This is a genomic window from Colwellia maritima, from assembly GCF_022669015.1.
Classification (GTDB): Bacteria; Pseudomonadota; Gammaproteobacteria; order Enterobacterales; family Alteromonadaceae; genus Colwellia; species Colwellia maritima.
In genome coordinates this window covers 1-421,132 of record NZ_JAKKSL010000005.1, presented here as the reverse complement: position 1 = coordinate 421,132, position 421,132 = coordinate 1, and the positions used below count along the sequence as shown (strand labels likewise).

General features: G+C 37.4%; 346 protein-coding genes, 2 tRNA genes, 4 rRNA genes, 68 pseudogenes and 2 riboswitches. Of the genes and pseudogenes, 163 read left to right on the top strand and 257 right to left on the bottom strand.

Annotated features, from left to right (window positions below; all coding sequences use genetic code 11):
- Positions 1 to 270: 270 nt before the first annotated feature.
- From cysZ to L3081_RS22590, 3 genes are all read left to right on the top strand, one after another.
- Positions 271 to 1,050, top strand: a complete 780-nt coding sequence (gene cysZ / locus L3081_RS22600; RefSeq protein ID WP_242288528.1) for a sulfate transporter CysZ — start codon at positions 271 to 273, stop codon at positions 1,048 to 1,050.
- Positions 1,051 to 1,127: 77 nt separating this feature from the next.
- Entirely contained in the window at positions 1,128 to 1,394 is a 267-nt protein-coding gene (locus tag L3081_RS22595; RefSeq protein ID WP_242288527.1) for a hypothetical protein, read from the top strand.
- Between the two features lie 278 nt (positions 1,395 to 1,672).
- Positions 1,673 to 1,882: a DUF1289 domain-containing protein gene (locus L3081_RS22590; RefSeq protein ID WP_242288526.1), complete on the top strand. Its 210-nt coding sequence runs from the start codon at positions 1,673 to 1,675 to the stop codon at positions 1,880 to 1,882.
- A gap of 224 nt (positions 1,883 to 2,106) precedes the next feature.
- Here the strand turns inward: L3081_RS22590 and L3081_RS22585 are convergent, their stop codons facing one another.
- Positions 2,107 to 2,670: a hypothetical protein gene (locus L3081_RS22585; protein WP_242288525.1), complete on the bottom strand. Its 564-nt coding sequence runs from the start codon at positions 2,668 to 2,670 to the stop codon at positions 2,107 to 2,109.
- A gap of 172 nt (positions 2,671 to 2,842) precedes the next feature.
- Between L3081_RS22585 and L3081_RS22580 the strand changes: the two genes are divergently transcribed.
- Positions 2,843 to 3,139: a DUF6172 family protein gene (locus L3081_RS22580; protein WP_242288524.1), complete on the top strand. Its 297-nt coding sequence runs from the start codon at positions 2,843 to 2,845 to the stop codon at positions 3,137 to 3,139.
- A gap of 29 nt (positions 3,140 to 3,168) precedes the next feature.
- On the opposite strand, the gene L3081_RS22575 is transcribed toward L3081_RS22580, so the two are convergent.
- From L3081_RS22575 to L3081_RS22510, 13 genes and pseudogenes are all read right to left on the bottom strand, one after another.
- A complete protein-coding gene (locus L3081_RS22575) occupies positions 3,169 to 3,333 on the bottom strand; it encodes a hypothetical protein (protein ID WP_242288523.1) in 165 nt (54 codons plus the stop codon).
- Between the two features lie 373 nt (positions 3,334 to 3,706).
- Positions 3,707 to 5,654, bottom strand: a pseudogene (gene acs / locus L3081_RS22570) (acetate--CoA ligase).
- A 369-nt stretch (positions 5,655 to 6,023) separates the two neighbouring features.
- Entirely contained in the window at positions 6,024 to 7,379 is a 1,356-nt protein-coding gene (locus L3081_RS22565) for a tetratricopeptide repeat protein (protein WP_242288522.1), read from the bottom strand.
- A gap of 37 nt (positions 7,380 to 7,416) precedes the next feature.
- A pseudogene (locus tag L3081_RS22560) lies at positions 7,417 to 7,984 on the bottom strand (energy transducer TonB).
- Between the two features lie 83 nt (positions 7,985 to 8,067).
- Positions 8,068 to 8,478 carry an ExbD/TolR family protein gene (locus L3081_RS22555; RefSeq protein ID WP_242288521.1) on the bottom strand — a complete coding sequence of 137 codons (411 nt, stop codon included), beginning with the start codon at positions 8,476 to 8,478 and terminating at the stop codon, positions 8,068 to 8,070.
- 99 nt (positions 8,479 to 8,577) lie between these two features.
- Positions 8,578 to 9,105, bottom strand: coding sequence for a MotA/TolQ/ExbB proton channel family protein (locus tag L3081_RS22550; protein ID WP_242288520.1), 528 nt, complete (start codon positions 9,103 to 9,105; stop codon positions 8,578 to 8,580).
- A 3-nt stretch (positions 9,106 to 9,108) separates the two neighbouring features.
- Positions 9,109 to 10,528, bottom strand: a pseudogene (locus L3081_RS22545) (MotA/TolQ/ExbB proton channel family protein).
- Between the two features lie 13 nt (positions 10,529 to 10,541).
- Entirely contained in the window at positions 10,542 to 11,324 is a 783-nt protein-coding gene (locus tag L3081_RS22540) for a DUF3450 domain-containing protein (protein WP_242288519.1), read from the bottom strand.
- Positions 11,325 to 11,658: 334 nt separating this feature from the next.
- Positions 11,659 to 12,618, bottom strand: coding sequence for a M14 family metallopeptidase (locus L3081_RS22535; RefSeq protein ID WP_242288518.1), 960 nt, complete (start codon positions 12,616 to 12,618; stop codon positions 11,659 to 11,661).
- Positions 12,619 to 12,870: 252 nt separating this feature from the next.
- Positions 12,871 to 13,447, bottom strand: a pseudogene (efpL, locus tag L3081_RS22530) (elongation factor P-like protein EfpL).
- 259 nt (positions 13,448 to 13,706) lie between these two features.
- Positions 13,707 to 13,844, bottom strand: coding sequence for a hypothetical protein (locus tag L3081_RS22525; RefSeq protein ID WP_242288517.1), 138 nt, complete (start codon positions 13,842 to 13,844; stop codon positions 13,707 to 13,709).
- Positions 13,845 to 14,044: 200 nt separating this feature from the next.
- Positions 14,045 to 14,626 (bottom strand): DUF2058 domain-containing protein, encoded by a 582-nt coding sequence (locus L3081_RS22520; RefSeq protein ID WP_476728559.1) that lies wholly within the window; start codon positions 14,624 to 14,626, stop codon positions 14,045 to 14,047.
- 258 nt (positions 14,627 to 14,884) lie between these two features.
- Entirely contained in the window at positions 14,885 to 15,280 is a 396-nt protein-coding gene (locus L3081_RS22510) for a hypothetical protein (protein WP_242288516.1), read from the bottom strand.
- 240 nt (positions 15,281 to 15,520) lie between these two features.
- Here L3081_RS22510 and L3081_RS27470 point away from each other — a divergent pair.
- The 4 genes and pseudogenes from L3081_RS27470 to pheA all read left to right on the top strand — a co-directional run.
- A pseudogene (locus L3081_RS27470) lies at positions 15,521 to 17,067 on the top strand (penicillin acylase family protein).
- Positions 17,057 to 17,983, top strand: a complete 927-nt coding sequence (locus tag L3081_RS27465; RefSeq protein ID WP_274620707.1) for a penicillin acylase family protein — start codon at positions 17,057 to 17,059, stop codon at positions 17,981 to 17,983. Before L3081_RS27470 ends, L3081_RS27465 begins: the two are co-directional and overlap by 11 nt.
- A gap of 49 nt (positions 17,984 to 18,032) precedes the next feature.
- Positions 18,033 to 18,419: an MAPEG family protein gene (locus tag L3081_RS22495; RefSeq protein WP_242288514.1), complete on the top strand. Its 387-nt coding sequence runs from the start codon at positions 18,033 to 18,035 to the stop codon at positions 18,417 to 18,419.
- 170 nt (positions 18,420 to 18,589) lie between these two features.
- Positions 18,590 to 19,762, top strand: a pseudogene (pheA, locus tag L3081_RS22490) (prephenate dehydratase); the annotation flags it as partial.
- A 112-nt stretch (positions 19,763 to 19,874) separates the two neighbouring features.
- On the opposite strand, the pseudogene L3081_RS22485 reads toward pheA, so the two are convergent.
- Positions 19,875 to 22,978, bottom strand: a pseudogene (locus tag L3081_RS22485) (efflux RND transporter permease subunit).
- Complete coding sequence (locus L3081_RS22480) at positions 22,975 to 24,117, bottom strand: efflux RND transporter periplasmic adaptor subunit (RefSeq protein ID WP_242288513.1); 1,143 nt, start codon at positions 24,115 to 24,117, stop codon at positions 22,975 to 22,977. The pseudogene L3081_RS22485 and the gene L3081_RS22480 overlap by 4 nt, the downstream one beginning before the upstream one ends.
- On the opposite strand from L3081_RS22480, the gene L3081_RS22475 reads away from it, so the two are divergent.
- A complete protein-coding gene (locus L3081_RS22475) occupies positions 24,109 to 24,951 on the top strand; it encodes a hypothetical protein (RefSeq protein WP_242288512.1) in 843 nt (280 codons plus the stop codon). The two genes, L3081_RS22480 and L3081_RS22475, sit on opposite strands and share 9 nt — an antisense overlap.
- 115 nt (positions 24,952 to 25,066) lie before the next feature.
- On the opposite strand, the pseudogene aldA reads toward L3081_RS22475, so the two are convergent.
- The 5 genes and pseudogenes from aldA to L3081_RS22450 form a co-directional block, all read right to left on the bottom strand.
- Positions 25,067 to 26,531: pseudogene (aldA, locus tag L3081_RS22470) on the bottom strand (aldehyde dehydrogenase).
- 4 nt (positions 26,532 to 26,535) lie between these two features.
- Positions 26,536 to 27,299 (bottom strand): annotated as a pseudogene (locus L3081_RS22465) (2,5-didehydro-3-deoxy-L-galactonate 5-reductase).
- 46 nt (positions 27,300 to 27,345) lie between these two features.
- Positions 27,346 to 28,365, bottom strand: coding sequence for a zinc-dependent alcohol dehydrogenase (locus tag L3081_RS22460; protein WP_242288511.1), 1,020 nt, complete (start codon positions 28,363 to 28,365; stop codon positions 27,346 to 27,348).
- 11 nt (positions 28,366 to 28,376) lie between these two features.
- Positions 28,377 to 29,489, bottom strand: coding sequence for a mandelate racemase/muconate lactonizing enzyme family protein (locus tag L3081_RS22455; RefSeq protein ID WP_242288510.1), 1,113 nt, complete (start codon positions 29,487 to 29,489; stop codon positions 28,377 to 28,379).
- 244 nt (positions 29,490 to 29,733) lie between these two features.
- Positions 29,734 to 30,000: an aldehyde dehydrogenase family protein gene (locus L3081_RS22450; protein WP_242288509.1), complete on the bottom strand. Its 267-nt coding sequence runs from the start codon at positions 29,998 to 30,000 to the stop codon at positions 29,734 to 29,736.
- A gap of 423 nt (positions 30,001 to 30,423) precedes the next feature.
- On the opposite strand from L3081_RS22450, the gene L3081_RS22445 reads away from it, so the two are divergent.
- The 10 genes from L3081_RS22445 (at position 30,424) to L3081_RS22400 (ending at position 39,983) form a co-directional block, all read left to right on the top strand.
- The gene (locus L3081_RS22445; RefSeq protein WP_242288508.1) at positions 30,424 to 31,578 is read left to right on the top strand and encodes a mandelate racemase/muconate lactonizing enzyme family protein; all 1,155 of its coding nucleotides are present in this window, start codon (positions 30,424 to 30,426) and stop codon (positions 31,576 to 31,578) included.
- A 50-nt stretch (positions 31,579 to 31,628) separates the two neighbouring features.
- Positions 31,629 to 32,369 (top strand): MFS transporter, encoded by a 741-nt coding sequence (locus L3081_RS22440; RefSeq protein ID WP_242288507.1) that lies wholly within the window; start codon positions 31,629 to 31,631, stop codon positions 32,367 to 32,369.
- 26 nt (positions 32,370 to 32,395) lie between these two features.
- Positions 32,396 to 32,974 (top strand): MFS transporter, encoded by a 579-nt coding sequence (locus L3081_RS22435; protein WP_420839778.1) that lies wholly within the window; start codon positions 32,396 to 32,398, stop codon positions 32,972 to 32,974.
- A gap of 17 nt (positions 32,975 to 32,991) precedes the next feature.
- Positions 32,992 to 33,660 carry a bifunctional 4-hydroxy-2-oxoglutarate aldolase/2-dehydro-3-deoxy-phosphogluconate aldolase gene (locus L3081_RS22430; protein WP_242288506.1) on the top strand — a complete coding sequence of 223 codons (669 nt, stop codon included), beginning with the start codon at positions 32,992 to 32,994 and terminating at the stop codon, positions 33,658 to 33,660.
- Positions 33,653 to 34,684, top strand: a complete 1,032-nt coding sequence (locus L3081_RS22425; protein WP_242288505.1) for an SMP-30/gluconolactonase/LRE family protein — start codon at positions 33,653 to 33,655, stop codon at positions 34,682 to 34,684. The genes L3081_RS22430 and L3081_RS22425 overlap by 8 nt, the downstream gene beginning before the upstream one ends.
- 420 nt (positions 34,685 to 35,104) lie before the next feature.
- Positions 35,105 to 35,875, top strand: coding sequence for an IclR family transcriptional regulator (locus L3081_RS22420; protein WP_242288504.1), 771 nt, complete (start codon positions 35,105 to 35,107; stop codon positions 35,873 to 35,875).
- Positions 35,876 to 36,944: 1,069 nt separating this feature from the next.
- Complete coding sequence (locus L3081_RS22415) at positions 36,945 to 37,322, top strand: DUF2237 family protein (protein WP_242288503.1); 378 nt, start codon at positions 36,945 to 36,947, stop codon at positions 37,320 to 37,322.
- A gap of 311 nt (positions 37,323 to 37,633) precedes the next feature.
- A complete protein-coding gene (locus L3081_RS22410; RefSeq protein ID WP_242288502.1) occupies positions 37,634 to 38,005 on the top strand; it encodes a hypothetical protein in 372 nt (123 codons plus the stop codon).
- A gap of 4 nt (positions 38,006 to 38,009) precedes the next feature.
- Entirely contained in the window at positions 38,010 to 39,062 is a 1,053-nt protein-coding gene (locus L3081_RS22405) for a hypothetical protein (protein ID WP_242288501.1), read from the top strand.
- A 93-nt stretch (positions 39,063 to 39,155) separates the two neighbouring features.
- Entirely contained in the window at positions 39,156 to 39,983 is an 828-nt protein-coding gene (locus L3081_RS22400; RefSeq protein WP_242288500.1) for a hypothetical protein, read from the top strand.
- A 123-nt stretch (positions 39,984 to 40,106) separates the two neighbouring features.
- Here L3081_RS22400 and L3081_RS22395 read toward each other — a convergent pair.
- Together L3081_RS22395 and L3081_RS22390 are read right to left on the bottom strand one after the other, a co-directional pair.
- Positions 40,107 to 40,358 (bottom strand): annotated as a pseudogene (locus L3081_RS22395) (hypothetical protein); the annotation flags it as partial.
- Positions 40,359 to 40,464: 106 nt separating this feature from the next.
- Positions 40,465 to 41,631: pseudogene (locus tag L3081_RS22390) on the bottom strand (IS3 family transposase).
- A 607-nt stretch (positions 41,632 to 42,238) separates the two neighbouring features.
- Here L3081_RS22390 and L3081_RS22385 point away from each other — a divergent pair.
- The gene (locus L3081_RS22385; RefSeq protein ID WP_242288499.1) at positions 42,239 to 42,745 is read left to right on the top strand and encodes a Gfo/Idh/MocA family protein; all 507 of its coding nucleotides are present in this window, start codon (positions 42,239 to 42,241) and stop codon (positions 42,743 to 42,745) included.
- Entirely contained in the window at positions 42,708 to 43,235 is a 528-nt protein-coding gene (locus tag L3081_RS22380) for a Gfo/Idh/MocA family oxidoreductase (protein ID WP_242288498.1), read from the top strand. Before L3081_RS22385 ends, L3081_RS22380 begins: the two co-directional genes overlap by 38 nt.
- Before the next feature lie 167 nt (positions 43,236 to 43,402).
- Here L3081_RS22380 and L3081_RS22375 read toward each other — a convergent pair whose 3' ends face one another.
- Positions 43,403 to 43,972, bottom strand: coding sequence for a TetR family transcriptional regulator (locus L3081_RS22375; protein WP_242288497.1), 570 nt, complete (start codon positions 43,970 to 43,972; stop codon positions 43,403 to 43,405).
- Between the two features lie 166 nt (positions 43,973 to 44,138).
- Here L3081_RS22375 and L3081_RS22370 point away from each other — a divergent pair, with 166 nt between their 5' ends.
- Positions 44,139 to 44,789 carry a glutathione S-transferase family protein gene (locus tag L3081_RS22370; RefSeq protein WP_242288496.1) on the top strand — a complete coding sequence of 217 codons (651 nt, stop codon included), beginning with the start codon at positions 44,139 to 44,141 and terminating at the stop codon, positions 44,787 to 44,789.
- 163 nt (positions 44,790 to 44,952) lie between these two features.
- Here the strand turns inward: L3081_RS22370 and L3081_RS28715 are convergent, their stop codons facing one another.
- From L3081_RS28715 to L3081_RS22355, 6 genes and pseudogenes are all read right to left on the bottom strand, one after another.
- A complete protein-coding gene (locus L3081_RS28715; RefSeq protein WP_338027463.1) occupies positions 44,953 to 45,186 on the bottom strand; it encodes a hypothetical protein in 234 nt (77 codons plus the stop codon).
- Positions 45,187 to 45,194: 8 nt separating this feature from the next.
- Positions 45,195 to 45,443, bottom strand: a complete 249-nt coding sequence (locus tag L3081_RS28710) for a hypothetical protein (protein ID WP_338027462.1) — start codon at positions 45,441 to 45,443, stop codon at positions 45,195 to 45,197.
- Positions 45,444 to 45,445: 2 nt separating this feature from the next.
- Positions 45,446 to 46,303: pseudogene (locus L3081_RS28705) on the bottom strand (TonB-dependent receptor domain-containing protein); the annotation flags it as partial.
- Positions 46,300 to 47,466, bottom strand: a complete 1,167-nt coding sequence (locus tag L3081_RS28700) for a TonB-dependent receptor plug domain-containing protein (protein WP_338027468.1) — start codon at positions 47,464 to 47,466, stop codon at positions 46,300 to 46,302. The pseudogene L3081_RS28705 and the gene L3081_RS28700, both read right to left, overlap by 4 nt.
- A 283-nt stretch (positions 47,467 to 47,749) precedes the next feature.
- A complete protein-coding gene (locus tag L3081_RS22360; RefSeq protein ID WP_242288495.1) occupies positions 47,750 to 50,581 on the bottom strand; it encodes a hypothetical protein in 2,832 nt (943 codons plus the stop codon).
- A 328-nt stretch (positions 50,582 to 50,909) separates the two neighbouring features.
- The gene (locus L3081_RS22355) at positions 50,910 to 51,812 is read right to left on the bottom strand and encodes a LysR family transcriptional regulator (RefSeq protein ID WP_242288494.1); all 903 of its coding nucleotides are present in this window, start codon (positions 51,810 to 51,812) and stop codon (positions 50,910 to 50,912) included.
- A gap of 159 nt (positions 51,813 to 51,971) precedes the next feature.
- Between L3081_RS22355 and L3081_RS22350 the strand changes: the two are divergent.
- Together L3081_RS22350 and L3081_RS22345 are read left to right on the top strand one after the other, a co-directional pair.
- Positions 51,972 to 52,661, top strand: a pseudogene (locus tag L3081_RS22350) (type 1 glutamine amidotransferase domain-containing protein).
- A gap of 48 nt (positions 52,662 to 52,709) precedes the next feature.
- The gene (locus tag L3081_RS22345; RefSeq protein ID WP_242288493.1) at positions 52,710 to 53,876 is read left to right on the top strand and encodes an iron-containing alcohol dehydrogenase; all 1,167 of its coding nucleotides are present in this window, start codon (positions 52,710 to 52,712) and stop codon (positions 53,874 to 53,876) included.
- Positions 53,877 to 54,010: 134 nt separating this feature from the next.
- Here L3081_RS22345 and L3081_RS22340 read toward each other — a convergent pair.
- Positions 54,011 to 55,313, bottom strand: a pseudogene (locus L3081_RS22340) (ammonium transporter).
- 458 nt (positions 55,314 to 55,771) lie between these two features.
- Here L3081_RS22340 and nhaB point away from each other — a divergent pair.
- The 3 genes and pseudogenes from nhaB to dsbB all read left to right on the top strand — a co-directional run bounded on the left by nhaB (position 55,772) and on the right by dsbB (position 59,669).
- Positions 55,772 to 57,362, top strand: a pseudogene (gene nhaB / locus L3081_RS22335) (sodium/proton antiporter NhaB).
- Positions 57,363 to 57,627: 265 nt separating this feature from the next.
- Positions 57,628 to 59,016 carry a sodium:proton antiporter NhaD gene (gene nhaD / locus L3081_RS22330; protein ID WP_242288492.1) on the top strand — a complete coding sequence of 463 codons (1,389 nt, stop codon included), beginning with the start codon at positions 57,628 to 57,630 and terminating at the stop codon, positions 59,014 to 59,016.
- A gap of 134 nt (positions 59,017 to 59,150) precedes the next feature.
- A complete protein-coding gene (gene dsbB / locus L3081_RS22325; RefSeq protein ID WP_242288491.1) occupies positions 59,151 to 59,669 on the top strand; it encodes a disulfide bond formation protein DsbB in 519 nt (172 codons plus the stop codon).
- Between the two features lies 1 nt (position 59,670).
- Here the strand turns inward: dsbB and L3081_RS22320 are convergent, their stop codons facing one another.
- Positions 59,671 to 60,318 carry a TetR/AcrR family transcriptional regulator gene (locus L3081_RS22320; protein WP_242288490.1) on the bottom strand — a complete coding sequence of 216 codons (648 nt, stop codon included), beginning with the start codon at positions 60,316 to 60,318 and terminating at the stop codon, positions 59,671 to 59,673.
- A gap of 560 nt (positions 60,319 to 60,878) precedes the next feature.
- Here L3081_RS22320 and L3081_RS22315 point away from each other — a divergent pair.
- Positions 60,879 to 62,735 carry a M2 family metallopeptidase gene (locus tag L3081_RS22315; RefSeq protein WP_242288489.1) on the top strand — a complete coding sequence of 619 codons (1,857 nt, stop codon included), beginning with the start codon at positions 60,879 to 60,881 and terminating at the stop codon, positions 62,733 to 62,735.
- A 97-nt stretch (positions 62,736 to 62,832) separates the two neighbouring features.
- On the opposite strand, the gene L3081_RS22310 is transcribed toward L3081_RS22315, so the two are convergent.
- The 5 genes from L3081_RS22310 to L3081_RS22295 all read right to left on the bottom strand — a co-directional run bounded on the left by L3081_RS22310 (position 62,833) and on the right by L3081_RS22295 (position 67,592).
- On the bottom strand, positions 62,833 to 62,994 hold the full coding sequence (locus L3081_RS22310; protein WP_242288538.1) for a YceK/YidQ family lipoprotein: 162 nt from the start codon (positions 62,992 to 62,994) through the stop codon (positions 62,833 to 62,835).
- Positions 62,964 to 63,185 (bottom strand): hypothetical protein, encoded by a 222-nt coding sequence (locus tag L3081_RS22305; RefSeq protein WP_242288488.1) that lies wholly within the window; start codon positions 63,183 to 63,185, stop codon positions 62,964 to 62,966. The genes L3081_RS22310 and L3081_RS22305 overlap by 31 nt, the downstream gene beginning before the upstream one ends.
- 305 nt (positions 63,186 to 63,490) lie before the next feature.
- Positions 63,491 to 63,928 (bottom strand): methyl-accepting chemotaxis protein, encoded by a 438-nt coding sequence (locus L3081_RS22300; RefSeq protein WP_274620705.1) that lies wholly within the window; start codon positions 63,926 to 63,928, stop codon positions 63,491 to 63,493.
- The gene (locus L3081_RS27460; protein WP_274620704.1) at positions 63,864 to 65,462 is read right to left on the bottom strand and encodes a methyl-accepting chemotaxis protein; all 1,599 of its coding nucleotides are present in this window, start codon (positions 65,460 to 65,462) and stop codon (positions 63,864 to 63,866) included. Before L3081_RS27460 ends, L3081_RS22300 begins: the two co-directional genes overlap by 65 nt.
- A gap of 558 nt (positions 65,463 to 66,020) precedes the next feature.
- On the bottom strand, positions 66,021 to 67,592 hold the full coding sequence (locus L3081_RS22295; protein WP_242288487.1) for a sigma 54-interacting transcriptional regulator: 1,572 nt from the start codon (positions 67,590 to 67,592) through the stop codon (positions 66,021 to 66,023).
- Between the two features lie 293 nt (positions 67,593 to 67,885).
- On the opposite strand from L3081_RS22295, the pseudogene megL reads away from it, so the two are divergent.
- Positions 67,886 to 69,092, top strand: a pseudogene (megL, locus tag L3081_RS22290) (methionine gamma-lyase).
- Between the two features lie 65 nt (positions 69,093 to 69,157).
- Here the strand turns inward: megL and L3081_RS22285 are convergent.
- The 4 genes from L3081_RS22285 to L3081_RS22275 all read right to left on the bottom strand — a co-directional run bounded on the left by L3081_RS22285 (position 69,158) and on the right by L3081_RS22275 (position 72,188).
- Positions 69,158 to 69,898 carry a ThuA domain-containing protein gene (locus L3081_RS22285; protein WP_242288486.1) on the bottom strand — a complete coding sequence of 247 codons (741 nt, stop codon included), beginning with the start codon at positions 69,896 to 69,898 and terminating at the stop codon, positions 69,158 to 69,160.
- A 52-nt stretch (positions 69,899 to 69,950) separates the two neighbouring features.
- Entirely contained in the window at positions 69,951 to 71,099 is a 1,149-nt protein-coding gene (locus L3081_RS22280) for a GMC oxidoreductase (protein WP_338027461.1), read from the bottom strand.
- A 203-nt stretch (positions 71,100 to 71,302) separates the two neighbouring features.
- Positions 71,303 to 71,644, bottom strand: coding sequence for a hypothetical protein (locus tag L3081_RS28695; RefSeq protein ID WP_338027460.1), 342 nt, complete (start codon positions 71,642 to 71,644; stop codon positions 71,303 to 71,305).
- A gap of 10 nt (positions 71,645 to 71,654) precedes the next feature.
- Positions 71,655 to 72,188 (bottom strand): gluconate 2-dehydrogenase subunit 3 family protein, encoded by a 534-nt coding sequence (locus L3081_RS22275; RefSeq protein ID WP_242288485.1) that lies wholly within the window; start codon positions 72,186 to 72,188, stop codon positions 71,655 to 71,657.
- A gap of 498 nt (positions 72,189 to 72,686) precedes the next feature.
- Between L3081_RS22275 and L3081_RS28690 the strand changes: the two genes are divergently transcribed.
- The 6 genes from L3081_RS28690 to L3081_RS22245 all read left to right on the top strand — a co-directional run bounded on the left by L3081_RS28690 (position 72,687) and on the right by L3081_RS22245 (position 76,658).
- A complete protein-coding gene (locus tag L3081_RS28690) occupies positions 72,687 to 72,860 on the top strand; it encodes a carboxymuconolactone decarboxylase family protein (protein WP_338027459.1) in 174 nt (57 codons plus the stop codon).
- 182 nt (positions 72,861 to 73,042) lie between these two features.
- On the top strand, positions 73,043 to 74,056 hold the full coding sequence (locus L3081_RS22265; protein ID WP_242288484.1) for a phospholipase A: 1,014 nt from the start codon (positions 73,043 to 73,045) through the stop codon (positions 74,054 to 74,056).
- 111 nt (positions 74,057 to 74,167) lie between these two features.
- Positions 74,168 to 74,428, top strand: coding sequence for a DnaJ domain-containing protein (locus L3081_RS22260; protein WP_420839777.1), 261 nt, complete (start codon positions 74,168 to 74,170; stop codon positions 74,426 to 74,428).
- 92 nt (positions 74,429 to 74,520) lie between these two features.
- Positions 74,521 to 74,997: a hypothetical protein gene (locus tag L3081_RS22255; RefSeq protein WP_242288483.1), complete on the top strand. Its 477-nt coding sequence runs from the start codon at positions 74,521 to 74,523 to the stop codon at positions 74,995 to 74,997.
- Between the two features lie 75 nt (positions 74,998 to 75,072).
- Entirely contained in the window at positions 75,073 to 75,720 is a 648-nt protein-coding gene (locus tag L3081_RS22250) for a hypothetical protein (RefSeq protein WP_242288482.1), read from the top strand.
- A gap of 17 nt (positions 75,721 to 75,737) precedes the next feature.
- Positions 75,738 to 76,658, top strand: a complete 921-nt coding sequence (locus tag L3081_RS22245; protein ID WP_242288481.1) for a DUF6178 family protein — start codon at positions 75,738 to 75,740, stop codon at positions 76,656 to 76,658.
- Positions 76,659 to 76,811: 153 nt separating this feature from the next.
- Here L3081_RS22245 and L3081_RS22240 read toward each other — a convergent pair whose 3' ends face one another.
- Positions 76,812 to 78,167, bottom strand: coding sequence for an MBL fold metallo-hydrolase RNA specificity domain-containing protein (locus tag L3081_RS22240; protein ID WP_242288480.1), 1,356 nt, complete (start codon positions 78,165 to 78,167; stop codon positions 76,812 to 76,814).
- An 828-nt stretch (positions 78,168 to 78,995) separates the two neighbouring features.
- Here L3081_RS22240 and L3081_RS22235 point away from each other — a divergent pair.
- A complete protein-coding gene (locus L3081_RS22235; protein WP_242288479.1) occupies positions 78,996 to 79,496 on the top strand; it encodes a hypothetical protein in 501 nt (166 codons plus the stop codon).
- 104 nt (positions 79,497 to 79,600) lie between these two features.
- Here the strand turns inward: L3081_RS22235 and L3081_RS22230 are convergent, their stop codons facing one another.
- The 20 genes and pseudogenes from L3081_RS22230 to L3081_RS22140 all read right to left on the bottom strand — a co-directional run bounded on the left by L3081_RS22230 (position 79,601) and on the right by L3081_RS22140 (position 99,535).
- On the bottom strand, positions 79,601 to 80,125 hold the full coding sequence (locus tag L3081_RS22230; protein WP_242288478.1) for a YgjP-like metallopeptidase domain-containing protein: 525 nt from the start codon (positions 80,123 to 80,125) through the stop codon (positions 79,601 to 79,603).
- A gap of 1,091 nt (positions 80,126 to 81,216) precedes the next feature.
- Positions 81,217 to 82,230, bottom strand: a complete 1,014-nt coding sequence (locus L3081_RS22225; RefSeq protein ID WP_242288477.1) for an AraC family transcriptional regulator — start codon at positions 82,228 to 82,230, stop codon at positions 81,217 to 81,219.
- Positions 82,231 to 82,834: 604 nt separating this feature from the next.
- Positions 82,835 to 83,230: an amidohydrolase family protein gene (locus L3081_RS22220; protein ID WP_242288476.1), complete on the bottom strand. Its 396-nt coding sequence runs from the start codon at positions 83,228 to 83,230 to the stop codon at positions 82,835 to 82,837.
- A gap of 17 nt (positions 83,231 to 83,247) precedes the next feature.
- Positions 83,248 to 83,532: an amidohydrolase family protein gene (locus L3081_RS22215; protein WP_242288475.1), complete on the bottom strand. Its 285-nt coding sequence runs from the start codon at positions 83,530 to 83,532 to the stop codon at positions 83,248 to 83,250.
- Positions 83,533 to 83,655 carry a hypothetical protein gene (locus tag L3081_RS27455; protein ID WP_274620703.1) on the bottom strand — a complete coding sequence of 41 codons (123 nt, stop codon included), beginning with the start codon at positions 83,653 to 83,655 and terminating at the stop codon, positions 83,533 to 83,535.
- A 152-nt stretch (positions 83,656 to 83,807) separates the two neighbouring features.
- A complete protein-coding gene (locus L3081_RS22210) occupies positions 83,808 to 84,146 on the bottom strand; it encodes a hypothetical protein (RefSeq protein WP_242288474.1) in 339 nt (112 codons plus the stop codon).
- 10 nt (positions 84,147 to 84,156) lie between these two features.
- Positions 84,157 to 84,864, bottom strand: coding sequence for a hypothetical protein (locus L3081_RS22205; protein WP_242288473.1), 708 nt, complete (start codon positions 84,862 to 84,864; stop codon positions 84,157 to 84,159).
- Between the two features lie 386 nt (positions 84,865 to 85,250).
- Positions 85,251 to 85,820: a TonB-dependent receptor domain-containing protein gene (locus tag L3081_RS22200; protein WP_242288472.1), complete on the bottom strand. Its 570-nt coding sequence runs from the start codon at positions 85,818 to 85,820 to the stop codon at positions 85,251 to 85,253.
- Complete coding sequence (locus L3081_RS22195) at positions 85,753 to 86,553, bottom strand: TonB-dependent receptor domain-containing protein (RefSeq protein WP_242288471.1); 801 nt, start codon at positions 86,551 to 86,553, stop codon at positions 85,753 to 85,755. The genes L3081_RS22200 and L3081_RS22195 overlap by 68 nt, the downstream gene beginning before the upstream one ends.
- Entirely contained in the window at positions 86,528 to 87,649 is a 1,122-nt protein-coding gene (locus L3081_RS22190; protein ID WP_242288470.1) for a TonB-dependent receptor plug domain-containing protein, read from the bottom strand. The genes L3081_RS22195 and L3081_RS22190 overlap by 26 nt, the downstream gene beginning before the upstream one ends.
- Positions 87,650 to 87,967: 318 nt before the next feature.
- Entirely contained in the window at positions 87,968 to 89,032 is a 1,065-nt protein-coding gene (locus tag L3081_RS28685) for a molybdopterin dinucleotide binding domain-containing protein (protein WP_338027457.1), read from the bottom strand.
- 106 nt (positions 89,033 to 89,138) lie between these two features.
- Positions 89,139 to 89,780, bottom strand: a complete 642-nt coding sequence (locus L3081_RS27445; protein ID WP_274620702.1) for a molybdopterin-dependent oxidoreductase — start codon at positions 89,778 to 89,780, stop codon at positions 89,139 to 89,141.
- A 32-nt stretch (positions 89,781 to 89,812) separates the two neighbouring features.
- Entirely contained in the window at positions 89,813 to 90,295 is a 483-nt protein-coding gene (locus L3081_RS22175; protein WP_242288469.1) for a molybdopterin-dependent oxidoreductase, read from the bottom strand.
- A 44-nt stretch (positions 90,296 to 90,339) separates the two neighbouring features.
- A complete protein-coding gene (locus L3081_RS22170; RefSeq protein ID WP_242288468.1) occupies positions 90,340 to 91,326 on the bottom strand; it encodes an isopenicillin N synthase family dioxygenase in 987 nt (328 codons plus the stop codon).
- Positions 91,327 to 91,362: 36 nt separating this feature from the next.
- Complete coding sequence (locus L3081_RS22165) at positions 91,363 to 92,790, bottom strand: aldehyde dehydrogenase family protein (protein ID WP_242288467.1); 1,428 nt, start codon at positions 92,788 to 92,790, stop codon at positions 91,363 to 91,365.
- A 48-nt stretch (positions 92,791 to 92,838) separates the two neighbouring features.
- Positions 92,839 to 94,452: a long-chain fatty acid--CoA ligase gene (locus L3081_RS22160; protein WP_242288466.1), complete on the bottom strand. Its 1,614-nt coding sequence runs from the start codon at positions 94,450 to 94,452 to the stop codon at positions 92,839 to 92,841.
- Positions 94,453 to 94,924: 472 nt separating this feature from the next.
- Positions 94,925 to 95,787: pseudogene (locus tag L3081_RS22155) on the bottom strand (SDR family NAD(P)-dependent oxidoreductase).
- A gap of 132 nt (positions 95,788 to 95,919) precedes the next feature.
- The gene (locus tag L3081_RS22150) at positions 95,920 to 96,747 is read right to left on the bottom strand and encodes an SDR family NAD(P)-dependent oxidoreductase (protein ID WP_242288465.1); all 828 of its coding nucleotides are present in this window, start codon (positions 96,745 to 96,747) and stop codon (positions 95,920 to 95,922) included.
- Between the two features lie 269 nt (positions 96,748 to 97,016).
- A pseudogene (metC, locus tag L3081_RS22145) lies at positions 97,017 to 98,191 on the bottom strand (cystathionine beta-lyase).
- Between the two features lie 78 nt (positions 98,192 to 98,269).
- Positions 98,270 to 99,535, bottom strand: coding sequence for an acyl-CoA dehydrogenase family protein (locus L3081_RS22140; RefSeq protein WP_242288464.1), 1,266 nt, complete (start codon positions 99,533 to 99,535; stop codon positions 98,270 to 98,272).
- A 970-nt stretch (positions 99,536 to 100,505) separates the two neighbouring features.
- Between L3081_RS22140 and L3081_RS22135 the strand changes: the two are divergent.
- Positions 100,506 to 100,616, top strand: a pseudogene (locus tag L3081_RS22135) (metal-dependent hydrolase); the annotation flags it as partial.
- An 81-nt stretch (positions 100,617 to 100,697) separates the two neighbouring features.
- Here the strand turns inward: L3081_RS22135 and L3081_RS22130 are convergent.
- The 16 genes and pseudogenes from L3081_RS22130 to L3081_RS22055 all read right to left on the bottom strand — a co-directional run bounded on the left by L3081_RS22130 (position 100,698) and on the right by L3081_RS22055 (position 117,098).
- On the bottom strand, positions 100,698 to 101,963 hold the full coding sequence (locus L3081_RS22130; RefSeq protein WP_242288463.1) for a putative bifunctional diguanylate cyclase/phosphodiesterase: 1,266 nt from the start codon (positions 101,961 to 101,963) through the stop codon (positions 100,698 to 100,700).
- The gene (locus L3081_RS22125; protein WP_242288462.1) at positions 101,944 to 102,534 is read right to left on the bottom strand and encodes a GGDEF domain-containing protein; all 591 of its coding nucleotides are present in this window, start codon (positions 102,532 to 102,534) and stop codon (positions 101,944 to 101,946) included. Before L3081_RS22125 ends, L3081_RS22130 begins: the two co-directional genes overlap by 20 nt.
- Positions 102,535 to 102,629: 95 nt before the next feature.
- The gene (locus tag L3081_RS22120) at positions 102,630 to 103,157 is read right to left on the bottom strand and encodes an FIST C-terminal domain-containing protein (RefSeq protein ID WP_242288461.1); all 528 of its coding nucleotides are present in this window, start codon (positions 103,155 to 103,157) and stop codon (positions 102,630 to 102,632) included.
- Between the two features lie 59 nt (positions 103,158 to 103,216).
- The gene (locus L3081_RS22115) at positions 103,217 to 103,696 is read right to left on the bottom strand and encodes an FIST N-terminal domain-containing protein (RefSeq protein WP_242288460.1); all 480 of its coding nucleotides are present in this window, start codon (positions 103,694 to 103,696) and stop codon (positions 103,217 to 103,219) included.
- Between the two features lie 413 nt (positions 103,697 to 104,109).
- Positions 104,110 to 104,194, bottom strand: a tRNA-Tyr gene (locus L3081_RS22110).
- A 35-nt stretch (positions 104,195 to 104,229) separates the two neighbouring features.
- Positions 104,230 to 104,344 (bottom strand): 5S ribosomal RNA (gene rrf, locus L3081_RS22105).
- A gap of 197 nt (positions 104,345 to 104,541) precedes the next feature.
- A 5S ribosomal RNA gene (rrf, locus tag L3081_RS22100) occupies positions 104,542 to 104,656 on the bottom strand.
- Between the two features lie 179 nt (positions 104,657 to 104,835).
- Positions 104,836 to 107,728 (bottom strand): 23S ribosomal RNA (locus tag L3081_RS22095).
- 679 nt (positions 107,729 to 108,407) lie between these two features.
- Positions 108,408 to 108,484: transfer RNA gene (locus L3081_RS22090), tRNA-Ile, on the bottom strand.
- Positions 108,485 to 108,711: 227 nt separating this feature from the next.
- Positions 108,712 to 110,252: ribosomal RNA gene (locus tag L3081_RS22085) — 16S ribosomal RNA — on the bottom strand.
- The 16S, 23S and 5S rRNA genes sit together here with 2 tRNA genes alongside, the layout of an rRNA operon.
- 689 nt (positions 110,253 to 110,941) lie before the next feature.
- Positions 110,942 to 111,703, bottom strand: a complete 762-nt coding sequence (locus L3081_RS22080) for an SDR family oxidoreductase (RefSeq protein ID WP_242288459.1) — start codon at positions 111,701 to 111,703, stop codon at positions 110,942 to 110,944.
- Between the two features lie 40 nt (positions 111,704 to 111,743).
- Positions 111,744 to 112,633 (bottom strand): annotated as a pseudogene (gene mmsB, locus L3081_RS22075) (3-hydroxyisobutyrate dehydrogenase).
- Between the two features lie 20 nt (positions 112,634 to 112,653).
- On the bottom strand, positions 112,654 to 113,853 hold the full coding sequence (locus L3081_RS22070; protein ID WP_242288458.1) for an enoyl-CoA hydratase/isomerase family protein: 1,200 nt from the start codon (positions 113,851 to 113,853) through the stop codon (positions 112,654 to 112,656).
- Between the two features lie 53 nt (positions 113,854 to 113,906).
- Positions 113,907 to 114,696 (bottom strand): annotated as a pseudogene (locus tag L3081_RS22065) (enoyl-CoA hydratase).
- A gap of 46 nt (positions 114,697 to 114,742) precedes the next feature.
- On the bottom strand, positions 114,743 to 115,900 hold the full coding sequence (locus L3081_RS22060; protein WP_242288457.1) for an acyl-CoA dehydrogenase family protein: 1,158 nt from the start codon (positions 115,898 to 115,900) through the stop codon (positions 114,743 to 114,745).
- A 16-nt stretch (positions 115,901 to 115,916) separates the two neighbouring features.
- Positions 115,917 to 117,098: pseudogene (locus L3081_RS22055) on the bottom strand (acetyl-CoA C-acyltransferase).
- A 270-nt stretch (positions 117,099 to 117,368) separates the two neighbouring features.
- Between L3081_RS22055 and L3081_RS22050 the strand changes: the two are divergent.
- The 9 genes and pseudogenes from L3081_RS22050 (at position 117,369) to L3081_RS22010 (ending at position 126,906) form a co-directional block, all read left to right on the top strand.
- Positions 117,369 to 117,773 (top strand): MerR family transcriptional regulator, encoded by a 405-nt coding sequence (locus tag L3081_RS22050; RefSeq protein WP_242288456.1) that lies wholly within the window; start codon positions 117,369 to 117,371, stop codon positions 117,771 to 117,773.
- Between the two features lie 77 nt (positions 117,774 to 117,850).
- The gene (locus tag L3081_RS22045; RefSeq protein WP_242288455.1) at positions 117,851 to 119,020 is read left to right on the top strand and encodes an isovaleryl-CoA dehydrogenase; all 1,170 of its coding nucleotides are present in this window, start codon (positions 117,851 to 117,853) and stop codon (positions 119,018 to 119,020) included.
- A gap of 166 nt (positions 119,021 to 119,186) precedes the next feature.
- The gene (locus tag L3081_RS22040; RefSeq protein ID WP_242288454.1) at positions 119,187 to 120,794 is read left to right on the top strand and encodes a carboxyl transferase domain-containing protein; all 1,608 of its coding nucleotides are present in this window, start codon (positions 119,187 to 119,189) and stop codon (positions 120,792 to 120,794) included.
- A 31-nt stretch (positions 120,795 to 120,825) separates the two neighbouring features.
- A complete protein-coding gene (locus L3081_RS22035) occupies positions 120,826 to 121,641 on the top strand; it encodes an enoyl-CoA hydratase-related protein (RefSeq protein ID WP_242288453.1) in 816 nt (271 codons plus the stop codon).
- Between the two features lie 19 nt (positions 121,642 to 121,660).
- Entirely contained in the window at positions 121,661 to 123,685 is a 2,025-nt protein-coding gene (locus L3081_RS22030; RefSeq protein WP_242288452.1) for an acetyl/propionyl/methylcrotonyl-CoA carboxylase subunit alpha, read from the top strand.
- Between the two features lie 12 nt (positions 123,686 to 123,697).
- On the top strand, positions 123,698 to 124,621 hold the full coding sequence (locus L3081_RS22025) for a hydroxymethylglutaryl-CoA lyase (RefSeq protein ID WP_420839776.1): 924 nt from the start codon (positions 123,698 to 123,700) through the stop codon (positions 124,619 to 124,621).
- A 45-nt stretch (positions 124,622 to 124,666) separates the two neighbouring features.
- Positions 124,667 to 125,397: pseudogene (locus L3081_RS22020) on the top strand (CoA transferase subunit A).
- Positions 125,397 to 126,054 (top strand): annotated as a pseudogene (locus tag L3081_RS22015) (3-oxoacid CoA-transferase subunit B). Before L3081_RS22020 ends, L3081_RS22015 begins: the two co-directional pseudogenes overlap by 1 nt.
- A 335-nt stretch (positions 126,055 to 126,389) precedes the next feature.
- A riboswitch (cyclic di-GMP riboswitch) is annotated at positions 126,390 to 126,485 on the top strand.
- A 61-nt stretch (positions 126,486 to 126,546) separates the two neighbouring features.
- Entirely contained in the window at positions 126,547 to 126,906 is a 360-nt protein-coding gene (locus L3081_RS22010; protein WP_242288450.1) for a DUF3718 domain-containing protein, read from the top strand.
- Between the two features lie 159 nt (positions 126,907 to 127,065).
- On the opposite strand, the gene L3081_RS22005 is transcribed toward L3081_RS22010, so the two are convergent.
- Positions 127,066 to 127,239, bottom strand: coding sequence for a CopG family transcriptional regulator (locus L3081_RS22005; protein ID WP_242288449.1), 174 nt, complete (start codon positions 127,237 to 127,239; stop codon positions 127,066 to 127,068).
- 142 nt (positions 127,240 to 127,381) lie between these two features.
- Between L3081_RS22005 and dauA the strand changes: the two are divergent.
- Positions 127,382 to 129,119 (top strand): annotated as a pseudogene (gene dauA, locus L3081_RS22000) (C4-dicarboxylic acid transporter DauA).
- A 23-nt stretch (positions 129,120 to 129,142) separates the two neighbouring features.
- On the opposite strand, the gene L3081_RS28680 reads toward dauA, so the two are convergent.
- On the bottom strand, positions 129,143 to 129,283 hold the full coding sequence (locus L3081_RS28680; RefSeq protein ID WP_242288542.1) for a hypothetical protein: 141 nt from the start codon (positions 129,281 to 129,283) through the stop codon (positions 129,143 to 129,145).
- On the opposite strand from L3081_RS28680, the pseudogene nhaD (L3081_RS21990) reads away from it, so the two are divergent.
- The 6 genes and pseudogenes from nhaD (L3081_RS21990) (at position 129,240) to L3081_RS21965 (ending at position 135,822) form a co-directional block, all read left to right on the top strand.
- Positions 129,240 to 130,582 (top strand): annotated as a pseudogene (nhaD, locus tag L3081_RS21990) (sodium:proton antiporter NhaD). The gene L3081_RS28680 and the pseudogene nhaD (L3081_RS21990) sit on opposite strands and share 44 nt — an antisense overlap.
- 125 nt (positions 130,583 to 130,707) lie before the next feature.
- On the top strand, positions 130,708 to 131,394 hold the full coding sequence (locus L3081_RS21985; RefSeq protein ID WP_242288448.1) for a MaoC family dehydratase: 687 nt from the start codon (positions 130,708 to 130,710) through the stop codon (positions 131,392 to 131,394).
- A gap of 160 nt (positions 131,395 to 131,554) precedes the next feature.
- On the top strand, positions 131,555 to 131,845 hold the full coding sequence (locus L3081_RS21980; protein ID WP_242288447.1) for a hypothetical protein: 291 nt from the start codon (positions 131,555 to 131,557) through the stop codon (positions 131,843 to 131,845).
- Positions 131,846 to 132,143: 298 nt separating this feature from the next.
- Positions 132,144 to 132,758, top strand: a complete 615-nt coding sequence (locus L3081_RS21975) for a CBS domain-containing protein (protein WP_242288446.1) — start codon at positions 132,144 to 132,146, stop codon at positions 132,756 to 132,758.
- 173 nt (positions 132,759 to 132,931) lie between these two features.
- Positions 132,932 to 134,099: pseudogene (locus tag L3081_RS21970) on the top strand (patatin-like phospholipase family protein).
- Between the two features lie 79 nt (positions 134,100 to 134,178).
- Positions 134,179 to 135,822, top strand: a complete 1,644-nt coding sequence (locus tag L3081_RS21965) for an amidohydrolase (RefSeq protein WP_242288445.1) — start codon at positions 134,179 to 134,181, stop codon at positions 135,820 to 135,822.
- A gap of 20 nt (positions 135,823 to 135,842) precedes the next feature.
- Here the strand turns inward: L3081_RS21965 and L3081_RS28675 are convergent, their stop codons facing one another.
- Together L3081_RS28675 and L3081_RS28670 are read right to left on the bottom strand one after the other, a co-directional pair.
- Positions 135,843 to 136,715: an NAD-binding protein gene (locus L3081_RS28675; RefSeq protein ID WP_338027454.1), complete on the bottom strand. Its 873-nt coding sequence runs from the start codon at positions 136,713 to 136,715 to the stop codon at positions 135,843 to 135,845.
- Positions 136,706 to 137,809 (bottom strand): monovalent cation:proton antiporter-2 (CPA2) family protein, encoded by a 1,104-nt coding sequence (locus L3081_RS28670; protein WP_338027453.1) that lies wholly within the window; start codon positions 137,807 to 137,809, stop codon positions 136,706 to 136,708. The genes L3081_RS28675 and L3081_RS28670 overlap by 10 nt, the downstream gene beginning before the upstream one ends.
- 445 nt (positions 137,810 to 138,254) lie before the next feature.
- Between L3081_RS28670 and L3081_RS21955 the strand changes: the two genes are divergently transcribed.
- Positions 138,255 to 138,956, top strand: a complete 702-nt coding sequence (locus tag L3081_RS21955; RefSeq protein ID WP_242288444.1) for a GGDEF domain-containing protein — start codon at positions 138,255 to 138,257, stop codon at positions 138,954 to 138,956.
- Positions 138,957 to 139,013: 57 nt separating this feature from the next.
- Here L3081_RS21955 and L3081_RS21950 read toward each other — a convergent pair.
- Both L3081_RS21950 and L3081_RS21945 read right to left on the bottom strand, forming a co-directional pair.
- Positions 139,014 to 140,320, bottom strand: a pseudogene (locus L3081_RS21950) (DEAD/DEAH box helicase).
- A 189-nt stretch (positions 140,321 to 140,509) separates the two neighbouring features.
- Positions 140,510 to 142,742, bottom strand: a pseudogene (locus L3081_RS21945) (NADP-dependent isocitrate dehydrogenase).
- Positions 142,743 to 142,901: 159 nt separating this feature from the next.
- Between L3081_RS21945 and L3081_RS21940 the strand changes: the two are divergent.
- The 4 genes from L3081_RS21940 (at position 142,902) to purB (ending at position 146,920) form a co-directional block, all read left to right on the top strand.
- Complete coding sequence (locus L3081_RS21940) at positions 142,902 to 143,522, top strand: pseudouridine synthase (protein WP_242288443.1); 621 nt, start codon at positions 142,902 to 142,904, stop codon at positions 143,520 to 143,522.
- A gap of 145 nt (positions 143,523 to 143,667) precedes the next feature.
- A complete protein-coding gene (gene mnmA / locus L3081_RS21935; RefSeq protein ID WP_242288442.1) occupies positions 143,668 to 144,822 on the top strand; it encodes a tRNA 2-thiouridine(34) synthase MnmA in 1,155 nt (384 codons plus the stop codon).
- Between the two features lie 47 nt (positions 144,823 to 144,869).
- Entirely contained in the window at positions 144,870 to 145,499 is a 630-nt protein-coding gene (hflD, locus tag L3081_RS21930) for a high frequency lysogenization protein HflD (RefSeq protein WP_242288441.1), read from the top strand.
- Positions 145,500 to 145,549: 50 nt separating this feature from the next.
- Positions 145,550 to 146,920, top strand: coding sequence for an adenylosuccinate lyase (purB, locus tag L3081_RS21925; RefSeq protein WP_242288440.1), 1,371 nt, complete (start codon positions 145,550 to 145,552; stop codon positions 146,918 to 146,920).
- Positions 146,921 to 147,045: 125 nt separating this feature from the next.
- Here the strand turns inward: purB and L3081_RS21920 are convergent, their stop codons facing one another.
- The gene (locus L3081_RS21920) at positions 147,046 to 148,251 is read right to left on the bottom strand and encodes an FAD-dependent oxidoreductase (RefSeq protein WP_242288439.1); all 1,206 of its coding nucleotides are present in this window, start codon (positions 148,249 to 148,251) and stop codon (positions 147,046 to 147,048) included.
- Positions 148,252 to 148,498: 247 nt separating this feature from the next.
- Here L3081_RS21920 and miaB point away from each other — a divergent pair, with 247 nt between their 5' ends.
- The 5 genes from miaB to lnt all read left to right on the top strand — a co-directional run bounded on the left by miaB (position 148,499) and on the right by lnt (position 154,059).
- A complete protein-coding gene (gene miaB, locus L3081_RS21915) occupies positions 148,499 to 149,950 on the top strand; it encodes a tRNA (N6-isopentenyl adenosine(37)-C2)-methylthiotransferase MiaB (RefSeq protein WP_242288438.1) in 1,452 nt (483 codons plus the stop codon).
- Between the two features lie 164 nt (positions 149,951 to 150,114).
- Positions 150,115 to 151,128: a PhoH family protein gene (locus L3081_RS21910; RefSeq protein WP_242288536.1), complete on the top strand. Its 1,014-nt coding sequence runs from the start codon at positions 150,115 to 150,117 to the stop codon at positions 151,126 to 151,128.
- A complete protein-coding gene (gene ybeY, locus L3081_RS21905; RefSeq protein WP_242288437.1) occupies positions 151,128 to 151,583 on the top strand; it encodes an rRNA maturation RNase YbeY in 456 nt (151 codons plus the stop codon). Before L3081_RS21910 ends, ybeY begins: the two co-directional genes overlap by 1 nt.
- Before the next feature lie 26 nt (positions 151,584 to 151,609).
- On the top strand, positions 151,610 to 152,503 hold the full coding sequence (locus L3081_RS21900) for an HlyC/CorC family transporter (RefSeq protein ID WP_242288436.1): 894 nt from the start codon (positions 151,610 to 151,612) through the stop codon (positions 152,501 to 152,503).
- Positions 152,504 to 152,697: 194 nt separating this feature from the next.
- A complete protein-coding gene (lnt, locus tag L3081_RS21895; protein ID WP_242288435.1) occupies positions 152,698 to 154,059 on the top strand; it encodes an apolipoprotein N-acyltransferase in 1,362 nt (453 codons plus the stop codon).
- Between the two features lie 98 nt (positions 154,060 to 154,157).
- Here lnt and L3081_RS21890 read toward each other — a convergent pair whose 3' ends face one another.
- Both L3081_RS21890 and L3081_RS21885 read right to left on the bottom strand, forming a co-directional pair.
- Positions 154,158 to 155,120, bottom strand: coding sequence for a GGDEF domain-containing protein (locus L3081_RS21890; protein WP_242288434.1), 963 nt, complete (start codon positions 155,118 to 155,120; stop codon positions 154,158 to 154,160).
- A gap of 48 nt (positions 155,121 to 155,168) precedes the next feature.
- A pseudogene (locus tag L3081_RS21885) lies at positions 155,169 to 156,276 on the bottom strand (response regulator).
- Between the two features lie 196 nt (positions 156,277 to 156,472).
- Here L3081_RS21885 and tpx point away from each other — a divergent pair.
- The gene (gene tpx / locus L3081_RS21880; RefSeq protein WP_242288535.1) at positions 156,473 to 157,126 is read left to right on the top strand and encodes a thiol peroxidase; all 654 of its coding nucleotides are present in this window, start codon (positions 156,473 to 156,475) and stop codon (positions 157,124 to 157,126) included.
- 322 nt (positions 157,127 to 157,448) lie between these two features.
- Positions 157,449 to 157,926 (top strand): annotated as a pseudogene (locus L3081_RS21875) (Hsp20 family protein).
- Positions 157,927 to 157,981: 55 nt separating this feature from the next.
- On the opposite strand, the gene L3081_RS21870 reads toward L3081_RS21875, so the two are convergent.
- The 3 genes and pseudogenes from L3081_RS21870 to prmB all read right to left on the bottom strand — a co-directional run bounded on the left by L3081_RS21870 (position 157,982) and on the right by prmB (position 161,313).
- The gene (locus tag L3081_RS21870) at positions 157,982 to 159,178 is read right to left on the bottom strand and encodes an MFS transporter (RefSeq protein WP_242288433.1); all 1,197 of its coding nucleotides are present in this window, start codon (positions 159,176 to 159,178) and stop codon (positions 157,982 to 157,984) included.
- Between the two features lie 35 nt (positions 159,179 to 159,213).
- A pseudogene (aroC, locus tag L3081_RS21865) lies at positions 159,214 to 160,337 on the bottom strand (chorismate synthase).
- A 37-nt stretch (positions 160,338 to 160,374) separates the two neighbouring features.
- The gene (gene prmB / locus L3081_RS21860) at positions 160,375 to 161,313 is read right to left on the bottom strand and encodes a 50S ribosomal protein L3 N(5)-glutamine methyltransferase (protein ID WP_242288432.1); all 939 of its coding nucleotides are present in this window, start codon (positions 161,311 to 161,313) and stop codon (positions 160,375 to 160,377) included.
- 150 nt (positions 161,314 to 161,463) lie between these two features.
- On the opposite strand from prmB, the gene smrB reads away from it, so the two are divergent.
- Entirely contained in the window at positions 161,464 to 162,057 is a 594-nt protein-coding gene (smrB, locus tag L3081_RS21855) for an endonuclease SmrB (protein WP_242288431.1), read from the top strand.
- A gap of 10 nt (positions 162,058 to 162,067) precedes the next feature.
- Here smrB and sixA read toward each other — a convergent pair whose 3' ends face one another.
- Positions 162,068 to 162,595: a phosphohistidine phosphatase SixA gene (sixA, locus tag L3081_RS21850; RefSeq protein ID WP_242288430.1), complete on the bottom strand. Its 528-nt coding sequence runs from the start codon at positions 162,593 to 162,595 to the stop codon at positions 162,068 to 162,070.
- A 155-nt stretch (positions 162,596 to 162,750) separates the two neighbouring features.
- Here sixA and L3081_RS21845 point away from each other — a divergent pair, with 155 nt between their 5' ends.
- The 3 genes from L3081_RS21845 to L3081_RS21835 all read left to right on the top strand — a co-directional run bounded on the left by L3081_RS21845 (position 162,751) and on the right by L3081_RS21835 (position 170,957).
- Positions 162,751 to 165,561 carry an insulinase family protein gene (locus L3081_RS21845; RefSeq protein ID WP_242288429.1) on the top strand — a complete coding sequence of 937 codons (2,811 nt, stop codon included), beginning with the start codon at positions 162,751 to 162,753 and terminating at the stop codon, positions 165,559 to 165,561.
- A gap of 179 nt (positions 165,562 to 165,740) precedes the next feature.
- Positions 165,741 to 170,381 (top strand): EAL domain-containing protein, encoded by a 4,641-nt coding sequence (locus L3081_RS21840; protein ID WP_242288428.1) that lies wholly within the window; start codon positions 165,741 to 165,743, stop codon positions 170,379 to 170,381.
- A gap of 216 nt (positions 170,382 to 170,597) precedes the next feature.
- A complete protein-coding gene (locus tag L3081_RS21835) occupies positions 170,598 to 170,957 on the top strand; it encodes a hypothetical protein (protein WP_242288427.1) in 360 nt (119 codons plus the stop codon).
- Between the two features lie 358 nt (positions 170,958 to 171,315).
- On the opposite strand, the gene L3081_RS21830 is transcribed toward L3081_RS21835, so the two are convergent.
- The 3 genes and pseudogenes from L3081_RS21830 to fadI form a co-directional block, all read right to left on the bottom strand.
- Positions 171,316 to 171,525, bottom strand: coding sequence for a hypothetical protein (locus tag L3081_RS21830; RefSeq protein ID WP_242288426.1), 210 nt, complete (start codon positions 171,523 to 171,525; stop codon positions 171,316 to 171,318).
- 400 nt (positions 171,526 to 171,925) lie between these two features.
- Positions 171,926 to 174,064 (bottom strand): annotated as a pseudogene (fadJ, locus tag L3081_RS21825) (fatty acid oxidation complex subunit alpha FadJ).
- 104 nt (positions 174,065 to 174,168) lie between these two features.
- Positions 174,169 to 175,472 (bottom strand): annotated as a pseudogene (fadI, locus tag L3081_RS21820) (acetyl-CoA C-acyltransferase FadI).
- A 357-nt stretch (positions 175,473 to 175,829) separates the two neighbouring features.
- Between fadI and L3081_RS21815 the strand changes: the two are divergent.
- The 9 genes and pseudogenes from L3081_RS21815 (at position 175,830) to L3081_RS21775 (ending at position 184,571) form a co-directional block, all read left to right on the top strand.
- A pseudogene (locus L3081_RS21815) lies at positions 175,830 to 176,794 on the top strand (AAA family ATPase).
- A gap of 52 nt (positions 176,795 to 176,846) precedes the next feature.
- Positions 176,847 to 177,920 (top strand): DUF58 domain-containing protein, encoded by a 1,074-nt coding sequence (locus tag L3081_RS21810; RefSeq protein WP_242288425.1) that lies wholly within the window; start codon positions 176,847 to 176,849, stop codon positions 177,918 to 177,920.
- Positions 177,908 to 178,456: a DUF4381 domain-containing protein gene (locus L3081_RS21805; RefSeq protein ID WP_242288424.1), complete on the top strand. Its 549-nt coding sequence runs from the start codon at positions 177,908 to 177,910 to the stop codon at positions 178,454 to 178,456. The genes L3081_RS21810 and L3081_RS21805 overlap by 13 nt, the downstream gene beginning before the upstream one ends.
- Positions 178,453 to 179,442, top strand: coding sequence for a vWA domain-containing protein (locus L3081_RS21800; protein ID WP_242288423.1), 990 nt, complete (start codon positions 178,453 to 178,455; stop codon positions 179,440 to 179,442). The genes L3081_RS21805 and L3081_RS21800 overlap by 4 nt, the downstream gene beginning before the upstream one ends.
- Positions 179,443 to 179,462: 20 nt before the next feature.
- Positions 179,463 to 181,508 carry a vWA domain-containing protein gene (locus L3081_RS21795; protein ID WP_242288422.1) on the top strand — a complete coding sequence of 682 codons (2,046 nt, stop codon included), beginning with the start codon at positions 179,463 to 179,465 and terminating at the stop codon, positions 181,506 to 181,508.
- Entirely contained in the window at positions 181,502 to 182,764 is a 1,263-nt protein-coding gene (locus L3081_RS21790; RefSeq protein ID WP_242288421.1) for a BatD family protein, read from the top strand. The genes L3081_RS21795 and L3081_RS21790 overlap by 7 nt, the downstream gene beginning before the upstream one ends.
- 53 nt (positions 182,765 to 182,817) lie before the next feature.
- Positions 182,818 to 183,231, top strand: coding sequence for a BatD family protein (locus tag L3081_RS21785; protein WP_242288420.1), 414 nt, complete (start codon positions 182,818 to 182,820; stop codon positions 183,229 to 183,231).
- Between the two features lie 13 nt (positions 183,232 to 183,244).
- A complete protein-coding gene (locus L3081_RS21780) occupies positions 183,245 to 183,817 on the top strand; it encodes a sigma-70 family RNA polymerase sigma factor (RefSeq protein WP_242288419.1) in 573 nt (190 codons plus the stop codon).
- A complete protein-coding gene (locus L3081_RS21775; protein WP_242288418.1) occupies positions 183,807 to 184,571 on the top strand; it encodes a DUF3379 family protein in 765 nt (254 codons plus the stop codon). The genes L3081_RS21780 and L3081_RS21775 overlap by 11 nt, the downstream gene beginning before the upstream one ends.
- 487 nt (positions 184,572 to 185,058) lie before the next feature.
- Here the strand turns inward: L3081_RS21775 and L3081_RS29255 are convergent, their stop codons facing one another.
- From L3081_RS29255 to putP, 5 genes and pseudogenes are all read right to left on the bottom strand, one after another.
- Positions 185,059 to 185,238 carry a diguanylate cyclase domain-containing protein gene (locus L3081_RS29255; RefSeq protein ID WP_420839775.1) on the bottom strand — a complete coding sequence of 60 codons (180 nt, stop codon included), beginning with the start codon at positions 185,236 to 185,238 and terminating at the stop codon, positions 185,059 to 185,061.
- The gene (locus L3081_RS21770; protein ID WP_242288417.1) at positions 185,211 to 185,948 is read right to left on the bottom strand and encodes a sensor domain-containing diguanylate cyclase; all 738 of its coding nucleotides are present in this window, start codon (positions 185,946 to 185,948) and stop codon (positions 185,211 to 185,213) included. Before L3081_RS21770 ends, L3081_RS29255 begins: the two co-directional genes overlap by 28 nt.
- A 205-nt stretch (positions 185,949 to 186,153) precedes the next feature.
- Positions 186,154 to 186,531, bottom strand: a complete 378-nt coding sequence (locus L3081_RS21765) for a heavy metal-responsive transcriptional regulator (protein WP_242288416.1) — start codon at positions 186,529 to 186,531, stop codon at positions 186,154 to 186,156.
- Positions 186,532 to 186,789: 258 nt separating this feature from the next.
- The gene (locus tag L3081_RS21760) at positions 186,790 to 188,355 is read right to left on the bottom strand and encodes a protein adenylyltransferase SelO (RefSeq protein WP_338027451.1); all 1,566 of its coding nucleotides are present in this window, start codon (positions 188,353 to 188,355) and stop codon (positions 186,790 to 186,792) included.
- A 231-nt stretch (positions 188,356 to 188,586) separates the two neighbouring features.
- Positions 188,587 to 190,075 (bottom strand): annotated as a pseudogene (putP, locus tag L3081_RS21755) (sodium/proline symporter PutP).
- 236 nt (positions 190,076 to 190,311) lie between these two features.
- Here putP and L3081_RS21750 point away from each other — a divergent pair.
- Both L3081_RS21750 and L3081_RS21745 read left to right on the top strand, forming a co-directional pair.
- Positions 190,312 to 191,532 carry an EAL and HDOD domain-containing protein gene (locus tag L3081_RS21750; protein ID WP_242288414.1) on the top strand — a complete coding sequence of 407 codons (1,221 nt, stop codon included), beginning with the start codon at positions 190,312 to 190,314 and terminating at the stop codon, positions 191,530 to 191,532.
- 204 nt (positions 191,533 to 191,736) lie between these two features.
- Positions 191,737 to 192,315, top strand: coding sequence for a Tll0287-like domain-containing protein (locus L3081_RS21745; RefSeq protein ID WP_242288413.1), 579 nt, complete (start codon positions 191,737 to 191,739; stop codon positions 192,313 to 192,315).
- An 86-nt stretch (positions 192,316 to 192,401) separates the two neighbouring features.
- On the opposite strand, the pseudogene galE reads toward L3081_RS21745, so the two are convergent.
- The 7 genes and pseudogenes from galE to L3081_RS21710 form a co-directional block, all read right to left on the bottom strand.
- Positions 192,402 to 193,422, bottom strand: a pseudogene (gene galE, locus L3081_RS21740) (UDP-glucose 4-epimerase GalE).
- 90 nt (positions 193,423 to 193,512) lie between these two features.
- On the bottom strand, positions 193,513 to 194,436 hold the full coding sequence (locus tag L3081_RS21735) for a DHH family phosphoesterase (RefSeq protein ID WP_338027450.1): 924 nt from the start codon (positions 194,434 to 194,436) through the stop codon (positions 193,513 to 193,515).
- Between the two features lie 9 nt (positions 194,437 to 194,445).
- Positions 194,446 to 195,082: pseudogene (gene cysC / locus L3081_RS21730) on the bottom strand (adenylyl-sulfate kinase).
- Between the two features lie 24 nt (positions 195,083 to 195,106).
- Positions 195,107 to 196,834, bottom strand: a complete 1,728-nt coding sequence (locus tag L3081_RS21725; RefSeq protein ID WP_242288412.1) for an SLC13 family permease — start codon at positions 196,832 to 196,834, stop codon at positions 195,107 to 195,109.
- A 29-nt stretch (positions 196,835 to 196,863) separates the two neighbouring features.
- A complete protein-coding gene (gene cysN, locus L3081_RS21720; protein ID WP_242288411.1) occupies positions 196,864 to 198,267 on the bottom strand; it encodes a sulfate adenylyltransferase subunit CysN in 1,404 nt (467 codons plus the stop codon).
- Between the two features lie 86 nt (positions 198,268 to 198,353).
- Complete coding sequence (cysD, locus tag L3081_RS21715; RefSeq protein WP_242288410.1) at positions 198,354 to 199,253, bottom strand: sulfate adenylyltransferase subunit CysD; 900 nt, start codon at positions 199,251 to 199,253, stop codon at positions 198,354 to 198,356.
- Between the two features lie 179 nt (positions 199,254 to 199,432).
- On the bottom strand, positions 199,433 to 199,741 hold the full coding sequence (locus tag L3081_RS21710) for a ComEA family DNA-binding protein (RefSeq protein WP_242288409.1): 309 nt from the start codon (positions 199,739 to 199,741) through the stop codon (positions 199,433 to 199,435).
- 169 nt (positions 199,742 to 199,910) lie between these two features.
- On the opposite strand from L3081_RS21710, the pseudogene mfd reads away from it, so the two are divergent.
- From mfd to L3081_RS21675, 7 genes and pseudogenes are all read left to right on the top strand, one after another.
- A pseudogene (gene mfd, locus L3081_RS21705) lies at positions 199,911 to 203,478 on the top strand (transcription-repair coupling factor).
- A gap of 279 nt (positions 203,479 to 203,757) precedes the next feature.
- Positions 203,758 to 204,417, top strand: coding sequence for a hypothetical protein (locus tag L3081_RS21700; protein ID WP_242288408.1), 660 nt, complete (start codon positions 203,758 to 203,760; stop codon positions 204,415 to 204,417).
- Positions 204,303 to 205,019, top strand: a complete 717-nt coding sequence (locus L3081_RS21695) for a CsiV family protein (protein ID WP_242288534.1) — start codon at positions 204,303 to 204,305, stop codon at positions 205,017 to 205,019. The genes L3081_RS21700 and L3081_RS21695 overlap by 115 nt, the downstream gene beginning before the upstream one ends.
- Before the next feature lie 18 nt (positions 205,020 to 205,037).
- Positions 205,038 to 205,334 (top strand): DUF1244 domain-containing protein, encoded by a 297-nt coding sequence (locus L3081_RS21690; protein WP_242288407.1) that lies wholly within the window; start codon positions 205,038 to 205,040, stop codon positions 205,332 to 205,334.
- 181 nt (positions 205,335 to 205,515) lie between these two features.
- Complete coding sequence (locus L3081_RS21685) at positions 205,516 to 206,568, top strand: hypothetical protein (protein WP_242288406.1); 1,053 nt, start codon at positions 205,516 to 205,518, stop codon at positions 206,566 to 206,568.
- Complete coding sequence (locus L3081_RS21680; protein ID WP_242288405.1) at positions 206,511 to 207,764, top strand: hypothetical protein; 1,254 nt, start codon at positions 206,511 to 206,513, stop codon at positions 207,762 to 207,764. Before L3081_RS21685 ends, L3081_RS21680 begins: the two co-directional genes overlap by 58 nt.
- A complete protein-coding gene (locus tag L3081_RS21675; RefSeq protein WP_242288404.1) occupies positions 207,715 to 208,848 on the top strand; it encodes an alkaline phosphatase family protein in 1,134 nt (377 codons plus the stop codon). Before L3081_RS21680 ends, L3081_RS21675 begins: the two co-directional genes overlap by 50 nt.
- Positions 208,849 to 209,157: 309 nt before the next feature.
- Here L3081_RS21675 and L3081_RS21670 read toward each other — a convergent pair whose 3' ends face one another.
- The 12 genes from L3081_RS21670 to ubiU form a co-directional block, all read right to left on the bottom strand.
- Positions 209,158 to 211,797, bottom strand: a complete 2,640-nt coding sequence (locus tag L3081_RS21670) for a sensor domain-containing diguanylate cyclase (RefSeq protein ID WP_242288403.1) — start codon at positions 211,795 to 211,797, stop codon at positions 209,158 to 209,160.
- On the bottom strand, positions 211,758 to 212,657 hold the full coding sequence (locus tag L3081_RS21665) for an ATP-binding protein (RefSeq protein WP_242288402.1): 900 nt from the start codon (positions 212,655 to 212,657) through the stop codon (positions 211,758 to 211,760). The genes L3081_RS21670 and L3081_RS21665 overlap by 40 nt, the downstream gene beginning before the upstream one ends.
- Positions 212,650 to 212,994, bottom strand: coding sequence for an AAA family ATPase (locus L3081_RS27440; RefSeq protein ID WP_338027467.1), 345 nt, complete (start codon positions 212,992 to 212,994; stop codon positions 212,650 to 212,652). Before L3081_RS27440 ends, L3081_RS21665 begins: the two co-directional genes overlap by 8 nt.
- A gap of 2 nt (positions 212,995 to 212,996) precedes the next feature.
- The gene (locus tag L3081_RS21660) at positions 212,997 to 213,824 is read right to left on the bottom strand and encodes an AAA family ATPase (RefSeq protein WP_274620701.1); all 828 of its coding nucleotides are present in this window, start codon (positions 213,822 to 213,824) and stop codon (positions 212,997 to 212,999) included.
- Positions 213,784 to 214,263, bottom strand: a complete 480-nt coding sequence (locus L3081_RS21655) for a protein kinase family protein (protein WP_242288401.1) — start codon at positions 214,261 to 214,263, stop codon at positions 213,784 to 213,786. Before L3081_RS21655 ends, L3081_RS21660 begins: the two co-directional genes overlap by 41 nt.
- A 36-nt stretch (positions 214,264 to 214,299) precedes the next feature.
- Positions 214,300 to 215,028 (bottom strand): hypothetical protein, encoded by a 729-nt coding sequence (locus L3081_RS21650; RefSeq protein ID WP_242288400.1) that lies wholly within the window; start codon positions 215,026 to 215,028, stop codon positions 214,300 to 214,302.
- Positions 215,029 to 215,038: 10 nt separating this feature from the next.
- Positions 215,039 to 215,839, bottom strand: a complete 801-nt coding sequence (locus L3081_RS21645) for a gamma-glutamylcyclotransferase family protein (protein ID WP_242288399.1) — start codon at positions 215,837 to 215,839, stop codon at positions 215,039 to 215,041.
- 138 nt (positions 215,840 to 215,977) lie between these two features.
- The gene (locus L3081_RS21640) at positions 215,978 to 216,451 is read right to left on the bottom strand and encodes a peroxiredoxin (RefSeq protein WP_242288398.1); all 474 of its coding nucleotides are present in this window, start codon (positions 216,449 to 216,451) and stop codon (positions 215,978 to 215,980) included.
- Positions 216,452 to 216,660: 209 nt separating this feature from the next.
- Positions 216,661 to 217,398, bottom strand: coding sequence for a pseudouridine synthase (locus tag L3081_RS21635; protein WP_242288397.1), 738 nt, complete (start codon positions 217,396 to 217,398; stop codon positions 216,661 to 216,663).
- Between the two features lie 36 nt (positions 217,399 to 217,434).
- A complete protein-coding gene (locus tag L3081_RS21630) occupies positions 217,435 to 218,445 on the bottom strand; it encodes a ribosomal protein uL16 3-hydroxylase (RefSeq protein WP_338027449.1) in 1,011 nt (336 codons plus the stop codon).
- A gap of 165 nt (positions 218,446 to 218,610) precedes the next feature.
- On the bottom strand, positions 218,611 to 219,492 hold the full coding sequence (locus L3081_RS21625) for a U32 family peptidase (protein WP_242288396.1): 882 nt from the start codon (positions 219,490 to 219,492) through the stop codon (positions 218,611 to 218,613).
- A 60-nt stretch (positions 219,493 to 219,552) separates the two neighbouring features.
- Positions 219,553 to 220,545 (bottom strand): ubiquinone anaerobic biosynthesis protein UbiU, encoded by a 993-nt coding sequence (gene ubiU, locus L3081_RS21620; protein ID WP_242288395.1) that lies wholly within the window; start codon positions 220,543 to 220,545, stop codon positions 219,553 to 219,555.
- Between the two features lie 203 nt (positions 220,546 to 220,748).
- Here ubiU and L3081_RS21615 point away from each other — a divergent pair, with 203 nt between their 5' ends.
- Together L3081_RS21615 and ubiT are read left to right on the top strand one after the other, a co-directional pair.
- Positions 220,749 to 220,928 carry a hypothetical protein gene (locus L3081_RS21615; RefSeq protein WP_242288394.1) on the top strand — a complete coding sequence of 60 codons (180 nt, stop codon included), beginning with the start codon at positions 220,749 to 220,751 and terminating at the stop codon, positions 220,926 to 220,928.
- A gap of 40 nt (positions 220,929 to 220,968) precedes the next feature.
- Positions 220,969 to 221,251, top strand: a pseudogene (ubiT, locus tag L3081_RS21610) (ubiquinone anaerobic biosynthesis accessory factor UbiT); the annotation flags it as partial.
- Positions 221,252 to 221,703: 452 nt separating this feature from the next.
- Here ubiT and rnk read toward each other — a convergent pair.
- From rnk to L3081_RS21575, 7 genes and pseudogenes are all read right to left on the bottom strand, one after another.
- Positions 221,704 to 222,115: pseudogene (gene rnk, locus L3081_RS21605) on the bottom strand (nucleoside diphosphate kinase regulator).
- Positions 222,116 to 222,281: 166 nt separating this feature from the next.
- A pseudogene (kdsB, locus tag L3081_RS21600) lies at positions 222,282 to 223,113 on the bottom strand (3-deoxy-manno-octulosonate cytidylyltransferase).
- A gap of 3 nt (positions 223,114 to 223,116) precedes the next feature.
- Positions 223,117 to 223,332 carry a Trm112 family protein gene (locus L3081_RS21595; protein ID WP_242288393.1) on the bottom strand — a complete coding sequence of 72 codons (216 nt, stop codon included), beginning with the start codon at positions 223,330 to 223,332 and terminating at the stop codon, positions 223,117 to 223,119.
- Between the two features lie 121 nt (positions 223,333 to 223,453).
- Positions 223,454 to 224,491, bottom strand: a complete 1,038-nt coding sequence (gene lpxK / locus L3081_RS21590) for a tetraacyldisaccharide 4'-kinase (RefSeq protein WP_242288392.1) — start codon at positions 224,489 to 224,491, stop codon at positions 223,454 to 223,456.
- A 39-nt stretch (positions 224,492 to 224,530) separates the two neighbouring features.
- Positions 224,531 to 226,311: pseudogene (msbA, locus tag L3081_RS21585) on the bottom strand (lipid A export permease/ATP-binding protein MsbA).
- Between the two features lie 235 nt (positions 226,312 to 226,546).
- On the bottom strand, positions 226,547 to 227,230 hold the full coding sequence (locus L3081_RS21580; protein ID WP_242288391.1) for a DNA internalization-related competence protein ComEC/Rec2: 684 nt from the start codon (positions 227,228 to 227,230) through the stop codon (positions 226,547 to 226,549).
- Between the two features lie 28 nt (positions 227,231 to 227,258).
- Positions 227,259 to 228,841: pseudogene (locus tag L3081_RS21575) on the bottom strand (ComEC/Rec2 family competence protein).
- A gap of 171 nt (positions 228,842 to 229,012) precedes the next feature.
- Between L3081_RS21575 and L3081_RS21570 the strand changes: the two are divergent.
- Positions 229,013 to 229,522 carry a DUF2062 domain-containing protein gene (locus L3081_RS21570; protein ID WP_242288390.1) on the top strand — a complete coding sequence of 170 codons (510 nt, stop codon included), beginning with the start codon at positions 229,013 to 229,015 and terminating at the stop codon, positions 229,520 to 229,522.
- A gap of 74 nt (positions 229,523 to 229,596) precedes the next feature.
- On the opposite strand, the pseudogene ruvB reads toward L3081_RS21570, so the two are convergent.
- The 11 genes and pseudogenes from ruvB to L3081_RS21515 all read right to left on the bottom strand — a co-directional run bounded on the left by ruvB (position 229,597) and on the right by L3081_RS21515 (position 243,134).
- Positions 229,597 to 230,612, bottom strand: a pseudogene (ruvB, locus tag L3081_RS21565) (Holliday junction branch migration DNA helicase RuvB).
- A gap of 15 nt (positions 230,613 to 230,627) precedes the next feature.
- Positions 230,628 to 231,261, bottom strand: a pseudogene (gene ruvA, locus L3081_RS21560) (Holliday junction branch migration protein RuvA).
- 91 nt (positions 231,262 to 231,352) lie between these two features.
- Positions 231,353 to 231,879 (bottom strand): annotated as a pseudogene (ruvC, locus tag L3081_RS21555) (crossover junction endodeoxyribonuclease RuvC).
- An 81-nt stretch (positions 231,880 to 231,960) separates the two neighbouring features.
- Positions 231,961 to 233,739, bottom strand: a complete 1,779-nt coding sequence (gene aspS / locus L3081_RS21550; RefSeq protein WP_242288389.1) for an aspartate--tRNA ligase — start codon at positions 233,737 to 233,739, stop codon at positions 231,961 to 231,963.
- A gap of 259 nt (positions 233,740 to 233,998) precedes the next feature.
- The gene (locus L3081_RS21545; RefSeq protein WP_242288388.1) at positions 233,999 to 235,087 is read right to left on the bottom strand and encodes an MFS transporter; all 1,089 of its coding nucleotides are present in this window, start codon (positions 235,085 to 235,087) and stop codon (positions 233,999 to 234,001) included.
- A gap of 372 nt (positions 235,088 to 235,459) precedes the next feature.
- Complete coding sequence (locus L3081_RS21540; protein ID WP_242288387.1) at positions 235,460 to 236,818, bottom strand: sigma-54-dependent transcriptional regulator; 1,359 nt, start codon at positions 236,816 to 236,818, stop codon at positions 235,460 to 235,462.
- Positions 236,819 to 236,841: 23 nt separating this feature from the next.
- Positions 236,842 to 238,719: a sensor histidine kinase gene (locus tag L3081_RS21535; RefSeq protein ID WP_242288386.1), complete on the bottom strand. Its 1,878-nt coding sequence runs from the start codon at positions 238,717 to 238,719 to the stop codon at positions 236,842 to 236,844.
- A gap of 165 nt (positions 238,720 to 238,884) precedes the next feature.
- A pseudogene (locus tag L3081_RS21530) lies at positions 238,885 to 240,276 on the bottom strand (TRAP transporter large permease).
- Positions 240,273 to 240,914 (bottom strand): TRAP transporter small permease, encoded by a 642-nt coding sequence (locus L3081_RS21525; RefSeq protein ID WP_242288385.1) that lies wholly within the window; start codon positions 240,912 to 240,914, stop codon positions 240,273 to 240,275. The pseudogene L3081_RS21530 and the gene L3081_RS21525 overlap by 4 nt, the downstream one beginning before the upstream one ends.
- Positions 240,915 to 241,023: 109 nt before the next feature.
- The gene (locus tag L3081_RS21520; RefSeq protein ID WP_420839774.1) at positions 241,024 to 242,025 is read right to left on the bottom strand and encodes a TRAP transporter substrate-binding protein; all 1,002 of its coding nucleotides are present in this window, start codon (positions 242,023 to 242,025) and stop codon (positions 241,024 to 241,026) included.
- Between the two features lie 65 nt (positions 242,026 to 242,090).
- Positions 242,091 to 243,134 carry a porin gene (locus L3081_RS21515; RefSeq protein ID WP_242288384.1) on the bottom strand — a complete coding sequence of 348 codons (1,044 nt, stop codon included), beginning with the start codon at positions 243,132 to 243,134 and terminating at the stop codon, positions 242,091 to 242,093.
- Positions 243,135 to 243,620: 486 nt separating this feature from the next.
- Between L3081_RS21515 and cmoA the strand changes: the two genes are divergently transcribed.
- Positions 243,621 to 244,370, top strand: coding sequence for a carboxy-S-adenosyl-L-methionine synthase CmoA (gene cmoA / locus L3081_RS21510; protein ID WP_242288383.1), 750 nt, complete (start codon positions 243,621 to 243,623; stop codon positions 244,368 to 244,370).
- Between the two features lie 98 nt (positions 244,371 to 244,468).
- Positions 244,469 to 245,434: a tRNA 5-methoxyuridine(34)/uridine 5-oxyacetic acid(34) synthase CmoB gene (gene cmoB / locus L3081_RS21505; protein ID WP_242288382.1), complete on the top strand. Its 966-nt coding sequence runs from the start codon at positions 244,469 to 244,471 to the stop codon at positions 245,432 to 245,434.
- Here cmoB and L3081_RS21500 read toward each other — a convergent pair.
- Positions 245,431 to 246,150 carry a substrate-binding periplasmic protein gene (locus L3081_RS21500; RefSeq protein WP_242288381.1) on the bottom strand — a complete coding sequence of 240 codons (720 nt, stop codon included), beginning with the start codon at positions 246,148 to 246,150 and terminating at the stop codon, positions 245,431 to 245,433. The two genes, cmoB and L3081_RS21500, sit on opposite strands and share 4 nt — an antisense overlap.
- Positions 246,151 to 246,359: 209 nt before the next feature.
- Here L3081_RS21500 and L3081_RS21495 point away from each other — a divergent pair, with 209 nt between their 5' ends.
- The 7 genes from L3081_RS21495 (at position 246,360) to L3081_RS21465 (ending at position 254,271) form a co-directional block, all read left to right on the top strand.
- Positions 246,360 to 247,727, top strand: coding sequence for an anti-phage deoxyguanosine triphosphatase (locus L3081_RS21495; RefSeq protein WP_242288380.1), 1,368 nt, complete (start codon positions 246,360 to 246,362; stop codon positions 247,725 to 247,727).
- Between the two features lie 1,472 nt (positions 247,728 to 249,199).
- A complete protein-coding gene (locus tag L3081_RS21490; RefSeq protein WP_242288379.1) occupies positions 249,200 to 250,261 on the top strand; it encodes a patatin-like phospholipase family protein in 1,062 nt (353 codons plus the stop codon).
- Positions 250,262 to 250,430: 169 nt separating this feature from the next.
- A complete protein-coding gene (locus L3081_RS21485; RefSeq protein ID WP_242288378.1) occupies positions 250,431 to 250,703 on the top strand; it encodes a hypothetical protein in 273 nt (90 codons plus the stop codon).
- Between the two features lie 81 nt (positions 250,704 to 250,784).
- Positions 250,785 to 250,976, top strand: coding sequence for a TonB-dependent receptor plug domain-containing protein (locus L3081_RS21480; RefSeq protein ID WP_242288377.1), 192 nt, complete (start codon positions 250,785 to 250,787; stop codon positions 250,974 to 250,976).
- Positions 250,969 to 251,679, top strand: coding sequence for a hypothetical protein (locus L3081_RS21475; RefSeq protein WP_242288376.1), 711 nt, complete (start codon positions 250,969 to 250,971; stop codon positions 251,677 to 251,679). Before L3081_RS21480 ends, L3081_RS21475 begins: the two co-directional genes overlap by 8 nt.
- On the top strand, positions 251,657 to 252,892 hold the full coding sequence (locus L3081_RS21470) for a TonB-dependent receptor domain-containing protein (protein ID WP_242288375.1): 1,236 nt from the start codon (positions 251,657 to 251,659) through the stop codon (positions 252,890 to 252,892). Before L3081_RS21475 ends, L3081_RS21470 begins: the two co-directional genes overlap by 23 nt.
- Positions 252,893 to 253,030: 138 nt before the next feature.
- Positions 253,031 to 254,271, top strand: a protein-coding gene (locus tag L3081_RS21465; RefSeq protein ID WP_420839773.1) for an IS3 family transposase whose coding sequence is annotated in 2 segments (ribosomal slippage) — positions 253,031 to 253,400 and positions 253,400 to 254,271 — 1,242 coding nt in all. Because the reading frame shifts where the segments join, the coding sequence is not laid out codon by codon here.
- Between the two features lie 15 nt (positions 254,272 to 254,286).
- Here the strand turns inward: L3081_RS21465 and L3081_RS21460 are convergent.
- The 3 genes and pseudogenes from L3081_RS21460 to L3081_RS21450 form a co-directional block, all read right to left on the bottom strand.
- Positions 254,287 to 256,165: pseudogene (locus L3081_RS21460) on the bottom strand (serine/threonine protein kinase).
- 70 nt (positions 256,166 to 256,235) lie between these two features.
- Complete coding sequence (locus L3081_RS21455) at positions 256,236 to 256,427, bottom strand: hypothetical protein (protein WP_242288373.1); 192 nt, start codon at positions 256,425 to 256,427, stop codon at positions 256,236 to 256,238.
- Positions 256,428 to 256,486: 59 nt separating this feature from the next.
- Complete coding sequence (locus tag L3081_RS21450; RefSeq protein ID WP_242288372.1) at positions 256,487 to 257,125, bottom strand: alpha/beta hydrolase family protein; 639 nt, start codon at positions 257,123 to 257,125, stop codon at positions 256,487 to 256,489.
- Positions 257,126 to 257,303: 178 nt separating this feature from the next.
- Here L3081_RS21450 and L3081_RS21445 point away from each other — a divergent pair, with 178 nt between their 5' ends.
- A complete protein-coding gene (locus L3081_RS21445) occupies positions 257,304 to 257,843 on the top strand; it encodes an SRPBCC family protein (protein WP_242288371.1) in 540 nt (179 codons plus the stop codon).
- Between the two features lie 104 nt (positions 257,844 to 257,947).
- Here L3081_RS21445 and L3081_RS21440 read toward each other — a convergent pair.
- From L3081_RS21440 to L3081_RS21430, 3 genes and pseudogenes are all read right to left on the bottom strand, one after another.
- Positions 257,948 to 259,671, bottom strand: a pseudogene (locus L3081_RS21440) (dihydrolipoyllysine-residue acetyltransferase).
- A gap of 66 nt (positions 259,672 to 259,737) precedes the next feature.
- A pseudogene (locus L3081_RS21435) lies at positions 259,738 to 260,716 on the bottom strand (alpha-ketoacid dehydrogenase subunit beta).
- 2 nt (positions 260,717 to 260,718) lie between these two features.
- Positions 260,719 to 261,900 (bottom strand): thiamine pyrophosphate-dependent dehydrogenase E1 component subunit alpha, encoded by a 1,182-nt coding sequence (locus L3081_RS21430; protein WP_242288370.1) that lies wholly within the window; start codon positions 261,898 to 261,900, stop codon positions 260,719 to 260,721.
- A 523-nt stretch (positions 261,901 to 262,423) separates the two neighbouring features.
- Here L3081_RS21430 and L3081_RS21425 point away from each other — a divergent pair.
- The 3 genes from L3081_RS21425 (at position 262,424) to L3081_RS21420 (ending at position 263,934) form a co-directional block, all read left to right on the top strand.
- The gene (locus tag L3081_RS21425; protein ID WP_242288369.1) at positions 262,424 to 263,287 is read left to right on the top strand and encodes an AEC family transporter; all 864 of its coding nucleotides are present in this window, start codon (positions 262,424 to 262,426) and stop codon (positions 263,285 to 263,287) included.
- Complete coding sequence (locus L3081_RS29250; RefSeq protein WP_420839772.1) at positions 263,214 to 263,393, top strand: hypothetical protein; 180 nt, start codon at positions 263,214 to 263,216, stop codon at positions 263,391 to 263,393. Before L3081_RS21425 ends, L3081_RS29250 begins: the two co-directional genes overlap by 74 nt.
- A gap of 82 nt (positions 263,394 to 263,475) precedes the next feature.
- Positions 263,476 to 263,934 carry a methylglyoxal synthase gene (locus tag L3081_RS21420; RefSeq protein ID WP_242288368.1) on the top strand — a complete coding sequence of 153 codons (459 nt, stop codon included), beginning with the start codon at positions 263,476 to 263,478 and terminating at the stop codon, positions 263,932 to 263,934.
- A 380-nt stretch (positions 263,935 to 264,314) separates the two neighbouring features.
- Here the strand turns inward: L3081_RS21420 and L3081_RS21415 are convergent, their stop codons facing one another.
- Both L3081_RS21415 and L3081_RS21410 read right to left on the bottom strand, forming a co-directional pair.
- Positions 264,315 to 264,737 carry a nucleotidyl transferase AbiEii/AbiGii toxin family protein gene (locus L3081_RS21415; protein ID WP_242288367.1) on the bottom strand — a complete coding sequence of 141 codons (423 nt, stop codon included), beginning with the start codon at positions 264,735 to 264,737 and terminating at the stop codon, positions 264,315 to 264,317.
- Positions 264,738 to 264,778: 41 nt separating this feature from the next.
- The gene (locus tag L3081_RS21410) at positions 264,779 to 265,126 is read right to left on the bottom strand and encodes a DUF6088 family protein (protein WP_242288366.1); all 348 of its coding nucleotides are present in this window, start codon (positions 265,124 to 265,126) and stop codon (positions 264,779 to 264,781) included.
- A gap of 613 nt (positions 265,127 to 265,739) precedes the next feature.
- Here L3081_RS21410 and L3081_RS21405 point away from each other — a divergent pair.
- From L3081_RS21405 to L3081_RS21380, 7 genes are all read left to right on the top strand, one after another.
- Positions 265,740 to 266,039: a type II toxin-antitoxin system RelE/ParE family toxin gene (locus L3081_RS21405; protein WP_242288365.1), complete on the top strand. Its 300-nt coding sequence runs from the start codon at positions 265,740 to 265,742 to the stop codon at positions 266,037 to 266,039.
- Positions 266,040 to 266,041: 2 nt separating this feature from the next.
- Entirely contained in the window at positions 266,042 to 266,320 is a 279-nt protein-coding gene (locus tag L3081_RS21400; RefSeq protein WP_242288364.1) for an addiction module antidote protein, read from the top strand.
- 479 nt (positions 266,321 to 266,799) lie between these two features.
- Positions 266,800 to 267,546 carry a type IV toxin-antitoxin system AbiEi family antitoxin gene (gene abiEi, locus L3081_RS28665; RefSeq protein ID WP_338027448.1) on the top strand — a complete coding sequence of 249 codons (747 nt, stop codon included), beginning with the start codon at positions 266,800 to 266,802 and terminating at the stop codon, positions 267,544 to 267,546.
- A gap of 31 nt (positions 267,547 to 267,577) precedes the next feature.
- Complete coding sequence (locus L3081_RS21395) at positions 267,578 to 268,225, top strand: nucleotidyl transferase AbiEii/AbiGii toxin family protein (protein WP_338027464.1); 648 nt, start codon at positions 267,578 to 267,580, stop codon at positions 268,223 to 268,225.
- An 889-nt stretch (positions 268,226 to 269,114) separates the two neighbouring features.
- Entirely contained in the window at positions 269,115 to 269,879 is a 765-nt protein-coding gene (locus L3081_RS21390; RefSeq protein ID WP_242288363.1) for a tetratricopeptide repeat protein, read from the top strand.
- Positions 269,869 to 272,376 carry an O-antigen ligase family protein gene (locus tag L3081_RS21385; protein WP_242288362.1) on the top strand — a complete coding sequence of 836 codons (2,508 nt, stop codon included), beginning with the start codon at positions 269,869 to 269,871 and terminating at the stop codon, positions 272,374 to 272,376. The genes L3081_RS21390 and L3081_RS21385 overlap by 11 nt, the downstream gene beginning before the upstream one ends.
- Positions 272,336 to 272,923 (top strand): hypothetical protein, encoded by a 588-nt coding sequence (locus L3081_RS21380; protein ID WP_242288361.1) that lies wholly within the window; start codon positions 272,336 to 272,338, stop codon positions 272,921 to 272,923. The genes L3081_RS21385 and L3081_RS21380 overlap by 41 nt, the downstream gene beginning before the upstream one ends.
- 69 nt (positions 272,924 to 272,992) lie before the next feature.
- Here the strand turns inward: L3081_RS21380 and L3081_RS21375 are convergent, their stop codons facing one another.
- The 21 genes and pseudogenes from L3081_RS21375 to L3081_RS21275 form a co-directional block, all read right to left on the bottom strand.
- A complete protein-coding gene (locus L3081_RS21375) occupies positions 272,993 to 273,892 on the bottom strand; it encodes a hypothetical protein (RefSeq protein WP_242288360.1) in 900 nt (299 codons plus the stop codon).
- A 145-nt stretch (positions 273,893 to 274,037) separates the two neighbouring features.
- Positions 274,038 to 274,952, bottom strand: coding sequence for a glycosyltransferase family 2 protein (locus tag L3081_RS21370; RefSeq protein WP_242288359.1), 915 nt, complete (start codon positions 274,950 to 274,952; stop codon positions 274,038 to 274,040).
- Positions 274,953 to 274,971: 19 nt separating this feature from the next.
- The gene (locus tag L3081_RS21365) at positions 274,972 to 275,538 is read right to left on the bottom strand and encodes an O-antigen ligase family protein (protein WP_242288358.1); all 567 of its coding nucleotides are present in this window, start codon (positions 275,536 to 275,538) and stop codon (positions 274,972 to 274,974) included.
- A complete protein-coding gene (locus L3081_RS21360) occupies positions 275,435 to 276,220 on the bottom strand; it encodes a hypothetical protein (RefSeq protein ID WP_242288541.1) in 786 nt (261 codons plus the stop codon). Before L3081_RS21360 ends, L3081_RS21365 begins: the two co-directional genes overlap by 104 nt.
- 271 nt (positions 276,221 to 276,491) lie before the next feature.
- Positions 276,492 to 277,412: a glycosyltransferase family 2 protein gene (locus L3081_RS21355; RefSeq protein ID WP_242288357.1), complete on the bottom strand. Its 921-nt coding sequence runs from the start codon at positions 277,410 to 277,412 to the stop codon at positions 276,492 to 276,494.
- Positions 277,405 to 278,145 (bottom strand): polysaccharide biosynthesis protein, encoded by a 741-nt coding sequence (locus tag L3081_RS21350; RefSeq protein WP_242288356.1) that lies wholly within the window; start codon positions 278,143 to 278,145, stop codon positions 277,405 to 277,407. Before L3081_RS21350 ends, L3081_RS21355 begins: the two co-directional genes overlap by 8 nt.
- A 236-nt stretch (positions 278,146 to 278,381) precedes the next feature.
- On the bottom strand, positions 278,382 to 278,621 hold the full coding sequence (locus L3081_RS21345; protein WP_242288355.1) for a hypothetical protein: 240 nt from the start codon (positions 278,619 to 278,621) through the stop codon (positions 278,382 to 278,384).
- Between the two features lie 31 nt (positions 278,622 to 278,652).
- Positions 278,653 to 279,408 (bottom strand): WecB/TagA/CpsF family glycosyltransferase, encoded by a 756-nt coding sequence (locus L3081_RS21340; protein ID WP_242288354.1) that lies wholly within the window; start codon positions 279,406 to 279,408, stop codon positions 278,653 to 278,655.
- A complete protein-coding gene (locus L3081_RS21335; protein ID WP_242288353.1) occupies positions 279,408 to 280,403 on the bottom strand; it encodes an NAD-dependent epimerase in 996 nt (331 codons plus the stop codon). Before L3081_RS21335 ends, L3081_RS21340 begins: the two co-directional genes overlap by 1 nt.
- Positions 280,403 to 281,782 carry a UDP-glucose dehydrogenase family protein gene (locus tag L3081_RS21330; RefSeq protein WP_242288352.1) on the bottom strand — a complete coding sequence of 460 codons (1,380 nt, stop codon included), beginning with the start codon at positions 281,780 to 281,782 and terminating at the stop codon, positions 280,403 to 280,405. The genes L3081_RS21335 and L3081_RS21330 overlap by 1 nt, the downstream gene beginning before the upstream one ends.
- 23 nt (positions 281,783 to 281,805) lie before the next feature.
- The gene (locus L3081_RS21325; protein WP_242288351.1) at positions 281,806 to 282,054 is read right to left on the bottom strand and encodes a hypothetical protein; all 249 of its coding nucleotides are present in this window, start codon (positions 282,052 to 282,054) and stop codon (positions 281,806 to 281,808) included.
- Positions 282,055 to 282,061: 7 nt separating this feature from the next.
- Positions 282,062 to 282,277, bottom strand: a complete 216-nt coding sequence (locus L3081_RS21320; protein WP_242288350.1) for a hypothetical protein — start codon at positions 282,275 to 282,277, stop codon at positions 282,062 to 282,064.
- Positions 282,278 to 282,283: 6 nt separating this feature from the next.
- Positions 282,284 to 282,769 (bottom strand): UDP-N-acetylglucosamine transferase subunit ALG14, encoded by a 486-nt coding sequence (locus L3081_RS21315; protein ID WP_242288349.1) that lies wholly within the window; start codon positions 282,767 to 282,769, stop codon positions 282,284 to 282,286.
- Positions 282,770 to 282,801: 32 nt separating this feature from the next.
- Positions 282,802 to 284,082, bottom strand: a complete 1,281-nt coding sequence (gene tviB / locus L3081_RS21310) for a Vi polysaccharide biosynthesis UDP-N-acetylglucosamine C-6 dehydrogenase TviB (protein WP_242288348.1) — start codon at positions 284,080 to 284,082, stop codon at positions 282,802 to 282,804.
- 77 nt (positions 284,083 to 284,159) lie between these two features.
- On the bottom strand, positions 284,160 to 285,278 hold the full coding sequence (locus tag L3081_RS21305; protein WP_242288347.1) for a nucleotidyltransferase family protein: 1,119 nt from the start codon (positions 285,276 to 285,278) through the stop codon (positions 284,160 to 284,162).
- A 135-nt stretch (positions 285,279 to 285,413) separates the two neighbouring features.
- Positions 285,414 to 286,672, bottom strand: a pseudogene (locus L3081_RS21300) (undecaprenyl-phosphate glucose phosphotransferase).
- A gap of 217 nt (positions 286,673 to 286,889) precedes the next feature.
- Complete coding sequence (locus L3081_RS21295; protein ID WP_242288346.1) at positions 286,890 to 287,846, bottom strand: nucleotidyl transferase AbiEii/AbiGii toxin family protein; 957 nt, start codon at positions 287,844 to 287,846, stop codon at positions 286,890 to 286,892.
- Entirely contained in the window at positions 287,843 to 288,427 is a 585-nt protein-coding gene (gene abiEi / locus L3081_RS21290) for a type IV toxin-antitoxin system AbiEi family antitoxin (RefSeq protein WP_242288345.1), read from the bottom strand. The genes L3081_RS21295 and abiEi (L3081_RS21290) overlap by 4 nt, the downstream gene beginning before the upstream one ends.
- A gap of 107 nt (positions 288,428 to 288,534) precedes the next feature.
- Entirely contained in the window at positions 288,535 to 289,554 is a 1,020-nt protein-coding gene (locus L3081_RS21285; protein WP_242288344.1) for a phosphoenolpyruvate carboxykinase (ATP), read from the bottom strand.
- A gap of 82 nt (positions 289,555 to 289,636) precedes the next feature.
- Positions 289,637 to 289,804, bottom strand: a complete 168-nt coding sequence (locus L3081_RS21280) for a lasso RiPP family leader peptide-containing protein (protein ID WP_242288343.1) — start codon at positions 289,802 to 289,804, stop codon at positions 289,637 to 289,639.
- A 5-nt stretch (positions 289,805 to 289,809) separates the two neighbouring features.
- Entirely contained in the window at positions 289,810 to 290,478 is a 669-nt protein-coding gene (locus L3081_RS21275) for a PEP-CTERM sorting domain-containing protein (RefSeq protein ID WP_242288342.1), read from the bottom strand.
- Positions 290,479 to 290,906: 428 nt separating this feature from the next.
- On the opposite strand from L3081_RS21275, the gene L3081_RS21270 reads away from it, so the two are divergent.
- Positions 290,907 to 292,811 carry an asparagine synthase-related protein gene (locus tag L3081_RS21270; protein WP_242288341.1) on the top strand — a complete coding sequence of 635 codons (1,905 nt, stop codon included), beginning with the start codon at positions 290,907 to 290,909 and terminating at the stop codon, positions 292,809 to 292,811.
- A gap of 41 nt (positions 292,812 to 292,852) precedes the next feature.
- Here L3081_RS21270 and L3081_RS21265 read toward each other — a convergent pair whose 3' ends face one another.
- From L3081_RS21265 to L3081_RS21140, 26 genes are all read right to left on the bottom strand, one after another.
- Positions 292,853 to 293,452, bottom strand: coding sequence for a Fic/DOC family protein (locus tag L3081_RS21265; RefSeq protein ID WP_242288340.1), 600 nt, complete (start codon positions 293,450 to 293,452; stop codon positions 292,853 to 292,855).
- Positions 293,442 to 293,600: a hypothetical protein gene (locus L3081_RS21260; protein ID WP_242288339.1), complete on the bottom strand. Its 159-nt coding sequence runs from the start codon at positions 293,598 to 293,600 to the stop codon at positions 293,442 to 293,444. Before L3081_RS21260 ends, L3081_RS21265 begins: the two co-directional genes overlap by 11 nt.
- Positions 293,601 to 293,804: 204 nt before the next feature.
- The gene (locus L3081_RS21255) at positions 293,805 to 294,062 is read right to left on the bottom strand and encodes a helix-turn-helix transcriptional regulator (RefSeq protein WP_242288338.1); all 258 of its coding nucleotides are present in this window, start codon (positions 294,060 to 294,062) and stop codon (positions 293,805 to 293,807) included.
- A gap of 12 nt (positions 294,063 to 294,074) precedes the next feature.
- Positions 294,075 to 294,326: a hypothetical protein gene (locus L3081_RS21250; protein WP_242288337.1), complete on the bottom strand. Its 252-nt coding sequence runs from the start codon at positions 294,324 to 294,326 to the stop codon at positions 294,075 to 294,077.
- Between the two features lie 38 nt (positions 294,327 to 294,364).
- The gene (locus L3081_RS21245; RefSeq protein WP_242288336.1) at positions 294,365 to 294,814 is read right to left on the bottom strand and encodes a lipase family protein; all 450 of its coding nucleotides are present in this window, start codon (positions 294,812 to 294,814) and stop codon (positions 294,365 to 294,367) included.
- Positions 294,815 to 294,845: 31 nt separating this feature from the next.
- Positions 294,846 to 295,223: a hypothetical protein gene (locus tag L3081_RS21240; RefSeq protein ID WP_242288335.1), complete on the bottom strand. Its 378-nt coding sequence runs from the start codon at positions 295,221 to 295,223 to the stop codon at positions 294,846 to 294,848.
- The gene (locus L3081_RS21235; RefSeq protein WP_242288334.1) at positions 295,220 to 295,873 is read right to left on the bottom strand and encodes a DUF6795 domain-containing protein; all 654 of its coding nucleotides are present in this window, start codon (positions 295,871 to 295,873) and stop codon (positions 295,220 to 295,222) included. Before L3081_RS21235 ends, L3081_RS21240 begins: the two co-directional genes overlap by 4 nt.
- A gap of 216 nt (positions 295,874 to 296,089) precedes the next feature.
- On the bottom strand, positions 296,090 to 296,407 hold the full coding sequence (locus L3081_RS21230; RefSeq protein WP_242288326.1) for a hypothetical protein: 318 nt from the start codon (positions 296,405 to 296,407) through the stop codon (positions 296,090 to 296,092).
- Positions 296,404 to 297,054 carry a DUF4198 domain-containing protein gene (locus tag L3081_RS21225; protein ID WP_242288333.1) on the bottom strand — a complete coding sequence of 217 codons (651 nt, stop codon included), beginning with the start codon at positions 297,052 to 297,054 and terminating at the stop codon, positions 296,404 to 296,406. The genes L3081_RS21230 and L3081_RS21225 overlap by 4 nt, the downstream gene beginning before the upstream one ends.
- 398 nt (positions 297,055 to 297,452) lie before the next feature.
- A complete protein-coding gene (locus L3081_RS21220) occupies positions 297,453 to 297,749 on the bottom strand; it encodes a HigA family addiction module antitoxin (protein WP_242288332.1) in 297 nt (98 codons plus the stop codon).
- Positions 297,750 to 297,770: 21 nt separating this feature from the next.
- Positions 297,771 to 298,076 (bottom strand): type II toxin-antitoxin system RelE/ParE family toxin, encoded by a 306-nt coding sequence (locus L3081_RS21215; RefSeq protein WP_242288331.1) that lies wholly within the window; start codon positions 298,074 to 298,076, stop codon positions 297,771 to 297,773.
- A gap of 523 nt (positions 298,077 to 298,599) precedes the next feature.
- A complete protein-coding gene (locus L3081_RS21210; protein WP_242288330.1) occupies positions 298,600 to 298,863 on the bottom strand; it encodes a helix-turn-helix transcriptional regulator in 264 nt (87 codons plus the stop codon).
- A 12-nt stretch (positions 298,864 to 298,875) separates the two neighbouring features.
- Positions 298,876 to 299,100, bottom strand: a complete 225-nt coding sequence (locus L3081_RS21205) for a hypothetical protein (RefSeq protein ID WP_242288329.1) — start codon at positions 299,098 to 299,100, stop codon at positions 298,876 to 298,878.
- On the bottom strand, positions 299,079 to 299,639 hold the full coding sequence (locus L3081_RS21200; protein ID WP_242288531.1) for a lipase family protein: 561 nt from the start codon (positions 299,637 to 299,639) through the stop codon (positions 299,079 to 299,081). Before L3081_RS21200 ends, L3081_RS21205 begins: the two co-directional genes overlap by 22 nt.
- Positions 299,636 to 299,860 carry a hypothetical protein gene (locus tag L3081_RS21195; RefSeq protein ID WP_242288328.1) on the bottom strand — a complete coding sequence of 75 codons (225 nt, stop codon included), beginning with the start codon at positions 299,858 to 299,860 and terminating at the stop codon, positions 299,636 to 299,638. The genes L3081_RS21200 and L3081_RS21195 overlap by 4 nt, the downstream gene beginning before the upstream one ends.
- A 160-nt stretch (positions 299,861 to 300,020) precedes the next feature.
- Positions 300,021 to 300,671, bottom strand: coding sequence for a DUF4198 domain-containing protein (locus L3081_RS21190; RefSeq protein WP_242288327.1), 651 nt, complete (start codon positions 300,669 to 300,671; stop codon positions 300,021 to 300,023).
- Between the two features lie 216 nt (positions 300,672 to 300,887).
- Complete coding sequence (locus L3081_RS21185; RefSeq protein ID WP_242288326.1) at positions 300,888 to 301,205, bottom strand: hypothetical protein; 318 nt, start codon at positions 301,203 to 301,205, stop codon at positions 300,888 to 300,890.
- Entirely contained in the window at positions 301,202 to 301,852 is a 651-nt protein-coding gene (locus L3081_RS21180; RefSeq protein WP_242288325.1) for a DUF4198 domain-containing protein, read from the bottom strand. The genes L3081_RS21185 and L3081_RS21180 overlap by 4 nt, the downstream gene beginning before the upstream one ends.
- A 457-nt stretch (positions 301,853 to 302,309) precedes the next feature.
- Complete coding sequence (locus L3081_RS21175) at positions 302,310 to 302,813, bottom strand: lasso peptide biosynthesis B2 protein (protein ID WP_242288324.1); 504 nt, start codon at positions 302,811 to 302,813, stop codon at positions 302,310 to 302,312.
- A 189-nt stretch (positions 302,814 to 303,002) separates the two neighbouring features.
- Positions 303,003 to 303,284, bottom strand: coding sequence for a PqqD family protein (locus tag L3081_RS21170; protein ID WP_242288323.1), 282 nt, complete (start codon positions 303,282 to 303,284; stop codon positions 303,003 to 303,005).
- Positions 303,285 to 303,326: 42 nt separating this feature from the next.
- Positions 303,327 to 305,006: an ABC transporter ATP-binding protein gene (locus tag L3081_RS21165; protein ID WP_242288322.1), complete on the bottom strand. Its 1,680-nt coding sequence runs from the start codon at positions 305,004 to 305,006 to the stop codon at positions 303,327 to 303,329.
- A 45-nt stretch (positions 305,007 to 305,051) separates the two neighbouring features.
- Complete coding sequence (locus tag L3081_RS21160; protein ID WP_242288321.1) at positions 305,052 to 305,999, bottom strand: CvpA family protein; 948 nt, start codon at positions 305,997 to 305,999, stop codon at positions 305,052 to 305,054.
- Between the two features lie 270 nt (positions 306,000 to 306,269).
- Positions 306,270 to 307,790: a hypothetical protein gene (locus tag L3081_RS21155; RefSeq protein ID WP_242288320.1), complete on the bottom strand. Its 1,521-nt coding sequence runs from the start codon at positions 307,788 to 307,790 to the stop codon at positions 306,270 to 306,272.
- A gap of 49 nt (positions 307,791 to 307,839) precedes the next feature.
- Positions 307,840 to 310,326: a hypothetical protein gene (locus L3081_RS21150; RefSeq protein WP_242288319.1), complete on the bottom strand. Its 2,487-nt coding sequence runs from the start codon at positions 310,324 to 310,326 to the stop codon at positions 307,840 to 307,842.
- Positions 310,327 to 310,335: 9 nt separating this feature from the next.
- Positions 310,336 to 311,490, bottom strand: a complete 1,155-nt coding sequence (locus L3081_RS21145; protein ID WP_242288318.1) for a hypothetical protein — start codon at positions 311,488 to 311,490, stop codon at positions 310,336 to 310,338.
- 18 nt (positions 311,491 to 311,508) lie between these two features.
- Complete coding sequence (locus L3081_RS21140; RefSeq protein ID WP_242288317.1) at positions 311,509 to 311,886, bottom strand: hypothetical protein; 378 nt, start codon at positions 311,884 to 311,886, stop codon at positions 311,509 to 311,511.
- Positions 311,887 to 312,121: 235 nt separating this feature from the next.
- Here L3081_RS21140 and L3081_RS21135 point away from each other — a divergent pair, with 235 nt between their 5' ends.
- Positions 312,122 to 312,799 (top strand): DUF2982 domain-containing protein, encoded by a 678-nt coding sequence (locus L3081_RS21135; protein WP_242288316.1) that lies wholly within the window; start codon positions 312,122 to 312,124, stop codon positions 312,797 to 312,799.
- 173 nt (positions 312,800 to 312,972) lie between these two features.
- Here the strand turns inward: L3081_RS21135 and L3081_RS21130 are convergent, their stop codons facing one another.
- From L3081_RS21130 to L3081_RS21120, 3 genes are read right to left on the bottom strand one after another with little or no spacing between them, the layout of a single operon-like run.
- Positions 312,973 to 313,188 (bottom strand): cupin domain-containing protein, encoded by a 216-nt coding sequence (locus tag L3081_RS21130; RefSeq protein WP_242288315.1) that lies wholly within the window; start codon positions 313,186 to 313,188, stop codon positions 312,973 to 312,975.
- A gap of 53 nt (positions 313,189 to 313,241) precedes the next feature.
- The gene (locus L3081_RS21125) at positions 313,242 to 314,102 is read right to left on the bottom strand and encodes a cupin domain-containing protein (RefSeq protein WP_242288314.1); all 861 of its coding nucleotides are present in this window, start codon (positions 314,100 to 314,102) and stop codon (positions 313,242 to 313,244) included.
- Positions 314,080 to 314,823, bottom strand: coding sequence for an SDR family NAD(P)-dependent oxidoreductase (locus L3081_RS21120; RefSeq protein ID WP_242288313.1), 744 nt, complete (start codon positions 314,821 to 314,823; stop codon positions 314,080 to 314,082). The genes L3081_RS21125 and L3081_RS21120 overlap by 23 nt, the downstream gene beginning before the upstream one ends.
- Positions 314,824 to 314,940: 117 nt before the next feature.
- Here L3081_RS21120 and L3081_RS29440 point away from each other — a divergent pair, with 117 nt between their 5' ends.
- From L3081_RS29440 to L3081_RS21090, 6 genes are all read left to right on the top strand, one after another.
- Positions 314,941 to 315,378 carry a histidinol dehydrogenase gene (locus L3081_RS29440; protein WP_242288312.1) on the top strand — a complete coding sequence of 146 codons (438 nt, stop codon included), beginning with the start codon at positions 314,941 to 314,943 and terminating at the stop codon, positions 315,376 to 315,378.
- A complete protein-coding gene (gene hisD / locus L3081_RS21110) occupies positions 315,365 to 316,201 on the top strand; it encodes a histidinol dehydrogenase (protein WP_242288311.1) in 837 nt (278 codons plus the stop codon). Before L3081_RS29440 ends, hisD begins: the two co-directional genes overlap by 14 nt.
- Before the next feature lie 20 nt (positions 316,202 to 316,221).
- Complete coding sequence (locus L3081_RS21105) at positions 316,222 to 317,229, top strand: LacI family DNA-binding transcriptional regulator (protein WP_242288310.1); 1,008 nt, start codon at positions 316,222 to 316,224, stop codon at positions 317,227 to 317,229.
- A 69-nt stretch (positions 317,230 to 317,298) separates the two neighbouring features.
- Positions 317,299 to 318,006 carry an alpha/beta fold hydrolase gene (locus L3081_RS21100; RefSeq protein ID WP_242288309.1) on the top strand — a complete coding sequence of 236 codons (708 nt, stop codon included), beginning with the start codon at positions 317,299 to 317,301 and terminating at the stop codon, positions 318,004 to 318,006.
- A gap of 188 nt (positions 318,007 to 318,194) precedes the next feature.
- Positions 318,195 to 318,491, top strand: coding sequence for an aldolase/citrate lyase family protein (locus L3081_RS21095; protein WP_242288308.1), 297 nt, complete (start codon positions 318,195 to 318,197; stop codon positions 318,489 to 318,491).
- Positions 318,454 to 318,882, top strand: a complete 429-nt coding sequence (locus L3081_RS21090; protein ID WP_242288307.1) for an aldolase/citrate lyase family protein — start codon at positions 318,454 to 318,456, stop codon at positions 318,880 to 318,882. Before L3081_RS21095 ends, L3081_RS21090 begins: the two co-directional genes overlap by 38 nt.
- A 102-nt stretch (positions 318,883 to 318,984) precedes the next feature.
- Here L3081_RS21090 and L3081_RS21085 read toward each other — a convergent pair whose 3' ends face one another.
- The gene (locus tag L3081_RS21085; RefSeq protein ID WP_242288306.1) at positions 318,985 to 319,431 is read right to left on the bottom strand and encodes an ester cyclase; all 447 of its coding nucleotides are present in this window, start codon (positions 319,429 to 319,431) and stop codon (positions 318,985 to 318,987) included.
- The gene (locus L3081_RS21080) at positions 319,412 to 319,996 is read right to left on the bottom strand and encodes an ester cyclase (protein ID WP_242288305.1); all 585 of its coding nucleotides are present in this window, start codon (positions 319,994 to 319,996) and stop codon (positions 319,412 to 319,414) included. Before L3081_RS21080 ends, L3081_RS21085 begins: the two co-directional genes overlap by 20 nt.
- Positions 319,997 to 320,183: 187 nt before the next feature.
- On the opposite strand from L3081_RS21080, the gene L3081_RS21075 reads away from it, so the two are divergent.
- Together L3081_RS21075 and L3081_RS21070 are read left to right on the top strand one after the other, a co-directional pair.
- Positions 320,184 to 320,831, top strand: coding sequence for an ester cyclase (locus L3081_RS21075; protein WP_242288304.1), 648 nt, complete (start codon positions 320,184 to 320,186; stop codon positions 320,829 to 320,831).
- The gene (locus L3081_RS21070; protein WP_242288303.1) at positions 320,794 to 321,153 is read left to right on the top strand and encodes an ester cyclase; all 360 of its coding nucleotides are present in this window, start codon (positions 320,794 to 320,796) and stop codon (positions 321,151 to 321,153) included. Before L3081_RS21075 ends, L3081_RS21070 begins: the two co-directional genes overlap by 38 nt.
- Positions 321,154 to 321,295: 142 nt before the next feature.
- On the opposite strand, the pseudogene L3081_RS21060 reads toward L3081_RS21070, so the two are convergent.
- Positions 321,296 to 322,305 (bottom strand): annotated as a pseudogene (locus L3081_RS21060) (nuclear transport factor 2 family protein).
- A gap of 272 nt (positions 322,306 to 322,577) precedes the next feature.
- Here L3081_RS21060 and L3081_RS21055 point away from each other — a divergent pair.
- From L3081_RS21055 to L3081_RS21035, 5 genes are all read left to right on the top strand, one after another.
- The gene (locus L3081_RS21055) at positions 322,578 to 324,188 is read left to right on the top strand and encodes a sodium:solute symporter family protein (RefSeq protein WP_242288300.1); all 1,611 of its coding nucleotides are present in this window, start codon (positions 322,578 to 322,580) and stop codon (positions 324,186 to 324,188) included.
- Between the two features lie 17 nt (positions 324,189 to 324,205).
- A complete protein-coding gene (locus L3081_RS21050) occupies positions 324,206 to 324,352 on the top strand; it encodes a hypothetical protein (protein WP_242288299.1) in 147 nt (48 codons plus the stop codon).
- A 104-nt stretch (positions 324,353 to 324,456) separates the two neighbouring features.
- Positions 324,457 to 325,317, top strand: coding sequence for an ester cyclase (locus L3081_RS21045; protein WP_242288298.1), 861 nt, complete (start codon positions 324,457 to 324,459; stop codon positions 325,315 to 325,317).
- Positions 325,317 to 326,189, top strand: a complete 873-nt coding sequence (locus L3081_RS21040; protein ID WP_242288297.1) for a nuclear transport factor 2 family protein — start codon at positions 325,317 to 325,319, stop codon at positions 326,187 to 326,189. Before L3081_RS21045 ends, L3081_RS21040 begins: the two co-directional genes overlap by 1 nt.
- A gap of 253 nt (positions 326,190 to 326,442) precedes the next feature.
- Positions 326,443 to 326,646 (top strand): DUF6435 family protein, encoded by a 204-nt coding sequence (locus L3081_RS21035; RefSeq protein ID WP_242288296.1) that lies wholly within the window; start codon positions 326,443 to 326,445, stop codon positions 326,644 to 326,646.
- Positions 326,647 to 326,821: 175 nt separating this feature from the next.
- On the opposite strand, the pseudogene L3081_RS21030 reads toward L3081_RS21035, so the two are convergent.
- From L3081_RS21030 to L3081_RS21025, 4 genes and pseudogenes are all read right to left on the bottom strand, one after another.
- Positions 326,822 to 327,118, bottom strand: a pseudogene (locus tag L3081_RS21030) (nuclear transport factor 2 family protein); the annotation flags it as partial.
- Positions 327,115 to 327,237 (bottom strand): hypothetical protein, encoded by a 123-nt coding sequence (locus tag L3081_RS27430; RefSeq protein ID WP_274620699.1) that lies wholly within the window; start codon positions 327,235 to 327,237, stop codon positions 327,115 to 327,117. The gene L3081_RS27430 and the pseudogene L3081_RS21030, both read right to left, overlap by 4 nt.
- 120 nt (positions 327,238 to 327,357) lie before the next feature.
- The gene (locus L3081_RS27425; protein ID WP_274620698.1) at positions 327,358 to 327,708 is read right to left on the bottom strand and encodes a TonB-dependent receptor; all 351 of its coding nucleotides are present in this window, start codon (positions 327,706 to 327,708) and stop codon (positions 327,358 to 327,360) included.
- Positions 327,687 to 329,744 (bottom strand): TonB-dependent receptor, encoded by a 2,058-nt coding sequence (locus tag L3081_RS21025; protein ID WP_274620697.1) that lies wholly within the window; start codon positions 329,742 to 329,744, stop codon positions 327,687 to 327,689. The genes L3081_RS27425 and L3081_RS21025 overlap by 22 nt, the downstream gene beginning before the upstream one ends.
- A 508-nt stretch (positions 329,745 to 330,252) precedes the next feature.
- On the opposite strand from L3081_RS21025, the gene L3081_RS21020 reads away from it, so the two are divergent.
- The 4 genes from L3081_RS21020 to L3081_RS27415 are packed head-to-tail and all read left to right on the top strand — an operon-like array spanning position 330,253 to position 332,221.
- Positions 330,253 to 331,191 carry an MFS transporter gene (locus tag L3081_RS21020; RefSeq protein WP_242288295.1) on the top strand — a complete coding sequence of 313 codons (939 nt, stop codon included), beginning with the start codon at positions 330,253 to 330,255 and terminating at the stop codon, positions 331,189 to 331,191.
- The gene (locus L3081_RS21015; RefSeq protein WP_242288294.1) at positions 331,157 to 331,402 is read left to right on the top strand and encodes a hypothetical protein; all 246 of its coding nucleotides are present in this window, start codon (positions 331,157 to 331,159) and stop codon (positions 331,400 to 331,402) included. The genes L3081_RS21020 and L3081_RS21015 overlap by 35 nt, the downstream gene beginning before the upstream one ends.
- Positions 331,403 to 331,421: 19 nt before the next feature.
- Positions 331,422 to 331,865, top strand: coding sequence for a fumarylacetoacetate hydrolase family protein (locus L3081_RS27420; RefSeq protein ID WP_274620696.1), 444 nt, complete (start codon positions 331,422 to 331,424; stop codon positions 331,863 to 331,865).
- Positions 331,841 to 332,221, top strand: coding sequence for a fumarylacetoacetate hydrolase family protein (locus tag L3081_RS27415; RefSeq protein ID WP_338027447.1), 381 nt, complete (start codon positions 331,841 to 331,843; stop codon positions 332,219 to 332,221). The genes L3081_RS27420 and L3081_RS27415 overlap by 25 nt, the downstream gene beginning before the upstream one ends.
- A gap of 226 nt (positions 332,222 to 332,447) precedes the next feature.
- Here the strand turns inward: L3081_RS27415 and L3081_RS21005 are convergent.
- Positions 332,448 to 334,024: pseudogene (locus L3081_RS21005) on the bottom strand (sodium/sugar symporter).
- A gap of 751 nt (positions 334,025 to 334,775) precedes the next feature.
- Here L3081_RS21005 and L3081_RS21000 point away from each other — a divergent pair.
- The 6 genes and pseudogenes from L3081_RS21000 to L3081_RS20975 form a co-directional block, all read left to right on the top strand.
- Entirely contained in the window at positions 334,776 to 337,676 is a 2,901-nt protein-coding gene (locus L3081_RS21000; protein WP_242288293.1) for a TonB-dependent receptor, read from the top strand.
- A 384-nt stretch (positions 337,677 to 338,060) separates the two neighbouring features.
- On the top strand, positions 338,061 to 338,420 hold the full coding sequence (locus tag L3081_RS20995) for a hypothetical protein (protein ID WP_242288292.1): 360 nt from the start codon (positions 338,061 to 338,063) through the stop codon (positions 338,418 to 338,420).
- Between the two features lie 110 nt (positions 338,421 to 338,530).
- Positions 338,531 to 339,874: a DUF4955 domain-containing protein gene (locus L3081_RS20990; protein ID WP_242288291.1), complete on the top strand. Its 1,344-nt coding sequence runs from the start codon at positions 338,531 to 338,533 to the stop codon at positions 339,872 to 339,874.
- 326 nt (positions 339,875 to 340,200) lie between these two features.
- A complete protein-coding gene (locus tag L3081_RS20985; protein ID WP_242288290.1) occupies positions 340,201 to 340,434 on the top strand; it encodes an Ig-like domain-containing protein in 234 nt (77 codons plus the stop codon).
- 121 nt (positions 340,435 to 340,555) lie between these two features.
- A complete protein-coding gene (locus L3081_RS20980; RefSeq protein ID WP_242288289.1) occupies positions 340,556 to 340,972 on the top strand; it encodes a hypothetical protein in 417 nt (138 codons plus the stop codon).
- Positions 340,973 to 340,986: 14 nt separating this feature from the next.
- Positions 340,987 to 341,307, top strand: a pseudogene (locus L3081_RS20975) (hypothetical protein); the annotation flags it as partial.
- A 969-nt stretch (positions 341,308 to 342,276) separates the two neighbouring features.
- Here L3081_RS20975 and L3081_RS20970 read toward each other — a convergent pair.
- From L3081_RS20970 to L3081_RS20950, 6 genes are all read right to left on the bottom strand, one after another.
- Complete coding sequence (locus tag L3081_RS20970) at positions 342,277 to 342,696, bottom strand: hypothetical protein (RefSeq protein WP_242288287.1); 420 nt, start codon at positions 342,694 to 342,696, stop codon at positions 342,277 to 342,279.
- Positions 342,653 to 342,970 carry a hypothetical protein gene (locus L3081_RS20965; RefSeq protein WP_242288286.1) on the bottom strand — a complete coding sequence of 106 codons (318 nt, stop codon included), beginning with the start codon at positions 342,968 to 342,970 and terminating at the stop codon, positions 342,653 to 342,655. Before L3081_RS20965 ends, L3081_RS20970 begins: the two co-directional genes overlap by 44 nt.
- A gap of 335 nt (positions 342,971 to 343,305) precedes the next feature.
- Positions 343,306 to 343,776: a sulfatase-like hydrolase/transferase gene (locus L3081_RS27410; RefSeq protein WP_274620695.1), complete on the bottom strand. Its 471-nt coding sequence runs from the start codon at positions 343,774 to 343,776 to the stop codon at positions 343,306 to 343,308.
- Positions 343,757 to 344,467 carry a sulfatase-like hydrolase/transferase gene (locus L3081_RS27405; protein WP_274620694.1) on the bottom strand — a complete coding sequence of 237 codons (711 nt, stop codon included), beginning with the start codon at positions 344,465 to 344,467 and terminating at the stop codon, positions 343,757 to 343,759. The genes L3081_RS27410 and L3081_RS27405 overlap by 20 nt, the downstream gene beginning before the upstream one ends.
- Positions 344,468 to 344,554: 87 nt before the next feature.
- On the bottom strand, positions 344,555 to 345,619 hold the full coding sequence (locus tag L3081_RS28660; RefSeq protein ID WP_242288285.1) for a DUF4955 domain-containing protein: 1,065 nt from the start codon (positions 345,617 to 345,619) through the stop codon (positions 344,555 to 344,557).
- Between the two features lie 62 nt (positions 345,620 to 345,681).
- Positions 345,682 to 346,239, bottom strand: a complete 558-nt coding sequence (locus L3081_RS20950) for a glycoside hydrolase family 55 protein (protein ID WP_242288284.1) — start codon at positions 346,237 to 346,239, stop codon at positions 345,682 to 345,684.
- 403 nt (positions 346,240 to 346,642) lie between these two features.
- Here L3081_RS20950 and L3081_RS20945 point away from each other — a divergent pair, with 403 nt between their 5' ends.
- From L3081_RS20945 to L3081_RS20935, 3 genes are all read left to right on the top strand, one after another.
- Entirely contained in the window at positions 346,643 to 347,644 is a 1,002-nt protein-coding gene (locus tag L3081_RS20945) for a sialate O-acetylesterase (protein WP_242288283.1), read from the top strand.
- Positions 347,589 to 348,041: a sialate O-acetylesterase gene (locus L3081_RS20940; protein WP_242288282.1), complete on the top strand. Its 453-nt coding sequence runs from the start codon at positions 347,589 to 347,591 to the stop codon at positions 348,039 to 348,041. Before L3081_RS20945 ends, L3081_RS20940 begins: the two co-directional genes overlap by 56 nt.
- 95 nt (positions 348,042 to 348,136) lie before the next feature.
- Positions 348,137 to 348,619, top strand: coding sequence for a hypothetical protein (locus tag L3081_RS20935; RefSeq protein WP_242288281.1), 483 nt, complete (start codon positions 348,137 to 348,139; stop codon positions 348,617 to 348,619).
- 86 nt (positions 348,620 to 348,705) lie between these two features.
- Here L3081_RS20935 and L3081_RS29245 read toward each other — a convergent pair.
- Positions 348,706 to 350,209: pseudogene (locus L3081_RS29245) on the bottom strand (sulfatase family protein).
- A 279-nt stretch (positions 350,210 to 350,488) separates the two neighbouring features.
- Here L3081_RS29245 and L3081_RS20915 point away from each other — a divergent pair.
- The 3 genes from L3081_RS20915 (at position 350,489) to L3081_RS20905 (ending at position 352,148) form a co-directional block, all read left to right on the top strand.
- Positions 350,489 to 351,223 carry a FadR/GntR family transcriptional regulator gene (locus L3081_RS20915; protein WP_242288279.1) on the top strand — a complete coding sequence of 245 codons (735 nt, stop codon included), beginning with the start codon at positions 350,489 to 350,491 and terminating at the stop codon, positions 351,221 to 351,223.
- A 188-nt stretch (positions 351,224 to 351,411) separates the two neighbouring features.
- A complete protein-coding gene (locus L3081_RS20910; RefSeq protein WP_242288278.1) occupies positions 351,412 to 351,684 on the top strand; it encodes a winged helix-turn-helix domain-containing protein in 273 nt (90 codons plus the stop codon).
- 11 nt (positions 351,685 to 351,695) lie between these two features.
- Entirely contained in the window at positions 351,696 to 352,148 is a 453-nt protein-coding gene (locus L3081_RS20905; RefSeq protein ID WP_242288277.1) for a FadR/GntR family transcriptional regulator, read from the top strand.
- Positions 352,149 to 352,354: 206 nt separating this feature from the next.
- Here the strand turns inward: L3081_RS20905 and L3081_RS20900 are convergent, their stop codons facing one another.
- The 7 genes and pseudogenes from L3081_RS20900 to L3081_RS20870 all read right to left on the bottom strand — a co-directional run bounded on the left by L3081_RS20900 (position 352,355) and on the right by L3081_RS20870 (position 358,934).
- Positions 352,355 to 353,248: a sugar kinase gene (locus L3081_RS20900; RefSeq protein ID WP_242288276.1), complete on the bottom strand. Its 894-nt coding sequence runs from the start codon at positions 353,246 to 353,248 to the stop codon at positions 352,355 to 352,357.
- A 166-nt stretch (positions 353,249 to 353,414) separates the two neighbouring features.
- A complete protein-coding gene (locus L3081_RS20895) occupies positions 353,415 to 354,359 on the bottom strand; it encodes a DUF4861 family protein (protein ID WP_242288275.1) in 945 nt (314 codons plus the stop codon).
- A 20-nt stretch (positions 354,360 to 354,379) separates the two neighbouring features.
- The gene (locus tag L3081_RS20890; protein ID WP_242288274.1) at positions 354,380 to 355,678 is read right to left on the bottom strand and encodes a TRAP transporter large permease; all 1,299 of its coding nucleotides are present in this window, start codon (positions 355,676 to 355,678) and stop codon (positions 354,380 to 354,382) included.
- Positions 355,679 to 355,681: 3 nt separating this feature from the next.
- Complete coding sequence (locus tag L3081_RS20885) at positions 355,682 to 356,182, bottom strand: TRAP transporter small permease (RefSeq protein ID WP_242288273.1); 501 nt, start codon at positions 356,180 to 356,182, stop codon at positions 355,682 to 355,684.
- A pseudogene (locus L3081_RS20880) lies at positions 356,179 to 357,014 on the bottom strand (TRAP transporter substrate-binding protein). The gene L3081_RS20885 and the pseudogene L3081_RS20880 overlap by 4 nt, the downstream one beginning before the upstream one ends.
- A gap of 293 nt (positions 357,015 to 357,307) precedes the next feature.
- Positions 357,308 to 358,151: pseudogene (gene kduI, locus L3081_RS20875) on the bottom strand (5-dehydro-4-deoxy-D-glucuronate isomerase).
- 17 nt (positions 358,152 to 358,168) lie between these two features.
- Positions 358,169 to 358,934: pseudogene (locus L3081_RS20870) on the bottom strand (SDR family oxidoreductase).
- 293 nt (positions 358,935 to 359,227) lie between these two features.
- Here L3081_RS20870 and L3081_RS20865 point away from each other — a divergent pair.
- Positions 359,228 to 360,481, top strand: coding sequence for a glycoside hydrolase family 88/105 protein (locus L3081_RS20865; protein ID WP_242288272.1), 1,254 nt, complete (start codon positions 359,228 to 359,230; stop codon positions 360,479 to 360,481).
- A gap of 56 nt (positions 360,482 to 360,537) precedes the next feature.
- Here the strand turns inward: L3081_RS20865 and L3081_RS20860 are convergent, their stop codons facing one another.
- Together L3081_RS20860 and L3081_RS20855 are read right to left on the bottom strand one after the other, a co-directional pair.
- The gene (locus L3081_RS20860) at positions 360,538 to 361,278 is read right to left on the bottom strand and encodes a hypothetical protein (RefSeq protein WP_242288271.1); all 741 of its coding nucleotides are present in this window, start codon (positions 361,276 to 361,278) and stop codon (positions 360,538 to 360,540) included.
- An 11-nt stretch (positions 361,279 to 361,289) separates the two neighbouring features.
- Positions 361,290 to 361,763 carry a hypothetical protein gene (locus L3081_RS20855; RefSeq protein ID WP_242288270.1) on the bottom strand — a complete coding sequence of 158 codons (474 nt, stop codon included), beginning with the start codon at positions 361,761 to 361,763 and terminating at the stop codon, positions 361,290 to 361,292.
- Between the two features lie 381 nt (positions 361,764 to 362,144).
- Between L3081_RS20855 and L3081_RS20850 the strand changes: the two genes are divergently transcribed.
- Together L3081_RS20850 and L3081_RS20845 are read left to right on the top strand one after the other, a co-directional pair.
- Entirely contained in the window at positions 362,145 to 362,576 is a 432-nt protein-coding gene (locus tag L3081_RS20850; protein ID WP_242288269.1) for a hypothetical protein, read from the top strand.
- 39 nt (positions 362,577 to 362,615) lie between these two features.
- The gene (locus L3081_RS20845) at positions 362,616 to 364,271 is read left to right on the top strand and encodes a sulfatase family protein (protein ID WP_242288268.1); all 1,656 of its coding nucleotides are present in this window, start codon (positions 362,616 to 362,618) and stop codon (positions 364,269 to 364,271) included.
- A 145-nt stretch (positions 364,272 to 364,416) separates the two neighbouring features.
- Here the strand turns inward: L3081_RS20845 and L3081_RS20840 are convergent, their stop codons facing one another.
- Positions 364,417 to 365,328 (bottom strand): LysR family transcriptional regulator, encoded by a 912-nt coding sequence (locus tag L3081_RS20840; protein WP_242288267.1) that lies wholly within the window; start codon positions 365,326 to 365,328, stop codon positions 364,417 to 364,419.
- 207 nt (positions 365,329 to 365,535) lie between these two features.
- Here L3081_RS20840 and L3081_RS20835 point away from each other — a divergent pair, with 207 nt between their 5' ends.
- Both L3081_RS20835 and L3081_RS20830 read left to right on the top strand, forming a co-directional pair.
- Positions 365,536 to 366,222 (top strand): glutathione S-transferase family protein, encoded by a 687-nt coding sequence (locus L3081_RS20835; RefSeq protein WP_242288266.1) that lies wholly within the window; start codon positions 365,536 to 365,538, stop codon positions 366,220 to 366,222.
- 182 nt (positions 366,223 to 366,404) lie between these two features.
- A pseudogene (locus tag L3081_RS20830) lies at positions 366,405 to 367,531 on the top strand (zinc-binding dehydrogenase).
- 133 nt (positions 367,532 to 367,664) lie between these two features.
- Here the strand turns inward: L3081_RS20830 and L3081_RS20825 are convergent.
- From L3081_RS20825 to L3081_RS20760, 16 genes are all read right to left on the bottom strand, one after another.
- Entirely contained in the window at positions 367,665 to 368,885 is a 1,221-nt protein-coding gene (locus L3081_RS20825) for a right-handed parallel beta-helix repeat-containing protein (protein ID WP_242288265.1), read from the bottom strand.
- A gap of 95 nt (positions 368,886 to 368,980) precedes the next feature.
- Positions 368,981 to 372,253 (bottom strand): chondroitinase family polysaccharide lyase, encoded by a 3,273-nt coding sequence (locus L3081_RS20820; protein ID WP_242288264.1) that lies wholly within the window; start codon positions 372,251 to 372,253, stop codon positions 368,981 to 368,983.
- 124 nt (positions 372,254 to 372,377) lie between these two features.
- The gene (locus L3081_RS20815; protein WP_242288263.1) at positions 372,378 to 373,313 is read right to left on the bottom strand and encodes a dihydrodipicolinate synthase family protein; all 936 of its coding nucleotides are present in this window, start codon (positions 373,311 to 373,313) and stop codon (positions 372,378 to 372,380) included.
- Positions 373,313 to 373,774 (bottom strand): dihydroxy-acid dehydratase domain-containing protein, encoded by a 462-nt coding sequence (locus L3081_RS20810; protein ID WP_242288262.1) that lies wholly within the window; start codon positions 373,772 to 373,774, stop codon positions 373,313 to 373,315. Before L3081_RS20810 ends, L3081_RS20815 begins: the two co-directional genes overlap by 1 nt.
- Entirely contained in the window at positions 373,752 to 374,036 is a 285-nt protein-coding gene (locus L3081_RS29435) for an IlvD/Edd family dehydratase (protein ID WP_242288261.1), read from the bottom strand. The genes L3081_RS20810 and L3081_RS29435 overlap by 23 nt, the downstream gene beginning before the upstream one ends.
- On the bottom strand, positions 374,033 to 374,551 hold the full coding sequence (locus L3081_RS29430) for a dihydroxy-acid dehydratase domain-containing protein (RefSeq protein ID WP_242288260.1): 519 nt from the start codon (positions 374,549 to 374,551) through the stop codon (positions 374,033 to 374,035). The genes L3081_RS29435 and L3081_RS29430 overlap by 4 nt, the downstream gene beginning before the upstream one ends.
- A complete protein-coding gene (locus L3081_RS20795) occupies positions 374,548 to 375,012 on the bottom strand; it encodes a dihydroxy-acid dehydratase domain-containing protein (RefSeq protein ID WP_242288259.1) in 465 nt (154 codons plus the stop codon). The genes L3081_RS29430 and L3081_RS20795 overlap by 4 nt, the downstream gene beginning before the upstream one ends.
- Positions 375,013 to 375,022: 10 nt before the next feature.
- A complete protein-coding gene (locus L3081_RS20790; RefSeq protein WP_242288258.1) occupies positions 375,023 to 375,949 on the bottom strand; it encodes an SMP-30/gluconolactonase/LRE family protein in 927 nt (308 codons plus the stop codon).
- Positions 375,942 to 376,703, bottom strand: coding sequence for an SDR family NAD(P)-dependent oxidoreductase (locus L3081_RS20785; RefSeq protein ID WP_242288257.1), 762 nt, complete (start codon positions 376,701 to 376,703; stop codon positions 375,942 to 375,944). Before L3081_RS20785 ends, L3081_RS20790 begins: the two co-directional genes overlap by 8 nt.
- A gap of 62 nt (positions 376,704 to 376,765) precedes the next feature.
- Positions 376,766 to 377,980, bottom strand: a complete 1,215-nt coding sequence (locus L3081_RS20780; RefSeq protein ID WP_338027444.1) for a sodium:solute symporter family transporter — start codon at positions 377,978 to 377,980, stop codon at positions 376,766 to 376,768.
- A 35-nt stretch (positions 377,981 to 378,015) separates the two neighbouring features.
- The gene (locus tag L3081_RS28640) at positions 378,016 to 378,171 is read right to left on the bottom strand and encodes a hypothetical protein (RefSeq protein ID WP_338027443.1); all 156 of its coding nucleotides are present in this window, start codon (positions 378,169 to 378,171) and stop codon (positions 378,016 to 378,018) included.
- 56 nt (positions 378,172 to 378,227) lie between these two features.
- On the bottom strand, positions 378,228 to 378,536 hold the full coding sequence (locus L3081_RS20775; protein WP_242288256.1) for a beta/alpha barrel domain-containing protein: 309 nt from the start codon (positions 378,534 to 378,536) through the stop codon (positions 378,228 to 378,230).
- Positions 378,523 to 378,897 (bottom strand): beta/alpha barrel domain-containing protein, encoded by a 375-nt coding sequence (locus tag L3081_RS20770; RefSeq protein ID WP_242288255.1) that lies wholly within the window; start codon positions 378,895 to 378,897, stop codon positions 378,523 to 378,525. The genes L3081_RS20775 and L3081_RS20770 overlap by 14 nt, the downstream gene beginning before the upstream one ends.
- Complete coding sequence (locus L3081_RS27385) at positions 378,894 to 379,154, bottom strand: 2-dehydro-3-deoxygalactonokinase (protein ID WP_274620693.1); 261 nt, start codon at positions 379,152 to 379,154, stop codon at positions 378,894 to 378,896. The genes L3081_RS20770 and L3081_RS27385 overlap by 4 nt, the downstream gene beginning before the upstream one ends.
- Entirely contained in the window at positions 379,129 to 379,800 is a 672-nt protein-coding gene (locus L3081_RS20765; RefSeq protein ID WP_274620692.1) for a 2-dehydro-3-deoxygalactonokinase, read from the bottom strand. The genes L3081_RS27385 and L3081_RS20765 overlap by 26 nt, the downstream gene beginning before the upstream one ends.
- A 298-nt stretch (positions 379,801 to 380,098) precedes the next feature.
- The gene (locus L3081_RS20760) at positions 380,099 to 380,821 is read right to left on the bottom strand and encodes a FadR/GntR family transcriptional regulator (protein ID WP_242288254.1); all 723 of its coding nucleotides are present in this window, start codon (positions 380,819 to 380,821) and stop codon (positions 380,099 to 380,101) included.
- Positions 380,822 to 381,341: 520 nt separating this feature from the next.
- Here L3081_RS20760 and sbcB point away from each other — a divergent pair.
- Both sbcB and L3081_RS20750 read left to right on the top strand, forming a co-directional pair.
- Positions 381,342 to 382,787, top strand: a complete 1,446-nt coding sequence (gene sbcB, locus L3081_RS20755; RefSeq protein ID WP_242288253.1) for an exodeoxyribonuclease I — start codon at positions 381,342 to 381,344, stop codon at positions 382,785 to 382,787.
- Positions 382,788 to 382,992: 205 nt separating this feature from the next.
- A pseudogene (locus L3081_RS20750) lies at positions 382,993 to 384,456 on the top strand (SLC13 family permease).
- A gap of 792 nt (positions 384,457 to 385,248) precedes the next feature.
- Here the strand turns inward: L3081_RS20750 and L3081_RS20745 are convergent.
- The 3 genes from L3081_RS20745 to L3081_RS20735 form a co-directional block, all read right to left on the bottom strand.
- Positions 385,249 to 386,112: an NAD(P)-dependent oxidoreductase gene (locus tag L3081_RS20745; protein ID WP_242288252.1), complete on the bottom strand. Its 864-nt coding sequence runs from the start codon at positions 386,110 to 386,112 to the stop codon at positions 385,249 to 385,251.
- 69 nt (positions 386,113 to 386,181) lie between these two features.
- Positions 386,182 to 386,547 (bottom strand): HopJ type III effector protein, encoded by a 366-nt coding sequence (locus L3081_RS20740; RefSeq protein WP_242288251.1) that lies wholly within the window; start codon positions 386,545 to 386,547, stop codon positions 386,182 to 386,184.
- 6 nt (positions 386,548 to 386,553) lie between these two features.
- Positions 386,554 to 386,811: a DUF2999 family protein gene (locus L3081_RS20735; protein ID WP_242288250.1), complete on the bottom strand. Its 258-nt coding sequence runs from the start codon at positions 386,809 to 386,811 to the stop codon at positions 386,554 to 386,556.
- Positions 386,812 to 387,040: 229 nt separating this feature from the next.
- Between L3081_RS20735 and L3081_RS20730 the strand changes: the two genes are divergently transcribed.
- Positions 387,041 to 387,523: a glutathione peroxidase gene (locus L3081_RS20730; protein WP_242288249.1), complete on the top strand. Its 483-nt coding sequence runs from the start codon at positions 387,041 to 387,043 to the stop codon at positions 387,521 to 387,523.
- 177 nt (positions 387,524 to 387,700) lie between these two features.
- Positions 387,701 to 388,159, top strand: a complete 459-nt coding sequence (locus L3081_RS20725) for a MarR family winged helix-turn-helix transcriptional regulator (protein WP_242288248.1) — start codon at positions 387,701 to 387,703, stop codon at positions 388,157 to 388,159.
- Between the two features lie 411 nt (positions 388,160 to 388,570).
- On the opposite strand, the gene lysC is transcribed toward L3081_RS20725, so the two are convergent.
- On the bottom strand, positions 388,571 to 389,950 hold the full coding sequence (gene lysC, locus L3081_RS20720) for a lysine-sensitive aspartokinase 3 (protein WP_242288247.1): 1,380 nt from the start codon (positions 389,948 to 389,950) through the stop codon (positions 388,571 to 388,573).
- A 157-nt stretch (positions 389,951 to 390,107) separates the two neighbouring features.
- Positions 390,108 to 390,312: riboswitch (Lysine riboswitch) on the bottom strand.
- A gap of 381 nt (positions 390,313 to 390,693) precedes the next feature.
- On the opposite strand from lysC, the gene L3081_RS20715 reads away from it, so the two are divergent.
- Positions 390,694 to 391,302: an ElyC/SanA/YdcF family protein gene (locus L3081_RS20715; protein WP_242288246.1), complete on the top strand. Its 609-nt coding sequence runs from the start codon at positions 390,694 to 390,696 to the stop codon at positions 391,300 to 391,302.
- Between the two features lie 75 nt (positions 391,303 to 391,377).
- On the opposite strand, the gene icd is transcribed toward L3081_RS20715, so the two are convergent.
- The 7 genes and pseudogenes from icd to L3081_RS20680 form a co-directional block, all read right to left on the bottom strand.
- The gene (gene icd / locus L3081_RS20710; RefSeq protein WP_242288245.1) at positions 391,378 to 392,628 is read right to left on the bottom strand and encodes an NADP-dependent isocitrate dehydrogenase; all 1,251 of its coding nucleotides are present in this window, start codon (positions 392,626 to 392,628) and stop codon (positions 391,378 to 391,380) included.
- Between the two features lie 1,028 nt (positions 392,629 to 393,656).
- Positions 393,657 to 395,066 carry a Re/Si-specific NAD(P)(+) transhydrogenase subunit beta gene (gene pntB, locus L3081_RS20705; protein ID WP_242288244.1) on the bottom strand — a complete coding sequence of 470 codons (1,410 nt, stop codon included), beginning with the start codon at positions 395,064 to 395,066 and terminating at the stop codon, positions 393,657 to 393,659.
- A gap of 8 nt (positions 395,067 to 395,074) precedes the next feature.
- Positions 395,075 to 396,601: pseudogene (locus L3081_RS20700) on the bottom strand (Re/Si-specific NAD(P)(+) transhydrogenase subunit alpha).
- Positions 396,602 to 396,697: 96 nt separating this feature from the next.
- The gene (locus tag L3081_RS20695; RefSeq protein ID WP_242288243.1) at positions 396,698 to 397,570 is read right to left on the bottom strand and encodes a DMT family transporter; all 873 of its coding nucleotides are present in this window, start codon (positions 397,568 to 397,570) and stop codon (positions 396,698 to 396,700) included.
- A gap of 125 nt (positions 397,571 to 397,695) precedes the next feature.
- Positions 397,696 to 398,214, bottom strand: coding sequence for a YcgN family cysteine cluster protein (locus L3081_RS20690; RefSeq protein ID WP_242288242.1), 519 nt, complete (start codon positions 398,212 to 398,214; stop codon positions 397,696 to 397,698).
- A 22-nt stretch (positions 398,215 to 398,236) separates the two neighbouring features.
- Positions 398,237 to 399,260 (bottom strand): annotated as a pseudogene (locus L3081_RS20685) (lytic murein transglycosylase).
- Positions 399,261 to 399,278: 18 nt separating this feature from the next.
- Positions 399,279 to 399,572, bottom strand: a complete 294-nt coding sequence (locus L3081_RS20680; RefSeq protein ID WP_242288241.1) for a YcgL domain-containing protein — start codon at positions 399,570 to 399,572, stop codon at positions 399,279 to 399,281.
- Positions 399,573 to 399,701: 129 nt separating this feature from the next.
- Here L3081_RS20680 and L3081_RS20675 point away from each other — a divergent pair, with 129 nt between their 5' ends.
- A complete protein-coding gene (locus L3081_RS20675) occupies positions 399,702 to 400,112 on the top strand; it encodes a hypothetical protein (protein WP_242288240.1) in 411 nt (136 codons plus the stop codon).
- A 204-nt stretch (positions 400,113 to 400,316) separates the two neighbouring features.
- On the opposite strand, the gene rnd is transcribed toward L3081_RS20675, so the two are convergent.
- From rnd to L3081_RS20655, 5 genes are all read right to left on the bottom strand, one after another.
- Entirely contained in the window at positions 400,317 to 401,297 is a 981-nt protein-coding gene (gene rnd, locus L3081_RS20670; RefSeq protein ID WP_242288239.1) for a ribonuclease D, read from the bottom strand.
- Between the two features lie 109 nt (positions 401,298 to 401,406).
- Complete coding sequence (gene rluB / locus L3081_RS20665) at positions 401,407 to 402,480, bottom strand: 23S rRNA pseudouridine(2605) synthase RluB (RefSeq protein ID WP_274620691.1); 1,074 nt, start codon at positions 402,478 to 402,480, stop codon at positions 401,407 to 401,409.
- An 89-nt stretch (positions 402,481 to 402,569) separates the two neighbouring features.
- Positions 402,570 to 403,190 (bottom strand): L-threonylcarbamoyladenylate synthase, encoded by a 621-nt coding sequence (locus L3081_RS20660; RefSeq protein ID WP_242288238.1) that lies wholly within the window; start codon positions 403,188 to 403,190, stop codon positions 402,570 to 402,572.
- Positions 403,191 to 403,275: 85 nt separating this feature from the next.
- Positions 403,276 to 403,437 carry a hypothetical protein gene (locus tag L3081_RS28635; RefSeq protein WP_338027442.1) on the bottom strand — a complete coding sequence of 54 codons (162 nt, stop codon included), beginning with the start codon at positions 403,435 to 403,437 and terminating at the stop codon, positions 403,276 to 403,278.
- A 17-nt stretch (positions 403,438 to 403,454) separates the two neighbouring features.
- Positions 403,455 to 404,174, bottom strand: a complete 720-nt coding sequence (locus L3081_RS20655) for a PHP domain-containing protein (RefSeq protein WP_338027441.1) — start codon at positions 404,172 to 404,174, stop codon at positions 403,455 to 403,457.
- A gap of 502 nt (positions 404,175 to 404,676) precedes the next feature.
- Between L3081_RS20655 and L3081_RS20650 the strand changes: the two are divergent.
- The 6 genes and pseudogenes from L3081_RS20650 to trpA all read left to right on the top strand — a co-directional run bounded on the left by L3081_RS20650 (position 404,677) and on the right by trpA (position 411,587).
- Positions 404,677 to 406,360: pseudogene (locus L3081_RS20650) on the top strand (anthranilate synthase component 1).
- Positions 406,360 to 407,025, top strand: a complete 666-nt coding sequence (locus L3081_RS20645; RefSeq protein ID WP_242288237.1) for an aminodeoxychorismate/anthranilate synthase component II — start codon at positions 406,360 to 406,362, stop codon at positions 407,023 to 407,025. Before L3081_RS20650 ends, L3081_RS20645 begins: the two are co-directional and overlap by 1 nt.
- 1 nt (position 407,026) lies before the next feature.
- Positions 407,027 to 408,043 (top strand): anthranilate phosphoribosyltransferase, encoded by a 1,017-nt coding sequence (gene trpD / locus L3081_RS20640; protein WP_242288236.1) that lies wholly within the window; start codon positions 407,027 to 407,029, stop codon positions 408,041 to 408,043.
- A gap of 2 nt (positions 408,044 to 408,045) precedes the next feature.
- Positions 408,046 to 409,461: a bifunctional indole-3-glycerol-phosphate synthase TrpC/phosphoribosylanthranilate isomerase TrpF gene (gene trpCF / locus L3081_RS20635; protein ID WP_242288235.1), complete on the top strand. Its 1,416-nt coding sequence runs from the start codon at positions 408,046 to 408,048 to the stop codon at positions 409,459 to 409,461.
- Positions 409,462 to 409,464: 3 nt separating this feature from the next.
- The gene (gene trpB / locus L3081_RS20630) at positions 409,465 to 410,727 is read left to right on the top strand and encodes a tryptophan synthase subunit beta (RefSeq protein WP_242288234.1); all 1,263 of its coding nucleotides are present in this window, start codon (positions 409,465 to 409,467) and stop codon (positions 410,725 to 410,727) included.
- A complete protein-coding gene (gene trpA / locus L3081_RS20625; RefSeq protein ID WP_242288233.1) occupies positions 410,727 to 411,587 on the top strand; it encodes a tryptophan synthase subunit alpha in 861 nt (286 codons plus the stop codon). Before trpB ends, trpA begins: the two co-directional genes overlap by 1 nt.
- Positions 411,588 to 411,686: 99 nt before the next feature.
- On the opposite strand, the gene L3081_RS20620 is transcribed toward trpA, so the two are convergent.
- Complete coding sequence (locus tag L3081_RS20620) at positions 411,687 to 412,847, bottom strand: GGDEF domain-containing protein (RefSeq protein WP_242288232.1); 1,161 nt, start codon at positions 412,845 to 412,847, stop codon at positions 411,687 to 411,689.
- A 188-nt stretch (positions 412,848 to 413,035) separates the two neighbouring features.
- Here L3081_RS20620 and L3081_RS20615 point away from each other — a divergent pair, with 188 nt between their 5' ends.
- Complete coding sequence (locus tag L3081_RS20615; RefSeq protein ID WP_242288231.1) at positions 413,036 to 413,626, top strand: zf-TFIIB domain-containing protein; 591 nt, start codon at positions 413,036 to 413,038, stop codon at positions 413,624 to 413,626.
- 192 nt (positions 413,627 to 413,818) lie between these two features.
- Here L3081_RS20615 and L3081_RS20610 read toward each other — a convergent pair whose 3' ends face one another.
- Positions 413,819 to 414,286, bottom strand: coding sequence for a hypothetical protein (locus L3081_RS20610; protein ID WP_242288230.1), 468 nt, complete (start codon positions 414,284 to 414,286; stop codon positions 413,819 to 413,821).
- A 47-nt stretch (positions 414,287 to 414,333) separates the two neighbouring features.
- Positions 414,334 to 415,281, bottom strand: coding sequence for a DUF3592 domain-containing protein (locus tag L3081_RS20605; RefSeq protein WP_242288229.1), 948 nt, complete (start codon positions 415,279 to 415,281; stop codon positions 414,334 to 414,336).
- A gap of 431 nt (positions 415,282 to 415,712) precedes the next feature.
- Here L3081_RS20605 and L3081_RS20600 point away from each other — a divergent pair.
- The 3 genes and pseudogenes from L3081_RS20600 to L3081_RS20590 all read left to right on the top strand — a co-directional run bounded on the left by L3081_RS20600 (position 415,713) and on the right by L3081_RS20590 (position 418,424).
- Positions 415,713 to 416,644, top strand: a pseudogene (locus L3081_RS20600) (exopolyphosphatase).
- A gap of 136 nt (positions 416,645 to 416,780) precedes the next feature.
- Positions 416,781 to 417,691, top strand: a pseudogene (locus L3081_RS20595) (dienelactone hydrolase family protein).
- A gap of 265 nt (positions 417,692 to 417,956) precedes the next feature.
- On the top strand, positions 417,957 to 418,424 hold the full coding sequence (locus L3081_RS20590; protein WP_242288228.1) for a DUF4124 domain-containing protein: 468 nt from the start codon (positions 417,957 to 417,959) through the stop codon (positions 418,422 to 418,424).
- Between the two features lie 160 nt (positions 418,425 to 418,584).
- On the opposite strand, the gene L3081_RS20585 is transcribed toward L3081_RS20590, so the two are convergent.
- Positions 418,585 to 419,214 carry an EF-hand domain-containing protein gene (locus L3081_RS20585; RefSeq protein ID WP_242288227.1) on the bottom strand — a complete coding sequence of 210 codons (630 nt, stop codon included), beginning with the start codon at positions 419,212 to 419,214 and terminating at the stop codon, positions 418,585 to 418,587.
- Positions 419,215 to 419,990: 776 nt separating this feature from the next.
- On the opposite strand from L3081_RS20585, the gene L3081_RS20580 reads away from it, so the two are divergent.
- Positions 419,991 to 420,821 carry a DUF2971 domain-containing protein gene (locus L3081_RS20580; protein ID WP_242288226.1) on the top strand — a complete coding sequence of 277 codons (831 nt, stop codon included), beginning with the start codon at positions 419,991 to 419,993 and terminating at the stop codon, positions 420,819 to 420,821.
- Positions 420,822 to 420,866: 45 nt separating this feature from the next.
- On the opposite strand, the pseudogene L3081_RS20575 reads toward L3081_RS20580, so the two are convergent.
- Positions 420,867 to 421,132: pseudogene (locus tag L3081_RS20575) on the bottom strand (succinate--CoA ligase subunit alpha); the annotation flags it as partial.

Here is a 421,132-nt window from a genome sequence, read left to right as displayed (position 1 = left end):
TTTATAAGGGTTTTTTTGTTTTCTAATGGTCCACAAACCATGAATAAAAATAGCAGCAATAATAACGCCGCTAAGAATAATTAATGCGTTTCTGAAATTATCTTCCATTGTTATGCCTGTCTTTAAAATGCTTTAAGGGAAAGTCGGGATTTTTATTATATAGAGTAAACTCTAACAGAAACAGTGCCATTTTGTAACATGTTAGTATTGTAATTACGTTTCAACAACCTCTATAATCAATCCATTAATATCAATGCGTTACTTTTATACATGTCTAACTCTGTAAAAAATAATTTTCGTTCCTCGCATACACCTTTCGCTGAAAGTGGTGCGGGGTATTTATTTAAAGGTTTTGAGCTTATTAAATTAAAAGGGATCCGTCGATTTGTATTTATTCCTTTATTAATAAATTTACTATTATTCAGCTTTGCATTCTATTTTTTATTTAAGGAACTCGAACATTACATGACCGTGATAATGGCGTGGCTACCTAGTTGGTTAGATTGGCTTAATGCTATTTTATGGCCAATTGCCGTTATTACAATCCTGATTGTTTTCTCATTTTTGTTCAGTACGGCTGCAAACTGGTTAGCGGCACCATTTAATGGTTTGTTATCTGAGAAAATAGAAAACTTATTAGTGGGTGAACTTTCACCTAACGGCAGCATGTTAGAAATTGTAAAGGATATTCCGAGAACCTTAGCCAGAGAATGGACGAAACTCGCTTATTATATTCCACGTGCTATCGGTTTTTTTATTTTACTGTGGATATTGCCTGTTGTGGGACAAATTATTTGGTTCTTATTTGTTGCTTGGATGATGGCTGTACAATATAAGGATTACCCTTTTGACAATCATAAAGTACCATTTACTGAGATGAAACGAGCACTAAAACAGCAACAAGGCTTGAGCTATAGCTTTGGCATTACTGTTGCCGTATTTTCAATGATTCCCATTGTTAATCTAATTATCATGCCGGTCGCTATTTGTGGTGCTACAGCCCTTTGGGTTGATCATTACCGTGATGAGTTTCATTGTAGTAATTTATAATCAATCACTATCTCGCACTATGTATAAAAATAATATATATTTAGCTAAGTGACTTTAAACCAACAGGAATTGATTAAATGAAAAGAACACGAATAAATAAATACGGCATAGTAGCCTGTGCTATTTTATTAAGTTTAAGCAAGGTAACGCTTGCGGTTGATAATGTTACCCCTATTTCAATTCCTATGGTTGCTAATGCACAGGTTTTCGCAGATTTTACTGATGACATACCTGCGGTTTTAAATTATTTCACCTCTTCTACTAAAGATGAAATTATAGATTTTTATAATCAAAGTTTCGGTGAGTCAATTTTTCAAGAAAAAAACGAGAGCGCCTTACGTTAACCTATAAAAATGAAAATAAAACTATTCGAGTTGTCATTTCTCAGCAAAATAGTAAACGCCAAGTTGATATTCTTGTGGATAAAACACCAGAATAATTTAATAAATAGTTTATATTTTCATTAAACCAAACATGAACATCTATATATTTAGTTAGAGTATTTAATTAAAGATTACTATGTTGCCTAATCTGTTTCTTCTATACTCTAGTTTATCCGTTAATTGCTTATATGTAATCCGTTGTGAGATAAATTGTTATGTGTTTAGTTCATGGTTAAAGTATGACAACTCGTCCAAAAAAAGAAAATAAAAAAGAACTCAGCCCTTGTGTAAGGAATTGTTGTTTGGATCAAAATGACATTTGTGTAGGTTGCTACCGTCACCTCTCTGAAATTATCGGTTGGCGAGATAAGTCAGAAACTCAAAAGAAAGAAATATTAGCTTGCTGTAACCAAAGAAAATGTAAATCCATTACTAACTCCTCAGCTTAACAAGTCTTTCTTTCTATAGCGGCTATTTATACTAACTTCCTCGTTAAACCAATTCTATTATATTTATTACCACCACGGAGCTACATTAGCGACCTTATACCAATCTCACTAACTCTGTGAGCATTTCTATTTGCTAAAATCACCAACTATAACGATATTTATTTAATAATTAGAACAAACAACAGCAGTTGCAATATAGCCTCTCTCTAGTTTAACGAATAACATTACTGTTCGCCTAATACAGACATAACCCATTCCACATTTTCTGCAAAAAACTGTTTATCCGCAGCAGTTGCACTTTGCATTGCTTCTTTCATTTTTTGCATGTTTTTTTCCATATCCATTAGTTGCTTTTCCAATTCAACAACCATTCCATTGGGGGCATTACTTGCTTTCATTTGCGCGATATTTTGTTTGAGCATTTGAGCCATAGATTCGATGTCAACGCCCTGCGGCATACTTTTCATTTGATGGTTCATCAAACCGCCCATAACACGCATAGCTACATCATAATATTCTTCAATATTTGAAAAACCATATTGGGCTAACAATGATTGAATTTGAGGATATGCTTTTGAGTTTTTAAGTTGAGCGATTATTTTATCAGGCTGATTTAAGTCGCTATCTTCAAGTGATGATAATTCAGGAAAATTAACTTCTAAAGCCTCCCATTGTTCTGAAATTTTTTGAAACGATGTAATTAATTCTCTAGTTAATACTTTCTCTGCTTGGCTAACCGCGGAAAAAGTCATTAACACTAACACCATAAATATACTTATTTTGTTCATATTAATTTCCTTTTACATTGCATATTTGTAAAAATTCAAACATATTTTACTTCCATAGCAAGATAAAGTAAAAAGCAACTTAGCGCTATGGTAAACTAACTAACAATATTCGATTTCGTGAACGTATTCACTTAATCATTAGAAACATATAAGTACTTATTCAAGGCACACCATGAAAAAAACATTTTTATTAACACATAAAAAAATTAAAACCCCAAGACTGATTGATTCAATTAAACACGAAGTAAAAAAATACCTGAAAAGAGAAAGAAATAAGCCATTGCCTGAAGGTGCTGATTTTTGGGATTTTGATTGTAAATACGGTCACAATGAAGAAACAGCAGCGGTTGTTCACGTATCAGCACTCAATAAAAGTATTGATGATGCGGTTCAGCATGAATTGGAAAGCTTTTATTTGGAAATATTAGCTAAACCGGCTAATAGAACCGTTAAGCCTTTAGAAGAATAATCTTATTTCGCTGTAAACTGGTATTATTACTAAGTTGATTGCGTTTTATTTCTTAAGTTTTTTGTTGCTTTTTTAGGAATATAAAACTCACAAGCTCCTCGGGTAGCTATAGTGGGCTGATCCCAAGCCCCACAAATGTCTTTTTGATTTTCAGGAGTTCTGGTGAATTGTTGGCATTTTCCACATCGGTTCATGAGTCACTCCATTAAGATAAGTAAATTAAAATAGATAAATTAACACTGAAGGCACAACAGAGTAAGTGTAGTGAATTATTTCTGATGTTATTTTGATCATCGTCAATAATAGTTAATTTTATACCCGTTTCATTAATTAAGTGATCTATTTTATACGTATAAAAATTTGCCAAATACAATGCATTTATTTCAATAACGAGTTGTTCTAATGATTAAATAAATAACGAAGTAGTTGGTGATTTTGGCAAGTAGAAATGATCACTTAGTTAGTGAGATTGCTATTACACACGCTAAAAAAGAAAAAAGCGCTAAACAAGCGCTTTTTTTATTTTAAAATTATCCGATACGACAATAACTAATACGTTATATATAACTAGCTTCCATGAATTATACGTTTTGCAATCAAGTCTTCAACAACGCTAGGGTCAGCAAGCGTTGATGTATCACCTAAACTATCTACGTCATTCTCAGCAATTTTACGTAAAATACGACGCATAATTTTGCCTGAACGTGTTTTAGGTAATCCTGGAGCCCATTGTAAATAATCAGGTTTAGCAAAACGACCTAATTCCTTGGCAACAAACTCTTTTAACTCTTTGTTTAGTTCATCAGATTCTTCCGCATTCGCCATTAAGGTAACATAGCAATATACGCCCTGACCTTTAATTTCATGCGGATAACCAACTACAGCAGCTTCAGCTACCGCAGGATGAAGCACTAGTGCACTTTCAATTTCAGCTGTTCCTAAACGGTGTCCTGATACGTTTAATACATCATCAACACGACCTGTAATCCAGTAGAAACCATCTGCGTCACGTTTCGCGCCATCACCTGTAAAGTAATTACCTGGATATTGACCTAAATAGGTTTGATAGAAACGATTATGATCGCCATATACTGTACGTAATTGACCTGGCCAACTAGCTGTCATGACTAATAACCCTTGGTTTTCACCTTCAAGAGTATTACCGTCTTTATCAAATAATGCCGGTTGTACACCAAAGAAAGGTTTACCTGCACAGCCTGGTTTCATATCGACAGCCCCAGGCAATGACGTAATTAAAATACCACCCGTTTCTGTTTGCCACCATGTGTCAACAATTGGACAGTTGCTCTTTCCAACAACTTCGTAATACCAATGCCATGCTTCAGGGTTAATCGGCTCACCTACTGAACCCAATAAGCGTAATGACGACAGGTCAGATTTTTCAACCAGTTCATTTCCCACACTCATTAATGCACGAATAGCTGTAGGCGCGGTATAGAAAATATTAACTTTATGCTTTTCACATACTTGCCAAAAACGCCCTGCATCCGGATACGTAGGTACACCTTCAAATACTAATGTTGTAGCACCATTAGCTAATGGGCCGTAAAAAATATAAGAATGACCCGTGATCCAACCAAAGATCTGCTGTACACCAATAAACTTCGCCTTCTCTGTAATCAAATACATATTTATGGGTCATGGCTGCATATAAAATATAGCCACCACAAGTATGTACAACACCTTTAGGTGTACCTGTAGAGCCAGACGTATATAAAATAAATAAGGGATCTTCCGCATCCATTACTTCAGGCTCACAAACGGTAGGTAAATTTGCTACTGCATCGGCGTAGTTAATATCTACTTTATCGTTCCAAGGAACATCGCCACCCGTACGAGTAACAACAATCACTGAGTGCACATCAGGGCAATCAGCTACAGCAGCATCAACGTTCAATTTAAGTGGAATATGTTTTCCACCACGTACTGATTCATCAGCAGTGATGATTACTTTACATTCAGCATCAAGTACACGGGCTTTTATTGATTCAGTTGAAAAACCACCAAAGACAACAGAATGAATTGCGCCAATACGGGCACAGGCTAACATGGCATAACCAACCTCAGGTATCATCGGCATGTAAATACAAACACGATCACCTTTTTGAACGCCACGTTCTTTAAGTAGGTTAGCAAAACGACAAACATGATCATGTAGTTCTTGATAGGTTACTTTTAAATCATCGCTTGGATCATCACCTTCAAAGATAATAGCCGTATCATTAGCTTTAGTCGCTAAATGACGATCGATACAGTTATAGCTAACATTAAGTTTTGCGCCTGAAAACCAGTTTATTTCTGAGTTTTTTAAATCGACCTTACTAACACTATCCCAAGGTTGATACCAATCAATAAATTCTTTAGCTTGCTCCCCCCAAAAAACATCAGGCTGCTCGATAGACTGCTTATACATTGCATCATAAGTTGCACTATTAATATAAGTATGCGCTTTAGCTTTTTCTGAAACAGGATAACAAGTTTTTAATTCGTTCATGGATTATTCCTTCTGGGGTTAACCACCCAATATGATAATTATATTTTTTACTTTATTTAAATAAGTAAGATTGAGTTAATGCTAATTTTTTTACGTGAGTTTTTATATACGCCTTTAGTCTTAAAGTAAAATAGCAGCCCACTACTTTAGTACTATTTTAGTAGTATAATACACTGTAAACCTGAGACAAAAATTATATGTACTTATACGCTATAACGGCTTTGTATCATAGAAAGTACTAGCATTGCTAGCTAGATTAGGTGGGGAGATTTTAAAATGAGTTATTACGTTAATAAATATTAATTATATTGAATATTAACATTAAAAAAGCGCCCGAAGGCGCTAATAAATTATATTTCGACACTCAAACTAGTTAAGCATAGCTAAACGAAGTTGTTGTTGCCTTTCAAAAACATCTTGTTCTCGCTCAACATATTTAACCCATTGTTGAGCTGTTTTCTTAATTTTAGGTAAATTTTCAGCAATAATAAAGGCGTCTATCGACTTAGAGAAATCTTTTAAATTAAAGTTTGCCATGCCTTTAGCTAAATACATATTACCTAAGTATTCTGGTTTAGTTTCGCCTTTACTTTTCATAATTGCTTTATCCGCAGAGGCGATAGCTGACTTCCATTGCTCAGTATTTAAATAGGTTTGTGCTAATAAGGCATCATATTTTCCACTATCTGAGATGGCCGATAACTGCTTTAGAACATTAATCGCCTTATTTGACTCTTTAGCGTTAAGGTAAGCACGAGATAATAAAGCTAAGCTATCCTCTTTCGCAACAACAGTGCCCTGTTCAATGGCTTCATTCAATAAACTAGCCGCTTTAAAGGGAGCACCATGGAATTGATATAATTGAGCAAGTGTCATGATATCATTTGATTTAGTGATATAACCCGCTTGATAAGCCGCTTCCATTACTGCTACTTGCTTTTCTTCATCACCTATTTCGCCGTACATGCCCGCAAGTTGTATCCAATATTGTGGTTTACTGTATAAACGTACTAATTGTTCCATCACTTTGGTTACTTGCTTGGGCTGATTCAATTCATAATGGGTTGCACGTTGTAAAACAAGCCAGTTTTCTTTAGGTTGTTTATTGTCTGCTTTGGCAACATTTATTGCACTTTCTATATGCATCAAGCAATCGACATACTGCTTATCTTGATAATATATTTGTGCAAACAGCATTTCTTGATTAGCTGTTAGTGATTTTGTGTTCACTTTTTGCCATGCTTGCAAATGCAATAATGCATTTGCATAGTCTTGCTTCTGCATTGACAATTGCGCAAGTGAATAGCGTGTTGATATAAGTAAACTATCTGGAATAGCGCTTTCATTCGCGATTACTTTTGTGAAACTTGCAATCGCATTATCAATATCTTCATTAGCATAATACATAAAACCATAAAAATTATAGAGCATGGCTTGTTCGTAACCATTCAAATTATCCAGTTGCGACTCCACCTCATTTAATACGGCGAAGCCTTCCTCTTTATTTCCGTCATCGCCAAGCTTTTGTGCTCTAGCAAGTTGAGTGTATACACGATTTCTCATCGCAGGTACTTTTTTGCTAGTTCGGTAATTTTTATGTTCTTGTTGTGTATTCGCTTGTTCTGTATCAACTTGATTATTACTTTTTGCCATCACATTGTTTGATGAAAATAGGACAAGCAAACTCAATGTTGACGTCAATAATAGGGTGTTTGTAATCTTCATATTTCCTCCCATTCACTATTTATTTGTTAAAGTTAGACTATCCGTCTATTTCAAAACTAATTTTATTTTGTACTCCGGAACAGCCATTGCTACACCATCAACAACTCTAGGTTTGTATTTAAACTTAAGCACAGCATCAAGGGCAGCACGATCAAATACACCTTCTGGCTCTGCATGTACAACCATAGGATTTGTTACAGCTCCTGTTTTAGTCACAGTAAATTCAACAACGACAAAACCTTCAATTCCTCTGGCTTGTGCTCTTCGTGGATAAACGGCTGCCACTTTAACAATAGGTAAATAGTCACCATCACTGCTATCTAAATTCAAACCACCAAATAATCCAGAATCTGCTTGAATATCCGCAACAAAACTACTTTTGGCTGCATTCGCGTTTGGATTACTTTGCTGCATAGGTGGCGTTGTCATCTGTGGAGGGGGTTCTTTCGGTTTAGCCGGCTTTTGTACTTTGCGTTCTTTTTTTACAACAGTTTCATCTTTTTTCAAGCGAATAAAATCAAGAACATTACCTTTAATAGGTTCCTTCATGACATCATTACCGCCGGAATAAGCTTCTGCATACCCCAAAGTAATATAAAAGTCATGCTCAGCGCCAAGGCACCAAGAATAACATAACGCACACCACTACGCACTATAATTGTAGACACGTAAACTCCTCCTATTTTCGCTATGCATCTTGCGCAGCAATAGACACATCAAACACACCGGCAGCGCGCGCTGAATCCATGACCTTGATTAGAGTATCTGTAGTCGATTTTTTATCCGCTTGAATAACAACGGTTCCTTGTGGATTTTCAGCCTTTAATCGTTCAATATTTGCTTGTACGCTTCTAATATCAACTTTACGTTTGTTGATCCAAATATCACCTTTATCACTGATAGCTACTAGGATATTAGCACGCTCTTTTTTCACTGCTGTTGCCGCTTCCGGTCGATTAACATCTATTCCGCCTTCTTTTACAAAAGAAGCTGTAACAATGAAAAAAATGAGCAAGATAAAAACCACATCTAACATGGGAGTCATATCAATTTCTTCTTTTTCTTCTTGCGCTTGTAGCATTTTATTTAAATGACGCATTTTTTATTCCTACTTTGTTTAATCCACATCCCTAATCAATAAATGATTAGGGATATTTACCTTTTAACCATCGTTTGGTTACAAGGTTTAATACATGGTTTAATGCTTAACAATTAAGCTATCTGCTAATAACTCTGTTTCTTTTTTTGCATTTCGTTTGATCCAAGCTACGGTAAATACACCAGACAATGACCCGACCATACCGGCCATTGTCGGAATAGTAGCCCGTGATACACCTGAAGCCATTGAACGGGCATTGCCACTACCTGAAATAGCCATAACATCAAAAACTTCAATCATGCCCGTTACGGTTCCTAATAAACCAAGTAATGGACAAAGCACCACAAGCGATTGAATCAGTACTATATTGCGATTAAGTTTAGTGGCACCGCGCGAAATTAACGCAGTGCGTATTTGCTCACTGTTCCACGAAGTATGCTCTGCTCTGTTTTCCCATGTTTTAATCAAATGTTGTTTAACAGTTTTATAGCTCAATGATATAAAAACAAAGCGTTCAAAAATCATTAACCACATGATGAAAATAACAAAACCGATCACAGTCAACACTTGGCCGCCAGTATCCATAAACTCAATTATTGCATCGTACATTTCGGCTAAGGCAATCACGTTTTATGCTCCTTGACCTGCTAATGCCGCGTTTTCAGAACGCTGAGCAATTATGCCTGTGCTCTCTTGTTGTAAAATATTTATAATATTTTTACTGCGACTATTTAAATAAGCGAATAGAAATACCATTGGAATCGCAACGACTAAGCCCAAAACTGTTGTAACTAATGCTTGGGAAATACCACCTGCCATTAATTTGGGGTCACCTGTTCCGAACAAAGTAATGGCTTGGAAAGTATTAATCATGCCCGTAACTGTTCCCAACAAACCAATAAGCGGTGCAACAACTGAAATGATTTTAATTAGGGTTAGCATACTTGAAAGCTTGGGTAACTCTCGTAAAATTGATTCTGAAAGCTTTAGTTCTAAGGTATCAATATCTATACCTGGGTTGTTGTCTTTTACTTGCATCACTCGACCTAAAGGATTGTCATCCGAGGCTTTATCAGATTTAAGTTGGCGATTAACTTTGGCGCCCACCGACACTAAACTAATGAAGCGTACCAAGGCAATAAGTAAACCAACCGCGCCAATACCTAAAATGATATAACCAACAACGCCCCCTTGGTCTACCCGCTCACGCGTGTCTGGCGCTTGTACGAGTAGGCTTAATATTGAACCGCCCGTTGGATCTAATGCAAAAGCCGTTGTTTCTTTACTTGAGATCAAGGCATCCACAGTAGATAAATAACGGTTAGTGGGGTTGTCGAATTAATTCTGCTACCGTGCCTGTTTCATCTATGTATTCTAAATATTTTCCATTTGCTATTAAGTTAAATCCACCGACACGAGTAACATCAGTGTTTTGGCGTTCACCATTCGCTAGCACTATTTCACGCTTGAATGTATGAATTTTTCCGCTTTGAGTCATTTCTCGTTGCAATTCAAACCATAAACGTTCTATTTCCTCGATAGAGGCTAATTTGCTGCTTGACCCCATACTTTGAGCAAACTCATTTAAAAATTCACCGCGATTAGGTATTTGTGCTGATATTACCGAAGTTTGAAATTTACTTTGCGTGTCGCCCGACACTTGTTGTAACACACCAAACAACTCTTTTAATTCACCTAAACGATTATCTAGCGCATCGGTTTTATTTGCTAACTTAATTTCATTCTCAGCAAATGATTGTTCTAGAGTAGCACTCAGTTTAATCGCTGAATCTCTTTGACTTTTTATATCGTTGAGTAAGGATTGTTGTTCGCTAACCTTGGCTTTAAATTCAGCTTCGCGTGATATGTTTTGTTTAGATTGTGCAATTTTTCCTTGCTCAAGCTGACTTAATAAATCATCTAAATTGGTCGCTTGTTGCGCCATGCTTACGCTACTTACTACCGTAAGCGAGAATGTTAGCGCTGTAAGTGTTTGTTTGCAGCGTTGATTAAACGTTATTAACGATTTAACCTTATTTAAAATAATCATGATTATTACTCTTCTATAACTTGGCTTGGATGTTGGTCAGTGGCACCATGATCAAATCAGGTGCTAATTGTTTTCGCGCAATACGAAGGGCTTTATTGACACCTAAACGGTAGTCTTGTGACAGCGTTTGCCATTGATTCGTTGATTCACTCCATTGACCCAATTGGCTGCCATCACGTGTTTGATAAATTAAACTAACCCGACCCACACGTAAAAAATCTACATCCATCTCTTGCCCCTCTAGGGTTAAAAGACCGCTATAAGCTTCTATCGTACGTCCGTAATCGACTTCTACTTGATAAGCTTCTAATACGCGACGGAACTTTTCTGCAACAGAAATATCTGCACGTACCATCATAGTATTTAAATCATTTAATCGTTTACTACGCTCTTGAGGTAAGAATGGCACATCAAGTTTGACAAAATTCTCTAATGTGGAAATCATACGTGCCATTAAAGGAGAAACTTGACGTTCAATAACACTCACTTCTTCCATAGACTTTGCCAGTTGAGCAAGCTCGGTAATTTGGTTATCAAGTTGTGCTTGCATTTCTTGGTTATATACATTCAAACCATCAAGTTCTTTAGTGACAGTATTAAACTGCTGTAATTTAGTTTGTACTTGTTCAGTAAGACTATTAACTTTTAACTGTGATTTTGCCGCTGATTGATTAATTTTTTGTCCTGCAGCAACCACTTCTTCAAGTTGTGTATCTTGGTTAGCACTTGCATTTAGCACAGTAATAGCGCTAAGGCTAAGCATTAAGCTTGCTTTGGCAAGGTGTGATAATTTCATCGATTTACCTATCTCTTGTCATAAAATAATTGAGGTAAGTTTAACGAGTAAATGTGACACTTAAGTTATGAAAATATGACGCTTACATTTCAGTATTGTTTCACTTTTATGAAATATTGCTTAATGGAATTTATTTGAACTTTCTAAAATCAACCAGATCAACGCTGTTATAGTGTAATTTTTGGCGTAAGTTATGCGACATAACGAATTCCCAATTTAAAATATTGATTAGCTCAAATTTTAATGGCTGCGTCAGGCTTATAGAGAGTAGCAAGGGATTCAAGCTAAGAGATTCTAGCCATGCACATACATGGCTACATATATAATAGAAATATTATTGAGCAATGTGATTAGCATTGCTAATGATGAAATCGAGTGCCCCTTTTATTGCTGCAACTTGTGCAAGTATACAGTTTTCAGCATCAGACTTAGGGCTATCAGGATAAACTTCGGTAGTTGTCACAAACTTAGCATCCGTTAGTCCTGAACAAAGCCCTAGCGCTTTAGCGGCATAATTAATGACACCAAACTGTGCTAATGGCACCCCGATAAGTTTGCCACTTTCATCTGCCGGGGCAATATGAGTAACCTTTTCCACTGCTTTAATGATTGCTCTTTGAAAATGCTCTTGAGGATTAAGTGTATCACCAACTAAATAAAACCCGTCTGGAATATTCCAATTTTTTTGCTCAATCGCATCACGTGCTGAAAGTGCAGGCCTAAATACTGTGTTGTCCGTATCTGTGGTTTCATGCAGATCAATATGGACAATAATTTCGGTATTAATAGAAGATATAAAGGTCATTAAATTGGCCGACTCTTCTGCCGAACTATTAGCATAAAATGAACGATTTGGATCTATCGCTTTAGGATTCCATCGATTAATCGTTTCATAGCCCCATGGACTAACACAAGGGACAACAATGAGGTTAAATAATTCACCGTAGGTAGGGTTATGATTATTAGCCTTAGTTAGTGCTTCATTTTCTAAAAAACGCAGCGCACCTTGTACCCCACTTGTTTCATAACCATGTACACCTCCGGTCACAAGTACTGTTTTTTTATCACTTCGCCAATGCTTACTTTTTAATGCAAATAAAGGATACCGTTTTTCATCAACAGGTAAAGCCCCATATTCAACGATATCAAAATTGGCAGATAACTGGATAATTTTACTTATAACCTCGTTTTGGTATGAGCGTTTTATGGTTTGCTGCTCAAACCATTTTAGCTTTTCAGCTTGGTTCCATTTTTTTCCGAAAGTACCAATTGAATTTTCAAGGTTATTAGTCATATTTTACCTGTTTACTTTGTGGTGTCTTTTGCTTATACCGATCTCACTAACTATGTGATCATTTCTACTGGCCAAAATCACCAACCACTTCGTTATTTATTTAATAATTAGAACAACTAGTTATTGAAATAAACACCTTGTATTTGGCAATTTTTTCTACGTATAAAATAGATCACTTAATTAATGAAACTGGTATTAGTTATGGTTATCGGCCAAACAAGGTTAACTTGCTTAGCATATTTACTTTAGAGGTTACTTAGAATCTGCACGACCCATAAATTTATGCTCACTGGTATTTACTTTGATTTTATCGCCTTGGGAAATGTGCTCAGGTACTTGTACAACTAAACCTGTTGATAATGTTCTTGGTTTTGTACGTGCACTTGCCGATGCGCCTTTAATAGACGGGTCTGTTTCCGTAATAACTAAATCAACACTCGCAGGTAGATCAATACCCACAGGGACATCATCAATAATAATCACTGATAACCCTTGAGTTTCTTCGTTGATGAACAACACTTCGTCAATGATACTGTCTTTGTTTAAGTTATAAGGCGTGTAATCTTCATTATCCATGAAAATATACTCTTCACCGTCGATATATGAAAACATTGTTTGGGCGACGGCTTAAATCGGCTAAATTCAACATATCTTCAGCTTTGAATGTTTCATCAACCTTGCCGCCAGTAACAACATCGTATAAACGCATACGATATAAACTTCCACCGGCTCTACCTTGCGGTACTGAGCGTGTTATATCTCGAACAATTAAAACTTTACCATTGTGCTCTATCGCAGCATTTTTTTTAATCTCACTCGCCTTTGGCATGAGAAGCTCCTTTAATTATACCTAATTGAAACATTGAAAAATAAACGACGAAAATACCACGAATTAACACTAATGCAAGCAATGGATCGTTTAATTAAGTTAATTTATGTCGCAACAAATGTAACCATCCAAAATGAATTTCACAATTTACATGTGCGTAAATAACAAAATAGGATATCAAATTGTAAATAATAAAAAAGGCTAGTATAAATAAATATACTAGCCTTTTTCAAAAAACAAGTGTTCTTAAGTTAATTTCTTACTCATAAGAACGTTCTAACCATGCAATCTGTAGCTTCAATTCAGCAATTTCATTGTTCGCATCAGCTAACTGTTGTTGTGTGTTTTTTTGTTCATTAATGCCATTATCAGCATTCAACTCAGTATCTTTTGACATATTACTTCTATCCTCGTGGGCCATATAACCCCCTCAATATTGGTTGCTAGGGTTGTATTATTACATACCGAGTTACAAAAGTAATAGTATTCGTCAATTATTATTAATATTCACCTAATTGATATTGATATAAGCCCCTTTATTAATGTCAATTAATGCTGTGCAATTATTTATCATCTCAATAATATCTACTACACCATCTACCACATTAGATCATCTGGAATTTGGTAATCAGCATAAGGATCATCTTCATCAATAAAATCATCTGCCGTCATATCGTTTTGAACTAACACAACATTTTTATCTAATTCTGCTAACTGGTCCGCTGTTTCTCGCGTTACAAGGTAGGTAACATCGTCGAGACCACATAAAGACAAACGACCATTAACTAATGCTTTATGTGTTGCAAGATCTAACGATAATTTTTTGATTTTACTACCAAAGGTATAATTATAGTCATTATCTCCCCCAACATTTTTTATTTGATGATGTGTTAAAATTTGTTTAATACGTAACACTTGCTCTTTGTCAGCTAATTGCTGTTTTTTCAACGCATTTAACGCGTTATCTTTTTCTTGTTTTTCAATTTTAGCTTTTGCCAGGTCTTGTTTAACTTGCTCTTGTAATGTCGCATCATGCCGGACGCCACTACGTTTTTGCTTATTTTTTTTCGTTGATCTGAGTTTGCTTGACGTGCCTTTTGTTTGGTTGTTAAACCGGCCTTTAGTAATTGTTCTTGAAGTGATGCCATGATAATTTTTTAACCATATTTGTTGATACACAGCGGTTACAACACTGCTGTTTATGACTATTACTGAGGCGTTATTCTATCAACAAACACTAAAGAGACAAACACTAAATAACAATGAATAAGCTACTGACAATAGTTAGTGTGATTGGTTTAAGGGTATATTGGTTAAAGAGAGATAGTAAATGAAGTGAAATTATTGTAATAATCCCTTAACTCAAACGGTTAATCTATGATTAAACAATAAAAATAAAGCTAACACTTTATAAATTTTTTCTATATTAAAAAAGTGTTATTTAACTAACTGAATATGTGGTTCATTTTTGATAGCATTCGTATTCGTGTTTGTATTTGTGTTTGTATTTGTGTTTGTATTTGTATTTTCAGGCGGTGTAATCAGTACATCTTTAGTTCTCGATTCACCATTTTGATATCGATGATAAGAGCATTGTTTAAGACCCATATTATAACAAAAATCATTAAAAATCTTAAAGTCGTTACGCGTAAAATTTTGACCTTCTTGAGTTAATAAGCCATCAATATACATGCCATCGCCGTTAATATTGCAATTAGCAATAGCTGAATATGGCTGACCATACTCGGCAACTTTTAACGCCCTCACCATTTTAACTTCAAAAATCCAATCCCCAATTTGTACATGTTTTGACATTGATTCTGGTTCTGTCACTTAAAACTCCGAAAACGAAACACACTAATAACTGATCCAGAATTATAACATTCGAATAACCTTAAAATCTAAATAAAAATAAACTTTTTTATTCATGATAATTATGATTAAAAAACATACACTTACATACACAACAGATTCAGTTTCCAATAAAAACAACAAAAGCTTCGCTAGTATGAAGTAATAAGTTATTCTTTATTTCACTTATTACCATTATTTTTCAACATTTTTTACTATGTTATGCTAAACAAAAAACTTATAAAAAAAATCATTATCTCTATATTACTGGTTAGTTCTCTTGTAATTGCTTCTGTCGCCACATGGATTTATAGCCAAGTAGAAGGCGCCTTACCTATTTTAGAAGGTAAAAAAACAGTCTTCGGCTTAAGTAAAAGTGCGACTATTGAGCGAGATGAGCAAGGTATTGTTACAATTAAAGCCAGTAACCGCTTGGATGTTGCTGTTGCTACTGGCTTTGTTCATGCGCAAGAGCGTTTTTTTCAAATGGATTTATTAAGGCGCAATTCCGTGGCGAATTATCAAGTTTATTTGGTAATGCCGCTCTTAATTACGACAAGTCAATTCGCGTTCATCGGTTCCGAGAAAGAGCGATAGAAATTGTTAAAAATTTACCTGAAGATCAAAGAGCCTTATTAAAATCTTACACAAGAGGTGTGAATCAAGGGTTAAAATATATAAGTTCTCATCCTTTTGAATATCTATTATTGCAACAAGAACCGACACTGTGGAGTGAAGAAGACTCGATTTTAACGGTTTTTAGCATGTACATTGATTTACAAAACAAAGACGGGGTACGTGAACGTACATTAGGATTAATGAAGGCTATTTTATCAGCTGATGTTTATGCATTCTTAAATCCTAAAGGCAGTATTTGGGACGCGGCAATTGATAACAGTCATTATAAACCCTCCCCCATGCCAAAAAATGCTTGGCCGTCAGCATCTAGTGCCAAACAGTCACAATCACCACTTATAAATGCTATTGCCTCACATGGTATTGATCATATTAGTATTGATCAAAATGATATACTACAACAATATCAAGTCGGAGATTTTCCAGGATCGAATAATTGGGGAATATCAGGCAAACTTACCAGTACAGGCAGTGCCATGATTGCTAATGATATGCACTTAGGGCTACGAGTTCCAAATACTTGGTTTAGAGCACGTTTTGAATACCCTACAGCTAATCAAAAAATCAAAGTGGGCGGTGCCACGTTGCCTGGTGTGCCTAGTATGATTGTTGGAAGTAATGGTCATATTGCTTGGGGATTCACTAATAGCTACGGTGATTATAATGATGTGATCAAACTTAAAAGCATTAATAATGATCAACAATACATGACCCCAAATGGTGTTGAAAATTTCAATTTTCATAAACAACTTATTGCCATTAAAAACGAAAAACCAGTTGAAGTGATTATAAAAGAAACTATTTGGGGACCGGTTATTGGTAAAAACCATCAAGGCGAACTCCTCGTTTTTCGATGGGTTGCTCACGACAAACATGCCGTGAACTTTACCTCAACAGAATTAGAACGTGCTACACAAGTTTCGCAAGCATTCAATATCGCCGCGAGGAGTGGTATGCCTGCACAAAACATGCTTGTCGGAGATAAAACGGGTAATGTCGAGTGGACGATTATGGGGCCTTTACTTAGAAAATTCGGTGACGTTGGTGAAACTCCAACCTATTGGCATACCAAGAGTAATGGTTGGGTCACGTTACTTATCTCCATCGGAGTACCCCCAGATAATGAATCCTGATAATAATCGCTTGTGGACAGCAAACGCTCGTGTTGTGGGTGGAGAAATGCTAGATAAAATTGGCAATGGAGGTTATGCCTTAGGCGCACGGGCAAGTCAAATTCGTGATGATTTGTTAACCCTTAACACATTTGATGAAAAATCTTTGTTATCAATAGGTTTAGATGACCGAGCTGTATTTTTAAAGCCTTGGCAAAACTTTTTACTTACCAAAGTACTTAATGAGCAAGCATTAGCTGAACATGCTGAATTCAATGACGTAAAAAACGTATTATCAAATGATAAAACACTCAGTGCGAGTATCGACTCAGTAAGCTATCGTATCGTCAGAAACTTTCGTATTAATGTGCGGGATTTGATTTTTAGTGAACTCAATACAACATTAAACAATCTAAACACTGCTTTTAGTTTCAGAAGTATTCAAAATCAAATAGAAGTACCTTTGTGGCAATTAGTTAATCAGCAACCAGAAAATTTTCTCATGCGACCATTAAACAGCCGGCAGGCTGTTTTTAATCAAGCATTGCAAAAAACGATTAATGATATGACAACCTTAGCGTCTGGTGAAAAACAACAACTGGCTAACGCAACATGGGGGCAGCAAAATACGACAGAAATCAAACATCCGTTAAGTAATGCCATACCTTTTATTGGAAGGTGGTTAGATATGCCGGCAAAGGCTCTATCTGGTGATAGTTTAATGCCGAAAGTACAAGGGAAACGTTTTGGTGCATCACAACGTATGGTAATCTCTCCTGGACACGAAGAAACAGGAATTTTTCATATGCCTACTAGCCAATCAGGGCATCCATGGAGCCCATTTTACGGTAAAGGACATGCTGATTGGGAGCAAGGAAAACCTTCTGCTTTTTTACCAGGAGAAACCAAATACACATTAACATTACTTAGCTATTGATGCTCAGTTAACCGTAAATAATACAACTAAAATATTATAAGGAAAAAACATGACGATTTTAATTTGGTGTTTATTTATCGCCGCTTTATTACCCTTTTTGGCCAAAGTCCCTGTTGCGATCGCAATGAACAAATTAGGCGGATACAATAACAATCATCCCAGAGAACAACAAGGTAAGTTAACTGGTTTTGGGGCTAGAGCATTAGCCGCTCATCAAAATGCGTTTGAATCCCTCATTATTTTTGCCCCTGCTGTTTTATTAGCCATGGCAACACATAATACGGGAGATAATATTGCACTGCTTGCTGTTGTTCATGTGTGTGCTCGTGTGGTGTACAACATTTTTTATCTGATGAATATTGATAAGCTTCGTAGCTTAGTATGGTTTGTAGCAACTATCTGTAGTTTTACTATCATTTTTCATTGTATCCCTTAAAATTGTATCTCTTAAAATGGTATTGAATAAAAAAACGGTCTAAAGAAACTATTGACATAAATAAGCCAAGCTCGATAGAGTAAGCGCTCTAGCCAATTATTTAATTAAAACCTTCATTTATAGGGTTTTTCTTTAGCATAATAGTAAAAACAGCAAAATAGGAACTAAACGTGGGCGAAAAATTAGATTTAAACGAAATACGAAAACAAATAACAAGCTTAGACAAAGAGTTATTAACTTTATTTGCTAAACGTCGTGCGCTCACATTAAATGTTGCTAAAAGTAAAGTACAGCAAGTTAGACCAATTCGTGATCAACAACGCGAACAAGAGTTATTAATTCGTTTAATAAAACAAGGTAAAGAACTAGGTTTAGACGCACATTATGTGACCAGTATTTTTCAAAGTATCATTGAAGACTCAGTGTTAAACCAACAAGCGTACTTACAAAGCTTAGCTAACCCTGATATTCAAACGCCTACTGTTAGCGTTGCTTTTTTAGGTGACAAAGGCTCTTACAGTTATCTAGCAAGCCATCGATACTTTTCTAGACGCGCAGAAAAAATCATAGAATCTGGTTGCCAAAGTTTTAGTGAAATTTTACAACAAGTCGAGTCAGGCCAAGTTGATTACGGCATGTTACCTATTGAAAACACAAGTTCTGGAAGCATTAATCAGGTTTATGATGTATTGCAACACACTAATTTGTCAATTGTTGGGGAAATTACCCGACCCATTGAACATTGCTTACTTACGGCAGTAAATACGAGTTTAGAAAACATAAAAACCATTTACGCCCACGGGCAACCTTTTGCTCAATGTAGTAATTTTTTAGATAAGCAATCCGGTATTCGTATTGAATATTGTGATAGCACGGCCGATGCCATGCTTAAAGTGTCTGAGTTAAAAGATAAAACTATAGCTGTCATTGGTAGTGAAGAAGGTGGCCATCTATATCAATTACAAGCATTAGAGAAATCAATCGCCAATCAAAATGAAAACCACTCTCGCTTTATTCTTGTGGCAAGAAAAGCCGTTGATGTTGCCGAACAAATTCCGGCGAAAACAACTATTATCTTAGCCACAGGCCAAAAAGCAGGTGCTTTAGTTGAGTGTTTATTAGTACTTAAAGAAAAAGGGATTAACATGTGCAAACTGGAATCTCGTCCCATTCAAGGCCGACCATGGGAAGAAATGTTTTATATTGATGTTGAAGCCAATTTAAAAAACTTTGCCTTACAAGAAGCAATCAGTGAAATTACCGAACATACCAATTTCATCAAAGTATTAGGTTGTTATCCGATAGAACATATCAACCCAACAAGTGTACCAAGTAACGCAATTTAAATCGTTGAATTTATCTCCGTATTATTTACCGCCTACGTAATTTAAAATACATAGGCGGTTTGCTAACTATCTTGTTAAATTCCCCCTCTTTGCTGAACATCATCTTTCCTTAATCTGCCTTTGTTCTTAACGCTAAAGCTTTTTGTTCTTTCGCTATTTCATTAGCAATAGCTTGTGGAGATCCCGTGTTCTGACAAAGCCAATAATAAGCCCCTGGCACAATAAACAAAGTAAAAAGACTTGCCAATGATACACCCGCAAATATAACCACACCGATAACCATTCTACTCTCAGCCCCAGGGCCTGAAGCTAACACCAAGGGCACGGCACTAATTACCGTGGTAAATGTCGTCATCACAATGGGCCTTAGTCGCTGTTGTGCTGCATTAATTAGTGCTTGTTCAAACATCACACCTTTATCACGTAATTGATTAGCAAATTCAACAATTAAGATACCATTCTTTGCCGCTAAGCCAATCAGCATTACAATACCTATTTGACTGTAAATATTTAAACTCATCCCCATCAACTCAAGGCCGGCAAAGCTCCCACTAGCGCTAATGGCACGGTTAACAAAATAACAAATGGATGAATAAAGCTTTCAAACTGTGCTGCAAGCACTAAAAAAGTAATCAATAATGCTAAAACAAACACCAATAAAATAGAACTGCCAGATTCTTTTAGTAACAATGACTGACCTTTGTAATCTATTTGTGCCTCTTCGGGTAGTTGTTGATCCGCTATATTTTTTAGAAAATCTAAAGCATCACCTAGTGCATATCCATCGGCTAAATTGGCGGTAATTGTGACGCTACGCAAACGGTTATAGCGGTTTAATCGTGATGAGGTTGCTTCTTCAGTTATATTAATTAAATTAGATAAAGGAATCAGCTCATTTGATGTTGGTGAACGCACGTAAATATTGTCAATATCAGCAGGACTACGATATTGTTCTTCATCACCTTCAATAATTACATCGTATTCTTCTCCCCGTTCAACAAACGTGGTAACTCGGCGTTGCCCTAACATTGTTTCCAATGTTTCTGCAATATCACCAACAGGAACACCTAAATCATAGGCTCTATCACGATCTATTTTCACCATTAATTGTGGATAGGTTTCTTTATAGTCGCTATTAATAGAAGTAAGGTTTGGATTTTTTTGTGCTGCTTCAATCACAATATCGCGCCATTTTGCTAGTTCACTATAGGTATTTCCTTGCAACACGAAAGCAACAGGCGAATCACCTCCACCACCGCCAATACCACGACGCATCATAGCAAAAGCTCTAACATCGGTAATACTGTCTAATTCTTTATTTATTTTGCCAATAAATTCAAACGTGTCAAAACTACGTTCTCCCCAATCAGGCATTCCTACAATGGCAACGCCGCCAGTACCACCAAAGCCAGGCACTCTAACAATCACACGGTCAAGCTCGTCTCGCTTTTTATATGCCAGTAGTTTGTCTTCGATAGTTTGCATATTTTTAACGTTATTTTCATAACTTGCCCCTTCTGCACTTTGCATAACAATAAAAAGATTACCTCGATCTTCCTTAGGGGTATATTCTGACGGCAATTGCATAAACAATAAATAAACAGCAACAAGCGACAAGGCGATAATACTGATAATAAGAATAGGTTGATGGATACTTTTTGATAACGCCTGAGCATACGAAGCTTCAATTTTAGAAAATTTCCTATCTAAAAACTGACCAAATGAAGAACTACGTTCTTTATGTTTCAACATTTTAGAACACAACATCGGGGTTAACGTTAAAGCTGTAAGGCTTGAAAAAACGACCGCAGCAGCAATAGCAATCGCAAACTCTGTAAATAAACGTCCAACATTTCCCGATAAAAACACGAGCGGAACAAATACGGCAACTAAGACTAAGGTTGTTGCAATAACTGCAAAAGCCACTTCTCTACCACCTTCGTAAGCGGCAATTAATGGCGGTTGACCGTTTTCTATTCGACGGTAAATGTTTTCTAGCACAACAATCGCATCATCAACCACTAAACCAATAGCTAAAACAAGTGCTAATAAGGTCAATAAATTAATCGAAAATCCAAACCAAGATAATGTCATCATTGAACCAATTAAGGCTACAGGTACAGTAAGCGGAATAATAGTGGCCCTAATATTTCCTAAAAATAAGAAAATAACGCAAACAACCATTATCATGGCAATAACCAAAGTATTGTAAACCTCTTCTATAGAGCCTTGTATAAAAACAGAAGAGTCGTAACTATTGGTTATGGTTGTTCCCATCGGTAATGAATTTTGTACTGATAACATTTCTTTACGTGCTGACTTAACAACTTCTAAGGTATTGGCTTTCGACTGTTTAATAATACCTAGCCCAACCATATTCTTACCATTACCTCGAAACATGTTTTCATCATCTAAGGCATCAATACTCACTTTGGCTATATCTCCTAACCGCACAAGAGAATTGTCATTAGCTCGAGTTACAACCATGTTTGAAAAGTCTTGAGGTGTTAAATAACTTCGTTGAACACGAATAGAAAAGTCTCTATCAATTGATTCAACTCGCCCTGCCGGTAACTCAACATTTTCACTGCGAAGCGTTGATTCAATATCTTGAACGGTAACATTGCGCGCAGCCATCGCAGTTCGGTTTAACAATATTTTCATGGCGTAAGTACGACCACCACCAAGACGGACACGTGCAACGCCATCAACTACAGCAAAACGATCAACAATATACCGATTTGCATAGTCAGTTAACTCCAACGTGGTCATTGACTCACTTTGTAAAACAAACCAAACAATAACGTTTTCATCATCGTTGGCTTTAAATACTTCAGGTGGATCAGCTTGTTCGGGGATATTATTTAACGCGCGAGAAATACGATCACGAACATCATTCGTGGCCGCATCAATGTCACGATCTAAATGAAATTCAATGGTAATATTGGAACGCCCTACTCTCGAATTAGACGTAATGGATTTAACGCCTTCTACACCACTAATTCTATCTTCAAGCACTTGCGTGATTTTTGTTTCAACAATCGCAGCAGAAGCACCTGGATAGTTTGTATTAATACTAACGATTGGTGGGTCAATATCTGGATACTCTCTCAGTGGTAACATTAAAAAAGCAACGATACCAAAGGTAATAATGAGTAAGTTTATAACAGTGGCAAAAACAGGTCTTTTAACAGAAATATCAGATAAAATCACTTGGCTTTATCCTCTAGGCTTGGTGTTTCCTGTGAATTAATTATGGTTACTGATGTACCATCACTTAATTTAAGTGCCCCTTCAATAACCACAAGATCATTTTGATTCACCCCTTCAAGTATTTCAACAAAGCCAGGAAGTCGCCTTCCTAAACGTATACTTTTGCGCAAAACACTTTGTTCTTCATTACCTTGTTGAATAATAAAAACAAAATGTTGGTCTTCAATTGGAATTATGGCACTTTCTGGTAATTGCAGTAAGGTTTCAACTTGTCTTACAACTTCAATATTAAGCAACATGCCAGGTCGTAAAGCTAAATCATCATTGACTATTTCAGCGCGTACTTTTAACGATCGCGTTACAGGATTAATACGTGTATCAATAGAGGTGATTTTACCTTTAAACTGTTGGTTTTTATAAGCCGAGCTAATGGCAATAACTGATTGTCCATGCTTAATCGTCGTTAAATAACGCTCTGGAAGGTTAAAGTCAACTTTGACCAAAGATAAATCATCCAGGCTTGTAATAACACTTCCCGCGTCTATATAAGCACCAAGACTTATTTCTCTAAACCCTAAAATGCCATCAAACGGCGCTTTAATTGACAAGTCATTTAATTTAGTGCGCGCACTTTGTAATTGTGCTGCAATTGCTTTGGTTTTAGCTTCTTGTTGGTCCACTAATGACTTAGACGTTGCTTTTGAAGAAAGTAAATCTTCAAAACGTTTTAACTGTGCCGTTGATTCAGACAAATTCGCTTCTAATTCACTTACTTTAGCCAATTCTTCTTGGCTATTTAAATGAACTAGTACATCACCCTTTTTTACTAGTTGGCCATCTTCAAATAAAATCTGATCAACTAAATCTGAGTATTTACTACTAATTAGTACTTGCTCATTAGCCCTGGCTGTACCTATTGCTTCAATACCATTATTAAATTCAGTCCACTGAGGTGTTGTTACTTTAACTGAGACAACACGTTTGTATTCTTTTGACACTTGCTCGCCTTTTGGCCATTGAATATAAATTATCAACGCAACAAGTAAAAATAAAATAAGAAATAACGGTAATCGGTTTGCAATAAAGTTGTCTTTAGGCATAAATGAAAATCTCGACTTGGTATAGTAAGGATGCATCATGATTATAACGTAAAGAATCGACTATGGCATTTACCCTACCGTCAATTTACCTTAAAATATCAACTATTAATCGCAAATAGAGAACAAGTCTTGAATAAACTCGCCGTTATTGCTTTCACCTTATTGTTATTTTTTAGCACCATGCTTTGGTATTTAGCCAATAGTTCTCTCAATGAATATTTAGCTAGCCAAATCACATTGCAGGGAAATTATTACACTGGACAAGAAACGACTATTACCCAGGCTGATTTTGCAGCCGATTCTGGTATCGCAACATTTAAAGGCATTAGCTTAGTAAATATTGGCCACTATCAAGCTAAAAATGCCCTCACTATTGATGAAGTGTCTGTTGAATTGTCACCAACACAAAAACAAACAATGTTAACAGCGGTGCATAAAGTTACCGTGAATAAGCTTACCTTAAATATAGAAAAAAATAGTAAAGGAACGAATATAGAGCAAATTATTAATAGCATTACCACAAAACTCGCGAATGATTACCCTCAGCAATACCCACAAGTAAGCGCTAAATTGTATGCTGAAAGTCATCCTAATCTTAATGCCGTTGAATATAAAAATGAACACCCACAAGCAGGCCCTATTATTGAACACACTAAAGATAAAAAAACACGAGGTAAACCTCAGCAAAAAATTAAAATATCGACAATTTTGATCAAAAACTTAGTGATCAATTCAATCGAGTCTGGCGTCAGTAAAACAACAAATATAAATAATGTAAATTTAGCTGCCATAGGTGAACAAGAAGGCTTAAGTTTAAACCAAATAGGCGGCGAAATATTACTTCGCTTACTTCGCGCTAACCATGCGCGCTAAAAGCTCAAAAAATGCCTGATAAAAAAAAGCCGATAATAAGTTCATTATTATCGGCAGAATACTCAATAAAAAAGAGCATCGTAAGGGAGAGTTTTACAGCACGACTATCACGTCATTACTTTTCCATCATATAGACTGTTTTCTTTTCTAGGTATTGCTCAAGACCAAATTTACCGTCTTCGCCACCAAAACCACTTTGTTTCCAACCATTGTGGAAGCCTTGATGTTGTTCACCCATTCCGCGATTAACATATACTTCACCAACGTCTAATTCGTTGATTGCTTTGTTAATGTCGAAAAAGTTTTTTGTATAAATATAAGCGCTTAAGCCGTAAATACTGTCGTTACAGAATTTGATAGCTTGGTCCATATCTTTAACTTTAATAATAGGTAAAACAGGACCAAAGGTTTCTTCGTGTACAGCTATGTTGTCTTGTGCAACGTCAACTAGTAACGTAGGTTCATACCAACAACCGCCATCAAAACCAGTAACAGTAGCAGTTTTACCACCCGTCGCTACAGTTGCGCCCTGCTTAATGCTTTCTTGTACGATGTGATCAATGTTTTCAATTTCACGTTGATTACACTTAGGACCCATTTGTGTATCAGGGTTCATAGGGTCGCCAACTCGAAGCGCTTTAACTGCCGGTAAGAATTTGTCCATGAATTTTTCATAAACACTTTCTTGAACATATAAACGTTCAACACAAGTACAAACCTGACCACAGTTAGCAAAACGCCCCCAAAGAGCGCCTTCAACGGCTGCGTCTAAGTCAGCATCTTCCATTACAACCATAGGTGCTTTACCACCTAGCTCTAACATTACCGGAGTCATGTATTCAGCAGACGTTTTGTAAATTTGCTTACCTGCGGCTGTAGAGCCTGTCATGGTGATCATTTTAGTAATTGGGTTTTCGCATAATGCTTGACCAACAACTGAACCAGAACCATTAATCACGTTAAGCACACCGGCAGGAATACCCGCTTCGTTAGCGATACGACCTAATTCGGTTGTTGCTAAAGGCGTTTCTTGTGTTGGCTTTAATACAATAGTATTTCCAGTGATTAATCTTTGGACCAATTTTACGACCGGCAAGTGCCAACGGAAAGTTCCAAGCAGTAATCCCCACTACAACACCACGTGGTACCTTGTGGATGTAAATTTTTTCGTCTTCGTTATCTGAAGGAAGAATATCACCTTCAATGGTTAACGCATGATCACAAGCGTAATCAATAAAAGTAGCGGTAACGTCTACTTCCATTTGTGCAACAGATAACAATTTACCTTGTTCAGCCACTAGCATAGGTGCAAGAATATCTTTGTTTTCACGAATTTTATTGGCAAAGTTACGAAGAATACTTTGGCGTGTGCGTGCTGTTAATTTAGCCCATTGTTTTTGAGCGGCATCAGCAACTTCTAGTGCATGTTGTGCATCATCGCTACATCCTTTTGGAATAGCGCCAATCACTTCACCTGTAGACGGACTTAAAATATCAATTTTACCGTCTACTTTTGATGAAATATATTCACCATTAATAAAGTTTACATCGTTATGAAATTTGTACGTTGGAATAGTCATGGAATTATCTCCCCATCCGGCCGCCATCTACCAATAAGATAGCGCCGTTAACATAACTAGCAGCTTCAGAAGCTAAAAATACTTTTGGTCCTTTAAAGTCTTCAGGATTACCCCAACGACCTTGTGGAATACGACCTAATATAGCCGCATTACGCTCTGCATCTGCACGAAGTGCTTCCGTGTTATCTGTATCTATATAACCCGGTGCAATGGCATTAACGTTTACGCCTTTACCGGCCCATTCGTTAGACAGTGCCATAACCAACTGGCCAATAGCACCTTTACTTGCTGCATAACCAGGAACCGTAATGCCACCTTGGAATGTTAATAAAGAAGCCGTAAAGATGATTTTACCTGCGCCACGATTAACCATTTCTTTACCAATTTCGCGGCTAAGAATAAATTGTGAGTTCAAGTTAACATCAATTACCTTATCCCAAATATCATCACCGTGCTCAACCGGTGCGCGCGCAAAATAGTTCCGGCATTGTTCACTAAAATATCAATTTTAGGGAAATCCGCTTTTACTGCTTTGATGAAAGTATATAAAGCATCGCGGTCACCAAAATCACATTGGTAACCTTTGAAGTTTTTACCTAGGGCTTTTACTTCTTTTTCAACGTCAGAGCCTTCAAGTTCTAACGATGCTGAAACACCAATAATGTCAGCACCCGCTTCTGCTAGCCCTAATGCGATACCTTTACCAATACCACGTTTACAACCGGTAACTAAGGCTACTTTGCCTTCCAAACTAAACTTTTCGAACATCTTATTCATTTTTAAAACCTTGTTTCTAATATCAAACTATTATGCGTTACTCTGCGTTACATTCAACAAGTGCTTTCATTCCTTCAGGATTACCATCCATGCTAGCGAATGCAGATCCAATGTCAGTCAATGGACTTACTGAACTAATAAATGGTTTAAGATCAATCTTACCTGAAGCTATTAATTCAATCGCCCAATCAAAGTCTTCTGCTTCGTATACACGAGCACCAAGTAACTCAAGTTCTTTCCAGAAAAATTGGAATAGATCAATTTCAGGTTTAGTGCTATGAATCGCCACCATAACAATACGTCCGCGACGTCCTGCTATTTGAGTCATCGCATCGATTGGCGGCTTGACGCCCGAAACTTCAAATACTACATCAGCACCTTTAGTTTCCGTCCATTCATCAACGTAAGCTGCTAGGTCTTGTTCGATAGGGTTAACTGATTTGACACCTAATTCGTCAGCAAATGCGCGGCGAGATTCGTTTGGTTCAGACACTAATACTTCTGCACCAACACTTTTCGCAACAGCCGCAACTAATTGACCAATGGGACCACCACCTAAAACAACAACTTTTTCGCCTGCAACTAAACGTGAACGACGTACATCATGACAAGCTACTGATAAAGGTTCAACCAACGCACCTTGTTTTAAATCAACACCGGCAGGTAATTTATGTAAGGTACGCGCTTTAACTGTCGAGCTTGACTGGAAAGCACCGGGAGTATCAATACCCATAAATTTAAGATTTTGACAAATATGCGTGTGTCCTGCATTACACGTAGGACAATCACCACACCAATCAAGAGGACGAACAACAACTTTTTCACCCACTGTAAAACCAGTAACATCCGCACCAATTTCTGCCACAACACCTGAAATTTCGTGACCTATCGTTTGTGGAATAGAAACACGTTGATCCATTACACCGTGATAAATATGCATATCTGTACCACAGATACCTACATATCCTACGTTTAAACGTACTTCACCGACTTGAGGCGCCAGTTCTTCGCCGACTAAATCAAAACCTTTATTACCTATATAACGAGCAGCGACCATTTTTTTTACCCTTAAGAATGTTTAATTAAATATTGATCAAGTAGCGCATCATCGAAAACTACGCCTGTTCCTGCCACATCTGGCGCAATAGCTCTGCCATTTTCATCTAATTGAAGAGGATGTTTTGTGTATTGATCGATTGGAAATGAATGTACTTCTAAATAACCTGCATGTGCTTGAGAGGCCAATAAAGACACATGTAATTCATGCATACCATGACTACAAAGCGGTAAGTTATTTTCCTCTGCCATTTTTGCAACTCTCAAAAAGCCAGTAATACCGCCAATATTTGACGCATCAGGTTGCAAGAAGCCTAATTTTGCTTGTGCTACTGCATAGCCAAATTCATGTAATGTATGTAAGTTTTCGCCCATAGCGAGTGGAATATTAATATTGTCTGCAATTTTGGCGAAGCCTAAATAATCGTCAGGTATTGTGGGCTCTTCAAACCACGTAATATTGTATTGTTCAATTGCTTTACCAAAAACAATGGCTTGCTCTACCGATAACGAATAGTTTGCATCCACCATAAAAACAACATCTGAGCCAATAAGCTCTCTAACTGCAGCAACCCGTTCAACATCTTCACGGTGATTTTCTTTACCTACTTTAATCTTCACTGCCTTATAGCCGTTATCAAGATAACCTTGAATATTGTTTAATAACTTTTCTTGCGAAAAATTTAAATCAATACCGCCGGCATAACATGCCGTTGTATTATTTGCACCACCTGCTACTTGCCAAAGCGGTTTATTTAAACGTTTACAACGCACATCCCATAAGGCAATATCGACTGCAGACATCGCAAAACTGACTAAACCACCACGACCGACATAATGTAAATGCCACTCCATTTCGTCCCAAATATTTTCAATTTGAGAAGCGTCTTGATTCAACAGCAAAGGTTTAAACTCATCATTTAAAAGAGAATAAATAGCCCGACCGCCTTTTCCGCCCGTGTAGGTATAACCAACACCTTCAGTGCCATCTTCACAGCCGATTTTACAAAGAATTAGTTCAAAGTGAGTATGATCGCCATGCTTAGCATCCGATAATACTTCCTCTAATGGTACTTGATAGTACGCTATTTCTATTGTTATTATTTTATTGGGTGTTGAATTCATTAATATATCCATCAAATAAGACAATGTTAAACAGTTTATTGTTAACAATTTACACTAGAGACTAGTATTTGTAAAGTGGTGTATTAATATTATGTGCAATTAAACAGAAATATAATTTAAAAACTTTAGCTAACTAAATTTTGGAATTATTTAAACAGGTTAATCTAATCAAAGCTAACCTATATATATTGAATTATATTGATAGGTTAGCTTTACCAAGACTTTATTTTAGGCAATTGATAAATTAATTATAGTTTAAATAAACTGTTCTTTTTTGTAAGTAGTTTTCAATACCATAAACACCATCTTCACCGCCAGTACCACTTTGTTTATGACCTGAGTGATACCCTTGTATGTAACCAATAATTTGTTTGTTTACAAAAATAGTACCTACTTGCATATTGGCAATGGAGTGCATGATTTTACTGATATCTTGAGTATAAAGATAAGATGACAAGCCATCTTCTCGGCTATTCGTTATGGCTGATTGTCTTACATCGCCACTATTCATATATAAACCTTACATACAAATATAAATATAGATAAATAAGTGTCAAGTAATGATTTAGTACTCTATTTAAAATTAATAGTATTTTGTTAATAATTATTTATTAAATTTAATCGATTATCTATTAAGTAAAAAAAGAAATCTTTAAAATCGAAATACAAAAAATAAAAAATAAAAACTCTTTAATAACATAAAGATAAAGTTCACCTCTAACATTCACTTAGAAAACCACCGCTTTCACTTTTATAAACATAACGTCTATAAAACATAAACAATAAGACTAAAGCACACTAATTATATAAAAATAAATCATTAAACACTACCAAATTATGTGCAATCTGATGTATATTGAGCACACAAGTTATATTTTACATTATATAGATACTTAGATAATCACACGAAAAATCTAAGTTTCAGAGGATTTACATGAGAATTACAAATATAAAAGCATATGGTTTTTGGGCCGGTTTTAGAAACGTGTGTTTAGTAAAAGTTGAAACCGATGAAGGTTTTTATGGTTGGGGAGAGTCTGGGTTATCAGGTCGTGAAAAAGCCGTTATGGGAGCCGTGGAACATTTTAGAGAATTTTTGATAGGTAAAAACCCAACAAACATTAATGCGCTTTGGCAGGAGATATATCGCAGCCAATATTTTGAAGGCGGACGCGTATTAGCTGCCGCTATTGCAGCCGTTGACATTGCCTTACATGACTTAGTGGCGAAGAGTTTAAACATTCCGGTATATCAATTGCTCGGAGGAAAACAACGAGACAGAATCCCTTTATTTGCTACAACAGTAGCCCCAATGGGTCCCGAATTAGTTGATGACGTATTACGACTAAAAAATGAAGGTTGGCAAGTTATAAGAACAACAACAGGACAATTAGGGGATGCTGAAAAGCCTGAACTCTTTGATCCAAGAAAATCAATTAATCAAGCAGCAACCTGGTTAACTAAAGCAAGAGCAGCACTTGGCCCTGAAATAACATTAGGGATTGATTACCACCATAGATTGTCGGTTCCTGAAACGGTATCGTTCATACAGCGAATGCCTGTTGGCACAATTGACTTTATTGAAGAACCAATTAGAAATGAATCGCCTACGGCTTACCAAGCACTTCGCAAAATGTGTGATATTCCTTTGGCGATAGGTGAAGAACTAACCGACAAATGGGACTTTGCTCCTTATACCGAGACCGGGTTAACTAATTTTGGTCGTGTTGATATATGCAATGCAGGAGGCTTTACCGAATCAATGAAAATCGCTGCGCTATGTGAGTTACATTACATAGATATGATGCCTCATAACCCATTAAGCCCAATATGTGCTGCCGCTTCAATTCATTACTGCGCTGCAATTCCAAACATGGCATGGCTTGAACTACCACCTTACGATGGTGATTTAACTGACTACGATCGTTACTTTGTTAATCGTCCTGAAGTAATAAACAACGCTTTTAATGTTTCAAACCTTCCTGGTTTAGGTATAGATGTTAATGAAGACGAAATTAAAGATTTAACTTTTAAATACTGGGAAGCTCCGCGCTTATTCAAAAGTGATGGTTCGTACACTAATTGGTAATTCGCTATAAAAATAGATATAAATGTCAATATATAAATAATGGAAAAAATATGGAAAACACCAAATTTATTGCTAAAGAGAAACCAACCAAAAAACGGTTTCACATGTTAACACTTATTTTTTTGAGTGTTGTTATTAACTACATGGACAGAACCAATATTTCTGTCGCTGCCGCGGCATTAACTGAAGAGCTCAGCCTTACGTCTGTTCAAATGGGGTTAATATTTTCAGCCTTTGGTTGGACCTATTCAATACTGCAAATACCGGGAGGGATAACCGTTGACTTAGTAAAAACGCGCATTTTATATCCTTTCATATTAATCATGTGGTCATTAGCTACCTTAGTGCAAGGCATGGTAAGTTCATTTGCAGCGTTAATTGGTTGCAGAATGGCTATTGGCGCTTTTGAAGCCCCCTCTTACCCCTGTAATAACAAAATTATAACCACTTGGTTTCCAGAAAATGAACGTGCATCTGCTATTGCCGTATATACCTCAGGGCAATTTATTGGCTTAGCATTTTTAATGCCCTTTTTAGCTATTATACAAAATAACTTTGGTCGGCGTGGACTATTCATTATTTCAGGCATCATTGGTATTTTTTGGGCCATTATTTGGTATATTTTTTATCGAGATCCTCAAGAACATCCGAGCATTAATGAACAAGAGTTATCACTACTTGCTGACACTACTCCGGACAAGACAAAGAAAATAAACCAGAGAAAAGTAATTTTACTCGTGCAGACTTTATTTCCGTATTTTCAAGTAAAAAACTCTGGGGTATTTATATAGGTCAATTTTGTTTAGGCGGAACATTAATGTTCTTCCTTACCTGGTTTCCTACTTATTTGGTTGAGTATAGAGGTTTAGATTTTATTCAATCGGGATTTTTAGCCTCAGTCCCCTTTTTAGCAGCCTTTTTTGGCGTATTAATTTCTGGATTCAGTTCAGACTATTTAGTTAGAAAAGGTGTTTCAAAAGAGTTTGCTCGTAAAGCGCCCATTATTATCGGGTTACTATTAACAACCTGTATTGTAGGTGCAAATTATACTGACGATACATTTTGGGTTATCACATTTCTATCTATTGCATTTTTTGGTAATGGTTTGTCATCAATCGCCTGGGTATTTGTTTCACTCCTTGCACCAAAACATTTGGTGGGTTTAGTCGGCGGCTGCTTTAATTCGGTTGGCGGTCTTTCTGCCGTTGTTGTACCTATTATTATTGGTTTCCTAGTTGAAGATGGTGACTTTAAACCTGCCCTGATATTTATTGCGAGTTTGGCTGCTATTGGTTGCTTATCCTACTTATTTCTTGTTGGAAAAATACAACGGATTGATGAACCATTACCCGAAAAAAAACCAACTCAAGCATATAACAAATCAAAACTAACATGACAATTTAGGTAAAAAAAATGGACAAAACTTTAGATAAACAACGCACTAACACGCTTAGCAAAATCATTGAAAGTCAATTAGTTGCTATAATACGACTTGCATCACAATCAGAAATACAGCCCGTAATAAAATGTTTGGTTGAAGGAGGAGTTACCACCTTAGAAATTACAGCAAACACCCCTGGCTATTGTGAAGAAATTAGCAAAACTCGTGCTAATTATCCCAACATACTCGTGGGAGCAGGCACCGTAATCAATACTGAAAGAGCGAACAAGGCTATTGAAGCGGGCGCACAATTTTTAGTTACCCCCAATACTGATGAAAGCGTTGTGCAACTAGCGCATTCTAAGGGTATTCCAGTACTAATGGGCGCACTAACACCAACCGATATAGCACAAGCTATAAGCTATAACGCTGACTTAATTAAAGTATTTCCGGCAGGCTCATTAGGATTAGACTATTTTAATAGCCTTAAGGGGCCTTTTTCAGACACACCTTTAATGCCTGTTGGTGGGGTAAATTTGGATAATATTCAAGACTGGTTTTCAGCAGGAGCAATAGGCGTTGGCGTTGGCAACGACTTAACTAGCGCAGTAACAACGCCGGCACAACAAAATGATTTAATCACGTTAGTACGAGCTTACCTTGCAAAACTACCAAAAAACAAAGGTATTAAACATGTATAAATTAACATTTGCATTATTGACCCTCGCGCTAACGTCATGCGCCATGTCAAATTCAGCCAACAGTAATGACGCTCATTCAACAGTAAGCACAGTTGAACCTTCAATTGAAATAATGTCACATGAAGCCAATGCGATTATAGATAAATCATCAGTTATTAAAACGTTAGCAGCTAACTTTGCTTGGACTGAAGGACCATTATGGCTAGCAAAAGAAGGTTATTTAATTTTTTCAGATATTCCTAATGACAAGATCATGAAATATCACCCTATTGAAGGCGTTAGTGTTTATTTAGAAAATGCCGGTGCAACAGGGTTACACCAAGGAGACTACACTCAAGGTTCAAATGGGTTATTACTTGATTCACAAGGTAATTTAATCATTTTACAACAAGGTGATAGGCGAATAGCAATAATGAATGCGCCTACCTCATCACCACGTGACAATTATAAAACCTTGGCGGGTTACTTTAATGGTAAACGCCTCAATAGCCCTAATGATGCAGCATTTCATTCTGACGGTAGCTTGTTTTTTACCGATCCGACCTATGGTTTAAAAGACATAATGGATGACAAACGAAAAGAACTGGATTTTCAAGGGGTATACCGTTTAACACAAGATGGTGACTTACAATTGCTTGACGACAAAGTTAGCTACCCTAATGGCATAGCCATATCAACAGATGAAAAAACCTTATATGTCGCCGTATCAGATCAATCGTTTCCTCATTGGCTAGCTTATGATCTATCGCCTAACGGCAAAGTAAGTAACAAACGAGTATTGATAGACGCTAGCGAATATATAGGCGTAGCAGGAGAGCAAGGCATGCCTGATGGTATGGCTGTTCATTCAAGCGGACTTATTTTTGCAACCGGTCCCGGTGGTGTGTGGTTAATTACGCCTAAAGGGAAAGTATTAGCCAAAATTAAAACAGGTAAACTGACTGCTAATTGCGCTTTATCTGCCGATGAAAAGACACTGTATTTAACAGCGCATGACACCTTAATGAGTATAGCCCTCAAATAATCCCTCAGGGCTAAATAAAAAGGCATAATTTTTATAAAAATAAAAATTATGCCGTTAAATAAAAAAACAAAATACTTAAAAAAAACACTAAAGTACAAAATTACTGTCTAATTTTTTTCAAAAAAGTACGATTCGTCATTAACCTTGATAAGTACTGGCCTGTTTGTTGTTGAACCTGATTAAAGTGTGACACTGCACTTGTTTCTTGAGCAATAGAAGGACTGTTATTAAGTTGACTTTTAAACCCCATGCCGCATAAAACATATTACAGATTTATAAGCGCTTTCGCTTGTTTTATTCTCATATGAATTTTAAGATACAAATATAAATAAATTTATCATTCTCATAATCTATCATTTCAACATGCGTACGTTATTTTTGTACTTTTTTGATAATGAATAATCAATCTGTAGGGACAACATGAGCGAAGAAAAAAGTAATAAATATGCCGTACCGGCACTCGATAAAGGACTTGATATTCTAGAATATCTCGCCTCAAAAGCCGTCCCCTTATCTCAAACCGAAATAGCCCAAGGGATTGAGCGTTCAGCGAATGAAATCTATCGCGTATTAGTAGGTTTAGAGAGTAGAGGCTATTTAATACGTGACGACATTTCAGGAAAATATAGTGTTTCACTAAAACTCTATAGCCTTTCACGTAAAATTTCGCCAATTGACCAACTTCGCCAATCAGCGATACCGATAATGGAAGATTTTTCAGCACAATCAGGCTATGCCGCACATTTGAGCATTCTTTATCAAAGTAAAGTGTTAGTTATTGTTCATGCAAGAAGTCATGCCCCTGTTTCGCTTTCTATTGCCGAAGGTACTTTGTTCCCAACCGTTAATACCACATCTGGCCGAGTGTTATTGGCAAATAGTAATGAAGCAGTGAAGCAATTAATTTATGAACGCGATGAAGGCTATCTTAAAATGAGCATAAAAGATAAAGCGGCGCTTGAGCAACAACTACAAGACATTTTAACAAATGGCCATTGCTTTAGAAAAAGCCAACTAACTGATGGTGTAACAGATTGTGCTGTAATTATCGGAAAGCCCGAAGGTTCAGTTATCGCAGCACTAGCCGTATCTTCCCTTACCTCCATTTTAGGTGACGACGAAACTAAAAACCGATTAATACAATCATTAAAAGAAACCGCTGCAAAAATATGTGAACAAGTAGGATGTTGATTTACTAACACCTCAGTACGTTTGCTCCAAATTAGTTAATGTTAAACGAGATAGTGCTGAATCATTTATCGATATCAACTGGCAAATTCCGAGCGATGCCGTAGGCTCATTTGAAGTTGCCGTCGTAATTAAAGACAATAATAACAAAGTACTTGCTAATAACCACTATACCTTGCTGATTGCTGATCAAACAAAAGTAAAAGAGCAAAGTTTACGCTATTTGGCAAAAGCTCAAACTCGCCTAGACAAATACGGGCATAGTATTTATCGATATTGGCCAGAAATTTGGGAGGAACAAGATTAATAGACTTATGCCAACCCTACTAACTATGTGATCATTTCTACTTGACAAGATCACCAACTACATCGTTATTTATTTAATAATTAGACCAACTCGTTATTGAAATAAAGGCCTTGTATTTGGCAATTTTTTCTACGTATAAAATAGATCACTTAATTAATGAAATTGGTATTAATTAAAAGCGTAAACCATTAACTAAAACTGAAAATAGAGTAAAGCCTTAACCTACTTCCCTGAATAAGGTGTTTAGACTTTACTTAACATCAACCCAACTTAAGAAACACTTAACCAATTGAAAATTAATATTTAAATTATATATCAACTATCTTTTGATAGACGAATTACCTGAAGGCTAGGATGGCCAATCATTTGTATTTGGTAATGTATTTATGTTCATTTTTACTATACAAACCAATACAACTAGCCCTGCAAGCAATCCTAGCCAAGTTGGCCAAACTTTCAACATGCATCTCTGCCTAAACAGGGACCAGAACTCACCTGCCACCTTACGAACCTATAGAATAAATCATTTTTCATTACTTTTTGTTAACAGCAAAATCAATATCTGACTTCTTATTGTGATTCAAATAAATCCTTTATTTTTATAAAAAATTATTTTTTAAGAGCAAAATAACAAGACTAAAAGTGTGATAATTATTACGAACAGAGCCGTTACTAAAAATTCAGTTGTATTAAGACTTGTTAAACTAGCATCTCCCATTGGTTTGGGTATAGTATTGCTATTTAGTTATAGTTTTAGGAATAAAGATGGAAATGGAAAAGTCAGTAAATGTTTTTGGTGAACCGTTAAAGATTTGTGGTGGAAATCCAGTCACAGGCTTTTATCGCGATGGCAAGTGCAATACTTGTGAGCAAGATGTCGGCTCACATACTGTGTGCATTGAAGCTTCTAGCCAATTTTTAGAATATTCTCGCTTTGCAGGTAACGATTTATCGACCCCCGTACCAGAAGTTGGCTTTAAAGGAATAAAAGCAGGTGATTCTTGGTGTTTATGTGCCGCAAGATGGATGGAAGCATTAGCAAACGATAGAGCCCCACGAGTCTATTTACAAAGAACGCATATTAAAGCATTAGAAATAATACCGATGGAATTACTCAAACCCTATGCTCTTGATTTAAGTTAGTGGTTTTGTAGGTTGTGGTGGCTCGACTGACAAGGCTAAAGAAAACCCACCTTAAATCATGACATAATCAAATACTATCCTGCCAACTAATACTTAACCAAACAGTTATCACGGCTACTAACTATAGTGGCGGTTAACAAGGGTGAATTCTACACACAGAAAGTTTATCAATTGCATTTTGGTGTTTGACAATTGGTGTTTGACAATTATTAAAGCACTATCTAATATGGTTAATATTTAACCTATTCGTATGCTTATCACAGCAACATAAGCAAGTTTGATACGATAAAAACTAACGTATTAATACACTTATGCTAACAATTAGTTCTAGACAGGAAAAACAGCTTAATAAAGAAGCTTATATTAGCTTTCAACATAGGATGATTAATCACATTAGTGAATTTTTCCCTGAACATTATAATGAATTGGGAGAGGAAAAACTTTACCCTTTGATTGAGCATTGCGTAGAAAACTGCGAACAATATCAGATTGTATCGGAACGTGATGTCTGTTTATACATAGACATGTCATTAGCACTAGGTTTAGATTTTGAAAAATCAGAGGAACATGCTTGGGCGACAGATTTACTAACCGACGCAGACACCCCCAACGCTACTGAGCGTATTAACTCAACCTACGATAAAGCAATACAAATTTTGACTCTAAAAGAACAGGAAGGATGAACATATGCTCATTTCTCTTATAATTTTAGCGGTTGCTGCGGTGGCTGTTGCTACAGTTAAAATTGTACAATCGCTAAAATCATCTCGTGAAGACGCAAATAAAAAATTTAGCGATAAACCGGTTAAGTCGTCAACCACACCTTGTCCACTAGCTAAGGCCATTTCAGGACAGTTTAAAGAAACTGAACTTAAATGTGGTATAGAAGGAAATGTTCAAGCCGATGGCGTAAACATTAAGGAAGGCGCAGACACAACATTTAGTATTTATAGAGTACGCGATGACAAAGCACTTGTGTCAGTTAACAAACCAATGAGTAGCCAAAAAGTCAGGGATCTTTCATGGTTACCTTTACGTCCAAAAGATAATGAAAATACTGATATTTTTGTTTTTAAAGTCAACGCAGACAGCAAATCAGCTATAAGTACCAATCATTTTAAATTTATTGAATATCCTAATTACATATCAGAAACAAAGACAATAAATTGTCGTAGCGGTAGATTCGGTTGGACCGGGAAATTTGATATTAAATACGAAAACAATGAATTAATTGTTACCACAAAAATAAAGCTACTCAATCGACTTGGCGCAAAAGGAGACACGCCAATGCCGGCTGTTGGTAGCGCCGTTTCTGATGAAGATAAGGCAGCAATGAAAACGGATATCGAAGGAAAGTTATCAGAAAAGGTCAAATTCCATCGTGATTTGTGCGAGGATAAAGGTTGTGGATGTCCGAAAATCGTTCATATAAAAATTGACTTTGTGGAGAGCGGAGAGCATCACGAGGTTAATTTATTTGAAGGACCAGGTCGCGCTAATGCATCAAATTGGACACGAGTAAAAACCCGCGCAAATAGTTGGGCGCATGAAACCGGTCATTTGCTCGGTTGGTTTGATGAATATGCATCTGGCGCGGTTGGTACTTCACCACGTTGGGTAGAAGCCGCACCAACCCATGTAATGGGTTCTGGATTAATTGTCCCCCCTGAATATAGTTGGGATTTTCGTGATTGGTTTATAGAAAAAACCAGTGAACAATGGACTGCAAAAGCACCTTAAATGTTTAAACTCCACTTACTTTGTACCATTTATTTGCTCTTTTGGACCCACTTTGCGGCAGGTCAACACGCTCAGAATACAAAGGAAAACCCTATGCTTGATAAAATTATTTACACGACAAATATTGCCGATGACCTATTTGAGACAGAATTAACTTTAAATACTGCAGATCAAGGGGTATTGAGAATTGGCAGTAACAAAGGAACCCCTAATCTACCTGTAGGTATTTTTAGAGGCCAAGTTTCCCATGACTTAATCAAAGCTTTGGATGAGAGTATTAGCACAAATGCATATTTGAACAGTGAAAGTCAGGAGTTATTAGTTCCAGATGAAATTTTTCGGGAAATTAAAGTATTCACCCAAGGTAATATAGACCACACCAAACTCGTTGGTGAACAGCTTGTCATGCCAGGTCCATTTGCAAAAGCGGAAAAAATTATTAAGAAGATCAATAATCTCCTTCTCGATGATCCAGAGGTCGCGGTTAAATTCTGTCATATGACCTTACCCTCTCAAGTCTCTACTAATCAAGAGCCTTTAGTCCTTGAAGTTGAGTTGCAAAATATTGGTTCTACGACTATCAGAATTGAACATCCAAGTAAGTTGGGGGCGGGTCGTAATAAAATAGAATTAGTAGCTACCCGAGCTGATATACCCCTGATAGATATGGGCATCCAAGATCAGATCTTTTTAACTCTATCAGCCAGTTCGTTAGTGCTTAGTGAAGATGACAAAACGGATGAAGATTTGCTGCTTACAACAAACCAAAGTTTTAGTTTAACATTTTCAGTGTTGCCTGAATGGCCTTTGGGTGAGTATGAAATATCTATTGATATGATTTTAGCGTTACTGAGCGAAGACGGAAAAAAACAAGTGACTGTAGGAATAGTAAGCCCAAAATACAAGTTGGTAGTTGAATAATACAATAGTAACAAAAGGTGACGTCTAAACAAGTTAGCCATTTAATCTATCGTGAATTGAGTTAACAATGTAGATTGGGTGTCCATGTTGATTGCCACCTTGTATGACCTCGGTTGCTAACCACTTTTTCGCTTTTTCTTCACCGATATACAGTACAAGGTTCTTATGGTTACTCATTACGGCATAAGCGCAGATATCGGTAAATAATTTGCTTAATGAAATCAGTTTATCTTCTACCCATTGCCTTCTGTGATCAAAGCTTTTTCCTAATAACTTGTCTTCACCACATAAATAGGCTCGTCTAACACACTATGAAATACTATGGTAATACGGAGTATCAACAAAACTGATTAAGTTTTTTCTGGCGATCGTCATTGCAATAATCCTTTATTGATGTTGAAAAGTATAACTTAGAAAAGATCGCGTTTTATTCAATTTATAATGGGGGTCTGACGTGGTCAACCAAATTCAGTCACCCTAGTTAAGCAACCATTTCTAATTCTCTACCCACTGATTCAAAAACGTTAGGACTTTGATAATCCAGATACGAATGAAGTCGGCGGCTGTTGTACCACATGGTAATGTAATTCAGTACATCTTGCTGTGCTGCATAACGTGTTTCATAATTACGCCAATGAACTCGCTCTTGTTTCAAGCTCCCGAAGAAGCTTTCGGCAACGGCATTATCCCAAACACCCTTTTTTACTCATACTACCAACAAACCCATTTGATTTGAGTAATCGACGATATTGATGGGCGGCATATTGAACGCCCTGATCTGAATGAACTATCAGTCCTGCTTTGGGTTGTCGTTGCCAAATAGCCATTGTTAACGCATCACAAACAAGCTGCGCTTTCATTCTTGACCCCATGCTCCAACCCACGACTTTTCGTGAATATAAGTCAATCACGACACATAAATATAGCCAACCTTCTGATGTCCAAACGTAGGTGATATCACCTACCCACGCTTTATCTGGCGCCTCAACAGCAAAGTTTTGCTTTAGCTCATTTTGATAAATGGGTTTGTTATGGTCGCTGTTCGTTGTTGCCTTGTATTTCTTTTTATAACGAACCCAAACATTTGCTTCTTTCATTAGTTGAGCCGTTTTACGTCGGCTAACCGGAAAGCTTAATGTATTGAGTACTTTTTTAATCCGTCTAGCGCCATAAGTATTATCGCTGAATTTAGCAATATCTTTGATCAACGCAATCATTTCTTGATGTGTTGGATCATCAGCGGTACTTACTTTACGCTTTTGAAAGCTATAGAAATTATTACTTTTAACACCCAGTACGTGACACATTACTACCACAGGCCAGATCTTCTTATGTTGGGCAATGAACGAATATTTTACTTCGTTTCTTTGGCAAAGAAGACCGTCGCTTTTTTTAGGATCTCACGCTCCATTTCTAAACGCTTTACTTGAGCTTTTAGGTTACGGATTTCTTCCTGTTCTGGTGTTAATTTCCCGTTACCACGAAAAGCGTGACCATCTTCATTGTCAGCTTCTTTGATCCAACGACCTAGCATATTAGGATTAACACCTAAGTTTCTTGAGGCTTCCGCCTGGCTATAGTTTTGATCAACCACTAAAGCGATAGCATCAAGTTTGAATTCTTTAGAATATTTTTTACGTTTTGTCATTTTCGATCTCCAATTAAGATTATTATCTCTTAACTAGGTAGTCGAATCCATTAGACCACGTCAGTCTGTTTTATTTGTGTGTACGGTAAAAACAACAAGTTTTTCTTAATAAAAGTCAATATGAATTAAAGTAATATCAATTATTTGCTATTTTGAACTTGTTAATAACATCTTCTTGCTCAGTTTTCATTATTTCATCATTAATAATACATTCGATACAAATATGTTGGTATATATAAGTTACTAAATATAAAAACATTGGCCGAAAGTGATCGAGTTTTAAGGTAACCCAAAGTTTTATCGCAAACGATAAAGCTAGCAAATATTGAAAAGTAAAATTTGGATCATATCAAATTCTATTGATTGAATTTTATATGTAATGTATTAACTAACCTCAGCTCGGCTTAATAAATCTTTCTATAATGGCTATTTTTACTAACTTCTTCGTTAAATTCACTTGCAATAGACCGGCTATTGACGCGTAAATTTGCCTTGAATTAAGCAAAACTATCTCATTATAGTGATAAGAGGAAAATTAAATACTAATTTTCAATGAGTTAAAAACTTCTTAATCCGAGTTGAGGTTAACTAATAATGGATAGTATAAATGAAAAAAATAAAAACAGGTGTCTTAGGTTATGGATTTTCAGCTAAGGTATTTCATATTCCATTCATCAAAAGCCATGATGAATTTACGCTAACAGCAATTACCCAAAGAACTGGAGATGAGGCTCAGTTAGAACATCCTCAAGCAACAATTTATAGAGACTATGAGTCTATGCTTGACGATGATGAAATTAACTTAATTATAATTACTACACCAAGTCATATGCATTATGAACATGCTAAAATGGCCCTTAATAAAGGAAAGCATGTACTTGTTGAAAAGCCTTACACTGCAACCTATAAAGAAGCTTTAGCGTTAAATGCTTTAGCCATAGAAAAAGGCAAAGTGATAACCGTTTACCAAAATAGACGTTATGACGGTGATTTTTTAACGCTTAAGGATATAGTTAATCGTTCTGATGAAAACACCTATGAGTTTGATGGGACTTGGGACCGGTTTGAAGATATCAATGACGATACTTGGAGAGCTGTTTGGCCTACCGAGTAACCAATTATATGATCTTGGTACTCATCTACTTGACCAAATGTTATGTTTATTTGGTCAACCGGTTAACCTTAACGGTCAAGTAAGAAAGTTAAGACAGGGCACTAAAATTGTTGATTATTTCTTTTTAAATCTTAATTATAAAGACAAGGTAGTAAGACTTAAATCAACAATGACGGCTATTAAAGCGGATGAACGGTATAAAATGCATACAAGTAAAGGGACTTACTATTTTCATGAAATGGGCGAACAAGAGCATCAACTTATTGGTGGTATGACACCTAAAAGTCCAGAATATGGTGACAATGCTACTTATGATTTTTATGATATTGATGGTAATAAGGAAAGTATTCAAGTCATTAAAGGTAATTACCTTGACTACTATTCCAAACTTGCAGATGCCATAAATAATGACGGCGAATTACCTGTATCACACGAAGATGCGGCCTTGTTGATAAAATACCTTGAAGATGTCATGAAAACTGAGATGTAGACTAAAGAAATCAAAGGGGCAGAGTCTGATCCCTTTGATTCTATATCACCCCGTTAAGATAATAAAAATTATTAGTTAAAATAACCGACGATAGTGAGTAAGCTATTATTTATTTTTTTAAATTACTTGTATCAAAAAACGTCTAATTAAGTGACCAAATTAACAGTTCAACCTAGTAACTTACTTTGACATGCCGTTAATAATCGGTCGGCTAGTTCATCATCATTAATAGCTCTAGAAATTGCAATTCCACCAATCAGCAGTGCTGCTTTTTGTAAAGCTTGAGTCATCTCTTGCTCTGATTTAATATCAGGTTCACCTTGATTATGCTGTTTTGTATCAAGCTCAGTTAAACGGTTAACAAATCCTTTAAATACTTTTGTGTAAGCATCGCGAACTTGTGAATCTCGTTGCGTAATATCTGTAACCATAAAGGCTAAAGGACAACGTACAAACTCGCCTTCTCTATGCATTGTACTTAAATACGTTTTTACAAAGGTCTCCGCTGAAGTATTTAAAAATGTTGTTCCAATTTTACTTGCTGAATTTAAAACGGCTTCTGCATACAACTCAGATTTTGACTTAAAGTGGCTATAAAAAGCACCTCGTGTTAACCCTGCCTCAGCCATCACGCTATTAATCCCAACTTGTTCATAACCATTTAAGGCAAATAATTTAGCTGCGCTTGATAATATACGCTGTCTTGTTGTATTTTTATGCCCTGCATGCCACGCCACGTTATTTACTCCTATATAAATTAAGTTCGCTGCCGGTGAGTTTTTCAATGCTATTTATCATAATTCACTTTATCACAATTTAGTTTTACAAAAATTAAAATATGTTGTTGAACATATTTTAAATAATAATATGATGCAATAAATCCCACTATAAAGAGAAAGTAAAATGTCTAATCATATACATATATTTGGTCTACAATTTAGTACCTTTTGCCGTAGTATTATGCTTTGCTGCGAAGAGAAGAATATTCAATATACCATTGATTTATCAGTAGGAGATAAAGCCATTGAACTTAAAAGCGAAGCTCATTTCGATCTTCACCCTTTTGGTAAATTTCCAGTACTTATTGACGGTGAAAATAAGTTATTTGAAACGGCGACTATCTGCCGTTATTTAGATGAAAAGTATTCAGGTACCCCGCTGCAATCAACTGATATAGATACTAAAGCAAAAATTGATCAATGGAGTGCCGCTATATCTACTTATATTGATAAAGCATTAGTGAGAGATTATCTTTTAGAATTTGCTTTCCCAAAAGGAAAAGATGGCACAATAAGAATGGAAGTACTTGCAGAAGCTGAGCCTCAGGTAATTAACACACTAGAAAAATTAGAATTATTATTATCTGACAACGAATTCATTTGTGGCAAGCAATACAGCATTGCTGATGCATTATTGACCCCTATTTTAGATTACCTTTTCTTTTTACCCGTTAAAGATCGTTTATTTCAAAAAATGCCAAAACTTAATCATTATATTCAACGTATGCAACAAAGACCTTCTGGGGTAAAAGTATTAACGCATAAAGCTAAATAACCTTAGGGGTGATCTCCTGTATCAATTATTGTCTTTGAGTTAGGAATAAAATGTTAGGATAGCAGCAATCTCGTAAAAAAAGGCTTGTGATTGCTCACAAGCCTTTTTGTTTCCTAATACTCTGTTATAAAACAGTTAACAGTGCTTAGTTATAAGTCCTGAATTAAAAGTCCCATTTTAAAGCCACTTCAAATCGTGTGCCTTTGGTTTCACTTTGTATTAGCGTATCTTCAAACTCTATCGACTTATCTTCACCTAACAAGTTTTGTACTTTAAACGTTACGGTTGAAGAGAACGTAGGATAATAGGTATACACTACATCTAACGAATGAAATGGTTGCTCGTAAGCATCATCCTTACCTTCAATGCCAGGTATAATAATACGCTCGCCAAACACATTATATGCTAGCGTTGCACTGTGGTTTCCATTTGGTGCATCCCACCTAAATTGAAGTTAAGCACATATTCTGAGTGACCTGTCATTCTACGCGTTGGGTTGGTAACACTGGTAGATACACCCGTTTGTTCAACAACATTTTGGGTATCAATGTTAATTTCAGAATCACTTAACGTTACATTACCCGACAAGTAAAAATCAGCTCCGTTAATCGCTCCTAAATCTCCCAAGAAGGTGAAGTCTTTTAAAAACTCCATTTCTACACCGTAAACGTAGCCGTCTTCGGCATTCGCAATACGAATAAGTGATGGGCCATCTTGTGCGGGTGATTGCACTGATTCAATCGGCATATCCATATCTTTATAGAATAAACCAACCGACAAGCTTTCACCTGTTTCCATATACCATTCCCGCGTAGGTCATAGTTAATGATGTCGGTACTTTCTACCCCTGGCGTTCCACCAATAGGAAAACCTGTTAGGGGGTCAATAAATGTGGCCGGTGCTACTTCACGTAAATCAGGACGTATTGTTGATTGCCCTACTGATGCACGAAGTTGCATTTCACTATCTAAAATATAGGTTAGTGCTAAAGAGCCAAAAAGCTTATCTTCTTGGAAAGCCAAATCGGCTAAATCTTCTTCTGTTGGTTCTGATGGTAAATCAAACTTGCCTGTCGCGGGGTCTAACGGTGCAACCACTTGTCTGAAGTCTTCGTAACGTACTCCACCTACCACGCGCCAGTTTTCATTAAAGAAAAAATCAGCTTCAAGGTAATAAGCATCAATCATTTGTGCTGAATAATAATCGTCGCCGGCAACGGATGTATCACGAATGATATTGTCATTACCACTTAGCGCCTGATTTAACATAACATCGTTAGTAAGAATGTTATTTAGCTGACTACCTGTGAAGTCCAGACCACTGAAAGCTAAAGTGTTAATATCTATTCGTCTGGCAAACGCTTCTCTTGATTTTTCAACAAAATTGCCGCCAAACTTTAGCTCTATTTCTGTACCTGATAGATTAAACGGTAATGATAAGTTATAACCGTAGTTTTCTACTTCATCATTTAGGTCTTGAAAACTATAACGCGTTGACGTACTTGCTCTTCTTAATGAGCTTTCATTAACGTAGTCAAATACACCGTCTGCTTTGGCCGGCCATTGTAACCATCTTGAATAATATAACGTGTTTCAATATTCCCTGGCGCGTAACGATTAGAGCGTGCGTTTGAATAAAACCAATCAACACCTAAGCCCCACCAATCATTTAAGTTGTGAGTGCCACGTAATTGATTTGAAATCATTTCACGTTCTTCGTATATAATTTCGCTATCACGTATTCTTAAGCCATCACTGAGTAATACGTTGTTGGTATTACCTCTTTTGTCGCTTACTTGATCACGGGTGTCATGTAAAATCAGTGAGGTAAAATCAAGTCTATGATCACGCATGTATTCTAAGCCTAAACTTAGCATGCCAGAAAAACGTACAGAATGTTCGGTAGTATCAACTTCATCGAAACCACGAACTAAAGACCATTTTCCATCGGTTCCTTTTGTATAATCTTGCCCTTCATAACCTTCTGACACTTCCCATTTGTTGTCATAAGAAATAGCCGAAAGGAAGCCTAAGCGAAAATCGTCAAAATCAATTTTATTACCCAGTGTTATGTCTAACCCCGTATTCGGATCAATACTTTCACTGATTGGATCATAATCGCGATTAAGTTGCGCTGCTATTTGACGGTTGTCTTCTTGGCTTAAATCATTAATAGAGGAAAAATCATTCCACAACTGTGTTAAGTCATTGGGTGCGGCTCGCGTACCATCATCCTTACCATACCAATCATCACTGCCACCATTGTACGTTAAACCATCATCAAAGTTATTGGTGTTACCCCCAAGCTTGCCTTTCATATTAAAAACAAAGTCAGTCGGTATAGTTTTTAAACGTACATCAACATTACCGCCGGCAAAATGAGCGGGCATACTTGCAGAATAAGATTTTTGAACCGATAGTGATTCAATAATACTTGATGGAAACAAATCTAACGGAATTACGGTTCTTGTTGGATCGGGGCTAGGAACAGCGGCACCATTTAACTGCGTGCTAGAATATCGCTCACCTAAACCACGAACATAAATAAATTTACCATCAACTAAGGTAATACCTGTAACACGACGAAGCGCGGCGGCAGCGTCTGAGTCACCTGTACGTGAAATTTGTTCGCTTCCTAAAATATCAGCAACAAATGCTTGGTTTTTACGTTCTTGCATTACAGCAGTTGCTGTACCTTTTAAGCGACTAGCCTTAACCACAACTTCTTCCATGGCTTGGCTGTCATCTTCTTCTGCTACTACTTGCCCTGTTGTTGCCATTACAGCAAGTGCCAGAGAAGACAAAGCAAAAGATTTAAACTTATTATTCATTGTAAACCTCATGAAATAGGTAATTGAACATGAATACCAATAGCCTTAATTTTAAGTGTTTTAATTAATTAAATTGGTATGAAACGCTGCGGTACAAAGGTGTACCACAGCATTTTGGTTAGCTAGTCTGTTATTCTAAGCCTACAGTCCGACCGGCAGTCCAGTTGTTTCCTTGAGATACCGCGCCAATGTGATTAGCGTTGTCGAAGAAAGCATTACCTGTAAAGTCTTTCGGGGTCGTTGTATCAATAGTAAAGATACCGTTTAATACGGCACTCATACCGGCAGCCGTTGAGTTGTTTGTATTCAAGGTTGGGTTTTGATTAAGTACCCAGTCTTGTGTATCGAGCAAAACAGTGCCATCAGTAGCTTTAGCATTTTTAAAGTTTTCATCACAAGCAAATACTGAGTTAGAAATAACCGTATCACCGTTGGTTGCTTGTTCCGCTGTGACTGATGATGTACTACCACCTTCAATTTCAAAACATTCACCCATGCCTGAAGTACCCGTTACCACAAAGTTATGTAATTGTGCTTTGGTTCCTTCACGCAAGTAAACACCTTCTGAAGATTTGTCTGGTGTATCAAATCCATTACCGATAATGGTCATATTAGCAATAGTTGGGTTAGATTGAGGCTCTTTGTTAGGCGTTGAACCATCATTATCAGCTTCAATCGCTCGGTTTGCTTCGCCGTTGTTATCTGCGTGTTTTACTAAAACATATTGTAAGTTACCGCGGTAACCGTTATCCCAATCCACACTGTCATCTTTGTTACCTGTAAGTACTAAATATTTAGCATTTACTGTACCGCCAAAGAACTCAACACCATCATCAGCATTTTCATGCACTTGAATATATTCAACTTTAGTTCCTGAACCTACACCGCCAAACGTAATACCATTTAATTCATTGTCTGGGGCAATTTCATAACCTGCATGTTTAACAACAACATAACGTAATGTACCTGAGCTATCAGTATCATCAGTACCACCAAAAACAGCGCCTTCTTCTACACCTTCAACTTGTAAAGCACAATCACTTCCGTCTGTGGGACATTTGTTAGACTTAGCATTACCTAAAATAACAATACCGCCCCATTGACCTGAGCCAGTAACACCATCAGTAATATCTTCGCTAGAAGTAAAAGTAATAGGATTAGCTGCTGTACCATTGGCTTCAATAGCTGAATCACGGCTAATCACCAAGTAATCACCACCTGAACGACCATAGACCGTTGTACCTGCTTCAATGGTTAGTGTTGCACTATTAGTTTTATCTTCACCCACAAATACTGGGCCATTTAACGCATATAAGTTATTAGCCGTAAGGGTCAAATCACTGGTGATTGCACCTGTTAATTGACACGTAGTAGTTGTACCATCGGCAGGTGTTATAGATGTAGTGCCCGTTGGACAACCTTCAGCTTCAGATTCTGCCGTAGCGGTTACTTCACCGCCACCAAAACCAAATGCCCAACCTTGACGCCAGTCAGTAGTGCCATTTAATGCACCAATATAGTTAACTGAATCAAAAAATGCGTTTTGTGTATTTGCCACATCTTGACCTGCATTAGCGGCAATAAGTGGTGAATTGCTATCAGGTATGCCTGATTCGCCAATTAAAATTGACGAGCTTATGCTATTTGAAGATTCTGCGCTAAACCAAGATTCTAAATCGAATGAGGTTGCGTCTTTAAAGTTTTCACCTTCACATGCCATCATAACATTTTGCATAACGATTTTGCCGCTATTGGCGTTATCTACCGTTACACCGCTTTCAAACTCTAAACATTCACCCATTTCACTTGGGCCAGTAATCACAGTATTGTAAATTTGCGCGGCTGTACCTTCACGTAAATAAATACCTTCAGAATCTTTGTCTGCTGTATCGAAGTTATTACCAATAATGGTCATATTCGAAATAATAGGATTAGACTGCGGCTCTTTACTTGGGTTGCTACCGTCATTATCGGCTTCAATAGCGCGGTTAGCTTCGCCTGAGTTATTAGCATGTTCAATATAAACATGTTGTAACATACCTTTAAAACCATTGTCCCAGTCAACACTGTCATCTTTGTTGCCCGTTAACACTAAATGTTTCGCGTTAACTGCGCCACCAAAAAATTCAACACCGTCATCAGCATTGCTGTGTACTTGAACATAATCAACTGAAGTACCAGAGCCTACACCACCAAAGGTAATGCCGTTTAATTCATTATCAGGAGCAATTTCATAACCTGCATATTTAACAACAACGTATTTTAAAACACCTGAGTTATCTTCCCAATCAGTACCGCCAAATACAGCACCTTCACCAACGCCTTCAACTTGAAGCGCACAATCACTGCCGTCAGTAGGACATTTATTTGATGGTGCGTTACCTAAAATAACCACCCCACCCCATTGGCCTGCGTCTGTTGCTTCACCTTGTACATCTTGTAAAGATGTCATAATGATTGGGCTATTTTTTGTACCTTCAGCCATGATTTTCGCGTCGCGGTGAATAACTAAATAATCATTACCTGATTGACCAAAAACTACAGTGCCTGGCTCTATTGTTAGAACTACATCATTTACACCACGTGCTTGCTTGGCTGAAGCATTACCACCAACTTCTAAGCCACCGCTAATAGCATACATAACAGACTTGCCAGTGCTATCTGTAGCAACCAAGGTTGTATTTTCAGTAATTTTACCATCAAGCACTTGTACTTGAACGTCAAAGCCCATGGCGGCAGATACTTGGATACTCAAGGCTGAATTTGCCTTACCGGCTAACACGGTTGAATCTGGTGTTGATGGCGTTGTTGTATCTGAGTTATTGATCACAGTATCACCGACTGAATTATCAACCTTAGACTCAAGGTTAATGTCGCCACCACAAGCAGCAAGACCAAAAGATAAAGCAGTAACAATTGCTACATTAATAGTGCTGTGCTTAAAGATTTTATTCAATTTCATGTTTCTCTCCGAAGAGTTGGTTGTTTTAATTGAGGACTAATTAATTTTGCCAACATGCTACAAGAGAAAAATGACAGAAATGTTTTAGAAATATGACCCTTTCTTTACAGTGATATTTCAATTAAATGACAAACACGAGAAAATCACCACTTGGCGCCTTTGTTTACACGATAATTTAATGATCTTGTAATTAATTGGGGGAACTATACATTTGCCAATTAAATTGTAAATGTAACTTACTTGTTCCCTAACCACGTCAGTAACAAGCATGAAAACACAATAAGTTAATAATTTTGCAACATTAAAGACTGGATAAGTACAATCTTATTTAGATGATCAGACTTGGTTTTACAAAATAAGCTTTTAAGTAGTCTATTAACAAACGTAGCTTTTTAGAATCAGCACCACCAGGTGGAAATACGCCATAGACATTAATGTCTTTCAAGGTGTAGTCATTAAGTACAGAAATCAGCGTCCCCTGCTGAATTTTGGGCATAGCATCGTAAACTGGAATTCGTGCTAAACCATGACCACCTTCCACAAAAGCAGTTCGCGCAGCGGCGTTATTCGTTGTAATAGTACCCTTCATTTCAATGCTGAAAGAGCGAGTGCCTTTTGTTAATTCGAGAGTACCAGAGGTAAGTTTGTAAACTACCCATTGATGTTTATTTAAATCGGTTGGGTGTTTAGGAAAACCAAATTTTTCAAAATACGATGGTGAAGCACAAAGGCAAGTATGTAACGTTGACAATTTTATGGCTTGTAATCCAGAATCGGCTAATGGCGCGCCACGTATTGCTAAATCAATACCTTCTTTCATTATGTTGACTACTTCGTCGGTTAGCATAATGTCTAGTTCAATCTTTGGATAGAGCGTTCTAAATTCATTAAGCGGCACAATGGTTTGTAGGCCAACATTCACTGGGCAGGTAATTTTCAGCAACCCCACAGGCTCGTTTTTAAGATTTTCAATTTGTTGATTTGCTGCGGACGCTTGCTCTGCAATAACACGACAATGTTGATAATAATCACTACCGGCTTCGGTAAGTGAAATTGTTCGAGTAGATCGGTTCAGTAATTTTATTTCTAAGTGTGCTTCAAGTTTTTTAATGTGATAACTCACTACAGCGCGCGACAATCCAAGACGCTTAGCCGCTCCACTTAATGTACCTTGTTCAATGACTTGCGCAAATACCACCATACTTTTTAGTTGTTCAAACGAAACATCCATTAATTACTCTGCTCACTTATCATAATTGACTCGCCGCTATTGTATCATTTATTAATACAATGATATCAATTTTGTCTGCATTGTTAGCTAAATAAAACAGGAGTAAACTTATCTCAATTAGTTAACTCATGTAAAAAATTGAAATTATCGAGGTATAAAATGAATACAAAGAAAATACTCATGGTATTAACATCACATGCTGATTTAGGCGATACAGGCGAAAAAACAGGCTTTTGGGTAGAGGAATTCGCTTCACCGTTTTACACCTTCCAAAATGCAGGAATTGAAGTAACATTAGCTTCACCACTTGGCGGACAACCACCTATTGATCCTAAAAGTGAATTAGACGATTTTCAAACGCCGGCCACCAAGAAGTATTACGCTGATTCAGAAACACAAAACGCTATTGCTAATACACGTGTTTTAGCTGAATTAAATGCTGACGATTACGATGCAGTTTTCTACCCTGGTGGACATGGTCCATTATGGGACTTAACTGAAAATACTGATTCTATTGAATTAATAGAGCGTTTTCTAGCTACAAATAAACCTATTGCAGCAGTATGTCATGCAACAGCAGCTTTCTTGAATGTTAAAGACAGCTCAGGTGAATATGCAATTAAAGGGAAAGCAATTGCTTGATTTACCAATACAGAAGAAGCCGCTGTTGAACTAACGAATGTTGTACCATTTCTACTTGAAGACGAACTAATCAAACGTGGCGGCGACTACCAAAAAGTTGATGATTGGCATGCCTTTGCAGTACAAGATTCACTGATTATTTCAGGGCAAAACCCTGCAAGTTCAACGCTAGTAGCCGAAAAGTTACTGAGCCATTTAAACGCTTAATTTTTCTTTGCTATTATTTTCTTAATTATCATATTACGAGGTATTCCTTTGTTAAATTTCACATTTCATAGCCCAACAAAAATTCACTTCGGTGAAGACCAAATTCGCGTTATCGCTGACGAAATTCCTGCAGACGCAAAAGTATTATTAGTTTATGGTGGTGGGTCAATTAAACACAATGGTGTTTACGAGCAAGTGGTAGGCGCATTAGCTGACCATACTTGGTTTGAGTTTTCAGGCATAGAGCCAAACCCAACATACGATACCTTGATAAAAGCCCAAGACATTATCAAACAACATGGTATTAATTACTTACTTGCTGTTGGTGGTGGTTCGGTTGTTGATGGCGCAAAATTTATTGCTGCAGCCGCGTTGTTTGAAGGTGATGACCCGTGGGATATTCTCATCAAGCGGGCACCAATAAAACAAGCATTGCCGCTAGGAGCTGTTTTAACCTTACCGGCAACAGGCTCAGAAAGTAACGGTAACTCTGTTGTTACGCGTGATGGTAATAAATTACCCTTTGCTAGTACTTTATTACGACCACAGTTTGCGGTGTTAGACCCAAAAGTGACCTTGTCGTTATCTGACCGTCAAATAAGTAATGGTGTTGTTGATGCTTTCATTCATGTTATTGAGCAATACTTAACTTACAATGTTAATGGTAAAGTTCAAGACCGCTTTGCTGAAGGCTTATTGCAAACATTAATTGAAGAAGGTCCAAAAGCGTTAAATGCTGAAACTAAGAATGATTTAGCAATACGTGGCAATATTATGTGGTCGGCAACCATGGCATTAAACGGACTTATTGGTCTTGGTGTTCCGCAAGATTGGTCTACACATATGATTGGCCATGAATTAACTGGCGCTTTTGGTATTGATCATGCTCGAACTTTATCTATTATTTTACCTGCGGTAATGAAAGTAAAACGTGCTGAAAAACATGAAAAACATGAAAAACTAGTGCAGTTTGCCGAACGTGTTTGGCATTTAACTGATAGCGATGAAACGATTAAAATTGATAAAGCCATTGCGTTAACTGAAGATTTTTTCAAGCGTATGCAGGTACCAACCCGATTGTCTGAAGTAGAACTGACAAAGGATAATATTGAAGGTATCTTGGAAAGATTACAACAACACGGTATGACAGCACTTGGCGAGCATAGCAATATAACCATAGACGTAAGCCGTAAAATACTAACGCTAGCGCTTTAAAAACACATCATCAATATGGTAGATAAAAAAGGTTATTCAGCCAATATGACTGAATAACCTTTCCTTTAATTAATCTATGTTGTTACGCGTATTAACGCTTATTGCAGAAAAATCACTTAATGACATAGTATTATTTATAGATTATAACCTGACTCTTCATGGTCAACCTGATCAAGACCACTCGCTTCATGCTCTTCACCCACACGTAATCCATTCGTCATCATGCCAACTACTTTTAACAAAATATAAGTCACTACACCTGTATATACAAAAGTTGAAACAATACCAATTAGCTGCACACTTACTTGTTCAGCCATAGTCGTTATACCTTCAGCAAAACCAAAACCACTAAAGACTCCTAACGTGGTGGCAGAAAAAATACCCGCGAATAAAGTCCCTAAAATACCACCAACACCATGTACTGGAAACACATCTAAAGAATCATCAATCTTTAATTTTTGTTTGATATAAATGGTTGCGTAAAAACAGACAAAACCTGCACTTACACCAATAATTAAAGCACCTCCAGGGCCAACAAAACCTGAAGCCGGAGTGATAGTTCCTAAACCTGCAACCATACCAGTTACGGCGCCTAACACACTCGCTTTACCAAATTTTTTCCACTCAATAGCAGCCCAAGTTAATGTACCTGCGGCTGCAGATATATGGGTAACCAACATTGCCATTGAAGCGTCACCATTGGCAGCTAATGCGCTACCACCGTTGAATCCGAACCAACCTACCCATAACATACCGGCACCCGTAACAGACATAGTTAAATTATGCGGTAACATAGGTGTTTTAGGAAAACCACGTCGTGGCCCTACCACTAAGGCAGCAACCAGTGCTGCTGTACCTGCCGTAATATGCACCACAATACCACCAAAGAAAATCATACACCCCCATTTGCGCTAACCAACCGCCACCCCATACCCAATGAGTCACAGGTGCATAAACCGCTAACAACCATAAGCCACTAAATAACAACACCGAAGAAAATTTCATCCGCTCCGCGAATCCACCAATGATCAATGCGGGTGTAATAACGGCAAAGGTCATTTGAAATAGCATAAATAAACTTTCAGGAATATCACCCGATAAAACATCTTTGCCGATGCCGTGCATCATCACTTTTGAAAAGTCGCCAATAAAACCATTTCCTTCACCAAAGGCAATACTATAACCAACAATCAACCATAAAATTGAAGAAATAGCGCCAATTGCAAAACACTGCATTAAAATGGAAAGAACATTTTTTTTACGAACTAAACCGCCATAAAAAAGTGCTAAACCAGGTAACGTCATTAACAAAACCAATGCCGTTGATGTTAAAATCCAAGCAGTATTAGCGCCACTGAGCGATCCGTCGTTAGCAACAGCAAAAACAGGTAATAATGAAAGTATAATAAATAGGGTAAATGAAAGTAGTCTCGACATCTTTAGTTCCAACATTGTTTTATTGTTCATTTGATAGGTGGCTTATTATGCGTTTAATAAGCACTTTAGTGCTTATTTGATAACATTTAGTGCAGCTACTTTCTCAAATTTCGTTATATTTTTTATTTTGCACTTTAATGCACAAAGCACGCCATCAATTAATTTACTTATTTAACAGTTAGATACTTTAAACAAGCCCAAAAAAAGTGCTTTTAATGCACAGCCGTAGTGAAAAGAAACTTAAATCGCACAAAATCAGTGCAATCGTTTAATTTATTTGTAACTAAAGAAGTGATCACATTCCCTGTTATGTACGAGTCAAACTAGCTTTTAATTCATACGTAAGTTTTTAATCTTAAATACTGTTATTTACAAAACATATAATAGTGCATAAACTCTTTTCAATAATGAATATTTTCATCTGACTATATTTAACGACTGACAAAAAAAGGTAGAGTATGCAACAATCATTTATGAGTGCATTTTATAAAAATTTTTTGGGAAAATCGCCCGAATGGTACAAACTAGCTATCATTGCTTTTCTAGTAATAAATCCTATTTTATTCTTTGTTATAAGCCCCTATATTGCAGGTCAAGCATTAGTTGTTGAATTTATATTTACACTCGCAATGGCATTAAAATGTTACCCATTACAACCGGGTGGATTATTAGCAATTGAAGCGGTATTTATTGGAATGACATCACCTGATCAAGTGATGCATGAAATGGTAATCAATATTGAAGTAATACTGCTATTAATATTTATGGTTGCGGGCATTTACTTTATGAAAAGTTTATTACTCTTTTTGTTTACTAAAATAGTCACTAATGTTCGTTCAAAAACCCTAGTTTCATTATTGTTTTGTTTTTCAGGCGCCTTTTTATCTGCCTTTTTAGATGCACTAACCGTTATTGCCGTAATTATCAGTGTCGCGGTTGGTTTTTATTCTGTTTATCACAAAGTCGCGTCAGGTAAAGAACCCGAGCATGACCATGACCATAGCCATGATAACCAGATGCCTGACTATAATCGTAATGATTTAAGAGAATTTCGTGGGTATTTGCGTAACCTTCTTATGCATGCCGCTGTTGGTACCGCACTGGGCGGTGTTTGTACTATTGTGGGCGAACCACAAAACTTGATAATTGGACAACAAGTCAAGTTGGGAATTCATTGAATTTGCAATTCGCATGTCGCCTGTAACAGTACCGGTATTTTTATCAGGCATGATAACGTGCGTATTGTTAGAAAAGCTGAAATGGTTTGGCTATGGAGTAAAACTTCCAGTTAATGTGCTTAAAGTACTCAGTGAGTTTGATGAAGAAGAAAGCAGAAAACGTACCAAACGCGATACAGTAAAACTTATTATGCAAGGGTTTATCGCTGTATGGTTAATTACCGGCTTGGCATTACACTTAGCTCCCGTTGGTTTAATTGGTTTAACGGTTATTGTTTTTGCTACCTCATTTACCGGTATTACCGAAGAACATCAAATTGGCCATGCGTTTGAGGAAGCACTTCCTTTTACTTCACTACTCGCCGTATTTTTTGCTGTTGTTGCTGTAATTATTGATCAACAACTTTTTACCCCAGTAATCGCTTGGGTATTAACTTATGAAGGCAATATGCAACTTGTTATGTTTTATTTAGCTAACGGTCTATTGTCTATGGTTAGTGATAATGTTTTTGTCGGTACTGTGTATATTACAGAAGTTCAAAATGCATTAGCGGCAGGTCAAATAACACGCGATCAATTTGATTTACTCGCGGTAGCCATTAATACTGGTACGAATTTACCAAGTGTTGCTACACCAAATGGTCAAGCTGCCTTTTTATTCTTGTTAACTTCAGCAATTGCACCACTAGTGCGTTTATCATATGGACGAATGATGATTATGGCTTTACCTTATACTCTGGTATTAACCTTAGTTGGTTTAGGCGCAATTGCTTCGGGTCATCTAAGTAATTCTACTGAAAACTTTTATGAATCTGGCCTTATTGAACATCACAAAGCCGGCTCGTCTCACTCGGCCCCGCCCAAACATTGATCGTCTTTAGATACTGAAAAATATACAAAAAGCGCCTTTTGGCGCTTTTTTTATTTGTGTCATTTTAGATCGATAATACGTGAGCTATGTTAATCTAAATAAAATAGCATGGATTCTAAAAAGTATTGAATACATCAACATATCTACTTAAAAAAGAGTTGTTTCATATCAAATCATCGACGTTAATCTAATTGCTGCGCATCCTTGCGTTTGCTAGAATCTGGCAAAATAAAAACATAATAACTTAACTTTACTGAGATCACACATGAAACAGCTTATATTCATTTTACTGGTTATGCTGATGCCAAGTATTGTCTTTGCATCAGATAGTACTCATCAAACAATAGATTTAACTTCTCATTGGATTGGCTACACAGCCATTGCTATTTTTGTTTTGGCTTACACCTTAGTTATTCTTGAGGAACAACTACATTTAAGAAAATCCAAACCTGTTTTATTAGCCGGGATAATTTGGATTCTTATTGCCTATTATTATAGTACTCATGGTATGCCGCATTCAGCAGAAGTTGCTATTCGTCACAACTTTTTAGAGTATGCTGAACTCTTCTTTTTCTTACTTGTTGCCATGACCTATATCAACGCCATGTTAGAACGTGATGTTTTTGATGCACTTCGTGACTGGTTAGTTGCCAAAGGTTTTAGTTATAAAACATTATTCTGGCTAACAGGTATTCTTGCATTCTTTATATCGCCTATTGCTGATAACTTAACAACAGCCTTAATTATGTGTGCAGTTGTTCTTGCCGTTGGTAAAAATGAGCCAAAATTTATTGCATTAAGTTGTATTAATATAGTAGTTGGCGCCAATGCAGGTGGTGCATTTAGCCCATTTGGTGACATAACCACGTTAATGGTTTGGCAAAAAGGCATGGTGCAATTTAATGAATTTTTCCACCTATTCATTCCTTCTGTTGTTAACTTTGTTGTACCTGCGTTTATAATGCAATTTGCGATACCAAGAGGGAATCCAACTTCTCAATCAACTGAAATGACAAAAATAAAAAATGGCGGATTGGTGATTGTTGCTTTATTTATTTTAACCATTATTACCGCGGTTTCTTTCCATAACTTTTTACACCTACCACCAGTTTTTGGAATGATGCTAGGTTTAGCTTATTTGAAATTCTTTGGGTACTATATTCGTAAATCAGGCCAAGGTGAAATTGATAAGTCAGATATGCCTACGGGTCACCAAATTGAAGATGATTTTGATATTTTTGATAAAATCGCCAAAGCAGAATGGGATACCTTATTTTTCTTTTATGGTGTTATTTTAGCCGTGGGTGGTTTAGGTTTTATCGGTTATTTAGGCATGACCTCAGAATTTATGTATGGTCAATTAGGGGCAACAACTGCTAATATTTTGGTTGGTATTCTCTCTGCTATTGTTGATAACATCCCCGTTATGTTTGCCGTATTAACGATGAACCCAGAGATGTCACACACTCAATGGTTACTAGTCACATTAACCGCAGGTGTGGGTGGTAGTTTGTTATCAATAGGCTCAGCTGCAGGTGTTGCTCTAATGGGGCAAGCTCGCGGATATTATACTTTTTTTAGTCACCTTAAATGGACGCCGGTAGTTGCATTAGGTTATGGCGCTAGCATTTATGTTCACTTATTGATTAACTAATACCCAATAAAAAACTTGTAACAATTTCAATAATGTTATTAAACGTTTATTTGTTATAATTAAAAGCTTCTAATTGATTTTAGGAGCTTTTTTATTTTCAATTCAATAATACTCATAGAATTTTTAGGAAAAACATGAACGTTTTAAGTGATTTAACAACCCATTCAAAGCCCTGGTTATTATTAGCCTTGTCTGCTTTAGCACTAGAGCTATGCGCATTATTTTTTCAATACGTACTAGACTTGGCACCTTGTATTATGTGTGTATACCGGCGCGTTGCTGTCTGCGCAATTATGTTAGCCGGCGTCATTGGTTTTATCGGATCGAATTATTTACTCCCCCGCATTATTGCTTATATTTTATGGGCTACAGGGGCTATTTGGGGACTACTCGTCGCGTTAGAGCATGTGGAAATCCAAGCAAGTTCAGGTTCTTTATTTTTTAGTTGTGAGTTTATTCCTAACTTCCCATCGTGGGCGCCTTTACACGAGTGGATCCCATTTTTATTTGAAGCAACAGGTGATTGTGGGGAAATAAGTTGGCAATTTTTAGGGTACAGCATGCCACAATGGATGATTGTTGTTTACGGTGTATATACCTTAGCTTTTACCGTGGTTTTACTTAACCGATTAATACAGGCAAAAAAATTATAATTTACACCTCATGACAAGCGCTTATCTGATGATAGGCGCTGCTACACCAAAGAGCAACATACGGAATAACCTGCCTAATAACCCCTGCTATATCAACCTGCCGCTCAAAGTCATTCAATGCAATATCAATTAACGCGTCACTTGACGACATAGTAAAAACAATTGTACCCATAGTGAAATGTAATCGCCAAAACATTTCTTCTGCTGTTAACTCTGGATAAGCTTTGTGAACCGCATTAGTGAAGTTGGTAAAAACACCTGGATATTGTGTGGTTAAAAACCACCTTAAAAAGCCTTGGCTATCGGTATAACCTCTGCCGAGTAATTGTAAGAATATACTCGTACCATTGTCTTTAAATGTATTTAAGTAAAGCAACGGATCTATAAAAGCAGAAAAAACATCATTTAAGGTAGGAGATGCTTCATCTGTACATAATGCACCTAAAGCAGACTCTAAACGGGGACTGAGTTCATTCATGTACCGAGACATAACCGCTTTAATCAACTCTTTTTTTGAGCCAAAATGATAATTTACTGCAGCTAAATTTACCTCGGCTTGGCTTGTGATCTCTCTTAGTGATGTTCCATTAAATCCTTTATCTGAAAAAAGAACTTCCGCCGCATCTAAAATTTTATTTTTTGTACTCATATTTCTTTTTACCAATAATGAAGGCAACATTATTATTTATTAAAATTCAAACAAGCGTTTAAAATAGCTTATTTATCACGTTCAGGTCAAGTGCCATTAACATACAATGGTCAATTATAATATTTCATGCAGAAATATTGAACTAATCATGATTACACGCTTCTAATTTAGTGAACAATACATGTTTATTCACTGACTCAGTGGCCTGATCTGTCAATCTGCTCTGAGTCTTTTTTTTGTTCTAATTCTCACAGTCAACAAGTTAACATTTTATTTACTTAAATTTAGTTAAATAATTACAAACTGTTAAACATTCTATACAGTAGAAAATAGTACGACGACATACATTTGCCTTCACAAAAAACAGATAAATACATTAAATACAAACTCTTACATTAAATTCATTGGTTTTTTATTAACTTTTCGGTGAATTGCTTAAGCCCCCTTTTGTTCAAACTTCACTTTATTCTTATGTTGCTCCTCTTCTTGCACCTTTGCTTTAGTACCATCTTTGAATATACTAAATTTACCAAATAATTAATAAAGCTCCCTTATTTAGAATGAAAAACATAACAAACACATTTAAATTTACAGCTATTGCATTAGTTGTTGTAACGTCATTAAGTGCCTGCAACCAAAATGAAGCTGCTTCAAACGACACAACAAAAAAAGAACAGATTTCAACTAAAAAATTAACAAGTAAAGATGCACAAGTATTTTTAGATAATGTAGCCAAAGAAATGGTGGCCTTAGGTGTATCAGGTGCTCGCGCAGAATGGATCTATGCTAATTTTATTACGGAAGATACGTCGTCTCTAGCCGCTGAAGCAAGCCAAAAGTCAACTGAAGCGGGCGTGCGCTTTGCAATGCAAGCAGCTAAATTTGACAACGTGGAAGTAAATCCAACACAACGTCGTCAATTAAATTTTCTTAAGCAATCATTAGTATTACCTGCCCCTCAAGATTCAGCTAAATCCGCCGAACTTGCGAAAATTGGTGCAGAACTTGGTAGTATTTATGGTAAAGGAACATACACAACAAAGGCAGGTAAAAAAATGAGCCTGGGTGATATGACATCAACCATGGCAACATCTAGAGATTACGATGAATTATTAGAAATGTGGCAAGGATGGCGAGAAATCAGCCCCAAAATGAAGCCGTTATATACTCGCCAAGCCGAATTAGCGAATGAAGGTGCCAAAGGCTTGGGCTATAAAGACTTGGGTGCAATGTGGCGCTCAAACTATGATATGCCTGCAGACGATTTTGCTAAAGAATTAGATCGTCTATGGGGACAAGTTAAGCCTTTATATGACGATTTACATTGTTATGTTCGTAGTGAGCTAGGTAAAGAGTATGGTGAAGATAAAGTACCACAAGACAAGCCAATTCCTGCCCATTTACTTGGTAATATGTGGGCACAGTCTTGGGGAAACATCTATGATGTCGTAGCACCTGAAGATGCAGATCCTGGTTATGATGTCACGAAACAATTAGCGGAACATAATTATGATGAGATAAAAATGGTTAAAGGTGCGGAGAAATTTTTCACCTCGCTTGGTTTTGATGCCTTACCAGACACTTTTTGGACACGCTCTTTATTTACCAAACCCGCAGATAGGGACGTGATATGTCATGCCTCGGCGTGGGATTTAGATTCAAAAGACGATTTACGCATAAAAATGTGTATTCAAAAAACAGGTGAAGAATTCTCGGTAATACATCATGAGTTAGGGCATAATTTCTATCAGCGTGCCTATAAAGACCAACCAGTGTATTTCCAAAATAGTGCAAACGACGGCTTCCATGAAGCTATTGGCGATACCATTGCCCTTTCAGTAACACCCAAGTATTTGAAAGAAATTGGCTTAATTGACACTATTCCTGATGAGTCTAAAGATATCGGCTTATTAATGAAAAAAGCGTTAGATAAAGTGGCTTTTATTCCGTTTGGTTTAATGGTCGATCAATGGCGTTGGAAAGTATACTCTGGCGAAATAACACCTAAAAACTACAACACTGCGTGGTGGGAATTACGTGAAAAATATCAAGGTGTAGCCGCACCAATAGCACGTGATGCTGATGCATTTGATCCGGGTGCAAAATACCATGTTCCAGGTGGCGTTCCTTATAGCCGATATTTCCTAGCGCACATCCAGCAGTTTGAATTTCATCGTGCTTTATGTGAAATTTCTGGTAATACCGACCCCATTCACCGTTGTTCAATTTACAACAACAAAGAAGCAGGTAAAGCCCTTAATACCATGTTAGAAATGGGCTCAAGTCAACCTTGGCAACAAGCGTACAAAGTACTTACCGGTAATGAACAAATGGATGCTACGGCTATTTTAGACTACTTTGCTCCATTGCAAACTTGGTTAAAAGATAAAAACCAAGGAAAAGAGTGCGGTTTTTAATTCGTTAGCGTTATTTTAGGTTAAATTGAAAAGCCCTTATATTACAAATCTATGGGCTTTTTTTACAATCAATCTAATAAGTTAAAAAATAAAAAAATTAATTTACTTTAATTGAACCTTTATTAGCCTGCATGACTAGGGTGTACGGTAAAACAATAGTGTCTGAAACAGCTGAAAAAGCGGAATCAATAACAACAAATGGAATGCTATTAAACGAACTACCTATATTTACTTTTTTACTGGGCTCACCATAAAGCAGACATAAATTATATGAAATGCCACTGTAAACTCTAGGGATACTTTCACAATAGCTTTTTTCCCATAATGAGAAATATTGATATGATTTTTGGGTGGGTCAATGGTTTTAACCGTTGCACATGAGGATGCAGATAACACTAACACCGCGCAAATAACTCGTTTTTTTAAAACGCTTTTCTGTTCAACTTTCATTAAAATTCCTTTAGCCACTTACTTGTAGGCAATTTACTATTACACCAATTAACAGGTGTAGTTTACCTAAATTAGTAACTAAAAGAATATGCTTTTATTTATGAAAAAGACTTTTAATACCAATCTCGCTAACTATGTGATCATTTCTACTTGATAAAATCGCCCACTACATTGTTATTTTTTTAATAATTAGAACAACGTAATTGAAATAAATGCCTTGTATTTGGCAATTTTTTCTACGTACAAAATAGATCACCTAATGAATGAAACTGGTATAACGTAAACTAGCGAGACAATAAGCAAACTTAACGCTGATTGCTCACATTAAACACCCCGACTAATTGCTGTAATTTGTTCGCTGTCGTATCAACCATATTTGAACTAATCGCCAACTCAGCAATAGAGTTCGCCATTTGTTGTGTTACTTCAGTGACGGTGCGCGCGGTCTCACCATTACGGGCACTGTTTTGCTCGATAATATTAATAGTTTCAAACATGTTTTCGACAATAGCGTGTAATTCTTGGTTCTCACCTGAAGCAGCTTCAGTAAGTTTTAGACTTTGATCCACATCTTTAACGCCAGACTCCATAAAGCTTACTGCGGTTTGAGTTTCTTCTTGTAAACCATGAACCATCGTTTTGATGTCTTGTGCTGCAGCAGCTGTTCTCGCAGCTAAATTACGTACTTCCCCCGCAACAACAGAAAATCCACGCCCATGTTCCCCAAAGACGAGCAGCTTCAATAGCCGCATTAAGTGCTAGTAAATTTGTTTGATTGGTTATTTCTGTAATAACATTAGTAATATTGCCTATTTCGCTCATTCGCGCGTCAATTGATTGTACTGATTTGGCCGTACTGTCAACAATTTCACGAATAGCATAAGTACCCTCTCGGGCATCTTCATAGTCCTTTTTAGCGGTTTCAACCACCTCTGCCATGGTTAATTTCATGTCTTCTGCCGTATTTGACGCGTGTAGAATAACGTCACGTTGGGTTTCAATCATACCTTGCATTTGCACCATAGATTCATGTACTTGATGCGAACTATGATGTGCTTCCTCATTTCGTTGCAACATCAATTCGTTTGTCTTTTTGACGTTACCTGACGCGTGAATAACTTGACCAACAATACCGTCTAAATTGTCGATAAAACTATTGATCCATCGACTCATATCACCCGTTTCATCATGTTTAATATATCTAGGGTCTAGACGCTGTGTTAAGTTGCCTTCACCTTCTGCAATGGTTCTTAACACGCGAGTCATACCGTTCAAACGTTTTGAAACTTTATTTGTACCAAGCATTGAGAATATATAGGTGCTGAGTAACACACAAACGCCTGTGATGCTGTTGACCGTCATTGACGAAAAATCTGTATACTCAGAGATACTACTATGAATAACGACAATGCTAGTAACCATAACTAAATACAACTTCATTAAGGCTATATTGATTGAACGTCGACGATAAACTTCTTCTAAATCCCCTTCACACATCATACCCCAAGTATCAGGAGACCCAGGCAGTTGAAAAGTTACACCTTTTCCTATAACCGGAATATGCCGATAATCAGAATAGCCAGGATAAGTAACAAATAAATTTTGGCCATTATTAATAGTCTCTCTCACCCCAGGGTGAAGCTCACCCGTGGCGGGATCCGTAAAACGAATTTCTAATTCAGTGTGGCGTTTAATTTTAACGGTGCCAAAACCAGTATTTATACCCGTTTTTAGATTTTCACCATGACTAAACGTATTGTCTTCAAACCTTGAACGGGATAACGCTGTGCCTTGTTTTATATTGCGATCAAACACAGAATTAACCATAAATAAATAATTGTCTCCTGATTCTGGATAAATATGACCGGCTTCGCGTTGAATTAAATCCCCTAAAACATCATTGGGAACACGACCACCGATAATTGCAATTACCTCACCTTGTTCTATTATTGGAAAATAAAACATCAAGGTAACTTCATCATGAAACTTGGATGTTGAAGCACCAATTTTTAGTGTGATAGGGTCTACATAGGGGCCGTGTAAAAATGGCTTATTTTGTACTGCGGCAAGTGCTGTTCGTTGATCGTGAATATCTCCAACTCTGTTTGCATACGTACTCGCAACTATTTGATGATTAGCATCTAAAATGAATATTTCTGAAAAGTCTGGTGCCACTTGCCTTTTCTGTAATAATGCAGCTTGATTAGCATCAAGTTGTTGCAAGTTAAGTAAACTTACAAGTGAACTTAAATGATCCCAATGATTTTCTGTCCACAATTTTAGTAACTTAACTCTGGTTGCAGCTACCCCTTCGAAGGTTTGTTCAATGGTGGATACGTGCTTTTATTAGCAAAGCAAGACCATCCTAATGAAATTTTTCCATTTGATCCAAACCAGGGTAACCAATGGCGTTCTTTATTGGTTAATCGCATTAATTGACTTTTCAGTTGCATACTACTTCTCTTTATATGGGAAATGCAGAAATGTAAATGCAACCGTATTCGATCGTACTTACATTTCAATACAAGCAATATTAATGCCTAAAACAAAGCACCGTCGAATAAAAAATTGAGATTGTTACCATAATGGTGCGCATATATAATAAAAAACAATTAAGTTATTGCTTTTTATAACCTTTAATATTGAAGCTATATTAACTAAATGGCGTTAAGAACAAACATAACTAACTTTTAACCTTATGCAAAAAACAGTCTTATGCACCATATTGTAACTTTGAAGTATTCCCGCACTTTTATGGTGCTTTAGTTAAAGGATACTAGTGTTATACCAAGTCTATTAATATAGACTATAGTGAGAAAAATTTAAAAATATGCGCTATAAATGGATTCCGTATTTACGTAGTTTCATTGCTATTTTATTATGAGACACCTTTAAACGCTCAGCCGACTTTCGTGTTGTGGGAAATAAAGGGTAAAACTGAGCGAGTAGACTTTTCTCGAAATCATCTTGGGCACTTGCCCAGTCGATAACCGTGAAAGGCGGCTCAATTGTATTTTGCACTTGTAAGTGATCTGTTTCTTGAAAATACTTTGCTAATACCTGCTCAATCGCTTGTACCTCAATAACCGACGTAGTATTTAATGCAACCACAGAGAAAAGTACATTCTGCAATTGTCTTATATTCCCTGGCCATTGATATGTTTGTAATAATAACAAGGCTTGTTCGCTTAACTTAGGTACTATCGATGTGGTTTGCTCAACTTGTTTAGCTGCATTTTCAATAAAATGGTTTGCTAATAAAATAATATCTTCTCTTCTATCTCTAAGGGCAGGTAAAGCTAAACTAAGCACATTAAGGCGATAATACAGATCCTCTCTAAAGGATTTATTAATTATTAATTTTGATAAATTTTGATGACTGGCACTGATAATTCTCACGTTTGCATGTAATTCTTTTGTGCCCCCAACTCGACGATAAGAAAAGTCTTGTAGAAAACGTAACAGTTTTGCCTGTAAGTAAGTCGACATTTCCGCAATTTCATCAAGAAATATACTGCCTCCTTCAGCTAACTCAATCAAACCAGGCTTACCTGATTTTTTAGCGCCTGTAAAAGCGCCCGCACTGTAACCAAAAAGTTCGCTTTCTAATAAATGTTCAGGTAAAGCAGCGCAATTAATGGCTAAAAAAGGCGCCTTTGCTCTGTTACTACTCTGGTGTAATGCACGGGCAATCAATTCTTTACCGGTACCTGTTTCGCCACTAATCAATACAGGAAGATCTAACGTTGCAAAGCGCTCACCTTGCGCTTTAACAAGCAATATATTGGCTGATTTACCAATAATATTATCAAAACTGTGTTCATGGGGGGTTTGCATAAACGCCGGCTGTCTTCCCACTGCCGTCATTGAGCGTAAAGTGATCATTGCCCCTGTAATTTGACCTTGTCCAATTATTACGGGAGCAACCACTGGTGTTATATCTGTCAAATACGTTTTACCATTAAACACTAAAGACAAAGTGTTCGCTTTATCATTCAATAAACTAACGTATTTTTGATCAATAAAATTTTCAATGGATAATCCAATGATCGATTTTGGGTTATCATTTTTATCAGTCAATTTACGAGTAGCTGAATTTACGGCTAGGATTGTTCCTTTATGATCAATATCGATAATAGGATCAGGAATTCTATCTAATAAGGTCTGTAAGTGATTTTCACGCTGCTCACTAGGTAATAAAGTAACTTCTTTTATACTAATAATTCCCTCAACACTCTTGATGCATTGATTAATCTCTTTCATAGATAATGTTAAATGTTCTATATGCACAAAAGTAAATTTTGTACTAACTTCAACAGCTTTTAAATTCCAGGCTTGTTTAGCGAAAATTGACAATATTTCTTGGCTAATACCAATTCTGTCTGTCGATTGAATTTTTATGCGCACTTTAGTATCCCCAAATACAATTGTAATAAAATTAATACACGTAATTAAATTATTACAATACCACTAAAAACGCCTATAACACCGACAAACAAGTTAACTCATAAGCTATTGTTATATTAATAGATAACAAAACAAAACAAATTGTCATAAAAATATTACAAAATTAGAAGTAAAAACATCGTAAAAATCGTAACAAATTGAAATATATAGAAAAAACAATAATGGCAGTTAAATTGCTATAGAGATGCTATATAACTCACGATATAAACCACTACATAATAAAAGAGCGTAAAATGACCAAAAATAAGAACAAACATCTCGATAGCCAATCAATAGAAACTCAAGCCATTCATGCAGGTCGTATTAATGATGAACAATTTGGCTCATTAGCAACTCCGCTTTATCAAACCTCAACCTTTATATTCGATAACGCCCAACAAGGCGCAGACCGTTTTGCAGGAGAAAGTGACGGATATATATATACACGATTGGGCAATCCAACTATACGTCAATTAGAAATGCGTGTTGCCGCGATGGAAGGTATGGAAGATGCAGCCGCAACTGCTACCGGTATGGCAGCAGTTTCTGCTGCATTACTGACTAATTTACAAGTGGTGATCATATGATTTCATCTAAAGCTGTTTATGGATGCTCATTCGCCTTAATGAACCACATGTTGAAAAAATTTGGTATTGAAGTAAGTTTTGTCGATATGACAGTACCTGAGAATATAAATCGTGCGATCAAAGAAAATACCAAACTCATTTTTTTGGAAACCCCCATCAACCCAAATTTAGTGGTTCTTGATCTAGAAAAAATATGCGCTATAGCGAAAAATAATCAATTACTCTCTGTGGTCGATAACACCTTTTTGACTCCCATTTTACAGCAACCTGCCAAATTTGGCGCCGATATTGTAATTCACAGCGCGACAAAATATTTAAACGGTCATGGTGATGTCGTCGGCGGCATTGTCTGTGGTAACAATGAAATGATTACTGATATAAAATTAACCACCTTAAAAGATATAGGCGCGACTATGAGCCCACACGATGCTTGGTTAATTATGCGCGGTATTAAAACCTTGCCTATTAGAATGGAACGACATTGTAAGAATGCACAAATCGTTGCTGAGTTTTTAGAGCAACACAAAGCTGTTGCTCACGTTTATTATCCTGGCTTAAAATCTCATCCCGGTCATCAGTTTATTGGTAAACAAATGAAAGGCGCAGGCGGAGTGATTGCTTTTGAACTAAATACTGATTTAGGCGGAGGTGCTGACTTTATTAATAATATGCGATTATTTTCTATTGCCGTCAGTTTGGGTGATGCAGAATCATTAATTCAACATCCGGCCTCAATGACACACTCACCTTACACGGCAGAAGAACGTGCTGAAGCGGCATTACCGATGCTTTAATTAGAATTTCAGTTGGGTTAGAAAATGTTGATGATATTATTGCCGATTTACAGCAGGCTCTTATTAAAGTAAATACATAGGAGGTAAAAAGACTGTAATAGTAGCTAGCTATTTACCTAGCTACTATTACAGTTATTATCGTTTGTTATAGTCCCTTTCCTGTTGCAGCCCAATAAATGCCGCCATAAAGGTGTGCTAAAAACATAGGTTGTTGATATGCTGCCCCCAAATGTCCAAGACCAGTATAAAAAGAACGACCACCGTCATAATACTGATACCAAGCAAGGGGATGAAATTTTCCCATCCCTTGGACACTTAAATCGCCCCACGTTACTGCCGGCGCATAGGATGTTTCATCTACAGATAAAATGTATTGCAGCTGTTCTGTATGCGCTTCGCCATAATGATAATATTCATCGGTCCATAAAAAACGTTTAGGCAGCTGCGCAGCCCCAGGGAAAATATGGCTAACCACATCGATATTTGCTGTTTGGATAGTAGGATGAATGACAAAAGTTCTCCCCACTAATGCCTTAAACCAAGGCCAATCATGTTCGGTGTCTGCTGCAGAATGAACACCTACAAAACCTTTGCCTTGCGCTATAAAAGCTTCAAATGCTTTTTGTTGTGGTTCATTTAACACATCACCAGAGGTTAGCAAAAATATCACCACATCATAACTTGCCAATTTATCGTTGCTGAAATAGTTCGGGTCTTCCTGCCAATCAACCGTAAAATCATGAGTTTTGGCTAGGGTCCTTATCGCTGAAACCCCTTCTAATATACTTTGGTGATGCCAACCTGCCGTTTTTGTAAATAATAAGGCACTAAATTGTTTTGCTTGTACCGTTCCGCTACTTACACCGATGTCTAGCAATAATAACATGAAAAATAACAGACTTTTAACGTTTAGGTAATATTTCAAAAGTAACCCCCAATTAAATAGCATTAGCTGAAAGCTGTTTATCAGCATAATCTACAGCTCTTGCCGTAAACGCCATAAAGGTAATTGATGGGTTAACACAAGAAATAGATGGAAATGCGGAGCCGTCAGTGACAAATAAGTTGGCAACCTCATGACACTGATTCCATTTATTTAGATAGGAAGTTTTTACATCTCTTCCCATGCAAGCGCCACCCATTTCATGAATAGCTCCTCCTGGTGGTGCTTCACCTTCAAAGCCTTTAATATCTTTCAAACCTGCAGCTTCTAACATTTCTATAGCTGACTCAGTCATATCCTTAATCATGGCTTTTTCGTTCTCTTTAATAGCCACATCCATTACTAGCAGTGGCATTCCCCATTTATCTTTTTTACTTGCATGTAAATACACCCTATTTTCATAATCAGGTAAAGATTCACCAAACCCCCATAGCGTAAAGTACCAATGGCCGGGTTGTTTTATTTTTTCTTTAAATGATTTACCAATACCTTTACCATTTTTAGCCCATTGCCAACCTGCGCGGGACGCACCACATTGAAAGCCATATCCCCTTTTAAACGCTTCATTTTTATCATTATTAAGATTTCTAAAACGCGGAATATAAACACCACCGGGACGTCGACCTTTGTAATAATCGTCAAGATAACCAGGCACCATGCCTGAAGCACCTCCGCCCCCACAATGATCCATAACATATCGGCCCAACACATCATAACGGTTACCAATACCATAGGGAAAAGTTTCGGAAGTTGAGTTTAATAAAATCTGCACTGACGCTAAAGTAGAAGCACACATAAAGATAACTTTAGCTGAGACTTCTATGATACTCCCTGTCACCATATCAATATAACGAACCCCACTTGCTTTGCCTGTCTCTTCATCATAAAGCACTGACTGCACTTGGGCATTAGCTGTTAACGTTAGATTTCCAGTACGTTCTGCTGCGGGAAGTGCCGCTGAATTTGACGAATAGTATCCTCCGAAAGAGCAACCTCTAGGGCATTCACTGCGCGCCTGACATTGTCCTCTTCCAAGTGCCAAATGCTCTTCACTTGGCTCAGTAAGATGAGCGACACGGGCAGGAATAAAGTGACGATCAGGAAAAGTTTGCTCTATCTTTTTCTTCATGTCACGTTCAACCACATTTAACGGTAATGCGGGTAAAAATTTACCATCTGGTAATTCAGTTAAACTTTCATAACTCCCTGAAATACCGACAAAAGGCTCAATTTTATCGTACCAAGGTGAAATATCCCCATAACGTACAGGCCAATCAATACCATTACCGTCAAGCTTATTTGACTCAAAATCGAGTGCAGACCATCGGTAACTCTGTCGTCCCCATATTAGGGATTTCCCCCAACCATTGAGCTACGGTACCAAATAAAGGGTTTTTCTTGAATGTAAGGGTGATCTTTATCATTGATTAAATGGTGACGAGTGAAATCATTATAAATATAAACATCTTTTTGAATATGCTGATCAGCTCTAAATTCTTCAGGTACTTCTCCGCGAAAAGGCATTTCCCAAGGCGCTTTACCTTCGGTTTTATAAGCTCTGTGCTTCACCATTTCACCGCGATCTAACACGAGAGTTTTATAGCCTTTCTCACAGAATTCTTTTGCAGCATATCCACCTGACATACCCGATCCGACCACAATGACATCAAATACTGTTTTACTATTCATTCCACTTCCTCTAAAACCAAACGCCGCCGACTTCTTTAAGCTTCATCTCTTTATATGGCCCAGGTATAGGATCATATTTTAACGCTTGAGTTGCTCCTATTTCCGACGTGTAATACCCGATCACAATGAGCTGTTTTAGTGATTTGTAGTTTGCATTTTCTTGTGGGGTATTTAAGTTATCATCAAGGTTTTGTATTACCGCGACTTTATCTGAGTTAATTAACGATAAAAATGATGATATTGATAAGTGTAAGCTTGCTAATCCTTGTAGAAACTCAGTCCGTTTGGTTTGATCTAAAAATTCATGTAGATAAAAATCAATATACTGGGTTACACCGGCTTCGCTTGCTGAGGGTGTATCAGATTTAGGAATGATGATATCGGCAATGATAGAAATCATTATAGATTGCTGTTTTGTTAATCGTTGATTAACGTTGACAGTATCAGCAAAAGCAAGAGCACTATTAATAGCCATTACATCTAACGAACTAATACTACAACCAAGCATCACAGATAAACTAGTAAGGAACTTTCTTCTATTCATAATAAAATGTCTTTTAAAAATTAAACACAATGAACACAAGTTCATAAAACCTAAGAATGCATCCTTAGAAAAATTATATTCTAGATTATACGAAAAAAGTAAACTGCCAATATTGATTACAATTAATTGTTTACAAAAATAACGTATATTGGCTAGTTTAAGGTGAAAACTAAATGTCAATAAATAGCGGTGACTGTTTAATATTTCAAGAAAAAATATTGCTTTATATTTTAAGATTGGTCGAATGTAGTAATATTAGCAATTAATATTAACGTTATATTTAAACCAAGAAATAACAATTAAGTGGAGAATTATAAATGATTGGTGATGGTGAAAAAGTAAGACGACAAGTTATGGGCGATAGTTTTGTTGATAAGGCATTAGCCAATGTTGATGAATTTTCTGAGCCAATGCAAAAATTTATTAATGAGCATTGCTTGATCTACTTGGCAACGTCCAGGGTTAGATTTAAAAACTCGAAGTCTAGTTACTATCGCCATGCTAGCTACCTTAAGGGCGCCACAAGAATTAAAAGGACATATTAGAGGTGCATTAAATAATGGTGCAACTACAGATGAAATACGCGAAGTATTGTTACATAGTGGCGTATATTGCGGCGCGCCTGCACTACAAGAAGCATTCAGAGCAGCCAAAGAAGTACTTGATTTATAACCTTGATATTTTGTATTAGCCGCAAGTATTGGCATTACAGCGTATCCAAGTATTGGCATTACAGCGTATCAATGCTTTAAAAATTAATTTTCACCTTTATAAATAAACATAGTTATGACATTTTGGTTAGACAAAGCTATACTGACAGGCTAATTAAATATTGAATATAACTTCACCTAACTATGTTAAAACTACCGTTTTTATGTTTTATATCGCTTTCTTTTTCAACTACATTGTTTGCATACGAACAAACATTCGAAGACGTTTTTCAAGCTTGCCTATTCGAAACAATTAAAACAACAGATAAAAACCAAACACTACAACAAATTGAGAATCAATGTGAAAAAGCAATTCTAAAAAGCCAGTTAGGCAATCAAGAGCTTGGTGCTTTATCAACGCGTATGATAAAAGAAAGGCAGGAAGCTTTTAATCCCTATGTTATCACACCACATAAAATGAATTATATTCTTCCTGTATCCATTTCTGATGGAATAAATACCGAAGTTTATAATGAATATTCAAACTGGGCTGAGGAAATTAAGGACGTTGAAGCAAAATTTCAACTAAGTATTAAAGTACCATTAACCTCAGGAAGTATATTGAATATAGGCGATCAGCTATATTTTGGTTTTACGTTAGAATCATGGTGGCAACTTTATACAGGTAAACTTTCTCGCCCTTTTAGAGAAACAAATTATCAACCAGAGTTTTTCTATTTCACTCCCACTAATTGGCACCCTTTCAGTACAAACACAGCCCTTGTATTTGGCTTTGAACATCAATCAAACGGACGTTCAGAATTACTTTCTCGCAGCCGGAATAGAGTATATGTTACGTTTCTTTTTGAAAAAAACAATTTCGCTTTCTCCTTACGTTCATGGTATAGAATACCCGAAGGAAATAAGGTTACAACCCAAGATACAATTGGCGATGACAACCCTGATATAGATAAATACATGGGACATTTTGAACTTGGATTGGCATATGATTGGCGTAAAAACTATGAAGTATCATTAAAATTCAGAGAAAATTTTGCCGCACATCACGGCGCGATAGAATTAGGCTTCACTTTTCCGTTATGGGGGAAATTAAGAGGCTATGCTCAATACTTCAATGGTTATGGTGAAAGCTTGATTGACTATAACTATAAACAACAAAGCTTTGGTATTGGCTTTGCGTTAACAGATCTGTTGTAAACAACAAATAAGCAAACATAATGATATAAATAATATTGTTTCAAAGGTAGAATTGCACCAATCATATTCGCTATCATATTAAACATTGTGTAAAAGGTAACTAATCAGTTTATGGATCATTTTGAACAATTAGGTGTTAGTCGTGCCGCTACGACTATCGAAATTAAAAAAGCCTATAAAAAGCTCGCTAACAAATATCACCCTGATAGAAATGATAGCAGTGAAGCTAAAGAAAAATTTCAATTAATTCAACAAGCCTATGATGTCATTTCAGATCCCAAAAAACGATCTTTATACTTAAAAAGCAACTATACTGTAATTACAGATCCCCGAGAAATATCGGATTCGTTTTGGCAAAGCGCTTTGCGCTAACTTTTGACTAACTTATGAACTTGTTTATTAATGTAACATTTTTAAAACTCTTTCTTTGTTATTTAATTAGACTCTCTATCAGGAAAAAATAGATGCAAACCGAACAAAGCTTACCTGATTATTTAACCGACGACTTTTCTCTGTATTTAGAGAACATGACTTCTTTAGCTGATCCTGAAAATCCAGATTTATTAGCAAATTATTTAGCAAATTTATTTGAACAATTGAAAACTATGCCTTTACTATTTAATGGCATGGTAGACCAGTTAGCCATGGCAATATCAACCAAAATTAAAGTTGATAGCAAACAATTAGCAAAAATGAATCTCACAAAAGAACCTGCATGGTCAGAAGTTAAACCTTTTGTTGGTGTGCATGCTGATGCTAGACCTTGTATCACCGAAATTATGACTCACGCAGAACAAGAGTTAAAAATAGCGGTGTTACTTATCCATTTTTATAATAATTATGATACTACACCGATAAAGTCTCAAGATGATGAAGATGAACAACTAAATGATTATGAAACTAATGACTACGAAGTTACTGACTTTGATGAAAATTATTAAGATAATCTTTTAAGGTACTTCAATAAAACCCGTTAATTTACTAATTTAATAACCGTACAAGTTTAAGGAATCACTTTGACAAAAAATGCATTAATTCTTGCTAGCGATATTATTGAACAAGCACAAAATAGTGGTAGGCGCGCAGGAACTTCATTAGAAAAAATAGCCTCAGAACAAGGCGATGAGACAATGCTTGCTGTCTTAACAGAAATGGATATATTAACCGTCGCTAAAATTGTTAGAGAGCACGACGCAACCATTCCTTCTATTGCTACTTGGTTAATGGATGCGGAATCAATTAAACAATTGCTAAACGTTGAGCCTTCTTATTGGCAAAATATGGCTGAAGATCAAGTGTTTTGTGCTCAAACTGAAGCACACAGTTTATTAACACAAATTTTCCTTTCACATGATGATGAAGAAAAACAATTAGAAGTATTAAATACCATAGTCGAAGATGACTTTGGTCTTTTGTATTTATCATTACCTTTTGTTGGTCATGATTTTTCAGAATTAGAAGAAGATGAAGAACAAACCTCGGGCAGCATTGAAGAATTATTAATGAAAATCAAAACATTAAGCGAAGAAGCCTATCGAGAAATAATGACAGTCAGCACTAACGGTACTTTAGAAAATATTGAAAATTCATTAAAACAAAACGCTAATAAACAAAGAGTGACTGCCGTTGAAATGGATACTGACGATATGTTTGCGCCACTTTAATTGATTAGGATTTATCAATGAACATTGCAGAGTTAAGAAATCACCCTTTCCTACTTTTAATATTAAAAGATGGTGAAAATGAGGGGTGTTTTTCACCCGAGTTTATGCATAAAACTCAGCAACAATTATCTGATATGTCTTTGAGGATAGCCTCTGATAACTTATCAATAATTTATGCAGATCAAATAAAAAAAGCGTGTGAAATTGTGTTGGGGTTAAGCAATTTAGGTTTATTAGAACTTTGTGATAATGATACGGAAAAAGCTAAAGAGATTATTAAAGATCAAGGTATTGTTTATTGCTTTAGAGCGGGTTGGGCTAAGTATACTCAGCTTAAAAAAATATCCCCTTCATACTTTGAAGAAATATCACTGACGCGTTATGCATTAGGTACTAACGATACAAGTGATATTAGACAAATGCACGCCTCTTTAGAAAGTGAGGGCTATAAGAGTGCCATGCTTTTACGTGTCTACAAAAATATAGGGGCAAATTATTCTGCTAATACATTACTTATTGATAATGATGAAGAAGTGTTGTTATTTGAATTGCAAAAATTTCTTAATACTGCCGTTGCATTACTGCTTATAAAAAGTGACAAAAAAGTATTTACCAATACCTTATATCAGCAACTAATTACGTATTTAACCACAACAGAGCAGGAATCGCTTCTCGCTAATGTGGAAAACTGTATAAAAAGCATTTCTGAACAGTTACCGTCGGTAACCACAGAATATCTGCAAGGAATAGGTTTACTAGATTTTAATGAATTGAAGGGTTTGATGAAGCAACAAGCGACCCTACCTATTTATATTCAAGAAATATTAGAATTACCGTTAACCGTTACCAATGAGTTAAATGATGATTTTGAAGGGGGATATGATTTTCATGCTGATGATGAAGATGATCTCGCTTATTTAATGCCAGATGGTCAATAGGTAGGTGTTTAAAACACCAAAAATTCATAGTTTTCCATAAACAACGTTAGAATTACAAACATCCTCTATTCAATGGCTTATTTCATGAAAAAGAGGATGTTTTTTAGTTAAAAACTTCTTAAGTCGAGTTGAGGTTAAATAGATAATTTAGCATTAAACCCTTAAAATTTTATGGTAACTCGCTACCTCTACATCAAACTTAGTTGTTTGTCTTAAATGATCCCGCATTGCTTCACTTGCTTCAGGTTCGCCATGAACTAATTGGATCTTTGTATTCTTTTTAAGGTTTGAAGATAATAACCACTGAGTTAGATCTGCGTAATCACCATGACCAGATAAACCATCCAATGCTTCTACCCTTGCTTTAATGGGTAACCACTGCCCATGTATTTTAACTGTGTCATTACCTGCCATCATTTTTGCACCTCTCGTTCCGCCTGAAGAGTAGCCTGTGAACAATACGGTAGTACGATAATCACCAATAAGACGTTTCATGTGATGTAGAATACGTCCCCCCGTTGCCATGCCACTTCCGGCAATAATAATATGAGGCATCACTAAATCAGCTAAGGCTTTAGATTCATCAACCTTTCGAGTAAATGAAACAATATCACACATTTCCTGGCATTCTTGCTTAGTTAAACGGTTTAACTCAAAATGTTTACAATAAATATCAAAGACACTTATTGCCATAGGACTATCAAGATAAATAGGTAGTCGAGGAATACGTTCTTCTTTTATTAATGTCGCAAGCATATGTTGTATTGATTCAGTGCGTCCCACAGCAAAACTTGGGATTAGCAACACTCCACCTTTTTTAGCCGTTGAGTTAACAATCTCTGCAAGTTGTTCGTATGGATCACTTTTATCGTGTAAACGATTACCGTAAGTTGACTCAAGTAATAATAAATCAAGTTCAGGCAACGGTTTAGGTGGATACATAATATCATCGTTCGGTCGACCAACATCACCAGAAAAGCCGACACGCTTTCCTTCAGCTTTTAAAATAATACTTGCTGCGCCCAATATGTGACCGGCACTCTGTAACGTAATATTGATATCACCTATCGAAAATTCTTGATCAAAATTGACTGATTTAAATAACGAAAGAGAAGCTTCCGCCGTAGCTTTATCGTATAAAGGTTCGGGTTTTTTGTGTTTACTGAGCTTATGTTTACCATAAAATTTAGCATCTTCTTCCTGAATATGACCACTATCGGGAAGTAATATAGAGCATAAACTTGTTGTTGCACCATGAGTAAAAACAGGGCCTCTATATCCTTGCTTGTATAAAACAGGAATAAAGCCAGAATGGTCCAAATGTGCGTGTGTTAGTACAATAGCATCAAGGTCATTAATATCTAACGGTAAGGGTTCTCTATTGCGCTCACGTAGCCATTTATAGCCTTGATACAGGCCACAATCGACTAAAATTTTGGTATTTTCGGTTTCAACGAAATATTTTGAGCCGGTTACCGTTTCCGTACCACCAAGAAATGTTATTCTCATTTTTAATCTCCTATGCCAGTAAATACACTTACTTTCATATTGATTTGATAAAAGAAGTTATTTATATAAAAAGGTATTACTTGATAGCAATACAGATACCTATGCTTCAGTTCATTATAGGTTAAGACTGCATATAAAATAAATTATTGCTGTATTTTATATGATCATAATTCCTTCACGGTTCCACATAACATCAAATGGTTTATTTACTGGCTTATTACCATTATTAATAATGCTATATCACCTTATTAATAATACAAAAAAACAGTAAAATAATACTGATATAGATCATACTTAGTGTTTTACTGTGTTAGTTTTCATTAGCCCGTATGTTTTATCGAAATAGAACGCCATAAATAAAACAATACAGGTAAAGCAAGTAGAATTAGCATTACCGCACTGAACATGCCGCCAACCATTGATGCAGCGATGCAATGAATGACTTTTTAAGCAGTTCCTGTACCATTCTAGGCGATAAGCTAAAAACAAATGCCTCTGTGCTCAGCATTACAGGCCTTGCACGTAAGTACTTAGAACATAATAACTTTTGTTTTTAATGTGTTAAAAAATGAAATCACGAACGACCAACAAAAATTATACTTACTATCAAATGATGTCATAAATGCTGTTTTATTCAATTTACTAGTGTCGATAAAATCCAAAATAACAGTGCATTTGAACTAGTTTATCATTACAATTATTGGCTAAGTTAATGTTACGAATGGTGCAAAATACAAAATTGTCTAAATTAAAATACCTTGCTTCTTATTCTCCCAAAGATATGAACCTACCCATCTAATTCAACAATTTAGACATGCAAAAACTAAATTGATTATTTCTGTAGGAATGATCAGCGAAGGAACAAATATCTCTCGATTGCAGGTTTGTTGCCACCTAACTAACATCAAAACAGAAATGCACTTTAGGCTGATTTTAGGTCGAATACTAAGAATGACTAATTCAACAAACCAAGAAGCAATTATGTATATGCTTGCTGAGCCTAAGCTGTTGGAATATGCTTATCGAGTTAAGCAAGATGTGCCATTTGAAGCTGATGTAGTTAAGTTTGAAAAGATGAAAGCTGTTGTTGACGATGATTCTGAAAAAGATGAAAAAAGCAATATCACCTTCGATAAAACAAGAAACTTCGACTCAAGGGTTGGCATTGAGCTTGGTGGCTTTGAAAATATTGTTACCTCTGACGTGTTTGAGGAAGTCAGAGAGATAGCAGATGAACATTATTTGACTACTTCTTATGACAAAGTAGTCAATATATTTGGGCAGTTTAAACAAAAAGCTATAGCGCTTGGGTTGAGTGAATTGAGGTAATTATTAGCCTGTTGAAAAATAAAAAACAACTTTGTAACATCCAAAGCTTTGAATAAGTTAAGAATATTAATTTACGGGGCTAAATACCCAACATGGTGTCTTGGTTAGTATATATCACCTTTTAGTTCTAGTTGGGTTAGATATACACGCATTTCAAATTCTAATTGGTGGTAATCAGGTAACATATATTGGCACAATTGATAAAATGCCTTATCGTGGGGTTTTATCCGGATGTGAGCTAATTCATGAACAACTATCATCTCAAGAAACGCTTCAGGACCAGTTTTGAATATCTCACTAATCCGTATTTCATTTTTACTTTTTAATTTATTCCCTTGAACTCTCGATACAAAGGTATGCAGCCCTAACGCATTATTTACAACATGAATTTTTTTATCATAAATAACTTTACTCAAGGGAGAAGACTTTCGTAAATGTGTGTTTTTTAAATCCATAACATATTCACGAAGCATTTTATCATTGCTAATATTGTGAGATTTAGGATGTTTGTTAAGTAGAAAATTTCCTAACGTATCCTGCTCAACCATGGTTCTGATTTTATTTTGTAACTCTAGTGGGTATGAAGATAAATACTTCAGTTGATTTTGGTTTGTTTTTGAATATGTCATCTGTTCAAGTTAAGGCGTTTTTCAAAGCAGTTATCGCCCAAATTGTACATTACTTATTTACATTTCAACAGTTAGATGGTCTTCAATATATAAAATTAACCTGTGTCACGGGACGATTACATCACTTATACCTCCTAATTTCATCAAACTGCCAGTCATTACAATCTAACACTGCCACACAGTCGCTGCAGCTAAGGGCTGCTTCAGCTCAAAGCTGCCGTTCTAATAAACTCTTCCCAATAATTTAAGACACTAGATATAGTCTTAGTTAGATATTAATAGTTACTATTTATGTGTGTGAAAAAATCATAGAAGCTATAGCGTACATAGAAATTACAGCAATTATAATATCTCTTACTTTCTCTATTTCATCTTTACTTTCAGTATTTAAATCATCAATTTGACCAATTGAAATATCAAGTTTTTTTGAAGTACTCTCCTTAGCATAGACATTAGTAATATTTTCAGTTTTATCTTTATATAAATTTAATTTTAGCTTAATGTTGTTTGTTAGGTGATTGATGAATTTAATTTTCGTATGTAAAGATCTAAAGACAAGTATCAAAGCAAGAAGACTACTAAAAATTAGTGCTAAGCTGATGCTTTTTTATGCCCCTCTTAAAGCTGAGGCTAGAATAACTGTACCTGGTACAGCTAATGCCTGAATATAAAAGCTTTGTACTTGATCTTCTACTTTATTTACAAATTCGCTTACGTCATCTTCTAAATCTTTAATAAAATCTTCAAAAGAAAAACTTTTTAGATAAATTTTGTAATTTAAATGAAAAAGATTTAAAAGTTCAATACTTGAACATTATAGAAATAATTTTGGTTCAGGATTTTTCTTAAAATACTTAATTATAACCACAATAGATGTTTTACAGGTGTTTCGGCAATGTTACATAAGGACATAAATTGTTTATACCGGCCGGATGCATTATGTAAGAATTAAAACACATATAATTATGTACAATTAGGCCAATTTAGGTTATTAGCTACATTTGCATTCAAAATACTTGAACTAAAAGGTGATTGGTTAAATATTTGTTGATGAACTGCGATAGATTTTTTTTACATGTTAACTGTTGTCTTTACTCAGATCTTTCATTTTGATTCTTATAATCACTTGGTGAAATACCGAACCAACGCTTGAATGAACGCGAAAAATTACTACTATCGGTGTAACCTAACCTAAATGCTATTTCGAGGGTGTTCACACCAGATTTTAGATACTGTTCAGCGAGCTCTTGACGAGTTTCATCGAGCAAACTTTGATAACTCAAGCCAAGTTTATGTAGTTTTCTATGTAAAACACGAGGACTAATGAAAAGCATTTCAGCAGCTTTTTCTTTACGACAATAACCTGTTGGCAATAACTCAATCATCAAAGCTTTAAGTTTACTACTAAAATCTCCTTCATTTAATTTTGCTATCATTTTTAATGCAACAAGATCATTTTGTGAAGCAACTTCTGAATTGGCATTATACAGAGGCTTGCTACAATCACTATGATTTATATATAAGACTGTTTCATCACATTCAAATATTACAGGGCAACCAAAATAATCTTCGTAATATTGACGATATTCAGGTTTTGGAGATGTGGCTAAAGTAACTTGTTCAAAAGAGTAATTAGAATGATAAATCATTCTAATTACTCTTAATACAGCAATACAAAAAAACTCATGATGCCAATCATGAGTTTCTGATGAAAAATCTATTAATGGTTTAAATATCAGTCTATTAATATTAAGCTCTGTTTTATACGCCACCTCATTTAAAGAGCCAATTATCAAATGATATTTTTCGAACCGTGAAAAAAAATCACTCAAATTTTCACTACACATTGAAGAAAAACCTAAGACACTATAACTCGCCGGGTTTATCTCTTTAGCAGCTTTAAAAACTAATAAAGGGTCGTTTGCTGCAGTAATAAGGATTGAATAAGATTTTTCCGCAATATGCCCAGGCACACGATGCATATCATTTTTATAATCAGTTAAATTAATATTATGTTCTGCTAACAACTCCTCCCCATTTATTCCTAAAACGGCTAAAGCCTTCAAGACATCTTTTATATTATTTACTGATGTAGAATGCGCCATATTACATCTAATTTCCTTTGATTATCTGACCGTTACAACAAAAATATAATTCGTGAATAAATTATGATTGCCTGTGCATAAAAAACTAATATTTATAATATAGAGTCTATGTTTAACAAATGACAGAAAAAAATCTACTATTTAGATACCCGATTTAATTTTAGTGTTTAAAAATTTACCTTTCTTGTTCATTGTTACTTCTGAACAGGGCTAGTTCACCCCCTTCTACTCTACACTTAACTCATTGGGTGACACCTGACTCGTGTTAAATAAACTCGCCTTGATATTAATTTTAGACACGTAAGGAGCGATATCATGCTTATTATCAGTGTCGTTAAATCCAGAGTTGGAGGCTGAGTAAAATTACTGATGCGGATGAAATGCTCAATAAACTAAATATCTCCCCTCAATTACCTATGCCCCACTGCAATATCAACATAAAATCCGGGTTCTAGTTCACTATCGCAGAGCAAATATTGTCGCCTACCTGTATTTTAACCACCTAACTATAAGGTGTTTTTATATACTTTTCCGCCTTTCATCACGAAGTTAACATTTTCTTTATTACCTAAGATGCTGACATCTTTTAATGGATTACCTTTAACTAAATAAGATCTGCATAAGCGCCATTTTTAATAACCCCTAAAGCAGCATCAGGGTAAGGATTTAATAGCCCTGTCAGTCCAAGAAATTTAGCATTAATAGACGTTGCTTGTTTTAATATTTCAAAATCTGAAAAATATAGTTTACGAGCTGCAAACTCTTGCCCAATCATTGGCATTGATGCAAAAAAATCAGTGCCAAAAGCAATGTTAATTTCGTGTTTTTTAGCATAACGGAGGCTTTTTGCTAAACCATCTTTTACTGTTTTCCACTTGCGATAAGTTGATTGACCTACTTTTTCAATATCTTCAGGGGTCACTTCTCGGACTAAAAACCTCACTTGAGGTGAAAGCCACACATCATTTTCTTTCATAAGTTTTGCCGTTTTTTCTGTCATTAATTGGCCATGTTCAATTACTTTGACTCCGCTTCAATTGAGCGACGAATTGATTTATCAGTATAGGCATGAACCATGACATAAGTTCCCCAGTCACTGGCTGCAGATACTGCCGCTTTGAGCTCCTTAAGTGTGTATTGAGTAGTGTGAATAGGATCATATCGTGATGAAATTCCCCCTCCGGCCATCACTTTAATTACTGTAGCTCCCTTTTTCAGTTCCTCTCTCGTTGCTCTAAGTACTTCCGCTTCGCCATCAGCAATATGGCTGACCATTCTATTGACTAATGGTAACTCTGCCACCTAGTTAGGATGTAAATCCCCTTCTCGTCTAAAATCACCATGCCCACTAGTTTGTGAAATAAACATACTGGCAGGATAGATACGTGGTCCATCGATTAGCCCTTCGTCAATTGCTTGAGCCAAGCCATAGGTAAACCCTCCAACGTCTCTGACTGTTGTCCGACCATGTTCAAGGTAAAGTTTCGCTTGGGTACCCGATTTAAGTGCAAGATACTGCCAATTTATTTACCTGCGAATGAATCAAAATGTTAAGCATTTGCTCTTATTGTCTGTATTTAAAGTTTTTGTATTGTCGATTTGTTTTTTAGAAATATCTTACGACTACCAATAATTAACAATGGCAATAAATAAATAAGAAAATATGCCCATGCGAATAAGACATAGCCTTTTAAAATCAGATCAACTAACCCAATTTCGGCTAAAAACAAACTTGCTAAAACAGCCGTTCCTGCAGTTGCGGCTTGTCCTACGAATGGTAAACTGGTGCCTTTTTTAGCATTATACCAACTATCAATTCGCTCGATAAACCCACGCAACATTCCAACACCAGTTTGACATACCATTAAAAATATAATAACAACATAAATATCTAAAAACCAAGCAGATGCCATCATCTCTGTGACTTTATATCTTTGGTAAGGTTTCTTCTAATATACCAGGGTATAAGGTCATAAAAGCTAAATGTAAGATAGTTGCAGGTATTAATAAGGCCGCCATTGAAGAAATAGCCGCAAGTCCTGACTCTTTTCGTGAGCGTAACTCTGAAGCACAGTATAAAACAAAAGGAATAATACCTAAGTTAGCTATACTTTGTGTTAAACCACCTTTAACTGCAGCTAATATATTTATATTTTCTTGTTGTATAAAGACTTTTTGTAACACGTCACTATAATTAAATACCAACATAAAACAGAAATAACCGATTATAAGCATCATTGCTACTACACATATCACCATCGACTTTTCAACAACCTCACGACCATAGTAATTAAGAGTAACAACCATAACTAATAAAATTCCAATGCCAATTTGATGATGTAAATTGAAATGTGTATTTAAGATTGAACCTGCTGCCGAAGCGCAGAGCGCAAGCATTGCGATAAGCACAAAAATGGCGAGAATATCCCATAACACACAAAATGGCCCAAGTAACTCTTTAAAAAAACTCCGATAATCAAAACACTTGAATATTCGAGAAAATTCAAATGTAAGATAGATAAATATACTAAGAACAACCATCAATGTTGCTATTGAAATTAAACCACCTACGGGGCCGTTGTGGCTTATAAATTCTACTATTTCTCGACCTGAACCGTATGCTCCACCAAACAAAACAGAAAGAATAACACTAGGCCGGTATTAATACTGCGCGCGATAATGTTTTTATACCCATAAATCTCTCTCATTAAATATATCATTCTGCTTAGGTCTATTTGCATCTACAAAACATAAGCGACTAGTACACAAAAATTCTTTATTTATTATAATCACAGTTCTAGGATTAATTTTCCTGTCAATAGAGGACTATTTAACTATCATTAAATGCAGGCTTTACACTTGTATACGAGATAACTATTTTAAACCCCAACAAATATTATCAATTCTTATTTACAATAAGTAGGGAACTTAAATAGCACTCAGCTGTAAAAAAACAGCAAATCATAATATTGAAAACATTGGATAAAGCCATACTATACAATCAATTAAAATAAAAAACTTTAGAACGTATAATTACCTTGTAGTGTAATTGTACGTGGGGCTTGCACGTAACCAATTACGCCAATAAATGGTATTGAGCCACCGATAGTTGCTTCGTCAGTTAAGTTTTTACCTACTAAAAAAATTGACCAATTATCGTCATTAGTTAAACCAATACGCGCATCAATCTTATGATAGCTATCTTGTTCACCACCTGGATTTAAGGCACCATCAGTTAAGTATGAATCGCTAAAAGTTACAGTAATACCACCGGTAAGATATAAGTTTTCTCCAACGTCAGTAAAAACATCAGCATAAGCTGAGCCAGAATACTCTGGTGCCATTGGTGTTGTTTTCCCCGATAAATCACATGTACTTGTTGTCGCTTGCAATGGACACGGACCTTCAACAAATTCATCATACTCTGAGTTTAATGTAGCAACTGACACCCCAGTAGTTAACCAGTCGGTAAGTGCTATATTAAATTCTACTTCAATACCTTCAGATACAGATGTTCCTGCGTTACCAATAACACCAACTGGCGCTTGACCTTCTTTTGTTACCCAAACTTTGGAGCTGTAAATCGTCAAACTCTGTACGGAAAATTGTTACATTCAGCTCAGCATTACCATCAAGTAACATGCTTTTATAGCCTATTTCATATCCTAAGGCTGTTTCATCGTCGTATTCCATTTTTGAGGAATCGGTAACAGTATTAGAAAAATTAAAACCACCCGATTTAACACTTTCACCTACTTTAGCGTAAACAACGGTATCACTATTTAAATCCCATTGTGCAACAACTTCACCCATAAAGTTATCAGAGGTTCTATCATCGTTGTAACCATTAAAGGTACCACAATTGGTAATTTCACCAACAGAGCCATCTGTCGCATTTGGTGGAAGAGTTCCTTGTTTGGTATAACCATCTGTCTCGTCACCTAAAAACAGGTTATATAAATAATCAATACATGCACCATTTCTACGCTTATATTCCTTTTCTTGACTGGTATAGCGACCGCCAAAAATCAAACGAAAATCATCTGATACATTATAAGTTGTACTTAAAAATGCAGACATGGTTGAGCTGTCTTGGAGTTGACTTGGAATGCCATGATACACATGTCCAAATTGAGCGCCAACTAATCCATTAACAGCAACACTCTGTATATTAGAAAGGTTAGAATCATCAACATACACACCAACAATATAGGATAAAGTATCAGTAACAGGTGAAGCTAACCGCACTTCTATAGCTGTTTGCTCATATTCTTCATCCGCTTCCGTAGCCATACCGTCAGCTAAATATGAATGTAAAGTCAAGTGAAATATCTGGGTTCCCCAAGAAGTACCCCATGGCAGGTGTATCAGTAAAAGCGAGGCCACCAACACTATTAGCATTGATAGAATCACTTCGGCTAAATGAAGCCGTTGACGTTAATAAATAATCACCCATACTGTAATCTGCTGTCATTGACACAGAAAATAACTCAGTCTCATACCCTTCTGCAATTTCTGAATGTAAGTCTAAAAGCGAATTATCATCATAAATTGTCCAATCATATTCATAATCAGGGAACAAACCTAAGAATTCTGGTTGGGTTAATCCCGCAGCAAATTCATCCTCAGGATAAACTTGTTGACCATGCGGGCCTTCATAGGTTGCTTCTGCATAATTAATTTTGGCAGTTATCTGTAAATCACTTGATGCATCCCAAACAAGAGTGCCACGTACTACGGTATCTTCTGTACTACCATATTCTTGGCCAGTATATAAGTTTTCGTAAATTCCGTCTCCGGTATCACTAGTACGAACAGCTAAACGATATCCAAGATCATCTGTACTACCACCCATAATAATTTCCGCACGATAGCCCGCATACTCAGATTCATATGCCCCTCCAATTTTAACAAAGTTATCATCTCCTGGTCGACTACTAGCACTATGAACTGCAACAGAACCCGCTGTAGCATTCAACCCAAATATTACCGATTGGGGACCACGTAACACCTCAACACGTTCCATATCAAAAAATGCGGCACGATATGAACGAGAGCGAGGCATGTAAACATTATCAACGAACATCGCTACGGACTGTTCAAATGAACGGTCCGCACCTGACCCCATACCACGGATATTAACACTAGTAGTTTGCTGTCCTTCAGCAATAAGGACATTTGGCATACTGCTTGACATCTCTTCTAAATTAATAATATTTTTAGATGCTAAGTCATCGCCTGAAATAGCCTCAATAGCCATTGGAGTGTCTTGTTTGGTAGTTATCCGCTTGGTTGCAGTTACCTCTATAACTTCTATACCTCTGTTAACGGCTTTATCTTCCTCAGCTAATACAACTTGTTGTGAACTAATTGCAAGCAATGAACCTGCTATTGCCAGACTTAACTTACTAAGTTTCATAATTCTTCGACCTCTATCATGTTAGAATAAGTTTCTTTTGCTTTTCTTATATTTTTGTTTTCTCATCAACATAATGGCAAATCTCAATGAATGAATCCTATCAAAAGAGGACTAACTGATGGTCATAAATGGACTAATTAGCTAGCTTATGACAAATATAAATACTATTCATCAACGTTAATATTCAAAAAACTCATTTTACTTTTTTCAAGGTATGATTAATTAAATTCATATAAAGTCAGCCTCTTAAAAGCATAAACATGATTGGAGGTTTATATGATTAAATCAATCTGCTCCATATTATTTCTTAACGCTAAATTAACTGTAACTTTGAGTATTAGGTTTAGTAAAAACATTAATATTTGGCAGCTCATCTTCAAATAATTTTATATCAACTAAACAGCTATGGGCTGCGCAGCCTTGTGCTAGCTTTGAAGTACCTACATCGGCAGTTAAGGTGTTAGGGTTTCCGTGAACATCTAATGAAATCCCATTTTTATTATAGATAGGATCGAACCATGATCCTGTTGGCAATTCAACCACATCTACTCGAATACCCTCACTAATATCTGCTGCCGCAAGACAACGACCTCGATCATTAAAAACCAAGACAATATCATCTTGTTTAATGTTTCTTTTTACCGCAAGCTGAGGATTGATTTTTATCTTCTCTCGACCTTTTACTTTCGAATTTTTACTTGTTACGCCGTGATCAAGTTGGCTATGCAATTTGTTTTTTGGCTGATTTGAAATCAAATGCAGTGGGAATGTTTTAGCTAGTTCAGTACCTAAACATTCAGTTTTATCAAACCACATAGGGTGGCCTTGACAGTCATCGTAACCAAAATCTGCAATTGTTTGACAATATATTTCTAACTTTCCGCTTGTAGAGGTAGGCATTGGGGATGCTTTAGGGTCACGAATAAATTTCTCAATATGGTATTCAACTTTCGGTAATTGGTCAGCAATAGAGAAAGGTTCAGATTGCCAAAAAACATCCCAAGGAGGAAGCGAGACACCTTTTGCTTTGGCATTATCTACAGTTTGATTATACAAGCCTTCAACCCATTGCTGCGCTGTTAAACCTTCAGTAAATTCTTCTTCAAAGCCTAACTTACTCGCTAAGGCGGCATATATATCGTAATCATTTTTTGATTGGCCGAAGGGTTTAACTACCCTATGGTTAGGCGTAAACCAAGAATCTATTGATGAGGCTGAAAAATCATTACGCTCTACTGGTGATGTTGCAGGGAAAACAATATCAGCATGCCTAGCGGTACTCGTCCAATATATTTCATTAACAATTATAACATCCGGTTTAGCCCATGCTTTAACCAAGTTATTTAAATCTTGATGATGATGAAAAGGATTTCCTCCACCCACACTATTGCTTTGATATTTGGGTAGGTGATCTTTTCTCCGTTATAGTCAATTGTTTTACCCGGCTCTAATAGCATATCAACCACGCGAGCAACTGGTATATAGGTTGCTACAGGATTTTTTCCTGAGGTAAGCTGCCAATACTAAAGTTAATGGGTTGTCGGCCATCAAAACCGGCATTATGTACACAACCCATACCATAGTTGATACCGCCCCCCACTTTACCAATATCACCTAACATGGTGGCTAATACCATGGCCATCCACCAAGGTTGCTCGCCATGTTCAGCGCGCTGTAGTGACCATGATATGGTAATTAGCGTTCTGCTACTAGCCATTTTACGGGCTAATGCTTTGATCTCATTTTCAGTAATACCACAAATATGCGCAGCCCATTTAGCATCTTTAACAATATCGTCATCTAGGCCTAATAGGTGACACTCAAACACGTCGTAACCTAACGTGTATTTATTAATAAACGCCTTGTCGACTAAACTTTCATCCACTAAGGTATGCGCTAACGCCATCATCAATGCCGTATCAGTACTCGGACGAATAGCAAGCCAGTTGGCGTTTAGCTCAGGTGCCATATCTTCTTTAATGGGGCTAACATTGACACAATGAATAGCCGAATTTGCTAACTGCTTTATTTGCCCTGGTGCGGTATGATTACCAAGACCGCCGGTGTTCACTTGAGTGTTTTTTAACGCCATGCCACCAAATGACACCAATAGTTCTGTATTGCCAATCATTTCATCAACTTGAATCGCTTCACTGATTGCTGTTATCGTATCAACACCGAATACATAAGGTAAAATGCGATGTCCAAGACACCTAATGAATAGGTATCTCGAGAAGAAACATAACCACCAAATTTATTTAAAAAACGGTGCACTTGTCCTAAACTATGATGAAATCGTCCTGCACTAGCCCAACCATATGAGCCCCCGTATATAGCTTCATTGCTGTAGTTATCTTTAACTGTTTGTAATGATTTCGCAGCTAACGTTAACGCTGTGTTCCAATCAACGGGTACAAAAGCTTCCTTGCCTCGTAACTTGCCGCTTGTCATACCGTTTTTTTCTAAAAAGCTTGCTCTTATATATGGTTGATCAATACGTGTATTTGAATCTTGCGCATTAAGTAAAGATTGCCCAATTTTTGATGGATACTCATCAAATGAAAAATTTTCAATACTTGTAATCGTATTATCGGTTGTAATAGCTTTAAACATGCCCCAATGAGTGGTTATGGTATTTTTAGACATACTAGTTCCTATTAACCTTTATAGATATCATTTTTCTATACACACTATACTCTCGACTTAAACATGAAATCAGTCACTTGCATGTCTTTGTCGCCGGTTTTTTCATAATTGTCAGCTATTCGCTTTTTGATATATTCACTCCATAAAAACTCTCTGAATTTGTTTTTTTCACCCGATATAATGGGTTTGATAACAGCTTCTGACTGCGGCATGTAGAAAAATGGAATTGAAAAACGTGCCTTACCTACAGGAACTTTAACTACTCTATGTATTGCTGCTTTATATCGTCCATTCGACCATACTTGAACAATGTCACCTATATTAATAATAAAACAGTACTTTTCAGGTGTAACATCTATCCACTTATGCTCAGCTGAATAGGCTTGCAACCCACCTATATCATCTTGCAATAATAAGGTTATAGCGCTAGGATCTGTATGAGCGCCAAGTGCAACATCATTGAGTGCAATATTATTGTCACGTTCATTTTCAGGAATAGGATCTTCTGAAGGATAATGATTCAGTCTCGCAGTACTTGTTTGTAAGTCCCCAAAAAGCTTATTTAGCGTTTCTGGAGGCTCACCGAGTGTTTGGCACAAAATTTCCATTAATTGTTGAGCAAGCTTAGTTTGAGCGATATAAAACTGATTTAAGGTGCCCTGAAAGTCATTTAAGCCATTAATCACTAATTGATTATTTTTATTATCTGGCCAATAAGGTTTACTTGAATCATCAAATAACGGCACGGCTTTAGGTGCATAATCAAAAACCTCTTTTATATCTCTTTTATGTTGGGTTAATTCGCTGTCAAAATAACCGAAAGCTCCATCTTTAGGGCGTCTAAGACTTTGTTTAAAAGGCCTAGAGGCTTTAAAAAATGTTTCTGCTTGTTGCCACATTTTGTCAATAAGCGTATTTAATCCATGTCCTTTAATTTTAAAAAAACCATGATCGATACATGCTTCCTTTATTGCTTTAATATCATCGTTTGAAATACTACTGATATCAATTGTAGGTACTATTTGCATCATTACTCCCTAGAAAAAATGTTGGCTCAATGAGCAAAGTTATAACTTGTAACCCATAATGGCTTTAGTTTCTAAAAACTCTTCGAAACCTTGTTCACCCCATTCTCTGCCATTTCCTGATTGTTTGTAGCCACCAAATGGTGCGGTAAAATCGAACTGAGCTCCGTTAACGTGAACCATACCTGTTCTTATTTGACGAGCAACGTGGCAAGCTCGGTCGTGATCAGCTGAGGAAACATAACCTGATAGTCCATATTTTGAGTTGTTAGCAATGCTAATAGCGTCTTCATCGTCTGTGTAACCAATAATGGACAATACTGGACCAAATATCTCTTCTTGCGCGATAGTCATATTAGGTGTGACATCAGTAAAAATAGTAGGTTTAACAAAATAACCCTTTTCACAGCCCGTTGGCTTACCTTCTCCGCCGCCAACTAAAGTTGCGCCATCAGCAACACCTTGTTGGATAAGTCCTTGAATTTTATTCCATTGTGTATCATTTACAACCGGTCCCATGGTTGTTTTTTCTGACATAGGATCACCACAAGAAACGGTTTCAACCGCCGCTTTAGCAATTTGACTTACTAATTCCATTTTATCATGAGGTACTAACATACGCGTTGGGCCATTACAGTTTTGACCACTATTCATCATTAACGTTAATACTCCACCAGTAACAGCTTCTTCAAAGTTAACATCATCAAGTAAAATGTTGGCTGATTTACCGCCAAGCTCTTGAGCAACACGTTTAACCGTTGGCGCTGCAGCAATAGCAACCGCAGTTCCCGCTCTTGTAGAGCCTGTAAATGACATCATATCGACATCAGGATGAGAAGATAATGCAACCCCTACCGTTGGACCATCACCATGCACTAAGTTAAATACACCTTTTGGAACACCGGCTTCAGCAAGTATCTCAGTTAAAATAATTGCACTTAACGGAGAAACTTCACTTGGTTTTAAGACTATGGTGCAGCCTGCCGCCAATGCGGGAGCTATTTTGCATACAATTTGATTGACCGGCCAATTCCACGGAGTAATAAGACCACAAACACCAATAGGTTCTCTTAGTATTAAGGTACTTCCTTTAACCTCTTCAAATTTGTAGCTTTTCAATGTCTCCAAAGAATTTGAAAAGTGAGCTATACCTACAGCTGCTTGTAGCTCTTTAGATAGCGATATTGGGGCACCCATTTCAGTAGTGATTGAATGTGCCAAATCATCGAATCTTGTGTTATACACTGATAAAATTCGCTCAAATAGTGCAATTCGATCTTCTATCGTGGTTTTACTGTAATCAGTAAATGCTTGTTTAGCGGCTGAAACTGCAGCATCAACATCCTGCTCATTTCCCATCGCTAATTGTGCTACCACTCGCTCTGTAGTCAAGTTAATTACATCTACGTTTGTATTAGCGATTGGGTTAACCCACTGACCATTGATATAAAACTGATTGGTATGATTCATTGTTTTTCCTCTATTCTTTAATTTAATATTTTTAGTTTATGATTATTGCTATTGTATGTATTGATTGCGAAGGGCTAATTTATTGATTTTTCCTGTTGCTGTCAGTGGTATTTCATCAACAAAAATCACTTCATCTGGAAGCCACCACTTCACTACTCTAGTTGATAGGAATTCGATTATTTCTTCTTGTATCGCTGCTTGTCCTTCGACAAGTTTTACAATAAGTAAGGGTCTCTCTTCCCATTTAGGATGAGGTACGCCAATAACAGCAGATAAAAAAACTGCTTCATGAGCCATTGCTGCATTTTCTAGATCAACACTACTAATCCATTCTCCTCCAGATTTAATAACATCTTTTGCTCGATCCGTTATTTTCATATAGCCATTTGGGTCAATAGAAGCTATATCTCCAGTATCAAACCAACCATTTTGGTCTGTTGCAGGAGTATCCTGACCATAATAATAATCAACCACCCAAGGTCCTCTGATGTGCAAATTACCAAAAGCCACACCATCTCTAGCTAATTCCTCACCATCCTCACCAGTGATTTTCAGTTCAACACCAAACGGTGGACGCCCTTGTGTACAACGAATATCCAGTTGTTCTTCATACGGTAAAGATTTCATTTCAGGTAATAACCTACAAACGGTTCCCATTGGGCTAGTTTCTGTCATACCCCACGCATGAATAATTGTTACGTCATAATCGATGTCAAAGGTTCGAACCATAAAACGTGGTACAGCAGAGCCACCAACGAAAACTTCATCTAAATCAGGTAGAGTGAAATTATTATTCTTTAAGTGAGGTAGCAACATATTCCAAACCGTCGGTACAGCTGCCGAATAGGTTACTTGCTCAGTACTAAGCAATTCATAAATACTGACACCGTCAAGTTTAGCTCCAGGTAATACCAACTTAGCCCCGACCATAGGCGCTGCATAAGCTAAACCCCAACTATTGGCATGGAACATAGGAACAATCATTAAGATACTTTGTTCTCCATGAATATTAAGTGCATCTTTTTGGGTAGCTACCATGGCATGTAGCATGTTTGATCGATGAGTGTAGCCAACACCTTTGGGGTTACCCGTAGTTCCTGATGTGTAGCAGAGTGAAGAGATAGTTTTTTCTTCAACTGAAGTCCAACTAAATTCTGAGTTATATTGGCCAATTAATGTCTCATAACAATGCACTTTCTGTTTAATACTTAATTCAGGCATATGCTCTTGATCGCACATAACAATGACATGCTCTACCGTTTCTAGTTCTTCTGAGATCTGAGTAAAAGTATCAAGGAAAGTTAAATCTATGAAAATAATATGATCTTTTGCATGGTTAATAATATATTTGATTTGCTCAGCATATAAGCGAGGATTTATTGTATGGCAAATAGCACCTTGTCCAACAATGGCATACCAGGTTTCAATGTGTTTATCCGTATTCCAAGCAATAGTTCCAATGGGTTTACTCGGCTGAACACCTAGCTTTTTCAATGCATTTGCTAGCTTACAAGTTCGTTTATAAATGCTCGCATAATTTGAACGAGAGATCTTATCATCCTCGACTCGACGTGTGACAACTTCAACATTACCGTGATAATTTGCAGCGTGCTGCAGTATTTGAATAAGGTTAATAGGATGACTTTGCATTGGATTATTCATAGTTAATTTGTCCCTTAAATGTAGACTTGGTTACTGCGATATTAAGTTGCTTGATACTAAGATAACCTCGACTACAAAATATTCTGCAATTACATTTGTTTAAATATCTCACAACTTACTTTTCACTCTCTCTAATATTGATGCTTATTTTTATGTACAAACAATTTGAAGTTAAAATTTGAATTCAGTAAATATTCACAGGTTTCTAATTAGAATGCATGTCGAAAGAGGACTAGTTAACGGTCATTTAATTTATAAAAATAAAACAATGGGCACACTATAGTTACGAAAAAAATGGTGTAGGGTGATATGAAATCATATTGGGATTTTGTACAAATCAAGTGTTTGTTGTGCAACAAGGGAAGTATTTAGAGTAGCCTGTATGTGTAATTGATTCACAATAAAAAACAATTTACACTAACCTGTAGAGCAGCATTTATTAAGCCGAGTTAAAGGCTGCTCCACAGTGTATTTAGCCGTTTATTTTATGTTCTATGCCTGCGTCGTCGAAAGCCTTGGCCCATTCATTTGTAAACCAAGTGTTACTTTCAGTCCATTTTCGACCGCCAATTAGACCACCGTCAACAACAAAATCATGTCCATTAACATAAGAAGATTCATCGCCGGCGAGATAAACAGCAGCATCGGCAATATCTTTACTTTCACCGGCACGAGCAATGGGAGCCATTTGTGATAGCATCCTGCGTGTTACTGTTTCTGCTTGGGCAATTTGATGTTCAGGTACTCCCATTTCTCTAGCAAATATTTCTGTAACAACACCGCCCGGTGATAGTGCATTCACACGTATGCCATGTTCCCCTAATTCAGATGCCACAGAACGACTTGCATGAATCACGGCAGCTTTAACTGCACTGTATGAATGTGAACCGAAACCAACACGACTACCGGAACACTGGCGGTATTGATAATACTACCAGATTGCTGCTCAATCATAATTGGAGCGACATATTTCATTCCCAAGATAACCCCTGTTAACATAAGGTTTACGGTGTTGTTAAAACCATCAAGCGGAAGAGTGCTAATACCACCACTAGGACTGCCACCACCCGCATTATTAAATAGGCAGTCGATGCGCCCATGGGTAGACATTGCCATATCAATTAATGCTTTAATTGAGCTTTCTTTGGAAATATCAGTTTTATGGAAGTAAGCATTAGAGCCTAGTCGATCGACTATAGCTTGGCCTCGCTCTTCGTTGCGCGCGGCTATAATAACCTTGGATCCTTCTTCGATAAAACGGTCGACCGCTACCATACCGATGCCGCTAGTACCACCTGTAATAATTGTAACCTTATTTAAAAGACGCTGTGACATGAGTACCTCATTTTTGTTGTAATTAATTGTTGTTGATAATCCACCTGAGCAATTACCATATTGAAAATCTAGATAAATGTACTGTTATTCATCCAAGTAACCTGAAAAAGTAACATTGGTTTACTTCCAAAATTAGAGGCTTAATCCGCCCGCAACAAGTAGAACCTGACCGCTGATATAGTTAGATTCAGGCGTGCAAAACAGATAGACACCATCTGCCGCCTCTTCTGCACTGCCGCTACGACCAAGCGGGATAGCCGCAGAGAAAGCCGCATGGACTTTTTCTGGAACACCTACCCCAATTTCACGACCATCAACTGTAATGCTTTTTTTCTCATCTGTAGCTTCGGTTAAACGAGTATCAATCACGCCAAAGGCAACGCAATTGACGTTAACCTTGAGTCGGCCCAACTCTTTGGCAAGGGTCTTGGTCATGCCGGAAAGGCCGGCTTTCATTGACGAGTAATTGACTTGTCCTGTGTTGCCACAAACACCGGCGATCGAAGAGATATTGACGATTTTACGGAAGTTTTCGATTCCGGCTGCAGCTTCTTTTTTAGCGATGTCCCTGATCGCCCGTACAAAAGCGCGATTGAGCTGAAATGGAGCCTTTAAATGGATCTCATACATCGCATCAAACTGTTCGTCATCTGCTTTATGGATCATTGAGTCCCAGGTATAACCTGCATTATTAATTAACATATCAGGTGTACCATAGGCCTTGACCGCGCCGGCAATAAAGTTATCAGCAAACCCCTCTGAGGTAATACTGCCGACAACGGCAATAGCTTCACCACCAGTGGCTTTAATTTGTGCAACAGTATCTTCGGTCGGCTCTTGGTCAAGGTCATTAATGACGACCCTGACGCCTTTACTTGCCAATTTAAGTGCCAGTGCTTTACCTATGCCGCGGCCAGAACCGGTTATCAGGGCTACTTGACCTTGTAATTTATTACACATAATTTTGTTCTCTGTTTTGGTACAACTTGTTGGAGGTTAATCTAGTTCGAGGATAGCACTACTCAGTTTATAAACGGCCGAGAGAAGCCATCGACAACATCCACTGAGAAAATACATCATCCATGTAAGTAGTGATTCGTTAATTTTGAGTAATGTTAATAAATTTGTCTTGTAGCATTACTTCCCCATAACTTTAAGTACATACATTGGTTATATCCAAGTAAAACCAAAATGTTCATCTGATTGCTTAGCTCATGTAAACAACCAAGTTATGCCAAGGTTAAATGTTCAAACCCTTTTGATAAGTCTTCGATCAAGTCATCCACATCTTCCAGACCGACGTGTAACCTTATTACCGGATTTTGATATGGCCACGGGGTTGCCGCTCGAATTCTAGCTCTTGGGTCAAGGACATCTGAAAATACGAGACTCTCATACCCCCCCAAGAGATACCCAGTTTAAAGTGCTCTAGGCTATCGATAAATGCTACCACAGCTGCATCACTGACTGATTTTAAGACAAATGAAAACAAACCATTGGAACCGCTAAAGTCACGCATAAATATTTCATGCCCATGAAAATCAGGTAGTGCAGGATGTAGCACAAGATCAACAACATCTTGCTGTGTCAACCATTTAGCTACCTTAATAGCATTTTCTTGATGACGCTGCATACGAACATCAAGCGTTCTAATACCTCGTTGAGCCATGTATAAATCATCGGGAGAAGCTCGTTGACCAAGCTCTTGATTTCCCTCTTTAAGTCGAGTCCAATGTTTCTCGTTGCTAACAGCAGTACCTAATACAATATCTGAATGACCTACAATATATTTTGTAGCTGATTGTATTGAGATATCAACGCCAAAACTTAATGGCTGAAAATTAATGCCGGCGCCCCAAGTATTATCAAGCATAACAACGCAATCGTGTTTATGAGCAACTTCTACGACGGCAGGAACGTCTTGAATTTCCATAGTGCCAGAGCCCGGTGACTCCATGAAGATTACCTTAGTATTTGAACGAATCTGAGACTCAATACCTGCGCCAATTAAAGGATCATAGTAAGTCACTTCCACACCTAAGCGCTTTAGAACACTTTCACAAAAACCTCGCGTAGGTCCATAAGCACTATCAACCATTAAAAGGTGATCACCACTGGCGACAAACGACAAAATTGTCGAAGTAATAGCCGCAAGGCCACTTGGAGAAACCACACAACCGACCCCTCCTTCAAGCTCTGCCATACTTTCGCAAAAGGAAAAAGTGGTTGTAGTACCATCCCGGCCATAATACATACTTGTATCGGACTCATCAGACTTTGCGCACTTTAAATCGTCAACAGTTTCAAATCTCACTGTCGATGTACGAATTATTGCAGGGTTTATCGCCCCATGTGTCCACTTTCTACTTCGACCAGAATCAATCAATTTAGTTTTATTTTTCATATGTTAAACTCAATATAAACTCTAAATAGCCACTAACATTAAGTGGCTATATTTCATAATAGCTCTAGGCTCTATTGATTAAATCGTTTCAGATTCGAACCAGTAGCGTGCATTCTCAACAGTTTTCAGACCATATCCTCCCATCCAAAGACCGACCATCTTACTATCACGCCAATGCTTTTCAATACCAAACTCGCGTGAATAACCGTAAGAGCTCATGAAATCCATTGCACGGCTACAAGTTTTTTCTACAGCAATTCCCGCATGAATCGCTAATCCTCGACTCTTATGCACAAAATCATCATCCCAAGGTTGCATTCCATAAATTTCTGGATGATCCCACTCACGAATGTATTGCCACATCCAAGCCGAAGTAGATTCAATATTAATGGCTATTTCTGAAAGCATGTCAGCACAAATACTATGCTCTTTTAGAGGTTTACCGGCGACAATCCGTTCAGTAGTCCATGTTTTAATCGTTTCATAAACGCTTTTCATCACACCAACAGCCATTGCCGCTGCACCAATTTGTCCCATGCTAACAGTGCGCTTGAAATACTTCACGTCATCACCTGCGCCATGCAAACGGTAACGCTTAGGAATGCGCACATTATCAAACCAAATATCAGTATTCATATCAGCAGACATACCACACTTATGGTACGGTTCACCAACACTTACCCCCTCACTATCTGCAGGCACAAGGAATAAACCAAATTCATTTAAATCCTCACTACCTGTACATGTACTTGCTATCACAATAAAATAAGTACCCGTTTTACCTGAATTAGTACACCAAATTTTGTGCCCTTTAATAATCCAGTCATCACCATCTTCAGTAGCAGTGGTCTTAATAGTTTTGCCTTTTAATATGCCGAGATTTTCAACATCAGCACCACTAGCAGGTTCTGTGATAGCATGACAAGTAATGTTAAATTCTTCACCACAAAACTTCGGTGCAAGCTCTTCAAGTAACTCCAAATTTCTATGAGGTTTCATTAAAATAGGTACCAAGCCCCAAGTAGAGCACATAGCCGCAGTAGCAAAACCAGAATCTACTCGTGATAATTCTTCACAAACAACCGCACTCATTGCCATATACTGATCTTCAGGCATATCTTGTCCGCCAAACTCTTCCGGAAAAAAAGCCGAGTTTAGGCCCATATCAACTAATAATTCTTTAAGCAATGGGTCAACTAACTTATGTTCTTTCCAATCTTCATCAATTTGTTCTGTTATAGGCTTTAAGCGTTCATCCGCCCATTTACGTATAGCAAAACGCATCGCCTCAGCTTCTTCTGAAACCCATTCTTTTGGTCTTATAAAATCATCAATAGTTGGCATTCTTTTAACCTCATTTTAATTAGTTAGTTATCCAATATGCTTTCTAGCTTGCAAGCGTTTTCTATAAATCCTTGCTAACTAGTAGTAGAAATTGAATTAAGTAAATATTCACAGGTTTTTGGTTAAATTGCATGTCGAAAGAGGACTAGTTAATGGTCATTTAATTTTCAACAAGTGAAGAAAAGAAGGTTATATACGAATTTAAAATACAGAAAAATTACTATAATAAAAGATAACTATTTATCCAATAGCTGCTGAATATGACATTAAAATTGTCCTGATATGAAGAGTATTAAAATCAAAAAAAATGTCACTATTTCGATATAAATTAAATGAACAACGTAGTGAGCGGGAACGGATTTACAATACGGTTTTTAAGTCTTGCTCTAGGTATTAATCTTTTAAACATGACTTTTAGATGGCAACTGATTATTTTCTTTCACAACTTAAAAAGGAAACAATGAAGTACTATCAATCAAGCTTGATAGGGTAGGTGAAAGTTGAGGAGTATCGATTTCATACTTAGCAAATGCATCAAAGGCTCTAAAGACAATTCGTATCACTTCATATCTTTGGTTTGCAATCGTATTGCGAGTACATAAAGCCCACAAATCCACGCAATTGCTTCAATAGGGACTCCGGGCTACTTAGAATACCTAATGCTTCATAACCAAGAACTTTAAAGGTTGAAATGTATGCTGAATAGTTGTTCACTATTACGCTTCCCTTACTATTAAGGGCGTTATCTGAGAGTAGCTTCTTAAAAGTCGGTGATAGTGCCTTTTGTACCGCCGGTAATGATTTAATAGCGACTGGATTCAAGATGTAAAAGCCTTTTATTATAATGTATATTCAGTATCCCTAAATACTGACAACTGTTAATAACAAAAAACCTTGTTTATATTTTATTTTATATCTAAAACAATAACTTACCATTAGTTGATTGATATTATCGTTAGGATCATGTCGTAAAGAATTTTATCAACTATGCCCGCATATGTTACCAAACTATCATCAAATTGAACTTGATTTAAGAATTTATCTCACACAAATAGACTATATTGATGATATTTATAATTAAAAAACCTTGTTGTTGAAAGACTTTTCTGACGACTTAAACTTAACACGGCTACTCTTGTCGTAAGAAAAAATCATCCTTACTTCATTGCGATTTTTTTCGGTTTTGCGATGCGGCTAATAAAGCGGAAAAATCATCAAACGGCATTGGTTTGCTAAAGTAAAAACCTTGAAAATCATGACACCCCAAGGATTGTAAACAATATAACTCTTCTTGAGTTTCAACACCTTCAGCAAGAACTTTCATATTAAGTGTTTTTGCTAAACTAATAATCATATTCGCAATCGCAGCACTAGATTTACTTTTATCTATATTAGTAACAAAAGACCGATCTATTTTTAAAAGACTAGCAGGTATACGTTTTAGGTAGGCTAACGATGAATACCCTGTACCGAAATCATCAATAGCACAGTCAATTTTCTCTGCTTTAAGATGACCAATCAGTTCTATCGAATGCGCAATATTTTCGACCAATAAGCTTTCTGTTAATTCTAAAGATAAATGCTCTGGGCTAATTTTATACTGTTTAACCGTTTGTAATACTTTTTCCTGAAAATCATGTTGAATTAGCTGCTTTGCACTCACATTAACCGCTATTTTTGTAAAATTAGAAGGAAGTCCTTGTTGCTCTAACTGGTGAATATCTCGACACGCTTGCTCTAACACCCACTGTCCTATAGCCAAAATTAAATTACTTTCTTCAGCGATAGGAATATATACCGGTGATTCTAACCCATGAACAGGGTGAAACCGGCGTAATAAAGCCTCAGCACCACATATTTCATTATTACGATTATATTGTGCTTGGTAATATAATCTAAAATCATCTCTCGCCAAACCTTGCTTCATTTCATCAACATAAGCTAAGCGTTTATTGATTTTATCAGACATACTCTGTGTGTATTGAACACCATGTAATGCTTTAGCATTTTTAGCTTCATACATTGCAATATCAGCGAACTTAATAAGACTATTCACTGTACTGCTATGCTGAGGAAAAAGTGAATAACCTATACTACAATTTAATTTGAATGAGTTATTATTGACAATAAATGGATCAGTCAAAAGTTGATTAATCGCATTTATCATGTTTTTAACAACAATCTGATATTCTTGAGTGATCTTTTTAATTAAAATAATAAATTCATCACCACCAAATCGAGCCACGTCCACCTGGCTATTGCTTAGACTGTTTAACCTATTTGCTAGAATAACTAAGATTTCATCACCAACACTATGGCCCATAGTGTCATTAATTGGTTTAAAGCGGTTTAGATCAATAAAAATTACGCAGCCACAATGTTTTTCTTTTACAGCACACGTTACGGCATCAAACAACAAAGCATTCAAATGCTTGGCGATTTAACAGTCCAGTTAATCCGTCATGTTGAGCTTGAAAAGCTATTCGTTCTTCAGCGACCTGCCGTGAATAAACCTCTTGAACTAAAGAATCGTGAACAATGGAGGTGTAACAGCTAGTAGCGAGTTTTTCCAAAATAGGGATAAGAGCTTTTTGTATCGGTGCTTCTATAACAAATTGGGTTTCAAATACGAGTAACCCATGTTGCGGGATAATAAAACCAAAAAAGTACTGCTTATTTTCATGTTGAAATTCATGTGGCCGCTGTCTATTATTTAACTCTTCGGTAAAAAGCATTAATACTTCATTTTTTGTCCACAATTCACCATGTTTTGTCTTTGGTAAACTAATTAAGTGTTGGTACGGCGCACTTTGCTGTGTTGTAATTTTTATGGATAAGCCAAGATCATTTGTATAGGTATAAATATGCGCACTTGTTAGGTTTAACCGATTAAAACAAACCTTTAAAAAAACTTTTAGCATAGTTTTAAGATCTAACTCATTACCAATAGCCATGGCAAGTTCATGTTGTAGTGAGATAATAAAAAGTGCTTTATTCATTTTCTTATACCTAACAGGAAAATGTTACCATGATCCAATAACCGTTGACTTATTTAGTAGCTTTAACGCGCCACTTTCATTATTAGCTATTTCTCCTAAAGAGAGCACACCAAAAAAATTTGTTTAGAGCATTGTTTCGTTATTAACTCAAGTTCTTGACTGAAGCTATTTTCCATATATAGCATGCGACTAATGCAATCAAACACCATGGTTACAGTAAAGTCTTTACCGTCGATTTTAGTTGTCGCAGATTTAGCTGCTTGATTTGCAGAAGCTAACAATGATGCTGTACTACCTTTAAGCAAATAAACCATGGAATTTACAGGTATATCACCCACACAATGGATAGAACCATCATGAGTTAAAATGGGATCTCGCACCACCAATTGATTATTTAAATCAGCGATACCTAGAGGAAAATGTTTAGCAATATCAAAGAAATTTTGATCATTAAAAGAGTAATGACTCTCGTTTTCAATCGCATCTTTATAGATACTAAATGCAGGGCTATAATTTAGGCTATTAATTGTTTGTTTTTCTGATTCTGAAACAAGAAATGGTCCTTGTAAAATATTCCAACCATGTCCTGTACCTGTAACAATTTGACTAGTTAAACTAACCAATTGAATGACGTCGGCGAGTAAGCCTTGATTTGTAAAGACACACGGTTTTTGCTTGAACTCTAAATTACCGCCCCACCACCTATAATATTAATTTTATGATCTAAATATTCAAAAAGCGTATCAATAAAGGGTTCAATATTATTGATAAGTCCATCATAAAAAATGAGAAAATTATCATTTTTTGTTAATTGACCTCGATTTACTTGGGTTGCATCTATTGCTTGTTCAAGTTGTGCATCTGTTTTTAATGTAGATACATGAGGAATAATACTTACATCAACAGGTTGGTGAAAACCTATAATGATACAACCTTGCTGCATAAGCTTATTTTTAAAAACTAACTTAGGATAAATACCACCAAACACTTGTAAATTACAGTTTAAAATCAGAGGATTAATTTGTTCTTCCGTAAATTCATTATCATGGCATGCTAGAATTAATAAGCTTGTAGCACCGCTCTCTTGGCTTATATTCAGTCCAAGTTCAAACTCAGAAACAGAACCATCATCACTATTCCAAACAAATAATCCTTCACTCATATTCTAAACTTTAATTAAACGATACATAAAAAGGTAGCAACTTTATGTTAATAACGCCATAGTTGTTTTCTAATAAACTATAAAACAAGAATAACTAATTGATTAATATACAGGAAATAATACCAGTTTTATTAATTAAGTGATTTATTATATACGTAGAAAAAATTGCCAAATACAAGGCATTTATTTCAATAACTACTTGTTCTAATTGTTAAATAAATAACGAAATAGTTGGTGATTTTGGCAAGTAGAAATGCTCACATAGTCAGTAAGATTGGTATAATACTCGGCATGAACATCAGAACTTTCAGAGGAAATTGATTTGAGAAAATAATTAGTGATGGGTAATAAAATGAGAAGAGATATTTTCGCTTTTACTTATATTTGAATAAAAGTAAAATAGATAGAAAAAGTGGTGGAGGGAGGTGGATTCGAACCACCGAAGGCTGAGCCGTCAGATTTACAGTCTGATCCCTTTGGCCACTCGGGAACCCCTCCACAGGGTGATCGATTTAGAATCAATCTAAGATGGAACCTAGCAATGTCCTACTCTCACATGGGAACTCCCACACTACCATCGGCGCTACTGCGTTTCACTTCTGAGTTCGGAATGGAATCAGGTGGGGCCACAGCGCTATTGTCGCTAGATAAAAACTTTAATTGTTTAATTTACTTTAAAAACAATTTAAAAAACTAAAGCTTTAGCAAAAAGCCCGTCACATACGTAACGGGCTCCTCTTAATAGAAGTTTAGCAATGTCCGGCTACGCTCTCACATGGGCTTCTCGTAACATAAGTCACACTACCATCGGCGCTTCTGCCTTTCATTTCAAAACTAAATTAGAAGTTTAGCAATGTCCTACTCTCACATGGGAACTCCCACACTACCATCGGCGCTACTGCGTTTCACTTCTGAGTTCGGAATGGAGTCAGGTGGTACCACAGCGCTATTGTCGCTAAACAAAAACTTTTTAATCACTCAACTTACGTTGGTAATTAGCAATCTTGGAAAACACTTAAGCAAGAATATTTCTCACCTACGATATAAATACATTTATTCATTCAAGTCTCACGTGCGTGATGTTGCTATTCTCATAGCCTTTATTTGTCAGTCTTCACACAAAACCACTTGGGTGTTGTATGGTTAAGCCTCACGGGTAATTAGTATCAGTTAGCTCAAGGCCTTACAACCCTTACACACCTGACCTATCAACGTTGTAGTCTCCAACGACCCTTTAGGGAGCTTAAAGCTCCAGTGAGAACTCATCTCAAAGCCTGCTTCCCGCTTAGATGCTTTCAGCGGTTATCAGTTCCGAACGTAGCTACCGGGCAATGCCATTGGCATGACAACCCGAACACCAGTGGTTCGTCCACTCCGGTCCTCTCGTACTAGGAGCAGCCCTCTTCAATTCTCAAACGCCCACGGCAGATAGGGACCGAACTGTCTCACGACGTTCTAAACCCGACTCGCGTACCACTTTAAATGGCGAACAGCCATACCCTTGGGACCGACTTCAGCCCCAGGATGTGATGAGCCGACATCGAGGTGCCAAACACCGCCGTCGATATGAACTCTTGGGCGGTATCAGCCTGTTATCCCCGGAGTACCTTTTATCCGTTGAGCGATGGCCCTTCCATACAGAACCACCGGATCACTATGACCTACTTTCGTACCTGCTCGACGTGTCTGTCTCGCAGTTAAGGCCGGCTTATGCCATTGCACTAACCGTATGATGTCCGACCATACTTAGCCAACCTTCGTGCTCCTCCGTTACTCTTTGGGAGGAGACCGCCCCAGTCAAACTACCCACCAGACAGTGTCCCCAAGCCCGATCAGGGCCCTAGGTTAGAACATCACGCATACAAGGGTGGTATTTCAAGGTTGACTCCACTCCATCTGGCGACGAAGTTTCAAAGTCTCCCACCTATCCTACACATGTAGGAGCAATGTTCACTGTCAAGCTATAGTAAAGGTTCACGGGGTCTTTCCGTCTAGCCGCGGGTATACGGCATCTTAACCGCAAATTCAATTTCACTGAGTCTCGGGTGGAGACAGTGTGGCCATGATTACGCCATTCGTGCAGGTCGGAACTTACCCGACAAGGAATTTCGCTACCTTAGGACCGTTATAGTTACGGCCGCCGTTTACCGGGGCTTCGATCATGAGCTTCGTCCGAAAACTAACCCAATCAATTAACCTTCCGGCACCGGGCAGGCGTCACACCGTATACGTCATCTTTCGATTTTGCACAGTGCTGTGTTTTTAATAAACAGTTCCGCCACCTGGTTACTTCGACCCTCCATCGCTTAGGAAGTAAATTCCATCACCATTGAGGGCGTACCTTCTCCCGAAGTTACGGTACTATTTTGCCTAGTTCCTTCACCCGAGTTCTCTCAAGCGCCTTAGTATTCTCTACCTAACCACCTGTGTCGGTTTGGGGTACGGTTCCTATATATCTGAAGCTTAGAAGCTTTTCCTGGAAGTATGGCATCAATGACTTCAACTCCTTGGAGTCTCGTCTCGTGTCTCAGCCTTAAGGGAGTCCGGATTTACCTAAACTCCCGCCTACGCACTTTCACACAGATTACCAACACTGTGCTCACCTAGCCTGCTCCGTCCCTCCTTCGCAATATATAGAAGTACAGAAATATTAATCTGTTTCCCATCGACTACGCGTTTCCGCCTCGCCTTAGGGGCCGACTTACCCTGCCCTGATTAACATGGGACAGGAAACCTTGGTCTTTCGGCGGGGGAGTTTTTCACTCCCCTTATCGTTACTCATGTCAGCATTCGCACTTGTGATACCTCCAACAAACTTCTCAATTCACCTTCAACGGCTTACACAACGCTCCCCTACCACTCATAATAAATTATGAATCCGCAGCTTCGGTGACTAGTTTAGCCCCGTTACATCTTCCGCGCAGACCGACTCGACTAGTGAGCTATTACGCTTTCTTTAAAGGGTGGCTGCTTCTAAGCCAACCTCCTAGCTGTCTATGCCTTTCCACATCGTTTCCCACTTAACTAGTACTTTGGGACCTTAGCCGGCGGTCTGGGTTGTTTCCCTCTTCACAACGGACGTTAGCACCCGCAGTGTGTCTCCCGGATATCACTCACTGGTATTCGGAGTTTGCAAAGGGTTGGTAAGTCGGGATGACCCCCTAGCCTTAACAGTGCTCTACCCCCAGTGGTGTCCATCCGAGGCTCTACCTAAATAGATTTCGGGGAGAACCGGCTATCTCCCGGCTTGATTAGCCTTTCACTCCGACCCACAAGTCATCACCGCATTTTTCAACATACGTGTGTTCGGTCCTCCAGTTGATGTTACTCAACCTTCAACCTGCCCATGGGTAGATCGCCGGGTTTCGGGTCTATACCCTGCAACTAAACGCGCAGTTAACACTCGCTTTCGCTACGGCTCCCCTAATCGGTTAACCTTGCTACAGAATATAAGTCGCTGACCCATTATACAAAAGGTACGCAGTCACCAAACTAAATTTGGCTCCCACTGCTTGTACGTATGCGGTTTCAGGTTCTATTTCACTCCCCTCACAGGGGTTCTTTTCGCCTTTCCCTCACGGTACTGGTTCACTATCGGTCAGTTAGTAGTATTTAGCCTTGGAGGATGGTCCCCCCATATTCAGACAAAGTTTCACGTGCTCCGTCCTACTCGATTTCACTTAAAGGTTGCTTTAGTGTACGGGACTATCACCCTGTATCGTGGTCCTTTCCAGAACCTTCCACTAGCGCCCAATAAGCTTAAGGGCTGATTCGCGTTCGCTCGCCGCTACTAACGAAATCTCGGTTGATTTCTTTTCCTCGGGGTACTTAGATGTTTCAGTTCTCCCGGTTCGCCTCATTAAGCTATGTATTCACTTAATGATACCTGCCTTATGACAGGTGGGTTTCCCCATTCGGAAATCGTTGGCTATAATGGTTTTTATCACCTTACCAACGCTTATCGCAGATTAACACGTCCTTCATCGCCTCTAACTGCCAAGGCATCCACCACATACGCTTAGTCACTTAACCATACAACCCCAAATTGTTTCATTGTCTTTTGATTGTTATACTGTGTTGCTTACGTGTTTGTGTAAAAGAAACTACACGTCACAAATAAGCGCCTTGTCTAACAAGCCAAAATCCTGCGAAAAATCATTTTTCCTATAATAAGAGAAAAGACATTTCAAACATTTTAGACTACTCGGTGACTAAACCGAGTTAATTGTAAAGTCTGACATTTTCACGCACTTCACTTCATTTATTGCTAAATAAAAGTGATGAGTTACTTGAATAAGAGCTCATAACATTTGTTTAAAAACAAACGTTAAAAACAATTTGATAAGACATTCGAGGAGAACGCCTTATCACCACTATTTACCCACGATATTGGATAAATAACAGCTTGATATTTATAGTTATGCGAGCAACAGCGCGACACCGTGCTTGCCCTATAAATATCGGTATTTATATCAGCTTTCCAGATTGTTAAAGAACTCATCTCTTAGTCGCATTCGCTAAGAAATTTGGTTTAAAAAACCAAATTTAAAGTGTCATAAAAGCGTAAATATATTTACCCCTACAACCGTTTAAATTTGGTCTCTTTCTTTTGTGAAGAAGTTAAATACAATTCAAGTTAGACAAGGCATTTAATAGCGAAGCTTAGTCTTTTCTAAGCGAGTTATTAAATAACGCGGTATAACGAAGAATTTGGTAGGTCTGGGCAGACTTGAACTGCCGACCTCACCCTTATCAGGGGTGCGCTCTAACCAGCTGAGCTACAGACCTATTTTACGCTTGTCCTTTTACTTAATTTCATCGTTGTACTCGTTATTCGCTTGTCATTACCAGACGGTAACTTCAACGCTCATATCTCGCACGCCTTGAACTAAAGTAAAATTACTTCGCCTAAACGATCTGAAACTAACATTAAGAACTTCTTCATTTTCGTCATCATACAATTTGTGTGAACACTCGTGAATCCGAGGATTCCATTAATCGTTTTTACTTCAAGATAAGGAGGTGATCCAACCCCAGGTTCCCCTAGGGTTACCTTGTTACGACTTCACCCCAGTCATGAAACACAAAGTGGTGACCGTCCTCCCGAAGGTTAAACTAGCCACTTCTTTTGCATCCCACTCCCATGGTGTGACGGGCGGTGTGTACAAGGCCCGGGAACGTATTCACCGTAGCATTCTGATCTACGATTACTAGCGATTCCGACTTCATGGAGTCGAGTTGCAGACTCCAATCCGGACTACGACAAGCTTTGTGGGATTCGCTCCACCTCGCGGTATTGCTGCCCTCTGTACCTGCCATTGTAGCACGTGTGTAGCCCATCCCGTAAGGGCCATGATGACTTGACGTCGTCCCCACCTTCCTCCGGTTTATCACCGGCAGTCTCCTTAGAGTTCCCGACTTAACTCGTCGGCAAATAAGGATAGGGGTTGCGCTCGTTGCGGGACTTAACCCAACATTTCACAACACGAGCTGACGACAGCCATGCAGCACCTGTCACAGAGTTCCCGAAGGCACAAGTCTATCTCTAGTCTCTTCTCTGGATGTCAAGGGATGGTAAGGTTCTTCGCGTTGCATCGAATTAAACCACATGCTCCACCGCTTGTGCGGGCCCCCGTCAATTCATTTGAGTTTTAACCTTGCGGCCGTACTCCCCAGGCGGTCAACTTAGTGCGTTAGCTGCGCCACTCACGGTTCAAGACCACAAACGGCTAGTTGACATCGTTTACGGCGTGGACTACCAGGGTATCTAATCCTGTTCGCTCCCCACGCTTTCGTTCCTCAGCGTCAGTATCTGTCCAGGTGGCCGCCTTCGCCACTGATGTTCCTTCCAATCTCTACGCATTTCACCGCTACACTGGAAATTCCACCACCCTCTACAGTACTCTAGTTGACCAGTTCAAAATGCAGTTCCAAGGTTGAGCCCTGGGCTTTCACATCTTGCTTAATCAACCGCCTACGAACGCTTTACGCCCAGTAATTCCGATTAACGCTTGCACCCCTCGTATTACCGCGGCTGCCGGCACGAAGTTAGCCGGTGCTTCTTCTGTAAGTAACGTCACAGAATGCAGTTATTAACTACATCCCTTTCCTCCTTACTGAAAGTGCTTTACAACCCGAAGGCCTTCTTCACACACGCGGCATGGCTGCATCAGGCTTTCGCCCATTGTGCAATATTCCCCACTGCTGCCTCCCGTAGGAGTCTGGGCCGTGTCTCAGTCCCAGTGTGGCTGATCATCCTCTCAAACCGGCTAGAGATCGTCGCCTTGGTGAGCCATTACCTCACCAACTAGCTAATCTCACTTGGGCTAATCAAATGGCGAGAGGTCCGAAGATCCCCCCCTTTGGTCCGTAGACGTTATGCGGTATTAGCAGTCGTTTCCAACTGTTGTCCCCCACCATAAGGCATATTCCCAAGCATTACTCACCCGTCCGCCGCTCGTCATCTTCTAGCAAGCTAGAAATGTTACCGCTCGACTTGCATGTGTTAAGCCTGCCGCCGGCGTTCAATCTGAGCCATGATCAAACTCTTCAATTAAAAATCGTTTGTGTAACCTCACCCTTTTTACCGAAGTAATAATGATGTGTTACTGCTCAATGAATTCTGTCGTGTATCAAAAATTTTGATACGCATTACATATATAAGTATTACCTTTCCGAAGAAAAGTATTCATTTATGTGAACATCATTCATTAAAGCGTTTTTTTGTTCTCGCTAATAAAAGCTAAAGAACTATGTAAAAACAAGTTAATGTGAGTATCCACACAAATTGCATGATAACTAATTGTTAAAGAACATCTTCTTAAGAAGATAAGTAAGAATCGCATTCGTTCGTTACTTTGGAATTAACCTTTGCTTCGTTGCTGTTGCCCCGAAGCAGGATGCGTATCATACGCTTCCGAGTTTTGATGTCAACGTTTTTTTGAATTTATTTAAAAGTTTTTTTAAACTTCCAAGCTTTTCATTTTAAAACGTTAAGTTAACTTATCTACTTAAATAAGTAGCGAGATAACCTATCAAAACATCCAGTTGGTTAAGCTTTTTGGCTGAACCCCTTGGAACTGGAGCGCATTGTATAGATTTATATGCTAGGGTCAAGTAGAAAAAGCATCTTTTTTCACTTTTTATGGCTTTTCCAACTCAAGCGTTCAAACCTTGTACAAATACAATAAAAAACGTTCAAATAAGGTGCGATTTCTATTTGATTGGCCCTATTACATAGCTAAGCTACATAGCTAAGCCGCCGTCGACTTCAATCACTCTGCCAGTGAAAAATTCATTTTCAAATATATACTTTGCAGTATGAGCGATCTCTTCCGCTTCACCTAAACGACCTACAGGTTTCATTTTTTCTAACCTATCACGCATTTCAGGCTTCATTGCATCTGTCATGGCAGTACGAATAACACCAGGCGCTATTGCCCCAACGCGAATACCATGACGCCCTAACTCCCTAGCCCAAGTAGTTGTCATTGCAACAACACCGCCTTTAGCAGCAGAGTAATTAGTTTGACCTATATTTCCGCCCCGTGCAATCGATGACATATTAACAATAACGCCCTGTCTACCTGATTCAATCATATGGACCGCTGCTTCTCGGCCACACAGAAAGACACCAGTTAAATTAACATCAATAACAGATTGAAATTGTGCTAATGACATTTTTTTACTAACAACACCATCTTTCGCTTTAACAAACATGCCATCACGTAAAATACCTGCATTATTAATTAAGCCATCAATACCATTAAAATCATCATTGATTTGTTTAAAAGTATGCTCAACTTCATCTTCAATACTGACATTAGCTAAATAGTATTTAGCCTTAGTACCATTTTGCTCTACGAGCTTAACTGTTTCTTGCAAAAGCGCTTCATTCAAATCAATTAACGCGATATTAGCGCCACTTTTAGCAAAATCAATTGCCATCGTTCTGCCAAGCCCTTGACCACCACCAGTGATAACAATCGTTTTATTTTCTAAATTCATAACTTCCTCTTCTGAACGTATTCATGATTTTAATAATATTTTACTTATTAAATAAGTTAAAAATACTGGAAAAATCTTTCCCTCCACTGCCTGATGCCGCATGCATTGCATATAAATTACGAGCTAATGCGCCCATTGGCGTTGCAGATTGACTACCTATTGCCGTATCCATTGCTAAACCTAAATCTTTCGCCATAAGATCAACCATAAAGCCACCTTGATAATCATTTGATGATGGCACGTTTTCCATTACATCTGGACAAGGGTTATAAACATCTAATGTCCAGTTACTACCAGAGCTTTTACTCATGATATTGGATAAAACCTTAGCATCTAATCCATTAGCCAATCCCAATTGCAGAGCTTCACTTGTTCCAATCATTAATACTGACAACAACATATTATTACAAGCTTTAGCAATTTGACCTGCACCATGATCACCTGCATGGAAGATATTCTTACCCATAGTATTTAAAATTGGTTCAACTTGTTTAAATTCAACATCGCTGCCACCCACCATAAAGCTTAATGTACCGGCAACTGCACCACCAACACCACCTGAAACTGGTGCATCCACAAAATTAATGCCCTGCCCAACCTAATGCTGCGGCTACTTTACGTGATGTTGCTGCATCAATAGTTGAGGAATCAATCACAATACTGCCTTTAGCAATATGATTTATCAATCCCGTTTCTGGAGATAAATAAACGCCATCAACATGTTTACCTGCAGGTAACATCGAAATAATAAATTCTGCATTTTTAACACATTCTATAGCACTTGCTTTTGTGCTAGCGCCTTGTGCTACAACTTGTGCTACTGCAGACTCTGATAAATCAAAAACACAAACTTGATGTCCGAAATTTCACTAAGTTAATGGCCATTGGGCCACCCATGTTACCTAAACCAATAAATGCGATATTTGCCATTGTTCTTTCCTTATAATTTTTTAAATAAGATTATTAATAAATTCGTACGCTTTTTCATGTACATAACTTTGATGTACTAATGTTCGATACCTGCCAAATAAAGGATGATTATCATTTGACCACTTAGATTCAAAAAACCAATTAATTGTTTTTTGATCAACCGAATTTATCGAGTCAAAATGCCATTTAGGGGCATTATCTTTATCAATTAACAGTGCTCTTACCCCTTCACAAAACTCACCAAATTGCCCGGATTTAACTGATAAGTTTAATTCCATACGAAAACAGTCTGCCAATGCCAAGGACTTCCCTAGCTGAATTTGTTGATAAGCGATAGTGGCACTTAAAGCACTACCATGTTTAAGCGAGCCTTGTGCACGATTAAACCATTTATCCTCGCAGTTAACTGCTAATATAGAATTCACAATATCATTCAGATTATCAAAACTTGTCACTTGACTTATTAGCGCTTTATGCTCACTCAGTTTACTTTCAGGTAGTTTGCTACTCGAAGCATTCTCAAGATTAGCTAATAATGTAGAAATGCTGTTTTGATTGTGTTCACTTGATTTTTCCCAATCAATCTGTGTTAGCTGTTTGATAAATGATTGTTTATTATCGTGAGTAACAAAATAATCAGCTAAATTACAATATTTTGCATCTGCTGCATTGATAGATGCTCCTGTAAGTCCTAAAAACAAACCACAATTTTCCGGCATTTTATTTAAAAAATAGCTCCCCCCGACATCGGGATATAGACCAATACTTATTTCAGGCATGGCAATTCGTGAGTTTTCAGTCACAACACGATGACTACCACCCACCATCAAACCTAGCCCTCCTCCCATAACAATTCCATTACCCCAAACAATAAAAGGCTTTGTGAAAGTATGAATCAAATAATCTAGTTGATATTCTTTAGTAAAGTATTCTTCAACTCCATCAGAGTATCTTTCTGGATTCTGTTTTTGTTCACTACCTTTCATTGCTTTATATAAGTTGACGATATCCCCCCCGCCGCAAAACGCTTTATCGCCTTGCCCCTGTAAAAATATCGCTACAATATCGCATTGTTTTTGCCATAATTGTAATTGAGGGTATAGCAAATCGATCATTTCACCGCTTAGAGCATTTAATGAACGAGGCGAGTTTAAGGTTACAGTAGCTATTTTATTACCATTATCACAATCGATTTCTTCAAAGGTCACAACTTCAGTCATATAAAATTCCTAATTACTTTTACCTGCATAGGTTGGCTAAACTAGTTTCGGTGTTACTTGTTTTTCCAAACCGGTTTGCGTTTATCTAAGAAAGCTTGCACACCTTCTTTTTGATCAAAAGAATCAAATAAATCAACAAAGGCTTGGCGCTCTTGCGGTAAGGCTTGTGCTATTGGCATTGCTCTATTTTTCTGGATAAGTGATTTACATGCTGCAACCGCGACGGGACTTTGTTTAGCAACCTTAGCCGCTAACGCAATTGCTGCCGCTTTACCTTCAGCTTTTGATATAACCTCCTCAATCAAACCGATTTGCAAAGCATGTTGTGCATCAACACGCTCACCACATAAAATCATGCGCTTAGTCCAACCTTCCCCCACTAAAAGTGCTAAATTCTGTGTACCTCCGGCACAAGGCAATAAGCCCACACTTGCTTCGGGAAGTGCCATAACGGCATGTTCTTCAGCTATACGAATATCACAAGCTAACGCAACTTCTAATCCACCGCCCATGGCATAACCATTAATAGCAGCAATTGAAACGCCTCGAAAATTAGCTAAGGTTTCAAATGCTTGGCCAAAAATATTACTCATGTTTGTAGCAACATTTTTATCGCCATCAGCAAAGACATTTAAATCTGCTCCCGCTGAGAAAAATTTATCTCCACCGCCAGTAAGCACTAACGCATAAATGTTTTGATCTTCATTTAGGCTGAGCACTAAATCGCGTAAATCGGTAAGGCTTTGCTCTGTCCACGTATGTCTTTGGAGGGTTATTAAAAGTAACAACAGCAGTATGTTCCGTTATTTCTACGGTTAAAAATTTTGATGTATAGTCAGACATTTTTTTCCTTTCGCGGTCGAAACCGCATTTAATTATCAAAAGTAGATTAAAGAAGTTGTCCTGCACCTTCTGTTAATAAACGACGAGCAATAATTACACGCATGATTTCATTAGTGCCTTCAAGAATTTGATGAACACGTACATCTCTAAAATGACGTTCGAGAGGATATTCTTTGATATAGCCATAACCACCATGAATCTGTAATGCGGCATCACACACTTTAAAACCAATATCAGTAGCAAAACGTTTTGCCATAGCACAATAAGCGGTTTTTTCTGGATCATTTTTATCTAATTTATAAGCGGCTAAGCGAACTAATTGACGCGCAGCAACTAATTCCGTTGCCATATCGGCTAATTTAAACTGTAATCCTTGAAAAGCAGCAATTGGTTTACCAAATTGCTCTCGCTCTTGCATATAAGCCATCGAAGTGTTTAAAGCTTGTTGTGCCGTACCAATTGAGCAAGTAGCAATATTGATACGGCCGCCATCGAGCCCTTTCATTGCCATTGAAAAACCTTCGCCTTCATTACCCAATAAATTTTCAACCGGTACTTTGACATTATCAAACGTAATTTGACGAGTAGGCTGAGCATTCCAACCTAGTTTCTCTTCTGCTTTGCCATAAATAATACCGTCTAAATCAGCCGGAATGGCAAGTGCTGAAATGCCTTTAGGACCGACTTCTCCTGTACGGACCATGACCACTAATACATCAGTAGCGCCGGCGCCCGAAATAAAGACTTTTGAACCATTAATAATGTAATGATCTCCCTCTTTTTTCGCTGATGTACTCAACGAAGCGGCATCTGAGCCAGATCCTGGTTCAGTCAAACAATAGGACGCTAGTTTTTCACCCGTAACTAATGTAGGGCACCAAGCATTTTTTACAGTATCATTACCCCAAGTAGCTATCATCCAAGTTGCCATATTATGGATAGTCATCATCGCGGTGGTTGCTGTGCAGCCCATCGCTAATTGTTCAAAAATTATTGATGAATCTAAACGACTTAGGTTTAAACCACCCGCGTCTTCTGGGGTATATAAAGCACAAAAACCTAATTCACCGGCTTTAGTGATAATGTCTTTAGGAAAGATGTGTTCTTGATCCCATTTAGCTGCATTAGGTAATAGTTCAGTGTTACTAAATTGTTTCGCTGTATCAGCGAACATTTGCTGATCTTCGGTTAAATCAAAATTCATAATTAGCTCCTAATCCTTAAACAAGTTCAAGCGCAATGGCCGTTGCTTCGCCACCACCAATACATAATGAAGCAACGCCTTTTGATAAACCTTTATTTTTCAAGGCATGAATAAGCGTTACCATAATACGTGCACCGCTAGCACCTAATGGATGACCTAATGCACAAGCACCACCATGAATATTTACTTTGTTAATGTCTAAATTCATATTCTTCACTGCCAACATGGTCACCATCGCAAAGGCCTCATTAATTTCGAATAAATCAACATCGGCGGCAGCCCACCTTTTTATCAAGTAATTTTTTCATTGCACCTACTGGAGCCACTGTAAATTCAGCCGGTTTTTGCGCATGTGTTGCATGGGCAACAATTTTGCATAGCGGAGTTAAACCTCGTTCTTTTGCTGTTGATAATTTCATCATTACTAATGCTGCTGCGCCATCAGAAATTGAACTAGAGTTAGCCGCGGTAATTGTGCCATCTTTTTTAAAAGCCGCACGCAATGATGGAATTTTATCAGGTCTCGCATTACCCGGCTGTTCATCCGTGTCAATCAAGCTTTCACTACGCCTACTTGTGACAGTAACGGGCGTAATTTCATTTTTAAATGCACCACTTTCAATAGCATCATTAGCACGAGATAATGAACGAATAGCAAACGCATCCATTTCTTCACGAGTAAACCCCGTTTCATCCGCAGTTTCTTGAGCAAAACATCCCATAGAAATACCGTCGTAAGCATTCTCTAAACCATCAAGCATCATATGATCAAGTACTTGGCCATGTCCCATACGCATTCCAAGACGTGCTTTTGGTAAAATATAAGGCGCATTACTCATACTTTCCATACCGCCGCCACTGCTACCTCAATAGATCCCGCAAGCAATGCATCATGTGCCTGTATTGCTGCTTTCATACCTGAGCCACAAACTTTGTTAATAGTAGTACAAACCGTTGATAAAGCTAAATCAGCAGCAATAGCAGCTTGTCTTGCCGGTGCTTGTTTTAAACCGGCCGGTAAAACACACCCCATGATCACTTCATCTATTTGATCGTTGCCTAATTCTGCTTGTGCGACTGCAGCCGTAATTACAGTAGCGCCGAGATCAGGTGCCGTTACATTGGCTAAACAACCATTAAAACCACCCATAGGGGTCCTTAATGCAGAAACAATTACAACAGGGTCATTGTGTGACATGAAATTCTCCAAAATAAAAAATAATACGATTTTTAGTTAGTGTGCTAAATAGCCTACCTCAGTATTACGTTTACGACAACGTAAACTTTAGTACTAGTCTTTAATATTATTTATAAGTTCGTAATGACTTAGTTACAGTAATTAAAACTGTCAAGTACATCAAACAGCAATTTTATCGATAAATATGAAAAATACTTACTTTACGTTTACGTAAACTTCATGTAGAGTTATTTCCATTATGACATGAATTAAAAGTAAGTTATTTCGACAATGAACATAAACAATAAGACAAACCAAGCTAAGTTTTCCATTGGGGAATTATCAAAAGAGTTTGATATCACTACCCGTAGTATTCGATTTTATGAAGATCAAGGATTACTTACACCAACGCGTAAAGGGCAAACTCGCATCTACAATCAAAGAGATAGAGTAAGGTTGAAATTAATATTACGCGGTAAACGTTTAGGTTTTTCACTAGCCGAAACAGGTAGATTGTTTGAACTTTATGATGCAGATAAGTCTAGCGCTAAACAACTATCCATCATGATGGAATTGATTGCACAGAAAAAATTCGATCTCAAACAACAGCTTGAGGATATCAATGCAGTATTAATAGAACTTAATGATTTAGAAGATAATTGCCAGAATATATTGACGACATTAACTAAAAAGTAATGAATTACAACGGACAAAATCACATCAACTGCAACATAGTTAGCGCAGTTGTAAAAATTTAACAAAGAGGACAAACCATGATTTCTTCATTTAGCTCACTTAATTTTAACTTAGGCGAAACCGTCGATATGATCCGTGATCAAGTCAATGCCTTTGCTCGCGATGAAATAGCGCCACGTGCCGCACAAATTGATATTGATAATGAATTTCCTAACGATTTATGGCAAAAATTTGGCGACATGGGTTTATTAGGTATGACTGTTGAGGAAGAATATGGTGGTTCAGGCTTAGGCTATTTAGAGCATATTGTTGCGATGCAAGAAATATCACGAGCTTCTGCCTCAGTTGGTTTAAGTTATGGTGCAATGTCTAATTTGTGTTTAAACCAATTACGTAAAAATGGTTCACATGAGCAAAAATTAAAATATCTACCTAAACTTTGTTCAGGTGAGCACATTGGCGCATTGGCCATGAGTGAGCCTAATGCCGGCTCTGATGTTGTGAGTATGAAACTCAGGGCTGATAAACAAGGTGATAAATACATCTTGAACGGTAACAAAATGTGGATCACCAATGGCCCAGATGCTGATGTTTATGTTATTTATGCTAAAACTGATACAAGTGCAGGATCAAAAGGTATAACAGCCTTTATTGTAGAACGTGACTATCCTGGATTCTCTCGACATCAAAAACTAGACAAACTTGGCATGCGGGGCTCAAATACCTGTGAATTAGTATTCCAAGATTGTGAAGTACCTGCGACAAATATTTTAGGCCAAGAAGGCAAAGGCGTTCGTGTATTAATGTCTGGTTTAGATTATGAACGTGTCGTTTTATCAGGTGGTTCACTAGGTATTATGGATGCATGTATGGACTTAGTTGTTCCTTATATTCACGACAGAAAACAATTTGGCCAATCAATTGGGGAATTTCAATTAGTACAGGGTAAGGTTGCCGATATGTACACCCAAATGAATGCTGCCAAATCCTATGCCTATATGGTTGCAGCAGCCTGTGACCGTGGTGAAACAACCCGTAAAGATTCAGCAGCAGTCATTCTTTATGCGGCGGAGTTAGCCACAAAAATGGCACTAGATACCATTCAACTGCTTGGCGGCAATGGTTATATTAATGAATTTCCGGCGGGACGTTTATTACGCGATGCTAAGTTATATGAAATTGGTGCAGGTACCTCTGAAATCAGAAGAATGTTGATAGGACGCGAATTATTCAACGAATCAAAATAACAATTTATGCTATCGCTAGTTACCCCTGCAACACTCAAAATAATACTTTTTGAGTAACCTCAATTCCGTGTTATTGCATTGTCATAGGAGTAACTAGCTACAAACAAAACTATTACTGATGTAATTACTTTTTTAAATAAAACTAATTAACTATATAGGGTCTACCGTGGCAAAAATAATAAGTAAGATTAATACCCGCAGCCAAGATTTTTTAGAAAATGCTGCCCATATGAAAAGTCAAGTCGACGATTTACGAATCAAACTTGAAGAAATAAAACTTGGTGGCGGTGAACGCTCAAGAGAACGCCACCTTAGCCGCGGTAAGTTATTACCCAGAGACAGAGTTAACGCCTTGCTTGATAATGGCGCTGCTTTTTTAGAGTTCTCACAAATGGCAGCTTATAACGTCTATGATGATTATGTACCTAGTGCAGGTATTATCACAGGCATTGGCCGAGTAGCAGGTCAAGAATGTGTCATTGTAGCAAATGACGCAACAGTCAAAGGGGGTACTTATTACCCACTAACCGTAAAAAAACACCTTAGAGCACAAGCTATTGCCCAAGAAAACAACTTACCTTGTATTTATTTAGTGGATTCAGGTGGTGCGAATTTACCTAATCAAGATGATGTATTTCCGGATAAAGAACATTTTGGCCGCATCTTTTTTAATCAAGCAAACATGTCTGCCAATAGTATTCCACAAATCGCCGTTGTAATGGGGTCATGTACAGCAGGTGGTGCTTATGTACCTGCAATGGCTGATGAATCAATTATAGTGAAAGAACAAGGAACAATATTTTTAGCCGGACCACCGTTAGTTAAAGCAGCCACAGGTGAAGTCGTTACAGCGGAAGAGTTAGGCGGCGCAGATGTTCATTGTCGTACATCTGGTGTGACTGATCATTATGCTCAAAATGATAACCATGCCCTTGAAATAGCACGCGCCGCGGTTGCTAATTTAAATAGGGTAAAACCAGTGAACATTCAAGTTCAACAAGTTGTTGAACCTGAATACGCCAGTGAAGAAATTTACGGCATTATTCCCAAAGATACTCGTCAACCCTATGATATTCGTGAAATTATTGCACGTATTGTTGATGGTAGCGAATTTGACGAATTCAAAGCACTTTATGGCAGTACCTTAGTTTGTGGTTTTGCTAAAATATTTGGCTACCCAGTTGGGATTGTCGCCAATAACGGGGTGTTATTCGGTGAATCAGCAGAAAAAGGGGCACACTTTATACAACTATGCGCTCAACGAAAAATTCCTTTAGTATTTTTACAAAACATTACCGGCTTTATGGTGGGTAAACAGTATGAATCAAGTGGTATTGCTAAACATGGTGCCAAAATGGTGACCGCTGTAGCAACGGCACAAGTACCTAAATTTACTATTTTAATTGGTGGTAGTTTTGGCGCAGGTAACTATGGCATGTGTGGACGCGCTTATGATCCTCGTTTTTTATTTATGTGGCCAAATGCCCGTATTTCAGTTATGGGGGGCGAACAAGCTGCGGGTGTAATGGCACAAGTAACACGAGATAAAAAAGAAAAACTAGGAGAAAGTTGGAGTGAGTCTGACGAAAAAGCCTTTAAAAAACCAATAATCGATAATTACGAACATCAAGGTCACCCTTATTATGCTTCTGCACGCTTATGGGATGATGGCATTATCGACCCTGCGGATACACGTCAAGTATTAGGTTTAGCAATTTCAGCGTCATTAAACAAACCGATTAAAGAGACCAAATTTGGCATTTTTAGAATGTAACACTTAGGTTAAAAAGGTAAGAACCACTCATATGAACACACTTAATGACAGCGTATTATTTGACATAAACAAACAAGGCATTGCCACGGTTACGTTAAATAATCCAGACAAACACAATGCATTTGATGATGAAATAATCAAGCAATTAACTGAGCTTTTTAATCGCATCCGCAACCGAGAAGATATCAGCATAATGGTGCTTGCTTCAAACGGTAAAAATTTTAGTGCCGGTGCCGACTTAGCTTGGATGAAACGTATGGCGAGTTACTCTTATGAAGATAACTTAAAAGATGCCAATGCGTTAGCCCTAATGTTAAATGCTTTACACTCTTTACCGCAAACTACTATAGCCAAAATTCAAGGGGCTGCTTTTGGTGGCGCAGTAGGTTTAGCAAGTTGTTGCGATATTGTGATTGCCGGCACTAAAGCCAGTTTTTGTTTAAGCGAAGTAAAACTCGGCCTTATTCCCGCCACAATCAGCCCTTATGTTATTGAGGCTATAGGCGTAAAAGCTAGCCGACGTTATTTTCAAACTGCTGAGCGATTTTTTGCTGATAAAGCACAACAATTAGGTTTAGTAGACGAAATTGTTGAACCAGAAGCGTTACATGATGAAGTTAATTCGATAATAGCCATCTTATTAGGTAATGGTAATCAAGCTAGACGCCAAGCAAAAAAACTTACTCAAGATGTTGCTTTTAAACCCATCGATGCTGCCCTCCTCGCTGATACTAGCGAACGTATTGCTGCTATTCGTGTGTCGACTGAAGGTCAAGAAGGTTTATCTGCTTTTTTGAAAATCGTTCGCCAAACTGGCAACCAAAAGAATATTAACAGCTCCTGTTGAAAGAATTGAAGGAAATAACATGTTCAATAAAATATTAATTGCTAATCGTGGTGAAATTGCCTGCCGCATTATAAAAACAGCTAAAAAAATGGGCGTACTAACTGTCGCCGTCTATTCAGATGCAGATAAAGAGTCTCTGCATGTGCATATGGCGGATGAAGCCATTTATATTGGTCCATCACCTTCACGTGAAAGTTATCTTCTAGGAGATAAAGTCATTGCAGCAGCTATAAAAACGGGTGCTCAAGCCATTCACCCTGGCTACGGGTTCTTGTCAGAGAATGCTGATTTTTGTCGAGCGTGTGCAGAACAAAACATTACCTTTATTGGCCCCCCTGTTGGCGCTATTGAAGCTATGGGCTCAAAATCAGCAGCAAAAAACATCATGGAAAAAGCAAATGTGCCATTAGTACCTGGCTACCATGGTGACGACCAATCAAGCGCCATTATAAAGCAAGCTGCAGATGATATGGGATATCCCGTATTATTAAAAGCCACGGCCGGTGGCGGTGGTAAAGGTATGCGCCAAGTGTGGAGTGAAGAAGAATTTGCAGAAGGTTTAGCTGCAGCAAAACGTGAAGCCATGTCATCTTTTGGTGACGATACCATGCTAGTTGAAAAATATTTAACTCAGCCTCGTCATGTTGAAATTCAAGTTTTTTGTGATAATCATCAAAATGCTGTGTACTTATTTGAGCGAGATTGTTCTGTACAACGTCGCCATCAAAAAGTAATCGAAGAAGCACCTGCATTTGGTATGAGTGAAGAATTGCGAGCGAAAATGGGTGAATCTGCCATAAAATCAGCTCAGGCTATCGGTTATCAGGGGGCCGGTACAGTCGAATTTTTGCTTGATGTTGATGGCTCATTCTATTTTATGGAAATGAATACTCGCCTGCAAGTTGAACATCCTGTTACTGAAATGATTAGTGGACAAGATTTAGTAGAATGGCAATTACGTGTCGCCGCAGGTGAAATGCTACCTAAAACTCAGCAGCAATTAGTACTGAATGGTCATGCCTTCGAGGCGAGAATTTATGCGGAAGATCCTGATAATGACTTTTTACCTGCTACAGGTAAATTATCGTTATTACAAACACCTATAGAAAGTGAACATGTCCGTATAGATACAGGGGTTCGCCAAGGTGATGAAGTGAGCGTTTTTTACGACCCTATGATTGCTAAATTAATAGTATGGGATGAAAGTCGCGAAAAAGCATTAAAACGTTTAAGTAAAGCATTGAGCGAATATCGCATTAATGGCGTGACCACCAACATTGACTTTTTATACAATTTAGCGACATCAAAGCCTTTTATCGAAGAAGATATAGATACAAGTTTTATTGAAAAAAATAATGATCTTATTTTTAAAGACACCAAACAAATATTACAAAATGAATTACCTATTGCTGCTTTGTACCTCGTTTTGTCAAGTCATAAAACAGCACAGCAAAATGCCAAACAAAGCAATGATCCCTATTCACCTTGGCATAAAGCGAATGCTTGGCGCTTAAATGAAGCGCATACTCATCAACTTACTTTAGCGCATAACAGCGAAGAATATGCCATTGAAGTTGAACAAATGCGTCAAGGCTCTGATGCCTACTATTTAATTAGCATCAATGGTGAACAGTTTGATTGTCAAGGCACTTTAAATAATGAACGAATTACTGTCAATATAAATGGTCATCGTAGTCAAGCAACTGTTAGCTGTTGGGATAACAGCATCAGTTTATATCGAGAAAATGGCGTTTTTACATTTACTCATGTAAAAGCAGATTGTGGGCAGCATGAAAATGATGACAGTCACGGTGGATTAATCGCACCAATGAATGGAACAATGGTAAGCGTATTAGTTAAAGCTGATGAATTAGTTACTAAAGGTCAACCACTATTAATTATGGAAGCCATGAAAATGGAGCACACAATTAAAGCGCCAAGTGATGGTATCGTAAACGAGATTTTTTTCCAAGCCGGTGACATGGTTGACGGCGGCTCTGAATTATTAGCTTTTTCTGAACAATTAGACACAAATAAAGCGTAGTAAGGTATGAATATGAACAGTAATTTTTTTCCACCTCTACCTGAACAGGTAAAAATAGTTGAAGTTGGTCCAAGGGATGGTTTACAGAATGAATCAACACCTATCAGTGCCGTTGATAAAATAGCATTAATAGAAAAACTGGACGCGGCAGGTATTGACTATATTGAGAGTGGCAGTTTTGTTTCCCCCAAATGGGTGCCACAAATGGCAACCTCTACGGAAGTATTTGAAAAGCTTAACCGTAAACCAGGCGTAACTTATGCAGCATTAACACCAAACATGCGTGGGTTTGAAGGTGCTATGGCTGTAAATGCCACTGAAGTTGCTATTTTTGGCGCGGCATCCGAGAGTTTTAGTCAAAAAAACATCAACTGTTCAATAGAAGAAAGCCTAGAACGCTTTGCGCCAATTATGGATGCAGCTAAAAGCGCCAACATTAAAGTACGCGGTTATGTTTCTTGTGTTTTAGGCTGCCCTTACGAAGGCGATATAGCGCCTGAACAAGTGGCAACAGTTGCTGAAAAACTATACAAAATGGGCTGCTATGAAATATCATTGGGCGATACTATTGGTATTGGCACACCAGACAAAGTCATTAAAATGATTCAAGCTGTAAGTGCCCGCGTTCCAATGAATAAGCTTGCGGTACACTTTCATGATACCTATGGCCAAGCGTTAACCAATATTTACGCTGCGCTACAAATGGGTATTAAGGTAGTCGATAGTGCTATTGCAGGATTGGGTGGCTGTCCCTATGCTAAAGGCGCATCAGGTAATGTAGCGACAGAAGATGTTGTCTATATGCTCAATGGCTTAGGTATAAAAACCGGAATTGATTTCCAAGCGTTGCTTAAAGCAGGTTGGTTTATTAGTGATAAATTAGGCAAACCGCCTATTTCTAAAGTATCAAGTGCTTACCTAGCAAATAAATCTTAGCACATAAAAGTAATGAATATATAGCCCAATATTGAGGAGAATATAATGGCAGGATTTGACAAGGTAGTATCAAGCTATGAACAAGCCATGGTGGACTGACAGATAATATGACAGTAATCGGTGGGTTTGGACTGTGCGGTATTCCTGAAAACCTAATTAATGAAATAAAGCGTAAAGGCACCAAAGGCTTAACGCTAGTTTCAAATAATTGTGGCGTAGATGACTTTGGTTTAGGTATATTATTACCTGATCGGCAAATTAAAAAAATTATCGCTTCTTATGTCGGTGAAAATGCTGAATTTGAACGTCAAATGATGGCGGGAGAACTTGAGGTAGAACTAACACCACAAGGGACATTAGCAGAAAAAATGCGTGCCGGTGGTGCAGGAATTCCCGCATTCTATACCGCTACAGGTTATGGTACACCCGTGGCTGAAGGCAAAGATGAACGTCAATTTAATGGTCGTGATTATATTTTGGAAGAATCAATCACGGGTGATTTCGCTATTGTTAAAGCATGGAAAGCAGATAGATACGGTAATTTAGTATTTAGAAAAACGGCACGAAACTTTAACCCTCTGGCAGCAACTGTTGGGAAAATTACCGTTGTCGAAGTAGAGGAAATAGTTGAACCGGGTGATTTAGATCCTGATCAAATACATACACCAGGTATCTATGTTGACCGCTTAATTTTAGGTACTTTTGAAAAGCGTATAGAACAGCGTACCACTCGACCTTCTGAAACACGTCCATTAACAACACAGGGAGAGAAATAATGGCATTAACTAGAGAACAACTAGCCCAACGTGTTGCCCAAGAACTTCAAGACGGTTATTACGTTAATTTGGGCATTGGGATCCCCACCCTTGTTGCTAACTACATTCCTGAAGGTATGGATGTTATGCTGCAATCCGAAAATGGCCTGTTGGGTATGGGGCAATTTCCTACTGAAAATGAAATCGATGCGGATTTAATCAATGCAGGTAAACAAACAGTCACTATGGCTACAGGGGCTTCTATTTTTGATTCGGCCGAATCATTTGCCATGATCCGGGGTGGACACGTAGATTTAACTGTTTTAGGGGCTTTTGAAGTCGATGTTAATGGTAATATCGCCTCCTATATGATTCCAGGAAAACTCATCAAAGGCATGGGAGGAGCAATGGATTTAGTTGCTTGGTGCTGATAATATCATTGTCACCATGACTCATGCTTCAAAACATGGCGTTTCTAAATTATTAAACAACTGTTCCCTACCGTTAACAGGTAAAGGCTGTATAAAAAAAGTATTGACTGACTTAGCTTTTATTGAAATTAAAGACGGTAAATTTCACTTATTAGAACGTGCACCCGGCGTTTCTGTGGATGAGATCATAAAGTTAACCGAAGGTGAACTTGTTGTGGCTGATAATACCCCAGAAATGAAGTTTTAAGCTATTAATGTAACTCGCTATCTAAAAACAGAGGTTATTAACCTCTGTTTCAGATTTGCAACTATACATTTGCAACTAAATGTAATCATTTACTGCGCCCTCGATATAAATTTAAATCTGCTGAGAGTATTTCAAAAGTAATAACAATTATTTTTTACCATTTTTTAATTACTTATAAAATATAAAGGTAACAATCTAATAACTTAATTTTTTTATATTTTCAAAGATCCGCCTATATAATAAAAAAAACATTTTCCATAAAAAAAGTAATACCTGACTAACTTCAATGATAAAAAATTTGCTTTTTGTATAAAAATTAGCAATAATTACCTTTGACAAAGAAAAGGCAAAGTACATGAAAGTGTGCGACGCAAAACCACCGGCCTAAGGGGTTTTCAATTTTGAAAATCTACGGCAGCGGAGTCACCTCGTTAATAGGTACATCCCGTGGTTTTTTCTTTTAATAATCCATTTATATAAAAGGTTACTAAAATGAAAAAATTATTAATAGCTTCTACTATCACTGTTTTAACATTAACGTCTGTTGTATCGACACCTAAAGCACAAGCTGCGAACATTGCGCAAAGTATATGTGAGTATGTGGCCGCTGACGACAAGAAACGCATGCGTTCATTTTTAAAGACGAATAAATTAAAAATTCGTCGTATCTTTGACGGTATTCAGTGTAATGGTAAAAACTTATTAGAGTTTGCATCTGCAAGCGGTTCTGTAGAAACAGGTTCTTTGATGATTGGAAAATTGCCAAAGAAAGTTGTTTCTGAGAATTTAGCTGCGTTACAAACTGGATCGAAACCATTGATTGATGCTGCAAACGAACGCGTTAGCAGCTAATAAATTATTTTCAACTAGGCATACTGCTTAACACTATTTTCACCTTTTAGGTCTAAATGGTGATAGGTAAGAAGATTAATTGTTAATAATTCTATGTCATTTAAAAAGCCGACTTTTAGGCGGCTTTTTTTCGTCTTTTATCTTTACGCTTTTAACACATTACTTAAAAACATCATTTCGCCAGTTTTCGCCTAATCTATCTTCAATAAACTCTCTGATCATTTGTCTTACTTTTTGAGAAGCATTAACATCATCTAACGCACATAACTCTTCAAAAGTAGCCTTCTTTTTGGGATCAATTAATACGGTAAGTCTAGCGGTTCTATTTTCCATCGTCATTTATTCCTACTAACATGTTAATCAGATTATAATCATATTTACATCTGATTATAGTTGTATTGTATGTAGATCGGCATATAATTACAATATAGTTTAGCTGATTGTAAAATATTACATACACAATGGTTAATAATTAATGAAGTATAGAAAACATTTATTTTCTTTGAGAGTAGCGAATGCGCTACGGGAATCTCTACGTAATAACCCTTATAAATTAAACTCCTTTTCAAAAGATTTACTAGCGGGTGTAACCGTTGGCATTATCGCATTACCCTTAGCAATGGCACTTGCTATAGCAATAGGGGTAGCTCCTCAATATGGTCTTTATACCGCAATAATTGCTTTGTTTCATTATTCCTCTTACGGGTGGTTCACGGTATAGTGTTTCAGGGCCTACCGCAGCTTTTGTTGTTATTTTATACCCTATAGTTCAGCAATATGGATTGTCAGGTTTACTTATCGCAAGTATTCTTTCTGGTTTGATTTTAATTGTCATGGCTTTGCTTAGACTAGGTCGATATATTCAATATATTCCAGAACCTGTCACGCTTGGTTTTACTGGTGGTATAGCTGTCGTTATTGCTGTATTGCAAGTTAAAGATTTTTTTGGTTTAGAAATCACCAGTTTGCCCGAACACTTTGTAGGTAAAGTGGGTGTATTGGTGCAAATGCTACCTGATTTTTCTTTCCCTAGTTTTATTGTCGGCAGCACTACATTAGCCATCATGTTCATTTGGCCTAAGCTTAAGACCGTTGTGCCCGCGCACTTAATTGCTATTATTGCAGCCAGTGTGCTTGCTTACGTACTAAATAGCCAAGGAGGCAACGTTTCTACTATCGGGTCAACCTTTAGCTTTACACTTGCTGATGGCTCTTTAGGACATGGAATACCATCAATATTACCGAGTTTTGAATGGCCTTGGCTTCGTGCTCAGCCCAATGAAGACGTACTTGTATTTAGTTGGGATGTGGCCACAGACTTATTATCGGCTGCATTTGCCATTGCAATGTTAGGCGCTATTGAATCCTTATTGTGTGCCGTAGTACTCGATGGTATGTCAGGCACAAAACATAGCGCCAACAGTGAATTATTAGGGCAAGGTATTGGGAATGTTATCACTCCTTTTTTTGGTGGCGTCACCTCAACTGCAGCTATTGCCCGTTCAGCAGCAAACTTTAAAGCGGGTGCAGTTACCCCCATATCGGCAATGATACATGCTGTCGTCATATTAATATCGTTGTTATCTTTATCCACTGTGCTTTCATATATTCCAATGTCAGGAATGGCGTCGTTATTATTAGTAGTCGCATGGAACATGAGTGAGGCACCTAAAATCATACACCTCCTCAAAAAGTCTCCGCCAAATGAGATTGCCGTATTTATTACTTGTTTTTTCTTAACTGTATTTTTTGACATGGTCATTGCCATTGTTGCAGGGATTGTGCTCGCCTCTTTACTTTTCATGAAGCAAATAGCAGAGATGACTAAAGTCCATGATATAACTAATCATCAACAACTTATTACTGTACCTCTTCCCAAAAAATGGAAAGTCTATAAAATCAATGGTCCACTTTTTTTTGCTGCGGCTGATACTGTTTTTGGGGAATTATCACACTTATGTAACAAAAAGAATGGCGTTGTCTTATATTTTGATGGCGTATCCATTCTTGATTCAGGTGGTGTGGCAGCTTTATACAAATTTATTGATAAATGTAAAAGTACGCAAACCACGTTATTTCTTGCTGACTTTCAATTTCAGCCTTTAAGAACACTAGCTAAAGCGAAATTTTCTCCTGATGGTAAACATTGCATTGTATTTTCTACATTGGCAAGTGCTTTACGAGAAATACCCCGTGACGATACTACAAGCTAGGCAAGGTTCTTTGTAAACAAATTTTAAATTAACCTTAAGAGTATCATTGTGAAAAAATTACTATCATTTGTGTTGCTGTTGCTGTCAGCAGCGCCCGCTTGGGCAGCTGACGCCGGAGGAATAGACCTTACCAACTCTATTGCAGGAATTACTGCATTAACCATTTTTGTTGCTTACCTTTTGGTAATCGGCGAAGAATTTATACACCTAAGAAAGTCAAAACCCGTATTAGTGGCAGGCGGTATAATATGGCTAATTATTGGTGGATCTATACACAACATGGTATACCAACCGAAGCCGAAGAAGCTTTTAATCATAATTTGTTAGAGTATGCTCAACTATTGCTGTTTTTATTGGTTGCAATGACTTACATCAATGCCATGGAAGAGCGAGGCATATTTGATAGCTTACGAATTTGGATGATATCTAAAGGGTTAAGTTTACGAAGCTTGTTTTGGGTAACCGGCATAATGGCATTTGTTATTTCTTCATTCGCCAATAACCTAACAACCGCCATGCTGATGTGTGCAATAGTACTTAAAGTAGCACCTAAAGATTTAAAATTCATTAATATTGCCTGTATCAATATTGTTATTGCGTCAAATCTTGGCGGCGTGTTCAGCCCATTTGGTGATATAACCACGTTAATGATTTGGCAAGCTGAATTAGTAAAATTTGAACAATTTTTTGTATTATTCATACCTTCTTTTGTCAATTTTCTCGTGCCCGCTATTCTGATGAGCTTTTTCATTTCCAATGAAAAATCAACCCCTATAATAGACGAAGATTTTATACTTAAACGAGGAGCTAAACGCATTGTTTTTTTCTTCGTGCTTACTATTGTAACCTCAGTTTTAACTCATAGTGTTGTTAATATGCCTCCTGTATTGGGCATGATGATGGGGTTAGGTTACTTAAAGTTTTTAGGTTTTTACTTACGGAAAAGTTTACCTCGGTCTTTAAACAAAAAACGAACTAAAGCACAAATAAGCAATGATGAAAAAGCCTTAAAGAGATTAGGGAATATTGTCCCATTTGATATTTTTGATAAAATCGCCCGTGCTGAATGGGATACATTATTATTCTTTTATGGTGTTGTTATGTGTGTAGGTGGGCTCGGCTTTATGGGTTATTTAAGTTTAGTCTCGGAACTATTGTATAATAACTGGGATCCTACTTACGCAAATATTGCCGTTGGTCTACTTTCTGCCATTGTTGATAATATTCCGGTTGTTTTTGCAGTACTTAGCATGAATCCGACCATGGATCTACAACAGTGGTTGTTAGTTACAATGACAGGCGGTGTTGGTGGAAGCTTACTTTCTGTTGGTTCTGCTGCTTGGGGTTGCCTTAATGGGACAAACTAAAGGAAAATACTCCTTTGTAGGTCATTTAAAATGGAGTGGGCAATCGCCCTAGGTTATGCTGCGAGTATTTATGTTCATTTTTTAATTAATGGATAATAAATAAGCCTACCTTTTAAGGCCTTTAAAAAAGTAAAGGCTTTTTCATAGAGCGTGTATTATAGAAACGTCACACGCTTTTTATCACAATAAGCCTTGTCATTTAAATATTATGGAGTTTTTATATGAAGGTTATAGAATTCATTCGAGAGAAAAAAAGAAATTTACAACATCAAAACGATCAATTTATTGCTAAAATAGAACCGCGGTTCAGAAATTTGTCTAATCTGATTAGTGATAAAATTACCAATCCCCTACTTAATACGCTAAATAATCCATGGTTTTCTCATTTCGGACCATCTGATTCAGAAGAACCTCAAAAAGGTGAAATTGTAGAGCAAATCCCCGAAGCAAAAAAAATGTATGAAGCACTTTTGCAAAAAATTAACACTGAAACTTTTTCAGGGGATTGGCACTTAGTAGAACAAGAATGCATAGATCAATTTGCGATTGTAACAGGTGATAATCAGTGGATACATACGGATCCTGAACGTGCAGCCAAAGAATCTCCTTTTAAGTCGACTATTGCACATGGATTTTTAACCTTATCATTGATACCTAAGTTAACTAATTCTGTTAATGTGGACAACAACCCCTACCCTGAAGCAAAAATGGTAATTAACTTTGGTTTAAATCAAGTTCGATTCCCCTACCCTGTAAAAGCCGGCACACGCGTCAGAGCAAGTATAAAATTAGTTAACTTGGTTCCGATGAAACGCAGCATCGAAATAGTTAATGAAGTTAGTATTGAAGTTGAAAATAGTAAACGCTTAGCTTGCGTCGCCGAAACTGTATTACGTTTATATTTTTAACATGAATAAGATAACACCTGTCATCAGGTTATTGAAATTATCAACAGAATGCCTTTCTCATAAATTAAATAAACATAATGTTACATTTATAGGCTTGAAAAAATACAACTTTCACCCATTATAAAATAAACAACCGTTGTAGTTTATTGTGATTAAGCCTGTGTTGAAACTTGTCTCTGCCATTTATTTATTTATTATCATCTGCTCTAATACTGAGTCAGGTTATGATATTACAAAAACAGTAAATAACAGCGTATCTAATCAGTTAGTTTTTGATCTCTACCCTGATGATAATTTAGATTTGGATTTAGATCATCTTATTCCAAAAACAGCATACAACAATAAATTACTTCAATTAACCTATATTGCTAAACAGCTTAGCAAAGAAGACGCCCCCTTAGTAAAAAACAAATATCAATACCTACGCCCTCGGGCACCACCTCTTACCTAAATTACGATTTATAAATAATTAATGCAGTCAATCTTTTTAGCAATAGAGTTTCACTTGCATTATTACTTTTTGAGTAATACCAGTTTCATTAATTAAGTGATCTATTTTATACGTAGAAAAAATTGCTAAATACAGGCATTTATTTCAATAACGAGTTGTTCAGATTATTAAATAAAGAACGATGTAGTTAGTGATTTTAGCAAGTAGAAATGATCGCATAGGTAGTGAGATTGATATAAATAAAGTTATAGACGAATAATAATCAGAAATATTACGTCTATAAATGGTAGAGGTTATTATGAAAAATTTACACTTATTCGATTTAGATTCAGTCGATCATATTATTGCACCTGAATACTTTGAAAAAACAACGCTAGCATCATCTGCAAAAAGTATATTCACCGACTTTAAACAATTTGAAGCATTGGTTGTTGAAGGAGACACACCTGCAATTGACGTATTAAATCTAATGATTAAATCACACGTTAAAATGAAAATTGTTGTATCAAAGAACAATGATTTTTTAGGGATTATTAGTACAAAGGAACTTACGGAACAACATATCATTGCAGCAGTAACAAAGGGAACTGAACGACATGAAGTGCTAGTGAGTGATCTAATGCTTCCAAAAGAGAGCCTGCATGCCTTTGATTATAACGAAGTAGAAACAGCTCAAGTGACTGATATAGTTAAGTCGTTAAAGAATTATAATTTACAGCATTGTTTAGTATTAGATAGAGAACAACATCATATTAGAGGTGTTATTTCATCAAGTGATGTTGCGAGAAAATTACAACTACCTATACCTATAGATATTCACGCAAAAACATCCTTTAGTGATATTTTTAATGTTATATATCCTCGCCACCTAAAAATGCAAAATACCGGCGGAATCAGTAACGTCTTTAGGTAAGGTATAACGTTAGCTACTAACGGGCTTAAGTCAAATTACCCATGGGCTTAAGCCAGTATTGTATTATAATAACAATGGAATACAATATTTATAAAAATCTAGCTAGCGATATAATATAAAACCACTTACAATTAGTGAATAAATTAATAATTTGTATTTAATAACAATAAGCTATGACTCGAAGACATAATTATGTCGATAGTAAGAATGCATTAGTCTTAACAGGTGGGGGGGCTCGTGCAGCCTACCAAGTGGGCGTGCTTTCAGCTATCTCCAAATTCATCCCCAGAAACCATGCTATTCCGTTCCCTATTTTATGTGGTACGTCAGCGGGTGCCATTAATACCACATCCTTGGCTTGTTATGCTTCATGTTTTCAACTCGGCGTTAAAAAACTTGAATGGGTTTGGAAAAATCTTGATACCAGTAAAATATATCACAATGATGCCCCGAATGTTTTTGGTTATATTGCAAGGGGTATGTTAGCGAGTTTTCAAGCTGATTATGCTAATAAAGTACCCCGAAGTTTGTTAAATAGTGAACCACTTCGACACTTATTAAATAATGTGATGAATTTTAACCGTATTGACAATAATATTTTACGTGGTTATTTGTCAGCAATTTCGATAACAGCCTCAAGCTATAGTACTGGTAACTCAATTAGTTTTTTCAAGCCGACGATACTATAACCCCTTGGGAAAGAGCGAAACGTAGTGGGCAAGCGACTCAATTAAATACAGAACATTTAATGGCCTCTTCAGCCATTCCATTGGTTTTTCCCTCAATAAAAATTAAAAACCAACACTTTGGTGATGGATCTGTTCACCAATTATCACCACTTAGCCCGACTATTCATCTAGGCGCAAAACGTATTTTTGTTATTGGTGTAGAACAGCCAAAAATCCCATCTCTGACTAATGAAAATAATCCTCATCCACCTACGTCTGGTACTATCGCCGGTCACCTCCTCGACTCAATTTTTGCTGATACCATGAGTAGCGACTTAGAGCGAATGGCGCGGATTAATGAAACACTAAAGCTAATTCCTGCTAGTAAAAAAGCTAATGTCGATGGTTTAAAACATATTGACAGTTTTGTAGTAAACCCAAGCCATAATTTTAATGCGATAGCACTAAAATACTATAACGACTTATCCCTCCCCGTTAGGTTATTGTTGCGTAGCGCGGTATCAGCAATGATTCTGAATCAAGTATGATCAGTTACTTATTATTTGAGAAAAATTTTTGTAGTGAATTAATAAAACTGGGTTTTGAAGACGTAATGAAGCAAGAAAATCAAATAAGACAATTTTTAAATTTATCTCCCTCAAGTCCACTGTGATTTAATCCGAAATTACCTTGCGTATATAACTCAACAATTTAAACTAAAGAAATATCCTTATAATTTTGAGTTAATTGTAATGAAAAAAATACTTAGTTTCTTGTTTATTACCCTAGTGCATTTTTCCACTTATGCACAATCAAGCCTGATAAAAAATATAAACGGCTATACCTTAAATGACAGCGCTCAATTAATTCATTTTGTTGCGATACAATTTACCGAAGATAAAGTAGACAAACTATTCACTGCGAAAGACACTCTCCCAAAGCAAGACATACGGATAATCGACGGGCAAGGTAAAACGTTGCTTCCAGGATTAATTGATGCCCATGGGCATGTATTATCTTACGGTTTGAGCTTGATGCGGGTAAACTTAAATGGCGCACAGTCCGAACAAGAGGCCGTTCAACGAGCCATTAACTTTAAAAAAGACAATAATGATTCTAAGTGGCTACTTGGTCAAGGTTGGAATCAAGTATTATGGAAAAATAAACAATATCCACAAGCAGTATCTCTTGATGAGTACTTCAAAAACACACCCGTTTGGTTTAAAAGAATTGATGGACATCTTGGGGCAAACGCAAAAGCAATGCAATTAGCAGGAATTGATCACACATCCGTTTCTCCGGACGGCGGTGAAATAATTAAAGATGCTAATGGAAATCCCACTGGTGTATTTATTGATAATGCCATGGAATTAATTACCAACAACATCCCAGAAAATTCAGCAAAAGAAATGCAATTAGCCTTAGTTAAATCGATGAAAGCTTTAGCTAAATTTGGCTTAACTTCAGTTCATGATGCAGGTATAGATACCGCTAATATTGAAGCTTATAAGGCACTAGTTGCGGAAAACAACATGCCGATAAGAATAAACGCAATGATTGACATCAATGATGAAAATTTAAATAGTTTATTAAAACAAGGTCATTTTAGAACACCTGACGATAAATTTATCATTAACAGTGTCAAAATTTCAGCCGATGGTGCATTAGGCAGCAGAGGCGCAGCTTTAATCAAGGATTATTCAGATTTACCACACCATAAGGGGTTAATGCTTTACAACCAAGAAACCTTAACATTACTAATAAAAACGGCAATGGATGCAGGATTTCAAGTCAACACACATGCTATCGGAGACAATGCTAATAAAATTGTATTAGACCAATATGAAAAATACATTACAACTGAAAAAATCAAACAAATGCGTCATCGTATAGAGCATGCACAAATTCTACGTTTACAAGATATTTCTCGTTTTTCTGAACTTGGTGTTATCGCCTCTATGCAGGCAACACATGCCACGAGCGATAAAAACATGGCACAAGATAGGTTGGGTGAAGAAAGGATTTTAGGTGCCTACGCATGGAAAAAATTAATTAAAGCGAAAGCGATTATTGCAGGGGGCTCTGATTTTCCAGTAGAGTCAGCTAATCCCTTTTATGGTTTACACGCGAGTGTTACTAGGCAAGACCATCAAAATCAACCTGAATCAGGTTGGTTTCCTCAAGAAGCTATGACGATTAAACAAGCTTTTCAAACATTCACCTTAAACGCTGCCTTTGCAGCGCACCAAGAAAACATTATTGGCACCTTAGGAAAAAATAAAAAAGCAGACTTTATTTTAATTGACCAAGACATATTTAACATAAAAGCATCAGAACTATGGAAAACCCAAGTTTTGCAAACCTGGGTCAATGGTGAACAAGTAAATTATTTGTAAACTAGATTATCAATTAATCGCTAATGCCCTTCTTGTACGAAACGCTCAGCTCTTTCTACATGTATTGGTTTGCCACGTACAATTAAAGTATCCTGCGCCTGCAATAAAATGGTTTTATCAGGTGATTCTGTTTCAGCATCACCTCGTTTTAATGCGACAACATTGACCCGTTTTTTATCAAGGGCTAATGACTCAATACTGTTACCACATCCGAAGGAATTATTATTAATTAAGATAGCATGGGCAAATTCAATTCTATCTATTCCTTCTGGACTCATATCAGTATGTTCGCCCTGAAAGAATCCATGTAAGTGATTATAATGATTTTTACGTTCAGCTTGCACTCTGCGCATTATTCTTGAAAAAGGTACTCCCGTTAAAGAAAGGACTTGCGAAACCAAGATCAAGCTTCCTTCAAGACTTTCAGGCACGACTTCATTTGCTCCTGCGGCATGAAGCATATCTAACTGATCATCATTTCGCGTACGCACTAAAATAGGTACATCAGGTGATAATGATCTTACTTTCTGAATAACTTCTAAAGACTGTTTATCTGCACCAAAAGCAATAACAACCAACTTTGCTTGTGACAAGTGTGCTGCTTTTAACAATTCTGTTTGTCTAGATGAACCAAACAAAATATTTTCACCTGCCTCCCGTGCTTTACGTGTACGCAATGGGTCAATATCAATAACAACAAAGTCGATTGACTCTTGTTTTAAAAACCGACTCACTGTTTGCCCTACTCGGCCAAAGCCACAAATAATAACATGGTCTTTCAAATTTTTATTTTCTGGCAATTCGCCGAGGTCATTAGTTTGTGGTGATTTTTCCTGACTTAAAAAAATAGACCACGATTGGGCTCTGTCAACCATGTAAGGCGTTATAGCCATACTAATAACACCACCCCTAGCAACATGGATGAAACATCAGACGGTAATAGGTTTACTTTATTAGCCAACGCAATAATAACAAAGCCAAACTCCCCCATTTGCGCTAACATCAAACCCGAAGCCCACCCAACTTTAGATGATTCTCCTGCTCGACTGGCCAGTATTTTTATAACCATAATCTTAACAAGCATAAAACTCACCATCAGAGCGAGTAGATTCAAAGGTGATGACAAAAGTAAACCAACATCTAACTTCATTCCGACCGTGATAAAAAACAAACCTAATAAAATATCTCGATAGGGTCTGATATCGGCTTCTAATTGATGTTTATACTCACTTTCACCTAACATCATTCCTGCTAAAAATGCACCTAAAGCCATCGACAAACCAAACCATTGCGTCAATGCCGACGCCAGTAAAGTTACTAATAACGTTGTTAAAACAAACAGTTCATCGGTTCGAACACTGGCAATAATATTAAAGACTTTTGGTAATAACCATTTACCAATAACAAATAATAAGATTACAACCACAACACCTTTAAAGATAGCTACGAACAATGCCATTGCCATTGACGTGTCAGTATCCGCGGCCAACATAGGAATAATAATTAACAGCGGCACAACAGCAACATCTTGAAATAAGAGTATGGCAACTGACAATTGCCCTGACTTACGTTTCATCGCCCCTGTTTCACTTAACTGACGAATAACAATAGCGGTAGAGGATAAAGCGAGAATACTGCCAACAACAAATGCTGACTCAAAGCTCAAACCAAAAAACATACTAGCAACAATAAAAATAAATAAGGATATGCCAACTTGTAGGCTGCCTACTGCTATGACTAAATTGCGCATCGCAATTAAACGAGGAAGTGAAAACTCTAAACCTAAGGTGAACAATAGAAAAACAATCCCAAGTTCCGCAAAATGATCATAATCAACTTGATCATGTGCTAAATTCAAACCATGCTCGCCTACAAGCATACCCGCAACTAAATACGCTAAAATGGCCGGTAATTTTAGTCGACGAAATAACCAAACAATAAGAACAGCACTGGATAAGATAGCTAATATTTCAAAATGACCGTTCATATATAATCCCTCTAATTTAACATCATTGCCACATGGCAAGTTTTTGCCGTCAAATTACTGACTAAAGTTTTATCATACATTATAACAATAAATAGTTTGAGTTTTTCTTAAAAAATAAATTAACAATCAAGTAGTTAACAAAAACAAATTTGATTGCCTTTATGAATAATTAACAAGCTCATTGTTTGGAACGAATATTGCTTAATGCTATATATGATAATAATGCTACATAAATAGTAAGGTACAAGTATGCATAGATTGAATATACTTGAGAGTACAACACCCGCATTTAATGCGCTGAATAACTTAAATATTACCTACTCAGCACAGCACTGCTAACAAAAAAAATACAAGTTTATTAGAACAACTTCAAACAACACTTTTTTTAGATAAGCTGCTCGCTATTTTCGCTGCTGAAGCCGCTCGGTATGTAAAGTTTTCAGGTTTGTATTTCAAAAGTACTTCAATAAGCAAAACATTACCAGGTAGTCGTAAAACAAAACATGAACGTCAATTTGAATTAAAATTACATGATGAGTTTATCGGTACCATTAGCTACAGTATAAATCATCCAATAAGTATGCATCATTACAAAGATTTACAGCGTATCCATCACATATTACTATACCCTTTAAAAAATGCCTTGCAATATCACCAAGCATTACAGCTTGCCATGCAAGATAGCCTGACAGGATTAGGTAATCGAAGATATTTTGATGAACAGCTAAAGCGTGCTATGCATAATGCTAACCGTCATCATGCGCAGGTTGGTTTGGTATTAGGTGACTTAAATAAATTTAAAATTATTAATGATACTTATGGTCATAATGTTGGTGATCAAGTGTTGGTTCAATTTTCAAATATTTTACGCACCTGCGTGAGAGATTCGGACAGTATTTTCCGATTTGGTGGTGATGAGTTTGCGATCATTGTTGAAAATGCTAGCGAAAATGCTTTAGAAATCATTCAAAGTCGAATTAATAGCGCATTAAAAAGTAACATACTATTAGCAAAATATAAAATAGGCTGTAGTTTAGGTACAACCTTTATGAATAGAGCTGATAACGAGTATTCGTTTTTTGAACGAGCTGATAAAGCCTTATACCGTCAAAAAATACAGTTATCTAAACCCTTAAGTATTGTTTAATTAACAATACTTATTTATCAAAAGAATAAAGATGATGTGTTTCTATTATGCCAAAAACTAACGTTTCTTCTTTATTTTAGCATTATATTTTTTGTTATTTGAGCGAGCTTCTAACATTTTCTTTTCTAGTGCCTGATTTTTTTCTTGGCTAGCACGATAACGATTTTTACTCGAACGTTTGTCACTCATTTGTTGGTGTTCAAATGCTTCATCTTTCTTTAGTTCATAACCTGGTACAATAATGCGTTCAAATTTCCGACCAATCAGTGCTTCAATATTTTCTAAGAAGCGTTCATCTTTAGGACTCACTAATGAAATAGCTGTACCCGATTTTCCTGCTCTACCAGTACGACCAACACGATGTACATAATCTTCAGCCAAAAATGGAAGATGAAAATTAACCACATAAGCTAAATTATCAATATCTAAACCACGGGCGGCTACATCAGTTGCTACTAGAACTCTTACCTTACCTTCGCTAAAATCCGCTAACGCTTTATTACGAGATCCTTGAGATTTATCACCATGACAAAGCGCTGCTTTGATGCCATCAAGTTTTAGTTCTGTTGCAAGAACATTAGCACTTTCCTTTGTGCCGGCAAATACCAATACTTGTTGCCAATTATTCACCCCAATAAGTTCTGATAATAATTCTCGTTTTCTTGCTTCACTCACCCAATATACTGATTGCTTTACTTTACCTGAAGTTGAGTTTTGTTTTTCTGTACCAACAGTTTTTGGGGTTGTCAGTAATTGATTCGCTAAAGATTTTACTTTATTTGAATAGGTTGCCGAAAACATCATTGTTTGATGGTTTTGCTTTACCGCTATAGTTAATTTTTCAATATCGGCTAAAAACCCCATGTCTAGCATACGATCGGCTTCATCAAGTACTAGATATTTCACTTGGGATAAATTCACATTTCGCAAGTTTAAATGCTCAAGTAATCGGCCTGGTGTAGCAACCAAAACATCAACACCTTTTTTTAAGAGGTTAGTTTGAGAAGCCATTTTACCGCCACCATAAACAACGCCTACCTCTATCGGTAAAAATTGACTATAGGCTTTCATATTTTCAGCCACTTGCGCAGCCACTCCCGTGTAGGTGCTAGCACCAACGCTTGTATATTTCGCTCACTATCCTTTTCAGACGCTTCTGCTGAAATAGTTTTTGCTAAGGCATCTAATATTGGCAAACTAAATGCTGCGGTTTTACCCGTACCTGTTTGCGCACTTGCTAACAAATCAACACCAGAACGAATAATGGGTATAGCTTGTTGTTGAATTGGCGTTAAATTCTTATAGCCACACGCTTTAACCGCTTTTAATAAATTGGCCGATAAACCAATAGCATCAACACTCATACATCACCTAAAAAACTAAACACCAAATAAGCTGCGGATTATATACCAAGCAAAAATAAAACTCAGTTTAAAATACAAAGAGTAAGTAAATTAACGACAAAAGCCCTAACAACTTTCATTGTTAGGGCTTAAGGGTCTGTTAATTGAAGCCGCTAGCTAAGTAAACTTATACATTAGCAGTATTTACAACTATAACAATGCAGATAAAATTGTATTAAGGGTGTCGCTTGATCTCATTGCTTTTTCAGCTTTCGCCGGATCAGCAAAATAATAACCACCAATGTCCATCGCCGGACCTTGTGCACCATTCAATTCAGCAACGATCTTCTCTTCTTGCTTAGCTAATGCTTGCGCAACACCTGTAAAACTAGTTTTAAGCTCGCCATCACTTGTTTGCTCGGCTAACGCTTTTGCCCAATACATCGCAAGATAAAAATGACTACCACGGTTATCTAACTCACCAACTTTTCGTGACGGCGACTTGTTACTATCTAAAAATTCACCTGTGGCTTTATCTAACGTATCCGCTAATATCTGTGCTTTAGCATTACCCGTAGTAACACTTAAATGTTCTAAAGAAGCAGCCAAAGCTAAAAATTCACCTAAAGAATCCCAACGTAAGTGATTTTCTTTCATAAATTGTTGTACATGTTTAGGTGCACTACCACCAAGACCTGTTTCAAACAATCCACCACCATTCATTAACGGTACAATTGAGAGCATTTTAGCACTTGTGCCTAGCTCCAATATAGGGAATAAATCAGTTAAGTAATCACGCAATACATTACCCGTCACTGAAATAGTATCTTCGCCTTTAATGATACGCTCTAAGGTAAATTGACATGCATCAACGGGGTTAAGAATACGAATATCTAAACCCGTCGTGTCATAATTTGCTAAGTAGGCATTAACTTTTTTGATCATTTCTCTATCGTGAGCTCGGTTTTCATCTAACCAGAACAGGGCAGGCATACCAGACGCTTTTGCACGAGTGATAGCTAATTTAACCCAGTCTTGAATAGGTAAGTCTTTAGCTTGACACATACGCCAAATATCCCCTTCTTCAACACTGTGCTCAAGTAACGTAGTTCCCATTGAATCAACAACACGTACTGTACCAACAGCATCCATGACGAATGTTTTATCATGAGAACCATACTCTTCAGCTTTTTGCGCCATTAATCCAACGTTTGGCACTGTACCCATAGTAGTTGGATTAAATGCACCATGTTCTTTACAAAAATCAAAAACAGCTTGATAAACGCCAAAGATAACAACGATCTGGAATCATGGCTTTAGTGTCTTTTAACTTACCATCAGGGCCCCACATTTGACCAGAAGAGCGAAGTGTAGGCGGCATAGAAGCATCAACAATCACATCGCTTGGTACATGTAAATTAGTAATACCCTTATCAGAATCAACCATAGCAAGTTCAGGACGATCAGCAAAAACTTGTGCTAAATCCGCTTCAATTTCAGCTTGCTTATCACTCGGTAAGCGTGAAATTTTGCTATAAACATCACCAATACCATTGTTAGCATCAATTCCTAATTGGTTAAATATTTCAGCATGTTTTTCAAAAACATCTGCATAGAATACTTTAACAGCATAACCAAAAATAACAGGGTCAGACACTTTCATCATGGTTGCTTTCAGGTGTAACGACAATAAAACATCTTGTTTTTGTGCCTCGTCAATCGCTTGTTGATAAAACTCAACTAACGCCGACTTACTTAATACTGACGAGTCAATAATTTCACCCGTTAATAAGGCTAAATTATCTTTTAAAACGTTAACGCTTCCGTCTTGCCCAACAAATTCGATTTTTACATTTGTTGCATAATTAACCGTGACAGATTTTTCTGTCTCATAAAAATCCCCTGCTGACATACTTGCCACATGAGATTTTGACTCACTTGACCAATCGCCCATTGAATGTGGGTTTTTCTGTGCATAGCGTTTAACTGACGCCGGAGCTCGTCTGTCAGAATTACCTTCACGAAGAACAGGGTTTACTGCACTCCCTTTAATTTTATCATAGGTATATTTAATTGATTTTTCTGCTTCGTTCTGTGCTTCTTCAGGATAATTTGGAACCTCATACCCCTTGTCTTGAAGCTCTTTAATTACCGCATGTAATTGAGGAACAGAAGCACTTATATTTGGAAGCTTAATAATGTTAGCATTAGGGCTAGTCACCATATCACCCAATTCGGCTAACGCATCATCAATACGTTGCTCTTTGGTTAAATATTTAGGGAAACTAGCTAAAACACGACCGCCTAAAGAGATATCGCGGGTTTCAACATTAATCCCTGAAGACGCGGTATAGGCTTGGATAATAGGTAGTAAAGAATACGTTGCTAAGGCCGGCGCCTCATCGGTAATAGTATAAATAATTTTTGAGTTATCTGTGCTCATGAGCTTCCTACTTTATTTAACTTAAGTCGGTTAGTTCATAAAGACTAACCATTAATATTTAACATTTTATTTTCGCGCAATATATTATAATAATTTACTTCATATTAATATAGCTGAGTATAGGCTCTAATTACACAACGTTTAAAAACAAAGGCAAAGATGATCAAAAACAAAGAAAACATAAGCCATAGAGCGAAACTCTCCTCAAAGGTACGACCAGTAGACAAAAACCGTAAAGTTGTTCTTTTTAATAAGCCCTTTGATGTTTTATGCCAATTTACGGATGAAAATAATGATGGAATAAATCAACGAAAAACCTTAAAAGACTATATACCAATAAAAGATGTGTATGCTGCAGGTCGACTTGATCGCGATAGTGAAGGACTTTTGCTGTTGACAAATGATGGGAAATTACAACATAAAATAGCCAATCCAAAAAAGAAAACAGCTAAAACCTATTGGGTGCAAGTAGAAGGCAGCCCAACCGAAGATGACTTAAGTAAACTACGTAACGGTGTAAAACTCAAAGATGGAATGACATTACCCGCACAAGTGCAAATAATAGAGCAACCCAAGATATGGGAACGTGTTCCACCAATAAGGGAGCGTGCAAATATTCCTACAACTTGGTTAGAAATCACAATTACGGAAGGACGCAATCGCCAAGTCAGACGCATGACTGCAAACATAGGTTATCCCACTCTTCGATTAATCCGCTTTGCTATTGGCCAATGGACAATAAATAATATTGATAATGGTGCATATAAGGTAATTGACTAAGCTTATTTCTTAAACATGGCTATTTAATCGAGCTAAGTGGCGTGCTATAATTCTGCGCCTTTTTATTCTTTACAAGTACTCCTTGTTTATATTTATTTTTAAGATAAATCAGTTTTCAAAACTATTTTTAAGATAAGAGTTTTTCATGCCTATTGAACATCAAGCTCCACAAAATAAAACACCAGAACAAACCAAAGTAATTGTGGGTATGTCTGGCGGGGTTGATTCTTCCGTTTCAGCCTATTTATTACAAGAACAAGGTTATCAAGTTGAAGGCTTGTTCATGAAAAACTGGGAAGAAGATGACACGGATGAATACTGCTCAGCAGCACAAGATTTAGCTGATGCTCAAGCAATTTGCGACAGATTATCAATAAAACTGCATACCATTAATTTTGCCACTGAATATTGGGACAATGTATTCGAATACTTTTTAGCTGAATACAAAGCAGGTCGTACGCCAAACCCCGATATTATGTGTAATAAAGAAATCAAATTTAAAGCCTTTTTAGAATTTGCTTGTGAAGATTTGGGCGCAGATTACATCGCCACTGGCCACTATGTACAACGTCGATTTAGCAATGGGCACTGGACTATGGTACGCGGCCTTGATGACAATAAAGACCAAAGTTATTTTTTATATACCCTAAATGAAAAACAATTATCACAGACATTATTTCCTGTAGGGAATATTGAAAAACCTCAGGTACGTGCAATAGCTGAAAAAGCAGATTTAATCACCCATGATAAAAAAGATAGTACGGGTATTTGTTTTATTGGCGAGCGAAAGTTCAAAGATTTTTTAGGTCAATATTTACCTGCTCAACCTGGCATTATAGAATCGGCTGAAGGTGAAGCCATTGGTCACCATGATGGTTTAATGTATCACACTTTAGGGCAACGCAAAGGTTTGCGCATAGGTGGGCTTGCAAATGCAGGTGAAGAACCATGGTATGTTGTAGAAAAAGATTTATTACGTAATGTACTAATAGTGGGTCAAGGACATAACCACCCTCGCCTGTTTTCAAAAGGCTTAATTGCAAACCAATTACATTGGGTAGACCGTCAAGAGTTATCAACGCCAATAAAGTGTACAGTAAAGACACGTTATCGCCAAAAAGATGTCGCTTGTACTGTTACACCATTAATGAATAGTACTAAAGATAACAATGATAATAGTCCACAATATCAAATTGACTTTGATGCACCTCAAAGCTCTGTTACACCGGGACAATCAGTCGTATTTTATCAAGGCGACATTTGTCTTGGTGGTGGTATTATCAATACCCTTATTCGATAGTATGTATCAAAATAAAAACACATTTAAAGAAGTAAATTAAAACATAAATGAAAGATCAAACGATAACTTTAGCCGCTATTTGCCAAGCCGCTCAGCTTGTACAGCAAGTTTCACAAACCGGGCAAATTGATGAAAATGAGCTTGCTGTTTTAGTGAATAGTATTACCATAACATCCCCCATAAATACGTTAGCAGTATATGGTGGTGAGTTAGAAAACATAAAATTAGGATTAGAAACCTTAATTCACCATTTAAGTGATAATTCAAATAGTAAAGGTAAAAAAATAAAAGACCCTGAGTTAACACGTTATATTATTAGTTTAATTAATTTAGAACGAAAATTAATTAAACAACCTAAAATATTAGCACAATTAGCTGAACGTATTGAGGCAAGTAAAAGACAAATAGAACATTATAGTATTACCAGTGAAACACTTATTGCCGCCTTTGCAAGTATCTATAGCGATATTATCAGCCCATTAGGCGCTCGTATTCAAGTCACTGGCGAGCCAAATATATTAAGGCAAACCGCAAACCAACACAAAATTAGAGCCTTATTATTGGGCGGTATCCGAGCCGCAGTGCTATGGCGACAAGTTGGCGGTAGACGAAGAAATATATTTTTTAGTCGAAACAAAATAGTAAAAACTGCACAACAACTTTTGAATACACTTTAATCTGTTAAATAGCAGTCATTTTAAACATAAATTTTAATCTAGGAATAATTATGGAACTTTCAGCGTTAACCGCAATATCACCAGTAGATGGTAGATATGGCAGTAAAACAAGGGACTTACGCCCTATCTTTAGCGAATTTGGATTAACCAAATACCGTGTGACCGTTGAAGTACGTTGGTTACAAAAATTAAGTGCTACCGGCGCGATCAAAGAAGTTCCAGTGTTTAGTGACACGGCAAATAACGTATTAAATTTGATTGTAAGTGATTTTAATGAAGAAGATGCTTTACGCATAAAAAAAATTGAAGCAACGACTAATCACGACGTAAAAGCCGTTGAATACTTCTTAAAAGAAAAAATAGCAGATAATGCAGAATTAAATGCTATTACTGAGTTTATTCATTTTGCTTGTACATCAGAAGATATTAATAACTTATCGCACGGTTTAATGTTAAAAGAATGTCGCGAGTTAGTCTTGTTACCGACCATTGATGAAATTCTTGCACAAATTAAAGGATTAGCGCATGAATACAAAGCTATTCCTATGATGTGTCGTACTCACGGACAACCGGCCTCTCCTAGTACACTAGGTAAAGAAATGGCGAACGTTTATGTACGTTTACAACGTCAACGTAAGCAAATTGTCGCCGTTGAATTGTTAGGAAAAATTAATGGTGCGGTTGGTAACTACAATGCTCACGTCAGTGCTTACCCTGAAGTAAATTGGCATCAATTTGCTGATGAATTTGTGAGTTCATTAGGATTAACATGGAATGCTTTCACTACACAAATTGAACCTCATGATTATATCGCTGAGTTATTTGACGCTATAGCGCGCTTTAACACTATTTTAATTGATTTTGATAGAGATGTTTGGGGTTATATTGCCCTTGGACATTTCAAACAAAGAACAATTGCAGGGGAAATAGGCTCATCCACAATGCCACACAAAGTTAACCCTATTGATTTCGAAAATTCAGAAGGTAATTTAGGCATTGCTAATGCAATATTTGGTCACCTTGCTCAAAAATTACCTATTTCACGTTGGCAACGTGATCTTACTGACTCAACAGTATTACGTAATTTAGGTGTTGGTTTTGGTCATGCAATTATTGCATACCAATCAACCTTGAAAGGAATTAGTAAATTACAGGTAAACGAGGAAAATTTAGCGAAAGAGCTTGATAACAACTGGGAAGTATTGGCTGAGCCAGTGCAAACAGTTATGCGTCGTTATGGTATTGAAAAGCCGTACGAGAAGCTTAAAGAATTAACACGTGGTAAACGCGTTAATGGTGATTCTATGCGCGAATTTATTAATAACCTTGATTTACCTGATGCCGTAAAAGCAGAATTATGTTTATTAACGCCTGCAACTTATATTGGTCGTGCCGTATCATTTATTGATGAGTTAAATTAAACGACATACACTGTTGATTAAAAAAGAAGACATTCGTCTTCTTTTTTTCATTTTTTTTGCACAAGAATTTTATCCCTTTTTATTCTTCCTCCCTATCTTAATTAACTTGAGCGTGTTTAAAGGTATTAAATACCACACGCATAGGCTAATGCCTTATTTTTAACTACGTTATTAAGCAAAGGAACTTTATTTACAGCCAATAAACTCGCACTTCTTAATACTTTAATTATCGGCGAGGGGTGACTAAAAGCATGATATAAAACATCCATCGTTGATTGCATTAATAAATTATCTGTTCGTCGCATTTTTTCATAACGCCCTAAAACATGAGCTTTATGCCAAGATTCCCCTTCACCAATCGCACTGGCGATAACACTCTGCAACGCTTGAACATCTTTAAAACCTAAATTAACGCCTTGTCCCGCCATAGGATTGATTGTATGAGCCGAATCACCTAATAACAATACTCGGTTGTTTTGGTAAGTATTCGCATGCCGACGCGTTAAAGGAAATGCTCCTTTGGCCAATACTTCTATCTGCCCTAATTTTTGGGGGAACATAGCCATAACTTCTCGTTGTAATTGTTGATTCGACAAAGCAGATAATCTTTTAATTTCATCACGTTGATGATACCAAACTAACGAGGCATACCCGTTAGCAGCCGTTTGCGAATCAAAACTTGTGGCTAACGGCAAAAAAGCCACAGGACCGGTAGGAAGGTATTGTTGCCATGTAATATCTTGTTGTGACATTTGAGTTTTCACGTTGATCAGCATAGCAGACTGTTGATAGTCCCAAGCGGTAGTACCAATATTAACGAGTTGTCTTACCTGGGAATTGGCGCCATCAGCCGCAATAACCAACTTAGCAGTTAAAGTGATTTGCGTTAGAATCAACGTTGCCTTATCGTTATCTTGTGTTAATGAAACTAATTTTTCAGGACAAAATAATTGAATATTGCTTTGCGCCTTTATTTGTTGCCATAAAGACAATTGTAATAATCGATTTTCAACTATATGCCCTAGATGATCTTGCTGAATATCTTTAGCATTAAACTCTGTGTAAGCATATTCATGCTCCCACACACCTAAGCGTTTATAAGGACAAGCTCGCCATTGCTTAATTTGAGACCAAGCACCAAGTTGCTCCAACAAATATTCAGACGCTAATGAAATCGCTGAAACACGTAAATCAAATGCTTGTTCAATATCAAAACATTTAGGTTCACTTTTCTCAATTAACGCCACAGTTAAGCCCAATTGCGATAATGCTAATGCGCTTGCCGCACCAATCATCCCACCACCGACGACGACACAATCAAAATTTTTCATCTGGCACTTATTCCCTCTTAAATCTATTAAACTTATTGTATCTAAGCGGTGTAATTTAACCTAGGACTAATACATAGAAATTAATTTATGTAAAACAGATGGCACTAAGCTCGAAACTTTGAATTATTTAATGTAAAATACGTCTCCTTTTATCGACACCTCAGTTTAGAGAGTTAAAACTAACGATCAACTGATATTTCAAATAGTCGATTTTAATCGTCACGTGAATTTGTAAGAGTAAAAATAAATGAGTAAAAAGCTATACATCAAAACTTGGGGCTGTCAAATGAACGAGTATGACTCGCAAAAAATGGCCGAATTACTAGACTCAACTCATGGTTTTTCATTAGCACAAGAAGCCGAAGATGCTGATGTGATTTTACTCAATACATGCTCTATTCGTGAAAAGGCTCAAGAGAAAGTATTCCATCAACTTGGTCGTTGGAAAACATTAAAAGATAAAAAGCCTAATTTAGTCATTGGTGTTGGTGGTTGTGTCGCTTCACAAGAAGGTGATGCAATTCGACAAAGAGCGCCTTTTGTCGATATGGTTTTTGGACCACAAACCCTTCATCGCCTACCTGAAATGTTAAACCAATTACAGCGTAGTAGCAGCCCGATAGTAGATGTAAGCTTCCCTGAGATTGAAAAGTTTGATCGACTACCAGAGCCAGTCGCCGACGGGCCTAGTGCCTTTGTTTCAATCATGGAAGGCTGTAGTAAATATTGTACCTTCTGTGTTGTACCTTATACACGAGGCGAGGAAGTTAGTCGCCCTCTTGATGATGTTTTATATGAAATAGCACAATTGGCTGAACAGGATGTACGTGAAGTTAATTTACTTGGTCAAAATGTAAATGCCTATCGCGGTGAAATGCACGACGGTAGTATTTGTCGCTTTGCCGATTTAGTACGTTTAGTTGCAACCATTGATGGCATTGATCGTATTCGCTACACCACGTCACACCCAGTAGAATTTACAGATGACATTATCGATGCTTATGCCGATGTGCCTGAATTAGTGAATCATTTACATCTACCTGTTCAAAGCGGTTGCGATAGAATTCTTACACAAATGAAACGCGGACATACCGCAATAGAATATAAATCACAAATTCGTAAATTGAAAAAAGTTCGTCCTGATCTTTGTATGTCTTCTGACTTTATCATTGGTTTCCCTGGTGAAACTGATGAGGACTTTATGGACACCATGAACTTAATTGAAGCCGTTAATTTTGATTTAAGCTTTAGTTTTATTTATAGCGCACGTCCTGGTACGCCTGCAGCTGACTTACCTGACGATATTAGTGATGAAACCAAAAAACAGCGTTTAGCCCTATTGCAAAATAAAATAACCCAACAAGCGTTACGTATTGCTAGACAAATGCTAAACACAGAACAACGCATATTAGTCGAAGGTCCATCAAAGAAAAATCCAATGGAACTACGTGGTAAAACGGAAAATAACCGTACAGTAAATTTTGTTGCCCCTCATTCAGTTATAGGTCAGTTTGTTGACGTAAAAATTACCGATGTTTATGCTAACTCTTTACGCGGAGAGTTAATCCGTCAAGAAAGTGAAATGGGACTACGTATTGCGCACTCACCTGCAGATATATTAGCTAATAACCACCATCAAACATCAAAGGCAATAATAAGTAATTTAAATGACTTAGGTGTTGCCACTTATACACCCTAAGATGAATACTGTTTTTAACTAACTATAAGTTCATCATTATAATGGAAAATATTTTGACTGAAAAATCAAAAGAACAGATTACAGCAAAAGCAAGTAAGCCAAAAGGCCATCAATTAACCTTAGATCCTGTTGATAATGAGCGTCAAGCAAACTTATGTGGACCCATGGACGATCATTTGAAAACAATTGAACGTCGTTTAGGGGTAGAAATTAGTTATCGTGGCAACCTATTTACGGTATTAGGTAAAGACGTACACTGCCTTGCAGTAATAAACTTACTAAAAAACTTATACTTAGAAACAGCAACTGTCAAAGGTCAACAACAAGAAATAACCAGTGAAATGGTGCACCTTGCGATACTTGATGCTAATGTCTTAGAACAAGATATTAGCAATTCAACTTCCACTAAAGAAGCCTCAGAATTGGGGGCTAATTATGAAAAAATGGTTACCATTAAAACTAAGCGTGGCACAGTCAAACCTCGTAATGGTAACCAACAATCTTATGTACAAAACATCATTACCAACGACATAAGTTTTGGTGTAGGTGTCGCCGGTACAGGAAAAACATACCTCGCTGTTGCCTGTGCGGTCGACGCTTTAGAACGACAAGAAGTTCGTAGAATACTCTTAACTCGCCCTGCCGTAGAAGCAGGAGAAAAATTGGGCTTTTTGCCGGGTGATTTATCACAAAAAATTGACCCATACTTAAGACCTCTTTATGACGCATTATTTGAAATGCTAGGCTTCGAACGAGTAGAAAAGCTTATTGAACGTAATGTCATCGAAATTGCACCGTTAGCATATATGCGTGGCAGAACATTGAATGATGCTTTTATTATTTTAGATGAAAGTCAAAATACAACCGTTGAACAAATGAAAATGTTTTTAACAAGAATAGGCTTTAATTCGAGAGCGGTCATTACGGGTGATATAACTCAGGTTGATTTGCCCCGTCATCAAAGCTCTGGATTACGCCACGCCATTGAAGTGTTACAAGATATTCAAGGTATTAGCTTTAATTTTTTCCAATCGAAAGATGTTGTTCGTCATCCTGTGGTTGCTAGAATTGTTGAAGCCTATGAATCTCATGAGCAAAAGATAAATAGACAAAAAAATCTTAAAGAAACGGCTAATATAAATAACCAAAGCACTACACAAACTGAATCAAAGACCTAATGATACACATTGTTGATATACAAAACGCTTGTGATGCGCAAATTTTACCTTCTGATGACCTTTTTCAACTCTGGGTTAATAGCGCATTAAACACGATTACCACGCAAGCGTTTGAACTGACGATTCGACTAGTCAACTCAGATGAAAGCCAACATCTTAATAAACAATATCGAAAAAAAGATAAACCGACCAATGTATTGTCTTTTCCTTTTGAAGTGCCTGAAGGAATTGAGCTTAATTTATTAGGTGATTTAGTGATTTGTTCTTCTGTTGTAGAACAAGAAGCGAGTACGCAAAATAAAGCATTATTTGATCATTGGGCACATATGGTAATACATGGATGCTTGCATTTAGTAGGATATGATCATATAAACGATACTGATGCGAATGAAATGGAAGCACTAGAAATAAAAATTTTAGCGAAATTATCCATTGCAAATCCATATAACATATAAATTAACATAGGAAATACTCCGACTCTATGAGCGATGACGCCCCCCACTCGAACAACGGCTCGAAGAAAAAATCATTTTTGAATAAAATTATTCATATATTTCGTCCTGAGCCAAAAAATAAAAATGACCTTGTTGATGTTTTAGCTGATGCTCAACATCGTGAACTAATTAACCCAGAAACAAAACTCATGATTGAAGGAGTCTTGGGCGTATCAGAAATGCGTGTCCGAGATATAATGATCCCTCGCTCTCAGATGGTTACCATTGACATCAATCATAGTTTAGATGAGTTTTTACCGATTATTTTAGAATCAGGTCATTCGCGTTTCCCTGTGATTAATGAAGATATTGACCATGTTGATGGCATTTTATTAGCTAAAGATTTACTCGCTTTTGGCTTTAACACCTCGGTTGGCAATTCAAGTAACAATGAAATCAGCCTAAATGATATTATCCGTCCGGCTATCATTGTGCCTGAAAGTAAAAAAGTAGAGCCACTATTAAAAGAGTTTCGTTCAAACCGCTATCATATGGCGCTCGTTGCTGATGAATACGGTGGAATTTCAGGTGTTATCACCATTGAAGATATTCTTGAACAAATTGTTGGTGAAATTGAAGACGAAACTGATGATGATATTGAAGAAGACATAAAAGTACTGGCAGGTAATGTCTACTTAGTCAGAGCCTTAACTGAACTAGCCGATTTTAATCATTACTTTAATAGTAAGTTTGACGAAAAATCAGCAGATACAATCTCAGGTATTATTTTACAAAAACTACATCATATGCCACAAAAAGGTGAACAAGTAACCATTGGCCACTTTGATTTTAAAGTAGTCGCGGCTGACACCCGATGCATGCAAATGTTACAAGTAACGGTTGCCAAAAAGCATAAAATCAATGGTAAAACGAGTGACTAAAGCAAACGAAAACACGCTGTATTCTCGTTTTAAAACAACACTAGTCAATAAAGCTTATTGGATCTGCTTTTTGTCAGGTTTAAGCTTAATATTTGCCTATGCGCCGTTTTCGCAATGGTATTTATCGCTTATAGTTCCGAGCCATTGTATTACATTTAATACAAAATCAACCGCCCAGAAAAGCAGCTAAATTGATGGCTGCTTTTGCCCTAGGTTGGTTTGGCAGTGGTATTAGTTGGGTTCATGTAAGTATCGACCAGTTTGGCGGCTTACCCTTAATTATTTCCTTAAGTTTAATGGTACTGCTGTGTCTTTATTTGTCAATATTTCCGCTTGCCGCTTATCTAACGGCACGTTTCTCTATAAATAAACACCTTAACTTGTGGCTTCTACCTCCTTTTTGGCTTTTTACCGAATATTTGCGTGGTGTGGTTTTAACCGGATTTCCTTGGTTATCCTTAGGCTATAGCCAAATAGATAGTCCGTTAGCTAGCTTTGCACCTGTCATTGGTGAGGTAGGCATAACAGCCATAGTCTTAATAATAAATATCTGTTTAGTTGAAATTTTCAATGCAATAAACCAACAGACTTATACAAAGTTAAGATTGCCAATAATCATTGTATTGGGTTTAGTGTTGACCAGTTTTTTATTGTCCAAAACATCTTGGGTTAAGCCAAACGGCGAAGTAACAACAGTTGCTCTGGTGCAAGGTAATATAGCCCAATCAATAAAATGGCAACCTGAGCAAGAATGGCCAACTATGCTCAAGTATTTAGATCTAACTCGAGTCAATTACGATGCGGATATTATCATTTGGCCTGAATCAGCCATTCCGGCTATGGAGCCAACGGTACAAGACTACTTAACCACAGTAAACCGCTCCGCACTATTAAACAACAGCGCTATAATTACCGGTATCATTAATTACAATTTTGAAAGTAAAGCATATTATAATAGCTTAATTACATTAGGTAAAAAGCAAACAGAAGATGAACAAGGTTATTTTTATAATCACAGCAATCGCTATTCAAAAAATCATTTGTTACCTATAGGCGAGTTTGTCCCTTTTCAAGAATGGCTAAGACCATTAGCCCCTTTTTTCAATTTGCCTATGTCTTCTTTTAGCCGAGGCAATTACGTTCAAAAAAACCTAATTGCTAAGGGGTTACATATTCTACCACTACTTTGTTTTGAAATAGCCTTTCCTCATCAACTAGCGGCCAATTTAACTAATGAAACAGATTTATTATTAACGGTGAGTAATGATGCCTGGTTTGGTCATTCACATGGTCCACACCAACATATGGAAATTGCTAGAATGCGTGCATTGGAGTTTGGCAAACCATTATTACGTGCAACCAATAATGGCATAACTGCGGTGGTTGATTACCAAGGTAATTTCCTTGCACGTATTCCGCAGTTTGAAGAAAACGTGTTAAAAGCTAAAGTGCCACTCGTGTCAGGAGAAACACCTTATAGCCAATGGCCAAGACTCATTTTATTGATAATGATAATTGCGCCAATAACCTGCACTCTTATTTTAAGACACAAATAATAATGTTAAACGGTTATTGCTTTTAACCTATATATTTCAAATAATAAAAATATTTCAAACTGAATTCAGGTTATTTAAACTAATGACCATAAACTTATTTACTTTTGCTTAGGGTGTAAACTAATTCTATTACGGCCATTCTCTTTCGAATGATAAAGCGCAGCATCAGCACATTCAATCCAAGCTTCATAAGTTTGAATCGAGGCATCCACCTCTGCAATACCTAAACTAATTGTATATTTTAATTCGATATCATTGTATTTAACCACAGCAGATTCCACTTCTCTACGTAAACGTTCAGCAAACACATAAGCATTTTTTAATGACGTATCGGAAAGTAAAATAGTGAATTCTTCACCACCATAGCGACCTGAAATATCCGTTTCACGTACATGTTCTCTAATCAATGCTGAAATATGTCTAATAACCTCATCACCCACTAAATGTCCATAAGTATCATTTACATTTTTAAAATGATCAATATCTATCATAACCAACGAACTTGAATGTTGACTACGAATCCGCTTATATTCAGCTTGTAAACAGTTTTCCCAATGAGTACGGTTGAATAAACTTGTTAAACCGTCTGTTTGACTCAAAATCGCTAATTCAGCATTAGCCGTCTCTAAACTCATTTTATGTACTGCGGTATCGGTGACATCATAAACAAGTAAACATAAATGAGTAACATCCCCTGTTGAGGAAAGTAACGGAATAAATGTCGTGTTTTGATACATAAAATCTGCGCTACCTGTTACAGGGCGATAACTGTCAAACTTGAATACATAAGGACGTTGTTCCCAAATAGTAAATGCTTTATTTTTTAATAAAAAAACCGCTTCTGCTTTACGCCTAAACCATTCTTGTGGTATTTCATCAAATAAATCAAATAATACTTTATCTTTAGCTTCCCTCGGAAAATAACCACTATGGTTTTCCATAAACCCATTAAATATTTGAACTCTAAACTCAGTATCCAAAACCACTAACCCAACATCAATGTTGTGAAGCATTTCCATCAACCAGTGTAATTCATTTAATTGTGACGTTTCTAACGACATACGCATTCCAACTTTATAGGTCTACATTCATTCAGCAAAAAAATAAAATTACTCTAACAAGTAAGCAAGTTTATTATTCAATATTTGCATAGATTTTTCGGTAAATAGTAATAACAAATCGCATTTTATAGAATAGTTTTCAATGCTATAGCTAATTTCTATTGCTAATGTTCTTTTCCATTTAACAGCATTATTTGCAATTAATTCTGATATTCTCCTGTTCTGACCTAACACCACAGGGTGACCTTGGCTAAAGTCAATATCAAGTTGTTCTGAAATTCCCTTTAAACAAGCGCCTATTAATACATTTGCCAAATCCATTAATAATTCTAATTCAGTACCCGCATCATCGTCATACTGATAATTCATTAAAGAGGCAACATCTTTAAAGCTTGAGTCATTTAAAATTAGTAAGGCTTCACCCGAAATACCTGCACTAATAAAGCCTTGGCAAACACCCGAGGTACTTTCGTTTGCTTCAACATCTTTAAGCGCCATTCTTACCTCGCTTACTTCAATAAAGTTTACATTAGGTATAGGCAACTCTACAAACACATCAAGTAAACGTGCTAATAAATCTCCTGCTCGCCCCATAGCGACATTAGCAATTTCTTGGTAACAATCACGTAAGTCAGATGATAGAGTTACCTGAGTATTATCGATAGGCTTGGATAAATCTACGGGTGAAATTTTTAACGGCGGATGGTTTTGTTTTATTTTGACTTGGTTTTTCAACAAGAGGTTCTGCACCCGACTTATTAATAACGGGCTCAACTTGAGTTTCATCTTTGCTAAAAACACCATAGGACAGTAAAACTTCGGTTAATTTTTCTTTATTTACGGGTTTTTGAATAAAATCTAAAGCCCCTAAACTTGTAACTCTTTTATGTGCCTCAGGTTGAATGTCCCCTGAAACAACAATAGTTAACGTAGGCAAGTCTTGCTGCATAATAGCTTCAAGCACTTGATAACCATCCATATTTGGCATATTTAAATCGAGTAACAGCACATCACCTTTACCCGCTTTTATTGCTTCTATACCTTCAATGCCGTCGGTGGCAAAACTTATATCGACATCCCACCCATCTGGCAATGAACGAGCAAGCTGCTTGCGCGCCATATTGGAATCATCACAAATAAGTAACTTAGTTGACATAGAGAACACTACCTTTGTAAAAATAATTTTTTATCATAAGAAAACCAAGTATCTAACCATTGAACTAACATTTGCACACTACAAGGTTAACAGTAGAGTATAATTCAATAATTTTACAATTATTATTAAAAATATTGCAGAAATTAACGGTAAAAAACGGTAAACTTACCCTTTAATTTAATTATCCCAACTAATGATGAATTTATCTACCTTAAACAAACTTTTATTTTTCTCACTTTTTGTTATTTTTAGTTTATCTTTCAATGCGAAAGCCTTTAATCAAGATAATCTAACTCAAACACAAAACTTAGTTAAGGCAAATGACAAATATGTCACTTTACTTGGAACTCAAGTTAATATTGGTGAAAAAGCACCTGATTTTAAAGTGGTTGATAAAAATTTTCTACCTGTTCAATTATCTGACTTTAAGGATCAAACTATTTTAATTTCAGTTGTTCCTAGCCTAGACACTGGTGTTTGCTCCATTCAAACAAAGCGTTTTAATGAAGAAGCCGCCAAATTACCTAGTAACATAACACTACTAACCATCAGTAATGATTTACCTTTTGCTCAAAAACGTTTTTGTAAGGTGGAAGGAGTCGATCAAATAAAAGTTTTATCTGATTCTGTTTGGCGTAATTTTGGTGAAAACTATGGCTTAATTATTAAAGATATGGGTTTACTTACACGCGCTATTTTCATTATTGATAGCAAAGGCAGTGTGCAGTATAAAGAATTGGTAGCAAATATTTCACAACATCCTGATTATGAACGTGCACTTAGCGCCGTAAAAAACATTGCTCCAGTCCTTGTTGTTGAAGACGGCAATGAAACAGAGAATAACGATTAAAAAATAAACACCTAAAAATCAAACAACTACAAATTTATTTTATTTTATCCTTGAAAAATAAAACCACAGTCCCATCTTTATTATTGTAGTCGCCATATGGGGCTACAATTAACTCATTGCCTGTTCATATACACCTTTATTAGGTAAGAAAGGCAGCATTATTTTATCAATGAGTACTGATAAGTTTTACTATATAAAGCAATGTAAATACACTGTTATGCAACCTAGTTGGTAATAGTAGCAACATATAGAGAAAACCAAGGTAACAGCGACTTATTGCTTAAAATAATATTATTATTGCTAATTATTAGGATATTTTATTATGCGTACATCAACAACAGATTTCAGCCCACTTTATCGTTCATTTATTGGTTTTGATCATTTAGTTTGGTCTAATGGACAAAGCTTCTCGCTCTGACAAACAATCATCATACCCTCCGTACAACATTGAACTATTAGCCGAAGATCAATACAGAATTACCATGGCAGTTGCGGGTTTTAGTGAACAAGATATTGATATTGAATCTAAAGACAATAACTTAATTGTGATAGGCACTAAATCGGCCGATGCAAGTGTAAATAACGAAACGAAAGAAAATCAGACTCCTCGAAGATTTTTACATCAAGGCATTGCTGAAAGAAACTTTGAAAGAAAGTTTCAATTAGGTGAGCATGTACGAGTTATTGGTGCATTTATGAAAGATGGTTTATTACATATTGATTTACTAAGAGAAATACCAGAAGCATTAAAGCCTCGTAAAATAGCTATCAACGGAAAAAGCTTATTACAGGAGAATTAAACCTCAACGTTAAATGTTAATTTCCTATCCCTTATTGTTATTTATTTTTGCCCAGTCATTTGACTGGGCTTTTTTGTTTAACTTGAGCCGGCATAAACCACATTAACAAAGCAGCGAATAAAACAGTGCCACTGGCAGTTAGAAAAGCGGTACTAGCACCAAGACCATCAAGCCATAAAACACCTGCCACATAGGCACCTATAGCCCCGCCCACACCATAAACACCCCCCAAATAAACTGCTTGTCCTCTGGATTGCTGACAACGAGTAAAATGTTCACTAATAAAAACCATTGAAGCACTATGAAAAAGTGCAAAACTTGCGGCATGTAATAGCTGTGTAAATGCCAAAAGCCAAATTGAATCTGCATACAAAGCGACTAAAAACCAACGAAGTGCGGTTGCCGCTAAACTGAAAATTAATATTGTCTTTAATGAAAAGGCTTTAAAGAAGTTACTAGCAAAAATAAACACAAGAATTTCAGCAACAACACCAAGAGAAATTAATAAACCAACCGCAAAACCAGGATAAGCTAAATCACGTAAAAACAGTGCAAAAAAACCATAATAAGGCCCAAAACTAATTTGCAATAACACACCAGAAATAAAGAAAATAACAAATCTTGGCTCTAGTAATTTACCGGTTATTGCCAGTGCTTGTTGCTGAACTTTGTTCACCATGCGTTGTGGTTTAATCACCATGGTTGACAATAATAAGCACAATAAAATAACGCCTCCCATCAACACAAATGCATCAGTAAAGGAACTAATAATGCTATTTGATGCATCAACTTGGGTATAGTATTCCATCACCTGTCCTGCAAAGACGGCTAATGCAACAAATCCTAAACTACCCCACAAACGAATGCGTGCGTATATTTTGCTACTATGTCGAACAGAAGTTAAGGTAAACACTTCAAGTTGCGGTAAAATTGCTGTCCAAAAAAGACTAAATAAAGCTAAACAGAAACTAATTGGCCAATAACTATTTAACCAAAACAACACGATAAAGCTTAATAACGCCGGCAATGCGCCAAGGCGAATAATAAGTAATTTTTGACCCGTTTTATCCGCTAAAATTGCCCATAAACTGGGGGCGACTATTTTAGTGGCAGTAAGAATAGCAAAAATTTCACCTAGCTCTACCGAGTTAAAACCTTTGCCGTCTAGAAATACCGAAAGGTAAGGTGAAATTAAACCAAGAATTGCGAAGTAAAAAAAGTAACTCGTAGAAAGTCGAGTAAATAATGACAAAGTAAATCCTTAACGTCTCGACTTATAAAAAATATTTAGTTTTGTGTAATCACTGGGGTACTACAAATAACATCAGCATTTTGTGCTCTATGCCTTAAGTAGTGGTCCATTAACGTTAACGCCAAGATAGCTTCAGCGATAGGTACTGCGCGAATACCAACACAAGGATCATGACGCCCTTTCGTGATAATATCAGTCGCCACGCCATTAGCATCCACAGTTTTACCACTAACGCCAATGCTTGATGTTGGCTTTAATGCTAAATGCGCAATAATATTTTGACCCGAAGATATACCACCTAAAATACCACCTGCATGATTACTATTAAATCCTTCAGGTGTTAACTCGTCTCTATGCTCTGAGCCTTTTTGATTAACAACCGCAAAACCATCACCGATTTCAACCCCTTTAACGGCATTAATACTCATTAGACCATGAGCAATTTCTGCATCAAGGCGATCGAAAATTGGCTCACCTAAACCAACAGGAACATTCGTTGCCACAACACTAATTTTAGCGCCTATTGAATCTTTAGCACGCATAACATCCCGTAAATGCTGATCTAATTGTTCAAGTTTACTGTTGTCAGGAAAAAGAATTGATTTGCTTCAACTTCTTCCCAATTGATGGTGGCAAAATCAAGCGGGGCACTATCAGCAGACGTGGCTGTAATATCACCAATTTGCGTTACACAAGCTTGTATTTTCATACCAAACTTTTGTAAAAGGAATTTTTTTGCTACTGCGCCGGCCGCAACACGCATAGCCGTTTCTCTTGCCGAAGAACGGCCCCCACCACGATAATCACGTAAACCATACTTTTGAGTGTAGGTATAATCAGCATGACCTGGACGGAAGCTTTGTGCAATATTGCCGTAATCTTTAGAACGTTGGTCTGTATTCTCAATAATTAAACCTATCGGTGTACCTGTTGTTTTACCTTCAAAAACACCTGACATAATTTTAACTTTATCCGCTTCATTGCGAGCGGTAGTAAAACGCGATTTACCTGGACGTCGTCTATCAAGATCACCTTGTAAATCTTCCTCAGATAATTCGATTCCCGGTGGGCAACCATCAATAATAGCACCAAGGCCTAAACCATGGCTTTCACCAAACGAAGTGACAGTAAATAATTTTCCAAAGGTATTGCCTGACATTCTAACTCCAACGTCTATTTAATTTATATGATTTTTATTAATGATTTTCTAAAGCTGCAGTAAAAGTGTCTGAATGCTCAACTAATTGTGCCTTAGTTAACATAAATACGCCATGACCACCACGCTCAAAGTTAAGCCAAGTAAACGGAACATCTTTATACAAGGCTCTCACATGAACTTCTGAGTTACCAACTTCACAGAATAAGAAACCGCCCTCATTAAGATGCTCAGCACTTTCAGCAAGGATAATCCGAACAATATCTAAGCCATCATTACCACAACCTAAACCCATTTCCGGCTCATGTTGGTATTCTTGTGGCATGCAATCAATATCTTGTTGATCGACATAAGGTGGATTACTGACAATTAAATCATAACATTGCCCTTCAACCCCAGAGAAAACATCAGACTGAATTGGAATAACTTGTTCACAAAGACCATGGTTTTCTATATTTATTTGCGCCACATTAAGTGCATCAATAGATAAATCGACGGCATCTACGTCTGCCTCACTAAAATAACTAGCACAAGCAATAGCTATACATCCACTTCCCGTACATAAATCTAAAATACGTTTAGGTTGTTTATTTGAAGCAACATAAGGAAAAAATTGATTTTCAACTAATTCAGCAATAGGTGAACGCGGTATTAATACTCTCTCATCAACATAAAAAGGTAACTGGGCAAAATAAGCAACATGAGTAATATAAGCAACCGGAATTCTCTCTTCAACACGACGAGAAAACAAGGCCAAAATATTTAATTTTTCCGATTCAACCAAGCGACAGGACATTATACTGTCATCAAGTTCATTAGGTAATGATAAAGCGTACATAACCAAGATATAGGCATCGTGAAACGCATTATCACTGCCGTGCCCATAAAATAATTCAGCTTGATTGAATAACGTCGCACCATATCGACAATAATCAGCCACGGAATGTAACTGGTTAGTGATAGCGGATAACTGAGTCATTTAAAAATCCTATTGCTTTTAAGTAGTGTAAATAGCCTAACGTTGTTAGAACCTGTTCAAAGTATCAATTAAGATCAATTAAATTAGCTGAAGTATAATTCATTACATTCATTTCTTGTAAAGATTAACAGATATTTTTAAACTGTCATGATGAAAATGAAACATATGCTGCAAAAATTAAATAACCATCAAAAATCGAACGACATCACTGATGAAAAACTTTTTCAACAATCGATAGGTAAGGTAAAACGATTAAAAGTGGACACCATACACTTTGATAAAAAACTCAGCAAGCCTAAAAGTAGCTCTCAACAAAAAAAACATCAAAAGAATACTTTGCATGATAAAAGTAAAGCACTTGCGCAATTTTACTTTTCTGATGAATTTGAACCAAATTTAAGTACTCAAGGCCCGATGAAATACGTTCGTGGTGATGTTAGTAGTTTTGAAGCCAAAAATTTACGACGAGGAGTTTACAGGCCTGATCTAATTTTAGACCTGCATGGTTTAGATCAAAGACAAGCCAAGCAAGAAATTGCTGCATTACTCTATGCTTGTCAAAAAGAGCATGCACAGTGTATATGTATCATTCACGGGGTTGGCTCTAAAGTATTAAAAAATAAAGTTCCTCATTGGTTAGTGCAACATCCCGATGTTATGGCATTTCACCAAGCCCCCTTAGAATGGGGCGGCAATGGTGCTTTGTTAGCCTTAATTGAACTGAAAGACAAATTTAAAACATAAAAGATAAAAACTAAAGAATACCCGTATTTTCAGGTAAAACTATATCAACTAACTTGCCTTGCATTTTTACAATATCATAATCAATTACCGCTATAGCACCGGTCGAAAAAATTGGCATGTTAGTCGAATCCGTTAATTCACCCACTAAATAACTCACAAAAGGCATATGAGAAACAAATAATATAGCTTCTTTTTCATCGCAGGTATTATGCTGAGAAAACTCAAGTTCATGACATAAGCCATCAATAAAATCATGAACGTGCTTCACATTGCCTGATGGTGTAATTAAATCCAGTGTTTCAGAATTAATCCCTGACAGTTTTGCTGACTTGTTAAAAGCTGACATTACATTATTACAGCTTTGCTGCGCTCTAACATAGGGGCTAACAAATATTTTCAGTAATCTTGTTAGCTTACATTGGGCTAACCAAAAGCCCATTTGCTCAGCTTCAACAACACCTTTTTTTGTCAAAGGTCTCTGTGAATCTTCACCTTCAATATTTGCAGCCTCTCCATGGCGCATGATATAAATATACATTGATTCTCCCGCTTATCGACTCGATAAACTTACGCGGTGTTTGTTTTTTTGCTATAGTAATAGAAATATATATTAAGTGTTAAGAATAAAATAGACTCTTATTATACCATAAGGTAATTTAAGGTAGATAACGAATTAAAATTAGGAACCATGAGTTGAAGCAAAGTCCGAATGATTTAAAAAAATATCAGCCACTTACCTTAGACAATGGTTTACGTGTTTTATTGATTCATAACGAAGAGACTGACAAGAGTGCTGCCGCATTAGCCGTTAACGCCGGTCACTTTAATGATCCTTCTGATAGAGAGGGGTTAGCTCACTTTCTTGAACATATGCTTTTTTTAGGAACTACTAAATATCCTGATGGTAGTGAGTACCAAAAATTCATCAATCAACATGGTGGCAGTAATAATGCTTGGACAGCCACAGAACATACCTGCTTTTACTTTGATATTCACCACCAACATTTTAATGAAGCGCTTGATCGCTTTAGCCAGTTTTTTATTTCCCCTTTACTTTCCGATGAATTCATTAGCAAAGAACGTAAAAACATTGAAGCTGAATTTAAATTAAAACTAAAAGATGATGTTCGCCGTTTATATGACGTGCATAAAGAAACGATCAACCAACGACACCCTTTTTCTCAATTTTCCGTTGGAAATGTTGACACCCTAGCCGATAGAAATGGTGTCAGTATTGGTAAAGAAGTAAGCGCTTTTTTTGAGCAATACTATCAAGCAAGCTATATGACCCTAGCCGTGGAAGGTCCACAATCATTAACTGAACTAAATAGTTTAGTGCAGGGTATGTTTAGTGATATCAAAAATAATAATCACCCTCTATCAACGGTTACCCACCCTCTGTATTTGCCTGAACATCAAGGAATACAGATAGATGTACAACCAGTAAAAAAAGAGCATAAATTAATTATCAGCTTTGCAATGGAAAGTATTGATAAGTATTACCAAGACAAACCCGAATCTATACTAACTTACTTAATCGGTCATGAGGGTAATGGCAGTATTTTAGCCAAATTAAAACAAGAGCAATGGGCAATGAGTTTAACCGCCGGTTCAGGTATTAATGGCTCAAATTTTAAAGATTTTAATATTAGTATCGGCTTAACAGAATTAGGTGAATTACATATTAATGATATTATTAGTATCGTTTTTTCATATATAGGCCTATTAAAATCAGAAAAAATACCGAGATATTATTACAAAGAAAAGCAAATCATAGCTGACTTGTCTTTTATGTATCAAGAAAAGTGCAGCCCACTAGACAATGTGAGCCAACTCGCTATTAATATGCAACATTATCCCAGTGTTGACTATATTTTTGGTGATTACATCATGTCAGGTATGGATGATAACAATATAAATCACCTGCTTAATTATCTTAATGCAGATAATCTTCGCATTATTCATGTTAGCCCTAACAATACTTTTTCTAAAACAAGTTTCTGGTATCAAGTACCTTATCATACAAGTAAAATACCAGAAGAAATATTAACTTATTGGCGCCAACTATCCACACCAACACATCCACAATTTCAGGTAAATAAGGATCTCTTTTTACCAGAAGAAAATCCTTATATTAGTGGCAACCCACACGTTTATGATAACGAAGATAAAAATATTCTACCTAAAAACATTGTCTCAACTAACGGCTTATCTGTATGGTACAAACAAGACACAACGTTTAAAGTTCCTAAAGGCTACATATATATTGGTATTGATTCCCCCTTCTCTCTAGAGAGTGTCGAAAACATCGCGATGACACGCTTATTTGTAGATTTATATTCTAATACTATCGTTGCAGAAAACTACGATGCGGAACTTGCTTGTATACATTACCATTTATATGCCCATCAAGGTGGTATTACCCTACAAGTCTCAGGAATTAGTGAAAACCAACCCAAGCTATTAGAAAAACTGCTCTATAGCCTAAAACATCACGAAATAAATGAAAAAAGTTTCAACTTATGCAAACAACAGTTAATGACTCACTGGAAAAATAGCGACAAAAGCAAGTCTATTTCACAGTTATTTTCTACACTCAGTTCATTAATGCAACCTAATAATCCTTGCGCTGATGATTTAGCCAAGGCTTTAGATACTGTCAGTTGTTCCCAATACCAACGTTTCAGTAAACAACTTTTTGAAAAAATAACACTCGAAGTGTTAATTCATGGTAACTGGCTTATGGAACACGCCACTAACATTGTAGACAATATAAAAATAGCTTTTGATAACAATTATAGTAATGAATATGCAGTGCAATGCCCTGTTATTGATATTTTCAATAAAAAAACACTTGTTTACCCCTTAACGATACCTGAACATGATCATGCTACAGTTATTTATAATCCACTACGAACCCGAGATGAAAAGTTAGTGGCCCTAACCATGGTAGCAAGTCATCTTTTATCCCCTTTGTTTTTTCAAGAAATGCGCACTGACAAACAATATGGCTACCTCGTCGGTGTCGGGTATGTGCCAATAAACCGATATCCAGGTATTGCTTTTTATATTCAGTCACCCAATACCGATGCGATTACCTTAACGAGTGCTATAGATAAATTTATTATTGAGAGTATAAGCACGATTAAAAGTCTCAGTATCGAGGATTGGTCACATCTTATTCACGGATTAGCGGGACAACTGCAAGAAAAAGATAATAATTTAAGAATTAAAAGTCAGCGCTTTTGGGCTGCAATTTGTAATAAAGACCTTCAATTTAACCATAAAACCCAACTAGTTAAGGCTATTTTATCTTTAAAATTTGAAGAAATCCTTACGTTTATTGAAAGCCAATTGATGGTACAAGCTAAACCTGACAGAATTATTCTCATGTCAATACCAACAGAAGAGTCCATCCTTCCTAACCAAATCCAACACGTACTGGATAGTAATCAAATAATCGACCTAAATGATTTCACAAAAAAAAGTCAAAGAAAATATTAATACTGCCGATATACAAAGATTACAATAAAAAATAAAGGCATACACTCAGACAACAAAGATTTGACTTAAGGTGACACATCATTTTAAATGGTTCGTCATATACTTTCGTCTAATGCTATATATGTTTAAGAATGTTTAAAAATAATTTTCCCTTTACTTTAGCTAAGCTAGGTTGATCTGTGCTCTCATATTTTACTAACACCTTAAAAAAATTCATCACAATTGTTTCTTTTACTATTTTTTCCTACCCTATTTTTGCATATGAGCAACTCAACGACGAGTCAATTTCAACAGAAGACGCCTATATAGAATCAAGTAATGAACAACTAAGTTTCAGTCAACTTTCCACATTACAAGGCTTGTCTAATTCTAACGTCTTTGGTATTACTCAAGACCACCAAGGTTTTATCTGGTTTGCCACTGAAGATGGGTTAAACCGTTTTGATGGTAGTAATTTAGTGACCTACCGACAAGATATAAATGACAAACATTCAATCGCTGATAATGTGATTCGTAAAATATTTATAGATAATGAAAATATACTGTGGGTAGGTACCGAAAATGGCTTAAGCCGTTATAACATTGAATTAGATAATTTTGACACGTTCACGCACAAGGACAATGATGATTCATCCCTTAAAGACAATCAAATTTGGGATATTTATCAAAACAAAAATGATTCATCTACTAATACTCAAACCTCATTACTTTGGATATCAACAGCTGAAGGACTACATACTCTCTCGCCTTCAAATAGCAATAATGACATTAAATTCAACCGAGTTAATGTCCGCAACTATAATGATAGAATTCGTGAAATCAAAACCATTTTTCAAGATAAACAGCAAAACTATTGGCTAGGTACTTTTGATAAAGGAATTCATATACTCAGTAAAAGCCTTAATTATATTGGTTCACTAAAAAAAGCAAATAAATTCAATTTAACTATCGAAGCGAATGCCTTATTTGATATGAAAACTATTGATAACCAATATTGGGCGGCAACCGATAATGGGTTATATATTGTTGATGATCGTTATCAACTTGTTTCTCATTTCACAGAGCAACAAAAGCAAAACAACAAAAACCAAATTTTATTATCAAATAATATTAGAGCAATAGAACAATTTGATGAAAATCATGTTTGGCTAGCTACTCACAATGGCTTAAATACCATTAACTTATTAAATAATGATATTAAAGCCTACCAAGACAACAAAAAACCAAAATCGTTAAGTGAAAACTGGCTAATGGATATTTACCGTGATCATAACGATATTATGTGGTTAGCAAGTTATGGTGGAGGGATAAATAAATATTCGCCATTAACAGGACTTATTTTTCATGGTTTAATTAAAGATAACAAACAAAAATATCGAGTAGAGTCATTTATAGAAACAACTGATAGTACAATTTGGCTATCAACTGAAAAAAACGGTCTATTTAGCTTATCTAAGACTAAAAAATTAACAAAGGTTGAAATTCATTTAAACGATGGTATCTGGCGAATTACATCCCCAAACCCAGACATTCTCTTCATTATTACTAATTCAGGTAAACTTTTTGAATACAATATTCTTCAAAAAGTTTTATTAGAAAAAGAAAAATGGTTAAAGGAAACAAATTATCCTGCTAATAACGCTATTTTAGCTTCAACAGGCGCTCTTTGGTATATTGATAATGAAGGGTATCTCAATAAATACCAAACAAATGATGAATTATTTACACGCTATTCAACATTAAATAATGATAAATTTATTCATTTACAAATTAATAATGATAAAATAATTTTATTAACCGAAAACAATAAAGTATTTACCTTTAACATTAACAATAACGACTTTGAAAAAAATCATTATGAATTAAGTAAAACAATAAACACCAAGTCGATAAATAATATCTGGATACATAATAACAACATATTCTTGGGATCAGATTCCCATGGATTAATGATTGTTAACAAAAAAAATAAAAAAACAAGAATCTTTAATGAGAATAATGGATTAACAAACAACTACATTGCTTCATTGCTGATAGACGAAGATGAAAATATTTGGGTGGCAACCAATTCAGGACTTAACTCAATATCCCTTAAAACATCTGAAGTAATAAAGTTTGACATTGATTTTGCTATTAACACACCTGAGTTTTTAGTGTCTTCAGCCTTTAAAGACAGTAAAGGTAGGATGTATTTTGGAAGCCCTAATGGCTTTTATCAATTTACTCCCAGTGAATTATTAAAAATAAATCATAATATAACGCTTCCAATATTCACCAATCTTTATGTTGCAAATAAAAGAACTCCTATTGATGCAAAAAAAACCTCTACCTCCAATAAAGAAGACACATTCACTTTAGATAAACATTTAAATTCTTTAGATAATTTAGAGTTAGCTTATAAACAATCACCCATCAGTATTGAGTTTGTATCACCCAACACAAAGCTGCCCTCACAGCTACGTTATCGATATAGGTTAGTAGGATTAGAGAAAGATTGGATTGATGCTGTAACAAATACTACGGACAATCGTGCCACTTACACTAACTTAAGCCCGGGAAAATATGTCTTTGAAGTGCAAGCCTACGACATATATGACTCAAACAAACCAAAAACCAGTCAATTGAATATGCACATATTACCACCATGGTGGTTATCAACAGGTATGTTACTGGTTTACACCGTGCTAACATTACTCTTTTTAGCCTATATTCTTCAACAATATAGGAATAAACAACTCTATAACTCACAAATAAAAGAAAGCGAAGAACGTTTAAAATTATCTTTGTGGGGTAGTGGCGATGAAATGTGGGATTGGAACATAATCACAGATAAAATATACCGTTCAAATATTTGGGGTATTCTAGAGTTCCCACAAGATGGAACACGAAATAAAAGTGAATTTACAAACAACAAAGGTGCTATAAAAACCAATATTCATCATCATGATATTGAAAGAGTTAAAATAGCTTTAGAGGAACACTTTACTCAAAACACAGCCCATTTTGAAGCTACCTACCGTGTCAAAAATAAAAACAATAAATGGGTATGGATTTTAGATCGTGGAAAAATAGTTGAACGAGACGAAAATAATAATCCTTCACGTATGACAGGTACCCTTAAAGATATCAGCCAAATAAAAAAAGCAGAAGAACGATTAAAGTTATTTGCTCGATGTATTCAAAATATATCTGACGCTGTTATTATTTACGATCGCCAATTTATTGCTGTTGACGTCAATAAAGCTTTTCAACGTATAACGGGCACAAATAAAAAACAAACCATTGGTAGTTCACTCACCTTTAATCAATACCCTAAAAGCTTTACACAAAATGTGAAACAACATTTAGTATCAAAAGGGAATTGGTATGGTGAAATAGAAAGTATTCGTGATGATGGTAGTAAATATTTAGCAGATTTAAATATTGATATTATTTATGATGAAAACAACAAAATCTCTCATTTTGTTGGTGTTTTTTCAGATATAACAAAACGAAAGGAAACCGAAGCAGAGCTAAGAAAGTTAGTCAGCTCAGATACACTAACAGGTTTACCAAATCGCTCTTATTTTCAAGCTATTCAAGCCCGTTTAGTGAAAAGTAATATTGATCATGCTTTACTTGTTTTTGATTTAGATAATTTCAAAAAAATTAATGATTCCATGGGACACCAAGTAGGCGACGCAATATTATGTCAAGTTGCCAAACGTATGTTAACTCTTGGTCGAAAACAGGATACCGTATATAGGTTGGGCGGCGATGAATTTAGTATTATAATTGAAGGCACCAACGATATTCATACAATTACTTCGGCAAAGGACATATTACGTACGGTTGCCATTCCTTTTAAAATAAAAAATCAAGAAATCGTACTGTATAGCAGTATAGGTATTGTACTTTCCCCAGAAGATGGTGTTACAGCTCACGAATTATTGAAAAATGCTGACACAGCCATGTATCATGCTAAAGGAAGTGGTGGCAATAAATACCAATTTTTCAGTGATTCCATGAATAAAGAAGCCGTGAAAAGGTTACAAATTGAAAGCTTGATTAGACACGGCTTAAAAGACGACTCTTTTTCTGTTTATTACCAACCTAAAATCGAAATTTCAACTGGCAAGATAGCAGGGATGGAGGCTTTAGTGCGCTTCGAAACCCCTAACAAAGGACTGATTAGTCCAGTAGTATTTATTCCAGTATCAGAAGAAACTGGCCAAATAATAGATATAGGTGAAATCGTATTAAGAAAAGCTTGTTATGCTACTAAAAAATGGGTAGATCTTGGATTATTTGAAGGTAGAGTTGCGGTAAATTTATCTGCCGTACAATTCACTCAAGCAAATTTAGTCTCTCAAATTGCAAGTATTTTAAAAGAAAGTAAATTACCCGCCAAACATTTAGAATTAGAAATAACAGAAGGCACTGTCATGAATTCTCCTCAAGAAGCAATAGACACCATGCTTCAAATCAGAGCGTTGGGAATTCATTTATCTCTTGATGATTTCGGTACGGGCTATTCTTCTTTGGCCTATTTGAAAAAATTCCCGCTTAACACACTAAAAATAGACAAAGCGTTTGTTGATGATATTGAAGAGTCTGAGCAAGGTAGGAATATGGTAGCCACCATTGTCACCATTGCCCATAACCTGGGTATGGATGTTGTCGCTGAAGGCGTAGAAACCAATCACCAACTAAGCTTTTTATCAGGATTACGCTGTGAACAATTACAGGGGTATTTATATAGTAAACCCTTGGCGACTGAACATTTTCAAAAATATTTACTTGCTCACCAAATAGCCAAAAAATCGACAGCCTTTAATTAAACCTTCACAACTTTACCTTTTCATCGGTATATTGACGTCAAAAATTTAGCATTAAAACAATCACGTTATGCTAACCATCCAAAATATCTAAATAATAAAGTGTAAATAACTCGGCACGCCTCTATTAGTCTAAGTTCCATCTAATGTCAAACTTATTTGGCACGGTTTAAGCATATTCATTGTTGATAATACTAATAAATAACTAAATGAGGAAAAGTGCATGTTAAATTCAATTATTCTTTCAATGGCTATGTCAGTTTCACCACTCAAGTTACGGATATTCATAGTTTAGATATACAAGAAATCGGCGCAAAACGTGGTACTCGTCGTTTGAGTGATGATAGCAACCTGAATATTGAAACGATTGGAGCTAAACGAGGTACTCGTCGTTTGAGTGATGATAACAACCTGAATATTGAAACGATTGGAGCTAAACGAGGTACCCGTCGTTTGAGTGATGATAACAACCTGAATATTGAAACGATTGGAGCTAAACGAGGTACCCGTCGTTTGAGTGATGATAACAACCTGAATATTGAAACGATTGGAGCTAAACGAGGTACCCGTCGATTATAAATCCAAACAAAAATTTATAAAAATCAAAAAGGTTTATTATGACCAATTTATTGAAAATGCTTTTTACTACAAAAAAAGCGAAAAAAGTTAACCCTATTGCAGCACGTATTGAAATAAAAGAAACGTCTGCTAACACTTGGTGGTCTTAATCCACCAAGAATATAGGTAATTCCTTATCTTTATGACAACTGTCATAAGTATCTAAAAGCTTACTAACATGGATGTTAGCAACTTTATTTCCAGTTACACCTTCAGAAGTTTACCCTTTCTATTTAAAATCTAGCTACTTAAAAATAAGTCTTATAGGGTATCCTTAGCAACATCTACCTATCAACTATTCAGTAATAACAACCGATCATCAAGCATTGAAAATCAGCTGTTTAATCCCAAACAAACGATATAACTGCATTCGCTTTTTCATAACAAACATTGGCCAAGCTAGCAAGCCAAATACAATACCCGCTACCGTCCAACGCTTACAGCCAAGACCTGTTAATAGAGCTTGACAGTAAAAAAACACACCACACAACACGCTATAACAAATAATTAACAACATTAATAAAAACATAATTACCCGCTTACTAACACCACACTAATAATACTAATACACCTAAAAATCGGCGCTAATATAATTAAATAACACTATTTAATCAAGCATGACACATCTATTTTCATTATTACTTGACAAAATAATGAGGCAAAATATTTCCCATACCATCAGGAACAATTTGCCACTATGCGGATCTTTTTTGCCATTTTATTATTGTTCAGTTAATACCAATTGCATTAGTTAAGTGATCTATTTTATACGTTGAAATGATCACATAGTGAGTGAGATTGGTTTAATACATTTACTTTCAAAAAAGAATAAAAAAACGCCAACTCCGAAGAATTGGCGTTTTAACTCGTAGTAACTATTAGTTAATTGGTAAAGCGTAGTAATTTTATTTAATAATACTTAACAGACACTAATAATATTTAGTCCCATTTTCAGCCATTGAGACTAATGCTTCGCAAGGAGTGTAGCGTTCACCATATTGCTCAGACCATTGAGCTAATTGTGCCACGATAGATTGAGCGCCAATTTTATCTATATAACGTAATGGTCCACCTAAGAAAGGTGGAAAGCCTATACCAAATATAGCGCCGATATCAGCATCACGTGCATTTCGAACTATACCTTCATCAACACAACGAGCAGCCTCATTAAGCATCATATATAGACAACGTTTAGCTATTTGATCATTAGATAAGCTACCAAGCGGTTTCAAATTTAATAATGTATAAATACTATCATCAACTTGCTTCTTACCTTTTTTCGCCTGTTTGCCGTATAAATAAAAACCTTTATTTGCTTTTTTACCTAATCGTCCGTCATCTAATAGTTTAGAGAATGCTGAAGGTGCGGCAAATCGTTCGCCTAAATCAGCTTGTAAAATTGGCCCTATTTTGGCGCCAACATCAATACCGACTTCATCAAGTAATTGCATTGGACCAACAGGAAAACCAAAATTAACCAAGGCGTTGTCTACCTTATCTATAGGTTCGCCGCCTAATAACAACAGTGCCGCTTCATTCATATAAGGTGCTAAAATCCGGTTAACATAAAAACCAGCTTTATCTTTAACAACAATAGGTGTTTTACCTTGTTTTTTGGCAAAAGCTACTGTTGTAGAAATCGTTTGATCTGAGGTTTTACCTACAGCAGAATCATGGGGAATAATCTCCACCAAAGGCATTTTATCAACAGGTGAAAAATAATGTAAACCAATGACATTTTCTGGTCGCGCTGCTTTTGCCGCTATATTTCCAATAGGTAGACTAGAAGTATTACTAGCAAAAATAGTAGACTCTTTCGTATTCTTTTCTATTTCAAGCACCATATTTTGCTTTAATTCTAAATTCTCAAATACAGCTTCTACAACAATATCAACATTTTTATAACCAGAATAATCAACACACCCGGTAATCATCGACATTTGTTTTTGCATTTCACTTTTACGGATAAAGCGACGTTTTACTTTTGCATTAAGTAAATCAAAACTATATTTCAATGCATGGCGAATACCTTCATGGCTAATATCTTTTATACGAACAGGTATACTTGCTTTAGTTGCCGTAACAAACGCAATACCTCCACCCATTAAGCCGCCACCTAAGATACCGACTTTTGAAATTTTTTCAGGTAAAACATCAGCAACACCCTGCTCTTTTTTCATTTCTGTTGTTGCAAAGAAAAGGTTACGTAATTGGGCTGATTCAGGACTCATCACTAACTCAGCAAAATGCTCTGCTTCAATTTGATAGCCTTTCGCCGGAGACTCCTCTACCCCTGTTTTTACACAATCAATAATTTTAACCGGCGGCTTGGTAATTTCCTTTCGTTTTAGACAAAACAGATTTTGTAGCTTGCTTATAAACAATGCCACGGCCTACTGAAGTGCCTTCAAGGAATTTATTAACGAAAGACGATTTAAATTTCACTGATTTTTTAAAGTTACCGGTAATGCCATTTCTTCTGCTGTAGCCAATAAAATACTATTCGGAACAACATCGTTAACCAAACCGGCTTTTAGTGCTTGTTTAGCACGCAATTGTTTACCTGTTAACATCATATCCAGTGCTTTTTGCACCCCGACAAGTTTTGGCAATCGTTGCGTACCACCACCACCTGGCAGTAAGCCTAATTGTACTTCAGGTAAACCTAAAGCTGTTTTAGGGCTATCACTACACACACGTGCATGACATGCCATCGCTAGCTCTAAACCGCCCCCCAAACAGGTGCCATTAATTGCAGCAACAATCGGCACATTTAACTGTTCAAGTTGTGAGAAAAGCATTTGACCTTGACGAGTCATCGCCATCACAGCCTCTTTTGTTTTACAGTCATTGATCATATTAATATCAGCACCGGCAACAAAAGAATCTTTTTTGCCACTACATAGCACAATCCCAGTAATGGTCGAATCTGATTTAATTTCAGCCAGAACCTCTGATACCTGCTCAGCAAACTCAGCCTTAAGCGTGTTCATTGTCTCGCCAACTACGTCTATCACTAAATGAGCAATGCCATTTTTTTGTCGAACGAGGGTAAACGCACTAGTAATGCATTTTTCTTCAGTAGACGTTAATTCATCATTGTTCACTGATACCATTTCAGCATTGTTCACTGATACCATTTCAGCATTTACTTCTTTTTTATTATCGCTCATTAGTCTGTCTCCACAACCATTGCTGCACCTAAACCACCTGCCGCACAAGCTGTAGTTAAGCCTACACCACCGCCACGACGATTAAGTTCATTTAACGTTTGCGTAATTAAACGCGCCCCCGTAGCAGCAAACGGATGACCATAAGCTAACGAACCACCCATTACATTAAATTTTGTCATATCTATCTCACCAATTGCTTTATCACGACCTAAGTGCTCTTTAGCAAATTTAGCACTTTCAAACATTTGCATATTTGCAAGCGTTTGAGCAGCAAAAGCTTCATGCATTTCAATTAGATCTAAATCAGCCAATTCAAGTCCTGCGCGTTTTAAAGCAATAGGCGTTGCATAACTCGGCCCCATCAATAAATCTTGCCAAACATCAATGGCAGCAAACCCATAACTACGAATATAACCTAGAGGCTTATAGCCAAGTTCTTTTGCTCGACCTTCACGCATTAATAAAATAGCCGCGCCACCATCAGTTAAAGCCGTACTTGTTGCCGCCGTAACTGTGCCGTGTTTTTTATCGAAACAAGGGCGTAATTTTGCATAACCTGCTAAAACAGAGTTTTCACGAATACAATTATCTTTGTCGATATAATGATTGTACGGTTCACTATGTGCACTCATCACTTCGCCATCAAGTTTACCTTCAGCCCGGCTTTGAGTTGCTAAGGTATGAGAACGATGGGCTAAAGCATCTTGATCTTCGCGCGAAATATTATATGTTTTCGCCATTTGTTCGGCCGTTTGCCCCATTGAGATACCAGTAGAATATTCAGCAACAGCAGGAGCAACCGGTAAGATATCTTTAAAACCTAGTTTACGAATTAATGCTATTTTTTGGCCTAGTGTTTTTGTTTTACTTAAATCTAATAAAGTACGTGCAAATTTTTTCGATACGCCAATAGGTGCAACAGAAGATGAATCGGCCCCCCTGCAATGCCCACATCAACAAATCCGGCCATGATTGACTCAGCGATATTAACCGTTGATTGAAAACTCGTTGCACAGGCTCTAGAGACACTATAAGCATCCGTATGTAAGTTCATACCTGTACCTAAAACAATTTCGCGGGCAATATTTGGCGCTTCAGGCATTTGAACTACTTGACCAAAAACACATTGATCAATAATTTTCGGATCAACATCGTGTTTCTGTAATAATTCATTTACCACCATTTTTCCTAAATCAACGGTTGGTACACCATGAAAAGCCGTAGCTTGTTTAGCAAAAGGGGTTCTAAGCCCTGCAACTACGGCGATACGTTCGCCTGCCCGAGTGGTCATTTTTATCGTCATGTACTTTATTCTCCAATGTAAAGTGCTCATCCTACAGTCAAAGGCAAAACACCAAGAGGTCAGACCTCTTAAGTAATACCTTGATTCTATCTAACTGTACAAAAATATCAATCCTTGTTTTAACGTGTGATTCAAGAAAGCTTATTAGAGCATAGTTTATTAGCTGAATTATATGAGAAAAAATTTGTTACAACTAAGTCAGGTAATGGTTGTTTTATTTACTAACACCCTTATATATACTCTTGTAACTTCGAAAAATGACCATCATCTATCGAAGTTATTTCAGTTTTAACCACTAGAATGCATTATCATGAATGCACTTTCTTATATTGATTATAAATTTAAAGACAATTAATTATGGCAATTGAACATTTTTCAGCATTAAAACAACATTTATCTCAACAAATTATTGGTCAACCTGCCTTTGTAGAAAATTTACTGATTGCTTTATTAGCAAATGGTCACTTAATTGTAGAAGGACCGCCAGGATTAGCAAAAACTCGTGCGGTTAATGCTTTAGCTGAAGGGATTGAAGCTGATTTTCATCGTATTCAATTTACACCCGATTTATTACCGGCCGATTTAACTGGCACTGACATTTATCGTCCTGAGGACGATAGTTTTGTCTTCAAAGCCGGCCCATTATTTCAAAACCTAGTTCTGGCTGATGAAATTAACCGAGCCCGGCAAAAGTACAATCAGCATTATTAGAAGCCATGGCTGAAGGCCAAGTAACAGTAGGTAGAAAAACGTATCAACTGCCAGAATTATTTATGGTAATGGCTACACAAAACCCTATTGAGCAAGAAGGTACTTACCCATTACCAGAAGCGCAACTCGATAGATTTTTAATGCACTTAGAAATTGATTACCCTGATGCGGCAAGTGAATTAGAAATCCTAAAACTTAATCGCGGCGAAGCCCTTAACGATTCTAACCAAGAAAAAACGCAATTAAGAGTCTTAAGTCAAACAGAAATATTTAATGCACGCAAAAAAGTACTAAATATTCATATGGCTTCTAGTCTTGAAACCTATATGGTTGATTTAATTATGGCAACACGTCAACCTGAAAAATATGATGAAAAACTCAAATCATGGTTAGCCTTTGGCGCTAGTCCACGCGCTACCATTGCCCTAGACCGATGTGCACGTGCCCGCGCCTGGTTACATAACCGAGACTTTGTTAGCCCTGAAGATATTCAAGCCGTATTACATAATGTATTAAGACATAGAATTATTCTTAGTTATCAAGCCGAAGCTGAAGGCATTACAGCCAATCATTTACTTGATCATTTATTGAGTTTGGTTGCGGTAGCCTAATGATAAAAACTATGGCCAGTAAAAATACACTATATCTTAAGCTAATATAACAATGTGGTTTAAACAAAAAACAATTAACAACAAAGAAAAACATTCTAACATCGACTGCCAAAGCCAACTTGCTAGCATACATAGCAACGGAGTAGAACTTGCGATGGCTGAACTGCTTTATTATCAAAATAAAACAGCGTTGATCGACTTGTCTGCCCGTAAAAATATTCATGGTCAAATGTCAGGTAACTATTTATCTCGCAGTAAAGGGCGTGGAATGGAGTTTGATGAAGTTCGCCATTATCAAACAGGAGATGATATTCGTGCTATTGATTGGCGAGTTACAGCGAGAACCGGTAAAACTCACACGAAATTATTTCGTGAAGAATTAGAACGACCAGTGCTCATTGCGACTGACCTAAGTGCAAGTATGCATTTCGGTAGTCAATTATTATTTAAATCTGTTCAAGCCTCTCATCTAGCAGCATTAGTTGCATGGCATGCAAAAAACAGAGGTGATCGATTAGGTGGTATCGTATTTAATCAACATGAGCACTTGGAGCTAAAACCAAGAAGCCGCAAAGAAGGCGTTTTACATTATCTTCACGCCTTAACTTCTATGCATTCATCTCAACATCAAGCACAATATAGCATAAATAATACAACTGACTATCCTGATGAGAGTCTTAATCAAAAAGCTAAAGAACAACAAAACTTTTTTAGCAATAACTGTGCTCGCATACGACAAGTAGCTAAACCCGGTGCTTTAATTTATTTGATAACCGATGCTCAAGCATTGAAAAAAGGAAATAACGTAGATCAACAAGATGCACTACGTCATTTAACACAATTAAGTCAACATTGTGAATTGGTCGTTTGTTTAATTGAAGATCCATTGGAACGAGAACTTCCCACAAGCACAATGAAACTTAATGTCACCTTGACTGACGGTTCTAATCGCCGGCAACTCACGTTAGGTGATAAAAAAACGGCAATAAAATACCAACAACAAGCACACAATCTTAGCGAACAATGTACGGCCTTGCTAACTAAAGCAGGTGCACGTGTACTTCATTTCAACGGACAAACATTAGAACAACAGTTAAAAACTGGAGCACAATTTTGCAACAAGTAAACGCGCTTCCCACACAAACATTGGCCATAAAAGACATTCATGTTCCTGAGCCAATTTCAAACTTTCCTGTCGCTTACGGATGGTGGATATTAGCTGCTTTGCTTATAAGTATCTTTGTTATTACCTTTATCAAATTGAAAAAATTAGCTAAACAAAATCAGGTAAAAAAACAAGCATTACAGCAATTAAAAAATACACCTAACCTACCGATAAACGACACCATAATGTTGCTTAAATGGGCAGCTATGCATTATTTTTCTAGAGCAGAACTAGCAAAACTTTTTGGTCATTCATTACAACTTTTTTTTACCAATACATTACCTATAAAATACCAAGAAAAATTCAAAAGCCTTAGCGAACAAGCCTTTTTAGAACAATATAAAAGGGATAATGACCAAACTAACGAAAAAGTGGACGAAAATCTAACGCAAGCAGCAACACTCTGGTTAACCCATGCACTCCCCCCTAAAATGAAAAAAATAACTGCTGAAAATGCTATGAGTGATAACAAAACCAAACAAGGAGCAAACACATGATAACTTTTGCTTGGCCTTGGCTGCTTTTATTATGCCCGTTGCCTCTCTTCATTTATTGGCTGCCTAAAAAAAATGATGCTCAAGCTAGTGCTGCTTTGATAATTCCTCAACTAATTGAAAGTTCCTCAGTTAAAGCAACAAATCAAGAAAAGAAAAAGGCACCTTTGATCATTTTATCCATTTGTTGGCTATTAACAGTTGTAGCCTTAAGCCGGCCTCAGTGGCTAGGCGATGCCATCGATATTCCTACCGAAGGCAGAGAAATGATGATCGCTGTTGATTTGTCAGGCAGCATGCAAATTGAAGATATGGAGCTAAATGGTAGAACAGTCAATCGTCTTGATATGCTCAAAGTTGTTTTAGGAGATTTTATCGAACGTCGTGTCGGTGATAGACTTGGTTTAATACTCTTTGGTGATGATGCTTATATGCAAACACCAATGACTTTTGATCGAAAAACAGTGAAGCAAATGCTTGATGAAAGTGTTTTGGGCTTAGTGGGTAGAAAAACCGCTATAGGCGACGCAATAGGGCTTGCTGTGAAACGATTTGATGCCAAACAAAAGTCTAACAAAGTATTACTCTTATTAACTGATGGTCAAAATACGGCAGGAAAAATATCACCAGAACAAGCACTAGAACTGGCTGTTGCAAAAAACATCACCATTTATTCAATTGGTATTGGTGCAGACGTTATGCTGCAAGAGTCTTTATTTGGCACTCGACGAGTAAACCCATCAAGTGAACTGGATGAACGCACGCTAACGAAATTAGCGAATGAGACAGGCGGAAAATATTTTCGTGCCAAAGATAGTCAAGGTATGAGTCAAATTTATCAACTACTTGACCAACTTGAACCTATAGAGCAAGAGCAACAACAAATGCGCCCATTAACGGCATTATTTTATTGGCCTTTAGCAACAGCATTATTAATTAGCATGCTTTATTTTTTAGCCCTTAATTTACCCAGTTTTAGTCGTAAATAACCTAGGTATTTATTTCAGTCATGAACTCTTTCGATTCACTCATCACAAACTTTCATTTTGTCAGACCCTATTGGTTATTGGCTATATTGGTTTTATTACTCGTGCTTTGGCGATTAAAAAAACATCGTTTTTATCAATCTCCTTGGCAACAATTTTTACCACATCATCTAAGCCATGTACTCGTTGAAGGTGCATCAAGTTCTCAAAGTACGACGAACGGTTTGTCTACGCATCTCTTTTTATTAAAACCTTTTATTATTGGCTTATTAACAATTTTTGCCCTTCTTTGCCGCCCAGTCTGGAAAAAATTACCTCAACCTGTTTATCAAACTGAACGGGGTTCCGTACTGATTATGGATATGTCGTATTCAATGTATGCAACCGACATAAAACCAAATAGATTAACACGCGCTCGATTTAAAGCTATTGATTTACTGAATAAAATCAATGAGGGCGATACGGGATTAATTGCCTATCTTGGTGATGCTTTTGTGATTAGCCCATTAACACAAGACGTTAAAAACATAGCACTGTTATTACCTTCGTTAACGCCAGAAATAATGCCAGTTCCTGGCGCTAATCCATTAGCCGCGTTAACCCTTGCTCATGAAATGCTGTTAAATGCAGGACATTTAAATGGCGACATTTACTGGTTCACTGATGATGTAGATAATCAAGAAATAAATGATATTTATCAATGGTCTAATAAGTTTGGTCATCAACTAAATATTTTAGGCGTAGGCAGCCAAAACGGTGCTCCTATTACGTTACCAAGTGGTGAGTTATTAAAAGATGGCAGCGGTGCTATTGTTGTGCCTAGATTACCAAGCCAAAAACTTATGTCATTAGCATCTCGTGGCAATGGTAATTATCAAACCATTAAAAATGATGATAGCGATATTAACCAATTAATTGTAAACGATGAAATTCATGAAAAAAATAGCAATGACAAGCAGCAAAGCCGGCAAACGGGCGATCAATGGCAGGAGCAAGGCGCATGGTTATTAGTGCTAGTTCTACCTTTACTTTTAAGTTATTTTCGACGGGGAAGCACTGTGCTAATGATCCCGTTAGCATGCCTACCTCTATTATCTTTATTATCCTTTTCTCTTATAAGTCCTATTAGCTTTGCAGTAGAAAATGATAATCAAACAGCATTATCAAACACAACAAAGCTATCGCAGACAGAAGAAACAAGCACGACGAGAACAGCGGCACAAGGATTATGGGAAAGCTTATGGCAAACAAACGATCAACAAGCACAAAAAAACTATGATCAAGAAAATTATCAAAGTGCTGCACAACAGTTTGAAAACCCACAATGGCAAGGTAGCGCTCATTATAAAGCAGGTAATTACGAAGAAGCACTAAAAGCATTTAAGCAAGGTGAAGATGCAAATACGGCTAATGCTCTATATAACCAAGGTAACGCACTAGCACAGTTAAAAAAATACGAACAAGCCATCGAAAGCTATGAAAAAGCATTAAAAAAAGACCCTGAATTACAGGATGCCAAAGACAATATAGAAACCATAAAACAACAACAAAAAGAAGAGCAAAAACAACAAAACGATCAATCTCAAGATCAACAAAATAAAGATAATCAACAAGACGAACAATCCCAAGATCAACAAAATAAGGAAAACCAACAAGGCGAACAATCACAAGATCAACAAAATAAAGATGAGCAACAAAACGCTCAAAATGATCAGTCTCAAGAGCAACAAAACAAACAGAATCAGCAAAAAGATAATGAGGCAGATCAAGAAAAAAATAGCGAAGAAACTGCAGCTCAACAAGACGAACAACAATCAAAAGAGACAGAGAAAGAACAACAAGAAAACAATACAGCTGAGCAATCAGAAAGTGAAGATAAACAAGGAAAAGAAAAAACAGCCGCACAAATAGCAGCCGAACAACAAGCAAAAGAAACCGAACAAAAACATCAACAATTGTTAAACAAAGTAACAGACGACCCTTATCTATTACTTCGCAATAAAATGCAATTAGAATATCAAAAGCGCAAACAAAATGGCGCGAGTCAAGGAGTTAAGAAACAGTGGTAAAAATTATATATAAGTTATTAGTTTTAATAAGCTTAACAGTCATCTTAACAACAAGCCCCAACGCATTTGCACTCACAAGTGTTACTGCTAGTGTCGACTCAAATCCCGTTATGAGTAATGAATCAATAGTGTTAACTATTATTGCTGATGATAGTGTAGAACGTGACGCACTTGATACATCGCCACTTTTAACCAGTTTTATAATTGCGCGTACAGAAGTTAGTTCTCAAACGAGTATTGTAAATTTAAGTATGAGTAAAACTACTCAATGGCAAATAGTGTTGATGCCTAGATCAACCGGTAATTTAATCATCCCTTCATTAACTATTGATGGCCACCAATCCCAACCAATAACTTTACAGGTGCTTGACCAAGGAAGTACTGGCTCAAAACAGAAACAAGATATTTTTGTCACTGCAGAACTTTCTTCAAATGATATCTATGTACAACAAGTAGTCACTTTAACCATCAAATTACATGTAGGTGTCCAAATACAACGAGGCAGTTTAACTGAACCAACGTTAGAAGGCGCAACAATAGAGCAAATAGGTAAAGACCAAGAAAGTGATGGTATTGTTAATGGTAAACGCTATCGAATAATCGAACGTACTTATGCCATAACTCCAGAGTATAGTGGTGAACTTACCCTTACCACCCCTATGTTTTCTGGCGATGTCATGGTGCAATCGCAACGACGTTCAGGGTTTTTAAGTTTTGGTGAAACCAAACCGGTTAACGTTTTAGGTGATAAATTATCGCTGAACGTACGCCCTATTCCAGACAGCTTCCCCATCAGTGATAACAGCCGATGGTTACCCGAATTATTAACTTTGCATCAAGAGTGGCAACCAGAGGCTGCTGACTTTAAAGTAGGCGAACCTATCACGCGAACCATCACCTTAACAGCTGCAGGTATAGGTAAAGCTCAACTACCTAATATAGTAATGGAAGCCCCTCTTTGGTTAAAAGTTTACCCTGATCAAGCTGAAGAACATGCAAACTTAACTAAAGAGCGCCTTATTAGCCAGAAGCGTCAAAATTTCGCACTCGTTGCGAGTCATGCCGGTGAATATGTGTTACCTAAAATAACCATTGCTTGGTGGAATACTATTACAAATAAGTACCAACAAGCTGTATTGCCTGAGCAAAAAATAATCATCAAAGCGAACCCTGATGCGCCAAAATCGTTAGTAACAAACACGGCACAAGCACCTTTAATTCAAGCTAATAATGCTCCGGAACCACTCCTCCCCTAATTAGCCAACCTAGCGTTGAAAAAAATAACGTTTTACAATGGGTATTTTTAGCATTGTGGTTACTAACCCTACTTGCTTGGGCATTACATATAGTCATACTAAAACGCACAGGTATTGCTAAACCCAAACAAAAAGCAAATAAAAATATTAATAACCATTACCTTGCTCTCATGGCAGCATGTAAACAAAACAACGCAGAACAATCGCTTAATTTAATTTTACCTTGGCTTAATAACTCTACCTTAAGACTAACCAACAAAGAAATATCAACGTTATCAGAAGCCATTTTACATATTGATAATGAAGCATTTACCAAGGCTATTAATGAGGTTCAACAACATTTGTACGCTAAAAATGCAGACAATAGCCCATGGTCAGGAGTCGACTTGTTAAAGGCAATACAAGCAGTAAATGCTTCAGGTGTAACAAAAAACAATTCGTTGAACGTTACACTAAATCCGTCTTAAAATTAAAAAATACATGTTTAATAAAAATAAACGAAATAAATCAGCTGTCCCTCAGGTCTCTACTAACATGGCAACTAAACAAGTTAGATACGAAGCACTAGTTAAGGCTCTGCACGGCGATTTATACCGATACGCTTATTGGTTAACTCACGATAAGCAGGTGGCAGAAGATCTAGTGCAAGAAACATTTTTAAGGGCATGGCGAGCACTTGATTCATTACAAGATGAAAAAGCGGCAAAGTCATGGTTAATTACCATTTTACGACGAGAAAACGCAAGACGTTTTGAACGAAAACGCTTTGATATGAGCGAATACGAAGAAGCTAGCATTATGGATACACAGTCCACGAGTGCAGAACAGAACATAGATAACGATTGGCTAAGAGATAAAATAGCGAAACTACCGCCTGAATACTCTGAACCATTAGTATTACAAGTACTTGGTGGGTATAGCGGAGATGACATAGCCAAATTGTTAAATTTAAATAAAAACACCGTGATGACAAGATTATTTAGAGCACGTCATCAATTAAAAGATGCGTTAGAAAAAGAACCTGATAAAACGAGGCTTATCTATGAAAGATAACTCTATGAATGACAAAACAGCACCTGCATCGGCAAGTATTATGGATGATTTGCATTTTAGACGCAGTATATTTGCTAACCCTATGACTCAAGACGAAGACGTTATTGAGGCACAAAAAGCTGACCCCGCTAAAAAGAGGTTAGCACAAGAGCTTTGTCAATTTGATGAGCAAATTAAACAAGCAATGAAAATACCTGTACCCGATGATTTATGTGATAAATTGCTTTTACGTCAAACATTTGTAAGTCATAAACAAGAAAAACGTAAAACTCGAATCCATTTAGCTCTAGCTGCTTCTGTTGCAATTATTGCCGGATTAGTAGTGAATTACTTGCAGTTTTCCTACAGTTATAACAACTTAGGGGATTATGCCCTTGCGCATGTATACCATGAACAAAGTATGTTTTCTAATAATGATAACAAACGAGTCAGCTTAGCCTCATTAAACAAAAAAATGACAACATTTAGCGGTAATTTTAATACCTCAATGGGCGAATTAATTGCAGCTGATTATTGTCGATTTGATGGTATGAAAAGCCTACACTTAGTCTTCAAAGGATTAACTGATGTTGTCACTGTTTTTGTTGTTCCTAAAGAAGAGCATCTTACCTTTACTGATAAGTTTAGCGATAAAACATTACAGGGAGAGTCCCTCAGTTTTGAGAATGCTAATATTATTGTAGTCTCAGATAAAAATGAATCACTGAGCAAATGGCAAAACGTCATTAAAAATAATATTACTTGGTTAATTTAATCCCAACTAACTTATTAAATAACCTGATGAACTCGGGTTAATGAATGTTAAATTAATTACATTAAGTATTCATTTTTAATAGGTTGAGATTCTTCACTGTTTAAGAAGCTAATTATTATTTCTCAGTATTGATAGTTTCGTGTATATCAAGGCGGATTTGGTGATCTAATGGTCGGCTATTGGTAACAAATTCAACGTAAGTAACCTCAGCTCGGCTTAATAAATGATCTTCTAGCAGCTATTTTTACTAACTTCGGCGTTAAATTCACTTGCAATAGCTCCCTATTGACGCGTAAATTTGCCTTGCTTATTTTGCGGACTAAAATAGTAAAACTATCAAGCTAGAAGTGAATCGAAATTTTAATATCTAATTTTCAACAAGTTAACTATATCTTAAACCGAGCTCAGTTATTCCCCTTAGCAAAATTCAACAGCTAAGGGGAAATACATTGAATAATTTTTTAGCATTCATACACAAGCATAGCTGTTATATTAAAATTTCTGCTGAATCATTATTTTCACCATACATACAAATCTTATTTCGCCCGCTAAGTTTGGCTTGATAAAGCGCTTTGTCTGCCCGCACATAGATTTGGTTAAAGTCGAAATCCCCTCTTTCATAAGAAGATACACCAAGGCTTAGCTTGGGTAATATTTCTCCACCCAATCCCCTGTAATAGATTGCTTGTCCATAAAAGATCGAATTTTTTCAGCAATCCCCCCTGCTGACTTCGCATTGGTATTAGGTAGCAACACCAAATATTCCTCGCCACCCACCCGCGCAAGTACATCTTCCTCGCGCAGTAATTTTTTTGTAGTAGCAGCAACAAATTGAATAACCAAATCCCCAACAGGATGTCCATATTTGTCATTAATTTCTTTAAAAAAATCAATATCTAACATAATCAGAGATAAAGGTTTATTATAACGTACAGACTCTGATAAGTACTTACCCCCTAAAGTGAACAAAAAACGGCGGTTAAATAAACCCGTTAGCGGATCAGTCGTTGCTTCCACTTCCAATTTTTTTTGAATAGAATACATTTCAGTAATGTCGGTTGATACACAAAGCACACCAACAATGCGTTTATTAACATTAAAAATAGGCTGTTTAGACGATAAAAAAACTCGCTGTTCACCCGTACTTTTAATAATAACAACTTCTTTGTCTTCAACGTAGTCACCAAACTCTAACACACAGTTATCGCTATTCTGCAAAGTGTTGTAATCAAATAACTGACTATCTGAGCAACCAATAATTGAATCTAATTGTGCCTCTAATAAGGTCGCTAACTTTCTGTTGACATAAACATACTTTTTATTACGATCTTTAATCGATACATAAGCACCAAAACAATTTAAAACGAGTTGACACAATTCTAGATCAGCTTCAATATTTTCTTTTTTAAAATTATCATAAGAGCCTACGCTTGTATCATGTCTATAATAAATAGATTCATATTATTATTTTCAATAACGTACATTACGTTATTGCCAACGTCCTTTTTACAATACCTAGTATGCTATCTTTAACCTTGAATTCTAACTTCTTGAACTATAAACTTGAGCTAAAACCTTTAAATTAATAATGCATTTTCTCTATCACAGCACAGCGCTCTTCCTTACAATCAGGACTACAACAATCAATAATATTCATTAATTTCTTTTCAATTGCTTGTAAATGAGATATTTCATTTCTGATGTCATCTAACTTGGAGGTTGCCATATTATGAAAAGCCCTACATCCATAGGATAAATCATCAAGCGACCGAATTTCATTTAGCGTAAAACCTAAGCCTTTCGCATTAATTATAAATTTAAGTCGTGATATCGTACTTGCGGGATATTGCCTAAATCCATTTAACGGCTTTTCTGGTTGAGTAACTAAGCCCTGTCGTTGATAAAAGCGGATGGTTTCAACACTTATCCCTACTGCATTGGCTAATTTACCAATTGTCATGGTTTTGCCCATATACATCCCTCTGGCTGATTAAAGTAAGTGAAGTTAACTCTTTTGAAATAAAGACAAATTACTTATACATAATAGACTCCGTACCTATGTACCAAGTCAACATTTAAGTTAAAAAATGTTGACTTAAATGACAGAAAACAAGGTTATAGCAATTCTCTTAAGTTTAATTCTCACTTCAAACTACATTAGCGAGCGTTAAATCTTAGCGATAACCGTGATTAAAAAGAGGGGTATTCCAAAGAAACGTTATGTTCCACAAAAGGTTTGATAATATTTATCATCATCTTTTGGTGTATCTTGATAATTTTTTGTTGTTTCAATTTCTTGATAAGGTGAGCGTAAAACATGAAGGAACTCACTAACAAGCTCTGTAACCATATTTTTTTTATTCGCAGGGGTTTCGTTCTCGCGCGTCGTTAAAAACAGCTCACAACGTTCTAAAATTTCTTCTACATGATGATTTCGAGGAATAACCACAGGGTTATTCTTTACCATTAACGCTTCAGCGTCTTGTGTAGATATTTTCAGCGTTTCAAGGTGTGTTAGCCATGTTTCATACCAATGGCTCAAGGAAGTATCTAGCATCTCTTTTTGACTTGGATCTGAAAGGGATTGTGTTAAAAAATGAAACGTTTGGGTGTAATCTAAATTATGCGATTGCATTAATGTCAATAGCTCATCAATTATTGTTCTCTCATCCCCGTTTATCGCATTCATACCTAGTTTTTTCGCATACATATTATGATAGGCTTGATCGAATTTATTGGGGTATTGATGAATGATTAATTCTACTTTTTTTAATGCTTGTTGTTCATAATCAGCGTCATCCGTTTTGCCATTAAAAGCATTTTCTTCATCTTTGTTTTTATGAGCGCTTGTTAGTATGAGTAATAAGCAATCAGCTAACCTAGCCATATTCCATTGCCCTATTTTTCCCTGACTACCAAAAGCATATCGTCCATATTCATCAATAGAACTAAATACTGCGTCTTCATGATAGATGCCCATCATAGCACAAGGGCCAAAATCAATGGTTTCTCCACAAATAGCGGTGTTATCGGTATTCATCACGCCATGAATAAAACCAATACGTAGCCATTGAGTAATCAAGGTGATTTGTTTATCCATCACGCGCTCTAAAAAGCATAAAACACGTTGTTCTTCTGATAAATTTTCATCCTCATTTATTTCAGGAAAATGCCGTTCTATACTGTAATCAAGTAATTTATTTAATGATTGTATATCCCCACGAGCTGCAAAGTATTGAAAACTTCCAACACGAATATGACTCGCAGCAACACGAGTAACTACAGCGCCAGGTTTAGCCAACCCCCGATTAATCAGTTCTCCCGTAGCCACCACAGCTAAACAACGTGATGTTGGTACACCAAGCGAATAAAGCGCTTCGCTCATAATATACTCGCGCAAAGCAGGTCCTAGGGCACACTTTCCATCTCCTCGTCTTGAAAATGCTGTTTGACCAGAGCCTTTCAGCTGAACATCACGACGTACACCATCTGTATCAACCAGTTCACCCAGTAAATGAGCACGACCATCCCCCAAATTAGGATTAAAATGACCAAACTGATGACCAGAATACGCTAACGCAATAGCATTTGTGCCCTCAGGTAATTGATTACCTGAAAAATACTGAGCTAATAAGGCATCATCTTTTTGAAGTGCGGGTGTAAGCAACAAGCTATCAGCGAGTTTATTGTTCCATAACAATAAGTTAGCTGCAGGTACTTTTTGGGGTAATGCACGCTGAAAAAAGTGTTCACCCAACGCGATATAACTATTAGAAAGTTTCAATACTTCGTCCATATTTTTGTGTTCATACCAAATTGTACGCCACTACTACCCACTAACAATAAATCATACCAATCTCAGCAACAATGTGATCATTTCTACTTGCTAAAATCACCAATTACTTCGTTATTTATTTAATCATTAGAACAACTCATTATTGAAATAAATATCTTGTATTTGGCAATTTTTTCTACGTATAAAATAGATCACTTAATTAATGTAACTGGTATCAAACTACTGATGATGGGTAAGCATTTCATCATGCTGCGCTAAAATAGCACTATCTTCTTGTGGAGACATAATACTAACAATATAAATCACCAAAGAACAAAGAATAAAACCAGGCACTATTTCATACATCACTGAGCTTAATGATTGACCATTAATAGTAAAAGGCAAGTATATCCACAACAAAACAGTTGTAGCGCCTGTAATCATACCGGCCAAAGCAGCATTACGTGTCATTTTCTTCCAATACAAGCTACCAATAATTACAGGGCCAAAAGCAGCACCAAACCCGGCCCAAGCATTACTCACTAGGGTTAAAATAGTACTGTTACGATCATAGGCGAAGTAAACCGCAACTAAAGCGACTAAACAAACAGAAATTCGACCGACTAATACTTGTTGTTTATCACTTGCTTCTTGGTGCAAAAAGGTTTTATAAAAATCTTCCGTTAAAGAGCTAGATGTCACAAGAAGTTGAGAAGAAATAGTACTCATAATTGCCGCTAATATTGCTGCTAATAAAAAACCAAAGAATCAGTGGACTAAATAAAATTTGCGATAACACAATAAAAATTGTTTCTGCATCATCAAGCTGCATACCTGTTTTAGCTACATACGCAATACCAAAGAAACCTGTTGCCATAGCGCCTATAATTGCAACTATCATCCAACTCATACCAATTCGACGAGCAGTCGGCATATCTTTAACACTTCGAATGGCCATGAATCGTACAATAATATGAGGTTGACCAAAATAGCCTAAGCCCCAAGCCATTGCTGACAGTATACCGATAAAACTCACACCACTAAAAATATTGAGTAATTCAGGGTTAATCTGATTAACACTTGCTGTTACCTCACTGATGCCGCCCACTTCATTTATAGCAACAACGGGGACAAGTACCAAGGCAACAAACATAATACAACCTTGAACAAAGTCCGTTAAACTCACGGCTAAAAAACCGCCAAAAAAAGTATAAGCTACTACAACGCCAACAGTAACATACAAACCTAATTCATAATTTAAACCAAAGGAGCTTTCGAATAATTTTCCGCCTGCAACAATACCGCTTGAAGTATAAAGCGTAAAAAACACCACAATAACCACAGAAGAAACGACTCTTAACATTCGAGATTTATCGTCAAAACGATTTTCAAAGAAATCTGGGAGCGTAATAGAGTCACTGGCCACCTCAGTATAGGTTCTAAGACGCGGCGCAACAATAAGGTAATTTAAAAAAGCCCCTACAACTAAACCAATGGCAATCCATAAACTGCTCATGCCGGTGATATACATGGCGCCAGGCAAGCCCATAAGCATCCAACCACTCATATCTGACGCACCAAGAGAAAGTGCCGCAACACTAGGGCTTAAACTACGTCCACCCAACATAAAACCAGAAACATCATCCGTCGATTTTTTATATGCGTAAAGACCAATACCTAACATGACAATAAAATACAATGCCAAAGAAACCAACGTTCCAAATTCCAAGTTCTTCTCCTTAAATTATTATTATTCTAATTAAAACTATTATTTATAAAGTGACCTGCTACGCTATCAAGAAACCAACTAAAAATAAACCTAAGTATTAGAATCGTCGTATTAAAAAAACATCACTGAAAAGTTACAATATTAAAAACAATAAATTTACTCACAATCTTGCATCTTCAAATAGAACAGGTATATTGATTAATAACTGATTTTATTAGAATGAAAATGTTCAAACTATGTACTTTTATGCCGCTAGACAGCCTATTTTAGATGTAAACAAAAAACTTTATGCTTACGAGTTGCTTTTTCGCGATAGTATAGACAACGTTTTCCCCGATGTAGATGGTGATGTAGCCACAAGTAAAATGATTGAAGCTAGTAAATTTAATATGGGCATAAGTGATTTCACTAGTAACAAACTTGCTTTTATTAATTTCACACTAGAAACCCTCTCTGAAGGTTATCCTGAGATGCTAACCAACGAAGAAGTTGTGGTAGAGATCTTAGAAACCGTAAAGCCGGGTAAAAAATTACTTTCCTTATGTCAAGATCTTCATAGTAAAGGCTATATAATCGCGTTGGATGATTATGAGCATCAGAGTGTTTGGGCGCACTTCTATCCTTACATCAAAATAATTAAAGTTGATATTCAACAAACAAACTTTGATGAAATAGATATAATTATTGAAGCAATTAAAGATCATCCACACATTGAACTATTAGCAGAAAAAGTAGAAACCTATGAAGAATATGATCAAGCATTACAGCTAGGTTTTAAATACTTTCAAGGATTCTTTTTTGCTAAACCTGAAATGATAAAAACTAAAAATTTATCACCCTCTCAACTTGCGATGGCTGAGCTACTTTACGAAACATCAAAACCAGAATTAGATCTCGCCAGTATTACCAGTGTGTTTGAGCGTGACGTGACGTTATCTTATAAATTACTACGTTATGCTAACTCCGCTATATTCAGACGCCGAAGCGAAATATCTACCATTAAACAAGCCTTAGTCATACTAGGTTCAAGTGAACTTAAGCGTTTTCTAGGACTCATGTTTGCCATAACAGCAAACCCTGACAAACCGTCTGAACTGATAAAGCTAGCAATGACACGTGCTAAATTTTGTGAACTTGTTGCTCACGACATTAAATCTCAAGCGGATGATTCCATTGCTTTTTTAATTGGTTTATTATCAATGATAGATGCAATCTTAGATGAAGAGCTTGAGGTTGTATTAGCTAAACTGCCATTAGCTGCAGAAATAAAAGATCCCTTACTTACCCGCAAAGGCATCATGGCTGCTATTATCAAATTAGTGGAATTCATTGAACATGCTCAATGGGAGAAAACTAACTTAGTGATGGAAAAACTCAAACTAGATAAGGAACAAGCCGTTAGACACTATAATCAAGCACTTGCTTGGGCTGATGAACAAAGTCAGTTGTCTGGCTAACAATTTGAATTAAAAATTTTTTAATTTTGACCCGTTTCATTAATTAAGTGAGCAATTTTATACGTAGAAAAGTTGCCACATACATGGTATTTATTTCAATAACCAGTTGTTCTAATGATTAAATAAATAACGATGTAGTGGGATATTTTAGCAAATAGAAATAATCACAACGTTAATGAGATAGGTATTATATAGGATTTCAGTATGTTAACTTTCTTAAAAAAAGGGCTTTTGGTTGCCCTAGGTCCTAGCCTTTTAATATCTTCTTATTCAGTGCTAGCTCATGAACCCGATCTTAATGCACTCAAAGCAGAAGCGATCACAATCGTAAAACAATTCGGAGGCACATTAAAACCACAGCTTAAAAAAGCACTCAAAGAGGGTGGCGTTAAACACGCCATTGAAGTGTGTTCAGTACTAGCTCCCAATATCGCTAAAGAATTAAGTTTAGCCAGTCAATGGCAAGTAAAAAGAGTCAGTTTAAAGGCAAGAAATAACCCAAATGCAATACCTGACGCTTGGGAAAAGTCAACGTTAGAATCTTTTGATCAACGCCAAGAAACAGGTGAAAAGCCACAAACCATAGCAAAAGCTGAAATCGTGAATCATGAATATAGATTTATGAAAGCGCAAGGGGTTGAACCGCTTTGTTTGACTTGCCACGGAAGTAGTTTAAGTGAGGAAGCTAAAGCTGCACTGACGCAATACTATCCTGAAGATAAAGCAACGGGTTATGCTTTAGGCGAAATAAGAGGCGCTTTTAGTTTAACCAAACAGTTATAGCTAACAAAAAACTCAGAAGCCACTTCAATATAAAGACTTAATGCCTTTTGAAGTGGCCAATACTAGGATAAGACCTTCTAGATTGATTAAAAACCTTGTGGATTTTCTGACTGCCAACGCCAAGTATCTTCAATCATCGTTTGTAAATTTCTTGTTGCTTTCCACCAACAGTTCATTCGCAAGATCAGCATTGGCATAGACTGTCGCTAGATCGCCAAGACGTCTTGGTACTATTTTATATGGAATATCTTGTTGGCTAATTTCTTTAAAAGTATTGACAATTTCAAGTACAGACGTGCCATTGCCCGTACCTAAGTTAATAGCTTTACAGCCTGTAATTTTATCCAAATTCTGTAATGCTTTAACATGACCCTGAGCTAAATCAACCACGTGAATATAATCACGAACGCCAGTGCCATCTACCGTATCATAATCGTCACCAAATACCTGCAATTGCGCTAACCTTCCAACGGCAACTTGTGCTACATAAGGTAATAAATTATTAGGTATACCATTAGGGTTTTCGCCAATTAAGCCTGAATGATGCGCACCAATAGGATTGAAATAGCGTAAACAAGCAATAGACCAATCACTGTCACTTTTCGCTAAATCAAACAAAATATGCTCAATCATCAGCTTAGTTTGTCCGTAAGGGTTTGTTGCAGAGGTAGACATGGTTTCATTTAACGGCGAAATATTATCACCGTAAACTGTAGCAGAAGAGCTAAATACCAGTTTTTTTACCTTATGTAATTCCATTACCCTGAGCAAAGTAACCGTACCTGACACATTGTTATGATAATAATTCAGTGGCTTTTCACTTGATTCGCCAACCGCTTTATGGCCTGCAAAATGTATAACCGCTTCAATATCATATTGCTCAAATAGTGTATTCATCGCGTCATAATCACACACATCAGCTTTAATAAAAGTGACCGATTTCGACGTAATTTGCTTAATTCTATCAAGTACTTTAGTAGAAGAGTTTGACAAGTCATCGACAATAACGATATCCCACTCTTTTCCCTCTGAGGCAGCTAACATTTGTATTTCAACAACAGTATGACTGCCAATATATCCTGTGCCACCCGTGATCAATAAACTCATTATATTCCCTTGTCTCTATAAAATACGGTTTATGCGTAATATTTTGCCACGCTATCAAAAAAATCGCCAAGCATTTCTGCAGGCAAAGCATTAATCCCTGCGGCAGCAGACCGACCACCGCCGGTAGGAAAGCCAAACACATAACTCCCCTGCCCCTTGTTTATTATTTAAGGGAGCCCTTAAACTGATAGTATAGGATGCTGCTTCTTTATGTGTAGTTTCATTTAAAGTAACAACTACATGCGCTTTGTTTGGTGCGGCATTCGCTAATTCATTACCAAACACACCACTTACGCGTCTAGCCCATGGTTCGTCAGCTAATTGTACCGCACTTAATTGGTCGTTATCTATCAATATTGTTGCTTGTTTAGCTTGCTCCATATCGGCTGTGTAAGCGGCTTGTAATTGATAAAAAATGGAATCGTCTTCACTAATTAAATCAAAAGGATTAGCATAATCTAACAAGGTTTTAAATAACATCGCCGGATGAAAATGCAAATCATCAATACTGCGCCCATAACCATTGTAATTAATATAAACGCCTAACTCACTTAAAAGTGCTTGTTGCTCAATTGATACATTGTGTTTATCCGCAAGTGCTTGTGCTGAAGCTTGCATATTATCACCAAACGCAGCGGCAATAGCCCAATAAATAAACTCGTTATTCAAATAGTTATTGACCAATAAACTCGTACAAATATTAGCATCGGTATCTATTAGAGTTGTCAAAAACTTAGATTTTGGTAACTCACCTGTTCTATGGTGGTCGACATAAAAAATAGCAATCTCTTTGTCTAGTAACTGTGATAAAGCTTCAACATTCTTTTCTAAAGAAATATCTAACACTGTCACTGACGTTGCCTTATTCCTATCAACATTTTTCAGTAAGCTAATATCGCGCTTTACCCCAGTGACCAAAATCGAGTCTTTAGGGTGCGGTTTGTCTCGAGACAAATGAAGCTGTAATAAAGCAATAATGCCATCGGCATCACCATTAAACACATCATAGTGCATATGTTAACCTTATTCTTTAGTACTAAAGTGATTATTTAAATTTTGATCTGTCGAAACAAAGCCCTGTTTAACCAAATAATCGACAATTTGCTCGGCACAAGCTTGAATTGATTGCTCAGCTGTTTTAACGTGAATTTCTGGGTTTTCAGGTGCATCATAGGTAGAATCAATCCCGGTAAAATCTTTTATTTCACCTGCTCGGGCTTTTTTATACAGCCCTTTAGGATCACGTTGCTCACAAATACTAATGGGGGTATCAATATACACTTCAATAAACTCACCTTCCGCCAATTTAGCTCTAGCACTAGCTCGGTCTTGTATAAAGGGTGAAATAAAGGCAGTAGACACAATTAATCCCGCATCTAAAAACAGTTTTGAAACTTCACTTATGCGGCGTATATTTTCTATTCGATCTTCATCACTAAAACCTAAGTCACCATTTAAACCATGACGAACATTGTCACCATCAAGTAAATAACTATGACAACCTAATTTGAAGAGCAACGCATCAACCGCATTAGCTACGGTTGATTTTCCTGAGCCACTGAGCCCCGTATACCATAATAAGCATGGTTTCTGGCTTTTCAAACCAAAATTGTTCTTTGGAAATATGTTGTTCATGCCAAACAGTATTTTCTGTTTTCATTTTATACTCTTTAATAATGTCAATCTAAAATGGGAACACTAAAGGAATCATCAATAATACCGTAGTGCTATAAATAATGGATATAGGTAGACCAAATTTAACAAAATCAGCTAATTGATAATTACCTGCGTTATAGACCATAATATTTGTTTGATAGCCATAGGGGCTAATAAAACTTCCACTTGCCGCAAACGCCACAGCCATCACAAAAGGTATAGGATCAACGCCCAAACCTAACGCTATATTATAGGCGATGGGGAAAATTAATGCTGCCGCAGCACTATTAGTGATTAACTCAGTTAATAATAAGGTTAAAACAAAAATAGCAACGAAGGCTAAATAAGGGCTACTCCCATTAAGCAATTTCTCAATACTATCAGCAATAACACCGACTAGTCCTGTATTCTCAACGGCAGTAGCCAAAGTTAACGCGCCTAGCACTATCATCCAAATTTCTAAAGGGAATCGACGTTTTATTTCATTAACCGTCAGCGCACCACTAAAAATAAGTGCGGCAACATAAATAAATAAACAACTAAGTAAGGATACTGGCGTTATAACCGACACACCAATCGCCAATATAAAGCCCCAGATTGTGCCGTAATCACGCCAACCGTTTAACATATTCACGGCTTGATGCCCTGATAATATAAAAAAGTTCTTTGATAAGTTTGTTCTACTAGAAAAATCTTGCCCTACAGCCAACACAAGAAAGTCGCCCGACTGTAAAACAATATCACCTAACTTACCTGATAAAGCACAACCTTCACGGCGAACAGCAACTACTGCTGCATCAAATCGCGCTCTAAAACCTGCTTTTTTTAAGGTTTTACCTGCAATGGCGGAATCATTTTTTATCAACACTTCGGTTAAATTATTTCGCAACAAGTCATCTTGTTCTGCAAATAATGTTAAGCCATCGAATTGTTGTAAAGTTAATACTTTGGAAATATCACCACTAAAGATAAGTTTATCTGCAGCTTGTAAATTTTCTTCTGGGGTAACAGGTGAGATCAAACGTCCTCTACGAACAATTTCTACCAAAAATAAGGCATCCAAATTTCGTAAACCATTCTCTTCAACGCTTTTGCCAATTAATTTAGAGTCTGTCGAAACTTCTGCTTCAAGTAAATAGTCTTGCGTCGACAAATCGCTCTGTAGCAGATCAGGTAAGGTTCTCGCACGTAAAACCACAATCATTAAACAGAAAACTAATGCTACACCACCAATCGCCGTGAAATCAAAAAAACTAAAGCCTGTTGCTCCCTGCTCTAGTAATAAACTATTCACAATAAGATTCGTTGAAGTACCCACTAAGGTAAGAGTACCGCCCAATATAGCAGCATAAGATAAAGGCAGTAATAGTTTGCCTGCATTAATCAACTTATTACTTTTTACGCTATTAATCAGGGTTGCTACCACAGCCGTATTACTCATTAAGGCAGAAGCAAAAGCTGTACCGATGAAAAGTCGTAGCATTGACCTAATTTTTGATCCACTAAAAACACTGTTACTCAGACGACGTAAAATACTAGTACGTTCAAACGAAAATGAACAAAGTACTAGCAAAATTAACGTGACTAAACCAGGGTTTACCGCATTAGAAAGAATGTCATCTACGCTAACAAAAGAAAGTGCTAAACAAACAAGTACCGTAATTGAAAAAATACGTTCAGGTACTTGTTGGTATTTAAGAAGGCCAACAAAAGTGGTGATAAAAACCGCTATCATCAGCCACTGTTGTATCGTCATTATGATGCTATTATTGCTAAAAGTGCTAATTAAAGCTTAGCAATATCCCTTGCGCCCCAATGCGGGAAGTGTTTACGTACTAAGGTATTAAACTCTAACTCAAACGCTGAGTATTCATGGACTTTTTGATCAAGGGCATTATTAATCATACCCGCACCCACAGTAATATTACTGAGTCTATCAATAAGAATAAAAGCACCTGTACCTTTATTTTCATTATACGAATCAAAATGCAATACTTCATCAACAACCAAATTAACTGAACCAATTTCATTAATGGCTAGCTGTGAACTAGGCATTTTTTCCATCGTATTAACGTCATACTTGCTTTCAATACTTTCCGCATGACCTGTAGTCATTTTGCTGCCATGCTTAATAAAATATTCACGGCCTGGTTCTAATTCATTTTCATGCATCCAAACAACAGTTGCATTAAATTCTTTAGTTGAATGAGGTAAATTGCCTTTTTTAACAATCATCTCGCCACGGCTTATATCAATTTCATCTTCAAGTGTTAATGTGACTGCCATGCCTTTATCAGCACGCTCAAGGTTTCCATCAAAAGTAACAATATCTTTAACAACACTTTCCTTGCCTGAAGGCAAAGCAACAATAGTGTCGCCTACTAAAACATGACCTGATGCAATAGTGCCTGCAAACCCACGAAAATCTAGATTGGGTCGATTAACATACTGCACTTGAAAACGAAATGGCGTAAATTCATTTTTTGGTGCCACATCAATAGTATTAAGCAACTTCATCAAAGTTGCCCCAGGATACCAAGGCATGTTTACACTTTCTTCAACAACATTATCACCGTTAAGTGCCGACAAAGGAACAAAACGTACATCATCAAAATCAAGGGATTGAGCAAAGTCACGATATTCTTTTTTAATTTCTTGATAACGAGCTTGCGAAAAATCCACTAAATCCATTTTATTCACGGCCACAATAATGTGCTTAAGGCCTAATAATGAACAAATAAATGAATGACGGCGTGTTTGAACTTGCACACCATAACGTGCATCAATCAAAATAATGGCTAAATCACAAGTTGAAGCGCCCGTTGCCATATTACGAGTGTATTGTTCATGGCCTGGGGTGTCTGCAATAATAAATTTACGTTGCTCCGTAGAGAAATAGCGGTAAGCAACATCAATGGTAATACCTTGTTCACGCTCAGACTGTAAGCCATCAACTAATAGGGCTAAATCGATCGCTTCGCCTGTTGTACCTGATTTTTTAGAATCTTTTTCAATGGCAGCCAATTGATCTTCAAAAATCATTTTTGAATCATGCAACAAACGACCGATTAAGGTACTTTTACCGTCATCAACGCTGCCGCAAGTTAAAAAACGTACTAATTCTTTATTTTCATGTTGCTTTAAATAAGCTTGAATATCATCTTCAATTAAGTCTGATTGGTGACTCATCACGTTCTCTCAAAATTTATAATTTATTTACTAAAATGTATTTGCCTAGGTTTGTAAGCCCGTCTTAGCTAATAATAGCAAGGTGCTTAAAAGTACCCTTCCATTTTTTTCTTTTCCATAGAGCCCGCACTATCATGATCAATAACACGACCTTGGCGTTCAGACGTTTTGGTTAATAGCATTTCTTGAATAATTTCAGGTAGTGTTGTCGCCGTTGATTCAACAGCACCTGTTAATGGGTAACAACCTAATGTTCTAAAACGCACATCTTTCATTTGAATTTCATCATCAGGACCAATAGGCATACGATCATCATCAACCATAATTAATGTGCCGTCGCGCTCGACAACTGGGCGTTTTTCAGACAAATACAGAGGCACAATTGGAATGCTTTCCAAGTAAATATATTGCCAAATATCAAGCTCAGTCCAATTTGATAAAGGAAATACACGAATACTCTCGCCTTTATTAACTTTACCGTTATACACATTCCATAATTCTGGACGCTGACTTTTAGGATCCCAACGATGGTTTTTATCGCGGAAAGAATAAACACGTTCTTTAGCACGTGATTTTTCTTCATCACGGCGAGCGCCCCCAAAGGCAGCATCAAAACCGTACTTATCTAGTGCTTGTTTTAAGCCTTGAGTTTTCATTACGTCAGTGTGTTGCGCACTACCGTGAGTAAAAGGTCCCATACCCATGGCAATACCATCAGGGTTTTGATGAACAAGCAATTCAAAGCCATAGTCTTTAGCCATTTGATCACGAAAAGCGATCATCTCTTTGAATTTCCAATTGGTATCAACATGTAATAGTGGAAAAGGAATTTTGCCAGGGGCAAACGCTTTGCGCGCAAGATGTAATAACACTGCTGAGTCTTTCCCAACCGAGTAAAGCATTACTGGGTTGTCAAATTCTGCCGCCACTTCACGGAAAATGTGAATAGATTCCGCTTCTAATTTTTTTAAATGAGATAAATTCATTGCCAATACAAACGTTGATAAAATTAATAGTGAAAGAATGCCACATTCGGATTGATAATTCTATATATCAAACGCGTCTTCTATAACAAAATAGAATATAAAAGTTATTTTTACACTTTCAATTTTTAATAAAAAAGTCAGCAATACGCTGACTTTTTAACCTATATAATAAGTGAATTTTAGATCTTCAATCGTCCTATATTGTCCGCTAATACTTTTTCACCTATTCCTTTCACTTTAATTAAATCATTAACTGATTTAAAACCACCAACCTGATCACGATAAGCAACAATCGCTTGCGCTTTTTTATGACCAATTCCTTTTAACGTTACTAAATCATCAACTGTTGACTTATTTAAATGAATAACTTGCTCAACTATCACGGTGTCTTTTGACACAGTATTGTCGGCAAAAACAACATTGCTATTAAAAAGTAAAATTGAAGTAAGTAACGCACAGGTAAGTGTTTTCAGTGATAAAACGTTCATATTAAATCCTTGTAAAGATATCCATTAAAAGTAAAAGCATTTAAATTAACTGCAAAATGCTATCTTTAGGTTTAGTAATAAAATAAATTTTTGTCAAATACATTTCAAATCACACAAAACTAGTTAGAATATGCAGTCATAATTTTCGCTCCCTTATTAAAATTACGCTATGATCAAAAAAAGCTGTTTACTAACGCCCACTTTAGCCAAAAACACCCTAACCAGAGTTGATAAAAAAACCTGGCACAATCTACAAGGCTCTAGTGACAGTATCGCGTTATATCACAGCGCACTAGTCAGTGATGCACCAATATTATTGGTTACTCACGACACGCCAACAGCACTAAAACTTGAACATGAATTGCGAAGTTTAACGCAGGATGAAGATGACTTAGCCTTATGCTTATTTCCTGATTGGGAAACTTTACCCTACGATACCTTTTCTCCCCATCAAGACATTATTTCTCAACGCCTGGCAACGCTTTACCAATTATCACGTATGAAAAAAGGCATTGTCATCGTGCCAGTCACTACCTTAGTACAAAGACTAGCCCCAAAAAAATATATAGAATCAAATAGTTTTATTGTTAACAAAGGCGATAAAAAAGACTTACACCGAGCTTAGACAAACGCTAGAGTCTTGTGGTTACCGTAGTGTTGACCAAGTGATGGAACATGGGGAATTTTCTGCACGGGGCGCAATTCTAGATGTTTTCCCTATGGGTAGTAACATCCCTTTTCGTTTAGATTTTTTTGATGATGAAATTGATGAAATTCGCTTATTTGATCCAGATAATCAGCGTTCAAATGAAAAAGTAGACAATATTAACTTATTACCGGCACATGAATTTCCAACAGATAAAGACGCAATAAATTTATTTCGCAGCCAATATCGAGAGCTATTTACAAGCTCAATAGATAAAGAATCAATTTATCACCAAGTAAGTAATGGTATTCTCCCACCCGGTATAGAATACTACTTACCACTTTTTTTCGATAACAAGAATAACACTGATGCAAGCAGTAGTAGTTTATGCGACTACTTAGCACCTGATACACTCATTGTTGTATCGGGAGACATAGATAAATCACTCCGGCAATATTGGCAAGATATTCATTATCGGTATGAAAACCGACGTTACGATCCAACACGCCCGCTATTGCCACCAGAACAATTGTTTTTAAGTGAAGAGTTGCTTTATACCGAGTTAAAACCATTTGCTCGCATTACAATTGAAGCTTGTACGCCAATGGTGCAATCACCCGAAATTGAGCAAAAGCAAAAATCGAGTGCTATTCATTTTGATGTTGAAACATTACCTGACTTAACCATAGATCATAAGCTTAAACATCCTTTTGAATTAATAAACAACTTTATCAGTGATAAAGAAACCCCCAATAAAATATTATTTATTGCAGAAAGCCAAGGTCGACGAGAAAGTGTATTAGAGTTACTCGCACGCGATAACATCAAGCCAAACATATTCAACACAATTGAAGATTTTATCGATTCCCCAGAATCATTAGGGATTAGTGTTAATGCACTCAGCCAAGGTTTTACTTTCCAAACTAAAAAACGCACCAAAGCCAGTACTAAAAATAATGCCATCGCTCTCATAACCGAAGCAGAATTATTAGGTGATCATGTTCGTCAATCAAGACGACGAAATAAAACTCAAGATATTGAAACCGATGCTATCTTCAAAAATTTAGCGGAACTTTCTATTGGTCAGGCGGTTGTTCATATAGAACACGGTATTGGACGCTATTTAGGCTTACAAACGTTAGAAACAGGCGGAATTACCACAGAATTTTTAATGCTTAGCTATGCTAATGATGCAAAATTATATGTACCTGTTGCGTCTTTGCATTTAATTAGCCGTTATTCAGGCAGTGACCCTGAACATGCACCATTGCATAAACTCGGCACCGATACCTGGAGTAAAGCGAAACAAAAAGCGGCCGAAAAAGTACGTGATGTTGCAGCTGAATTACTCGATATTTATGCCAATCGCGCAAGCAATACCGGCTATACTTTTAAACGTGATAAAGAAGACTACTTAGCCTTTAGTGATAGCTTTGGTTTTGAAGAAACCTTCGATCAACAACAAGCCATCAACGCGGTAATCAGCGATATGCTATCACCTAAATCAATGGACAGACTTGTTTGCGGTGATGTGGGTTTTGGTAAAACCGAAGTCGCCATGCGTGCAGCTTTTGTTGCCGTTAATGATAACAAACAAGTTGCGATTCTCGTACCAACCACCTTACTTGCCCAACAACATTATGACAATTTTCGTGATCGTTTTGCTAACTGGCCAATCTCTATCGAAGTACTCTCTCGTTTTAAAACAGCCAAACAACAAACCGAAATAATAAAGCAAGTTGAATCAGGTCAAATAGACATATTAATTGGTACCCACAAATTATTACAAAACAGCATTAAATATAAAGACTTAGGCTTATTAGTCGTTGATGAAGAACATAGATTTGGCGTAAAACAAAAAGAAAAAATTAAACAGCTACGTAGTAATGTCGACATTCTTACATTAACTGCCACCCCGATCCCACGTACATTAAATATGGCCATGGGCGGCATGCGAGATTTATCCATTATTGCAACGCCACCGCCTAAAAGATTAGCCGTTAAAACCTTTGTACGCCAACGTGATGAGGCACTGATTAGAGAAGCAATCCTACGAGAAACGTTACGGGGTGGCCAAGTTTATTTTTTACATAACCATGTCGACACGATAGAAAAAACAGCCGCTGACATTCAAGCACTTGTACCCGAAGCACGAGTTGTGACAGCACACGGACAAATGCGAGAACGTGAACTTGAACGCATTATGAGTGATTTTTACCATCAACGCTTTAATGTAATTGTGTGTACAACCATTATCGAAACGGGTATTGACGTTCCCGGCGCCAACACAATTATCATGGACAGAGCTGATCATTTAGGCTTAGCACAATTACATCAATTACGTGGCCGTGTTGGTCGTTCACATCACCAAGCTTATGCTTACCTGTTAACCCCCCATGAAAAACGCATGACAAAAGATGCCAAAAAGCGTCTTGAAGCAATCGCCTCACTGGAAGATTTAGGGGCAGGCTTTACACTAGCAACGCACGATCTAGAAATACGAGGTGCGGGTGAATTATTAGGTGAAGACCAATCAGGCTCAATGAGCCAAGTAGGCTTTAGTTTATACATGGAAATGCTTGATCACGCCGTAGAAGCATTAAAAGACGGTAAGCAATTATCCCTTAATCAAGTTACCGCTAAACAAACAGAAATAGAATTACGTTTACCGACCTTGATCCCAGAAAGTTATATTTTTGATGTCAGCATACGTTTAAGCTTATACAAACGAATCGCTAGCTGTAAAAACAAAAATCAATTAGATGATATTCAAGTAGAGTTAATCGACCGTTTTGGTTTATTACCCCAAGCAACAAAAAACTTAATTCATATTGCGAAAATTCGCTTAAAAGCCCAAACTATTGGTATATCACGCATTGAAGTGAGTGAAAAAGGCGGCTCAATTGAATTCAATGACGATACCAGTGTTGATCATATGTTGATCATTGCTTTAGTGCAAAAACAACCAACAATGTATAAGATGGTACCGCCTAACAAGCTAAAATTTAGCCAAAAAAGTGAAACCGAACAAGCAAGATTTAACTTGATCAGCAACTTATTGAGTGAGTTAACAGCAAATAAATCAAAATAACTAACATAACTAACATAACTAACATAACTAACATAACTAACATAAAACTAATATCAGATATCAAACGCGGACTATTAATGAAATTAAATTCAGCTTTCTTCTATTCACTGCTTACGCTAAGCCTTTCTCAGCTTACTATGAATACTGACGTTTGGGCCCAAAATCAAAAAGATGCGGACACTGACCGATGGTTTGAAATTGAGGTGATATTATTCCGGCAAATTAGGTGATAAAGCTAACTTAAAAGAAAAATTTCCTAAAGGTATTAATGCCTCAAAATTGCCTAAGTATAAGCACTCTTTTGATCTTCTAGGCTCATATCTACAACCAGATTTAACGAACATAAAACAATTGATGCCCCAGTGCGGTGAATCAAAACCACAGCAATTCCAATTCTTAGCTGAGCTACTTCAAAATCTAGATCAAGTGCAAGTTGATAGCCAATTTAAATTGATAGAAACTGAATTAAACCAAACAAGATCACAAATAAACGATCAAATAAATGAACAATCAAACACAACCCCTATCGTTTTAGACTTACAGAAAGAGGATTTAGCTAAAGCAATTTTCTCAACTAAATCGCTTTGTATTATTACGCAAACAGAAATGGCAGACATTCTTGATAAAGAACAACTTGAGCATTTCAATATCGACTCATTTGGGGTTGATGCTTTACCAAGTAAATTGAATGCCATGGGGTTACATGATAGTGACAACCCTTATTTAATTGCTGATGAGTCTTTATTATTAAAAGATATCTATCAAGGGTTACGCTGGAGTAAAGAATTCCAACCTTTACTACATTTTGGTGGCGACAAGTGGGTATCACAGAAAAAGATGCCATTCCACTTAAACTGTTTGCCGGCGATCATATTGAATATCAATACCAAAAAGCACTTACTACCTATCAAGCTGAAGTTGAAGAAGCTAACGCGATAGAAAAAAACTTACTTGAAAAATTATCCCAAAATCAAACGAGTGTTGATAATGAATTCAAAATAGATCAAGCACAAAAGCCACAAGTGTTAACTCAAACACAACTATTTTCTCGCCTTGACGCTTTAGAACAAAGCACCTCAAATGACGCAATAGATAACGAGATAATTAATAATATTGTAAATCAAATTGATAAACAAAACCTTGATACGCTGTTAACTCAAATAACGCAAAGTGAAAGCAACCTAACTAACAACATCGATATAAACGGTGAAATACCTCATGGTATTTTGCCAATTACTAGGAAAAAATCACCTGACTCTCTACTGCAACCATGGTTTTTAGACGGTTTTTTAAAAATACATTTAGATCATTACCTTTATATCACAGCTGATTTCAATTTGTATAATCAAGACCCCATTGAAACCATCTCTGACAATGGCATTTCTGATGAGGTTAAGCTCATTAACTTTAGTCAAAACCGACGGGTAATTACAGGTGAGATTCATTATTTTGATCATCCCTACATTGGTATGGTTATACAAATAAGACGCTTTGATCCTACTCAACCTGAAGGTGAACGCGTAAGCCAAGCAATTAGATAAAAATTAACGAGGACCACCATGAACAAAGAAATTGAAATTCAAGCCGCTGTATTTAGACGTTTACTCGCGCATTTAGACAACCGAAAAGACGTACAAAATATAGAACTCATGAATTTAGCAGGATTTTGCCGTAATTGTTTTAGTAAATGGACCGTGGCTGAAGCTGAAAAACTCGGTGTAACCGTAGATATTGATAGCGCTCGCGAACAAGTTTATGGCATGCCTTATAGCGAATGGAAAGAAAAACACCAACTCCCGGCAACAGAAGAGCAACTTGCTAAATTCAATGAGTTAAACTCCAAAGTTAAACAATAGTTATTATAATAATAAAAAATAATGTTAAAAACCTACCAAAAAAATAACCTTTAATAAAACTAAATAATTCATCGTACTACCCTACCTTCATCTTAATCTTCCTATATTTATGCCACTATTATATAGTGGCTCATGAGTTATCTTTATAGACGCTATTTAATAGATATAAATGGGGATTACATTGAAAGACAATAACATAAACACCAAGCACACAAGTGTAGATATTGGCCTAGGGTACGAACAAGAGATAGCGGGCTTATTTCAATTTGGAGAGAACGGACCAAGTTTAATAGACGCAATCACCTTTGTTTTTAGTCAAACCCTACAAAGAGATATGTTTTTCGGCTCGTGGGCTCAAGCGTACCGCAATGGTAATGGCGAATACAGACTCAAGATAACCAGTCCTAACAAGGATGTAACGCCTTACCAAGAATTAGTGCCTAAATACATTGACGCGGGTAAACAGGCCATAGCAAGTTATTACGAAAATGTGCCCTATTCTGTACGAAAAGACTGGGAATTTTTACTGCCGTTTGGCCTAGCAATGGCCAATATAAAATCTATCCAATTACTCCACTTTCCGCCATTAGAAACCTTTACCTACAAAGATTACCTATATTCCCCCACCAATCGACGATGGGAATGTTTATTAGCACAAAATAGTTTCAATGGGGTAAATAATACGCCAGTTGAACGTATTATTGATGTAGCGCCAATCGCGGCTCCAGGTGGCGCAGGTAAAGAACTCACCGACTATAATCAAGATTTTATTCCTTATGTTAAAGCGCAATTAAACAATTTTCTACGCCCACTAGAAGCCACTAATAACGAACTAACGCAACCTGTTGTTGCCTACGGTGGCCCTGTGCATGAATGGCTACAACAAGCCTTTTCACTGAAAACAACACCGCAAACACTCGACATCATTAAATTAGCGGTCTTAGATAGCAAAGTTACTGGTAGTGCGCCCTGTACTTGGGTTTTATGTGCTAATCACCCAAGTGAATATCTGTACGATACTGATATTCCATTAAAAGATGCGAACAAACCTAACGGAGAATACCCTGCTCCTATTGAAGTGATGTGTCAGGATTTAATTGCGGCAGGTTGGCAAGCACATATGTCTGAGAATCCGGGTGATGATCCCTACAAAACCCTGACAATGATGGAAAACCGTTGGGGCGGGATCCAAAAACTAACAAGGTCAAAACCGATAAAATTGACGACTTGTTAGCTATTATGAAAGAACAAAATCAAGCTTTTAACTTAGATAATAACAACTTTACTCCCACTCCTGAACAAACCGCAGCCAACACATTTGCTATACAACGCAATAGCACAGCTGATAACTATGCAACCTACGCTATAGATATCACAGCCAAAAACATTTTCTCTGAAGTCGCAATGGCTAAACAAGCCACTTTTGATAAAACACACCAATTAATGCAAGTAGGCGGTTACCTCATCGACTGGAAGCCCGCCACCTCAGACGATGAGGTTATCGATTACCGCGTATTAAAATATGACCGAAATAGCAGTAATCCACTTGCCGAAAAAGTCGTGGCATACGGAAAATGGCCTAAGGATAAGTTTTTTAGTAATTATAGACCCAATTATGGCGCAAGCTATGCTCAAATTGAATTACTCGGTTTCCCTGGCTATGTGCTTAGTATAATTCCTGCAGAAGGAAGACGAAGTTATCAGTTATGGAGCTTTGATCCCTTGGCCGAAGATGATTGTTTGTCTGCCGGCGAATTTCAAACAGGTGGTTTCCGTGATATAAGCGCAGATAGAGAATTATACCCCATGGGTAATTATGTATTAGACCGAAAAGGTGCTAATTACCGAGTATGGAGTTTTGATCCGCAATCAACCCCACCCCTTGCCTTACCCACAATTCAAGAAGGTAACTGGACTCATATAGACGAAACAGACGCAATGGCAGTATTAGGTGAGCATATTGTAACGTGGAAACCTAACAATATTGCAGCAGGTTGCCAGTTATGGTTATTTGATGCTAGTCAAACTGACCCTCTCGGCAGTCAAGCCGTGAAAACTTCAATACTTCCTAAAAACTTTGAACAACACACCAGTTTATTCGGCGTTATTCCAAGTCAACCAAATGACCAAGCAGCACAAAAAACACCTGGCACTATCGAATTTATGCGCGATAAAATCGAACATGTTGTGTATTACATGGTAGAAAGCCGCTCTTTCGATAATGTGCTTGGTTGGTTGTATGAAAAAGGAAAAGAAGACGGGCTACACTGGGTTGGTAAAGCTGATGATGGTTTTCGCGGCTTAGATACATCAATGAACAATACCTTACCTAACGGTAAACAAGCCTTTGTTAGCCAATATCAGCAAGGAAAACTCAGTAATGATTATGTGCTTGGGTGGTCCTGCACAAGATCCGTGGCACGACAATAGTGACGGATTGATGCAAATGTTTCATGGCTATAACGGTTATGCCGATCACACCCAACCTACTATGGACGGCTTCGCTTGGAACCAAAATAGCGCATCCGTAATGACGAGTTTCAGTCCTGAACAGCTCCCCGTATTAAATGGCCTCGCGAAAAACTTTGCCGTAAGTGACGATTGGTTCAGTTCATTGCCTGGTGGCACTGATGTTAATCGAGGCTTTTCGGTTAGCGGCTCTGCTTATGATCGACTAGGTACATGGGAAGGAGGAAAGGCTTATCAAGATTGGCCTGATCAAGCCCATCGTCAGTCTTTCTGGAAAACACTATGGAACCACGGACATGAAGATTGGAAGATTTATTATAATGTTATTTGGGATAAGGCTGTTTTTACTTACCAACTCTATTTAAAAGGCCAAATTCAAGCGGTAGATGCAGCATGGGCTAAAGCGGTACTGCAAGAAAAAGAGACTAATAACCTACCAAACTCACAGTGGATATCACCAATGGAACAATTCTATGATGATATAAAATATAACAAACTGCCCCGTTTTAGTTATATTGAACCCGCTTGGGTAGGAGAAAGCTGCACTTCTTATCACCCGGGATCATCATCCTCTGGTATCGCTTCCGTAGTACCTGCTGAACGTGCCCTTAATGATATTTATGAAGCGTTAAGCAGTAATCCAGACATTTGGTCAAAAACATTACTTGTGGTAACTTTCGATAAAAATGGTGGCCTGTTCGATCATGTGCCACCGCCTTATGCCAATAAACCTTGGCCAAACGATAGCAGCGATGGTTTTAAGTTCGATATAAAAGGCCCCCGTGTACCGGCAATATTTGCATCACCATGGGTCAAACCCAACACAGTAATGAGATCGAGTAACGGCCAAGGATTTGACTCAACGTCTTTTGCTGCGACTTTATTAGATTGGTATGGTATTGCCCCTAGCACATGGGGACTGGGGGATCGTATTGCTAAAGCACCTACGACAGAAGGCGTTTTAAATGAAGAGAAAGCACGTAAAAGCGTTCCAAAACTTTCTGTTCCTTATGATAAAAGCTTTCCTAAAAACACAAATACCTAAGAAACTTAACCTATCACAAAAATAAAGATAGTAAAAAAATAAATGGGTGCTTTAACAGAGCATCCATTTACCAACGGGATCACGCTAACAAATAATTAACTAACCTGAGCTCGGCTTAACAAATGCTTCTCTAGTAGCTATTTTTCCTTACTTCTGCGTTAAATTTACTTGCAATAGACCGGCTATTGACGCGAAATTTGCCTTGCTTATTTGGCAGACTAAAGTAGAAAAACTATCAAGCTAGAGATATATTATAAAAAATTTTATCGATATTTCAATTTGTTAGCTATCTCTTAAACCGAGTTCAGGTTAACGAGGGCTACTCACTTTACTTTTCATTTCGTTATCTGCAAATACCGCCTCAGTTGTCACCTGTACTTGATTACGCCCTTGTTGTTTCGCTTTATATAAGGCTATATCAGCTTGACGTACCAATTGCTCAATAGTAACCGTTGTATTCTGAACAGGCACAACCGTGGCACTGCCGGCACTGATAGTGACAACATCTGATGCCGATGAAAATTTATGCTCAATAGCAAGTGAGGCTACGGCAGAACACACGCCTTCACCTAACCGCTCAGCACCATGACAGTCTGTATTTGGCAAAATTAAGATGAACTCTTCTCCACCATAACGCGCAATTAAATCACCCACTCTATTTAGCTGACTTTGCACTATTGCAGCAACCTTGATTAAGCAATCATCACCCGCCTGATGACCATAATTATCGTTATAGGCCTTAAAGTAATCAACATCTAACATGATCACAGTCAATGGTTGCTCTTCTCGGCGTAAACGTAACCATACTTCTTGCAAGTAAGCGTCACCACGACGACGATTGGCTACATCAGTTAAGCCATCTCGATCTGCTAAATTTTGCAATTCTTCATTCAGCTCTTCTAATCGTGCAGTACGTTTCGCTACTTTCGCTTCCAATGTATGAGAATATTCTTGTACTTGCTCGTAAAGACGCGCGTTCTCTATTGCGACTGAAGCCTGAGCCGCCAACAAACGAATGATCTCTACTCGATCTTCAGTAAATACGCCACTGGTTAAATTATTTTCCAGATACAACACACCTTCAAATCGTTCTCGCTTGATTGGTACACATAAAACGGATCGTGCACGCTGTGCAATAATATAAGGGTCGCGACTAAATTCTCCCTCAAGCGCGGCTTCGTGCAGTACTAATGCCTCACCTGAAAAGAAAATTTTGTTGATCAAAGCAATGGGCAAAGGGAGCCTACTACCGTTACTTGTTGGCAAGTACATATGTTCAGGCACATCGACTGTTGGCAAGCCGGTTTCAGGTAACTTAACGGCCTCAACAATAAAGTTATCTTCACGCCTTACCACTAAACACCCCCACTGTGCACTTGAGTTTTCAAGTAAAATAGACATGGTTTTTTGCAATAAACGATCTAATACTATTTCACCTGAAATTTCTCGAGAGGCTTTCATCACGGATGCGAGATCTAAATTAGAGATATCCGTTTCTTTAGTAGAATGAAAAGCTTGTCCTGTTAATTCTTGCAATATAGGGTATTCTTTAAGTAACCACTTAACCTTGGCTTTTGCTCCCCAACGCTCATAAATGCGATGAGCGGCACGTAAATATCCTTCTGCTGATTTTTTCTGCCCTTGTGCGAGAAGATGGCATGCCGCACGTTCACAAGCAGTAGCTTCGTCATGCAAAAACCCGCTCTTTTTCGCTGCTTCGATGGCGGCATTATAATGTTGTAATGCAAGATCAAAATGCCCTTTAATACGTTCCAATTCAGCAGTCATAAGGTACTGTAAGTGACGGAAATTATCTTCACAATTATCAGCCCAACGTGTCATACGAGCAAGGTCACGATACAAACGGGCCAATACGCGAGGCTGCTCATCAAGGCTCATGTCAGGATAATGATGTGTTAACGTCAAGTTGGCTACAAGGTAATAACGTGTCAACTGTGGCAAGGACATGGCAGATTTAATCAGTGGATCTTGTGCATGAATAAACTGCAACGCTCGATCATAATCACCATACAAAAAACAAGCCTCTGCATTATAAATATTATGATTAGCTATGCCTGTCATAAACTGACGTTGCTGCATGCCATCAAAGCATTTCTGCGAATCAAACTGACTATCACTCAAACTAGTTTCAGCATGAGTTTTTCCTAATAAATTACGTTGTAACTGTAAAAACAGCGTGCCTGAGTCTAACGAGTCTTGATAGGCACACTCACGAACAATTTCCATATTTTCACTATGGAGACGTTCTGCGGTTTCTATGTCTAACGTAGGATCCCATATCACACAGTCTTGTGCACTATAGGCTAAATAAAGCAAATCACCTGATTGATATCCGGCTTCAATCCCTTTAAGAAATAAGGGTGTGAGTGTCGTCCAATGGTTACTCCAATGATGAACGAACATAGCATAAACATAAATAACACGTGAACGCAGTGTCAAATCGTCAAGGCGCTCATTAATTGCTAAACCCACTTTACCGTATTGATAACCTAACGCAGGTTCATCCAGTTCACCGCACAACAACATGCCATAAGCGGCATAATTAAACGCTGATTCAGGACAATTTCCATGGCGTAATGACAAATTAACAGACTTAATCACCAGATAAGGAAACAAATTACCAACCCCAGAGAGAAAAGCAGCAGGAAAAATCTCCATCAACAATCGCATGGCAATCAAAATAGCGGGGTCTTGCACCGTTGGTTCATCAACTAACGAAGCAATGCTTCTGCCTGCAAGGTTTTCCTCAACAAGTTTTCGCTCTGCATCAATATCAGCCAGTGTTGGTTGGTCAGTAAACTCTATATTTAACAGGGCTAAACCTTGAATAGCCGCCACAATAGACTCGTCCATCCGTCCTAATGTTGCATATTGACGTGTGCGAGTAGCTAAAATATCACTGCGTTGCACATTTGAGTCAGCGTGCAAAAGTAGTAACTCAATCCGCTTTCTGCTTTTTCAATGAAACCCGTAAGGTAATAACACTGCTGAATTTCACTAGCCAGTGTTTTCATTAATTCGGGGGTTTCTTTCCACGGATTTTCAGGCAGTAATTGCTCAACTAGCAATAAATAAGTAAGCGCCGCTTTATAAGCAGTCGCATTTTTAGCTCGTTGACCTGCCCTAAGGTTAAGTTCAGCCAAGTCCAATCTCTCCTTGGGAGAGTCAATGAACTCAATACCTTGATTAAGGTGGCCTACAATATCACTAAGGCATTCACTGGGAACATCACCATCTATTTGTAAAAGCAGTAATCGACCTATCGACAAGTGTACTTGGGGTAATTGCTTAACATCAATTAGCTGATAAGCGGCTTGTTGTACTTTATCGTGTTGAAAACGATAGCTCAGTTCAAAATCTAACGCATCTTTATAGCCACTGACTAAACGATAATCACTGTGCAGGGGTTGTATTGTGTATTGCTTGAGTGCCGGTAATAACGCCGCAGCAGTATCCGCAACAGAATGCTGATAAATCGCGGCCAATGTTTCCAAATCGAAACATGCACCAATACAGGCAGCTAATTGTAATACTTGTTGGGTTTCCTTTGACAATTCCCGCAAATTATCCAACATAAAACTAACGGAATCGTCACTAACATCGGCCCAGTTTACCCTGTCAATATTCCAATGCCAGTAACCACTCTTTGTATTTGCACTGATTGCGCCTTGCTTATGAAGATAGCGTAAAAGTTCATTGGTGAAAAAAGGGTTACCCTTAGCTTTATTGTATAGTAATTCGGTCAGTGCATAAGGTTCATCTTTATCACAGCATAAACTATCAGCCACCACCAGAAACAGCTTCTTTATCCAAGGGCTCTACAGGTAAGTAATCAATATTATATTGATTTTTCAAGGTCTCTAACAAAGTGGAAAGTGGATGCCCAGGAACTACTTCATTACTACGGTAAGCCGCAATTAATAACAAATGAGTTTGTTCTCTTGAAGTCACGATACGTCGTAACAACTCTAACGTAGGCGCGTCACTCCAGTGTAAATCATCAAGAAACAATACCACTGGATGCCCCTCGCCGCCCAATACCTGTAAAAATGCTGCCAACACTAAATGCTGACGATTGCGCGCTTCTGCAGGTGGTAGTTGAGGTACAGGTGGTTGTTTGCCAATAATTAATTCAAGTTCAGGTACCGCTCTAAAACCAAACTTGCATTAGGTGATAGTGCCGTTTGCAAATTCCAACGCCATTGTTCAAGTTGTTGTTCTGGCAGCTGTAATAGTTGTTGTACTAAAGCACTGTAGGTTGCAGCAAGGGCTGAATAGGCTTCTCCTTGTTGAAATTGATCAAATTTACTTTGTACCAAAAAGCCTCGTTCACGCACTTGAAAACGATCTATTTCATTAACTAATACAGATTTACCAACACCGGAATAACCATGTACCAAACAAAATCGTGTTTGGCCATTAACCGCTTGCTCAAATAGATTAACGAGATGTTGTAGTTCTTTCTCACGACCATAAAGCTTTTGGGGCACCAAAAACTTTTGTACAACGCCCTGCTCTCCCAAAACAAAGGATTCAATAGTTTTCCCCAACGCTAAATAATCTGCACAATGAGTTAGATCATATTTTAAGCTTTCACTATTTTGATACCTTTCTTCTGGGCATTTAGCCAACAACTTAAGTACAATATTTGAAATAACCTCGGGAAGTTGAGGTACTAACGTATTGGGTGATGGGGGTAAACGACAAATATGGGTATAAACCCAATCCAGTGCATCCTTAGCCTCAAAAGGACGTTGGCCCGTTAATAGCTCAAACATCAGTATACCAAGAGAGTAATAATCTGAACGGTAATCTACATCACGGTTCATGCGCCCAGTTTGTTCAGGCGACATATAAGGCAATGTTTCTTCTGATTGTTTAGGTAGTTGCGTTGATTGTAGTTCTTGATCAAGTTCAGAGGCAAAAGCCAAACCAAAGAAGTGCAATATCGCCATTAATCGTATTAATCAATACGTGTTGCGATGACAATGCTTTGTGCACTATATCTTGTTGATGCATACGGCCTAATGTATTGATTAGGCTTAAACTAATTTCTAACACCTGCGCTAATGGCAACCCATGTCCACCAGACTGAGCCAAGAATTGCTGCAAGGTACAATCATAGAGGTCCGTCACTAACACTAAATTGCCACTGCCATGTGGTAGTACATTATGTATTTTTCGTATACCGCCTATATCACTTAATTCTTGTGTAATAAAAGCTTCACGACGAAGAGCTGCTACTAAGTTTCGCTCAGGATATTGCGCATCAATAGTTTCTAATGAACATTCAACGTCATCAATAAGGTTATGAGCACGATAAACGATTCGTCCTGTTGTTTGCCAAAGCACAGGGCCAATAAAATAGTCGGGTAATCGTAACGAGCTTTTCACCTGATTTTTCACTCACATTTTAGTAATATCATCTGCTTATATATCAAACAATTGAGAAAACGTTTTAAGAAAATCTTCTTTAGCCGTGTCACGCAATGGTTCGCCATGTCCGCACAACGCATGCTTAAAGGGCAAAGCTTTTAAGCGGATAAAGTCTGCTGCTGCCGGTGCTGCAGCTTGTAACCACACAGGCCCTACATTCGCAGGAGTAAAAAAGCCCATTTGCTGCATTCTTTCAGTCGAGCTATCACAAAAGTGCTCATCAGGTGCTAACCAGTTTTGTAGTGCATCACAAGCAATGGCAACACCACCTTCACGCTGTAAACATAAGATAGCTTCTGGAATTTGAGTCGTTTCAAATTGAAATAAACTAGCATCACTAATCGGTAATTTAGCGTCAGGTGACAACTCAGTTACTTTAACAGTAGAGTCATTGACTAAACCTGGCATCGCCCAATACTGAGCCTGATAACGGTCAACATAAAAAGCGTCATCACGACCATGCAAAGCCCCTAAACGGATAACATCGGTGACTGTACCAAGCTGCTCTAGCTCAGCCAGTGCCTCTTCGTTCAAACGTATGCTATTGATAATAATGAGTCGTTCACCTTCACGAACAATTACCATGTTTCGGCTAAACTGCCAATCTAACTCCATTAAAACGGTTTCCATAGAGCCACTGACAAAAAATATATCATCAAATACTTTTCTTATGGTTCCATGAGCAAGCGCTTGTGGATATTCATTCGGTATTAATACTTCCAAGGTCTAATCCTCATTCACAGTGATAATTAAAACGACCAACATAACAATACTCTACTGCATATTCATTTAAAAAACTATTGAGATATGCTTCTTGAATCGAATTAAGATGATTATGCTTAATATCATCAATTGTTTCTTCGTTATTACTGCTATCTAAGCGTTTTAAATGGAACAAAGTCATATCTTTACCGCCAAAAAATCCTTTCAAAAATTCATGATGAGGACGCGCGTCAGACATATCAAAAACAAAGCCATTTAATGCGGTATACAAGGGATATTTTGTCAATAATGCTTCATCAAAAGTGGGATACTCACCTTCTGGCGGGACAAACAGTGGATAATTTTTTGGTTTGAGCACGGGTTGAATTTTAAGCTGCTCAATATAATCTTGGTTCAAACCCGCTTTTATGGCGCCGTCTAATATAATGTTTAGGTAACGTCTACTTGGCAAACAGTTATTATCAATAAAGTCAGGCATACCAACATAAGTTAACGCGGCGGTAGTTTGTGATTGTGATTGTTTGGATGCATAAGAATCGACCATAACATCCACTTCTACATCAAGAGTAATTCGATCATAGCCATAACCATAGGCTTCCGCTGCATCTAAAAGCTCAAGGGCATCGTCTGATAGTTCATGCAAAATACCCAACACCTGATCTTGAGGATCATCCGTGCATTCTATATTGCCAACGCCCCCTTCATTTCGGAAAAAATGTTGAACGTTAAAGCGTAAAACCCAACCATGCAACACTGCCGACTTTGAGCTTAGCGGTACCACACCTTTAGCCTTCAGTGATGCAATGCTCATGTTTGAACCAAAACCAAAATAATAAAACATAAAAAGTAGACTACACTGATACTGTTTAAGACAAAAAACGGTCAATTAATTTGCTGTTTTTGTCGTCGACAAAAGCGCTACTAACATGGCGCTTATTCATACGCTTCTTTATAAATTTGCTAAAACATTTTCCGCTGTGCTTACCGAAAACTCTTTTGGCTTTTCAACAAATAACTGAGTCACTACACCGTCATCAATAACCATTGCATAACGTTGTGAACGAATGCCACCAAAGGCACCTGTAGGCATATCTAAACCTAATTTTTGGGTATAACTTCCGTCTCCATCAGCTAATAAGGTAATGTTTTCCGCATTTTGGGCTTCGCCCCAAGCAGACATAACAAAAGCATCGTTTACTGATAAACAAATGATTTGATCAATACCTTTCGCTTTAAATTCGTCAGCGTTAACAACATAACCCGGTAAATGGGCTTCTGAACACGTTGGTGTAAACGCACCAGGTACAGCAAATAACACGACTTTTTTATCGGAAAAAAGTGACAAGGTATTGTGGGTTGTTACTTCACCATTTTTACGTTCTTGTAACTCGCCTTCAGGCATGGGATGGTTTATTTGAATCATATTTTTTCCTAAACAATTAATAATAAGCAGGGAGTATGATCGATTCTACACCTAATTTCACGTGAATTAACATAAAACCAGTGTCTTTCAACAATGAGGTATATTTCAAGGTTATTGTCGGCTAGGTTATTGTCGGCTACTTGTTATAAACATTAACTTAACTAAATAACTAACTAACTAAATAACTAGATAACTAGATAACTAGATAACTAGATAAATAAGGCCACTTCTTCTGTGGTTAGTTCACGCCATTCGCCTGGTGCCAAATCAGCCAGTTCAATATCGCCTATTTGCTCACGATGTAACCCCACCACTCTATTACCAACTGCTGCAAACATTCGTTTAACCTGGTGATATTTTCCTTCGGTTATCGTCAGTAATACTTCATTGGTTTCATTGTTCGATTCATCAACGGATAAGGTATCGTCCATAACCAAAACTAAAGCAGCAGGACGCGTTAAAGTTGATTCACCCTGTAATTGCAGCCCTTGTTTAAACTGTTCAATCAATTCAGCCGATTTATCTTTAGAGATAGTATCTCTGAGCCAAACACGATAAGTTTTTTTACATTCTTTTTTAGGTGAAATGACATTATGCGACCATCTACCATCATCAGTGATCAGCACTAAACCGGTAGTATCCGCATCTAATCGACCCGCAATATGTAAATCAAAGGCTTTATCCACATCAATAAAATTCAATACAGACGGATAAATTTCATCAACATTTGAACAAATAGAATCAGCCACTTTATGTAGCATAAAATATCGCGACGTTCTCGCCGTTAACACTTGCCCATCAATCGTGATGGTATTATTTTCATGCACTTGCATGGCAGCATTCTTGGCTACTTCACCATTGACACGCACTTCACCACTTTTCAGTAGTTTTTTAGCCTCATTTCGTGTCAGTTCGGTACTTTTACAGATAAATTTATCTAAACGCATTGGCCTTCCAGAATATTAGCCCTATTCACTTCTTACTTATTCAGCTTCAACCCAAAACCAATAGCCTTGATCAAGTAATGTTGCCATTAAGCGAATAAAATCCTTATTGTCTCGCCATGATACTAATTCAGAGGGCATAATCACTAATTGATCACACAGTAATTTAATCACAGGTGCTATTTCACTTTCGAACGTTATTTGCTCACCGTTAATATAGCAAACTCCATTACTAATCGTATCTTCAAAATAAAAAGCTCTCAAGCCTCCTAAACGTTTAATAGCATGAATACCCAACAACTCAGTCACTTCTTCGTGACCAAAAGGCTCATCACTAGGCATTAAATCAAGTTCGTGTTTAGCGGTTAAAAAATTCCCAACAAAGTTTTTAAATAGAGATTCATCATCAAGTAAATTTTGTAACTGACTCTTTATGTTCTGATAATCTTCATTAGATATTTCACCGCTATGCGAAACTGCTTGTCTGTTTGGATCTTCCAGTAATTGTCCACCTAAATCATTATCAATAATATGATCCGCAAAACCACTTAATAAACTGATAGCAGAATTAGCACGAAAACCGACGGAAAAACTCATCGACGGCTCTAACGCCACCCCCTCATGAGGATAGCCCGGTGGAATATAGATAATATCACCTGCTTCCAACTCCACATCAATAATAGCTTCAAACGGCTCAACATGTAATAACGCTTCATGAGCAACGACTTCAGCATGATTACCACGTGCACCTACTCGCCAATGACGCTTACCTGAGCCTTGACAGATAAAAGTATCGTAATTATCAATATGCGGACCAACACTGCCACCTTCGGTAGCAAAACTCACCATTAAATCATCTAAACGCCAATGGGGTAAAAAGCGAAACGGTTCAATCAATTCGGCCGCTTCTTCAGAAAAGTTATCGAGGGCTTGAATCACTAACGACCAATCTCGCTCACCTAAATGCTCATAGCTTTCAAATGGCCCAAACTCAGCTTGCCATTGACCATTTTTCTTAGACACCAAACGAGACTGAACCGTTTCTTCCATCGCGATGCCGGAAATTCATCTGGCGAAATGGGGTCGACAAAATCTTTAAAGCCTTGACGAATAACCACTGGCTTTTTTTGCCAATAGGTTGCCAAAAATTCATTCTGACTCATTTGGTTTAAATCTAAGTGATACATAGTGTTCTCTAACGTTATTTATAGGGTTTTAAGCAACAGACATGCCGGCAATTTTATGCCAATAACCATTACATTCTTGCGCCGCATCTAATGGATAATTAATTGGTGTTAATAACTGTTGTCGAAACTTATCAACTTGAGTAAAAGCGAGTTCACTATCACTGCTAATACGCATTATATCAACACCCATGTCATTTAACTGGGTTACTTCATTAATGAGATTATACTGGTAAGCCGACATAGTTTGAATGCCATTTAACACAAAAACTTGCTCCCCCTCACGAGAGTTCATTTTTCGACCTTGAGGGTATTTAATACAGCAATATTGGCAATCATCTTTCGGCCTATCTTCTGAGCGAGCGGTAAAACATCGAGCAGAGTATGCTAACGGTAAATAGCCCCAAGAAAACACCTCACATTCAAATTGATCACGAATATGTTCATCGGTTGCTTGTTGCAAAATAGTTTTTAACCAGTCGCCTGAAAGCTCTACCGGCATTAACCAACGCATCATGCCTTGTTTAATTAATACTTTCAAAGTGGAGAGGTTATAACAGTTAATAGCAGGGCCTGCAACAAAAGGCATGTTTAAGTCATGCATTATTTGCACTGCGCTTAAATCATTGGCTTCCACTAATAAGTCACCGTTATCACACAGCTTTTTTAAGGTAACAATTTCAGCGGGTGATTCTAACAAAGTCATGGTTGAAATCACAATTTGTTTATCGGTTTCTTGTGCTAATTCACGCCCTAACGCTAACCAGTCTTTTGCCTTTAATTCACGACGTTTTGAACAAACGGTTTCACCTAAATAAATAATATCTGCATTTGATGTTTTTGCTTGTTGATAAAATTGCTCAACATCAGCTTTTGGCCAAAAAAACAAATTAGGCCCAAGAGAGAATTTCATAAATTTAATATCCTAAAATAAAAAGTCCTAAAATAAAATGTCCTAAATCTTAAAGGATCATTACTGCCATTTGCGGTGATATGCACCTAACGTAGTTTGCGAGCCTTCTGAAAGATTAGCCAAGGTATTCATCCAGCTACCTTCTACTTGGTAAGTTTCGGGGCTTTGCTTATATCTATCAATTGCCATGCGCCAGGTTTTAGCAACTTGCTCGACATAGGTCAGGCTGCGTTGTCTGCCTTCAATTTTAACCGACACAATCCCCATAGCCATTAGTTCAGGAATCAATTCTAAGGTATTTAAACTGGTGGGCTCTTCTAAGGCATGATAAACATCACCATCAACGTCAAAACGACCTTTACATAAAGTGGGGTAACCGGCATTTTCGCCTTCTTGATAACGGTCGATTAAAACATTATTTAAGCGAGACTCTAACCCTTGATCTGTTTCTTGCCGTACATATTTAGCAGGTGAGCAAGCCCCAACAGTATTAGGAGATTCTCCCGTCATATAAGACGATAAATAACAACGCCCTTCTGCCATAATACATAAACTACCAAAAGCAAATACTTCCAATGGTACAGGGCTATTTTTAGCCAGTTGACGAACTTGTTGAACAGACAATACGCGAGGTAAAACAACTCGACCAACATCAAAATTATTATTAAAAAACTTAATCGCTTCAAGGTTAGTGGTTGAGGCTTGCACAGAAACATGACGCTCTACCTCTGGGTATTTATTGGCGGCGTAATCAAGTACACCTAAATCGGCAATGATTAACGCATCAGCGCCAATAGCTACCGCATTATCAACGGCTTTTTTCCAACGCTCTTCCCCACTTGCGTGGGCAAAAGTATTAATAGCAACGTGTAATTTTTTACCCCGTTGATGCACATAATCAGCGGCTTTCGCTAACTTACCATCATTAAAATTAAGACCGGCAAAATGTCGGGCATTGGTATCATCTTTTAAACCAATATAAACCGCATCAGCACCATTATCTATGGCTGTTTTCAACGCAGGTAAATTACCTGCCGGACATAATAGCTCCACAAAAAAGCTCCCAAATTAGCTTCATAATTAACTTCATAATTAAACTAGACGTTAACAACAGAAAATACGTGCCGATAGTCTAGGGGGTTATTGGCTTGTATTTATTGATATGAATTAAAGAAAACTTGATCTAGTGCAGCTAATTTTTTACCTTGCCTTGTTAAACTTCAATGATATAAATATATAAGAGCTAGACTAAAAACGTGTTTAATTTACCCTCATTATCTCAAGCCGCTTTGAACCTAAACCCTACGCAAAAACTGCCATTGCAATTACGTGCACACATGATAACGATGATGCCAAAAATATTACGTCCCAGTTTGCGGTTGCTCCCCTTCAAGGCCCAAAAAGCCATGTTATTGCCGATTATCGTCAGTATTTAGAGAAGCGTTAGCAGACGGTGATTTTGAATTTTTACAAGATAAATGGTTAAAAATAGCCATAACTGATCTGGAGTTAACTTGGTGGTTAAGTTTTGATGGCAAACAACTTGTGATGGCATCAAAAGATGAAATTCAGGTTAATCAGCACAGTGAAGACGTAAGCTTTAGTGCCACAGGTGAAGATTTAGTGTTAATTGTTTACGGGCGTAAGCAAGACCCTGACACCTTATTTTTTCAACGTCGCTTAAAAATTGAAGGGGACACAGAGCTAGGCTTAGAAGTTAAAAATTTAATTGATGCCATTGATATTGAACAACTTCCCAGTTCAATACATTCATTGGTTGATTTTAGCGCTAGTTTTTTACAAAACACACGAGACGAATTAACGCTATCAGCAGTACAAAGTGAATAATACCAATTTCACTAACTAACCTGAACTCGGTTTAAGAGATAGCTAACAAATTGAAATATCGATAAAATTTTTTATAATATATCTCTAGCTTGATAGTTTTTCTTAATTCAAGGCAAATTTCGCGTCAATAGTCGGTCTATTGCAAGTAAATTTAACGCAGAAGTAAGGAAAAATAGCTACTAGAGAAGCATTTGTTAAGCCGAGCTCAGGTTAACTATGTAATTATTTATACTTGCTAAAATAGAGCACTTAATTAATGAAACTGCGATAACCTAAAACAAAAATTCCTCTAACTTAAAATTATCTATACATAAACATAAGTAAAAATAATAGTTAGAGGAATATTGATCAGGCAGTTTTCGCTTATCTATGAAGTTCGCCTGCTCTTTCTGGCTGAAAAACAACTTCACTAATTTTCACACTAAAAAAACCGCCTCCAGGTTTTGGCCATTCTATTTTATCTCCTTGCGATAAACCAAGTAGCGCACTACCAACTGGCGCTAAAATAGATATTGTTTTACCACTAGAATCAACATCTTTTGGATAAACCAAAAAGCTCAAATGCTTCATTAGTCGATTCAATAATGAATTTTACCGTAGAATTCATCGTAACGATTGTCGGTGGAATTAATTCTGGTGCTACAACATTGGCACGTTCAAGCTCTTCTTCAAGCTCGGCTTTCCCTGCGAAACTATTTTTTGGTAAAGATTCAATTAAGTTATACAATCTATCTGCATCTAATGATGAAATTGTAATTTCTGGTCTTGTGTTCATTTCTACTCTCAATATAAAGCCGCACTAATATAGCAGCAACCCAACAAATAACATGTCGTTATTCAATTTAAAAAACTTGACATCAATTTAGCCAAATGAGTTTAAGTAACTTATATTTAATTAAGCAATATCTAACTAAGCAATGCGCGTTCAACCAAGCAAGGTACTACAAACTTGCGGCATAAGCACGTGCTTTTTCAAGATCTTCAGGAGTATCTACACCTTCAACAGGCACATTTGTTTTTGCGACAGCAACATGAATATTTTCACCCTGGTAAAGCACTCGTAACTGTTCCAATGCTTCAACTTGCTCTAGTTGACTTGTAGGCCAATTAACATAATCTTTAATAAAACCGGCGCGATAAGCGTAAATACCTACATGACGTAAATAGAATTCACCAATCTTATCAACATTGTCATTGCCTAAAAATCTTGCTCTATCATAGGGGATTGTTGCGCGGCTAAAATACAAAGCATAACCATCTTTATCCGTCAGTACTTTTACCGCATTAGGATTAAAAGCTTCACTAACTGAGTCAATTTTTATTGCTAGCGTTGACATGCGAGAAATTTTACCAAGGATTGAATTACTAGCCGATTGTGCTGCTTTTTGATGGGCCAAATTATTAGCAACTTGAGCAATATTTTCAGGCGGAATAAAGGGTTCATCCCCTTGAACATTCACAATAATTTCATCATCATGAAACTGGTATTGTTCCATCACTTCAGCTAAACGCTCAGTGCCAGATTGATGATCACTGCGTGTTTTACAAACTTCACCACAAAACCCTTTAACCACCTGTTCTACATCATCATTATCTGTCGCCACAATCACTTTAGTTGCGCCACTGAGTCGGGCTTTTTCAACCACCCATTGAATCATAGGTTTGCCGCCAATATCAGCCAAAGACTTTGCCAGGTAATCTAGAGGATTGAAAACGAGCAGGGATAACAACAACAAATGGCGTTATATCGGTGGACAAGGTAGCAACAGTCATTATTTAGCCTTCTAGATTGATATTTTCTACTGCATCAACCGCATCATCTTGGTTAATACGACGCGCTTCGCTTTCGAGCAACACAGGAATATCTTGATCTATTGCATAGGCAAGTTTATCAAATTTACAAATAAGCTCTTGCTGCTCTTTATTGTAGTCAAGCTTCCCTTTACACACAGGACACGCTAAAATTTCCAGTAACTTAGTATCAAACGCCATAATTTCATTCTCTTTGTTATTTTATTTTTTTAAGTTAGATAAACCCCAACTTACACTATAATCTTGTCTCACGTCGCTAAAGGCTCTAGCCCGAGAAGTAACTATACCGTTAATTCTTTCATTAGCTTTTCGTTTGCTTTTTTGTCAGTTTATTTGATAAGTAAAGCACTAACGTCTCTTCGTCTTGTTCAGAAAACTGCGCACTAACAGGTAAATACCACCAATGATCTTGTGCGAATAATTGGCATTTTACCGCATCTTTCTCAGTCATTAATAGCGGTAAATCTGTTTTAAACTGATTAAAATCATCAAGAGTGAAACTTTTATGATCAACATAACCCTGCTGCTTTACAATATTAAAACCTAACGTCTGTAAGGTATCAAAAAAACGTTGAGGATCACCAATACCTGCAGCAGCATTAACAGACCGCCACTGGTTAAAAAACTGAGTTAATAATTGTTTTTCACCGGTTTTTATATTAATTAATTCACTCGCTGCTAAAGTCATCATAATTGAATCATGCTTTACTTGAGCCCCAGAGCCCATGTGATCACCATTATAAATCACCAAATCTGCATCAGTTAAACGCCATTGTCCTTCTCTTAATGGGCCGGCAGGCAATAACAAACCATTGCCAAAAAGCCGTTTTGCATCAACAATAATTAGCTCTACATCACGTGCTAAGCGATAATGTTGTAGCCCATCATCGCTGATAATAAGATCGCAACCATGCTCAATTAACTTGTTTGCATCAGCCACTCTATCCGCGCCAACTACCACAGGTACATGGCAACGTTGATGTATTAATATAGGTTCATCACCTGCTTGTACACTCGTGCTAGTGTCATCGAGTAAATAAGGATAAGTATCAGCCTTGCCCCCATAGCCACGAGAAATCACGCCAGGAGTAAAACCCAATGATTTTGCTAAAGCCACTAAGTGAACAACAACAGGAGTTTTACCATTACCACCAACACCAATATTCCCCACAACAATAACAGGCGCATCAACATGAATTGATTTAAAAACACCTAGCTTAAACGCAAGCCTTCGCACCAAGCTTAATAAATAAAACAAGGCGCTGAAAGGCAACAATAAAGGCACTAACCAATATTTCGCACGGTGTTTTTGAAACCAAACTCGTTCAATTAAACGCACACACACTCCATTGTAACGCTATTCGTTAAAACCATCAGCCTACGACTCAAATTGAAAATTATGTAATTGTGCATACGCACCATTTTTGTCAAGTAGCGTTTGATGAGTACCTTGCTCAATAATTTTCCCCTGATCCATCACAATAATCTTATCGGCGTTTTCTATGGTAGATAATCGATGAGCAATAACAATTGAGGTTCTATTTTGCTGTAACGTTTGTAAAGCATCTTGAATATGACGCTCAGACTCAGTGTCTAACGCACTGGTGGCTTCATCTAAAATTAAAAAGGGAGCATCACATAATAATGCGCGAGCAATAGCAACACGTTGGCGTTGACCGCCCGAAAGTAAAGCGCCATTCTCTCCAATATTCGTTTGTAAACCTTGCGCCATTTTGTCTGCAAATTCTAAAATATGCGCACTTTTAGCAGCCGCGATAATTTCATCCATCGTCGCCTCTGGTTTACCGTAAGCAATATTATTGGCAAGGGTGTCGTTAAAAAGCACCACATCTTGTGAAACATAAGCAAACTGATGACGTAAGTCCTTCAGAAAATAATTTTCAATCTTCGTGCCGTCAATTAAAATCTCGCCCTCGCCGGCATCATAAAAACGTAATAATAAAGCACTGGCTGTCGACTTACCGCTACCCGAGCGCCCAACAAACGCTAAGGTTTCACCTGGATTTAATTCGAAAGAGACATCGTCTAGTGCCCACTTGTTTTTAACTAAATCACCCTGTTCATCGTGGTCATTAACATGATAATCATAAGCAAAATTGACATTTTTAAAAGCGATATATCCCTGTGCCTTATCAAGATGCTTAACACCTGTGTCTTTTTCTTTTTCTTGATCTAATACAGAAAAAATACTCGTACAAGCTGCCATACCTCGTTGAAATTCACTATTCACATCAGTCAACATTTTAAGCGGCCTTAGCAACATTACCATATAAGTAATAATACTGATAAAGCTACCCGCAGAAATACTTTCACGTAACGTGTCAGAATTGACCGCGTAAAAAACAAAAGCCAAAGCAAAAGAGGCTATGATCTGAATAATAGGGACGCTACCCGCTTTTGCAGCTACCAGTTTCATTCGTTGGTGTCTATTTTGATTATTAATTTGTTGAAAGCGAGCAAATTCTTTTTCTTGCCCACCAAAAGTTAGCACGACTTTATGACCATTGAAGGTTTGCTCAGCCGCCGAGGTAACTTCGCCCATTGCCCCTTGAATATTCTTACTTATTTTACGAAAACGTTTAGAAACAAAATGAACAACAAACGCAATAATAGGTGTGATAAGTATGAAAATCAGTGATAACTGCCAACTGATATAAAACATCAAACCAATTAACCCCAACACAAAAGCGCTTTGTTGCACGATAACTAATACAGCTTTACTCACCGAGTTTAAAACCTGCTCAGTGTCATAAGTCAGCTTTGAAATTAACCCCCCGTTGATTCTTTGTCATGAAAAGTCACCGGCATACTCATAATATGTTCAAACAATACCTGTTTGATATCAGTCACTACATTATTCCCCACCCATGCTAAACAATAATTCGCAATAAAGTGAAATAAACCACGAAAAATAAAAGCCGCAACAACAAACACCGGCGCCCATTTCATAAAGTCACGGTTTGCCCCACCGAGACCGTCATCTATTAACGGTTTTAATTGTGATAAAAAATACACATCAATTGCCGCATAGCCTAACATGCCAATTATCGCAACAATAAAGCCTAACTTATAAGGTTTAGCATAACCGAGGAGACGCCTGAAGTTTTGCCATGTGGTGGCGCTTATCGTATTTTCCATAGAAAAAATTATTTCACTGCATCTGACTGATATTATAATGACTTGATTTTAGCGTGATTTAGTTAAACAACCAACTAAATATCTATATCAAAGAGGCTTTGCGAACCAGAAAGGCCATAAATCATTGTGATAGCCATAGTATAAAATCCCTTTCTCTGAAAATTTCAATGTCACTTGCCCTGATTGGGCGCTATTAATTAAGGAAACATTGTTGTTTTGATAACGTTTCACTACTTCAGCCACAGGCATATGCCATCGATTTAAAAACCCAAAGACTCACAACAGCAATATCAGCTTGTACTTGTTCAATAAATGCATTACTTGAAGAAGTTTTAGAGCCATGATGAGGTACAACGAGTACATCGGCCTGTAATGCCGGATATTGCTGAATTAATTTGCCTTCAATGACTTTAGAGATATCCCCTGTTAACAATACCTTGTGTTTTTCATCTTTAATCAAAATAACACAAGAGTCGTCATTTTCTTCTGACACTTGTTGTTCAGGCCAAAGCATTTCAAACGTTAACCCTTGCCAGTCAAACGACTGCCCTTGCAAACAAGTATTAGACTCATTGTCTGCATCGCTATTATAAATCAACTCTTTAATCATAATGGATTTTTGCAACACAGCTAAACCACCTGCGTGATCATTATCGCTGTGACTGATGATCACTTTATCCAATTGTTGTATGCCGGCAAATTGCAAATAAGGTAACACCACCGCTTCTACCATATTAAAGCCACTGTCATACGCCGCGCCGGTATCATATAAAATCGCCTTTGTTCCCCGTTGTACAAGTACAGACAATCCTTGCCCAACATCAAACACCACTAATTGCCAAAGTTTAGGGGCGTTAGTCGATTTCCCCACCAACACAAATGAAACAAAACCTATAAGCAAAGTAAAACAAAATAACATCGCACGTATTTTAGTATTTATCTGACTTTTAAGGGTAAATTTTGGCGAAAAACACCCATAACACTATCACCAAACCAAAAAACACTATCAACTGAACATGTAAACTTGACAGAGTAACGACACTCCATGGTTTAATTGATAAGTAAGACAAATAATCCCAAATAAACTGTATGGATTCTAAGCAGAGCATAATCAAAAACTGGCTAAATGTTTCTGACAGCGGCAGAAAAACTAATGACAACAAACACAAAGGAATACTAATAAAACTCATCCAAGGCACAGCAATAATATTTGCAAAAAAGGCCACCACCGAAATTTGTTGAAAAAAGAGCGCACTGACAGGTAAAAGCATCACGGTTAAACTTAACTGAATAACAAGCAAACCCTTGATAAAGCGCGATACCTTATGACCTTGATTAATAAAATACTTGAAACGCCACAGGGTCATAAAAATAAGCGTAACGGCATAAACCGACAACCAAAAACTTACCGTAAACAAACTAAACGGAGTCGTTATCGTTATGATAAATAACGTCAGCAAAAGCCATCGTTTTATTGAGATATGTATTGCGGCTAAGCGAGTAAACCAATAAAAACTTAACATCACCAACGCACGAACTGTTGGCAAAGAAAAACCACCAAATAACCATAACTAACCGCCACAAGTAAACTGAGGCCTATAGCATAATAACGAGCGTTAATTGTTTGTACTTGGTAGCTGTTACTGAATAACTTAAGGGGAATAAAACGCAAAAATAGCATAACGAGATAAAAACTTCCTGACGCTACCAAACCTATATGCAAACCTGAAATAGCAATTAAATGCCCTGTTCCCGTTGCTTGTAAAACTTGCCAAACATCTTGACTTAATGCGGTACGAGAGCCAAATCCTAACGCCAATAACAACGGCGCCAACTCATTAGAGGCATTTTCATCTAATAAACGCTGAGAATAATCACTGAAGCCTTGTTGACGAAAAGTAGTCGTTGCGTCCACTAACTTATTTTTGTTATGTTTTATCACATAACCTGTGGCACTTATCGCTTTACTGTTTAACCACGTTTGATAACTAAAGCCGCCTTGATTAGCCAAACCATGAGCAGGTTTAACCTTGATCTTTAAATTCACAATATTCCCCTGTTGCAAAGCAAATGAGGCATTTTTCCAACTTAAGCGAATTTTGATTGCTTGAGATAGTTTAGAATTATTAAGATGTGTTATTAACAAATTGAAACGCAGCTGACTTTGTTTATCGTCGGTTTTTGTTAAACGACTTACTGAATTATTTAGTTCACCTTGCTTTACAGGTGCGTGCAAACTTAATACTTCACCTTTTACCCACAGGGCTTTGCTTGATAACTCAATGAGGTTTATACTGTTTTCTTGCCACAGGTGCTGAAAGCTAAACGCGCTAAATAACATCCAACTTGCGCCAAACAATAAGCCTGAACTTAATCGCAAGGGTTTGACCTGCGTAGTAAAATGAAAAGGATAATAAAAAAAGCAGAGCGAGAGAAAGAGAAGTAAAATAAGCACAAAAAGATCTGGCACTACAGGTAAAAATAGTGAGAATATAGCACCCAGAAAAAAATTAGCTAACCACCAATCCATAGTGAATGAAGTACTTCCTGTATCAATTGTTGTATTAGTTTTCTATTCGCCGGCTTAACTAACCTTATTTAGATTAAATAAAACTATACTTAATTAACAATAATAGAAACCTAAAATTAAAAGTAAGCCTAAAAATAAACGTAAACTAACCCTAAAGATCATAGTAAGTATATGCCAAAAAAACTAATTAAGCGCTTTATGCCAGATCCACAGCGAATTAAAGACAATAAAAATCTAAAAATTTTTGGCAAGTTATTGCACAACCCCCATTTATGGCATATGAATCGTCATTCTGTAGCAAAAGCTTTTGCTGTTGGTTTATTTTTTGCTTTTATCCCTGTGCCTTTTCAAATGATTTTAGCTGCCGGCACTGCTATTTTAGTTCATTCAAATTTACCACTGTCAGTTGCCTTAGTCTGGTTAACAAACCCACTGACCATGCCTGCAATTTTTTACGCGTGTTACGTTGTAGGAGCTTGGCTATTACATACCCCTCATAAAGAGTTTTTGTTTGAAGCTAGTTGGCAGTGGATTGTTGATAGTTTATCAACCATAGGCCCTGCATTTTTCTTAGGCTGTGGTGTATTAGCTGTACTTTTTTCTATTTTAGGCTATTGCGGTATTCAGCTTTTATGGCGCTATAACGCAATAAAAGCTTGGCAAAAAAGAAACGGAAAATAACAACTTTATTTGTGGTGGCGTGTATTTCAGGTCGACTTTGTTTCAGGTCGACTTTGGTTCAGGTCGACTTTGTTTCAGGTCGACTTTGTTTCAGGTCGCATAATTGAAAAATGTTGGTAAGCTCTATCGGTAGCAATTCTGCCACGCGGGGTTCGTTGTAAAAAACCTTGTTGAATTAAAAACGGCTCAAGTACATCTTCAATGGTTTCTCGTTCTTCACCAATGGCCGCCGCAATATTATCAAGACCAACGGGCCCGCCCATAAATTTGTCAATAATCGCATGTAATAGCTTTCTGTCCATAATATCAAAACCTTCATTATCAACTTCTAGCATATCCGGGCCGCAGCGGCAGTTACTTGATTAACAAAACCTTCGGTTTTAATATCGGCATAATCACGTACTCTACGTAATAACCTGTTAGCAATTCGAGGGGTACCGCGCGCTCTACGAGCAACTTCGAAGGCTCCCTCTTCATTCATATTTAGGTTCAATAAACTAGCGGAACGCTTAACAATCGTGGTTAAGTCTTGCACATTGTAAAACTCTAAGCGTTGTACAATACCAAACCTATCCCTAAGCGGAGACGTTAACGCACCGGCTCGGGTAGTTGCACCAATCAAGGTAAATGCAGGTAAATCTAATTTTATCGAACGCGCTGCAGGTCCCTCACCTATCATAATATCAAGTTGATAATCCTCCATTGCCGGATAGAGAATTTCTTCAACCACGGGGCTTAAACGATGTATTTCATCAATAAATAAAATATCGTTTTCTTCTAAATTAGTCAGTAATGCGGCCAAATCACCCGCTTTTTCTAACACAGGTCCCGAAGTAGTACGAATATTTACCCCCATTTCATTGGCAACAATATTAGCCAGTGTGGTTTTTCCTAAACCTGGAGGGCCAAAAATAAGTAAATGGTCCAGTGGTTCATCACGATTTTTAGCTGCCGGAATAAAAATTTCCATTTGTGCTTTAACGTGCGCTTGCCCAGTATAATCAATGAGCATTTTAGGGCGAATAGCACGATCAACCCCTTCATCCTCAACGGTGGCAATGGGTTCTATTAAGCGATCAGCTTCTATCATTGTTGTTCCCTGTCTTTACAGCATTGATTTTAAAGCATGGCGAATAATATCTTCGCTAGACATCCCGTCAGAATAAACCGCTTAACCGCTTTATCTGCTTGTACTTGTTTATAGCCTAATGAAATTAGTGCATTAATTGCATCACCTTTATTATTACGGAACGCATCATTAAAACCGTTAACAAAAGTTTGTTCTACTCCTAACTGTGTTGGCATTGCATCAGTTGCCGGAGTAAGTGAGGTAATTTGCCAATCTTTTAAGCGATCTCGCATTTCAATTAATAAACGCTCCGCGGTTTTTTTGCCAACACCGGGAATTTTTACAATGCCTGAAACATCATCATGAGCTACACAGCTTACAAATTGATCTGCAGACATAGCTGATAACACTGCTAACGCCAACTTGGGACCAACCCCATTTACTTTAATCAACAACCGAAACAGCTTACGCTCAGTGGTATTCACAAACCCATACAACAACTGCGCGTCTTCACGTACCACAAAATGGGTATAAATGATGGTCTGTTCATTTAACTCGGGTAAAGCATAAATACTGGTCATTGGCATAGTCACTTCATAGCCTACGCCGCACTCAATAAGAATTTCAGGGGGAATTTTTCAACTAACGTGCCAGATAAACGACCAATCACAGCATAAACCTACAAAAATCAATAACGATGCCAAAATCATACCACTAGATATTTATACAGTAAACTACTTTTTTGGCTACGTAATACTGAACTACCTCAATCTTCGTCGAACTGTTTTTTGAGCTTGGCCGCAAGTTTTGCTAAACTTTCATGACTATTCCCATGACATAAAGCAACAGCAAGCGCATCAGCCGCATCTGCTTGCGGTGTGCCAGGTAATTTTAAAATGGTTTTCACCATATGTTGCACTTGCGTTTTATCCGCACCACCAGTGCCAACTACAGCCTGTTTAATTTGCCTTGCAGAATACTCAGCAACGAGCAAGCCACTGTTTGTTGCTGCCACAATAGCAGCACCACGGGCTTGCCCTAGCTTCAGGGCAGAATCAGGGTTTTTCGCCATAAACACTTGTTCAATCGCGAACATATCGGGTTTAAATTGCAAAATAATTTCACTCACGCCGGCAAAAATAGTTTGCAAGCGTGAGGCTAAATCATCACCTTGGCTTAGTGCTTTAATACAACCACTACCAAGATAAGTAAACGACCTATCTTCATGTTTGATCACCCCGTAGCCTGTAAAGCGCGACCCGGGGTCTATTCCTAGTATAATAGCCATAAAGACCCAAGACAGTCGTGCTCAAACACCATGAATAATGTCAAAATAAATCAATACGCGTCATAAACAACACGCGTACCATTATTCTTTATCTTCAGAGATAGTTGCCACACCCAACTCAGCTAATTGTGCAGGATTAGCATTACCTGGAGCATTCGTTAACGGACAAGCAGCTGTGGTAGTTTTAGGGAATGCCATTACTTCACGAATCGACGTTGTTCCAGTCATTAACATCACTAAACGATCAAGACCAAAAGCAAGACCAACATGCGGTGGCGCACCATATTGTAATGCTTCAAGTAAGAAACCAAATTTTTCTTGTGCTTCTTCTTCATCAATACCTAAAATTCTAAACGCGGCAGATTGCATATCTTGTTTATGAATACGTACAGAGCCACCACCTAATTCACAACCATTTAATACCATATCGTACGCATCAGACAATGCACCAAGTGGATTTGCTTCAAGCTCTTCAGGTGTTAAACCTGTTGGTGCTGTAAACGGATGATGAAGTGCATGCATACGGCCATCGATTTCTTCAAACATAGGAAAATCAACAACCCATAACGGTTTCCACTCACCTTCAAGTAAATCTAAATCTTCACCTATTTTAAGTCGTAAAGCACCAAGGGATTCAGTCACGACGTTATAGGTGTCTGAACCAAAGAAAATAATGTCGCCTGTTTTAGCGTTAGTACGCTCAAGCAACGCTTTAGCAGCGTCGGCAGATAAGAATTTTAAAATGGGTGATTGTAAACCGTCAACGCCTGTTGATAAGGCAGCATCAATGTCGTTCACTTTCATCCATGGCATACCTTTAGCACCATAAATACCAACAAACTTGGTTAGATCGTCAATCCCTTTGCGTGAAAATTTCGCCGCACCATCAGGTACACAAATAACCGCAACACGGCCTTTTTCATCATTCGCAGGGCCTGAAAAAACTTTAAACTCAACGTCTTTTAAAATATCAGCAACGTCCACTAATTCTAATGGATTACGTAAATCAGGCTTGTCTGAGCCAAAACGCGCCATTGCCTCTGAAAAAGGCATGCGAGGAAAATCACCTAAATCAACATCAAGCATTTCTTTAAATAATTCACGAATCATGGTTTCAGTCACTTCCATGACTTTATCACTCGACATAAATGACGTTTCAATATCAATTTGCGTAAATTCAGGTTGTCTATCCGCACGTAAATCTTCATCACGGAAACATTTCACTATTTGATAATAACGTTCCATACCCGACATCATCAGCAATTGTTTAAACAATTGAGGTGATTGTGGTAAAGCAAAAAACTTACCTTTATGCGTACGACTAGGGACTAAATAATCACGAGCACCTTCAGGGGTTGCAGCAGTAAGAATTGGGGTTTCAATATCTAAAAAACCTTGTGACTCAAGCGAACTACGTACCTTTGAAGTAACCTTGGCACGAAAACGTAAACGTTCAGTCATTTCAGCACGACGTAAATCAAGGTAACGATATTTTAAACGTTGTTCTTCAGAGTTAACTTGGTTTGAATCTAATGGCAATGGTGCTGATTTATTTAAAATCGTCAACTCTAAACCAAGCACTTCAATAGCACCTGTTTTCATGTCTTTGTTGATTTGACCTTCTGGACGTGCGCGTACTTTACCTTTTAACTGCACACAAAACTCATTACGCAATGTATTTGCGGTAGCAAGTACTTCAGGTAAATCTGGATCATAAACCACTTGTACTAAACCTTCTCGATCACGAAGATCTAAAAAGATAACAGCGCCTAAGTCACGACGACGATTTACCCAACCACAAAGAGTGACCTCTTGACCAATATGAGATTCATTAACCTCACCACAATAAAGACTACGCATAGATTTTGCCTTGATAATAATATGAGCTGCTGCTTATACAAATATTACGAGCTTCATCGAGAACATCGTAATTTTGGTACAAGCTTATAAATGCCGCATATTATAAAGCAAAGATTAGTAAAGTCACCCTAACGAAGAATGATTATTTTCATTAACTTAACTTATCGATAGCTTATCGATTTTACTGAACAAATTCGGGTACGGTAAATTGCCCTAACACACCGTCTATTTGCCCGTCCCACGTCTAATAAGTCCCCCGTTATTCATGCTCTTGTAATTCAAATTTCGTACAAACATGCAAACGCCAAATCAATAGATAAATTAAAGCATACAACGCCATTCCGCCGGCAAGCACACCAAACCAGTCCCCATATTGCCGACAAGCAACTAAGTAAAAACCACCTAAACTACCACCAACATAATAATGCACAAGATAAAGTGCGGTTGCCGTTGCTTTGGCCGTTTTTGCTTTTTGACTTACCCAAGCATAGGCAAGCGAGTGCGTGAAAAAAGCCCCCGAGCTAATGAATAACAAACCAATAATCATGGTATACAAAGAATCAAAAGAGGCAATCCACATGCCAGTAACACTAACCGTTGTGCCTATTACCATACCCTTGATAGGACTATAAACCTGACTCCAACGACCGCTCAGCTTTGCCGTAATGGTGCCACTAAGATAACAAAGAAAAATCATCGAGGTTAAGCTAATAGAAAGGGAATAAGGTGGAGCAACAAGCCTAAAACCCATTACCGTATACAAATTAACAAATAGGGCAAAATTTAGGCCGCCAATCAACATTGCCACCCCTAATACACGCCGTTTTAAATGCTCAATAACCTGTTTACTGTGGGTGCGAAACTGCCCTTTTTTAGGCGTAAAATATTGTTGTTGAGGTAATAAACGGTTAACTAAAAAAACCCCAAGGAAACTCAACATTGCCATCCCTACAACCGCAACTTCCCGCCCCCAATACTCAGTAACAAAACCGCCATATAAACGGCCAGTAATACCCCCTAAAGAATTAGCACTAATGTAGCCACCCACGGCAAGAACCAAGGCTTTAGGTGTAAACTCTTCTGCCATATAGGCCACAGCAACCGCGGCAAACCCTGCAAGCGAAACCCCCATTACCCCACGGGCTAACGTTAACATTAATAAAGAATCAGTTAATAACATTGCCATGCCAGTAAAGGGCAATAAAAAAAGGCTCAGCATCATCACAGTACGGCGTCCAATCATTTCCGACGCAATAGCCCAGGGCACTAAGGTGAGTGCTAAGGTCAACGTACCCGCGGCCAATAACCAGTTTATAGCAATGGCACTGGCATTAAATTTTTCAGCCATTAAGGGCAACATAGGTCGGAACATGTACAAATTACAAAATACCAGAAATGAGCCCGAAGCGCTAATGCGAAGCTTGCACGATGGTATGTCGCGGTTTTTATTTCAATCATTACAATGATACTTACAAGATAAAAGTGATAAACAAAACAGGCGTTTACTAAAAATAACGCCTTAAAGTGACAAGTCTAATACCCGTTTCATTAATTAAGTGATCTATTTTATACGCAGAAAAATATACGTAGAAAAAATGGCCAAATACAAGGTATTTATTTCAATAACGAGTGGTGCTAATTATTAAATAAATAACGATGTAGTGGATGATTTTAGCAAGTAGAAATGATCACATAGTTGCTGAGATTAGTATAACTTACCCTACTCCGTTTCTTTACGTTGAAGTCCATACTTTTTCATTTTGTCATAAAGGGTTTTTCTTGGCAGCGAAAGCATTTCCATTGTGTCCTTAATACAGCCATTTGTTGTATGCAGCGCATCTTGTATTAGCGTTTTTTCAAAAAAACCAACCCGCTCAGAAAGCACCATATTAGAGTGTAATGTAGTGGAATTATCTTGATGCGTTTCAAAAGCAGCATCTTCACCTAGCAAAACATACCGTTCGGCTAAATTGCGTAATTCTCGTACGTTACCCAACCAATCATTACTTAAAAGAATGGCGCGGTTTTGCTGTGACAATGGAATAAGCTCGCGACTATAGCGTGTTGAAGCAATTCTAGCAAAATGTAAAAACAACAGTGGAATGTCTTCCTTTCGCTCTCTTAAAGGCGGGATGTTGACGTCAACCAAATTTAAACGAAAATACAAATCATGGCGAAATTCACCTTGTTCACATAACGCCAATAAATCTATTTTAGTTGCTGCAATCACCCGAATATCTAACGGAATACTATGATTAGATCCTAAGCGTACAACTTGTCTGTCTTCTAAAACACGTAATAATTTCACTTGCAAAGACATGGGCGTACTTTCAATTTCATCTAAAAAGATGGTACCGCCATTAGCGTATTCAAATTTACCAATGCGGCGTTTATCCGCGCCTGTAAACGCCCCCGACTCGGCACCAAACAATTCACTTTCTATGATGTTCTCAGGGATAGCGCCACAGTTTAACGCCACAAAATTATGATCTTTCCGAATACTGTGATCATGTAAATAACGTGCCACAAGTTCTTTGCCTGTACCTGTTTCACCGTTCAGCATAATATCGGCAGGCGCATCCATAATACTATCAAGAATATTACGCATTTTAACAATAACGGGTGAATTACCTAATATTCTAGGCCCTGGAGAAGCATGGGCTACCAACTGTTTTTTAAGTGCTCGGTTTTCAAGGGTTAATGCTCGCTTATCAATAGCGCGTTTTACCCTATCAATTAAATGCTCATTATTAAACGGCTTCTCAATAAAATCATAGGCACCATTTTTTATGGCATTAACCGCCATAGAAATATCACCAAACCCCGTCAGCAAAATAATGGGGAGTTCTCTGTCTATTTTAAACACATTTGCCATCAGTTGATGGCCATCCATCACTGGCATATTAATGTCACTTATAATCACATCAGGACACTTAGAGTCAATATTGGCTAATAGGTCTTTTGCACTCGAAAAACTGCGTACATCGTAGTTTTCTAATTCAAGTAACTGCTCGATAGCACTGCGGATATGCTGTTCATCATCAACAATAAAAACAGATCCTAAATTATTTTCAGCCATTGCTTAATCCTGTGGATTTTAAGTTATGTAGATTGAGGGGGATAAGAATACAAAGGTAACGAAATAGTAAAGATTGCACCACCTAAATCGTGATTATTCACTACTAACACACCTTGCATTGACTCAATAATACGTTGTGAAATTGACAAACCAATGCCTAAACCAAAACTCTCTTTGGTGGTAAAAAACGGTTCAAAAATCTTATCTATATTATCCGCTAAAATACCAGGTCCTGTATCCCTAAACGTAATATCTACTTGTTCAAATGTTTGAGTACCAGTCCCTTGTATTAGGTTTACTTGGGTAACATCCTCTTTTGAGACATTCATTTTAACCTTAGAAACATTAATATAAATAGTTTTAGCCTTCATGTTTTTCATAGCTTGCATCGCATTACTCACAATATTCACAAACACTTGCTCTAACCGGATACCATCGCCAAGAATATACAAGGCTTCTTCGGGCACATCCGTGATAATTTCCACCGATGCCTTTTGCGCTTGATGCTTGATAATTGCCAAGGTTTCGTTAATTGAAGTTTGCACCAAAACAGGCGCTTGCCCACCACTACTTTTCTTAGTAAAGCTTTTAAATTGGCTCACAATATTAGCAAGACGATCCGTTAAACCAATAATATGTTTTAAATTGCCAGTCACTTTTTCAGGCATATTACGTTCTTGATAGATCAACGCATTTTGCGAATAACTTTTTATTGCGGTCAATGGCTGATTAATTTCATGATTAATACTTGCCGACATATTACCAACCACAGCTAACTTAGCTGCTTGAATTAACTCTTCTTGGGTTGCCTTTAATTCGAGTTGTGTTTTTTGCCTTTGTGATATTTCCTCAAGCAGTTTTTCATTTGTGGTAGTTAAATCCTCAGTTCGCTCTTTCACCCGTTTTTCAAGCAGTATATTCGCCTGCCGTTGTTGACGGGTATTACGCAATCGCTCTTTGGTAAACAACACCAAAATCACCATTAAAAAATAACCACCGGTGCCAATAATCATTAAAAAAGCAGTCTGATCTTTTATCGGTTTCAAGCCACTCCAAATATGCACATGCCAATCATTTAAACGCATTTTAGCCTGCTGAGCAAAAACCTTTTCTTTAGTATCAACCAGTTGAAAAATTTGCACATTAGGCATAATTGGCAAATAATTATTCTTAATGGGTAATATTTGCAGCGTGCGCACTTCCCTTTCAGCATAACGTTTTACATCAATAGATTCTGGTGGTTCTGTTGCGTTAAAAAAAGGTTTATTGTCTACGGTTGTAGTAATTTGATTAAGACGCCACTCCTCGTTGTCTGACATAAAAACAACATTGTCAGGTCCAACAATCAGAAAATTATAATTATCACTGCCAACATCTCTAGCGTGCTGATTTTCAATATCATCAACTCGCAGCTTGATCACAATAACACCAAGCACTTCTGCCTTGTTTTTTACCGGATAAGCAAAATAATAACCTCGTTGATTACTAATCAAGCCAACCGCATAATAACGTGACAACTCACCTTTCATTGCCTGATAAAAATACGGTCTAACACTGAAATCATTACCAACAAACGAACTCTCTTTACGCCAATTACTTGCCGATATAGTGATTCCCATGCGGTTAATTAAATACACATCAGACGCCTGAGTAACATCACTCATTTCTTCAAGCAATACATTAAGTTGCTGACTTTTCTCGGTATCTAAAGGATTGGTAAGTACGGCGTGTAAGAGTGGATGTTTTGACAACACCTCTGGAATTTTTTCAAAACGCCCCAGGGTATTATCAATATAGCTGATCAGGTTATTCAAATTTAACGTAGATTGTCTTTTAAGATCTTGATAAGCCAACCGTAAACCAAATTGTTTCACCATGGTGAGCGTAAACAGCAAACCCAAAGAACACCACGAATGTGATAAACATCTTTTTAAAGTGCCGACTGTTTAATTGCAATAGAATTCACCTTACTTAATAACTTTTACTAATAACTTTTACTAGTAACTTTTACTAATAATAGAAAATAAGAGGCTAACGATCTTAGCCCCTCAAACATTTACTTCTGATTAATAGCCATTTATTTTGTCAATATACTCAGGAAAAGCCGATATTTGCGGCACATAAGTGATCAACATCAAGAATATTAGTAATAAACTTAACCAAGGCAAACACGCCTTAATTACCCACCCCATGCTTTTACCCGTAATACCCGCGGTAACAAACAAATTTAAACCAACGGGCGGCGTTAACATACCTATTTCCATATTCACAACCATAATAATCCCTAAATGAATGGGATCAATTCCCAACTGAGTAGCAATGGGAAACAGGATAGGTGCCATTATTAATATAATGGCCGACGGCTCCATAAAATTACCCGCAAGCAATAACAGTATGTTGACAATAATTAAAAATGACCATGGTTCTAAGCCCCAACCAATAATGGTTTCAGCAATAATATGAGGAATACGTTCAGTGGTTAACACATGTGCAAACAGCATGGCGTTAGCTATAATAAATAGCAACATAATACTGACCTTAGCACCATCAAGAATTACCCGTCTGACTTCTTTATCTGTCACACTTTTCGGTAACGCTAACCCCATCAGTAACATATTACGACTGGTTGCTTTTACAAGGGATTCATTTTCATGTCGCCAATTAATATTTTTTAATGGGCCAATGTCACGATAACCAAAAACAGCAATAAAATAAGCGTAAATTGCCGCAACTGCCGCCGCTTCAGTAGGACTTGCAATACCACCATATATTGCCCCTAACACAATAAATATAAGCGCTAAACCACCGGTGGCAATAAATCCAGAACGTAACAGCTGCTTAACACCCGGAAAAGGTTTTGATGGTAAGTTTTTATAACGAGCAACAATATAAATGGCCAACATTAAAATTGATCCCATCATGATACCCGGTATTAAACCCGCCATAAACATACGCGAAGCAGAAACCTCAGTCGCCGCAGAATACACCAACATAACGATTGACGGCGGTATAAGAATACCTAAAGTACCTGCATTAGTGATAACACCCGCGGCAAAGCTTTCAGGATAACCGGCGCACCATACCCACAATACAAATAGAGCCAATGGCCGCAACCGTTGCAGGTGAAGACCCAGACACCGCGGCAAACAACATACAAGCCAACACCGACGCCATCGCTAAACCGCCACGAATATGACCAACACTATCAACCGCAAAATCAATAATCCTTTTAGCAACGCCCCCAGTAGACAAAAAGGCAGAAGAAAGAATGAAAAATGGAATAGCCACAAGGTATAATGCTCTGAGGTTGCTTCATACATTTTTAGCGCAATAGACGCGATAGAGTCATTAGAAAAAAACAAAATGGTTACCATGCTAGAAAACCCAAGCGCAATAGCAATTGGCATACCAATTAAAATACAAACAAACAGCGTTAAAAACAAAGCAGCAATCGTCATAACTTAGCCTCCTGCGATTGAGTTTCTTTATCAGCAGACACTTCTTGTATTAAATGCATACTTTCTTTTGCTTCATCAGCAAACTGAAAACCTTGGGTTTTACCCTGTATTATTTTTATCAATAATTGCAAAAATCGATAGAAAAGTAGCGCGAAACCAAACAACAAAATTGACTGCATTATCCAAATAGGCATTAAAGGATCGTCAACATCAATCTTTAAAATATCCCATGCAGAGTCTGGGTTCAGCACATTAATCAAAAATGCCGGCAAATGAATATCTTCCATCGCAAGGCCAACATCATACATTTTGGCTAAATACACCATACTGCCATAAAAAAACATGCCGCAATAACACAAACAAATGAAAACAGCCGCAATAGACGTGATCTTTTTAGCTTTAGGTGGCAAGCTTTTAACAAACGCATCTACGCCAATATGCGCCCCAACTTTAACGCCATAAGACATACCAAAAAGTACAAACCAAGCCCCACAAGTAAGCGTTGCTTCTTCCATCCACATAAAACCAATATTAAAAACAAACCGCGAGATAACTTCAACAAACACTAGCAGTGTCATACTAACTAACAGAAGACAAATTATGCCCTCTTCTAATGCGCTAGATTTCTTTAAAAACATAATAATTACCTATAACAACATTGCAGGGTATTTTCTGCCACCCTCGGCAGAAAATACAGGGCTACCCGTTGTGCATAGCCCTCATCAGTGATTAACTTTCAACTCGCAATTACTGATTTGCCGCAATTGCCGCATCGATAACTTTTTTACCTATTTGATCTTCAAATCGAGCCCACACGGGTTTCATTGCCTTAACCCATTGCTGACGTTCACTTGGTGTAAGTGTCATAATAGTTGAACGTTTTGAGTCCACAATACGTTGCTTATCTTCTTTTGCTTTTTGCGCCGCAATGCCATTGCCATAAACAATGGCTTGCGCTAAAGCCTTTTCAACCTCTAAACGAATGTCCTGAGGCATTGAACTCCAAAAATCACGAGAAGAAACCACTAAATAATCCAAAACACCATGATTACTTTCAGTAATATGCTCTTGTACTTCAAAAAATTTCTTTGAATAAATGTTTGAGTAAGTGTTTTCTTGACCATCAACCGCTTTGGTTTGTAGTAAAGTAAACACTTCTGAGAAGGGTTTTTTCACTGGTACTGCGTCAACAGCAAGAAACTGAGCCGCTAAAACATCAGACGACATAATGCGAAATTTTTTCCCTGCTAAGTCACCTGGCACTCTTATTTTATTACTTGCAGACAATTGCTTCATACCATTGTGCAAATAACCAAGTCCCTGCAATCCCTTACGCCTCATAGAATTAAGCAAACGTTGTCCTTCTTCACCTTGCTGAAAACGCTCAACAGCGGCTAAATCTTCAAACAAAAAAGGTAGATCAAACAACTGTAATTTTTTTGTATATTTTTTAAACTTTGAGAGCGCCGGTGCAGCTAATTGCACATCGCCTAACTGCATGGCTTCAAGTACTTTATTGTCACCAAAAAGCTGAGAGTTAGGGAACACTTTCACAGTGACTTTACCCGAAAGCCTTTCCTCAACTAAGGCTTTAAATTTAAGTGCCATTTGGCCTTTAGGTGTGTTTTCAGCAACCACATGTGAGAATTTAATTTCTATTGGTTCCGCGCTAACTTCACTACTAACACTCATAGATAACGAACACGCAAGCACGCAAAAAGAACCAAATAATTTTTTAGTTAATGACATAATTTTTCCTAATTTTAGTTATATTTATAGTTAGATTTTAGGTTATAGCTTTTCACTAATAGCGTTTAAAAATCGAAACGAGCGCCTAATTGAAATTCTGACATATCGTCACCTGTTGAAGGTAAACGCGAGTCATCACTGTCAAATTGCTCAAAAGAAGTCCAAAGTTTGAAGTTTTTAGAATAATGGCGGATATACTCCACTTTAACAGAGCTAACATCGCCTTTGATATCACACGCATTTACCGCATAACGTGCATGAATTTGATTTTTTCCTTGCTTCCATTTGCCATAAATACCCGCAGTTGAACGCTCTTCATTGGTACACGCTGTTGCCCCACCCACATTATTACCACTCGCAGTAGATTTTAACGCAACATTACCAGACGAATTGCCCCCATAAATATCAAAATCAGCTTCAGCTAAGTGATAAAAAGCCGAAAGAGTAACTTGCTCAGACACATTGTACCAACCTCGAACACCATACAGATTTCCCGTGTTATCGCCTTGCTTATCTGTGGCAATCGCAGCTTGTAATTTTACCGGGCCGGCTTTGTACTCAATAGCACCTTGGTATTGATCAAACGAGTCACCGTCTTGTTTCTCAGTTTGTAAGGCTGCACCAAATTTCCAATTACCGCTCTTCATTTCCCATTGCAAAAAATCATCATCACGAATGGCGCCTTGGCGTAAAGAATCTAAACCATCAGAAAAATAAGCACCACGAACAAATTTATGCCAAAGAATGGTTTGAGAGCCATAAGTAACTTTACCAAAATCGCCCTGAACCCCAATTAAAATTTGGCGTAACCCAGGCTTGTTATTTTGGCTAAAGTTAACATTATCATCACCACGTAAACCATACTCAACCACGGCTAACCCCGTTAATCCATCACCTAAATCAACTGAAGCTTTTGTGCCAATTCTACTCAAATAATCACGCCCGTTTAATGCATCATCATCAGTGCCTGAATCAACATAATCTGCCCCCAACCTTAATGATCCATAAAATGAAGTTTTCACATCCCCCTCTTGTGCTGACGCAACCGTAGCAGCAGAAATCAATAAAGTAGTTGCACATAGCTTGTTCAATAATTTCATGTTGTTCATTGTCATACCTTCTATTTTTATATTTTTAACTTGTTAAATTTTGATTTATTATTTTTAGTACTTTCTAAACCAGTACTTTCAATTAACACCCCGAAAAGCGCTGTAGAATGTTCCCAAGCTACATCGCAAGGTTGGTGCCAATTAAATAAAACAAATAACATAAAAACAAAAACCTATAAAAACAAACACATAAAATAAACAAATGAAAAACCATCAAAATTTAATATGTAGATTTTTTGTGGGTTTTGACCCAAAGCAAAATTCATAAGGGTGGATATCCACACATCACATTCGACTAAAAAACAATCTAACGGGCCTAAAACACACTAATATCACAAAAACAGTAGCCTAACCGACTCCCCAAATAACAACAAATAAACAAACTTCACAAATCACAGCATAATTGCTGACATATTTGCTTATATATCGAATAAATATCGGTTAAAATAAACAAAACCGTTACGAATATTAAACAAAATTATAGCCATGCACCCTTCTGACACAAACGTAAGCAATACGGACTTAATCTATTCAAACCCACAGGCTCAAGTGAAAGACTTTGCCTTTGATGCACAAGTTGTGGAAGTTTTTCCTGACATGATTACGCGTTCAGTACCTGGCTATAACACAATCATTGACACCATTGGCCGGTTAAGCCAACGCTTTGTAAAACCAAACACCCTAGTTTACGACCTAGGTTGTTCACTAGGTGCTGCTACGTTAGCTATGCGTAAAGGGATTAATAATCAACAATGTAAAATTATTGCCGTAGATAACTCATCCGCCATGGTTGAGCGCTGTAAAATGCACATCAATGCCTTTAAAGGCAAAACAGATGTAGACGTGATTGAAGCCAATATTCAAGACGTAACCATAGAGAATGCCTCAATGGTGGTACTAAATTTCACCCTGCAATTTATTGATAAACAAGATCGCCAAGCCCTAATTAACAAAATTGCCCAAGGCATTAACCCAGGTGGAATTTTAGTTATCTCAGAAAAAGTATCTTATGGTGACACCGTTATTGACGAACACTTAATTGATTTACACCACGACTTTAAACGTGCCAATGGCTACAGTGAACTCGAAGTAGCCCAAAAGCGTACCGCATTAGAAAACGTAATGCGCACCGACTCAGTTGAGCAACATATTCAACGCTTAACCGAAGCAGGTTTTAGCCATGTATCACCTTGGTTTCAGTGTTTTAATTTTATTTCTTTCATTGCAATAAAATAACCAGACGAGTGCAATTGATGAGTTTCAGATTTATTAGATCTACATTAATTAGACTTAAACAAATTCCCCTATAAACAAAAAATATTAAGACACTATTTATGACAAACTTCAGTAAGTTTTATCAACAAATTGCCACTAATCGTTTAAGCTCTTGGCTAATAACACTGCCTGCTCAGCTTGATTTTTGGCAAAAAAACAACTTACATGGAGAATATAAGCATTGGCAAAAAACGTTAGACGCACTGCCCTCAGCACAACAAACCAATGTGGATTTACTTCACAGCGTTAGTGTGGGTAATCAAGGTGACTTAAATGAAGGTGAAAGCAAACGTTTAGAAAACTTACTAAAAAAATTCAAACCGTGGCGCAAAGGGCCTTACCATATTCACGGCTTACATATAGATACTGAATGGCGTAGTGATTTTAAGTGGGACCGATTAGCTGAGCATATTAGTGACTTGTCGAATAAATATGTATTAGATATAGGCTGTGGTAGTGGCTATCATTTGTGGCGCATGCGTGGAGCAGGTGCTAAGTTTGTTGTGGGTATTGACCCAACTCAACTCTTCTTAATGCAATTTAATGCCGTTCAACATTTTATTCAAGACGAAAAAGTGAACTTACTGCCACTTGGCGTTGAACAGTTACCTGAATTAAAAGCATTCGACACTGTATTTGCTATGGGGGTTCTATACCACCGTCGATCACCTATCGATTTTTTATATCAATTAAAATCACAATTAGTAAAAGGGGGTGAATTAGTATTAGAAACCCTGATTGTTGACGGCGATGAAAACACCGTATTAGTCCCAGGGGAACGCTACGCAAAAATGCGTAATGTTTGGTTTCTGCCTAGTGCAAAAGCCATGTGCGCATGGATGGAACGTTGTGGCTTTAAAAATATACGCGTTGTTAATACTGACATTACAGCGGTTGACGAACAACGAAAAACAGAGTGGATCGATACCGAGTCGTTATCAGATTTTCTCGATCCCAAAGATAATAGTAAAACCATTGAAGGCTACCCGGCCCCACAACGTGCTATTTTTATCGCCAATAGTTAAAGCGGATGAGTCTTAAGGTAACTGTCCACTATTTTTTGATATTGTCCCGTTGCCTTAATATCAGCTATACCTTTATCGAATAGTGTCTTGAGCTCAATAGTATTGAATCCCGCAACATAGTTATTTTGCTCAAACAGCGGAAAGATAGACACTTCCTTATTATAAATGTTTAAATATTTTTTTCTATTTTGCAACTCAACCAACATATACTTAAAAATATTCACATCCATAATAATCGCATCAACCCGGTCAGTAAAAAGTAACGCCAATTGACTTTTTTGATCCGCAATTTCAATATAGCCATTAGCCCCACTAACTACACTAGCGTAATTATCACCTAAAAATAGGTTTGCATTTTGAAAAGCAGCCACGCGTAGTTTCGATAAATCTGATACCTGTTTAATGTTCAAATTATTTTTTGCTAATGTCACCACAACATTTTGATAGCTAATATAAGACTGTGAAAGGTATAACCCTAATTCAGTTTTGTCGTCCATTAACGTAATCAGCCCATCAATATCACGTCGCTTATACACTCTCATATGCAAACTTAATGGTACATGCGTAAATTTCACATCATAATTGCTCACCGCAAAGGCAGCTTTAACGATGTCAATTTGCATACCAGTATCACCTGGCATAATAAAAGGTGGTTTTGATATACCCGCAAGCAGTTGAATAGATTTATGCGGCGCAGCAAATGCTTTGCATTGCAAAAAAATACAGACAATAAAAAGGCTGATTTGAGCTAAAGATGTCGTCAGAGGATATCCCCAAAAAATAAAGACTATTTGATACTACGCGAATACACTATAGTATAAATTAATCACGTTTCATTTAAATCAAATTATCTTATATTATTAAAAAAATTGATTTAATTAACAAATAGCAGCAATTAGATTGTTTTAGTAGGGACAAATACAGTATGAGTGAGTTTTGGCATGAAAGACACTTAAAGAAAGTTTCTAAAAGACAGCAAGATCATCGCGACCCTTTTCAACGAGACCGAGCTCGAATTCTCCATTCAGCAGCTTTTAGACGCTTACAATCTAAAACACAAGTCATGGGAAGCGGGCAAAGTGATTTTTATCGCACTCGTTTAACTCATTCTCTTGAAGCGGCACAAATAGGCTCAGGCATAACAGCCCAACTGCGTTGTAAGTTTCCTGAACTATGCCAAAAATTGTTTCCCGCTACCGACAGTTTAGTTGAAGCCATTTGTTTAGCCCACGACATAGGACACCCTCCCTTCGGTCATGGGGGCGAAGTCGCCTTACATTATATGATGCGAGAACACGGAGGTTTTGAAGGCAACGGACAAACGTTCAGAATTGTTGCCCGATTAGAGCCCTTCAGCGAAAGCCACGGTATGAATTTAAGTCGCCGAACTTTACTCGGCTTATTAAAATACCCGCAAACTTTAGATCAATTAAGCAATCCAACGCACACTAAATCCATTACTAATTTCAGACAACTTAAAGCGAGTGAATGGCACCCTCCTAAAGGGTTATACCTTGATGATAAAGATATCATAGATTGGGTCTTAGAGCCGTTATCAGCAAGCGACAAAGCGTTATTCCAATCAATTAACAGCCAAAAAAACAATCATCACAAAACCCGATTCAAATCACTTGACTGTTCTATGATGGAACTCGCAGATGATATTGCTTATGGCATTCATGATCTTGAAGATGCCATTGTGACAGGGGTTGTTAATCAACATGATTTTAACGCGCATGTTATTGAGAAACTGTTAGTATTAGACGATGCTTGGCTTTCAAAATATTGTGAATCACTAACCAGTAAATTATTTAGTGAAGAACATTATTTGCAAAAAGATGCAATTGGCGGCTTAGTTAATTACCTTATTACGGCAGTGGAGTTAACCGATTTAAACGATGATAATAGAACGAAAAATGGAAAACTGGCTAGTGATGTGACTTTTGAAGAGCCTCTATTACAGTATAATGCAACCTTACCTAAAGTCACCATGCAAGCACTGAAAATATTTAAAGATTTTGTTTATAATTTCGTTATAAAACAAACAAATATTCAGCGACTTGAGTACCGAGGCCGACAAATTGTAATGGAGTTATTTGAAGCTTTATCGTCGGATCCTTTACGATTATTACCAAGTAATAGTGCTAGACGTTGGCAACACGCTATCGATCATAATGAGAATGCTTATCGTGTTATTGCTGATTATATTGCCGGCATGACAGATGATTATGCCACACGGTTATATCAAACCTTGTTTACCCCTAACACCAGTACCAATTATCATTTAAGCTAGAAACACTTTAAAAAACAATTTGACCACCGAGGGCCTGCGGCCTCACCGAAAAAAACAAAGATCAGTTCTTATCTCTTCTCTGTGTAGCGAAGCGAGGCCTACATGGATGTAGGTCACTTAGGTTCTGCATGGAGCATAGAACCTGACTCTGTGTCCTCGGTGGTGAATAATCACTTATCTTTAAAAACAATTTGACCACAGAGTACACCGAGGGCCTACGGCCTCACCGAGAAAACAAAGATCAGTTCTTATCTCTTCTCTGTGTAGCGAAGCGAGGCGTACATGGATGTAGGTCACTTAGGTTCTGCATGGAGCATAGAACCTGACTCTGTGTCCTCGGTGGTGAATAATCTTTTCTTTTTAAAACAATTTGACCACAGAGTACACCGAGAGCCTTCGGCCTCACCGAGAAAAACAAAGATCAGTTCTTATCTCTTCTCTGTGTAGCGAAGCGAGGCCTACATGGATGTAGGTCACTTAGGTTCTGCATGGAGCATAGAACCTGACTCTGTGTCCTCGGTGGTGAATAATCACTTATCTTTAAAAAACAATTTGACCACAGAGTACACCGAGGGCCTGCGGCCTCACCGAGAAAAACAAAGATCAGTTCTTATCTCTTCTCTGTGTAGCGAAGCAAGGCCTACATGGATGTAGGTCACTTAGGTTCTGCATGGAGCATAGAACCTGACTCTGTGTCCTCGGTGGTGAATAATCACTTATCTTTAAAAAACAATTTGACCACAGAGAACACCGAGGGCCTGCGGCCTCACCGAGAAAAACAAAAAACAAAGACAAAATTAAAATTCTTAAATCCCTGATCTCTTATCTCTTCTCTGTGTAGCGAAGCGAGGCCTACATGGATGTAGGTCACTTAGGTTCTGCATGGAGCATAGAACCTGACTCTGTGTCCTCGGTGGTGAATAGTCTTTTCTTTTTAAAACAATTTGACCACAGAGTACACCGAGGGCCTGCGGCCTCACCGAGAAAAACAAAAAACAAAGACAAAATTAAAATTCTTAAATCCCTGATCTCTTTTCACTTCTCTGTGTAGCGAAGCGCCTCTGTGTCCTCGGTGGTGAATAGTCTTTTCTTTTTAAAACAATTTGACCACAGAGTACACCGAGGGCCTGCGGCCTCACCGAGAAAAACAAAAAACAAAGACAAAATTAAAATTCTTAAATCCCTGATCTCTTTTCACTTCTCTGTGTAGCGAAGCAAGGCCTACATAGATGTAGGTCACTTAGGTTCTGCATGGAGCATAGAACCTGACTCTGTGTCCTCGGTGGTGAATTATGTCTGTCTTTACTCCCTACTCTTACACTCTATTAACCGTATGAATTGGATAATGTTTCTTCCAAAAAAATAATGTACAATCAACGACTAAATTCAAAAAACGGGTTAAACATCTGACTAACCAAGTCACATAACAGCCTCAACTAACACCCCGACTTAAACATGATGTGCAATAAATTATGCTAGATATCTACGCCGGTGAAAACGCCTTAAAAACCATACAAGAACAGGGCTTTAAACAAACACTATTCACCAATTTCTTAGGTGCCTCCGGTGGTCCCAAATGGTTCACCCTGTTTGGCCTAGACAAATACCTCTTTGGTGAATTTTTTCAAAACCGCACCACAGAACTCAACCTCATAGGATCAAGTGCCGGCGCATTTCGTGCGGCCTGCCTATCACAAAATGATCCCGTAGCCGCCATCTCCCGGCTCGCAAACAAATATGCCAACACCGTCTATAGCAACAAACCAACCACCCAAGACATATCAAACTCAGCGGTAGAAATGCTTGATCATATTTTTAACCAAACAGGCATCAACGAAATAATCAACAACCCCATATTCAAAGCCCACTTTATTGTTGCCAAAAGCCAAGGGCTCACAAGCTATGAAAACAAAATAATACAAGGAACAGGCCTAATCGCCAACATGATACTAAACAAAATTGACCGTAAATTACTAGCACGACAATACCAACGTTTTATATATCGTCCGGCCTCTAGCCAAATAAAAATACACGATCCTTACCACTTCCCTAGCCACTATATAGACTTTACTCAAGAAAACATTAGCGCAGCCCTATTAGCTTCAGGCTCAATTCCAATGGTCATGTCAGGCATTAAAAACATACCCGATTCACCCACAGGCACCTACCGTGACGGCGGCATTATTGATTACCACTTTGACTTTTCAATAGAAAACCAAAACACAAACCAAGGACTAACCCTATACCCACACTTTAGCCCCACCCCCAAAGCAGGTTGGTTTGACAAAAACTCATCGCGCCAAGTACTAACAAAAAACTACCAAAACACTGTATTGTTAGTCCCCTCGGCTAAATTTATTGCCTCACTACCTTTTAACAAAATACCTGACAGAACTGACTTTCAACACCTAGACGCTACCACCCGCATTAAATACTGGTTAACCGTATTAAATGCAACCGACCAACTAGCAGAAAGCCTCAATGACTTTATTGTTAAACAAGACTTAAACAGAATAAAACCCTTCAGGCCCTAATCTAATTTGCAAAGTTCCATGAAAACTTTTATAACAAATATCAATCTTCTTAGCACGTAAAGTTCTAAATAACTTATTGGCAAGTTAAACACTTTCCTCTACCGTCCCCGTAGCTGCCAAACCCCTATCAAATTTAATTATAACGGCAAGCACTTAAAGAGAATAAAACATGACACTTAATCTAAATAAAAGCATTTTAGCAATTGCTATTGGCTTATCCTTATCAAGTACTACTGCTTTTTCGCAAGAAAATGCCATATCCGATAGTGCAAAAGACACAGACATTGAACGCATAATCACCGTGGGTACCCGTATGTCTAACCGTACGGTAGCAGACAGTCCTGCACCGATTGACATCATCTCATCAGACGCCATAAAAAATTCAGGCGCAACCAAAGCACACCCGATATGCTACGTAAACTTGCGCCATCATTTAACATGAACAACACCACCACATCCGATGGTCAAGATTTAATGCGCCCGAGCAACATTAAGAAGCTTAGGGCCAGATCAAGTACTCGTATTGATCAATGGTAAACGTCGTCACCAACAAGCGGTTGTAGCCGTTCAAGAAAACGTAGGCCGTGGTAGCGCAGGCACTGATTTAAGCTCGATCCCAATGACCGCTATTTCACACATTGAAATATTACGTGACGGTGCTGCAGCACAATACGGCTCAGACGCCATTGCTTGGTGTAATAAACATAGTGCTTAAAAATTCCGACGGAGGTACGGTTTGGAGCCAATATGGACAAACCGACGAAAATGACGGAGAAAGCTTTGAACTCGGCGCTAACTATGGTTTAAGCATTGGCGACAATGGCATGTTAAACCTCACCTTTGAATACGCTGACAACGGTGAAATGAACAGAGCAACCGCAACAACATGGTTTGACGCTATCGACACCCCGAAAAAATTATTACTCGTGGGTGAAGCAGAAACTGAAATGACTAGCCTATGGGCTAACTTCACTTACGATTTAGGTGACGACGGTCAACTGTATGCCTTTGGTGGCTTTACAGAAAAAGAAGGTGAATCGTTAGGTTTTTATCGCCCGACAGACGATAATCGCGTATGGAGCACATTATTTCCTGAAGGGGTAACTCCTAGCTTAGGCTCAAAATCTGAAGATTACTCGGTAGCTGTTGGCTACAAAACAGAAATTGCAGACTGGGAAATTGATGCCGGCGTAGTAACCGGTGAAAACCGTTTTGAGTTTAGCAACCTAAACTCACTAAACGCCGGCTATGGTCCTGATAGCCCAACATCAGCTTACGATGGTGCCTTAGTTTTCACACAAACCACTTTTAACTTAGACGCCGTAACCTCTCTTGATTTAGGTCTATACGAAGAAGTATCAATCGCTATAGGCTACGAATACCGAATTGACGGTTTTGAACAAGAAGCTTGGGGATGAAGTTACTTATGCTCGTGGCGACACACTGTGTTCAGAATCAGTTAACCCAACGGGTGACCCATTAATGACATCGTGCTCTGGCGGAGACATTACTACACCGGGCATGCAAGGCTTCCAAGGTTACAGCCCGGCAATGGCAACAGACAAAGATAGAGATAGCTTTGCTTTTTACTTAGACACTGAAGTCTTTTTAACTGAAGATTTATTAGTAGCTGCCGCCTTACGTTATGAAGATTATGACGATTTTGGTAGCACACTTATTGGTAAGCTATCCGCGCATTTAAGTATCACTGAAAACTTATCTGTACGTGGTTCAGCTTCTACAGGTTATAGAGCACCGGGCATGCAACAAGCAAACTTCACCCAACGTTCTATATCACTTGATAACGGTGAACTAGCCGATTTAGTGACTTTACGTCCTGACGATGCCTTAGCACAAGAGCTTGAGTTCGATACTTTAAAAGAAGAAGAATCAACTAACCTGTCTATTGGTGTGGTTTACAGCAATGGCAATTACTCAACAACCCTTGATGTTTACCAAATCAACATTGATGACCGTATCGCCTATTCTGGCAATATTCAACGCGGCATTAATAGCGACATTGATGCATTTTTTGACCGTCATACTAACGCTGGTGGCGCTTTAGATGGTGTTAAAAATGTATCATTATTCACTAACGCCATTGACACAGAAACCTTTGGCCTCGACTGGGTAAACCAATACACGCAAGAAGTAGATTTTGGTAATGTTGTTTACGAACTGTCTTATCACCATAACGACACTGAAGTAAGTAACATCAATACCTCTTCATCTATTGTGCCAAACGCAACAATTTATGATGCCGCTCAAACCTTACTAATCGAAAAAGGTCAACCTCAAGACAGAGTAACACTGTCAGCCATGGTTGATTTAGATACATGGTCAGTAACAGGTAGAATGACTCATTACGGCGAAGTAAGCACAGCGTCTTACGGCACATTACCTAACACATGGAGCGCAAAAAGTTTATTTGACGTAACAGCACAATGGCATGTTACCGACCAAATAGATCTTAGCGGTGGTATTTTAAACCTAACAGATGAATACCCAGATGAATGGGGATCTAATGGCGCACCATTTAACGAACTTGGTTTCAAATACGGTTGGACAAGCTTTCCGTTCTCACTTGCTTCAGGACGCGAATACTACGTAAAAGCCACATATAACTTTTAGTTACTTAGTTTTAATTTTAGTTACTTAGTTTTAATTACTTAGTAAATTAACAAGACTCAAAAAAGCCAGCTAACATTAGTTGGCTTTTTTATACTCAATGTCTCGTCCTGAAATGTGTTTACACATTTAGGACTTATTATGACCAAGTCAAATAATACACCGATCAAACGAACACAACGAGATTATTCATTAGGCTTTAAATTACAAGTTGTCGACGCTGTAGAAAAAGGCGATATGACTTATAAACAAGCCCAAAAAATTTATGGCATACAAGGTCGTTCAACCGTGCTTACTTGGTTAAGAAAACACGGTAAGATGGATTGGACTCAATCACCTAAGATAACTATGCCTACATCACCTAAAGCCAAAGAAAGTCCCGCTCAAAAAATCAAACGCCTCGAACGAGAGCTTGAAGATGAGCATTTACGTAACCTGTTACTCAATGAAGTGGTTAATATTCTTGACGCGGAGCATGGGACAAGCCTTCGAAAAAAGTATATTGCCAAGGAGCAAGAAGCCTTCAAAAGCAAAAAATAGTTAGCTTAGAACGTGCTTGCATGCTGCTTGGTATAACGAGACAAGCGATATATCAACGAGAGAGTAGAGCTAAATTGCGTGCTATTGAACTAGCACCAGTTAAAGCGATGGTATTGGAAATACGACGTTTTATGCCGCGCTTAGGTGGAAGAAAGTTGTATTTTTTACTTAAATCAAAATTCATAGAGCGAGGCATAAGTTTAGGTCGAGACGCTTTTTTTAGTTATTTGAAAAATGAACGTTTATTGGTTAAACCTAAGCGTAGTTACACTAAAACTACTTTTAGTAAACATTGGATGAAAAAGCATCCTAACTTGCTAAAAGATGTGCAACCATCGCGGCCAGAAGAAGTTTTTGTAAGTGATATAACCTACGTTCAATCAGAGCAAGGTGTTCACTATCTATCACTAGTAACTGATGCTTATAGTCGCAAAATTATGGGTTATGAACTCAGTGATGAAATGAAGGCGACAGACGTTGTTAAGGCATTAGATATGACAATCAATAATCGTCAGTATCAATGTAGTACGATTCATCACTCAGATAGGGGATTACAATATTGCTCGCAGGTATACCAAGATAAGTTAAATGAAAGCCAGATTACACCATCGATGACGGACGGTTATGACTGCTATCAAAATGCCTTAGCAGAGCGTATTAACGGGATACTAAAGCAAGAATTCCTTTTATATAAATGCCAAAATATTGAAGAGCTAAAGCAACTCGTCGATGAATCAATATTGATATACAATGAATTTAGGCCGCATTTGAGTTTAGGAATGAAAACACCAAACCAAGTGCACAAAAAAAGCCAGGAGCAAAAGCTACTGGCCTTCCATTAAAACCGTCAACGTATCTTAGGACGGGACACAAACTTCAGCTTTTAACTTAGGATTTTTTGGATAAAAACGCTCAGGTAAACTACTAACATGCTCAAAAAAGCGCGTATCCTTATACGGCAGTTTCATAAACCCTGAAATACCAATGCCATCGATCGTCGGCAATAATGCTAAAAGTTCCGCTAAACATTGCCTAAACTCCGCTTCTTTATCATGATTTAGCAACATCAAATAACTGTGTATTTTTAAATGCTTCGGCAACACCTCAAAAATAATACACCCCGTATGATGAATCAAATTCAAACGCGCTAATACCGCCATCATTTCATCAGGCAAATACAAGTACTCGTCAGGATCTTTACCATCTTCAAAATAAGAATGTAACTTAGTTATATCGTCAATGTCAGCCACCGCACTAATATCAAACGATATCACCTGTTTAGGCTGAGCAACAAAAGGAAAACTTGGACTTTTTCGTTCAACATGCAAGGTATTACGGGCATTAAACAAACAACTTTTAAACACCCCAATACGAAAAATCCCCTGCGCTAGATGAACCATATTATTCACCGCACTCACAAACGACGTTTTTAGCGCGGGGTCAAATAGCGTTAAATTAGAATCAATAAAAACGCCCTCTTTTGTCCGGCGAATAGCTAAACCACCCACCACCGGAAAATTACCCAAACGACTTAACGCCGCAATAAAGGCTTTTTCCGTATCGCCCATGCCCATTAAATAATTTTTATAGTATTTTTCCAATTGCACATCATCAATATCACTTAGTTGATCCGCGTCTGATTCTTCTCGAAGAAACGACTTACGCGACCCATACACAACCGTGTCTATTTCTCCCTCTTTCCCTGGCACTTTCGCCTTAACCCACACAGGAATAAGCGGTGATGTATTAAAAACCGTGGGTTTGTCTGACAACACCAACTGTTTTAAATACGACAAATTGTTAAAAAAATAATCCCAGCTTGGTAACGTTTTTGCTGATCATCACCTAGCATCACCGTAAGTACGTTCGCTAACATTTTAGGTAAACCTAAACCATTAGGCGAAATAACTTTCGTGCCATACCGACATGACTGCCCAGACGCAATAGCATACAAGGTAGCCGCTAAACCTTGCTCATCAAACCTAGGGGAAGATAAGCCGCCGTCAATTTGTTCCGGACCAATAAAATACACATCACCTAACCTCGCATTAGTATGTTGTAAATCACTGCTCATTAAATCCATCACATTATTACTGGTGGTTTGCCCCTGCACATCAAGCTGCGCCATAACCGACGAACCCCAGTCAATAAGTTGCACTAACCCTGTTTTTTCGTCAAAAACCACATTAGACGGTTTTATATCACCATGAACATAAGGTTTACCCTGTTGATGGCGATTACTATCACGTAAATACAATAAAATTTCGGCTAACTGAATCGCAATACTCACCACAAGTTCAGGTGCCGCGGACCACACTGATGTGAAAGTTGATCTAAATCGATACCGGGTGCTCGGCTCATTTGCAAAATGGATTGCCGTTTTATTTTCTGATAATCAATAACCCGAGGAATTTTAGGGTGATGTAACTGGCTTTGAATTTCGGCTTCTTCACTAAGCCTGTCTTGCACATGTTGCGGTAGGTTTAAGCGAGAAAACTTAAATACCACATCTTCACCCGCAATATTCACAGCTGAAAACACAAAGCCGTAAGCGCCCTTACCTAACAAGGCTATATTACTATAACCCAGTTGTTTAAGTTGTTGCTGACACAACTCCACCCACTTTTTTAACTTAGTCGCATCTTTATGATTAAGCAGGTAAATAGACTGCTCTTCAGCAATATAAAAATGCTGAAGTTTTTTCTCTGTACGCTTTTCAGATAGCTGTGCTGTCACAAATTTAAGCCTATTTCAAAAGTACGATTTAACTAAATAAACATATTACCCGTTATTGATAATAAAAAAACTATCGACAATTAGCATTTAAAAATGATGCAGTTTTAGTGATTAACGGTAAACGTGACGATGAAAAACTATGATCATCCTCAATTAACACATAAAAAATATTGCTGTTTTTAGTTGCTTTTAACGCAGCAACTAACGGTGTTATTTGTGTTGCTAACGGAATAACATCACTATTGGCCGCAATAATAAACACAGGTCGGCCGTTAATTGAATCTACCCGATTAAGTAAATCTAACGCCTCACCATGCTCAGTTACTTCTGCCGGATTTTTTTACCCGACCACCCCTTTAACATAAACAATTGATCACTATAATCAGACCACATTTTTACAGTTGCCTCATCACTCAGTAATCCCTTACCCATATTCGCGCCATCGTAACTTACCGCACAACTAACCTTGGGATTATCTAAAATACCGGCCAAAGCCATATGACCGCCCATACTATGACCCACAACAGAAATTTTACGGGTATCTATCGCCGACTTTTTAGCAATGTCTTTGTTCATAATATAGTGTAATACGGCTTGAACATCCGCTTCTGCACCTTGAAAAGAAAACTCGCCCTCACTCCCCCACGCACCACGATAATGGAAAAAAACCACATTCCACCCCTCACTGCGCATCGCTTGAGCAACGTCTAAATTCTTTTCATTACCCGGGTAACCATGCAACAACACCATGGTAGGATGTAGCCCTTCACCCGCCGCCGTATAAATAATGCCCGACATACGTTGACCTGACGACTCAATCGTTAATTCGGTTATACCTGCGGGGTGTTCACCTTGCGCTTTAGCAAAAACATTATTTGATAACAACAGCAGACTAAACAAGGCACCAAACAAAGTACGTGAAGCGAAAAGCATTGAAATAAGCGCAGAATTAGTTTTCATTATCTATAGTAACCTTATAAAAAAGTGAGATTGTTTAAGTAAGGAATATTTTCATCTTATCTTAAATGCTAGTGACTCTATTTACGTATTAAAATGGTAATTTGAATAAAAATAGGGTTAACTAATATTACCCTTTATTGCATAAAAATTGCAGAAAAAGAACAATACGGAGACAATAATGATTAAAAAAATCTCGATCATCATCGTAATCATCCTGGCTTTGCCACTGGTTGCCGCACTTTTTGTTAGTAATAACTATGCCGTAGAACGTGAAGTAACGATTAACAGAAGTAAAACCGAAGTATTTAATTATATTAAACAACTGAAAAATCAAGATAATTATAGTAAATGGGCGAATATAGACCCAACAATGGAAAAATCTTACCGTGGCACAGACGCCACAGTCGGTTTTGTTTCTGCATGGCATAGTAATAATGAAGAAGTAGGCACTGGCGAACAAGAAATAATAAAAATAACCGAGGGTAAACAAATTGACTATGAGCTACGCTTTATTTCGCCGTTTGAGTCAACGTCACCCGCCTACATGGCAACCATCGCAATGGCCGAACAACAAACCAAAGTCGTTTGGGGGTTTGAAGGTCACATGGACTACCCTACCAATTTAATGTTAGCTTTCATGGATTTTGAAAAAATTATCGGGGACGACCTACAAACAGGTTTAGATAAATTAAAAATAATACTGGAAAGTAATCCATAGCATCACCTAACTTCACCTAACTAAGCCTAACTAAGCCTAATTCAACTAGCGGGCGTAACAAGTTTTAAAACCTGCTACGCCAACTCAAGTGCTGCTTAAATCACTTATTTCAAACTACTAATACGCACTAGCTCATGTGCACCAAAGATATTACTGGGTTTTTCTAAGAACGATTTCCACAAGTTACAAAAACGCGCAATACTACCGCCATCAATAACACGATGATCACCAGACCAACTTATTTGCATAATACTGCGAGCTTCCACTTCGCCTTTATCATTAAAGCGTGGCAAAGTTTGTAACTTACCTAACGCCACAATAGCCGACTCAGGCTTATTAATAATAGGCGTTGCCACAGTACCGCCAATAGCACCAATATTAGAAATAGTAATAGTGCCACCTTTTAAATCAGCACTTTGCACACGACCACTTCGGGCATCGTTAGTTAAACGGGTAATATCAGCCGCCAAATCTAAAATAGACTTGGTTTGTACCTGCTTAACATTAGGCACTAACAAACCAATTTTTGAATCAACCGCCATACCAATATTATGATCATTAAAATATCTTAACTCAGTACAATCATCATTCACCTGGCTATTAATTACCGGAAACTCTTTTAATGCCGAAATAGCTTTCATAAAAAAGGGCATCATGGTTAATTTAATGTCTTGCTTGGCATACACTTCTTTTAACTCTAAACGCAGCTTAATCAACTCCGTCATGTCAATTTCTTCACAATAAGTAAAATGCGGAATAGTACTAACCGAGTCAACCATGGCTTTCGCCATAACCGCTTTAATCCCTTTAATTTTCTCAACATAACTTGAAACAGCAAAGTTAGATTCAGCGTTAATTGACTCAACACCTGATGCCTGTGTAGTACTCACTTGCTTGTTACTACCTTGCTCAATATTACTGCCTTGCTCAAAGGCCGACATCGTCTTTATAAACCCGGCCTTTTTTGCCCGAGCCAACAACCTCACTAATATTAACGTTTAGCTCACGCGCAACGCGGCGTACCGCAGGGCTAGCAATCGCTTTACCTTTCGTTGCTGCTTGCACAGGCTCAACACTACTGGGGTTATTTACCCCTTGTTTTACCGTCGACGCTTGGCTAGAGGCTACAGACTTAGCTTCGCCTGATGTAGCTGTCGCAGTAGCCGCAGTAGTCGCTGCAACTGCTGACACATTGGCTTCATTGGCTTTATTGGCTTCCCTGTTTAATACAGAGTTTGACACAGGGCTCGATGCACTCCCCTCAACTACCATAGAAAAAAGTGGCGCATGAACCTTAGCAATTTCACCCTGTTTATAGAATAACGTTTCAACTACGCCTGAATGCATTGCCGGAATTTGCACCAAGGCTTTATCCGTCATCACATCCGCAATAGGTTGATCTTCAACAATGCTATCACCTTCTTTCACCAACCATTCAACTAGCTCACATTCAACTATACCTTCACCAATATCAGGTAAAATAAAATCTATGCTGCCGGCTTGAGTCCGGCTTAGCAACAGAAACTGATTCAGGTGCAGGCTCAAGTGAAGACGCAGGCGCTTTCACCTCATCAGCGCTTGGCTGCGTGTCATTGGTAATCATAGAAAAAAGCGGTGCATGTACCTTGGCAATTTCACCCTGCTTATAAAATAACTTTTCAACCACCCCAGAATGCATCGCCGGAATTTGCACTAAGGCTTTATCCGTCATTACATCAGCAATAGGTTGATCTTCAACAATACTATCGCCTTCTTTCACCGACCATTCAACTAGCTCGCATTCAACAATACCTTCACCAATATCGGGTAAAATAAAATCAATACTCATATTTTTTCCTACATTTTTTCATCAACAGCCCGCAAATAAACAAGCCCTTAGAAATCTATTAGTAAATTAATAATTTATGCTGCGTTTAATGGCTTCATAAATTTTTAAATGGTCGGCAACATATTCTTTTTCAAGCGCTAACGGGTACGGCGTATCTAAACCACATACACGCTCAATGGGTGACTCTAAATGTAAAAAGCACGCTTGCTGAATCGTTGCGGCTATTTCACTGGCAAAGCCAAACAGTTAATGGCGCCTCTTGCGTTACTAACAAACGACCTGTTTTCATCACCGAATTCGCAATGGTTTCAATGTCCCACGGTAAAATACTGCGTAAATCAATTACCTCACACGAAATGCCATCGTTGGTTGCTAAGTCAGCCGCTTTTTGTAAAATTTCCATCTGCGCCCCCCAAGCAAGCAAGGTAATATCACTGCCCGTTTGTACCACTTCAGCTTTACCTATTGGCAACTGATAATCTTCTTCAGGCACTTCGCCTACCGACGCACGGTATAAACGTTTGGGCTCAAAAAATATCACCGGATTATCATCACGTATTGACGCTAACAACAACCCCTTGGCTTGATAAGGATTACGAGGAATAACCACTTTTAACCCCGGTGTATGAGCAAAATAAGCTTCAGGTGATTGGCTATGATACAAACCGCCGCCAATCCCCCCACCATAAGGAGCACGAATGGTCAGTTTACCTACATCAAATTCATTACCGCTGCGATAACGGAACTTAGCCGCTTCATTCACTATTTGGTCAAACGCCGGAAAAATATAATCCGCAAATTGAATTTCAGCAATAGGACGCGAACCTTGCGCCGCTAAACCATTAGCAAAGCCAATAATACCTTGCTCAACTAACGGCGTATTAAAGCAACGCACCTTGCCATATTTGTCTTGCAAACCAGACGTTGCCCGAAAAACACCACCAAAATGACCAACATCTTCGCCAAAACATAGCGTGCTATCATCTTCGTTCATTGCAATATCAAGCGCATTATTAATGGCCTGTAACATATTCATTTGTGCCATAACTAGAATTTCCCCGCAGTAAATGGATAGGCTTCTGGGTATTTATTGACGTGTGCTTTCACCTGCGCCAATTGCGCTTCTAATTGTTTAGACGGCACATCATAAACATCGGTTATCAAGGTGTCGATATGCGGTTTATTCAATTTCTCCGACACTTTCACCGCGGCTAACACTTTTTCTCTTAAGCCTTCAAATAACACTTTGTCTTGCGCTTCATCCCACCACTTTTGAGCAAACATCCAATTTTTCATACGTAAAATAGGGTCATTCGCCTGCCACTTTTCTTCCTCTTCACGGGTACGATAACCTGAAGGATCATCAGAGGTAGAATGCGCGCCTAAACGATACGACATCGCCTCTATTAACACCGGCGCATTTTCTTTTAACGCATAAGCACGGGCAGTTTGGGTTGCTTTTATTACCGCTAAAATATCATTACCATCAACCCGAAGTGTTTTAATACCATAACCAACACCGCGCGAGGCAATACCATTACCTTTAAACTGTTCGTCTGACGGCGTAGAAATAGCGTAACCATTATTACGACAGAAAAATATTACCGGCGCTTGTTGCACAGCGGCCATATTTAAACCCGCATGAAAATCACCTTCCGAGGCAGCACCTTCACCAAAGTAACATAAGGTTACTGCGTCTAAACCTTGTAATTTTTGACCGTAAGCATAGCCCGTTGCTTGAGGAATTTGCGTTCCCAATGGAGAAGAAACCGTCATGTAATTCAATTCTTTTGAACCGTAATGAATAGGCATTTGACGCCCTTTACCTAAATCTTTCTCGTTAGAGAACATTTGATTCATAAAATTTTCAAGGCTAAACCCCCGAAACATCAACGCACCTTGTTCACGGTATTGGCTCATAATCATATCTTGTGGCTGTAAACCCGCAGCACCACCTACACTGGCAGCTTCTTCACCTAATGCAGCCATATAAAAACTTAAACGACCTTGGCGTTGAGACGACACCATGCGTTCATCTAACACGCGATGAAATGCAAACGTTTCATATACTTTAACCGCAAGCGCCTGATCTATTATTGGCATGTCACTGTTTTCATAAACACTGCCGTCTTGCTTTAAGATTTTTAGCTCAGGAATTTCAACACTAGTGCCATCAATAAAGGTAGGTTTATGAACTACCGGCCCATCATTATAAAGTTCACTACTCATAACATTCTCTTATTGTATTTTACGCTTATTGTGTGCCTACTGCGTGTTTGCATAGTATTAGCTGAACAATTAATCATTGTTAGCTGATGAAACAACACAAGGTGGATGTCTACTACTTATTCTTTGTCGGACTAAAGTCCAACCTACATTCATAACAACAACTTGTACTCAATGTAGGGGATAATTTATTGCCCCTTGTCGGACTACATGAACATTTCACGTTATTAGAAGTATAGACAAAAATGCATAACATTCGCGCAAAACTTTACCTTTACGTAAACTGATAAACAAGATTATTGCATAATGATATTGGGGTGTTTTTGCTGTAAGTGAGCAAAAATGTTTACACTCGTGAGAGAAGCGCCAAAAAATAGCCCAAATAAAGCCCAAATAAAGCCCAAATAAAGCGAAGCAAAAGCCAATTAACCTAAGAAAATAAATATTAACCTTATTTATATGAGTAACTTGCCTAAAAACGTAATAAACTTAGCGCAACAACCCACATTAAAGACTAAAAAGCACAATGGAATACAATCAAGGTATTTTTGCCTTATTACCTGTCGCCTTAAGCATAACGGCCCCCATTTTTATTTTAATTAGTTTAGGCGCCTGGTTGTGCCACATTAAATTTATCAATGATGAATTTATTCATATTTCATCTAAGTTTATTTTCAATATTGGCTTACCTATTATTTTATTTACCAAGACAGCCGCCCATGATTTTAAGCATCTTATAAACGTTTCAAACATTGCCATAATGGCGATTACAACCATGTTAGTGTATTTTCTCAGTGGCTTAACTGCGGGCAAGTTTATCGGTGAAAAACGCGACAAAGGGGTATTTGTTCAAGGATCATTTCGCGGTAATTTAATTATTTTAGGCTTAGCTTTTTGTGCAAACGCTTACCCTGAAAAAGGCATTGCAATCGCGACAATTCCAACCGCTATCACTATTATTATGTATAACTTACTGTCTATATACACCCTTAATAATAGTTTGCATCATCAAGGCGCGTCACTGAAAAAGAATATAGTAGATATTTTAAAAAATCCGCTAATTATCGGCATAATGGTTGGGCTGCTAGCCAATTTACTTAATTTTAAAACGCCCGATATTATCGCACAAAGTAATCAGTACATTGCCAAAATGACGTTACCTTTAGCCCTTATTGCCATCGGCGGCTCTTTAAATTTTTTACAAATAAAACAAAATATTAAAACAGCCTTTGCTGCTAGCCTATGGAAAGTTATTATTAGCCCGAATTGTTGTTATTTTATTGCTACTTATCCCCACAGACCCTACTGCGGCAGGTGTGTTGTTTTTGCTAGCCTCAGCACCCACGGCGACGGCAAGTTTGGTTATGGTACAATCAATGCGCGGAAATAGTGACTTAGCCGCTAAAATAATTATACTCTCAACACTTATGTCACTTTTCACTGTTACCATTGGCTTTGCCATGTTAGTTTCAGCTAACATCGTTCAATTGAGTTAAGTTCAATTGAGTTAAGTTAAATTGAGTTAAGATAAGTTAAGACAAGTTAAATTAGTTACACTAAAAAAATTAGGATTAAACCATGGAATACACCACCCGTGAATTACCCCAAAATAAGCGAATAGCGCTTGTTGCTCATGATCATATGAAAGAGTCGTTATTAAATTGGTCTTTAATGAGACTTGATATGTTAAAAGAACATCAATTGTATGCTACGGGTACAACGGGTACGTTATTGGCTAGCAAGTTGAATCTTTCAATTGAAAGTTTACTGTCAGGCCCTATGGGTGGCGATCAACAACTGGGCGCTAAAATAGCTGAAGGTAAAATAGATATTTTAATCTTTTTTTGGGACCCTATGAACGCCGCACCGCATGATCCTGACGTTAAAGCGTTACTACGGTTAGCTGCAGTGTGGAATATTCCTATTGCAACGAATATAGCAACGGCTGATTTTATATTAGACTCATGCCATTTAAACAAGGCATACCATGCCCGCGTACCTGATTATCAAGGCTACCTAGCTAAAAGAACGTTATAGATTAGCAATAAAACCAAATAAAATAAGCCACCCTGTGCCCTCGGTGGTGAATATTCTTTTCTCTTTAAAAAAACAATTTGACCACCGAACACACCGAGGGCCTACGTCCTCACCGAGAAGAGCAAAACCAAAGATAAAAAACTTCTTAAATCCCTGATCACTATCTCTTCTGATCTTTTCTTATCTCTTCTCTGTGCAGCGAAGCGAGGCCTACATGGATGTAGGTCACTTAGGTTCTGCATGGAGCATAGAACCTGACTCTGTGCCCTCGGTGGTGAATATTCTTTTCTCTTTAAAAAAACTAATTTGACCACCGAGCACACCGAGGGCCTACGGCCTCACCGAGAAAACAAATACTTAACAATATTAATATCTGATAATTAACTCATTGATTTATTATTTAAAACTAGTTTAGCAAACGACTTAAAAACACTAAATGCATTCTGCCAAGTTATTATAATATCCCCATAAACCATCGGCACAACATATTGCTGAAACCGTTCTTCATATATTTTATTTTCTTCCAATACATTCAAACCAAACATCAGCTCAGCAATAGGACTTTGAACAAACTCCACATGTTGATTTCCATACCTAGCAACATCTTCAGACATTCGATGAGTTTTAATACCTGATTTAGCTAGCGCTGTTCCACCTGTAAATACTAATGAATGTGTTTCAGATGATAAACCAGATAACAACTTTAATAGGACAATAACGTAATAATCTTTTTCAACTATGGCGGGATTTCCCATACCAAGAGCATCAGAAACATCTAAAAATAAACTGCTGTCAATTAGCATTAATAGCTCTATTATTGACAACAATTTTTCTTTTGAAACGATTATTGGTAACAATTTGAAATGAAGCTCGGTATTTGCAAGCTATCACCATCAATACTACGTTGTGAAAACTCATCGAACTTATAATCAATACCAAGTTTTTCGATGGCTTCTAATATCACACCATCAGCGCCAGAGGGAGAGGCCGGCATTAAATTACCTGTAATGCGGTTTTTTCTTGCCTTAGTATAAAGCCCATAACCAATACGTAATAAATCACCCGCATCAACTAACTTTTTTAAAACACGCCCCACTTGATCATAACCTGCGATATCAGCAAAATCGGCACGCGCGAAAACATATCGCTTTGAGCGATTGATTCTCACTTTAACTTTTCTTGCTATTGTCATGCTTTAACTCCGTATTTAACCTTTTAAATATAGCAAACATACGACATTTAAACAATGCAAACATACGACACTGATAACAAAACATAACGGCTTCAAAGCATTATTTCTTCTCTGTGTAGCTCGAAGCGAGGCCTACATGGATATAGGTCACTTAGGTTCTGCATAGAGCATAGAACCTGACTCTGTGCCCTCGGTGGTGAATATTCTTTTCTCTTTAAAAAAACTAATTTGACCACCGAGCACACCGAGGGCCTACGGCCTCACCGAGAAGAACAAAACCAAAGATAAAAAACTTCTTAAATCCCTGATCACTATCTATTCTGATCTTTTCTTATCCCTTCTCTGTGCAGCGAAGCGAGGCCTACATGGATGTAGGTCACTTAGGTTCTGCATGGAGCATAGAACCTGACTCTGTGCCCTCGGTGGTAAAATTATCTTAATATCTTAATATCTAATCCCCTTAATATCTAAAATTCGTACCCTTCGCGTAATTCGCTGAAAAAAAACAACTAAATCATTTCTCTGTAATGATCAAAACGCCACTAAATCAAAATATTTTTACTTAAACTATAATTTGATAGTAATTTTGTAGCCTTTAAGCTACACTTCAGTAATGAAATATGAAGTAAAGCAAACCTCAATATTTAAAGCTTGGCTGAAAAAATTAAAAGATAGACAAGCTTTAAAGATAATAGCGTTAAGGTTAACTAGAGCGGTTAACGGTAATTTAGGTGATGTTAAGTCACTTGGCAGCAATTTGAGCGAAATGCGAATTTTTGTTGGTAAAGGTTACCGTTTGTACTTCACGATTAAAAATGGGCAAATAATCGTTTTACTTTGTGGTGGTGATAAATCGAGTCAAAGTAAAGATATTGAAAAAGCCAAAAAATTGTTAAATGAATTGGATAATTAATTATGACCGAAAAATTAACAGAGTTTAATCCATTTGAATTTATGGATACACAAGAAGAAATTAATGAATTTCTTATGGAGTGTTACCAAGATGAAGATCCAAATACTTTTGTAACTGCGCCGGGTCAATTAGTAAAACTTCATGGTGTTACCGGCGTTGCAGAGCAGTCGGGGTTGAATCGTGAAAGCATGTACAAGACATTTAATGGTAAAACTCAACCTAAATGGGATACCATTGTACGTGTACTTAAAACACTCCACGTTAACTTGTCATTTGCATAAAGCTAATTTAACCACCGAGCACACCGAGGGACTACGTCCTCACCGAGAAGAGCAAAACCAAAGATAAAAAACTTCTTAAATCCCTGATCACTATCTCTTCTGATCTTTTCTTATCTCTTCTCTGTGTAGCGAAGCGACTCTGTGCCCTTGGTGGTGAATCAGATCTTATCATTAAAAAACAATTTGACCACCGAGCACACCGAGGGCCTACGGCCTCACCGAGAAGAGACCAAGACCAAGACCAAGACCAAGACCAAGACCAAGACCAAGACCAAGACAATAAAATATCTTACGCCCTTAATCCCTGATCGCTTCAAAGTCGCCTACCGAACTTGCTAACAAGAATAAAATAGCAACAACTTAACTATACAAAAATTCGCTTTAATAACGAAATAATGTATAGTTAAAACATACATAGTGAAACTGTATAGAAATAAACAACAATTCACTATAACGAATAAAATAACCAGAGAGCGAATGTGAATAAATTAAGACTACTAAATGACAAAACATTTTTAGCCATAAAAAATGGCCACAGTGGGCTTTTCACTACACAAGACCTAGCACTCATGTTAAATACCAACGTAACAAACTCATTTAGAAAATACCTCTCGAATGCCGTAAAAAAAGGCGTGTTATCACGCGTTGCAAGTAATGTATATATCAACGCCAATTCACCACCAACCACTAACGGAGTACTCGAAAAAATAGCTTTATTATTACGGTGGGATGAATTTATATACGTCAGTTTAGAAACACAACTTAGCTATTTAGGGATAATATCCCAACTAACCATGGGATACACAACACTGATGACCACAGGCCGCAGCGGAAAATTTGAAACACCATATGGTACGATAGAGTTTACACATACAAACCGCAGCTTAGCCCAGTTAGAAAACGGTGTTTACTTTGACCTAGACATAGGAATTTATCGCGCAACAGAAAAACGCGCAACCGCCGATTTAAAACGTGTCGGCAGAAACATAAACATCTTTGGAGAGCTAATGCTAAAATTACTAATAAACCAAGTACTAGCAAAAAACCCTGATTACATAGGATTAGACAACGTACTTGAAAAAGAAGTGCTACACCACGACATTATGCTAGTACTTCACAAGGAAGGTTTTTTACAACATCTAACCTTTATTGGTGGTACTTCACTTAGACTATGCTATAACTCCAATCGACTTTCTGAAGATTTAGACTTTACCGGCCGGGTTTGACTTTAATCCAAATAAATTCAACGAACTAGCCATTAAGCTAGAAAACCATTTACAAAAAAAATACAACATCAAAGTTAAAGCTAGAACACCACAAACAACTAACTTTGGAACATCTACTTGGAAAATAACACTAGAAAAGTACCCAGATAGAAAAGATCTACCTTCTCAAAAAATGCATATTGATATTTGTGCTCTCCCATCGTTTGACATTCAACACAGACCAATAATGGATCATTATCATATTAACTCACCAATGGCAGGGCTTCCTATTGCCGTACAAAGCATGACAGAGATTCTAGCAGATAAAATGGTCGCCTTTGCTTACCGTGAACGTAGAATTAAACCACGCGACATTTGGGATATTGTTTGGTTGAAACAACAAGGCATTGAACAACATACTGATTTAATAACTAAAAAACTCAACGCACGGAATAAAGAAACCACAAATTTTATTGATAACATAAATAAGCACCTAAACTTATTGCACAATGATGATTCAATAAAATCTGATTTTCATCATGAAATGTCACGTTTTGTACCTAGAGAAATAGCAAAAAGAACGCTAGATAATAGTAACTTTTGGTCTTACCTAACCTTAACTATAGATAACGAGGTAAAGCTAATAACAAACCACCTAAAAGATGAATCACCAAACCTACCATTTAATATGAAAATGTAACGTGCCCTGTGCCCTCGGTGGTGAATCAGATCTTATCATTAAAAAACAATTTGACCACCGAGCACACCGAGGGCCTACGACCTCACCGAGAAGAACAAAACCAAAGATAAAAAATGTCTTAAATCCCTGATCACTATCTCTTCTGATCTTTTCTTATCTCTTCTCTGTGTAGCGAAGCGACTCTGTGCCCTCGGTGGTAAAATTATCTTAACTCTTAATGTCTTAATATCTAATATCTTGTCTCTTCTCTGTGCAGCGAAGCGACTCTGTGCCCTCGGTGGTGAATATCCTTTTCTCTTTAAAAAAACAATTTGACCACCGAGCGCACCGAGGGACTACGTCCTCACCGAGAAGAACAAAACCAAAGATAAAAAATGTCTTAAATCCCTGATCACTATCTCTTCTGATCTTTTCTTATCTCTTCTCTGTGTAGCGAAGCGACTCTGTGCCCTCGGTGGTAAAATTGTCTTAATGTCTTAATGTCTTAATGTCTTAATATCTAAAATTCGTGTCCTTCGCGTAATTCGCTGAAAACAAAAAACACCATCAACGAATTACACAAATTTCTCGAATTAAAAACACAAACCCTGTAGGGGGTAATTTATTGCCCCATCTCTTAATATCTAATATCTTATCCCTTCTCTGTGCAGCAAAGCGACTCTGTGCCCTCGGTGGTTAAAATCTCTTATCTTTAAATCTTTTCTTTAATATCTAATATCTTGCCCTTAAATTCGTGCCCTTCGCGTAATTCGCTGACAAGCCCTAATCCCTTATATCTAACATCTAATATCTTACCCCTAAATAACTAAATCGATAGGTTATAAAAAACACTTATGCTAACATCAACACCCAAGGACGAACCATCAACAACACCGAACTAAACACAACCTTGATAACCTCAACCACCTCCCAACAATCAAAAGCAACAACGCAAACAGCACACTCAAAAATACCTAGCATTATTGCCGCTGTTATATGCCTAATCTTCGCCCTGTGGTCAACACTATGGTTCTGGTCCGCCGTACTCACCGTACGCCCTGAAACAGTAATAACCCAATGGGAAGAAAAACAAGAAGAGATAAAACCCGAATTAGCCCAAAAAATGATAGCCCGGCTCAAACAATCTATCGCCATAAACCCAATAGACGCCAACAGCCATTTACTCATGGCTAAATATTACCAATGGTTAGCAAACAACAGCTCAAGCGCCAAAACAAACAACATAAACATAAGCAAAAATCAATACACCGCCCTTGCCGAACAAGCCTTTAAAAACGCCATAAAACACCAACCAAGTGGGTATTACGCCTGGGCAAAACTCGCACAATTCTACAGCAACCAACAACCACTAAACCAAGCCAAACTAAAACCGGCCCTTTCAAACGCGATGCTACTTGGCCCTTTCGAACAAAGAAGCCGACTAATACTGATTCCATTACTCTTTAAACACTGGTCTTTAATTGCTAACAACACAGAAGACATGGCACAAGCAACAAAAATAATAAAACTCGCATTAAAAACATCCAATAGCCTGCTCACGCTTAACTCAGCCAAAACATACCAGAAACTTGCCGAGATAACCCCCTTGCTCACTAAGCAATGGCATAAAAATTTCGCAAAAAAACATATAAAAGAAACAGCCAATGACCAATAGCAAACCATCAAACAGCAAACTATTCGTCGCCCTACTCATTACTGTATTTATAATGCCTTGGCCACATGGTGGAGAGGTAGCATGGCAATACTTATTTTTTACTACGGGCATATTTACCCTTGCAACCATCTACTTTATTAACAACAGCCAAAAACTATCGTCTAAATTTACCAACTTAAACAGCATAAAAACGCCGTTAATACTGCTTAGCGCATGGTTGCTTTTTCAAGTGCTACAAGTTATTCCTTTGCCCTTTAACATAACGCACAACTTAACAACTATCACCGAGTTAAGCATTACCGAAGCAAGCATAAACACCAATCACTGGCAAACCATTAGCATAGCGCCCAATGTAACCTTGATAGAGCTTATAAAGCACACAAGTTACCTCACTGTTTTTATACTCGCTTTATTATTATTAAACACAAAACAACGCATACTAACCCTTGCTAACACCTTATTTTTTGGCTCTGCCATCATAGCCCTTTATTCCTTAATAAATCACTACACAAAGGGCGCGTTCGACCTAGTAAGCTCTATTCCACCTTGGACAGCACCTTGGGAAAGAGCAACACACGGCACGTTTAGCTATCAAAATCATTACGCCTCATTTTTAACCCTCACCATTCCCCTAGGTTACGGATTGATGTACGCCAACCTAAAAAAGCGCGATACCCAACAACTAGGTAAAACTTACCTAAACAAAATGATAGATTTGATCAGCTCGGTCAATGGAATATACCTATTGAGCCTGCTAATAATGGTCACAGCTTTATTCAAAACGGCATCAAGAGGGGGTAATTCAATTTTTGTAATTAGCATAGCCCTAACCTACTTATGCGTACTGCTACAACAAAAAAAATCGAAAAAACAAAAAGTAAAGAAAGTGCTATTACTGCTCATTAGCATGCTAGCTATAGGTATTTTCATTTTTACAACAGGCGTGACTAACTCGTTAACCAATCGGCTTGACTCACAAGGATATAAGCCAAACGGACGAGATATAATGCATCAAACAGCTTTCGCTATTATTAAAGAAAGTCCCATTGTAGGCACAGGCGGCACCTACCCGATACTACAGCACAAATATAAATCGTCATTGCTCGGCACTTCAGCTATGTCAAAAAGAGCCCATAACGACTATTTAGAGTTGTTAGCAAATCAAGGGATTATTGGTTTTAGTTTACTAGCAATGGCAACATTATTATTGCTTAGGCCATTAAGTAATGGTTTGAAAAAAGGCAGCAGTAAGCGAAATAAAAACCTGTATGGTTTACAGGTAGGAAGTTTTTGCGGTGTAATAGCGATATTATTGCATTCACTGGCAGACTTTAATTTTCATCTACCTGTGAACGCAGTGTATTTTTATTTAATATTAGCATTAGGGATTAAAATAGCGCATGTTAGTAATAAAAAACACAAACTTTCACTAACTAAAGTACTAATAATGATCAGTTGCTTAGCCATAATCATTTATATACTTCTATCGTTTACTCAATTTGAAACCAAAAATAAAATTTCAAATACTGAAGATAGCCCACCATGGATGCCTAATATTCTTAATGAAGGTAATCAAAATTACTTACCCGATTATTCCTTCGCAGGTTATAAAAATGGTGAATCGCCATTACCTCATTACAAAATCACACATAACATTTTAGATTTTGGCGCAAAACCAAACGATTCTGTAGATGATACAAAAGCAATACAAACAGCAGTGAAGTATGCGGGGCAACAAACGAAAAGAACTGTGTTATATTTTCCTAAAGGAGTATATAACCTGAGTGAAATAATAAGTATTCAACATAGTAATATAGTTTTGCAAGGCGAAGGAAAAGATAAAACAATACTACATTTCACAAAACCACTTAAAGACATGACCTATAAAAAAGAGACAAATTATACAATTGACCTTATAGAAAGCAATGGTAATAAGGTTAATAATAGCTTTTTTTCACCTTTTACATGGGAAGGTGGAGTTATTTGGGTATCGCCAGTATGGAGAAAAAATATATGCTTTGCAAAAGCAATTAATGGTAAACGGGGCGAGCACACTATCATGACAGATAACCCTAAATATCTAAAAATAGGAATGACAATAGATCTCAGATGGTATAATACACCTAACAGTAAAGGTTCCCTTTTTGATCATATATTCATGAGTAATAATGTAAATGTAGGAAACACATTAAAGCGTAACCATAAATCACCACTTATTCATCAACCACTTCAAATAACTAAAATAACAAATAATATTATTACCGTTAAAGAGCCACTGTTACACGATGTACGAACTGAATGGAATAATAAAATATGTGAAGTAAACCTGTTGACCGAAGTCGGAATAGAAAATTTATCAATAGAGTTCCCACAAGAAAGAAAAGATTCTGTTCACCATTTAGAATATGGTTACAATGGTATATTTCTTTCGGGTGTAAGAAATTCTTGGATTAATAATGTTTCAATTATCAATCTTTGGTGCAGGCATAATAATTAATAATAAATCTTCGCTAAATACTCTTTCTAATCTTCATATAGTTGGAAAATTCAAAGCTCACTACACGGTGATGAATACTGGGTATGGTATACTGATAAAAGATTTTATATTCAATACCCCTGCTATACATAATCCCAGTTTTGCAACAAAGAGTCGATATACAGTGTTTACTAACGGAGTTATTTTTCAACCGTCTTTAGATCAACACGCAGGTATTAATCATCAAAATTTACTCGATAATATTCGTTTAAAAAACATCATGAACCCAATTTTCAAACATGGAGGATCCAAAGATTTATTTCCTGTTGCCGGAGCATACAATACTTTTTGGAATTTATTCTTAGAAGATTTTTCCAAAGCAGAAGGTTTACGGGGAGATGCATGGAACGCTAGAATTATCGGTTTAAATGCCAGTAAGCCTTTAATATTGAATTACCACCACTCTGCCTATATTGAAGGAATAAATAAACCAAATATGAAAATACAATCTTTATATCAATATCAACTTACAAAACGTACCAATTTAAAAAAGAGCATATTACAATAATGCAAAAAATAGAATACTGTCTCTCTTTTAAATCTTAGTTTAACAATTTTACCTATTGCATTAGATATATTAAAGCCGGCATCCTACTTTTATTATATCTTTAGTTTTTATATTTAACTCATCAATATAAGGGTTACCGAGTAATAAATAACATTCATGTAATGAAGCCAACGCACCTGGCAATTTATGGAGATTATAACCTTCCATCGGTATCTCTTTGAAAAATTCAACTAAATGATTTTTCAGTTTCAACACTCGCTGCTCTATTTCATCTGTTTTTAAATCTTCACGTTGCTCAAGTGCTGTCCTTAAAAGCTGAATATAATCAAAATCTAAACAATAAGGTTTATTTTCAAGAAAACGTTCACATTTCAAGCCTTCTACACACTTTTCAATCAGGCTATCTACAGCTATATAAGGTCGTTCTAATACATAATTAATCCAATGTATATGTACTAAACCACCAATATCCCCATGTTCAGGGTTGTGACGTAAACTATATAATAAACGAAATACTTGTTGAATCAATTCACTTTTATAAGCTTTCATCATTCCTGTTTTAGGGTTTATAATTTCTTTATCACATGAATTTAGAACTTCATGAACAAAAGATTCTTTTATAGTCTGTTTAGGATCATAGCGTGCAAACATTAGTAGTATACTAGGTATACCACCAACCCAATGACTCACTCTCCACGAGTGGTGTGACCACTTATTAGGCCAAACTGGCAACATAGTATAGTGATTTACCAACTTGTTAATGTCTAATTGAATATTTTTTAAAAGTTTGCCGCGCACATCAAAACCAACTTTTGCAATAATATTGAAAGATGCTAGTACATAGGCAGTCATGTGAGGTAGCATTTCATTATCCCCTTGTGAAGTTCCAGTCAGAGGAAGCATTGAAACCTTTATACAGTATTGCTCTACTGCATCAATGGTAATCCATTCAGTACTATCTGAGATCAAATACATAATATAAATAAAATCAGCATAATCTTGAATTTCGTCAGGATTCCAATACTTATCTTCTCCAGTTAACCAAAATAGTTTAATATCACCACTTTATCATTTACGTACTGTAAAATTTTATTTTTCATTTAAAAAACTCTATCTATGGTTTGATGCCAAATTTGGCTAAAATATCAGAAAATTTTCTATATAAATTCTTTGAAAGAATAACTTGTAAAAAGATAACAATCATCATCTTAGGGCGGTATGCGCCGTTAAATACCGCTTTTAAATAGAGACCTAACGCTTTAAACTTATGCCCTTGCGATGCAAAACCTTTAGCAATTGGCCAACCAAGTTCAGCCCAGTAAGCTCGATCGATTAACATTGGCCGAATTCTATTCAACCACTCTAAACGTTGCTCTGGTTTAGCTTTGCTAGATAATCTTGTAATACACCATTGGTCATCCCAAATCGCACCAGGATCAGGTAACATTTTTAAATGACCTCCATTTGCTACTAACTTAATAGCCATATCATAGTCTTGACCTGCACTAATTTTTTCATCATATTTTGATTTCTTGGCAAGCCATGTAGGTATAACTAATGTAATAGTTGGTACAAACCCCCTATCACACATTAAATATTCTGAAATATGCTCACCTGAACGCATGGCACGATCAGGTTTTAGGAACCTCACCCCTTCTCCACGATCCACGATAACTTGTGCATACGTACAAATATTATTTCCTTGTTCCAACACTTCTAATGAAGTTTCTAAATGGTGGGGGAGAAAAACATCATCAGAATCAAGAAAAGCTACATATTTACCTTTTGCATTATCAATACCAGTATTCCTTGCTTTAGAACCACCTCCATTTTCTTGATAAATGTATCGAATTCTATTATCTCTTATATTGTCGATAACTTCCTTTGCATTATCCTTAGAGCCATCATCAACAATAATTATTTCAAAATCTTGACAAGTTTGTGCTATCACTGAATTAATTACTTTTTCAACGATATTTGCCCTGTTGTATAGTGGAATCACTACACTAAAAATCACACGTTCACTCATACACCTTCCAACCATAAGTTTAATTATTCTTTACTAACTTAGATCTACAAATAAAATATACAATTAAAAATACTAACCAACGATTACTATCACCTAGCAATATGTTTGTTTCTAAAATATTATGAAAAACAAAAAACATAAAAAATGAAGCACAAAAGAAATACTCGCTCTTATTAATGTCCTCAAAATCTAACAGTTTACTTATAGGAACAATGATAAGAACCCACATTGTAGAGAAAAAACCAATAATTCCGATTGATAGAAATGTATCAAGGTAGCCGTTATGACCATGTGATACATGAAGAAACCATGCTAAACGGTTACTTACAAATTGGTTAATATATGCATCGTCACCAACAGACCAAACAGCGCCGTAGCCAATCCCTAGCCAAAAGTTTTCGTTTATAGCTTGGACTACAGCTGACCATATGGTTCCACGTCCAGTAAACAACTCTGGATCTTGTAGCAATAAGTTAAACCACTCAATTATGTAACTTGAAAAAGCTAACCCTATAAATAGTAAACCTATAAATGTTATTTGTAATACCTGTTTCGTCCTTCGAGATACAATGCTTACAAACAGCATACCGAAATAAACAAGGTATTAATAACAATAAGCTAGTTTTAGAGCGAGTAAAGAATAAAAAAACAAATGACAATATAATCATCAATATTGACCAATAATTTCTATTTTTTATAAAATCAGATATAAATAATATAATAGCGAAAACAGCAGCATAACCTGCATGATTCTTATGTATGAATATTCCTTTCCAATTACCAATTAAATTAACATCTCCATATTCAGTTACATGATGAACAGCCCCTGGAAATATAGGAATAGCAAATATGCTAGCAATTATTAAAAATACAAATAATTTTTTCAAACCATCAAATACATCATCTAAAGCAAGTACGCTTACTAACATAAACACAGTTGTTGCATTTAGTAATAAAAGAATGGAACGCTTAATTGTAATTATGGGTACAGGTGACCAAATAAATGAAATAAAACACCAAAACAACAACAATAAAAACAGTTTCTCTTCTTTTATTAATTTAATATTACCTAACTTATAAAAACAAATAGCAGACATTAACCAAAAAGAAATAAATACAATTTGCCTAACTAGACTACTGTTACTACCCCCTCCCAAATTGCCAAATTCTTTTTGAATAGCAAATGGCGTATAGCCAATAAAACAAAAAGCAATAAAAACGACCAGTAGCCATTTTGACGATTCATAGTAATTTATTTTAATTATCATTATTAAGACTTTACCAATTTAATTTTTTATCCATTACACCACCTAGCAAACATTTGTGACCTTACTTAATAACATTCTTAATCACTAAAGTTAGACAATGATAAAATTCATAGCTTTTACAAATCGAACATTTCGACATTAAACCAATCTACCATTAGTATAAAAAAGTAAAAACACAATGGCATGCTCTGACTCAATTTATATTTCAGTGTTTTTTACAAAGATTTGTTTATTTAATAAATGACACTAGCCTCATCTTATTTCAATTAATTTATGAACCATGAGTTTGTTTGTAAACTTCTGGAGGTTTGCCGATTAAACCGTTTAGCTTACCTTTTTGGCGTTCAAGCTTAAATTTAATCCATTCCCTTTTTTTGGTTCCAAATAATAACAACCAAAGAGCAGTGCATACGCTAACTGTAAACAAAGCTTTTGCTAACTCACTAAAACGGTTATCTGACAATTTTAATTTTATCCTTATATCTGCTGAACCTATACGGTAAGCCCGCTCTTCAGCCCAAGCTAAAGTCATTCTAGACCCACCAATAAACTCATGACTTACCGCTTTTGGTGAGAACCCGAAAGTTGCTCCATACTTTTTAAGCCTAGTAAAATATTCTTTATCTTCTCCTCCTGTTAAGCCAAATTCAACATCAAAAAGTTGACCCGGATAGTTATTCCAAATACTTTTCGATATTAATATGTTTCCCGATCCACTTATTAATTCAACTTTTCCCTCGTCATGAATTCTCCTCCAGTATAAATTAAGCCCGTTAGTCCAACAGGGAGGTTCAAACTCAAATTCGGGGTATACAGCCCCTCCAACAACATCATAATTGCCTGTTTCTAAAGTTTGTACTAAAGAAAAAATCCATTTAGGCTCTACAGTCTCGTCGTCGTCAACCATTGCTAACATGTCAGCTTTATGGTTTTCAAAGGCTTGTTTCATTAGTGCATTACGCACACTAGAAATACCTCTTTCAGAAACCACGATTGCTTCAATTGAGAAAAGAAACTCTTTCGCTATCTCATTTACAAGATTCAACCCTTCACAATATTCACTATCATTGTCTGCAACAATAACTTGTAAGTTAAAATCACATTTTTGAAGTGCCAACGTATCCAAAAGTCGTTTTAGACCTTTTGGCCTTTTAAAGGTCGGAATACCTATAGCTATCAATTTCTTATTCATTAATTTCCCTCGTAAATAGTTTTTTTAATAATAGAAATGTAATCAACTCACCAACCAATACCCCAATTAAGGAATAGGCGCCGCCCCACAGTTGCAAACAAAAAAATACTGTTGGTATAGTCACAATTGCTGATTTGATCGTTATTAAACTCAGTGGTTTGAATTTATCAACCGCTTGTAGATATAAACTCAGTGGATTTCTAATTGATTTAATTAAGTTAATTAAACCAATTAGAATTGTGGCAATAATAAGTGCATGATGACCTGTATCGCTTCGCCAGTAATAGTCGAGAAAAAAGGATAAAACACATACACACACTAGCGTATTAATACCCCAAGCAACCAAAGTGACATCTCTCCCTTTTTTCAAATGACTCTGAGCTACTTTTATCTTTCCCTCTAAAATAAGTTTCCTTACTTTAGGCCTTTCTACTTGGGTAATACTCTGAAATACAACAGAAATCGGCCTAAATAGTAACCTTGCAGCTGCTAGAGGTGCATAGGCTTCAGGTCCAAGCATGAATGTTACCAAGTAAACATGAGAGTTTGCTGTTGCATCGGTTGTAAGTACCCCGACTAAGGCATACCTCCCTTGTTGTTTAAACCCCTCAAAAAAACCTGAAAATCCTGCAGTAATCCCTCTGCCTATTTTCAATATATAGTCTAAACCCAAAAACCCGCACGCAATAAAAGCTGAAATTGCCACCAATATGGCTAATGAATATAAGTTCACTACATTAAATACTAAAAGACCAATTGCACCGAATAAATTTATTAATGTATACGCTACATCAGATGACACTGTTTTTTGATGACGATGGCTGTTATTACAATAAGCCCTGCCAAACCAACGATAGGTTAAAAAGAAAGAGCCTAAACCATAACCTAATGAAACCTCAAACTGGCGGGTAAAGTTAAAAGCAATACAAAATTGAATAAATGCACAACATAAACAATAAATAAAATTAACTAAAAAAAACTATCTATGGCTTTATTTTTTTGTTTGTTAATTAACACAATTAATAGTGGTGTGCCTAATAATGCGTTTGATATACCGTTAAATAAAGCCTGTGCAACAAGCATAAACGAAAATATACCATAATCTTCTGCACTGCCTTTTTGCATTAACATTAATGCTAGCACCAAACTTGATAAGGCAACACCTGCAGAACCACTAATAGCGGCTAATATTCGCTTGTAAGAGAACACCCTAACTCCTGAATTTACTATCATAAGTTGTCTATTTACTTCGAGTAATCATGAGCCATAAGGCATGTGGGTTAGTTGTCATATAACGCCAACCTAGACGCTTTGGCGCTTTAGCAACACGGAATAACCATTCAAGACTTAAGTTTTGCATCCACATGGGTGCCCTTGGGGCGGTTCCTGCTAAAAATGCGTATAACCCACCACATGTTTTAATCCAACCGACATCTAGCTTATCTCTCATTTCAATACACCAAAACTCTTGTTTAGGTTTACCTAATGCCACCCAAAGTACATCAGGTTTTAAGGCGTTAATTTCGTCAATTATTTCTTGGTTTTGATCTTTAGTGAAATAACCGTTACGCCGCCCTATAATTTTTAATGTTGGGTATTTGATTCTCATTTTTTCACAAGCTAATTTACTTTCCTCTTCACTTGCGCCTAACATAAAAAAGGTTAAACCTGATTCTTGTGCTTTTCTCGCTGCATTATGAAAAAAATCGGTAGTAGCGATTCTGTCTGGTAACGGTTTTTTGGTAAACAACTTTGAAGCAAAGACAACTGATTGCCCATCAGCGTGAATCATGTCTGCTTGGCTCATTATGTTAGCAAAGCTTTTGTCAGTCGCATTTAATGAAATACCTTGCCCATTAGATGAAAACACAACCTTGGGGGCTATTTTATTGGCTCGGGAAAATAAGCAATCTTTGACCATTACATCTGCAAGTTCATCTTTTGTTAAACAGACTGTGTCTAACCCTGCAACGTTTGTTGTTTGAACCTGTGTCATTAAATAGCTTCCTTATTGTATGCTTTGTACCATGCAACAAACTCAGAAATACCGTATTGTAATTCAGTTTTTGGCTTAAAATTTATTGCTTTTTCTAATGCATCTACATCTGCAAAAGTTCTTACTACATCACCATCTTGCATTGGCATATAGTTTTTATTAGCTTTTTTATTTAACGCATTTTCAATACAATTTATAAATGTTTCAAGTTCTACAGGTTGATTATTTCCAATATTGTAAATTTTGTAATTTGATGAACCTTCATCTACTTTATTGTTTTCTTTATTAGGAATTATATTTTGAATTCGAATAACCCCTTCAACAATATCATCAATATAAGTAAAATCTCTTTGCATTTTACCGTTATTAAACACGTTAATTGGGTGATCATTTACAATTGCATCGGTAAATAAGAACGGCGCCATATCTGGTCGTCCCCACGGGCCATAAACAGTAAAAAATCTTAACCCTGTTGTTGGTAAGTCGTATAAATGGCTATAAGTATGCGCCATTAATTCATTCGATTTTTTAGTTGCTGCATATAACGAAACAGGATGGTCAACCACATCGTCAGTTGAAAATGGTATTTTTTTATTTGCACCATATACAGAACTAGAAGACGCATAAACCAAATGTTTAACATTATTATGACGACACCCTTCTAATATTGTAGCAAAACCAACTATATTAGAGTCTATGTATGCCATAGGGTTTTCTATTGAATATCTCACCCCGACTTGAGCTGCTAAATGTATTACTCTTTCAAATTTTTCTTCTGCAAATAACTTGGCCATGTTTTCACGGTCAGCTAGGTCTAATTTAACAAAAGTAAAATTTTCAAAATGTTCAATTCGCTTTAAACGAGCAAGCTTTAAATTAGGGTCATAGTAATCGTTTAAATTATCTAAACCAATAACTTCATGCCCCTCTTTACATAAACGTTCAGCAACAAAATTTCCAATAAACCCTGCGGCACCCGTCACTAAATATTTCATTACTTACCCTCACCTTCATTACCAATAACAGATAAGGCTCTCCCAATACAGTAATAGTCAAAACCTTTCTTTTTCATTCTTAATGGTTCGAACATATTTCTACCATCAAAAATAACAGAATTAGACAACGACTCTTTTATTAAACCAAAATCAGGTGCCCGAAAATTTTGCCACTCTGTACAAATAACTAATGCATCCGCCCCTTTTAGGGCTGACTCTTTCGTACCCATCAATGTTAAATCAGCACGATTACCGCATACACGCTGAGTTTCTTCCATGGCTTCCGGGTCGTATGCTTGTACTTTTGCGCCTGCCTTCCATAATGCTTCCATTAAGACTAAGCTTGAAGCGGCACGCATATCATCAGTGTTTGGTTTGAATGATAATCCCCAAAGTGCAAATGTTTTGCCTTTTATGGCATTTGGATTTTCGGACAAACCAAAGTGTTTAGAGATATATTCAAACAATTTATGTTTTTGACGGAAATTTACAGCTTCAACTGCTTTAAGAATTTGCGACTCGTAGCCAATACCGTCTGCTGTTTGAACTAGCGCTTGTACGTCTTTAGGGAAACATGAGCCACCGTAACCACAACCTGGGTATATAAATTGATAACCTATACGCGGGTCGGAACCTATACCATGACGAACGTTTTCAATATCTGCACCAACAAGTTCAGCAATGTTTGCCATTTCGTTCATGAAGCTAATTTTAGTAGCTAACATGCAGTTAGCAGCGTATTTAGTTAACTCTGCTGATTTGATGTCCATTACTATAATTTTTTCATGATTACGGTTAAATGGTGCGTAAAGCTCGCGCATTAAATCTTCAGCATCGCTTGAGTCAGTACCTATTACGATACGATCAGGTCGTTTACAGTCTGAAACTGCTGAGCCTTCTTTTAAAAACTCGGGGTTTGATACTACTGAAAAGGTTGGCGCTTTACCTGAATCAAAACGTGTGTTTAGCACTTGTTCAATTTGAGCTGATACTTTGTCGGCAGTGCCAACTGGCACCGTTGACTTATCAACAACAATTTTTGACGTGGTCATATGCATTGCAATAGTTTCAGCAACTTTAAGCACGTATTTTAAGTCGGCGGAGCCGTCTTCATCTGGCGGTGTACCTACAGCAATAAACTGTAATTCACCAAAGTTAACACCAAATTCTGCATCAGTTGTAAAATGTAACCTACCTGATGCATAGTTATCTTCAACTATGGGTGTTAAACCTGGTTCATAAATAGGAATAATACCTTTTTTTAGGTTATCAATTTTATTTTGATCAATATCTACACAACAAACATCATGTCCTGCATCCGCTAATACTGCAGCTTGTACTAAACCAACGTAACCAATTCCGTAAAACGTAACTTTCATTTTTTTCCTATAAGTATTAATCTTTATAAATTTCTTTTTCTAAAAAATTTAATAGCATTTTTTTCCTCAGTTTCGTTTTCAACAAGAGGTTGTAATTTGTTATAATCATTCAAAAAACTAAACAACTCTTCTTTAGTATTAGCTATATAAACACCTTTGCGATAAGAAAACATTTTTGCCATTCCCTTTTGATGTTCACTTCTATGCTCTTTTAAATCAAACTGCCTAGGCATTAATATAACTGGGACATTATTTTTTGCTGCTACTATCATAGTGCCACTACCAAAGATGCCCAACTAGCACATTTGCTTTCTTAACATATGATTCATATATAACAGGTGTTAAGTAATCGTAGGACTCGATAAACTTTGATTTAAATTCAGTTAAACCTACTTGAGCAATAACTTCTGTTTCAGAGTTTTCCTGAGCCCATTCATCCATTATTTTTAATAAACGTTCGAAAGGAAACTGTGTACCTGTAGTAATAAAAATCATAAATTATTAAAAAATTTTACCTTGATATATTAATTCTTTGTTATCAGCTAAATACTCATATTGGGTCAACAATAAATGAACAAATGGTTTAGCTATCTCCCCACTAAGAGATAGACGCTCCGTATTAGCAATACTTTCTAACCATATATTCTTTGTCCCAAAAAACTTACCGACGAAAACAGCAATAACCCCAAGAGCAGCGCCAGTTGTTATGACAACATCAGGTCTAAATTTTATAAAAATAATAAAAAACTGAAAAAAAGAATAAATAGTCGCTAATTTCTTATTTTTGTTGGCATCAACCACAATTTTAAAATCAGTAAAACCTTCTTGTTGAGGTAAGCCGTCAATAGTAGTGACATATTTAACATAACCACGACTTAATATAGGTTTTAATAAAACAAGTTCACTCCAATGCCCTCCCCCAGTCGCTACAGCCAATATTTTTTTCATAACTATTCCTTTAAAGTCTCCTATAGCTAAAAATGTCACTTTTTCTTTCTAGGTAATTTCTCTTTTATTATTTACAACCTTAAATCAGACACAGATTTAAGAAGCACATTTTTTAAATCGTATATAACCGAATCAGCTTTCATTAGTTTATTAAATCTGGCTTGATCGTATGTTTTGAACTCGTTATGAGCAACCGCTAAAATAACCGCGTCGTAATGATTATTTTTCGGTTCATCAATCAACTCAATACCATATTCGTGTTGTGTTTCTTTTGATGAAGCCCACGGGTCGTAAACATCTACATTAACGTTGTATTCTTTAAGTTCGTGAACAATGTCTACAATTTTGGTGTTACGAATATCTGGGCAATTTTCTTTAAAGGTCAACCCTAATAACAGCACGTTAGACTTGTTAACTTGAATTGATTTTTTCATCATACTTTTAACAAGTTGAGATACCACATATTCACCCATACTGTCGTTAATTCGACGGCCTGCCAAAATAACTTCTGGGTGATAACCAATTGCTTCTGCTTTGTGGGTAAGGTAATAAGGATCAACACCAATACAGTGTCCTCCAACTAACCCCGGACGAAAGGGCAAAAAATTCCATTTTGTGCCTGCAGCTTCTAGTACTTCTATGGTGTCAATATTCATTTTATTGAAAATAATAGCGAGTTCATTAATTAGGGCTATATTTACGTCACGTTGAGTATTTTCGATAACTTTAGCCGCTTCTGCCACTCGAATTGAACTAGCTTTGTATGTACCTGCGATGATAATAGTTTGATAAAGTGCATCAACAAAATCAGCAATTTCTGGTGTTGAACCTGAAGTTACTTTTAATATGCTTGTAACTCGGTGCTCTTTATCACCGGGGTTAATCCGCTCAGGGCTATAACCTGCATAAAAATCTTTATTAAAAACTAAGCCTGATGTTTGCGTTATAACTGGAATGCATTCTTCTTCGGTAGCGCCCGGGTATACGGTAGATTCATAAATAACTACATCACCTTTATTGATAACCTTGCCTATCATTTCGCTCGCTTTAATTAACGGTGTTAAATCTGGCTTTTTATGTTCATCAATTGGTGTTGGTACGGTAACAATATATACGTTTGCTTTTTTTAAGTCATTCACGTCACAAGAAAAACTTAAATGAGTAGCTTGTGATAATAATTCAGTTTCTACTTCTAGGGTGTCATCTATACCTTGTTGCAGTGCTTCAATACGAGGTTGGTTGATATCAAAACCAATCACTTGCATTTTTTTTCCAAACTCTACAGCTAGCGGTAAACCAACATAACCTAGACCAATAATTGCAATTACCGAGTCATTTACTATTGTTTTCAATTAAATCTCCTTTTGGTGTTACCACAACGGCAATGTATTTAAGTTGAAAATACATCGCTAATTTTTTTATATGTTATTTATTGTCTTTGTAGGTTTTGTTTAAACAAAGACGATAAAAAAAGCCATTGTAGTGCTAACGGCTTTACAACACTGCTTGTAAAAACAAACTGCCCTAGTATTTGATTTACCCTATACCTTAATGGTTTAGTATTATTAGTAGGTTGATTAAACCTTGATTTTACTAATTTTTTTATACATTTGTAAGTTATATATCGCGGTTTGATTCGCTTTAATAAACCTGTATCAATATTACTGTGCATTACTTCACTGCAATTTTTTAATAGTACGTATAAGGGTACTGTTGCGCCCCACGTTTTTGCTATTTCTATGGTATTATTAATGTTTGGTGCTTGTGTGCTAATAATTTCGTGAGCATCTACTAAATTGTATTTAGCAAAATCCATATCTTTGTAGGCATGAATCGCTTGATGAATTAACGCATGTTCAGGTGATAACACTCTGACAAGTTCGTGCTTATAACTGGGATGCTCAACACTATTGTTCCACAATTGTTTTTCACAAATTGTAAATAATAAAGGGTGTGTTAGTGATGAGTGTAAATCAAGCGCTGCGCCAATTTTGTTTGTTGGGCTAAACGATAACTCGTATAAATCACCAAAAACATTTGGTTGCGGTTTTACGGTGTAGTTCATTACCGTTTTGATTACGGCAACCGCTTGCTGCCAATGTTTTTTTTGTATCAATATGTCTAAGTCATTCGACGTTCTTGGTGCTTGCGAGGTATAGAGTACTTCTGAAAATGCTGCGCCTTTTAACAATATCAGTGGTATGTTATGCACAGATAACGCCTCTATAATTTGCATTAGTTGTTGTTTTCTAGCTAGCTCGGTTATTACGCCCTGTTGGGTTATAGTTGTTAATAGCTGTTGGCTTTCTGGCGTTAATTTATTAAAAATGTCTAATTTATGCGCTTTATTGTTTAACAAGGGTATTATTCTTTTATGTATTTTGCTAAATAAAGGTAATTGATTTAGTAAATTAATAGCATTTTGCAAGTCACATGCCTGATCATTAGCCACTTGAGAAACCCGCGCTAAGCGTAGTAGCTCAAAATAGCTTTCGTCTTGAGTTTTTACAAATTCAAGGGATGCAAATTGTGTAGCTTTTACCAACATTATTACAGCTCGTTATTAAACATTTTTGGCGGACTGAAGTCCAACCCTACCATTATGTTTTGTTGTTTTGTTATTTTGTTCTTTTGTTCTTTTGTTCTTTGATGGGCTAAAGCCCAACCTACATTTTCATTGCACCTAGTAGGCATTTTTGTCGTTGAATGATTTAAAGATAGTAAATAACACTATTTTGAAATCTAACCACAGTGACCAGTTTCGTATGTATTCTAGGTCGAACTGAATACGCATTTCCATTTTGTCTACGGTGTCGGTTTCACCGCGCCAGACCGTTTACTTGTGCCCACCTGTTATGCCGGGTTTTACTTTGTGTCGTAGCATGTAGTAGTCAACGCGTTTTCGGTAGTCTTCGTTATGCGCTACCGCATGTGGCCTTGGCCCTACTACTGACATGTCGCCTTTGAGGGCGTTAAAAAATTGCGGTAGCTCGTCTAACGAGGTTCTACGTAAAAAGCCGCCAAACGGGGTTATACGTGCGTCGCCTTTGGTGGCTTGCACTACTTTGGCGCCGTTGTCGGTTACGGTCATGGATCTAAATTTCCATACTTTTATACGCTTGCCGTCTAGGCCGTATCTGTCTTGTTTAAAGAGTATTGGCCCGCGCGAGGTACATTTAATCACGATGGCAATCACAATAAGGGGGACAGCAATTAGCATTAAAATAGTTAACGATAATATGATGTCTTCGGCGCGTTTTAAGGCGGCACTGGCCCCTTGCATGGGGTTGTCGTATACGCTAATGGTTTGAATTTCACCTACGTGTGACATTCTGGCTTTCATAAGTGAGTATATGAATAAGTCTGGTACAAGTTGTACGTTGGCGGTGGTGTCACCTAATAAGTATAAAATGTCTTTTATGCGTTTTTCAGCGGTAATGGGTAAAGCAATATAGACTACGTCAAACTCATTATTTTTGGCGTGTTCTACCCCGTCTTTTACATTCCCGTCAATATAGCGATGGTAGGTTTTTTCTATTCGGTCTAGGGTTCTGTCGTCGTATATGGCGCTAAGTCGGTAACCTGTTTCAGGATGGTCTAGTATTTGTTGTGCTAAGCGTTGGCCGTTTTTGGTTAAACCAATTATGGCAACTCTGCGTGAGTTGTAGCCTTTGCGACGCATTTTTTCTAAAAACAGGGCGAATGCATATCGCCACCTATTAAGCCAAGAAAAGTTATGGCAAACCATATACCGGTGGTAACACGTGAGAAGGTTTCGCTTGATTTGGTAAAAAATAAATAGGTTAGAATAACTACGGCAGCCATTCCCCATGAGAGAAAGGTGTAGAATACAATTTCGTTAAAGTAGCCAGAGCGCCAAGAGCGGTATAGCGAGAAGGCTTCGGCAACAAAACTGTAGGCAATGGTGCCTACTAAAAACATTATAAAGTATTGTTGGTTGTACGTTGCATTGTATATGCATATGGCAATGGTGAGGCTTAACGCGATAACAACAATATCTGCCATTCGGTAGAATAAGGCAAAAGTATTGATATTATTTTGTATCATTCCTTTTGTGTTTCCCATAACAATTTACGTCCTTTGCTTTTTGTTTTTGTTTTTAATTTTGATTTAAAAGATTAACCAAGTTTTTGGCGGACTAAAGTCCAACCCTACAATTTAAAGCCGTTTTTATTACCTTTAGTGGTGGTGCTGTCCACCTTTTAATGGTTTTGTTCAATAAGTCATTTATTGCGTCAGTGAAATATTCCATAAACCCAATTTGTTCAAACGTTTCTTCAAGTTTTTTTCTTGGCAAAAAACGTCGCATCTCATGCTCAAATTTTCCACTTAACCAATACTTAGGTAATTCGTTTATTCTTTTCTGCAAAGTAATTGCCGGTAATTCATTACTTTGATAGTCAGTAAACTTTGCCTTAACCCATGTATCGTTTACGTTTATACCTTGCTGCGCAAGCATAACCATATCCCATAAGTCTCTAGCTTTTATAAATTTTCGCAGACATAATGCGACAATTTTATCGGCCAAAATTTCTTCTTCACTTTCACAGTTTACTAAAACAGTACTTAACTTGACTTGTAAAGAAGCATAATTTAACTTTATGGCTTTTATGTTTCGCGTATAACTTGGTATATTTGCAATTTCTACCTTGATTTTTTGCTTAGGTACATTTTTATTTTGCGGTTGCGTTTCAATAGCAACCATCCAACGACCTACGCCAACATTTTTACTGCTAAAACTTCTTTCTTTAGGTGTTTTTACCCTAATATTTAATCCATATCTGGGTTCAAAATACGCTATCAGTACTTGCGCTAAATCCTGATAGTCTTCGGGTGAAAAATCTACACCACCAACAAAATCAAGATCTTCGCTTAACCTTTGCGAGCCATAAGCCATTCTTAAACATGTTCCACCCTGGAAAGTCAGTTTGGTTAATAACCCAGATTGGCTCAAAGCTGCCATAATATCGTAATGTAATAACTCTTTCTCTACCGTAGTTTCCATGCCTGCTAGTTCTTGACTAGCACATGCAATATTCACCATTTCATGTAACAAACTAGACTTCACATTAGCGTTTTTACTTCTGTTGGTCATTTATCTGCCTTCATGTGTATTGATTGTGCTTGTTCGGCAAAGTAATTTTGCAGTTCATTCATATCAATCATATCAATATTGCGGCCAATACGTTTTAAATCACGGTAGGCAATGTCAACACTTGCCCAAGGCATTTTATGGCCTTGGGGTATTTTGTAATGACACAATTCTACTAAATCACGTTTAGTATGCGTAAACTCTATTGTACCGAAACTTGCTTTAACTACTTTACTTGCGCCTGTTGTCATTACGGTTAAATAACTAAACATTTGCCGGCTTATAATACTAGCTTGGCTAAGCACTGTTTCAAGTGAAACATAATTATAGTGATTAAAGCGTAACAACAGTGCTAATTCTTCTAATCGCGTATCATTTTGTGCAAAACGGCTAAGTGGATTTAACCAAACGCCTTTACAAACCTTTTCGATTACACCTTTTTTTGTAAGTCTACACAATGCTGTATACATTGCTTGTTCATTTTCATCCGCAAACAATACTTTAGCCTGATTATATGAAAACAAGGCGGTATTGGTTTGTAACTCTAATTTTTGCAACCGTTGTTGCAACTCTAAAGTTTTCATTTTATTTAGTTATATTAACATATACATTTATGTACATGTTAAATGAACTTAATGTAGTTTTCAACTATTGGCGGACTAAAGTCCAACCCTACAATTTTTATTAGGGATTAAGCCCTAAGATCTTTTTTTATTAATTCGCCTATTGCGTTTAGGTGTTCTTTACCGCTTTGGTAGTTAATTTGTTTAAACGCTATGTTTTCTAATAAGGTTGAAAAGGCTTTTACTCGCGACTTTTCTAACCCTAGTGCACTATAGCAACTGCCTAAAATGCTGTTTTGCAGTAAAATAATGAGTGCTTGTGCACTGCCAATAGGGATTATTTCTCCTATGGGTGTATTACTGTTTTGTGCATTTTGTTGTTCATTTTTTTGTGCATTTTTTTGTTCTCTTGGTAATCTATTAAGTAAATAAATTACGTGTAATTTTTTGGGTTGATCACAAAATTCAACCGCTTTTGTTTTTGCTAAATTTACAATGCGTTTTTCAAAGTTTTCATGTACTTTTTGGTGTTCTTCATTTTCTTCAAACGCTATGGCGTTTAGCGAGTCTGGCCACATTCTGGCTACTGGCCAACTGGGGTATATTTTATAACCCCCGGTTACTTTATGTAAGGCAACCATGTCGTCTGTCATTAAGGCAAAACCTTGTTGGCTTAATGCCGCAGTTAGGGTAGTTTTACCCGTTCTACTTGGCGCAACAATGGCGATGGCTTTTTCTTTATAGGCTAACGCATTGGCATGTATGCAAAGTACGTTGTTTAGCTCTAAATTTAAGGCGATTGCTAATGTTTGAAAATAATGATCAGCGCCTGTGCCTTGTGCTTGCCAATTTATTGTTATGGCCTTGGGGGATATGTTAAATGATCCTTTCCCTTGGCAATTAACGTGTAAAGTGTAGCTGTTGTTTATGTCATTATCGTGAAAATTAGATTTATATAAGCTTACTTCGCTATGATAACGTTCACCTTTATCTACCATGGTCCATATTGGCTGTATTGGTTCGCTGAGATTGTTACGGGGTTCGCTCGTAAAGTCTAAGGCGATTTCAATAGGCAAATTGTGTTTTGCACTACCACAAAAAGGCGTGCTAAAAACACCATGCAATGGTAATTTAAATAAAGGATTCATTTGAAAGTAAGAGTATTAGGCAACCCTTAATATTTACTAAGCCTGTTATATAGACCGTAATAAGAGTTGCCTAATATAGGAACTAGCCTTGGAAAGGATTCCGTTTAGTGTGACCACCCTGCTCGTCTGGGATACTACCAGAAAAACCTTGGGTTAATTCGGCTAAACTACCGGCATTTTTCAATACAGGTTTTGTGTAAACAGCTTTACTCGTTACAGTTTGTGGTTGAGTATTTGTGTTTGCTTTCATTTTAATTACTTCCCTGATGATTTTTTACGTAAACTAGTTAAGGCGATAAGGCCAAGTGCAAAGGTAAACAATGTTGAAGGCTCTGGCACTGTTGCTTTGTCTGTGTCGGTTAAAAAGCTAAATGTTTCACCAAGCTCTAATTTTTGAGAAGGTTCCCATGCTAAATTTAGTTGACCAAACAAGTCTGGACCACTGAACATATTTGTAAAACTCGCTGATACAGTTAAATCTTCTCCTGCTTGATTAAAACCGAAAAACGAACGACCTGGGCCTGAACCGGCGGTAAAATCACCTGAAACCACATCAAAAGCGTTTGCACCATTTATGATATCAAAGTAAAAACCGGCTAACGAAGCATCAATACTTAAACCAACAATGTTTTTGGTAGAAGAATTATTAATTAAATTCCACTCGCCATGAAATGTGTTTGTTGATTGGTCAAAATCACCAAACGTGTTGCCTTCAAGTTTTAAAGACCAATCGTTGTTTTCAACACCACCGATTGTAGCAGTTAAAGCAGACCAAATTAGTGTTTCTTGGGTTCCGCCTTCAAAGAATGCAGTAACAGAAATGCCGGCCATATCTACAGCATTAACGTCTTTAGTTATAAGGGTAGCTTGTGTAAACAAACTAGTAGAAAGAAGAATCAATCCTAGGGTCCATTTCTTCAACATTTTTACTTCTCCAATGGTTTTCAATAAAAAACAAGTTTCAAATAACACTGCCTGCATTTAAGCAAGAAACAAGCCATTCAATAAATGCATTTTACATTCAACAAGTTATGATAACAAGTACTTAGCGTCTATTTATTTTAAACTAAGTGTGTAAAAAAAGCTGACACTATTTGTAATTTGGCTTTGGTTATTTTACTGCCAATAGTTAGTATACTATTTGAACAGGCGCTTATTTTGTGGCGACATGATACCTTAATATTGTCGGTTTTTTAATGACAATTTGTAAAAAATACGACAAAATACGTATAAGAAATTGTTTGATAGTTTTAGGCGATTTTTCATTTTTGTGTTTTTTGTATTTTTTGTATTTTTTGTATTTTTTGTAAGTTCTAGGCATTTTATTATGCTGCTCATCTATTAAGGTAAACATGGATAACCTTTTTGCCGTTATTGTTCCCAATGCTAGTTCGTGCGTTTCGCTTTCACTTATTGATTGTATGTTGTCGCGCACGCCCATTAACCGCGCTGATGCGGTTTCTCACCGAATTTCTACTGCGCATCATACTATTTATTTGGTTAATTATGCCCGTGCGCCTAAAGCTCCCCCGGGGGAAAGTAAGGTTGACTCGGCTATTGTTGGTTTTCATCGGGTTGATAATAAAAAAACGCTACTTTCGTTGTGCGGTGCCGGTAAGGATGATGTGTCGGGCGATAATATGCCCGATGATGAGGTGTTGTTACGTGCGTATCAGTTGTTAGGCGCTGAGTGTTTTGCCAAGGTTAAGGGTAATTTTCAATCGATTTTGTGGGATGAGGGTTCGCAACGTTTGTGTGCTGCGCTTGATCCTTTTAGTGGTCGGTCTTTGTTTTATTTGAAGTTAAACGATATGTTTTGTGTTGCTTCGGATGCTAAAACCCTTGCGCAGGTTGCCAATATTACGCCTACGGTTAATAAGGCGGCGGTGAGTCAGTGGTTGTCTGGTCGTCCTGATCCTAATATTTCGATGTTTAATGAAATTTCGCGTTTACCTTTGGGTTCGTGTTTGGAATACAGTATTGAGCATGGGGTTGAGGTTACTCAGTTTTGGGATATTAATCCTGCTAAGTCAATTATTTACACTGATGATGAGGAGTATAAAGCGCACTTTTTTGAGTTGTTGAAGACGAGTGTTGAAAATAGGTTAAGGGTTAATGGCTCGGCTGAGAAGCCTCCGGTATTTTGCCAAATGAGTGGCGGTATGGATTCTACGTCGGTAACAGCGATGGCTAATGCGTTGTTAGGCCCTGATTCTTCACTTTATTCTTCTGCGCTTGCTGGTCGGGGTGATTTGCATACGTTGTCGCATCGTTATAAAAATACGACGAGTTGTGATGAGCGTAATAATATTAATGATATGGTGACTACGTTGGGTTTGTCGCATCAGCATTATATTGATTTAGACCAGTTTGGGTCGTGTGCTTTTGCGCAGCTTTATCCTACTAATTATGATAGCCCGGGTATTGTGATTTCACCTAAGTATGAGCAAGAGTTGGCGTTAATGGATAGTGTTGGCGCGGATGTTTTGTTAACGGGTAATGGGGGTGATGAGACGTGTTGGGGTCATAGTGCGTCTTATCGTTCGCGTTTGTATGGCGGTGATTTTGGGGTTATTGGTGAGGTGGTTAGTGCGTGTAAGCAGCTTGACGAGCCTGTTGCTAAGTCGTTGTATCGGTTGTTTGTGCCTAGTGGTATTCAGGATTTGGTGAAGCTTGCGCGGAATGTGCCGGTTAATAAGTTTGAGTGCCCTGTGTGGTTAACTGATCGGGCGGTTAGTTTGGTTGAGCAGGAGTCGTTGGGGGTTAATAATCCTTTTTCTGCTACGTTTGATCCTGCTAGGCATGCGAGGTATCAGGGAGTGAAGTGTACGTCTACTTATAATGCGATGCGGTCTTATCAGAAGATTGCGAGTGGTTATGGGGTTGATGTGCGTCATCCTTTTTTTGATGTGGATATTGTTGAGTTTAGTTTTGCGGTTCCTGAGAAGTTGTTGATTCAGGGGGTTTATCCTAAGTGGTTGTTACGTCATACGATGCAGGGTTATTTGCCTGATTCGGTTTGTTGGGATAAGCATAAGGTGGTGTTTGATCATCATTTTGCTAATTTGGTTCGGTGTAATCGGTTGGAGTTGCGGACGTTGCTTTCTCATGAGGGGTTGCAGGATTTGGGTTTGGTTGATAATGCGATTTTGTTGCGTGAGTTTGATGCGGTTGTTGATAATCCTAATGGGTATTTGAATGTTGATATGTTGTATGCGATTTTAACGCAGTTGTGGTTTCAAACGCATTGTGTTTAATTGTTATGCCGTTGGAGATAGGCCATTAGCATCAAAATTTTTTACAGTGGGTTATCAGAAATAGCCTCTCTCAATATTGCTTCTAAACTTGATAAATCACCATTATATCCATTAACATTTGCCTGTACCCATTCACCTTTTGAAATATCGGGCCATGTTATATTCATACCTAAAAAGAAATATAGTTCTTCAAAGAAAAATCGTTGAGTTCGACCATTACCTTCTCTGAATGGGTGAATGATATTAAGCTCACAAAAAATATCAGCTAGTTCTGCTATTAATTTTTCTTGAGTAGTACTATTTAAAAGTAATGGTATTCGAGACAATTGTTTTTGAGTTTCAGCTTCAATACGGCTGCAAGTGCAAAATCGCGTTGTTCCCTTTGCAATATCAACTTTTCTTATTTCTCCGGCCCAATCATAAATGTCTTGAAATAATTGAAAATGTAATTGTTGAAGATGGCTTAAATTAAATTGGTTTATTGAAGTTATTGTCGAGGAATATTCAATATATCGAACGGCGGTAAATGCAAGTTCTGCTTCTGCTAAATTGTCATGTTCTTTTATATTTAACTTATTAACAAGTACGTCAGAGTTTAAATAACAGTAATTATCCTGAATAACACCATACTTATCGCGCATACTTCAATTTCAAGTCATTAATTGATTTTCCTAAATTCTCTTTTTTTAAAATCAAGCCTTCATAACGTGAACTTATTTCAAAATTACTCAGTTTGGGAATAAAAGTGCGTATTTTTTTATGGTTAACTTTTATTGTGTTATTAGTCATATTCAACCCCTTTATTTTCATGAATTATAACTTATCAACAATATTTATTCTATATTTCTGCTAAATTTGATATTTAGTTGAAGAGACAAAAAACAATTTGACCACAGAGGGCACCGAGGGCCTTCGGCCTCACCGAGAAGACAAAAAAACAAAGATAAGAACTTCTCTGTTTTCTCGGTGGTGAATAAGTTAGGTTTATTAGGCTTATAGGGGTAAAGGTACGATAGGATCACCAAGTAGTTCCATATTCTCCGCTTCCCACGTATCCAGTTTTGCTTGCATGTTGATCCATATTGCAACGCCTGTTCCTGTAGCTTCGGATAAACGCCTTGCCATAGCGTGCGAACATTTAACTTTTCCATTAACAAATTCGCTTAAGGCTTTTCTGGTAAAAACAGCCGTTGGTTTGGTACCTAACCAACGACTATTCAGCGAGTATGTATTGAAGAGTAAATTGAACAATTATTTCTAGGATTAAAATATACGATCAATCGCTTGTTTTGCTGTGGTATATAACGTTTTTATCATCAAGCCTAATACCCAACGAATAAACTTAACCGTCATTTCCTTAACCGCTTGTGCCCCTTTGCCTACAAATACAAGCATATGTCCTAACAGCCCCCTTAACGCTTCTTCTGCATCAGGAATTCTTACAATAGACTCATGTAAACAACGTGCTAGTACATCATAAAAGGACAAACCAACACTCGCTGCGGCTTGCCCCATTAGTACCCCATATTGTCCCGTTTGCTTTAAAAGCGTGATTAATGCATCGGTAATAATTTGTTGCCGGCCTGAGAAAATGACGCGTTATGGCGCTGTTCATATTTAAGCACGGTGTGTTTATAATGCAGTGTTTTAAGTGCGCTATCCATACTGCGGTAATCTTTATAAGCCGCCACGGTATTAATATAGCCCGGAGTTGGTTCATCCATAGAATGTGCCGATTTACTAAAAAATGAACCACCATTCATCGCGGTTTGATATTCACCAACGGTATGGGTAAACGGCCAAACAGGCACACAAGGCACAGGGTCAGCGCCATGGGTTACGCGGTAATGGTCAATATTCATCGCTGCTTTATATATAGAGTCACGAAGTACCACGCGTGGCGCACCAAAGGTATAAAGCTTAGTTTTAATACCACGTGCACTTGCCCAAATAGCAGTTAACTCAGCAATGGCGCCGCCTAAGCTATGACCTACTACATGCAAACAACTGGGGTTGTGCTTTGCTATATATTGATTAAATGTTTGGGCGCATACTACTAAAGGCTTTATGAAAGCCAAGATGTACAGCGATATTTTTAGGACCAAGGGTCACACCTACATTGAGGTTAGTTAACCAATCGGCAAATGAAGAAAATTTAGTGCCACGAATACCGATAATATGGTGATTTAAAAATTGTGGGGAAGTACCCTCTGCCGTTAAAGCAAAGCCCGTACTGCGGTTAAGTACTTGATTCACCAAACCACCGCTAACTCCTTGTATTTGACTATTGGTTATTTTGAAGTTTCTGTCAAAATCAAGATGAAATTCATCGGCAAAACCTTTTGACTTTCTTATATCATAGACTCTATCAGCAACACTTGCCGCGGTACTTGGTGTTATTGTTTTATTCATAGTTTAACTTCCTTGTTTGTAAAACGTTCTGTTAATTTATTAAAGTCACCATCGTGAATTTCGTATTTTTTTTCATTACCTTCAAAAAGCCATATAGGGATATAATCTTCATCCCAACGACAGATACTAGACGCCATATGATCAAGGTGTTCATTGTGATTATTTTGAAATTGAAAACTCACTCGTTGATTGGTTAATTCACAGTTCAAAAAAGCCAATTTTTTGGTAAATTCAGGCATTTCTTTAATGCCAACATGAGTAGCGACCCAAAATGGAACAAGCGTACCTTTGCGATCAATAAATATTTCTTGAGACACTCTATTAACGGCAAATGGTTTACTTGGAATGGATGAACGAATGCTCTTTTGGGGAAAATAAAAATGCCCAGTGTTATCCGTAATGGCAATATCACGATGTATTTTTTCATCGGTATAAATCAATGAGCGAGTGATTTCTATATTGGCAACGGGTTTCCCATTTTCAGTTACCACGCCGTTTACTTCTGAACATAAAAATACGTCTTGTTTTTTAAACCAACCAAACATATCTACTCCTTGACTTATCATAGGGTAAGCAAGTAAGCACAAAATTAGTAATAACAATGTAAAATGAGGGCGAGAAAGTGACGCGATTTTTCTGCGGTTATTCATTGGCTATCCTTGCTGAATATTTAAAGCGATATTATCTGTTAGAGTTGAAAAAGTAAATACCTACTTACGCAATGTATCACTCGTATTTTCAATCTAAATTGCGCTTTAATTGCAGAGTAATAACTCCCCCTGCTATATTAACAACTAACCGCAATAATATTTTACTTAGCTTAAAGAGGATTATATATTTATTGTTTCTAATATTAAAATTAAGGTTTAGGAGACTTTTTTAATAATTTTTATATAAATCCCCACTAATATAGAGGCGGTAAAAACGACGGCAAAAGGAAACCCATGCCATAGTAGATTATAGGTGTCTTTACTTGGTATATGGGAGCTGTAAATCATAAAAACACTTATGAACCACGAGAGTGGAAACGTAAAAATACCAACGTTCATCAGAATGTCGACAACAAAATATGAAGTAAAATATTTACTTGTGATCATAATTGTTAATACAAAAAAAGCAACAGCACAAAATGGTACTACGGTAAATTGAAGAATAAAACCTTGTGCTAAATTATCGTATGTCATAGTTTAACCTTCTTCCCTGTATATTGTTCAGTTAGTTTATTAAAATCACCGTCATGTATACGGTATTCTTTTTCACCATCATAAAGCCAGAAAGGCATGTAATCGTCATCCCAACGGCAAATGCTAGAAGCCATATGTTCACGATTACTAGGGATATTATTTTTAAATTGAAAATCAGCTCGCTTATTGCTCAACTCACAATTTAAAAAAGCCAGTTTTTTAGTGAATTCAGGTATTTCCGTAATACCCACATGAGTTGCTATCCATAATGGAATGAGCGTGCCTTCGCGGTTAATAGTAATTTGTTGCGATACCCTATCTTCAGAAAACGGTTTACTGGGAATGGATGAGCGAATGCTCTTTTGCGGGAAATGAAAATGACCAGTATCATCAGTAATGGCAACATCAATATGATCTTTTGCATCGATATACATTAATGAGCGAGTAATTTCTATATTGGCAACGGGTTTCCCATTTTCAGTTACCACGCCGTTGACTTCTGAACATAAAAATACGTCTTGTTTTTTAAACCAACCAAACATATCTACTCCTTGACTTATCATAGGGTAAGCAAGTAAGCACAAAATTAGAAATAACAATGTAAAATGAGGGCGAGAAAGTGACGCGATTTTTCTGCGGTTATTCATTGGCTATCCTTGCTGAATATTTAAAGCGATATTATCTGATAAAACAAAGGAAGTAAATTATTGATTTTCTGAAGTTGGGAGTTGGTTTTTTTAAAGCATTTAGTAAATTAGACAATCTATAACGATTCTGTAAAGGTTAGTGATGAACGCGTTGTTTAGCCCATTGTAGGGGGTAATTTATTGCCCCTTGTTGGGCTAAAGCCCAACCTACATTTTTTGACCACCGAGAGCACCGAGGGCCTTAGGCCTTCACTGAGAAGACATTAAAACAAAGAGCTTATTTTTTCTTATCTTTTCTCTGTGTAGCGTAGCGAGGCCTACATGGATGTAGGTCACTTAGGTTCTGTAGGAGCATAGAACCTGCCTCTGTGTTCTCGGTGGTGAATAGGATGGGTTTATTACGCTTGTAGGGGTAAAGGTACGATAGGATCACCAAGTAATTCCATATTCTCCGCTTCCCACGTATCGAGTTTTGCTTGCATATTGATCCATATTGCAACGCCTGTTCCTGTAGCTTCGGATAAACGCCTTGCCATTGCGTGCGAACATTTAACTTTTCCATTAACAAATTCGCTTAAGGCTTTTCTGGTTATACCTAAACTTTTCGCAGCTGAGGTGATTGAAATACCTCTTTCATTGAGAATAGTAAATTTGAAAAACTCTCCAGGGTGAGAAGGTTTTCTAGTTTGGGTCATTTTCAACTCCTAAAGAAATTTTTATTTAGCCTTAATATTTTTCCCGTGGTAATCACGGTAATCCAATAAAATAGCCCCATCGTCATCTATCTGAAATGTGATCCGCCAATTCCCATTAACTTCTATGCTATATACGCCCTTCCCTGACCCTTGTTTTTCATTAAACTTGTATTGGTAAATTGCTTTTAAGTCTCTAGGGTGATGCGATGAGTCAATAGCATCTAAAATAAAGCTAATTGTTTGAACATGATGCGGTGCAAGCCCACTTGAGTCACCTTTATAAAAGAATTTTTTCAGTCCTTTGTGAGTGAAGCTTTTAATCGCCAAACAATTTACCTCGCATTCCAGTACAAGTGTTAATTTACGTTATTAGATACGTATTAGATTATATTAAAAGTAGTTTTACTGCAACCCATCACGTTACGAAATACTATAATCAAAGCATTTCACAAATTAATTGAACTAAAAACAAAACAATTTGACCACAGAGAGCACCGAGAGCCTTCGGCCTCACCGAGAAGATATTAAAACAAAGAATTTATTTTTCTTATCATTTCTCTGTGTAGCGAAGCGAGGCCTACATGGATGTAGGTCACTTAGGTTCTGCAGGAGCATAGAACCTGTCTCTGTGTTCTCGGTGGTGAATAATCTTTTATCTTTAAAAAACAGTTTGACCACAGAGGGCACCGAGGGCCTTCGGCCTCACCGAGAAGATATTAAAACAAAGTATTTATTTTTCTTATCTTTTCTCTGTGTAGCGTAGCGAGGCCTACATGGATGTAGGTCACTTAGGTTCTGCAGGAGCATAGAACCTGTCTCAGTGTTCTCGGTGGTGAATAAGTTAGGTTTATTACGCTTGTAGGGGTAAAGGTACGATAGGATCACCAAGTAATTCCATATTCTCCGCTTCCCACGTATCCAATTTTGCTTGCATATTGATCCATATTGCAACGCCTGTTCCTGTAGCTTCGGATAAACGCCTTGCCATAGCGTGCGAACATTTAACTTTTCCATTAACAAATTCGCTTAAGGCTTTTCTGGTAAAAACAGCCGTTGGTTTGGTACCTAACCAACGACTATTCAGCGAGTATGTATTGAAGAGTAAATTGAACAATTATTTCTAGGATTAAAATATACGATCAATCGCTTGTTTTGCTGTGGTATATAACGTTTTTATCATCAAGCCTAATACCCAACGAATAAACTTAACCGTCATTTCCTTAACCGCTTGCGCCCCTTTACCTACAAATACAAGCATATGTCCTAATAGTCCCCTTAATGCTTCTTCTGCATCAGGAATTCTTACAATAGACTCATGTAAACAACGTGCTAGTACATCATAAAAGGACAAGCCAACACTCGCTGCAGCTTGCCCGGAATAAGTGCATACTGTCCGCTTTTCTTTAAGAGTGTGATTAACGCATCGGTAATAATTTGTTGCCGGCGCTGCGAAAATGACGCGTTATGGCGCTGCTCATATTTAAGCACGGTGTGTTTATAGTGCAGTGTTTTAAGTGCGCTATCCATACTTCGGTAATCTTTATAGGCATTGACAGTGTTAACATAACCAGGTGCCGACTTCGCCATTGAGTGTGCAGAAAGAGCAAAAAAAGATCCCCCATTCATCGCGGTTTGATATTCACCTACGGTATGAGTAAATGGCCAAACAGGTACACAAGGCACAGGGTCAGCACCATGGGTTACCCGATAATGGTCAACATTCATCGCTGCACTGTGAATAGAGTTTGTAAGCACCACGCGTGGTGCGCCAAAGGTATAAAGCTTAGTTTTAATACCACGTGCACTTGCCCAAATAGCAGTTAACTCAGCAATGGCACCGCCTAAGCTATGACCTATTACATGCAAACAACTGGGGTTGTGCTTTGCTATATATTGATTAAATGTCTTGGGCGCATACTGCTGAAGGCTTTTTGAAAGCCTGAATGTACCTCAAGGTTTTTAGGGCCAAGGGTAACGGCTACATTGAGGTTAGTTAACCAATCAGCAAATGAAGAAAATTTAGTGCCACGAATACCGATAATATGGTGATTTAAAAATTGTGGGGAAGTACCCTCTGCCGTTAAAGCAAAGCCCGTACTGCGGTTAAGCAACTGATTAACTAGACCGCCGCTGATTCCTTGTATTTGGCTGTTGGTGATTTTAAAATTACGTATAAAATCAAGATGAAATTCATCGGCAAAACCTTGTGACTTTCTTATATCATAGACTCTATCAGCAACACTTGCTGCTGTGTCAAGGATATTGTTTTATTCATAGTTTGACTTCCTTTCCTGTAAAACGATCCGTTAGTGTATTAAAATCCCCATTTTCAACGATATACTGATTGTCCCCATCGTAAAGTAAAAAAGGCAGGTAGTCTTCATCCCACCGACATACGCTAGAGGCTTGGTATTCTCTATTATTTGGGTTGCTATTTTTAAACTGAAAACTGACTCGTTTATTGCTTAACTCACAATTTAAAAAAGCCAGTTTTTTAGTGAATTCAGGTATTTCCGTAATACCCACATGAGTTGCGATCCATAATGGAATGAGCGTGCCTTCGCGGTTAATAGTAATTTGTTGCGATACCCTATCTTCAGAAAACGGTTTACTGGGAATGGATGAGCGAATGCTCTTTTGCGGGAAATGAAAATGACCAGTATCATCAGTAATGGCAACATCAATATGATCTTTTGCATCGATATACATTAATGAGCGAGTAATTTCTATATTGGCAACGGGTTTCCCATTTTCAGTTACCACGCCGTTGACTTCTGAACATAAAAATACGTCTTGTTTTTTAAACCAACCAAACATATCTACTCCTTGACTTATCATAGGGTAAGCAAGTAAGCACAAAATTAGAAATAACAATGTAAAATGAGGGCGAGAAAGTGACGCGATTTTTCTGCGGTTATTCATTGGCTATCCTTGCTGAATATTTAAAGCGATATTATCTGTTAGAGTTGAAAAAGTAAATACCTACTTACGCAATGTATCACTCGTATTTTCAATCTAAATTGCGCTTTAATTGCAGAGTAATAACTCCCCCTGCTATATTAACAACTAACCGCAATAATATTTTACTTAGCTTAAAGAGGATTATATATTTATTGTTTCTAATATTAAAATTAAGGTTTAGGAGACTTTTTTAATAATTTTTATATAAATCCCCACTAATATAGAGGCGGTAAAAACGACGGCAAAAGGAAACCCATGCCATAGTAGATTATAGGTGTCTTTACTTGGTATATGGGAGCTGTAAATCATAAAAACACTTATGAACCACGAGAGTGGAAACGTAAAAATACCAACGTTCATAAGAATGTCGACAACAAAATATGAAGTAAAATATTTACTTGTGATCATAATTGTTAATACAAAAAAAGCAACAGCACAAAATGGTACTACGGTAAATTGAAGAATAAAACCTTGTGCTAAATTATCGTATGTCATAGTTTAACCTTCTTCCCTGTATATTGTTCAGTTAGTTTATTAAAATCACCGTCATGTATACGGTATTCTTTTTCACCATCATAAAGCCAGAAAGGCATGTAATCGTCATCCCAACGGCAAATGCTAGAAGCCATATGTTCACGATTACTAGGGATATTATTTTTAAATTGAAAATCAGCTCGCTTATTGCTCAACTCACAATTTAAAAAAGCCAATTTTTTGTAAAATTCAGGTATTTCCGTAATCCCCACATGAGTTGCTCCCCATAACAGAATAAGCGTGCCTTCGCGGTTAATAGTAATTTGTTGCGATACCCTATCTTCAGAAAACGGTTTACTGGGAATGGATGAGCGAATGCTCTTTTGCGGGAAATGAAAATGACCAGTATCATCAGTAATGGCAACATCAATATGATCTTTTGCATCGATATACATTAATGAGCGAGTAATTTCTATATTGGCAACAGGTTTCCCATTTTCAGTTACCACGCCGTTGACTTCTGAACATAAAAATACGTCTTGTTTTTTAAACCAACCAAACATATCTACTCCTTGACTTATCATAGGGTAAGCAAGTAAGCACAAAATTAGTAATAACAATGTAAAATGAGGGCGAGAAAGTGACGCGATTTTTCTGCGGTTATTCATTGGCTATCCTTGCTGAATATTTAAAGCGATATTATCTGATAAAACAAAGGAAGTAAATTATTGATTTTCTGAAGTTTGGAGTTGGTTTTTTTAAAGCATTTAGTAAATTAGACAATCTATAACGATTCTGTAAAGGTTAGTGATGAACGCGTTGTTTAGCCCATTGTAGGGGTAATTTATTGCCCCTTGTTGGGCTAAAGCCCAACCTACATTTTTTGACCACCGAGAGCACCGAGGGCCTTAGGCCTTCACTGAGAAGACATTAAAACAAAGATAAAAAACTTCTTAAATCCCTGATCACTATCTCTTCTGACCTTTTCTTATCTCTTCTCTGTGTAGCGAAGCGTCTCTGTGTTCTCGGTGGTGAATAATCTTTTATCTTTAAAAACAATTTAACCGCCGCTGTGTGAACGTTTCTACTTGTTTAAAATAGATCACTTGATTAATGAAACTGGTATTATTTAAAGCTTTGTAGGATCGCGTGTTGGTTTTGCGCTTTTAATTCACTGTAACGTGTTGTTACGTCATTACTGTCGTTGATAATTTTACCTTGGTAGGTTAACCAGGCGTGGGCTTTGAGCTTTTCATTGTTGATGGCGACGCCAATGTGCATTTGTGTTGGGTAACCGCGTTTTTTAAGTATTTGTTTTTGCGTTAAGCAGCGGCGTAGGCAGTTCATTTTACGAAGGTGATGACGAGCGACTTTTTCACTAAGTTGGATCACTAACGCAACTTGCGCTAACGATGTTTTGTCTGCCTGTTTATTGTCAGGAATAACACTATTATTTGTGCCTGACAGGTTTGCGATTTCGTTTTGCCAATTGTTTTGCCAATTGTTTTGCCAATTACTGTATTGTGTAAATGAAATTAACCAATCCCACTTTAAAAACACCCACCATGCTTCAAGTAAAATACTTAACTCAGTTTTAGACAGTGAGAATAGTTTTGTGAATACAGACATGATAAACGTGCGGGTTCCTTAACGTTGTTTAGCCCCTTGTAGGGGGTAATTTATTGCCCCTTGTTGGGCTAAAGCCCAACCTACATTTTTCACCACAGAGTACACCGAGGTGCTTCGCACTTCACCGAGAAGTGATTAAACATTTTTGGCGGACTGAAGTCCAACCCTACATTACATAAACATGTGAATTTATGATTGCGGCTCAGCAATGATTAATAAACCTTGTTTGAGCATTTGTGTTACTAACTCGTTAATGTCTTGGGTAACTTCTGCTTGCTCTGCTTGGTATTTTTCAAGTACGGCATTGATCACTTCGGTTTGGGTATGCCCTGCTTGAAAAAGCTCTACCATAAAAGTACCAATAGCATTAAGCGTGAAATATTCGCCTGTATTTGGTTCAAGTATTACGGTTTCATCTGCTACTTTTTGAAAAAGCACATTTTCGGCCAATTGGTAGCTAACTTCGCTCATTTAACTTAATTTCCTTTATATTAATGGGTTTTCTACAAAACATTATTCACAATTTTCTTTTGGATTAACCGCGACTAATTGATGATTTTTCATTTCATACACATGATCAGCTATATCAACCAAGTGATGTTCATGGCTAACCATAATAACAGTTTTATGTTTTAAAACCTCGTTAAAGCTGTCTTTAAAGCTAGTTTTTGCTTCACTATCAATCATTGAGGTTGGTTCGTCTAGTAATAAAATTGACGGTTCGGTCATTAACGCTCTGGCTAATGATATACGTTGCCTTTGTCCGCCAGACAGTAGCACGCCATTTTCTCCTACTTGGGTTTTATAACCATTTTCTAATGCGGTTATAAACGAATGAGCACCTGCTTTTTTAGCGGCGTTTTCTATTTCAGCAAAACTAGCTTGTGGATAACCAAAAGCAATGTTGTCGGCTATTGAACCGCTGCATAAGGCGATGTCTTGCGAGACTAACCCAACACTGTTGCGTACGGTTGACAATCTAAAATGGTTTAGTGGCTGTTCGCCTATGGTTATTTCACCCGAGGTTGGCTCTATAAATCTTACCAATAGGTGTAATAATGTTGATTTTCCTGTGCCATTTGGCCCTAAAATCAATACTTTTTGCTTGGGTTGAATAGTTATATTGATATCGTTAAGCAAGGGTTCGTTTGGTTCGTAACTAAAATCTACTTTGTTAAAAGTGATATTGCCATGAAGTTGGTTTTCACTATTGTCTTCTTCAGCATGATTGTTTGGCTCGGGTGAAATGTTGAATACGTTATTTAACCGTTTTGACGAACCCAGGGCTTGCTGTGTTTGTCCGTATAAATTAGCTAACGTGCTCATGGGTCTGGCGAACAGCATACCGTACATTAATAAGGTGATTAAATCAGGCATGGTTAAGTTGCCCGACTGATAGTGCATGGCACTCACCACTACAACCACTAACACTCCTGTAGAAACAAGTAATTGCAGCACCGGCGATAAAATGGCTTGGATTTTTAGTTGTTTTTTTCTTAGCTTTTGAATTTCATGAGCGTTACTTTTAAACCGATTAGATTCGCTTTTTTCCCTTGAAAAGGCTTTTACTAGCTTAATAATACTTAAGTTTTCACTGGCAATGGCAACACCATCTGCTTGCCTTTGTACTAGATTTTCACTAATTGGGCGAATACCTTTACCGAGTAATTTTACTACCACAAAAAATGCCGGCACCATCAACATTATTATTAAGGTGATAGTGGTGTTTATTGTCGCCATTAAAATAAGTGCCCCAAGTAAAATAAGGGTGGCGGGTACAAGGCCAGTGAGTATGCCAGAGAGAAAATAACTAATGATGCTAACGTCGTTACTTAACAGTGCAAGGGTTTCGCCTTTTTTGGTGTTACTGAAATATTTAACGGGTAATAATTGAATATGATCATACAAACGACAACTGAGTTCGGTGAGCATTTGCGCTCCGATAAAGTTAACTTTGTAGGTTGATAAAAACCGTAATAGCGCCTGAAGCACAAACAGCGATAACCATAGTAGCGCTATTTGTATGTAACTGAGGTTGAATAGGGTTTTACCATCGAGAACTGACTCTGAAAATTTACCGGCAAACCAAGGAACAGACAAGCTAACGATACTTTCAATTACCATTAAGGCTATGGCAACAAGTAACGGTAGCTTGTGGTTTTTAAGTAAACTAAAAAAATGGTAAAAGGTCATTAGGTTTTGTTACTTAATGTTGTTATGTAGTGATTATTGCTTAGCTTATTTAATGATGCCTGAGTCCATTACTATGTCAGCAATTTCTTTCACTTTTGGGCTACTCATTAAACCAACAACGTCATTGTTTCTTATCATGCGTTGTAGCTCTGGGTCGTTAGTTAGTTGTTTAAAACGTGGGTTTTGCTTGATTACTTCAACCCGCACGAGTGTGGTCATGACTTCTTGGGTGAGTCGTGTTTTAACGGCAATTTTATCAGTTACATCGATGTCTCCAAGTACATTGGTTTCTTCTAAAATACGTTGTACTGTTTTGTCTTCAAGCACGTCGTCAATTTCTTTGGCGGTCATTAGGCCAATTAAATCTCTGTTTTGTACCATGCGTTGAACTTTTCGGCTATTGACTAGGGTTTGTACATCAGGATCATTAGCTAATGTCATACCGTCTTTTACACCACGTCTTTGGTTTTTTAAGACATATGAGGCTATACCTACTAATTGCGGTGCTTGTGGAAATTGCATTGATAATGCGGTATCGATAGAGTCTCCCATGATTTTTTGTGACCAATTATTGATGAGATTATCTTCTGGCATTTCGCCATTGGTTAGTGCGGTGTTTGCCATATTGAAAAACCAAACTAAGGCTAAGCCCACAAAAGCCCCTAGCAAACCATTAGCAAAGCCACCTAGTAACGGTAATTTTGATTTGCCATCGGTTGCTTTTCCCAGTGCGCCCAAGGCTATTTGTAGAATAATTGAGATGATGATTGAACTAACTACAAAGATGACAAACCCGGCAATAAAGTAAGCTACAAGCCCTTCTAACGCTGAATTTTCACTAATTATTGCTGCACCGTTATCGGCAAATGTTACGGCTAGATAATAGGCTCCTACAACACTTACCACCCGGGCAAGCACTAAACCTAAGCCGAGACGGTAGCCACGGTAGAAAAAATAAAGCACGATGACTGAAAATAGAATGATGGCGAGCATTTGATGGTCCTTTAATTATTATTTTATTTATTACTTATTTATTGCGTTATTTATTAGTTTAATCACTATAAATACTGATCATATTAATTTGATGACAGTTACGTATATGACAGTTATGCACATGATGGCATTTAACTACATTATGTTCAATCTGCAAGTGTGCAAGAATGTAAAGTTAAACGCCTTGATTATCCTTGTTTTTTTACAGCGGTTCAAAGTAATGTCCTCGTTCATCGGAGTAATACAAAATATAAGTGCTTTCTATAGCGCTCATAAGTTGTATTGGGGTTGTTGGCTTACCAAAGACCAAAGGGGGGTAAATTGGTTATTTGCTAGTTTTACTACGTTACCGTTGGCGAGTTCTACCACTAAATCTAACCGTTGATTAGCCCCCTGCTTTGAATACATTAATAGGCCTTGTTTTAAGGCTGCAATTGATTTTATGTGACCAATTTGACTTTTTTCTATTATTTCTGGCGCTTTACCTTGTTGGTAGTTAACGGTATTCAGAATTAAATTAATGCCATTGGCTATTGGCTTACTGGTGATCAGGCTTACGGTAACACTTGCGTCGTTGTTAACTACTGCGTTGGGCTTGATTGCCGTAACGAGTGTTTCGTTGGCAATAGTTAGGTGATCAAATGCTGCTAACCCTTCTGCTGTTATGGTGGCACGCTGTAACTCTGTGTCTTGTGCTTGTGTGTTTACTAAAACAAGATGCTGATCTGCGTTGATACCATGGGCGGGTATGACGATTAATGCTTCGTCAGGAAATACCGGTAATGTGGTTTGAAACTGCACATTTAAGGCGGGGTTGGGATTGCCGATACCGCCGTTAGCATTGAGTAACCAAAAGGTGTTGTCGGTTTTAGATACCGCACCTATTTGTACTGGGCCATTGGTTATTTTATGTACGTTCGTAATGATGTGATCAATAGGAGCCGGGGCTTGCCATTTTGTAGGTTCGCTGCTCATGTCATTAAACGCTGAGATTACGTTGTCACTGCGCCACACTATCCACCGCGACATTTCGCTCATTACGCTGCTGTCGTTTTCAGGTATAAATATTTGGTCTATGTTTTCAGCTTGTTTGTACATTAAGCTTCTGGCGCGGTAACCAATTTCTTGTACGTGAGTTGTTTCATAAAAGTTTAAGCGGTAAATTAAATTTGAGTTGCCGTTTTGCTGAACATAGGCTAATTCTCCTCCTGCTTCTGTACCTTGAATAATTAACCCTGTAGCAGCACTGGTTAATGAAACTTGTCGTGGTGATACCGTAAATATTAATGGCGCTGTTTTGTGTGGTGTACCGGCAACGGTAAGTGTTGCGGTAAGTTGATATTGACCTTTTTGATCTATTTCAGCCTGTTCATCAATACTAAAGCCACTCCAAAATCGTGCGTTAGCGTTGAGTGTATACGTTTTTGCCCCTGGCGCAGTACCGCCTAATGTTAGCATTCTGTTAAACGTTAGCGTTTGGGTAGTGTTGTCAGGTAATGTTAATTCAAATGATAATCCATTGGCAGGGTCGGCGTTAAAGTCAGGAATATCAATAGGGTTACTGCCGTTATTTTCGGTGGTTACGGTTACGGTTATTTCGTCACCTTCTACAAACTCAGTTTGCATACTTGAAAGGTTGATGCTTAACATAGTCTTTTTTTCCTTGCTAATGGTCGCTTTTGTATACTGTTCTTTGTCGTTTGTATCTTTGTCGTTTGTATCTTTGTTGTTTGTACAGCCTTGCATACTGATAACAAGGCACATGGCGAAAAGTATTCTGGTTATGTTCATTAACTGATACTCGTTCTGTTTTTTACTGTGATTAAGGTTGTTATGTTTGTTACGTTTTTTTGTTACTTGCACTGATTTTGTTTAATGCTGTGGCGTCCCATCCTCGTAGTCTTAGTTGGCATAGTCCGCAAAATGCATGGCGTGGCCGGTTATAACTCATTAAGCAGTTAGCGTCGGTGTCGTCATGTCTGTTAGGTTGTGCGCCGCCAGGTACAGACGCACTGGTTGAGTATCGGGCATGTGGTAAAAACATGTGATGACCAATTTCGTGACAGAAAGTGTCTAGCATGGCGTTGGTAAAAATGAATACACAGGCTTTACGATGCGAATCGGTGCCAATTGCTGCGCCGTTAATCATTCCCACGCCAACACCCGCGGCAACTAAGTCTCTTAAGTAGGTATTAGAATAGTTGAAGTGTACTACAGTTACACCATCGTCGGCACCAGGGGTTTCACCCGTTTTAGCGCCAGAAATAAGACCTAAGTTAGCGCCATCACCTACCATGGCTCTTAATACACCAAAACATTGTCGGTCTAACCAACGGCTGTATTTTGTGTTGCGTTCAAAGTCGTTATTAACTAAAAAGTTTTTTGTTACCACTAACCTTGCTATTGCCCCTGCATGTGGCGGTGGGCCAAAATTAGCGGAACCGATGGCTTCTGATAAACCTGTCACTGACATGCCATTTGCTGCCGCCATCGACGATATGTCGTTTGCAGCGGCCGGTATGCCGGGATGCAAAAATAAATGTAGTTTCTGCACAAATTTGTCGTATGCATACGTTTTTAAACCTGAATCTTCTGCACCATGATCAGCAGATCTGTCCATGCATCTGTCGTTAACAAAATGTGGGTTATTTGCCGCATTGATTTTAGCAACCGCTAAGGCGTTATAGTCAACCGCGTTACCATCGGCTTTGCGGTGGTCATTAATAACATAATTGTTTTTAGTCGGGTCAATTTTATCTACTACGCTGATGTAAGCGTCGTCGTAAATACTTTGCACAGCACCAATATTAGTGGGTAAATAGGCTGCTATTGAGTTCTTTTTACGGACATATCGCGATAGGTGCATTTCTCGCCAAACTTGCCATGTGCCTGTGCTTACTTTAATTTTTGGTGACGCCGGTAAAGGCTCGGTTTTATCATCTAATACCCAGGTGTCTTTGGCGGATACGTCGTTTGCTAAATAAACCGTTAAGTTATAGTTGTCGCCGGCCATACGGCTAGGACGAAATAAAATGCCGGTTTGACCTTTTAGTTTGCCTTTACTCCACCCGTAACTAAAAGCTGCCCATTTTCGGTTTTTGCAAGCTTCAACTTTAAATGGAAATTTACCCACGTCAAGCGTGTCTTTTGGGTCATAACCGGTTTGATCAGGTGCGATAGATTTAGCGCCGGGCCCACGCTTGCCTCCTCGGTCTGCATGACAGTTATCGCCTTTGGGGTAGGTATGATCATCGGCGGCGCGTGTGGTGTCGGTTCCCGCTTTGTAATAGTCTATTGCTGATTCTATAAATGCCTTTGGTTTTGCTTCGTACGGTGAGGTTGCATTTTGTTGCCCTGCGACATCTTCGGTGGGGTCTTCCCAATCCCATAAAAATTTAGTGTTACCTAGGACAACAGCCCCTTTGGTTGAGTCAACTAGTTTAACTTCGGCTCCTGTTGAGTCGGCAATGTAAACATCGAGTATTAATGGAATTTGTGCGCCTTCATCCCAAAGCGTTTTGTAGAGGTTGAACGCTGAATTATCATTCATTTCTGCACTTGAGGTTTTATACAAGTTGCTAATGAGGTTAATTTTTCGTGTTTGCCCTGTTGCGGGTACACCGCCGTCTGTCTCTATTACCGTTCTGAGGGCTTTATCCATTTTGTGTCTTTTGTCATCAACCGTTGCCGCAGGAATCATCGCTTCTTCTGCGAGTTTAATTTCCATTTTTTTAATTAAAATATGAAAATAGGTCCAACTGCTAGTAGGGTTACCGATTATTTTAGCGTTTTTTGGTGTTAAGGTTAATCGTAATTTATAAGGTGTATGCTCTAACGTGATAAAACCATCGGGAAAGGCTGCTTTGTCATAGTTAAGATCGGGAGTTTGGCCGGTGATGCTATGCTCAATGTTGTGATCTGTTATTTTACCTGTTATGGGGGTGTTGCTATTGATGATTCTACCGTCCCACTTTACGGTATGTTTACCATGTTTTAACCACTCTTCACCTAATTTTTCTAGATCTATCGACCATAACGGTTTTTTGTTAAAACGACAGAAAAGCTCAAGTTTTCCGCTCTTAATTTGCGCCGTAGGGTCGTTAATGTCGTAGTGTATTTCTATGTCTTCTTTTTCGGGCGCGAAGTTGAGTTCGTCAATGCCTAATGCTGCTGTATTTGATATTGGTGCATCAACAGGCCGATAACACTTACTGCGTTTACTTGCTGTTTTTAAATATAAATCAGTAAGTTCCCATTCAGGCAATCGTAATTTGTTATGGTTAGTTTTGCCGTCATCAGTGATAGCAATAGTTGAGTCTATTTTCATTGATTGGCCTTACGGGTTGTCATGTCGTTTAATAATGTCTGGCTTTATGTCTGCAATTACGCCAGATCCTGTTGCGTTTTTAAGGTATGAGTATTGATAAGCGCGCACGGCGGTACTTATTGCGTTACTGTCAAAACCTAGGTTGTGTAAGCGTTTTATTGCGCCACCGTCATTGTCGATACTGGCATGTGGAACAACGGTAAATGACCAGTTAGCAATATCGTCAGCGCTGTCTGGAATCACTTTGTCTGTGTATTCATCTTCCCATTGTGCGTGTTGCACTTTTTGCGGGTAATCGTCTACAACAACAGGTGACGATACGGCTTGGGTAACTTTAGGTGTAACTGATCGCCATTCTACTTCTAAATCGGCGGCGGTAGTGCCGTCGGGTACTTCAACATCAATAATGCCATCAGCTTGGGTAATACCACTTTTTGCTACGGGTTGTTTCATTTCCCAAGTAAGCCCGGCTTTTGGTATATCTGTACCTGTGGCAAAGTCCCAACTGGTTAATACGAGTTTTAATGCAACTCGTTTTTTCTTGATTTCTATGTCTTGGGTTATTTCGTCAGCAGGTTGTAAGGTAATGGTTTGTGCTTTGGGCTCGCTGTAAATTTTGGCGTCTTCACTGGAAAGCGTGACGGTTATTTTGTATGTATCAGCCTTCACTTTACCAAAATCCGCTATGCCGTCTGTTTCTGCGGTTTGTTGTGAGGGGTATGTTTCGGTACCTTCTATTGATACCGTTGCATTTCCAATAAATTGAGTAGTGTCGGTTTGTTCAAATACTTTAACTTTGAGTTTTGCTCGTTTTTTAACAAATACAATATGTATCGGACAACTGCCTAACGGTACTGACTGTGATTGTGTTTCTACAATATCATAATCATCTTTAATTGCTGCGGGTAGGGTTATGTCTATTTTGTAATCGTCAGGCTCTACCGGTTTGAATAGTGCAACGCCGTCAGGATCACTTTTTTTGGTAAAAGGGCTTTTACCACTGATATCAACCGTTGCATCGGCTATGGTTTGGTTGTTTTCTTGTTTAACAACTGTGACTAATACACCCGTTTTTTTCAGCGGGCACTCTTCTGTGCTTTGCGCAACTTTTTTACTACTAAAAGCCTTTTTGGTTTTTGCTAATATGTCAGATAATAACCCCATTTTACATTCCCTAGCTATTTACGCGTCGAGTCTTGCGTAAATCAGATCCATTTTTTCCTGTTGCATTAGTGTAGAATTTACCAATATAGCTTGTATCCATTGATTTTCTTGTGCTTCGTCAAAATTATCGCCAAGCACAATTGATAAAGCAATAAATAATACTACGTCTCGTTCGGAGGTAATGCTATATATTTTGGCTTTAGCTTTACCAGACATTATTTTTTCATGAATAATGTCTTCATCCAATAACGCCATTTTTTCTGGAAAAAGTTCATGTAAATGTAACTTGGTTTTTTCAACAAATTGATTAAACATTATTAAATTAAATTGGTCAATTTGTGATTGAGTAATTTCAAGCATTAACGTAATTTCCATCGAGAAGGTGGTGTTTTGCAATTCATCAGTTTCATTAATTAATGATCTAGTTTATATGTAGAAATGATCACATTGTTAGTGAGATTAGTATTATATTAGCATAACAGAATAAGTTGCGTAAAAAGCGAGCAGATTTTATTTCGTTAGTCGTTATTTCTGTGATTGATGATAGTACATTTTTTTTATTTTTATGAATTCGTTTTGGTATTATTTTTGGTATGATGTGTGAAAAATTAGTGAGTTTAACGGGTTTTATATGACCTCTATACCTGTTATAAATATTAAAGCCAAAGCCAATCATCATGCAGTTTTTTTAATATTACTTGCTGTAGCGATGATTTTTTCTTTAATGGTTGTTAGTCAGTATTATTGGCGAACTCATCATTTAGTATTGGTTTTTTGTTATTTACTTAGTATTGTTGTTTTGTTTACTGGGGTATTAAAGCACTCTGAGCCTGAGCTCAGTTTTGAGATTACACCGCACTATTTACGATACAATCATCGCCATGGAAAATGGACGTTAAGTTGGCAACAGATACACAATATTAATACGATCAGAGAGGTAGTTGGTTTAGCTACTGTTGAATTAACCTATATAGGTATTCGACTAAAAAATATAGAGGAATTGGTTGAACAGATTTCTCCGAGGTTAGCCAACAGATTAATTCATGAACAGCGCCCTTTGTTAAGCTTTGCACTTAAACATCAGCTACTAACACTGGAAGACACTCAGCTGAATTTTGATCCTTTTGTATTAAGCTCAGGCAACGTAATAAAAGGACCGATAGCCGCTTTTTTACATCATTGCCAAATATTACAACGCGCCATTGGTTATCATCTTTATCTTCCTGAATCGAGCACGGATCGTGAGTTAGGAGACTTTTGCCAATTGTTGAAACAATGTAAGCGGTACAGTGAAAATTACGCGGGATAGTTCTTCAACGTATAAATATAAAATAGATCACTAATTAATGAAACGGGTATAACTTAGCCATTAATCAGTGATTACTTTTGTCTATCTGTTCACAGGTTCTTGTTTACAAGTTCTTGTTTATAAGTTCTTGTATATAAATTATTGTTTATAACTTATTGTTTATAACTTATTGTTTATAGAAACTTTGCCGCTTTCGGCTGATCGTTACGGCGCGTGATATACAGAATAGTTTCACTATCACCCTGGTTTTCAAAGCTGCGGGTTGCTTCAATGGGTGTAGTGAAAGTATCGCCCTTACCTAACGTGAGGTTTTCACCGTCTACGTTCATGGTTACTTCACCTTGATGCACAAAAACAACTTCTTCTTCATAGCGAATATGGGCATTCACTTTTGCGCCCGGTGCTAACTTCAGTCCGCGAACAACAAAACCATGTAATCTGTCTAGTTTTCCTGCGGGTAAATCTTCGTTAGGACATGCCGCCCAACTAAAGCAACCTCTTCTACGCCGTTAAACTGTGCCAAACCTTTATTTTTTGCCCATTTGAACGTTGCTGTTCGTTGTACAATAGATTTCATCTCTTCACTATTTACCACGCGATGCTCTGCGATTTGTTCGGCAGAGGTTACGGCCATTGGTTTTTTACCTTCTGGAATTTTTTCACCTAGGGTTGTATCAACTAGGCTGCCATCTTCTAATAAAACTAAGCCATATTCTTTCGCAAGATCAAACACTTTAGGTGCCCATAAAACTCTGCCTGGGTTGTCACTACCCAGTACGGCATACAAATAACCAATATCATCTCCGATACATTCAAAACCACGAAAGATATCCATGGGGATAGAGATAATGTCTCCTTCATTTAATATAATTTTACCGTCATCCGCGTTCACACCACTTAAAAAGGCCCATGTGCCTTTGTGGATAACAAAAACCTCTTCTGTAAGGTGGCTATGTTGTGAGTTTAAACAACCACTGGGTTGTCGTGCGCCACCAATATTAAAGCCATGCGGTATTGAAATATGTACGTGTTGGTCTGGGTTTTCAGCAACACCTGGGCCTATTAAAGTGAAGTTTTCTTTTTTATCACTACCTGGGCTACGTGTATCAATAAACGCATTGGTACATGGTTTTAGGTCTGTATATCTGATTAATCGTTTTTTAAGTGTCATTTTAATTTTCCTGTTGTTTGCCGAGGCTGTTTGCCTGAGCTGTTTACCGAGGCTGTTTGCCGAGGTAATAGTCGGTGTAATACTTAATGATGTTCGCTCGTTGCCATGGCTAACGAGCGGTCCATCCGCCATCAACTTTAATGCTTGTGCCTGTGATCATTGACGCTAAATCACTGAGTAAAAACGTACAGCTGTTTGCTACATCTTCAACTTTTCCTAAACGGCCAAGGGGGATCATGCCGTATACAAACTGCTTGAACGATTCGTCTTCAAACATGGGTTTTGTCATTGGTGTTAACACAAAGGTTGGTGCAACGGTATTCACACGAATATTATGCTCTGCCAATTCAACGGCCATCGCTTTGGTAACCCCTTCAACTGCGTGTTTGCTCATGCAATATAAGGTGCGATTTGGCGAGCCAACAAACCCCATTTGGGAAGACATATTTACGATTGATGCACTCTCTGCCCGCTTCATTGGTGTAATTGCTGCTTGCGATATTTTATAGAGGGTACGAATATTTAAATCGATAACCGCATCGATGTTTTCGTTAGGTTGTTCTTCCATTGGTCCCACCCTATTGATGCCGGCGTTGTTTACTAAGCCGTGTAAAACCGGAAGTGCTTTTACGCTTTCAAAAAACGATTCACTGGTTACGTCCATTACCCAAGGCGTTATATTGTTAGGGTATTGCTTTGCTAGTTCATCAAGATCTGCCTGTGTTCTGGCCACTGCAATGACATTTGCACCATGAGCCGCCGCCATTTGCGCACATGCTAAGCCAATTCCTTTACCTGCACCTGCAATGAGTATTGTTTTATTAATAAACAATTCGTGATTAAAACCCGTCATAAAATATCTCTAACTTAATGTTTGCATTCGAAGTCATTATTACGTAAGATTTAGTCATATTCAAGTAAATGTTAAAAATAAAACTTTGTTAAAACCAAACAAACCGGAGATAAAATAATGATAAACTACTTAAAAAAAGGCAAACAAGAAGGCGAAAAAAAGGAATTTTTACAGCAAGTTAAAAGTACAGTAGAAACTATTCTTGAAGATATTGAGAGTAATGGTGATAGTGCAGTAGCAAAATATTCTGAGAAATTCGACAAATGGAATCCGGAGTCATTTAGGTTGAGTAAGGATGATATTGCCAAATGTTATGAGCAAGTTGAAGACAGTGTTATTGAAGATATTAAATGGGCGCAAACTCAAGTACGAAACTTTGCACAAATTCAACGCGATTCAATGAAAGATGTTGAAGTAGAAACGATTCCTGGTGTTACGTTAGGCCATAAACATATTCCTATGGAAAGTGTTGGTTGTTATGTACCTGGGGGTAAGTACCCTTTAGTTGCTTCTGCTCACATGAGTGTTGTTACGGCTAAAGTTGCTTGGTGTTAAACGTGTTATTGCTGCGGCTCCGCCGTTTAATGGTACGCCTTCGCCCGCTATTGTTGTGGCTATGGATTTAGTCGGTGCTGATGAAATTTATTGTTTTGGTGGTGTTCAAGCTATTGCTGCCATGGCGATTGGTACAGAAACAATTGCTCCGGTTGATATGATTGTTGGCCCGGGTAATGCGTTTGTTGCCGAGGCTAAACGTCAGTTATTTGGTCGTGTTGGTATTGATTTATTTGTCGGCCCAACTGAAACACTGGTTATTGCGGATGAAAGTGTTGATGGTGAGTTATGTGCTGCTGATTTACTTGGTCAAGCAGAGCATGGTCCAACGTCTCCTGCGATTTTATTAACAAACAGTGAAAAACTAGCAAACGATACGATTAAAGAAGTTGAACGCCGCCTAACTATTTTACCAACCGCAGAAGTTGCAGGTGCAGCATGGCGTGAATATGGCGAAGTGATTGTTTGCGATACTTATGAAGAAATGGTTGAAGTTGCCAATGACCTAGCGTTTGAACATGTGCAAATAATGACTCAAAATGTGCCGTATTTTAAAGAAAACATGCGTAACTTTGGCGCTTTGTTTTTAGGGCCTGAAACCAATGTGTCTTATGGTGATAAATGTATTGGTACTAACCATACGCTTCCAACTCGTAAAGCGGCGCGTTATACTGGCGGATTATGGGTAGGTAAATTCATTAAAACGTGCACGTTCCAAAGTGCAACGGAAGAAGCCTCTGTTATCGTTGGCGAATATTGTTCAAGGCTTTGTGCCGTTGAAGGCTTTGGCTTGGGCATAAAGAACAGGCAGATATCCGTTTGAGAAGATATAAAGGATAAGCATTGTATAAAAATAAAAAAGTAACTTCTTATGACGTGGCACGCGAAGCAGGTGTGTCTCAATCAGCAGTATCACGGGTTTTTCGACCGGGTTTAAGTGTGTCGAAAAAAACGCGAGATAAAGTGATGGCAACGGCAAATAAAATGGGCTACCGACCAAACGCTATTGCTAGAATGCTTATTACTAAGCAATCTGGCATGGTTGCGGTTATTGTTTCATCCCGTGCTAACGAAAACTATCCTGAAGTACTTTCGCAAGTGAGTAAACAACTTGCGGCTCGTAATAAGCGAGTTTTATTATTTACCTTAGATGATGCCGCAGGTGTAGATGATTTATTTGAACAAATCTGGACCTTCCAAGTCGATGGCGTTATCGCTCTTGCTGCTCATTTTGAAAGCCAACGTTTGGCACAATTTGAGCAACATAAAGTACCGGTTGTGCTCTATAACCGTAATGTTCCTGATGCTTCAACCAATACGGTTTGTTGTAATCACGAACAAGGCATTAAACAACTGCTTGCTGAATTAAAACTGAATAATCCTCAGTCTTATTTAGTACTTTCAGGACCTGTAGATTCTGATGTAGCCAATGAACGTAGAGAAATTGCCCTTGATTTACTGAAGAAATCAGGCGAAAAAAATGTTCAAGTTCTTTATGGTGATTACACTTATCAGTCGGGCAGAGATTGTATTGCTCAGTGGTTGAAAAAGAACCCTGCTCCCGATGCTGTTGTATGTAGTAATGATACGATGGCGATAGGTGTAATTGACGAAATAAGAGAAAACCACAACATTCATATTCCAAACGATATGTCTGTTGTAGGTTTTGACGGCATCGCTTCTTCGTTTTGGCAGAGTTACCAAATAACTACCATTAAACAACCGGTAGAGCAATTGGTTAAGGCCGCCGTAGACATGCTAATAGAGCACATTGAAAACGCTGATTCTCCGCCTGAAGCTCGTGTATTAACGGGCACCTTGATTAAAGGGAATTCGGTAAAGCGTTCCTAATTAACGCACATTATTCTAAGTAATTGAGTAGTGTGCCTTGATAAAGCAATTTATACGAAGCGATTAAAGATGACTCAATTACCTATATTATTTTTACCTGGCACCTTGTGTACAGGTGCTATGTTTTCACAACAAATTCAACATTTACAACAATTTTGTAATGATATTTCAGTTGTACAATTTACAACTGAGCACTCTCTTTCTGAAATGGCTAACAAGGTTATTACTGCAACCAAAGGTAACCCGTGTGCTATCGTTGGTTTTTCAATGGGCGGCATAGTGGCGGCCGAAGTAGCTAAAACACATCCGCAACTTATTGCGAAACTTGCTTTAGTTAACAGTAATTGTCATGCCGACCTGCCCGAGCGTAAAGCGGCTCGGGGCGCACAAATACAACAAGCGAAATCGGGAAAATTGGTAGATTTAATAACCGATACCTTTTTACCAAATTATTTGTTCGAACACACAAAGCCCCATGAACAGTTAATTTTAGACATGGCGACTACGTTAGGCGCTGATTGTTTTGCTGCGCAAGTAAGGGCGATAGAAGATAGACCAGACGCACTGTCGGTACTTAAAAGCCTTACAAGCGATATTGTGATTATTGGTGGTAGACAAGATAAAATATGCCCTGCTGAGCATCAACAAATGATGCACGACAATCTGCCAAAAAGTCACTTGGCATTGCTTGATGAGTGTTGTCATTTTTCGCCATTAGAACAAGCCGAGCACGTTTCAAACTTATTAACACAGTGGTATTTATCAGACTCATTATGATAACAATGATGACAATGATGACAATGATGACAATGATGACAATGATGACATTCTCATTCATTTTTCCTGTTTATTATTGACCACAAACGATTAGGTAATTTTTATGTTTTTAAAACAATCTTTAGCACAAAAGAAACCATTAATTGGTACTTTTATTAAAACCCCTCATTTTCATAACACCGAAGTGTTTGGCTCATACAAACCTTGACGTTTTGTGCTTAGATGCTGAGCATGCGCCGTTTGATCGTGCTGATCTTGATACGTGTGTATTAGCGGCAAAGTCTCAACAAATGCCTGTGGTAATTCGTGTGCCTAATACGGAAAATTCTACGCTTTTAAATGCACTGGATTTGGGTGCCGACGGTATTGTTTTGCCACACATTTTAAATGCTGAGCATGCACGTAGAGTGGTAAAAAAGTGCTTTTACGGGCCTGATGGTAGAGGTTATGCGGGTTCTACTCGCTTTGTCAAGTTATACAACTAAAAAAATTGCTGACAATTTAGCAAACAATCAAAATCAAACCTGTGTTATTGCTCAAATTGAAGATTTAGAAGCGGTTGATGATATTGATGCCATATGCCAAGTGGAAGGTATAGATTGTATTTTTATTGGTAGAATGGATTTAACCGTTGCTTTAGATCAAACTAATGCAAGTCATCCTGACGTATTAGCCGCCGTAGAAAAGGTTGTTAATGCGGCGAATAAGTATGGTAAAAATTGCGGAATGTTTGTTGCTGATTTAAGTGAGCTTCCCCGTTGGATTTCGTTGGGGGTTAGTTTGTTTTTACTGGGTTCGGATCATGGTTTTATGCTAAGTGGTGCGCAACAACTACAACAAAAGTTTGCTGATGCCATAAAACAAGCTGAGCAGTAGTAACAATAGCAAATAGTCATTCGTTATGTAAAAAAGGCGCTTGATTAGCGCCTTTTTATTGCTCATTCATCTTTTATTTATTTTTTATAACTCAACTGCTAATTAACAACGTGCTTTGTTAAACTCTTTCATGCGCCCCAAAACATCAACGCCTAATTGATGGTATACATGGAGTAAATCAACTAAAACCCAATTTTCACGAATTAGCCCTTTTTCACATCGCCAAAAGTCTAAACTGCGCATGGTAATGCTTTGGTTTGATGGGGCAATACCTAGCCGACCGTCATTGCTAATGGTCATTTGCATACCTGGCCACGCGGTAAAGCCAACGTAGTCGCCATCACCAAAGATATAACCTTTGCCAACATCACCTACTCTGTTTGGCATACCGTTAAGAAAGGGAATTTGATGCCAGTTACGAAAACCTTTTATTCCTCTTGCACTTCCAATTCCCGAAGGACCATACCAACTACAACGAGGGTGCCAATAGTTATCTAGCGCCATTGCGTCAACACCACCGGTGGCGTAATTACCTAGTGATGTACACATATCGGCAACCAGACTTTGTACTTAATGCTGCTTTTTTACTGTCAGGCACAATACTTAGTCCGTCTTGTGTTGCGGGCCCTGGTACATGCCATTCACGCCCTAAGCTAGGCACCATAGGCCAAGCTTTGGCTTGCATCATCACTTCTGGAATGTCCCATATGGCTTGCATTTCAACAACAGTGCCTTTTTCTATACGGTAGAATTCATGAAAACGCATAGACACTTGATGACCTGTGGGCGGAATGTCTAACCGGCCTTTTTCGAAGCTACCCGTATAATAACCACAGCACCCTACCCATTCGCTGTTATCTTCGCTTGTGCCTGCCATAACAATGGTTTCACGGCGCTCAAGATCAGGTATTGCATGTTTCAGCGGTGTATAAATATCGTTATATAGGTTGTCTGGCCCTGCTAATGTTTCAAAAGGGTATGACAATTGTATTTTAGCCTTGGGCGAAAACACTTTATTGATGGCCTGTTGAACAGCCTGATTGTCATAGTTATATAATGCTTGGCTAAGTTGGTTTATTACCTGCTTATTAACACTGTGTAAATTTTGAGACATTAGTATTTTCCTATATGTAAGCACACGCTATGCATTTATTTTTCGCCAAAAACATTGATATATAAGCAAATTTTAAACACATTACCATTATTATCAAAGCAACACCAAACATGATGACTTCGAAGTCATAAAATGATACCCTAAGTTCGAAGTATTTCAAGTAAAACTTATTTTAGTGGAGAAAATTATGTCAACCGTTATTGATAAGTTGTATCAACAACTCAAATCATCCCCTGCCAATTTAGCACAATATATTCACGATGATGTAGCGTGGCATGTAAGCGCTCCTGTTAATACGATAGTAGGCTCAGCAAACGTATTGTCGTCTTTTTGGCAACCTTTGGTAAATGCCCTACCCGATATAGAGCGTAAGCCTTTTATTAATGTGCAAAGTGAATATGAAGGTTACGATTGGATAGCAAGTACCGGGTATTTTGTTGGCACGTTAAGTCAACCGCTTTGGGGAATACCTGCCAACAATAAAACCTTATATTTACGTTATACCGAGCTTGTGCAGTTAGATAATAACAAAATTAAAACCTGTTATGTTATTGTCGATTTTCTTGATGCTATGAACCAAGTAGGTGTGAATCCGTTAAGAAAGAGTTTGGGCCATAGCGGATTAATCATGCCACCAACAACAATGGATGGTATAGCGAGAGCAGAAAGTAGTGCAGACGCTGCACAAAAGTCTAAACAATTAATACTTGATATGCTTGATGAGTTAGGCCGTTTTGACGGTAAGTCATTATCAAGCATGAAGTTAGAAAACTACTGGCACCCTGATTTTATGTGGTATGGCCCGGCCGGGCATAGGAACAACACGCGGTATTGAAGGTTTTAGACGAGATCATCAAGGGCCATTTGTTTTTAGTTTTCCTGATAGAGATGTTGACCATAAGGCGACTTTGGTTGCTGACGGTAATTATGTTGCGACAGGTGGTTGGCCACATATGCATGGTACACATAGCGTAGGCGGTTGGTTGGGCTTACCTCCTTGTAATAAACAGTTATCGTTAAGAGTAATGGATATTTGGCGCCGTGAAGGTGATTTACTTAAAGAGAACTGGGTTGCGATTGACATTATTGATATGTGTATGCAAATGGGGCTTGATGTGTTTGCAATGATGAAAGAGCAGCTTGGGGATAATACTTAACCACTACTGTTCGGTTATATAAGAAAAAGGAAGCTAATGAGCTTCCTTTTTATTGTTTGATTTTTTATTGTTTACTTTTTAGCTTTAGCTTTAGCTTTAATTTGAACTTTAACTTTAATTAAAAAATACCTGCAGGCAGCTGTTAACTTGGATTATTAATTTTACGGCTTCGTTCTAAAATATCTAGTCCTTGTTGTTTTAACCAATAAGGAAGATCAATTAACACCCAGTTTTCCATTAGTTTATCCCCTTCTCGACGATAAACATCAACTACCCTCATATCCGCACGAACCTCTCCGCCCGGTAAACCTAAAAAGCCACCAATAGGCGTACTACTTAAATTAGGCCGCCAAAGAAACACGCGTAGTTTCCTTCTGCGTATCGACAAATATGACCATTAAATACCTTATCTTTTAGTCCTTGTCTAAACGGGTAAGAATGCTGTTCTTGAAATTTAGGGATAGAATAAGTTGCACCTATTCCTGTCGGGCCATACCACACCATATCTTTCGACCAGGTTTTTTCTAAAATTTCAGGTGGATAATTATCATTAGCCGTTTGGTTTAGTTGTGAGAAGTCTTCAATCATTTGATTGAGTAATGCCATGGTTTTTTCAGCTTCAGCAGGATCCTTATCGTCTAACTGAATGCCATCGTGCGTTCTTGGCCCCGGATAAATAAACGAATGCCCTGTGGCTTGCGGTAAAGGATTTATACCCACTTGATGCATCACACTAATAATGTCGCAGAAAAAACCAGAACGGACTATTTTGCCATTTTCAATACAGTTGAAGTCAGCGTATCGAACCATGGCAACTTTACCTGAACGTGGTATGCCTAGCCAGTCTTGGTCAAATTGCACCATAAAATGTCCCATACTGGTAACCCAGTTAGCTTCATCATTGCCACTAACCCCGGCCATAAAGACATCCTGACGACGTTGTACATTTTTAAAGGCTTGTAAAAATGGTTGCCAAAACACTTGGTTTACTGCTTCGGGTCCTTTTTGCTCGTTAAACGGATGTACGCCATACCACTGACAATCGTCACTCATATAGTGAGATAATACTTCACCAATGGTTTCGGAGTTTGACTGCTCTAACGCGTCATAATACGCTAAAATTAGCTCTTTATTTTGCGACTCAATACTCATTACTGGTGTTCTCCTTTATCTTTAGGTGCCGTTGTATTTTCATTAAATTCAACTACTTTACATAAATTATACGTTAAAAAAACTGATAATAAACTGATTCAAAACTGACTTAAGACATGACTATTACACTATTAACGGGCATGTAATCTACTGTTCTTTGCAATATTGACTTTCAAATTATTTTAAACAATGCTATTCTTATTTGACTTCGAAGTCAAACTATGTAAATTTATAATAAGAACTCCAACGCATAAACAACAAGAGATGTATATATGACTGAATTTGGCCCCCTCAATTGGACTATTTTAATAGTCTATATATTAGCAAATCTTTTACTAGGTTATGTAATAAGTAAAAAAGTGAGTACTGCTGATGATTTTTATTTAGGTCAAAAACAAACGCCTTGGTGGGCAATTGGTATTTCAGTACTTGCGACTTATGTTAGTGCGATGACTTTTCTTGGTGCTCCCGCATGGGCATACAAGGATGGCTTATCTGTTATTGCGATTCACCTAAATTACCCGCCGGTTATTATTGTTGTTATTACCTTTTTCTTTCCGTTTTTTTATAACGCCGGTTGTGCTTCAATTTATGAATACCAAGAGAAACGATTTGGTAAAAAAGCCCGTGCTTTGGTGTCGGGTATTTGGTTAATATCGCAAACCATGAGCTCTGCAGCGGTTTTGTACGCTACATCAATAGTACTGAGTTTTATCACGGGTATTCCTGAAATTGCCGGCATTATCATCGTCACAATTATTGCCTTAATTTATACTGTAATGGGCGGTATTACCGCCGTTATTTGGACCGATGTTATTCAGTCGGGTATTTTGTTACTTGGCGCGGGTATTATTATGTATGCGCTGCTTGATAGCAGTACCGTGCCTGTAATGGATAGCTTAGCTCAATTAAAAGCGCAAGGTAAAACGTCTCCCCTTAATTTTGATTTTGATTTAAGCAATGTAACCACGGTTTGGTCAGGCATTTTTGCTATGTCGCTCTACCATATTACCGTTTATGGTACGAACCAAATGATGGTTCAGCGCACGCTAGCGGCCAAAAACATTGGTGATGCGAAAAAATCATACTTATTGATGGGGTTTCTGGCTTTCTTCGTTTATTTCTTTTTTATCATCATGGGTATTCTGTTTTACAACCACTATCAAGGTCAGCCGTTCGAGAATGAAAATACTATTATCTTAAAGTTTGCCGCTGAATATGGCATGCCAGGATTAATGGGGATTATTGCTTCTGCGGTAATGGCAGCTTCAATGTCGAGTTTAGATTCTGCATTTAATTCTTTATCGACCGTGTCTACGTTAGATTTCTATAAAAAGTATTTCAAACCTAATGAAAGTGATGACCATTACCTTAATGTGTCGCGTTGGTTCACCGTATTTTGGGCTGCAATTATTATTGTGCCCGCCATTATGTACCACTTGTATAGCACGGGCTCGATATTAGAAGTGTTGAGTAAAGTAGGCTCTTATTTTGTGGGTGCGCAACTGGGTATGTTTGGTTTAGGTTTCTTTTCAAAACATGCAAGCGAGCGTGGCTTATTGGTGGGTACTTTGGTTGGCGTAATTGCGGTAGCTTACACCGCTATTTATACCGATGTAGCTTGGCCGTGGTATGCAGCGATTGGCGCTTTTGTAAACGTTGTTGTCACTATCATCGCGAGTATTGCCATTGATGGAAAGCAAGCAGAATACTCTCCTTATAGCATAAAGGGCCAAGTGAAAGCCTTTGCTGATAGCGGATCTCCTACTACTGAAAATGGTTGGAATTTAGTACCAGGTAAAGTAGACAAGGTGTGCTACGCGCTCTTTGGCTTCTTTGTTTTCACACTCATTTTTTTATTTTCCTTTGAGTTATTTATTTAAGGACAACAGGTAACATAATGCGTTCTACACCTAAAAATACAATCACCCAAGTTCATTGGCAGCCTTTGACTAAGCTGTTAGAGCCATCGGGTAAAAAACAACAAACCCTAGGCTTCGGTTTGATGAAGAATTTATTGATATTGTTGACTATATCATTCGTATAACCCATAGAATTTGGGAGCAAAAAAATGTTGGTCTTTGTTATCAATACTATGGCGATATTTGCCCGGTTTTTACCTTAGGCGGTTATTCGGAGTGTGTTGAACAAGTGGTTCAAAACACGTTAAAAACCATCGCGGCTTTTCCTGATAGAAGCTTGATTGGCGAAAATGTGATTTGGAAGGAAGAAGAAGATCAAACTTATTATTCTTCGCATTTGATCACCAGTATCATGACTAATACCGGTAACTCTGATTTTGGCTTGGCAACCAATAAAACAGGACGAGTTACCACAATTGCGGACTGTGTTTGTTTTGAAAACAAAATCATTAAAGAATGGTTAGTACGAGATAACAGTTTTTTGATCAGCCAATTAGGTCTTGATCTTATTGATGCTGCTATTCATTTTTCAGCTATTACACCTAACGATACCTTTAACGAGTGGTATAACAGTGAATACAATCGTGTACTTGAAGCAAAACACAGAACAAAACTTAGCTTTACCGAAAGTAGTTGGACAACAGAAAGCTTTGTTCATGCTTGGGCACAAACCATATTCAATCAAAAACAATTTTCAACCTTAACTGATTTTTATCATGTTGCCGCGGCGCACCAATGGCCAGGAGGTAGGCAGTCAACAGGGTTAGCTCAAATTAGCGGTACGTTGATTCAGTGGTTAGCACAATGCCCAGATGCCAAAATGACGATTGACCATATTGGCGTAACAGGCTTTGATGACGACACAATTGATATTGCTATTAGATGGTCGGTAGCGGGAACGTTTAATCCGCATATCGACAGATTATCATCATTAAAAGGTAACCGCTTTTTTGTATTAGGTTGTACCCATATGCGCGTAAGAAATCAGAAAATAATTAAAGAAGTTACCGTGTTCGATGAAATTTCTTTATACGCTAATATGATTCGCGAATCGGGTCATTCACTACCATTATTAGCACAAGGAGTTTAATGATGTTTAATCAACTTATCGCGTTATACACCGAAGGTGATTTAGCACAGTTATCGTCTCGTATTTTGCACAGTACCGCTTGGAAACAGCACGATTTTACCGCTTATGGCAGTATGCAAATAAATAAACTTTGGCTTAAAAGCTTAGAGCAATTTGGTTTTTTACAAGTCACTAAACGTCACGAAATTCAAGGTGATAATTTTTCAGCGTTATATGTAGAGCTATCTAAAGAATCAGCACTTGAAAACGAATATGTTTCGCTAACCTTTTTCTTTGAACATAACAACGAGCACATTAAACGTTTACATTGTGTTGTAGATACTTTGGCACTTGCTAGGTTATTACAACAAGAGCCTAGTGTGTTAATAAATGCCCTACCGACACCAGATCCTTTATTGCTGAGTCAGTTTGATCATCAATTACATCCTAAAAGTTATCATGCGATACCTAACGATGTATGTAATTTGCCTAGCCACATTAGTGATACGGTAAATCAATGGTGGAATATATGGCAAGAAAAACAACTTGTCGGCTTTAAAAGCATTTATAGCGATACTGCACAAATACAAATAGCGGGCTTTGGCTCACATGAAGGTTTTAAACAACTGCGTGATTTTCAATTAAAAGTACATAATCGTATGAACCGCAGCTATTGCCAGTTAGAAAACATATGTGTTGATAAAGATGAAAACTCGCTTGCGGTAAAATGGCATATTGATGGTGACTATATTGATAATGGTAAAATAAAGCGTATTCGTGTACCGGTTATTTCAGTGCTTATGATTGAAAACAAACGTATTGTTGAAGAGCAGTTACAAATAGACTGGTTGGCTTTATACAAACAATATGGTCTGAGTTATCCGTTTGTGTAAATAAACGAAACACAACATTACATATATATCGTTCTTAATTTAGCGCGATATATATGGTATATATGTAAGCCCCCTCCTAAAAAATCCTACTTTTTATAAAATTTATTAACCACAGAGAAGTGATTTTGAGAAGAATCTAAACCCGAAATTTTCATTCTCAGCATAAGTAATCTGTTATGGTAGTTGAACTTTATTGCTAGTTGAACCGTATTGTTAGTTAACTGCCGCTATCGAGACGCTATCGAGACATTAAATGTTTTCTTTTTTAAAATCAGACCCAAGCAAAAAACTGAATAAACTTTATGACGCTAAGCTAGAACAAGCGATGCAAGCCCAAAGAAATGGTGATATCAGAAATTATTCACAATTAACTTTTGAAGCCGAAGCCATAAATAAACAAATAGAAGAGCTAGAGAAAGAGAAAGAGAAAGACAAAGAGAAAGTCGGGGGGAAATAACTCGTTAAGTTACGGTTTATGTGGTTTATGTGATTTATACAGTTACTAGCCAAATTGAGCAAATTGAAATTGGCGAGCTAGTTATACCTACTCAACTTACTACCAAGCTAAAGAATACCAACTCAACTAAGGAGTTGGTGGAGTTGGTATTTTTGGCGAAACATTTTACTAATGTTTAGCTCCATCCTAATTGTTGGAGACTAATAGTATCGTTCCATATTTTGGTAACGTGCTTAACTAAACCCGCTTCAAATTCCATATGATAGACATAATCCGCGGTGAGCTTGTTACCCGTTGGCGGTACGGGTCCACCTTCACCTGTATGGGTTCCATGAAGAACACCATAACCTAACACAGAGTTTCTGGCTTCATCAGCAGCAAAAAATTTAAGTTCGTATTGACCATCAGGAATCGGAATTAATAAGTTCTTCATCCATTCACAATAGGCGTCTAAAGTTGATATATCGGCTAATACAGCGGTTTGTGATGAGAATGTTGCATTAGGGTGACAGAACTCACTACAAAGTTCCCACCTTTACCTGTTTCACAGGCATCAAAAAATTGCATCGCAGTGTCGTGATTGTTGGACATGTTGTCCCCTTTTGTTTATATAGTTTAGGAAGTGTTTGAAATAATTGGATATAATCCGTAGATTATTTTGCAGAGCTCCTATGAAGTAGAAGCTCTGCAATGTAAGGCTCAAGTCATTATTTAGAAAGTATATTTAAGACTTATACCCCATGTTCTTGGGTCGTTCCAGTTCGCTTGAACAGAGTTCATTGGTTGACCATCTTTGATTTGAGAATGAATAACAGCACGTGTTAATACTTCTTCATCTGTTAAGTTTTTAACAAAGAAGTCTACTTGTACATTTTCATTAACGATCCAGGCAACGCGTGCATCAACAATTGAATGAGCATCAACGCGAGTTTCTGGTGTGTTAATATCAAACGCGTAATAGTCGTCTGAGTAGCTAACTTGAATATGCGGTATTAAAGCACCACCGTTTTCTAGTTCAATTTCATAATTAGCTGATAAGCCTATGGTGTATTCTGGTGCCATAGCAGGAGACCAAATCGGCCGAAACTAAATTGGCTGTTATTGTCGTTGATATCTTGACGACCTTCAAAGTTACCTAAACCAAGTAAAGGGCGTAATTGGTCGTTACCTACCGCATAGTCATCTGAAAATTCAGCATTAAGCCAAGTAAATGTACCATTAATGGATAAGCTATCAGTTGGATACCATTGTAGATCCATCTCTATACCTTGAGTTTCGATGCTTCCACCATTTTCGTAGTATTCAAAACTTTGTGTTTCACCTGCTTCAAGACACTGCAATACAGTGTCGCCAGTGGTAATATCACTACAAGCAACTGCAAATAACTGTGCTTTTACATCGTCATAATCGTTAACGAAGGCTGAAATATTTAGACGCATATCACCATCAAGTAATGTGCTTTTCATCCCGACTTCATACGACATAACTTCTTCATTGTCGTAAAGCGGCTCAGCACCACGAGCAACAACCCGTGCATCGTTAGCACCACCGGTTCTAACACCTGTAGCAGCTGACGCGTAAAACATTAAATCATCACTTTGGTCGAATTCAAGCGCTGCTTTCCACAATACTGCTGAATCATCCCAGTCAGGAATGCTATCACCGGTGAAGCTTTTTTCGTCTTTGTTATAACGTAAGCCACCCACTAAACGTAGATCGTCTGAAACTTCATAACGTAATTGACCAAACACGGCGATTGAATCTGATGTATGAGGGTCATGATCTGGGTTACCCAAACTAGGCACTACAACGGAATCTGGTACGCCATTTCCGGTAGTATCCGCACTTGATAACCATTCCCAATCAGCTTCTTGGTCGAAGTAATATAAACCCGCAATCCACTGTAAAGGCCCTTCATGATTTGAAGAGATTTGTAATTCTGATGAAATCGTTTTTTGGTCATCTTGACGACCAAAGCCACCAACAAAATCTAAACCGCCATCACTAAAGTCACTATCATAGTACTGTTTACCACTTAACTCAGAGTAATTTGATGTCCATTTAAAATCAGCGACATCTGTGTACCATTCTAACGTTGCCGTAGCAGAAAATGCTTCTTGTTTATCAAGAGACATTGCATTTCGGTATACGTCGTATGGACCAATATCATCACGCTCAACATCAGCCGGTTGGTAAGTATGACCTTGAGTTACCGTGGCATTTGGATCATAAATACCAGGGCTAGTTTCAGTTAACGAATAACCTGCTATTTGTTGATAACCCCAAATAGCTTCTGAGTTAGCATCTTTTTTTGAATAATCTAGGCGGAAGGTAGCATTGAAATTGTCGCTAGGTTCATATCGAGTTACAGAGCGAGCATAGAAAGAATTTTTCTCACGTAGATCATCTGATGGGCCTGGTATAACATGGTTTTCAATGTAGCCATCATGTCGGTCTGAAGCCACGACGACACGAGTTGCCAAATTATTGGTTAACGGGAGGTTTAATACGCCTTCGTATGCGCTACGATTGTATGCGCCTGTGGTAATTTTAACATTGCCTTCTATTTCGTCCATATTTGGACGGTTAGTAATAACGTTAATACTACCGGCAAAGGTGTTTCGGCCGTAAAGTGTACCTTGAGGACCACGCAATACTTCAATGCGTTCAATATCAACAAATGCGCCCATACCCGCAGTTGTTGTTGGTACGTAAATACCATCTTGGAAAATACCAATAATTTGTTCTGCGATACCTGTACCTGCAACACCTACCTCGTTAGTACGTGCTCCGCGCATGGCAGGTCTAACTTCACCACCTGAGCTACCTACTTTTAACCCGGGGACAACTTGCTGCAAACCAGTTATATCAATAATGCCCGCACGTTCAACATCGTCTGCGCCTAATGCGGTAATTGAAGATGACACTTCTTGTAAATCTTGCGCATGTCGGTTAGCTGTAACCGTTATTTTTTCAATTCTACCTGAACTTTCAGCTTTCGCAGCTTCCTCTGCAAGAGCAGTTTGACTTAAGCAAGCATTGATAACAGCCAATGCAATAGCCGATTTAATGAGTTTTCTTGTTGTAACTGGCTTCATGTATAAACCCTCTTCTTTCACTTATGAAGTTAAGTGCGTATTATTTTAATTAGTGTCATTGGTGGGTTATTTATTATTCATACTACCCACCCTTATACTTATACTTCGAAGTCATTTTGATGTCAAGCATACAACCTTTATCTTTACGTATAATTTTTAACCTAGCTTTAGTTTATATTCGATCAAAAACACAACCACACAAACAAACGACTGTAAAACAATAACTTAAAACAAATTCGCTATCAGTAAAAACAATTAAATAATTTTTAAAATAAATTGTAAAAATCAACTATATTTGTGACTTCGTGGTCAATAGTTAGGTATTTCAACCATTATAATTACTAAATTTAAGTGATTATTGTGACAATTCTAACATTTATTCCAAGAAAGACTGTGTTCTGTGGCTTTTCCCTTGGATTGCATGCTTTATGATCTGAATCAATGACTTCGAAGTCACTAGAGGTATTATAAACAACATACATTAAGAGCCACTTATAAATAATTCATCATGATATACCACGTTAACAATAAAACTACGTTAGTTACTATTATAGCCCTACTGGTGAGCTTGTTTGCTCAGATGCAGGCAATTAGTTTATTGGGTATTACCCTGCCCTTAAGTCTTTCAAGTAACGAAATATCGACTAATACTGTTGGTCAGATAATGGCACTCTATTCTATCGGCTTAGTTGTTGGAAGTTACCAAGGGAAAAAGGTTATTGCGCGGGTAGGACATATTCGAGCCTTTGCAGGGTTTGGTGCGATAGCGATAGTCGCTGCAATAATGCATAGTTTAACTCAGTCTGTGGTATTTTATGCTCTACTCAGGATAGTAAGTGGCTTATCAGCTGCAGTAATGCTGATTGTGATAGAAAGTTGGTTTAATACTCTGAGTCAAAACGCAAATAGAAGTCGACTAATGGCACTTCATCAAGTCATTTTTTATTTTGCCATGGGAACAGGTCAATTAATGATAAACCTGATACCAGGCAATTTTTCTGCTACTTTTTTGATCGCTGCATTATTACTCTGCTGTGCACTAGTTCCAATAACGCTGATCAGAATAGAAAACCCTGCTTTAACATTCAATACACCAGTAAAGCTTTTCGCGTTATTCAAAATTTCACCATGTGGGATTATTGGCGCTGTGTGTCTTGGTAATGCCATTGGTACTGTATTTAATCTTGCCCCGATTTACGCAAATAACATGCAAGTATCGACCATAGATATTTCGTTTTTTATGTCAGCAATGGTATTTTCAGGGGTGTTATTGCAAAGCACTATTGGCAAGTTGGCGGATAAGTATTCTAGAGAAGCTATTTTAATTGTTTTACTTATACTAACAGCGGGTGCTGCGCAGCTATTATTAGCATTAAATACCCTAGTGCCTTTGCCTATTTTGGGTATTGTCTTTGGGAGCGCCTATTGCGTGTTTATATCCGGTTAGTGTGGCCGCAACCTATGCTCAACTCACTGATGATAAAGCAGTAGCCTCTAGCAGTGCGCTTATGCTCGCTTATGCTATTGGCGGTTTTTCAGGTCCGATTGTTGCCTCATTTTCAATGACTTTTTTCAGCAATGAGGCGTTATTTATGTACTTATCACTGTATTGTATTGCGGGTGCATTACTGTGTTATTTTATATTACGGCAAGGATAGTAGGGGAAAGCCAGGCATTATGGATGATAATGGCGACATTAGAAGCTTAAGTGGCGTTATTAGTGATATAAATGGCGCGACATTATCACGTGATAACTTACAACGCATTCAAGCGTTAGATTTATCAAGTTTTCCTATTGTTAGCCCTAATGTTCGACTAGGCGCTTGTGTTAGCAATGTGGGTAAGTCTCTATGTATTGGTCTTAATTATGCTGACCATGCTGCCGAATCGGGTATGACAATTCCAGACGAGCCAGAAGTATTCACTAAAGCTACGAGTGCAATTTTTGGCCCTAATGATGACATAGTACAACCTAGAAACAGTGATAAGTTAGACTGGGAAGTTGAACTTGCTATTGTTATTGGTAAACATGCTTCTTATGTTAGCGTAGCAAAAGTTGTGGTGATTATATTGTCAGGTATTGTGTTTGTAATGATGTGTCGGAGCGTACGTTTCAATTAGAAAAAGGAAGCCAATGGAATAAAGGTAAAGGTTGCGATACCTTTGGCCCGATAGGTCCTTGGTTAGTTACGAGTGATGAAGTAAAAGACCCTAATAATTTATCTATACATTTAGCGGTTAACGGAAAAACATTTCAAAATAGCAATAGTAGAACCATAGTATTCAAGCCTGCTTATATAGTGAGTTACTTAAGCCAATTTATGAGTTTACAACCGGCCGATATTATATCAACAGGTACTCCTACTGGTGTTGGTTTAGGGCAAACACCACCTTTATATTTACAACCAGGTGATAAAATTACATTGAGTATTGAGGGACTTGGCACTCAAAATCAATTGGTTGTTGAGCACACTTAAAAGAAGAGATAGATAAGCTTTAAATTATACATATAAAAAATGTTGATATAAAAGATGAATATTAGCATGAGTGTTTTTAGCACAGTGATGTGTTCTAACTTGTTGACTTTAAAGCAATACGGCAAGAGCGAAGCTAGTAAAGCCTGATATCTTGCCGTTTGCTAAGTCTGTCAAGTGTCAATAATCACACTCGAACACACTCAACCGATCTCATTCAGTTACCTAATTACCACCAAGTGGCATATAAAGCCGTTAGAATGAGCACAACACCGGCAGCCGCAACATTAAATGACTTAGTTGTTGAAAAGCTCACTTGTTCTAAACTAACACTGCTGTCATTTGTATTAGGTTTACCTGCAATAGAAACAAAATAACAAAGTGCCAAACAAAGTAAAAAGACTAAACCAACACGATCCATAAAAGGTAATTCGGGCCAAACAAATTTAAGTATTAACGAAAATACGGCTGAGCCTATCGCCCCAGAAAATGCCCCCATTGAAGTAGCACGTTTCCAGAACATCCCCATTACAAATATCACCACGATACCTGGCGTAAAGAACCCCGTAAACTCTTGGATATATTGGAAGGCTTGGTCAAACTTACCCAGAAGTGGTTGAGCAACAATTAAAGCAATACATAACGAAACTAACGCTGCAATACGCCCAATATGTACATAATGACGTTGACTCTTATTCGGTTTGAATCGACTGTAGATGTCCATGGTAAAAATAGTTGAAATACTATTGGTCATGGAAGCAAGTGACGAAACAATTGCCGCAACTAAAGCCGCAAAAACTAAGCCTTTAATACCTACCGGCATAAGTGCCATCATTGAGGGGTAAGCTTGATCGGGTGTCGTTAAACTAGGATAAAGAATAACAGCGGCAATGCCTGGTAATACAACAATAACGGGCATTAATAGTTTAAGGTAAGCAGCAAAAGCAATACCTTTTTGTGCTTCTTTAATATCTTTCGCCGCTAAAGCACGCTGAATGATATATTGGTTGAATCCCCAATAACTAAAATTCATTACCCACATACCACCAATTAATACGGAAATACCAGGTAGGCTCATGTAATGTGCATTTTCAGAACTGAGTATCATGTCGAAATGCTCAGGCATTTTGTCTGTAAGAATACCAAAGCCGCCTAAAACACCTTTTCCATCAGCAACGGCATCTAACGATAAATAGCTCAACAATAAACCACCAAACACCAATAACACAACTTGTAATATATCGGTAAAAGCAACCGCTTTTAAACCGCCATATAAAGAGTATGCAACAGAAAATACGGCTAGAAATATCATGCCGAACATCCAATCGACGCCGCCACTGTTTCGATAGCCATGCCGCCTAACCATAATACCGCGGTTAAATTAACAAAAGTGTAAACGACTAACCAAAATATAGCCATGGTGGTTTTTACCTTGTTATCAAATCGTTGTTCAAGGTATTGAGGCATAGTGAATATTTTATTTTCTAAAAAAATAGGTAGCATGTATTTACCGACTAAGACCAAGGTTATTGCTGCCATCCATTCATAAGACGCAATTGCTAAACCAATGGCGTACCCCGAACCTGACATACCAATAATTTGTTCAGCTGAAATATTAGCCGCAATTAAAGAAGCGCCTATTGCCCACCAAGGTAAAGACTTACTAGCTAAAAAATAATCTTCTGTATTCACTCCCCCTTTCTTTTCATTGCGAGAAATCCACAAAGCAAGGCATAGTAGGCCTATAACATAGACAATAAAAATGGTAGTGTCTAACGTACCCAATTTAGTTGTAAAACTCGTCATTTATTCACCTTTAATTATAATTCTTTATATGAGTTACTATACTCAATTAGCTAAATACATAAGCATACCGCTCTGACAAAAAAACAATAAACCACTGATTAATAATACTTTAATTAAAATATCAGCTAAAATTTGCTCCAGTCTTGTTATAAAATGCATTAACCATTAATTAAGTCAAAGTATAATAACACCCCTAACATGTATTACAAGAAGACATATTACGTAGCGTTATCGTAAACGAATGATGAAACCTATAAAACTAAAGGTGAATAGACCCTTTATTTAAGTAACACTTTATAAACAAGTACTGTACATCAAAAAGAAAAAAACACACCAACATCGACATTAATCCTTTGATAAATAATAACTAATATTAATTTACAACAATAAAACCTTATACTTTTAATCCCCAAATAAGCTGATAACACTTAATCAATATGGTTAACTTAGCTATTTATCTTCAATAAATAGTAGAATGAAAAATGCTACAAAAATAAACAGCATGATGCATATTTAAAAATTTTTAATAATAAAATCATTATAAAACAGACTATTAATGATTTAGGTAAAAAAATTCACTACTATATTTCTAATAAAGCTTGATTGTTATAAAAACTTCTGTAGAGTTATATGTTGTCTTACAAGTAAAAGTAAGTATAGTTAAAGCAGCAATCATCTATCCACTTACAATGATTTTAGAGACAGATATTAAGAAATAAATAATTAAAATAAAATACATTAGGGAGAACTCATGAATTTTAAAGCAAGTAGTTTAACATTGGCGATATTGACAGCATTATCTGCCACTCCGGCCTTTGCCGATGATGCGGCTAAGAATACAGTAGATGAAATTGAAGTAATTCAAGTTACAGGTATTCGTGGAAGTTTAGTTCGCTCTCTGTTTGACAAACGTAATGCAGAAAATATTATTGATGGCATCTCTGCGGAAGATATTGGTAAATTTCCAGACCAAAATGTTGCCGAATCGTTACAGCGTATTACGGGTGTAACAATAGATCGTGGTGAATCAGGTGAAGGACAAAAGATATCAATTCGTGGTTTCGGACCACAATTCAATAACGTTTTGTTTAATGGCCGCACCATGCCAACAGATGATGATAGTAGAGGCTTCTCATTCGACTTGGTTGCATCGGAATTAATTAGTGGTGCAGATGTTTATAAAACACAACGTGCCGAAACCCTTGAAGGTGGTTTAGGGGGTACAGTTAATGTTAAAACGGCAAAACCATTTGATTTTGAAGGTCAAAGAGGTGCTGCATCAGCGAAAGCGGTATACGATACATTAGCCGATGGTACAAATCCTTATGTATCTGCTTTGTTAAGCCAAAATTTCGATAACGACTTTGGTATCTTAGGCTCTTTTGCTTATCAAAGACGTGACAGCAGAATGGACCAAGCGGGCTCTGATAATTTCAGAAATAGTAATGTTCAATTAGGCGGCCCTGACTCTGACTTTACAGAAGATGTATATCGTCGTCCACAGTCCGCATTTCAACGCTATGAGTTGGCTCAAAGGGAACGTATTGGCGGTACTTTAGTTGCTCAATGGCAAGCGACAGAAGACGTGCTAGTTACTGCCGATGCTTTATATTCTCAACTAACGGCTCAAAAAGCAGGTCATACACTGAGTCGTTATTATTCAAACCCACAATATAATGCTGTGGTTGATGAAAATGGTACCGTCACAGAATTTGATCGTTCAGTAAAACCATACGTATCCCCTGGTGTTTTTCAACTTTACGATAATGGTAAACAGTTACCGATTGGTCAATGGAATAGTGCACAATTTGTGGATAATGATCGCGATAGTTCTACTGGTATGTTTGGTTTAAATATTGATTGGTCTGTGACTGATAATTTCAATATAGTTGCGGATCTTCATACATCAAAAGCGAAAGCCCGCTCTGCTAATAACCCTAACATCACCGTATCTAACCCAACACAAACACCGGCTCATTGGCAAGACACAGGTGACTCTTTCATTTGGGAAACTAATGATGCAAATTTCTATGGTGATCTTGGTCAATACCACACGAATAATGTTTCGTTAACTAGTAATAATGCAGACGATAAAATTACAGAACTAAGAATAGATTCAGAATGGGTAACAGAAGATTACGGCTTACTAACTTCAATTAAATCAGGTGTTTATTATTCTGACCGTGAGAAAAGTAAAGATCGCTATGAAACACCATGGACACAAGTAGTTAAAGGCTTATATCCTGGTTTTTATGCCAATGTTCCTGAGTCTTTATTCTATAAAGTTACTCCTAAAGGCGGTTTTTTATCCGATCATGATCAAGGTGGTTTTGTAAACTCTTGGTTAACGTATAATCCTGATGATATCTTCACTTACCTTATTAGTGATGAAGCAAAAGGAAATGCGAACCATATTGGAGAGCAAATCATGAATAACTTTAGTAATGGTGATCCAACTTATGGCAGTGAAGCTGAAGCCCAAGCTGCTGCTGATGCCGCTGTTGCTAATCAACTAGCAAAAATTGAAGCCGGTTTTGCGTTTAATCCTGCAGGCGGTAAATACGGTCCATACACCCCAGTATATGAAGCGGGTAAATCTTGGGTTGTTAGCGAAGAAACATGGACTGCTTATGCTGAAGCAAACTTTGAAGGTAAATCTTGGTCGGGTAACATCGGTTTACGTTATGTAAAAACTGATACTACTTCAATCAGTGTTGGGCAAGAGTTTGTTGGTATGGAAGAAATACCTGGCACAGGTTCATATACCTCTTATATAAATAGTAGTGATGCTATTAATGCCAAAGGTAGTTATTCTGAGCTATTACCAAGCCTTAACTTGAAATGGAGCGTTACAGATGATTTAGTTGCAAGATTTGCGTATTCTAAATCTTTAACTCGTCCAAGTATGGGGCAATTGATTTCTGGACAAACCATAAGTGCTTCGGCAATATCTGATGGCCAAGGTGGTACAGAGTTTAATGGTACGATCAAAGGTCAGAACCCAGAGTTATCACCGTATACCTCCAATAATATAGATTTAGCCTTAGAGTGGTATTATGCTGAAGAAAGTTATGTTGGCGGTACTTATTTTGTTAAAAATTTATCAGATTATATTATCTCTCAAACACAAGATGTTGAATTATATGATTCGATTAGCAAAGTAAACCGTGAATTCCAACAAACATCACCTTTTAACTCAGAGTCGGCTAAAGTAAATGGCCTTGAATTATCAGTGCTACATAATTTTCCGTTAGGTTTTGGGGTACAAGCTAACTATACTCTTTTAGACACCACAGCCGCAGCTGATGAAACTAGTACATCTAAAGTTTCGTTAAATGGACTGTCTGAAACCTCATATAACGTTATCGGATTTTATGAAAATGATAAAATCCAAGTTCGTATTGCTTACAATTGGCGTGAAGGTTATACCACTTGTAACACCTGTTCTTGGGGCGATCCTATGAAAGTAGATGATTACGGCCAAGTAGATGCATCAATGAGTTATGACATATCAGATAATGTTTCAGTGTTTGCTGATGTCATTAATTTACTCGACGAAGACCCTTACAAGTATTCGGTATATAAAAACCGTACGATCAGCATAACTGACACTGGAACTCGTTATTCTGCCGGTGTAAGAGTTAGCTTCTAAATAGACAACGTTTCTAAATAAATTAACCATAAAAATAGAGGTGAGTATTTCATTATGAAAGCTCACCTTTTTTATGCTATGGACAATATTTTCTTCTCGTTTGATTTAACTTAATTCAGCTTTCTTTTATGCGTTCATTATTTTATACCAAAAAGTATCGCTACACATTGATAAACAACCTCCTCCCCTAGCAAATAACCTGAAATCGGCTTAATACATGTTGTTCTGTATTCCAAATAGTTACAAATATCTTAAACCAATTCCTGGTTAAATAGCTTAAAAACACAACTTATCTTACAAGTTGCCCGCCCTCAACTTGTATGATATCTTACATTATAGGTTGTATTATAACTATGTAAAATAAATACTCATGAGGGGAAGCAAATGAATAAAAACAAGCTAACACATTTAAAAATAAAAAAAACGATACTATTGACCAGTGCAATTTTGATAGCTTCAGCCGGGGCAGCATACGCTGAAGATGCCAAAATTTGGCAAAAATACATTGGGACTATTGCAGATGAGTCAATTCCTTTAATGCCTGATTATTCTTACGCGGGTTATAAACTTGGTGAACAACCGATACCGGTAAATCATAACGGTTTAGATGTTTTCAATATCGTTAATTTCGGTGCCATTGCTAACGATATGCTGTCTGATCAAGACGCTATTCAACAAGCAATCAACGCTGCTGAAGCAAATGGCGGTGGTGTTGTCATGTTTCCTGCTTTGGTGAATTTTTAGTAAATACTGATGCTGAAAATACGAGTACAATACAAATAAGCGCCTCAAATATCATACTAAAAGGAAGTGGTTCAACACCGGGCGGTACCGTGGTAAAAATGGTAAATCACATGTTATTGCCAGAAGGCGCGAGTAATTGGAATACGCCCAGTATGTTCACTTTCTCTACTCCTTCAGAAAACGGCGCTACAACCACCATCACTCAAGATGAAAGCCGAGGAAGTAAAGTGATACATGTTGCTGATGCAAGTGTATTCACTGACAAAAAACATATTAGATTAATCATGAAAGCTAATACTTCGGCAAATGCTGATTACCTTGATAATAAAGACGCTCGTGATTTGTGGACAGTTATCAACAATGAAGGTATTGAATTAAGCGAATTTCATGAAATAGTGTCCATTGATCTTATTGAAAATACTGTCACCCTGAAAGATCCCATTGTTGATGATATTAAGTCAACAATGAACTGGACCGCTAATGCTTATACATTATTAGAAAATGTTGGCTTTGAAGATATTCATTTTAAAGCCAATTTCACTGACCCATTTGTTCATCATAAAGATTATATTCACGATTATGCTTGGAATGGGGTCGATATGGTTCGTGTTGCTGATTCATGGGTAACTCGTTCTCGTTTTACCAATGTAACCAAAGCAGCAGGAATGGGCTTAGCATACGCTTCAAGTATTCATACTATTTTAATCGACGGTAATGCGGGTCATACTATCGGTAATATTGGTGGAAATTCAAGCCGTGTTTTACAAGGTTTAATTTGGGATAACACGAATAATGGTACTTTCCATGGTGCTGATATATCAGGTGGTAGTAATGGTTCCGTCACTTGGCGTGTAGAATCAGAACAAGGGAGTGGTTGGGATTTACATGCGAATCAACCACGTACCAATTTAGTTGATAACTATGCAAGTACGGGTATATCAAGTATTGGTGGTAATGTTGTTAATCTTCCTAATCACCTAACTGGTTTAATCCTATGGAACCAATCAGCAACAGAAACAACACAAACAGATCCAATTAACTTTTGGCCAGGCGATTGTCTTGGTAATTATTGTGGTCCAACGTTAGTTAGTCCTATTATTGTTGGCTACCACGGCAATGAAACGACCTTTGATGAAACAAGTTTAAAATATCAAGAAAGCACGGGTACTAAAGTGATACCAGAGTCGCTTTACGAAGCTGAATTAGAGCATAGGTTAGTATTTGAAGTTCCTTCTGAAAAATCAGAAACATTTACAAATATGACAGTGTTTGGTCGAACAAAGAAACATTTGTTGGTGATAACGGTATTGAATGGTCTTTCAAACAAAATGTTAAAAGTCTTGCTCCGGGGTATATTGACTCTACTCAAGGAATTCTTTTCCAAGGACAAGCAGCCCAACCTGTTGCAGAGAGAGATGTTTCCCTACAGTCTGGCACAATTACTGGTGGTATAAGCTCTTTAACTATTGATGCTATTGATAAATGGGACGCAGGTAATGAACGCATTGTTGAACTATTTATCAATGATACCTCTGTTGGTACTTATTCTCATACAGGTGGTGAACCGTATACCATTGAATTTAATAATATTAATATCTCAGGAGACTTCACTTTAGCACTTAAAAATTTAAGTACCGACGCCAGTGGAGATGCTAATAACTCTGTAGCAATAGATAATATTACATGGAAGCCATATGGAAGTGAGACATCCAACTGGACTACAGACGCAAAAACACAATTCAACACACTAAAAACTGATTGGTATAGTGCAGGCATACTGGTGTCTGGGGTTACCCTTTCTTCAGAAGGTGAACAACTGATTACGGGTAAGCAAATAACACTTACACCAATGCTAACACCTTCGTTTGCTACTGATACATCAGTCACTTGGTCTTCAAGTAATGAAGCTATTGCAAAGGTTGATTCTCTTTGGTATCGTCACCGCGATTTCAGGCCGGTAATGCAACTATTACAGCCACAACTAATGATGGTGGCTTTACTGCAACAACAGTAATTACATCAATAGAAGAACAAAATAGAGAAACATTTACTAACCTACCTTATGAAGGTGGCCTGAAAATCATGATCCTCTAACATATATAGGGGCTAATAATATAGAGTGGACAGTTAAAGATGTGAAAGGTGTAAAAGATTATCTTAATTCAACTTCACAAATTTACTTTCTAGGTAAACCAACAGATAGATTTGTTGCTGTACAGTCGGGTGTTATCTCTGGCGGTATTCGCTCATTCTCTGTGGAAGCTATCGATTTATTTGATCTTGGGATCGAACGTAACTTGGAGTTATTAATTAATGGTGAAGTAGTTGCTACCTCTAGTCATACAGGTCCTAACGCTTACTTAATTGAATTTGATAATATCAATATTTCTGGAGACTTCACTATTGGCTTAAGAGGTGCATCTGAAAATGAAAGTAATAACACGATAGCTATCGACAATATCACTTGGAAAAGTTATCAAGAGGGTGACACAAGTATTGATGTTATTACCAACCAAGCCCCCACTGTTAATGCTTTGGTACACTCCAAGTAGCTGTATCTCCAAATAATAGTGTTAACTTAAGCGGTAAATGTACTGACGATGACTTACCTACAACAGACGTGGTTACTTGTATATGGTCTGGACCTGAAGGTGTTACCTTTGCCGATAAATCTTCAGGTGTAACGACGGCAACGTTCGCAGCTACAGGAAAATACGTTTTATCTTTAACATCAGGTGATGGCGAACTGACATCAACAGATAAGGTAACAATTATTATATCGCCGACTCTTCCTGTACAAGAAGAAACAAATTCATCAGGTGGTTCAATGGCTTATTCATTATTCCTTTTAACCATTTTATCAATAAGAAGGTTGTTCAAAAATTAATTTTTAATGAGTAAAAAGCACAGAAACTGCCTGCAATCTTTTATCAGATTACAGGCAGTTTTTTATGTCAGTTGTAAACATTGCCCCCCTTATACATATATAGGTTTATTAAAGTGATGCTTAACGTTAATGCTCAGCCTTTCGTCGAAACGTAATAACTTATCAATAGAAAACAAAAATATAATATTTATATCCTTGTATTAAATGTTTGGGCTTATGGTATTAGGGAAATAAAACTAGGCAAAGCATTCTATCGGTAATAATTTACTAGAATAGGTATAGTCAAACTGCAAAGTGGGTCCATTATAAAGGAGTGAGAAAAAGATTAATAAGCTGAATTAACCTCAAAGCGCGGTTTGTGTGTCGAGTATCAAACTGATCTATCTGCGCTGAAATTACAAACTTATTTACTTTCTGTTAGTAATAAGCGACTAATCAACGTATGCACTTATTTCAGCGTCATTTGACTATTCAACCAATGCCAAGCGTTAGTACGATAATAACTTGGCACTAAAGGCCGCCTATCCGTATGTCCACTTTTAGCAATTGAATTGGGGAAATGACCAAAAATATTTTTTGTATTAACATTCAAATAGGTAAAATTATTAGTAGTACCTAACTGCGATTCTACAAATCTTTTTGTAGTGTGACCATGGGCGGAACACTTGTTATTAGATAAGGACGTCCTTTTACGCGCTGTAATCGTACTGATGACTCTCGAACATATTTTTCATAGGGTGACCCCCAACTAGTGCCTAACCATTATTGTTCACCGTCAAAATGATCATGCACAATAAACGCAGTCCATAGTTTAGAAATTTCATCGTCATGTAATCCCAAGTGATTAACAGCAATAGCTCCTCGAGAAAAACCACAGAGAAAAACCGCGCGCGATTCTCCGTCAAACTCTTTGATAATTCTTGGTACATTGATCTTAGCGTAATTTACGGTAGCTTCTTTATTACCCCACTAGGTGAGTTGATTTTCCATCTTATTGGAATGTATGTATGGCAAACTTATCCAAATAAATTTACCTGCACTTAAACCAAAACCAAATGCTGCATCTTTTACTTCACCGGTAGAACCCGATTTAGGATATTTATTCTCCGTATATTCAAAAATAATTGGCCAGGTTTGTCCTTGATGAACTTTCTCTTGAGACCAATTTTCAGGTAAGTAAGCTGTGTGGTAGACACGGGTCCCCTCGTACTCAGGTGGCGTTATTGCAATCTTTTTACCTGCTTTTGGTAACCCGGTAGAAAGTGGAGGTAAAGTAAGTACAATATTATTTTGAATATTTACTCTAATGTGGCTTGTCTCAAGAGCATTAACTGTTTGATAATTTTCAGTAGTTTTTAAATAGGTATTGGTCTCGACCGGTTTTATCAATTGTTTTTAAATCACGGGGTTCGTGGTAACCCAGTGGTGTATCAAAGATTAATCGATCATTGCCAACCCAATCCCAACGTAGTGATGTTGCCTTGTGCTTCATACGTTTAGAATCTAAACTTAGTTTACCGCCAGTGGCATACAATCCATCTGGAATACCTTGTTCAAAACTCTCCATCACTGTAACGGGTTCGATATTGTTACATACACAGATACCACTTATAAACAGACTGCTCATTACGACGACAAAACGAATAAATATAGTAAACCTCACAGAACTCCCCTTATAACCAAGCCTTGTATTAAATTATTGAACGATTGCATCATTTCTCTTTTCAAGAAATGAAACGTCTTTGCCTAACGACCTTTTATTAACAAGGCAGGATTAATGTATGGCTCAGGATCTTTATCATATTCAACTTTTAATACACTGAGTAAATCAGCTAATACATTCGGTTTTTTACTTGCCAGATTAACAGATTCAGCGGATCATTAAGTAAATTATAGAGCTCTGGTTTCATACCTTTTGCGTAGGGCGTATTTTCGTGAATGACGAGTTTCCATTCTTCCAATCTCAAAGCGACATTTTTACCTGTACGCCAATAAAATTTAACTGGTACGGTCAGATTTTCCAGTCGTTAACGTATTACTCATGTCTCGCCCATCACCATCAATGGCTTTAGGCACGCCAGAGAGACGAGTAATTGATGCTAAAGAACGATACAGGTCTTGAATGATAATTGGAGAGTCTATTTGCTTTTTACTTAAATTTTTTGGCCAATAAACAAATGCAGGTGTGCGCATTCCGCCATCGTAAGGTTGTGCTTTCCATCCTTTATGACCTCCTGCTAATCCATAAATCCCTTCATTGCCGTAAAAATTAACATGATGAAACTCAGGCCGGATATACCATTTTTTACCTGGCGCAGATGGTCCATTATCACTAAAAAAAACAACGATAGTATTTTTTAACATATTCAAAGTAGCTAACTGAGTAATTACCTGATTAACTGAGTCATCCAGTTGAGTCATCATGCCTGCATAGCCAAGTCGAGTTTTATTACCAATCTTTGGTTTCATAAGGTTTAATCCATTTTGGATCAACCTGTATAGGTACATGTGGTGCGGTGTAACTTAACGTTAAAAAAAAGGGCTTGCTGTTTTTAGTGTTCAAATTTTGTAAGTAAGATAATGCATCTTTAGTGATGAGATCGGTTGCATGTTCTTGAGGTAATTTAATTTGCTTATTGTTTCGGTACCAATCATGACCGTGTTCTGGATTATGATGAGTATAATGATCAATCCAACCGCCACGAATGCCATAATGATAATCAAAGCCTTTATCTAACGGGGCAAATCCGTCTTCCTCACCAAGATGCCATTTACCAATTAAAGCTGTTTGATAACCATTTTCTTTAAATAACGCGGGCATAATTTTACGATTTTTCGGCAAGCCAACCTTATCTTCTTTCATGATAGGGTAAAGTAAACCAAAACGACTTGGCGCTTGACCCGTAAAAAAAGCAGCGCGAGAGGGAGTACAAGTAGAATACGTATAAAAATTATTTAAACGAACGCCGTCATTCGCCAAGCCGTCAAGTGTCGGCGTATTAATTTCAGCTCCGTTATAACCTACATCACCAAAGCCTGCATCATCAGCAATAATAACGAGTACATTAGGCTTTTCATCAATAGATTTAGCTACACTGTATGGAGCTAATGACCCCATGACTAATATAAAAAAAGTATATAATGGTATTGTTAATTTCATAAGTTACTATCCTGACAGTACTATTTAGTAGTAGTAGATTAAGTGTGCTTTTTAATTTGTTTTAGGTTTTACTTGTTAGGTATAAGGTTAATTTTCTATTGAATATGTAGCCAGTAGACGTTGCCATTTCGATAAAGCACTGATAATCCAAGACGGTGTATGCCCAATTCGATGCTGTAACTGAGACTCGTATAATGAATCTAAATCAACATTTTTACCGAAACTATTAACATGTTTCATATGCTCACTAACAACACCATTCGCACTACCTTCATAACCGATAAGTATCGGGTTTACGGCAGTAAAAAAGGTATAGGGTTGGCTTTTAGGTTTGTCGGTATCCCAGAAATTAAAGTTACCCTCATGCCATTCACCAACGGTATCGCCAGTTTGTACAAAATTCCACAAGACTAGTCCTTCTAAATGGTTTGGTAAGTTTTTGAAATTACCTCCCCAACCACCAAAACCATACGTTGTAACGTTGTCATAGAGAGTAAAGCGTGGAAATAACCCATGCGAATCTATCCCCCGTGACTTAGGGCTATTAAAGCGCCAAATTACATTACCAACGGAAAGGTGTGATGCGCCTGGCCCATGCCATTGCCCCTTATTTGTTATATCTATATTCAACGCGGTTAAATTACGCGTACCAAAGGTGATATTAAAGCAGGCATGCCCTCTATTTCCTTCAATAACGTTAAGCATCATGGTATTAGCTATACCGCCTGAGACGCTCGCGGCGACAGAGACATTTCGAAAAACAACATTTTGAACCCAAGAATGTGTTGTTCTATTTAAATTAACCGCTGTAAATCCAGAATCATGTGTTGCATTTTTATGATGAGCAAATGTCTCTTTAAAGTTGCCAGTAAACCGTAAGTTCTCAATACCTACATTCTTGATGGTGTAAATTGAACGAATTTTCCAACCATAGCTTTTATTAATACGTGTAATTAAAGGCTGTTCAAAAAATATTTTATTATCGTTAATCTCTTTAATTTCGAGTGTTTCTGACGCTTTTACACCTTTATCAATAACCTCTTCCCAAATATCTCTTGGTTGTTTTCCATCGAGAAAATCATCGTTGGCTTTAGGGTTTTGCATGTCTAATGTCACAACATCGCCAACATTAAATTTTGAGGTGTCCTGCACTAGTACAAAGGTATCATTTTGCTTTGAATCCTCTACAATGACAGATTCTGCTATATATTTTCCTATACCTTTCGAAGATGGTGCTGAAGTATCATGCGGTGGAATCTAATCATTGCCGGTACTGTCCACTTTTTTTGTGGATCTTGTGGAGCAAGTGGATATTTCATAAATAAGTCGGTTCCATCTACACTATTTCCACTGCCTTGTAGAATAACCCGAGAAGCGCTAATTAGAATGCCTGTACGACGGTTTTCAACTTCATTTATCAAAAAACGACCCTCCGGAAATTTTACAATCCCTCCCCCTGCTTTTTCAGCAGCGGCTATGGCTTTTTGGATACCTTCTAAGTCTTCAATCTCATCATTAGGTACAGCACCGAAATCAACGACGTTGAAAATAGGTAAAGCTAATGTAGGAATGCCAGATTCTGAGTAATTGACACCAACAGCCGAAAAATCTAATAAAGATTGCCCGTTGCCTTTTGGTAGATAATGTTGCCATGGTGGTAGAGAGTTTACCGCAGGAATAGATACATTAGCTGAAGTGCTATTATTTGCTATCGATGACTCCCCACATGAACTGATCAGAAAAAGGGTAGATACACATAACAAATATTTCATGATGTTTCCTTATGAAAAACAGTTGAAAAACACGCTTAAATTAAGTGATAAAAACAGATTAAATGACGTAATGATAAAACCATATGATAATTCAATAAACACACGTAAGTTATCATACAAGCAAGAATAGCCCTATCCATAACAAGCCATAAAACTGCGTTATCACCTCAAATTTGATTGTCATTAAGATCAATTTAGATATAAGATATCATACATCAACTAATGATAACAAATTATTAATTGATAATTGAATCGCTTCAATAATAAGTAAAAAGAACGTTGGTTAATTAAATATTTGGTTATTCATTACTATCTTGTAGAAGCTAGTTTCTTAGCGGGCAACCATAACTACATATCATTTAGCGACTGTATATAACGTTAATTAGAAATAATTGAGAGAAATATGAATAACGCTTTAATTAAATCATTCTGCTTATCCCTATTGGTGACATTAAGTTTATTGTCATTCAGTACAACAGCCATAACATTATCCAATCTATTTCAAGACAATATGATAATTCAGCGTGACAAACCATTTTTGATATCAGGATCAGCTGCCCCTAGTACCCCTGTTACAGTCACCTTGGATAAATCGGAATGGAAAGGTATGTCTAACTTACAAGGCTATTGGGAAGTGAATTTACCTGCTCAAGCTGTAGGTGGACCACATGTTATTAAAGTGACTTCTCAAAAAAAAGAAAAAGAAATTAGTAATATCTATTTTGGTGATGTTTGGATTGCGTCAGGACAATCAAATATGGAGTGGAAACTATCTTGGTCTACCGATAATTGGGAGGATGAGTCACTACAAGCAAACTTACCTTTAATACGTTTTTTGGAAGTGAAAAATACTATTAGTCCGACACCAAAAACTACGTTAACCCTTGAAAAAAAATGGCTATCCGCCACACCAAATACAGTAAAAGATTTTTCAGCGATTGCTTGGTATTTTGCCAAAGCTATTCACCTCGATACTGATGTACCTATTGGTATTATTGACAGTGCTTGGGGCGGTACGCCAATTGAAGCTTGGACTCCAAATTCTATTGTTAAAAATTTGCCTCACGAGTATCCAAATACAACATACTTAGATAAAGATAATTGGCAAAACAAAGTACAATTATCAGATAACAATAACAAACGTAGACAACAACAATTACATAATGAAAAGGCATTCAAAGAGTTACAAACAGGTTCAGAGCAGTATGATGATAGCACTTGGCAACTTACAAGTTTACCCGGAGAATATCAAGGTGATAACATAGTATGGATGCGGAAAAAACTTTACCTTTCCAACATTTCAATCAAAGAACCTTCGTTATTATCATTTGGTTTATACCCGAATTATTTTGAAGTATTTATTAATAACAAACGTATTTTTAAACGCGCAGCACACCGACGTTAGGTACAATAACAATTCCGGTGGCACACTAAAAAATGGTGATAATACCATTGCAATACGAACCGCAAATGATTGGAGTAATTTCAAACGCTTTGGTTTAAAAGAACAACTTTATATTATTAACGGTCAGCAAAAAATCAACTTAACAGGCGATTGGCGAACCAATAACACATTAGAAGAGCCTTTAGTATCAGTTACCCGCTACCAGGGAAGTCATAGTGTTTTATATAATGCGATGATTCATCCATTAATAAATTTTAAGATAAAGGGGGTTATTTGGTATCAAGGTGAATCAAATACTTCTAGAGCTGACTTATACCAGGCGCAATTTAAAAACTTAATAACAAGTGGCGAAATAAATGGCAACAGACCAAGTTACCTTTTTATTATGTTCAATTAGCCAATTATAAGGAAAGAATAGATTATCCGAAAGAAAGTGGTTGGGCTCAAATAAGAAATGCTCAACTCAATACATTAGCATTATCCAATACGGGTATGGCTGTCACTATTGATGTTGGTAATAGTTTAGATGTACATCCACGCAACAAAAAAGTGGTTGGGAATCGTTTGGCAAGTATCGCTAAAACTAAGACTTATGGTGGTAATAAATCTTATTCTGGCCCCATTACCTCGACAATAAGACAAGAAAAAAACAGTTTGATTGCAAACTTTTCACATACAGATAATCATTTAACGTCACATCATAACTTAACACTTCATAATGATAGCCAAAACTCACTTTTAACTAAAGCACAAAGCAAGTTATTAGGATTTGAAATTGCAGGTACAGATGGCATTTATCACAACATTCATGCTGAAGTACATAATAATAGTGTAATCCTGAGCCCTGTAAATATTGGCAAGGTTTGCTCAGTGAGGTACGCATGGGCAGATAACCCTATTGCAAGCTTATTTAATAGTGAGGGTTTTCCTGCTAGCCCTTTCGAATATGTGATGACGGATAACTGTTTCAAATAGTAATTAAAAACGTCACTCAAAAAGTAAATAGAAAATAGAAAATAGTTTAAAAAGCAGAGTGACATTAAGTCACTCTGTTGTTCCATTTATTTATAAGAATTTTGTGAAACTATTGCCTCAATTTTAGTTTGCATAGCTCTTGCTCGTTCCGGCATTTTATCAATAATATTAATATTTTCTGTGGCATCCGAGCTTAAATCAAACAATTGCCCTTCTGGCTTTAGTCCACTCTCAACGGCTTTATTCATTAACCAATCAGGGGTATTACCTTCAAACGGGGCAATGTATTTAAAATCCCCCTCTCTAAGTGCCAAAGTAAAAGATTCTTCTAACATAACTTTACGGGCACTTTTGGAGGAATCTAACAAAGCATCAATAACGTTTTGACTATCAATAGCTTCAGTATTAGAAAGCTCAACACCAATAAAATTAGCAAGTGAACGATAGAAATCGATATGACTAATGAGTGCGTTGCTGTCACCTAAATTTTTAATACCATTAGGGTAAGTGACAATCATAGGAACACGTGTTCCTGCTTCATATGCACTGTACTTCCCCCTCGATATATTCCAGAAGGATCATGTTCACCGACTAATTCAACAGCTTGGTCTGCATAACCATCATCCAAAACCGGACCGTTATCACTTGAGAAAATGATAAGAGTGTTATCGTATAGACCAAGTGATTTTAACTTATTAATAATCCGCCCTGTCATCCAATCCATTTGTACGATGGCATCTCCTCTTGGTCCCATACTACTTTTTCCTTGAAACATTTTATTCGGCACTCTTGGTACATGAATATCATGAAAAGGAAAAAACAACATAAATGGTTCCTCTTGATTTGCCTCTATCCATTCAATAGCTTTATCTGTAAAAACATGAGAAAACTCTTCATCCACCCATTCTGCGCTTTTTCCACCACCATCCAACCTATACGACTAATACCATTTACAACGGAGGCACTGTGTTGTAAATCAGCCGTTTGCTTTAATAATTTGGGGTGCAGTGTACCAACCGGACGTTCACCAATAGGCGCTTCATAACTAACTGTAATGGGGTCATTTGGATCCAATCCGACCACGTGATGACCTTCAAGATAAACAGTAGGTACTCGATCTCCAGTTGCCGGCAATAAAAAACTATAATCAAATCCTAATTCTAATGGCCCCGGCGATACAGGTTTATTCCAATCAACGTTGCCACTGCCTAAACCTAAATGCCATTTACCTATTACCGCTGTTTTATAACCTGCTTTTTGAAACATTTTCGGCAATGTAGGTTTTGTATGATCAATAATTAACGGGGCATCACCAGGTAAGATAGCCGCATTGTTTCTAAAAGCATACTGCCCAGTTAATAGAGAGTATCTAGAAGGTGTACAGGTTGCTGCTGATGAATGAGCATCTGTAAAACGAATACCCTTTGCTGCTAGTTGATCTATATTAGGCGTAGTTGCTCCTTTTAATCCATAACTGCCTATATCGCCGTAGCCTAAATCATCAACATATAAAATAACCACATTCGGTTTTTTTGCTTTGTTGGACGTTTCGTCTTTGCTGTTTATTCTTGAATACTTAGTGCAACTCATCACAGCAATGATTAATAAGACAGTAATAATAGTTTTCATTTTAACGTTTATATACATATTTTAATTCCTACTTAGTTTCACTGTTCATAAAACAGATGTCGATACATGTTATATGATATCCTACATTCATTTACTAGTTTAGATTAAGTTATTACAAACAAAAATTTAAAGTTAATTATCAAAACTTTAATAAATATTAAGTTGATTAAATTTCAATAGAATTAAATATTTAAGTTTGCTAGAATTTGGGGAATCTATTTTAGAGATAAGTTATCAGATATGACGTCTTTCACACTTAACCAAGTACCAAAATCTTTAAGCCTAACCAATGAATTAGTAAAGTCTTTAAGGGATGAAATTCAAAGTGGGACATTTAAAACTGGTGATAAATTGCCCTCTTCTAAGGTAATTGAAAACCAAGCGGGTGTAAGTCGCAGTGTAGTACGCGAAGCTATCGCGCAATTAAAAGCGGAAGGCTTAGTCGATAGTCGCCAAGGTGTAGGTGTATTTGTAACATCTATACAGCCCAATAAGTCTTTTAAAATAGATAGCTCTGAATTTGAATCAATCCATGATGCAATTCAAATTCTAGAGCTTCGCATGTCTGTTGAAGCTGAAATGTCTGGGATGGCAGCAAAAAATAGAACGGATGAACAAATGGAAAATATATTAACTTGCATGCAAGCTATGGAAGTTAAAATAGCGGCTGGAGAAGTAGCCATAATTGAAGACTTCGCATTTCATAAATCAATTGCTGAAGCATCAGGTAACCCATACTTTCTTCGTTTTATAGACTATATTGGTTCAGGTGTTATTCCCGCTAGAGAGATCATTACGAAATATGAAAAGGACTCAGGCAGTGATGGACTTTTAATTGTCATTCAAGAAGAACACCGTCAAATAGCTAGAGCAATTCAATCTCAAGACAGTGAGCTAGCAAAAGCCTCCGCTAAAGCCCATTTGAGTAATAGTATTAAACGCCATTGCCAAATAGAACAATCTCTTTCTTCTTAAATGCCAACTACTTAACTTTTATTCTTGGTTGAACCATTTTGGTTCAACCGCCTTATACAATCGCCAACACCCTCTTTTATACCTACTTTATTGCTTCTTTATTTATACTTTAAGTTTTAATTTGTATTGGTCTACTTCTTAATAGCTGTTAAACTGATTTTACATAACTTATATTATAAGAATACAACATGAGCATACAAAGTTTCAACCTGAATAAAATGAAAAAATCAAATAGCCTTACAAACGATCTTGCTGAGTCATTACGAAATAAAATAATCTCGGGCGATTTTAAGGTCGGCGAAAAACTTCCTTCTTCCAAAAGAATCGAAGCCTTAGCAGGTGTTAGTAGAAGTGTTGTCCGAGAGTCTATTGCTCAATTAAAAGCAGAAGGACTAGTAGAAAGCCACAAGGGGTCGGTGTTTTTGTCACAAAAACACCGAAAAGTGGTTCTTTCGAAATAACTCAGTTTGAAATGGAATGTGTCGTAGACGCTGTACAAATACTTGAGTTGAGAATGGCTGTAGAAATTGAAATGGCTTCGATGGCCGCAATGCAAAGAACAACAGAACAAATGACGCACATAACTAATTGTTTTCAAGACATGAACATTAAAATAGAAACCGGTGAAAATGCTATAGAAGAAGATTTTAACTTTCATCGCGCGATCGCATTGGCTTCTGGGAATACTTATTTCTTTCGTTTTATTGAGTATATTGGCTCTCAAACAATTATCCCCGCGCGAGAAATTATTACTTCAAACGATAAAGCATGCAAAAGAGCTGACTTTCTAGCAACTTTACAAGCCGAGCATATGCAAATACTAAAGGCGATTGAATATCAAGATGCTGAGTTAGCAAGTGCGGCCGTAAAATCTCACTTAAAAAACAGTATACAAAGACATAAAATGATTACTGCAAGCACTTAAATTTTTACGTTTCATTCATGCGTTAAAGGTATTATAGCACCCACAATACGTTAATGATTTCAGTTTGATAATGCTTTTAGGTATATCCTACCGACTACCACAATGCGATTTATATACTTATTAATTTAGAGCTTCCAACAAGAAAGCCATTAATTACAAATACACAATTTAATTATTTACAGATATTTTCGCATATTCAGACTTATCTATAATAGCACCGGATGTTGAACCACACATCGAGCAACCATATCTGCGGCTTTAATTGCATCCTGTACTGACAAGTCATTTGCCCTTGCAGCTAAATATGTACCTGCGAATGAGTCTCCGGCAGCGGTTGAATCAACTTGAATAGCAGCAGCTTTAAACGGTATGTGACAATTTTCAAGATTATCAACAAATGCAACAACACCATCAGCACCACATTTGATGATAATTTCAGTACAACCTAGTAATTTCAAATAGTCGTTCACTTCATCATGTGTATGTGTTGAGTAAAGCTCTTGCATCTCATCTAATCCAGGTAACACTATATCACTGATAGAAAATGCTATATCAAACCATGTAATAGCATTTTCTTTAGTATGCCACATACGTTCTCTGTAATTAGGATCAAAAGCTATTTTAGCGCCTGATGCTTTAAGTAATTGAAGTAATTCAAGTAAACTTTTTTTATCCTCATCATTTAAAATGGCTAAACTTAATCCTGTAAATAGAACCAAATCAAATTGTTCTATTTTTTGAACGGTATCTTTTTGTTTCATTAGCCGCATCATTTTTGTTGCTGCTGAGTTACTACGCCAGTAATTAAATGTTCGTTCACCAAAGGTGTCTGTTTGGATATTATAAATACCAAGCAATGCCTCCTTGCTTTCATAGAGCCAGTTGGTATTAATACCTTCGGTACTTAAAAACGTAATCATATTCTGGCTAAATTCATCGGTTCCTATAGCTGAAAACCAAGAAACATCTAATGACGGCGTAAATCGTTTTGCATAGATGGCAGCATTTAATGTATCACCAAAGAAACTACTTTCAATACTGCCATTTTCGTTCATGCGAAGTTCAAGCATACCTTCGCCAATAGTTAACATTTTTTTCATTATTTTCTCACATGAACTGAACATAAGTCCTACAACTTATGTTCAGTTGAATTAAGATTAATCATTATTGTAAATGTGCAGGATTAAAGACATAAATAGTAAATAAGGAGGATTAGATCATACATGTCGTATTGAAATCACTGCATGTATGACCTGCTTTTATTAACTAAAAACTCGCCTGTTTAGCAAAGCTTTTTAAGTAAGTTTTCCATTGGCTAAAACGGGTGATTTCTCTTGCTTTTTCCCAACCGTAACCTGCGTAATAAGTTACCTGCCCTTTATTATCCGTTTTTGTAATAGCAAGTATATGACCCGCATCTTTTTGTCCTAAACTAGAAATAAGCTTATATTCATCTACACGTTTAGGGTTAACCACTACACCTGTGCCTAAACCATAACCTTCGATAACTTCCCATGTAGATACGGTACCCGTCAGTTTATCCCAATTAGAAATTGCCGCCTCATCGTGAGTGGTTAAACCAATACTAATAGGTAAATTAATAGCTAACTCACCATCTTTCCAAAAAGTAGATGTTGCTTTAAATACTCTATGTCCTAGTTTTATTTCTATTTCTTTCTTTTCTTGGTATTCAACATCAGCAATGACACGTTTATACGATAATACAAAACGTGTTTTTTCTGGCGATTGCTCTAGAATTTTCCATTGTGTGAAAGTCTCTAACGGCTCGCGCTTGCCGTTTAACCACAGCGCCGAGCTACCACAACCCGCAGATGACCCAACGTGATAGTTATCTTGTCCTTCACCCCAGTCTTTGTGGTATGTCATGTCTTGCTCTAATGCTTGTTTGTACCACTTATTAATGATAGGCGTTTTAACGCGTTTCAACCAACAGTCTAGCCCCGCGTTTTCTGCAAATTCTCGCGCAAATGGTCCGTAGGCACGAAAGGCAACTAAATCATTTTCCCAAGCAAAGTCATCATTTCTTTCGGGTACAAAACGAGCAAAAGTCGTTGCTTGATTTGCTTCAGTTACATTTTCTGTATTTTGCTTTGAATTGTTATTTTGTGTCGTTGAACTATCCACTAAACCACACGCAGATAATGTGTTAACAACACTGGCTAGAATAAAAATTTTTTTAAAATTAATCATTTTGATCTCGCTTTATTTTTTTAATATAAACCAAAAGCTTTTGGTAAAAATTCGCTAATTGCCGGGATATAGGTAACTAACATTAGTGCTATAAACATCGCTATATATAAAGGCACCATAGGTTTAATAATTTTATCAATGGTGGTATTCCCAACAGAACACCCCACAAAGAGCACGGCACCAACAGGAGGGGAACACAAACCTATAGAAAGGTTTAACACCATCATAATGCCAAAGTGTAGAGGCGACATACCTAGACTTTCAGCAACGGGTAAAAATATAGGGGTAAATATTAATACGGTTTGAGTCATGTCCATAAAAGCACCAACAATAATTAATATTAAATTAATAATTAATAAAATAATTAAAGGGTTTTCACTGATTGTCATTAACGTTTTACTGATGATTTCAGGTATATTTTCATAAGACAACATCCATGACATGGCAGAAGAGGCCGCAATAAGTAATAAAACAATTGCAGATATCTCACCTGCTTTAAGTAGTATTTCTTTAAGTTCACCCACTTTAACTTCTTTATAGACAAGTACCGCTAAAATTAAAGAATAAAAAACAGCAATAGCCCCTGCTTCTGTGGCTGTAAAAATGCCACCTAAAATCCCACCAATAATAATAAAAATCAGCATTAAGCTTGGTACTGCAGCAATAACCTTCTTAACAATAAAAGATAAAGGTAATCGTGCTTCCGTAGGAAAACCTTTTTTTATGGCATAGCCCGCACATACAATCATAAGTAGCGAAGCTAATAGTAAACCAGGTAAATAACCCGCTACAAATAATGCAGAAACAGATACTCCGCCACTAGCAATAGCATAAATGATTAATATATTACTTGGTGGAATAATCATGCCGGTTGTTGAAGCACAGGCCGTAACCGCCGTTGCAAAATTTCGGTCGTACCCCTTTTTTTCCATTTCAGGAATAATGAAGCTACCAATAGCACTTGTTGTAGCAACAGCTGAACCAGAAATACTCCCAAACAATGTACAAGACATAACATTAACTAATGCCAAACCACCAGGTAACATACCAATAAGAGCCATAGCGCAATCGATAAGTTTTCGGGCAACACCACCGCGCCCCATGAGTAATCCTGATAAAACAAATAAGGGTATTGCTAATAAAGCAAAACTATCTAATCCTCCCACCATACGTTGAGAAATAGTTGTTGTAGCAGGAATAAAATCAATACTAAATAGCATTGCAACTGCCGTTGATATACCAATACAAAAACTAATGGGTACATTGAGTATGAGTAAAAGAAAAAACACTAAAATTAAGATTAAGCCACTAAATTCCATACTTTATTCTCCTATAGCTTTAGGTGAAATAAACTGTTCATTTTTAATAAAAAAGAGTTTTTCTAAAGCTGTTGTACAAAAAATAAGGCCAGTTAATGGCATAACACTATAAACATAAGCCATTTTAACGCCTAAAACCGCAGAGAGCTGAACAGGATCTAATGTTGTAGTAACGAGATTAACACCACCCACAACGAGTACAGTTAATGAAAACAAAAACACCATAAGATGAACAAAACGCGCTAAATAAGCCTGCTTTTGAGCACTAAGTTTACGAGCTAAAATATCTAAACTTAGGTGTGAGTTTTGTTGATAACAATAAGTTGACCCTAATAAACCTAGCCAAATCAGCAAAAATCGAGATATTTCGCCAGACCCCGAACTAGGAGACAAAAGTACATAACGAGAAAACACTTGCCACAACACAGTTGCGACAATAGAAACCATTAGGATAACAACCAAATAGCTTATTGCTTTGGTAAACCAACTATTTAAATTTTTCATTGTTTAGCCTTAATACGCATTAGGTACTGACCTACGATTGAACCTTTATAAGCATCATGCAAATGAGCTACCGCATCCATAAAAGGTTTTTTATCTGGATAATGTACATTTAAACCAGATTTTTTCATTTCCGCTAAAGCATAGTTTTCAGCTTCTAACCATAATGTTTTTTGTTTTTGCACGGCATCTGTCATGGCTAACTTTAACCAGTGTTGTTCTTGTTCAGATAAGTGACTAAAAATATGTTGGCTGATAACCATTACATCAGGAATAGAGGTATGTTCATTAAGAGAGAAATTTTTACATACTTCATAATGTCGAGCAGAATAAAAACTAGGAGGATTATTTTCAGCACCATCAACCACACCTTGCTGCAACGCGGCATACAGTTCGCCCCACTAATTGGTGTTGCAGCGCCGCCAAAGGCATCAATCATTTTAACGGCATTTTGGCTATTCATAACACGTATCTTTAAGCCCTTAACATCTTCAGGACTACGTATCATTTTATCGCAAGAGTAAAAACTACGGCTACCTGCGTCAAAATACCCTAAACCATACAGTTTTGCGGGTTGTAGTGCATGTAATATGTCTTCACCGATATCGCTTTGTAATATATTCCAACGATGTTCTCTACTAGAAAAAACATAAGGCAAACCAAACAAACGCATATCGTCAACAAAACTTTCTAAAGTAGCAGCAGAGACTTTTGTCATAGCTAAACTACCGATTTGGAGCAACTCAACAAGTTCACGCTCTGAACCTAAGGTACCATTGGGGTATAACTTAAGACTCATTTCACCATGAGAATAATACTCTAATCTTTCTGACATAAACTCTAATGCTTTATGTACAGAATGCTTAGTATCTAATGTATGTCCTACTCGTAGTACCGTTTTGCTGCTTTTTTTATCACAACCAACAAGTAACACGGTAAAAATTATTACGGCAACTTTTACATACCTAATAAATACCATAACGATAAATTCCCCATATTCGTTTTTATTAGTTATTTAATTTGTGTTTTATTTTTATAATTTTATTTTTATTTCGAGCTTTAAAACTCAAAGTGAGTTGATGTTTAAATGCCTAAACTAAACATCAACTCAATATCAAGCCGTTACTATTAACGAAGTTCAGACGCTTGATACTTATCCATATCATTGTAATCTAGGTTTTCACCTGCCATTCCCCAAATAAATGAGTAATTTGAGGTACCTGAGCCACAATGGATTGACCAAGTTTGGAGAAATCATCACTTGTTCATTACCTGCCCAAATAACGCGTGTTTGTTTTGGTTCACCCATAAAATGAGCAACAGCTTGATCTTCTTTTACTTCAAAATAAAGGTAAGCCTCCATACGACGGTCATGTTGATGCGCAGGCATAGTATTCCAAACACTCCCTGGTTTAAGAGAAGTAAGCCCCATTTGTAGCTGACAAGTATCAACAACCCCCTGAACGATTAATTGTGCAATTGTTCTTTCGTTTGATGTTTCTTGTGATCCCATATGTAAAACATTGGCATCAGCCATTGTAATTTTTTTAGTTGGGAAAGATTTAAATGCTTGTGCTGAATTTAGATAAAAACGTGCAGGTGCTTTAGCATCTACACTTTTAAAAATAACTTCTTTAGTGCCTGAACCAATATATAAGGCTTCTTTGTGGCCTATACTATATTCTTGGCCATCAACAATAATAATACCAAATTGACCAATATTTACAGCACCTAATTCACGACGAGATAAAAAGGTTTCACTCTTCAGTGGGTCAATAGAGTCTAAAGTAAGCGCTTTATCTGTAGGTATCGCACCACCAACAATATAACGATCGTAATGGGTATAAATTAGATTTATTTTGTTATCTTCAAATAAATTTTCACCAACAAAAGCCTCGCGTAATTCTTCAGTGGTAAATTTCTTTGCTTCATTAGGCCCAATTGCATAACGTGTTTCATATGTAATAGTCATTACTAAATTCCTTTAAATTAACGGGCTAACCGACCACCATCGACAGCCAAAACATGGCCATTTACGTAATCACTTGCTTGAGAAGATAAAAAAACTGCAGCGCCAACTAATTGCTCAGGTACTCCCCATTCTCCAAAGAGGGATTCGCGCTTGTATTTGCTGATTTCGTTCTGCGTCATCTTGCAATGCTTGGGTATTATCCGTTCTGAAATATCCGGGTGCTATCGCATTTATTTGAACATTTTTACTTGCCCACTCATTTGCCAAAGCACGCGTAATACCAACGACGCCGTGTTTACTTGCTGTATAAGCCGGTACTGTCATTCCTCCAGAATATGAAAGCATCGAAGCAATATTAATTATCTTGCCGCCACCATTATTAATCATCTCGATACCAATTAACTGGCTTAATTGAAATACTGAATTCAAATTAACATCTATAACATTTTTAAATTCATTTAGTGGGTAATCAATTGCCGGGTACCGTGAAATAGTACCACCGTTATTTATTAATACATCGACTTTACCTGTTATTGATAAAGCATTTTTAGCAAGCTCTGAAACTTGACTTTCACTTGATAAATCTGCGGCTAAAGCAAAAGCAGTACCGCCGACCTCTTCTATTAATGCTACAGTTTTAATACTACCTCCATCACTTGAACTAGCACAAATAACCGTCGCACCAGATTTTGCCAAGCCAATTGCAATTGCTTGACCCAAGCCTCTGCTAGCACCTGTAACCAAGGCAGTTTTACCTTGTAACGAAAAAAGTTCATTTTGCATTTTGTTTCCAATTATCTATATATGAAAAATTCTAACTAGCTATATGTTATCATACAACTAGATATAAACAACGTAAAAATAATAAACTTAGTAAAAACATGCTCCCTCTTTGTTTTATATGATTTTATTTTTATAAAAGCATTAAACAATCAATTATTTTTAATAAATCACTCTTGTCATATTGTTATTTTAACCTATACTTGTCTGACGTCATACATTGATGTTATGACAAATAATTCAGTGTTATAAACATATAAAATTAGACAAATCATAAAACTACTAAGAGGTACTCCATGCGCTTTACAAAAGCACTAACGCATTTAAGCTTATTTGTATTTTTATGCACCAAATTATCCTGTGCATCAATACAACAAACGCCGTTAAGTAAAACAATAAATAAAACTTCGGTTCATCAAGCTATGAAAAAAGTCACTGATTGGCAAATGGCTAGGTTCAACAATAAAACCTATTTATTTGAAGGCTATGACAAAGGCGCTCATATGGCTCCCACAGATGAAAGCAGTCACCCACAAGGTTGGGTTTATGCTTCATTTTATGTTGGCATGGCCCGTATGGCGGAATTAGAGAGTTCAATGGGTAACGATAAGTATTCTGAACAGTTACTTGATATTGCTAAACATCGTAAATATTTATTTGCTCCTAGAATTTACAACGCTGACGATTACGCGATAGGTCAATTATATCTAGACTTATATAAAAAATACCCTAACGAAGACATGTTAACGCCACTTAAAGTTATCTTTGAAATAATTTTACAAACGCCGTCAACAACCACGTTAACTTATGAAGATGTTACTCAGACTTCAGTTCACGATGGTAAACTACTACAAGATGAGTTTGGCAATAGAAAATTTCAATTAAGACCATGTAAAAATAGATGGTGTTGGGCTGATGCCTTATTTATGGGACCTCCTGTATGGATCAACTTAAGTAAAGTAACCGGTGACAAAAGATATTTAGAATTTGCCGATAAAGAATTATGGGAAACTGTTAATTTACTATGGGATGACAAAGATCACTTATTTTTCCGTGACTCTCGCTTTTTCGACAAAAGAGAAGCAAACAGTGAAAAAGTTATTTGGGCACGCGGTGTTGGTTGGGTAGCTGCAGGACTAGCACGTATTCTTGAGCACTTTCCTAAAGAGCATCCTAGCCGAGCTAAATACGAAGATATTTTTCGTAAGATGATGACTCGTTTAGCGCAAGCTCAACAGTCAGACGGCTTGTGGCGTCCCTCAGTATTAGATCCTGAAACTCAACCGTTTAAAGAAACCAGTGGCACAGGTTTAATGGCCTTCGCATTTGCCTCTGGTATTAATCAAGGAATATTAGATAAAAAAACCTTTATGCCTGTCGTAACTAGAGCATGGTCAGCCCTTGTTGACGCTGTACAACCTAACGGAAAATTAGGTCGGGTGCAGCAAATTGGTGACTCTCCTGATAATGTTTCAGCGGAAGATACACAAATTTATGCGACAGGAGCCTTTTTATTAACGGGTAGCGAATTGTATAAGTTAGCTAAATAACACGTACATTTTTATAGTTGGATAGCTGTGCAGTTCAGCTATCCTCCAATATTGTTTTATTCCATAAGGCTACAATATGAGCATTTTTTCAGATTATTATTTCTGTTTCTCAATAGCATAGAGTGTTCCATGAAGCGGGGGTGTTCAGAATAAGCACCAATATTATATTTTAGAATAGTATAAACCGTATTTGGGTTATCGTATTTAGGTCCTGTATTTCTTAAGTCACTGATATTTTTATACAGCATATTTGCATCACCTGTTGGTGAATGAATACTCGCATTACCCGCAGCAAAAACAGCCCATCCATTATGACTTTCATTATGTCTATGCCACTCAGGAATACGAATAGTATTGTTCTCAACCAAATTATGGCCTAAATCACCTTGATGAAAATTAACATCAACTTCAATATGGTTGTTAGTTACCACCACATATTTTGCGCCCATTTCAATCGCAAGATGACGTATGCGTTTAATGATATTGCCAGTTACTAAAATATATTGGCCTCGCATATCAAAATAGGCATTACCACGACCACCTTTGTTGTAGGCTCGGTCAACAAAATTGTCACGAAAGGTTAAATGCGTTGTTGTTTTTTCAGTGAGTATTGGATCAGTGCCTGACTCCAACAATCTACAATTATCAACCCAAGAATCAGATGTAGTGCCCGACATTTTGATTAAACCTACGTATAAGTCATCTCGGTCAACATCGTTATTCATAACCCCTTGAACCCACTTATCGCTATAACCTGTATTATCTGTGGGTTCTAAATTAGGTACAAGGTAAAACAAGGTTACATCTTCTATTCCAAAGCATTTTTAACGTCATGCATCACTAAACCATAACGTTTTGACGCCCAACCTTCCCATTTTTGACGAAAGTTAATATTAATCACCACATCTTTAGGATCACCCGTTTCGCCGCGCAGAATAATATTTGATTTTAGATACACAGGCTGATTAAGGGTATAAGTACCCGATTTTAAAATAATCACGCCACCGTTTTTTACTTGATCAATAGCCCCTTGAATGTTGTCTGTTCCCGGCTTAATTGTTTTTACAATAGGTGTTGTCTCTCGAAAAGGAATACCACCTCTGACACCGGCTTTTGCCCATTCAACTATATCTGGATAGCGAGGATCGACCTTAGACTCATCAAGCACTAAACCGGGGTCACCGTAACGAATATCAGTTAATTGATCATTTTCATTTTGTGCATTAACACCAAATGACAAATTAAGTACCAGTATTGGAATGAGTAATTTAAAAACTTGCATCTCTCGTTTCTTCCTATCTATATTTTAAGTGAATAAAGCACAGCGCCAATATAGGCACAGACTTATGTTTTAAATGCTATTTATCTAATAATGCCAACAACTTACCTAGGGAATTTTAAAAATGTATAAATTTAGATTAACCCAATGGATATTTTACTACTCTTTTGCCTGCCCCTATCTAATGAGTGAAGCAAGTAATTAAATACCTTTCAATTTGGCAATGACTAAAATTTACACATCCCTTTAATTAAATGACTAACAAGTATTTATATTTTAGCATAAAACAAGTAATCTTATATGATAACATACGAGTGTCAACTCAATTAATAAGATTAAAGTACTACCTAAACAGTAACCTAATGACTTAACCATGAGGTCACAATGAAAGAAAATATAACGATCAGCTTCATTTTTCTGTTAGCCAGTTTGTTATTTTGTGCCACTGCATTTGAGGTTGATAATAATGATGAGTCTGCTGATTATTTAAAATCACGCCACTATATGCCACAAGATAAAAATAGCTTCCCTCGTACCGGTTTTGGACCAAGATTTGCCAAAACCGATTTTTTTAACCCCGGAGTTTTACATCATATTACTTACATAAAAAAAGGGACTGATGTTTATTTTCATGTGGTTAATCCCGAACAAAGCAAAACATTCTATTTTGATGGCTCAAGCCTCCCAAGCATTGAAGAAGGCCCTATTGGTCTTCGTTTGATGTATACCCGCAGTTCTTTATTTAAAAATTTCCGTGTAAGCGAATTAAAAGATCAAACGGTTAAGCAATCAAGTACGCAAGTAAGCCTTAACTAAAACAATGATTTGTTATAAAATTTAAGATAGGAAACCAGAATGATTAGCATCACAAGTCGAAATAAACGTAACTGGAGCATGTACCGGCTCACCCTTGCATTATCTTTAAGTCCCTTAGTTATAACAGGTTGCTCAAAAGAAGCAGAGATGAAACAAGAAAAAACAGCCGATGTACAAGCCAGTACACAAGTGAAGAAAAAGCCTAACCTACTTTATATTTTCCCAGACCAGTTACGTCTCTATTCCATGGGATTATGGCAGCAATCGGGTTATGACAAAGTATTACGCACTAAAGGCGATCCGGTTTATACGCCGGCAATTGATCAATTAGCTAAAGAGAGCGTGGTATTTACCCAAGTGGTGAGTAATCATCCTGTTTGTAGTCCACATCGGGCGATGTTGATGTCAGGCATGTGGCCAAGCCAAAATGGTGTTGAAGATTTGAATACCAAAGTAAATCGCAGCCAAGGTTTACGCGAAGATATTACCACCTTTACTGATGTACTAAATGAAGCGGGTTACGACACCGCTTATGTTGGTAAAGTACATTGGCAACGTATTAATAAAGTGTTTGATAAAGACGGAAATTATGTCGGCAGTGAACAAGCGCCCGGAGGTTTTGTCCCCAACCCATTTGATAATTATATTCCCCCAGGTATTGGCCGACGTGGCAACGAATATTGGTTCCAGTCTATTGGCGATGTGCATAACGATAATAAAACTTACTCTTCTGAGCCTGAACTGGTAGGTGGTCATAAAGATGGTGACTTTCATAGTCCTCATCAATTTTCTGTAGATGTTGAAGCCGATGTTATTGTTAAATACTTAAAAAACGAGAATGGTGAACGTGATCCTAACAAACCATTCAGTATAGTTTGGGCGCCAAATCCTCCTCATAATCCTTATTCAAGTATTGAGGATACTAAAGTCTCAGTTTATGAGCAGTACTATAAAGGTTTACCTGCAGATGAGTTATTAATTCGAGATAATGTTAAAGCAAATAAATCAAGTAGTGTTCTACCATGGAATGGTGATTCTAGAGCGATTGCCAACACACCACAAGCTGAAACAGCCGTGCCTATTTATCTATCCCATGTTACCGCGGTCGATCAACAAGTAGCCAAAGTATTACAAGCATTAGAAGCTGCCGGAGAAGCTGAAAATACCATTATAGTATATACAACTGACCATGGTGAAATGATGGGCAGCCAAAGTTTAATGGCAAAAAACTATATTTATGAAGAAAGTTTTCGTGTGCCATTCATCCTAAAAGCACCGAGTATTGCACACAGAACTGATGACTTAATGTTAAGCACAGTAGACATTATGCCTACCCTACTCGCTTTAATGGGCTTAGCTGATCAAATTCCAAAAACGGTAGCAGGGACCGATTATTCAACAGGTGTTAAAACAGGGCAGTATAATCAAAAGCCTGCCTCTGCCTTATACATGAATATGAGCCGAAAAGGTGTACGTACTGACCGCTACAGTTATGTAGTGATCAAAACAGGTGAAACAGAACTGTACGACAACATTGAAGATCCTTACCAATTGAAAAACTTATTGCCAAACGACATTCCAGATCAAGACTACACATTTCTTAAAGAACAGTTGGGTTACTGGCTAACCGAAGCGCAAGACGGTTGGGCTGAGCAACACAAGCATCCACAGTTGATTAGTTACCCAAACAGCTAACTTAGTTTTAATTAGAGTGAACTAGCATTGCAGCTTTATGTTGTAGCGCTAGTTACAAATAGAGTCAACGATAGGTAGAACATAAAATAAACACGCTAAGTATATTACCTATTCATGCGTTACCGCTTAATGCTGTAGCGCTTCCCTAAACTTCTTTGGTTACTTTGATTTTTTCAACTAAAAAGTCTACCGCGGCTTTTACTTTCGGTACTAAATAGCGCTGTTTCTGGTACAGCAAATAAACAGCCATATTAGCATGTTGAGTTATCGCTAATTCATGCTCAAATTTAAGTTCTTGTAACCTGCCTGACTCTAGATAGGAAGCTAACGCCCATCGAGTAGACATTAATATACCTTCACCGTTACAAGCTTTTTTTGCTAGCCAGGGTCCGTTATTTGAAATAGCAACAGCAGGCCCTGATACATCATGCCATTGCCCGTTCATATGGCATAACCAAGGTGTTGGTCCTGTTGGCGCTTTAAAATAAAGACCATTATGTTGCTTTAGCTCCATCGCATTGTTAGGCACACCGTGTTTTTCTAAATAACTTGGTGAGGCGACTGGAATAAAGCCATTATCCATGAGTCTTATTGCTAACACACGTTCATTAGGCGCATAACCGCCGCGAATAGCAATGTCGACATCATCACGTCCGAGTGTAGACAATTCATCACTTAAGCTAACGTCTAATACAATTTCTGGATATTGGGCGCTGAATTCATCTAACAAAGGCAGTAATATTTTGTCACCAAATCCTACCATTGAACTGATGCGTAAACGCCCCATGGGTGTTGTTTGATAACTGCGGACCGTTTCATTACTTTGTTCTAGTTGATTCAGTATTTTCTGTACATCATCATAATAAATTTGTCCCACTTCTGTCAGTTTAACAATGCGGGTCGAACGCTTTAATAACGTTGCGCCTAAACTTTTTTCTAAATCAGCAACACGTCTTGATAACGAGGATGGTGGCACATTAAAAGCACTAGCCGCTTTAGTAAAGCTGCTAGTTTCGACTACTTTACTGAAATATCGTATTGCCCTTAGTTGATCCAACTAACTTCTCCATTAAATAGTTAATAAAAATGTACTCGTGAATTAATAACTGAGTATTTTTATTTATTTTCACCTTATTATTGTCATAAAAGCAATAGTGATTCGCATTTTTCCTTATATATAACACTATTAAAACAAGTAATAATAGCGTTAGCTTAAACATTGCAAGAAAAAACAACCTTCACGTTTATGATGGGAAACTGATTTATGATTACTTTATACGGATTTGCCGCTAGCAACTATTACAACCTAGTAAAGCATGTACTTTTATATAAAGAGCTGCCCTTTCAAGAAAACCTTCTTTATAGTGGTAGTGATGAGTTACTGGCGATCAGCCCCGTAGGCAAAGTACCTGTTATTAAAACGGCTGAAGGTCTTTACCTTTCAGAGTCGAGTGTTATTTGCGACTTTATCGAAGAGACTTATCCTACCACTCCGCTATATCCTGAAAATGCAGGAGAACGTGCAGTAGTTCGTCAAATAATGAAAGTAGCAGAACTTTATTTTGAACTGCCAAGTAGACGATTTATACCTTATGTTTTTTCAGGGACTGAAGTTCCCGAATCAATTAAAGCTGAAGCTCGCCAAGTATTAACCCGTGGTGTTACCGCCTTAAATCGCTTATGTCAGTTTTCACCTTGGGTTGCAGGGGAACAATTTACTATGGCTGATATTTATGTGTATTACGTAAATACTATTGTTAGTGCTTTTGGCTCGAGCCAACTTGAGTGGGATGTACTTGCAGAGATACCCGGAATGAAGGCGTGGAACGATACCTTGAGTCAATCTACTATTGCCCAAACTGTGGAGGCAGATCGCAAAGCAAATATGCCCGAGTTTATGCAAAAGGTGACAGCGTTGATTGAAGCAGCGAATGCTACCAAGCCTAATTAACATCTAACCAACACCTAATGAGTAAAAGCCCTATAAGGTAAAAGTTTTAGCGATAAATTCGATCAATACAATGTTTACGTTAATTCACTTTAATTTAGCTTAAATTAAGTTATGAACAGATTATAGCCAATATAATAACGTTATTGGTTCAAAAAATTAAATTATTTGCAGGAGCAAAAATTATGACAAATACAAATATACAACTCACCTCAACGATCAGCGAAGACAATAAACTAACACTTGCCCTACAAAACATCGAAATGCCACAACCTGGTGTCAATGAAGTTGTAGTTCGCATTGAAGCTGCGCCATTAAACCCGTCTGACTTAGCGGTGCTTTTTAGCGCTGCAGATATGACAACGGCGAAGCAATCAGGCACCGAACAAAACCCCGTGATTACGGCTGAGGTTCCAGTGAAGTTTATGCCCGCAGTTAAAACACGTGTGGGTAAAGCAATTTCTGTTGGTAACGAAGGGGTCGGAACCGTTGTTGCAACAGGTTCGTCACCACTGCGCAAGCATTAATGGGTAAAACCGTTGCGGTGATTGGCGGTGGAACCTATCGTCAATATTTAAGTGCAAATGTGCAGAGCTGTTTAGTTTTAAAAGAAGGTACGACAGCTAAAGAAGGCGCCTCTTCTTTTGTTAACCCACTTACAGCCCTAGCAATGGTTGAAACAATGCGTGCTGAAGGTCATAAAGCGATTATTCATGCAGCCGCCGCATCAAACCTTGGTCAAATGTTAAACCGTATTTGTATTGCTGATGGCATCGATTTAATTAACATAGTACGCAAACCTGAACAAGAAACCTTGTTACGTGATATGGGCGCAAAATATGTGGTTAACTCAAGTAGTGAATCTTTCCTTGCTGATTTAACAGCAGCGATTATTGAAACAGGTGCAACGATTGCCTTTGATCCTATCGGTGGCGGTCAATTAACCAGTGACATTCTTAATTGTATGGAAGTTGCTGCAGCACGTGATATGAAAGAGCACAGTGTTTATGGCTCTGATACTTTCAAACAGGTTTACATTTATGGCGCATTAGATCGCGGACCTATCACCTTAAATCGTAATTTTGGTTTTGCTTGGGCTGTTAGTGGATTCTTATTATTCAATGCGCTAGGAAAATTAGGCACTAAAACGGTTATGGCAATGCGTCAACGTGTTGCAGATGAAATTACTACAACCTTTGCTAGTCACTACACTCATGAAGTGTCATTAGCCGAGGTATTACAATTACAATCAATGGCAGGGTATTCTAAACAAGCGACCGGTGAGAAGTACTTAATTAAACCTCAAGCTTAATTTTCTAAGACATATGAAATAACAGTAGTTCATTAACGGCTTAATTTTAAAATAGATAAAGCAGATACTCATTCGGTATCTGCTTTTTTTATTTTCAGGTTCTGGAGAAATTAACTTGAGCTAACTATTCTACTTACTCTTTTTTAATAGCATAAAATGTTCCGTGAATTGGCGGCTTTTCAGAGTAAGCGCCAATGCTATATTTTAATACAGCATACACAACATTTGGATCAGAATATTTAGCGCCCTCGCCTCTTAAATCTGTTATGTTTTTATAGAGCATATTTTCACTGCTCGCCGGTTGATGTTGGCGCGAGTTACCCGTTGCAAAAACTTTCCAATTGTTATGATTAGCATCTGCTCTATGCCATTCAGGCACTCTAATGGTATTGTTCTCAACCAGGTTATGGCCTAAATCGCCTTGATGAAAATTAACATCAACTTCAATATAGTTGTTAGTTACCACCACGTATTTTGCGCCCATTTCAATCGCAAGATGACGTATACGCTTAATAGTATTACCCGTTACTAAAATATATTGGCCTCGCATATCAAAATAGGCATTACCACGACCACCTTTGTTGTAAGCTCGATCCACAAAATTGTCACGAAAGGTTAAATGCGTTGTGGTTTTTTCAGTGAGTATTGGATCAGTGCCTGACTCCAACAATCTACAATTATCAACCCAGGAATCAGATGTAGTGCCCGACATTTTAATTAAACCTACGTATAAGTCGTCTCGATCAACATCATTATTCATAACCCCTTGAACCCACTTATCGCTATAACCCGTATTATCTTTGGGTTCTAAATTTGGTACGAGGTAGAACAAGGTGACATCTTCTATTCCAAAGGCATTTTTAACGTCATGCATCACTAAACCATAACGCTTTGACGCCCAACCTTCCCATGTTTGACGAAAGTTAATATTGATAACCACATCGTTAGGGTTACCAGTTTCACCCCTAAGAATAATATTAGATTTAAAATACACAGGGCTATTAAGGGTATAAGTACCCGATTTTAAAATAATCACGCCACCGTTTTTTACTTGATCAATAGCCCCTTGAATGTTGTCGGTACCTGGGCTAATTGTTTTTACAATAGTGGAAGCATCTCGAAAAGGAATACCTCCTCTCACGCCCGCTTTTGCCCACTCAACCATATCAGGGTAACGAGGATCCGCTTTAGCGGCATCAAACACCCAACCTGGATCGCCTAATTGTGTGTTTGCTAATGGATGTTTATCTAAATGCTGTTTAACTACGTTTTCACTGTGTGCATTTCCACTAAAAAATAAGTAAGGTGTTAGTGCTAATGAAAGGACTAAAAGAAGTAATTTGATCATATTCATATGGTGTGTTCCCGTCTATTTTCATGCCCGTAATGAGAAGAAGATATTCATCACGGACATATAGATTATCGTTGGTGGGTGAAATGTTAATTTATTTAATGGGCAACCTTAGACAATAAAACTTCAGCACTTAAACCATCTTTACACTCAAATTCGATAATTGTTTCAGCCGAGTTTGCTTTGATAATTTTTGCTTTCTTTTGACTAACCGTTGTAATTTCTTTGAGCTGTTCTCCAATTTTCCATTCACCAGTAAGTGTAAGACGAACTTGAGTGGTTCGGCTTGGCCAGAAAAACCATTCGCGATTATAAATAGATAACTCGGCGCGACTGCCATCAGGCATTAAATCGTCTTGGCCGTCATAAATATTTAAATCAGGATCAGCAACCGTTAACTGCATACCTTTCGGTGTTTCTTTTACAATAAAAGTCGATGGTCTATTTACACTCGCCACCACGGTATTAGGTAATTTAGCTTGCTCGTTAAAAACCGCATAAGCCGTGATTGAGCTTTTAGGTGATTCAACAATATGAGCGTTCTTGTCTTGCTGTAATACACGGTAAGGAAGCTCATTGTTTTTATCTTGCATAGCCTTTGCAAAACCTTTCATTTCAGCGTCAGTACTACTCGGCATAACCACGTATTCATAGTTAGCCTTGCTAGGTTTTACGCCATGATCAAATAACAAAGTAGTAAAGTTACCCTTTACAGTTTCAATGTTTTTGTAATCAGGATTGGCTTGCTCTGCACGTTGCATAACAAGCTGAGTGCCATTAGGTATTTGTGGAATGTAATATCCAGTATTACGACTGTCGACTAGCCATAAAGGCTCACTGTTTGAAATTGCTTTTGTATAAGGAAATGTTTTTTCGTCTAGTAGATTAGAAGTCAATTTACCTTTGTTTTTTCCTTTACTATTACCTTTAAGAAAGGGATTTTGCAAAATAGTGGTTTCTACTGCATGTTGCGCAATATCACTTGTAATATCTGAGCCTATGGCAACAATAAAGTCTTCAAATAAAAAGTAAGATTTAATCCCCGTAAAACCCTGTAAGCCAAACATGTCATGACCTTTAAAAGGAAAGGTAAATACGGCATTGCCCTGAGTAGATTCAGCGCCACCAACAAAGGCTTGGTCTGAAAACGGGTATTCTCCGCCTTCGTCTTTAACTTGCCCCGGCTGAGTTTGAATTTGATCGTATGGTACATTAACAGAGGTAACTCCCGGCCAACGGTGCCAATCGTAACCCGCGTGCCATGTTGATTTATTATCCGCTTGTGTACTGTCTAAATGATCGGGATAAGAAACATCTAAATAGCCATAGCCAATAAACGTTGGATAGGCAAACCAACCCCAACTTTCATAAGGGTAAACATATTTACTGTGACCACGCACAGTCGCCATCCAGTTGTCATTATCTCTAAGCGTAGCTAAGGCACTGTAAGGTAAAACGCGACTACGTGCATAGTTATAATCACCAATATCTCCTGCTTGTTTAAGCTTATTTAACCAATATTTATCAAACGAATTAGTGCTTTTTTTATTGTTATAAAGGTTTTGATATAAGCCTGCCATTTCAGTATCAAATGTTGGCGCACTTAGGGCAATTAACGCAGGTAAATCAAACATACTTGGTGCGAGTTTATAATTAGTAAATCGCGTATTAGTAAAGGCCTTTCCGCCAACATAGTCCTTAGTAAACAAGGTATCAAAGAGCGTATTGGTGATTTTTCTCATTCGCCAAAAAGCTGCTTCTTTGGCTTCAAAAGGCGTGTCATTTAATAAATACAATACGGCAGCGGCAGCTTTAACAGCTCTACCACCATAGCCTTGCGAATGTCCGCCATGATGGAAAGTAAGGCCGTCAGGCTTAAATACTTCATCAAGTGCCGGTGCATAAGCTGTTGTGATATTTGAAAAATACGATGAGTAATGTTCTAAGTCACGAATTTTTTCAGGAGAATTCTCCATCGCTAAGGCCATATATAAACGAGGCAGTAAAAAACCTTGGGTATCATCTGCATCTGCGGCCTTTCTGCCTTCAACGCCGTAAACCACATCTTCACGGTAAACTTGCCCAAAACCATAAAACCATTTCATGGTAGCAATTGCTTGATCTAAACGGTTGTGCCTTGCAAGCACATCACGCATTAATAAAAACGCAGGGCCTATCTCTCTAATTTCATAAGCATAATGATGCACCCGACCAAGTCCTGCTCCTTCAGCAAAACCTTGGTCAATGCCGTAATCGAATAAATCAATAAACATCTGTTCTAGCTTGGCTTTATCTTTTTGAGATACAGAAGCAGTATGATGTTTAGCAATAGCGAGCAGTAAATTGTTAAAGTCCCGCCATTCCATTACGCTTTCATTAAGCTTTTTACCTAAACCTGTTTCAACAAAAAATTCAGGTAAAAGGCTCGTTTTCACCAAAGGTTTACCGAAAATTTGATCACCTTCTCGTTTGATTTCAAATGCATTAAATTTTTTGGTGATTGATGAAATAGACTTTTTAGCTAATGCTTTTCTTTCGTAATGAGGAAATATGAATTCTTCTGTTTTTTGAGTTAACGCGTTAACTTGCACCAAACGGCTTTTAGTGAGCTCTTTTAATTGAAACGAAGGTTTGTAGCCGTGAAACATCATCATTTTATGATCGTAGTTTGAAACTAATCTTTCATGAGGGTCAAGGTTAGGTAATTGAGGGTTTGGACCAACTGTTTTAGGGTTCATTGGTACAGATAAACCAATAGTATCTAGGTAAAAAGTGCCCTTTCCTGTTGAAGGTGCCCTAATCGTTAACGTATCCATATCTGGATGAGGAACACCTTGCATGTCGCCTCGGTCATAATTGATAGCGACGGTGCGCCCGGTAAAATTTAAATGAAGATCAAACTCTACGTCAACGTTATTAGCACGGCCAGTGCTACCGCGACCAAATTCTACACTTAGCCTTTGGGTGGTTGCTTTTTCATTGTATATCCACATGAAAAAGCCCCTTGGGGTTTCCAGTACTTTTTTAGCATCGTAAGTGCTGTGGCCGGCTTTTAAATATTTAAATCGGCCAGTAGACGGCACTTGAGAGAGATCTTTAGGTTTTCTATAACCGATAGGCGTATTAACTGTTATGGCGTCATTGCCTTTCCAGTCCCACTTTAAGGAATATTTACCATGCTTCATTCGCTTACTATCAAGGCGGAGATCTTCACCGGTGGCCGACCAATAATTAGGAATACCTTCTTCAAAGCTTTCCATAACCTTAATAGGATATTCTACGATGTCTTCAGATTCAGTTTTAGCTGCTGCTGTAGCCGTTATACCAACCGCTAATATAAACCAAACCAATCTATTGAAAATACGTTTCATCTACTTTACCTTTTGACTTTCAGCTACAGCGCTTAAACTATCTCACATCGGATATAAGATAAGATAGTTTAAAGCTGAAGTTTACCTATGTAATTTAAAACACCAATAACCACCGAGGTTTACGCTATGCACCTTTTAAAATATTATCAAAATCTTTTAAAAACTCGTTAATTATCGATTCATCAGCTTGAGATAAAGCAAAGTTCGGCTTACGACAATAATCGTCAGTAATAATGCCGCGTTTGTGCAATATGGTTTTCTCAACTTGAATAATATATTCACAGCTTTCCATCCAAGGACGAATATATTCTAAAAGACGCTGATGTAAACTGTTTGCAGCCTCATGATCTCCACCTATCCAAAGCTTATAAATACTCATATATACTTCAGTAAATGAACAACCAGGCATAACCCCTTTACCACCCACAGAAAGCACATCTGTCATGTATAAACCTGCATATCCATTGAGTATTACCGCATCAGGTAATAATGTTAGCAACGCTTGTATATATTCAACAGGCGGGTTGCACTCAATTTTAAATACCGCATTGGGAAATTCTTTAGATATTTCCGCTAACTGCTCTGCAGGAATAGGCACGCCTGTTTCAGTCGGCGCATATTGCACTAATACTGGAACATCAACTGCCTGCAATACAGCACATATATGTGCTTTTACTTGTGCATTATCAGGTTTCAAGAAAAACGGCGGTAAAAGCATTAAGCAATCGGCACCTGATTCTTGATAACTTTTTGCTTGTTTAACCGCAAGCTCTGTTGAATGTTCAGTAACAGAGATGCATCGATACATATTTTTATCCGCTAATGTGCTGATAAAAATGTCAGTTAATTGCGCTTTTTCAGCATCGTTGAGTTTATAAAACTCACTAGCGATACCGAATAACGTAACACCATGACAACCTGTGGTGATCAGGTGTTCAAGCATCGTTTTAAAGCTATTTAAATCGACATTACCTTGTGCAGTAAAAGGCATTGCCGCAATAGGGTTTATACCAAAAATATCTTGTGGTTTTTTGACATTGGTCTGTACGTTAGTGTTCATTAGGCAAATACCGCCCCTTCTGCTGCTGATGCTGCACGGTCACGATAAACATCTAAAAACCCTCTAGGTACTTCTTTTCTTAGTGGTTTCCATAATTTTCTACGTTCTTCTAGTACGGCATCTTCAACATGTAAGGTTAATTCACGTGTCTCTATATCAATACTAATTTCATCACCCGCTTCAATCAGAGCGATCATGCCGCAATCCGCTGCTTCTGGTGATAAATGACCAACAAATAAGCCCCTATTTGAACCAGAAAAACGTCCATCAGTTATTAATGCACAATGATCAGATAAGCCCATACCTTCTAAGTATTTCATTGGCTCATACATTTCAGGCATACCCGGTCCGCCTTTTGGCCCTTCATAACGAAGAACTAACACGCTACCTTTAGCAATATTACCTTCCATAATCGCTTCAACAGCTTCATCTTCTGAATCAAAAGTAACCGGTTGGACCACTAAATTTAAACATGTGCTCAGGTACTGCAGCCGGTTTAATTACCGCGCCCAATTCAGCTAAGTTACCACGTAGTATTGCTACACCACCTTCCGCATTAAATACATCAGATAATGGACGAATAACTTCACGTCTTGATGAGTCAGCAACCGTGCTTAATGTTTCTTCTTTAGTCCCTGAAACCGTTAAGGCATTTAGTCTAAGTAACGGTCTTAATTCACGTTCAACTGCTGCTATGCCGCCGACTTCGTGGAAATCGATCATGTCGTACTCTGACGTGGGTAAATAGAAGCAATGGTGGGGATTTTACGGCTTATTTCATCAAACGTTTGTAACGATAACTTACCTAAACCCGCTTCATAATGTAGGGCTTGTAAATGTAAAATTGCGTTGGTTGAACCACCGGTAGCAACTAATAAACAAATAGCGTTGTAAATAGAATCGCTGTTTATTATTTGACGTGCTGTGATGCCTCTATGGGTTAAATCAACAATCTTCTTACCTGTTGCATAAGCAATCGCCATACGGTCTTTAGAAATAGCCGGTACCGTTGCACTTTCAGGTAGCATCATGCCTAGGGTTTCAGCCAAACAACACATAGTGTTAGCGGTGCCGTACATGGTACAAGAGCCTGGGCCTGGTTCAGCAATGTCTTCAATTTGTCGAAATTCTTCTTCGTCAATTAAGCCACGTTTTTTCCAACCAATAGCTTCTGAAACAATATTACCATCCCAATGTTTTCCTTTATATTCAGCAGGATACATTGGGCCACCATTCACCATGATTGCTTTGGAATGTCTAAACGGGCAGCAGCCATTAACATAGCAGGTACAATTTTGTCACACGAGCCGACTAAAACAATCGCATCAAAATTGTGGGCACGTGTCATAACTTCTATAGAAGCCGTGATCACTTCACGGGCAGCTAAAACAAAGCGCATACCTAAATGACCCGCAGCAATACCGTCACATGGTGCGATAGTACCAAAAGACATAGCAACGCCACCGGCGGCTTCAATACCTTTGATAACGTTAGCCGTTACATCATTTAAATTAACATGGCCGGCTGTTGCATTGGTGTAACTGTTTACCACCGCAATAACAGGCTTACGTAATTGTGAATCTGTGTGTCCCATCGATTTATATAAAGCGCGTTTTAATGCTCCGCTATCGCCTTTTAAAATGTCGTTATGGTGAGATTGAGCGCCGCAACCGCCACCGCAAGAATTACAATTACTCATGTGTTTTTCCTTAGAAATGATGTATCAAAATGATGTATGGGTGGCCGTTAAACGGTAGCTCACAAATATAGCAATGACCAAACTGAGATGACTGAAGTCCTTCTGCAGCTGTGGTTATAAATAACTGATCAAGATTCTCACCAATAAAACAGCAACTCGTTACTTGAAGCTCTGGTAGGTGAATAATATCGGTTATCGCTTTGTCTTGAAGCGAGTATCGAACCACTTGGCTCGCGCCCCATTGTGCCGACCAAAGTCCGCCTTGTTTATCTAGGCAACCGCCGTCAGGGAAAACACCTTCGGGAGTTGATACCCAATGTTTTCGAGTTAATTTTTTATTATTAATAGCGTCGTTTTCTATTGATAGTTTTTCTAATAAGGCGTTGTCCAAAAAACCATTTTCGATAGTGCTCTGGTCAAGTGTGCAATGCTCAATTTGATTATTTAATGAATCAGCAAAAAAGAAGTTATTATCATCAATAAAAGCAAAAAGATTAGGTACCAAAACATTACTTTCAAGGCACTGTAACGTGCCATCAAAAGCGTAAAGTGAACCGTTATTATTTTTCGCCTCATTATCCATAGTGCCAAAAAACAACTGCCCTTTAGGTGAAATACCACCGTCATTAGCACGATTGGAACTTCCCTCATAGTCAGGAAAATTTTGCACACAATCAATTTTATGGCTGTTAATATTAATAAGCACAATACCGAAATCTGCTAAGCCTATTAATAATTCAGGATCGTTAGTTTCAGCAATAAAACTAACCTTGGCGTTAAGTGTTATTTGCTGAACCGCTTGCCCAGACTGATAACTAAATAACTGTTGTTTTTCTATATCTAACCAAAAAAGTGTCGATGTTGATTTATGCCATAAAGGGGATTCCCCTAAAGCGCAATGCGTATCGAATTGTTTAATGGCATTGTGGTTATTCATCAGCCATCACTGTGCTTCGGCCACCATCAATCACAATAGTAGTACCCGCAATAAAAGAAGCTTTATCGGCTAAAAATAAACAAAGTTCTGCAACATCTTGCGGCTTACCAATATAGCCAACGGGATGTTGAGCAATGGTTTTATTTCGAATAGCTTCAGGATCATCATGGCTATCAAACCAATCTTGATTACCTTCTGTGTCAATAAAACCAGGTGCAATGCCAACGGTTCTAAAATCTCTGCCCCAATCCAAGGTCATGCTTTGCACTAACCCCACTAACGCATGTTTACTAATACTGTAAGGCGCACAACCAGGTAAGCTATTAAAAGCATGATTGGATGTCATCACCAAAAAAACGCCCTTGCTAACGGTTAATGCATGACGAGAAGCTTTGGCTAAACACCAATGAGAACGAAGATTAAGATCGAAATTCTTATTCCAATCTTCTAATGAACAATCGACACCAGAAAACACATTTTTACCTGCATTAGAAACAACAGCATCTAACCGCCCAAACGCTTCTTGCGTGTAATTAACTAGCTGCTCTATTTCTTCAAGGTTACACATATTGCATTGACGATAAAAATATTGATTAGGATAATTTTTTTCAAATGACGAACTATCAATTGCACTTAAAGGTCGTTGACCACAACCAACAACTAGATAGCCTTGCTCTAAAAATGCTTCAGCTATAGCCAAGCCTATGCCTTGACTAGTACCTGTGATCAAAGCGACTTTTTGTTTAGTACTCATTATATTTACATCCTCGTTCTATCGTTATTTTTAGCATATGCATGATGAACCATTTTTATCGTCTAGTTAGCAGTGATCAACGACTCATTAGTCATAAGCAACCGATCAAGAACAACGCCGATAATTACCGTCGTCAAAAAGCTTATCGCCATCAAGTGAATATAATGCAGCGGTGTCCATATAAAAGTAAAAACAGCGTAAACAACAGAGCCCATCAGCAAAGCAAACTTTATTGCGGTAGGATTAATGTTTTTCATGGTCATCGCTAAAATAAATACACCTAAAACAGGCATGCTATATAAGCCATTAAGTTGCTGAAGTGTATTAATCACACTGTCTGCATTTTGGAATATGGGTACCATAATGATCCCCGAAATAGCTAAGATTAAAGACGTAATCATCCCTACTTTGGGTACATTAACCTCTTTATTAATATAGTTTTGATGAATATCACACACATAAAGTGCGGCAGCTGAATTAATACAACTATTGAAAGAAGATAATACGGCTCCGGCCATTACGGCAGCAAAAGCGCCCGACAGCCAAGAAGGAAGAATATTTCCGACTAACGTTCCGTAAGCTGAATCGCCTAAATCACCGTATAATTTATATGAAATAAGTCCTGGGAGTACCACAATCACAGGCATAAAAATTTTAGCCCCGATTGCCATATATACGCCTTTTTGTGCTTCTCTAACATTTTTAGCAGCTAACGCGCGTTGGGTAATAACCATGTTAGTACAAAAATAGAAAATACAAATTAAAGGTAAACCAGTAAAAACAGTGTCAAAAGGGATATATGAGTCTTGATCTCCAATCAGTGTCATACGCTCAGTAGGCAAGCCACTTAAGTCAAAATCAATAGCATATAAGCCTAAAAAGGTAACGAGTGTACCCATAACCAATAATCCAATACCATTGTAAGTATCAGATATGGCGATGGCTCTTAAACCACCAAATATAGCGTATGCGGCACCTGCTATTGCAAATAGGATAGACAGTACAATGATAGGTAATTCAATGCCAAACATGGTCTTCATGAATAAAGAGCCCGTATATAAAATAGTAGGTAATAGAATAAATACATAACCAAGTAAAAACAGAACAGAAACAATAGCTCTAACACTTTTACTTTTTGTTTTTTTCTCTAACAACTCACTTGTCGTTAAACAATCCGTTTTGTAGTAAATAGGGATAAATACATGAGCAAGAATGATAAGCCCAAAAGCTGCGGCTAGTTCCCACCAAGCAACAAGTAACATTTGAGGCCCATTCATTCCAACGATTTGCTCTGCACTAATATTCGTTAATACTATTGAACCACCAATATATACCCGCTTAAACTGCCATTCGCTAAAAAATATTCTTTACTCGAATTGCCACGTTCAAAACCTTTACACTTTTGATAAGTAATAAAAGCAACGGCAAATGTTAACGAAAAAAATACGCTTAATTGTACGATGTCCATTTAATTTTCCTTTTACTCAATTAAACTTAATTGTGTTAATAATTGAAGTAGTATTTTCATGCCATTTGATCACAAGCACTCTGCCAAGCAGTAATATAACTTTTAGCCGTTAAGGTTAGTTGCTCGTCAGACATTCCTGGTTGATAAAGACCTGAACCAAGGCCAAAACCATTAGCCCCTGCGCTTTGGTACTTTTTCATTTGCTCAGCATCAGCCGCAATTCCACCTACAGGAATACACATAATGTGAGGAGGCAATACCGCACGTAATGCTTTCACAACGGATGGCGTCAGCATTTCACCAGGAAATAATTTAACAATCTCTGCGCCTGCATCAACAGCTGTAAAAGCTTCAGTGGCAGTCATAGCACCAGGCATAACCACACAACCAAAGATTTACTGCTTTGTTAATGATCGTCGGATTAGTATTGGGTGTAACAATGAGTCGAGCGCCTGTTTGAAGAACAGCATCAAGTTGTTCCATATTTGTTACTGTGCCAAGACCCACATATGCTTTATCTCCAAAAGCATCAACTAACTTACCAATACTCACTAATGCATCAGGGCTGTTTAGAGGAACTTCTATAAAGCGATATCCCTCATCAAATAGTATCTGTGCGATAGAAATAACTTTGTCAGGCGTAACTCCGCGCAAAATAGCGATAAGAGGTAGTGTTTTAAATTCAAATTGATAATTTGATTCGGAATCAGATTGTTCGGAGATCATAAAAGTGCCTTGTAATGGGTTTGAAAAATTATTTCCATACCTGCTAAAAAACATTGTTCAGAATTTACTGAAATAACAGTATGTTTTAGTATTTTTAACGCCTTAACATAGCGCTCAGATAACTTGTTTTCTGCAACAATATAAATAGGCTTGGTATATTTTAAGTCGGCTAATTCACTACCGATTAATATTCCTGATAGGTAGGATAATACTAATTCTTGTGGAATTTTGTTAAATAACGCTTGCGTTCTTGCCATAAACAAAGCGTGACTTAATGACATAGAAAGACCGGGTTACACCACTGGAAAAAGTGTCTAAATCGACATCTTTACTTTGGATCGGTAAGTTTCTTCCTAATATAGAATGTTCGCTTAACAGTGCATAAAGTTCACCTGTCATATAAGTTTGAACATTCGTCAACTCATTATGTTGCCGCCTAACATGCTTACTATGAGTGCCGGGAAAAATAGCATAAAATTCATTTAATTTAAGTTCATTAGCTAAACCAAAAACTTGAACTTCTTCTCCACGCATTACATCTTCACGGTCACTAGTATCTTGGTGACAAACACCTGGGATAATTAATACCTTATTCCCTCTCGATAAAGAAAAAATACTGTTGCTTTTAGATAATTCCTGAATATTTAAGGGAGTATGTACATATGGCACTTCTTTCCAACCATTTTTAGAACCCACCATACCGGCCATTAGTATCGGCAGTTGACTGTACTTAACAAACCAGGGCTGTAATAAATCAGCCAATACTTGTTCAAAACCTTCAGCTGAAATACTGATATAACCTTTATTAGCATAAATCCGATCGACAACTTCACCACTAGATCCTATTAAATAAGCTCTAAAGTTTGTTGTTCCCCAATCTACTGAAATCCAATTAACTGACATTGCTTAACCTTGTAACACCTGAGATATCATCTTGTATGACAAGATATATTTATCACAATAAAAAGTCAATATGTAAAAGAGGATGTTCTGTTCAGCTTGTACAAATAAATATAACTAATAGACTCCTTTTTTATTTTTTTTGGGGGATTATCGTATGACAGAGCAAGTCTAATAATGTTGTAATAATTCCAAATAAGTACGGTTAATAATTAATATATACTTGATATGAGATAACATTGAAATTTAGGTGAGAGGTTGTTCTAATAATGCTTTAAATCAATTATTGCTCAATAGTAAGTTAACCAATATGGGCTGTATAATTAGGTACTACTTTTTGGTTTTTTCTAATAGCATTTAATACGATAACTCTAGTCTGCTCTCTTGCTGCATCAGGTTGACGTAAACGAATAGTTTCCAATAATTTTATATGTTCAGCAATCGCAGGTATACTCTCAGGGAGATTATTGTCCATTGTATGTCGGAAAGACAGTACAAGTCCTTTAGACAAAACATCACCTATTGCAATAATAAATGGATTATGTGAGGCAACTAATAATGCATGATGAAATTTGATATCGCCTTCTTTGAACATTGCGTGATCATATTGATCAACTCCCTTTTGCATTTTCTCACATGCTTCTTCCATTTGGTACAGGTCTTTGGCCGTTGCATTGAGTGCGGCTAATGCAGAAGTGTTTGGTTCAAAAATAAGACGGGCTGCCATAAGGTGTGATATATCGTTTTGATTAACTTCAACGCTACTCAACCAATCAAGAATGTCATGGTCGAGCCAACTCCAACTTTCACTTTTGTTAACCAGACTCCCCTTTTTGGGTATGATTGTCACTAACCTTTTAGCGGATAATGCTTGTAAAGCGCTACGAACAGTTGTGCGGGATAACGAAAAATCTTTAGCTAATATATTTTCACTAGGTAATAACGTGTTTTCTTTATATTCTGTACTGAGAATTTTTTTTGCCAGTGTCTCTATTAAATTTGTAGTCGCTGTTTTGCTTTTCATAAAATTTATACAAAAGGATAAGTATGAAACAGGAGCCTACCTTGATGTTAAGGTAAGTACAATATATCTCCCTCCTAATATATGTTAACAACTACTGACTTAACGCTCTTGAATAACTGCCACTACATACCATTCATGATAATTTAATACAATATCTTATCATTATTTTTTATTTAAAAAAGACTCATAATACCAAATTTCCCCTTCCCTGAAAAATACTACATAATTTCGATAGTAACATGAATAGGGAGATTACCAAAAAGCCTATAGATTACGTGTGAATTTACCAATATTGCACTTAACTTCCCTTTTGAAACCAGTGTAAGGCTTGATGTAAATTCCTTGTTGCTTACCTCGTCATCTAAAGCGATAATTGAATGTAATTATTGGCTTAGCTGTGCTCTTCACGGTTGATTGTTGATCATAAAAAATATTAGTGGATGGTAATGGATATAAAAAATCAAAAACATACTGATTTAAAAGAACAAAACAACAAGCCAACATGGAGTATAAAATACTAATGGACACTATCAACCAACCTACAATTTTGTGGCACGATTATGAAACTTGGGGAATTGTGCCTAAATTTGATAAACCTTCACAGTTTGCCGGTATTCGTACCGATCTTGATTTAAACATTATTGGCGAGCCACAAATGTTTTACTGTCAGCCACCTGTGGATTATTTACCTCATCCTGAAGCCTGTTTGGTTACAGGCATCACGCCACAAAAAGCGCGACAGGAAGGGTTAACTGAAGTTGAATTTGCCAAACGTATTCATGATTTATTCAGTGTGCCAAATACCTGTGTGGCGGGATATAACAATATTCGTTTTGATGATGAAGTGACGCGGTATTTATTATATCGCAATTTTTATGATCCCTATGCGCGTGAATGGCAAAATGGTAATAGTCGTTGGGATATTGTTGATATGGTTCGTGCTTGTTATGCATTGCGTCCTGAGGGAATTAACTGGCCAACGGTTGAGCGTGATGGTGAAGAGGTGGTAAGTTTTAGACTTGAGCTATTAACTAAAGCCAATGGTATAAGCCATGAATCTGCCCATGATGCCATGAGTGATGTGTATGCGACTATTGCTATGGCTAAATTGATTAAAGAGAAACAGCCAAAGCTTTATGATTTTATTTTTAATTTAAAAAATAAAAAACAAGTTGCTGAGTTAATTAATGTGGCTGATATGACGCCCGTGGTGCATACCACGTCTAAAGTTTCGTCTATGCACGGCTGTACCAGTTGGTTTGCGCCTGTTAGTTATCATCCTGTGAATAAAAACGCGGTAATTTGTGTCGATTTAGCGCAAGATATTGAACCATTACTTTCACTGACCAGTGATGAGATAAAAACCCGTTTGTATACACGACATGATGATTTAGCGCCTGATGAGAAACCTATTCCTGTTAAATTAATTCATCTAAATAAATGCCCTGTTGTGGCACCTGCAAAAACTTTATTACCTGAAAATGCTAAACGTTTAACGATTCCTAGAGATTATTGTTTAGCAAATCTTGCAACGTTAAAACAACATGCTGAGCTTAGAGATAAGTTGAGCGATGTATTCGCTACCTCAGATTTCGACAATGAAGAAGTGGATGCTGAACAAGCTTTATATGGCGGCAGTTTTTTCAGCCATGGGGATAAAGCCCAAATGGATATTTTACGCGGTTTAACACCTGAACAATTAGCTAACCACCCCTTTCAATTTCAAGATAAACGTTTAACTGTGCTGTTATTTCGTTATCGTGCTAGAAATTACCCACACACGCTATCGACTGATGAGCAACAAAAATGGCAACAGTATTGTCATAGTAAATTGCAATATGGCGGTAAAGGTATTTTGTCTATCGATGAGTTTATGATGACGGTTGAAAATTTGGCACATGAACATGAAACAGATAAAGCTAAAATGTCGGTATTAAAAGCTTTGTATGAGTTTCTGCAAGGCTAGTTTATTGCTTTTCAATTGGCGGCGGTTTTCCACACATTCGAGTGAATTATTGGGTGGATTTAGGTACTTTTTGTGAGTAATTCCATTCAACCATTTTTTAATATCCTTAATTAACAATTAGATAAAAAACTGGCAATATCTTTGCACTGCATATTTAAAATTATTATAAACAATTATTATAAACACTACGTAGTGGGAGACCTTAATGTCTAATATTCAACACAAACCGACCCCCGTGCGAATGCTATTACTCGGCCCTGCATTCATGCTGTTCACGTTATTTACGCCTCCGCTTTTTGACGGTATGCCTGTTGAAGCATGGCATACTCTAGGCTTGGCACTATGGATGGCTATTTGGTGGATATCTGAGGCGACCCCAGTTGCTGTGACGGCATTTTTGCCCTTAATCATTGCACCAGTCGTGGGTATAGCGCCTATCAAGGCTACTTCACCGTCGTATGCTCATCCATTAATATTTTTATTTCTTGGTGGCTTCTTTATTTCAATTGCAATGGAACGATGGAATTTACATAGACGTATTGCTTTGAAAGCAATGTCTATGGTGAGTACAAAACCAAGCCGGCAAATTGGTGGGCTAATGTCTTGGTTACGGCTTTTCTATCTATGTGGATGTCAAATACGGCAACGGCTGTAATGATGTTGCCTATCGCGTTATCTATTATTGATATGGTTAAGCAAAATGGTGATAAACGAAATGAACAAGACCATGAGAATTTTTCAAAAGCGATGTTACTGGCCATTGCTTTTTCTGCAAGTATTGGTGGTTTAGCAACGTTAATTGGTACGCCTCCTAATGCGCTTATGGCGGCATATTTAGCTGATAGTTACAATATTGAAATTGGTTTTGCTCAATGGATGATCATTGGTGTGCCATTAACGGCGGTATTATTAGTATTGTGTTGGTTTATTCTTACGCGGGTTTGCTTTAAGGTGAATGAGGGAGATCGCGTTGATACCCATACTATGTTTGAGGATAAACTACGGGAATTGGGCGCAATGACTAAAGGCGAAAAGCTTGTGTTGTTTTTCTTTGCTTTTGCGGCGATAAGTTGGATATTTAGACCTTTAATTGCCAAGTTTACTGGGCTTGCTATCTCTGATACTGGTATTGCTATGTTTGTTGGCTTGTTGTTGTTTGTTGTACCGGTTGATAGAGAAAAAGATATTCGTATTTTAACTTGGGAAGATACTAAAAAGTTACCTTGGGGTGTTTTATTACTTTTTGGTGGTGGTTTAGCTTTAGCCGGTTTGATTAAAAAATCTGGACTTGCTTGGTTATATTGCGACGCAGCTAGAAGCAACATCAAATATTCCGGTTATTGGTGCGGTTTTAGTGGTTACTGTTACGATTTTGTTTTTAACTGAGGTGACGAGTAATACGGCTACAGCGGCAAGCTTTTTACCTTTGTTAGGTCCTATTGCTGTCACGTTAACTGATGGTCCTTTGATGTTGGTAATTCCGGCGGCATTAGCAGCGAGTTGTGCTTTTATGATGCCAGTTGCTACGCCACCAAATGCGATTGTGTTTAGTTCGGGCGAGTTGCGTATTGCTGATATGGCTAGGGCGGGTTTTTGGTTAAATATTGCGGCGATAGGCATGATTGTTTTATTGATGGTAACGTCAGTGCCGTTGGTGTTTAATTTATAAACGTAAATAATCTCTGTGCCCTCGGTGGTGAATAATCTTTTATCCTTAAAAACAAATTTGACCACAGAGGGCACCGAAGGACTGCGTCCTCACCGAGAAGACATAAAACAAACTTCATGTTTTTCTAATTTTTTCTTATTTTTTCTCTGTGTAGCGAAGCGTCTCTGTGCCCTCGGTGGTGAATATTCTTTTCTCTTTAAAAACAAATTTGACCACAGAGGACACCGAGGGCCTTCGGCCTCACCGAGAAGACAAAAAAACAAAGACAAAGATCAGATTTATTCTTATTTTTTCTCTGTGTAGCGCAGCGTCTCTGTGCCCTCGGTGGTGAATAATCTTTTATCCTTAAAAACAAATTTGACCACAGAGGACACCGAGGGCCTTCGGCCTCACCGAGAAGACAAAAAAACAAAGACAAAGATCAGATTTTTTCTTATTTTTTCTCTGTGTAGCGCAGCGTCTCTGTGCCCTCGGTGGTGAATATTCTTTTCTCTTTAAAAACAAATTTGACCACAGAGGACACCGAGGGCCTTCGGCCTCACCGAGAAGACAAAAAAACAAAGACAAAGATCAGATTTTTTCTTATTTTTTCTCTGTGTAGCGCAGCGTCTCTGTGCCTCGGTGGTGGTGAATAATCTTTTATCCTTAAAAACAAATTTGACCACAGAGGGCACCGAAGGACTGCGTCCTCACCGAGAAGACACAAAACAAACTTCATGTTTTTCTTATCTTTTCTCTGTGTAGCGAAGCGTCTCTGTGCCCTCGGTGGTGACTAATGTGTACTTAAATGCGTTATTTTTTAAAACGTGAAATTAAGCTAGAGGTGTCCCAACGGTTACCGCCATTGTCTTGAACTTCTTTATAATAACCGTCAAGTTGTTTGGTTACCGTTAAGTCTGCCCCTATTTTATCCGCTTCTGCAAAAGCCATTGCCAAATCTTTTCTTACCCAATCAACCGCAAAACCAAAATCAAACTCACGAGCACACATGGTTTTACCGCGATTATCCATTTGCCAAGACCCTGCCGCACCTTTGCCTATAGTATCAAGCAATTTATCCGTATCTAATCCTGCTTTTTGAGCAAAATTCAACCCTTCTGCTAACCCTTGTACCGTATTAACAAAACAAATTTGATTAACCATTTTAGCTAACTGCCCAGAGCCAACAGGCCCCATCAATTGACTGAAACGAGCAAAGGCCGCCATAACTGGCTCTGCTTTTGCGAAAACAGCGTCATCACCACCAACCATTACAGTTAATACCCCATTTTCTGCGCCTGCTTGACCACCTGAAACAGGTGCATCTAAAAAGTATTGATTGTTCGCTTGCGCTACGTCTGCTAATTCACGAGCCAGTTCCGCTGACGCTGTGGTGTGATCAACCAAAATACTCCCTTTTGGCATGCCGGCTAATATGCCCTCTTCACCTAACACCACTTGACGAACATCATCGTCGTTACCAACACAACAAAACACAATATCGCAATCTTTTGCCGCTTTAGCAGGCGTTGTAGCAAAGCTACCTGAGTATTCTTTTTGCCATTTTTGTGCTTTTTCTATGCTTCGGTTATATACGCAAACATCATGACCCGCTTTTTGTAAATGGCCGGCCATCGGATACCCCATGACGCCTAAACCGATAAATGCTACTTTCATTCTTAAATCCTTATTTAAATTTTGAATTGTGCTAATAATTCGCGCTTACTTAACTCATCTATTAAGGCTTTACTTACACGGAGTTAAAGCAGCTTGGGTAAATTCGATCCCCTGCCATCCTGTTTTCATGAAATTTCTGATGTTACCGTGATCATCACCTGTAGGGTTTGCCAACACATCTTCACGATAATATCGACCAAAACATGCTAGGGTTTGCTGTTGGTCTAGTTTATTTAATTGCGCAAAATAAAATATTTTGCATGAACCTTCATTACTGCCAAGATCATTAACCAGTGTGCCATTAGTAAATGTTGTTGGTTGGTATTGATAATTGTCAGCGATAACTTGCATTACTTGGTCAAATTCAACATGGCTTTCTGGTTGTTTTATTTGCTTAAGTAGATCTGCTTCTGTAAAAACGTGGGTATTATTCATTGTTTGCTATGAACCTTCTTTTAATTTAGATTTTGCCGCTTCAACTTTTGAAAAGTCTAAGCCTAGTTCATCAACCGCTTCTTTTATTAAATTAGGTTGTGTCATTACTAACCCCATCATGCCTTGTAGTTGTTCTGGCGGAATACCTAGCTGTTGAATAACGCCCATTGCCATTAATGGGTTGTCTGTTAACGTTTGAAAAAGCTCATTAATTTTTTCATCACTAATACTATGTTCTTTTAACATCGCAATTATTGGGTTCATTTATGGTGTCCACCAGTGGTTTAGGGATTAATTGAAAGATTAATTTTATATGGGGGAAGTTTACCCTTTTTTAAAGTTAAAACAAAAACAATATAAGGGACACAAACACAAATATGCACAATTAAATTGCGCACAATCTATATTAAAGATACTATAATCAAACTTAAGCTGTGCGCTACTTAAAAAAGTGAGTTGCTAACGCACAACTAAACAAAATGAAGGAATTACAATGTCTAACGATATCTATCAATTTTCAGCTAACGATACTTCGGGTCAATCTATTGATTTAGCGCAGTTTAAAAATAAAGTAATGCTGATTGTTAATACGGCCAGTGATTGTGGTTTTACGCCGCAATACGAAGGATTACAGGATCTTTATCAAAAGTATCAACCTGAAGGTTTTGAAGTACTTGCCTTTCCTTGTAATCAATTTAAGCAGCAAGAAAAAGGCAACGATGCGGAAATAAAACAGTTTTGTGATTTACGTTTTAACATCAAATTTCCTTTATTCAGTAAGATTGAAGTAAACGGTGAAAATGCTCATCCTTTGTTTGATTTTTTAAAGTCTGAAGCGCCTGGATTGTTGGGTTCTAAAGGCATAAAATGGAATTTCACTAAGTTTTTGGTAAATAAAAAAGGTGAAGTGGTTAAACGTTATGCGCCAACAACCAAACCTGAGGCCATTGAGTCTGATATTAAAAACTTACTGTAAGCGCTTAGTTGTTAATTCACTTGGCTATACACTTCACCCAGAAAAGTGTAACACCTAATGTAGGGGGTAATTTATTGCCCCATGTCAAAATGAATTCTAGCCTACATAGGATATTTCAACTTGAACAGTAGATCCTAAATTGTCTACCTAAACATGGTAATTTATAGGTATTAGTTTATGAGTAATGATAGTTTAAAACTAGAAAATCAGTTGTGTTTTCGGTTGTATAGTTTGTCAAAGTTGATGAACCGTCATTATAGCCCTGTATTAAAAAAACTGGGGCTTACTTATTCTCAGTATTTGGTGATGTTGGTTTTGTGGGAAAATACGGATGCTACAAATGATACTTCGCTCGCTATTTCGGTTAAGCAATTGGGTATTAGGTTAGATTTAGACTCAGGTACCCTGTCACCTTTGCTAAAAAGGTTAGAAAATCAGGCATTACTTAGCCGAGTTAGAAATAGTGAAGATGAGCGTAGTGTTGAAGTAACGTTAACGGATAAAGGTTGTCTGTTGAAACAACAGGCACAAGGTATTCCTGCTCAAATGTTTTCGGTTACGGGTATGTCTATTGATGAACTGCATGCTATGAATAGTCAGTTAGATAATTTACTCGCTACCATGAGTTTAGAATAGATCAGAGCCTCGGTTGTTAATGATGTCTTTTGTGTTGCTAACAATACAAAACAGTTTGACCACCGGCGTTTGGTCACAGAGGGACTGCGTCCTCACCGAGAAGAGCAAAAACAAAAGCTAATTTATTTAATCTCTGATCACTAGTCTCTTCTCTGTGTAGCGAAGCGTCTCTGTGCTCTCGGTGGTGAATAATCTTTGATCTTTAAAAAACAATTTGACCACAGAGGTCTCCGAGGGCCTTCGGCCTCACCGAGAAGAGCAAAAACAAAAGCTAATTTATTTAATCTGATCACTAGTCTCTTCTCTGTGTAGCGAAGCGTCTCTGTGCTCTCTGTGGTGAATATCTCTTATCTCTTATCTCTTTTCTCTAATTCGTGTTATTCGCAAATTAGGTGAAAGTCGCTAACCTGATTATACGAATAGTTCGCGGTGAAGTTTCTCAACCACACCGTTGGCATCTTTTTCATCGACTAAAAAGCATAAATTATTTGCACTAGCCCCATGGCAAATCAACCGAATATTCGTGTCATTAATTGTTTGAAAGATAGCCTGTCCAATTCCTTTAGCACAATCTAACCCGTTACCAATCACCGCAACTAAAGACAAACCATGCTCTACCGTTACTTCACATAACTGCTCCAGCTCTTTCACCACGGTTGACGTTAACAAAGACTGAGTAGAACCACTTGGATTATCAAAGGTTAACGCAATACTGATCTCACTCGTCGTGATCAAATCAACACTGAGTTCATGTTTAGCTAAAATACCAAAAACCTGAGCCAAAAAGCCACTTGCATGTAACATAGCCGGACTTTTTACCGTTACTAACGTTTGCTCACGCCTTAAAGCAATTGAGCGATAAGTTGGGTTAGATGCTACTTTTTGTCTTATTTGCGTACCACCCTTTTCAGGCTCTTTACTTGAACCAACAAACACAGGAATGTTCTGACGCATTGCCGGAATTAACGTGGCCGGATGTAATATTTTAGCGCCGAATGTTGCCATTTCAGCCGCTTCACCGAAGCTAATTTCTTTTATGGCACGTGCTTGATCCGTGATGCGAGGATCAGTGGTAAAAATACCCACAACATCTGTCCATATAGATAAGTTGGTTGCATGAAGCGCTTCAGCAAGTAATGCAGCACTGTAATCTGAGCCACCACGACCTAACGTTGTTGTTTCACCTAAGCCGTCTTGGCCAATAAACCCTTGCGTAACCAAAACTTGCTCAGCCAGTTTTGGTAATAAAAACTCGTTGCATGCTACGTTTAACTGCTCAATATCAACAACCGCTTTACCGTAGACACTATTGGTTTTCATCACTTGTTGTACATTAAAATAAGCGCCATTTACACCCACAGATTGGAGTACTTGAGCAAATATTCGCGAACTTAATTGTTCACCAAACGAAAGAATAGCATCGGCTTGTTTGATACTGTGGTGTTGCGATTGCTTTAAAGCATGGGTTGATAATTCATCAAGTAAACTAGCTATTTCACTGTTTAAATTTTGTTCAACGCTATTCTCTAAATGTTGAGTAATGTTTAATTGAATGGCATGTATTTTTTCAATAATATCTGTTTGTTCTTCAATAGACAGATTTTCTTGACCTAAACGTACTAAATAATTGGTAACGCCGGCACTCGCAGACACCACAACTAATCGGTTGTTATTGTCATTTTTTATAATTTGAGCGCAACGTAACATGGCCTGATAATCGGCCACACTTGTACCGCCAAATTTAGCGACAATTAGGGATAAATTTTCTTTGGTTTGTTCTTGGTGTAACATGAGTATTCTTCCTAAGTGCTATGATTTTAATTTCTTAAACTTAGTATAAGTACATGGAAATTAGTGAATCATTCACGAATTAAAACAGGAAGAGCATGACTGATCAGTTTGGTAAGCTAATGTATGACACAGGTAAGCATACTAGTAAAAAACTTTTTCAGCCAGAAGCTCTCCACCTTAGTCTTTTCAGACTATTAAATCAGGTGACAGCCCTAAGGATTCAGCCTTAGTGACCGAACAGTAACAGCCACAGTGTTAATGCTCTCGGCGATAATCTCCCTCAATAACGCATATTGGAATGTGGTTCCTAATACCTTTCGGTATAACGTTATCTACCTAGTTATCGCACCTCTTCTGGTGTTGCAAAAAATAGAAAAATATATCTATCAATATTTAAGCAACGGCGCTATTAAACCTTAAATAAAATAGAAATGCAATAGCCTTTTAGACGTCTAAGTTAACTTTATTGCATTTTTGTTGCGTTAATACATCAATCCCTAGTCGCAGTTTAGTGAGTGGTATTTTCTTTTAGCTAGGTGAGTTGATATAGTGACCGCACTTTTCATTTTTTATGATTGAATGTAATGGATTTATTCTTGCTTAAAAAAATACTAACTGTGTGTGTCATGCCAATTAATTTGGCGTTTATTCTATTACTTTTATCGCTCTATTTTTTAAAAAAACACCCTCACAAAAGTTATAAGTGTTTACTTTCAGCCTTGATACTGTTGTTTGTGTGTTCAATGCCTGCAATTTCGGACCGATTTATTGTTCAACTTGAAAATAATTATGAAACCTTTAGCCAATCAAGCACCCCGGTTGATTACATTATCGTGTTGGGCGGATGGCATACCCCTAATGATGCGTTACCTGCTACTAGCCGGCTTCAAACAAGTTCATTACAACGCTTGGTTGAGGCATTACGTATATATAAATTGCATCCTGAAGCAAAAATAATTACGTCTGGTCATCACAGTACGGATAAAGTCTCTAACGCCCAAAAAATGAAACAATCACTGATGCTTTTAGGTGTGCCTGAGCAAAAAATAATCACTGAGAATTTCCCCAAAGATACTGAAGAGGAGGCCGCATTAATTAGCCCGAGAGTACAAGGTACCAATGTGGTGTTAATTACTAATGCTAGCCATATGCCAAGAGCAATGAATTATTTTCAAAGGCAAGGTGTAAACCCCATTGCAGCCCCTACAGGCTTTTGGGTTAAAAATATTAATAGCGTTAAAGGTTGGCGCTATTATGTGCCTAATAGCGCAAAGTTACAGCAAACAACCGTTGCTTGGCATGAAAGTTTGGGGCTTTTTGTACAATGGGTTAAAGGATTATTTGAGCTTTAAACGTAAAAATATAGACATAAAAAAACCAGTATTATCTTCTCAACAATACTGGTTTTTCGCTACAATAATATAAAATTACATATGATCAATAATGCAATCGCCAAACTGTGAACAGGTCACTAGCGTAGCATCATCCATTAAGCGTTCAAAATCATAGGTCACTGTTTTAGCACCAATGGCACCTGACATGCCTTTAAGTAATAAATCTGCCGCTTCAACCCGACCCATATGTCTTAACATCATTTCTGCTGATAAAATAACGGAGCCTGGATTTACTTTGTTTTTGCCTGCATATTTTGGTGCGGTACCATGAGTTGCTTCAAAAATAGCGACTTCATCATTTAAGTTAGCACCTGGCGCGATACCAATACCACCTACTTGTGCTGCAAGCGCATCCGACAAGTAATCACCGTTTAAGTTAAGTGTGGCAATAACACTGTACTCTGCCGGACGTAATAGCACTTGCTGCAACATAGCGTCAGCGATAACATCTTTAATAATGATTTCTTTACCTGTTTTAGGGTTTGTGATGCGACACCAAGGACCGCCATCAATTAATTCTGCGCCAAATTCTTCGCACGCTAATTGATAACCCCAATCTTTAAATGCACCTTCGGTAAATTTCATAATATTACCTTTGTGCACTAAGGTAACCGAGTCTCTGTTATTATCTATAGCATATTGTATTGCTTGACGAACTAGACGTTGAGTACCTTCTTTAGATACAGGTTTGATACCAATACCACAATCTTCAGTAAAACGTATCTTAGTTACCCCCATCTCTTCTGTTAAGAAAGAAATAACTTTTTTGGCACTTTCGCTGCCTGCTTGGTATTCAATACCTGCATAAATATCTTCGGTGTTTTCACGGAAAATAACCATGTCAACTTCATACGGTTTTTTTACTGGGCTTGGAACACCGGTGAACCACTGTACTGGACGCTGACAAACGTATAAATCTAATATTTGGCGTAAAGCAACATTTAGTGAGCGCATGCCACCACCAACGGGGGTAGTTAATGGGCCTTTGATACCGACTTTATATTCTTTGAACATTTCTAATGTTTCATCGGGTAACCAGGTTTCAGAATCATAAACTTGCGTGGCTTTTTCACCCGCATATACTTCCATCCAAGCAATTTTTTTGCTTTCACCGTAGGCTTTTTTGACAGCGGCATCAACGACTTTGATCATAGGTGGAGTTACGTCAATACCAATACCATCACCTTCAATAAAAGGAATGATTGGGTTGTTGGGTACTGATAATTTACCATTCGATACGGTAATTTTGTCACCTGTAGTGGGAATTGAGATTTTACTTGTCATAAAGCGCTCTCCTAATTGGAAGAATGGACATCAAACAATGCCTAGTAAATTTTATAAAAGAAACAAAACGATAAATCAATGGCTATTGGTAATAATTATCTATTTTTTTCGTTTATTTGGGCTTGGTTTGTCGAAATTTTTTCATGTAATGATTTAAGCTTTGATTGTAGGTAAAGTAAAGCAAAAGTGCCATTTCACTGATACTTGTATTGTAATGTTGACTATTTTTTTAATGAATGATTGTTTTTCAGAATCGATATTATTCATCAGTGAGTGGATAAAACCACTATGCTAAGCATTGAAAAGTGACATGATTCACCACCGAGGGCACAGAGGCTCTACGAGCTACACAGACAAGAGACTAGTGATCAGAGATAAAATAAAAGACCTTTGTTTTTTGTCTTCTCGGTGAGGACGCAGTCCCTCGGTGTTCTCTGTGGTCAAATTGCTTTTTAAAGATCAAAGATAATTCACCACCGAGGGCACAGAGTCGCTTCGCTAAATAGAGAAGAGACTAGTGACCAGAGATAAAATAAAAGACCTATGTTTTTTGTCTTCTCGGTGAGGACGCAGTCCCTCGGTATTCTCTGTGGTCAAATTGCTTTTTAAAGATCAAAGATAATTCACCACCGAGGGCACAGAGTCGCTTCGCTAAATAGAGAAGAGACTAGTGACCAGAGATAAAATAAAAGACCTATGTTTTTTGTCTTCTCGGTGAGGACGCAGTCCCTCGGTATTCTCTGTGGTCAAATGCTTTTTAACGATCAAAGATAATTCACCACCGAGGGCACAGAGTCGCTTCGCTAAATAGAGAAGAGACTAGTGACCAGAGATAAAATAAAAGACCTATGTTTTTTGTCTTCTCGGTGAGGACGCAGTCCCTCGGTATTCTCTGTGGTCAAATTGCTTTTTAAAAATAAAAGATTATTCGCCACAGAGTCAGGTTCTATGCTCCTGCAGAACCTAACTGATCTACAGCCATGTAAGCCTCGCTACGGTGGTATTCTATTTTTAGATATACCAATGCACTACAATGCTCTAAAGATCTGCTCTGTTGTTTCTTTAGCATCACCAAAAAGCATTTGTGTATTCTCTTTAAAGAACAACGGATTTTGCACACCAAGATAACCCGTACTCATTGAACGTTTAAAAACAATAACTTCTTTTGCATTCCACACTTCAAGCACTGGCATACCCGCAATAGGACTATTTGGATCATCATTAGCAGCAGGGTTAACGGTGTCATTTGCACCAATCACCAGTACCACATCTGTTTCAGGAAAATCATCATTGATCTCATCCATACCCAAAACAATATCATAAGGTACTTTTGCCTCAGCTAAGAGAACATTCATGTGTCCCGGTAAACGCCCTGCAACTGGATGAATAGCAAAACGCACTTTAATTCCCTTACTGATCAATTGTTGCGTTAGTTCGTACACTGGATACTGTGCTTGTGCCACAGCCATACCGTAGCCAGGGGCTATGACAACAGACTTAGCTTCACGTAACAAATCAGCAACAGCCTCCGCTTGTACTTCTCTATGTTCACCGTAATCTTTGTCTTCATCAATTATCACAGTAGAACCAAAGCCGCCAAGAATAACACTGATAAACGATCGATTCATCGCTTTACACATAATATAGGATAAAATGGCCCCTGAAGAACCAACCAGTGCCCCTGTGATTATCAACAAATCATTACTTAACATAAATCCGGCCGCTGCTGCAGCCCAACCAGAATATGAGTTAAGCATAGAAACCACAACTGGCATATCTGCCCCACCAATTGACGCAACAAGGTGCCACCCAAACGTCAAAGCAATAACAGTCATTAAGAAAAGCGCAAAATTTGAGCCACCATTGTTGACAAAAACAATCATTAAAATAAAAGAAACAACGCCCGCAGCAAGATTCATTTTATGTCGATTAGGTAACATCAATGCACTTGAACTAATAACACCACTTAATTTTCCAAAAGCCACAATAGAGCCGGTAAATGTCACAGCACCAATAAAAATTCCTAAAAATATTTCGGTTAAATGAATATTCATCGCTGTTTGTTGAGCCGCACTGATAATAACACCATGCCCTGACTCAAAGTAACTATTAAAACCAACAAGTACTGCCGCTAATCCAACAAAACTATGCAATATTGCAACAAGCTCAGGCATTTGTGTCATTTCAACCTTATTGGCTAACTTAAGCCCTACTCCTGCGCCAATCGCCATGGCAAAAATGATAAGCCAAACATTAGAAACAGCGGGATTAAAAATTGTTGCTACTAAAGCAATGGCCATACCTACCATGCCATACAAGTTACCTTGTTTAGCGGTTTCTTGCTTGCTAAGCCCTGCTAAACTAAAAATAAAGAGCAATGCAGCAACCACATAGGCTGCACTAATAAAACCGTTAGACGCTATTTGTGAAGATTCCATACTGCCCCCTACTTACTAAACATTTTTAACATACGACTCGTTACTTTAAAGCCACCGACAATATTAATGGTGGCGACTAAAGTTGCTAAGGCGGCGAGAATTTGTACTACCGTATTATCCGAGCCTATTTGTAATAGCGCGCCGACAATAATAATGCCTGAGATAGCATTAGTAACACTCATTAATGGCGTATGCAGTGAATGACTGACGTTCCATACCACGTAATAACCAATAACACAGGCAAGTACAAACACTGTGAAATGTGTGAGGAAATCAGCCGGAGCAACACTCGCTACCCAACCAAATAACGCAATACCTGCTGCCATGAAACCATATTTTTTGGGCGGTGAGGCAGGTTCTTCTTTAACTTCAACAACCTTATCCGCCTTGGGTTTTTGTACTGGTGCCGCACTAACTTGAATAGGTGGTGGTGGGAAAGTGACTTCATCTTTATTAACCACGGTCATATTACGGATAACAACATCATCAAAATCAATAATGAATTCACCATTTTTTGCTTTACATAAGAGTTTAGCCAAATTGACTAGGTTATTTGAATACAGCTGTGATGCTTGGTTGGGTAAACGCGAAACCAAGTCGGTATAGCCAATCACTTGCACGTCATGAGCATTGGTGACTTTTCCTGCAACAGTACATTCACAATTTCCGCCACCGGCAGCAGCTAAATCAACAATCACACTACCTGATTTCATTGATTTCACCATTTCCTCGGTGATAAGTTTAGGGCCGGTTTTCCCGGTATCATTGCGGTTGTGATAATAATATCAACGTCTTTGGCTTGCTCAGCAAACAACGCCATTTCAGCATCAATAAACGCTTTACTCATTTCTTTTGCGTAACCGTCACCAGAGCCACCGCTTCAGGCTCTTCATAATCAAGCTCTAAAAATTCAGCTCCCATACTCTCAATTTGTTCTTTTACTTCTGGGCGAGTGTCAAAGGCACGAACAATTGCCCCTAAACTGCGGCAGTACCAATAGCAGCAAGGCCAAGAACACCGCCAATAATCATAATTTTGGTGGTGGCATTTTACCTGCTGCGGTGATTTGACCAGTAAAAAACCGGCCAAAATGATGAGAAGCTTCAATAACAGCGCGATAGCCTGCAATATTTGCCATTGAGCTAAGGGCATCCATTGATTGAGAGCGTGTCATTCTAGGCACCATTTCCATGGCTAACGTAGTGATTGATTTTGAACGAAGCAGCTCTAATAATTCAGGGTTTTGTCTTTGGGGCAATAAAACTAATCAGCGTAGTACCTTCTTGCATTAATTCTACTTCGTCAATTGTAGGTGCATTGACCTTTAAAATAATATCGCTTTGCCAACAACCTTTTTTAGCCACTATTTCTGCGCCACAGTCACTGTAATCGTTGTCAGTAAAACTTGCTTTAGTACCTGCACTTTTTTGTACTTGTATAGTGAAACCTAGCTTAATTAACGCGGTAATAGAACTTGGTGAGCCTGCAACACGGTTTTCACCCTTTAGCGACTCTTTGGGGATGCCAATGATCATAAAACACCTTTAAATAGTTGATAAAAAGACTAACTGTTTAATGTTTTACCACTAATCGGTGTAATATTAAACACCAACATTAAAATAAATGGATCTTTATCTACCTTTGCTTACTGACCAAGTTTCAAAAAGTGCAGCAGATATGACTAATACACCACCAACAATGGTTAACACTTCAACCCGCTCACTCAATAATAGAAAAGCCAGAACACTGGCATAAAGGGGTTGTAAGCAGGAAATTAGCCCCGCAGTAGTTGCGGTTAAATGACGCAATGATGAGGCTAATAGAGCATGAGGGGCGGCGGTAAAAACAACGCCAACAAGTAAAATAAGGCTCCAATCGCGAGTGGTAACGTCTGCTATCGGTACTTCAATAAACAAACCTAACATTAAAAAAGCAATCAAGGTTTGGTAAAGCATGGCATGAGGCCCTGAGTAATGGCTAAAATAGTTTTTATGCAGGACATTTCTCAAGGAAAATAAACAAGCGGAAATGACTCCGGTGACTATGCCTAAAGTAACTTGGTTTCCTAAATGAATATCAGGAATAAGTAAAAAAATCCCTAGTAGTACTAGGAATGCAATAACAATATCTTTACGCTGAGGTTTTTTATAACCCGAAGTACGATTTAATAAAGGCTCTAAAAATACGGTAATAACAGGATAAGTGAAAAAAGCAATGACACCAATAGTGATCCCTGCCATTTGCATGCTCGCAAAGTAGGTAACCCAGTGTAATCCAACCACAACCCCCAATAATAAGGCAATGCCATAATCTTTCGGATGCTCTAAACGAACTTTTTTCTTTTGTAAGGTTAATAAAATAAATAAGACAATGGCGGCGACACCGGTACGATATACCGTAATATCGAGGGCGGGTAAACCTATCAGTTTCGAAAATAAAGCCGTACCACCAAAAATGAGTACTGATAAGTGTAAAAAGAATAGGCTTTGCTGTTGCACAGTCATAGGGAAGTTTCTACTCAATAATAACAAGAGTTTATGTTAATGAGGGTCACCACATAGTTACATGCATAGTTGAATGCATAATTAACTACATAATTGACTACATAGTTCAGCGCTCAGTTAAACGCTTAGTCAAGATCGTTTAACGGCCAGGTAACAATATAATCTTCAAAGTCTTCTAGCGCTATGTCATCATCTTTTACTATTTTTCCACGTACTGACATGTCTGCTTTGTGCATCGCCGATTTTTTACCTTTGTGCAGCAAAGGGTGCCAAGACGGCATACCTCTACCTTCTTGCAAGCGACGATAGGTGCAACTTGGTGGCATAAAAAACACGTCAGCAAGGTTGTCTTGTGTTAGTTGTACGCAATCAGGCACAAGTTGGGTTCGTTTGCTGTATTGACTACATTGACAGGTTTTTTCATTCAATAGGTGACATGCAATATTAGAATAGACGAGTTGCTCGCCTTCCCTTAAGTGGTCAGTGGGTTGCAATTCATTTTCATCATTTGTGTTTTCATCATCAATAAATTTATTGAGACAACATTTAGCACAGCCGTCACAAAGTGACTCCCACTCGGTTCGCGTCATCTGTGCCAGTGTTTTAGTTTGCCAAAAGGGGGCTGTTGTTTGTTGGGCTGTCATAAGTACCTGATATTTATAATTTCTAATGTATGGGCGGAAATTTAATTCGGTCAGATAAATGACCAACAGAGCTCACAAAGTAATAAGATAAATTCCAATGCATTAGGCTTTTATAATTAGCGTAGGCTAAGTAAGCACGGCCATTTTCATCATCAGGAAATATAAGCGCCGCTTTAATATCAACATGCGGTAGATTAGTACCGTCAGTACGACGTACACCTAAAGCCTGCCATTGTGAAAGTGTTTTTTCTGTATTAGCCCACGCTTTTAACCAGTTTTTACGACTACCGGTGTTTTTAGGAATCGCCAATGATTTGTCGAAATTTTCGGGCAATTTAACCTGACGACCCCAAGTTAACTCATCGTTCGACCTTCTTTTTTCAAATAATTTGCCATAGATGCAAAAATATCAATTTGGTTTTGCCAAATATCTTTCTTACCATCGCCATCACCATCTACAGCATATGCTAGAAATGAAGTAGGCATAAATTGGTTTTGCCCCATGGCGCCGCCCATGAGCCTTTCATATTTTCAATACTGATATGACCTTGCTCTAAAATAGTTAAGGCTGCCCATAATTGCTTTTTAAAAAATACTTCTCGGCGACCTTCATAAGCTAAGGTAGAAAGTGCAGAAACAACGTTGTAACCGCCGGTAAATTTACCGAAATTAGTTTCTAAGCCCCACAACGCCACAATGAATCTAGGTTGAACGGCATAATCATTACCAATTTTAGTTAATATATCATGATGTTCTTTGAACAATTCACGGGCTTTTTTAACTTTCCAACCGGGCACACGTTTAGGCAAATAAGTATCTAAAGTTTCTACTTTTTCTGGTTGTTTTCTATCAGCCGCAACTGCTCTTTTATGAAACTTTACTTTAGCAAAACTTTCCTCAATTAAGCTTTGCGTAAAACCTTGAGCTAAAGCTTCCTTTTTTAATTCACTCACATAGTCATTAAAACCTTCTTCGCTTAACGTCTTTGCTTTTAAGCTTTTAAGCGGAATTAAGGCAATACTGATCAGGATAAGTGAGGTAACCATATATTTAAATTTCATAACTTAAGCCTCATCCGTCTGATTTTTTTCAGCCATATCTGCTTTATGTTGTTTTAGCAAATCTTCTTTTGGTGGCGGTAATTGTAAATAATAACCCTGTTCAGTTAAATGCGTTTTAACCTTAGATAAATCAGCAAAAGCCAATTTTTCTTTTGTGGCCAAATTAATGAGTGTTACTAATACTGGCGTACCAAAAGTAAGCATTAAAGGTTCTGGAACCGAAGAAAAATCATCTCGTGTTTTAACAAAAAGGTAGGTTTGCTCTTTTTTTGTACTTTTATATATGACACATAGCATAATGGAGACCTATGAGAGAAAATGAGCTTTTAATATATCACGCACTTACCTAGTTATGCGATACAATACACAATAATTTATTTCTAAATCTGCTTTATTTAGTAGTTAACATTAACATTAGGTGAATCAATGAAAGCCCCTTTATACAATGAAATTCTCGATATCTGTCAACAAATAGCAAATGCCTCAGCAGAAGGTAATGACGAAGCAAGAAATGAATCCTGTAAAAATTTGCAAAAGTTATGTGCCACAAACCAAGATTCACCCAAAGATCACCCACTACAGTGGGAAGCGCTAGGCGATTTTACTGAAGATGGTGATATGGCAATGGATATTTATGAGATAGCGTTAGCAAGCGCAAATAAATTAGGACTTGCTACGTTCACAGCCTCAATTTATTTAGCGATGGCACAACGACAAAAAGAATTTGAAGAGATGGAAACAGCCATCGAATACGCTAAACAAGCTGAAGTTGCCAGTGAAAGCATCGATGACGAAGAATTAAAAGCAGAGATACAAGTTTTTTTAGCTGATAAATAAATAACGATGTAGTTGGTGATTTTAGCAAGTAGAAATCATCACAAAGTTTGTGTGATTGGTATAACTGAAACTCAAACAACAGGTTACTTAAAATCGTTATCAGCGAAGTTTTGCAATGCTTTGCCAAAAAGTTCCGAACGCCATGCGGTTAGTATTTCAGGATAAGCATTTGTTTCTTTAGCTAATTTTTTCGATTCATTTAAATCAAAGTACCGCTAAAAATTGGTTAATTTGTTTTTTTGACGCTAAATTTTCAACCGCTAATTGATGTTTTTCACTGACTTGAGTAATAAAGGTTTTTACCTTTTTAAAAATTTGTTTGTAGCCTGGGTATTCATCTAAGCGTTCAATTTTTGCAGGGTAATCCGCTTCATCATCTTGTAATGCTTGCGCTACCACAACTAGCATGGCTTTGCCTTTGTGACGAATATCAAGCACTTCTGCGCCATCTAAATTACTCATAGCTGATAAGCTTTCGGGATTATTCGCAGCAACGGCCATCATAGTATTTTCTTTTACCACAAAACCTAAAGGTAAATCTCGCGCTTTAGCCTGTAGATAACGCCATTTGGCAAGGTGCTGCAATGTATTGAGTTGTTTTGAATTTAAGCGCCACGCTAATTTAACTTGACGGTATAATTGGTCCGGGTCAATGGCAGTAAATTTTTTATCAATTAATAGCTGTGACTCTTGTTGTGTGTAACTTAACCAACCCGCTTGTTCTACTTGAGCAAGCAATTTAGGGTAAATATTATATAGATGTTCAACATCAGCACTGGCATAAACTAATTGTTTTAGCGATAGAGGCCTTTTAGTCCAGTCGGTACGCGATTCAGATTTGTCTAATTCAATACCCGTAAAATGTTCAACCATTGCTGCATAACCCATTGATAATCCATGCCCTAAAAAGGACATCATAATCTGGCTATCAATTAAGTTAACGGGTTTACAATGAGCGGTTAAGAACACTTCTAAGTCTTCTGAGCACGCATGTAGCACTTTAACAATTTTATGGTTGGTAAGTAATTGCCAAAATGGGGATAGATCATCAATCGCTATCGGGTCAATCAGTGCAAGGTTTTGGCCATCATATATCTGTAACAAACCAAGCTTGGGATACAAGGTTCGTGTGCGAACGAACTCTGTATCGATAGCTAAAACATTGGCTTTGCTATATTGCGGCAAAGAGTTTGTAAACTGTCAAAATCTTCAATCAATTGATACTGCATAGGGGTGATATTGTTATCCTCTCACTTGATTAGGGTGCTGTGTAATATGTGCGCTGTGCTTCTATTTACTTTCTTCTACGACGATTTGCTTGTTGGTGGCGCTGTTGATGTTTTTTAACAGAGCGTCGAATACGGCGACTTTTTGCATTATCCATTGCTTTTTCATCAACCTTCACTTTTGATTGTGTTTCAGGTTTAAGCTGTACAAGTTTACGGAAATAATTTACATCTTTTAAGCCTAACTCAGTCCAACCACCTAAAGGGAGTTGACGCTGCATATCCATATCACCATAACGTACACGTATTAAACGGCTTACTTGTACGTCTTGGCTTTCCCATAAACGTCTTACTTCACGATTACGACCTTCTGAAAGCACTACATGGAACCAATGATTTCTACCTTCGCCACCGCGATAAGTGATTTTTTGAAAACGTGCAGGACCATCTTCTAATTTAACTCCTGTGCGCAGTGTTTGTAACATCGCTTCATTTATCTCACCAAAGACACGTACTGCATATTCACGTTCAACTTTTTGTGAAGGATGCATTAAGCGGTTGGCAAGCTCGCCATCAGTGGTAAACAGTAACATGCCAGATGTATTAATATCTAAACGCCCCACCGCAACCCAACGGCCAGATTCTAACGGTGGTAATCGGTCAAATACCGTTGCTCTACCTTCAGGATCTTTGCGCGTACACATTTCACCTTCAGGTTTGTTGTACATTAACACTCGACAAATATCTTCTTCTTGCGGCGTTAATTTTACTTGATGACCATCAATTCGAATTTGTTCAGTACCATCGATTCTATCGCCTAAAAAAGCCGTTTTCCCATCAATACTGACACGTCCTTGAGTGATAATAGTTTCCATTTCTCGGCGTGAGCCTTTACCTGCTCGAGCTAGCACTTTCTGTAATTTTTCAGAATCTTTGACACTGGCTTTTTGAAAATCTACTTTTACCGGTTTTTCTTCTACTCGTTTGCCTTTGCCAACTTTTTTAGGTGCGTCTTTACTTTGGCCTTTTTTTACGACTACTTTAGTTCCTGTACCTCGGCTACCGTATTTGTTATTGTTATTGGCCGATTTAGCATCAGTTGCCGTTTGCTTACCCTTAGATATTTTTTTATCTTGTGACATAGTTTTGTCTCTGTTACGTCAGTAGCAGTTCCCTAGAAACTAACTTCTGGCTCATTTATGCATTATTTACAATAATTACGGCTGAGTTATTACTCAAATGGGGTAGGATCGCCCTCACCTACGCGAATGATTTCGATATCATCATTAGAAAAATCAACCACAGTCGTTGGGCGTTCACCTAAAAAACCACCATGAATAATTAAATCAACTTGATGCTCTAACAAATCACGAATTTGCTCTGGATCGCATTCTGTCATCGTTTCGCCAGGCATGATTAAGCTAGTTGACATTATAGGCTCTGCTAACTCAGCCAACAAGGCTTGACAAATATTATTATTCGGTATGCGTATACCGATGGTTTTCTTTTTAGGGTTTAATAATCGCTTTGGTACTTCTTTACTACCTTTAAAAATAAACGTATAAGCACCTGGCGTATTATTTTTTAGCAGCCTGTATGCGGTATTATCAATACGCGTGTATTCAGAGAGTTGAGATAAATCCTGGCATACTAAAGTGAAATTATGTTCTTTATTAATTTCTCTAATTTGACAAATTCGTTCTAAAGCTTTTTTATCACCTAAATGACAACCCAAAGCATATCCTGAGTCGGTAGGATAAACAATGACACCACCGTCATTTATAATCGCCACGGCTTGCTTCATTAAGCGCCCTTGAGGATTATCTGGGTGTACATAAAAAAATTGACTCATAAGGTTTCCTTATTTCCACGCTTATTGTTCATTTTGCTCATTTTGCTCATTTCACTCCTTTCGTAAAAGAGAAAAGGTGAAGTGATTATGACCACAATGCCCAGATAGGTTTAGCCCCATCTGGTAAAATCAAATTACGACCTAAATCAGACCATTTATTTGGTCGGTGAAAATCAGATCCGGCTGATGCATGTAAATCATATTCAGTACAGTAGTTTAGCATTATTTGACGCTGTTGGGGATTCATTTGCGGTAAAACTGCCTCTAAACCATCCCGCTTTCTTTAAAATGGGTAATTAAACGTTTTAGCCATTTAGTGGATAAATCGTACCGAATGGGGTGAGCCATAACCGCGCTTCCACCGGCATGTATTACTTCAACCGCTTCTTCGATTGAGCACCATAGAGGTTTAACATAGGCACTTTGCGTATTACGACCTTTTTTTCCTAAATATTGATCAAAGGCTTTTTGCATAGTACTAACATGACCTTGTTGATATAGCACTTTAGCAAAGTGTGCGCGAGTAATGGTGCCTTTATTGGCAAGATTTTTGGCATCATCATACGCATTAACAAAACCACATTTAGCCAGTTTTTCACCTATGGTAATCGCCCTTTGTTCGCGCGCTTGTTTTTGACTACTAATTAATTCTTGAAATTCCGGGTTATTAACATCAAGATTTAATCCCACAATATGAATTTCAAAACCTTGCCATGATGTCGAAATTTCAATGCCAGAAATTAATTTGATTGGAATATTTTTTTCCAATATATAATCTTGAGCTATATTAAATCCTTCAACGGTATCGTGGTCAGTAATCGCTAAAACGGCTATTTGATAATTAACCGCCCTATCTATCAAGGTTTCAGGCGACAAACTACCGTCAGAACAATGGGTATGACAATGTAAATCAATGCGCCCATGTGAAAAGCCATCGTTTTTTTCAATAATAAAAGGAAAATCAGTTGTTGACAGTAACGCCATAATAAGGTCTTCTATAGGAACTTTCTTGCAGGTAGGCTTTACTTACATAAGTAAATCTAAAGTAAACTACCTAATCTAACAAATCTAAGTGCAAGTTTACTGATAAGAACGAGATAATGATACTAGCAAAGCAATTTAAATTAACACATAGCCAACTTCGTTGGTGGTGGCATAACTCTACACATAGTGGGTTGTGATAATTGCGCGTATCTTGCTAAAAGCTTAAAATGATTTTACCGAGCTGAAGCAAAAACAAATTTTTAAAACCCGCTACCTTGAGCTTTTCAAAGGGCGGGTTTTTTGCTTTCTACAACTCGAAACTAAAAAGTTAAACTGGAAAACAGCAAAACAGCAAAACAGCAAACAGCAAACAATAATTTTACACTAACGAATAAGAGAAAATATAATGAATAAAACAAGAACATGGTTTCTTTGGTGGCTACAGCCAATTTATGCAGGATGACCCCACTTTTTAAAGATAACCAAATAAAAGAAGAATACGATGACAACAAATATTAAATCCACCGCCAGTGTATGTACATTAACAGATACCGCTAATTATCAAAGTGATCCGTTAAGTGTTTATCAACTACTTTGCCAAAACAAAGACAATAATTTACTGCTAGAGTCAGCAGAAATTGATCAAAAGCATCTCTTAAAAAGCTTATTATTAGTTGATGCCGCCTTAAAAATAGTATGCCATGGTAATACGGTAACCTTTACGGCTTTAACACCAAATGGCCAAGTTGCGCTGCAATTTGCCGCCGCTGAATTACAGCCCTATGCAAAACTTACCTTGTCTACCGATAAACAAACTTTAACCGTTCTTTTTCCTGATATCCCCACCGAGCTTGATGAAAAAGCACGCTTAATGGAGATAAACCCCTTTGAAAGTTTACGTTTGTTTACTCGTGTTAAAAATAGCGACAGCCACCATTTTGCCATTTTCCTTGGTGGCGCTTTTGCTTTCGATATGATCAGCATCAGTGAAACGTTACCCGAAGTACCCGAAGGTGAAAATACTTGCCCTGACTTCGTTTATTATCTTGCTGAAACCGTTGTAGTGATAGATCACGAAGAAAAAAGCACTGAAATTATTGCCAATATTTTTACTTACGAACACGGTTCTGACGAACAGGGTAAAAATGAAAAATCCCTACAAGATAAAACACAAGACCAAGAAAACCGGCAAAAATCAGCCGAACGTATTACTGAAATAAAGCAGTTATTATCAAATAACATTACAACTAATGACCTTGTATCGCATGCAAAATCAGACTTGGCAAATAGTATCGATTCACAAACCGTATCTGTTGATATTAGCGACGAAACGTTTTGCCGGCATGTTGAGCAATTAAAAGAGAATATTCGTGCGGGTGACATTTTTCAAGTTGTACCATCTCGCACCTTTTCATTACCCTGCTTAGACAGTATTGCCGCTTATCAAGCTTTAAAATTAAGCAACCCAAGCCCTTACATGTTTTATTTAAAAGACAGTGATTTTTGTATGTTTGGGGCTTCACCCGAATCAGCGATAAAGTATCAACAAAATGGGGCTGAAAGCCAACGTCAGGTGGAAATTTATCCTATAGCAGGTACGCGCCCTCGCGGTTTTAATAAAGACGGTACCATATCGTTAGACTTAGACTCTCGAATAGAGTTGGAATTAAGACAAGATAAAAAAGAGTCTGCTGAGCACATTATCTTGGTTGATTTGGCACGAAATGATATTGCTCGTGTGTCTAAAGCCGGTACTCGCTATGTTGCCGATTTATTAAAGGTAGATAGATATTCCCATGTGATGCATTTAGTTTCACGTGTTTGTGGCACTTTACTGGAAGAATTAGACGCATTACACGCTTACCAAGCTTGTATGAATATGGGTACGCTATCAGGAGCACCTAAAGTAAAAGCTACGTCTTTAATTAGAGAAATAGAAGGAAAACGCCGAGGCAGTTACGGTGGTGCCGTCGGTTACTTTACCGGTGACGGTGAAATGGATACTTGTATAGTAATCCGCTCTGCTTTTGTTAAAGACACTATTGCTTACGTTCAAGCGGGTGCTTGGTGTAGTTTATGATTCAATTCCGCAAGCAGAAGCTGATGAAACAAAACAAAAAGCCCAAGCAGTTATTAATGCTGTGCTAACAGCAAATAAAGTGCTAGCGCAAGGAGTTAACTCATAATGTCTACTCAAAACAATGTAAAGCCAAACACCAATAAAACCAAGCTATTTATGCTCGATAATCTTGACTCATTTACTTATAACTTAGTGGATGAATTTCAATGTTTAGGTTTTGACCCTACCGTATATCGAAATACCTTAAGCAGTGATTTTATTTTCACTAAAATGGTCGAACATACACGTGTCACTGGTGAGAATGTCATTTTGGTGCTTTCACCTGGGCCAGGTGAACCTAAAAATGCAGGCTGTTTAATGGACTTAATCAAATTATGTGCAGGCAAAATTCCTATGCTAGGTATTTGCTTGGGACATCAAGCCTTAATTGAACATTATGGCGGTAAAGTGGGTCGTGCTGATGAAATAGTACATGGTAAGGCATCGCCAATTAATCATTGTGGTACGGGCGCTTTTGTTAACATTCAAAACCCATTACCCGTTGCCCGTTATCATTCTTTGGTAGGAAGCCAAGTACCTGAATCACTCACTGTCATTGCTGATTATAACAACATGCCCATGGCTATCTGCCAAGATCGTGATGCAATATTGGCGTTTCAATTTCATCCAGAATCTATTTTAACGACTTTTGGCGCAACCTTATTAGCGCAAAGTTTTGATTATTTACTCGCCCTAAGTGAGCGATTAAACACCAAAGCCCAAGGAGCATAACATGACGAATATCTTATCAACACTAGTTGACGGACATGATCTTGACCAACAAACTATTAAAGCCTTTTTTGAAAAAATGCTCAAAGGCGAAACCGACCCTATTTTACTTGCAAGCGTACTTACCGCCTTAAAAATCAAAGGTGAAACGCCTGAAGAAATATCAGGCGCAGCCATTGCTATTCAAAGTGCGGCGAAAAAGTTTCCTCCACAAAATAACACGGTTGCCGATTGTGTCGGCACCGGTGGTGACGGCGCTAATACCATTAATATTTCAACCACGGCGGCTATTTTAGCGGCGGCTTGTGGATTAAAAATGGCAAAACATGGTAACCGCAGTGTTTCAAGTATGTCTGGCTCAGCCGATTTACTGGAAGCATTTGGCGTAAATTTAATGATGTCACCCGCTACCGCGAGCAACTGTTTAGATAAAACAAATTTATGCTTTTTATTTGCGCCGGCTTATCACAGTGGTTTTAAATACGCGGTAACCGTACGAAAAATAATGGGTGTGCGCACGTTATTTAATATTTTAGGGCCCTTAGCTAACCCTGCTTATCCAAACATTATGTTACTTGGTGTTTACACACCTGATTTATTAAAGCCAATGGCCGAAGCATTACTCTTAACAGGTGTTAAACGTGCATTTATTGTGTATGGCAGCGGTTTAGATGAAATAGCGTTACATGGCGATACGCAAGTAATAGAAATTAAAGACGGAAAATTAATAGAGCGTACTATTTCGCCAAAAGATTTTGGTATCAAGCAATATAGCCTTGAGGATATTAAAGGCGGTACGCCACAAGAAAATGCAGACATTATTAAAGCTATATTAGCAGGTAAAGGGCAAGAAGCTCATAATGCTGCCGTTATCATAAACTGCGCGGCGTTACTTTACCTGCATGATAAAGCAACCGATTTAAAAGCCGCTGCTGATTTAGCCCGTGAGGTTTTACAAAGCGGAAAAGGTTTAGAAACATTACAGCAATTAGTTAAGCTTTCAAATGAGGAATGTGAATAATAATGGCGAACATATTAAACAAAATTGTTGCTGATAAGCGTATTGAAATTGATGCACTCAAAAAAGCTAATCCTTTGGAAAACTTTATTGATGGTCTGACTGCAACTAAAAAAGATATGTACGCGGCATTGCGACGTACAGAACAAAAGCCACAAGCAGGTTTTATTTTAGAATGCAAAAAAGCGTCTCCTTCAAAAGGATTAATTCGTCCAGAATTTGATGTGAAAGCGATTTGCCAAGTTTACGACAAATACGCCGCAGCAATTTCAGTATTAACCGATGAAAAATATTTTCAAGGCAATTTTGAGTACTTAAAATTAGTTACCGAAACCGTCAAATGTCCGGTGATTAATAAAGATTTTTTTGTTGATACTTACCAAGTCCATTTAGCAAGATATTATGGCGCAGATGCCATTTTACTGATGCTAAGTGTTTTAACTGATGAAGAATATATTGAATTGGCTACGGTAGCTGATCACTATAACTTGGCCATTTTAACCGAGATTTCAACCAGTGATGAAAGAGATCGCGCTATTAAGTTAAATGCAAAAATGATTGGTATTAACAACCGTAATTTACGCGATTTAAGTACGGATATTGCGCGTACCTTTGATTTTGCACCAACCCTACCTGATGATACAATCATTATATCTGAATCAGGTATTTACAATAATGCTCAGGTACGTGAATTAGCACCCGCTGTGGATGGGTTTTTGGTGGGTAGTTCATTAATGGCAATGGATAATAATGCTTATAACGATATTGATTTAGCCTGTCGTAAACTGATTTATGGCAATAATAAAGTATGTGGTTTAACCTCACCTGAGTATGCCCAAGCGGCAGCACAAGGCGGCGCACGATTTGGCGGTTTAATTTTCGCCGAAAAGTCTCCGCGTTGTGTAACTAAAGAACAAGCTCAAACAATAATCAACACCCAACCACAACTAGAATACGTGGGGGTTTTTGTAAATCATGCACAGGCAGACATTATTGACTTGGTACAAAGCCTACAACTTACCGCTGTGCAACTTCATGGTGATGAAGATGAAGCCTATATTGATTCGCTTAAAAAACAGTTGCGAGAAAATAACAGTGAACAATGTCAAGTTTGGAAGGCATACTCTTTATTCGATACCGTACCACAATTAAGCAGTAACGTGGCTCATCATATCCTTGATGGTAAATCGCCTGGATCAGGACAAGCTTTTGATTGGCGACTGTTAACCGATAGCAAACAAGACTTATCAAATAGTCTTTTAGCGGGCGGTCTTAACATTGAAAATATCAACTTTGCACTAGCACAATTAACCGATTTAGATTTATTTGGCTTAGATCTCAACTCAGGTGTTGAAACAAGTCCAGGTATAAAATCCGACGAAAAACTTAACGAAGTTTTTTCGCAAATAAGGAATTATTAGCACATGACAAATTTAGTAGATGACACAAAAGAAAACACATTAAAAGAACCATTACCGGCTTATTTTGGCGAATTTGGCGGCATGTTTGTTGGAGAATTACTCGTTCCGGCTTTAGAACAGTTAGAACAAGCGTTTATTGAATCACAAACTGATGAGGCATTTCTAACCGAGTTTCATAATTTATTAACAAAGTATCTTGGTCGCCCTACACCACTCACCTGTTGCCGTAACATTGTTAAAAATCCTTTAGCCAAAATTTACTTAAAACGTGAAGATTTATTACATGGCGGAGCACATAAAACCAACCAAGTATTAGGTCAAGCTTTACTGGCTAAACGCATGGGCAAAACAGAAATAATTGCTGAAACAGGTGCAGGACAACATGGTGTTGCGACCGCAATTGCGTGTTCTTTATTAGGACTAAAATGTAAAGTATACATGGGCGCGGTTGATTGTCAGCGCCGGCAGCCTAACGTATTTCGTATGGAGTTGATGGGTGCTGAAGTAATTCCCGTAACAGCAGGCTCAGGCACGCTAAAAGATGCAGTGAATGAAGCCTTACGTGACTGGTCAGCTAATTATGAAAATGCCCATTATTTGTTAGGTACTGCAGCGGGTCCTCATCCTTTCCCTACCATTGTTAGAGAATTTCAAAAAATGATTGGAGAAGAGGCAAAAGCACAGTTTTTTGAAGAGGAAGGTCGCTTGCCAGATTATGTTATTGCAGCGGTTGGTGGTGGCTCAAATGCTATTGGTATGTTTAATGATTTTATTCAACATGAAGAAGTAAAGCTAATTGGTGTTGAAGCAGGTGGTAAAGGTATAGACACAGATCAACACGGTGCAACCTTAGTCGCAGGGAGTAAAGGTATGTTACATGGTAACTACACTTACATTATGCAAGATAAATACGGCCAAATTGAAGAGTCTTATTCTATATCAGCAGGGTTAGACTACCCTGCTGTGGGGCCTCAACATGCTTTTTTAAAAGAGACTGGTCGTGCACAATATGTTGCCATTAACGACGATGAAGCATTAGACGCCTTTCAAACCTTAGCTAAAAGTGAAGGTATCATACCTGCCCTTGAGTCTTCTCACGCTTTAGCGCATGCGCTTAAAATGGCTGAAGCAGCAACAACTGAAACCATTTATTTAGTTAACTTATCTGGACGTGGTGATAAAGATCTTGCTCATGTACATGCGGTATTACACCCTAATGAACAAAGCAATGATACTTCAGCGGTTAAGCACAGAGGAGAAGCATAATGACGCAAGCACAAAACAACCAACAAGCGGGTTACCGTTATCAACAAGCTTTTACTGACTTAGCGTCTAACAACGAAAAAGCCTTTATTCCTTTTGTGATGATTGGCGATCCAAACGCTGAGCAGTCGTTTAATGTGATTAAATCACTAATTGACTCTGGCGCTGATGCACTTGAACTTGGTATTCCATTTTCAGATCCAAGTGCTGATGGTATAACCATTCAAATGGCTGCCTTGCGTGCATTAAAATCAGGTATTAATACGGATGTTTGCATTGATGTACTCGCTAAAGTACGCGAATATGCACCGAACATCCCTATCGGCTTGTTACTTTATGGCAACCTAGTTTTTGCACGAGGTATTGATACTTTTTATCATGACATGGCACACGTTGGAGTTGATTCGGTTTTGATAGCTGATTTACCGATACGTGAAAGCCTACCTTTTAGAGAAGCCGCTTTAAAGCATGGTGTTGCGCCTATTTTTATTGCACCACCTAATGCCAGTGATAAAACCCTGCGAGAGGTATCTGCTTACAGTCAAGGTTATACTTATGTACTAAGCCGCGCGGGAGTTACAGGTGTAGATAAAATAGAAAATGCAGCTGACAGCGCCAAAGAAAACTCACCTGCGCAAGGGTTGATTAGTACATTAAATGCGTATAATGCAGCACCGCCAGTGTTAGGATTTGGTATTTCAACCCCTCAGCAAGTAAAAGAAGCTTTGGCTGCAGGAGCAAGTGGCGCCATTAGTGGTTCAGCCGTGGTAAAAATTATTGAAGACAACCTTAATGACCACACTAAAATGCTGAGCGTGTTATCAACTTTTGTGAAAAACATGAAAGCGGCAACACTTGATTAACTTGACTATAATTTAAGCTCTTTTGATTAAACCTATTTCAGGTTAAAAAAATAGCTCTTCAATCTTAAACGCTAGTTATTATGCCTTACTAGCGTTTAATCAATGAACTTGATTAGGATGGTACATTTTAACTTGATTACGACCTGAACTTTTTGAAAGATACAACGCTTTATCTGCAGTAATTAATAGTTCACTTTGGCTAGTAACATTGTTTTCATTATAACAACTAACACCAAAACTAGCGGTTAGTTTAAGGTTAACATCAACGGAATTTTCGTAATGATATAAACATTGGTTGATCTTATCTTTTAATTGCAATGCTAATTTAAATGCTTGTTCGCCACTGGTATTTGGCAATAGTATAACAAACTCTTCACCTCCATAGCGCGCCAGTATATCTCCGGTTCTATTTACTTCTTCAGCTAAGAGATTAGCAATATATTTTAAACAGCCATCACCAAGATCATGACCGTACAAATCATTAATAGATTTGAAATTATCTAAATCGATCATAATCATTGATAAGGCATTGTTATTACGGCTTGCTCTTTTGTATTCGATCGTAAATTGCTCGTCAAAATAGCGCCTATTCTTTAACCCAGTTAACGCATCATGCTTACTTTGAATAGCTAATAGTTCGTTAGTTTTCAGTATCTCTTGTCTTTGCTGCTGCAGTTTTGTTCTCAACTTTGAGCTAAAATTTGCAATAACACTTATCCAAACCGTAGATAAACTAAATACCATAAATTCTATCACTTCATATTGAAAACTAAAGTCTTCTGGGTATTTCAAGTAAAAAGAAACATCAGCGAGTGCTAAACCTATAATTGATGTTACTGGTAATAAATATAAGGCAAGTTTTGAGGTATGAAAAACACTATATAATAAGCAAACAAAACTAAAAAAGACGATGATCCCTTTTATTTGTGGCATCAATATCATGGCGAGACTGACCCAAAAAATAGCATTAAACAGTTGTAATGTCGTTAAATTTGGATCATTAAATTTTAGATTTTTGTTTGTTTTAAAGAGATAAAACAACACGATTTGCACGATAAAGCTGATTGAAATGCAACCAAGCACGTAAGATAAATCAAGACTAGATTTATAAAAAATAGTACTTAATATAACCACTACCCAACCCACAAAAAAGATAACAAAGCCAATCGCGGCTCGGTTAATTCGCTTTTGTTGTCGTCGTTCTTGACGCTGAAGTCGCAGTGCTTCATCTGACAGAGTTGAGTGGTTTGTTATAGCCATTTTACCTTATTGTCTAATTCCGTTTGACGACATAATTTTCAACTACTTTATATTTCTTTAATTATTTTCTTTAATTATTTTCTTTAATAAGTTGTTATGTACAAAGCTAGTATAGCATGTAATGTAAACTATATAATTATAGAAGAAAAATAGTAAACTACTAACTTAAATTATGATTAAGGACAATTATGCTACAATCTCAATGTACTTCGTGTAAACACATAGTCAAAGCACACGTTCAACACTGTCCTATGTGTAATGGCAGTATGAAGGTATTACAGCAAGAAAAACCCAAAAATTGCCCACGTTGTTCAATTCCCTTGCAGCAACAACATTATCGAAACTTTGAATTAGACCAGTGTAACCAATGCCATGGCGTGTGGTTGCAACCCGATGAGTTTTCGGTATTAACCTCTGAATTTGATGTTTACCGTGATGATAAAAGTAATCCTCAGTATTTACGTCCCGGTTTACCAAAAGCTGAAAATTATTTACCTTGCGCAAATTGCCAGAAAATGATGTCGCGCCGAAATTTTAAATCTATCTCTGGGGTTTTAATTGATACCTGCCTTCATTGTGGTGTTTGGTTAGATGAAGGCGAATTACAGAGTATTCGTAACTTTGTTGCCAGTGGTGGCTTAGATAAAGCCCAAGACAATAAATTAGTGAAACACGAACTGGAATTACAAGCCTTGGATGACCGTATTTCTGATGTAGAGTTAATGGAAAAAATGTTGAATAAATACAGCTTAAAACGAATATTCTTCCGAGGTTTTTAATCAGAATATCCGTATTTAAGCGCTGTATGTCTCGTCATATTCAGCCTTGTCCACACTTGTCATAAAAGGAAGTTTATGACAAGTGTTAACGATAGAAAATCGATTCAACTCGTTGTTTAAGATGTAAAGCATTTTTCTTTGAGTTAAAACTTCCACCTAAATCAATCGCTTTGCCTATTGTGGTAATTAGCCTTAAACTAAATTTTTCGGTTTTTGCTTGCCATTAGTATGTGTAGTTGACGAGCTAAAGGGTTCAAGACTCTTTACGTCTTTATGGGTTAATATCAGCTGACTTAATGACCAGGAGAAAAAATAAAACTCTAGCTCTAAGTTATTAGGGCTCACTTTAATTTTACAATTTCGACCATAGCCCCATATACCCAAACCTAAGAAGATACAGCTAACGCTCGCAAAAACAAGACCAAAAAAGGAATCGCCAATGGTATAAATTAAAACACCAACAATGAAAAATAATGCGCCAATCCCTGCAAAAGGTAAACTATCTTTAGATTTGGGAGTATGAAGCTTTATTTCATCCTCTTCCTGACTAACATCCATATGTAAACGATCATTTAACGCCCTTTCTTCATGCCGAGTTAACGGTTGTTGCGCCAGTTCTTCTACTTCTGTTGTGCTCTGTTCCGTAACAAATACTGGCACTTCATAATTACGGTCAAAGTCTATGTCTGCTAACTCACCTTTAACGGTTATTGTCCACTTATGATAGCTATTACTCGGGGCACTTGATTCAGGTTTTCCGGTACAGTAAAATCAAAATCAATTTTTCCACCACTTACGCCGGGTTTGGCTAATAGCTTTTGCTTGTCTGTATAAATAATGCTTTGGTGTGATTTTCTTTCACTGCCATGACGAGTGTGCCAATATTTAGTACAGTTTAGCGTTGCACTATATTTACCTATACCCGAATTTTTGCCTGGCACGATTAAACATCCTTTAACTTTACCACCAATCATACCAGGATAGGTGCTAAGGGTTAACGGAACTTTATCAAAATAACGCCATTCATTTTGTATACGCTTAGCCCGTAGAATTAACCATAGTGGTGCTATTAGAAATAGTATTGAAAAGACAGTCGCAACGGGATGTTGTCCAAATAAGGCAATAGAAAACATCCCAAAAAATATACTAGCGAATATGGCAAAAAACCAAGCATATTTTACACTTTCTTGCGCATCGGAATAAATGACAGGTGATGCCCATTGAATACGTGAGGTCCAAGGTTTATCGGGGTCAATATTATCAGGAATCCGTTCTTTCTTTTTGCGGCTATAACTCATTACACCTAAACCAGCCATCATAAACACACAGCTAAAGAGTGTCATAATAATAAGAAAACGAAGCCCTAGGGTACGATCATAGATAGAATCTTGATTATCGCTTGGGTTAACCCAAATTGTTATGCCATTGTTTACTCTATTCTCATGCTGTATTTTCGCTAGTAAATCATAGGCCTGACTGCTGTCACTACTTGCCTCATCATTCATTATTTTAACGCGCTGACCAGTGTAACTATGACCTCTAACTTGATATTGATACCGCATAAGCACGTTGTACATTGTGGTGAAACCACCGTCATCATTACGGCTTTGGTAACTATCTACTTTTGCACTGATAAGGCTGGGCTTTGGTTGCATGCCAAAACTGCATTTTACTCACATCAATAATTGGTGATAACACCATAAAATATAAAATGGCTAGCCCTGCTAGGAAAAATATACCTCCGAATAAATAACCGCCTTTTTTCATAAACATCCTTATTTTATGTTTACTTGTACAATCTCGTTTAAGAAATTTAGCAGTTTTATTATTATTTTCCAATAAAAAAAGAATAGAATCATGACGCTAAGGAGTTTCTATTGAATTTAACGGCAATAATTTAGAATTAGTGTTTGGTATTGAGTAGACTGTGAAATAAACCTTCGCAGTCACTATCGATATTTATACTGAAAAAAAACGAAAAAGTTTTAAATTGTATCTACACTTAATTCAATATACTTTTATTATGTTTAAATAAACAATATAGTGCTAAATAATAAAAACAAATTATATTTAATGGAGAGTGTAAATGTCAGGCAATAAAAAATTCCGTTTGGTAACTCGTAGTGATTTCGATGGTTTAGTATGTGCGATTTTACTAAAACATATTGATTTAGTTGATGATATTCTTTTTGTTCACCCAAAAGATATGCAAGATGGTTCTATTGAAGTCGGCTCAAATGATATTTCAACCAATTTACCTTACGTTGATGGCGTTAACATTGCCTTTGATCACCACCATAGTGAAACCTTACGCAATGAAAAACGCGACAATCATATTATTGACCCTGATGCTCCATCAGCTGCTCGTGTTGTATATGACTACTACGGTGGTCTAGAAACCTATCCCTCAAGGCTGACAAGCATGATGGAAGCTGTAGACAAGGGTGATTCTGCCCAGTTCAATATGGAAGAAGTCTTACATGCAAAACGCCGGAACTACTAAACTTCATCATGGATTCTCGAACTGGTTTAGGGCGATTCAGAGATTTTCGTATCTCAAACTATGAACTGATGATGAATTTAATCGATTTTGGTAAAGATCACAGTATTGACCAAATACTAGAACTGCCTGATGTCAAAGAGCGCACCGATCTTTATTTTGAGCATGAAGAGAAGTTCAAAGAACAAATAAAACGTTGTGCAACTGTTCATGGTAACTTAGTCGTTTTAGATTTGAGAGAAGAAGAGATTATTTATTCAGGTAACCGTTTTGTTATTTATGCTTTATTTCCACAATGTAATATTTCAATTCATGTTATGTGGGGGCTTAAAAAACAAAATACGGTTTTTGCTACAGGTAAATCAATTTTTGATCGTAGTTCAAAAACAAATGTTGGCGAATTAATGTTGAAATATAACGGTGGTGGGCATAATGCAGCGGGTACTTGTCAAGTGCCGCATGATCAAAATGAGGCATGCCTTGCTGAGTTGATTTCAGCTATTAACGCTGATGGTTGATGGTTGATGGTTGAGACAATACTGACCAGTTGCAAAACAAATTAAGTAACCGCCAGATTTAAGCTACTTTTCTACTTTAATTATAGTAAATAATATAAAGTGTTTATTAACAATTACCAATTAAGAGCTTCAAAATATGACCTTAAAAAACGATTACAATGCAGAAGAAAACATTATAATTCCTCAAGAAGCCTTTGATTGGTATGACGAATACGCTCATGGCATGATTGATAGACGAACCTTTATGAAACGTCTTGCCAGTTTAGCTGTCGTTGGCATGAGTACGAATATACTCGCCTCAGCTTTATTGCCTAACTATGCTCTAGCTGATCAAGTTTCATTTAATGATGAGAGTATAACTGCAACCTATGAAACGTTTGATTCTCCTAAAGGGCTTGGTAGTGTAAAAGGATATTTTGTTAAACCTGCTAATTTAACTGGCACCGCGCCTGCTGTATTGGTGGTACACGAAAATAGGGGTTAAACCCATACGTAAAAGATGTAGCACGTAGAGTTGCCAAAGCCGGTTTTATTGCCTTCGCCCCAGATATTTTACATACCCTTGGAGGTTATCCCGGTAATGATGATGAAGGTAGAAAAATGCAAAGTACCTTAAACCGAGAAAAAATAGAACAAGACTTTATTGCCTCAGCTAAGTTTCTCAAAAATCACTCATTATCAAATGGAAAACTCGGTGGTGTTGGTTTTTGCTTTGGTGGTTATATCATTAATATGCTTGCTGCAAGAATACCTGAGATTATGGATGCCGGTGTTCCTTTTTATGGGACACCTGCGGCAAAAGAGCTAAGAAAAAATATTAATTCTCCTTTATTAATTCAATTAGGCGAATTAGACAAACGGGTTAATGCCACATGGCCTGAGTATGAACAAGACTTAAAAGCTAATAACGTTAATTATGTAATGCACATGTATAAAAATGTAAATCACGGCTTTCATAATGATTCAACCAGTCGCTATGATCAAAAAAATGCCGATCTTGCGTGGGAACGTACAATCGCTTTTTTTAATAAACACTTAAGATCATAAAAGTTTCATTCTAAAGCCGTATAATAGTTGAAAGTGATGTAACTCCCAAAAAGGAAACTAAAACTAAGGGAATACTATTGACTAATTTTTTCATCATGATTCTCCTGTAGGTGCATCATGGATTCTCGACCTGGTTTAGGGCGATTCAGAGATTTTGTATCCCAAACTATGGACTGATGATGAATTTAATCGATTGACTTAATATTCGCTTTTCTGCAAGATGTGAATTCATAGATTTAATGGAACTCTTTATCGGAGCAATGGAATGTTATATAAAATAAGTTGGTTACTCGCCTTAGCTACATTAACCACCCACGCCAATACTATTTATAAATGCCAAGATGGTGATAATGTTATTTTTTCACAAATCCCCTGTGAAACCGACAATGTAGAAAATATTCAAGTAGATTATTCTAAAACGCAAAACAATGTGACGTTTAAATCAAACAAGGTTGCGTCAACTAACAATAATACCGATCCAATGTTATATACCTTAGCTAAGAAAAAAGAGCGCTCAATAGCTAAAATAGAACGATTAACACAACGGTATAATGAAGAGATTGATAAAGTTAGAACAAAGGGGTTAGATGCCGGCGTCAATAGAGTTGGTTCCAGTTATTTAGTTTTACTTACTGAACAAATTCAAACAGTGAAAGCTAAGTATCAAAAAGATATACAGGAAGAAAAAAACACGCTGAAAGAAATTGAGCAAAAAATGAGTGAAGCACATTAACTTACCTCTCCCCTATCAACACGCACTAAGCCTACTTGAGTTAAGTGCTAAAATGAAAGGCAATATTATGTTATTGTTGACATATAGTGCTAGTGTCAAAATACCCCTTACATCGCCTTTTTCTCAACTCTAAGGGGGAGTTCCCCCTTTAATTCACGATTTACTTTTGCATCATTTGTTGTCGATGTTTTACTTGGAACTTAGCAAACTCCTCTGAAGTTACTTTTTGGTCACCATTAGCATCTATCTCTTCAAAAGATGAAGAATTGGCAATATTTCGCATAGGATAACCTTGCTTAACACGCTCTGATATTCTTTCGGCTCTAGCCTCATAGAGTTCTTCTGCTAAAATGACACCATCACCATTTATGTCAAATTCAGAAAAACTGGGCATATTGCTCTTTCTTCCCATACCGACACCTTTGCCATTACCCTGTCTCATGTTAGAAACTTGGCCTGAAATACTACGTCGATTTTGCATTTGAGCCTGTTGACCTACAATGAGCTCTTGCTCTGTTAACTGCCCATCTTGATTCACATCAAAGCTCATAAATGAAGGGGCGGTACCGGCACCTTTCATGGGACGACCTTGAGCTGCTTTACTTGCCATACGTTCACTTCTTACTTGAGTAAACTCTTGTTCACTGATCGATCCATTTCCGTCCAAATCATAGTTAGCAAAAGGAACTGGACCACTCACGGGTAATTCAGCTGAAATAGTTGAAAATGATGCAACTCCCAAAAAGGAAAATAAAACTAAGGGAATACTATTGACTAATTTTTTCATCATGACTCTCCTGTAGGTTATAAAAATTCGTTTAAAAAATCTTTCTGTATTACAACTATGATATGCCTCTCGCATTAAACAAAATTGATTTGGATCAATTATTGCTGCATCGCATCACAAGTCTCGGTGGGAATTTGTTTTTGTGCTAAATTGCAACGTTTGCAGCTTAGTTCACTGTTCGCGTCGCGGTGGCGACGACACCCAAAAAAAAAGGAGACTGCCTCCGCTCTTACCTTCCCTTTGGACTCCCTCGGAGCCCCAACTCAGCAGTACATTCAATAACAAACGAGCGTAGCCCACGAACCCTGCCGATTTATCATCCATGAACAACGGCAGCCCTCGGACATCCATGTCTCGGGTCGAGGCCTACCCTTGCTCGTTTGTCATTTCATTGTTGAGATGGGTATTTAAGCACTTGGCACAGCAAGTCGATAAAACAAACACCTAGTGTTTTGAACAGCCAAAAAGACAAGACCAATATTATTATCCCCCTCACCTATCAAAACGCGCCAAGTCTGCTTGAATCAAGTGCCGTAATGAAAGGCAATATTCACGTATTGCCATCAGGATGATGGCAAAGGCAAAGCAGCACATGGATGTGCGTTCTTTGCCGTTACGTCGAAGATATTGCCTTGAATGTAGGATCACACTTGATTAGCAGCGCCGAGGGAGTCAGAGGGAGGTCGGCGTCAGCCTCCCTTTGGGTGCCGTCGCCACCGCGACAATTAAAGTAAACATATGCTATAGTTGTTATTAAACAATAATACGCCCTATTAACCATGTTATACAAATACTTACCCCCAAGTAGAGTTGACGTTATAAATGACTTAAAGATTCGGTTTTCACCATTAAAATCATTAAATGACCCTTATGAATCGTTACCTCTACTTTCAATAAAAGAAGAAAATATAATAAAAGAAGAATCCTTTACCGAATTAAATTCATTTTGGGCATCAGTCGCAGATGAAGAAAAAAATCAAGAAAATATAGAGATCTATGACAAAACAACAAATGACTTAATTGAGCATTTTGAAACTATATTTAATAAATTAAATTTAGCAGAAAGTTTGATGGAGTATTTTGGGGATAATTATGGGGTACTTTCACTATCCCGTACATATCGCAGCCTGTTAATGTGGAGCCACTATACAGATTCAGGTAAAGGATATGTTATAGGTTTTAATAAATCACACCACTTTTTTCATGCATTAACACTAGAAGGTAAAATTACACAACCAGAAGCAGTTTTATACTCAGATACTAGACAAATAATAAGTTCTGACAAAAGTAATCTATTAAAACAAGTTTTATGTCAGAAATCTTTAGATTGGGCATATGAGCAAGAGGAAAGAGTTTTCAGGGCTAGCATGGATAGTAAAAGCTCCATTGGAAAAGATGAATTTAACCTAGATATAATTCTCCATGATATTCCCAAAGGTTCAATAAGTGAAATCATTATTGGTTATCAAGCTAATGAAAGAACACAAAAGAAAATATTAGATGCTATTCATAAGCATAAGATTAAATGCGATATATATAAAGCAAGCCTTTCGATTCATGAATACCGAATAGAATTAACAAAAATATCAAACAAAAAACCCGCTAGATAGCGGGTTTTCATTAAGAAAAGCAGTTTGCAATCAAAAACTAATTGATTACCAACCTGTTTTCTCTTTAAGTGCAGAGCCAATTTCAGCTAAAGAACGAACAGTTTTAACACCGATACTTCTAATGCTGCAAATTTCTCATCAGCAGTACCTTTACCACCGACGATAATTGCGCCAAAGATGACCCATACGCTTACCAAATAGGTGCAGTAACACCGGCAATGTAAGAAACTACAGGTTTAGTTACATTAGCTTTAATGTATTCAGCTGCTTCTTCTTCAGCAGTACCACCAATTTCACCAATCATTACAATT

What these genes read in the sequence shown, in the direction of transcription:
- L3081_RS28680 (WP_242288542.1), bottom strand. Translation starts at nt 129,283, where the DNA reads ATGGTTAATGCAGTAATTCCTGCAATAGAGTTGGTAAGGTCTATTCCT.
- L3081_RS21445 (WP_242288371.1), top strand. Translation starts at nt 257,304, where the DNA reads ATGATTAAAAAAATCTCGATCATCATCGTAATCATCCTGGCTTTGCCA.
- L3081_RS22440 (WP_242288507.1), top strand. Translation starts at nt 31,629, where the DNA reads ATGGAAAACACCAAATTTATTGCTAAAGAGAAACCAACCAAAAAACGG.
- L3081_RS27425 (WP_274620698.1), bottom strand. Translation starts at nt 327,708, where the DNA reads ATGGCACCAGAATACACCATAGGCTTATCAGCTAATTATGAAATTGAA.
- L3081_RS21385 (WP_242288362.1), top strand. Translation starts at nt 269,869, where the DNA reads ATGACCAATAGCAAACCATCAAACAGCAAACTATTCGTCGCCCTACTC.
- L3081_RS21070 (WP_242288303.1), top strand. Translation starts at nt 320,794, where the DNA reads ATGGCCCGGCCGGGCATAGGAACAACACGCGGTATTGAAGGTTTTAGA.
- L3081_RS21965 (WP_242288445.1), top strand. Translation starts at nt 134,179, where the DNA reads ATGAAAAAAATACTTAGTTTCTTGTTTATTACCCTAGTGCATTTTTCC.
- L3081_RS21305 (WP_242288347.1), bottom strand. Translation starts at nt 285,278, where the DNA reads ATGTTGGTAAAAGCTACACAATTTGCATCCCTTGAATTTGTAAAAACT.
- L3081_RS21540 (WP_242288387.1), bottom strand. Translation starts at nt 236,818, where the DNA reads ATGGCTGAAAATAATTTAGGATCTGTTTTTATTGTTGATGATGAACAG.
- L3081_RS21485 (WP_242288378.1), top strand. Translation starts at nt 250,431, where the DNA reads ATGACACTTAATCTAAATAAAAGCATTTTAGCAATTGCTATTGGCTTA.
- L3081_RS22430 (WP_242288506.1), top strand. Translation starts at nt 32,992, where the DNA reads ATGGACAAAACTTTAGATAAACAACGCACTAACACGCTTAGCAAAATC.
- L3081_RS21415 (WP_242288367.1), bottom strand. Translation starts at nt 264,737, where the DNA reads ATGCTAATTGACAGCAGTTTATTTTTAGATGTTTCTGATGCTCTTGGT.
- L3081_RS21890 (WP_242288434.1), bottom strand. Translation starts at nt 155,120, where the DNA reads ATGTCGTTAGAAACGTCACAATTAAATGAATTACACTGGTTGATGGAA.
- L3081_RS22230 (WP_242288478.1), bottom strand. Translation starts at nt 80,125, where the DNA reads ATGACATATTCAAAAACAAACCAAAATCAACTGAAGTATTTATCTTCA.
- L3081_RS20775 (WP_242288256.1), bottom strand. Translation starts at nt 378,536, where the DNA reads ATGACTGCCACTGAAGCTTTTACAGCTGTTGATGCAGGCGCAGAGATT.
- L3081_RS22170 (WP_242288468.1), bottom strand. Translation starts at nt 91,326, where the DNA reads ATGATGCAAATAGTACCTACAATTGATATCAGTAGTATTTCAAACGAT.
- L3081_RS20680 (WP_242288241.1), bottom strand. Translation starts at nt 399,572, where the DNA reads ATGCTATGTGTCATATATAAAAGTACAAAAAAAGAGCAAACCTACCTT.
- L3081_RS21660 (WP_274620701.1), bottom strand. Translation starts at nt 213,824, where the DNA reads ATGGCGATATTGCACTTCTTTGGTTTGGCTTTTGCCTCTGAACTTGAT.
- nhaD (WP_242288492.1), top strand. Translation starts at nt 57,628, where the DNA reads ATGAAACAGCTTATATTCATTTTACTGGTTATGCTGATGCCAAGTATT.
- trpB (WP_242288234.1), top strand. Translation starts at nt 409,465, where the DNA reads ATGACAAATTTAGTAGATGACACAAAAGAAAACACATTAAAAGAACCA.
- L3081_RS21090 (WP_242288307.1), top strand. Translation starts at nt 318,454, where the DNA reads ATGCGGGTTCTACTCGCTTTGTCAAGTTATACAACTAAAAAAATTGCT.
- L3081_RS20850 (WP_242288269.1), top strand. Translation starts at nt 362,145, where the DNA reads ATGAAAGAAAATATAACGATCAGCTTCATTTTTCTGTTAGCCAGTTTG.
- L3081_RS27385 (WP_274620693.1), bottom strand. Translation starts at nt 379,154, where the DNA reads ATGGCAAGAACGCAAGCGTTATTTAACAAAATTCCACAAGAATTAGTA.
- L3081_RS22030 (WP_242288452.1), top strand. Translation starts at nt 121,661, where the DNA reads ATGTTCAATAAAATATTAATTGCTAATCGTGGTGAAATTGCCTGCCGC.
- L3081_RS20675 (WP_242288240.1), top strand. Translation starts at nt 399,702, where the DNA reads ATGAAAGCCCCTTTATACAATGAAATTCTCGATATCTGTCAACAAATA.
- L3081_RS22265 (WP_242288484.1), top strand. Translation starts at nt 73,043, where the DNA reads ATGTTAAAACTACCGTTTTTATGTTTTATATCGCTTTCTTTTTCAACT.
- L3081_RS21145 (WP_242288318.1), bottom strand. Translation starts at nt 311,490, where the DNA reads ATGGGGTTATTATCTGACATATTAGCAAAAACCAAAAAGGCTTTTAGT.
- sbcB (WP_242288253.1), top strand. Translation starts at nt 381,342, where the DNA reads ATGGACACTATCAACCAACCTACAATTTTGTGGCACGATTATGAAACT.
- L3081_RS21425 (WP_242288369.1), top strand. Translation starts at nt 262,424, where the DNA reads ATGGAATACAATCAAGGTATTTTTGCCTTATTACCTGTCGCCTTAAGC.
- L3081_RS21035 (WP_242288296.1), top strand. Translation starts at nt 326,443, where the DNA reads ATGTTTTCTTTTTTAAAATCAGACCCAAGCAAAAAACTGAATAAACTT.
- L3081_RS21220 (WP_242288332.1), bottom strand. Translation starts at nt 297,749, where the DNA reads ATGACCCAAACTAGAAAACCTTCTCACCCTGGAGAGTTTTTCAAATTT.
- L3081_RS22060 (WP_242288457.1), bottom strand. Translation starts at nt 115,900, where the DNA reads ATGAATTTTGATTTAACCGAAGATCAGCAAATGTTCGCTGATACAGCG.
- L3081_RS22245 (WP_242288481.1), top strand. Translation starts at nt 75,738, where the DNA reads ATGAACATTGCAGAGTTAAGAAATCACCCTTTCCTACTTTTAATATTA.
- L3081_RS21185 (WP_242288326.1), bottom strand. Translation starts at nt 301,205, where the DNA reads ATGACATACGATAATTTAGCACAAGGTTTTATTCTTCAATTTACCGTA.
- L3081_RS20730 (WP_242288249.1), top strand. Translation starts at nt 387,041, where the DNA reads ATGTCTAACGATATCTATCAATTTTCAGCTAACGATACTTCGGGTCAA.
- L3081_RS22275 (WP_242288485.1), bottom strand. Translation starts at nt 72,188, where the DNA reads ATGAATAGAAGAAAGTTCCTTACTAGTTTATCTGTGATGCTTGGTTGT.
- L3081_RS22315 (WP_242288489.1), top strand. Translation starts at nt 60,879, where the DNA reads ATGAAAAACATAACAAACACATTTAAATTTACAGCTATTGCATTAGTT.
- L3081_RS20890 (WP_242288274.1), bottom strand. Translation starts at nt 355,678, where the DNA reads ATGGAATTTAGTGGCTTAATCTTAATTTTAGTGTTTTTTCTTTTACTC.
- lysC (WP_242288247.1), bottom strand. Translation starts at nt 389,950, where the DNA reads ATGTTACACCAAGAACAAACCAAAGAAAATTTATCCCTAATTGTCGCT.
- L3081_RS20950 (WP_242288284.1), bottom strand. Translation starts at nt 346,239, where the DNA reads ATGAAATATTTGTTATGTGTATCTACCCTTTTTCTGATCAGTTCATGT.
- L3081_RS20995 (WP_242288292.1), top strand. Translation starts at nt 338,061, where the DNA reads ATGAATAAAAACAAGCTAACACATTTAAAAATAAAAAAAACGATACTA.
- prmB (WP_242288432.1), bottom strand. Translation starts at nt 161,313, where the DNA reads ATGACTCAGTTATCCGCTATCACTAACCAGTTACATTCCGTGGCTGAT.
- L3081_RS21410 (WP_242288366.1), bottom strand. Translation starts at nt 265,126, where the DNA reads ATGACAATAGCAAGAAAAGTTAAAGTGAGAATCAATCGCTCAAAGCGA.
- L3081_RS21175 (WP_242288324.1), bottom strand. Translation starts at nt 302,813, where the DNA reads ATGTCTGTATTCACAAAACTATTCTCACTGTCTAAAACTGAGTTAAGT.
- L3081_RS22590 (WP_242288526.1), top strand. Translation starts at nt 1,673, where the DNA reads ATGACAACTCGTCCAAAAAAAGAAAATAAAAAAGAACTCAGCCCTTGT.
- L3081_RS28710 (WP_338027462.1), bottom strand. Translation starts at nt 45,443, where the DNA reads ATGGAGTTTTTAAAAGACTTCACCTTCTTGGGAGATTTAGGAGCGATT.
- L3081_RS21025 (WP_274620697.1), bottom strand. Translation starts at nt 329,744, where the DNA reads ATGAAGCCAGTTACAACAAGAAAACTCATTAAATCGGCTATTGCATTG.
- L3081_RS20790 (WP_242288258.1), bottom strand. Translation starts at nt 375,949, where the DNA reads ATGAATAACCACAATGCCATTAAACAATTCGATACGCATTGCGCTTTA.
- cysN (WP_242288411.1), bottom strand. Translation starts at nt 198,267, where the DNA reads ATGAGTCACCAATCAGACTTAATTGAAGATGATATTCAAGCTTATTTA.
- L3081_RS21260 (WP_242288339.1), bottom strand. Translation starts at nt 293,600, where the DNA reads ATGACTAATAACACAATAAAAGTTAACCATAAAAAAATACGCACTTTT.
- L3081_RS21120 (WP_242288313.1), bottom strand. Translation starts at nt 314,823, where the DNA reads ATGACGGGTTTTAATCACGAATTGTTTATTAATAAAACAATACTCATT.
- L3081_RS21000 (WP_242288293.1), top strand. Translation starts at nt 334,776, where the DNA reads ATGAATTTTAAAGCAAGTAGTTTAACATTGGCGATATTGACAGCATTA.
- L3081_RS20580 (WP_242288226.1), top strand. Translation starts at nt 419,991, where the DNA reads ATGTTATACAAATACTTACCCCCAAGTAGAGTTGACGTTATAAATGAC.
- cysD (WP_242288410.1), bottom strand. Translation starts at nt 199,253, where the DNA reads ATGAATTTATCTCATTTAAAAAAATTAGAAGCGGAATCTATTCACATT.
- L3081_RS21640 (WP_242288398.1), bottom strand. Translation starts at nt 216,451, where the DNA reads ATGATTCAAATAAACCATCCCATGCCTGAAGGCGAGTTACAAGAACGT.
- L3081_RS21420 (WP_242288368.1), top strand. Translation starts at nt 263,476, where the DNA reads ATGGAATACACCACCCGTGAATTACCCCAAAATAAGCGAATAGCGCTT.
- L3081_RS21570 (WP_242288390.1), top strand. Translation starts at nt 229,013, where the DNA reads ATGCCAAAAAAACTAATTAAGCGCTTTATGCCAGATCCACAGCGAATT.
- L3081_RS20695 (WP_242288243.1), bottom strand. Translation starts at nt 397,570, where the DNA reads ATGACTGTGCAACAGCAAAGCCTATTCTTTTTACACTTATCAGTACTC.
- L3081_RS21735 (WP_338027450.1), bottom strand. Translation starts at nt 194,436, where the DNA reads ATGCACTATGATGTGTTTAATGGTGATGCCGATGGCATTATTGCTTTA.
- pntB (WP_242288244.1), bottom strand. Translation starts at nt 395,066, where the DNA reads ATGGAATCTTCACAAATAGCGTCTAACGGTTTTATTAGTGCAGCCTAT.
- L3081_RS22140 (WP_242288464.1), bottom strand. Translation starts at nt 99,535, where the DNA reads ATGCCAACTATTGATGATTTTATAAGACCAAAAGAATGGGTTTCAGAA.
- L3081_RS22420 (WP_242288504.1), top strand. Translation starts at nt 35,105, where the DNA reads ATGAGCGAAGAAAAAAGTAATAAATATGCCGTACCGGCACTCGATAAA.
- L3081_RS20780 (WP_338027444.1), bottom strand. Translation starts at nt 377,980, where the DNA reads ATGAATGGGCCTCAAATGTTACTTGTTGCTTGGTGGGAACTAGCCGCA.
- L3081_RS21240 (WP_242288335.1), bottom strand. Translation starts at nt 295,223, where the DNA reads ATGAATAAAACAATAACACCAAGTACCGCGGCAAGTGTTGCTGATAGA.
- L3081_RS20765 (WP_274620692.1), bottom strand. Translation starts at nt 379,800, where the DNA reads ATGTCAGTTAATTGGATTTCAGTAGATTGGGGAACAACAAACTTTAGA.
- L3081_RS27465 (WP_274620707.1), top strand. Translation starts at nt 17,057, where the DNA reads ATGAATCCTGATAATAATCGCTTGTGGACAGCAAACGCTCGTGTTGTG.
- L3081_RS21710 (WP_242288409.1), bottom strand. Translation starts at nt 199,741, where the DNA reads ATGAACGTTTTATCACTGAAAACACTTACCTGTGCGTTACTTACTTCA.
- L3081_RS21155 (WP_242288320.1), bottom strand. Translation starts at nt 307,790, where the DNA reads ATGAACATAACCAGAATACTTTTCGCCATGTGCCTTGTTATCAGTATG.
- L3081_RS21020 (WP_242288295.1), top strand. Translation starts at nt 330,253, where the DNA reads ATGATATACCACGTTAACAATAAAACTACGTTAGTTACTATTATAGCC.
- L3081_RS20645 (WP_242288237.1), top strand. Translation starts at nt 406,360, where the DNA reads ATGTCTACTCAAAACAATGTAAAGCCAAACACCAATAAAACCAAGCTA.
- sixA (WP_242288430.1), bottom strand. Translation starts at nt 162,595, where the DNA reads ATGTATATTTATATCATGCGCCATGGAGAGGCTGCAAATATTGAAGGT.
- L3081_RS21280 (WP_242288343.1), bottom strand. Translation starts at nt 289,804, where the DNA reads ATGAAAGCAAACACAAATACTCAACCACAAACTGTAACGAGTAAAGCT.
- L3081_RS21050 (WP_242288299.1), top strand. Translation starts at nt 324,206, where the DNA reads ATGCGTTCTACACCTAAAAATACAATCACCCAAGTTCATTGGCAGCCT.
- L3081_RS22380 (WP_242288498.1), top strand. Translation starts at nt 42,708, where the DNA reads ATGACGATACTTGGAGAGCTGTTTGGCCTACCGAGTAACCAATTATAT.
- L3081_RS22160 (WP_242288466.1), bottom strand. Translation starts at nt 94,452, where the DNA reads ATGAATAATCCAATGCAAAGTCATCCTATTAACCTTATTCAAATACTG.
- L3081_RS21780 (WP_242288419.1), top strand. Translation starts at nt 183,245, where the DNA reads ATGTTTAATAAAAATAAACGAAATAAATCAGCTGTCCCTCAGGTCTCT.
- L3081_RS21160 (WP_242288321.1), bottom strand. Translation starts at nt 305,999, where the DNA reads ATGCTCGCCATCATTCTATTTTCAGTCATCGTGCTTTATTTTTTCTAC.
- L3081_RS22445 (WP_242288508.1), top strand. Translation starts at nt 30,424, where the DNA reads ATGAGAATTACAAATATAAAAGCATATGGTTTTTGGGCCGGTTTTAGA.
- lnt (WP_242288435.1), top strand. Translation starts at nt 152,698, where the DNA reads ATGGCTGCTTTTGCCCTAGGTTGGTTTGGCAGTGGTATTAGTTGGGTT.
- hflD (WP_242288441.1), top strand. Translation starts at nt 144,870, where the DNA reads ATGAAAGATCAAACGATAACTTTAGCCGCTATTTGCCAAGCCGCTCAG.
- L3081_RS22175 (WP_242288469.1), bottom strand. Translation starts at nt 90,295, where the DNA reads ATGTCTAAAAATACCATAACCACTCATTGGGGCATGTTTAAAGCTATT.
- L3081_RS22080 (WP_242288459.1), bottom strand. Translation starts at nt 111,703, where the DNA reads ATGAATTTAGAAAATAAAACGATTGTTATCACTGGTGGTGGTCAAGGG.
- L3081_RS21085 (WP_242288306.1), bottom strand. Translation starts at nt 319,431, where the DNA reads ATGTGTACATCACTAGGTAATTACGCCACCGGTGGTGTTGACGCAATG.
- L3081_RS21975 (WP_242288446.1), top strand. Translation starts at nt 132,144, where the DNA reads ATGAAAAATTTACACTTATTCGATTTAGATTCAGTCGATCATATTATT.
- L3081_RS21985 (WP_242288448.1), top strand. Translation starts at nt 130,708, where the DNA reads ATGAAGGTTATAGAATTCATTCGAGAGAAAAAAAGAAATTTACAACAT.
- L3081_RS21325 (WP_242288351.1), bottom strand. Translation starts at nt 282,054, where the DNA reads ATGATAGTAGCAGCAAAAAATAATGTCCCAGTTATATTAATGCCTAGG.
- L3081_RS20590 (WP_242288228.1), top strand. Translation starts at nt 417,957, where the DNA reads ATGTTATATAAAATAAGTTGGTTACTCGCCTTAGCTACATTAACCACC.
- L3081_RS21630 (WP_338027449.1), bottom strand. Translation starts at nt 218,445, where the DNA reads ATGGAAGAAACGGTTCAGTCTCGTTTGGTGTCTAAGAAAAATGGTCAA.
- L3081_RS22225 (WP_242288477.1), bottom strand. Translation starts at nt 82,230, where the DNA reads ATGGCGCATTCTACATCAGTAAATAATATAAAAGATGTCTTGAAGGCT.
- L3081_RS21800 (WP_242288423.1), top strand. Translation starts at nt 178,453, where the DNA reads ATGATAACTTTTGCTTGGCCTTGGCTGCTTTTATTATGCCCGTTGCCT.
- L3081_RS21675 (WP_242288404.1), top strand. Translation starts at nt 207,715, where the DNA reads ATGATTATGTGCTTGGGTGGTCCTGCACAAGATCCGTGGCACGACAAT.
- L3081_RS22260 (WP_420839777.1), top strand. Translation starts at nt 74,168, where the DNA reads ATGGATCATTTTGAACAATTAGGTGTTAGTCGTGCCGCTACGACTATC.
- L3081_RS21190 (WP_242288327.1), bottom strand. Translation starts at nt 300,671, where the DNA reads ATGAATAACCGCAGAAAAATCGCGTCACTTTCTCGCCCTCATTTTACA.
- L3081_RS21920 (WP_242288439.1), bottom strand. Translation starts at nt 148,251, where the DNA reads ATGAAAAATTTTGATTGTGTCGTCGTCGGTGGTGGGATGATTGGTGCG.
- L3081_RS21745 (WP_242288413.1), top strand. Translation starts at nt 191,737, where the DNA reads ATGTTAACTTTCTTAAAAAAAGGGCTTTTGGTTGCCCTAGGTCCTAGC.
- L3081_RS22425 (WP_242288505.1), top strand. Translation starts at nt 33,653, where the DNA reads ATGTATAAATTAACATTTGCATTATTGACCCTCGCGCTAACGTCATGC.
- L3081_RS21690 (WP_242288407.1), top strand. Translation starts at nt 205,038, where the DNA reads ATGAACAAAGAAATTGAAATTCAAGCCGCTGTATTTAGACGTTTACTC.
- L3081_RS21250 (WP_242288337.1), bottom strand. Translation starts at nt 294,326, where the DNA reads ATGGGGCAAGCCGCAGCGAGTGTTGGTTTGTCCTTTTATGATGTACTA.
- L3081_RS21775 (WP_242288418.1), top strand. Translation starts at nt 183,807, where the DNA reads ATGAAAGATAACTCTATGAATGACAAAACAGCACCTGCATCGGCAAGT.
- L3081_RS27420 (WP_274620696.1), top strand. Translation starts at nt 331,422, where the DNA reads ATGGATGATAATGGCGACATTAGAAGCTTAAGTGGCGTTATTAGTGAT.
- L3081_RS21645 (WP_242288399.1), bottom strand. Translation starts at nt 215,839, where the DNA reads ATGAGCATTGCATCACTGAAGGCTAAAGGTGTGGTACCGCTAAGCTCA.
- L3081_RS21595 (WP_242288393.1), bottom strand. Translation starts at nt 223,332, where the DNA reads ATGGCGTTTGATACTAAGTTACTGGAAATTTTAGCGTGTCCTGTGTGT.
- L3081_RS21810 (WP_242288425.1), top strand. Translation starts at nt 176,847, where the DNA reads ATGTGGTTTAAACAAAAAACAATTAACAACAAAGAAAAACATTCTAAC.
- L3081_RS21275 (WP_242288342.1), bottom strand. Translation starts at nt 290,478, where the DNA reads ATGTTGAAGAAATGGACCCTAGGATTGATTCTTCTTTCTACTAGTTTG.
- L3081_RS21400 (WP_242288364.1), top strand. Translation starts at nt 266,042, where the DNA reads ATGACCGAAAAATTAACAGAGTTTAATCCATTTGAATTTATGGATACA.
- L3081_RS20605 (WP_242288229.1), bottom strand. Translation starts at nt 415,281, where the DNA reads ATGCAACCAAAGCCCAGCCTTATCAGTGCAAAAGTAGATAGTTACCAA.
- abiEi (WP_242288345.1), bottom strand. Translation starts at nt 288,427, where the DNA reads ATGAAAACTTTAGAGTTGCAACAACGGTTGCAAAAATTAGAGTTACAA.
- L3081_RS22115 (WP_242288460.1), bottom strand. Translation starts at nt 103,696, where the DNA reads ATGAGTGAAGGATTATTTGTTTGGAATAGTGATGATGGTTCTGTTTCT.
- L3081_RS29440 (WP_242288312.1), top strand. Translation starts at nt 314,941, where the DNA reads ATGATAAACTACTTAAAAAAAGGCAAACAAGAAGGCGAAAAAAAGGAA.
- L3081_RS21365 (WP_242288358.1), bottom strand. Translation starts at nt 275,538, where the DNA reads ATGCTGTTTGTAAGCATTGTATCTCGAAGGACGAAACAGGTATTACAA.
- L3081_RS22150 (WP_242288465.1), bottom strand. Translation starts at nt 96,747, where the DNA reads ATGTGTAATAAATTACAAGGTCAAGTAGCCCTGATAACCGGTTCTGGC.
- L3081_RS20825 (WP_242288265.1), bottom strand. Translation starts at nt 368,885, where the DNA reads ATGAATATGATCAAATTACTTCTTTTAGTCCTTTCATTAGCACTAACA.
- L3081_RS21795 (WP_242288422.1), top strand. Translation starts at nt 179,463, where the DNA reads ATGAACTCTTTCGATTCACTCATCACAAACTTTCATTTTGTCAGACCC.
- L3081_RS20895 (WP_242288275.1), bottom strand. Translation starts at nt 354,359, where the DNA reads ATGATTAATTTTAAAAAAATTTTTATTCTAGCCAGTGTTGTTAACACA.
- L3081_RS22555 (WP_242288521.1), bottom strand. Translation starts at nt 8,478, where the DNA reads ATGCGTCATTTAAATAAAATGCTACAAGCGCAAGAAGAAAAAGAAGAA.
- L3081_RS22305 (WP_242288488.1), bottom strand. Translation starts at nt 63,185, where the DNA reads ATGAAAGTTGAACAGAAAAGCGTTTTAAAAAAACGAGTTATTTGCGCG.
- L3081_RS22255 (WP_242288483.1), top strand. Translation starts at nt 74,521, where the DNA reads ATGCAAACCGAACAAAGCTTACCTGATTATTTAACCGACGACTTTTCT.
- L3081_RS28675 (WP_338027454.1), bottom strand. Translation starts at nt 136,715, where the DNA reads ATGGCTATAACGCCTTACATGGTTGACAGAGCCCAATCGTGGTCTATT.
- L3081_RS21055 (WP_242288300.1), top strand. Translation starts at nt 322,578, where the DNA reads ATGACTGAATTTGGCCCCCTCAATTGGACTATTTTAATAGTCTATATA.
- L3081_RS20945 (WP_242288283.1), top strand. Translation starts at nt 346,643, where the DNA reads ATGAATAACGCTTTAATTAAATCATTCTGCTTATCCCTATTGGTGACA.
- L3081_RS29435 (WP_242288261.1), bottom strand. Translation starts at nt 374,036, where the DNA reads ATGATCGATTTCCACGAAGTCGGCGGCATAGCAGCAGTTGAACGTGAA.
- L3081_RS28700 (WP_338027468.1), bottom strand. Translation starts at nt 47,466, where the DNA reads ATGCAAGAACGTAAAAACCAAGCATTTGTTGCTGATATTTTAGGAAGC.
- L3081_RS22435 (WP_420839778.1), top strand. Translation starts at nt 32,396, where the DNA reads ATGTTCTTCCTTACCTGGTTTCCTACTTATTTGGTTGAGTATAGAGGT.
- L3081_RS21580 (WP_242288391.1), bottom strand. Translation starts at nt 227,230, where the DNA reads ATGTTATTTTGTTTTACTTTGCTTATAGGTTTTGTTTCATTTGTGTTG.
- L3081_RS21170 (WP_242288323.1), bottom strand. Translation starts at nt 303,284, where the DNA reads ATGAGCGAAGTTAGCTACCAATTGGCCGAAAATGTGCTTTTTCAAAAA.
- icd (WP_242288245.1), bottom strand. Translation starts at nt 392,628, where the DNA reads ATGACAAGTAAAATCTCAATTCCCACTACAGGTGACAAAATTACCGTA.
- L3081_RS21405 (WP_242288365.1), top strand. Translation starts at nt 265,740, where the DNA reads ATGAAATATGAAGTAAAGCAAACCTCAATATTTAAAGCTTGGCTGAAA.
- L3081_RS22450 (WP_242288509.1), bottom strand. Translation starts at nt 30,000, where the DNA reads ATGAATAGTGGCGATGTAAGACAATCAGCCATAACGAATAGCCGAGAA.
- L3081_RS22210 (WP_242288474.1), bottom strand. Translation starts at nt 84,146, where the DNA reads ATGATGGCATCTGCTTGGTTTTTAGATATTTATGTTGTTATTATATTT.
- L3081_RS22240 (WP_242288480.1), bottom strand. Translation starts at nt 78,167, where the DNA reads ATGAGAATAACATTTCTTGGTGGTACGGAAACGGTAACCGGCTCAAAA.
- L3081_RS21100 (WP_242288309.1), top strand. Translation starts at nt 317,299, where the DNA reads ATGACTCAATTACCTATATTATTTTTACCTGGCACCTTGTGTACAGGT.
- tpx (WP_242288535.1), top strand. Translation starts at nt 156,473, where the DNA reads ATGAATTTATCTACCTTAAACAAACTTTTATTTTTCTCACTTTTTGTT.
- L3081_RS22190 (WP_242288470.1), bottom strand. Translation starts at nt 87,649, where the DNA reads ATGAAACTTAGTAAGTTAAGTCTGGCAATAGCAGGTTCATTGCTTGCA.
- L3081_RS21355 (WP_242288357.1), bottom strand. Translation starts at nt 277,412, where the DNA reads ATGAATAAGAAATTGATAGCTATAGGTATTCCGACCTTTAAAAGGCCA.
- L3081_RS20915 (WP_242288279.1), top strand. Translation starts at nt 350,489, where the DNA reads ATGACGTCTTTCACACTTAACCAAGTACCAAAATCTTTAAGCCTAACC.
- L3081_RS21330 (WP_242288352.1), bottom strand. Translation starts at nt 281,782, where the DNA reads ATGAAAGTTACGTTTTACGGAATTGGTTACGTTGGTTTAGTACAAGCT.
- L3081_RS21320 (WP_242288350.1), bottom strand. Translation starts at nt 282,277, where the DNA reads ATGATTTTTATTACTACAGGTACACAGTTTCCTTTCGAACGTTTATTA.
- rluB (WP_274620691.1), bottom strand. Translation starts at nt 402,480, where the DNA reads ATGTCACAAGATAAAAAAATATCTAAGGGTAAGCAAACGGCAACTGAT.
- L3081_RS20820 (WP_242288264.1), bottom strand. Translation starts at nt 372,253, where the DNA reads ATGAAACGTATTTTCAATAGATTGGTTTGGTTTATATTAGCGGTTGGT.
- dsbB (WP_242288491.1), top strand. Translation starts at nt 59,151, where the DNA reads ATGAACGTTTTAAGTGATTTAACAACCCATTCAAAGCCCTGGTTATTA.
- L3081_RS20905 (WP_242288277.1), top strand. Translation starts at nt 351,696, where the DNA reads ATGGAATGTGTCGTAGACGCTGTACAAATACTTGAGTTGAGAATGGCT.
- L3081_RS22580 (WP_242288524.1), top strand. Translation starts at nt 2,843, where the DNA reads ATGAAAAAAACATTTTTATTAACACATAAAAAAATTAAAACCCCAAGA.
- L3081_RS21450 (WP_242288372.1), bottom strand. Translation starts at nt 257,125, where the DNA reads ATGAAAACTAATTCTGCGCTTATTTCAATGCTTTTCGCTTCACGTACT.
- L3081_RS22010 (WP_242288450.1), top strand. Translation starts at nt 126,547, where the DNA reads ATGAAAAAATTATTAATAGCTTCTACTATCACTGTTTTAACATTAACG.
- L3081_RS21370 (WP_242288359.1), bottom strand. Translation starts at nt 274,952, where the DNA reads ATGAGTGAACGTGTGATTTTTAGTGTAGTGATTCCACTATACAACAGG.
- L3081_RS21150 (WP_242288319.1), bottom strand. Translation starts at nt 310,326, where the DNA reads ATGAAAATAGACTCAACTATTGCTATCACTGATGACGGCAAAACTAAC.
- L3081_RS22165 (WP_242288467.1), bottom strand. Translation starts at nt 92,790, where the DNA reads ATGAATCATACCAATCAGTTTTATATCAATGGTCAGTGGGTTAACCCA.
- L3081_RS22540 (WP_242288519.1), bottom strand. Translation starts at nt 11,324, where the DNA reads ATGAAATTATCACACCTTGCCAAAGCAAGCTTAATGCTTAGCCTTAGC.
- trpA (WP_242288233.1), top strand. Translation starts at nt 410,727, where the DNA reads ATGACGCAAGCACAAAACAACCAACAAGCGGGTTACCGTTATCAACAA.
- L3081_RS21225 (WP_242288333.1), bottom strand. Translation starts at nt 297,054, where the DNA reads ATGAATAACCGCAGAAAAATCGCGTCACTTTCTCGCCCTCATTTTACA.
- L3081_RS21900 (WP_242288436.1), top strand. Translation starts at nt 151,610, where the DNA reads ATGAGCGATGACGCCCCCCACTCGAACAACGGCTCGAAGAAAAAATCA.
- trpD (WP_242288236.1), top strand. Translation starts at nt 407,027, where the DNA reads ATGACGAATATCTTATCAACACTAGTTGACGGACATGATCTTGACCAA.
- L3081_RS20770 (WP_242288255.1), bottom strand. Translation starts at nt 378,897, where the DNA reads ATGATCTCCGAACAATCTGATTCCGAATCAAATTATCAATTTGAATTT.
- L3081_RS22455 (WP_242288510.1), bottom strand. Translation starts at nt 29,489, where the DNA reads ATGAATTCAACACCCAATAAAATAATAACAATAGAAATAGCGTACTAT.
- miaB (WP_242288438.1), top strand. Translation starts at nt 148,499, where the DNA reads ATGAGTAAAAAGCTATACATCAAAACTTGGGGCTGTCAAATGAACGAG.
- L3081_RS21635 (WP_242288397.1), bottom strand. Translation starts at nt 217,398, where the DNA reads ATGCGTTTAGATAAATTTATCTGTAAAAGTACCGAACTGACACGAAAT.
- L3081_RS21265 (WP_242288340.1), bottom strand. Translation starts at nt 293,452, where the DNA reads ATGCGCGATAAGTATGGTGTTATTCAGGATAATTACTGTTATTTAAAC.
- L3081_RS20615 (WP_242288231.1), top strand. Translation starts at nt 413,036, where the DNA reads ATGCTACAATCTCAATGTACTTCGTGTAAACACATAGTCAAAGCACAC.
- L3081_RS21520 (WP_420839774.1), bottom strand. Translation starts at nt 242,025, where the DNA reads ATGTCATTAACTAAAAAATTATTTGGTTCTTTTTGCGTGCTTGCGTGT.
- L3081_RS27405 (WP_274620694.1), bottom strand. Translation starts at nt 344,467, where the DNA reads ATGAAATTAACAATACCATTATATACTTTTTTTATATTAGTCATGGGG.
- cmoB (WP_242288382.1), top strand. Translation starts at nt 244,469, where the DNA reads ATGACAAACTTCAGTAAGTTTTATCAACAAATTGCCACTAATCGTTTA.
- L3081_RS21625 (WP_242288396.1), bottom strand. Translation starts at nt 219,492, where the DNA reads ATGAAATTCTCTCTTGGGCCTAATTTGTTTTTTTGGCCAAAAGCTGAT.
- L3081_RS22410 (WP_242288502.1), top strand. Translation starts at nt 37,634, where the DNA reads ATGCTAACAATTAGTTCTAGACAGGAAAAACAGCTTAATAAAGAAGCT.
- L3081_RS22360 (WP_242288495.1), bottom strand. Translation starts at nt 50,581, where the DNA reads ATGAAATTGAATAAAATCTTTAAGCACAGCACTATTAATGTAGCAATT.
- L3081_RS20735 (WP_242288250.1), bottom strand. Translation starts at nt 386,811, where the DNA reads ATGAACCCAATAATTGCGATGTTAAAAGAACATAGTATTAGTGATGAA.
- L3081_RS22385 (WP_242288499.1), top strand. Translation starts at nt 42,239, where the DNA reads ATGAAAAAAATAAAAACAGGTGTCTTAGGTTATGGATTTTCAGCTAAG.
- L3081_RS22320 (WP_242288490.1), bottom strand. Translation starts at nt 60,318, where the DNA reads ATGAGTACAAAAAATAAAATTTTAGATGCGGCGGAAGTTCTTTTTTCA.
- L3081_RS20900 (WP_242288276.1), bottom strand. Translation starts at nt 353,248, where the DNA reads ATGAAAAAAATGTTAACTATTGGCGAAGGTATGCTTGAACTTCGCATG.
- L3081_RS20655 (WP_338027441.1), bottom strand. Translation starts at nt 404,174, where the DNA reads ATGGCGTTACTGTCAACAACTGATTTTCCTTTTATTATTGAAAAAAAC.
- L3081_RS20835 (WP_242288266.1), top strand. Translation starts at nt 365,536, where the DNA reads ATGATTACTTTATACGGATTTGCCGCTAGCAACTATTACAACCTAGTA.
- trpCF (WP_242288235.1), top strand. Translation starts at nt 408,046, where the DNA reads ATGGCGAACATATTAAACAAAATTGTTGCTGATAAGCGTATTGAAATT.
- L3081_RS22025 (WP_420839776.1), top strand. Translation starts at nt 123,698, where the DNA reads ATGAACAGTAATTTTTTTCCACCTCTACCTGAACAGGTAAAAATAGTT.
- L3081_RS20740 (WP_242288251.1), bottom strand. Translation starts at nt 386,547, where the DNA reads ATGAATAATACCCACGTTTTTACAGAAGCAGATCTACTTAAGCAAATA.
- L3081_RS21525 (WP_242288385.1), bottom strand. Translation starts at nt 240,914, where the DNA reads ATGTTTTTAAAGAAATCTAGCGCATTAGAAGAGGGCATAATTTGTCTT.
- L3081_RS22595 (WP_242288527.1), top strand. Translation starts at nt 1,128, where the DNA reads ATGAAAAGAACACGAATAAATAAATACGGCATAGTAGCCTGTGCTATT.
- L3081_RS22050 (WP_242288456.1), top strand. Translation starts at nt 117,369, where the DNA reads ATGAACATAAACAATAAGACAAACCAAGCTAAGTTTTCCATTGGGGAA.
- L3081_RS21235 (WP_242288334.1), bottom strand. Translation starts at nt 295,873, where the DNA reads ATGAATAACCGCAGAAAAATCGCGTCACTTTCTCGCCCTCATTTTACA.
- L3081_RS21430 (WP_242288370.1), bottom strand. Translation starts at nt 261,900, where the DNA reads ATGAGTAGTGAACTTTATAATGATGGGCCGGTAGTTCATAAACCTACC.
- L3081_RS20815 (WP_242288263.1), bottom strand. Translation starts at nt 373,313, where the DNA reads ATGAACACTAACGTACAGACCAATGTCAAAAAACCACAAGATATTTTT.
- L3081_RS20885 (WP_242288273.1), bottom strand. Translation starts at nt 356,182, where the DNA reads ATGAAAAATTTAAATAGTTGGTTTACCAAAGCAATAAGCTATTTGGTT.
- L3081_RS21165 (WP_242288322.1), bottom strand. Translation starts at nt 305,006, where the DNA reads ATGACCTTTTACCATTTTTTTAGTTTACTTAAAAACCACAAGCTACCG.
- L3081_RS21285 (WP_242288344.1), bottom strand. Translation starts at nt 289,554, where the DNA reads ATGAATCCTTTATTTAAATTACCATTGCATGGTGTTTTTAGCACGCCT.
- L3081_RS28695 (WP_338027460.1), bottom strand. Translation starts at nt 71,644, where the DNA reads ATGAATAGTAAAACAGTATTTGATGTCATTGTGGTCGGATCGGGTATG.
- L3081_RS22535 (WP_242288518.1), bottom strand. Translation starts at nt 12,618, where the DNA reads ATGACTAATAACCTTGAAAATTCAATTGGTACTTTCGGAAAAAAATGG.
- L3081_RS20690 (WP_242288242.1), bottom strand. Translation starts at nt 398,214, where the DNA reads ATGACAGCCCAACAAACAACAGCCCCCTTTTGGCAAACTAAAACACTG.
- L3081_RS21380 (WP_242288361.1), top strand. Translation starts at nt 272,336, where the DNA reads ATGTTTCAATTATCAATCTTTGGTGCAGGCATAATAATTAATAATAAA.
- L3081_RS22370 (WP_242288496.1), top strand. Translation starts at nt 44,139, where the DNA reads ATGTCTAATCATATACATATATTTGGTCTACAATTTAGTACCTTTTGC.
- purB (WP_242288440.1), top strand. Translation starts at nt 145,550, where the DNA reads ATGGAACTTTCAGCGTTAACCGCAATATCACCAGTAGATGGTAGATAT.
- L3081_RS22475 (WP_242288512.1), top strand. Translation starts at nt 24,109, where the DNA reads ATGCATCATGATTATAACGTAAAGAATCGACTATGGCATTTACCCTAC.
- L3081_RS22355 (WP_242288494.1), bottom strand. Translation starts at nt 51,812, where the DNA reads ATGGATGTTTCGTTTGAACAACTAAAAAGTATGGTGGTATTTGCGCAA.
- L3081_RS21135 (WP_242288316.1), top strand. Translation starts at nt 312,122, where the DNA reads ATGACCTCTATACCTGTTATAAATATTAAAGCCAAAGCCAATCATCAT.
- aspS (WP_242288389.1), bottom strand. Translation starts at nt 233,739, where the DNA reads ATGCGTAGTCTTTATTGTGGTGAGGTTAATGAATCTCATATTGGTCAA.
- L3081_RS21125 (WP_242288314.1), bottom strand. Translation starts at nt 314,102, where the DNA reads ATGGCGGATGGACCGCTCGTTAGCCATGGCAACGAGCGAACATCATTA.
- L3081_RS21940 (WP_242288443.1), top strand. Translation starts at nt 142,902, where the DNA reads ATGATCAAAAACAAAGAAAACATAAGCCATAGAGCGAAACTCTCCTCA.
- L3081_RS22400 (WP_242288500.1), top strand. Translation starts at nt 39,156, where the DNA reads ATGCTTGATAAAATTATTTACACGACAAATATTGCCGATGACCTATTT.
- L3081_RS21750 (WP_242288414.1), top strand. Translation starts at nt 190,312, where the DNA reads ATGTACTTTTATGCCGCTAGACAGCCTATTTTAGATGTAAACAAAAAA.
- L3081_RS21080 (WP_242288305.1), bottom strand. Translation starts at nt 319,996, where the DNA reads ATGTCTCAAAATTTACACAGTGTTAATAAGCAGGTAATAAACCAACTT.
- L3081_RS28690 (WP_338027459.1), top strand. Translation starts at nt 72,687, where the DNA reads ATGCTAGCTACCTTAAGGGCGCCACAAGAATTAAAAGGACATATTAGA.
- L3081_RS21515 (WP_242288384.1), bottom strand. Translation starts at nt 243,134, where the DNA reads ATGAACAACATGAAATTATTGAACAAGCTATGTGCAACTACTTTATTG.
- L3081_RS22585 (WP_242288525.1), bottom strand. Translation starts at nt 2,670, where the DNA reads ATGAACAAAATAAGTATATTTATGGTGTTAGTGTTAATGACTTTTTCC.
- L3081_RS22045 (WP_242288455.1), top strand. Translation starts at nt 117,851, where the DNA reads ATGATTTCTTCATTTAGCTCACTTAATTTTAACTTAGGCGAAACCGTC.
- cmoA (WP_242288383.1), top strand. Translation starts at nt 243,621, where the DNA reads ATGCACCCTTCTGACACAAACGTAAGCAATACGGACTTAATCTATTCA.
- L3081_RS22525 (WP_242288517.1), bottom strand. Translation starts at nt 13,844, where the DNA reads ATGTCAAAAGATACTGAGTTGAATGCTGATAATGGCATTAATGAACAA.
- L3081_RS21830 (WP_242288426.1), bottom strand. Translation starts at nt 171,525, where the DNA reads ATGTTTTTATTAATGTTGTTAATTATTTGTTATAGCGTGTTGTGTGGT.
- L3081_RS21340 (WP_242288354.1), bottom strand. Translation starts at nt 279,408, where the DNA reads ATGACACAGGTTCAAACAACAAACGTTGCAGGGTTAGACACAGTCTGT.
- L3081_RS22070 (WP_242288458.1), bottom strand. Translation starts at nt 113,853, where the DNA reads ATGACTGAAGTTGTGACCTTTGAAGAAATCGATTGTGATAATGGTAAT.
- L3081_RS27410 (WP_274620695.1), bottom strand. Translation starts at nt 343,776, where the DNA reads ATGAAACCAAAGATTGGTAATAAAACTCGACTTGGCTATGCAGGCATG.
- L3081_RS20865 (WP_242288272.1), top strand. Translation starts at nt 359,228, where the DNA reads ATGCGCTTTACAAAAGCACTAACGCATTTAAGCTTATTTGTATTTTTA.
- L3081_RS20935 (WP_242288281.1), top strand. Translation starts at nt 348,137, where the DNA reads ATGGCTGTCACTATTGATGTTGGTAATAGTTTAGATGTACATCCACGC.
- L3081_RS20660 (WP_242288238.1), bottom strand. Translation starts at nt 403,190, where the DNA reads ATGAGTCAATTTTTTTATGTACACCCAGATAATCCTCAAGGGCGCTTA.
- L3081_RS21910 (WP_242288536.1), top strand. Translation starts at nt 150,115, where the DNA reads ATGGACGATCATTTGAAAACAATTGAACGTCGTTTAGGGGTAGAAATT.
- mnmA (WP_242288442.1), top strand. Translation starts at nt 143,668, where the DNA reads ATGCCTATTGAACATCAAGCTCCACAAAATAAAACACCAGAACAAACC.
- L3081_RS22220 (WP_242288476.1), bottom strand. Translation starts at nt 83,230, where the DNA reads ATGACAGAAAAAACGGCAAAACTTATGAAAGAAAATGATGTGTGGCTT.
- smrB (WP_242288431.1), top strand. Translation starts at nt 161,464, where the DNA reads ATGAAAATGAAACATATGCTGCAAAAATTAAATAACCATCAAAAATCG.
- L3081_RS27445 (WP_274620702.1), bottom strand. Translation starts at nt 89,780, where the DNA reads ATGATTGGCAATACAGAACTATTGGTGTCATTTGGTGGCATGGCGTTA.
- cysZ (WP_242288528.1), top strand. Translation starts at nt 271, where the DNA reads ATGTCTAACTCTGTAAAAAATAATTTTCGTTCCTCGCATACACCTTTC.
- L3081_RS21360 (WP_242288541.1), bottom strand. Translation starts at nt 276,220, where the DNA reads ATGATAATTAAAATAAATTACTATGAATCGTCAAAATGGCTACTGGTC.
- L3081_RS22035 (WP_242288453.1), top strand. Translation starts at nt 120,826, where the DNA reads ATGAACACACTTAATGACAGCGTATTATTTGACATAAACAAACAAGGC.
- L3081_RS20725 (WP_242288248.1), top strand. Translation starts at nt 387,701, where the DNA reads ATGAGTAATGATAGTTTAAAACTAGAAAATCAGTTGTGTTTTCGGTTG.
- L3081_RS22415 (WP_242288503.1), top strand. Translation starts at nt 36,945, where the DNA reads ATGGAAATGGAAAAGTCAGTAAATGTTTTTGGTGAACCGTTAAAGATT.
- L3081_RS21495 (WP_242288380.1), top strand. Translation starts at nt 246,360, where the DNA reads ATGAGTGAGTTTTGGCATGAAAGACACTTAAAGAAAGTTTCTAAAAGA.
- L3081_RS20715 (WP_242288246.1), top strand. Translation starts at nt 390,694, where the DNA reads ATGCCTGCAATTTCGGACCGATTTATTGTTCAACTTGAAAATAATTAT.
- L3081_RS22125 (WP_242288462.1), bottom strand. Translation starts at nt 102,534, where the DNA reads ATGAATAAAGCACTTTTTATTATCTCACTACAACATGAACTTGCCATG.
- L3081_RS20795 (WP_242288259.1), bottom strand. Translation starts at nt 375,012, where the DNA reads ATGAGTAATTGTAATTCTTGCGGTGGCGGTTGCGGCGCTCAATCTCAC.
- L3081_RS21295 (WP_242288346.1), bottom strand. Translation starts at nt 287,846, where the DNA reads ATGACCAACAGAAGTAAAAACGCTAATGTGAAGTCTAGTTTGTTACAT.
- L3081_RS22285 (WP_242288486.1), bottom strand. Translation starts at nt 69,898, where the DNA reads ATGTTATTATTGCTAGACATCGGTGTAAGTAGCGGAACGGTACAAGCA.
- L3081_RS21490 (WP_242288379.1), top strand. Translation starts at nt 249,200, where the DNA reads ATGCTAGATATCTACGCCGGTGAAAACGCCTTAAAAACCATACAAGAA.
- L3081_RS28640 (WP_338027443.1), bottom strand. Translation starts at nt 378,171, where the DNA reads ATGGACATCGTACAATTAAGCGTATTTTTTTCGTTAACATTTGCCGTT.
- L3081_RS22480 (WP_242288513.1), bottom strand. Translation starts at nt 24,117, where the DNA reads ATGATGCATCCTTACTATACCAAGTCGAGATTTTCATTTATGCCTAAA.
- L3081_RS21725 (WP_242288412.1), bottom strand. Translation starts at nt 196,834, where the DNA reads ATGACGATACAACAGTGGCTGATGATAGCGGTTTTTATCACCACTTTT.
- L3081_RS22575 (WP_242288523.1), bottom strand. Translation starts at nt 3,333, where the DNA reads ATGAACCGATGTGGAAAATGCCAACAATTCACCAGAACTCCTGAAAAT.
- L3081_RS20745 (WP_242288252.1), bottom strand. Translation starts at nt 386,112, where the DNA reads ATGAAAGTAGCATTTATCGGTTTAGGCGTCATGGGGTATCCGATGGCC.
- L3081_RS21335 (WP_242288353.1), bottom strand. Translation starts at nt 280,403, where the DNA reads ATGAAATATTTAGTGACGGGTGCCGCAGGGTTTATTGGAAATTTTGTT.
- L3081_RS20990 (WP_242288291.1), top strand. Translation starts at nt 338,531, where the DNA reads ATGTTATTGCCAGAAGGCGCGAGTAATTGGAATACGCCCAGTATGTTC.
- L3081_RS22460 (WP_242288511.1), bottom strand. Translation starts at nt 28,365, where the DNA reads ATGGTCGCTGCTCGTTATATAGGTAATAAAGGTTTTGATTTAGTCGGC.
- L3081_RS22565 (WP_242288522.1), bottom strand. Translation starts at nt 7,379, where the DNA reads ATGAAGATTACAAACACCCTATTATTGACGTCAACATTGAGTTTGCTT.
- L3081_RS21545 (WP_242288388.1), bottom strand. Translation starts at nt 235,087, where the DNA reads ATGGCTGAAAAATTTAATGCCAGTGCCATTGCTATAAACTGGTTATTG.
- L3081_RS20845 (WP_242288268.1), top strand. Translation starts at nt 362,616, where the DNA reads ATGATTAGCATCACAAGTCGAAATAAACGTAACTGGAGCATGTACCGG.
- L3081_RS21765 (WP_242288416.1), bottom strand. Translation starts at nt 186,531, where the DNA reads ATGACAATTGGTAAATTAGCCAATGCAGTAGGGATAAGTGTTGAAACC.
- L3081_RS20910 (WP_242288278.1), top strand. Translation starts at nt 351,412, where the DNA reads ATGAGCATACAAAGTTTCAACCTGAATAAAATGAAAAAATCAAATAGC.
- L3081_RS20620 (WP_242288232.1), bottom strand. Translation starts at nt 412,847, where the DNA reads ATGGCTATAACAAACCACTCAACTCTGTCAGATGAAGCACTGCGACTT.
- L3081_RS20785 (WP_242288257.1), bottom strand. Translation starts at nt 376,703, where the DNA reads ATGAGTACTAAACAAAAAGTCGCTTTGATCACAGGTACTAGTCAAGGC.
- L3081_RS22405 (WP_242288501.1), top strand. Translation starts at nt 38,010, where the DNA reads ATGCTCATTTCTCTTATAATTTTAGCGGTTGCTGCGGTGGCTGTTGCT.
- L3081_RS28670 (WP_338027453.1), bottom strand. Translation starts at nt 137,809, where the DNA reads ATGAACGGTCATTTTGAAATATTAGCTATCTTATCCAGTGCTGTTCTT.
- L3081_RS27430 (WP_274620699.1), bottom strand. Translation starts at nt 327,237, where the DNA reads ATGTCCAACAATCACGACACTGCGATGCAATTTTTTGATGCCTGTGAA.
- ybeY (WP_242288437.1), top strand. Translation starts at nt 151,128, where the DNA reads ATGATACACATTGTTGATATACAAAACGCTTGTGATGCGCAAATTTTA.
- L3081_RS22495 (WP_242288514.1), top strand. Translation starts at nt 18,033, where the DNA reads ATGACGATTTTAATTTGGTGTTTATTTATCGCCGCTTTATTACCCTTT.
- L3081_RS20585 (WP_242288227.1), bottom strand. Translation starts at nt 419,214, where the DNA reads ATGATGAAAAAATTAGTCAATAGTATTCCCTTAGTTTTATTTTCCTTT.
- L3081_RS21270 (WP_242288341.1), top strand. Translation starts at nt 290,907, where the DNA reads ATGGATAACCTTTTTGCCGTTATTGTTCCCAATGCTAGTTCGTGCGTT.
- L3081_RS20855 (WP_242288270.1), bottom strand. Translation starts at nt 361,763, where the DNA reads ATGCAAGTTTTTAAATTACTCATTCCAATACTGGTACTTAATTTGTCA.
- L3081_RS21180 (WP_242288325.1), bottom strand. Translation starts at nt 301,852, where the DNA reads ATGAATAACCGCAGAAAAATCGCGTCACTTTCTCGCCCTCATTTTACA.
- L3081_RS21230 (WP_242288326.1), bottom strand. Translation starts at nt 296,407, where the DNA reads ATGACATACGATAATTTAGCACAAGGTTTTATTCTTCAATTTACCGTA.
- L3081_RS21075 (WP_242288304.1), top strand. Translation starts at nt 320,184, where the DNA reads ATGTCAACCGTTATTGATAAGTTGTATCAACAACTCAAATCATCCCCT.
- L3081_RS21040 (WP_242288297.1), top strand. Translation starts at nt 325,317, where the DNA reads ATGATGTTTAATCAACTTATCGCGTTATACACCGAAGGTGATTTAGCA.
- L3081_RS20760 (WP_242288254.1), bottom strand. Translation starts at nt 380,821, where the DNA reads ATGAAAAGCAAAACAGCGACTACAAATTTAATAGAGACACTGGCAAAA.
- L3081_RS22005 (WP_242288449.1), bottom strand. Translation starts at nt 127,239, where the DNA reads ATGGAAAATAGAACCGCTAGACTTACCGTATTAATTGATCCCAAAAAG.
- L3081_RS28635 (WP_338027442.1), bottom strand. Translation starts at nt 403,437, where the DNA reads ATGAATCCCCAACAGCGTCAAATAATGCTAAACTACTGTACTGAATAT.